411 protein-coding genes, 6 pseudogenes and 1 riboswitch (1 of these 418 only partly in view) are annotated in these 461,373 nt (G+C 62.2%); of the genes and pseudogenes, 173 read left to right on the top strand and 244 right to left on the bottom strand.

What is annotated here, in order from left to right; genetic code table 11:
• From CO667_RS02110 to CO667_RS02060, 11 genes are all read right to left on the bottom strand, one after another.
• A protein-coding gene (locus tag CO667_RS02110; protein WP_097616804.1) for a nitrilase family protein crosses the window boundary here: on the bottom strand, window positions 1–218 show its 5' portion. The gene continues 667 nt to the left of window position 1, outside the view; 218 of the gene's 885 nt are visible here — the first part of the coding sequence; the start codon lies at window positions 216–218; its stop codon lies beyond the left edge, outside the window.
• 188 nt (window positions 219–406) lie between these two features.
• The gene (locus CO667_RS02105) at window positions 407–1,030 is read right to left on the bottom strand and encodes an ANTAR domain-containing protein (protein ID WP_097616803.1); all 624 of its coding nucleotides are present in this window, start codon (window positions 1,028–1,030) and stop codon (window positions 407–409) included.
• Between the two features lies 1 nt (window position 1,031).
• Window positions 1,032–2,165, bottom strand: coding sequence for a transporter substrate-binding domain-containing protein (locus CO667_RS02100; RefSeq protein WP_097616802.1), 1,134 nt, complete (start codon window positions 2,163–2,165; stop codon window positions 1,032–1,034).
• A 145-nt stretch (window positions 2,166–2,310) separates the two neighbouring features.
• Window positions 2,311–3,759 carry a M20 family metallopeptidase gene (locus CO667_RS02095; protein WP_097616801.1) on the bottom strand — a complete coding sequence of 483 codons (1,449 nt, stop codon included), beginning with the start codon at window positions 3,757–3,759 and terminating at the stop codon, window positions 2,311–2,313.
• Between the two features lie 133 nt (window positions 3,760–3,892).
• Window positions 3,893–5,437 (bottom strand): ABC transporter substrate-binding protein, encoded by a 1,545-nt coding sequence (locus CO667_RS02090; protein ID WP_097616799.1) that lies wholly within the window; start codon window positions 5,435–5,437, stop codon window positions 3,893–3,895.
• Between the two features lie 24 nt (window positions 5,438–5,461).
• A complete protein-coding gene (locus tag CO667_RS02085) occupies window positions 5,462–6,325 on the bottom strand; it encodes a serine hydrolase (RefSeq protein WP_097616796.1) in 864 nt (287 codons plus the stop codon).
• Window position 6,326: 1 nt separating this feature from the next.
• Window positions 6,327–7,955 (bottom strand): ABC transporter ATP-binding protein, encoded by a 1,629-nt coding sequence (locus CO667_RS02080; RefSeq protein WP_097616793.1) that lies wholly within the window; start codon window positions 7,953–7,955, stop codon window positions 6,327–6,329.
• Window positions 7,952–8,770 (bottom strand): ABC transporter permease, encoded by an 819-nt coding sequence (locus CO667_RS02075; protein WP_097616791.1) that lies wholly within the window; start codon window positions 8,768–8,770, stop codon window positions 7,952–7,954. The genes CO667_RS02080 and CO667_RS02075 overlap by 4 nt, the downstream gene beginning before the upstream one ends.
• The gene (locus CO667_RS02070; protein WP_097616788.1) at window positions 8,767–9,711 is read right to left on the bottom strand and encodes an ABC transporter permease; all 945 of its coding nucleotides are present in this window, start codon (window positions 9,709–9,711) and stop codon (window positions 8,767–8,769) included. The genes CO667_RS02075 and CO667_RS02070 overlap by 4 nt, the downstream gene beginning before the upstream one ends.
• 178 nt (window positions 9,712–9,889) lie before the next feature.
• Window positions 9,890–10,795: a LysR family transcriptional regulator gene (locus CO667_RS02065; RefSeq protein ID WP_097616785.1), complete on the bottom strand. Its 906-nt coding sequence runs from the start codon at window positions 10,793–10,795 to the stop codon at window positions 9,890–9,892.
• 37 nt (window positions 10,796–10,832) lie between these two features.
• Entirely contained in the window at window positions 10,833–11,807 is a 975-nt protein-coding gene (locus CO667_RS02060) for a LysR family transcriptional regulator (RefSeq protein WP_179874039.1), read from the bottom strand.
• A gap of 39 nt (window positions 11,808–11,846) precedes the next feature.
• Between CO667_RS02060 and CO667_RS02055 the strand changes: the two genes are divergently transcribed.
• Window positions 11,847–13,220 (top strand): MmgE/PrpD family protein, encoded by a 1,374-nt coding sequence (locus tag CO667_RS02055; RefSeq protein WP_097616780.1) that lies wholly within the window; start codon window positions 11,847–11,849, stop codon window positions 13,218–13,220.
• A 66-nt stretch (window positions 13,221–13,286) separates the two neighbouring features.
• Here CO667_RS02055 and yghX read toward each other — a convergent pair whose 3' ends face one another.
• Window positions 13,287–14,174, bottom strand: coding sequence for a YghX family hydrolase (gene yghX, locus CO667_RS02050; RefSeq protein WP_097616777.1), 888 nt, complete (start codon window positions 14,172–14,174; stop codon window positions 13,287–13,289).
• A gap of 317 nt (window positions 14,175–14,491) precedes the next feature.
• On the opposite strand from yghX, the gene CO667_RS02045 reads away from it, so the two are divergent.
• The 5 genes from CO667_RS02045 to ugpC (CO667_RS02025) all read left to right on the top strand — a co-directional run bounded on the left by CO667_RS02045 (window position 14,492) and on the right by ugpC (CO667_RS02025) (window position 19,909).
• Window positions 14,492–15,646, top strand: coding sequence for a Gfo/Idh/MocA family oxidoreductase (locus CO667_RS02045; RefSeq protein WP_097616775.1), 1,155 nt, complete (start codon window positions 14,492–14,494; stop codon window positions 15,644–15,646).
• A gap of 13 nt (window positions 15,647–15,659) precedes the next feature.
• Window positions 15,660–16,544, top strand: a complete 885-nt coding sequence (locus CO667_RS02040; RefSeq protein ID WP_097616773.1) for a sugar ABC transporter permease — start codon at window positions 15,660–15,662, stop codon at window positions 16,542–16,544.
• Window positions 16,541–17,398: a carbohydrate ABC transporter permease gene (locus tag CO667_RS02035; RefSeq protein WP_097616770.1), complete on the top strand. Its 858-nt coding sequence runs from the start codon at window positions 16,541–16,543 to the stop codon at window positions 17,396–17,398. Before CO667_RS02040 ends, CO667_RS02035 begins: the two co-directional genes overlap by 4 nt.
• 74 nt (window positions 17,399–17,472) lie before the next feature.
• Window positions 17,473–18,678 (top strand): ABC transporter substrate-binding protein, encoded by a 1,206-nt coding sequence (locus tag CO667_RS02030; RefSeq protein ID WP_097616768.1) that lies wholly within the window; start codon window positions 17,473–17,475, stop codon window positions 18,676–18,678.
• 97 nt (window positions 18,679–18,775) lie between these two features.
• Entirely contained in the window at window positions 18,776–19,909 is a 1,134-nt protein-coding gene (ugpC, locus tag CO667_RS02025) for a sn-glycerol-3-phosphate ABC transporter ATP-binding protein UgpC (RefSeq protein WP_097616903.1), read from the top strand.
• 95 nt (window positions 19,910–20,004) lie between these two features.
• Here the strand turns inward: ugpC (CO667_RS02025) and CO667_RS02020 are convergent, their stop codons facing one another.
• The 4 genes from CO667_RS02020 to CO667_RS02005 form a co-directional block, all read right to left on the bottom strand.
• A complete protein-coding gene (locus tag CO667_RS02020; protein WP_097616767.1) occupies window positions 20,005–23,142 on the bottom strand; it encodes a hypothetical protein in 3,138 nt (1,045 codons plus the stop codon).
• 136 nt (window positions 23,143–23,278) lie between these two features.
• Window positions 23,279–24,379, bottom strand: a complete 1,101-nt coding sequence (locus tag CO667_RS02015; protein ID WP_097616764.1) for a D-TA family PLP-dependent enzyme — start codon at window positions 24,377–24,379, stop codon at window positions 23,279–23,281.
• Window positions 24,380–25,855, bottom strand: a complete 1,476-nt coding sequence (locus tag CO667_RS02010) for a M81 family metallopeptidase (protein WP_097616762.1) — start codon at window positions 25,853–25,855, stop codon at window positions 24,380–24,382.
• Between the two features lie 30 nt (window positions 25,856–25,885).
• Complete coding sequence (locus CO667_RS02005; RefSeq protein WP_097616759.1) at window positions 25,886–26,368, bottom strand: hypothetical protein; 483 nt, start codon at window positions 26,366–26,368, stop codon at window positions 25,886–25,888.
• A gap of 111 nt (window positions 26,369–26,479) precedes the next feature.
• Here CO667_RS02005 and CO667_RS02000 point away from each other — a divergent pair, with 111 nt between their 5' ends.
• The 5 genes from CO667_RS02000 to CO667_RS01980 all read left to right on the top strand — a co-directional run bounded on the left by CO667_RS02000 (window position 26,480) and on the right by CO667_RS01980 (window position 31,190).
• Window positions 26,480–26,869 carry a RidA family protein gene (locus CO667_RS02000; protein ID WP_097616757.1) on the top strand — a complete coding sequence of 130 codons (390 nt, stop codon included), beginning with the start codon at window positions 26,480–26,482 and terminating at the stop codon, window positions 26,867–26,869.
• Between the two features lie 21 nt (window positions 26,870–26,890).
• On the top strand, window positions 26,891–27,754 hold the full coding sequence (locus CO667_RS01995) for a MurR/RpiR family transcriptional regulator (protein WP_097616755.1): 864 nt from the start codon (window positions 26,891–26,893) through the stop codon (window positions 27,752–27,754).
• A gap of 54 nt (window positions 27,755–27,808) precedes the next feature.
• Window positions 27,809–28,585 carry an SDR family oxidoreductase gene (locus CO667_RS01990; protein ID WP_097616753.1) on the top strand — a complete coding sequence of 259 codons (777 nt, stop codon included), beginning with the start codon at window positions 27,809–27,811 and terminating at the stop codon, window positions 28,583–28,585.
• Between the two features lie 102 nt (window positions 28,586–28,687).
• A complete protein-coding gene (locus CO667_RS01985) occupies window positions 28,688–29,911 on the top strand; it encodes an MFS transporter (RefSeq protein WP_097616751.1) in 1,224 nt (407 codons plus the stop codon).
• Between the two features lie 76 nt (window positions 29,912–29,987).
• Entirely contained in the window at window positions 29,988–31,190 is a 1,203-nt protein-coding gene (locus CO667_RS01980) for an ROK family transcriptional regulator (protein ID WP_097616749.1), read from the top strand.
• Window positions 31,191–31,289: 99 nt separating this feature from the next.
• On the opposite strand, the gene CO667_RS01975 is transcribed toward CO667_RS01980, so the two are convergent.
• The 3 genes from CO667_RS01975 to CO667_RS01965 are packed head-to-tail and all read right to left on the bottom strand — an operon-like array spanning window position 31,290 to window position 37,546.
• Window positions 31,290–34,211: a P-loop NTPase fold protein gene (locus CO667_RS01975; protein ID WP_097616746.1), complete on the bottom strand. Its 2,922-nt coding sequence runs from the start codon at window positions 34,209–34,211 to the stop codon at window positions 31,290–31,292.
• Window positions 34,212–34,226: 15 nt separating this feature from the next.
• Window positions 34,227–35,489, bottom strand: a complete 1,263-nt coding sequence (locus CO667_RS01970) for a M20 family metallopeptidase (RefSeq protein WP_097616743.1) — start codon at window positions 35,487–35,489, stop codon at window positions 34,227–34,229.
• Window positions 35,486–37,546, bottom strand: coding sequence for a phospholipase D-like domain-containing protein (locus CO667_RS01965; protein ID WP_179874038.1), 2,061 nt, complete (start codon window positions 37,544–37,546; stop codon window positions 35,486–35,488). The genes CO667_RS01970 and CO667_RS01965 overlap by 4 nt, the downstream gene beginning before the upstream one ends.
• A 4-nt stretch (window positions 37,547–37,550) precedes the next feature.
• Between CO667_RS01965 and CO667_RS01960 the strand changes: the two genes are divergently transcribed.
• Window positions 37,551–40,172 carry an AMP-binding protein gene (locus CO667_RS01960; RefSeq protein WP_097616741.1) on the top strand — a complete coding sequence of 874 codons (2,622 nt, stop codon included), beginning with the start codon at window positions 37,551–37,553 and terminating at the stop codon, window positions 40,170–40,172.
• Window positions 40,173–40,192: 20 nt separating this feature from the next.
• Here the strand turns inward: CO667_RS01960 and CO667_RS01955 are convergent, their stop codons facing one another.
• The 6 genes from CO667_RS01955 to CO667_RS01930 all read right to left on the bottom strand — a co-directional run bounded on the left by CO667_RS01955 (window position 40,193) and on the right by CO667_RS01930 (window position 47,151).
• A complete protein-coding gene (locus CO667_RS01955; protein WP_097616738.1) occupies window positions 40,193–41,893 on the bottom strand; it encodes a beta-fructofuranosidase in 1,701 nt (566 codons plus the stop codon).
• A 2-nt stretch (window positions 41,894–41,895) separates the two neighbouring features.
• Complete coding sequence (locus CO667_RS01950; protein WP_097616736.1) at window positions 41,896–42,789, bottom strand: carbohydrate ABC transporter permease; 894 nt, start codon at window positions 42,787–42,789, stop codon at window positions 41,896–41,898.
• Entirely contained in the window at window positions 42,782–43,714 is a 933-nt protein-coding gene (locus CO667_RS01945; RefSeq protein WP_097616901.1) for a sugar ABC transporter permease, read from the bottom strand. The genes CO667_RS01950 and CO667_RS01945 overlap by 8 nt, the downstream gene beginning before the upstream one ends.
• Before the next feature lie 72 nt (window positions 43,715–43,786).
• Window positions 43,787–45,091 carry a sugar ABC transporter substrate-binding protein gene (locus CO667_RS01940; protein ID WP_097616734.1) on the bottom strand — a complete coding sequence of 435 codons (1,305 nt, stop codon included), beginning with the start codon at window positions 45,089–45,091 and terminating at the stop codon, window positions 43,787–43,789.
• Between the two features lie 34 nt (window positions 45,092–45,125).
• Window positions 45,126–46,136, bottom strand: coding sequence for a LacI family DNA-binding transcriptional regulator (locus CO667_RS01935; protein WP_097616732.1), 1,011 nt, complete (start codon window positions 46,134–46,136; stop codon window positions 45,126–45,128).
• 100 nt (window positions 46,137–46,236) lie between these two features.
• Window positions 46,237–47,151, bottom strand: a complete 915-nt coding sequence (locus CO667_RS01930; protein ID WP_097616731.1) for a DMT family transporter — start codon at window positions 47,149–47,151, stop codon at window positions 46,237–46,239.
• A gap of 277 nt (window positions 47,152–47,428) precedes the next feature.
• Between CO667_RS01930 and CO667_RS01925 the strand changes: the two genes are divergently transcribed.
• A complete protein-coding gene (locus CO667_RS01925) occupies window positions 47,429–48,169 on the top strand; it encodes an AraC family transcriptional regulator (RefSeq protein ID WP_097616730.1) in 741 nt (246 codons plus the stop codon).
• 136 nt (window positions 48,170–48,305) lie between these two features.
• On the opposite strand, the gene CO667_RS01920 is transcribed toward CO667_RS01925, so the two are convergent.
• A complete protein-coding gene (locus tag CO667_RS01920; RefSeq protein WP_097616727.1) occupies window positions 48,306–49,121 on the bottom strand; it encodes an oxidoreductase in 816 nt (271 codons plus the stop codon).
• A gap of 90 nt (window positions 49,122–49,211) precedes the next feature.
• Between CO667_RS01920 and CO667_RS01915 the strand changes: the two genes are divergently transcribed.
• Window positions 49,212–49,670, top strand: a complete 459-nt coding sequence (locus CO667_RS01915; RefSeq protein ID WP_097616725.1) for a helix-turn-helix domain-containing protein — start codon at window positions 49,212–49,214, stop codon at window positions 49,668–49,670.
• A 79-nt stretch (window positions 49,671–49,749) separates the two neighbouring features.
• On the opposite strand, the gene CO667_RS01910 is transcribed toward CO667_RS01915, so the two are convergent.
• From CO667_RS01910 to CO667_RS01885, 6 genes are read right to left on the bottom strand one after another with little or no spacing between them, the layout of a single operon-like run.
• Complete coding sequence (locus CO667_RS01910; RefSeq protein WP_097616723.1) at window positions 49,750–51,771, bottom strand: beta-N-acetylhexosaminidase; 2,022 nt, start codon at window positions 51,769–51,771, stop codon at window positions 49,750–49,752.
• Between the two features lie 53 nt (window positions 51,772–51,824).
• Window positions 51,825–52,769: an ABC transporter ATP-binding protein gene (locus CO667_RS01905; protein WP_097616721.1), complete on the bottom strand. Its 945-nt coding sequence runs from the start codon at window positions 52,767–52,769 to the stop codon at window positions 51,825–51,827.
• Complete coding sequence (locus CO667_RS01900) at window positions 52,766–53,581, bottom strand: ABC transporter ATP-binding protein (protein WP_097616717.1); 816 nt, start codon at window positions 53,579–53,581, stop codon at window positions 52,766–52,768. The genes CO667_RS01905 and CO667_RS01900 overlap by 4 nt, the downstream gene beginning before the upstream one ends.
• Window positions 53,578–54,480: an ABC transporter permease gene (locus tag CO667_RS01895; protein WP_097616715.1), complete on the bottom strand. Its 903-nt coding sequence runs from the start codon at window positions 54,478–54,480 to the stop codon at window positions 53,578–53,580. Before CO667_RS01895 ends, CO667_RS01900 begins: the two co-directional genes overlap by 4 nt.
• Window positions 54,480–55,460 (bottom strand): ABC transporter permease, encoded by a 981-nt coding sequence (locus CO667_RS01890; protein ID WP_097616713.1) that lies wholly within the window; start codon window positions 55,458–55,460, stop codon window positions 54,480–54,482. The genes CO667_RS01895 and CO667_RS01890 overlap by 1 nt, the downstream gene beginning before the upstream one ends.
• Window positions 55,461–55,479: 19 nt before the next feature.
• Window positions 55,480–57,171: an ABC transporter substrate-binding protein gene (locus CO667_RS01885; protein WP_097616712.1), complete on the bottom strand. Its 1,692-nt coding sequence runs from the start codon at window positions 57,169–57,171 to the stop codon at window positions 55,480–55,482.
• A gap of 297 nt (window positions 57,172–57,468) precedes the next feature.
• Here CO667_RS01885 and CO667_RS01880 point away from each other — a divergent pair, with 297 nt between their 5' ends.
• From CO667_RS01880 to CO667_RS01870, 3 genes are all read left to right on the top strand, one after another.
• Window positions 57,469–58,347: a flagellin gene (locus CO667_RS01880; RefSeq protein ID WP_097616709.1), complete on the top strand. Its 879-nt coding sequence runs from the start codon at window positions 57,469–57,471 to the stop codon at window positions 58,345–58,347.
• Between the two features lie 280 nt (window positions 58,348–58,627).
• Window positions 58,628–60,166 (top strand): DHA2 family efflux MFS transporter permease subunit, encoded by a 1,539-nt coding sequence (locus tag CO667_RS01875; RefSeq protein ID WP_097616706.1) that lies wholly within the window; start codon window positions 58,628–58,630, stop codon window positions 60,164–60,166.
• Between the two features lie 76 nt (window positions 60,167–60,242).
• The gene (locus tag CO667_RS01870) at window positions 60,243–60,854 is read left to right on the top strand and encodes a L,D-transpeptidase (protein ID WP_097616704.1); all 612 of its coding nucleotides are present in this window, start codon (window positions 60,243–60,245) and stop codon (window positions 60,852–60,854) included.
• 35 nt (window positions 60,855–60,889) lie between these two features.
• On the opposite strand, the gene CO667_RS01865 is transcribed toward CO667_RS01870, so the two are convergent.
• Window positions 60,890–61,300, bottom strand: coding sequence for a hypothetical protein (locus tag CO667_RS01865; RefSeq protein ID WP_097616900.1), 411 nt, complete (start codon window positions 61,298–61,300; stop codon window positions 60,890–60,892).
• A 299-nt stretch (window positions 61,301–61,599) separates the two neighbouring features.
• Between CO667_RS01865 and CO667_RS01860 the strand changes: the two genes are divergently transcribed.
• Entirely contained in the window at window positions 61,600–64,884 is a 3,285-nt protein-coding gene (locus CO667_RS01860; protein WP_097616702.1) for a cellobiose phosphorylase, read from the top strand.
• A gap of 4 nt (window positions 64,885–64,888) precedes the next feature.
• Here the strand turns inward: CO667_RS01860 and CO667_RS01855 are convergent, their stop codons facing one another.
• From CO667_RS01855 to CO667_RS01835, 5 genes are all read right to left on the bottom strand, one after another.
• Entirely contained in the window at window positions 64,889–65,635 is a 747-nt protein-coding gene (locus CO667_RS01855) for a FadR/GntR family transcriptional regulator (RefSeq protein WP_097616899.1), read from the bottom strand.
• A 182-nt stretch (window positions 65,636–65,817) separates the two neighbouring features.
• Complete coding sequence (gene kduD, locus CO667_RS01850; protein WP_280953194.1) at window positions 65,818–66,582, bottom strand: 2-dehydro-3-deoxy-D-gluconate 5-dehydrogenase KduD; 765 nt, start codon at window positions 66,580–66,582, stop codon at window positions 65,818–65,820.
• Window positions 66,579–67,415 (bottom strand): 5-dehydro-4-deoxy-D-glucuronate isomerase, encoded by an 837-nt coding sequence (gene kduI, locus CO667_RS01845; protein WP_097616701.1) that lies wholly within the window; start codon window positions 67,413–67,415, stop codon window positions 66,579–66,581. Before kduI ends, kduD begins: the two co-directional genes overlap by 4 nt.
• Window positions 67,416–68,008: 593 nt before the next feature.
• Entirely contained in the window at window positions 68,009–68,155 is a 147-nt protein-coding gene (locus CO667_RS01840) for a DUF1127 domain-containing protein (RefSeq protein ID WP_097616699.1), read from the bottom strand.
• 186 nt (window positions 68,156–68,341) lie between these two features.
• On the bottom strand, window positions 68,342–69,322 hold the full coding sequence (locus tag CO667_RS01835) for a 3'-5' exonuclease (protein WP_097616697.1): 981 nt from the start codon (window positions 69,320–69,322) through the stop codon (window positions 68,342–68,344).
• 113 nt (window positions 69,323–69,435) lie between these two features.
• Here CO667_RS01835 and CO667_RS01830 point away from each other — a divergent pair, with 113 nt between their 5' ends.
• On the top strand, window positions 69,436–70,704 hold the full coding sequence (locus tag CO667_RS01830; protein WP_097616694.1) for an NAD(P)/FAD-dependent oxidoreductase: 1,269 nt from the start codon (window positions 69,436–69,438) through the stop codon (window positions 70,702–70,704).
• Between the two features lie 237 nt (window positions 70,705–70,941).
• A complete protein-coding gene (locus tag CO667_RS01825; RefSeq protein WP_097616691.1) occupies window positions 70,942–71,973 on the top strand; it encodes an aldo/keto reductase in 1,032 nt (343 codons plus the stop codon).
• 108 nt (window positions 71,974–72,081) lie between these two features.
• Here CO667_RS01825 and CO667_RS01820 read toward each other — a convergent pair whose 3' ends face one another.
• The gene (locus tag CO667_RS01820; RefSeq protein ID WP_097616689.1) at window positions 72,082–73,866 is read right to left on the bottom strand and encodes an APC family permease; all 1,785 of its coding nucleotides are present in this window, start codon (window positions 73,864–73,866) and stop codon (window positions 72,082–72,084) included.
• Between the two features lie 251 nt (window positions 73,867–74,117).
• On the opposite strand from CO667_RS01820, the gene CO667_RS01815 reads away from it, so the two are divergent.
• From CO667_RS01815 to CO667_RS01800, 4 genes are all read left to right on the top strand, one after another.
• On the top strand, window positions 74,118–76,487 hold the full coding sequence (locus tag CO667_RS01815; RefSeq protein ID WP_097616687.1) for a DUF1989 domain-containing protein: 2,370 nt from the start codon (window positions 74,118–74,120) through the stop codon (window positions 76,485–76,487).
• A gap of 261 nt (window positions 76,488–76,748) precedes the next feature.
• Window positions 76,749–76,958 (top strand): cold-shock protein, encoded by a 210-nt coding sequence (locus tag CO667_RS01810; RefSeq protein ID WP_003548109.1) that lies wholly within the window; start codon window positions 76,749–76,751, stop codon window positions 76,956–76,958.
• A gap of 228 nt (window positions 76,959–77,186) precedes the next feature.
• Window positions 77,187–77,411: a hypothetical protein gene (locus tag CO667_RS01805; RefSeq protein WP_097616685.1), complete on the top strand. Its 225-nt coding sequence runs from the start codon at window positions 77,187–77,189 to the stop codon at window positions 77,409–77,411.
• A gap of 145 nt (window positions 77,412–77,556) precedes the next feature.
• On the top strand, window positions 77,557–77,937 hold the full coding sequence (locus CO667_RS01800; RefSeq protein WP_097616683.1) for a DUF6481 family protein: 381 nt from the start codon (window positions 77,557–77,559) through the stop codon (window positions 77,935–77,937).
• A 38-nt stretch (window positions 77,938–77,975) separates the two neighbouring features.
• On the opposite strand, the gene minE is transcribed toward CO667_RS01800, so the two are convergent.
• The 16 genes from minE to CO667_RS01720 form a co-directional block, all read right to left on the bottom strand.
• Complete coding sequence (minE, locus tag CO667_RS01795) at window positions 77,976–78,236, bottom strand: cell division topological specificity factor MinE (protein WP_011428260.1); 261 nt, start codon at window positions 78,234–78,236, stop codon at window positions 77,976–77,978.
• Window positions 78,233–79,048 carry a septum site-determining protein MinD gene (gene minD / locus CO667_RS01790; protein ID WP_097616680.1) on the bottom strand — a complete coding sequence of 272 codons (816 nt, stop codon included), beginning with the start codon at window positions 79,046–79,048 and terminating at the stop codon, window positions 78,233–78,235. The genes minE and minD overlap by 4 nt, the downstream gene beginning before the upstream one ends.
• Window positions 79,049–79,171: 123 nt before the next feature.
• Window positions 79,172–79,891 (bottom strand): septum site-determining protein MinC, encoded by a 720-nt coding sequence (gene minC / locus CO667_RS01785; protein ID WP_097616678.1) that lies wholly within the window; start codon window positions 79,889–79,891, stop codon window positions 79,172–79,174.
• Window positions 79,892–80,100: 209 nt separating this feature from the next.
• Entirely contained in the window at window positions 80,101–80,703 is a 603-nt protein-coding gene (locus CO667_RS36215) for a PAS domain-containing protein (protein ID WP_097616676.1), read from the bottom strand.
• Between the two features lie 107 nt (window positions 80,704–80,810).
• A complete protein-coding gene (locus CO667_RS01775; protein WP_097616674.1) occupies window positions 80,811–82,148 on the bottom strand; it encodes an NAD(P)/FAD-dependent oxidoreductase in 1,338 nt (445 codons plus the stop codon).
• A gap of 83 nt (window positions 82,149–82,231) precedes the next feature.
• Complete coding sequence (locus CO667_RS01770) at window positions 82,232–83,272, bottom strand: DUF3445 domain-containing protein (protein WP_097616673.1); 1,041 nt, start codon at window positions 83,270–83,272, stop codon at window positions 82,232–82,234.
• Window positions 83,273–83,306: 34 nt separating this feature from the next.
• Window positions 83,307–84,272 carry a PDR/VanB family oxidoreductase gene (locus CO667_RS01765; RefSeq protein WP_097616672.1) on the bottom strand — a complete coding sequence of 322 codons (966 nt, stop codon included), beginning with the start codon at window positions 84,270–84,272 and terminating at the stop codon, window positions 83,307–83,309.
• Complete coding sequence (locus tag CO667_RS01760) at window positions 84,269–84,874, bottom strand: dimethylamine monooxygenase subunit DmmA family protein (RefSeq protein ID WP_097616669.1); 606 nt, start codon at window positions 84,872–84,874, stop codon at window positions 84,269–84,271. The genes CO667_RS01765 and CO667_RS01760 overlap by 4 nt, the downstream gene beginning before the upstream one ends.
• Before the next feature lie 11 nt (window positions 84,875–84,885).
• On the bottom strand, window positions 84,886–86,019 hold the full coding sequence (locus tag CO667_RS01755) for an aminomethyltransferase family protein (protein ID WP_097616667.1): 1,134 nt from the start codon (window positions 86,017–86,019) through the stop codon (window positions 84,886–84,888).
• Window positions 86,020–86,151: 132 nt separating this feature from the next.
• On the bottom strand, window positions 86,152–87,036 hold the full coding sequence (purU, locus tag CO667_RS01750) for a formyltetrahydrofolate deformylase (protein ID WP_097616665.1): 885 nt from the start codon (window positions 87,034–87,036) through the stop codon (window positions 86,152–86,154).
• A 95-nt stretch (window positions 87,037–87,131) separates the two neighbouring features.
• The gene (gene glnT, locus CO667_RS01745) at window positions 87,132–88,439 is read right to left on the bottom strand and encodes a type III glutamate--ammonia ligase (RefSeq protein ID WP_097616663.1); all 1,308 of its coding nucleotides are present in this window, start codon (window positions 88,437–88,439) and stop codon (window positions 87,132–87,134) included.
• Between the two features lie 80 nt (window positions 88,440–88,519).
• Entirely contained in the window at window positions 88,520–89,848 is a 1,329-nt protein-coding gene (locus CO667_RS01740) for an FMN-binding glutamate synthase family protein (protein WP_097616662.1), read from the bottom strand.
• A gap of 14 nt (window positions 89,849–89,862) precedes the next feature.
• Window positions 89,863–90,549, bottom strand: coding sequence for a GXGXG domain-containing protein (locus CO667_RS01735; RefSeq protein WP_097616661.1), 687 nt, complete (start codon window positions 90,547–90,549; stop codon window positions 89,863–89,865).
• Window positions 90,550–90,619: 70 nt separating this feature from the next.
• Window positions 90,620–91,525, bottom strand: coding sequence for a glutamine amidotransferase family protein (locus CO667_RS01730; protein ID WP_097616659.1), 906 nt, complete (start codon window positions 91,523–91,525; stop codon window positions 90,620–90,622).
• Window positions 91,526–91,614: 89 nt separating this feature from the next.
• A complete protein-coding gene (locus CO667_RS01725; protein WP_097616657.1) occupies window positions 91,615–92,298 on the bottom strand; it encodes a helix-turn-helix domain-containing protein in 684 nt (227 codons plus the stop codon).
• A gap of 78 nt (window positions 92,299–92,376) precedes the next feature.
• A complete protein-coding gene (locus tag CO667_RS01720; protein WP_097616654.1) occupies window positions 92,377–93,336 on the bottom strand; it encodes a GlxA family transcriptional regulator in 960 nt (319 codons plus the stop codon).
• An 86-nt stretch (window positions 93,337–93,422) separates the two neighbouring features.
• Here CO667_RS01720 and CO667_RS01715 point away from each other — a divergent pair, with 86 nt between their 5' ends.
• From CO667_RS01715 to CO667_RS01700, 4 genes are read left to right on the top strand one after another with little or no spacing between them, the layout of a single operon-like run.
• The gene (locus CO667_RS01715; RefSeq protein WP_097616652.1) at window positions 93,423–94,673 is read left to right on the top strand and encodes a sarcosine oxidase subunit beta family protein; all 1,251 of its coding nucleotides are present in this window, start codon (window positions 93,423–93,425) and stop codon (window positions 94,671–94,673) included.
• A gap of 12 nt (window positions 94,674–94,685) precedes the next feature.
• Window positions 94,686–94,967, top strand: a complete 282-nt coding sequence (locus CO667_RS01710) for a sarcosine oxidase subunit delta (protein WP_097616650.1) — start codon at window positions 94,686–94,688, stop codon at window positions 94,965–94,967.
• Window positions 94,964–97,921 carry a sarcosine oxidase subunit alpha family protein gene (locus CO667_RS01705; protein WP_097616647.1) on the top strand — a complete coding sequence of 986 codons (2,958 nt, stop codon included), beginning with the start codon at window positions 94,964–94,966 and terminating at the stop codon, window positions 97,919–97,921. Before CO667_RS01710 ends, CO667_RS01705 begins: the two co-directional genes overlap by 4 nt.
• Window positions 97,914–98,459: a sarcosine oxidase subunit gamma family protein gene (locus tag CO667_RS01700; RefSeq protein WP_097616646.1), complete on the top strand. Its 546-nt coding sequence runs from the start codon at window positions 97,914–97,916 to the stop codon at window positions 98,457–98,459. Before CO667_RS01705 ends, CO667_RS01700 begins: the two co-directional genes overlap by 8 nt.
• 955 nt (window positions 98,460–99,414) lie before the next feature.
• On the opposite strand, the gene rtcR is transcribed toward CO667_RS01700, so the two are convergent.
• Window positions 99,415–101,022 carry an RNA repair transcriptional activator RtcR gene (rtcR, locus tag CO667_RS01690; RefSeq protein ID WP_097616642.1) on the bottom strand — a complete coding sequence of 536 codons (1,608 nt, stop codon included), beginning with the start codon at window positions 101,020–101,022 and terminating at the stop codon, window positions 99,415–99,417.
• 210 nt (window positions 101,023–101,232) lie between these two features.
• Between rtcR and CO667_RS01685 the strand changes: the two genes are divergently transcribed.
• A complete protein-coding gene (locus CO667_RS01685; RefSeq protein ID WP_097616639.1) occupies window positions 101,233–102,789 on the top strand; it encodes an RNA-binding protein in 1,557 nt (518 codons plus the stop codon).
• Between the two features lie 788 nt (window positions 102,790–103,577).
• Window positions 103,578–104,984: an RtcB family protein gene (locus tag CO667_RS01680; protein ID WP_097616637.1), complete on the top strand. Its 1,407-nt coding sequence runs from the start codon at window positions 103,578–103,580 to the stop codon at window positions 104,982–104,984.
• Between the two features lie 74 nt (window positions 104,985–105,058).
• On the opposite strand, the gene CO667_RS01675 is transcribed toward CO667_RS01680, so the two are convergent.
• Window positions 105,059–106,378 carry an ATPase, T2SS/T4P/T4SS family gene (locus CO667_RS01675; protein ID WP_245433034.1) on the bottom strand — a complete coding sequence of 440 codons (1,320 nt, stop codon included), beginning with the start codon at window positions 106,376–106,378 and terminating at the stop codon, window positions 105,059–105,061.
• A gap of 469 nt (window positions 106,379–106,847) precedes the next feature.
• On the opposite strand from CO667_RS01675, the gene CO667_RS01665 reads away from it, so the two are divergent.
• The 13 genes from CO667_RS01665 to CO667_RS34635 all read left to right on the top strand — a co-directional run bounded on the left by CO667_RS01665 (window position 106,848) and on the right by CO667_RS34635 (window position 118,843).
• Complete coding sequence (locus tag CO667_RS01665) at window positions 106,848–107,051, top strand: hypothetical protein (RefSeq protein WP_018246152.1); 204 nt, start codon at window positions 106,848–106,850, stop codon at window positions 107,049–107,051.
• Between the two features lie 13 nt (window positions 107,052–107,064).
• Complete coding sequence (locus CO667_RS01660) at window positions 107,065–107,628, top strand: A24 family peptidase (RefSeq protein WP_097616635.1); 564 nt, start codon at window positions 107,065–107,067, stop codon at window positions 107,626–107,628.
• Between the two features lie 5 nt (window positions 107,629–107,633).
• Window positions 107,634–108,431: a TadE/TadG family type IV pilus assembly protein gene (locus CO667_RS01655; protein WP_097616632.1), complete on the top strand. Its 798-nt coding sequence runs from the start codon at window positions 107,634–107,636 to the stop codon at window positions 108,429–108,431.
• Window positions 108,428–110,068, top strand: coding sequence for a Tad domain-containing protein (locus CO667_RS01650; protein ID WP_097616630.1), 1,641 nt, complete (start codon window positions 108,428–108,430; stop codon window positions 110,066–110,068). Before CO667_RS01655 ends, CO667_RS01650 begins: the two co-directional genes overlap by 4 nt.
• Window positions 110,040–110,720: a TadE family protein gene (locus CO667_RS01645; protein WP_097616629.1), complete on the top strand. Its 681-nt coding sequence runs from the start codon at window positions 110,040–110,042 to the stop codon at window positions 110,718–110,720. The genes CO667_RS01650 and CO667_RS01645 overlap by 29 nt, the downstream gene beginning before the upstream one ends.
• 1 nt (window position 110,721) lies before the next feature.
• Window positions 110,722–111,636, top strand: a complete 915-nt coding sequence (locus CO667_RS01640; RefSeq protein ID WP_097616627.1) for a hypothetical protein — start codon at window positions 110,722–110,724, stop codon at window positions 111,634–111,636.
• A complete protein-coding gene (locus CO667_RS01635) occupies window positions 111,633–112,568 on the top strand; it encodes an RcpC/CpaB family pilus assembly protein (RefSeq protein WP_097616625.1) in 936 nt (311 codons plus the stop codon). Before CO667_RS01640 ends, CO667_RS01635 begins: the two co-directional genes overlap by 4 nt.
• Window positions 112,569–112,588: 20 nt before the next feature.
• Entirely contained in the window at window positions 112,589–114,487 is a 1,899-nt protein-coding gene (locus CO667_RS01630; RefSeq protein ID WP_097616622.1) for an ATPase, T2SS/T4P/T4SS family, read from the top strand.
• A gap of 89 nt (window positions 114,488–114,576) precedes the next feature.
• Window positions 114,577–115,440 (top strand): type II secretion system F family protein, encoded by an 864-nt coding sequence (locus CO667_RS01625; protein ID WP_097616619.1) that lies wholly within the window; start codon window positions 114,577–114,579, stop codon window positions 115,438–115,440.
• Complete coding sequence (locus CO667_RS01620; RefSeq protein ID WP_097616616.1) at window positions 115,437–116,342, top strand: type II secretion system F family protein; 906 nt, start codon at window positions 115,437–115,439, stop codon at window positions 116,340–116,342. The genes CO667_RS01625 and CO667_RS01620 overlap by 4 nt, the downstream gene beginning before the upstream one ends.
• A 2-nt stretch (window positions 116,343–116,344) precedes the next feature.
• Complete coding sequence (locus CO667_RS01615) at window positions 116,345–117,220, top strand: FHA domain-containing protein (RefSeq protein ID WP_097616613.1); 876 nt, start codon at window positions 116,345–116,347, stop codon at window positions 117,218–117,220.
• A 307-nt stretch (window positions 117,221–117,527) separates the two neighbouring features.
• Window positions 117,528–118,298 carry a glucose 1-dehydrogenase gene (locus tag CO667_RS01610; protein WP_097616896.1) on the top strand — a complete coding sequence of 257 codons (771 nt, stop codon included), beginning with the start codon at window positions 117,528–117,530 and terminating at the stop codon, window positions 118,296–118,298.
• Window positions 118,299–118,435: 137 nt separating this feature from the next.
• Window positions 118,436–118,843: a hypothetical protein gene (locus CO667_RS34635; RefSeq protein ID WP_143540686.1), complete on the top strand. Its 408-nt coding sequence runs from the start codon at window positions 118,436–118,438 to the stop codon at window positions 118,841–118,843.
• Between the two features lie 78 nt (window positions 118,844–118,921).
• Here CO667_RS34635 and CO667_RS01605 read toward each other — a convergent pair whose 3' ends face one another.
• The 5 genes and pseudogenes from CO667_RS01605 to CO667_RS01580 form a co-directional block, all read right to left on the bottom strand.
• Window positions 118,922–119,398 (bottom strand): GNAT family N-acetyltransferase, encoded by a 477-nt coding sequence (locus CO667_RS01605; RefSeq protein ID WP_097616611.1) that lies wholly within the window; start codon window positions 119,396–119,398, stop codon window positions 118,922–118,924.
• Entirely contained in the window at window positions 119,398–119,682 is a 285-nt protein-coding gene (locus tag CO667_RS01600; RefSeq protein ID WP_097616609.1) for a DUF1778 domain-containing protein, read from the bottom strand. The genes CO667_RS01605 and CO667_RS01600 overlap by 1 nt, the downstream gene beginning before the upstream one ends.
• Before the next feature lie 128 nt (window positions 119,683–119,810).
• A complete protein-coding gene (locus tag CO667_RS01595; RefSeq protein ID WP_097616606.1) occupies window positions 119,811–120,272 on the bottom strand; it encodes a GNAT family N-acetyltransferase in 462 nt (153 codons plus the stop codon).
• Window positions 120,273–120,401: 129 nt separating this feature from the next.
• Window positions 120,402–121,193 carry a serine hydrolase gene (locus tag CO667_RS01590; RefSeq protein ID WP_245433032.1) on the bottom strand — a complete coding sequence of 264 codons (792 nt, stop codon included), beginning with the start codon at window positions 121,191–121,193 and terminating at the stop codon, window positions 120,402–120,404.
• Between the two features lie 1,061 nt (window positions 121,194–122,254).
• Window positions 122,255–123,134, bottom strand: a pseudogene (locus CO667_RS01580) (LysR family transcriptional regulator).
• Between the two features lie 125 nt (window positions 123,135–123,259).
• Between CO667_RS01580 and CO667_RS01575 the strand changes: the two are divergent.
• Window positions 123,260–123,445, top strand: a complete 186-nt coding sequence (locus CO667_RS01575; RefSeq protein WP_097616603.1) for a 4-oxalocrotonate tautomerase — start codon at window positions 123,260–123,262, stop codon at window positions 123,443–123,445.
• Window positions 123,446–123,660: 215 nt separating this feature from the next.
• Here the strand turns inward: CO667_RS01575 and CO667_RS01570 are convergent, their stop codons facing one another.
• The 5 genes from CO667_RS01570 to CO667_RS01550 form a co-directional block, all read right to left on the bottom strand.
• Window positions 123,661–125,229, bottom strand: coding sequence for a carboxylesterase family protein (locus CO667_RS01570; protein ID WP_097616602.1), 1,569 nt, complete (start codon window positions 125,227–125,229; stop codon window positions 123,661–123,663).
• Between the two features lie 167 nt (window positions 125,230–125,396).
• Window positions 125,397–126,635 (bottom strand): phosphoglycerate dehydrogenase, encoded by a 1,239-nt coding sequence (gene serA / locus CO667_RS01565; RefSeq protein ID WP_097616601.1) that lies wholly within the window; start codon window positions 126,633–126,635, stop codon window positions 125,397–125,399.
• A gap of 460 nt (window positions 126,636–127,095) precedes the next feature.
• Window positions 127,096–127,473, bottom strand: a complete 378-nt coding sequence (locus CO667_RS01560; protein ID WP_097616600.1) for a VOC family protein — start codon at window positions 127,471–127,473, stop codon at window positions 127,096–127,098.
• Window positions 127,474–127,513: 40 nt separating this feature from the next.
• Window positions 127,514–127,894, bottom strand: coding sequence for a GNAT family N-acetyltransferase (locus CO667_RS01555; RefSeq protein ID WP_245433030.1), 381 nt, complete (start codon window positions 127,892–127,894; stop codon window positions 127,514–127,516).
• Window positions 127,895–128,142: 248 nt separating this feature from the next.
• Window positions 128,143–129,027, bottom strand: a complete 885-nt coding sequence (locus tag CO667_RS01550) for a methyltransferase domain-containing protein (RefSeq protein ID WP_097616598.1) — start codon at window positions 129,025–129,027, stop codon at window positions 128,143–128,145.
• A gap of 172 nt (window positions 129,028–129,199) precedes the next feature.
• Between CO667_RS01550 and CO667_RS01545 the strand changes: the two genes are divergently transcribed.
• Complete coding sequence (locus tag CO667_RS01545) at window positions 129,200–130,174, top strand: DMT family transporter (RefSeq protein WP_097616597.1); 975 nt, start codon at window positions 129,200–129,202, stop codon at window positions 130,172–130,174.
• Window positions 130,175–130,250: 76 nt separating this feature from the next.
• Window positions 130,251–130,985: a phosphotransferase gene (locus CO667_RS01540; protein ID WP_097616895.1), complete on the top strand. Its 735-nt coding sequence runs from the start codon at window positions 130,251–130,253 to the stop codon at window positions 130,983–130,985.
• A 54-nt stretch (window positions 130,986–131,039) separates the two neighbouring features.
• Here the strand turns inward: CO667_RS01540 and CO667_RS01535 are convergent, their stop codons facing one another.
• Window positions 131,040–131,351 carry a DUF982 domain-containing protein gene (locus tag CO667_RS01535; RefSeq protein ID WP_029868329.1) on the bottom strand — a complete coding sequence of 104 codons (312 nt, stop codon included), beginning with the start codon at window positions 131,349–131,351 and terminating at the stop codon, window positions 131,040–131,042.
• 714 nt (window positions 131,352–132,065) lie between these two features.
• Here CO667_RS01535 and CO667_RS01530 point away from each other — a divergent pair.
• Together CO667_RS01530 and CO667_RS01525 are read left to right on the top strand one after the other, a co-directional pair.
• Entirely contained in the window at window positions 132,066–132,755 is a 690-nt protein-coding gene (locus CO667_RS01530) for an HAD family phosphatase (RefSeq protein ID WP_097616596.1), read from the top strand.
• A 99-nt stretch (window positions 132,756–132,854) separates the two neighbouring features.
• Complete coding sequence (locus tag CO667_RS01525) at window positions 132,855–133,334, top strand: GNAT family N-acetyltransferase (protein WP_097616595.1); 480 nt, start codon at window positions 132,855–132,857, stop codon at window positions 133,332–133,334.
• 176 nt (window positions 133,335–133,510) lie between these two features.
• Here CO667_RS01525 and CO667_RS35715 read toward each other — a convergent pair.
• The 9 genes and pseudogenes from CO667_RS35715 to CO667_RS01475 all read right to left on the bottom strand — a co-directional run.
• Window positions 133,511–133,651 (bottom strand): annotated as a pseudogene (locus CO667_RS35715) (O-methyltransferase); the annotation flags it as partial.
• A gap of 459 nt (window positions 133,652–134,110) precedes the next feature.
• Entirely contained in the window at window positions 134,111–134,863 is a 753-nt protein-coding gene (locus tag CO667_RS01510) for an NYN domain-containing protein (RefSeq protein ID WP_097616593.1), read from the bottom strand.
• A 247-nt stretch (window positions 134,864–135,110) separates the two neighbouring features.
• Window positions 135,111–137,513: a serine/threonine protein kinase gene (locus CO667_RS01505; protein ID WP_097616592.1), complete on the bottom strand. Its 2,403-nt coding sequence runs from the start codon at window positions 137,511–137,513 to the stop codon at window positions 135,111–135,113.
• A gap of 37 nt (window positions 137,514–137,550) precedes the next feature.
• Window positions 137,551–138,732, bottom strand: coding sequence for a serpin family protein (locus CO667_RS01500; RefSeq protein ID WP_097616591.1), 1,182 nt, complete (start codon window positions 138,730–138,732; stop codon window positions 137,551–137,553).
• Window positions 138,733–138,745: 13 nt separating this feature from the next.
• Window positions 138,746–141,256, bottom strand: coding sequence for a trypsin-like serine protease (locus CO667_RS01495; RefSeq protein WP_097616590.1), 2,511 nt, complete (start codon window positions 141,254–141,256; stop codon window positions 138,746–138,748).
• Complete coding sequence (locus CO667_RS01490) at window positions 141,253–142,869, bottom strand: caspase family protein (protein ID WP_097616589.1); 1,617 nt, start codon at window positions 142,867–142,869, stop codon at window positions 141,253–141,255. Before CO667_RS01490 ends, CO667_RS01495 begins: the two co-directional genes overlap by 4 nt.
• Before the next feature lie 22 nt (window positions 142,870–142,891).
• A complete protein-coding gene (locus tag CO667_RS01485; RefSeq protein ID WP_097616588.1) occupies window positions 142,892–144,826 on the bottom strand; it encodes a DUF4384 domain-containing protein in 1,935 nt (644 codons plus the stop codon).
• A gap of 212 nt (window positions 144,827–145,038) precedes the next feature.
• Window positions 145,039–145,416: a hypothetical protein gene (locus tag CO667_RS01480; RefSeq protein ID WP_097616894.1), complete on the bottom strand. Its 378-nt coding sequence runs from the start codon at window positions 145,414–145,416 to the stop codon at window positions 145,039–145,041.
• Window positions 145,417–145,547: 131 nt separating this feature from the next.
• Complete coding sequence (locus CO667_RS01475; protein WP_018246184.1) at window positions 145,548–146,138, bottom strand: hypothetical protein; 591 nt, start codon at window positions 146,136–146,138, stop codon at window positions 145,548–145,550.
• Window positions 146,139–146,288: 150 nt separating this feature from the next.
• Between CO667_RS01475 and CO667_RS01470 the strand changes: the two genes are divergently transcribed.
• Window positions 146,289–147,896 carry a hypothetical protein gene (locus CO667_RS01470; RefSeq protein WP_097616587.1) on the top strand — a complete coding sequence of 536 codons (1,608 nt, stop codon included), beginning with the start codon at window positions 146,289–146,291 and terminating at the stop codon, window positions 147,894–147,896.
• Window positions 147,897–147,908: 12 nt separating this feature from the next.
• On the opposite strand, the gene CO667_RS01465 is transcribed toward CO667_RS01470, so the two are convergent.
• The 5 genes from CO667_RS01465 to CO667_RS01440 form a co-directional block, all read right to left on the bottom strand.
• On the bottom strand, window positions 147,909–149,168 hold the full coding sequence (locus tag CO667_RS01465) for an isoprenylcysteine carboxylmethyltransferase family protein (RefSeq protein WP_097616893.1): 1,260 nt from the start codon (window positions 149,166–149,168) through the stop codon (window positions 147,909–147,911).
• Window positions 149,169–149,185: 17 nt separating this feature from the next.
• On the bottom strand, window positions 149,186–149,551 hold the full coding sequence (locus CO667_RS35710) for a tail fiber domain-containing protein (protein WP_245433028.1): 366 nt from the start codon (window positions 149,549–149,551) through the stop codon (window positions 149,186–149,188).
• A 291-nt stretch (window positions 149,552–149,842) separates the two neighbouring features.
• On the bottom strand, window positions 149,843–152,425 hold the full coding sequence (locus CO667_RS01450) for a caspase family protein (protein ID WP_097616585.1): 2,583 nt from the start codon (window positions 152,423–152,425) through the stop codon (window positions 149,843–149,845).
• A gap of 223 nt (window positions 152,426–152,648) precedes the next feature.
• On the bottom strand, window positions 152,649–153,926 hold the full coding sequence (locus CO667_RS01445; RefSeq protein ID WP_097616584.1) for an L-fuconate dehydratase: 1,278 nt from the start codon (window positions 153,924–153,926) through the stop codon (window positions 152,649–152,651).
• Between the two features lie 89 nt (window positions 153,927–154,015).
• Window positions 154,016–154,750 (bottom strand): SDR family oxidoreductase, encoded by a 735-nt coding sequence (locus tag CO667_RS01440; RefSeq protein ID WP_097616583.1) that lies wholly within the window; start codon window positions 154,748–154,750, stop codon window positions 154,016–154,018.
• 279 nt (window positions 154,751–155,029) lie between these two features.
• On the opposite strand from CO667_RS01440, the gene CO667_RS01435 reads away from it, so the two are divergent.
• The 3 genes from CO667_RS01435 (at window position 155,030) to CO667_RS01425 (ending at window position 157,717) form a co-directional block, all read left to right on the top strand.
• Window positions 155,030–155,815 carry an IclR family transcriptional regulator gene (locus CO667_RS01435; RefSeq protein ID WP_097616582.1) on the top strand — a complete coding sequence of 262 codons (786 nt, stop codon included), beginning with the start codon at window positions 155,030–155,032 and terminating at the stop codon, window positions 155,813–155,815.
• 452 nt (window positions 155,816–156,267) lie between these two features.
• Window positions 156,268–157,104, top strand: a complete 837-nt coding sequence (locus CO667_RS01430) for an amidohydrolase (protein ID WP_097616891.1) — start codon at window positions 156,268–156,270, stop codon at window positions 157,102–157,104.
• Window positions 157,105–157,312: 208 nt separating this feature from the next.
• The gene (locus tag CO667_RS01425) at window positions 157,313–157,717 is read left to right on the top strand and encodes a helix-turn-helix transcriptional regulator (protein WP_097616581.1); all 405 of its coding nucleotides are present in this window, start codon (window positions 157,313–157,315) and stop codon (window positions 157,715–157,717) included.
• Window positions 157,718–157,882: 165 nt separating this feature from the next.
• Here CO667_RS01425 and CO667_RS01420 read toward each other — a convergent pair whose 3' ends face one another.
• The 13 genes from CO667_RS01420 to CO667_RS01365 all read right to left on the bottom strand — a co-directional run bounded on the left by CO667_RS01420 (window position 157,883) and on the right by CO667_RS01365 (window position 170,728).
• Window positions 157,883–158,149, bottom strand: coding sequence for a hypothetical protein (locus CO667_RS01420; RefSeq protein WP_097616580.1), 267 nt, complete (start codon window positions 158,147–158,149; stop codon window positions 157,883–157,885).
• Window positions 158,150–158,214: 65 nt separating this feature from the next.
• Window positions 158,215–158,958 (bottom strand): TfuA-like protein, encoded by a 744-nt coding sequence (locus tag CO667_RS01415; protein WP_097616579.1) that lies wholly within the window; start codon window positions 158,956–158,958, stop codon window positions 158,215–158,217.
• Entirely contained in the window at window positions 158,955–160,319 is a 1,365-nt protein-coding gene (locus CO667_RS01410) for a YcaO-like family protein (RefSeq protein WP_245433027.1), read from the bottom strand. Before CO667_RS01410 ends, CO667_RS01415 begins: the two co-directional genes overlap by 4 nt.
• 13 nt (window positions 160,320–160,332) lie before the next feature.
• A complete protein-coding gene (locus CO667_RS35235) occupies window positions 160,333–160,476 on the bottom strand; it encodes a hypothetical protein (protein ID WP_179874035.1) in 144 nt (47 codons plus the stop codon).
• A 107-nt stretch (window positions 160,477–160,583) separates the two neighbouring features.
• Window positions 160,584–162,536: a BTAD domain-containing putative transcriptional regulator gene (locus tag CO667_RS01405; protein WP_097616578.1), complete on the bottom strand. Its 1,953-nt coding sequence runs from the start codon at window positions 162,534–162,536 to the stop codon at window positions 160,584–160,586.
• Between the two features lie 211 nt (window positions 162,537–162,747).
• Entirely contained in the window at window positions 162,748–163,614 is an 867-nt protein-coding gene (gene nadC / locus CO667_RS01400; RefSeq protein WP_097616577.1) for a carboxylating nicotinate-nucleotide diphosphorylase, read from the bottom strand.
• Window position 163,615: 1 nt separating this feature from the next.
• Complete coding sequence (locus tag CO667_RS01395; protein WP_097616576.1) at window positions 163,616–165,157, bottom strand: L-aspartate oxidase; 1,542 nt, start codon at window positions 165,155–165,157, stop codon at window positions 163,616–163,618.
• Window positions 165,154–166,125 (bottom strand): quinolinate synthase NadA, encoded by a 972-nt coding sequence (gene nadA, locus CO667_RS01390; protein ID WP_097616575.1) that lies wholly within the window; start codon window positions 166,123–166,125, stop codon window positions 165,154–165,156. Before nadA ends, CO667_RS01395 begins: the two co-directional genes overlap by 4 nt.
• A 69-nt stretch (window positions 166,126–166,194) precedes the next feature.
• Window positions 166,195–167,193, bottom strand: a complete 999-nt coding sequence (locus tag CO667_RS01385) for a hypothetical protein (protein ID WP_179874034.1) — start codon at window positions 167,191–167,193, stop codon at window positions 166,195–166,197.
• 29 nt (window positions 167,194–167,222) lie between these two features.
• Window positions 167,223–168,035, bottom strand: coding sequence for a 3-methyl-2-oxobutanoate hydroxymethyltransferase (locus tag CO667_RS01380; RefSeq protein ID WP_097616573.1), 813 nt, complete (start codon window positions 168,033–168,035; stop codon window positions 167,223–167,225).
• Window positions 168,036–168,065: 30 nt separating this feature from the next.
• Window positions 168,066–169,292: an FAD-dependent oxidoreductase gene (locus CO667_RS01375; protein WP_097616572.1), complete on the bottom strand. Its 1,227-nt coding sequence runs from the start codon at window positions 169,290–169,292 to the stop codon at window positions 168,066–168,068.
• Between the two features lie 11 nt (window positions 169,293–169,303).
• The gene (locus tag CO667_RS01370) at window positions 169,304–169,618 is read right to left on the bottom strand and encodes a MocE family 2Fe-2S type ferredoxin (RefSeq protein WP_025418750.1); all 315 of its coding nucleotides are present in this window, start codon (window positions 169,616–169,618) and stop codon (window positions 169,304–169,306) included.
• 21 nt (window positions 169,619–169,639) lie between these two features.
• On the bottom strand, window positions 169,640–170,728 hold the full coding sequence (locus CO667_RS01365; RefSeq protein WP_097616571.1) for a fatty acid desaturase family protein: 1,089 nt from the start codon (window positions 170,726–170,728) through the stop codon (window positions 169,640–169,642).
• Between the two features lie 131 nt (window positions 170,729–170,859).
• Between CO667_RS01365 and CO667_RS01360 the strand changes: the two genes are divergently transcribed.
• Both CO667_RS01360 and CO667_RS01355 read left to right on the top strand, forming a co-directional pair.
• A complete protein-coding gene (locus CO667_RS01360) occupies window positions 170,860–171,888 on the top strand; it encodes a LacI family DNA-binding transcriptional regulator (RefSeq protein WP_097616889.1) in 1,029 nt (342 codons plus the stop codon).
• Window positions 171,889–172,068: 180 nt separating this feature from the next.
• The gene (locus CO667_RS01355) at window positions 172,069–172,881 is read left to right on the top strand and encodes a TIM barrel protein (RefSeq protein WP_097616570.1); all 813 of its coding nucleotides are present in this window, start codon (window positions 172,069–172,071) and stop codon (window positions 172,879–172,881) included.
• Window positions 172,882–173,126: 245 nt separating this feature from the next.
• Here the strand turns inward: CO667_RS01355 and cobM are convergent, their stop codons facing one another.
• Window positions 173,127–173,885, bottom strand: coding sequence for a precorrin-4 C(11)-methyltransferase (cobM, locus tag CO667_RS01350; protein WP_097616569.1), 759 nt, complete (start codon window positions 173,883–173,885; stop codon window positions 173,127–173,129).
• Between the two features lie 4 nt (window positions 173,886–173,889).
• The gene (gene cbiE, locus CO667_RS01345; protein ID WP_097616568.1) at window positions 173,890–175,122 is read right to left on the bottom strand and encodes a precorrin-6y C5,15-methyltransferase (decarboxylating) subunit CbiE; all 1,233 of its coding nucleotides are present in this window, start codon (window positions 175,120–175,122) and stop codon (window positions 173,890–173,892) included.
• Here cbiE and CO667_RS01340 point away from each other — a divergent pair.
• On the top strand, window positions 175,121–175,891 hold the full coding sequence (locus tag CO667_RS01340) for a cobalt-precorrin-6A reductase (RefSeq protein WP_097616567.1): 771 nt from the start codon (window positions 175,121–175,123) through the stop codon (window positions 175,889–175,891). The genes cbiE and CO667_RS01340 overlap by 2 nt on opposite strands.
• Here the strand turns inward: CO667_RS01340 and CO667_RS01335 are convergent.
• The 5 genes from CO667_RS01335 to cobF form a co-directional block, all read right to left on the bottom strand.
• A complete protein-coding gene (locus CO667_RS01335) occupies window positions 175,855–176,619 on the bottom strand; it encodes a precorrin-3B C(17)-methyltransferase (protein ID WP_097616566.1) in 765 nt (254 codons plus the stop codon). The genes CO667_RS01340 and CO667_RS01335 overlap by 37 nt on opposite strands.
• Window positions 176,616–177,347 (bottom strand): precorrin-2 C(20)-methyltransferase, encoded by a 732-nt coding sequence (locus CO667_RS01330; RefSeq protein WP_097616565.1) that lies wholly within the window; start codon window positions 177,345–177,347, stop codon window positions 176,616–176,618. Before CO667_RS01330 ends, CO667_RS01335 begins: the two co-directional genes overlap by 4 nt.
• Window positions 177,344–177,976, bottom strand: coding sequence for a precorrin-8X methylmutase (locus CO667_RS01325; RefSeq protein ID WP_097616564.1), 633 nt, complete (start codon window positions 177,974–177,976; stop codon window positions 177,344–177,346). Before CO667_RS01325 ends, CO667_RS01330 begins: the two co-directional genes overlap by 4 nt.
• A 2-nt stretch (window positions 177,977–177,978) precedes the next feature.
• Window positions 177,979–179,361, bottom strand: coding sequence for a precorrin-3B synthase (gene cobG, locus CO667_RS01320; RefSeq protein WP_097616563.1), 1,383 nt, complete (start codon window positions 179,359–179,361; stop codon window positions 177,979–177,981).
• Between the two features lie 73 nt (window positions 179,362–179,434).
• Window positions 179,435–180,199 (bottom strand): precorrin-6A synthase (deacetylating), encoded by a 765-nt coding sequence (gene cobF, locus CO667_RS01315; protein ID WP_097616888.1) that lies wholly within the window; start codon window positions 180,197–180,199, stop codon window positions 179,435–179,437.
• Window positions 180,200–180,400: 201 nt separating this feature from the next.
• Between cobF and repA the strand changes: the two genes are divergently transcribed.
• The 4 genes from repA (at window position 180,401) to CO667_RS01295 (ending at window position 185,272) form a co-directional block, all read left to right on the top strand.
• Complete coding sequence (repA, locus tag CO667_RS01310) at window positions 180,401–181,597, top strand: plasmid partitioning protein RepA (protein WP_097616562.1); 1,197 nt, start codon at window positions 180,401–180,403, stop codon at window positions 181,595–181,597.
• Window positions 181,594–182,589: a plasmid partitioning protein RepB gene (repB, locus tag CO667_RS01305; protein WP_097616561.1), complete on the top strand. Its 996-nt coding sequence runs from the start codon at window positions 181,594–181,596 to the stop codon at window positions 182,587–182,589. Before repA ends, repB begins: the two co-directional genes overlap by 4 nt.
• A gap of 154 nt (window positions 182,590–182,743) precedes the next feature.
• A complete protein-coding gene (gene repC / locus CO667_RS01300) occupies window positions 182,744–183,958 on the top strand; it encodes a plasmid replication protein RepC (protein WP_097616560.1) in 1,215 nt (404 codons plus the stop codon).
• A gap of 180 nt (window positions 183,959–184,138) precedes the next feature.
• Window positions 184,139–185,272, top strand: coding sequence for an RHE_PE00001 family protein (locus CO667_RS01295; protein ID WP_097616559.1), 1,134 nt, complete (start codon window positions 184,139–184,141; stop codon window positions 185,270–185,272).
• Between the two features lie 132 nt (window positions 185,273–185,404).
• Here the strand turns inward: CO667_RS01295 and CO667_RS01290 are convergent, their stop codons facing one another.
• From CO667_RS01290 to CO667_RS01280, 3 genes are read right to left on the bottom strand one after another with little or no spacing between them, the layout of a single operon-like run.
• Window positions 185,405–186,115, bottom strand: a complete 711-nt coding sequence (locus CO667_RS01290; RefSeq protein WP_097616558.1) for a Bax inhibitor-1/YccA family protein — start codon at window positions 186,113–186,115, stop codon at window positions 185,405–185,407.
• 20 nt (window positions 186,116–186,135) lie between these two features.
• Window positions 186,136–186,903, bottom strand: coding sequence for an anti-sigma factor (locus CO667_RS01285; protein ID WP_097616557.1), 768 nt, complete (start codon window positions 186,901–186,903; stop codon window positions 186,136–186,138).
• The gene (locus CO667_RS01280; RefSeq protein WP_097616556.1) at window positions 186,890–187,429 is read right to left on the bottom strand and encodes a sigma-70 family RNA polymerase sigma factor; all 540 of its coding nucleotides are present in this window, start codon (window positions 187,427–187,429) and stop codon (window positions 186,890–186,892) included. The genes CO667_RS01285 and CO667_RS01280 overlap by 14 nt, the downstream gene beginning before the upstream one ends.
• A gap of 190 nt (window positions 187,430–187,619) precedes the next feature.
• On the opposite strand from CO667_RS01280, the gene CO667_RS01275 reads away from it, so the two are divergent.
• Window positions 187,620–187,928 carry a hypothetical protein gene (locus tag CO667_RS01275; protein WP_097616555.1) on the top strand — a complete coding sequence of 103 codons (309 nt, stop codon included), beginning with the start codon at window positions 187,620–187,622 and terminating at the stop codon, window positions 187,926–187,928.
• A 27-nt stretch (window positions 187,929–187,955) separates the two neighbouring features.
• Here the strand turns inward: CO667_RS01275 and cueR are convergent, their stop codons facing one another.
• From cueR to CO667_RS01255, 4 genes are all read right to left on the bottom strand, one after another.
• Window positions 187,956–188,345 carry a Cu(I)-responsive transcriptional regulator gene (gene cueR, locus CO667_RS01270; protein ID WP_097616554.1) on the bottom strand — a complete coding sequence of 130 codons (390 nt, stop codon included), beginning with the start codon at window positions 188,343–188,345 and terminating at the stop codon, window positions 187,956–187,958.
• 9 nt (window positions 188,346–188,354) lie between these two features.
• Window positions 188,355–190,883 carry a heavy metal translocating P-type ATPase gene (locus CO667_RS01265; protein ID WP_097616553.1) on the bottom strand — a complete coding sequence of 843 codons (2,529 nt, stop codon included), beginning with the start codon at window positions 190,881–190,883 and terminating at the stop codon, window positions 188,355–188,357.
• Between the two features lie 105 nt (window positions 190,884–190,988).
• The gene (treY, locus tag CO667_RS01260) at window positions 190,989–193,598 is read right to left on the bottom strand and encodes a malto-oligosyltrehalose synthase (RefSeq protein WP_097616552.1); all 2,610 of its coding nucleotides are present in this window, start codon (window positions 193,596–193,598) and stop codon (window positions 190,989–190,991) included.
• A gap of 150 nt (window positions 193,599–193,748) precedes the next feature.
• Window positions 193,749–194,975, bottom strand: a complete 1,227-nt coding sequence (locus CO667_RS01255) for an MFS transporter (RefSeq protein WP_097616551.1) — start codon at window positions 194,973–194,975, stop codon at window positions 193,749–193,751.
• 5 nt (window positions 194,976–194,980) lie between these two features.
• Between CO667_RS01255 and CO667_RS34630 the strand changes: the two genes are divergently transcribed.
• Window positions 194,981–195,196, top strand: a complete 216-nt coding sequence (locus CO667_RS34630) for a hypothetical protein (RefSeq protein WP_143540685.1) — start codon at window positions 194,981–194,983, stop codon at window positions 195,194–195,196.
• Window positions 195,197–195,209: 13 nt separating this feature from the next.
• Window positions 195,210–195,671, top strand: coding sequence for an Lrp/AsnC family transcriptional regulator (locus tag CO667_RS01250; protein WP_097616550.1), 462 nt, complete (start codon window positions 195,210–195,212; stop codon window positions 195,669–195,671).
• 36 nt (window positions 195,672–195,707) lie between these two features.
• Here CO667_RS01250 and pbpC read toward each other — a convergent pair whose 3' ends face one another.
• Both pbpC and CO667_RS01240 read right to left on the bottom strand, forming a co-directional pair.
• Window positions 195,708–197,789 (bottom strand): penicillin-binding protein 1C, encoded by a 2,082-nt coding sequence (gene pbpC, locus CO667_RS01245; RefSeq protein WP_097616549.1) that lies wholly within the window; start codon window positions 197,787–197,789, stop codon window positions 195,708–195,710.
• Window positions 197,789–203,257 (bottom strand): alpha-2-macroglobulin family protein, encoded by a 5,469-nt coding sequence (locus CO667_RS01240; protein ID WP_097616548.1) that lies wholly within the window; start codon window positions 203,255–203,257, stop codon window positions 197,789–197,791. The genes pbpC and CO667_RS01240 overlap by 1 nt, the downstream gene beginning before the upstream one ends.
• A 198-nt stretch (window positions 203,258–203,455) precedes the next feature.
• On the opposite strand from CO667_RS01240, the gene msrA reads away from it, so the two are divergent.
• The gene (msrA, locus tag CO667_RS01235) at window positions 203,456–204,160 is read left to right on the top strand and encodes a peptide-methionine (S)-S-oxide reductase MsrA (protein ID WP_097616547.1); all 705 of its coding nucleotides are present in this window, start codon (window positions 203,456–203,458) and stop codon (window positions 204,158–204,160) included.
• 34 nt (window positions 204,161–204,194) lie between these two features.
• Here the strand turns inward: msrA and CO667_RS01230 are convergent, their stop codons facing one another.
• Entirely contained in the window at window positions 204,195–204,734 is a 540-nt protein-coding gene (locus CO667_RS01230) for a L,D-transpeptidase family protein (protein WP_097616887.1), read from the bottom strand.
• Between the two features lie 285 nt (window positions 204,735–205,019).
• Here CO667_RS01230 and CO667_RS01225 point away from each other — a divergent pair, with 285 nt between their 5' ends.
• Window positions 205,020–205,460 (top strand): response regulator, encoded by a 441-nt coding sequence (locus tag CO667_RS01225; RefSeq protein WP_097616546.1) that lies wholly within the window; start codon window positions 205,020–205,022, stop codon window positions 205,458–205,460.
• 43 nt (window positions 205,461–205,503) lie between these two features.
• Here CO667_RS01225 and CO667_RS01220 read toward each other — a convergent pair whose 3' ends face one another.
• Window positions 205,504–206,241 carry a TetR/AcrR family transcriptional regulator gene (locus tag CO667_RS01220; RefSeq protein WP_097616545.1) on the bottom strand — a complete coding sequence of 246 codons (738 nt, stop codon included), beginning with the start codon at window positions 206,239–206,241 and terminating at the stop codon, window positions 205,504–205,506.
• A gap of 266 nt (window positions 206,242–206,507) precedes the next feature.
• Between CO667_RS01220 and CO667_RS01215 the strand changes: the two genes are divergently transcribed.
• Both CO667_RS01215 and CO667_RS01210 read left to right on the top strand, forming a co-directional pair.
• On the top strand, window positions 206,508–207,707 hold the full coding sequence (locus tag CO667_RS01215; RefSeq protein WP_097616544.1) for a multidrug effflux MFS transporter: 1,200 nt from the start codon (window positions 206,508–206,510) through the stop codon (window positions 207,705–207,707).
• A gap of 140 nt (window positions 207,708–207,847) precedes the next feature.
• Window positions 207,848–209,140, top strand: a complete 1,293-nt coding sequence (locus tag CO667_RS01210; protein ID WP_097616543.1) for an MFS transporter — start codon at window positions 207,848–207,850, stop codon at window positions 209,138–209,140.
• A 6-nt stretch (window positions 209,141–209,146) separates the two neighbouring features.
• On the opposite strand, the gene CO667_RS01205 is transcribed toward CO667_RS01210, so the two are convergent.
• The 5 genes from CO667_RS01205 to CO667_RS01185 form a co-directional block, all read right to left on the bottom strand.
• Entirely contained in the window at window positions 209,147–210,184 is a 1,038-nt protein-coding gene (locus CO667_RS01205) for a LacI family DNA-binding transcriptional regulator (protein WP_097616542.1), read from the bottom strand.
• An 81-nt stretch (window positions 210,185–210,265) separates the two neighbouring features.
• Window positions 210,266–211,306 carry a LacI family DNA-binding transcriptional regulator gene (locus tag CO667_RS01200; protein ID WP_097616541.1) on the bottom strand — a complete coding sequence of 347 codons (1,041 nt, stop codon included), beginning with the start codon at window positions 211,304–211,306 and terminating at the stop codon, window positions 210,266–210,268.
• A gap of 345 nt (window positions 211,307–211,651) precedes the next feature.
• Complete coding sequence (locus CO667_RS01195) at window positions 211,652–211,969, bottom strand: hypothetical protein (protein ID WP_097616540.1); 318 nt, start codon at window positions 211,967–211,969, stop codon at window positions 211,652–211,654.
• Window positions 211,970–212,073: 104 nt separating this feature from the next.
• Window positions 212,074–213,972, bottom strand: a complete 1,899-nt coding sequence (locus CO667_RS01190; protein WP_097616539.1) for an ABC transporter ATP-binding protein — start codon at window positions 213,970–213,972, stop codon at window positions 212,074–212,076.
• A 271-nt stretch (window positions 213,973–214,243) separates the two neighbouring features.
• A complete protein-coding gene (locus tag CO667_RS01185; protein ID WP_179874033.1) occupies window positions 214,244–216,205 on the bottom strand; it encodes an ABC transporter ATP-binding protein in 1,962 nt (653 codons plus the stop codon).
• 134 nt (window positions 216,206–216,339) lie between these two features.
• On the opposite strand from CO667_RS01185, the gene CO667_RS01180 reads away from it, so the two are divergent.
• The 3 genes from CO667_RS01180 (at window position 216,340) to CO667_RS01170 (ending at window position 220,685) form a co-directional block, all read left to right on the top strand.
• The gene (locus CO667_RS01180; protein ID WP_097616538.1) at window positions 216,340–216,957 is read left to right on the top strand and encodes an NAD(P)H-dependent oxidoreductase; all 618 of its coding nucleotides are present in this window, start codon (window positions 216,340–216,342) and stop codon (window positions 216,955–216,957) included.
• Window positions 216,958–217,279: 322 nt separating this feature from the next.
• The gene (locus tag CO667_RS01175; protein ID WP_097616537.1) at window positions 217,280–218,686 is read left to right on the top strand and encodes an FAD/NAD(P)-binding protein; all 1,407 of its coding nucleotides are present in this window, start codon (window positions 217,280–217,282) and stop codon (window positions 218,684–218,686) included.
• Between the two features lie 70 nt (window positions 218,687–218,756).
• The gene (locus CO667_RS01170) at window positions 218,757–220,685 is read left to right on the top strand and encodes a PAS domain-containing sensor histidine kinase (protein ID WP_097616536.1); all 1,929 of its coding nucleotides are present in this window, start codon (window positions 218,757–218,759) and stop codon (window positions 220,683–220,685) included.
• Here CO667_RS01170 and CO667_RS01165 read toward each other — a convergent pair.
• The 6 genes from CO667_RS01165 to cyoA all read right to left on the bottom strand — a co-directional run bounded on the left by CO667_RS01165 (window position 220,666) and on the right by cyoA (window position 226,938).
• Window positions 220,666–221,850 (bottom strand): acyltransferase, encoded by a 1,185-nt coding sequence (locus CO667_RS01165; RefSeq protein WP_097616535.1) that lies wholly within the window; start codon window positions 221,848–221,850, stop codon window positions 220,666–220,668. The two genes, CO667_RS01170 and CO667_RS01165, sit on opposite strands and share 20 nt — an antisense overlap.
• A 104-nt stretch (window positions 221,851–221,954) precedes the next feature.
• On the bottom strand, window positions 221,955–222,743 hold the full coding sequence (locus CO667_RS01160) for an SURF1 family protein (protein WP_097616534.1): 789 nt from the start codon (window positions 222,741–222,743) through the stop codon (window positions 221,955–221,957).
• Complete coding sequence (gene cyoD / locus CO667_RS01155; RefSeq protein ID WP_097616533.1) at window positions 222,740–223,141, bottom strand: cytochrome o ubiquinol oxidase subunit IV; 402 nt, start codon at window positions 223,139–223,141, stop codon at window positions 222,740–222,742. The genes CO667_RS01160 and cyoD overlap by 4 nt, the downstream gene beginning before the upstream one ends.
• Entirely contained in the window at window positions 223,138–223,758 is a 621-nt protein-coding gene (gene cyoC, locus CO667_RS01150; RefSeq protein ID WP_028756183.1) for a cytochrome o ubiquinol oxidase subunit III, read from the bottom strand. The genes cyoD and cyoC overlap by 4 nt, the downstream gene beginning before the upstream one ends.
• A 6-nt stretch (window positions 223,759–223,764) precedes the next feature.
• Window positions 223,765–225,768: a cytochrome o ubiquinol oxidase subunit I gene (gene cyoB / locus CO667_RS01145; RefSeq protein WP_097616532.1), complete on the bottom strand. Its 2,004-nt coding sequence runs from the start codon at window positions 225,766–225,768 to the stop codon at window positions 223,765–223,767.
• A 42-nt stretch (window positions 225,769–225,810) separates the two neighbouring features.
• On the bottom strand, window positions 225,811–226,938 hold the full coding sequence (gene cyoA / locus CO667_RS01140) for a ubiquinol oxidase subunit II (RefSeq protein WP_097616531.1): 1,128 nt from the start codon (window positions 226,936–226,938) through the stop codon (window positions 225,811–225,813).
• A gap of 377 nt (window positions 226,939–227,315) precedes the next feature.
• Here cyoA and CO667_RS01135 point away from each other — a divergent pair, with 377 nt between their 5' ends.
• The 4 genes from CO667_RS01135 (at window position 227,316) to CO667_RS01120 (ending at window position 230,309) form a co-directional block, all read left to right on the top strand.
• Window positions 227,316–228,647: an MFS transporter gene (locus CO667_RS01135; RefSeq protein ID WP_097616530.1), complete on the top strand. Its 1,332-nt coding sequence runs from the start codon at window positions 227,316–227,318 to the stop codon at window positions 228,645–228,647.
• 80 nt (window positions 228,648–228,727) lie between these two features.
• Complete coding sequence (locus CO667_RS01130) at window positions 228,728–229,261, top strand: alpha/beta hydrolase (protein ID WP_097616529.1); 534 nt, start codon at window positions 228,728–228,730, stop codon at window positions 229,259–229,261.
• Between the two features lie 299 nt (window positions 229,262–229,560).
• Window positions 229,561–230,022 (top strand): hypothetical protein, encoded by a 462-nt coding sequence (locus tag CO667_RS01125; RefSeq protein ID WP_097616528.1) that lies wholly within the window; start codon window positions 229,561–229,563, stop codon window positions 230,020–230,022.
• Window positions 230,019–230,309 (top strand): type II toxin-antitoxin system RelE/ParE family toxin, encoded by a 291-nt coding sequence (locus CO667_RS01120; protein ID WP_097616527.1) that lies wholly within the window; start codon window positions 230,019–230,021, stop codon window positions 230,307–230,309. Before CO667_RS01125 ends, CO667_RS01120 begins: the two co-directional genes overlap by 4 nt.
• A gap of 9 nt (window positions 230,310–230,318) precedes the next feature.
• Here CO667_RS01120 and CO667_RS01115 read toward each other — a convergent pair whose 3' ends face one another.
• The 10 genes from CO667_RS01115 to CO667_RS01070 form a co-directional block, all read right to left on the bottom strand.
• Window positions 230,319–230,786, bottom strand: a complete 468-nt coding sequence (locus CO667_RS01115; RefSeq protein WP_003563501.1) for a cyclic nucleotide-binding domain-containing protein — start codon at window positions 230,784–230,786, stop codon at window positions 230,319–230,321.
• 98 nt (window positions 230,787–230,884) lie between these two features.
• Complete coding sequence (locus tag CO667_RS01110; protein WP_097616526.1) at window positions 230,885–233,599, bottom strand: ABC transporter transmembrane domain-containing protein; 2,715 nt, start codon at window positions 233,597–233,599, stop codon at window positions 230,885–230,887.
• A 169-nt stretch (window positions 233,600–233,768) separates the two neighbouring features.
• Window positions 233,769–234,914 (bottom strand): glycosyltransferase, encoded by a 1,146-nt coding sequence (locus tag CO667_RS01105; protein WP_097616885.1) that lies wholly within the window; start codon window positions 234,912–234,914, stop codon window positions 233,769–233,771.
• Window positions 234,911–236,158: a glycosyltransferase gene (locus CO667_RS01100; protein ID WP_097616525.1), complete on the bottom strand. Its 1,248-nt coding sequence runs from the start codon at window positions 236,156–236,158 to the stop codon at window positions 234,911–234,913. Before CO667_RS01100 ends, CO667_RS01105 begins: the two co-directional genes overlap by 4 nt.
• A gap of 9 nt (window positions 236,159–236,167) precedes the next feature.
• Window positions 236,168–237,376 carry a glycosyltransferase family protein gene (locus CO667_RS01095; protein ID WP_097616524.1) on the bottom strand — a complete coding sequence of 403 codons (1,209 nt, stop codon included), beginning with the start codon at window positions 237,374–237,376 and terminating at the stop codon, window positions 236,168–236,170.
• 96 nt (window positions 237,377–237,472) lie between these two features.
• Window positions 237,473–238,645 carry an ABC transporter permease gene (locus CO667_RS01090; protein WP_179874032.1) on the bottom strand — a complete coding sequence of 391 codons (1,173 nt, stop codon included), beginning with the start codon at window positions 238,643–238,645 and terminating at the stop codon, window positions 237,473–237,475.
• Complete coding sequence (locus tag CO667_RS01085) at window positions 238,645–239,643, bottom strand: ABC transporter permease (RefSeq protein ID WP_097616523.1); 999 nt, start codon at window positions 239,641–239,643, stop codon at window positions 238,645–238,647. The genes CO667_RS01090 and CO667_RS01085 overlap by 1 nt, the downstream gene beginning before the upstream one ends.
• Window positions 239,644–239,646: 3 nt before the next feature.
• Window positions 239,647–241,554 carry an ABC transporter substrate-binding protein gene (locus CO667_RS01080; protein WP_097616522.1) on the bottom strand — a complete coding sequence of 636 codons (1,908 nt, stop codon included), beginning with the start codon at window positions 241,552–241,554 and terminating at the stop codon, window positions 239,647–239,649.
• Window positions 241,554–243,443 carry an ABC transporter ATP-binding protein gene (locus CO667_RS01075; protein ID WP_097616521.1) on the bottom strand — a complete coding sequence of 630 codons (1,890 nt, stop codon included), beginning with the start codon at window positions 243,441–243,443 and terminating at the stop codon, window positions 241,554–241,556. Before CO667_RS01075 ends, CO667_RS01080 begins: the two co-directional genes overlap by 1 nt.
• A gap of 154 nt (window positions 243,444–243,597) precedes the next feature.
• Window positions 243,598–244,941, bottom strand: coding sequence for an adenylate/guanylate cyclase domain-containing protein (locus CO667_RS01070; protein ID WP_097616520.1), 1,344 nt, complete (start codon window positions 244,939–244,941; stop codon window positions 243,598–243,600).
• A gap of 617 nt (window positions 244,942–245,558) precedes the next feature.
• Between CO667_RS01070 and CO667_RS01065 the strand changes: the two genes are divergently transcribed.
• The 3 genes from CO667_RS01065 to CO667_RS01055 all read left to right on the top strand — a co-directional run bounded on the left by CO667_RS01065 (window position 245,559) and on the right by CO667_RS01055 (window position 247,501).
• Entirely contained in the window at window positions 245,559–246,896 is a 1,338-nt protein-coding gene (locus tag CO667_RS01065) for a nucleotide sugar dehydrogenase (RefSeq protein WP_097616519.1), read from the top strand.
• A 79-nt stretch (window positions 246,897–246,975) separates the two neighbouring features.
• Window positions 246,976–247,227, top strand: a complete 252-nt coding sequence (locus CO667_RS01060) for a type II toxin-antitoxin system prevent-host-death family antitoxin (RefSeq protein ID WP_097616518.1) — start codon at window positions 246,976–246,978, stop codon at window positions 247,225–247,227.
• 1 nt (window position 247,228) lies between these two features.
• A complete protein-coding gene (locus CO667_RS01055; RefSeq protein WP_097616517.1) occupies window positions 247,229–247,501 on the top strand; it encodes a Txe/YoeB family addiction module toxin in 273 nt (90 codons plus the stop codon).
• A 24-nt stretch (window positions 247,502–247,525) separates the two neighbouring features.
• Here the strand turns inward: CO667_RS01055 and CO667_RS01050 are convergent, their stop codons facing one another.
• Window positions 247,526–248,698, bottom strand: a complete 1,173-nt coding sequence (locus CO667_RS01050; RefSeq protein WP_097616516.1) for a DUF3095 domain-containing protein — start codon at window positions 248,696–248,698, stop codon at window positions 247,526–247,528.
• A 123-nt stretch (window positions 248,699–248,821) separates the two neighbouring features.
• Between CO667_RS01050 and CO667_RS01045 the strand changes: the two genes are divergently transcribed.
• Window positions 248,822–249,301, top strand: coding sequence for a class I SAM-dependent methyltransferase (locus tag CO667_RS01045; RefSeq protein WP_097616515.1), 480 nt, complete (start codon window positions 248,822–248,824; stop codon window positions 249,299–249,301).
• A gap of 33 nt (window positions 249,302–249,334) precedes the next feature.
• Here CO667_RS01045 and CO667_RS01040 read toward each other — a convergent pair whose 3' ends face one another.
• Complete coding sequence (locus CO667_RS01040) at window positions 249,335–251,125, bottom strand: ABC transporter ATP-binding protein (protein ID WP_097616514.1); 1,791 nt, start codon at window positions 251,123–251,125, stop codon at window positions 249,335–249,337.
• A 628-nt stretch (window positions 251,126–251,753) separates the two neighbouring features.
• On the opposite strand from CO667_RS01040, the gene CO667_RS01035 reads away from it, so the two are divergent.
• The 7 genes from CO667_RS01035 to CO667_RS01005 are packed head-to-tail and all read left to right on the top strand — an operon-like array spanning window position 251,754 to window position 258,572.
• The gene (locus CO667_RS01035) at window positions 251,754–252,200 is read left to right on the top strand and encodes a DUF805 domain-containing protein (protein WP_097616883.1); all 447 of its coding nucleotides are present in this window, start codon (window positions 251,754–251,756) and stop codon (window positions 252,198–252,200) included.
• Between the two features lie 3 nt (window positions 252,201–252,203).
• Complete coding sequence (locus CO667_RS01030; RefSeq protein ID WP_097616513.1) at window positions 252,204–252,962, top strand: hypothetical protein; 759 nt, start codon at window positions 252,204–252,206, stop codon at window positions 252,960–252,962.
• Window positions 252,955–254,265: a hypothetical protein gene (locus tag CO667_RS01025; RefSeq protein ID WP_097616512.1), complete on the top strand. Its 1,311-nt coding sequence runs from the start codon at window positions 252,955–252,957 to the stop codon at window positions 254,263–254,265. The genes CO667_RS01030 and CO667_RS01025 overlap by 8 nt, the downstream gene beginning before the upstream one ends.
• A 58-nt stretch (window positions 254,266–254,323) precedes the next feature.
• A complete protein-coding gene (locus tag CO667_RS01020; RefSeq protein WP_097616511.1) occupies window positions 254,324–255,280 on the top strand; it encodes a MoxR family ATPase in 957 nt (318 codons plus the stop codon).
• Complete coding sequence (locus CO667_RS01015; protein ID WP_097616510.1) at window positions 255,281–256,600, top strand: DUF58 domain-containing protein; 1,320 nt, start codon at window positions 255,281–255,283, stop codon at window positions 256,598–256,600.
• Complete coding sequence (locus CO667_RS01010; RefSeq protein ID WP_097616509.1) at window positions 256,600–257,676, top strand: stage II sporulation protein M; 1,077 nt, start codon at window positions 256,600–256,602, stop codon at window positions 257,674–257,676. Before CO667_RS01015 ends, CO667_RS01010 begins: the two co-directional genes overlap by 1 nt.
• The gene (locus CO667_RS01005) at window positions 257,673–258,572 is read left to right on the top strand and encodes an RDD family protein (protein WP_097616508.1); all 900 of its coding nucleotides are present in this window, start codon (window positions 257,673–257,675) and stop codon (window positions 258,570–258,572) included. The genes CO667_RS01010 and CO667_RS01005 overlap by 4 nt, the downstream gene beginning before the upstream one ends.
• A 129-nt stretch (window positions 258,573–258,701) precedes the next feature.
• On the opposite strand, the gene CO667_RS01000 is transcribed toward CO667_RS01005, so the two are convergent.
• From CO667_RS01000 to CO667_RS00990, 3 genes are all read right to left on the bottom strand, one after another.
• On the bottom strand, window positions 258,702–260,615 hold the full coding sequence (locus CO667_RS01000) for an adenylate/guanylate cyclase domain-containing protein (RefSeq protein ID WP_097616507.1): 1,914 nt from the start codon (window positions 260,613–260,615) through the stop codon (window positions 258,702–258,704).
• A 530-nt stretch (window positions 260,616–261,145) separates the two neighbouring features.
• Window positions 261,146–262,024, bottom strand: coding sequence for an FkbM family methyltransferase (locus CO667_RS00995; protein ID WP_097616506.1), 879 nt, complete (start codon window positions 262,022–262,024; stop codon window positions 261,146–261,148).
• On the bottom strand, window positions 262,024–263,742 hold the full coding sequence (locus CO667_RS00990) for an adenylate/guanylate cyclase domain-containing protein (protein ID WP_097616505.1): 1,719 nt from the start codon (window positions 263,740–263,742) through the stop codon (window positions 262,024–262,026). Before CO667_RS00990 ends, CO667_RS00995 begins: the two co-directional genes overlap by 1 nt.
• A gap of 180 nt (window positions 263,743–263,922) precedes the next feature.
• Here CO667_RS00990 and CO667_RS00985 point away from each other — a divergent pair, with 180 nt between their 5' ends.
• Complete coding sequence (locus CO667_RS00985) at window positions 263,923–265,014, top strand: glycosyltransferase family 4 protein (RefSeq protein ID WP_097616504.1); 1,092 nt, start codon at window positions 263,923–263,925, stop codon at window positions 265,012–265,014.
• Window positions 265,011–265,763 carry a polysaccharide deacetylase family protein gene (locus tag CO667_RS00980; RefSeq protein WP_097616503.1) on the top strand — a complete coding sequence of 251 codons (753 nt, stop codon included), beginning with the start codon at window positions 265,011–265,013 and terminating at the stop codon, window positions 265,761–265,763. The genes CO667_RS00985 and CO667_RS00980 overlap by 4 nt, the downstream gene beginning before the upstream one ends.
• 10 nt (window positions 265,764–265,773) lie before the next feature.
• On the opposite strand, the gene CO667_RS00975 is transcribed toward CO667_RS00980, so the two are convergent.
• Complete coding sequence (locus tag CO667_RS00975) at window positions 265,774–266,148, bottom strand: GFA family protein (RefSeq protein ID WP_097616502.1); 375 nt, start codon at window positions 266,146–266,148, stop codon at window positions 265,774–265,776.
• A 73-nt stretch (window positions 266,149–266,221) separates the two neighbouring features.
• On the bottom strand, window positions 266,222–267,052 hold the full coding sequence (locus CO667_RS00970) for an MBL fold metallo-hydrolase (RefSeq protein ID WP_097616501.1): 831 nt from the start codon (window positions 267,050–267,052) through the stop codon (window positions 266,222–266,224).
• Between the two features lie 500 nt (window positions 267,053–267,552).
• Here CO667_RS00970 and CO667_RS00965 point away from each other — a divergent pair, with 500 nt between their 5' ends.
• Window positions 267,553–268,221 carry a GntR family transcriptional regulator gene (locus CO667_RS00965; RefSeq protein ID WP_097616500.1) on the top strand — a complete coding sequence of 223 codons (669 nt, stop codon included), beginning with the start codon at window positions 267,553–267,555 and terminating at the stop codon, window positions 268,219–268,221.
• A gap of 38 nt (window positions 268,222–268,259) precedes the next feature.
• On the top strand, window positions 268,260–268,934 hold the full coding sequence (locus tag CO667_RS00960; protein ID WP_097616882.1) for a GntR family transcriptional regulator: 675 nt from the start codon (window positions 268,260–268,262) through the stop codon (window positions 268,932–268,934).
• A 9-nt stretch (window positions 268,935–268,943) separates the two neighbouring features.
• Here the strand turns inward: CO667_RS00960 and CO667_RS00955 are convergent, their stop codons facing one another.
• Window positions 268,944–270,839 carry a sugar phosphate isomerase/epimerase and 4-hydroxyphenylpyruvate domain-containing protein gene (locus CO667_RS00955; protein WP_097616499.1) on the bottom strand — a complete coding sequence of 632 codons (1,896 nt, stop codon included), beginning with the start codon at window positions 270,837–270,839 and terminating at the stop codon, window positions 268,944–268,946.
• Window positions 270,840–271,059: 220 nt separating this feature from the next.
• Between CO667_RS00955 and CO667_RS00950 the strand changes: the two genes are divergently transcribed.
• The 7 genes from CO667_RS00950 (at window position 271,060) to CO667_RS00920 (ending at window position 276,583) form a co-directional block, all read left to right on the top strand.
• Window positions 271,060–271,890, top strand: a complete 831-nt coding sequence (locus tag CO667_RS00950) for a transporter substrate-binding domain-containing protein (protein WP_097616498.1) — start codon at window positions 271,060–271,062, stop codon at window positions 271,888–271,890.
• A gap of 177 nt (window positions 271,891–272,067) precedes the next feature.
• Window positions 272,068–272,517: a type II 3-dehydroquinate dehydratase gene (locus CO667_RS00945; RefSeq protein WP_097616497.1), complete on the top strand. Its 450-nt coding sequence runs from the start codon at window positions 272,068–272,070 to the stop codon at window positions 272,515–272,517.
• Entirely contained in the window at window positions 272,514–273,182 is a 669-nt protein-coding gene (locus tag CO667_RS00940; RefSeq protein WP_097616496.1) for an amino acid ABC transporter permease, read from the top strand. The genes CO667_RS00945 and CO667_RS00940 overlap by 4 nt, the downstream gene beginning before the upstream one ends.
• A gap of 10 nt (window positions 273,183–273,192) precedes the next feature.
• Window positions 273,193–273,834 carry an amino acid ABC transporter permease gene (locus CO667_RS00935; protein ID WP_097616495.1) on the top strand — a complete coding sequence of 214 codons (642 nt, stop codon included), beginning with the start codon at window positions 273,193–273,195 and terminating at the stop codon, window positions 273,832–273,834.
• 55 nt (window positions 273,835–273,889) lie between these two features.
• Window positions 273,890–274,654: an amino acid ABC transporter ATP-binding protein gene (locus CO667_RS00930; protein WP_097616494.1), complete on the top strand. Its 765-nt coding sequence runs from the start codon at window positions 273,890–273,892 to the stop codon at window positions 274,652–274,654.
• A 52-nt stretch (window positions 274,655–274,706) separates the two neighbouring features.
• On the top strand, window positions 274,707–275,756 hold the full coding sequence (locus CO667_RS00925; RefSeq protein WP_097616493.1) for a Gfo/Idh/MocA family oxidoreductase: 1,050 nt from the start codon (window positions 274,707–274,709) through the stop codon (window positions 275,754–275,756).
• Window positions 275,753–276,583, top strand: a complete 831-nt coding sequence (locus tag CO667_RS00920) for a ThiF family adenylyltransferase (protein ID WP_097616492.1) — start codon at window positions 275,753–275,755, stop codon at window positions 276,581–276,583. The genes CO667_RS00925 and CO667_RS00920 overlap by 4 nt, the downstream gene beginning before the upstream one ends.
• Before the next feature lie 221 nt (window positions 276,584–276,804).
• On the opposite strand, the gene CO667_RS00915 is transcribed toward CO667_RS00920, so the two are convergent.
• The 5 genes from CO667_RS00915 to pcaD all read right to left on the bottom strand — a co-directional run bounded on the left by CO667_RS00915 (window position 276,805) and on the right by pcaD (window position 280,629).
• Window positions 276,805–277,851: a 3-carboxy-cis,cis-muconate cycloisomerase gene (locus CO667_RS00915; protein WP_097616491.1), complete on the bottom strand. Its 1,047-nt coding sequence runs from the start codon at window positions 277,849–277,851 to the stop codon at window positions 276,805–276,807.
• 197 nt (window positions 277,852–278,048) lie between these two features.
• Window positions 278,049–278,660, bottom strand: a complete 612-nt coding sequence (pcaG, locus tag CO667_RS00910; protein WP_097616490.1) for a protocatechuate 3,4-dioxygenase subunit alpha — start codon at window positions 278,658–278,660, stop codon at window positions 278,049–278,051.
• 2 nt (window positions 278,661–278,662) lie between these two features.
• Complete coding sequence (pcaH, locus tag CO667_RS00905; protein ID WP_097616489.1) at window positions 278,663–279,412, bottom strand: protocatechuate 3,4-dioxygenase subunit beta; 750 nt, start codon at window positions 279,410–279,412, stop codon at window positions 278,663–278,665.
• Between the two features lie 9 nt (window positions 279,413–279,421).
• Window positions 279,422–279,823: a 4-carboxymuconolactone decarboxylase gene (pcaC, locus tag CO667_RS00900; RefSeq protein WP_097616488.1), complete on the bottom strand. Its 402-nt coding sequence runs from the start codon at window positions 279,821–279,823 to the stop codon at window positions 279,422–279,424.
• On the bottom strand, window positions 279,820–280,629 hold the full coding sequence (gene pcaD / locus CO667_RS00895; protein WP_097616487.1) for a 3-oxoadipate enol-lactonase: 810 nt from the start codon (window positions 280,627–280,629) through the stop codon (window positions 279,820–279,822). Before pcaD ends, pcaC begins: the two co-directional genes overlap by 4 nt.
• Before the next feature lie 355 nt (window positions 280,630–280,984).
• On the opposite strand from pcaD, the gene pcaQ reads away from it, so the two are divergent.
• The 3 genes from pcaQ to CO667_RS00880 all read left to right on the top strand — a co-directional run bounded on the left by pcaQ (window position 280,985) and on the right by CO667_RS00880 (window position 283,164).
• Window positions 280,985–281,902 carry a pca operon transcription factor PcaQ gene (gene pcaQ / locus CO667_RS00890; protein ID WP_097616486.1) on the top strand — a complete coding sequence of 306 codons (918 nt, stop codon included), beginning with the start codon at window positions 280,985–280,987 and terminating at the stop codon, window positions 281,900–281,902.
• A gap of 72 nt (window positions 281,903–281,974) precedes the next feature.
• Window positions 281,975–282,496, top strand: coding sequence for an MbcA/ParS/Xre antitoxin family protein (locus CO667_RS00885; protein WP_097616485.1), 522 nt, complete (start codon window positions 281,975–281,977; stop codon window positions 282,494–282,496).
• A complete protein-coding gene (locus tag CO667_RS00880) occupies window positions 282,493–283,164 on the top strand; it encodes an RES family NAD+ phosphorylase (RefSeq protein ID WP_097616484.1) in 672 nt (223 codons plus the stop codon). The genes CO667_RS00885 and CO667_RS00880 overlap by 4 nt, the downstream gene beginning before the upstream one ends.
• A 23-nt stretch (window positions 283,165–283,187) precedes the next feature.
• On the opposite strand, the gene CO667_RS00875 is transcribed toward CO667_RS00880, so the two are convergent.
• A complete protein-coding gene (locus tag CO667_RS00875) occupies window positions 283,188–283,829 on the bottom strand; it encodes an alpha/beta family hydrolase (protein ID WP_097616483.1) in 642 nt (213 codons plus the stop codon).
• 69 nt (window positions 283,830–283,898) lie between these two features.
• On the opposite strand from CO667_RS00875, the gene CO667_RS00870 reads away from it, so the two are divergent.
• Window positions 283,899–284,081, top strand: a complete 183-nt coding sequence (locus CO667_RS00870) for a hypothetical protein (protein ID WP_097616482.1) — start codon at window positions 283,899–283,901, stop codon at window positions 284,079–284,081.
• Between the two features lie 227 nt (window positions 284,082–284,308).
• Here the strand turns inward: CO667_RS00870 and CO667_RS34620 are convergent, their stop codons facing one another.
• Together CO667_RS34620 and CO667_RS00860 are read right to left on the bottom strand one after the other, a co-directional pair.
• On the bottom strand, window positions 284,309–284,524 hold the full coding sequence (locus CO667_RS34620; protein WP_143540683.1) for a hypothetical protein: 216 nt from the start codon (window positions 284,522–284,524) through the stop codon (window positions 284,309–284,311).
• Complete coding sequence (locus CO667_RS00860; RefSeq protein WP_097616881.1) at window positions 284,521–285,420, bottom strand: LysR family transcriptional regulator; 900 nt, start codon at window positions 285,418–285,420, stop codon at window positions 284,521–284,523. Before CO667_RS00860 ends, CO667_RS34620 begins: the two co-directional genes overlap by 4 nt.
• 138 nt (window positions 285,421–285,558) lie before the next feature.
• Here CO667_RS00860 and CO667_RS00855 point away from each other — a divergent pair, with 138 nt between their 5' ends.
• The 5 genes from CO667_RS00855 to CO667_RS00835 all read left to right on the top strand — a co-directional run bounded on the left by CO667_RS00855 (window position 285,559) and on the right by CO667_RS00835 (window position 289,149).
• Window positions 285,559–286,407: a class III extradiol ring-cleavage dioxygenase gene (locus CO667_RS00855; RefSeq protein WP_097616480.1), complete on the top strand. Its 849-nt coding sequence runs from the start codon at window positions 285,559–285,561 to the stop codon at window positions 286,405–286,407.
• Window positions 286,404–286,784: a glutathione S-transferase N-terminal domain-containing protein gene (locus CO667_RS00850; RefSeq protein WP_097616479.1), complete on the top strand. Its 381-nt coding sequence runs from the start codon at window positions 286,404–286,406 to the stop codon at window positions 286,782–286,784. Before CO667_RS00855 ends, CO667_RS00850 begins: the two co-directional genes overlap by 4 nt.
• A 29-nt stretch (window positions 286,785–286,813) precedes the next feature.
• Window positions 286,814–287,212, top strand: a complete 399-nt coding sequence (locus tag CO667_RS00845; protein ID WP_097616478.1) for a DoxX family protein — start codon at window positions 286,814–286,816, stop codon at window positions 287,210–287,212.
• Window positions 287,213–287,301: 89 nt separating this feature from the next.
• Entirely contained in the window at window positions 287,302–288,204 is a 903-nt protein-coding gene (locus CO667_RS00840) for an NADP-dependent oxidoreductase (protein WP_097616477.1), read from the top strand.
• Between the two features lie 243 nt (window positions 288,205–288,447).
• A complete protein-coding gene (locus tag CO667_RS00835) occupies window positions 288,448–289,149 on the top strand; it encodes a DUF899 family protein (protein WP_097616476.1) in 702 nt (233 codons plus the stop codon).
• A 27-nt stretch (window positions 289,150–289,176) separates the two neighbouring features.
• Here the strand turns inward: CO667_RS00835 and CO667_RS00830 are convergent, their stop codons facing one another.
• From CO667_RS00830 to hutI, 6 genes are all read right to left on the bottom strand, one after another.
• Window positions 289,177–289,806: a J domain-containing protein gene (locus CO667_RS00830; protein ID WP_097616475.1), complete on the bottom strand. Its 630-nt coding sequence runs from the start codon at window positions 289,804–289,806 to the stop codon at window positions 289,177–289,179.
• A gap of 174 nt (window positions 289,807–289,980) precedes the next feature.
• Window positions 289,981–290,556: a HutD family protein gene (locus CO667_RS00825; protein WP_097616474.1), complete on the bottom strand. Its 576-nt coding sequence runs from the start codon at window positions 290,554–290,556 to the stop codon at window positions 289,981–289,983.
• Window positions 290,557–290,561: 5 nt separating this feature from the next.
• On the bottom strand, window positions 290,562–292,235 hold the full coding sequence (gene hutU, locus CO667_RS00820) for a urocanate hydratase (RefSeq protein WP_097616473.1): 1,674 nt from the start codon (window positions 292,233–292,235) through the stop codon (window positions 290,562–290,564).
• A 30-nt stretch (window positions 292,236–292,265) separates the two neighbouring features.
• On the bottom strand, window positions 292,266–293,069 hold the full coding sequence (gene hutG / locus CO667_RS00815; RefSeq protein ID WP_097616472.1) for an N-formylglutamate deformylase: 804 nt from the start codon (window positions 293,067–293,069) through the stop codon (window positions 292,266–292,268).
• A gap of 202 nt (window positions 293,070–293,271) precedes the next feature.
• Window positions 293,272–294,807, bottom strand: a complete 1,536-nt coding sequence (gene hutH, locus CO667_RS00805) for a histidine ammonia-lyase (protein WP_097616471.1) — start codon at window positions 294,805–294,807, stop codon at window positions 293,272–293,274.
• Complete coding sequence (hutI, locus tag CO667_RS00800; protein ID WP_097616470.1) at window positions 294,804–296,066, bottom strand: imidazolonepropionase; 1,263 nt, start codon at window positions 296,064–296,066, stop codon at window positions 294,804–294,806. The genes hutH (CO667_RS00805) and hutI overlap by 4 nt, the downstream gene beginning before the upstream one ends.
• Before the next feature lie 123 nt (window positions 296,067–296,189).
• Here hutI and CO667_RS00795 point away from each other — a divergent pair, with 123 nt between their 5' ends.
• Together CO667_RS00795 and hutC (CO667_RS00790) are read left to right on the top strand one after the other, a co-directional pair.
• Entirely contained in the window at window positions 296,190–297,536 is a 1,347-nt protein-coding gene (locus tag CO667_RS00795; protein WP_097616469.1) for a formimidoylglutamate deiminase, read from the top strand.
• A 61-nt stretch (window positions 297,537–297,597) separates the two neighbouring features.
• Window positions 297,598–298,320, top strand: a complete 723-nt coding sequence (gene hutC, locus CO667_RS00790) for a histidine utilization repressor (protein WP_097616468.1) — start codon at window positions 297,598–297,600, stop codon at window positions 298,318–298,320.
• Window positions 298,321–298,354: 34 nt separating this feature from the next.
• On the opposite strand, the gene hutC (CO667_RS00785) is transcribed toward hutC (CO667_RS00790), so the two are convergent.
• Window positions 298,355–299,110: a histidine utilization repressor gene (gene hutC / locus CO667_RS00785; RefSeq protein ID WP_097616467.1), complete on the bottom strand. Its 756-nt coding sequence runs from the start codon at window positions 299,108–299,110 to the stop codon at window positions 298,355–298,357.
• Window positions 299,111–299,307: 197 nt separating this feature from the next.
• On the opposite strand from hutC (CO667_RS00785), the gene CO667_RS00780 reads away from it, so the two are divergent.
• The 5 genes from CO667_RS00780 (at window position 299,308) to hutH (CO667_RS00760) (ending at window position 303,987) form a co-directional block, all read left to right on the top strand.
• The gene (locus CO667_RS00780; protein ID WP_097616466.1) at window positions 299,308–300,150 is read left to right on the top strand and encodes a transporter substrate-binding domain-containing protein; all 843 of its coding nucleotides are present in this window, start codon (window positions 299,308–299,310) and stop codon (window positions 300,148–300,150) included.
• 102 nt (window positions 300,151–300,252) lie between these two features.
• Window positions 300,253–300,978: an ABC transporter permease subunit gene (locus tag CO667_RS00775; RefSeq protein ID WP_097616465.1), complete on the top strand. Its 726-nt coding sequence runs from the start codon at window positions 300,253–300,255 to the stop codon at window positions 300,976–300,978.
• Between the two features lie 10 nt (window positions 300,979–300,988).
• On the top strand, window positions 300,989–301,693 hold the full coding sequence (locus CO667_RS00770) for an ABC transporter permease subunit (protein ID WP_097616464.1): 705 nt from the start codon (window positions 300,989–300,991) through the stop codon (window positions 301,691–301,693).
• A 27-nt stretch (window positions 301,694–301,720) separates the two neighbouring features.
• Entirely contained in the window at window positions 301,721–302,497 is a 777-nt protein-coding gene (locus tag CO667_RS00765) for an ATP-binding cassette domain-containing protein (protein ID WP_097616463.1), read from the top strand.
• Entirely contained in the window at window positions 302,494–303,987 is a 1,494-nt protein-coding gene (gene hutH / locus CO667_RS00760; RefSeq protein ID WP_097616462.1) for a histidine ammonia-lyase, read from the top strand. Before CO667_RS00765 ends, hutH (CO667_RS00760) begins: the two co-directional genes overlap by 4 nt.
• Window positions 303,988–304,000: 13 nt before the next feature.
• On the opposite strand, the gene CO667_RS00755 is transcribed toward hutH (CO667_RS00760), so the two are convergent.
• Window positions 304,001–304,543 (bottom strand): hypothetical protein, encoded by a 543-nt coding sequence (locus tag CO667_RS00755; RefSeq protein WP_097616461.1) that lies wholly within the window; start codon window positions 304,541–304,543, stop codon window positions 304,001–304,003.
• 179 nt (window positions 304,544–304,722) lie between these two features.
• Between CO667_RS00755 and CO667_RS00750 the strand changes: the two genes are divergently transcribed.
• Complete coding sequence (locus CO667_RS00750; RefSeq protein ID WP_097616460.1) at window positions 304,723–305,460, top strand: phosphatase PAP2 family protein; 738 nt, start codon at window positions 304,723–304,725, stop codon at window positions 305,458–305,460.
• A 54-nt stretch (window positions 305,461–305,514) separates the two neighbouring features.
• Here CO667_RS00750 and CO667_RS00745 read toward each other — a convergent pair whose 3' ends face one another.
• The 4 genes from CO667_RS00745 to CO667_RS00730 form a co-directional block, all read right to left on the bottom strand.
• Window positions 305,515–308,076 carry an FAD-dependent oxidoreductase gene (locus tag CO667_RS00745; protein WP_097616459.1) on the bottom strand — a complete coding sequence of 854 codons (2,562 nt, stop codon included), beginning with the start codon at window positions 308,074–308,076 and terminating at the stop codon, window positions 305,515–305,517.
• 329 nt (window positions 308,077–308,405) lie between these two features.
• Complete coding sequence (locus tag CO667_RS00740; RefSeq protein ID WP_009987796.1) at window positions 308,406–308,645, bottom strand: hypothetical protein; 240 nt, start codon at window positions 308,643–308,645, stop codon at window positions 308,406–308,408.
• A 10-nt stretch (window positions 308,646–308,655) separates the two neighbouring features.
• Window positions 308,656–308,916 carry a hypothetical protein gene (locus CO667_RS00735; RefSeq protein ID WP_097616458.1) on the bottom strand — a complete coding sequence of 87 codons (261 nt, stop codon included), beginning with the start codon at window positions 308,914–308,916 and terminating at the stop codon, window positions 308,656–308,658.
• The gene (locus CO667_RS00730) at window positions 308,917–309,237 is read right to left on the bottom strand and encodes a helix-turn-helix transcriptional regulator (protein WP_097616457.1); all 321 of its coding nucleotides are present in this window, start codon (window positions 309,235–309,237) and stop codon (window positions 308,917–308,919) included. It lies immediately after the preceding gene.
• A 238-nt stretch (window positions 309,238–309,475) separates the two neighbouring features.
• On the opposite strand from CO667_RS00730, the gene CO667_RS00725 reads away from it, so the two are divergent.
• Window positions 309,476–310,537 (top strand): class I SAM-dependent methyltransferase, encoded by a 1,062-nt coding sequence (locus tag CO667_RS00725; RefSeq protein WP_097616456.1) that lies wholly within the window; start codon window positions 309,476–309,478, stop codon window positions 310,535–310,537.
• 19 nt (window positions 310,538–310,556) lie between these two features.
• On the opposite strand, the gene CO667_RS00720 is transcribed toward CO667_RS00725, so the two are convergent.
• A complete protein-coding gene (locus CO667_RS00720; protein ID WP_097616455.1) occupies window positions 310,557–311,399 on the bottom strand; it encodes an AraC family transcriptional regulator in 843 nt (280 codons plus the stop codon).
• Window positions 311,400–311,644: 245 nt separating this feature from the next.
• On the opposite strand from CO667_RS00720, the gene CO667_RS00715 reads away from it, so the two are divergent.
• From CO667_RS00715 to CO667_RS00690, 6 genes are all read left to right on the top strand, one after another.
• Complete coding sequence (locus CO667_RS00715; RefSeq protein ID WP_097616454.1) at window positions 311,645–313,111, top strand: alpha-glucosidase/alpha-galactosidase; 1,467 nt, start codon at window positions 311,645–311,647, stop codon at window positions 313,109–313,111.
• A 124-nt stretch (window positions 313,112–313,235) separates the two neighbouring features.
• Window positions 313,236–315,323, top strand: a complete 2,088-nt coding sequence (locus tag CO667_RS00710; RefSeq protein WP_097616453.1) for an ABC transporter substrate-binding protein — start codon at window positions 313,236–313,238, stop codon at window positions 315,321–315,323.
• 116 nt (window positions 315,324–315,439) lie between these two features.
• The gene (locus CO667_RS00705; RefSeq protein WP_097616880.1) at window positions 315,440–316,447 is read left to right on the top strand and encodes an ABC transporter permease; all 1,008 of its coding nucleotides are present in this window, start codon (window positions 315,440–315,442) and stop codon (window positions 316,445–316,447) included.
• A 1-nt stretch (window position 316,448) separates the two neighbouring features.
• Window positions 316,449–317,585, top strand: coding sequence for an ABC transporter permease (locus CO667_RS00700; protein WP_097616452.1), 1,137 nt, complete (start codon window positions 316,449–316,451; stop codon window positions 317,583–317,585).
• 10 nt (window positions 317,586–317,595) lie between these two features.
• The gene (locus CO667_RS00695; protein ID WP_097616451.1) at window positions 317,596–319,263 is read left to right on the top strand and encodes an ABC transporter ATP-binding protein; all 1,668 of its coding nucleotides are present in this window, start codon (window positions 317,596–317,598) and stop codon (window positions 319,261–319,263) included.
• Window positions 319,264–319,285: 22 nt separating this feature from the next.
• Window positions 319,286–320,656 (top strand): alpha-glucosidase/alpha-galactosidase, encoded by a 1,371-nt coding sequence (locus CO667_RS00690; protein ID WP_097616450.1) that lies wholly within the window; start codon window positions 319,286–319,288, stop codon window positions 320,654–320,656.
• Between the two features lie 92 nt (window positions 320,657–320,748).
• On the opposite strand, the gene CO667_RS00685 is transcribed toward CO667_RS00690, so the two are convergent.
• Window positions 320,749–321,567: a DUF4274 domain-containing protein gene (locus tag CO667_RS00685; protein ID WP_097616449.1), complete on the bottom strand. Its 819-nt coding sequence runs from the start codon at window positions 321,565–321,567 to the stop codon at window positions 320,749–320,751.
• 61 nt (window positions 321,568–321,628) lie between these two features.
• The gene (locus tag CO667_RS00680) at window positions 321,629–321,928 is read right to left on the bottom strand and encodes a hypothetical protein (protein WP_097616448.1); all 300 of its coding nucleotides are present in this window, start codon (window positions 321,926–321,928) and stop codon (window positions 321,629–321,631) included.
• Window positions 321,929–322,038: 110 nt separating this feature from the next.
• Between CO667_RS00680 and CO667_RS00675 the strand changes: the two are divergent.
• Window positions 322,039–322,172 (top strand): annotated as a pseudogene (locus tag CO667_RS00675) (diguanylate cyclase); the annotation flags it as partial.
• Window positions 322,173–322,225: 53 nt separating this feature from the next.
• Here the strand turns inward: CO667_RS00675 and CO667_RS00670 are convergent.
• The gene (locus CO667_RS00670; protein WP_097616447.1) at window positions 322,226–324,013 is read right to left on the bottom strand and encodes an adenylate/guanylate cyclase domain-containing protein; all 1,788 of its coding nucleotides are present in this window, start codon (window positions 324,011–324,013) and stop codon (window positions 322,226–322,228) included.
• A gap of 220 nt (window positions 324,014–324,233) precedes the next feature.
• On the opposite strand from CO667_RS00670, the gene CO667_RS00665 reads away from it, so the two are divergent.
• The gene (locus CO667_RS00665; RefSeq protein WP_097616446.1) at window positions 324,234–325,145 is read left to right on the top strand and encodes an HNH endonuclease; all 912 of its coding nucleotides are present in this window, start codon (window positions 324,234–324,236) and stop codon (window positions 325,143–325,145) included.
• Between the two features lie 58 nt (window positions 325,146–325,203).
• On the opposite strand, the gene CO667_RS00660 is transcribed toward CO667_RS00665, so the two are convergent.
• From CO667_RS00660 to CO667_RS00590, 16 genes and pseudogenes are all read right to left on the bottom strand, one after another.
• Window positions 325,204–325,701, bottom strand: coding sequence for a hypothetical protein (locus tag CO667_RS00660; RefSeq protein ID WP_097616445.1), 498 nt, complete (start codon window positions 325,699–325,701; stop codon window positions 325,204–325,206).
• Window position 325,702: 1 nt separating this feature from the next.
• A pseudogene (locus CO667_RS00655) lies at window positions 325,703–326,574 on the bottom strand (hypothetical protein).
• Window positions 326,575–326,664: 90 nt separating this feature from the next.
• Complete coding sequence (locus CO667_RS00650) at window positions 326,665–327,390, bottom strand: DUF2726 domain-containing protein (RefSeq protein ID WP_097616444.1); 726 nt, start codon at window positions 327,388–327,390, stop codon at window positions 326,665–326,667.
• Between the two features lie 113 nt (window positions 327,391–327,503).
• Window positions 327,504–328,313 carry an ABC transporter ATP-binding protein gene (locus CO667_RS00645; RefSeq protein WP_097616443.1) on the bottom strand — a complete coding sequence of 270 codons (810 nt, stop codon included), beginning with the start codon at window positions 328,311–328,313 and terminating at the stop codon, window positions 327,504–327,506.
• Window positions 328,310–329,299 (bottom strand): ABC transporter ATP-binding protein, encoded by a 990-nt coding sequence (locus tag CO667_RS00640; RefSeq protein WP_097616442.1) that lies wholly within the window; start codon window positions 329,297–329,299, stop codon window positions 328,310–328,312. The genes CO667_RS00645 and CO667_RS00640 overlap by 4 nt, the downstream gene beginning before the upstream one ends.
• Window position 329,300: 1 nt before the next feature.
• Entirely contained in the window at window positions 329,301–330,158 is an 858-nt protein-coding gene (locus CO667_RS00635) for an ABC transporter permease (RefSeq protein WP_097616441.1), read from the bottom strand.
• A gap of 3 nt (window positions 330,159–330,161) precedes the next feature.
• Window positions 330,162–331,166 carry an ABC transporter permease gene (locus tag CO667_RS00630; RefSeq protein ID WP_097616440.1) on the bottom strand — a complete coding sequence of 335 codons (1,005 nt, stop codon included), beginning with the start codon at window positions 331,164–331,166 and terminating at the stop codon, window positions 330,162–330,164.
• A 123-nt stretch (window positions 331,167–331,289) separates the two neighbouring features.
• Window positions 331,290–333,194, bottom strand: a complete 1,905-nt coding sequence (locus tag CO667_RS00625; RefSeq protein ID WP_097616439.1) for an ABC transporter substrate-binding protein — start codon at window positions 333,192–333,194, stop codon at window positions 331,290–331,292.
• A 180-nt stretch (window positions 333,195–333,374) separates the two neighbouring features.
• The gene (locus CO667_RS00620; RefSeq protein ID WP_097616438.1) at window positions 333,375–334,883 is read right to left on the bottom strand and encodes an alpha-N-arabinofuranosidase; all 1,509 of its coding nucleotides are present in this window, start codon (window positions 334,881–334,883) and stop codon (window positions 333,375–333,377) included.
• A 209-nt stretch (window positions 334,884–335,092) separates the two neighbouring features.
• Window positions 335,093–336,019 carry an ArsR family transcriptional regulator gene (locus CO667_RS00615; RefSeq protein ID WP_179874030.1) on the bottom strand — a complete coding sequence of 309 codons (927 nt, stop codon included), beginning with the start codon at window positions 336,017–336,019 and terminating at the stop codon, window positions 335,093–335,095.
• Window positions 336,020–336,189: 170 nt separating this feature from the next.
• Window positions 336,190–336,906, bottom strand: a complete 717-nt coding sequence (locus CO667_RS00610; RefSeq protein WP_097616879.1) for a hypothetical protein — start codon at window positions 336,904–336,906, stop codon at window positions 336,190–336,192.
• A 330-nt stretch (window positions 336,907–337,236) separates the two neighbouring features.
• Window positions 337,237–337,428 carry a hypothetical protein gene (locus CO667_RS35230; protein ID WP_179874029.1) on the bottom strand — a complete coding sequence of 64 codons (192 nt, stop codon included), beginning with the start codon at window positions 337,426–337,428 and terminating at the stop codon, window positions 337,237–337,239.
• A gap of 13 nt (window positions 337,429–337,441) precedes the next feature.
• The gene (locus CO667_RS00605; RefSeq protein WP_097616436.1) at window positions 337,442–337,639 is read right to left on the bottom strand and encodes a hypothetical protein; all 198 of its coding nucleotides are present in this window, start codon (window positions 337,637–337,639) and stop codon (window positions 337,442–337,444) included.
• 363 nt (window positions 337,640–338,002) lie between these two features.
• On the bottom strand, window positions 338,003–338,956 hold the full coding sequence (locus tag CO667_RS00600; protein ID WP_097616435.1) for a sulfonate ABC transporter substrate-binding protein: 954 nt from the start codon (window positions 338,954–338,956) through the stop codon (window positions 338,003–338,005).
• Between the two features lie 162 nt (window positions 338,957–339,118).
• Window positions 339,119–339,226 (bottom strand): annotated as a pseudogene (locus CO667_RS00595) (NADP-dependent oxidoreductase); the annotation flags it as partial.
• A gap of 149 nt (window positions 339,227–339,375) precedes the next feature.
• Window positions 339,376–340,305, bottom strand: a complete 930-nt coding sequence (locus CO667_RS00590) for a TauD/TfdA family dioxygenase (RefSeq protein ID WP_097616434.1) — start codon at window positions 340,303–340,305, stop codon at window positions 339,376–339,378.
• 273 nt (window positions 340,306–340,578) lie between these two features.
• Here CO667_RS00590 and CO667_RS00585 point away from each other — a divergent pair, with 273 nt between their 5' ends.
• Entirely contained in the window at window positions 340,579–340,986 is a 408-nt protein-coding gene (locus CO667_RS00585) for a carboxymuconolactone decarboxylase family protein (protein WP_097616433.1), read from the top strand.
• Window positions 340,987–341,135: 149 nt separating this feature from the next.
• Here the strand turns inward: CO667_RS00585 and CO667_RS00580 are convergent, their stop codons facing one another.
• The gene (locus CO667_RS00580) at window positions 341,136–342,458 is read right to left on the bottom strand and encodes a PLP-dependent transferase (RefSeq protein WP_097616432.1); all 1,323 of its coding nucleotides are present in this window, start codon (window positions 342,456–342,458) and stop codon (window positions 341,136–341,138) included.
• A gap of 716 nt (window positions 342,459–343,174) precedes the next feature.
• On the opposite strand from CO667_RS00580, the gene CO667_RS00575 reads away from it, so the two are divergent.
• From CO667_RS00575 to CO667_RS00560, 4 genes are read left to right on the top strand one after another with little or no spacing between them, the layout of a single operon-like run.
• On the top strand, window positions 343,175–344,800 hold the full coding sequence (locus tag CO667_RS00575; protein ID WP_245433024.1) for an ABC transporter substrate-binding protein: 1,626 nt from the start codon (window positions 343,175–343,177) through the stop codon (window positions 344,798–344,800).
• A 1-nt stretch (window position 344,801) separates the two neighbouring features.
• Complete coding sequence (locus tag CO667_RS00570) at window positions 344,802–345,731, top strand: ABC transporter permease (RefSeq protein ID WP_245433023.1); 930 nt, start codon at window positions 344,802–344,804, stop codon at window positions 345,729–345,731.
• A complete protein-coding gene (locus CO667_RS00565) occupies window positions 345,728–346,603 on the top strand; it encodes an ABC transporter permease (protein WP_097616430.1) in 876 nt (291 codons plus the stop codon). The genes CO667_RS00570 and CO667_RS00565 overlap by 4 nt, the downstream gene beginning before the upstream one ends.
• Window positions 346,603–348,321 carry an ABC transporter ATP-binding protein gene (locus CO667_RS00560; protein WP_097616429.1) on the top strand — a complete coding sequence of 573 codons (1,719 nt, stop codon included), beginning with the start codon at window positions 346,603–346,605 and terminating at the stop codon, window positions 348,319–348,321. Before CO667_RS00565 ends, CO667_RS00560 begins: the two co-directional genes overlap by 1 nt.
• Before the next feature lie 26 nt (window positions 348,322–348,347).
• On the opposite strand, the gene CO667_RS36210 is transcribed toward CO667_RS00560, so the two are convergent.
• The 3 genes from CO667_RS36210 to CO667_RS00550 all read right to left on the bottom strand — a co-directional run bounded on the left by CO667_RS36210 (window position 348,348) and on the right by CO667_RS00550 (window position 351,038).
• Entirely contained in the window at window positions 348,348–348,479 is a 132-nt protein-coding gene (locus CO667_RS36210; RefSeq protein WP_272784771.1) for a hypothetical protein, read from the bottom strand.
• A 62-nt stretch (window positions 348,480–348,541) separates the two neighbouring features.
• Window positions 348,542–349,570: a 2-oxoglutarate and iron-dependent oxygenase domain-containing protein gene (locus tag CO667_RS00555; protein WP_097616428.1), complete on the bottom strand. Its 1,029-nt coding sequence runs from the start codon at window positions 349,568–349,570 to the stop codon at window positions 348,542–348,544.
• A gap of 178 nt (window positions 349,571–349,748) precedes the next feature.
• Entirely contained in the window at window positions 349,749–351,038 is a 1,290-nt protein-coding gene (locus CO667_RS00550) for a cytochrome c peroxidase (RefSeq protein WP_097616427.1), read from the bottom strand.
• 195 nt (window positions 351,039–351,233) lie between these two features.
• Here CO667_RS00550 and CO667_RS00545 point away from each other — a divergent pair, with 195 nt between their 5' ends.
• Window positions 351,234–352,778 (top strand): acid phosphatase, encoded by a 1,545-nt coding sequence (locus CO667_RS00545; protein WP_097616426.1) that lies wholly within the window; start codon window positions 351,234–351,236, stop codon window positions 352,776–352,778.
• Window positions 352,779–352,832: 54 nt separating this feature from the next.
• Here CO667_RS00545 and CO667_RS00540 read toward each other — a convergent pair whose 3' ends face one another.
• Window positions 352,833–353,591 carry an IclR family transcriptional regulator C-terminal domain-containing protein gene (locus CO667_RS00540; RefSeq protein ID WP_097616425.1) on the bottom strand — a complete coding sequence of 253 codons (759 nt, stop codon included), beginning with the start codon at window positions 353,589–353,591 and terminating at the stop codon, window positions 352,833–352,835.
• Window positions 353,592–353,750: 159 nt separating this feature from the next.
• Between CO667_RS00540 and CO667_RS00535 the strand changes: the two genes are divergently transcribed.
• The 9 genes from CO667_RS00535 to ligD all read left to right on the top strand — a co-directional run bounded on the left by CO667_RS00535 (window position 353,751) and on the right by ligD (window position 363,453).
• A complete protein-coding gene (locus CO667_RS00535; RefSeq protein WP_097616424.1) occupies window positions 353,751–354,458 on the top strand; it encodes a 3-oxoacid CoA-transferase subunit A in 708 nt (235 codons plus the stop codon).
• Window positions 354,455–355,144 carry a CoA transferase subunit B gene (locus CO667_RS00530; RefSeq protein ID WP_097616423.1) on the top strand — a complete coding sequence of 230 codons (690 nt, stop codon included), beginning with the start codon at window positions 354,455–354,457 and terminating at the stop codon, window positions 355,142–355,144. The genes CO667_RS00535 and CO667_RS00530 overlap by 4 nt, the downstream gene beginning before the upstream one ends.
• A 9-nt stretch (window positions 355,145–355,153) precedes the next feature.
• Window positions 355,154–356,359, top strand: coding sequence for a 3-oxoadipyl-CoA thiolase (gene pcaF / locus CO667_RS00525; protein WP_097616422.1), 1,206 nt, complete (start codon window positions 355,154–355,156; stop codon window positions 356,357–356,359).
• A gap of 86 nt (window positions 356,360–356,445) precedes the next feature.
• A complete protein-coding gene (locus CO667_RS00520; protein WP_097616421.1) occupies window positions 356,446–356,928 on the top strand; it encodes an N-acetyltransferase in 483 nt (160 codons plus the stop codon).
• A 131-nt stretch (window positions 356,929–357,059) separates the two neighbouring features.
• On the top strand, window positions 357,060–358,274 hold the full coding sequence (locus tag CO667_RS00515) for an MFS transporter (RefSeq protein ID WP_097616420.1): 1,215 nt from the start codon (window positions 357,060–357,062) through the stop codon (window positions 358,272–358,274).
• Window positions 358,275–358,515: 241 nt separating this feature from the next.
• Window positions 358,516–359,310 (top strand): SDR family NAD(P)-dependent oxidoreductase, encoded by a 795-nt coding sequence (locus CO667_RS00510; protein ID WP_097616877.1) that lies wholly within the window; start codon window positions 358,516–358,518, stop codon window positions 359,308–359,310.
• A 95-nt stretch (window positions 359,311–359,405) separates the two neighbouring features.
• The gene (gene glgX / locus CO667_RS00505) at window positions 359,406–361,562 is read left to right on the top strand and encodes a glycogen debranching protein GlgX (protein ID WP_097616419.1); all 2,157 of its coding nucleotides are present in this window, start codon (window positions 359,406–359,408) and stop codon (window positions 361,560–361,562) included.
• 8 nt (window positions 361,563–361,570) lie between these two features.
• Window positions 361,571–362,578: a DNA topoisomerase IB gene (locus CO667_RS00500; RefSeq protein WP_097616418.1), complete on the top strand. Its 1,008-nt coding sequence runs from the start codon at window positions 361,571–361,573 to the stop codon at window positions 362,576–362,578.
• Window positions 362,575–363,453 (top strand): non-homologous end-joining DNA ligase, encoded by an 879-nt coding sequence (gene ligD / locus CO667_RS00495; protein ID WP_097616417.1) that lies wholly within the window; start codon window positions 362,575–362,577, stop codon window positions 363,451–363,453. Before CO667_RS00500 ends, ligD begins: the two co-directional genes overlap by 4 nt.
• Before the next feature lie 2 nt (window positions 363,454–363,455).
• Here ligD and CO667_RS00490 read toward each other — a convergent pair whose 3' ends face one another.
• The 5 genes from CO667_RS00490 to CO667_RS00470 all read right to left on the bottom strand — a co-directional run bounded on the left by CO667_RS00490 (window position 363,456) and on the right by CO667_RS00470 (window position 366,181).
• A complete protein-coding gene (locus CO667_RS00490; protein ID WP_097616416.1) occupies window positions 363,456–364,181 on the bottom strand; it encodes a glutathione S-transferase in 726 nt (241 codons plus the stop codon).
• A 6-nt stretch (window positions 364,182–364,187) separates the two neighbouring features.
• Window positions 364,188–364,478 (bottom strand): DUF3175 domain-containing protein, encoded by a 291-nt coding sequence (locus CO667_RS00485; protein WP_097616415.1) that lies wholly within the window; start codon window positions 364,476–364,478, stop codon window positions 364,188–364,190.
• A 186-nt stretch (window positions 364,479–364,664) separates the two neighbouring features.
• Window positions 364,665–364,844, bottom strand: a complete 180-nt coding sequence (locus tag CO667_RS00480; protein ID WP_097616414.1) for a hypothetical protein — start codon at window positions 364,842–364,844, stop codon at window positions 364,665–364,667.
• Between the two features lie 300 nt (window positions 364,845–365,144).
• On the bottom strand, window positions 365,145–365,399 hold the full coding sequence (locus CO667_RS00475) for a DUF2934 domain-containing protein (protein WP_097616413.1): 255 nt from the start codon (window positions 365,397–365,399) through the stop codon (window positions 365,145–365,147).
• A gap of 122 nt (window positions 365,400–365,521) precedes the next feature.
• Complete coding sequence (locus CO667_RS00470) at window positions 365,522–366,181, bottom strand: UdgX family uracil-DNA binding protein (protein WP_097616412.1); 660 nt, start codon at window positions 366,179–366,181, stop codon at window positions 365,522–365,524.
• Between the two features lie 163 nt (window positions 366,182–366,344).
• Between CO667_RS00470 and CO667_RS00465 the strand changes: the two genes are divergently transcribed.
• Window positions 366,345–367,808: a phosphatidylserine/phosphatidylglycerophosphate/cardiolipin synthase family protein gene (locus CO667_RS00465; RefSeq protein ID WP_097616876.1), complete on the top strand. Its 1,464-nt coding sequence runs from the start codon at window positions 366,345–366,347 to the stop codon at window positions 367,806–367,808.
• Between the two features lie 93 nt (window positions 367,809–367,901).
• On the top strand, window positions 367,902–368,717 hold the full coding sequence (locus tag CO667_RS00460; protein WP_097616875.1) for an endonuclease/exonuclease/phosphatase family protein: 816 nt from the start codon (window positions 367,902–367,904) through the stop codon (window positions 368,715–368,717).
• Window positions 368,718–368,771: 54 nt separating this feature from the next.
• Here the strand turns inward: CO667_RS00460 and CO667_RS00455 are convergent, their stop codons facing one another.
• Window positions 368,772–369,347 carry a hypothetical protein gene (locus CO667_RS00455; RefSeq protein WP_097616411.1) on the bottom strand — a complete coding sequence of 192 codons (576 nt, stop codon included), beginning with the start codon at window positions 369,345–369,347 and terminating at the stop codon, window positions 368,772–368,774.
• A gap of 137 nt (window positions 369,348–369,484) precedes the next feature.
• On the opposite strand from CO667_RS00455, the pseudogene CO667_RS00450 reads away from it, so the two are divergent.
• Window positions 369,485–369,723: pseudogene (locus CO667_RS00450) on the top strand (LysR substrate-binding domain-containing protein); the annotation flags it as partial.
• Between the two features lie 80 nt (window positions 369,724–369,803).
• On the opposite strand, the gene CO667_RS00445 reads toward CO667_RS00450, so the two are convergent.
• Window positions 369,804–371,429, bottom strand: a complete 1,626-nt coding sequence (locus tag CO667_RS00445) for a carboxylesterase family protein (RefSeq protein WP_097616410.1) — start codon at window positions 371,427–371,429, stop codon at window positions 369,804–369,806.
• A gap of 375 nt (window positions 371,430–371,804) precedes the next feature.
• On the bottom strand, window positions 371,805–372,083 hold the full coding sequence (locus tag CO667_RS00440; protein ID WP_097616409.1) for a hypothetical protein: 279 nt from the start codon (window positions 372,081–372,083) through the stop codon (window positions 371,805–371,807).
• A 370-nt stretch (window positions 372,084–372,453) separates the two neighbouring features.
• Here CO667_RS00440 and CO667_RS00435 point away from each other — a divergent pair, with 370 nt between their 5' ends.
• The 7 genes from CO667_RS00435 (at window position 372,454) to pepT (ending at window position 379,995) form a co-directional block, all read left to right on the top strand.
• Complete coding sequence (locus CO667_RS00435) at window positions 372,454–373,176, top strand: FadR/GntR family transcriptional regulator (RefSeq protein WP_097616408.1); 723 nt, start codon at window positions 372,454–372,456, stop codon at window positions 373,174–373,176.
• The gene (locus CO667_RS00430; protein ID WP_097616407.1) at window positions 373,173–374,345 is read left to right on the top strand and encodes a PLP-dependent transferase; all 1,173 of its coding nucleotides are present in this window, start codon (window positions 373,173–373,175) and stop codon (window positions 374,343–374,345) included. Before CO667_RS00435 ends, CO667_RS00430 begins: the two co-directional genes overlap by 4 nt.
• Window positions 374,346–374,380: 35 nt before the next feature.
• Window positions 374,381–375,640, top strand: coding sequence for a sugar ABC transporter substrate-binding protein (locus tag CO667_RS00425; RefSeq protein WP_071091323.1), 1,260 nt, complete (start codon window positions 374,381–374,383; stop codon window positions 375,638–375,640).
• 192 nt (window positions 375,641–375,832) lie between these two features.
• Entirely contained in the window at window positions 375,833–376,768 is a 936-nt protein-coding gene (locus CO667_RS00415; protein ID WP_097616405.1) for a sugar ABC transporter permease, read from the top strand.
• 4 nt (window positions 376,769–376,772) lie between these two features.
• Window positions 376,773–377,603 (top strand): carbohydrate ABC transporter permease, encoded by an 831-nt coding sequence (locus tag CO667_RS00410; RefSeq protein ID WP_097616404.1) that lies wholly within the window; start codon window positions 376,773–376,775, stop codon window positions 377,601–377,603.
• Window positions 377,604–377,609: 6 nt separating this feature from the next.
• On the top strand, window positions 377,610–378,668 hold the full coding sequence (ugpC, locus tag CO667_RS00405) for a sn-glycerol-3-phosphate ABC transporter ATP-binding protein UgpC (RefSeq protein ID WP_097616403.1): 1,059 nt from the start codon (window positions 377,610–377,612) through the stop codon (window positions 378,666–378,668).
• Window positions 378,669–378,762: 94 nt separating this feature from the next.
• Entirely contained in the window at window positions 378,763–379,995 is a 1,233-nt protein-coding gene (gene pepT, locus CO667_RS00400) for a peptidase T (RefSeq protein ID WP_097616402.1), read from the top strand.
• Window positions 379,996–380,028: 33 nt separating this feature from the next.
• On the opposite strand, the gene CO667_RS00395 is transcribed toward pepT, so the two are convergent.
• The 5 genes from CO667_RS00395 to CO667_RS00375 form a co-directional block, all read right to left on the bottom strand.
• Window positions 380,029–380,904, bottom strand: a complete 876-nt coding sequence (locus CO667_RS00395; protein WP_097616401.1) for a cell wall hydrolase — start codon at window positions 380,902–380,904, stop codon at window positions 380,029–380,031.
• A gap of 225 nt (window positions 380,905–381,129) precedes the next feature.
• Window positions 381,130–382,170: a sulfate/molybdate ABC transporter ATP-binding protein gene (locus CO667_RS00390; protein WP_097616400.1), complete on the bottom strand. Its 1,041-nt coding sequence runs from the start codon at window positions 382,168–382,170 to the stop codon at window positions 381,130–381,132.
• 10 nt (window positions 382,171–382,180) lie between these two features.
• Window positions 382,181–383,053: a sulfate ABC transporter permease subunit CysW gene (gene cysW, locus CO667_RS00385; RefSeq protein ID WP_097616399.1), complete on the bottom strand. Its 873-nt coding sequence runs from the start codon at window positions 383,051–383,053 to the stop codon at window positions 382,181–382,183.
• A complete protein-coding gene (gene cysT, locus CO667_RS00380) occupies window positions 383,043–383,900 on the bottom strand; it encodes a sulfate ABC transporter permease subunit CysT (protein WP_097616398.1) in 858 nt (285 codons plus the stop codon). Before cysT ends, cysW begins: the two co-directional genes overlap by 11 nt.
• A gap of 8 nt (window positions 383,901–383,908) precedes the next feature.
• On the bottom strand, window positions 383,909–384,934 hold the full coding sequence (locus CO667_RS00375; RefSeq protein ID WP_097616397.1) for a sulfate ABC transporter substrate-binding protein: 1,026 nt from the start codon (window positions 384,932–384,934) through the stop codon (window positions 383,909–383,911).
• Window positions 384,935–385,295: 361 nt separating this feature from the next.
• Here CO667_RS00375 and CO667_RS00370 point away from each other — a divergent pair, with 361 nt between their 5' ends.
• Window positions 385,296–386,312: a porin gene (locus CO667_RS00370; protein ID WP_097616396.1), complete on the top strand. Its 1,017-nt coding sequence runs from the start codon at window positions 385,296–385,298 to the stop codon at window positions 386,310–386,312.
• A 58-nt stretch (window positions 386,313–386,370) separates the two neighbouring features.
• Here the strand turns inward: CO667_RS00370 and CO667_RS00365 are convergent, their stop codons facing one another.
• The 9 genes from CO667_RS00365 to CO667_RS00320 form a co-directional block, all read right to left on the bottom strand.
• Window positions 386,371–386,826, bottom strand: coding sequence for a PTS sugar transporter subunit IIA (locus tag CO667_RS00365; RefSeq protein WP_097616395.1), 456 nt, complete (start codon window positions 386,824–386,826; stop codon window positions 386,371–386,373).
• Window positions 386,827–386,882: 56 nt separating this feature from the next.
• Complete coding sequence (locus tag CO667_RS00360; protein ID WP_097616394.1) at window positions 386,883–387,575, bottom strand: response regulator transcription factor; 693 nt, start codon at window positions 387,573–387,575, stop codon at window positions 386,883–386,885.
• Window positions 387,572–390,280 carry a sensor histidine kinase KdpD gene (locus CO667_RS00355; RefSeq protein WP_097616393.1) on the bottom strand — a complete coding sequence of 903 codons (2,709 nt, stop codon included), beginning with the start codon at window positions 390,278–390,280 and terminating at the stop codon, window positions 387,572–387,574. Before CO667_RS00355 ends, CO667_RS00360 begins: the two co-directional genes overlap by 4 nt.
• 177 nt (window positions 390,281–390,457) lie before the next feature.
• The gene (kdpC, locus tag CO667_RS00345) at window positions 390,458–391,027 is read right to left on the bottom strand and encodes a potassium-transporting ATPase subunit KdpC (protein WP_097616392.1); all 570 of its coding nucleotides are present in this window, start codon (window positions 391,025–391,027) and stop codon (window positions 390,458–390,460) included.
• 22 nt (window positions 391,028–391,049) lie between these two features.
• Entirely contained in the window at window positions 391,050–393,110 is a 2,061-nt protein-coding gene (kdpB, locus tag CO667_RS00340) for a potassium-transporting ATPase subunit KdpB (protein WP_097616391.1), read from the bottom strand.
• Between the two features lie 44 nt (window positions 393,111–393,154).
• A complete protein-coding gene (locus tag CO667_RS35225) occupies window positions 393,155–393,310 on the bottom strand; it encodes a hypothetical protein (protein WP_179874028.1) in 156 nt (51 codons plus the stop codon).
• 9 nt (window positions 393,311–393,319) lie between these two features.
• Window positions 393,320–395,023, bottom strand: coding sequence for a potassium-transporting ATPase subunit KdpA (kdpA, locus tag CO667_RS00335; protein WP_097616390.1), 1,704 nt, complete (start codon window positions 395,021–395,023; stop codon window positions 393,320–393,322).
• Between the two features lie 69 nt (window positions 395,024–395,092).
• Complete coding sequence (locus tag CO667_RS00330) at window positions 395,093–395,182, bottom strand: K(+)-transporting ATPase subunit F (RefSeq protein WP_003547774.1); 90 nt, start codon at window positions 395,180–395,182, stop codon at window positions 395,093–395,095.
• Between the two features lie 307 nt (window positions 395,183–395,489).
• Window positions 395,490–395,855: a copper resistance protein CopC gene (locus CO667_RS00320; protein WP_097616873.1), complete on the bottom strand. Its 366-nt coding sequence runs from the start codon at window positions 395,853–395,855 to the stop codon at window positions 395,490–395,492.
• A gap of 498 nt (window positions 395,856–396,353) precedes the next feature.
• On the opposite strand from CO667_RS00320, the gene CO667_RS00310 reads away from it, so the two are divergent.
• Window positions 396,354–397,397, top strand: coding sequence for an NAD(P)-dependent alcohol dehydrogenase (locus tag CO667_RS00310; RefSeq protein WP_097616389.1), 1,044 nt, complete (start codon window positions 396,354–396,356; stop codon window positions 397,395–397,397).
• A 10-nt stretch (window positions 397,398–397,407) separates the two neighbouring features.
• Here the strand turns inward: CO667_RS00310 and CO667_RS00305 are convergent, their stop codons facing one another.
• Genes CO667_RS00305 through CO667_RS00295 form a run of 3 tightly spaced genes read right to left on the bottom strand, consistent with a single transcriptional unit; the run spans window position 397,408 to window position 399,837 of the window.
• Entirely contained in the window at window positions 397,408–397,977 is a 570-nt protein-coding gene (locus CO667_RS00305) for a DedA family protein (protein WP_097616388.1), read from the bottom strand.
• 34 nt (window positions 397,978–398,011) lie between these two features.
• Window positions 398,012–399,379 carry an FAD-containing oxidoreductase gene (locus tag CO667_RS00300; protein WP_097616387.1) on the bottom strand — a complete coding sequence of 456 codons (1,368 nt, stop codon included), beginning with the start codon at window positions 399,377–399,379 and terminating at the stop codon, window positions 398,012–398,014.
• Complete coding sequence (locus CO667_RS00295; protein ID WP_097616386.1) at window positions 399,376–399,837, bottom strand: DUF4126 domain-containing protein; 462 nt, start codon at window positions 399,835–399,837, stop codon at window positions 399,376–399,378. Before CO667_RS00295 ends, CO667_RS00300 begins: the two co-directional genes overlap by 4 nt.
• Here CO667_RS00295 and CO667_RS00290 point away from each other — a divergent pair, their 5' ends adjacent.
• Window positions 399,838–400,707 carry a hypothetical protein gene (locus tag CO667_RS00290; protein WP_097616385.1) on the top strand — a complete coding sequence of 290 codons (870 nt, stop codon included), beginning with the start codon at window positions 399,838–399,840 and terminating at the stop codon, window positions 400,705–400,707.
• Between the two features lie 94 nt (window positions 400,708–400,801).
• Here the strand turns inward: CO667_RS00290 and CO667_RS00285 are convergent, their stop codons facing one another.
• Window positions 400,802–401,989 carry an acyl-CoA dehydrogenase gene (locus CO667_RS00285; protein ID WP_097616384.1) on the bottom strand — a complete coding sequence of 396 codons (1,188 nt, stop codon included), beginning with the start codon at window positions 401,987–401,989 and terminating at the stop codon, window positions 400,802–400,804.
• 174 nt (window positions 401,990–402,163) lie between these two features.
• On the opposite strand from CO667_RS00285, the gene CO667_RS00280 reads away from it, so the two are divergent.
• Window positions 402,164–402,502 carry a cupin domain-containing protein gene (locus tag CO667_RS00280; RefSeq protein ID WP_097616871.1) on the top strand — a complete coding sequence of 113 codons (339 nt, stop codon included), beginning with the start codon at window positions 402,164–402,166 and terminating at the stop codon, window positions 402,500–402,502.
• Here CO667_RS00280 and CO667_RS00275 read toward each other — a convergent pair whose 3' ends face one another.
• Complete coding sequence (locus tag CO667_RS00275) at window positions 402,503–403,456, bottom strand: LysR family transcriptional regulator (RefSeq protein ID WP_097616870.1); 954 nt, start codon at window positions 403,454–403,456, stop codon at window positions 402,503–402,505.
• A gap of 175 nt (window positions 403,457–403,631) precedes the next feature.
• Here CO667_RS00275 and CO667_RS00270 point away from each other — a divergent pair, with 175 nt between their 5' ends.
• From CO667_RS00270 to mmsB, 7 genes are all read left to right on the top strand, one after another.
• Window positions 403,632–404,837 carry an ABC transporter substrate-binding protein gene (locus CO667_RS00270; protein WP_097616383.1) on the top strand — a complete coding sequence of 402 codons (1,206 nt, stop codon included), beginning with the start codon at window positions 403,632–403,634 and terminating at the stop codon, window positions 404,835–404,837.
• 5 nt (window positions 404,838–404,842) lie between these two features.
• On the top strand, window positions 404,843–405,625 hold the full coding sequence (locus CO667_RS00265) for an ABC transporter ATP-binding protein (protein WP_097616382.1): 783 nt from the start codon (window positions 404,843–404,845) through the stop codon (window positions 405,623–405,625).
• Entirely contained in the window at window positions 405,625–406,326 is a 702-nt protein-coding gene (locus CO667_RS00260) for an ABC transporter ATP-binding protein (protein ID WP_097616381.1), read from the top strand. The genes CO667_RS00265 and CO667_RS00260 overlap by 1 nt, the downstream gene beginning before the upstream one ends.
• Before the next feature lie 4 nt (window positions 406,327–406,330).
• Window positions 406,331–407,218, top strand: a complete 888-nt coding sequence (locus CO667_RS00255) for a branched-chain amino acid ABC transporter permease (RefSeq protein ID WP_097616380.1) — start codon at window positions 406,331–406,333, stop codon at window positions 407,216–407,218.
• Between the two features lies 1 nt (window position 407,219).
• The gene (locus CO667_RS00250; protein ID WP_097616379.1) at window positions 407,220–408,209 is read left to right on the top strand and encodes a branched-chain amino acid ABC transporter permease; all 990 of its coding nucleotides are present in this window, start codon (window positions 407,220–407,222) and stop codon (window positions 408,207–408,209) included.
• 132 nt (window positions 408,210–408,341) lie between these two features.
• Window positions 408,342–409,937 (top strand): GMC family oxidoreductase N-terminal domain-containing protein, encoded by a 1,596-nt coding sequence (locus CO667_RS00245; protein WP_097616378.1) that lies wholly within the window; start codon window positions 408,342–408,344, stop codon window positions 409,935–409,937.
• A 9-nt stretch (window positions 409,938–409,946) separates the two neighbouring features.
• Window positions 409,947–410,828 (top strand): 3-hydroxyisobutyrate dehydrogenase, encoded by an 882-nt coding sequence (gene mmsB / locus CO667_RS00240; protein ID WP_097616377.1) that lies wholly within the window; start codon window positions 409,947–409,949, stop codon window positions 410,826–410,828.
• 7 nt (window positions 410,829–410,835) lie between these two features.
• Here mmsB and CO667_RS00235 read toward each other — a convergent pair whose 3' ends face one another.
• From CO667_RS00235 to CO667_RS00195, 9 genes are all read right to left on the bottom strand, one after another.
• Window positions 410,836–411,615, bottom strand: coding sequence for an ATP-binding cassette domain-containing protein (locus CO667_RS00235; RefSeq protein WP_097616376.1), 780 nt, complete (start codon window positions 411,613–411,615; stop codon window positions 410,836–410,838).
• 162 nt (window positions 411,616–411,777) lie between these two features.
• Window positions 411,778–412,536 carry a fumarylacetoacetate hydrolase family protein gene (locus CO667_RS00230; protein WP_097616375.1) on the bottom strand — a complete coding sequence of 253 codons (759 nt, stop codon included), beginning with the start codon at window positions 412,534–412,536 and terminating at the stop codon, window positions 411,778–411,780.
• A gap of 79 nt (window positions 412,537–412,615) precedes the next feature.
• Window positions 412,616–413,995: an FGGY-family carbohydrate kinase gene (locus CO667_RS00225; protein WP_097616374.1), complete on the bottom strand. Its 1,380-nt coding sequence runs from the start codon at window positions 413,993–413,995 to the stop codon at window positions 412,616–412,618.
• A complete protein-coding gene (rhaM, locus tag CO667_RS00220) occupies window positions 413,992–414,312 on the bottom strand; it encodes an L-rhamnose mutarotase (protein ID WP_097616373.1) in 321 nt (106 codons plus the stop codon). Before rhaM ends, CO667_RS00225 begins: the two co-directional genes overlap by 4 nt.
• Window positions 414,309–415,334, bottom strand: coding sequence for an ABC transporter permease (locus CO667_RS00215; protein WP_097616372.1), 1,026 nt, complete (start codon window positions 415,332–415,334; stop codon window positions 414,309–414,311). Before CO667_RS00215 ends, rhaM begins: the two co-directional genes overlap by 4 nt.
• On the bottom strand, window positions 415,331–416,332 hold the full coding sequence (locus tag CO667_RS00210) for an ABC transporter permease (RefSeq protein ID WP_097616868.1): 1,002 nt from the start codon (window positions 416,330–416,332) through the stop codon (window positions 415,331–415,333). The genes CO667_RS00215 and CO667_RS00210 overlap by 4 nt, the downstream gene beginning before the upstream one ends.
• 10 nt (window positions 416,333–416,342) lie before the next feature.
• Window positions 416,343–417,878 (bottom strand): sugar ABC transporter ATP-binding protein, encoded by a 1,536-nt coding sequence (locus tag CO667_RS00205; RefSeq protein ID WP_097616869.1) that lies wholly within the window; start codon window positions 417,876–417,878, stop codon window positions 416,343–416,345.
• A gap of 72 nt (window positions 417,879–417,950) precedes the next feature.
• A complete protein-coding gene (gene rhaS / locus CO667_RS00200; RefSeq protein ID WP_097616371.1) occupies window positions 417,951–418,946 on the bottom strand; it encodes a rhamnose ABC transporter substrate-binding protein in 996 nt (331 codons plus the stop codon).
• Between the two features lie 47 nt (window positions 418,947–418,993).
• Window positions 418,994–419,803: a DeoR/GlpR family DNA-binding transcription regulator gene (locus CO667_RS00195; protein ID WP_097616370.1), complete on the bottom strand. Its 810-nt coding sequence runs from the start codon at window positions 419,801–419,803 to the stop codon at window positions 418,994–418,996.
• A 197-nt stretch (window positions 419,804–420,000) separates the two neighbouring features.
• Between CO667_RS00195 and CO667_RS00190 the strand changes: the two genes are divergently transcribed.
• Window positions 420,001–422,097: a bifunctional rhamnulose-1-phosphate aldolase/short-chain dehydrogenase gene (locus CO667_RS00190; RefSeq protein ID WP_097616369.1), complete on the top strand. Its 2,097-nt coding sequence runs from the start codon at window positions 420,001–420,003 to the stop codon at window positions 422,095–422,097.
• Window positions 422,098–422,290: 193 nt separating this feature from the next.
• A complete protein-coding gene (rhaI, locus tag CO667_RS00185) occupies window positions 422,291–423,583 on the top strand; it encodes an L-rhamnose catabolism isomerase (RefSeq protein WP_097616368.1) in 1,293 nt (430 codons plus the stop codon).
• 48 nt (window positions 423,584–423,631) lie between these two features.
• Here the strand turns inward: rhaI and CO667_RS00180 are convergent, their stop codons facing one another.
• On the bottom strand, window positions 423,632–424,090 hold the full coding sequence (locus CO667_RS00180) for a carboxymuconolactone decarboxylase family protein (protein WP_097616867.1): 459 nt from the start codon (window positions 424,088–424,090) through the stop codon (window positions 423,632–423,634).
• A gap of 126 nt (window positions 424,091–424,216) precedes the next feature.
• Here CO667_RS00180 and CO667_RS00175 point away from each other — a divergent pair, with 126 nt between their 5' ends.
• The gene (locus CO667_RS00175) at window positions 424,217–425,086 is read left to right on the top strand and encodes a sigma-70 family RNA polymerase sigma factor (RefSeq protein WP_097616367.1); all 870 of its coding nucleotides are present in this window, start codon (window positions 424,217–424,219) and stop codon (window positions 425,084–425,086) included.
• A 236-nt stretch (window positions 425,087–425,322) separates the two neighbouring features.
• Entirely contained in the window at window positions 425,323–426,531 is a 1,209-nt protein-coding gene (locus tag CO667_RS00170; RefSeq protein WP_097616866.1) for an amidohydrolase/deacetylase family metallohydrolase, read from the top strand.
• Between the two features lie 22 nt (window positions 426,532–426,553).
• On the opposite strand, the gene CO667_RS00165 is transcribed toward CO667_RS00170, so the two are convergent.
• The 3 genes from CO667_RS00165 to CO667_RS00155 form a co-directional block, all read right to left on the bottom strand.
• The gene (locus CO667_RS00165; protein WP_097616366.1) at window positions 426,554–427,393 is read right to left on the bottom strand and encodes an IclR family transcriptional regulator; all 840 of its coding nucleotides are present in this window, start codon (window positions 427,391–427,393) and stop codon (window positions 426,554–426,556) included.
• A 160-nt stretch (window positions 427,394–427,553) separates the two neighbouring features.
• Window positions 427,554–427,976, bottom strand: a complete 423-nt coding sequence (locus tag CO667_RS00160) for a type II toxin-antitoxin system VapC family toxin (protein ID WP_097616365.1) — start codon at window positions 427,974–427,976, stop codon at window positions 427,554–427,556.
• Window positions 427,976–428,224 (bottom strand): type II toxin-antitoxin system prevent-host-death family antitoxin, encoded by a 249-nt coding sequence (locus CO667_RS00155; RefSeq protein WP_097616364.1) that lies wholly within the window; start codon window positions 428,222–428,224, stop codon window positions 427,976–427,978. The genes CO667_RS00160 and CO667_RS00155 overlap by 1 nt, the downstream gene beginning before the upstream one ends.
• Before the next feature lie 115 nt (window positions 428,225–428,339).
• On the opposite strand from CO667_RS00155, the gene CO667_RS00150 reads away from it, so the two are divergent.
• A complete protein-coding gene (locus CO667_RS00150; protein ID WP_097616363.1) occupies window positions 428,340–429,197 on the top strand; it encodes an SDR family oxidoreductase in 858 nt (285 codons plus the stop codon).
• Window positions 429,198–429,256: 59 nt separating this feature from the next.
• Here the strand turns inward: CO667_RS00150 and CO667_RS00145 are convergent, their stop codons facing one another.
• Entirely contained in the window at window positions 429,257–432,868 is a 3,612-nt protein-coding gene (locus CO667_RS00145) for a hydantoinase B/oxoprolinase family protein (protein WP_097616362.1), read from the bottom strand.
• Between the two features lie 84 nt (window positions 432,869–432,952).
• Between CO667_RS00145 and CO667_RS00140 the strand changes: the two genes are divergently transcribed.
• The gene (locus CO667_RS00140; protein ID WP_097616361.1) at window positions 432,953–433,480 is read left to right on the top strand and encodes a winged helix DNA-binding protein; all 528 of its coding nucleotides are present in this window, start codon (window positions 432,953–432,955) and stop codon (window positions 433,478–433,480) included.
• Between the two features lie 120 nt (window positions 433,481–433,600).
• Here CO667_RS00140 and CO667_RS00135 read toward each other — a convergent pair whose 3' ends face one another.
• Window positions 433,601–433,816, bottom strand: coding sequence for a hypothetical protein (locus tag CO667_RS00135; protein WP_097616360.1), 216 nt, complete (start codon window positions 433,814–433,816; stop codon window positions 433,601–433,603).
• Window positions 433,817–433,942: 126 nt separating this feature from the next.
• Here CO667_RS00135 and CO667_RS00130 point away from each other — a divergent pair, with 126 nt between their 5' ends.
• Together CO667_RS00130 and CO667_RS00125 are read left to right on the top strand one after the other, a co-directional pair.
• A complete protein-coding gene (locus CO667_RS00130) occupies window positions 433,943–434,566 on the top strand; it encodes a TetR/AcrR family transcriptional regulator (RefSeq protein WP_097616359.1) in 624 nt (207 codons plus the stop codon).
• Window positions 434,567–434,638: 72 nt separating this feature from the next.
• Window positions 434,639–434,827, top strand: coding sequence for a hypothetical protein (locus CO667_RS00125; RefSeq protein ID WP_097616358.1), 189 nt, complete (start codon window positions 434,639–434,641; stop codon window positions 434,825–434,827).
• On the opposite strand, the gene CO667_RS00120 is transcribed toward CO667_RS00125, so the two are convergent.
• Both CO667_RS00120 and CO667_RS00115 read right to left on the bottom strand, forming a co-directional pair.
• On the bottom strand, window positions 434,824–435,258 hold the full coding sequence (locus tag CO667_RS00120) for a DUF1810 domain-containing protein (protein ID WP_097616357.1): 435 nt from the start codon (window positions 435,256–435,258) through the stop codon (window positions 434,824–434,826). The two genes, CO667_RS00125 and CO667_RS00120, sit on opposite strands and share 4 nt — an antisense overlap.
• A 114-nt stretch (window positions 435,259–435,372) precedes the next feature.
• Complete coding sequence (locus tag CO667_RS00115) at window positions 435,373–435,651, bottom strand: hypothetical protein (RefSeq protein ID WP_179874044.1); 279 nt, start codon at window positions 435,649–435,651, stop codon at window positions 435,373–435,375.
• 275 nt (window positions 435,652–435,926) lie between these two features.
• Here CO667_RS00115 and CO667_RS00110 point away from each other — a divergent pair, with 275 nt between their 5' ends.
• Together CO667_RS00110 and CO667_RS00105 are read left to right on the top strand one after the other, a co-directional pair.
• On the top strand, window positions 435,927–437,297 hold the full coding sequence (locus tag CO667_RS00110) for an amidase (RefSeq protein ID WP_097616355.1): 1,371 nt from the start codon (window positions 435,927–435,929) through the stop codon (window positions 437,295–437,297).
• A gap of 65 nt (window positions 437,298–437,362) precedes the next feature.
• On the top strand, window positions 437,363–438,223 hold the full coding sequence (locus CO667_RS00105; RefSeq protein ID WP_097616354.1) for a TIM barrel protein: 861 nt from the start codon (window positions 437,363–437,365) through the stop codon (window positions 438,221–438,223).
• An 11-nt stretch (window positions 438,224–438,234) separates the two neighbouring features.
• Here the strand turns inward: CO667_RS00105 and betC are convergent, their stop codons facing one another.
• Entirely contained in the window at window positions 438,235–439,749 is a 1,515-nt protein-coding gene (gene betC, locus CO667_RS00100; RefSeq protein ID WP_097616353.1) for a choline-sulfatase, read from the bottom strand.
• Between the two features lie 95 nt (window positions 439,750–439,844).
• Here betC and CO667_RS00095 point away from each other — a divergent pair, with 95 nt between their 5' ends.
• Window positions 439,845–440,750, top strand: a complete 906-nt coding sequence (locus tag CO667_RS00095) for a LysR family transcriptional regulator (RefSeq protein WP_097616352.1) — start codon at window positions 439,845–439,847, stop codon at window positions 440,748–440,750.
• Window positions 440,751–440,876: 126 nt separating this feature from the next.
• On the opposite strand, the gene CO667_RS00090 is transcribed toward CO667_RS00095, so the two are convergent.
• Window positions 440,877–441,809 (bottom strand): hypothetical protein, encoded by a 933-nt coding sequence (locus CO667_RS00090; RefSeq protein ID WP_097616351.1) that lies wholly within the window; start codon window positions 441,807–441,809, stop codon window positions 440,877–440,879.
• A gap of 581 nt (window positions 441,810–442,390) precedes the next feature.
• Between CO667_RS00090 and CO667_RS35705 the strand changes: the two genes are divergently transcribed.
• Window positions 442,391–442,594, top strand: a complete 204-nt coding sequence (locus CO667_RS35705; protein WP_097616349.1) for a hypothetical protein — start codon at window positions 442,391–442,393, stop codon at window positions 442,592–442,594.
• Between the two features lie 45 nt (window positions 442,595–442,639).
• A complete protein-coding gene (locus CO667_RS00075; protein WP_097616348.1) occupies window positions 442,640–443,434 on the top strand; it encodes an aldolase/citrate lyase family protein in 795 nt (264 codons plus the stop codon).
• A 6-nt stretch (window positions 443,435–443,440) separates the two neighbouring features.
• Here CO667_RS00075 and CO667_RS00070 read toward each other — a convergent pair whose 3' ends face one another.
• The 11 genes from CO667_RS00070 to thiM form a co-directional block, all read right to left on the bottom strand.
• Complete coding sequence (locus CO667_RS00070; RefSeq protein ID WP_097616347.1) at window positions 443,441–444,121, bottom strand: hypothetical protein; 681 nt, start codon at window positions 444,119–444,121, stop codon at window positions 443,441–443,443.
• Between the two features lie 71 nt (window positions 444,122–444,192).
• On the bottom strand, window positions 444,193–445,092 hold the full coding sequence (locus tag CO667_RS00065; protein ID WP_097616346.1) for an ATP-binding cassette domain-containing protein: 900 nt from the start codon (window positions 445,090–445,092) through the stop codon (window positions 444,193–444,195).
• Window positions 445,089–445,892 carry an ABC transporter ATP-binding protein gene (locus CO667_RS00060; protein WP_097616345.1) on the bottom strand — a complete coding sequence of 268 codons (804 nt, stop codon included), beginning with the start codon at window positions 445,890–445,892 and terminating at the stop codon, window positions 445,089–445,091. Before CO667_RS00060 ends, CO667_RS00065 begins: the two co-directional genes overlap by 4 nt.
• Window positions 445,889–446,767, bottom strand: a complete 879-nt coding sequence (locus CO667_RS00055) for an ABC transporter permease (protein ID WP_097616344.1) — start codon at window positions 446,765–446,767, stop codon at window positions 445,889–445,891. The genes CO667_RS00060 and CO667_RS00055 overlap by 4 nt, the downstream gene beginning before the upstream one ends.
• A 1-nt stretch (window position 446,768) precedes the next feature.
• Complete coding sequence (locus CO667_RS00050; protein ID WP_097616343.1) at window positions 446,769–447,746, bottom strand: ABC transporter permease; 978 nt, start codon at window positions 447,744–447,746, stop codon at window positions 446,769–446,771.
• A 60-nt stretch (window positions 447,747–447,806) separates the two neighbouring features.
• Window positions 447,807–449,453: an ABC transporter substrate-binding protein gene (locus CO667_RS00045; RefSeq protein WP_097616342.1), complete on the bottom strand. Its 1,647-nt coding sequence runs from the start codon at window positions 449,451–449,453 to the stop codon at window positions 447,807–447,809.
• 43 nt (window positions 449,454–449,496) lie between these two features.
• Complete coding sequence (locus CO667_RS00040; RefSeq protein ID WP_097616341.1) at window positions 449,497–450,519, bottom strand: glycoside hydrolase family 3 N-terminal domain-containing protein; 1,023 nt, start codon at window positions 450,517–450,519, stop codon at window positions 449,497–449,499.
• Window positions 450,520–450,543: 24 nt separating this feature from the next.
• Window positions 450,544–451,023 (bottom strand): GNAT family N-acetyltransferase, encoded by a 480-nt coding sequence (locus tag CO667_RS00035; RefSeq protein WP_097616340.1) that lies wholly within the window; start codon window positions 451,021–451,023, stop codon window positions 450,544–450,546.
• A gap of 214 nt (window positions 451,024–451,237) precedes the next feature.
• Window positions 451,238–452,047, bottom strand: a complete 810-nt coding sequence (gene thiD, locus CO667_RS00030) for a bifunctional hydroxymethylpyrimidine kinase/phosphomethylpyrimidine kinase (protein ID WP_097616339.1) — start codon at window positions 452,045–452,047, stop codon at window positions 451,238–451,240.
• Window positions 452,044–452,679 (bottom strand): thiamine phosphate synthase, encoded by a 636-nt coding sequence (thiE, locus tag CO667_RS00025; RefSeq protein ID WP_097616338.1) that lies wholly within the window; start codon window positions 452,677–452,679, stop codon window positions 452,044–452,046. Before thiE ends, thiD begins: the two co-directional genes overlap by 4 nt.
• Window positions 452,676–453,479: a hydroxyethylthiazole kinase gene (thiM, locus tag CO667_RS00020; RefSeq protein ID WP_097616337.1), complete on the bottom strand. Its 804-nt coding sequence runs from the start codon at window positions 453,477–453,479 to the stop codon at window positions 452,676–452,678. The genes thiE and thiM overlap by 4 nt, the downstream gene beginning before the upstream one ends.
• 50 nt (window positions 453,480–453,529) lie before the next feature.
• Window positions 453,530–453,626: riboswitch (TPP riboswitch) on the bottom strand.
• A 515-nt stretch (window positions 453,627–454,141) separates the two neighbouring features.
• Here thiM and CO667_RS00015 point away from each other — a divergent pair.
• The 3 genes from CO667_RS00015 to CO667_RS00005 all read left to right on the top strand — a co-directional run.
• Window positions 454,142–456,289: a type I secretion system permease/ATPase gene (locus tag CO667_RS00015; RefSeq protein WP_097616336.1), complete on the top strand. Its 2,148-nt coding sequence runs from the start codon at window positions 454,142–454,144 to the stop codon at window positions 456,287–456,289.
• Complete coding sequence (locus tag CO667_RS00010) at window positions 456,286–457,743, top strand: HlyD family type I secretion periplasmic adaptor subunit (protein ID WP_097616335.1); 1,458 nt, start codon at window positions 456,286–456,288, stop codon at window positions 457,741–457,743. Before CO667_RS00015 ends, CO667_RS00010 begins: the two co-directional genes overlap by 4 nt.
• Window positions 457,744–457,860: 117 nt before the next feature.
• Window positions 457,861–461,373: M10 family metallopeptidase C-terminal domain-containing protein (locus tag CO667_RS00005; RefSeq protein WP_097616865.1), on the top strand; the 3,513-nt coding region annotated here is incomplete at its 3' end.

The following is a 461,373-nucleotide window of genomic DNA, read 5'->3' as shown; positions in this document are numbered from 1 at the left end:
GGGACCGGGCCGGCCAATGCGGCAAGCTCGTCGCCGTCACGGAAGGTGTAGCCGCTATCGGCCAGTTCCGGCAGGACGACGATCTCCGCGCCTTGGGCCTTCGCCGTCCTCGCCAGCCGCTCGATAGCTGCGAGATTACCGGCGCGATCACCGACGATCGGTTCGAACTGGACGGTTGCGACGGTTACCGTCCGTGCAGTTGAGGTCTTGACGCTCAATCTAGTCTCCAAACGCAAAAAACCTCTGGCACGGAATTCAATCCGTGAACCAGAGGCTACATAGCCATGATGTGAATGCGGCAGCCCTGCCGCTGAGCAAACCTGCTCGTTGTCTTTAGGCTTGCACGAAAGAATGTGACCGTCAAGCTGCTTTAACGGGCATTTTCAAGGGTGCAAGGGTCGGCGACTTAAGGTTGAGTTTTCGTGCCGATGGAAAGTCCGAGACTTTTCATGGTGTCTTGCGCGGCAATGATGGATTCGGCGATCGCCGCCATCGGAACGCGCTTTGACGTCGCCTGATCGCGCAAGAGCTTATAGGCCGCCGCCTCGTCGAGACCATTCATGACCCGCAGCGCCGAAACGGCTTTTTCGACCAGCCGGCGACTTTTCAAGGTTTCCTCAAGTTTCTGCACCTTGCCGGCGAGCCGTTTTTCGTAGCTCTGCCGATAGCGTGCAAGCGCAAATTGCGTCAGGATGCCGAGCGGCCGCAACGGTTTGCTGATAACGCCGTGGGCGTTGAGATCGATGATCGCCTGCAGGGCTGTCGGGCTCTCATAGGTCACGATGGCGATGATCGCGGTCTGCTGGAGGTCGATGATCTCAAGCGCGTGCTCGACATGCACATCCTCGACATGCAGGAAGACGGTGTCTATGTCGGGAGGCAAGGCTGGCGGAAGCGGCCAGGTGGCCCGGACTTCGCAGCCAAGGCGTTTGAGGTGGGCGATCAGCACGTTGCCGTCCTCGTCGCGTGGATGGACAACCAGAACGCGTGCGCGCCGCAGATCTTGAACGATCCTGCTTGGTCCCGCCATCTCAGGCCTCCAGCCAAACGTCTTCGAACCGCGACGCCGTCAGGTAGGGGTCCGGCCGGATCGGGCCAGGCGCCTGCCAGGCAATGTCGAAAAGCCCATCGGCCCGCGCCACGCCGATGCGGGGATGCAGCCAGAGGTGACGGGTGTCGGCGTCGAAATTGATCCGGCCCTCCGGAGCAAGATAATCTTCCAGGAGAATTTCTTCGGAAATGCGATGGGTCTCGAGCGAGCCGGCCCGGGCAAGCGCGCGGGCGAAAAGGTGAACCTGCGCATAGGCCGGCTGCGACCAGACGCTTGTGGTGAAGTCCTGGCCGAAACGGGCCTTGAATGCCCCCACGAAACGCTTGTTCGCCTCGTTCTCGACCGTCTGGAAATAGGTCGCCGAAAGAATATGGCCGGTGCAGGCGTCGGCTCCGATCTCGCGAATCTCGCTCTCGGCCATGGTCAGGCTGGCAATCGGAACCCGCGTTCGATCGATCCCGGCCTCGGCATACATGCGGTAAAAACGCTGCGCCGGCCGGCCGATGATCGTCGAGAAGATGGCATCGGGCTGAAGACGGACGATATCGGAAATCACCGAACGCAAGATCTGTTCGTCGGCATGAAGAGGAAGATATCGCTCGCTGACGACTTCACCGCCCTTTGCCTCTACCACATCCCGCATGACCCGATTGGATTCGCGCGGATAAATATAATCCGCGCCGACGAAGAAGATCCGGCGTCCATGGTGGCGCAGAAGATATTCCGCGAGCGCGAAGGTGTTCTGATTGAGGGTGGCGCCGGTATAGACGACATTCTCCGAATATTCGAAACCTTCATACATCGACGGATAAAACAGCAATCCGTTGTGCCGTTCGACGATCGGCAGCACCGCCTTTCGGCTGGCCGACATCGACGCACCGAAGATGATGTTGACGTCGTCATCGGCCAGCAGGCGCCGGGCCAGATTGCGATAGGCGGTTTGATCCCCGCCCGGATCATAGGCGATCGGAACGATGGGCTTGCCGAGCACGCCCCCCGCCGCATTGACTTCCTCGATCGCAAGTGCGGTGCCAAGAAAGTGCTCGGTTTCCGTAATTTCGCTAATTCCGCTTCTGGAAAACAGCACTCCCACCCGCCATTCGGAGCTTGTCATCTTTGCCTTTTCCGACGTGTTGAAGGTTCGAAAGCGGTGAATGCCTCAGTTCCGCGCTTTCGACTTCCATATCCTTAGTGCTTTTTCATGCGGTGCTGCAAGCGGGTACGATGCAGGTCGCTGTCCCGGTGGACGAAGACGCGAGCTATCGGCTGTGAACCCCCGCGGGCATCACATTGTCGGGGATCGGGCACAGATAGGCTTTGCCGCTGATCTTTTCCTGCCACTCGGCCGTCACGGCCGCCAGGAGGTCGGATGACGACATCAATGCGAGACCGGTTGACGCAAGCGTCTTGGCCGCGTGCGCCATGGCTTTGTGCGCGGCCGGGCTTTTTCCCTGCGCGACCACCTGCCAGGTATGGGGATTGGTGCCGATCGCCCAGGCCGGCGCCCAGCATTGCGCGGTCGGCGTCACCCAGCTGACGTCGCCGACGTCGGTCGATCCGGCCCGGAAATGCGATTGTCCTTCGAAATCCCGCAGACCGGTGTGCAGGGGCGTCGAGCCATCGACCTTGGCATTGGAGAACACATCGCCCTTGATCTGATAGAGGCGGATGCTGCTCGCGATGGCTTCCTCAGTGAAGGTAGCCTGGATCTGCCTGGCGAAGACGATGTCGGCCTCGTCGAAGGCGATCGGCCCGAGCGCGACCATGTTCTCGTGCATCGCCGTTTCGAGGGTAATGTTGGGAAGAAGGTTGGTCGAGGCGGTGTCGAACACGATCTCGACCTCGGTTTCGGTCATCATCGCCGCACCGCGTGCCACTTTCTCGACGCGCCCGGCAAGCGCAAGCGCCTGCGGCATGTCGGGCGCCCTGATCAGATAGAGAACCTCGGCGCTTGCCTGCACGACATTGGCGGCCCTGCCGCCGGTATCGGTGATCGCGTAGTGAACGCGACAATCCTGCGGCATGTGTTCCCGCAGGAAATTGACGCCGACATTCATCAGTTCCACGGCATCGAGCGCCGAACGGCCGAGATGGGCGCTGTTGGCGGCATGGGCCGCGACACCCGTGAAGCGATAGTAATATTCGAGAACGGCAAGATTGTTCGTCGAGCGAACCCCGTTGAACGGAGCCGGATGCCAGGTCAGGGCGGCATCGACATCATCGAATGCGCCGGCACGAACCATGAAGGTTTTGCCGGAACCGCCCTCCTCTCCCGGGCAGCCGTAATAGCGCACCGTCCCGGGCAGGTTGTTCTCCTTGAGGTGACGGGCAAGCGCAACCGCCGCCATCAGCGATCCGACGCCAAGCAGATTGTGCCCGCAGCCGTGACCGGTTGCTCCCGCCGCTTCGGGACAAGGCTCGGCCAGGTCGGCGGTCTGGCTCATCCCGGCCAGGGCATCGAATTCGCCGAGGAAAGCAATCACCGGCTTGCCGCTGCCGGATTCGCCGATGAAGGCCGTTTCCATGCCTGCGACGCCGCGGCGCACGGCAAAGCCGTTTTCCTCGAGTGTCCTTGCCAGCAACTGCGACGAGCGCCGCTCCTCGAATTTCAACTCCGCGAAGTCCCAGATACTGTCGCTGAGAGCGATATAATCCGGCTTCATCTTTTCGACCGTCGCGGCAATGGAGCTGATCGCGTTAAGATTCATGATATTCCTCGCTGTCTGCCCTGCCGCCACAGGGACGCGTTGCACCGGACCCGGCAGGTCTGCCTGCCGGATGTCCCGTTGACTTTCGAAGCGGGATGGCGGCGCCCGACCCACCGGGCGCGGCAGTTCAGGCTCAATTGTCGAGCGAAACTTCCCAAAGACGGGCATTCGATTGCCAGACGGGCTGGCCCTTCAGCTTCTTGGTCGCGCCCCAGACATCGACCATGTCATAGAGGAAGATGCCCGGCATTTCCTTGAGCATCAGCGTGTGAAACTCGTCGAAGATCGCCTGACGCTTCGTCTGGTCGGCCTCCGCATAGGCGGCCTTCATCAACTCGACGGCCTTCGGGTCATCCCACATCAAAGACGCATTCTTGTCCTTGCTCCCGACATAGAAGCCGTACATCAGCGCCGGATCGAGCCGCGGCGCGACCGATTGCGAGATGATCTGGTAGTTGCCGGACCGGCGGCGATCGACCTGCGTCGCATAGTCGAGCACCTCGATCTGCACATTGAGACCTGCCTGCTGCATCATGGCCTGCGCCATCACCGCGGCCGGGAAGCTTGGCACGTTGCTGCGCTTGTTGGCGATGATGGTAATCGGCTCGCCCTTGTAGCCGGCCGTCGCAAGCTCTTTCTTCGCGGCCTCGATGTCGTAGGGCAGACGCTCCTTCTGGACATCGTCGAAATAGAGCGAGTCTTCCGAAACCATCGAACCGTTGGCTGCGCCGGTGCCATTGGAGGCGGCCTCGACGAGCTGGTCGAGATCGAGTGCCATCGCCATGGCGCGGCGCACCCCAGGATTGCTCAGAACCTTGTCGCGCGTCTGGATGTAGAAGAGGTTTTTGCCGTTGTTGCGAGCCACGATCAGCTGCATCGTGTCGCTCGTCTTGAATTCGGGAATGAGTTCCGGCGAAATCTCCGCGGTATCGAGCACGCCGGACTGAAGGCCGGCCTTTACGGTCGAAGCATCGGGAATGACCATGAACTTGATGCCATCGACGAGAGGGCGTTTGGAGCCGACCATGCCGTCGGGCTTGCCGTCGTTCTGGGGCGAGACATAATCGTCGAACTTGGCGAGATGAATATACTCGCCCTTCTTCCATTCATCCCATTTGAAGGGACCGGTGCCGATCGGCTTGATGAAGCTGCCATCCGCGCCGACCGATTCCGGCGAAATCATCCCGGTGTAACCGCATTCGGGGCGCGACATCAGGCCAAGGAATACCGCGGATGGCTTTTCCAGCGTGATGGTGACGGTCGAAGCATCGACTGCCTTGAGCCCGGTAACATGCACGCTGCCGCTACCGTCGAAATCAGGAAGGCAGGTCCATTTCGTTTCGGGCTTGAGATAGCGGTTCCAGTTCCACACGACGTCATCGGCGGTCAATTTCTGGCCGTTGTGAAATTTGACGTCGTCACGCAGTTTGAAGCTGTAGGTCAGCCCATCCGCCGAGACTTCGAAGCTCTTTGCCAGCAGCGGCTTGACCTCGCCGTTGTTGGCATAGCCGACGAGCCCTTCGACGATATGCAGGATGACGCCATCGGTATTGCCGTCGCGATTGACACCTGGATTGGCGCTACGCAGATCGGAACTTTGCGCCACGACGATGTCGCGGGCGTCGACTGCGCCGGTCATCGCCATCAACATGGTCCCAGCAAGAAGAAGCTTATGCATTGTTCTACCCTCTTTTATGGATTGTTAGGATCGGAGTTCATCCCAGCAGGCGCGTGAAAGCCTGCCGATGGTTTCAAGCGCGACCGTGTAGCCAGGGGTGCCGTCCGGCATTTCCTGCGGCACGTCGTCGGTATAGGCGGCGATGATGTAGAAGGGGGAGCCGTCGCGATAGACGATACCGGCATTCATGCGGCCGCGCTTTCCCGTGCCGCCCTTGTGGGCGACGAGCACACCGAACGGCAGCCGGGAAGGAATGGCATAACGCAGGATCTGGTTCTTCAAGGTTTGAAGCGCGTAAGCGCACAGCGCCTGCGAGCAGCCGAGCCGGTCCGCGGCTTCCCGCGAATCCTGCGCATCGAGGATGGTCTGCAGCAGATAGACCTGATCCCGCGCCGTCGTCGTGGTGACGGCCTTCAAGGAATGATCGGGCGACAGCGCCAAGGGAGGGATGAGGAAGCGGTGGTTGGTGCCAGACATGCCGATCGACTTGCAATAGCCGTCGACCTCTTCGAGCGTCAGCCTTTCGAAGACCATCTTGGTGCAGACATTGTCGCTCAGCACCATCATGCCGGTGATGGCGTCGCGCAGCGATATGACGATACCGGGGCTGAGATAGCGGAACATCCCGCTCGCCACTTCCTCGGCGAAACGCTTTTCGTAGGTGATCCGCTCGTCCAGATCCAGGCGGCCTTCATGCGCGGCCTTCAGGGCTGCCATCATGATCGAGGTCTTTCGGGTGCTGGCGGAGGGGGTTTCCTCGTCCGCGCCTCTGCCGATCGTTTCACCGCTGCCAAGCGCGCGCACCATGAAGCGCGTCACGAAAGGCTGGGCATCGCAGATCGCGTTCAATCGCTCCGCGAGCTTTGCGGATTCAATCATCGTCGTCATGTCAGTTCTCCAGGCGCCATTTGAGGATCACGCCGCCCTGAGCATTGTGGTCCAGAGCGGGGATGGCCGAGAGAAGCCTTTGCGTATAGGCTTCCTTCGGGCTGTCGAAAACCGTATCGCGGTCGCCCTCCTCGATGATCCGGCCGTCCTGCATGACGACGACGCGATCGGCCACCTGTTCGACCACGCCGAGATCGTGGCTGATGAACAGGCAGGAAAAGCCGTAGCGTTTTTGTAGATCGGACAGGAGTTCGAGCACCTGCGCCCGGACTGTCACGTCGAGGGCCGATACCGGTTCGTCGGCGATCAGGAATTTCGGCCGGCGCGCAATGGCCCGGGCAATCGCCACGCGCTGACGCTGGCCGCCCGAAAGCTCATGCGGGTAGCGCCCGGCATAGTCGGACCCAAGGCCGACTTCCTCCAGCGTCTCCAGGGCGCGCTTGCGCTTTGCCATGGCGTCGAGATCGGGAACGAGCCGCAGCGCTTCTTCCACGAGCGCGAGGATGGTCATGCGCGGATCGAGCGAGGAATAAGGATCCTGAAACACCATCTGGCAATTCAGCCGATAATCCATCCAGTCGTCGTCGCGGCTGCGTCCCTTGAACCGGATATCGCCTTCGCTCTCCTGGACCAGTCCGGCAATGGCGCGGCCGAGCGTGGTCTTGCCGGAACCCGAACCGCCGACCAATGCCACGACTTCGCCCTCGTGGATATCGATGCTGACGCCATGCAGCGCCCTTTTCGGCGTTGCCTTCTTCATCAGCGACCGCCGGCCCGCATAGTCGACGACGATATCCCGCGCCGAGACCATCGGCGCCTTGGTCTTGTCGATCGTTCGCGTTTGCCCACGGAACGGCAGAGAGGAAAGCAGTTTCTTCGTGTAGGCACGCTGCGGTGCGTCGAGCAGATCGGCGGTGCGTCCTTCTTCGACGATCACGCCCTTTTCCATGACGACGATGCGGTTGGTGTAGCGGGCAACCATCGGCAGATCGTGACTGATCAGCAGCACGGCGGTGCCTTCCGCCTGCGTCAGTTCCACCATCAATTCCATGACATCGCGCTGGATCACGGCATCGAGCGCTGTCGTCGGCTCGTCGGCGATCAAGAGCGCCGGTTTCAGCAGCATCACCGATGCCAGCATGATGCGCTGGCGCATGCCGCCCGAGAATTCATGCGGATAGGACGTGAGCGCCCCGGCGGGATCGCGGATCCCGACCCGGTTCAGCATATCGAGGATCCGGCTGCGCCGTTCCTCCTGCGAGAGTTTCGTATGCAGCTGCAACCCTTCTTCGAGTTGGCGGCCGACGGTCATCGAGGGATTGAGCGAGGTCATCGGCTCCTGGAAGACGACACCGATTTCCGCACCACGCAATTGGCGCAATTGCGCGCCGTTCATGGAAAGCACGTCGCGTCCCTTGTAGGCAACGGAGCCGCCGATCACCTTGATGGGTGCCGGCAGCAGCGAGATCAGGGCGCGTGTTGCCAGCGTCTTGCCCGATCCGCTTTCTCCGACGATGCCGAAGATCTCGCCTGGCGCGATGTCAAAGTTGACGTCCTTGACGACCTGGACACCGGTCCCTGTGACCTGAAGCGACAGGTTGCGGACATTCAAAAGCGTTCTATTGGTCATTTCAGCCCCCTCATCCGCGGATCAAGCTTGTCCCGAAGAGCGTCGCCCAGAAGATTGATGCCGAGGAGCGTCAGGGCGATCGCCAGGCCCGGGAACAGACCCAGCCAGACCGCCTGCTCGATGAATGGTCGGCCGGCAGCCAGCATGTTGCCCCAGGTCGGCGCCGGTGGCGGAACGCCGAGGCCGAGAAAGCTGAGCGCGCTTTCCGAAAGGATCGCCCAGCCGAACATCGAGGTCGCCAGCACGGTGATCGGGGCGACGCAATTGGGGAGGATATGGCGGAACATGGTATAGAGCTCGCCATTGCCCATCACCTTGGAAGCTTCGATGAATTCCCGCTCGCGCAGCGACAGCACGGCGCCCCGGACAACGCGGGCCATGGATGGCGAATAGGCAATGCCCAGCGCGAAGATGATGCCATATTGATTGGCACCGAAGACGGCGAGCAATCCAAGCGCCAGAAGGATGCCGGGAAAGGCAAGAAGCGCATTGTTGACGGCCATGATGACGGCATCGACCCAACCGCGGGCATAACCACTGACGAGACCGATCAGCGTACCGCAGACCGTTGCGAATGTGACCGTCAAGGTGCCGATCCAAACGCTCGCCCGGGCGCCGACGATCAGTCGGCTGAGCACGTCGCGGCCGAATTCGTCGGTTCCGAGCCAGTGGGCGCTGCTTGGCGCCGCCAGCCGTGCGGTGAAGCCGAGCTTCATCGGATCATAGGGGGTCCAGAACAGGCCGATCGCAGCGGCGATGAGCAATGCGGCAATCAGAATGCTGCCGATGAAGCCGTTGAAGGTGACGTTTTTCATTCGGCGACCACCCGCGGATCGAACAAGGGATAGAGCAGGTCGACGACCAAATTGACCAGCACATAGGAAAGCGAGACGAACAGCAGACACCCCTGGATCACGGGGTAATCGCGGGCAAAAATGCTGTCGACCATCAACCGCCCGAGCCCCGGAATGGTGAAGACCGTCTCGATGACGGCGATGCCGCCGAGCAGATTGCCGAGGATCAGGCCGATGACCGTCCAGGTCGGGCCGAAGGCGTTCTTGAAGGCGTGCCGCCAAAGGACGGCGCTTTCGGAAAGCCCCTTGGCCCGGGCGTGGGTGATATAGTCGAGACGCAGCACTTCCAGCGTCGAGGCGCGCGCCATGCGGATCAGCACACCCATCTCATGAATGACCAGGGTCATGATCGGCAGCACGAGGTAGACCAGGCCGCCGGTAATGTTGCTGCCGATCGAGACATAGCCGAGGACCGGTAACCAGCCGAGTTTCAAGCCGACGAAAAGCAGAAGCAGCAGTCCGAGCCAGAATGTCGGGACCGACAGCAGGATCGTCGCCGTGCCGACCAGCGCCAGATCCGTCAGACTGTTCTGCCGCCAGGCGGCGATGACACCGGCCGGCACGGCGATGAGGCTCGCCAGCAGGACGGCGACGACGACGATTTCGGCGCTGACCAGAAAACGCGATGCGACGAGCGGCAGCACCGCCTCGCCGTTGACGATCGAGCGGCCGAAATCACCCTGCACGACATTGGCGGTCCAGATCAGGAACTGCTCCGGCAGCGATTTGTCCAGCCCGAGTTCCGAGCGCATCGCCGCGATCTGACCCGGCTCAGCCATATCACCCAGCATCAATGCCGCCGGATCGCCGGGTATGAAGCGGATCAGCGTGAAGACGGTCACCGAAACGAGGACGATCGTCGGCAATGCCATCAGCAGGCGGTTGAGAATGAATTTCAGCATTTTTGTTCCCCGCGATGGGCGACGGACAGTGCCCGGCGCCATCGGTTTCGTTGCCGCAGACTATGATCGAGTGAAGAAATATCCGCAATATTATGCGATTCTGTCATAAGTCTATGCGGAATACGACCGCAACAAAAACGGCTACGTTGGCGTAAGGGTTCAGGCTAAAAATTTGATTTTAAATGTCTTTTTGAGAAAGCTGGATCTGTCGCTTCAAGGCGTCGCTCAGAGCGTGGGCGGCAATCGAGAGCGGTGTGGAGACCGCCCTCGCCAATCCGAATTCCTGGGTTGCGCGTGGCACGAAAGGACGGTGAACCACCGGCAGGTGGCGATAGAGATTTGCATAGAAGCTGCTGATGATCGTGACCCCGAGGCCATGCGCGACATAGGAGCAGGCGGAACTGTTGGTATGAGTCTCGATCTTGACGATCTGCTTGACGCCGGCCCGCCGGAAGGTCTGGTCGAGCGCCATGCGGTTCGGCCGTTGGCGGCCGATCAGAATGAGAGGCACGTCGCGCAAATTGCTGACCGTGATTTCCTCCAGTTTCGCCAGGGGATGATCTTTCGGAACGACGCAGACGCTTTCGCCGGTCGCGACCCGCTCGACCTCGATGCCCGGTCCGCTCTCGCCCTCCATGCGCAGAAAGCCGAAATCGATCACCCTCTGCTCGACGAGCTTGTTGATCGCCGTCGTCGTCTCGAAGAAGGTTTCGATCCGCACACCGGGGAAATCCCTGATGTAATCGACCAGCATTGCCGGCGCGAAGTGCTCCCACATGCTGCTCGGCAGGCCGATGCGGACGATCTCCGGGCCGGCGGCGCCGCTTCTTAAGTCCTCCGCATGACCCGACATCCGATCGACCGCGAGCAAGATGTTCTCGGCATCGCGGGCAAGAAGCAGGGCCTCGGGGGTGGGGACGAGACGGCCTTTGTCGCGCACGAAAAGCGACATCGAAAGGTCGGCCTCGAGCTGCTGCAGGAGGCGGCTGACGCCGGACTGGCTGAGCCCCATCGTCTTTGCCGTGGCAATCGTCGACCCCGTTGCCAGAAGCGTGCGCAGGACTTCCAGTTGCTTGATATTCATGCGTTTGCGATCCCCCGGGACAGTTCAAGCACCGTCATCATGCCCAGTCCGAAATGCTCTGAAGGAAAAGGCCGGAGGCCTTCGGCATCGGAAATTTCTCTCCGCTGATCAGCGCGTAGGCAACCGGCAGTTCGGGTTCGAGTGGAATGAACTGCAGCGGCAGCGTCGCATATTCGCGGGCGATGATCTCGCCGACCAGCGCAATGCCGAGCCCCTGCGCGGCCAGCGCGCAGGCGCTTGCCACCGAATGCGCTTCGAGCAAGGGGCGCTGACGGATGCCGGCCTTGTAGAACAACGCCTCCAGCTCATGGCGAACCGGTCGCTCCCTGTTCAGCATGATCAGATCCTGCCCCTTCAGATCGGCGACAGACAACAGGCCGCTGCCGGCCTTGGGATGATCGTTGTGCAGGACGCAAACGATCCGCGACGACAGGATTTTCTCCTGTTTCAGTCCTGGGCTCATCAGCGGCAGACGCGCGAAACCGAGATCGGCCTCGCCGTCGGCCACCATCCGTTCAATTGCGAGATAGCTGCCGGATGCGACTTCGACGCGCATCGGACCGTTCGCGGCGAGAAAATTCTTCACCAGCTTCGGAATGCGCGTCGAGGAAAGGCTGGCGGGAAAGGCGAGCCGCAGCATGATCTCGCGCGATCGGCCGCTCTCGAGCTCCATCGCCGCGGTTTTCAAGGCGCGCAGCCGGTCGGAAATGGCGCGGATTTCCGGGCCGAGCTGCAGCCCCTCGCGGGTCGGCTGAAGCCGGTTCTTTTCCCGTTCGAAAAGCCGGACGCCGAGATAGTCTTCCAGTTGCTGCAGCAAGCGGCTGGCGTTCGATTGCGAGATCCCAAGCTCGACGGAAGCGGCGATCGTCGAGCCCGTCGCGGCAATGGCGTCATAGGCTTCGATATGCTTCAGGCTGATCGCCGCACTCGTGTCTCGCGCCATTCTATCTCCAATGTCGATAGTCCTACCCGCGATCCGCATAAGATTGCGGAGCTGCGGAAAGTTGAACATTTTCCGCCGAGAACCAAACTCACGGAAAGACTTTCGTCAATGGCCACCATTCTCCGGACGATCGCGCAACAGGTCCTGTCGCGAACGACGTTCTCAGACCTTGCCATGGACCGGGCAAGAGATGCTGCGGTGGACACCATCGGCTGTATGATTGCAGGCAGGGGCGATGAAAGCGTTGTCGCGCTCACCCGCGCCTTCGACGGAGAAATCGCCGGAGGCGGCGCAGCGCGGCTCGTCACCGGCGGCTCCGCCTCGCCCTCGCTCGCCGCACTCATCAACGCAACGGCGGCTCATGCGCTCGATTTCGATGACAATTTCCATCCGGCGAGAGCGCATGCTTCCGCGGTGCTGGTGCCGGCCTTGCTGGCGGTTCTGGCGCGCGGCAAGACGACAAGCGGAAGACGGTTTCTCGATGCCTACCTGGCCGGGCTGGAAGCACAAGCGGCGCTCGGCTATGGCGTCAACCCCTCTCACTACAACAGGGGCTGGCACGCAACGGCGACGGTCGGCAGCATAGGGGCTGCGGCTGGCGTGGCTCGGCTCCTCGGCGCCGACGAAGAGAGCCTCGCCGCGGCGATGAGCCTCGCGACGAGCTTCGCCTGCGGCCCGAAAGGGCAATTCGGTACGACCGCCAAACCGCTTCATGCCGGCATTGCCGCGCGCAATGCCGTGGACGCGGCCCGCATGGCGCTTGCGGGCATGAGCGGCCGGACGGATATCCTCGAACGGCCGCAAGGCTTTCTCGATCTTTTCGGGGGCGATGATGCCAAGGGCTGGGAAGACCTGGCATTCGAGGAGGAGCATATCATCGAAAGCCGGGGCGTGGTGACCAAGTGCCATCCCTGCTGCGCTTCGACGCATCGGGCGATCGACGCGCTTCTGGATCTGAAGCAGGAGCATGGACTTTTGGCCAGCGACATTGCCGGGATCGAGACGAAAGTCGGCATATCCGCTGCCCGCAACCTCGCTTATCCCGATCCCACCGACGAGATGCAGGCACGCTTCTCGATGCAATATTGCCTGGCGACGGCTTTCCTCAAAGGCTCCCTTAGCCTTTCGGACTTTACACGGCAGGAGATTAGGCGAGCGGAAATCCGGGAACTCATGCCGCGCATCGAAATGCAGTCCTATTCGGCTGATGAGGAAAAAGGGGTGGAGCGCCTCCCGCATGTCGTCACGGTGACGCTGCGCGACGGGCGCATTTTGAACAAGTCCCGCTTGCATGCGAAGGGATCGCTTGAAGCGCCGATGAGCGTTCATGAACGTGAAGTCAAATTCCTGGACTGCTTGCGCTGGGGAAATCGGAATGTGTCCGGCGCCTCTTTCCTGCAGCTTCGCCGGCTTGCCGATTTTGAAAACCTGTCCGGCGACGATCCCTTCTGGAACCTGATCACAGGCCGTCAGTCGCCTTGACAGGCCACGGGACGGATAGGCGGCGGGGAATGGCTCCCCGCCGCAGCGCGTTCAAATCCGGCCTTCTCAGGCGAGGTATTTCGTAAACCAGTCGACCGTTCGCTGCCAGGCGAGCTTGGCTGCCGTCTCGTCGTAGCGCGGCGTGGAATCATTGTGGAAGCCGTGATTGACGTCGGGATAGATATGGGCCTCGTAGGTTTTTTGAGACGATTTCAGCGCGGCTTCATAGGCCGGCCAGCCTTCGTTGATCCCCTTGTCCAGCCCGGCATAATGGATAAGCAAGGGCGCCTTGATCTTCGGCACGTCCTCGGCGCGCGGCTGCCTGCCGTAGAACGGCACGGCGGCGGCGAGTTCCGGATAGGCCACTGCCGCCGCATTGGCGACGCCGCCGCCGTAGCAGAAACCGGTGATGCCGACCTTGCCGGTGGTGAGATCGCTGTGCATCAGGAACTCGACCGCCGCGAAGAAGTCGTTCATCAGCTTCTCTGGGTCGACCTTCTGCTGCAGTTCCCGTCCCTTTTCGTCGTTGCCGGGGTAGCCGCCGACCGAGGTGAGGCCATCCGGCGCCAGCGCGATGAAACCTGCCTTTGCCACCCGCCGCGCCACATCCTCGATATAGGGGTTCAGACCTCTGTTTTCGTGAACGACTACCACGGCCGCGACTTTGCCGGCGGCTTTTGCGGGGCGGACGAGATAGGCGCGGACATCACCATTTCCCTTTGGCGAGGGATAGGTGATGTATTCGGCTGATATATCGGGATCGGTGAACTCGACTTGGGTAGCGAGCGCATAATCGGGGCTCAGCGAAGCCAGAATGGCCGCCGCCGTCACGCCGCCGACGGCGAATTTGCCGGCCCGGTCGAGAAACTCGCGCTTGGTGATTCTCCCATGCGCATAATAATCGTAGAGTTCGAGAAGTTCCTGAGGGAAATCCTTGGCTGTCATACGGGTCATTCTGGTTCCTCCTGGCCTCTTTTGTTCTCATGCCATCCTACACAGGTAAGCTCGCGACTCTTTTCAACATTTCGCGAGTTTCGCGTGAGCTTGCCGGCTGGGGCAACCGGCGCTGAACGACTGCTTTGGCTTCGGGAGCATGCGCGCTGCGTCGGCGAACCGCGTCCGGCCAGTCGCTGTAAGCAATCGGTCGCCAGCTGTCGATCTATGAAAATTAATTTCATGCTTGCGCTTCGATGCCCGTTTTCTATTGACGCCTCTCGTTTTTTGTCCCAACTTAAAGAAAATAAATTACCTAAATTGGGAACTTGATCGGCATGAAAGTGGGAATCATCGGGCTCGGATTCCGGCTCGGCTATCTCGGCTATGTCTTTAAAGCGATCGATAGCAGCTTCGACATTGTCGGCTATGTGGATCCGGAACCCGCCGGGCTTCCCGGATTGACGGAAAAGGGAATTTCAGTCGGCAAGGCTTACGGTTCGCCGGAGGAACTGCTGGCGGAAAAGCTCGATCTGCTGATGATCGGCTCCCCCAATCACCTGCATCTCGATCATATCAGGCTCGGCCTTCAGGCCGGTCTCAAGGTCTTCTGCGAAAAGCCGATCGTTACGACCATCGCAGAAAGCATCGAGCTTGCCCATCTGATGGCGAAGTTCGGCCATGAGCGGCTGATGGTCGGCCTGGTGCTGCGTTACTCCCCGCTTTACAAGGATCTGCGCGCCATCCAGGCGGAGGGCAAGCTCGGCCAGATCGTGTCGATCGAGGCCTCCGAACATATCGAGCCCTATCACGGCGCCTTCTTCATGCGCGACTGGCGCCGCTACGAGCGCTATTCCGGCAGCTTCATGCTGGAGAAATGCTGCCACGACCTCGACCTTTATAATGGTGTCGTCGGCGCGCGGCCGGAGCGCGTCGCCAGTTTCGGCGGCCGCAAGAGCTTCATTCCGGCCAACGACCCGGCACGCGAAGGCATCAACGACCTCGAGCTTTTCCACCGCAAGCCGAGCGGCTGGATGGGTTCCGACAAGGTCTTCGACAGCGATGCCGATATTATCGACTATCAGGTGGCGATCGTCGAATATGCCAATGGCGTCGGCATGAACTTCCACACCAATCTGAACGTGCCCGACCAGTTCCGCCGTTTCGCCATCATGGGCTCGCGCGGCATGGCCGAAGGCGATTTCGTGCGCGGCTATCTCGATGTGCATGAGCAGCTGACCGGCAACAAGGTGGTCGAAAACAAATATGCCGCCACCGAGCTCTCCCAGCATTACGGCGCCGACGAACAGATGGCGAGCGATCTGCTGGAAAGTGTGCGCACCGGGCTCGAACTTCCCGTGTCCACGCTGAACGCGCTTGAAGCCGGAATTTTGGCGCTGGCGATGGACGAAGCGAGGATGAAGAAAACCGTCGTCGATCTCAGACCGATCTGGGACCGCTTCGACGAAGCCCTTCACGCAAGAGCGGCTTGAGGAGGGCGGCAGGATGAGTGTTCAAAGAAGCACGGTCATCTTTGCCTGGATCCTTCTCCTTCCGGCCGTCCTTTATGTTCTTGCCATCGTCGCCTACCCCCTCGTCGATACGTTCATTCTCTCCTTCACCGATGCATCGCTCAAGAAGACCACCAATTGGGTGGGCTGGATCAATTACGAGAAGATCTTCAACGAGCGCTTTGCCGAAGTCATCATCCGCACCTTCATCTGGACGTTCTTCTCGGTCGCGCTGAAAATGGTGATCGGCACATTCGGTGCGACCATGCTCAATGCCGCGGTGCCGGGGCGCTCGCTGTTTCGGCTTTTGACCATGCCGCCCTGGATCGTGCCGATGGCGATCGGCATCTTCATGTGGGGCTGGATGTATAATGGCCAGTTCGGGATGATATCGGGCATGCTGCAGCGCTTCGGCCTCGTCGATGGCCCGGTCGCCTTCCTCGCCTATGGCAGCACCGCCTTCTGGGCAACGATCATCACCGACGTGTGGATCGGCGTGCCGCTGGTGACGATCTACTTCCTGGCGGCGATCCAATCCATTCCCAAGGATCTTTACGAGGCCGCCTGGACCGATGGCGCCGGCCGCTGGTACCGCTTCCGCCGCATCACCCTGCCGCTGATGGTGCCGGCGATTATCACCATGTCGATGCTGTCGCTGATCGCCACCTTCAACTCGTTCGACATCATCTGGATCCTGACGCAGGGCGGGCCGAGCGGCGAGACGACGACGATGATCATCGATACCTATCAGACCGCGATCGGCTCGAAGAAATACGGGGAAGGTGCGGCGCGCGCCGTGCTGATCTGCATCTTCCTGTCGCTCTTCTGCTTCGCCTATTTCCGCGTCACCCGCCGTCTCAATCCGGAGAAGCGCGCATGAGCAGTGCAGCCATGATCGACCGTTACCGCTGGTGGGAAATCATCCTGATCTATTGCGGCATCGCGCTGTTTCTCTTCTTCGTGCTCTCGCCCTTCGTCGAGGGCTTCCTCGTTTCCCTGAAGCCGCTCGCCCAGCTCTTTTCCTCGCCCTACCGCTTCTGGCCGGAGAACGGCTCGTTCGAAGCCTACCGGACGATGTGGATCAGCGTGCCGGGCTTCGGCCGCTATATCTTCAACTCCTTCTTCATCTCGACCGTCGTCACGGTGATCGTGCTCTGCCTCGTCATCCCGGCGGCCTATGCCTTCGCGAAGTTCGAGTTCAAGGGCATGGGGATATTGCTCGGCGCCTTCCTGACGGTGAACATGTTCTCCGGCGCCGTGCTCTTGATCCCGCTCTTCCGCTTGATGCGCAGCATGGGCGTGCTCAACACCTATCTCGCCATGATCGTGCCCGGCGTCGCCTTCCTGATCCCGTCGGCGATCTGGCTGCTGCGCACCTATATGATCCGCATTCCCCAGGAGCTCAACGAAGCGGCCTATATGGATGGCGCCAGCCATTTCTACACGCTGCGCCGAGTCATCCTGCCCATCGCGATGCCGGGAATCATCGTCGTCGCCATCACCACCTTCATCGGCGCTTACGCCCAGCAATTCATCTTCGCGCTGACATTCAACTCGAAGACCGAATACATGCCCTTGCCGGTGGGGCTCTTTGCTTACTTCGGCAAGCAGGAGGTCATCTGGAACGAACTGATGGCGGCCTCCTTCGTCGGCATCGCGCCGGCGATGGTCGTCATCTTCTTCCTTCAGCGTTACCTCGTCGGCGGTCTGACCGCCGGTGCGGTGAAACAATAAGAGCAAAAAACAAGTGAACAGCTAACAACCACAATGGGAGTCACGACGTGAGCATTACCATTAAGACAGGCCTTATGGCGCTTGCCCTGCTCGGTTCGACGGCACTGACCGCAGTCACTGCCCAGGCGGCCGACAAGGAAATCAGCTGGATCTATTGCGGCGACACGATCGACCCGGTCCACACCAAATACATCAAACAGTGGGAAGAAAAGAACACCGGCTGGAAGGTCACGCCCGAAGTTGTCGGCTGGGCGCAGTGCCAGGACAAGGCAACGACGCTCGCCGCCGCCGGCACGCCCGTTGCCATGGCCTATGTCGGCTCGCGCACGCTGAAGGAATTCGCGCAGAACGATCTCATCGTTCCGGTGCCGATGACCGACGACGAAAAGAAGAGCTACTATCCTCATATCGTCGATACCGTGACTTTCGAGGGCAATCAGTGGGGTGTTCCGATCGCTTTCTCCACCAAGGCGCTCTACTGGAACAAGGACCTCTTCAAGCAGGCCGGCCTCGATCCCGAGAAGCCGCCGAAGACCTGGGCTGAAGAAATCGAGATGGCCAAGACCATCAAGGAAAAGACCGGCATTCCGGGCTTCGGTCTCTCCGCCAAGACCTTCGACAACACGATGCACCAATTCATGCATTGGGTTTACACCAACAACGGCGCAGTGACGGATGCCGAAGGCAAGGTCACGCTCGACAGCCCGCAGATTCTCGCCGCGCTGAAGGCCTACAAGGATATCGTCCCCTACTCCGAGGAAGGCCCGACGGCCTATGAGCAGAACGAAGTTCGCGCCATCTTCCTCGACGGCAAGGTCGCCATGATCCAGGCAGGATCGGGCGCCGCCTCCCGGCTGAAGGAGACGAAGATTGCCTGGGGCATCACGACGCTGCCGCTCGGTCCCGACGCCAAGGGCCCCGGCACGCTGCTGATTACTGACAGCCTGGCGATCTTCAAGGGTTCGGGGGTCGAGGACAAGGCGACGGAATTCGCCAAGTTCATCACCTCGCCCGACGTCCAGTCGGAATACGAACTGCAGGGCGGCGCCGGCCTGACCCCGCTGCGTCCGTCGGCGAAGGTCGACGAGTTCGTCGCCAAGGATCCCTATTGGAAGCCCTTGATCGAGGGCATCAACTATGGTGGCCCCGAACCGCTCTTCACCGACTATAAGGGCTTCCAGAACTCGATCATCGAAATGATCCAGTCGGTGGTGACGGGCAAGGCCGAACCGGAAGCTGCGCTGAAGAAGGCTGCCGGCGAAATCGAAGCCTTCAAGTAAGCGCTCTTGAGGCTTCTTCGGGCCGCGGCGGGATGGCCGCGGCCCTCCCCTTATGACGATCGAATGTGCGACGAAGGCCGCCGGCGGAGACAGATTTTTGGGACAGCTTCTTCTCAACAAAGTTCAGAAATTCTATGGCGACTACGAAGTTCTGAAGGGCGTGCAGCTCGAAGTCGGGAATGGCGAGTTCGTCGTCTTCGTCGGCCCGTCCGGCTGCGGCAAGTCCACGCTCTTGCGGATGATCGCCGGTCTCGACGCGACCAGCGCGGGCGACATCGTCATCGATGGCATCAGGGTCAACGACCTGCCGCCGGTCAAGCGCGGCATCGCCATGGTGTTCCAGTCCTATGCGCTCTACCCACACATGACCGTCTTCGAAAACATCGCTTTCCCGCTTCGCGTCGAAAAGATGGAGGAGCAAAAGCTCAAGGCCAAGGTGGAAAATGCCGCCCGCATCCTTCACCTCGAACAGCGGCTGCAGCAGAAACCCGGCATGCTGTCCGGCGGCCAGCGCCAGCGCGTCGCGATCGGCCGCGCCATCGTGCGCGAACCGAAGATTTTTCTGTTCGACGAGCCGCTGTCCAATCTCGACGCGGCACTGCGTGCCGACATGCGCATCGAGCTTGCCAAGCTGCACCGGGCGTTGAAGGCGACGATGATCTATGTGACGCACGACCAAGTCGAGGCGATGACCATGGCCGACCGCATCGTCGTGCTCGACGCCGGCGATATCTCCCAGACCGGCGCGCCGCTGGAGCTTTATCACAAGCCGGCAAACCAGTTCGTCGCCGGCTTTATCGGCAATCCGAAAATGAATTTCCTCCCCGTGACCTGCAAAAGCGTCAGCGTCAGCGGCGTCGAAGTGGAGTATCAAGGCCAGACGGCCGTTCTGCCGGTGACGCCGCGCGATGGCATGAGCGGCAAGGCTTTGACGCTCGGCATCCGGCCGGAGCATATCCAGCTCGGCGGCGGCGATATCGTCTTTACCGTGACGCCGACGGTCATCGAGCGCCTCGGGGCCAATACGGTCGCTTACGCCTCGCTCAACGGAGAGGGCGAGAATTTCTGCGCCATGCTGCCCGGCAGCGTCGGCATCCGCGCGGATGCGCCTGTTTCGACCGGCATCAATGCCAAGGACTGCCACCTCTTCGACGAGGCCGGCATCGCCTTCGAGCGGCGGGTGGAACTGACCGAAATCGATATGAACGTGATCAATCCGACGGCGGCTTGAAGCGACTTGCCTTTCCAGAGGCTTGCGGACGCGAAATCGTCGCAACAAGCAATGTTCGCAAAAGTATGCCCTAAGCAGTTCCTGGCCGTTAGTCGCTATTCGTCGCCTTCGCTTTTTTTGTTATCCTTTTCAATAGCTCGCATGAGTTCACCTTTTTTGAAATTGAGGGAAAGGGGCTTCAGCGCCTCCTCGGCCATATCAAGCAGGACCAAACGGTCATCTTTACGCCAGTGGTTCCAGTGAACACGGGTCAGGAAGTGAGATGCCAAGTTCACGCGCAGAAACTTTGCTGGTGGGAGGTCTCTGATTGCACGGTGAAGCGCGTCTTTGCCGCGACCGCTTTCGATGTCGGTGAGCCAAGCGCTATGTAGGATTTTTTCCATCGGCTCTTTGAAGGAAGGCTTTGCCACACTTTCCGCTAGGACCTTCTGCCGAGCTTGTTCGCAGAGATAGCCCATAGTTCGGCGGAGCGGTTGAGCAAGCATGTAAAACTCAACAACATCCACCATCATCTCGATGAATTTTTTAGCCTCATCGATATCCTCTGTATGTTTTCCGTTCGCTTGAAAGAATTTCAGCACATTTTCTGGGGTCGTTAGTTCTCGTTTAGCTTTTTCGTAATCTATAGCTACTCTGGTTTGTGTCCAGTGATGGATCAGAGCGCTTCCCAATTGAACAATTCCGGTTGCTATTCTTTGCTTCGTATCCCCGGTAAGATGTTCTGCTCCGGACCCCAGGATCATTACCCCGAGCGCCCAAACGCCGAGCGCGTATTGCAAACTGTCCAGGTTCTGCAAGTCCTGTTGATCTATCTCGTTTGCGTCGCTCGATCTTTGCTCGTCTTCAAGGCGACCTTCCTCGGCTACTTTTTCTTTAACGTAATCCGCGATATCGAGGATTCGTTGCTTTGCCTTTATGTCCCCCCGGTTGGCTTTTACTGCCGCCTGTGCCTGTTGAATCTTCTTCTGCAGCATATGCAGGCGGTCCTGCGATCCGAGCATGACAGAATGAATCTTGTCCGACAGGAGAAGGTGATTATCATCGTCGTCCAGTTTGAATTGAGCAAGGAGGTCGTCCATCAACCCCAAATAAGTACGAACGAGGTCGTCTGATGCCCCGATTTCGCAGTATAAATCGAACGATTGAAAGTCAAAATCGGACGCCTTAAAATCATAATATCTACCTGCGAGTTCATTTTTCAGGCTTAACTCGCTTGCTAGAAGATAGTTTTCGACAAATGGCAGAGAAAATCTAACATATCCGAGATTGTCGAAGTGAATTATTCCTTTATCAACAAACGCCTGAATGAACCTTAATGGATCAATCGCAAAATCGTAAAGCTTGGAAAACGTCTCTGTATACTCGACCAATTGAGCTTGCGAGAATGTCCTTCGTTCGACTTTAAGCTCGACTACGAGGTTGCGAAGGAAACGAGACCGGGTCGTTCGACTTAGTGCTATGTCCGATTTGTCATCGGCAACCACGAATGTCAGAAAGCCGTCAACGGCAAGCTGAATCAGTTCGGAGCGCCGATTGGCCTGCAGAAGCGCGGACAGCGTCTCCTTGGGTATTCCTGCAAAATAGCTTGGGTGGGCAGCTAACTCGAATTGATCGAAGGTTCTGCTCAATCGATAAGCGACCACTTCAGCTTCTGATGGCGACATCGAAAAATTCTTTTGCAGAAAAAGCGCTATATCGTGAAATGAAATAGAGCATAGTCGATATAGGTCCGCAGACTGCTCATTGGAAAACTCTGTCAGCTCAACAATCTGAGTCTCGTCGCGACTTATATATATAAATTTTGCGCCCGATTTCGATTTAATCTCCTCCCGAAGAAATGCCATCCTTGATTTGGAGGCTGTCGGAATGCCGTCTAATATATAAACAATTTGGATTCCGGATTCGTCAGCGACAAGATCGTCAACTTTGATGGACGCAAGGTGAGATAAAGTGTTCTTTGGGGGTGTTACAGCATCGCCATCAACGACTGTCGGCATGACCTGCGAAGTGCCGAGACCATTTGCCAATAGATGATCTGCAATTACCCAAGGGATGCTATCATCAGGATAAGTTGCGGGCAGAGTAAGAACCAGCGTATCATTCGTTAGCAATACGTCCGCTATGTCCTGCGGTTTGTCATCTTCACTATCGTCAATATGCTGCTGGCTTTCAATCTTCCGGACGCGTGGCACAGGAAGGCGGTAGCCTTTTTGCTGCAATTGGTATTCAGGACACAATTCCTTCAGCTTCGAACGAATGACCTTTTCCGCTTCTTCAAAGGCTTCTGTCAGAGGCCGTGTCGTAGTTGGCCGAGCAGCTTGGTCTGCTATTGTTAGATCAGCGGAACCCCTGCTGCGCTTTACATAGTTGATGAATTCCGAGTTGGAGAGCTGGAGTTTCAAAAAGTGCGCCGCGTTTGATGCCGCGATCTGCCGCACAGCCCCTGCAGACATGGACTCCAGTTCATTCTTGGAGGCGTCGGCGTGATCAGAAATACCACGGATCGTCAACGCAGGAATCGATCTTGCCGTGGCTCTTTCATATATCGAACCACTTTCTGTCTCTACCGCTAGAACCTTCCTGTCGATTTCCTTGAGCTTCTTGTTGTATTCGGCACTCTTGGTAACGGAAGCGCACGCAACCGTACCTTCCATCGCCTTCGGTTCGGTTAAAACTTCTCGCCGACCATTTCTGCCTGGAACATCTCCTGGAACCAACGTCTTTGCAAAACCACCCCGCTCAGTTTGCCAGTCTTTGTATAGCGGACGAAGGTCCTTCTTCATCCTTATGAAATTGAGTGCGGCAACCAGCGCTCGATCTGTCCGAAAATGAGTGGGAGAGAATTCAAGGTCCAGTTTGCCTTTCTCGATATCACTCGCCTTGGCGTTATCCAAAACGTCAAACACCTGAGTGCTGTAGCAGACGTCGCCCAACTGCAAATCATCGCTGAGTGAACCGGCAATCCCCAAGCAGATCGCCAGGCCAATATCGAAGTCAGCCAGAAGGGAAGACAGTGCATTGCCAGCATGGGTTCGCCCCATGCCCTCCTGCTTGATGATTATTATCGATAGGTCCTCGCAGGGCGAAACGACTGACGACCGAAACAAAATCTCGGTCGAAAAATCGTCTTGAAGCTCGAATACGTTGATGAACTCCTGACACTCTTCTTCCAGTGGAATCACTACGGCGATATCGAAGCGGCGGCGGCCAATGCGTGAATTTGCTGCGTTCATGATTCTCTACTGACGATGATACTTGCTCTCTGCCACTAATAGCCCGCTCAGGTAGTAACGCAAGCCCACGCGTCCCTACAGGCGGATCGAGACAGCATTCGTAGGGACGCAGCTCGCCCTCAACCGGAACCGACCGCTACCAGACGAGACCGCGGGCCGCGACATCCTCCACGCGGGTGACGATGCCGCCCCGATGGAAAACCATCGTATCGAACAGGTTTGATACCACGCAGGTGTGGTTCGGGATGATGAAGAGTTTCTCGCCGATCTGCGGCCGGGGGCCGGTGCAGTTCGAGAGATCGATGACGCCGTGTTCTTCCGAGAGGGTGCTGATCCGCGCCTGGGGATAACCGACGATCAGGCCGTAATCGCTGAAGCCTTGAAGATCCGAGGTCAGCGCCTTCGAGCCGGCATCGATGACGGCGCGGTCGGCGGTTGGCCGTGAGACGACGGTTGCCAACACATGCATGGCGCAATCCTCCTCGGTGCAATGGCCCATGCGCAGCATCTGGCGGTCGTTGTAGATATAGGTGCCGGCGCGGTGTTCCGTGGCCGAGGTGACGAGATGCGCCTCGAACAGGCTTGGCGTTCCGCCATTGCTGACGATCGGGCAGCTTATGCCTTCGGCTTTCAGTCGTGCCAGCGTTTCAGCGATGAAGGCTTCGACGGCGGCGGCCGATTGCGGCTTCGGATAGGTCACGATGCCGCCGAAGGTCAGGCCGTCGGCAGCGGCGATGCGCTTGGCGAGCGAGGCGGCATCGTCCGGTGTCTGCACGCCGCAGCGCCCGCCGCCGGTATCGCATTCCACAAGCACGGTCAGCGGCTTGTGGCCGGAGAAATGCGCTGCCAGCCCATCGACCGTCACCTCGCTGTCGGCGACGACCTTGAGGGCCGAAATTTTCTCGTTCAACCTGGCCAGGCGTTCGAGCTTCTGCTGTCCGAGGATGTTGAAGGTGATCAGGATGTCGCCGAAGCCGGCTGCGGCGAAGACCTCTGCTTCCGTCACCTTCTGGCAGTTGATGCCCTTGGCGCCGGCGGCGATCTGCGCGACGGCGAGGGCCGGGATCTTGTGCGTCTTGATATGCGGGCGGAAGTTCAGCCCGTGCCGATCCATATAGGATTGAACGCGGGCGATGTTTGCCGCCAGCCGGTCTTCGTCGATGACCGGACGCGGCGTCGAGAGATCGGCGATCCTGTCGCCTGCCTTGGCGACGACGGCAAAGCTGGCATCATGCATCTAAGCGGCTCCGCGTTGTAGCCCGTGTGGATCGGCGACGATCGGCCAGATCGTCTTCGGCGCTCGCCGATAGGGTGTCGTCGCCGGATTATTGGGATAGGGCGTTCCGGCGGAGCAGTAAAGGATCTCGGCGGCAATCTTCGAGAAGGAGGCGAAGAAGTGGTTGGTGGATTTGATCACCAGGATCTTCTGCTTGGTGGGATCGATGCCCATCACCGAAAACAGGCTGGGATCGAAGCTTTGGGCACGGGTCGAATTGAGGATGATGTCGATGCCGTCAAGCACGATATGAGCGGCATCGCCGAAGGGCGCCAGGCTCTCGCCGAATTGCATCTCGGCATTTTTCACCAGCCTGACAATCTTCACGGTGCCGTCGATCGGATTGCCGGTGCCGGGCGCCGACTTGGCGCCGAAGCGCAGCGGAATATCAGCCCCCTCGCCCGCCGCAAAACAGATCTGCACGGCGACCGGATCCCAGATGGTGCCGATTGCGGCACTGGTGACGCCGCGGGCCAGGAGTTCTGCGAGGATGACGGTCGCATCCCCTGCCGTGCCGCCGCCCGGATTGTCCCAGACATCGGCAATGACGACAGGCCATGCGGTGGCGGCCATCGCCCGCGACACGGCTTCCTTCTCGTCGATCTGCGGCACCATGAAAGTGCCGCGCTTGGAAAACAGTTCGAGGCCGAGTTCGCGCGCCAGAGCCGCGCCCTTTTCCGGCTTGTCGTCGGTCACGACAAGCAGTTTCGTTCCCATTTCGGGAACGTCGCCGACCATGAAGCCGTGGATCACCGAAATCGACAGAATATCCGGATCGTCCTTCTCGATCCGCATGATCTTGTCGACGAAGGAGCGCATCGGCTCGCGTGATGTCGGGAAGACGTCGATCATCCGGCAATCGAACACCGATATGGCAGGCTTGACCCGGCCTTCGAGCGTGTCGACGGCGATGCGCCAGAGATCCTCGGCACGATCGACGAAATCCGTATGCGGAAACTCCTTGAAATAGACGGCGAAATTGAGGGCCGCGACGCGTTTTGCGGTGAGGTGGCTGTGCGGGTCGAGCTCGGCGCAGATGAGCACGTCAGGCCCGACGATCGCCCGCATGCGCTGGAGAAGATCGCCTTCCGTATCCTCGTATCCGGCGGCCACCATAGCGCCGTGCAGACCCATGACGACGGCGTCGACCGGCATTGCCGCGCTGAGCTGGCCGAGGATTTCGTCACGCAGTTCCTCGTAGGTCGCCCGGTTGACGAGGCCGGCGGGGTCTGCCCAGGTGGCGGTTCCCTCGATCAGCTCCCAGCCTTTTTCCCGGGCGACGCGCCTGCCGACGGTGATCGGCGCGGTGCAGAGCGTCGGCGTTTCCGGATGCTGGCCGGGCGGGGCATAAAGCGAGGCTTCGAATGCGCGGCGATCCACGCAGATCGGGGAAAACGTGTTGGTCTCGGTCGCCAGTGCTGCGGTGAAAATGCGCAAGAAAGTGGCCTTCGTGTTGTCGGCCCCGCCTCAACCCATCGGGTTCGGCAGGTAGCCGGTGAAACCTGAGATTTTCCAGCGTCCTTGGTGAAGCCTGCAATAATAGAGCGTCTGCCATTGCAGGATGTCGCGGGTGCCGTCGGACTTGGTAATGCCGCCGTCGAACTTCTTGCGGACGAGCGCCGTCTCGCCTTCGATCTCGATATCTTCGAGCGTCGTCGTGGTGAAGATCGCGGTGCGCGCATCTTCCGCGAAACTCTGCTGGGCGAAATCCTCCGCCTGCCTCAGCCATTCCTGGCGATAGGCCGACCGCGTCGGAAATGCGAGGCGCCACTTGTCGGGGCTGACGGCCTTCTGAGCATCGATGCCGATGAAGCCCTCTTCAACGAAATCATGCTCGACCATCGACCAGTCGGCGGCCAGAAAGGCATCGATATCGCGCGGAACGAGCATTTCCCAGATCGCGGATCGGGCGCTGTCGGTGGGAAAAGGATTCAGGAAAGGATCGCGCATGTCTGCCCCGGATTGAAATTCTTTTCATAAATGGCGTTTTTCACTGGTCAAATTCTGCTTTCTATGGTCACTTGTCAACTTATCAAGAAAATAATTTGCAAGGACTTCAGCATGTCCATCAAGCGCTATGGCACTGTTCAAACCGGCGCCGGCGGCAAGGCCCTGCCTTTCGCGCGTGCGGTCGAAGCCGACGGATGGCTCTATGTTTCCGGCCAGGTTGCGATGGAAGATGGCGAAATCATCGACGGCAACATCATCGCCCAGACCCATAAGACGATCGCCAACGTTCTTTCGATTCTCGACGAGGCCGGATACGGCGTCGAGGATGTCGTGCGCGTCGGCGTCTGGCTCGACGATCCGCGCGACTTCTGGACCTTCAACAAGATCTATCAGGAGTATTTCGGCGAACATCCGCCGGCACGCGCCTGTGTGCAATCGTCGATGATGGTCGATTGCAAGGTTGAGATCGATTGCGTGGCCTATAAGAAGAAGGATGCATAGAGAAGAAGGGCGGGAGCGGATTTGGATATCTTTTCGACATTGCAGGAAGACAAGAGCCGGCTTTCTCCCTCCGAGAGCCGCATCGCGGAGATCATCGTCAACGACTTCGAATTTGCGGTGAATGCCTCGATCATCGAGCTTGCAGAACGGGCCAAGGTCTCGCCGCCGACCGTCACCCGCTTTTGCCGGCGGCTGGGTTGCGAGAGCTTTTCCGATTTCAAGGTGCAGCTTGCCCGGACCGCCCATATCGGCGTGCGGTATCTGAAGCCGGAATCGAAAAGCACCGATCCGGCCGATGTCGCCCAGGATATCATCACCAAGGCGCAGAACGCGCTCTTTCTGCTGCACCGGTCGCTCGATCTTGCCGCGATCGAAGCCGCCGTCGCGCTGATCGCCAAGGCCGATATGATCTATGCCTTCGGCTCCGGCGGCAATTCGTCGATGATTGCCGACGAGCTGCAGAACCGTCTCTTCCGTCTCGGGCTTCGCATCACCGCCAGTTCCGATCACAGTATGCAGCTGATGATGGCCGCCGCGGCAAGGCCGGGCGACGTGCTGATCGGCTCATCCTTCTCCGGCCGCAATATGGAGCTGGTGCGGGCCTTCGAGCTTGCCCGTGAGACCAAGGTGAAGACGATCGCTCTCACCCAGACGGACAGCCCGGTTGCCAAGGCCGCCGAAATCGTCGTGCCGATCGACCTTCCCGAGGGCAACAACATCTATCGGCCGACCTCGACGCGCATCGCCTACATCGCCACCGTCGATATTCTGTCGAGCCTCATCGCCTACGCCGTTCAGCCGAAGGCGACGACCACGCTTCGGCGCATCAAGCAGCAGCTGGTCATTCACCGCGACGGCGATGACCGGCAATTGCTTGGAGATTGAAGCCCACGAGATTGAAACCCACGAGATTGAAACAATGAGCGGGAGCGCGGGAAAATGACCCAATCGGCAGCGATCGTCACGGGTGCGGCGGGCGATATAGGTGCTGCGATCGCCGCACGGCTGGCCGATGAGCATGACGTCGTGTTTCTCGCCGACATCGATGCCGAGGCTGCGGCGGCGGTCGCTTCGAAGCTCGGGCCGGACAATCGCTTCGTCGCCGTCGGATGTGATGTGACCAGCGAAACGAGCATTGCCGAATTGGTTAGACGCGCTGGGGAAGTCGGCGTGGTTCGGACGCTGGTCAACAATGCCGGGGCGGCCCGCGCCACCAGCCTGCACGAGACGACGCCTGACATTTGGCGGGCGGACGTTGCGCTCAATCTCGAAGCGGCATTCCTGTGTTTCCGCGCCTTCGAGCCGATGCTGAAGGCCTCGAAGGGTTCCGTCGTCAACATCGCCTCGGTCAACGGCATCCATGTCTTCGGACATCCGGCCTATAGCGCCGCCAAGGCCGGCCTGCTGCATTTCACCCGGCTGGTCGCGGTGGAATACGGCAAGTTCGGCATCCGCTCCAACGCCGTCGCACCCGGCACGGTGAAGACGCAGGCCTGGGAGGCACGCGCGAGCGCCAACCCGAATGTTTTCGAGGAAGCGCGCCGCTGGTATCCGCTGCAGCGTGTCGTCGATCCGAAAGATGTCGCCAATGCCGTCGCCTTCCTGGCCGGTCCGCTGGCGGCAGCGATCACAGGCGTCTGCCTGCCTGTCGACTGCGGCCTGACGGCCGGCCAGGCGGAACTGGCGCGGACCTTCTCCCAATCGGAGCATTATTAAATTTGGGCCTCCGATCTCCGAGCCGAAACGATAGCATGATATGACCTTCAGGTAGGCCCGCCGCGGCCGCGCCTGCCGATCTCCCTGACGATTGATGATCCCATGAGCCGCCTCTTCCCCGCCGTCTTCCGCAATCCGGCGATCCGCGCCAGCATGATCGCCATTTTCACCTTCGGCATGGCCGGGGCGATGACCGCACCCTACCGCTCGATCATCGGCATCCGTGAGCTGGGGTTGAGCGATGGTCTCTATTCTTTCCTGGCCTTCGCCTCGGCGGCGGTGAACGTGGTCATCAGCATCCTGCTCGGCAATCTCGCCGATCGGCTGGGCGAATACCGTTCGGCGATGATCGGCGCCTGCCTCTTCGGCATCGTCGGCTACGGCATGGTCTACGCCTTTCCCACAGCGGCGATCTTCATCATCAGCGGCTTGCTGCCGCTGCCGATCTTCGGGGCGCTGAACTCGCTGCTGTTTGCCAATGCACGCGCGGCGATGCACGGCATGAACCGCAGCGACATGGTGACGGCCAACTCCGGCGTGCGCGCCATGATCTCGCTCTCCTGGGTGCTGATCCCTGGCATAACCGGCCTGCTGCTATCAGGCGCATCGAGCATGCTGCCGGCCTATCTCTTTGCCGCCATCGCATGCCTCTTATGCCAGGGCATCATCCTCTTCGCCCTGCCGAAGCGGGTGGCAACGGAGATAACAGCGGTTCAGCATCTCACCTATTTCGGCGCGCTGCGGCAGGTTATTTCGCCACGGATTTCGGCGCATGTCGCCGGCGTGGCGCTCATCACCAGCACGCTGCATCTAAACGACGCCCTTCTGCCGCTGATCGCCACCGGCGCCGCCCACGGTGCGCTCAGCGACGTCGGCATTCTCGTCGGCATCGTCGCATTGCTGGAGATCGTCTTCATCATCGTCTGGTCGCGGATCGCGCGGGAGGCCGGCCAGATGACGGCGCTTGCCGCCGGCACCATCATCTATGCGGTGTTCCTCAGCCTTCTCGGCTTTGCCTCGCAGCCGTGGCACCTCTATGCGCTCACCCTGCTCGCCGGCATCGGCGCGGCGGCGATCATCAGCATTCCGATCACCTATCTGCAGGATCTCATTGCCGATCGGCCGGGGCTCGGCAGCGCCCTGATCTCCGTCAATATCTTTGCCAGCGCCGGGATCGGTGCGCTGGTCTTTGCCGCCGGCACTTATGTGACAGGCTATTCCGGGACCGCCATCATGAGCGCCGTTACCGGCCTGTCGGGGATTGCGATCCTCGGCCTGCTGCAGAGACGAAATGCCGTTGCGCCTGTTGACGCCGGGGTTCAATAAAAGCCGGCGAAGAATGTGGCTTTCATCACTATCCGTCTTGTGACAAGGGTGAGGCTCCATTTCCTTTGAAGGCGACATGAAGGCGATCTCCGGCACGAATCTCGAGCAGGCCAAGTCTCACAACCGGCGTGTGGTGATCGAGGCCGTGCGGACGAACGGTCCGTTGTCGCGTGCGGCGATCGCCCGGATGACGGCGCTGACCGCCCAGACCGTGTCGAATATCGTCGAGGAACTGGAGAGGTCGCATCTTCTTGTGCCGGCGCAGGCGCAGAAGCTGGCGCGCGGCCAGCCGATCATCCCCTATTCGATCAATCCCGCCGGCGCCTATTCGATCGGCCTCGAACTTGGCCGCCAGCGCGCCAGCGGGGTTCTGACGGATCTCTCCGGCGCCGTTTGCGCCCGCATCGAGCGCCATGTCGAACATCCCGATCCGCAAAGAGCCATGCCGGCGCTCCAGACAATCGTCGAAGATCTTCAGCAGTCCTTCGCCTTCGACCGAAACCGGCTGCTCGGCGTCGGCATGGCGCTGCCCGGCCGCTATGCCGATGGCGGCACCACCTCGCTCAGCCCGCAGAACCTGCCCGGCTGGCAGGATTTTCCCGTCGGCCATGAGCTGGAACAGCGGGTCAAGGTGCCGGTGCTCGTCGAAAACGATGCGACGGCAGCCGCAATCGGTGAGCGTCTTCACGGCGTCGCCCGCGGCCTGGGCAGCTTCGTCTATCTGTTCCTGGCCGGCGGCGGCGGCATCGGCGCCGGAATGTTCCTCGACGGCCATCTCTACAAGGGCAGCCGCAACAATGCCGGCGAGATCGGCCATATCATCGTCGAGCCGCACGGCAAGCTGTGCAGCTGCGGCAAGCGCGGCTGCCTGGACCGCTATGTCTCGCCTGCCGTCGCCTATGAATTCATGGGCATTGCCAATGCCGAGGAGCTGTCATCAGACGCTCTCGACGCGGTGATCGCCAAGGGTGGCGAAGGCCTGGACGCCTGGCTCGACCAGGCCGTCCAGCCGCTGCGGCAGACCCTCGATTTCCTCGAACTGGCCTTCGATCCGCAGACCATCGTGCTCGGCGGCAGCATATCGACATCGCTGATGCAGAGGCTCGCAGAACGGCTGGAGCCGCTGCACGTCCCGATCGACGCCGACCGGACGCGCAGCGTGCCCCGCGTCATGATCGGCATGACCGGCAAGGACACGGCCATCCTCGGCGCCGCCGCCCTGCCGATCTTTTCCGAAACCAATCCACGCTTCGACGTCCTGCAAAAGCCGGTCGGGTGAATTCGGTTTAGCCTAAAGAACCGACGCAATTATCCGCTGACGATTTTATTGAACATCTCCCTTGGTCCGGCTGAACCCTAAACGTGACAACGTGCGATGTCACCAAAAACCGCGCATCACCGCATCCGAGAGGCGCTTACCCTCCGCTAACGCAGATTCCGTCTTGAAGAACTCGAACAGTTTGGTGTCGCATGCCCAGTCACTGTCGGAATCGATTGGAACATTAAGCTCGGATCTAAGCGCGGCGCGCCACTTATCGGGGAGGTCTGATGTCGATGCGTGGAACTCAAGAACCCTTAACCGGCGGATTACAAGGTCAGTTCCCTGCTGCTCCGGCGGCCAATGAGCTTCGTCGGCTCCCCATTGCAGCCACCGCAACATATCCGGCCACCGCAATGTGATCGCAATCCAGCGTGCATATTGATCCAGATCGGGCGCGCGCCAATGAGCATCGCGCACGCGTCTCGCCGACCGTAAAGAAAGATAGAAGCGAGCCAGATTGACCATCCGTTTCATTTCGCGTGGATTGCCGATGGAGTAGGCGGCAATCTTACGAATGATCGCACCAACATCGCGACTCTCCGCAAACGCTGTCGTGGCCATGTCTGCCGGCTTGTCGTTCAGTGGGAGAGCCGACACTGGTTTACGCGCTGGCGTGTCGCGCCCTGTCTCCTCAGGCGGATTCGGCGGGCGCCGCGGCTCAAACCCATTCGCGGGGGCATCTGTCCCATCCTTCTTCCCGGATGGTGTGGTGGGCGGGACAGCGCCGACGAGCCAGTCCACATAACCTTCAAACTGCCGCCCACCGCTTGGCGGGATTGTGAAAGGGAGCTGTATGAACTTGTCCATGAAGCGCCAGCCGAGCGGCACGGAGCGCTCATAGGTCGGAAGCTGCTTGCGTACGTCTTCATGCGCACTTTCGAGCGCTGCAGCCACCATCTGCGGGTCCATGCCGATGACGAACATGCAGCGGTAGGTATCGCTGGCGAGCAGCATGCTCACGCCCTCGACGACGCTCGCCACCTTGCTTGGTGAGCAGCGGTCTAGATCGTCAATGAAGATGACGATGGGGGCGTGCTCGCTCTCACCGGGCTCTTTAGGTACGACGCCGAGCACGCGCCTGAGGTCCGAGTGAATGTGATGGATCTCTCCGACTGCTTTGCCATAGTCGGGCACCCGAATATATTCGGCAAGGCTGAAAGTTGCCGGTTCCTTACGTGTTTCATTGCGGCTTTTAAAATAGCTGCCGACAAGATAGATCGACAGAATGATCTGCACTGCAACCGCGCTGGCGTACCCATTGCCGTCGGGTATCCATAGCGAGATCGCCTTCTGAATGGTCCCGGGGAGATCGGGTTTCACGACACCGAGACCAAACAACGCCAAGGTCGTCGACGCACCCGCAAGCACCCATGCGCGAGCCTTGGCCCACCAAATGGTGATGACCCTGTTATAGATGCGCTTGCGGATCTCGCCGTCGTCGATACGCGCGAGTTGGAGCTTTAGAAGGAATTTCTCCCTCTCGAGCGGCGGCAAACGTTCGGCAACCTGCGAAACGATGGCGTCGACCAGCCCCGCCCAGACCTGCTCGGTTGTTTCGTATTTCCATGCATTGAACCAGATCGTCCAGAGCCGCTTCGTCGGCTGGCCGATGTTCGGCATCGGTTCCGGGTTGACGGAGAAATCCTCATCACGGTCGAGAAACCGGAGGACCGCTCCGAGCAACAGTCGCGGCGCGCCCGCAATTCCCCCGATTGCCGGTTTGTGCTTCTCCCTGAAACTGCGCGGATCGAGCTTCTCGCGTATCAAGTTCATCAGCGATGATTTTCCGCCGCCCCATGGCGCTTGGATGCTGATGCTGAGAGGCGGCGGCGTTTCGACGTGCGTCAGGAACTCATAGATTGCGGTTGCATAGCTGTCGTAACCGAGTTGATCATCGCTCGTCGGGACGTCGTTGTTAAATCGCTTGAGGACTTGGCCGAGACGTGCGTCCTTGTATTCCGTAGCAAGCTTGTCCGCCGTCATCCCCATCTCTGAGAGCACACGCCGGAGCCTGGCCTCTTCTTGCGCGAGCAGAGCCGTGACAAGATGATCGATCTGGATTGGCCTCTCTGCTCCGCCAGCAATCGCGGACGCACTGTGGAGCACTGACGCGATATTCTTGGTCGGCTCTAGCAGTTTGACGGCTTTGTCTGGCGACGAAAGCTGTTGATCTGTTCCGAAATAGTCCTGCCAAGCCACAGAATATCGATCGCCAGCCAGGAAATGAACCGCGGCTCGGAAGAATTCGGCCGCCACATCCTCGCGAAGCTCGACCGGCGTCGTACTGGACTGGCTGTCGGCGAGTGCAAAGAACAGGAGCGTTGTCGAAAGTGCTTTGCGCGGCCTGCGATGCAATTGACCGAGGCTGGTCGCATGATCGAGGGCGGCCGTCACCGCCTCCGACCGGGCGAGTTCGTAGGGATTGGCGCTTGCCTGAGTTGGTGGGGTAACCGTGAGGGGCGCAGACGTTGCACGGATTCGGTCAGATAGAAAGCCTCGCTGGTCCAACGGCATGTCGTCGGGGACCGAAATAATCGCTTTCATGGTGCCGCTGATGATACGCCGGTCGGTCTGTAGCACATCGAGGATGATCGAAAAGCTCCGGTGGAACGGGATTTGGCCCACGCCCGTACCCATCAAAGGAACCCAGATCGAGCTCGCGCCCTCGATCCCTGGATCGGCGAGCGCCAGACCGAGATTTACTCGCAGCGCCTCTTCCGGGGGACGGCTGGCGACGGTGACGACAAAGCAGATGAGACCGCGTGACGTTCGTTCGACATGATATCCGCGCTTCAGCTCACGAGCGCTCGGCAGATCCAGAGAAAGGCCGAGCCGACGCAAAATCTCTCCGTTCAATTGTCCGGGCGTGCCGACCGCATCGGTCGGCAGGAAGATGACTTCCGCTTCCGGCGGCGCCGCGACCCGCACGGAGATGGTGGATCCGATAATTACGTCGAGCAGTTCTTCGGTGGTTTCCATGATCTGCTCGATTGTCTAATGCAATTTTTCGGTTGCGAGGTGTGCCAGGGCGACCAGAAGCCGGACGCCGTTGTCGAGCGCATCGGGATGGATCGTGAAGCCGCCCTGATGGACCCCGACATTGCCCAGCGCATCTTTGGCGATGCCCTGTCCAAAATACACCGCTGGCAACAACTGGCTGTAGTAGGCGAAATCTTCGGAGGTCATGTAACGCTCGGTTGACACGGTCAGCTGTATGCCGGCCTCATTGGGCAGGTCCGCCGCAAGGGCGCGGATAGTCTCGACATCGTTGACAGTTGGCGGCGTTCCCGGCGTCACGGTCCACTCGGCGGTCGCGCCGTAAACTTGAGCGAGTGCGCTGATCCTTGCAGCGATGAGGTTGTTGAGCGTGCCGGTCGCTGCGGCATCGCCGAGTGGCTCGAAGGCGCGAAGCGTGCCTTCTACGGTCACCTCGGCGGGGGTGGCGTTGATCGACGTCGAGCTGCTGGCAATCTTGGTTACCGAGATGACGGCAGGGCGGTTCGATGCATCCCATCCCCGCGCAGGCAGGTTTGCGAGTTCGACGATCACCTTGGCGGCCGTCACGCCGAGATCCGCGCCCTCATACGGCATCGCCGCGTGCGATGCCGTACCACGCAAATTGAGTTTGAACGTATTGCTGCCAGCCATCGCCGAGCCCTGGGACACGCTAACCTCACCGACAGGCTGGCCGGGCACGACATGCTGTGCGAAGATCGCGCGAACGCCAAGGCGCAGGAGTACACCGTCGGCAGTTATGTCGTCGGCGCCGCCCTTTACCTCCTCGGCCGGCTGAAACAGGAATACGATCTTGCCGGTAAACCTCTCTGGATGGCCGCGTAGCTCGGCAGCGGCACCGAGCAGCATGGCGCTGTGGGCATCATGGCCGCAGTTGTGCATCAATCCGGGCGTTTCTGAACGCGGATCGTGGTCTTCGGGCTCCTCGCCGGTATCGAGGCGGCGGGCATCCATGTCGGCACGCAGAGCGATCGTCGGGCCGGGCTTGCCGCTGTCAAGCACGGCTATCACTGCCGACGGCAGAGCCGGCACGGCCACCAGCGAGAAACCGCCCATGGCCTGCAGGCGATCGACGATATAGGCATGAGCCTTGGGCAGGTCCTTACCGATCTCCGGATTTCGATGGAGATAGGCATAGGCATGATGCGCTTCGTCGGCTCCCGCAGGCATCGCCATCAGGCCGCATACGGCTGCGATCAGGATGGCTTTGATAGCTTTCCAGGCGGTGCCTTTCACGCTCATGAGGTCACAGTTCCTTCCATCTTCGTAAACATCGCGACGCGCTTCGTGCGCAGGCTTCCCGGTTTGTACTTGGTCAGCCAGCCATCGGTTTCGTCCAGGAACAGGCTTGCCTTCTGGTCGGCGGCCGCGTTCGCGGCGGCGGTCCCTGCCTCTGCGCGGTCATGCGCTTCCTCGTGGACCGAACGGAAATAGTAGTGGAAGAAAAGCCGGTTGAACTCGGTGAAGTAGATGTCGGCAACCCGTCTCTCGCCACGGATGAGCAGCATGTTCTCATCATTGTCGTTGGTCGAAGCCGTCGAGAAGTTCGCCGAGCCGGTGACGACGATCGGATCGGCGCCGAGCGGATCATGCAGCAGGAACTTGGAATGGATATAGCTTACATGGAGATTGAGGCCGAGCGCCCGGGCATTGGATTCGCGCGTCCACCGATAAAGCGGATCCTCGATATACGAGCCCCAGGCGGCATAGACATTGTTGTGCGCACCGAGCCTGACAAAGGGCGTGCGGGCGCCCTTGCGCGCTTCGTCCTTCTTCTCGAGCATAAGAAAGGTTAGCGGTCCTTTCCCGTCGTTCAGAACGAGCTTATCCTTGAACAGTGCACTGATGCCGAAGGCAAGCGTGATGCATCCGAGCGTCGAGGACTCGTCGAGGGCTGCCGCGTACATGCTCAGCACCTCGCCGCCTGCCCGCGGGCTGAATACCGGCGTGGTTCCGGAGGGGATTGCCTTCCAGTCCGTCGGGGTCGCCAGCAAATTGCCAACGGACTTGCGGCAGGCGGCCATCAGCTTTCTGGCACCAGCGGCGTCCTCGTCGCCGGTTTTACCCGGATCCGTCGCCAACAATTGCCAATAGGCCTTGAAATGATCGGCGGTGGCGGGATCCCGCAGCCAATGACCAACATTGGTCTGCCCATGGATGCCACCTGCCGAAAGGTTGGTCGATCCCGTCCAGACCTCGGCCGGTGCCCCGCCCTTCAGTAGAACCATGAATTTGTTATGCGCGATGGCGTCGGGATTGTGCTCGCGCCAACACTCGATCGCACTCTCTGGAAGTCTTGCATCCTTTACCGTGTTCAAATTGTCTTCACGCGGGAAGTCGGGATGCACTTTCCCCTTTTTGTCGGTATAGCCGTTCTTCTTTGCGTCGATGACGAGTTTCACCGACACGCCGCGGTCGATCGCGGCCTTGAGCCGCTCGGCGACCGGCAAGTAGCGAAATTCATAGAAGGCGCCGAGGAGAGTGTCTCCCGCCTCGGCATTGTCGATGAAGGCCAAGATCGCCTCGTCCAGTGACCTGCTCAGCCATTCGAGCGCCCTGGTGCGATCGGGCTCGGTCAACGCGTCCGGCGCCTTGTTTTTAAACTTTCGCGCATAAGCTTGGCTGCTGGCGACGCCCCGGTTGAAGAAGATATCGTGGGTGCCATTGGTGAAGAGCTTTTCCGTCGTCACCGTGATCGGGATCGCCTTGGCCGAGCGGTCCAGATTTTTGGGCGTGCCCTTCAGTGGATGAAAATAGTAGGTGTAGGTTCGCCCGTCTTTCGCTGTGAAATCGTCCCAAACAAAACTTTGCACTGGCTGTGAGAAGGTCGAGACCTGAAGGTCCTTGTCAGGATTGGGATAGATACTCTCGAAGACCTTGAAGCCATACATGAAGTATCGCTCATTCTCGACAGTATCCTCGCGCTCGATGGCGAAACCGAGAAGGCCGTCAACGGTGCTCCGGTCAAAGTCTATGCCAAAGGAGACCGTATTGGTGCCGCTAACTGCGAAGACCTGGAACCCCCCAACCTTCTTGGATTTGAAGCGCATGATCATTCCCCCAATGTTCACCACCTCGCATACCACAACTTGTGCTAGTAAAACAATGTATGATGTCATCCCTCTAAAGGCTTCCGTGCTTAGCGCCGACGGTTGAGGACATTCGTAGGCGGCGCGCTGTCGCCACCACCTGAAGGCCCCATTGGATCGGAAAAACCGACGGGTCACGCCGCTGGTTAGTTGACTGTGATACTCAAGGATTATACGCGCTTCGGCAGGTTTTCCGGCAATCTGAAGCATAAGCATGACCACTGTCGACATCTTGTCCGAAATCGTCCGCGCGGATGATCGCGTGGCGCTTGTTTTCGCCGATGGGCGGACGCTTTCATATGCGGATCTCAACGCGCGAACCTTGCGGTTTGCGGAACGGCTGGGCCAGGGAGAAAAGCGGCTTGTCGCGATCTCGGCGGAAACCTCGGAGCATATGATCGTCGCATATCTCGGCGCGTTGCGCGCAGGCCACGCCGTGGCCATGCTGCCCCCATGCGACGACCGGCTTTGGAGTGATTTTCTCGCAGCCTTCCGGCCCGATTTTACCTTCCGGCCGGCCGACGGCCGCTGGCGTCTGATCGAGGAAAGCCGGCCTGGCCGTGCTGAGCCACTTCATCCCGATCTCGCTCTCGTGCTGATGACCTCCGGCAGTTCGGGCGCTGCCAAGGCGGTGCGCCTTTCCCAAGCCAATCTCGACGCCAATGCGCGTGTGATAGCGGATTATCTCGAGCTTTCATCGGCCGACCGGGCCGCTCTGGTCCTGCCGCTTCACTATTCCTACGGACTGTCCGTTCTTCATTCTCACCTGATCGCCGGCGGCAGCATTTTCTTGCCCGGGGTCTCGGTGATGAGCGACGATTTCGCCAGAGTGATCGGCGAAGGCGGCTGCACCAATTTTTCGGGTGTGCCCTATTCCTACGAACTCATGGAGAAGACGCGCTTCCGGACGACCGAGGTCGGGGCGCTGCGCTTCATGACGGTGGCCGGCGGCAGGCTCGCGCCCGAACTCATTCGCCGTTACCGTGATTACATCAGTGCCGGAAATGGCCGCTTCTTCGTCATGTACGGCCAGACCGAAGCGGCGGCCCGGATCGCCTTCGTCCCGCCGGAAAGCCTGTCGGACAATGAAGAGCGGATCGGCATTGCCATCCCCGGCGGCAGCCTCAGCCTTGCCGACGATGACGGAAATCCGGTCGATCGGCCGGGCGTTGCCGGAGAACTCGTCTATTCCGGCCCGAACGTGATGATGGGCTACGGTGCGGATCGCGCCGATCTCGCCCGCCCAGCCGAGGTCGGGGCGCTGCACACCGGCGACATTGCCGTTCGCGACGAAGAGGGTTTCTTCCGGATCGTCGGGCGGAAAAGCCGTTTCGCCAAGGTCGCGGGACTGCGGATCGGCTTCGACCTCATGGAGCAGGTGCTAGTGGAGGCGGGCATCGCGGCTGCTGTCGTGGGCGACGACGAAGGCCTGCAGGCCTATGTGACCGATGCTGGCGTGGCCGATCGGGCGCGGCGGATCCTTGCGGAGGCGAGCCGTCTTCCCGCGAACCTGATCTGCGTTACCGAGCAGGCGGACCTGCCCAGGCTTGCCTCCGGCAAAATCGACTATGACAGGCTCGGGGAGACGATGCGGAAGACGCGCGCGAAAAGTCGCCCGGCGACGGTCAGCGTGCTCGAAGCCTATGCCCGCGTCTTCTATCCCCTCACCGTCGGCCGCAATGACAGCTTTGTCTCGCTCGGCGGCGATTCCCTTCGTTTCCTGCAATTGACGATGGAATTCGACCGGCTCGGCGTCGACCTGCCGGAAGGCTGGGCGCAGGCGCGGATCGCCGAGCTCGACAATGGCCGGCCGGCGGCACGCTTCTTGCGCCTTGCAGACATCAGGGCCTTGCCAACCGATCTGGTCCTGAGGGCGATCGCCATCCTGTTGGTGGTGCTGCACCACGAGATGCTGTGGCCCATTCCCGGCGGATCGGGCGTCATGCTGCTCCTCGTTGGCTTCAGCCTGGCGCGCTTCCAGTCGGGCCATTTCCTCGCCGGCCAGTTCCGCCACGCGCTGCGGCCCGCCATCAACGTTCTTATTCCCTATTTCTGCATTGTCGCCGCCTATGCGCTCGCCTGGCGGACGGTTCCCTGGGCCTCGATCACGCTGACCGGCAATTTCGGCTATGCCGATCCGGAGCGCCACGAGATGGTCCCCTATCTCTACTGGTTCATCGAAGCCTATGCGCAGACGCTTCTCGTCTTCTCGCTCATTTTTGCGATGCCTGCGGTGCGCAAGCTCGCGCGAGCACGACCCTTTGCCTTCTCGCTAGGCCTGCTCGGGCTGGCGGTCGCCGCGCGCTTTTCTCTTCCGCTCGTCTTCGATATCGGCAAGCGGCAGATTTTCACGATCTATTGGGGTTTCCACCTCGGTATTTTCGGCTGGTGCGCCGGCCTTGCCGATCGTGCGGCACGGCGCATGGTTCTGACGGCGCTGGCTGCGGCAGTGCTTGGTTATCTCGCCTTCTGGGAAACGGTCTGGATTGGAACGACGATCAAATATCTGACGATCTTCGCCGCACTTCTTGCCCTTCTTTATCTGCCGCGGATCCGCTTACCCGTCTGGCTCGGCCGTCTGCTGACGCCGATCGCCGTCTCCGCCTTCCCCATCTACCTCTTGCACCGCTTCGTACCGGAACTGCTGATGACGCCGGCAGCCGGCGCCTTGCCGGCCTCAGTCTTTCACCTGCTGGCCATCACAGGCGGCCTGGCGATCGGCATCCTCGCCAACAGGCTGGTGGCGGAAGTCCGCAACTTGCTTCGCGCCACGGCGATAGCCAGGAATACCGACGGGCGTGAGCCGGCCGCGACCGCTCCCTGCGCGGCGCAATAGCTGACCGAAAGGGAGGCGCCTCACAGTTTCAATTGCCAGACGCCGGCCTCGGCGACGGCGCCGGTGAGCGTTGCCGAACGTGCGGCGGCAAAGCCCGGAATGCGTTTGGACCCCGTCCAGCGGCCGTTGTCGGCGAAGACCTCGATCGAGCCGGCATCGAGGAAGATGCGCAGGCTCGACGGTTTCGCGCCGGTGGCGACGTAACGCGGCGGCGTGTTACCGGTGCGAGCGTTGAAGACAATCGCCAGTCCATCGGCATCGAGTTTCACGCCTAGATCGACATCCGGATGATCGAAGGTGAGATCGAAGGCGGCGCCCGGCTCGGTGAGATCAAGGACGATCTCGACGGCGCCGGTACCGAGCGGCACGGTCTTGCCGGCGGCAAGCGCGGTATCGTCAAGCAACTGATGGCGCAGGCTTTCGACGGCTGCGACCGGCGGGGTCAGCACGGTGTCGCCGTCGAGAAGCACGCGGCGCGGCACGGTCATGGTCGTCGGGAAATCGTCCTTCTTGGAAAAATCCGTCCAGTTGGCGAGCCAGGCGATGCCGACCGGCTCGTCGCCATCAACGAAGGCCTGGAAGGCATAGGCATCCGAACCGAAATCCAACTCCTGCGCGAACTCCGCCGTGAAGGTGCGGCCATCGAAACCGCCGACGGAGACGGAGGTGAGGTTGCGGCGGCCGGTGGCCGGGTCGCGGCTGGTGAGCAGACCGAAGATCAGCGCCCAGCGGGTTTCTGCGTTTTTGCCGGAAAGCGGCACCATGCAGGGGCATTCCGCCGCCGTCATGCCGAAACCGTCCTCGCGATGGATGATGCCGAGGAAGGTCCAGCCATCGGCACCTTGCGCGTCCGCGGTTTCATAGAGCAGGATGACGCCGCCCTGCCTGTCGCGGCTGCCGAGCAGCATCTTCCAGCGGCCGTCCGGGCCTTTGAAGACATAGGGATCGCGGAAATCGGTGGTGAGGTTCAAGCCTTCCGGGCGCAGCGGCATCACGGTTTCCGGCGGGCCGGCGACGATGCCGTCGCGGCTGACGGCGGAAAGCTGGATCTGCTCTTCCGGTTGCCGGTCACGCACATGCTCGGTGTAGAAGACGCGGATTTCCGCGCCGTCCGGGCCGGCGCCGGGGATCGCCGAGCCGGAGAAGGCGCCGCCGCGGCCATCGTCCTTTTCCGATAGATGCGCCGCCGGGAAGAGGAACATCGGCAGATGTGTCCAGCGGACGAAATCCTTCGAGACGGCATGGCCCCAGTGCATCGTGTTCCAGCGCGGCTTATGCGGATAATGCTGGTAGAAGAGGTGAGCGTTGCCGCCGAAACGTCCAAAACCGTTCGGATCGTTCATCCAGCCGAAGGGCGGGCGGAAGTGGTAGCTGTCGGGCACATCGGGAGCGGCGGTGCGGGCATCGCAGTGCAGGACGCGGATGCCCTCCGTCATCACGGTTTCCGGCCGGAAAGCATAAGCGACGGAGAGCGCCGTGGTTGTCGCATCATAGGACAGCGTGGCACGACCGCCTTTGACGAGCATCACAGCGAAGAACTCAAATTCTCCCGTGCGGCGGGTCGAGGGCTCGCCGATGTCGTTGCCATCAACGGCGACCAAGAGCTTTGCCTCGCCGCCGGCATGGCGCGCCTTCAGCCAGAGATGCAGCACCGTGCCTTCGGGCAGCGCCGCTTCGATGGTTTCCGGTGCCGGCGTTTCGGATTTTGCCTGCAGAGACATGATCAACCTTTCACGGCGGAGCCGACGAATGAACTGACGAACCAGCGCTGGAAAGCCAGATAGAGAATGAGGACCGGGATCATCATCAGCACCGAGGCGGCCATGGCGCGGTCCCAGTAGATGCTGTCCTGTCCGAAGAAGGTGGCGATGGCGACGGCAATCGGCCGGGCATAGTCGGTCTGGGTGACCAGCGTCGGCCAGAGATACTGGTTCCAGCTTTCGATGCCCATGAGGATCGAGACCGTGGCGAGCGCCGGCAGGCTGAGCGGCATGTAGATCGACCGGTAGATGCGGAACACCGATGCGCCATCCATTTCCGCCGCTTCATAGAGTTCTTTCGGCAGCTGCGCGAAGAACTGGTAGAACAGGAAGACATAGAGCGGGCTTGCCACCCAGGGCAGGATCTGCACCGCGAAGGTATCGGTCAGCCCCGCCCGCGACATCATGACGACGAGCGGCATGATGATGCTTTCCTGCGGGATGACATAGAGCGCGACGACCAGCGCCAAGAGCGCCGCCTTGCCGCGCAGCGAGCCCCAGGCCAGAACGAAGCCCGCCATGGAATTGACGACCAGACCCGAGACAACAGTGGCGACGAGGATCACCAGCGAATTGAAGAGATATCGGCCATAGGCCAGCTCGCCGGAGAAATGAGCGATCTCCTTGTAGTTCGACAGCGTCGGCTCGCTGACCCAGAAGGCGCGGAAGCTGCCCATGTCGGCGAGAATGCGGAAGCGGTCGTCCTTCAGGCTGGCGATCAGCAGCATGAACAGCGGCGAGATCATCACCAGCGCGATGACCAGGATGCAGAGGCTCTGGACGATGCGCAGGCTTCTCTTGCCGTTGCCCCTTGCGATTGCCAGCGGGACGGGCCGGCTCAAAGCGATATCAGACATCGAAGCGCCTCAGGAGTTTGCGTTGCAGCAGCGCGATCAGAAGAACGATGACGAAGAGGATGACGGAAACGGCCGATGCGTAGCCGAGTTTCTGCTCCTCGAAGCCGGCGCGCACCATGTAGTGGACAACGGTTTCGGTGCTTTCCTTAGGGCCGCCCTGGGTGAGGATCGCCACCTGCGTATAGAGCTTGAAGGCCTGGATGGTGGTGATAACCAGCACGAAGACATGGGTCGGGCGAAGGCCGGGCATGGTGACGTGCCAGAAGCGGCGCAGCGCGCTTGCCCCGTCGATGCGGGCGGCATCGTACAGTTCGTCGGGAATGCCCTGCAGGCCGGCGAGATAGATGATCATCTGAAAGCCATAGGCCTGCCAGGCCGAAAGCAACACGATGGAGAACATCGCCCAGTTGGGATCGCCGAGCCAGTCGATCGGCTGGATCGCGCCGCCGGAAAGGAACCCGACGATCTGGTTGAGCGGGCCGCTCGGATACTGGAACAGCGTGCCCCAGATGACGCAGACCACCACCATGGAGGTGATCGCCGGCAGGAAGAACAGGCCGCGCAACAGGTTTTGCATCGGCAGCTTCTGGTGCAGGAGCAGCGCGGTCAGAAAGGCGAGGCCGCATTGCACCGGCAGCACCCAGATGGTGAAGCGCGTCACGTTCCACAGTGCGGTCCAGAACAGCGGATCGGTGAAGACGCGCTCGAAATTCAGGAGGCCGACGAAGCGCACCGGCGTCGGGCGCGGCACGAGCGGCTGGTTGGTCATCGCCGTCCAGAAGGACAGGAGGAACGGCGCGATCAGGAAGATCGCCAGCAGCAGAAAGGCAGGCGCGATCATCGCCATTTCCTGCCAGAGCCGCTGCGTGTCGCGGCGTTTCGCCGGACGCCGCAAAGCGGGCGTGGAGGTCTGTTGCAAAGTCATTGTTTCCTCCTCATCGGTCATCCCTCCTGAGATAGTCGAGGGCCGGCCGGAGAGCCGGCCCCGGCAAAACCCTTACTGCTGCTCGTCGAAGGGCGGGTAGCCGGCATTGTCCGCGATATCCTCGTCGATCTTCTTGGCCGCGGCCGTCAGCGCTTCCTGCGCGTCACCACCGTTGAAGATCTTGTCGACGGCCTGCATGAAGGCCGAGGTGATCGTCGGATAGGCCGGGTGCGGCGGACGGGCGATCGCCGTCTTGGAAGCCTGCTCAAAGGCGATGGCGAGCGGACCGCCTTGCGCATAGAGCGGGGATTCGGCGGCGAAGCTCTTCAGGCCCGGATAGGCGGACTGGGTCTTGGCGTACTCCCGGTACTCCTTGTCCTTCAGCAGGAAGCTCAGGAACTTGCCGGCGATCTCAGGATTTTCAGAGGTCGCGGAAATGCCCCAGATCCAGGTGCCGTTCGGGCTGACGCCCTTGTCGCCGATCTTCGGCAGCGGCATGACGACGATATTGTCCTTCATCGCTGCCGACGCCTCGGCGTAGAACCAGTGGCCGCCCATGGCGAGTGCTGCCGGCTGTCCCTCGGCGTAGAACTGGTTGGTGCCCGAGGACGTCGGTACGACCCAGCCCTTCTTCACCCAGTCCTGCATCATCGTCAGCGCCTTGACGCAGGCCTCGCCATCGAGCGTGCCGCCGGCCTTCCAGGTCTTGCGGTCGATCAGGTCGCAGCCGGCGCTTTCGAGCAGCGGGCCGTAGGCATAGGTGATCCACTCGGTCTTGATGCCGTAACCCCGGAAGGTGTCGATCGGCCACTTCACGCCTTCGAGCTTGGAAAGCTTTTCGAGATAGGTTTCGAATTCCTCACGGGTCCAGGCATCGTCGACCGATTTCGGAATGCGGGCGCCGATGGCTTCAAGATATTTCTTGTTGCCGTAGAGCACGACCGAGGAGTCGGTGAGGCCGATCGCATAGAGGTCCTTGTCGATCGGATAGGTGCCCTGGGCGATATTCGAATCCGTCATGTCATCGAGCAGGTCCTTGTCGATGAGCGGCTTGACGGGCTTGAGATAGCCGGACCAGACGTAATTGGCGAGGAACGGAGCATCGAGTTCCATGATGTCGGGCAGCTGCTTGGCCATCACGGCGGCGCTGAACTTTTCGTTATAGGCATCGTGCGGCGCGTAGATCATCTCGATGTCGACATCGGGATTGGTGGCCTCGAAGCGGGCGGCAACGTCGCCATAGGCCTTCACCCAGCCGGGATCGCCCTGGTGCATGACGTGGATGACGGTCTTCGCCTCGGCAAAGCCGGCGGTTGCGACCAGCGCGGCGGACGCTAGGAATGCTGGAAGTAATCGATTACCCAGTGAAATCCTCATTGGCATTCTCCTCCTGTTAAACACTATTCGAAGTTCAGACGGATGCCCGTTCGACCAGATGGAACGGCAGTTTCCGCAGATGCGGCGGTTCGGGCTGCTCGGCCAGGAGGATCTCCATGGCAAGGCGGCCCATGGCGCGGTGCGGCAGGGCCATCGTCGTCAATGGCGGGTCCAGCCGCGAGGCAAGCTCGACCTGGTTGTCGAAGCTTGCCACCGCGATATCATCGGGAATGCGAAGGCCGGCGCGGGCAAGCGCCGCATAGACTTCCATCGCCACGCGGTCATTGCCGCACAGGATGGCGTCCGGCCGTTGACCGGATTTCAGAAGCGCCTCCACATGAGAGGCAACAAGGCTTGGCGCGCGGTCGCTATAGACGCTGCGGCGCACCGCCGGCAACACGCCGACGGGATCGATGCCCCCCTCCTCAAGCGCTGCACGAAACCCCGTCTCGCGCAGCGTGCCGGCGAGAATGCCCGGCAGGTTGATGAAGGCGATGCGCCGGCGGCCGGCGGCGAGGAGATAACGCACGATCTCCTGCGCGCCGCCCTCTTCGTCCGGCACCAGCGCGGTGACGCGGCCGGCGGCCTCGCGGCAGTTGATCATGACGCCGACGGCGCCCGCCAACTTGTCCGGCAGGGCAACGTGCTTGTGGTACATGGCGGCATAAGCAACGGCGCGCGGCCGGAACTGCTGCACCTCGTCGAGCACCGAGCCGATAGACTGGCCGCTGCTGTGGTTGACCGCAAAGACCGCCATGCCGGCGCCGCGGGCCGCCCCGTCGAGGCCACGCACGATCTCGGTGGCGAAGGGCGACGTGATGAGGCCGTCGGAGACGACGCCGACCAGCGGCAGCCAGCCCTGACGCACGCCACGCGCCGCAAGGTTGGTGACATAGCCGAGGTCTTCCGCAATGGCCTTGATCTTCTGGCGCGTATCGTCCGACATGCGGGCGGAGCCGCCGTGCAATGCGCCGGAAACCGTCTTTACCGAGACGCCCGCACGTTCCGCGATGTCAGAAAGCGACGCTGCCACGATCTCCACCATCCTCCTTGGGTGATCGATTACCCAATAGTGGTGACGGACGCGTTTTGTCAAGCGACTTTTACGCGCACTGCTCGGTCCGGGAGATTGCCGAGCCCCTTGCTCATCCGCCTGCCGGCAGCCTCGCATCTGCCTGCGGCGGGCGACGCGCGAGAGGTCGCGCAAAGATGACCACGTTCCCGAGAAGCGTCAGCGCCAGGCCGATCAGGCCCAGACCGCTCCAGTGGTAACCCTCGAAGACCGTCGACAGCGACAGGGCGACGATCGGGAACAGGACGGTGGCATAGGCAGCGCGTGAGGAGCCGATGCGCGACACCAGCATGAGGTAGGTGGTGAAGCCGATAACCGATCCGATAGCCGCGAGATAGAGCAGCGCGGCAAGATAGGTGATGTCAGGCGGCGCCACGATCGGCGTTTGCGTCACGGCAATCAGGGCGAGGAGGATGACCGCGCCATAGGTCATGCCCCAGGCATTGGCGGTCACCGGTGAGATTCCGGCCGCGCTGTTTCGGCGCGATGCCATGTTGCCCAGCGAGAAGAACAGCGTGCCAAGCGCTGCGAGCCCGATCCCCTTCAACGTGCCCATATCGAAATCGACGACAACGTCCTCTCCGAAAAGCAGGAGGAGGCCGGTTGCTCCGAGTGCCGCTGCGAGAAGCGTGCGGCCTGTAATGCGGTCGCCGAAGAAGAGGCGCGCATTGACGGCATTGTAGATCGTTGCAAGCGAGAAGATCACGGAGATCAGCCCGGACGGGATGGAGGCGGCTGCATTGTAGAAACAGATGAAATTGAGGCTGAACAGGCAGAGCGCTTGCGCAAGGATGAAAGGTTGGTCGCGCAAGGCAGGGAACTTGAGCCGCCGCATGACAGCCAGGATGGCGACGAGGATCACTGCTGCGACCGCAAATCTGTAAAAGACCGAGACCAAGACCGGCACGGGACCGACCTGCATCGCAATGGCGATCCAGGTCGTCCCCCATATGAGAACGGTCGCGATGAAGAGAGCGGCATTTGCCATGGGATGATCCTCGTTTCCCCGACCAATAGGCGAACCGCAGGCAGGTCTCTTGCAGATTCTTGCTATGAAATTGGTTTGCCCGGACTTCCTGCTCGCCATGCGGATCGTCCACCGGTATTGTTCGCAAGGCGTGGCCAGGTGTGGGGAAGAATTGGTGAAAGATAGCCGCCTTTCGGTTTTCAGTTTTTTGTCCGCATCTCCCTCTGCTCGGATGTCACAGTCCATCGATTTGGGTTTCGGGCGATCCGCTGCCCTCTGGAGCAATGCCGGCGACAGGATGAGCTACGAGCGGCCGGACGGACATACGTTCAGTCTTTATTTGAAGGGTGGCGCCGGAACGCGCCGTCTGGATGGCGGCCCCGCCGCGCGAGGCCGGCCCGGAGCCTTGTGCATCATGCCACAAGGGCATTCGTCTGAATGGGAAATCACCGATCCCTTCGAATTCGTCCATCTGTATGTTCCAGACGATCAGATGCGTCGGATGTTTGCAGAGACGTTTGACCGCGATTCCAGGCTTATGGTCCTTCCCGAAGTGACCTTCGCAGATGCACCCGCCTTGGCGCGCGCGCTTGGGCAGATGACGAAAGCGATGTCGGCGGGCGGTCATCTGTTGGCTGAAGAAGCGATGACGCGGGCGATCAACGATCTCTTCGTTGATCCGCGCTATGGAGGCATGCGTCCCTGCGCGATCAGCGGCGGGCTCGCTCCGCATGTGCGGCGCCGCACTCTCGAGTATATCGAGGCCCATCTCGATGAGACAATCCGCTTGCAGGATCTGGCTGCGATCGGGCAACTCAGCGCGTTTCATTTTCAGCGGATGTTCCGGGCAAGCTATGGTGTGTCCCCGCATGGCTGGGTGGCCCACCGGCGTGTCGAGCGCGCCAAATCGATGTTATCAGGCATGGACCCGATCGCTGAGATCGCTTCGGCCTGCGGCTTCAGCAGCCAGAGCCACATGACAAGGGCATTCAAACTGGGCACCGGCATCACGCCCTCTGCCTACCGGCAACGACAGTAAAGCCTTTCGCGCGCTAAACCTTTGTTCGCTGTGGGCGGGGCGGCAGCCTTGATCTCCGACCGATAGTGCCGGAGATCAGGAATGCTTTCGTGGGACGGGTTTTCGTGTCTGTGGCGCGCCGGCAATGCGGCAAGGCTCAGCCAGGAAGCTTGTTGAATTTCCGCAGGCTCTTGTCGACGAAGGACTCGGGCAGGAAGCGGCGGATGAAGCGGACCTGTCCTGCCGCCTTCCCGGCCGTGTAACGTCTCTTGGGTGATGCCGCATTGGCGGCCTTGACGACGGTTGCGGCGACCACTTCCGGCGCATCGCCCTTCGAGACGATCTCGCGCATCAGCTTTTCCGCGTCGGCGCGCACCGCATCATAGACGGCAAGCGGCTTGTCCGGCCGGGTGATGTTCTCCTCGAAGGAGGTGCGGGTGACGCCGGGTTCGACCAGCACGACGCGGATGCCCTGCGTGCGCACCTCATGGTCGAGAGATTCCGAATAGCCTTCGATTGCGTGTTTGGTCGCTGCATAGAGCGCGTTGAAGGGCGCTGGGATCAGCCCGAGGATCGAGCTCAGGTTGATGATCCGGCCGCTGCGCTGCCGCCGCATCACCGGCAGCACCGCATTGGTCATGCGCATCGTGCCGAAGACGTTGACGTCGAACACGGCTTTGGCCTGCGCCGTCGTCGATTCCTCGGCGCCGCCGAGCAGGCCGATGCCGGCATTGTTGACGAGCAGGTCGATCCGTCCCGTGCGTTTCAGCACCTCGTCGACGACGCCCTGCACGGATTGATCGTCGATGACGTCGCAGACCAGCATGGTGATGCCGTCGGCGGTGTCGGCCATCGGCTTTCGGCTGGTGCCGAACACCCGGTAACCGTCGCGCCGCAGCGCTTTCGCCGTCACCAGCCCGATGCCGGAGGACGCTCCGGTGACCAGGGCAATGCCGCGTTCTCTCTTGCTCATCAATCTCCACCTTTACTTTTGTCGTGGAACATCCATGCGCAATCTGTTACTATCAAATTGATAGCAAGTCACTACTAAAAAGATATCGACATGAAAAATCTTTCGGACCAGCCCTGCCTGATTGCCCGCAGCCTGGCGCTCGTCGGCGATGCCTGGAGCATGCTGATCATGCGCGACGCCCATGCGGGGCTGACCCGTTTCGATGATTTTCGCAAAAGCCTCGGCATCGCCCCGACCATGCTGACGGGGCGGCTGGCATCGCTGACCGAGGAAGGGCTCCTGGAAAAACGCCGCTATTCCGAGCGCCCGCCGCGCGACGAATATGTGCTGACGGAGGCCGGCCGAGACTTTCTGCCGGTGCTGTTTGCGATCGGCGCCTGGGGCCGCAAACATCGCGGCGGCGGCGAGGTCACCCGCTTCTTCGACGCCGAAACCGGAACCGAGATCGATCCCGTCACCATCGACCGGGCGACCGGCGCTCCTGTTGGAACCCGGCCCATTCGCATCGCCGCACCCGGATGCGCCCTGCCGCAGGCTCAGCAGGACTGACGCTCAGTGCAGGCCCGCCCTGCTCTCAAGCTCTCGGCTTGAGAGCCATCTCAGGTCTCCATAGCCATCGCCGCCTCCCCTACGACTGCTGCAGCCCGTAAAGCAGCGGCATCAGCCCGGCGAGCGCCTTGAAGCGCTCCCACGACTTCGACGACGGCTTCGTCCAGCCGGTTTCGGCAAGTCCGGAAACGCGCGGAAAAACGAGGCGGTCGAAAACGGCGCGATCCGTCATCGGTTCGGACCAGATGCAGGCCTGGATGCCGAGGAGTTTCTGTTTCTGCGCTGCGGTCCAGCCGCCGACCGGATCGAAATTATAGAGCTTTTCCGCGTCTGATGTTCCCGCCCAGCTGGCGCCGGGCTCGTCCCAGTCGGGCCTGAGCGCCATGTCGAGGTAATAGACCTGTCCGGGGCAGACGACCATGTCGTAGCCGCGTTCGGCGAGTTCGGCCGAGACCTCGACATTGCGCCAGCTGCAGAGATAGCTCTTCGCCTTGTCGATGACATCGCCATGGGCCGCCTCTTCCCAGCCGCCGGTGATGCAGCCCTTGCTCGCCAGGAAGCGCTGGACGCGGCTCAGGAACTCCGCCTGCAGGATGGCGGCGCCCGAGCCGTGGATATCGTCGGCGCCATGGGTGTTGGTGACGACGTTCAGCCGCTTGGCATGCGCGTCGGCAACCGCGTCGCCGGCGACGCTGCGCAGGCGCTCGAGCGCTGCCGGCGAGCCGGACCACGCCCCGAGCGGCACCTCGTCGGCCCCGAGATGGATTGTTTTGAACGGGAAGAGTTCGATGAGTTCCGTCAGGATGGTCTCGACGATCTCGTAGGTCTTCTCAAGGGCGGGATTGATGCAATTGTCGGGAAAACCCTGAACCGAATAATAGCTGCCGACCTCGGCCGGATCGCGCAGATCCGGTATCGCCTGCTGCATGGCGTAGCAATGGCCGGGTACATCGATCTCCGGCACGATCTCGACCCCGAAGCTCTTTGCCTCGGCGACGATCTCGCGGATGGCGGCCTTGGTGTAATAACCGCCGGTGCGGGCCGGGCTTGATCCCAGCAGCGGCGGAACCGCAAGGCCGTGGCCGCGCCAGGCGCCGATTTCGGTCAAAGCGGGATAGGCGTCGATCTCGACGCGCCAGGCCTCGTCGTCGGAAAGGTGCCAGTGGAAGCGGTTGAGCTTGTTCCAGGCCAGCACCGCTATCAGCTTCTTGACCTCGGCCGCGCCGTAGAACTGGCGGGCGACATCGAGATGCAGCCCGCGCCAGCCCATCGCCGGCTCATCGACGATCTCGCCGGATGCCGGAAACTGGAAGACTTGGGGATGCAGCCTTGCGCCGCGCCAGATCTGGCCGAGTGTCACCAGGCCGTAGAGAAAGCCGGTCCGGCTGCCAGCCTCGATCGTGATCGTTTCTTCGTCGAAGCTCAGCCGATAGGCTTCGGGACCGAAGCCGGCGACATCCTTCAGGGCGACGGCCACTGCGCCTTCCGCCTCGGTGCGCACAATGCCTTCGACGGCAAAGAGATGCTCGACCAGCGCCGCGAAACTTTGCGCCGCCGCCTCCCCTTCGGCACTCTGCGCCCGCGGCGCAAAACCGGCGGGCAGCGGACGGCGGGAAGTGACGGAGACGTGGTTCGGCCAGGGAATGATCGACACCTGAACCGGCGCATTGACGGGAACCGGATAGATCTCGGCGCCACGCTTCAGCGGCGCATTGCTGACCGAAGACCGCGTCGGCTCGATGCCGAGCACGATGGTGCTGCCGTCGGAAAGCGCGAGATAGGCGCTCGTCGCGCCGTCCGTCCAGTGGCGGAACTGCCAGCTCAGCGCATAGACCGAGATCGTCCAGGTCTCGCCCGCGCCGAGAACGAAATCGGCCGGCGGCTGGAATTCGGTGAAATTCGAGAGCCGCTGCGAGACCGTCGCGCCCTCGACGCGCCCGGCCGGATCGACGCGGCCCGGGCCGCTGACGCAGAGGGAGAAATTCGAAAGCGGCGCAGTGCCGAGGTTCTTGAGGCGCAGGACATAGGAGAACTCCTTGCCGTCGGCAGGCGGATTCCAAAGGGTTTCAAGCCGCAGGGCTTTCGGTCGCGGTGTGGACATGGTCACTCTTTCCTCTTGAAAGCTGGCCTCTTGGAGGTGAAGCCTTTTGAAAATCAGCTCTTGAGCATTCCGGCATTGGAAACGCCGAGCGCGCGTATGAAGTGGTTGGGGCCAACCTGTTCGATCACGGTCGATTCAGGACGGCTGAGCGAGCGCACCTTTTCCGCCTGTTCGAGGAACCGTGCGCTTCCGCCCGTCACGAACGGCCTGCTGCCGTCCGGAACGGCGGAAAGCAGCAATCGCGTATAGGGATGGCGGGGATCGGAAAGAACCGTATCGGTGTCGCCCCATTCGACCATCTGGCCGGCAAACATCACGACGATCTCCTCGGCCACATGCGCTGCGGTTGCGATGTCGTGGGTGATATAGAGCATGGCGAGATCGTTTTCACGCTTCACTGTGGCGAGCAGATCGAGAATGTCCTTGCGGATGGAGACGTCGAGCATCGAGGTCGGCTCGTCGGCCACCAGCACGCTGGGTGTGACGGCAAGGGCGCGGGCGATATTGACGCGCTGCCGCTGCCCGCCCGAAAGCTCGTGCGGGAATTTCTGCCTGGTCACATCGGGCTTCAGCCCGACGCTTGCCAGCAGCCGGGCAATCTCCTCGGCAAGATCTGCCCTCGCGCCACTCTGCCGATGCAATTGCAGCGGCCGCGCCAGATGATGGCTGACGGTGAAGGCCGGGTTGAGCGAGGAGAACGGATCCTGGAAGACCATCTGCACCTCCCTGCGGTAGCGATGCTCGTCCCCGGCCCCGCCGCGGGCGGAGAGCGCCTGCCCGCGGAAAAACAGCTTGCCGCCGGTCGGCTTGTCCAGGCGGGCGATGATGCGGGCACAGGTCGTCTTGCCGCAGCCGGATTCGCCGACGAGCGCCAATGCCCTGCGGGGAAAGAGCGAGAAGGACACGCCTTTCAGCGCGCGGACCGGACCGAAATTGCGTTGGATGTCCTCGAGCCGGATCACGGCGTCAGCGACAATAGGATTTGCCTCCGCTTTCATGCCACGACTCCTGATAGATGCGGATTGCCGGGAAGCTGCGGAATCGCATTCCAGAGCTTCCGCGTATATTCGTGTCGCGGCGCATCGGCGACCTGGCTGACATCGCCCACTTCGACGAGCTCGCCCTTCAGCATGACGCCGATGCGCCGGCAGAGCTGCGCCATCAGGTGCAGGTCATGGGTGATAAAGAGCACCGAGAAGCCGTAGCTCCGCTGCAGGTCGACGACCTGCTCGAGGATCTCCCGCTGCACAACCACGTCGAGAGCCGTCGTCGGCTCGTCCATGATGATGAGCTCGGGTCTGAGCGCCAGACAGATCGCGATAACGATGCGCTGGCGCATGCCGCCGGAAAACTGGTGCGGGTAGTCGCCGATCCGATAGGTGGGAATGCCGACGAGGCGGAACATCTCCTCGGCCCGAGCCCGGGACTCCTCCCGCGAGCAATGGGTGTGCCGGTAGAGAACGTCATGGAATTGCGCCTCGACCCGCATTAGCGGATTGAGCGAATTCATCGCGCTCTGGAAGACCATGCCGATGCGCTTCCAGCGGATCATCTGCAGCTCGCGTTCCGGCAGCTTCAGCAGATCCTGTCCGGTGAGCCGGATACTGCCGCCGCTGATCCAGGCCGGCGCCTTGGAAAGACTGGTGATGGCATAGGCGATCGTGCTCTTGCCGCAGCCGGATTCACCGGCGAGCCCGAAGATCTCGCCGCGGCCGATGGCGAAGGAGACGTCCTTGACGGCGCGGAACTCTCCCTTGTCGACGAGGTAGTCGACGTTGAGCTTGTCGATCTCAAGAAGATTGTCGCTCATCGGCCAAGCTCCAATTCCCGGTTGCGGGCGCGGGTGAGGCGGAACCAGCGCGTCAGCGCCGGGCCGGAGCGCAACTGCGGATTGGAGATCTCATCGAAGGTGAAATTCAAAAGCGCAAGGCCAAGCCCCGTCAGCGCGATGCCTGCCGCCGGCACGCCGATATCCCACCATGCGCCGACCATGATCGCCGAGGAATTCTGGGCGTTGTAGAGCATGGTGCCCCAGGAGACCTTCAAGGGATCGCCGAAGCCGAGATATTCAAGCGTCGTCTGGGCAACGATGGCATAGATGATGCTGCCGACGAGGTTGATGCCGATCAGCGTCGTCAGGTTCGGCAGGATTTCCACGAAGATGATGCGCCAGGCCGGCTCGCCGATCATCTTCGACGCCGTGACGAAATCGCGATTGCGCAGCGCCATCGTCTGCGATCGCGTCATACGGGCGCCCCACGGCCAGGAGGTCAGCGCGATGATCGTCATGATCGTCATCGGCCCCACCGTGCCGGCGAAGGAGGCGAGCAGGATCAACAGTGGCATGTTCGGAATGACGAGCACGGCATTGGTCGCAAGGTCGAGCAATGCATCGGTCCTGCCGCCGGCATAACCGGCGACGAGGCCGATCGCCGTGCCGAGAACGGTGATGGCAATCCCGGTGGCAAAACCGACCGAGAGAGAGCTGCGGGCGCCCCAGACGAACTGGCGGTAGACATCCCGTCCCATCTTGGTCGTGCCCATGACATGTTCGATCGACGGCGGCTGATGCGAGCGTCCGACACGCGCTCCAGGCTCTCCGGGTGCGACGAGCGGCGCAAACAGCGCCATCAGCCACAGGACGGCAATGATGATGAGGCCGGCCAACGCCTTCTTCTGCTTGAGGATGGGCCATAGCGTAAAGCTCATCACGCAGCCTCCCGCAATCTCGGATCGACAAAGCCGTAGATGATGTCGACCAGGAAGTTGGCGCCGAGGGTGGCAAGTGTCATCAGCAGCAGCTGACCTTGGATAACGGGGTAATCGCGGGCGATGCTCGCGGTGTAGAGCGTCAATCCCAAGCCGGGATAGTTGAAGACGATCTCGGTGACGATCGAGCCGCCGAAGACGGCGCCGAGCATCAGCGCCAGGTTGGTCAGCACCGGAAGCATGGCATTGCGCGCGCCGTAGCCGAACATCACGGTGCGGTGGCTGAGCCCCTTGGCGCGGCCCATGGTGACATAATCCTCGCCGAGCACCGAGATCATCGACGAGCGCATCGTCGTTTGGAATTCGCCGATCAGGAACGGCGAGAGCGTCAGCACCGGCAGGATCGCATGGGCGAAGACGCTGCCGATGAAGGTGAAGTTGAAAGCGGGATCGAGGTTCGGATCATAGGCGTAGCCCACCGGAAACCAGCGCAGCGAAACCGCGAAGACGAACAGCGTCGTCAGCGCCACGATGACGGGCGGCACCGAAATCATGATCACCGACAGCGGCGAGACGATCGTGTCGAAACGTCCGCCGCGGCGCCAGGCCGAGACCGCGCCGAGCACGACACCGACACAGAGCGAAAAGATGATCGCCGTCGTCACCAGGAAGACGGTCCAGAGCGTCGACCGGCCAAGCACCTGGACGACGGTCTGGGGGTAGTATTTGACCGAGACGCCGAGATCGAGGGTGACAAGCCCCTTGAGATAATCGGCGAATTGCCAGAGCATCGGCTGGTCGACCGCGCCGAAGCGCGCCTTGATCGCCTCGACGGCAGCGGGTGTCGCCCGCGGGCCGAGCTGTGCGACCATGGCGTCGACCGGGCTCCCCGGCATCAGCCGGGGAAGAATGAAGTTCACGACGATGGCGAACGCCAGGGCGACCGCATAGACGCCGAGGCGCCGGCTCGAAATGCGCATATCCGTTCCCTCGTCAGACTCAGCTGACCGGCTTGAGGCGCAGCAGATGCATCAGGCGCATGCGGTTGTTGTCATGATCCTCCGGATTCATGATCGGGTCCTTGTCGGTGACCCAGCCGGTGAAGCGCTTGCTGGAGAACTGGTACCAGGTCGGTCCGTTGAAGACGGGCACGACGGGAAAATCGTCGGCGATCAGCAGCTGGATATCGTTGAAGATCTTCTTGTGATCGTCATCCGACGTCGCCTTCAGATATTGATCGAAAAGGGCGTCCAGCTTCGGGTTCGAATAACGCGAGGGCGCGCCGGTAATGCGCCCGCCATAGGCGGTCGACAGGCTCTGGTAATAGCCGCGGAACGGCGTTGCGCCGTCGGCGCGGGAGTTCATGACGACCTCGAAGCTGCCGTCGATAATCTGCTTGCGCCATTGTTCATATTCCGGGGTGGCGACCGACGCGTTGATGCCGGCGGCACGCAATCCTTCGACGGCGATCTGCACCGCGTCGATCCAGTCCGTCCAGCCGTTCGGAACGATGATCGGGAAGGCAATCGGCTTGCCGCTCGGCGTCGTGCGGAAGCCGTCGGCGCCCTTCTTGTAGCCAGCATCGTCGAGGATCTTGTTGGCCTTCTCGGTATCGAAACCCATAAAGGCGTCCTTGTCGCCTTCCGCCGCCTTGTTGCGCCAGGTCTCGAAACGCGGCGGCAGGCCGGTCGCATGCTCGTTGACGACGGGATAGCCGAAGCCGGCAATATCGACCATCGCCGCACGATCCATGGCGAGGCTGAAGGCGTGGCGGAAGTTCAAGTCCTTATAGGCCTCGAGGTTGCCCTCATTGCTGCTCTTGAAATTCATCTGGAAGGCGACGGTTTCGGCCGGCGGCTGCCAGTAGCCATTATGGCCGGCATCGAGCGCGACGAAGGTCTTGTCGATCTGCGGAATGAAGGAGCCGATCCAGTCCATATTGCCTTCCGGCAGAATGGCGAGCATCTGGTCGTTGCCCGAAATCTGCGGCAGCCTCAGGCAATCGACATGCAGCGAGGCGGCATCCCAGTAGTTCGGATTGCGGCACTGCTCGTAGACCTGCGGCGTGAAGCGGCGCAGCTCCGTCATCGGGCCCGACCCCACAGGCTTCTCGTTCTTGAAGGCGACAGGATCGGAAACGTCCTTCCAGATATGCTCGGGAACGACGGCGAGATCGGCAAGCGTTTCCGGGAAATCGGAGTTGACGGCCTTGAGATCGATCTTGACTTGGGTTGCCGACGGCGTCTCGACGGAGGCAACGGTCTCGCCGACGCCGACCGTGTCGAGGGCTGGGTTCTTCAGCATCAGGTCGATCGTGTATTTCACGTCGGCCGCGGTCAGCGGCTGGCCGTCCGACCACTTCACGCCGGATCGCAGCGTATAGGTGACCGATTTCATATCCGCCGCGAATTTATAGTCGGTCGCCAGGCGAAACACCGGCTTGCCGCCATCCTCGGCATTGAAGATGACCAGCGGCTCGTAGATGAAATCCATCGTGCTCTGCCGGCGGCCGGCAAGATCGAAGGGATTGAAGTTCTGCACCCAGCTGGTCTGCTCCTCGATATGCATCGTCAGCACCGATTCAGCCGCGGCACCCCCCGTCCCGAACGCGACGAGCGCCGTCAGGGCAGTCGCCGCCGCCCAGCCGGTACGCATGGAAATGTTGCGGAATAGGCTTTTGCTCAATCTCATTCCAACGCTCCCCTCATTATGTATTTTTGGAGTCAATCAAATTGATTTAATATTGATAGTCAGTTTCCCGCGGGCGCGTCAATTGCCGATCTCAAATTTTTGCGGGCGGCATCCGAAGCCGCTCGCGGCCGGCATCGACATGCGCGATTTCATGATGAACGAAAAAATAAGCACCGGGCCGGCTGCGTTAACCATTAAGGTACTTTTAAGTACGATAATTAATCCAACGGTGGCGAATTGATCGGAAACAACGGTCGATAAGCATGAAGCTGCTCGCCACGGCCGGGATGTTCCGCGATGGCTGCCCTTCAGACGCTGCGCAGCATCAATTCCAATCTCGAAACGACACAGAACAGCGTCTCCACCGGCTACCGGGTCGACACCGCCTCCGACAACGCCGCCTACTGGTCGATCGCCACCACGATGCGATCCGACAACAAGGCGCTGTCTGCCGTGTCCGATGCCCTCGGCCTCGGCGCGGCAAAGGTCGATACCGCCTATACGGCCATGGACAGTGCGATCGACGTCGTCGACGAGATCAAGTCCAAGCTGGTGGCGGCGACCGAAGATGGCGTCGACAAGTCCAAGGTGCAGGAAGAAATCAGTCAGCTGCAGGAGCAGCTGATGAGCATTGCCCAGTCGGCGACGTTCTCGGGCGAGAACTGGGTCGCCGGCGCAGACGGCACGAAAAGTGTCGTATCCTCCTTTGTTCGCGACGGCTCCGGCGCCGTTTCCGTCAAGATGACCGATTACATTCTCGATACCAGCTCCGCCGGCAACGTGCTGTTCGGCATGAACGGCGGGTCGATCGAAACCTCCACCGGTATCCTCGGAACGGCTGATGCAAACGGCGATTCCGTTTACTCGCTCGACATTACCAACTTTACCACCGGCCAGATCCAGTCGGCGCTGTCGACCATCGAATCCGCCCTATCGGCGATGACCTCGGCCGGTGCGCAATTGGGTTCGATCTCGACGCGCATCGATCTGCAGGAAGACTTCGTCGGTGCGCTATCGGACTCGATCGACTCCGGCGTCGGGCGGCTGGTCGATGCCGACATGGAGGAGGAGTCGAGCAAACTCTCCGCCTTGCAGACACAGCAACAGCTGGCGATCCAGTCGCTGTCGATCGCCAATTCGTCGTCCCAGAACATCCTGTCGCTCTTCCGCGGCTAATCGTCCTGGCCGCAAAGGCAGCCGGGCGCATAGCGCGCCCGGACCGCATTTGCGCAAACACCGAGCCTGGCCTTCCCGGTCAGGCTCGGTTGCGTTGGTGACGTATTTGTGTTGGCAGGCCCTATCGCTTCAGTCCTCATCCGAACTATGGTGTCGGCATCGGCGGGTTCGCGCTCCACGTCTTTGCTTGAGGCATGCGATCGACCGTCTCGATCGTCGACGGGATCGGCCCTGGCCTTCGCACCCGGGGCCGAAAACGCAGCGCTTGCGGGATCATCGCATGGAACGAGTTGAGCCTGCCCATCCCGATGCAACGCCCGCCATCGTCTGGCTCGGCTTCATCGCCATGTGCGTCGGTATGTTTATGGCGATCCTCGATGTTCAGGTGGTGGCGACATCGCTGCCGACCATCCAGTCGGCGCTTGATATCGATCCCGATCAGATGAGCTGGATACAGACCGCCTATCTCATCGCCGAAGTGGTGGCGATCCCGCTGACCGGCTTCCTGACCCGGCTCTTGACGATGCGATGGCTGTTCGTTGCCGCCATCGGCCTGTTCGTCGCCGCCTCCGCCGGCTGTGCGGCCAGCGGCAGCTTCAGTGAGCTGGTCGCCTGGCGGGTGCTTCAGGGCTTTTCCGGCGGAACCCTGATCCCCTCGGTGTTTTCAGCCGTATTCATCCTTTTCCCCAACGAGCGGCAGGCGCTGGCGACGACGATCGCCGGCGTGCTGGCCGTGCTTGCGCCGACCGTCGGTCCGATCGTCGGCGGATGGCTGACCGAGACCTATTCCTGGCACTGGCTGTTCCTGATCAACATCCTTCCGGGGATCGCCTCGGCAATCCTGGCGGCGCGCTTCCTGCCGCGCCAGGCCGTCGATCCCTCCGAACTCAGGTATCTCGACGGTCTGTCGCTTGTGCTGATGGCAGCTGCGCTGACGACGCTGGAACTCAGCCTGAAAGAGGCGCCGACCAGCGGTTGGGCTTCGGCCTATGTTCTCAGCCTGCTGGCGGTCTGCCTGGCGTCGGGCGGCGCGTTCATCCGGCGATCGCTGCGCCGGCGCCGGCCGGTCGTCGATCTCGGCAATTTCGGCGATCGGAACTTTCTCGTCGGCTCGGTTTTGAGCTTCGTGCTCGGCATCGGCCTTTTCGGCTCGGTCTATCTGATGCCGGTGTTTCTCGCTTTCATCCGAGGCCACGACGCGCTCGAAATCGGCATGACGATGCTGGTCACCGGCATCGCCCAGCTGATCACCGCGCCGGTCGCGGTGGCGCTGGAGAAGCGCATGGATGCGCGGCTGCTGTCGGCCGCCGGTTTTGCCCTGTTTGCGATCGGCGTCGCAATGAGCGCCTTTCAGGATCCCCGCTCCGATTATGACGCGATGTTCTGGCCGCAGATCGTGCGCGGCGTCGCCATCATGTTCTGCCTGCTGCCGCCGACGCGGCTGGCGCTCGGCACGCTTCCGCCCGATCGTATTCCCGACGCGAGCGGTCTTTTCAATCTGATGCGCAATCTCGGCGGCGCCATCGGCATCGCGCTGATCGACACCATCATCTACACCCGCTCGGACCCGCTGGGACAAAGCCTCTGGTCGCGTCTTCAGGCCGGCGACATCGACACCGCGACATTCGTCGGCGCGCCGCTTCAGGCCATTTCGGGCCATAGCGGCAGCTTCGATGCGGAGACCACGGCGCTGCTCGATCCGCTGGTCCAGACCGCAGCCAGCGTTCAGGCGATCAACGAAGCCTGGATGGTCGTTGCCGTCCTGACCGGCTGCGCCCTGCTCTCCGTCCCCTTCGCCAGGCGACCGGCGCCGGCATGAGGCCCGTCACGTAATGCCATAGTGCCGCCACAGAATTCCGCCCAATCATGCGTGTATAACAAGAGGATGGCATAGAATGCGATTGCTGGTTCTCCTTGCTGCGGCCCTCTTTCTGATAGCGGTGCATGCCCAAGCCCAAGTTTACGCGCCGTATGATGGATATGATGAATACGACGGCTATGGCTATGACGACCCTTACAGCCCCTATCCACCTCCTCCCTACTACGAGCCGGAACCTGGCTATCGGGAACCTTTGCAAGAACGTCGGCAACCGTCGACACGAAGCGCGAGAGGAACCATCACCATCGCTACGCGCGAACATACGCTTATCTACACGACGTCATGGGGTGAGCAGTTCGCTTACCCCATTGCCGTCGGCCGGGAAGGCAAACAATGGTACGGCACAACGCGGGTGGTGTCGAAACGATTGCATCCCGAATGGCGGCCGACACCCAGCATGCGCCAGAAGAACCCAAGGCTTCCGGCAGTCGTGAAACCCGGCCCCGCCAATCCGCTTGGGACCCGCGCGATCTACCTTGCCGACGGGCTGCTCCGCATCCACGGCACCAACGACCCCACTTCCATCGGCACCAACGCATCGAGCGGATGTTTCCGGATGTACCGCGAGGACGTCGAGGAGCTTTACGATATGGTTCAGCCAGGGACCCGGGTGATCGTTCAGCGGTGATCGGATCGGGTGCGGTCGCAGCCCTACGGGAAATATCACTCAGATACAGAAACGTCGATCCATCGACCGGTTCCTTGGTCACCGTGGATATCAACGTCAATCCATACATTGCCACGTAGGATCATATTGGCGGCCTCTCGCGTCATCGTTCCGTTCCGAAGCATTTGCTCCAGAGCTTGGCGATTTGCCGGATCGGCAAAGAATGAGTCTGATTGATCGTCAGAATCGCGCACATGGTACTGATGGAAATTCGCCCTGTCTTGCCGGATGATCTGCCACGGCTGGGTAAGTCTGGCCCCATTTGAATTGTAAAGATCAGCCTCGCCGATATACGCGCGATAGCTCTCGATCAAGCGGTTGCTGTGGGTGGCCTGGACTCTCGCTTGAGCATGCGCTGTTCCCGCCAAAATAACTGAGCTGAATAGAATCGATAATAATTTTCGCATGTTGCCCTCGCTCAATGAGGGGTCTTTACCGAGAGTTAAGCCAATTCGCCAAGCAAAAAGCGTCTTGTTGGAAACGCCCACGGATGCGGCTTGTATTGCACCGTTCGAAGGGATGTGCGGCTGCACTCGATCTTCGCCAACACGAGCCGGACGGGTACGTGATAGACCAGTGTTTGTTGCGCTCGAATGTGCGTTCGTCACGTGACGGCACTTGCCGGTCTGCCCATCGCCGGTAAGATTTCTCTCAATCTTTTTGCGTCATCCTCCAATTCCCCTTGAAGCCAATCGACGAGATCTCAATGGCCCCGGACCTCACCCGCAGTTTTCAAATGCCCCGACGCGAAGATCTCGGCCTCTTTACGATCAGCAACGGTTCCGGCCTGTCGATATCGGCGCTGCCGAACGGGACGCTGTTTGCCATCGAATATGCCGACGACAAGGGATCGGTGCAGATCAACCAGATCCAGGGCTCGCCGCTCACCGGCGGCATCGGCCGGCTCTATCTGCGCATCGGCGGCGCGGCACCCGAGGTCGTCGAGATTGTCGGGCCTTATGCCGATGGCAGCTTCGGGCACGATGCGACGAGCTTCTCCTGGAGCGGCAAGACGGGCAATGTCGGCTATACCGTTCGCCTCGAGCTGCATCCCTCCGAAACGGCGTGGTTCTGGCGGGTATCGCTGCGTCATCTGAAGAAGGGAACGCTGCCGGCGGACCTGGTGCTGATCCAGGATGTCGGTCTCGGCGACCGCGGCTTCCTGATGAACAGCGAGGCCTATGCCTCACAATATGTCGATCACCATATCGCCGACCATCAGACATCAGGCCCTGTGGTGATGAACCGGCAAAATCTCAAACAGTCGGGCGCCCGCAACCCCTGGCTCGTGCAAGGCTGCCTCGAAGGCGCGGCTGCCTATGCCACGGATGCGATCCAGCTGGTGCAGGCGAAAGACCGCCTCGACGACCGGCTGGTAGGCCCCTTCGGCACCAGCCTGCCGAGCAAACGGCGCCAGCAGGAGACGGCCTGTCCGGCCATCCAGTCGAAATCGCTCGCCGTCCCGGCAAACGGCGCGACCGCGACCTTCTTTGCCGTCTTCGCCGCCGACCATCCCGAAGCGTCTGACGATGCCGACCTTTCACGGCTCGACGGGCTCATCACAACAGAGGGCACGGCGGCCGATATCGCAGAGGTGACGCCGGTCCGCAGCCTGCTGCAGGACGCTACGCTGTTGAAAGCCGAGGCGCTGGATAAAAAGGCGGTCGAGCGGCTCTATCCCCAGCGCAGCCTGGAAGAACGCGTCGGCGGCAAGCTGCTGTCGTTTTTCGTCTCCGACGGCGTTTTGAACCGCCATGTCGTGCTGCGCGACAAGGAATTCCGGGTGGCGCGCCGTCACGGCGCCATCGTCCGCAGCGGCCAGAATATGCTGCTCGACGATGCGACGCTTGCCGCGACCTGCTGGATGCAGGGCATTTTCGCCGCCCAGCTGACGATCGGCAATACCTCCTTTCACAAGCTCTTTTCCGTGTCCCGCGACCCCTACAATCTGACGCGCGCCAGCGGACTGCGCATCATGGTCGATGTCGGCGCCGGCTGGCAGCTTTTGGCGGTGCCGTCGGCCTTCGAAATGGGGCTCAGCGATTGCCGCTGGATCTATCGCCTTCCCGAAAGGACGATCATCGTATCGGCGGCCGCCTCCGGCGAGGATGCGGCGATGCAGTGGAGCGTTTCCGTCGAGGGCAAGCCGTGCCGCTTCCTGGTGTTCGGCCATGTCGTGCTCGGCGAGCGCGAATATGATGCGGGCGGGCAGATCGAATTTGATACCGCGCGCAAACGTATTTCTTTCCGGCCGGACCCGGCCTGGCTCTGGGGCGAGCGTTATCCCGATGCCGGCTATTGGCTGGTGAGTTCGACGCCCGATGCCATCGAAGAGATCGGCGGCGACGAACTGCTCCATGCCGACGGCATTGCCCGCAACGGCGCTTTCGTCGCGCTGCGCTCCCGGCCGACACAAGCGCTCTCCTTTGCCGTCGTCGGCTCGATGACTGATGCGGCAGAGGCCGAGCGCCTGGCGCAACATTATGAGGCCGGCGTCACCGGCGAGGCCATGCTGGCGCCGGCATCAAAATTCTGGCGCAACGCCGTGCGCGGTCTGACGATCGACAGCGCATCCCCCGATCTCGCCGCCCAGACGACGATGCTGCCCTGGCTCGCGCATGATGCGATCGTGCATTTGAGCGTGCCGCACGGCCTCGAGCAATATACCGGTGCCGCCTGGGGCACACGCGACGCCTGCCAGGGGCCGATCGAATTCCTGCTCGCCTATGAGCATGATCGCGAGGCCAAAGAGGTGCTGAAGACCGTCTTCAGCGAACAGTACTTGGAAAAGGGCGACTGGCCGCAATGGTTCATGCTGGAGCCCTATGCCAATATCCGGGCGGGCGACAGCCATGGCGATATCGTCGTCTGGCCGCTGAAGGCGCTCTGCGACTATATCGAAGCGACCGGCGATCTCGCCATCTTCGACGAGAAAGTCTCCTGGCGCGATGAAAAGACGATGGCCAGGGCGCCGGAGCCCGCCACCATCGCCATCCATGTCGAAAAGCTGCTCGATACCGTCCGCGAAGCGTTCATCCCGGGTACGCATCTGATCCGCTACGGCGAGGGAGACTGGAACGACTCGCTGCAGCCGGCCGATCCGCATCTGCGCGACTGGATGGTCAGCAGCTGGACCGTCGCCCTGCTCTATGAGCAGATCGTCCGTTATTCCGCGATCCTGCGCCGCCTCGGCCATGGCGAGAAGGCCAAGGGCTTAAGAAAGATCGCCACGGCGATGCGCCGGGATTTCAACCGCCATCTCGTGCGCGACGGTGTGGTTGCCGGCTACGGTATCTTCGATCCCGCTCATGACGGCGTCGAATTGCTGCTGCACCCGAGCGACCGGCGCACCGGCCTCTCTTTCTCGTTGATCTCGATGACGCAGGCGATGCTCGGCGGCCTGTTCACGCCGGAGCAAAGACGCGATCCTATGAAGCTGATTGAAGAGCATCTGCTCTTCCCCGACGGCGTGCGACTGATGGAGAAGCCCGCGACCTATGCCGGCGGACCCGAGACGCTGTTTCGCCGCGCCGAATCCTCCTCCTTCTTCGGCCGCGAGATCGGGCTGATGTATGTGCATGCGCATCTGCGCTATTGCGAAACACTGGCGCTCGATGCCGAGGCGGAAGAGCTCTGGAAGGCGATATCAGTCGTCAATCCGATTTCGGTCACCGCAGCGCTGCCGCATGCATCGCTGCGCCAGCGCAACACCTATTTCAGCAGCAGCGATGCCGCTTTCCACGATCGCTATCAGGCGGCGGCCGAATGGGAGCGCGTCAAGGCGGGAGAGATCGCCGTCGACGGCGGATGGCGCATCTATTCGAGCGGCCCAGGGCTCTACACCAGGAGTTTCGTCGAAAATATCCTGGGCTTCAAACGGCGCTTCGGCCGGCGCAAACGCAAACCGCTCCTGCCGGCGGTTCACGCTTCCGTCGATCTGCAGACGGATCACGGCGCCTGGCGGCGGCTGATGAAGAAATCCGACGCGTAACGGTTCAGGACGCGCTATTGGCGTCGCGCAATTCCTCGAAGCGGGCGGCACTCTTTGACAGGTGGGTTCGGATGGCGCGGCGGGCGGCGGCTTCTTCGCCGTCGCGGATCGCCGTGAATATGGCATGGTGCTCCCGGCGCATGCGCGCCGCATGCCGCTTGCGCTCGGCCGCCGTCATCTTGTCCAGCCGTGCCCATTGCCGTGGCACCATGATGTCGCCGAACGTATCGAAGAGGCGACCGTAATAGGAATTCTGCGTCGCGACCAGAATGGACCTGTGGAAGGCGTAATCCTCCTGCGCGCCGTATCCGCCCTCTTCCAGCGCCTTGTCGAGGGCATCGAGGCGATCCTGCATGCGGGCGATGTCCTCCGGCGTGCGCCGCAGCGCGGCAAGGCCGGCGGCTTCGTATTCGACCCCCATGCGCAGCTCCAGCACGCGCAGCACCTCGTCGATCGATTGCAGGTCGTTGGGAATGATCGAGAAGGATCGCGGGTTGGGATCGTTCGAAACGAAAGCCCCGAGGCCCTGGCGGGTGGTGATCAGCCCCTTGGCGCGCAGAGTGGCGAGCGCCTCGCGCACGATCGTCCGGCTGACGCCGGTCGCCCTCATGATCGTCTGTTCGGTCGGCAGGCGCTGGCCGGGCTTCAGGTCGCCGGATTCGATCTGCGCCATCAACGTATCGGCGAGGCCGCTGCGCAGGTTCGGCGACTGCCGAACGGTGTTGAAGACCGCGTTGTCCCTGTCCGTCATCCCTGTCGAATCCTGCCTGTCGATGCGGCTGCGCCGGCCCCATTTCCTTTTGCTAACGTATGCCGGCAGGAAAGGCAAAACGACGTCGGTCACGGCAGCTCTATGCCTGCAAGGCCGCGCGCCTTTTCAGACGCGCGACGCTATCGCAGTTTGAATTATGCAGCGTCGTTGACTGGGGCGGATCACCGCGCCAGCCAGCCGCCGTCGACCGGCAGCACCGTTCCATGCACGTAATCGGATGCCGACGATGCCAGGAATACGGCAGCACCGCCGAGTTCGGCTGGCGTTCCCCAGCGCCCGGCCGGAATGCGGGCGAGGATGGCGGCATTGCGGTCGGCATCCTCGCGCAGCGCCGTGGTGTTGTTGGTCACGAAGTAACCCGGCGCAATGGCGTTGACGTTGACGCCCTTGCCCGCCCATTCGCAGGCCAGCAGCTTGGTCAGTCCGGCAAGGCCGCTTTTCGAGGCGGTATAGGACGGGATGCGGATGCCGCCCTGGAAGGAGAGCAGCGAGGCGATGTTGATGATCTTGCCCCTGCCCTTTTCGACCATATGGCGTCCGGCCGCCTGCGACAGGAAGAAGGCGGTCTTCAGATTGACGTCGATCACCGCGTCCCAGTCTTCCTCGGTGAAGTCGAGCGCATCGGCGCGGCGGATGATGCCGGCATTGTTGACGAGGATGTCGAGGCCGCCGAAGGTTTCTATGGTCTCGGTGACGATCCCCTTGACCGGCTCGATCGTGCCGAGATCGGCCTTGACGACATGGAAGCGGCTGCCCGCTTCCTTGACCAGTGCCTCGGTTTCGTCCATCGAGGAGCGCCCGACGGCGACGATCGATGCGCCGGCCTCTGCCAGCGCCGCCGCGATCGCCTGGCCGATGCCGGTATTGGCGCCGGTGACGACGGCAACCCGGCCCGAAAGGTCGAAGGGATTGGCCACGGTGCTCACCTCAGATCCGCAATGGCGATATGGTCCATGTCGGTGAAGCTCTTATTGTCGCCCGCCATCGCCCAGATGAAGCTGTAGTTCTTGGTGCCGGCGCCGGAATGGATCGACCAGGGCGGCGAAATGACCGCCTGCTCGTTGGCGACAAGCATATGCCGGGTCTGCTGCGGCTCGCCCATGAAATGGAAGACACGCTGTTCCGCTTCGAGATCGAAATAGAGATAGGCTTCCATGCGGCGGTCATGCGTATGGGCCGGCATGGTGTTCCAGACGCTGCCCGCCTCGATCATGGTGAAGCCCAGCGTGAGCTGGCAGGACTGGCAGACATCAGGATGGATGAACTGGTAGATCGACCGCTTGTTGGCCGTCGCGGCTTCGCCCGGCGTCAGGTGGCGGGCCTTTTCGCGGGTCAGCAGCACAGTCGGGTGCGTTTGATGCGCCGGCGTCGAGACCAGATAGAACTTTGCCGGGTTGGCGGCATCCGCGCTCTCGAACCGGATGTCCTTGGCGCCCTTGCCGGCATAGAGGCAATCATACTTGGCAAGATCGTAGCTGGTGCCGTCGACGATGATGCGGCCGGCGCCGCCGATGTTCAGCGCCCCGAGTTCACGCTCGGCAAGAAAGGTTTCCTGTCCGATCGCCGTCGGCGCCGTCAGCGTCAGCCCGGAGCTGAGCGGTGTGGCGCCGCCAATGACCATGCGGTCGTAGTGGGAATAGGTGAGCCGGATCTCGCCGCCCTCGAAGATGGTCTCGACCAGAAAATGACGCCGCAGCGTTTCGGTGTCGAAATTGCGCACAGCCTCGGGATGGGAGGCATGTCTCACGTCGATCTGCATGTCGAATTTCCTCAGTTTTCGTTGTCGTCAAGCGTTGCTGCTGCCGCGAAATCAGGCGGGTTCGACCGTCCGTTCCGCTCGGCAATGAACCATACGGTTACATAGTTGTACGACAAGTTCGAAGTCAATATGTTTCTGCCGGCGCGCATGCGGCAGGAAACGACCCCAGGAAATCGGAAATAAAATCAAGGATAAGCGGGAAAACTGTCATCTCCCAAGCGATGGATCGCACGTGGTCCGACAGAAATTTCTGTCAGCCCAAAACGAAAAAGCCTGCCGCGGGAGGAGGTGCGGCAGGCTTTCGAAAAAAACCGAACGACAGCTGGGAGGAGGAGTGCTGTCGTTCCACAGGCGACCCTGGGAGGAGGATGGGGCGCCTGTATATCGAAGGGATGCGGGAGGAGGTGCATCGCTTCAATGGAAATAATCATACTTATTTCCTGCTCAGTTGGTAGGCATTTCTTTGCAGGGCAGCTATGCGCTATGCGAAAAGCGGGCGGCTCGTCGTCCGGCCGAAAAGCACAAAAGCAAAGCGCCCGCTCGGGAGGAAGCAGGCGCTGGGCAAGTCTCGAAAAATGTGGTCTGCGGGGCCGTTAGCGGCCGATGGCTGCGCGCGCAACGTTGCGGATGTCGCCGCGGCCGATGCCGAGGTCGTCCAGTTCGCGTGCGGACATACGGCCCAGTTCAGCGACCGTCTGACGGTACTTGCGCCAATTGTTGAAAGAGCGTGCGACGTTCATGATGATCCCCTTTCCGTGGGCTTTCGAAGCCTAGCTGCCAGTCCTTGGCGCTTCGTTCGCTTCGATGCGCTGTATATAATACGGGACTCTCGGGAGTTGCAGCGCCAATGCATCACTGCACCTATGCGGCGCTTGCATGGGTCATTGTGTCAGGCAGGTTCGTTCAGGATCCGAACCGCTTCGCGGTCAGAGTTTGAAGCGATCGAAGGCCGTCAGCCGCACCGTCGGCGGATCCGCTTCTCTCCATCTGTAGATTTCAGCGCGCAGATAGGAAAGCTCGTCGTCGAGATCGTCTTCGCCGATTTCGATCCACCAGGACTTCAAGCGGCCGTCGCTTCCATCAGACCAGCGATAGCCCCTCGCCTTCAGATGGTCTTTCATTTCGAACGGGCTGTGTTCGGCAAAGATGCGGATGCGCGAGCGCTGGCTGGCGCGGTAGAGCTCGGCAAACGGGCTTTCCCCCTCGCTCTGTTGCCGATCGAGGATTTCCAGCAGCGCGTGGCAGTCGTCCACCGCGCGATGGCCGTCATGGAAATACCCGGCCTGGCCGACGAGATAACCGAGCTTGGTGCCTTCGAAGCCGCGGGCGCTCCAGTCGATCTCCGAAACCGAACACGCCCAGGCCTTGCCGGCGAAAATCGTCGAAAAGGCCTCGCAGAACGGCCGGTCGAAGCCGGCATTGTGGGCGACGATCAGATCCGCCGGCTCGATCAGAGTTCTGAGCGACTGGATGTCGATGAGCTGTCCTTCGACCATCGCGTCGGTGATGCCGGTCAGCCGGGTGATCTCCGGCGGGATCGGCCGGGACGGCTGTTGCAGGCCGCCATAGATGCCGACGATATCGCCGATCGCGCCGTCATCGTCGAAGGTGAAGGCGACGGCGCCGATTTCGATGATCTCGTCGCTGCGATGGTTGAGACCTGTCGTCTCGGTATCGAGAATGATACCGAGCCGCGAAAACTCCGGCCGTCTGACCGAGGCAATCGGCCGGGCGATCAATTTTCTGAGGATGCGATAGTTGCCGCTTTCCTCAAGCGTCCGCGCCATGTCTTCATCGGAATGGACGACCGGCTGCGGCAGCGGCCGGCGCGATGGACCGCGCGCCTTGGCCGTCGCCGGCGACGCCTTGGCAAACATGTCGAGTTGCGAATCTCTGTGCACGCTCATCGGACCTGTATGTCACGGAGAGGCGGTTTAATCCATCGCAGGCGGGGTGCTATCCCCTTGCCTTTCGCAGACATGGGAGCTTAGCTGAGGCGTGAACGATCGAAGGAGACTGCATGCCTGGTGACAGTGGCAGGGATGCCGAGGAGGATGTCGTCATCATCGGCGCCGGCGCCGCCGGCATTGCCGCTGCCCGTCGCCTGCAGGCAACCCGCCCGGATCTTTCCATTCTGCTGCTGGAGGCCGGCGATCGTCTCGGCGGCCGTGCCTGGACGGTCGGGCTGTCCGGCGTGGCCGGCGTCGCGCTCGATCTCGGCTGCGGCTGGCTGCATGGCGCACGCACCAATGCCTGGACCGCGATTGCCGGCGAGGTCGGGCTGACGGTCGACCGCACCCCGGCGCCCTGGAACGGCGGGCGTCAGCTTCAGCGGGATGGCGTCGACCGCCATGCCGGGCAAGAGGCGATCGGCGCCTATTTCGAACGCCTCGAGCGCCATGAAGGCAATGATACCGATCTGGCCGCGATGCTCGAACCCGGCAATTCCTGGAATGGCCAGATCCGGGCGATCGGCACCTACATCACCGGCGCCGAACTGGAGCGTTCGTCGATCGTCGATTACAACAGATACGATCCCGGCCCAGGTCCGGATTGGCGGGTGCGCGAGGGCTATGGGAGGCTGGTCTCGCTTTACGGCAGGCCGGTTCCGGCAAGGCTCGGCACCGAGGTCACCTGCATCGACCATCGTCACGCCGGCCGGATCGGCATCGAGACCAACCGGGGTGGGCTCAGCGCTCGCGCGGTGCTGCTGACTGTTTCGACGAATGTGCTTGCCGCCGGCAAGATCGCCTTCGACCCGCCTTTGCCTGACAAGATCGAGGCGGCAACCCGCTTGCCCCTCGGGCTCGCCAATAAGCTGTTCCTGAGGCTCGCAAATCCGGAGGCGCTGCCGGCCGATACCCATATGCTCGGCTCCCTCAGCCGCTGCGCGACCGGCACCTATCAGCTCCAGCCGTTCGGCGTTCCCGTCGTCGAGGCCTATTTTGCCGGCGACCTCGCGCATGATCTGGAGCGGCAAGGCAGCGCGGCTGCCTTTTCCTTCGCCGCCGATGAGCTGGCGGCACAATTCGGCGCGGACATTCGCAGGGAATTGTCGGTGGCAGCAATGTCGGCCTGGGCCGCAACGCCCCATATCGGCGGCTCCTATTCCTATGCCCAGCCCGGCGCCTCCGATCTGCGCGGGCTTCTCGCCGCGCCGCATGACGAACGGATTTTCTTTGCCGGCGAAGCCTGTTCGCGTTCGCGTTATTCGACGGCGCACGGCGCCTATGAGACCGGCTTTGCCGCCGCCGATCTGATCGCCGGCTCGTTGACGCAATATCCATAAGGTCGCCGGCGGCGACGGCGGGTGGGAATATTTTTTCCCACTTGTCGCACAGGCGGGATTGGTTATGCTGCCCTCGCCCCTGCGCAGAGAGCCAGGGCGCCATACGTCATCCCGGCGGCAAGCGGCCGCCTCAAGCTCGATATTGTCATTGATTGCGGGAGCCCCGGCTTCTACCCCGGCGTTTTTGCCCCGGCGATTTTATACGTCGGCTGCGGGCCTCCGCATGAGGAGGAAGAAATGGATTATCGCAAGCTCGGTCCCAGCGGGACCGTCGTCACCGCCTATTGCCTGGGCACCATGACCTTCGGCGCGGAGGCCGACGAGGCCGCCTCGCACAAGCTGCTCGACGATTATTTCGCCTGGGGCGGCAATTTCATCGATACCGCCGATGTCTACAGTGCCGGCAAATCGGAAGAGATCATCGGACGCTGGCTGAAGGCGCGCCCGACCGAGGCCCGCCAGGCGATCGTCGCCACCAAGGGGCGGTTTCCGATGGGAAACGGACCCAACGATATCGGCCTGTCGCGCCGGCATCTCGGCCAGGCGCTCGACGATTCGCTCCGTCGTCTCGGCCTCGAGCAGATCGACCTCTACCAGATGCATGCCTGGGACGCGCTGACGCCGATCGAGGAGACGCTGCGCTTCCTCGACGATGCTGTTTCGTCAGGCAAGATCGGCTATTACGGCTTCTCCAATTATGTCGGCTGGCACATCGCCAAGGCCTCGGAAATCGCCAAGGCGCGGGGTTATACCCGTCCGGTGACATTGCAGCCGCAATATAACCTGCTGATGCGTGACATCGAACTCGAAATCGTCGCGGCCTGCCAGGATGCCGGCATGGGTCTGTTGCCGTGGTCGCCGCTCGGCGGCGGCTGGCTGACCGGCAAATACAAACGCGACGAGATGCCGTCCGGCGCCACCCGCCTCGGCGAGAACCCCAATCGCGGCGGCGAATCCTACGCGCCGCGCAATGCGCAGGAACGCACCTGGGCGATCATCGGCACTGTCGAGGAGGTCGCCAGGGCGCATGGCGTCAGCATGGCGCAGGTGGCGCTTGCCTGGACGGCGGCTCGGCCGGCGATCACCTCGGTCATCCTCGGCGCCCGCACGCCCGAACAGCTCGCCGACAATCTCGGCGCGATGAAGCTCGCGCTCTCCGAAGAGGATATGGCGCGGCTCAACGAGGTGAGCGCTCCCCAACCTTTGGACTATCCCTACGGCAAGGGCGGCATCAACCAGCGCCACCGCAAGATCGAAGGCGGCCGCTGAGCTTCCGTCTATAACCGGATGAGACGTCTCGCCCGGTCTGCAACCACCAATGAAAAAGCCGCCATGTTTCCATGGCGGCTTTTCGGCCTTTCTGCTTGGGAGGCGATTTTAGGCCGGAAGCTGGAAGATCACGTTGGCGATCAGGACGATCGCGAGGCCCGCTGCGAGTGCGAGATAGGGCAGCACGCCGGCTTTCTTGACGCCGAGATCCTGGCCGATGAGACCGAGATCCTCCATCGCGCCGGCCGGGAATTTGCCGCCGTCTCTGATATAGTGGCGATAGGCGAAGACCGGCAGGATCAGGGCGGCGAAGATGAACCCGACCCAGAGCGCGTTGGAATAACCCCAGACCTTGGCGCCGGCGCCGAGGAACAACGCGTTGACGAAGGCCAGCACGGTGTTGAGGCCGATCAGCCAGGTCGGCGCCTTCCAGGGGCGTTCGATATGGCCGGAATCCATCCGGTGGATCCAGCCGGAATTGAGGTTCAGGAAGTTGAAGATGATGTAGCCGACATTCGAGACGGCGAGCACGAAGAAATAGCCGCCGACATCCGAGGCGATCGCCAGCAGGAAGAGATTGAAGGCGAAATCGGTCCACATCGCCCTGGTCGGCGCACCGTGCTCGTTGACGTGGTCGAGGTATTTCGGCAGCCAGCCGTCCTTCGAGCCCTGGTAGAGCGTGCGCGAGGAGCCGGCCATCGCCGTCATGATGGCGAGGAAAAGCGCCATGATCATCAGTACGACGAGCAGTTGGGTGACGATCCGGCCGGCGCCGATCAGGCCGCCGAGCGCTTCGGCAACACCGGTGCCGTCGACGATGCCGGGGGCCAGCATGCCTGCATGGCCGAGAACGCCCTGGAAGGCGAAGGGCACGAGGAAGAAGAACAGGCAGCAGGCAAGGCCGGAATAGAAGATTGCCTTGAAGGTGTCGGTCTTCGGATTCTTCAGTTCGCGGGTGTAGCAGACCGCCGTCTCGAAGCCGTAGGTCGACCAGGCGGCGATATAGAGGCCGCCGAGAAACAGCGTCCAGCCGCCGTTGCTCCAGGTGCCGTCGGCAGCGGCATAGGCGGCCGTTGGCGGCACGAGGCCGGTGACGTTGGTGGCAAGGATCTGGCCGCTGACGATCGGATAGAGGCCGATGATCAGCAGCGGCACCAGCACGATGATCGCCAGCCATTTCTGCACGCTCGCCGTTTCCGAGATGCCGCGATGCTGGATTGCGAAGATGATCAGCATCAGCAGGCCGCCGATGAAGAAGGTGGCGTTGATATTGGCGGTGGCGAGGAAGGGAATGCTGAAGCTTGCGAGCGACCAGCTGCGGATCGCCGGCGTCAGCGCCGCGACGCCGTCGGTGCTGAGCAACGCCTTGACGGCGTCCTCAGGCGTGGTGCCGGCATGGGCTGCGATATATTCGGCGACGCGGGGGCTGTCGGCCGTGATGGAAGCGGCATGCGCTGAGATCCAGTCGAGGACCATCTGCGAATCCGCCGCTGGAATCGGGTAGAAAGCGTTTAGGATGTAACCGGCGGCGATGGCGCAGCCGAGGGAAAGCACCGGCGACCAGGCAAACCAGTTGCACCAGACGGACAGCGGCGCGATGAATTTCGAATAACGCAGCCAGGCGGTGGCGCCATAGACCGAGGCGCCGCCGGATTTGTTGGCGAACATGCCGGCGATCTCGGCATAGGTAAAGGATTGCAGGAAACCCATCACCATCGAGATGATCCAGACGACGAAGGCGAGCTTGCCCGTCGTGCCGGCAATGCCGCCGATGGAGAAAAGAACGAGCGGCGGTACGCCCGCAGCCACCCAGAATGCGCCCTTCCAGTCGAGCGCGCGTACAAGTTTACCTTCGGTGCCGGAGGAAATTCCGGCCTCCACAACATCTGTCATCGGTGAAATTCCCCATATCTATCTGTTCCGGACGTATCTCTGTACGTCTCCCCGAACGTGTCTCCCTGACAGTCTTAAGTCCGCCCGGATGATTTTGGCGATCCGCGCTCCCAACGGATTCCCCGAGTCTGAACTCTTTATGCATAGTGAAGATATTTTCTTTTTAGTCAACTCGACTTTACTTTCCTGGGGCATTTTGTAACCTGCATGGATGGGTGTCCGAGGACGCCCGATCCTCCCATGAGGGCAGCATGCGAGAACTTCATCCTGCTATGACGGGCCTGCGGCCGGCCACCGCGAGCCTCGTGCTCTATCCCGGCATTCCCACCCTATCGGAGGGAACCGAGCGCTACCGGGCAAAGGGCGGCGGATCGGTCGTCGTCCGCGTTGCGGCGGGCGACCGCGTGAGCGTCGTCGACAGCGAGGGCGGGCAGGTCTGCGAGATCTCTTTCCTTGATGAGAAGGGCCGTTTCCTGGCGGCCGGTCTCGGAGCGGCGTTCAGCAATTCTGCCGAGGGTTTGAAGGCCATTCTTCAGACCGGGGATGAGAGTGCCGGGCGCACGCGCGCAGCCCTTCAACGACGCGGCGCCGACCTTGCGGCAGCCGGAGCGCTGCGTCTCTTCGGGACCGGATCGACCCCGGGCAGCCAGGCGGATTTCACCATTTTCATGAAAGGTCTGCTGATCGTCGCGGCACCCGCCGCCGCCATGTCGCCGGAGGCGCAGGATACGGCGACGCCGATCGAAGTCAGGATCAAGCGCAGCCTGCTGATCCGCGATTATGCCGCCGCCCTGCCGGAACCGGCCGCCGATCCGGTCGAGGATATCCGCATCCGGGCGGCGACGGCCGCTGCCTATTTCGTGCGCGCCGGCGAATTCATCCAGATCATCGACGTCTATGGACGCCAGTGCACCGATTTCCAGGCTTTTGCCGCCCGCAAGGTCGACAAGGGCCTTGATCTTGCGCTCGATTCGACGGTCACCCGCACGCTGCTCGGCCGCAGTTATCCTACGCCCGGTCTGCCCTCCAAGGCCTTCGACCGGGATTTCGAGCCGCTGGTCGAGATCGTCCAGGATACGGTCGGGCGCCACGACGCTTTCGCGACTGCCTGCAATGCGCGCTATTACGACGACATGGGTTATCCCGGCCATATCAACTGCACGGATAATTTCAATGCGGCGCTGGCGCCTTACGGCATTGCCGGCCGCAAGGGCTGGGAAGCGCTGAACTATTTCTACAACACCAATATCGACCACAACAACCAGCTCTATCTCGACGAGCCCTGGTCGCGTCCCGGCGATTACGTGCTGATGCGGGCGCTGACCGATCTCGTCTGCGTCTCCTCGTCCTGTCCCGACGATATCGACGCGGCGAACGGTTGGGATCCGACGGATATCCACGTCCGCACCTTTTCCGGAAAAGAGAAATTCTCACGAGCGGTAGCCTATCGCATGACCCCAGATGCCGACGCCGAACTGACGCGCGAAACCGCCTTTCATCCCCGCCTCTCCGCGCTGACGCGGGATTACGCCGAATATCGCGGCTACTGGCTGCCGAACCGCTTTTCCAGCGAAGGGCCGGTCGAGGAATACTGGGCCTGCCGCGAGCGCGCCGCCGTCATCGATCTCTCGCCGTTGCGCAAGTTCGAGGTGACCGGTCCGGATGCCGAGGAACTCTTGCAATATTGCCTGACCCGCGACGTGCGCAAACTGTCGACCGGCCAGGTCGTCTATTCCGCCATGTGCTACGAAAACGGCGGCATGATCGATGATGGCACGCTGTTCCGGCTCGGCGACACGAACTTCCGCTGGATCGGCGGCGATGATTTCAGCGGCATATGGCTGCGTCAGCAGGCCGAGAAAAAGGGCTTCAAGGCCTGGGTGCGATCCTCGACCGATCAGCTGCACAATATCGCCCTGCAGGGCCCAAGGAGCCGCGATATCCTGAAGGAGATCATCTGGACGGCACCGCGCCAGCCTGCGATCGGCGAGCTCGAATGGTTCCGCTTCACCATCGGCCGCATCGGCGGCTTCGAAGGCGCCCCGGTCGTCGTCTCGCGCACTGGCTATACCGGCGAGCTCGGCTATGAGATCTTCTGTCATCCGAAGGATGCGCTGACGGTGTTCGACGCCGTCTGGGAGGCGGGCCAGCCGCACGGATTGAAGCCGATGGGGCTGGAAGCGCTCGACATGGTCCGCATCGAGGCCGGCCTGATCTTTGCCCATCACGAATTCACCGACCAGACAGACCCGTTCGAGGCCGGCATCGGCTTCACCGTGCCGCTGAAATCCAAGCAGGACGATTTCATCGGCCGCGAGGCGCTGATCCGGCGCAAGGAGCATCCGCGCCATCTGCTCGTCGGCCTCGACGTCAAGGCCAACGAGGCTATCGGCCATGGCGATTGCATCCATATCGGCCGCGCCCAGGTGGGTGTCGTCACCAGCGCCACCCGCTCGCCTGTTCTCGGCAAGACGATTGCGCTCGCCCGCGTCGACGTGATGCATGCAAGCCCCGGCACCGAGGTCGAGATCGGCAAGCTCGACGGTCACCAGAAGCGCCTGCCGGCGACGATCGTGCCGCTTTCCCATTACGACCCGCAGAAGACGCGGCCCCGCTCGTAATGCCTGCTTTGCCGGCAACTGGCTTCTCGGCATGCAAAGCGGTTGATATGCAACCTGATGGGGATCTCGCGATCCTGAAAAACTAAAAGTTGACAAATTCGACTTAGATGACTATATTCCGGTTGTCGATATTGCTTGTTTGACTTTTGTTATCGCACGCTGGCAACGTGCCCTGGACGAACTTCCCTCTTCAAAATCGAGATCATCATCCGCCGTGCTTTCCGCACGTGCGGTTATTCAATTGCTATGAAAGGGTTTGTTATGACCACTGGCACAGTTAAATGGTTCAATTCCACCAAGGGCTTCGGCTTCATTCAACCTGACGACGGCGGCGCTGATGCGTTCGTTCACATCTCTGCCGTCGAGCGCGCCGGCATGCGTGAAATCGTCGAAGGCCAGAAGATCGGCTATGAGCTTGAGCGCGATAACAAGTCGGGCAAAATGTCCGCTTGCAACCTCCAAGCTGCCTGAACTGACATCTGCTTTCCTTTGACCGCGGATGTACCGGCACTGTTGAAAGCATGATACCATGGAGGTCAGGCAATTTGCCTGGCCTTTTTGTTAGGTTCGCCAAGCGGACTGCTGCATAATTCCTGAAATCGGAATCGATTTCAGGAATTATGCAGAAATTCAAAGCGTTACAGCGTCCATTGCGCGTCTGAAAAGACGCGCGGCGCTGTCATCAAATTCAGGATCACCATGACAGAGACACACAGCAAATCACGCAAGCAGGCGGAGATTGCCTTCGGAAACGTGCAGTCGCAGTTCCTGGCGCGAAGCCGTGCCGTTGAAGAAATCGACCAGACCGTGCGCGCCCGCGAGGAAAAGACCTTACGGCTGCGCGAAGCCCGCGAGGCCAAGGAATTGCAGGATCGCTTGATGGCGGCCAATAGCCTTGCCGTGAAGCGAAAAAAGAAAATGTGATTCAAGATCTGGATGATTTTGCGCCGGATTGGCATAATATCATTCGAATCCAAATCGAAGAAATAGAGCAGAGGGTCATCCGGAGCCCCTTCGGACCTTTCGGCATCATGCTCCACTATCGAAATCAAACAGTCAGGAAACAGATTTGAAACACGCCAGAAACAACGAGCTTTCCGATCGTCGCAGCGCGGCTGCCGAAGCCAAGGCCGCTCTCCTCAATGCGTATCGTACCGCCAAGGATACGGCCGAACCCACCCGGCTCGCAAAGCAGGCGGAGCGCCAGGCCATTGCCGCGGCCAGGGAAGAACGGCGTGCCGCGCGGGAACAGGCAAAGCTTGAAGAACTGGAGCGGGCTCGGTCCGCGGCAGCAGAACGTCAGGCTGCCGCCGAGGCTGCGGAACGGGCCGAGAGCGAGGCCCGCGAAGCCGCCGACAAAGACCGGATCGCGCGGGTGATTGCCGATGAAGCCGCCCGAAAGGCCGCACGCGACCTGCGTTACGCCAATCGAAAAGCCAGAAAGTCGTGATACCAAGCGCTGCCTGTCACGACAGGCAGCGCCGTCTTTCAAGCGGCCTGTACGGCTGCATTCAGCGGAATTTCGACATCGATCTCCAGGGTCGATACGAATTCGTTGCGGTCGATCGTCACCTGCACCTTGTCGTGGTCGAGTTCGACATGTTTTGCGATGACCGCAAGGATTTCCTCGCGCAGCAGCGAGACCAGGTCGGACCCGGCCGAGGAGCGCTCGTGAGCAAGCAGCACCTGCAGGCGCTCGCGGGCCGCCGGTGCGGTTCTCTGCTTGTTGAACAGACGGAATATATTCATGCTGCCCTCCGTCCGAAGATCTTGCCGAAAATGTTCCGCTTTTCCTCTGGGATCGCCATCGGCAGAACCTCGCCGGCGAGCCGGCGGGCGGCATCGAAATAGGCCATCGCGGCCGGGCTTTTGCTTTCTGCCAGCGTGACCGGCGCACCGATATTGGAGGCGCGCAGGACATCCATGCTCTCAGGCACGATGCCGAGCAGCGGGATGGACAGGATCTCCAGGACGTCGTCGACCTTCAGCATGTCGCCGCGTTCGGCGCGGTTGGCGTCGTAGCGGGTCAGCAGCAGGTGCTTTTCCATCCGCTCGCCGCGTTCGGCCTTGGCGGTCTTGGCATCGAGCAGGCCGATGATGCGGTCGGAATCGCGCACCGACGAGACTTCCGGATTGGTGACGACAACGGCAACGTCGGCATGGCGCATGGCGAGCGTCGCGCCGCGTTCGATCCCGGCCGGGCTGTCGCAGATGATCCAGTCGAAATAGCGCTTCAGGTCGTTGATGACGCGCTCGACCCCTTCGGCCGTCAGATTGTCCTTGTCGCGCGTCTGCGAGGCCGGCAGCAGGAACAGCGTTTCCAGCCGCTTGTCGCGGATCAGCGCCTGGGTCAGCTTGGCGTCGCCCTGGATGACATTGATCAGGTCGTAGACGACCCGGCGCTCGGCGCCCATGACGAGGTCGAGATTGCGCAAGCCGACATCGAAATCGACGACGACGACTTTTTCATTGCGTTGCGCCAGCGCCGCTCCCAATGCGGCGGTCGAGGTCGTCTTTCCGACCCCGCCCTTGCCTGACGTGACGACGATCACTTTCCCCATGTTTCTCTCCTTTGCCGTGGCCCTCTGCATAATTCCTTAAATCGGCATCGATTTAAGGAATTATGCAGTAATTCAAAGTGTTGCAGCATCCCTTGCGCGTCTGAAAGACGCGCGGCGCTGTCGTCAGATCAGTTTTTCCGCCATGATCGCGTCGTCTTCGAGCCAGAGCTGAACAGCCTGTCCGCGAAGATTGGGGGCCATGTCTTCCGCCATTTTGTAGATGCCGTCGATGGCCACCAGCTCGGCCTCGAGCTTACGGCAAAAGATCTGCGCCGATGCGTTGCCGATGGAGCCGGCCATGGCCCGACCGCGCAGCGCGCCGTAAATGTGGACCGATCCCCCCGCGATCACCTCGGCGCCGGAAGCGACCGATCCGATGATGGTGACGTCCCCTTCCGGAAAGATCACCGATTGTCCCGACCGCACAGGTTCCCGGATGACGATCGACTGCATTGCCGGACGGGTCTCGGCCGTCACCGGTCTGGCCGGCGGATCGGCCGTCTCCTTGGCGGGAACCTCGATATCGGAAACCGACCGGCCGCCTTTGAGTGCCGGCGGCATGCCGGAGCCGAGGATCGACGGCCGTGCGCCCTCGATGCCCATGATGCTGACATTGCGCTTGGCAAGTTCGGCAATCAGCTCCTTCAGCTGCGGCTTGTCGATCTGCAGGTCCGTCAGGTCGAGCACGACAGGCCGGCCGAGGAAGAACCCGGCCGAACGTGCGGCCAGATCGTCCAGCCTGATCAACCAATCATCGATGGGGAGATCCGGGGACAGCATGACCGCGAGGAAAGAGCGGCCCTTGATGCGGATAGAGCGAGCGTCTGTTAGCACTTTGGTCATCTATGTGAAGAAATCGTTGACCATGTGTAGCGCTGCTATGGTTAACAAAAAGTTAACGCGACCTTAATATTACCCGTAACGACATGAGATTCCGCAAGTTCAGGATTGCCGCAACTTATTGGAAAGGCTTGATATTCCACAGCGCACCACGCGGTTAATAATTCGGCTTTCCGCTTGGGCCGCAAATCCGCCTCTGCGCTGGTTAACGCTCAGCCTTCCGCCTTGCGTTGTGCGTTGGAAATGGCGCGCGCGGCCTCCTCGGAGGAGTTGGCGAGCGTGCGCATCTCGGCGGCCAGCACGGCAAAGCCCGATCCGGCCGTGCCGGCGCGGGCAGCCTCGATGCCGGCATTGACGGCGAGCAGCTTCAGGTAGCGCAGCGATTGCAGGATCTCATTGGTCTTCGAAGCGGTGACGCGCATGTCGGCAGTCTGGTCATCGATTCGCTGATAGAGTGATTCGATGTTTATGATGCTGCCTTCGAGATAGAGAAGCTCGCCCTTCTCGTCCCAGATGCCGCCGCCGGTCTCGGTGACCCAGATCAGATGACCCATGGTGTGGCGGATGCGGTATTCCATCGTCCAGTCCGTGCGTTTCTCCAGCGCCCGTCCGACGATCTCGTCCATCAGAGGCACGTCTTCCTCGTACATGATCGAGGTGAAGGTGCGGGTGCGGTTGCCGATGATCTCGTCGGCGGGATAACCGAAGATGCGCTCGATGCCGTCGGTCATCTCAAGCATGGTGTAATTTTCGTCGGCGCGGCAGCGGTAGAGAAAACCGTTCATGCGCCCGAGAATGCTCGTTTGAAAATCCATGAAGGCCACATCCGAAGAGAAGAGTTGCAGATGGATTTATGCCGTCTCATTCAAAGAGGCGCCGGAAGAGCGCGCACGAACCCCCTCCTCCGGCCAGGCCCGCCTCGTCAGTTGCGCAGATATTCCTCCATGGAATCATCGAGCGCCTCGACCCAGGGCGTGTGATGCGTCGGCGACATGTTGCCGGTCATCAGCGACCGGTAGGCATGGTCGCGGAAGCCCATGATATTGTGGGCCTTGTGATGCTCCCATTCCATGAAGGTCCGGTTGGTGCCCTCGATGTCGAAGGAGGGATAGTCGGTTTCAGCAAGCAGCTCCTTCACATAGTCGCCCTGATACCAGATCATCTGCTCGGCATCCTCGAGCGTTTCCTCGCGGGCGCGCCACATGTCGAAATTGGCCTTCAGCTCCTCTTCCGGCGGTAGGGCGATGCGGCCCATCATCACGTCGCGCGCCCACCAGGCCTGCACGTCGAACATGTTGAAGGTGTAGAACTGGTCCTGCATGCCGATATAGAAAAGCTGCGGGTTCCTGTCGAAGATCACCCCCTTGTAGAGGCTGTCGGCCCAGAGGCGGTTGGCGGTCTTCAGCCTGAGCTCGTCCGGCAGGAAGGGAAAATGGTGCTGGTAGCCGGTGCAGAGGATCAGGGCATCGACCTCCTTGGTCGAGCCGTCGAGGAAATGCGCCGTCCGGTTTTCGAGCTTCGTCAGCAGTGGCCGCTCCTCGAAATTCTCCGGCCATTTGAAGCCCATCGGCTTCGAGCGATAGCTCGTCGTCACCGATTTTGCGCCGTATTTCCAGCATTGCGAGCCGATGTCCTCGGCCGAATAGCTGCGGCCGACGAGCAGGATGTCCTTGCCCTTGAACTCCAGCGCGTCGCGGAAATCATGGGCGTGCAACACGCGGCCGTTGAACGTCTTCACGCCCTCGAAGTAAGGCACATTCGGCGTCGAGAAGTGACCTGATGCCACGACCACATAGTCGAACTCTTCGTCATACATCCGGTCCTCGACCCGGTTATGCGCCGTTACCGTGAATTTCTTCGTCTGCTCGTCGAAGCGGACCATGCGCACCGGCGTGCTGAAGCGCACCCAGTGGCGGACATTGGCCTTCTCGACGCGGCCCTTGATATAATCCCAGAGCACGGCGCGCGGCGGATAGGAGGCGATCGGCTTGCCGAAATGCTCCTCGAAGGAATAGTCGGCGAATTCGAGGCATTCCTTCGGGCCGTTCGACCAGAGGTAACGATACATGCTGCCATGGACCGGCTCGCCATATTCGTCGAGCCCGGTGCGCCAGGTATAGTTCCAAAGCCCGCCCCAGTCGGACTGCTTTTCGAAGCAGACGATCTCCGGGATTTCGGCGCCCTTCTGGGCGGCCGATTGAAAGGCGCGCAGCTGCGCCAGCCCGGAAGGACCGGCACCGATGACGGCAACTCTTGTCATGAAGCATTCCCCTCTTGATGATATCGCATTGCCTGGATCGCGCGCCTGCGAAGACGCGCGGCTCTGGTGCGCATCGCTGCGCGTCAGTCGGGATAGATGCCGGGGCTGGTCGGCGCCCCGTCGTCATATTTGGAAAGCCAGTCGATCGTCGTCTCGCGAAAACGGGTGAGCCCCTTGTAGTCGATCAGCTCCGGCGGCAGCGTCTTCAGCACGCGCGGGAAGCGCCGCGCCCATTTCGGCACGGTGACGAGCTCTTCCATGTTCATCAGGTAGCAGCGGATGACGAAGAGGATGGCGTTGGAGCGCGGCAGGCGCCAGAGGCTTTGCAGCTCGACGCGCAGATGCACCTTCTCGCCGACATTGTCGGGCGTCACCGTCGTGCGGTCGGGACCCCATTTGTGATAATTCTCCGGGCTGGTGTCGAGCCGCGGATTGATTGTCATCGTCCAGTTGAAGCGCCGTGTCGGCTTGCCCTGCTGCAGGTTCAGGAGGAATTTCAAAGCCCGGTCGAAGACGCCGATCTGATGGGCGAGCGGCACCGGCCCGTGCCATTCCATGAAGTTCATGCCGATGTCGAAATCGAGCGACCAGTCGGCCTGCGTCGTCACCATGCCGGCATCCATCCAGAGATTGCCGTCGCGCTGGTCGACGATGCAGAAATCGCCCTGGGCCTGGCGGGTGATATATTCGAATGGCTCACAGGGCAGTGTCGAGGCATCGCCGAAGGTGAAGCTGTCGTCGATGCCGAGCGGCCGATTGATCCAGCGCCACTGGTCGCCGTTGCGGATCAGCGTGAAATGGTCGGGGTATCCTGCCGCCTGCTGTTCCATCAATAGTTCGAGCGTGTCCCACTGCGCGCTCATCATGTGCGGCAGCGCCTGGTAGCGCAGCGGATCCTCCTTCAGCACCAGCGCCCGGTCGTGCATCTCGGCGACATAATGCTCGTCGACGTCGATCAGGCTTTCGTAGACGGTTCCCGCCCGGCCGTGCACATGCGGCTCCATATTGACCGAATACATGTATTCGTCGCGGTCGAAGGGAAACGGGAAACGCCGGATGTTTTCGGGGCTGTTGCGGTAGCTGAAGTCGTTCCGGAAGGTTTCCTGCTTGAAGGCGATTGCCATGTTCGGTCTCCTTGTTCCGCCGTGTCAGATGCCGCTAGAGATCAAGATGCAGCGTGTTTCCCTCGAAGCGGGAAACACAGATCATCACCTTGCGCCCGGATGCTTTTTCTTCGCTCGTCAGATAGACGTCATGGTGCAGCAGCTTGCCGTCGCAGGTGACGACTGCGGTTTCGCATTGACCGCAGGCGCCGCCGCGACAGAGGAAGGGCGCGTCGACGCCCGCCGCCTCGATCGCTTCCAGCATGCTTTCGTGATGGCCGACCTTCACGGTCTTGCCGGATCGCAGGAGTTCGATCGCGAAGGGTTTGCCCGGCAGCGACGACAGGAACCGTTCCGAATGCAGGTTCTGCTCCGGCCAGCCGGCGTTGAGACCGCTTTTCAGCACGCCGTCGATCATGCCGGAGGGGCCGCAGACATAGAGATGCGTGCCGAGCGGCTGGCTATCGAGCAGGCGCGTCAGCGGGATGGCGCCGCCTTCGGCATCGCAATGGATCTTAATCCGATGCGGACCATAGCGCTCCTGGAGTTCCCGCCAATAGGCGCCGCGGTCGCGCGTGCGGATGGCATAATGCAGTTCGAAATTGGCGCCCTCGCGGGAAAACTGCTCCATCATCGCAATGAAGGGAGTGATGCCGATGCCGCCGGCGATCAGAAGATGCTTGCGCCCGCGCCAGTCCGGCTGGAAGAGGTTGACGGGATAGCTGACCTTCAGCTCGTCGCCTTCGCGGACTTTCTCATGCATGAAGGTGGAGCCGCCGCGTGAATCCTCGACGTGTAGCACGCTGATTTCATAAGCTGCGCAATCATGCGGCGGCGACATCAGCGAATAGGCATTGCGGCGCATATGGCCGCCATCGTTCATCAAAACGATGACGTGGGCTCCGCCGGAGAAATAAGGCATCGGCTTGCCGTCAAGGCGCTCGAAACGAAAGCGCTTGACGCGCTCGGCGATCGGGGTGATCCGCGCCACGCGGACAGGAATTTCAGTGCCACCGCTCAAAGGAACAACTCCTCCGGATCAGGCGCGCTGCCCGGTTCTTCCGCATCGATATTGACGCCCTGGAAGGCGGCGAGCCGGCGCGAATAATGGTCGCGCACCAGAAGCGGCAGCCCGCAATGGCTGCAGGCAAACGGGCTGGTGGTGACGTCGTCGGTGATGCCCTTGCAATGGACGCATTGCACGCGCCGGGCCAGCGAGCCGCGATGCTCGGTGATGACGGAGGCATGGTCCATGCCGTAATCGAGCGCCACGAGCATTGCCTGGCCGATGAAGCCTTCCGTGCCCGAAAGATAAAGCCGCGTGCCCATATGGGCGGTGGCAAGCGAACCCTTCAATCGGAAGAGCAGCGTTGCGATCGTCGGCGCCGTGAAGAACATGTCGGCGCCGAGGCGGCGCAGCGTCTCGTCCAGGCCAGATCCTTGCGAGCCGCGGGCGACATAGAGGATCTCGCTGCGGGAAAGAGCTGTTTCGTCAAGCGCCGGCTGCTGATCGAGCAGAGCCCTGGCACCCTCCCCTTCGAGCGCGAAAATGTGCCGCCGGGCGTTGGGCTGGATGGTCAGGCCCGTGTAGACTGGTCGGCTCTTGATGCCTGCAACGAGCATTCGCGTGCTCCTTAACCCAAGGCAGTCCTCTTCTTCTTCTCCGGATCGTCGAAGGGAAGCGTGTGGGCGGTGGCGCCTGCCTCGACGGTCTTGCCGCGGACGTCGAGTTTCGTCCCATGCACTGCCTTGTCAACATCGAGACGGGCGATCGCCATGGATTTCTTCGTCAGCGACGAATAGCTCGGGCAGGTGATGACGCCGACTTTCTTGCCGTCGGCAAAGACCTCGTCGCCGAGATCGGCCGGCCCGTCGGCATCGATCAGCATGCCGAAGATCTTGAAGCGCTCCTTGCCCTTGAGGCGGGCATGTTCCTCGGCGCCACGGAAACCCGTCTTGCCGGGGCTGACGGTGAAGTCGAGGCCGAGTTCCCAGAGACTGTCGCCGGGCGGCTGGTCGGCGAACGGATACATCTGCGAATTGTCGTAGGGGTAGAACAGCAGGTAGCTTTCGACGCGCAGCATGTCGAGAACCGAGAAGCAGCAGGGAATGATGCCCATCTCCTTGCCCTCCTCGACGATCCGGTCCCAGACCATGACGGCGTCCTGGCCGCGCACGAAGATCTCGTAGCCGCGTTCGCCGGTATAGCCGGTGCGCGAGATCATCACCGGCGCGCCGAACAGTGTCGTCTGCATGTGATGGAAATATTTGAGATCGCGGATGCCGGGCACATATTTGGCGAGATAGTCGACCGCGAGCGGGCCCTGCAGCGATAGGTCGTGCAGGTCGTCGTCGAAGAGCACGGCGCAATTGCGGCCGGCGGCCTGCCTGACGACCTCCTCGTGGCCGGAGCCCGAGCCATGCACCAGCATCCAGGAATTCGGGCCGGTGCGATAGACGATGCAGTCGTCGGTGAAATGGCCGCGCTCGTTCAGCATGGTCGCATAGACCGAGCGGCCGGGATAGATCTTCGTCAGGTCGCGGGTGGTGATGTAATCGAGCACGGCGATGGCGTGCGGGCCGACCAGGTGCACCTTCTTCAGGCCGGAGACGTCCATGATGCCGGCCTTGGTGCGGACGGCGACATGCTCTTCCGACATGTCCTTGTCATAGGTCCAGGCGGTCCCCATGCCGCTCCAGTCCTCGAGCTTCGAGCCAAGAGCGCGGTGCCGATCCGCTAAGGTGGAGAAACGCCATGATAGAGCCATTTTCGTTCCCTCTTGTTTCCTGTACGGAATATTTATTTCTTGACTATATAAGTCTTTCGCGTCGTGGCAAGCCCATCCGGCATGCATTTCCCCAAAACTTCTGTAGCATCTGGCCTGCCGCCGACGACCCTCTTACCCCATGCGTTCGGAAGCGTAGCTGCCAGGGCTGGCCGGGAAGACGACGGTGCGGTTGCCGTTGATGAAGGTGCGGTGGTGGATATGGGCGTGGATGGCGCGCGCCAGGACCTGGCTTTCGACATCGCGGCCGATCGAGACATAGTCGTCGGGCGACTGCGCATGGGTGATGCGTGCCGTGTCCTGCTCGATGATCGGGCCCTCGTCGAGATCGGCGGTGACGTAATGCGCGGTTGCCCCGATCAGCTTGACGCCGCGGCCATAGGCCTGCTTGTAGGGATTAGCGCCCTTGAAGCTCGGCAGGAAGGAGTGGTGGATGTTGATGATCTTGCCCGACATCTTCTGGCACATCTCGTCCGACAGGATCTGCATGTAGCGGGCGAGCACGATCAGCTCGGTGCCGGTTTGCTCGGCCACTTCCATGATCCGGGCCTCGGCCTGCACCTTGTTGGCCTTGGTGACCGGAATATGGTGGAAGGGGATGTCGTGGTTGACCACGACCTTCTGGTAGTCGAAATGGTTGGAGACGACGCCGACGATGTCGATCGGCAGGGCGCCGATCTTCCAGCGGTAGAGCAGGTCGTTGAGACAATGGCCGAAGCGCGACACCATCAGCAGCACCTTTATGCGCTTCTCGCTGTCGTGGAATTCGTATTCCATTTCGAAGGGCGCGGCGACGGCTGCAAAATCGGCGCCGATCTCGGTGCCGGAAAGTCCCTCTTCGGAAATGAAGCTGACGCGCATGAAGAACTTGCCGGTATCGAGATCGTCGAACTGGCTGGAGTCGATGATGTTGCAGCCCTTCTTGGCCAGATAGCTCGAAATCGCCGCCACGATGCCGCGCGTCGATGTGCAGGATACGGTGAGTACGACGTTCTTCATGCTGTCTCTTCCTTCGCCGTTTCAAGCGCAGAGGGCCTGGTCACGCCGGAACTGTCGGCGTGACCAGCATGTCACTGCAGATGTCTGCCCGCTTCTCAGATGTCGAGCGTGCTGTCGCGTTCCCACTGGGTGAAATGCGAGCAGTATGCATTCCATTCCCGATGCTTGAGCTTGAGATAGGCGGCCGAAAACTCGGCCCCGATCGCCGCCTTCAGGCCCTCGTCGGCATCATAGGCGCGCAGCGCATCGAGCAGGTTGAGCGGCAGGCGCGGCGCGTCCTTCACCAGATGCCCCTCGGCATACATGTCGATATCGTAGTGCGGGCCGGGGTCTGCCTGGCTGCGGATACCGTCGAGGCCGGCGGCGATAATGATCGCCTGTAAGAGGTACGGGTTGACCGCACCATCCGGCAGGCGCAGCTCGAAACGTCCCGGCCCCGGCACGCGCACCATGTGGGTGCGGTTGTTGCCCGTCCAGGTGACGGTGTTCGGCGACCAGGTAGCGCCCGATGTGGTGCGCGGTGCGTTGATGCGCTTGTAGGAATTGACCGTCGGATTGGTGATCGCGGCCAATGCGGAGGCATGTTTCATGATGCCGCCGAGGAAGGTTTTACCCTGGGCGGAGAGCCCGAAGGCCATTTCCTTGTCGGCGAAGGCGTTGACCTTGCCGTCGACGTCCCAGACCGAGATGTGGGCATGGCAGCCGTTTCCGGTCAGGCCCTTGAACGGCTTCGGCATGAAGGTGGCGCGAAGGCCGTGCTTTTCGGCGACCGACTTGACCATGAACTTGAAGAAGGAGTGCTTGTCCGCCGTCTGGAGCGCGTCGTCATATTCCCAGTTCATCTCGAACTGGCCGTTCGCGTCCTCGTGGTCGTTCTGATAGGGCTTCCAGCCGAGCTCGAGCATGTAATCGCAAATCTCGGCGATGACATCGTAGCGGCGCATCACCGCCTGCTGATCGTAGCAAGGCTTCTCGGCGGTATCGAACTGATCTGAAATCACCGAGCCGTCGGATGAGATGAGAAAGAACTCGGGCTCGACGCCGGTTTTTACCCGGAGCCCTTCTTTCGCAGCTTCGGCGACCAGTCTTTTCAGCAGCACGCGCGGTGCCTGTTCGACCGGCTGATCGTCCATGACGCAGTCGGCGGCAACCCAGGCGACGTCCTTCTTCCATGGGAGCTGGATGACGGAGGAAGCATCGGGAACCGCAAACAGGTCGGGATGGGCCGGCGTCAGATCGAGCCAGGTCGCGAAGCCCGCGAAACCGGCGCCATCCTTCTGCATGTCGGCAATGGCTTCAGCCGGGACCAGTTTGGCGCGTTGACCGCCGAACAGGTCCGTGTAGCTGATCATGAAATATTTGATGCCTTTGTCTCTGGCAAAAGCAGCAAGGTCCAGTGTCATTCTCGTTCCCCTTTGGATTTCTTGGAGACACTTAGGTTATGGATATGAGACGGCCGGGACTTTTGCCCGGCCGGTAGAAATCAGAAGCCTCCCTTGCCGGGAATCCAGTTGGTGCCGGCGAGCGGCACCTGCGCCATGGCCGATGCCTCGATCGTCAGTGCGACCAGGTCTTCCGGCTCGAGATTGTGCAGGTGGTTCTTGCCGCAGGCACGCGCGATCGTCTGAGCCTCGAGCGTCATGACCTTGAGGTAGTTGGCGAGGCGGCGGCCGGCCGCAACCGGGTCGAGGCGTTTTGCGAGCTCCGGATCCTGGGTGGTGATGCCGGCCGGATCCTTGCCTTCATGCCAGTCGTCATAGGCGCCGGCCGTGGTGCCGAGCTTCTGATATTCCTCTTCCCAATGCGGGTCGTTGTCGCCGATGGCGACGAGCGCCGCCGTGCCGATCGCCACCGCATCGGCGCCGAGCGCCAGCGCCTTGGCAACGTCGGCGCCCGAGCGGATGCCGCCGGAAACGATCAGCTGCACCTTGCGGTGCATGCCGAGATCCTGCAGCGCCTGGACGGCCGGACGAATGCAGGCAAGTGTCGGCATGCCGACATTCTCGATGAAGACGTCCTGCGTCGCCGCCGTGCCGCCCTGCATGCCGTCGAGCACGACGACGTCGGCGCCAGCCTTTACCGCAAGAGCGGTGTCGTAATATGGACGCGCGCCACCGACCTTGACGTAGATCGGTTTTTCCCAATCGGTGATCTCGCGCAGCTCCATGATCTTGATTTCCAGATCATCGGGACCGGTCCAGTCAGGATGGCGGCAGGCCGAGCGCTGGTCGATGCCCTTCGGCAGATTGCGCATATTGGCGACGCGGTCGGAGATCTTCTGGCCGAGCAGCATGCCGCCGCCGCCGGGCTTGGCGCCTTGGCCGACCACGACTTCGATCGCATCGGCGCGGCGCAAATCCCTAGGGTTCATGCCGTAGCGCGACGGCAGATATTGGTAGACCAGCGTCTGCGAATGACCGCGTTCCTCATCCGTCATGCCGCCGTCGCCTGTCGTGGTCGACGTGCCGGCGATTGTTGCGCCGCGACCGAGCGCTTCCTTGGCATTGCCGGACAGCGCGCCGAAGCTCATGCCGGCAATGGTGATCGGCGTCTTCAGCGTGATCGGTTTCTTGGCGAAACGGGAGCCGAGCACCACTGTCGTGTCGCACTTCTCGCGGTAGCCTTCGAGCGGATAGCGCGAGATCGAGGCGCCGAGAAACAGCAGATCGTCGAAATGCGGAACCTTGCGCTTGGTGCCGGCGCCGCGGATATCATAGATACCGGTCGCAGCCGCACGGCGGATTTCGGCGAGCGTATAGTCATCGAACGTCGCGGATTTGCGCGGCGGGGTGTAGGGGTTGTGATAGCTCATGGATGTCCCTCGCCTCAATACGCGTCGGCGTTGTCGATGTTGAAATTGTAGAGCTTGCGGGCCGAGCCGTAGCGCTTGAACTCTTCGGGCCTGACGCCCGTGACCCCGGCGCGCTCGAGCAGCTCGGCAAGCTTGTCCAGATGCTCCGGCCGCATCTCTTTCTCGATGCAGTCGGAGCCGAGGCTCTTGACCTCGCCGCGGATGAACAGCTTGGCTTCGTAGAGCGAATCCCCCAGCGCATCGCCGGCGTCGCCGAGCACGACGAGATGGCCGGACTGGCCCATGAAGGCCGACATGTGGCCGATGCTGCCATGAACGACGATGTCGATGCCCTTCATCGAAATGCCGCAGCGCGACGCCGCGTTGCCCTTGATGACCAGCAGGCCGCCGCGGCCGGTGGCGCCGGCATACTGGCTGGCGTCGCCCTCGATGACGACGGTGCCGGACATCATGTTTTCGGCAACGCCGGGACCGGCCGAGCCATGAACCGTCACCCTGCCGCCGTCATTCATGCCAGCGCAGTAATAGCCGACCGATCCTCTGACCGCGACCGTGACGGGGCTGTCGATGCCAACGGCAACGGCATGGCTGCCGCGCGGGTTGACGACTTCGAATTCCGTGTCGTTGGCCCCTTGCGAAAGGGCGTGCAGCGCGCTGTTCAGTTCGCGAAGAGGGGTATTGGAAAGATCGAATATGGGCATTTATTCCTCGTTGGGAATCCTTGTTGATCTGGGAGACGGTCCGCGCCGGCTCTCGGCTTTCAGGCGCCCCTCAGGCGGCCTTGTCGTGATCCCAGAAGTAAACGGTTGCCGGCTCCGGCTCCCAGACACGGGCATTCTCGATGCCGGGAAGGTTGACCAGTGCGCGGTATTCCGAACCGAAGGCGACATACTGCTCCGTCTCGGCCATGACAGCAGGCTTGCAGGCGATCGGGTCGCGCACCACCCCGAAGCCGGACTTGGTGCCGACGACGAAGGTGAAGAAGCCGTCGAGATCGTCGAGCGCGCCGGTCAGCGCCTGGCCGAGATCCTTGCCCTTGGCCATTTCGGCCGTCAGATAGGCGGCGGCGACTTCGGAATCGTTCTGCGTCTCGAAGGTCATGCCTTCGCGCACCAGTTCGCGGCGCAGGTTGTTGTGGTTGGACAGCGAGCCGTTGTGCACGAGGCACTGGTCGGCGCCGGTCGAGAATGGATGGGCGCCGAGCGTGGTAACGGCCGATTCCGTCGCCATGCGGGTATGGCCGATGCCGTGGGTTCCGCTCATCGAGCGGACGCCGAAGCGCGCCACGACCTCTTTCGGAAGGCCGATTTCCTTGTAGATCTCGACGCTTTCGCCCGATCCCATCAGGCGGACTGCCGGGCGGATCTCTTCGAGCGCCTTGCGCACCTCTCCAAGCTTGGACGCGTCCAGCTCGATGACCGCATGCGTGCTCTTGACCGATACATCGGCTTTGATGCCGGCCTTTTCGAGGTCGCCGGCCAGGCCGTCGAAGTCCACGCCCGGATTGGCGGACTGGATGGTGATTTTCGCCCTGCCCTCGGCCGTGCCGCCATAGATTGCGATACCGGCTGAATCCGGTCCGCGATCCGTCATGGTGATCAGCATATCCGAGAGCAGACTTCCCAGCTGAGGTTCAAGGCTCTTGTCCTTGAGGAACAGTCCTACAATGCCGCACATAGCGCGTGCCTCCGTTCATGTTGAGAAAGGACTAGCAGGTCTATATCAGGACATCAACTGGGAAGAATAAAATTTTCTTCTAAGGCAAATCAGCCCCTGGAGCTCTGCTGGGGATAACTGATGATCGAGAGGTATTTGCTCGGCAGTTTCACCAGCTGTTCCGGCCCATGCGGCGCATCGGCGTCGAAGAACAGGCTGTCGCCCGGCTGCATCTGGAAAAGCTGGTCGCCGTGGCGGTAAACCACTTCGCCTTCGAGCATGTAGAGAAACTCCATGCCCTCGTGCTGGAAGGTCGGGAAGATGTCGGAATCGGCCGTCAGCGTGATCAGATAAGGCTCGACGATGACGCCGCTGGTATTGTTGTCGATATGGCCGAGCAGATTATATTGATGGCCGGCGCGCGTGCCGCGTCGTTCGAGCTCGATGCCCTGCCCCGCCTTGACGAAGACGGCATTGCGCGGTTCCTCGAAGCGGCGGAAGAAGGACGTCAGCGGCACGCCGAGCGCCCGCGACAGCGATTGCAGCGTCGTCAGCGACGGCGAGATATTGCCGTTTTCGATCTTCGACAGCATGCCGAGCGAAATGCCGGTCGCGGCCGCCAGATCGGTCACCGTGATGCCGAGTTTCTTGCGGTAGGCGCGCACCTCATGGCCGATCGCCATTTCGAGGTTGTTTTCCTTCGGCTCCCGAACGGCGTGCGGGTCCTGGGAAAAGGGCGCGCGTCCACCATGCGCCTGTTCCGGTTGATCTGCCGCTTCACCTTTGGCTTTCATCGGATTTTCACTGCTGCCTTCTCTTTGATCTGAGGCAACCCTATCGCCATAGTGAAAATTTCTCAACCGTGAAGAAAACTATTCCCGCCGCGCCGCACGCGGAGCGATGCCGTAGACGGTGCGGAACATCCGGGAAAAGTGGCTGAGACTGGAAAAACCGGTGGCGACCGCGATCTCCGAGACGGAAAGCGGGCTCTGCTTCAGCAGGCGATGGGCATGCTGCAGCCTGATCCTGCGGTACTGATCGAGAAAGGTGGTGCCGAGATGGGCGGCAAAGAGCCGGCCGAGATGGCGGGCGGTGACGCCGGCGATGCGCGCCATGGCGGCACGCTCGAGCGGCATCTCGATCGTCTCCTCCATCCGTTCGAGAACGCTGAGCAGTCCCGGATGATGGACGCCGTAACGCTGCGCCAGCGAGGCGCGCTGCGGTGCTGCGGGCTCGTTGACCTCCGTATGAAGATACCAGTCGCTGACCCGGCGGGCGAAATCCGGCCCCATGCGCTCGGCGATCAGCACATGCATCATGTCGAGCGGCGCGATGCCGCCGCCGCAGGTGATCCGGTTGCCGTCGATCATGAATCGCGCCTGGCGCGGCGTGAGCTCCGGGAAGGCTTCGAGAAGGGCGGCCGCATGCTCCCAGTGAATGGTGAAGTCGCGGCCGCTGAGCAGCCCGGCCGCGGCCATCAGATAGGGGCCGCCCGAAATGCCGCCGATCCGCACCCCTTCGCGCGACAGCTGCCGCAAGCAGGCAAGCACGCTGGGATACCGCCAGTCGCGCGGCAAGCCGCCGGCGCAGACGAAAGCCGTTCCAAGCCCCGAGCCCCTGACGGGCAGAGGTTCGGCGGGGACGCCGACACCCGAGGAGGAAAGCGCCGGCGCGCCATCCGGCGAGAAGATCCGCAGCCGATAGATCTCGCGGCCGGCCAGAAGGTTTGCCGCCCTGAGCGGCTCCGTCGCCGAGGCATAGGACATCAGCGCAAATCCCGGGATGAGGATGAAGCCGATCGTCTGGACATTTCTGGTATCAACCAACGACATGTCTCATCCTTATCGATTTATGTCCCTATTGTGCAAGTCCGCTTGCTTCTTTCTGGCATCATGCCCCTGTTCTTTCCGGGTGACTCATGCGCTATTCCGCTCTTTCGATTTTCCTGAACGGCCTTCGCGGCAACAAAGGCTGGGCGCCTGCCTGGCGCGATCCGGCGCCGAAGCCGCATTACGACGTCATCATCGTCGGTGGCGGCGGCCATGGTCTTGCCACCGCCTATTATCTCGCCAAGGAGTTCGGCGTCACCAATGTCGCCGTCCTCGAAAAGGGCTATCTCGGCTCCGGCAATATCGGCAGGAACACGACGATCATCCGTTCGAACTATCTGCTGCCTGGTAATAACCCCTTCTACGAACTGTCGATGAAGCTCTGGGAGGGGCTGGAACAGGATTTCAACTTCAACGCCATGGTCTCGCAGCGCGGCGTGCTCAACCTTTTCCATTCCGACGCCCAGCGTGACGCCTATACGCGCCGCGGCAACGCCATGCGGCTGCACGGCGTCGACGCCGAGCTGCTCGACCGGCAGGCGGTGCGCCGGAAATTGCCCTTCCTCGATTTCGACAATGCCCGTTTCCCCATTATGGGCGGCTTGTTCCAGCCGCGCGGCGGCACGGTGCGTCACGACGCGGTCGCCTGGGGTTATGCCCGCGGCGCAGACAGCCGCGGCGTCGACATCATCACCCAGTGCGAGGTGACCGGCATCCGCCGCGAGAACGGTCAGGTGACCGGCGTCGAGACCAACAGGGGCTTCATCGGCTGCGGCAAGCTGGCGCTGGCGGCGGCCGGCAATTCCACCGTCGTCGCCGATATGGCCGGCCTTCGGCTGCCGATCGAAAGCCATGTGCTGCAGGCCTTCGTCTCCGAAGGGCTGAAACCCTTCATCGACAATGTCGTCACCTTCGGCGCCGGGCATTTCTACGTCTCCCAGTCGGATAAGGGCGGCCTCGTCTTCGGCGGCGATATCGACGGCTATAATTCCTATGCCCAGCGCGGCAATCTGGCTTCGGTCGAGCATGTCGCCGAAGCCGGGCTGGCGATGATCCCTTCGCTGTCGCGCGTGCGTTATCTGCGCTCCTGGGGCGGGGTGATGGATATGAGCATGGACGGCTCGCCGATCATCGACCGCACCCATATCGACAATCTCTATCTCAACGCCGGCTGGTGTTACGGCGGCTTCAAGGCGACCCCCGCTTCCGGCTTCTGCTACGCCCATCTGATCGCCCGCAACACGCCGCATCAGACTGCCCGCGCCTTCCGGCTCGACCGTTTCGCGCGCGGCTATCCGATCGACGAAAAGGGCGTCGGCGCCCAGCCCAATCTGCACTGAGGACATTCTACCATGGCAAGCCTGATTTCCTGTCCCCATTGCGGCGCCCGGCCGAAGGAAGAATTCTCGATCCGCGGCGATGCGAAGCTTGTCCGGCCGGCGCCGGATGCCGGCGCGGATGCCTGGTACGACTATGTCTATCTCCGTGACAATCCGCGTGGCCGGCACAGCGAATACTGGCACCACGCCTCTGGCTGCCGCCGCTGGCTGATCGTCGAGCGCGACACCGTCACCCATGCGGTCCACGGCGTCAGGGATGCTGCCCTTTCCAAGCTCGGCGGAGAACCGGCATGACGAGCTTCCGTCTTTCCTCCGGCGGCCGCATCGACCGCTCCACGTCGCTCGGCTTCAGCTTCGACGGCAGGGCGCTCGCGGGCCATCCGGGCGACACGCTCGCCTCGGCGCTGCTTGCCAATGGTATCCAGCTCGTCGGCCGCAGCTTCAAATATCACCGCCCGCGCGGCATCCTGACGGCGGGAGCCGCCGAACCGAACGCGCTGGTGACGACAGGCAGCGGCGGGCGCACCGAACCGAACACGCGCGCCACGATGATCGAGCTTTATCAGGGGCTGACGGCAAGGAGCCAGAACCGCTGGCCGTCGCTCGGCTTCGATGTCGGCGCGGTCAACGGGCTGCTGTCGCCCTTCCTCAGCGCCGGTTTTTACTACAAGACCTTCATGTGGCCGGCGGCCCTCTGGGAGAAGCTCTACGAGCCGGTGATCCGCAAGGCGGCGGGCCTCGGCAGAGCCTCCTACGAAGCCGATCCCGATTCCTATGAAAAATGCTGGGCGCATTGCGACCTGCTGGTGATCGGCGCCGGCCCTGCCGGTCTGGCCGCAGCGCTGACGGCCGGCCGCGCCGGCGCGCGCGTCATCCTCGCCGATGAAGGCCCCGAACTCGGCGGCAGCCTGCTTTCCGACAACGTTTCTGTCGACGGCAAGCCGGCGGGCGCTCTTCTCGAAGAACTGCTTACCGAACTGGAGGGCCTGGAGAACGTGCGCCGCCTGCCGCGCATGACGGTGTTCGGCCGGTACGACGACAATGTCTTCGGCGCCGTCGAGCGGGTGCAGAAACATGTGGCGATGCCCGATCCGGATCGCCCGGTCGAACGGCTGTGGCGCATCGTCGCCCGCCAGGCGATCCTGGCGACCGGCGCCGAGGAGCGGCCGCTCGTCTTCGGCGGCAACGATATTCCCGGTGTGATGATGGCAGGCGCCATGCGCAGCTATCTCAACCGGCAGGCGGTCGCGCCCGGCAGAAGCACGGTCATCTTCACCACCAACGATGCCGGATACCGCACCGCCGCCGACCTTGAAGCGGCCGGCCTCGCCGTCGCGGCGATCGTCGATAGCCGCGCGGATGCGGGCAAGGGCTGGCAGGGCCGCGCCGAAGTGCTGAAGGGCGCCCGGGTCATCGATGCGTTCGGCGGCCAGCGCCTGCGCGGCGTCAGCGTTGAAACCAAAGACGGCCTTCGCCGGATCGAAGCGGATGCGCTTGCCATGTCGGGCGGCTGGAGCCCGATCATCCACCTTGCCTGCCATCGCGGTGCGAAGCCGCAATGGTCGGACGAGGCCTCGGCGTTTCTGGCGCCTGTCCAGCAGGAGGGCCTTGCCGTTGCCGGCTCGGCTGCCGGCATGGGGCAAACCACGGCCTGCCTCGGTGATGGCGCCGCAAAGGCGGCGGCGGCGTTGAAGGCGATCGGCTTTGCAGCGGCGGAGCCGGCCTTTGCTGCTGCTTCCGAGGCGGATGCACAGGCAAAGCCGCTCTGGTCGGTCAAGGGCTCGAAGGGCAAGGCTTTCGTCGATTACCAGAACGACGTGCATTTGAAGGATCTCGGTCTCGCCGTCCGCGAAGGCTACGGCCACGTCGAACTCGCCAAGCGCTACACCACATCAGGCATGGCGACAGACCAGGGCAAGCTTTCCAACATCAACGCCATCGGCATCCTCGCCGAGGCGCGTGGCGTGTCGCCCGCCGAGGTGGGAACGACGACCTTTCGGCCCTTCTATACGCCGGTTTCCTTCGGCGCTTTGACCGGGGCATCGCGCGGCAAAGATTTCCAGCCGGCGCGCAAATCGCCGCTGCATGGCTGGGCTGAAAAGAACGGCGCGGTCTTCGTCGAAACCGGCCTCTGGTATCGCTCTTCCTGGTTCCCGCGCGCCGGTGAGGCGACGTGGCGCGAAAGCGTCGACCGCGAAGTATTGAACATCCGCAAAAATGCCGGTCTCTGCGATGTCTCGACGCTCGGCAAGATCGAAATCTTCGGGAAGGATGCCGCGACTTTCCTCGATCGCATCTATTGCAACGGCTTCGCCAAGCTTGCGGTTGGCAAGGCGCGTTACGGCATCATGCTGCGCGAGGACGGCTTCATCTATGATGACGGCACCACCAGTCGCTTCAGCGACGATCATTTCTTCATGACGACGACGACGGCGCTCGCCGCCGGCGTGCTGACCCATCTCGAATTCTGCGCCCAGACGCTCTGGCCGGAGCTCGACGTCTGCTTCGCCTCTTCGACCGATCAATGGGCACAGATGGCCGTTGCCGGACCGAAGTCGCGCGCCATCCTCTCCGAGATCGTCGACGAGGATCTGTCGGATGCAGCCTTCCCCTTCATGAGCGCCCGCAAGGTCTCCCTTTTCGGCGGCCGGCTCGAAGGCCGGCTCTTCCGAATTTCCTTCTCCGGCGAACTCGCCTACGAGCTGGCGGTGCCGGCCGGTTACGGCGAAGGCGTTGCCGACGCGATCATGGCATCAGGCGAGAAACATGGCATATCAGCCTATGGCGCCGAAGCGCTCGGCGTCATGCGCATCGAAAAGGGCCACGTCACCCATGCCGAGATCAACGGCACGGTCACCCCAGGCGATCTCGGTTTCGGCCGCATGGTTTCATCGACCAAGCCGGATTTCATCGGCAAGGCGATGCTCGCCCGCGACGGCCTGCAGGACCCCGAGCGCCCTCGCCTCGTCGGCGTCAAGCCGCTCAATCCGGCAAGCGGCTTCCGCACCGGTTCGCATATCCTTGCCGAGGGCGCTGCGGCGACGCTCGAAAACGATCAGGGCTACGTCACATCGAGTGCTTTCTCGCCGACGCTCGGCCATACGATCGGCCTGGCGCTCGTCCGGCGCGGGCCGGAGCGCATCGGTGAGAAGGTGACGATCTGGAACGGTCTGCGCAACGAATTCACCGATGCGGTGCTCTGCCATCCCGTCTTCATCGATCCCGAAAACGAGAAGCTCCATGCCTGATCTTCCGCAACACAAACCGGTTCTGGCCGGGACTAGATATACCGGCATCTCAGGGGCGGGCATCCGGCTGGAAGCCTTGCCGGAGGGCCATCTCCTGCATGTGCTCGGCGCAATCGAGCCCACCGCGCTCGCCGCGGAATTGGCTAAGGCAGGCTTTGCGAAAAGTTCGATCCGCAAGGCGGGCTTCCGCCAATGGTTCATCGCCGGCGACGAGCCGCTTAGCCCCGCCGGCCTCGATGCTCTCGCAGTCGCACTTGCGGGAAAGGCCTACGTCATGGACCAGAGCCACGGGCGTGTGCGCATCGGCGTCTCCGGCCTCTCTTCGCGGGCGCTTCTCTCGAGGGGCACCGCCGTCGATCTCGATCCCGCTGTCTTCCCGGAAGGCCATGCGGCCATGATCATGGTCGGTCATCTCTCCGTACAGATCGTCCGCACCGGCGACGACAGCTTCGAACTCACGGTTCTGCGCAGTTTTGCCGAAAGCCTCTGGGACGATCTCACCCATATGGCGGCCAGCGCTGAAAAGGACGGCGCATGAGGGCCAGGCCGGTACAAAGATCGACGATTGAGCGAAATTAGCTGGAAGGTTCAACTTTCCGGCGCGGTGGCACGCAACCGTTGACCATCGAGCCAACACGAGAATTCGCGACAGCGGAGAGGATGGGGGCGAAACTTTTCGGCCGTGGAGATCGAGTTCACGGGATCACCGGCAAAAACCCTGCTGTTTCGGCAAAGGTCCGTTCGGAGCGGAAGATGTTAGGTCGGTGTGAATATAGCCGCTAGCTAACGAGCCCGTTTTGTTGCTTGGCAGATCTAAGCAAGTTGACTTGAGGTTTACACCGGAGTTAGGGAAGGTAGCGCCAGGATAATCAGTCGCATCTACAGGTACAGAATGAATTTTCAGTCTGGTAAGGCTCTATATCGCAGGATAGTAGTGTCCTTCGTATTTTGTATGATGGCTATTTATATGTACGGAGAAACTCTACAATCACATAAGAGTCCGGACGAGCAGGCGAGAGATATATTGAAAAAATACCTTACTGAATCCGGAGAAGTCGATCGAATGCGTTTTGCGAATTGCTCCAAAATCGAAAAGTCAGAAACCGAGTGGCTTCCAAATGTGAGCTTCTATATTGGGTGCGAGGTTAAGGAGCCGCTTTCGGCAGACCCCATTGCTCTCTCGGTGGCGTTCGGTGTTCGCGGGCAGGTTGAATTTGTGGATATGTCGAGAGGCCAGAAATAATGGGACCAGGTTCGAAAAGAAATCCTCAGACGAGTTTTGGACGACAAGACGCGCAGGTTCAGTGGAAAATCGGCGACGGAGCCACTGTTTACGTCGATATGTATTCGCATATGACTCAGGGGTAGTCCATTTCGAAACGAACGCGAAGGCAGAGCGAGTGTTGCAAAGGCGATACCCTTCGGTAGCCCGGCAACGGCCAACGGTTGTCCTATGAGCGAAAGAGATGATTGGCGTTCATCCAACCAAACCCTTATTCAGGTCTCTTGATATCCTCGAATCTGAGACTGAAGCGCGCGAGATATTTGCTCAGGCGATCGGCGTCGTTGCTGCTCTTTTTCTCCAAGCGTGAGATCGCAAACAAGGCTCTGCCCGCCGCGCTTGCCGTTGCATGTTGACGGCAGGTGTGCAGAACCGCGGCAAGCTGTGCTGCGTCGAAGCGATCGAGGCGAGCGGCAGTCTCTGCACCCAGCACCTCTTCAAGGATCAGATCCACCCTGCCGTCGTCGCTTGAGCTGCGCCAAAACGCATTCAGCCGTCGGACTTCATCGTCAACGACGTCGGTCGTGATGCGCCCATGCGGCGCGAGGGTCGCCATGCGGGTCACCGAAGCCGACAGGTCGCGAAAATTGGCGCTCCAGACGGCTTGCGGGCCGGTTGCGAAAGCAAGATAGCGTTGGCGTGCTTCCTTGTTGAAGGTGACATTTTCGCCTTCTCGTTCCAGATAACGCCTCAGCTCGAAGTCGAGATTGGGCTCGATGTCCTCCTTGCGCTCGCGCAGGGCCGGCAGCTGGAACGTCCAGAGGTTCAGGCGGGCATAGAGATCTTCGCGGAACCTTCCCTTTCGGACATCCTCGCCAAGATCGCGATTGGTGCCGGCCAGCAGCTGAAAGTCCGCCGTCACTTCCCGATCGGCGCCCATGGGCAGGAACTTCTTTTCCTCGATCGCGCGCAGGCACATGGCCTGTTCGTCGAGGCCGAGTTCGCCGATCTCGTCGAGGAACAGCACGCCTTTGTCGGCGGACTTGAGCAAGCCGGCACGCTCGCCGGCAGCGCCGGTAAAGGCGCCTTTCACATGGCCGAACAGGGTAGACATGGCCTGGTCGCCGCGCAGCGTCGCGCAGTTGACCTCGATGAAGGGGCCACTGACCTTGCGCTGGCTCTTCTTCAACTCGTAGATCCGGCGGGCAAGTTGCGACTTGCCGGCGCCGGTCGGGCCGGTCAGGAGAACGGGCGCCGTCGAGCGGATCACCACCCTTTCGATCTCGTCGATCATTCTGTTGAAGGCGGCGTTGCGGGTCGAAATTCCCGATTTCAGGAAAGAGGCGGCGTCTTCCCGCTCGGAAGCGAAGCGCTTGGCGATCTCGTCATAGCGGGAAAGGTCGAGGTCGATGATCCGATGTGTGCCGGCGAAATCCTGCTCCGGTTCCCGCTCGCGCGGCGGCGAGAGCTGCAGCAGCTGGCCGGGAATGATGCGGGCTTCGGTCAGCAGGAACCAGCAGATCTGGGCCACATGGGTGCCGGTGGTGATGTTGACGAGATAGTCTTCCGTGTCGGGGTCGAAGTTGTAATTGCGGGCAAAGTCCCTGAGGCTCGTATAGACCTCGGAAAAATCCCAGGGGTCCCGGAAGTTGATGACGTTGCTCCGCACCTCCGTCGCCGGCGCCACGGTTTCGATGTCGGCAACGATACGGTGACAGAGAGCTTGCGAGCGGTTGTCGTGGATCAGTTCCAGCCGGTCGATGAACAGGCCCGGCTGCTGGCAAAGCGCGACACTGGGCCGCCAGCGACTCCAGCGGTTTTCCCATTTCCCTGCATCCAGGGTGGTTCCCAATATGCTGATGGCGACGCGGCGCTTCATGTCTTATCCAGAATTATAAAGTGATATAATATGCGATAATATAATCTGGATACGGATTTTCGCAATTCATGATTGCGTTCGATGTGGCGTAAAAATTTCTCTTTTTAAAACAAAGAGATGTACGAAAGTTTCGTGTATGCCTCGCTCTTTTCTCCAAACTGGCACGCGTCTTGAAATGTATCTGGCATGAACCCAACAAGAGGTGCCGTCATGGTCAACAAGGCGATCTTCAAAACCTATCTCGGGAAACTGCTTCCGGGAACGGATACAAAAAATCATGAAGCGGCTCCGGCCTACCAGCTGACGCCGCGCGAGGCGCTGGCGCAATATGCTGTGACCGGCACCTTCAACGGCACCTTCTATGCGGATGGGGCCGAGCAGCTCGACGCGATAAAGACGCTTGCCCTTCAGGTCGAGCCGGAATTTCTCGCCAAGGTGGCTGTTTACGCCGCTGAGAAGGGGCAGATGAAGGACATGCCGGTGACGTTGCTCGCCATGCTCTCCAGCCTTCAGAGCGACGCCTTCGCCCGTGCATTCCCGCGGGTGGTGAAGAGCGGCAAGATGCTGCGCGGCTTCGTGCAGGTCATGCGCTCCGGCGCCACGGGTCGGAAGTCCCTCGGCACACGCCCGAAGAAGGTGGTGCAGGCGTGGCTCGAACGGGCGAGCACCGAGCAGATCCTGCGTGCGATGGTCGGAAACGATCCTTCGCTCGCCGACGTCATCCGCATGGTGCATCCGAAGCCGGCGACGGAGGAGCGCAAGGCGCTTTATGCCTGGGCGATCAGCAAGCCGCACGACTACGCGGCACTGCCTGAGCTCGTCAAGGCATTGGAAGCGTTCCGGCGTGACCAGACGGTGCCAGTGCCGGACGTCCCGTTCCAGATGCTGACCTCGCTGCCGCTGACGCGGGAGCATTGGGTTGAAATCGCCCGCAAGGGCGGCTGGCAGATGGTGCGGCAGAACCTCAACACCTTTGCACGCAACGGCGTGTTCGAGGTCGAGGGTTTTGCCGAGGCGCTGGCGGCGCGGCTTGCCGATCCGGAGGAAATCCGCAAGGCAAAGGTCTTCCCCTATCAGCTGATGATGGCGTGGAAGATGGTCGACGGCCAGCTTCCCCATGCCGTGCGGGATGCGCTTCAGGAGGCGATGGATATCGCCATCGCCAACGTGCCGTCCCTGACGGGCAATGTGGTGCTGTGCCCCGACGTGTCGGGTTCCATGGGTTCGCCCGTGACCGGTTACCGCAAGGGTGCGACGTCCTCGGTTCGCTGCATCGATGTCGCCGGTCTGATGACCGCGGCGTTCCTGCAGCGCAACCCGAAGGCGCGGGTGCTGCCGTTCGAGAATGACGTGGTGCATGTCAGCCTCAACAAGCGGGATTCGGTGATGACCAATGCCGGCAAGCTGGCGAAAATCGGCGGCGGCGGAACCAACTGCTCCGCACCGCTGAAGAGGCTGGCAAACGAGAAGGCCAAGGTCGATCTCGTGGTGTTCATCTCGGACAATGAGTCCTGGGTGGATGCGCGCGGGAGCGGACAGCCGACTGCTGTCATGACGGAATGGGCCAGGATCAAGCGGGTCAACCCGGCTGCAAAGCTGGTCTGCCTCGACATCCAGCCCCATGCCACGACCCAGGCGCCGACGCGGGAAGACGTGCTCAATATCGGCGGCTTCTCGGATGCCGTCTACGGAGTGATCACGGCTTTCGCGGCCAATAGCAAGGGAGCGGATGGCTGGGTGAAAGCCATCGAGGCGATCGCGCTCTGACGGGCTCGCAGAAGCAATACCCTCGCGCCACCGTGACCGGCGCGGGGAGCCGTGACGAATGCCGGATGAAACTACAGATCGTTAAATCTCCAGGTCGCGGGTTCGAATCCCGTCGGGTCCCCCAGTTTATGGACCCGTAGCTCAGCGGATAGAGCAGGCTGTTTCACCACACCTCGTCGTCACGGACGAATGAAATGACATGGCGAATGCATGGGGAACTACATCTGTGTCGCGAGTTCGATTCTCGCCAGGACCTGGTCCTGTAGCTCAGTTGGTAGAGCAAGCTGTTTCCCGGACAGTTGTCGCCATAGCCGAATGCAGCGGCGAATGCCGGACGGAACTACAGCCGCCAACGTTGGATGGTCTGGCAGGTTCGACTCCTCCTGGGCATACGCTCTCTGGCACGAGCGGGGCCATCCGGTTTCGTCCACCCTCGTCGCCGCTGCAACTTCCTGCCCTGCAGGAACGAACTACCCCGGCGAATGCCGGCAGGACTACAGGTAGAGCGGCCCGTCGGATTTCCGGCGGGCAGGTCGGGTGTTCAAATCATCCCGCGCTTCCGAAGGGAGCGCGTAGCTCAGTAAATTGTCCTGCCACATCTCGTCGCCGGGGTGATGAAGAAAGGCCCTGGGCGAATGCCACCGGTGACTACAGGGGCCGCATCGCGCCATGATCATGGAATGCGTGCGGCGAGAGAGATCTCCGGCAATGCTCGTCGCCCAGGTGGTGTGAAGAGAAGCAACGGAACAAGAAGGACTGCAGACGCAGAAAAGACAATGATAGCGGTAATGAGCGGACAGGATTTGATCGATGCCGGCATGAGCCAGGGGAAGTGGTTTCGCCCGGCTCTCGACGCGGCCAACGCGGTTTTGAGCAAGGGTGGTTCGGTGGCGGATGCGCTGGAAGCGGCAAAAGCCTTCCAGCCCGGGCCGACGCTTGCCTTGAGGGCCGATAACGATATCGAGATCTATTCCAATATCCGTGCCGAGAACGCCTTTGAGCAGGACAATGTCGAGAAGGTCAATGCGACGATGCGCGCGCTGGTGCGCACACCCGTCGTCCGATCCGCGGCGATCATGCCGGACGCTTGCCCGGCTGGCCCGGTGGGAACGATCCCGGTCGGCGGCGTAGTCGCGTCCGAAGCGATCCATCCCGGCATGCATTCGGCCGATATCTGCTGCTCCATGGCGATCTCGATCTTTCCCGGCACAGACCCGAAGTCGCTTCTGGATGCCGTGCATGCCGTGACGCATTTCGGTCCCGGCGGTCGTCCGCGCGGCGCGCAGCTGAAGCCTTCCGAGGCGACGCTTTCGGCCTTCGAGCAGAATCCTTATCTGCGCGACGGCGTGCTGAGCGCCGGCATCGAGCATTTCGCCACCCAGGGCGACGGCAATCATTTCGCCTATGTCGGAACGATGAAATCGACCGGTGAAACCGCGCTTGTGACCCATCATGGATCGCGGGCACCGGGAGCGCGGCTCTACGACAAGGGCATGAAGGTCGCCAACCAGTTTCGGGAACGCATCTCGCCCGAGACGCATCGGGAAAATGCCTGGATTCCGGCGGATACCGAGGAAGGTGACTTCTACTGGTCGGCGCTGCAGACGATCCGCCAGTGGACAAAAGAAAACCACTATGTCCTTCACGACATGGCGGCGGAAAGGCTCTCGGCCAAGGTCGCGGACCGCTTCTGGAACGAGCATAATTTCGTCTTCCGGAAGTCGGACGGGCTGTTCTACCACGGAAAGGGTGCGACCCCTGCCTTCGACAACTGGGCGCATGACGCGACCGATCTGACCATCATTCCGCTCAATATGGCGGAACCGATCCTGATCGTTCGCGGCTCGAACGCTGCCCATGGCCTCGGCTTCTCGCCGCATGGCGCCGGCCGTAACTTTTCGCGCAGCGCACATATGAGGCAGCTGTCTGCGGAATATGGGGCGGATTCGCGCGGTCTGAGCCCGAACAACATCGCGGCTATTCTGGAGAAGGAAACAAGCGGTCTCGACGCGCGGTTCTTCTCCGGTTTCGCCGATGTGTCGGAATTGCCGAGTGCCTACAAGAGTGCTGCGAACGTGCGGGCGCAGATCGAGCACTACGGCCTCGCCGATGTGGTCGACGAGGTGATCCCCTACGGGAGCATCATGGCCGGCGACTGGCAGAAGAACGCGCCTTGGCGCAACAAGCGCCGGTAAACACCGGGGAAGGCAACCAGGTTTGCCTTCCCTTCCCTCGAATGCATCATGCAGTTGGCGTCCGCCAATAGATTTCAAGCCGTTGCCCGCACCGCGGCTTCGGCCTTCATCCACTCCGATCGCTCCGCGCCTTGCAGCTCTTCGATCGCGTCGGTGGCGAAGCTCGGGACGACGCCGGTCCACAGCAATGCGCCATCGGAATTGGAATGGCCGTCGCCCTCGAGCTTGTAGATGCTTTCGACGATATACTGGCCGTCATTGTTGAGGCCCTTGATCTCGGAAATCTCGATCACCCGGCGTCTGCCGGTGCGCTTGAAGCGGGCGATCTGCACGACGACGTCGACCGCCGAGGCGATCTGGGCGCGCAGCGGCCGCAGCGGCATATCGATGTCGGACATCAGCGCTAAGGTTTCCAGCCGGTGCAGCGCGTCGTAGGGCGTGTTCGCATGCACCGTCGAAAGGCTGCCGCTGTGGCCCGAGGTCATCGCCTGGATCATGTCGAGCGCCTCGCCGCCGCGGCATTCGCCGACGATGATGCGGTCAGGCCGCATGCGCAGCGATGAGCGGAACAGGTCGCGGATGCTGGCGCCGCCGCGGCCGAAACGGTCGGGCTTCGTCACTTCGAGATAGACGACGTGCTCCTTGCGGATCTGCAGTTCCGACGTGTCCTCGATGACGATGATGCGCTCGTGGTCGGCAAAGGCTTCCGACAGCGCGTTTAGCATCGTCGTCTTGCCGGTGCCGGTGCCGCCGGAGATGATGACGTTCTTCTGTAGCCCGACGGCCGCCTGCAGCAGCGACAGCGACTCCTCGGTCAGGCTGCCCTGGGTAACGAGATCGCGAATGCTGCGATGTTCCTTCAGAAAACGGCGAATGGAGATGCAGAGCCCGGTGCGGGCGGCAGGCGGCTGGATCATCTGCACGCGTGAGCCATCCGGCAAACGGGCCTCGACGCTCGGCTCCTCCGGCGTCAGCCGTTTGCCGGAGAATTGCGCGATGCTGCGTGCGGCCGATTCCAGGTCCTCGCGGCTGGCGAAACGCGCATCGGCGCGTTCGAGCTTGCCGCGCCTTTCGACGAAGATGTCGGATGTCCCGTTGATCAGGATTTCGGAAACGCTCGGATCTTCGAGGAGGAAACGGATCGGTCCGAGCAACTTGTCCAGCGCTCGGGTCAGGACCTGGAAGGTTGCCTGTTCGGCTGCATCGTCGGAAACGGCTTTCATCAGAGCGGCATCCCGACCAGGACCGAGCTCATGCCGAACAGTGTCGCCATCATCTGAACGGCGGTCGGAAAGAACATCATCAGTGGAATGAGGACCAATCCAAGTATCAAGATGCTGCTCATCGTTTCCATCGTTTTCTCTCCGGATCGACTGGCGGACCATGCCCGCCATTTGAGGAAAGCTTAATCCAGATCCTCAAATAACGCCATGGTTGGGCTCCGCGAAGGCAGCCTTTGTGCGCGCGGCGCGCCATTTCTTCTATCGCTTTGAAAGAATTGACCAATTATGGAGCAGTAGACGAAGCCGCACAAGGCCGCCCAAAACTTCGTTTCCGCCGGTAAAACTGCAGCCGGTTCAAACGGTTAGTTAAGAATATCCGGCGTCAACTGCGATTCTGCCAGCGATGCCTCCAAGACAATTGGAACCCTTCGTTTCGTTTGCTTGACGGAGGGCTGGCCTTGGGCGCACTCTTGGGTCTTAATGGTGTTGCTCAACAAGCGTTGGCCGCCGGGGAAGATAAGCTGAAGCAGAAAATATCATTGGAACGAGCAACGTGCTGGTTCGGATCGATAGCGTATGCTTGCTTCATCTTCACGAAGGTCTTCGATCCGAAACAAACCTAGGAACGAGGAATACGCAGATGTTTGGAAAACTCAAGACTCTCGCAATTGCACTTCACAAGGACGAACGCGGCGACATGGCCCAGATCGTCCTGGCCGTCGCGCTGATCGTCATTCCGCTGATGCTGCTCCTGCTCGCATTCGGCAAACAGATCGGCGAATGGTTCAACGAAAAGAACACGGCGCTCTCGGATGCCGAGAGAATTCCCGAGCCGGGTCAATAAGTGGACCGGGATCATGGATACCACCTATGATCTGACCCTGATGCCTGCAGCGGCGGCGCTTGCCGTCGCCTGCACCATGACCGCGGCGGTGCTCGATCACCGCCATGGTCACATCCCGAACGCCGTGACCTATCCCTGCCTGCTTACCGGCTTCATGCTGGCAGCCGTCAGCGGCGGTCTGGCGGGGATCGGCCTTGCCTTTGCCGGCCTGCTTGCTTCAGGCCTGATCTTCATCATCGCCTTCGCAGCCGGAAGCTGCGGCGGCGGCGACGTCAAGCTGATGGCGGCGCTCGGCGCCATTCTCGGCCTGTGGCCCGCCATCGACGTCACCCTTGCATCGCTGATGGTCGGCGGCGTGATCGCCGTTTTCTCCATGGCGCGGCGTGTTCAGTGGAGCGTGCTGGCCCGAACGGTCGGACTGTTCGCGCTGCTCCTGCCCGCCGGTTTCCGCGATGCCGCTTCGGTGCTGAAGCCGCGCGAAACCCATCATACCGTCCGCTTCGGCGTTGCCGCTGCGCTCGGACTTCTCTGGTGCCTTTTCATGCCTGATTTCACCCCTCTTTCACTCGTGAGGTAACGGCAATGCGCGCGGAACTCGAACGCCCCCTCTTCGACGGTGCCTTCTGGAGTTCGATCCTGCACTCGCGGACCTTCTGGATCCCTGAGGATCACGGCGCGCTCTTCGGCACCTTTGCGATCGCTATGATGCTGCTTGCCTCGATGCTGCTGCTGCCGCGACTTTCCGCCCGCCGGCGTCGGATATCGGAGCTGCACGGCGATACATCCGGCAGCACGACGATGATGGATTTCGTGCTCGTCACGCCGGTCTTCGTCTTCTTCATGTTCGTGGTCTTCCAGTTCACGATCCTAGCCAAGAACCACCTCTTCACCCATTATGCCGCCTATGCGGCGGCGCGCAGCGCCCGCGTCTATTTCTGCCCGGCCCTGCCGATCACCATCCGCAGCCTAATCGACGCCAAGACCTGCGATGACGATGCCGCTGCCGGCAAGGCCGATCTTGCCGCCCGCCTGGCGCTGATCCCGGCCGCACCCTACGACCAGCTGAAATGCGTCGGCGCCTGCCAGCCGCCGGAAGAGGCGCTGAAAAGCCTTGCCGATGCCTCGGGCCTTTCGAAGAACTGGCGCGCGATGCGCAACCAGGCCCGCTACATGTTCGACCCGCAGAACGTCACCGTCACCGTCGACCGCGCGCCGATGGCGCTCTATGCCGCCATCAACCGTTCGCCGCACGTGCCGGTTACCGCCAAGGTGGAAGCGCGCTTCCTGCTGCTCGAATATGCCGGCTGGGTCTTTGCCCGCGGCCAGCGGAAGGACGGCCGCTACTACACGATCTCGACGGCGGAGGTGAACCTGCTATGACACCGACCCTCATCAAACGTCTGCACCGCGACGAACGCGGCTTCCTCTCGCCGATCATCCTCTACATGACGATCGCGCTGGCATTGATGATCGTCTGGATCCTGAATACCGGACAGATGATCTACGACAAGCAGCGCACGCAGGATACCGCCGACGCCGCCGCTCTCGTCCATGCCGACTGGGAAGCCCGCTATCTCAACATCATGGCGATGAACAACGTCGCTTCCTCGCAAGCAACCGTCGTCATGGCGACGTCGGTCGCCTACCAGCTTACGACGGCGGAATTGGCCCTGCGCTCGGGTGTCATTCTGGCGAAACTCGCCGAATATTCCTTCACGGAAGGCTTCGGCCCGGCATCGCTGCTGCCGCCGATGCCGCCCATGCCCTATTGCCCCGGCTGGCAAAAGGTCCCGATCGTCGGCGGCATCATCTACGGCGCTTGCCTGGCGTTCCAGGGATTCCGGGCGACGGAGGCCACCAAGGCGATTGCATATACGGTGGCGGCGCAAGTCAAATACGATCCCTGGGGTCTCATCAACAAGTCCAGCGACATCATCGATGCGATGAACGACCTCAACGATTACCTCGTCGAGAGCTTCCCGCAGCGGGTCGGCAACGAGGCCCTGCATCTGGTGCGCCTGAACAAGTCGGATCATGTCGTCTTCCATCCGCCGTGCGAGTCCTGCAACGACGCCGGAGAGGGTGCGGGCGGCAACCTGCCGGTCGATCGTGACGGCATCAATCCCGCCTCGGCCTATGCCGAAATGTGCCTTGCCATGGCCAATGGCACCCAGGGACAGGATCCGCTGCTCATGCGCGGCGAGTTCGCCAACCGCGGCTTCCCCAACGGCAAGGGTCCGCTGACGGCCGGCGGCGTCGACGGCAGCCATATCCGCGACTGGGTCAACCACGAGAGCGGCATCGACGATCAGCTGGTGGAGTTCTACATCTTCTATGAAGCCTTCGGCCCGGCCTATCTGAGCAAGATCCCGTTCAAGGCGATCATCGAGCAATATGCCGATCTCAGCTGGTGGCAGGAACTTCTGCTCGATGGCAGCTTCTTTGTCGCGGAGGAATTCTTCGGCATCGAATTCGGCATCGTAAACCCCTTCCAGCTGCCGATCGACGTGCCACCGCGCTATTCCGACAAGCAGACAAAAGACGAGAACGATTTCACCCGCAAGTTCGACATGATCTGGAACCAGGTCTGCGGCCCGGCGGGCGGCGCGATCTCGGTGGCGGGTGCTAGCCTGCCTGTGGTCTCCTTCCCCAAGCCTTACTGGCTGAAGGGACGCGTCCCGTTCAACTTCACGCCCTTCGGCGGCGAGCAACTCGACGACTATCAGACCCTGGCGATCGTTTCGCGCGCGCCCCGTGCCCGGCTGCAGATCCGCATCTTCAAGGACAAGACACCGTCCGCCTATGCGTTCGCGCAGAGCTGGGTCCACAATTACACGGCCTTCGATCTCTACACCCAGGACTGGCTCGCATCGCTCGCCCCGGCCACGCTCGCCGACGATATCGGCGCGGTTTCGAACACCATCAAGCAGAGCCCGGCCGCCGACAGTTATACCGGCCTGACCCGTGTCTTCGACCAGGGAGGAGCCAATGCCTGGGCTGCCGTCAACACACACTGAACATGCAGGCGGCGCGCCGGCCGGCGGCCTGATGATGCGGCTGCACCGCGACAGGCGCGGGCTTGCCTCGATCGAATTCGTGCTCGCGGCGCCGGTCATCCTGCTGATCGTGATTTTCGTCATCCATGCGAACAGGATTTCCACCAAGAAGGTCGGCACGATGCTCGCGATGCGCAACGCCGCCTTCGCCGAGGCGAATGGGCTGGACTGCACGTCGGATTTCTCGAACGTCTTCCCGATCCCGGCCCTGCCGGCGCTGCCCGGACGCGACGCCATGAGCTGTTCGCGCACCCCGTCGCATGAAGGCGGCGGCGATCCGCAGCGTAGCTTTGTCTGGGACGACGTGCAGAACACCCTGAAGAGCGACGGCCGCGACTTCGGCGACATGGTCGGCGACCTCGCCGATGAGAAGCCGCAGCTGGTCACGGCGACCGCCGACCGCGTCTACAAGTTCAGGGATTCCGACGATCTCGATACGATCAGAAGCCTCCGCTGGAAGGATGCGTTCACGGTGGACGACGCAACGCTGTTTGCCTCGCACAACAACGAGACCACGCGCCGCGGCTACGATCCGACGCTGCGCCGGGAAATCCGCGATGTCGCCGACGATTCCGGCGATCTCTTCGACGGCGTCTTTCCGGGAGCGAAATGAGATGGGACAGCGCGCGCGCATCTCCTTTCATCTCACTGGCTTGGCCTTGGTCATCGGGCTCGCTGTCACCATGGCGACACCGGGCCGTGCGGAGGTCTACAAGGATCTGAGGGCGACGTTGAATTCGATGCTGGCCGGCATCCTCGGCGCGCCGGAGCGCGCGCCGCGCGATCTCGTCATCAACGGCCAGCCGCTGGAGTTCACGCCCTACCAGAGCGATCGCAGCATTTCCGATATCACCGACGAATGGCTGCGGGTGCTGGCCGTCAATACCAGGCCTGCCCTTCCCAAGAGCAATGACAGGCAAGAGCTGACCGCCGTCATCGCCGCCAATATGCTGATCGTCCCAAAGGTAAGCCGCATCCGCGACGACCTTGCCGTGGTCGTCCGCTTCTTCGACGGCGACGGCGAGGCCGCCCTCGATTATCTCAGACGGCAGGACCCGGCAAATCCGTCGGCAAGAGCGCCGATCCCCGGCGTTTCGATCATGATCCGCCGCCCCGCCGATGCGCCGACGACAGAGGTGCTGATGAGCCGCTTCGACGATGTCGCCTCGACGCTGCCGGCCTTCGCGGCGCCTGCCGATGTCAGCAAGCTGCCGATGTCGCTGCGTCCGCCGGCCGGGGTCGAGGTGCTGAGCGATATCGGCGATCGCGACAAGGGCCACACCTCGCGCACGGTCGTGTCGAAGGGCACGCTGTCTGCCGCGCGCTGGTCCGATCAGCGCGCCGATCTGCTTGCCCGCGACGGCTTCACCATCGAGACGCCGCCGGCTCAGCGCGGCAGGGTCACCGCCCTTTACGGCCGGCGCGGCAGCGTCGAGGCCAATGTTTTGTACGTCAGAAGCAAGACCGACGGCAGGACCGTCGAGGTCATTCAAATCCGGCAACCCTTCGTCGAAGGAATCACACCATGAACTGGAAGCTCATTGCGGCCGTCATCGTCGGGCTCATCACCGGCGTTCTGCTCTACTTCTGGACCGAGAGCGTCAAGAACGAGCAGGTGGCTTACGCCTTCATGCGGCTCCAGCCCGACCGGAAGGTGACGCGGGGACAGGCGATCACGCCCGATATGCTCGCCGAACCGGTGATGCTGCCGGAAAGTTTCGGGGCGCTCGCCAAGCTCGCGGTTCCCGCTGCCAGCGCCTATCAGGAATGGCTGAAGGACCGGACGGCCGCCGCCGACATTCCGGCGGGCTCGGTGCTGCTCTTCCAGTATTTCGATGACAATGACGGCGGGCGGCTGACGACGATGATCGCGCCCGGCAAGCGCGCGCTCACCCTTCCCGTCAACGCCGCCGCGGCCGTCGGCCACTTCGTCGAGCCCGGCAGCTATGTCGATATCCTCGGCACGGTCGACGAACCGGTCGAGCCGGTGGCGCCGGCCGCGGTGGCGCAGCCGGGAGCGCCGGGCCAACCTGCCGTTCCGGGCCAGCAGCCTGCCGCGACCGGACAGCCGCCGGCTCCGGCCCAGCCGCGATCGCCGGTCGAGCAAATGCTGAAGAACTATCTCACCCAATATCCCGGCGCCGACGAGAATGACGTCAACGCCTACCGCAAACAGGCGCAGGATTATAAGCTCGGCATCAGCTCGCGCACCCGCGTCGTCACCCGCACCTTCCTGCAGAATGTCAAAGTGCTGGCCGTCGGCGCGGCGACGACGGCGGAGGGTGCCGTCACCAAGGCCAACAGCACTTACAACAACGTGACCGTCGAAGTGACGCCGGCGGAAGCCGAAATGCTGATTTTCGCCCTCGGCCAGTCGAACGGCAGCCTCAACCTCGTGCTGCGCAATCCCGCCGACAATACCGTCGAGGACCTGCCGAGCATCAACTGGACGCGCATGTAACCGTCGCGGGGGAATGAGCCATGCTGTTGAAGATTTCCTATGAGGACGGCAGCGGGCGGGAGGTGATCCCGCTTTCTTCGAACGAGACCTATTTCGTCGGCGAGAGCAGCACGTTGACGCTGCCGGCCGGCGCGGGTGTCGTTCGGCTGCGCGGCAGCCACGTCTCTTCGCCGCAATTCGTGCTGCGGAAATCGGGCCAGGGCTGGTCGGTGCAGCATCATGGGCGCAACCCGACGCGGGTCGACGACCAGCCGCTGCGGGCCGGGACGCCGGTGGCGGTGTCGGCCGGCATGTCGATCTGGGTGCCGAACGTCACGATCGAACTGGTCGAGCCGGCCGCTGCCGCCGAAGCGGTGACGCAGTTTCCGGACCAGGAGCGGGTGCTGGCGCTGCAGATGGAGATCCATGAGCGATTGCTAAAAGACACGCAATATGACCGGCTGGTGAAGTCCTCCGATTTCGGCCGCGAGGAGACGCGAGGCCGCATCCGCGAGCGGCTCGACATGTTCATCAAGGAGGCGCTGGACGCGGCACCCCAGGATCTGGTCATCCTCGTCATCAAGAACGCCGTCTACCGCTGGCTGGCCAAACGCATCGCCCGCACCGGCCGGCGCGACGCCTCGTCGAATGCCGCAAGCCTCTCGCGTGAGGAGCAGGACAATCGCCGCCTGTTCGATGTCGGCAAGGCGCTGATCTCGGCCCTGCAATTGAAGCTCAACTTCGAATCCACCCGCTCGGACTTCGCCCAGCTCGACACGCGTTTCAGCGCCGCCTTCCAGTCCCGGCAGGCGCTTTTCAATGCCGGCGACCGTTACGAGGTCGCCCATATGCACCTGCGCTCCAATATCGAGGAGCTGATGTATCGCTGGGGGACAATCTCGGAACTGATGGATCTCGACGTCATCTCGGAAATCATGGTGACGCGTTACGACGAGATCTATGTCGAAAAATTCGGCCTGCTCGAGCGCTATCCCTTCGCCTTCGCCAATGAGCGGCAGCTGATGAAGGTGATCGAGCGCATCGCCGTCGATTCCAACCGCTCGATCAACGAGAGCGAGGCGATGGCCGATTTCCGCATGCCGGATGGCTCACGTGTCAACGCCGTCATTCCGCCGCTGGCGGTGAAGGGCGCCTGCCTGACCATCCGCAAATTCGGCGGCAAGTCGCGGCTCGATATCAGCAAGCTGGTGACCGCCGGCGCGCTCAGCGAGCCGATGCGCGCCTTCCTCGAGGCTGCCGTCCGCTCGCGCAAGAACATTGTCGTCTCAGGTGGTACCGGCTCCGGCAAGACGACGCTGCTGAACAGCCTGTCGCAATTTATCCCGGTCGGCGAGCGCGTGGTGGCCGTCGAAGACACGTCGGAACTGCAGCTCGACGGTATCCATGTCGTCTACCTGCAATCGCGGCCGAAGACGGCGGAATCCGAAACCAGCGTCACCATCCGCGACCTGGTGCGCAACGCGCTGCGCATGCGCCCCGACCGCATCATCGTCGGCGAGTGCCGCGGTGCCGAGGCAATCGACATGCTGCAGGCGATGAACACCGGCCATGCCGGCTCGATGACGACGGCGCATGCCAACACGCCGCAGGACATGATGACCCGCCTGGAGGTGATGGTGCTGCAAGGTCAGAGCTCGCTGCCGGTCATGGCGATCCGCCAGCAGATCGTTGCCGCCGTCGAACTCGTCGTGCAGCTCAACCGCCTGGCGAACGGCCGGCGCGCCGTCACCGAGATCTCCGAGGTGATCGGCATCGATCCGGATACCGGCTTGGTTATCGTCGAGCCGATCTTCCATCTCGTCGGCCGCGCCGGCGGCCAGGCCGTGCATGCCTTCACCGGCTACCTGCCGAGCTTCGTCGCCGAACTCGTGGAGTTCAACGACGATGGCGAAATCGAAAAATTGGACATGTTCGTCTAGAGCGGTTCCAGAACCGCTCTAGACTTTTGTTTTTACGCAATTCCTGGCAAAAGCGCTTCGCGCTTTGCCTGGGAAAACCGGGGGAAGCCATGGATATCAGCATTCTGCAGATCTTTACGGTCGCCCTCGGCGCGGTGACGGCGGGACTGCTCGTCTGGGGCGCGCCGGTGCGCTGGCCGGCGCCGCTGCTGCGGGCGACCGAACGCGACATTGCACTCGCCAGCGAGGCGGCCCAGGTCTTCGGCCGCGATGCCGTTCCGCCCTATACGATGATCCTTGCCTACGGCATCACCGCGATCGTCGTTTTCACAGTGGTCTCGCTGATCTTCGGGCCGATCGTCGGCATCGTCGTCGCCATCCCGGTCGCCTTCTTCCTGCCCAAAGCGATCATCCGCTATTTCCTGCAACGCCGCTGGCTGCAGATCGAATCGCAGCTTCCCTACGCCGTCGACCAGATCGTCTCGGCAGTGCGCACCGGCAAGCCGCTCGCCATCGCCGTCAATGCGGTGGCCGATACCGGCCAGATGCCGGCCTCCCGCGAATTCGAGCGCATCGCCCGCGAGCAGAAGCTCGGCATCGGCCTGGTCGAGGCGCTCGACCGCCACGGCCGCAACGTGCCGAGCCTGCATTTCAAGATGGTCGATGCGGCGCTCGGCCTGTTTGCCCGCCAGGGCGGCGACATTTCCGAGCCGCTGACGGAAATGTCGAAATCCTTCAAGGAGATCTGGAAGCTCGATCAGAAGATCACCACCTCGTCGTCGCAGGCGCGGATGAACTTCCGCGTCGTCAACGGCGGCGCGCTGTTCATGATCCTGATGATCTTCTTCGGCCAGCCGGAGCTGATCGACAAGGTGTTCGGCAACGCTATCGGCATCGTCATCGCCATCGTCGGCGCCATTCTTTATGCCACCGGTTTCTTCTGGATGCGCGCGATGATGAAGGTGTCGGTATGATGTCGCATATCCCCCTCGCCCCGATCGCCGTCGTTTTTGCCGGCATCACCGCGGCGCTGTTCGTCTGGTGGATCGGCGATCTGCTCGGCAGCATTCAGGTGGTGCGCCGGTCCGTCGGCGGCGACGGCCCGCCGCCGAACATCGTCGACAGTATCGGCATGCGCACGCCGGTCGAATTCGTGCTGGCGCATTTCGAGCCGCTGCTGGCCGATTACGGCGCACAGCTCGAGCAGAAGCTGATCTATGGCGGCCGGCCCTTCGGCGGCGTCACGGGGCGGGAATATATCGCCCTTCTCGTGGTCTTGAGCCTGTTCGGTTTCGTCGTGCTCGGCCTGCTATTCGGTATTGCCAGCGGCAGCGTCATCGGCGGGCTGGTGGCAGGGCTGATCCTCGGCCTGATCCCGGCCATCTATTTCTGGGTCGTCGCCGACGACAAGATGCAGGACCGCAAGGAGCGCATCTCGCGCGAATTTCCCTATTTCCTCGATCTCGTCGTCATGACGCAGCAGGCGCAGGCGACCTTGCCGGAAAGCCTGCGGCTCTATGCCGAGGCCGCACCCGGCACCGTCATGAGCGAGGAGATCGACCAGACGCTGAAAGACGTGGCGCTCGGCACCGGCATGGTCGAGGCGCTGCAGCGGCTGGAGCGCCGCATGACCGCCGAGGAGGTGGTGCGCGTCATCCGCGCGGTGATCCAGGGCGAGGTCGAGGGCAGCAATCGTGTGGAGCTGTTGCGCGAACATGCGCGCGACCTGCGCTTCCGCCGCTGGGAAAAGGCCGACAGGGCCAGTGAAAAGCTGAAGGCCAAGATCGTCATGCCGGCGATGATGATCGTCGTGTCGATCCTGCTTCTGGTGCTGGCGCCGGCAATTGTCGAGATGATGTCGAGTGGGATGTTCTGATCATGGCTTTTTCCTTCTTTCGCGGAAACAAACCAAGCCTGCTGCAGACCGGCCCCGGTGGCCAGAGCCGCAGCCATGTGCTCGACCGGCCGGAAATGTCGATCGGCCGGGCTTCCAATGCCGATATCGTCGTCGACGATCCGTTCCTGGCGCCGATCCATGCCCGCATCGAACGGCAGAGCGACGGCGGCTTCATCATCCGCCGCATGGGGCTGAACCCGATCATGCTGCGCGGCGAAGCGCTGTTGCAGACGGCCTCGCTGAAAGCCGGCGACAGTTTCCGTCTCGGCAAGGATGTCGAATTCCAGTTCGTCGTCAAGTCAGCCGCCAAGGAGGCGCCGAAGAAGGAGGCTGCCAAGGCCGGCGAGACCAAGCCGAAGAAGCCGCTCCTCAAGCAGCCGGCCTTCCTGGCCGGCATGGGGGTCATCTATCTCGCCATCGTCGGCATCATCGGCTACGTGATCCTGTCGGACAGCGGCAGCACGGAGGGTGGGCCGACGGCCGAGCGCATCCATGCCGAAGCCGCCCGCATCCCGACATGCATCAAGAATGCCCGGCGCATGCGCCAGGTTTCCGAGCAAAGCTTCAACGGCGCCGTCGGCGGCCGCGTCGGCCGGGATGGCGATGCAACCTATGCCGCGCTTTCGCTGGCCGCCGAGCCATCGGATGACGCAGCACTCGCAAAAGCCGCCGAACCGATCGTCGAAGCCTACAAGCGCACGGCGCTCGCCGCCTTCGCCTCGGAAACCCGCGGCAACAATACGCTGGCGCAGAACCTCTACCAGCAGACCTACGATCTCGTGCCCGACGTCAACTGCTCGGCGGCGCGTTTCGCGCTGCAACGGCGAGCCGCCACGAAGCCGCCGGCGCGGCGCTGATCAGGGCTCTGCTGCCTCGTCGCCATCGTCGACGGCCACGTGCAGATTGGTGAGCCGTTGGCGACTTCTCCTCCGTCATGCTCGGCCTTGTGCCGAGCATCTGACCACCGCAATTTCTTGGCAGGAAAATGTTTGTTTTCAGATGCTTAATTGGAACGGCTGAGATCCTCGGCACAAGGCCTGGGATGACGTCGCGGATAGGGTCAGGCAGCAATGCATGGCGTCGCACAGGGTCGAGCATGCGCGCAAAATCTGGCATCCGCCCGCCGACCCTGCCATAAATGATTTCATCAAGGGAGGCACCATGATGCAGAGGAATGCGCCGGACTTCAGCCTTGAGGGCAAGGTGACTTTGGTAACAGGAGCGAGCCGTGGCATCGGTCGAGCTTGCGCGCTTGCCTGTGCTGCGGCAGGCTCCGATATTGTCTTGGGGGTCCGCAATGTCGCAGCGTCGGCGGATCTGGTCGCCGAACTCGAGGGCGCGGGACGAAAAGTCCTCGCTGTTGAGCTGGACATTCCCAACAAAGCCCATATCGCACAAGCTGTCGACGCAGCGTTGACGACATTTGGTCGGATCGACGTCCTCGTCAACAATGTCGGCGTGGCTCCAGGCAATCTCGCCGAACTCGTCGAAGAGAAGGACCTTGACGAGATCCTCGATGTCAACATCAAGGGCACCTTCCTGATGACGCAGGCAGTCGGGCGTCACATGATCAAGCGCAATGGCGGCCGGATCATCAGCATCAGCTCACAGGCCGGCACCGTGGCGCTTCGCGGTGAGGCAATCTATTGCATGAGCAAGGCGGCGATCAATCACCTGACGCGCTGCCTTGCAGCCGAATGGGCACGCTACAATGTCACCGTAAACACCGTATCGCCGACTTTCATCCACACGGATGGTACAGCACCCTTTCTATCCGACGCCGCCAATCGCAAAGCGACACTCGATCGCATTCCCCTCGGCCGGATCGGTGAAACCGATGATGTGGTGGGCGCCGTCGTCTTCCTGGCATCGCCGGCTGCCAGCCTGATCACCGGCGCGAACCTGCTGGTGGACGGTGGATGGTCCGTCGCCTGAGGCCGAGCGGACGCTTATGCGGGCCCAAAGAGCCCTGCACTCGTCAGCGGGGCCTGCTCCTGCGGCTCAATGCCTCACGCGATTGACGCTTTTAGAGGCCATCGATACGCATGCTCCTCAGCAACAGGAGACCAATGATGCGAACTTTGGCTGCAGCAATTTCCGCTCTGCTACTTCCAATGCTGGCGAGTTGTACGACGACCTCGGGTGGCATTGCTACGGAGAACAAGAGCCTGACTGCAGTCAGCGCTGAGCGGACGCGACTGGGGCAGACCTGGCACCTCAAAGCCGATTGCTCACAATTAAGCCGTCCGAACGTTCGAACAGTTTCTCCGCCAGCTCATGGGAAACTCGAAATCGTACCGGAAGACGTAGTCGCGAATTCGAAGAAGTTTCCCAAATGTGCTGGGGTGAAAACCCCAGGCATGGTTGTTTACTACACCTCCGCAGCCGGATATGTCGGCCCTGACAAAGCAACTTTCAGGGAGTCCTACGGAGACGGGGTTGTTCGCGACGTGACTTTCGACCTCAACGTCGTCAAATAGACCGCACGGGGACGGCGCGCTCGAATGTCTATTGGTAATATTCATGCATCGGGCGATTTTTGCGGATCAATCGAGGCCTTAGCGTGCCTTCAACGATAACACCAAGGTCATAGGGTTGGCCGGCGACGCGACGAACCCATAATGCTCATAAAAGGCCTTGGCTTCGTCGGAGATTGCGTGAACCAGAAGGCCGCGAATGCCCATGATATGTGCCGCCTGTCCGGTGCGCAGCACGGCGTCTTGCAACAGCGCGGCTCCAATGCCTTTTCTTTGCCAGTTCCGATCGATAGCCAGACGACCAAGCACTGCCATGGGAACGGGGTCCGGCATATTGCGTCGGACAGCTCCCGGCGCATCCACGACCGCGAGCGCCCCCGATGACAGGCAATAATAACCGATGACACGCACGCCGTCGCAGACCACATAGGTTCGCGATGCGCCGCTGACCTGATTGGCCCGCGCGCGGCGGCGCAGCCATTCATCGAGACTATCGTGTCCGCTGTCGAATAGTTGGAGAGCGTGCGCTTCCCCGAGAAGCGCCGGCGCTGACAACATCACGGCTGCCAGGGTTTGGGAGCATTCATCAGCCGTTCGAAACCTTCGCCGCTTGGCGGCTGGTCGAGGACGGCGAGATAGTGTTCATAGCTGTCCGGATCGACTTGCACCAATGTCTGGTCGAGAAGGGCGTCTTCGGCGGCGCGGCGCGAGGCGTCGATCATGAAATCCGAGCGGGTTTTCCCGTGAGTCTTGGCCGCACGGTCGATCAGGCCGCGAATGTCGTCACGAACCTTCAAATTGACGGCGCGTTTATGGGTGTCGGTCGCGTTTTTGTTGGCCATAGTATTTTCCTTCAAGATCAGCCTACCATAGTCGCATACACAATGTGTATCTGTTTCTTTCGTGCTTCAGACCGAGGACCGCCGCTATGACGGGGACGGCAGCTTCGCGCCATTGGCGATCGTAGATACTACGGCCGCTTTAACGGCGGTCGCATATATCGTTGGCGAACCACCTCACCCTCTCTCCAGACTTCCAAGGGAATGAAGCCGCAGCCCTCATAGAGTCGCTTGGTTGCTTCCGCTCCTGGACTCCCTGCGACGAAGCTATCGACATGAACGGTGGAGTCAGATGGGATGCTGGAAAGGGCAGCCTCGACAAGCATCTTGCCGACGCCAAGCCTTTGAAACTCTGAAGAGACTGCAAGCCAGCGGATCGCGTGTTTCGAGTCGCTGCCACCTATTAGAATTCCTCCTATGAATCCTGTGCTTCCCATGTCTGTTCTTGCGCTGAAGGCCTGCTGCCGGGTGATCTTCCGGATAAGAACAGCATCAAAGCCCGGCATAGGGCCAAACAACGGGACAACGTCCTCAGCCAGCCGCAGCCAGGGTGCTACATCATCATGCTGCGCTAGGCTGATCTGAACCATCATTCCCCGCCTCCGACTTGTGTTTGAACAATCCCTTAACAGCGCAACTCGGCTTCGATGCGGTAGAGTTCGCCGATCCGTTACGCCTTCCCGATAGTCTCAAGGTTCAGGCCGCGGCTTTCACCAGCGGGACTAGACGATATCGCGGTTTGTGCAGGCCGCGAGGGCAAGCCGTAGAATTTCACCCATTCGAACATGGCTTACGCCGGTACCAACCGATGAGGGTGCTGATCTGTGCACTACGACGAGATCAAGCTCAGGTATGACAATGATGTACTGCCCTCCCCACCCGCTGGCGTAGAACATGGGTGCGTGAGTGGCCATGCTGTCACCGGGAGCGTTCGCCGCCGTAGCCCACCACAGGTAACCGTAACCATGCCCTGCTCCGACCTCGGAATGAGGAAGCGTGCTATCGCGAACCCAGCTTTCAGGTACGAGCTGTTTAGTTCCCCAACGCCCCTGACGCAGGTAAAGCAGACCAACCCGCGCAAGATCACGGGCCGACATGCGAATTTTATACACTGGGTGCGACGACTCCGGACCATGCTGAAACCATCCATCACCCGGCTCGCAATCCTGCATGCCAAGTGGAATGACGAGGCGCGACACAAGTCCGTCGAATACGTTTTGACCTGTCGTGCGCTCGACGATCGTGCCGAGGACATTGAAGTCCCAGTTGTTGTAGAACCAATGGGCCCCGGGCGGATAGCTGCCTCGCGGCGGTCGCCCGGCCTCGGTATTGAAGACCGACGGTAGATAGATGCCTGACCGCGCCATCAGGAGGTCCATAACCGTTGCTTGTCGCTCGGCCGGCGTCAGAGGCTCATTGTCATCGATGCCCAGCTCTGCGAGCGTCGCATGCGGGTCGACCCTGCCCTCGGCAATGTAAATTCCGTACAGGATGTTGATCAGGCTCTTTCGCACAGATGCGATGCTCGATTTGAGAGCTATATCACCCCACTGGAAAACCAGGTGCCCTCATTGGACGATCATGAATGCTGTTGAGTGCCCGTTCGCTAGCTCGAGGGCGAGAGCGGCAAGACCTTCCGATGACCAGCCTTGACTTGCCGCTGGCAACTCGTGCCATTCGTTGTCGGGAACAACATGGTTTTTCGCAGCCGATAGGACGTCGTTCGAAGCCATGGCTCCTCCGAAGCACATTAAGCGGGCCTTGGTGGCGTTGAGAGCCGACCGATGCTATCCCTATGCCAGCAAGGAATTTCTCGTCGACAACGATGGTCCCGATGCTTTCATATCTGATTCTCTTTCTCGTTATGATAGTCGGCGGCCTCGTCGGTTATGTTGGCCCCAAAAGATATTTGGAGCCAGGAAACTTGAGTCGTCAGGCTGAAAAAGCGCAAAAAACGGCTTTCCAGGTTATATCCAAGAAAACAGCAAGACGACGGGCGCTTATCGTTTGGGCTCTCCTGATCGCCTTGATCGCGGACATATCGCTGTTAGGGTGGTTACTCTGGGCAGCGCCATAATTTTGTTTCGGTATAAGCCGGACGCGCAGAGGGCTGACATTGCCAGCCACAGCTTTGATCGATGAGATGAGCAGTGCCTTTCAGCGTTATCGTCTCTGTCGGCTGGGGCCTGGATTTGAGTCATCGTCACATGTTGGAGGCCGCTCTGGTTTGATGACGCGCCCCACCGAGATGCACACTGAACACCTGTTATGGGTAGTCGCGATCACTCCCGAGATGGCTCGAACGCCTTTTCCGCGTTATCCCCACTATCCGTTGAGCGAATACTTTCAGGTTGTGGTTCTTGCAAAATCCGGCCGTTCTTCATTCGCGACATGCATATCAGGCAAGAAACGGCCAACGTCATCATCAGTCACGACGAACCAGTGCCTCAACGACCTGTTCGTACTGCGTGCGTTCGAACTCAAACGGGCCAAAGCTCTCATAATTCTTAAGGCCGCAGCCGGGGACAGAGCTCAAGGCTGAACCGTAAGCGATATCGGCCTCGACCGAGCGTTGTCAGCCAAACCGTTCCACCAGGAAATCGATCACCGTGCGTAACATCGCTGTCGGTCGCCGGTTGGGGGCGTAGATGAGGGACATCGGTACAGGCTTGTAGGACCATTCCGGCAGCACCTGCTCAAGCCGGCCTTCGGCGATATCGGCGGCGAGCAGCAGTTCCGGCTGAAGCACGATTCCGGCGCCGCTGAGTGCTGCCATGCGCAGCGCCGCTCCCTGGTTGGTCGAGAATTTTCCGGAAATCAACACATCGCGCAGTTCGCCGCCCGGCCCGACCAGGTGCCAGCGATCCTGCATGCGCCAATAGGAGTGGCCGAGGCAGAGATGGTTCGTCAGAGCTTCCGGCGAGGCCGGCCGGCCATGGCGGGCAAGATAGTCCGGCGCGGCGGCGAGAATCCGCCGGTAGGGCGTGAGCGGGCGGGCGACCAGGCTGCTGTCGGCGAGCGGTCCGATGTGGATACCGAGCTCGAAACCCTCGCCGACGAGGTCATGGACATTGTTGTCGAGCGACAGCTCGATGCTGACGTCGGGATAGGCGTTCTGGTATTCGATCAGCGCCGGCACCAGGACTTGCGTCCCGAAGCTGACGGGTGCCACCAGCCGAAGCCGGCCGCGCGGCGCCGACCTCGCTTGCCGAAGCCTCGGCCAGCGCCACTTCGGACAGCGCGCGTTTGCACCGCTCGTAATAGAGCTGGCCGACCTCTGTCAGCTGATGGCGGCGCGTCGTGCGATGGATCAGCTTCGCCCCGAGCCGGGTCTCGATGGTCTTGATGTGCTTGGCAACCATGGCCGGCGACACCTGTGCGATCTCCGCGGCCGCCGCGAAACTGCCATTGTCGATGACCCTGACGAACATCGCCATGCCGGCCAGCTTGTCCATGATTGCCTACCTGTCGGTTTCGAATGACGATACCTCAAGCTTATTTATCAACCGGAGCATTTACAACATAGTCGTCATGCCCGCGCCAAGGCGACGGCATTACCAACCATGACCCAGGAGAAACCATGCCCATTCTTCACCTGCAGATGCATCCCGGCCGCACCGACGATCAGAAACGCGCCTTCGCGCGCGAAGCGACCAAGGCCGCCGTCGAAACCCTGGCGTGCCCGCCGGAATCGCTGGAAATTCTGATCACGGAGATTGCCAAGGATTCCTGGGCGGTTGGCGGCAGGCTCAAATCCGAGGCCTGAGGGACGATCCGCAGTGTCGAGGGCTCGAGCTGCGGGACGCCACCGCGATGGTATTGGGCAGGGAGCCGGCACTCGGCTCCCGTGCTGAGGGGGCGACTGGTTGATTTTACTGGCCGCCCCAAGGCGGATGACAATGACAAGCGTGTTTCCGTTCTATGCGCCACAGCGGTTCCCCCATGGGAGAGGCAACACACCGAGCGACCGGCGCCCCCCCGTCACTTCTTTTCCGCCCAATAGCTTTGCCAGAGGTCGAGCCTGGGCTTTAGCGTATCGGCTCCGACCGTCACGCCGTGATTGGTGAAGTCGGTGACCCTGTGGACGGATGGGTCGTGGTGAGGCCATTTTGGCCGTGAGCCTCCATTGGGGTCACCGCTCGTTGCAAATTCGACCCAGTAAGCACTCGCCAATGTGGCCATGGCCCAGTCGGCAGGTGTCACCTTGTCTTTCACCAGTGCGTTTGGAATGTTGAACGTATACGGAATTTCGAAGCCGTGCAGGGTGCCTTTCCATGTCGGATCGTTGCGGAGAGCCTCGGCGACATAGGAGAAACGATACCACCACGTCGGCTGACCAGCGCGGATCATCTCGTCAGCGAGGTGGCGAGATGGTTCAACAACCGTTTTGTCGGCCAGAACCTGCTGCCTCAACTCATCGAGCGTCTGTTGGCCTGTGGGATCGTAGAGCGTCCGGGCTTCGGCTGCATGGTTCCCGAAGAGCGCAAAGAGATCGTCTTTCGTCGCTGCCTGACCGATGCCGAGATCACGATTATTTGCCCCGACGATGACGGGAACCGGCGCTTGACGGCCTGCCGCAAAAGCCGCTTCCGGCGTTTCGAGCAAAAACCGCCCGTCAATAATCGGGCCGGAGATGCCGATGACGGGCTCGCCTGCCGACATTCCTGCCAGCACCTCTTGTGCCGATGCACCTTCGGTCAGCTTTTTCGCAGGCAACGCCCGAAGGGCGGCGAGAGCGTCGGCATCGCTCCCATTGATTCCCAGAGAAGCCGCATAGTCCAACGCGGTTTTCTCTGCCGCTTTTAAAGGTGACAAAGGCGTGCTCTGCGCACGCGCGGTAGGCATACCTGGTGACTGGAGAATGGCGCCGCGGAACAGCCCCCGTGACAACGGCGATACCATGTGCGCCATCACCGAGCCGCCACCGGCCGACTCTCCGAATATCGTCACTTTCTTCGGATCGCCGCCGAAGGCTTCGATATTTTGCTGGACCCATTTCAAGGCTGCCAGCTGGTCCATGTAACCATAGTTGCCGACGGGCTCGTCAGGGGATTCCCTTATCAGCGCAGGATGGGCAAAGTAACCGAGCCGTCCCATGCGGTAGTTCATGCTGACGAACACAACTCTGCGGGCGGCCAGCTGGCCACCGGGATATTGAGGGGTGTTTCCATGGACAAGGGCGCCGCCGTAAATCCAAACCATTACCGGGAGGGGCGTTTTGGAGCGCTTGGCGGGTGTCCAGACATTGACGGTCAAACAATCCTCTGACTTCGGCAGATCATCGGTCTGCATGCAGGACGGACCGAAATTGCTTGCATCCCTGGTGCCAATCCATGGCTTCATTGGCCTCGGATTGCGCCATCTCAGATCACCAACCGGAGGTGCGGCGTAAGGTATGCCTTTGAAGCCGACGACCGTGCCTGATCTCTCACCCTGCAGCATTCCGCTGTCGATTTTAACGGTGTCGTCTGCCGCACCCAATCGTGGCGCGAACGTCATCGATGCGACCGCCAAGAAGAGCAGAAACTTGTGACTGCGGTTCACAAACACTTCACTCTCCACCGCCAAAGTTGAAACGGTTTCAGAGCAAAATACTCCCATATAGCGGCAACGAGAAGAGTCCGTCCGACGTCGACCAAAGTCCGCTATTGGCGCATCCCGGACATTGCGTGTTTCATTCTGCCGGTCTCAATGGCGATACACCGTTGCTTGATGCGTCAGTAGAGCAATCGCGTTCTGATCGTTCCCGGTATATCGCGTAGCGCCCCTAGAATGTTGTCAGCTGTCTGGGACGCGTCCTCGACCTCGATAACCACATAACCCGTATCGCCATGGGTCTGTAGGAATTCGGCGACGATATTCAGCCCACGCGACGAGAAGACCTCGTTCAATTGGATGAGCATGCCGGGGCGGTTTTGGTGAACATGGATGAAGCGTGTACCGGTCGGGCGTTCAGGCAGCTGGACCTGCGGAAAGTTGACGGCGCCCATTGTTGAGCCGATGTCGGAATATTCGACCAGCTTTCTCGAGACTTCTCCGCCGATGCGCTCCTGGGCCTCTTCTGTCGAGCCTCCGATGTGCGGCGTCAGAATGACATTGCTCAAGCCCTGCAGCGGTGTTTCGAAACGCTCTTTGTTCGATGCCGGCTCCCTGGGAAACACATCGACCGCAGCACCTGCCAGATGGCCCTCTTTCAAGACTTTCGCAAGCGCGTCGAGATCGACCACCGTGCCGCGGGAATTGTTGATGAAGATCGCGCCTTTCTTCATACGGCGCAGTTCGGTTTCGGTGATCATATTGTGCGTCGATGGCGTTTCCGGAACGTGCATCGTCACATAATCCGAGATTTCCAGAAGCTCGCCGAGCGAAGCCATCGATTCCGAATTGCCGCGGCGCAGCCTATCGGAGAGATCGAAATAGCGCACCACCATGCCCATGCTTTCCGCAAGAGCACTCAGTTGCGAGCCGATATTGCCGTAGCCGACGATGCCGAGGGTTTTTCCGCGGACTTCCCGGCTGCCGACAGCGGATTTCTCCCATCCGCCCTGGTGCGCCGACGCCGAGCGTGGGAAGATTTGCCGCGTCAGCATGATGATCTCGCCGATCACAAGTTCGGCCACCGAGCGGGTGTTCGAATAAGGCGCGTTAAACACCGGTATCCCGCGGCGGCGTGCCGCTTCCAGATCGACCTGGTTCGTGCCCACGGAAAAACAGCCGACCGCAATCAGCTTCTTGGCAGATTCGAAAGTTTCTTCTGTCAGTTGCGTTCGGGAACGAATGCCGATGATATGCGCATCAGCGATATGGCTTTTGAGATCCCTGTCATCAAGCGCTTTAGGCAGATGCACGAGATTGGTGTATCCGCAAGACGAAAAATAGTCCACGGCGCTCTGGCTGATGCCTTCAAGCAGAAGCACGGAAATTCGGTCACGCGGGAGGGAAAGCTGAGGAGGCATAGATAGACTTTCGTTTTCCTAGTTTTCAGAAGAAGATGTGGTCTGTAGGCCATCCTGGCGCAATGATACGGCTTTGCGACTATCCGACAAACAGTGCAAGCACAAATCCCAATATTCTCTGCTGCTGCTGGATGTGTCTCGGCGGTCGATCCCCAATTGCGCAAGTCGATACCATGACGTCGCGAGCTGCGTGCTCGCGCTTGAAAGGTGTTGCGGCCGAAGCTGATGCTTGGTCTCCCGCTCACTTCATAAGAGCGGAATGACAGCAACTGGCGCGAAGCGGTCGAGGCCGCTGTCGAAACCCTGGCGTTCCCGCCGGAATCGCTGGAAATCCTGATCACGGAGATCGCCAAGGTATTGGGGGGAGCCGGCACTCGGCTCCCGTGCTGGCGGACGGCGACGGACTGACTTCACTGGCTGCCGTCGCCCCCGCGAGGTTGCAACCGCGCCCGGACTGGCATCAGCTCGTATGACGGCTGGTCACTCTGACATAATAGCCGTCGGGATCGATAAGGCGAAAGTCACGCAGCCCCCAGGGTTGTCGAGCAAGATCGGAGACCGGCCAGCCGCTCTCCTTTGCCGCGCGATAGGCATCCTCAACATCAGGGACCTTCAACACGATCTCGACGCCGAGGCCAACCCTTTCGCCGGTTTCGATCCGCAACGGATGATCGGTCGAAAGGACGCTTCGCGAATTGATCGCGATCACGGTGTCACCGTTTTTCAACATCGTGTATGCCGCGCTCGCCGCGCCCTGGACTTCAAAGCCCAGGACCCGCTGATAGAAATCGAGCGATTTCTCAGGCGTTTCGACGAATAGTTCCAAACTCAGTTGCACCTGGGGCTTGCCTTTCTTTTCTGCCGGAATCGCGCAAGCTTCAGAGCGATCGTTCGAAAAGAAGCTCGTTGTCCTTTTCGCCGACATGTTCCCAACCAGCCGCTCGATAGAATTTCTCGGCTCGGGTGTTTGGATCGGTGGTGAGCCAGGCGCGTCCGATGCCCGCGACCTTGAGGCAGGCACAGGCTTCGGCCAGCAGAATGGAGCCGATCCCATTTCGTTCAAATCCGGGAGCCACGAAAAGCGCCCAAATGTTTCCGTTGCGTGGGTCGGCCGCAGAAAAGCCGACGACGTCGCCGTTCTCTTCCCAAACGGCCACTCCCGGGTTGGCAACATACCAATCGTAATCATCATCGGTAACCTTTGTGGGGTCGCTCAACATGTTTTCGACAACTGACGAACGGACAGCTTTCAGCGCCAAGAGGTCACTCGGAACCGCTTTTCGGAGCATGCAATGATCTCTCGATATCTTGCGAAGGCTTGCACAATGCCTCTTTGTGACCATCGGTTCAATGGCTGCTCTCGGCCCAAAGTGGTCATAGGTCGTCGCAAAAATCGGTCGTGAAACTTTGCGAGTGAGCTTCGCGACGAATTCTACTCGTGTTTCCAGAAGAACCGAAACCTCGCAAATGTTAGGAATTGCGCGACGGTATGATGCCGAACGGTTGCTTAAGCATAGGCCAAGCACCAGCCGGGAGCGCGAACCCAACATAGCTCGGCCGGCACCTCATCCGTACGATACAGCCGCGTCACCCTCTTGTGCTCTCCGCTCTCGAATGCCGCCGCGAGCGCTTTTTCCGATTCCTCATCGCGCATTCCTTCACAGGGGAAGATGGCCACCGGCGAAATCCATTGCGCGTGAAATTCCTCACCCCTACGCGTCACTAGGAACACCGCCCCACGAAGATGCATGTTGCTCCAATTGCTGCGGGTAAATCCAAGATCGGTGGTAAGCGGTAGGATCAGCCTTCCACCATTATTGAGCCGATCCAGCCAGATACCCGCTGGTCGGGTTGCGCCAGCGTTCACATAGATCACATCGGCTGAATCGAAAGCCACGGAGCTGCCATCTCCCTGAACCACGGAAACGTTCGGATAGGGAGCGAGATTTGCTTTCGCGCGTGCGGCAAGCTCCGGCTCGAACTCGATCGCCGTCACCTTGCCGGATGCGGCAACGAGGTTCGCCATGATCGCAGAATAGTACCCGGAACCAGCACCAACATGCACGATATGATCGCCTGCTCGCGGCGCAGCTTGCGAAAGCAGGAAGGCATGAAGTGACGGCTGCCCGTTGTTGATGTGGCGCTCGGGGACGATGCCAACAATGTCATCCGTATAAAGGTAGACCGGATCGGCGGTCGGGGTTGGAACATAGGCTTTTCGCATTCGGAAGATCGGCCACGGACCGGGACCAAGGAAATCTTCTCGCGGTACTTCGGCAAAAGCCGTTTCAACACCCTCATCGACAATCCTCACAGCCGCCGTGATCTGCTTCGCATACGCTCGACGCACGATCTTCAATTCGTCCGGTGTCATCGGCAGAACCAACTCCATAGATTCCTGTCGCGAAAGTCCCGATTAAAGCGACACTCGTTTTTCCGATTTCTACGATGCCGCAGAATAAGCAGTTTTGCGACGCCAGCAATGACCGCTCATGGCGCTTCGCAACCGGGGATACCGCCGCCTTCATCTGTGCAGTGCACGGGAATTGTGGCATAACTGGGCGATGGCGATACATGTCTTGGCGGTCCATCGCGACACGGTCGGGACGGAACAGGCGGCGGGCGGTTCGCTTGCAGTTGCCTATTCCGTGGGGGTTTTCTGCTGGCTGCTGTCGGCCGGGGTCTATATCGCCGCGAAATGGGTTTCTTCGGAGATGCCGCCCTGGGCGCTTTGCTTCTGGCGCGTGCTGATCGCCTGGGCGATCCTGATGCCGATCGTGTACCGGCATTTCGGCGCCATGGTCGCGCTCGTGCGGGCGCGCGGCCTCGAGCTGCTCGCCATCGGCGGTGTGGGGCTTGGCGTCTGCCAGGGCCTGATTTTTGTCGGCCTCGAACATGCCGATGCCACGACCGCCGGCATCATCATCGCCCTGATCCCGATCATCACCATGATCCTTGCCCGCTTCATTCTGGCTGAGCCGATGGGACGCTGGCAGGTGATCGGATCGATCCTCGCCTTTCTCGGCATCGTGGTCATTATCGTCAAGGGCAGCCCGGCTGCGCTCTTGCATCTCGACCTCAATCCCGGAGAGTTGTGGATCGTCGCCGGCGCGTTCTGTTTCAGCCTCTATACCGTCCTGCTCCGCCGGGCGAAATTCGATCTCAATCGCCTTGCGCTGCTGGTACTCCTCCTCGGTGCGGCGGTGCTGACGGCGCTGCCCTTCTACCTCTTTGAGCTTGTCTCCGACGAGCGCTCGACGCTGAATGCCAGCGGCCTTATCGCGCTCGGCTATGTCGCGATCCCGGGCGGCGCGGTGATGTATTATCTCTTCAATCGCAGCATCGAGGCCCTGGGGGCGGCGCGGGCGGGCGTGCTGCTTTACATCCAGACGATCTTTATCGCCGTGCTCGCCTATCTGTTTCTCGGCGAACAGTTGCAACGCTATCATCTCGAAGGCGCGGCACTCATCGTCGCCGGCTTGCTGCTCATCATCCTGCTGAAGCCAGCGACCAGAGCGGAGGCGACCAAAGCCTCGTAACCCAGCTGATCCACGTTGTCCCGATCCCGTGCTTGGTTTACCCAAGTCTCAATCGGGTTGATCAAGGATGCTGCGCGTGGGATGGGAAGCACTGGAGCTGTGGGGCAAGGACGCGGTTCGCATCGAACGGCTCGCCGGCGGGGTCGCCAATGACGTCTGGAGCGTGCACATCCACGGGCAACTTGCAGTCGGTCGTCTGGGTACCAGGAGCAACGCTGATCTGGCCTGGGAGGTTGAACTCCTCCGGCACCTCGACCGTGCAGGTCTGAGCGTGCCGGTGCCGATCCCGGCCGACGACGGCCGGCTCTTCGCGGATGGCCTGATGGTTATGAAATACATGCATGGCGGACCACCCGAGACCGAGGGTGACTGGCGTCGCGTCGCCGAGACCCTCCGCGAACTGCATCGTTTGACGCAAGGCTGGCCGCAGCGCCCGGGGTGGCGATCCTCGACGGACCTCCTGCATGCCGAGACGGGGACGAGGATCGACCTTGCGGCGATGCCGCCGGATGACGTCGCTCGATGCCGCGCGGCGTGGGCGCGGCTTGTCGGACGTGAGACAAGCGTCGTCCACGGCAATCCCAACAACCCTGCCAATATCCGCATGACCGCGGACCGCGTCGCCCTGATCGACTGGGACGAGTCGCATATCGACGTTCCCGACCTCGACCTCGTCTTGCCGCATAATGCTGCCGATCTGGAAGCCGGGGCCTATGACATCGCCGCGCAAGCATCGGCCGCATGGGAAGCCGCCGTCTGTTGGGATGACGAATACGCGAAACAGCGACTTGCCGAAGTTCGAGCGGTCTAAAGCGCGTCGGCGCAAACCTGACGTCGATAGGCAGGTCGCCGCTGGAGGTACGGCCTAGGTTAGCATCATCGGAGGAAGGTCCGGCCGCCGCTCTCCCAGTCCCCGCGGGACGAGCGATAGAGCCGCGATCCCCGCCTCATCGGCCGCACGCAGAAGCGCTTCCCGGAATTGTTCCGGGGCAATCTTCCCGCTCAATGCGTCGACGCAGGCTTTCACGGCAGCCACATATTCCTCGCCGTCATCGCAAGGCCAGTCGTTGATCAGGAGACGCGCCGCGTCGCCCAGCGTCCATACGATCTTGCGAGATGCCGGTCCTCGCAAAGCGAATCCGACCGGCGTAAATGCTGATGATGTATTCCAGCACATTGTCCTCGACCCCTCAAGGCACGGGTACTACAGTCCCCGCGATCAATATACGCGCGTATTTTGAAATTTGGAATTGAAAACTATCGAGAGGCACCGCTTGAACGCGAGGCTGTGGAATCAAGAAGAAAGGGCGCCTGCGACGCTATGTCGGAGCGCCCTGCGTTGCGTCGAGAGGCGTTGCACTGATAGACGCATTATAGGGTTCGCAACAGATTATCCTGCCCCGTGTCATCGGCACACCGCTCCCCTTTTTGGTCTCCACTCTTCAGATCGCTCACCGTAATGGGGGGCCAAAGCGACCCTGCACATCGAGCGGTGAGTTATTTTGTGATTTTAACGACTTTGGTGACGAAACTAAAAACAGCCTTCCTGTAAGCTTGCGGCTTTGGAGCTGTGCGATTGATCACAACACGTCACTTCACCTTCGCGGCAATTCTGCTCGGCCTCTTTGGATGCTTGGCCGGGGCTTATTCGCTAAGCAATCTGTCGCTCGAAGGGATGGATCGGAGCCGCTTCACCTATGAGTTTAGGAGGTGCTACTATCCAAACTGCGACCGCATGATCGTGCATGACAGATGGCTTGACGAAGCTCTGGCAAAAGCACAGCGACGCAGCCCTTGATGATAGGGCGGGGACAATCCGCTTTGTGTTTTCGTGGTGCAGTCACGGCAAGACAGGATACACTCAAGCGATCCCCATTGTCGAAAGCCATCAATGCAGCGCCTGCCCCGTGCCCCCAAAGCCGTTCTGTTCGACATGGACGGTTTGATGTTCGACACCGAAGCTCTGTATCGAGATGCGACGATCACGGCTGCACGCAATGCCGGCTTCGAATTGCCTCTGCCGGCCTATCTTGAAACCATTGGTTTGCCGGCTTCCAGTGTCCGCAAACTCTTGTTGGCCCGGTTCGGCAGGGAGGCCCTTCTGGAGGATCTCTGGGAGCAGGCTTCGCAACTCTTCGCGCAGATGGTGCAAACGGATTTGCGAGTGAAAGCCGGCTTGCCGGGAATTCTATCCTTCCTCGAAGCGGCGCGGATCCCTTCGGCCATCGTCACCTCATCGGATCGGACTGCCGTCGAGGCGCATCTTTCGGCAACCGGGCTGCAAGGCCGGTTCCAAACCATTGTTGCCTATGGCGATTACAGCGTGGGAAAACCGCATCCCGCGCCATACCTGCTGGCCGCCGAGCGGCTCAGCCTGCCCATATCGGAATGCGTCGCCCTGGAAGACTCCCGAAATGGGGTTCTCTCCGCATCAGGCGCCGGCGCGATGACCATCATGGTGCCGGATCTGGTTCAGCCGGCTCCGGATATTCCCGGCCGCTGCGCTTGCATCTTGGCGGATCTTCACGCCGTTCGGGACTTGATCGCCATCTCGATGGTGGGAGCCGCCGTGGAGCCGTGAGGGAACAAAACTGCAGGCCTAGAGATGCACTCTGCCCTTCATGCAGTTGACAGGCCGGGACGGTTCTTTCATCTGGAGCGCAGATCAGGAGCCTCTCACATGACCCTTACCATACGCCCCGCGACGCCTTTAGACGCGGCAACGATCCTGCGATTTGTCCGCGAATTGGCCGACTATGAAAAGGCGATCCACGAGGTCGAGGCGACCGAGGAGAGCACGCGTGCGGCGATCTTCGGCGACGGTTCGGTCACGCATGCGCTGATCTGCGAACGCGAAGGCCAAGCGATCGGCATGGCGGTCTATTTCTTCAGCTATTCGACTTGGCAGGCGAAGAACGGCGTTTATCTGGAAGATCTCTACGTAACACCGGAGGCGCGCGGCTCGGGGGCCGGCAAGGCGCTGCTGCGGCGCCTGGCACAGATCGCGCTGGAGAAGGGCTGCGGCCGCTTTGAATGGAGTGTGCTCGACTGGAACGAACCTTCGATCCGCGTCTATGAGGCGATCGGCGCGGAGCCGCAGAAGGAATGGATCCGCTATCGGATGGCCGGAGAGACGCTGGCGGCGTTTGCCCGCGGCTAGAATCTTGGCCGCTGCGCTTGCGCATTGGCGGACCTGCACGCCGTTCGGGATTTGGTCGCCATCAGCCTGACTGATCGCGACGCGGCCCGAACGGGACAATGCCCATCGATCGACATTGCACCATCGCCGTAAGGCCGGCGGATCATCCCGCGCATCCGGCGCGCCAGACCAGCGTGTCAGGCGGCGCGCATGGAAAGGTCGATATCCCCGGCGAAGGGCGTCGAGATATAGCCGTTCACCGAAGATCTCACGTATTCGAGATAATCGGGGCAATCGTCGGCGTTGTCGGCGATGACGAGCGCACCTCGGCGGAGGCGCGGTTACCTTCAAACAAATCCGCATGGCCGCTACTAATGCTGCCCATTGTCTATCCCTTCATCCCTGATTTCGCGCCAAATAAAAAATGTCAACAATGGGTTCTTGAGCACGAATTCTCTATTGGCTTTATCCTTTCGAAATTCCGGCCACGACCGCGAAAATAAATAACTCACGAGGCCCGGCAGGAATAGTATTGCAAGAAGCGTCCAAAGAATATCGTATGCATATAGGACGAACCCACGCATATACTCCACGCCTCCACTGAAAATTCCTAGGACAACCACGCCAAGAAAGCAGAGGGTGAAGCTTGCTAGACAGATAATACTTACGCGCTTTGTCACCCTTCCCTCCTAAGAAGCCCGTGCTCAAGCATGCGGGCTGCCTGCGAGTTCATGGCCGATCAATGTCAAAGAGACTGCGCCCACTATCACTGAGATTTGCCCCGCGAAACACAATCGTCAGGTTGCCGGTTTCACGCTGTTTTTCGTTGGTTGGGGTTTCAGGCGGATACGAACCGGACGGCCTTCGGCATGATCTACCTCGAAGGAGTTCGTCTTCTTTACCAGATCGCTCAACTTCTTGAATCCGAAAGTCCGCGGGTCGAAGTCAGATGCCAGATTGGCAAGTTGCTTTCCAACTACACCAAGCGGGATCCATCCATCCTCGGTCTCCATCTGCGCGATCACCCTTTTGATAATCGGTGTTGCGGCGCTGGGTGGTCGTAGCGAAGACGCAGCCTGTACGGCGTCCGCTCCGTTCGATATGACCGAAGGAGCCAGATTTTCCGTGTAGATAAACCGCCGGCATGCTTGGCGGAAGCTCTCCGGCGTCTTCTGTTCCCCGAATCCGAAGACATCGATCCCTTGTTCGCGAATGCGTGAGGCGAGGCGAGTGAAATCGCTATCGGACGACACCAAGCAGAAACCGTCGAAGCGGCCACTATGCAGTAAGTCCATCGCATCGATGACAAGCGTGATGTCGGACGCGTTCTTACCTGTGGTGTAGGCAAACTGTTGTTGAGGAATTATCGCGTGTTTTGCAAGGACGTCGATCCATGCCTTCGAGCGAGCACTAGCGAAGTCGCCATAGATCCGCCGAACGCTCGCTTCACCAATCTTGGCTATTTCCTCGAATAGACCGTCAACGATCTTCGCGGAGGCGTTGTCAGCATCGATAAGAACCGCAAGACGTGGTGAGCGTAGTTCAGGCATGTCGAAGCTCCGTGGCGATTGATAGACCCCAAACTTAAGCTGGCTGATTCAGTAGTTCCCTCAACCAAATGTTTGCATCACGTATGGTCTGTAGCAAATGGAAGCAGCTAAAAGGGCCAATGAACGGCGTGCCGTGTGGCCCCCTCATCCGACCCTTCGGGCCACCTTCTCCCCGAGGGGAGAAGAGGGAGGCCGCCTTTGGCGCATAGTCAGCGGCACCCAGTTCGATCTCCACCCTTCCGCTTCCTCACCGCAACTCCGCCGTAACCCGAAAAATCCCACCCGCCGATGCATCCGAGCAGACGACGAAGGTCGAGCCTTCCTGGGCCATGAAGGCGACGTTGCCGCCGGCTTCGCAGGGGGTGGCGCTCCATTGCAGGATGATGTCGCCGTTGTCGGGCAGTTTTTCGGTGGGGATTTTTGTCGCGCTGGCCATCCATTCGGTTGCCGACGGCAGGTGGACGGGGGCGTTCAGCTGTTTCGACAGCCAGGCGGTATAGTTCTGGGCGACGGCGAGCGGCACGTCGTCGGCCGGCTGCTGCGGGTTGTCGGCATAGGCCTCAGCCGCGGCGGGATCGGAATTGGCGGTGTAATATTCCGCCATCTCGGCGCGGGTGACGGCCTTGGTCTGCATGCAGAAGGACTTGTCGATCTTCACCGCGCCATTGGCGACGCCGAGCATGCCGCCGAGCTCCTTCATCGAGGACGTCATCAGCCGGACATTCTCCAGCGAATAACTTCCGGCCGGGACGGTCTCGAAGGCAAGGGTCTGCGACACCGGGCAGAAGCCGCGCGCCGACAGCGCTTCGAGATCGGCCAGGATCGGCTGGTAGGCTGCGAGCGCCAGCTTGTAGGCTTGCGCCGTGTAGCGGCCGTCGGCCTCGCCGATCTTCGGGGCGAGTGCTGCCAGCGTCGGCTCGGCGGCACCGGCGCGGGTGGCGATCGAGGCGTTGAGATCGGTGACCTTCTGTTTCAGCGCCGTCGCCTCGTCCTTTGCCGCCATGACATCGGCGATGACGGCGTCGAACAGTTTGGCGGCGTCGCCATAGGCTGAGGTCGCGGCCGGCATCTGCCATTGCTCCGCCTTGGTCTTGGCATCCGCCATCAGCCCGCTCGCCTTGGCGACGTCGGGGCTATCGCCGGTGCTGATGCGGTTGACGGTTTCGCGTTTGGCTGCCGCGTCCTTTTCGGCGGCCGCCAGTGCGGTCAGCGCCTTGGCGAGATCGTCAAACGTCGTTTTCGCCTCGTCATAGGCGCCGACGGCGGCGTGCATCTGCTTTGCCGTGGCCGCCTCGGCGGCAGTCTTCATCTTGGCGTCGGCCTCGGCAAAGGCAGGCGCCTTGTCGCCGCCGGCGGCAGAGGCGGCGGCCTTCGCCTTTTCGGCATTCTCCTTCGAAATGGCGATCAGCGCGTTGCCGAGATTGATGGCGGCGGTCTGATAGCCCGGAAGGGCCTTTTCGTAGTCTTCGTCTTTCAGCAGGGCATCGGCCGAGGTCAGCGCCGCAGCACCCGTGTCATAGGCGAGTTTCGCCTGGTCACCGGAAGGGCGCTCCGGCGCCTTGGCGGCGATCGCCTTCTGTTTGCGGCTTTCGGCCTCCTTCTTCCAGGTGCCGACATCGGCGACGAGTTTCGGATCCGGGGCGAGCAGTTTCGGGATGGTGACGACGCCGACGCCGATGCAGATCAGGAGCAGCGCCCCGATCATCGAGAGCTTGGCCAGCGTCCACTTTTTCGGCTTCGGCGGTTCCGGCTGCTGCATGCCGCCGCGCGGATCCCACGACATCGGCTGGATGCCCGTGGTCACACGGGCGAATTCGCCGAGCGCATCGGCGCCCGTGCGCGGTCGCCCGGCCGGGTCGCGGCTCAGCATTCTTTCCACCAGACTGGCAAGACCCTCGGGAAAACCGGGGATCAGCACGTCCAGGCGGGGAAAGATGTTGGAAGGGTCGAGATGGATGTTCTTCCAGCTCTGCTCGCGCTGGTGCTCGTCTTCCCAGACCATGACGCTGTCGAAGACGCTGGCATAGGTCTGCCGCGGCAGGAAGAGTTTGTAGGCGATCATGCCCATGGCGTAGATGTCGAGCGCCGGCGAAGCGGAAAAGGTGCCGCTGGCATAGATCTCCGGCGCCCCGAATTCCGGCACATAGGGCGGGATGATGTGTTCGCCGATCTTCGAGATCAGGTGCAGGTTGCCGATCCGCACCGACAGGCCGGAATAATCCTCGGAGACGTAGATGCACTGGTCGGTCAGGGCATTGTGGGCGTAACCGGCGCCGTGCAGCGTCGCCAGGCCTTCGAGGATGTGGCGGCCGATCTCGACGGCGCGCTCGTAGGCCACCATCTCCGTTTCGTCGAGATACTGGTGCAGCGTTTTCGATGGCCGCTTCTCGACGATATAGAAATTGTCATCATCAGGCGACGGCGGAATGAGGTCCTCGATTTCGACGAAGCGCCGCGCCGTCAGCGATTTGGCCTCGTTGATCGAGGTCCAGACCCGCTCGAAGCGCGCCTTGTCCAGCTTCAGCGCCACATCCGGCGTGACGATGGAGACCGCATGGTCCATCCGCTTGTCCTGAGCGGGATAGACGATGAATTCGTTTTCATAGATCGGCTCGCCGATCGTGTAGCGGGCGATCAGATCGCTTCTCATGCACGTGTCCCCCTGCATTCATTCATGAAACCGAATTCTATTCGCCCGCCAGAAGTGGGTCACCGATCAGGCCTGCGGCGAGCAGCAGGCCAGTCCTCGTATTGCGAAGCGCGAAGGCAAAACGGGCATCGGCGACGACGCGAATGAGCTTCGGATCGATGCTGCGTTCCGTGATGACAGCCGTGGCTGCCGCTGCCTCCGTGCCGTTTTCGTCAACCCTAATCATGGTCTTCTGCAGGACATGGGACAAGCGGATGTTTTCCCTGGTGAAACCCGGAAAACCCGCATGCTTGGCCTTTTCCGGCGCCACGCCCATCGCATTCAGCACCGGCATCAAATCACGCCCGTCGTTCAGGGAAAAGCGGGGCAGGAAGATTTCTCCCTTGGCGGGTTCGAATTTCTCGCCTTGCAGCCAGGAGGCGAGCGCCTTCAGGTCGGCGCCGCCGACACCCTTGCCGGAGCGCGCGGCCACCACGACCATGCTGTAGCTCTCGCCTGTGTAGGCAAGGTCGACGGCGGAGAATTTTGCGTCGGAGCGGAATTTTTGCCCGTCGCCGGCAAGATGCATCATCGGCACCGAGACCGTCGAGCCATCAGGGCGCTGAAACGGGCTTGCCGGGCTTTCCCGATCGAAGGATGTCTTCCAGCGCGCTTTGAAAGAGAGTGCGCCGAGGCTGATGAAGCCGCCGCCGGGCGGGGCGTCGAGGATCGTGGGGATGGCGCCCCTCGTGGCGTCCTTGACCCAGCCATTGATGTGCTCGACCGACGTCGGTCCGTCGAGATCCTCGATCGACGGCTTGATCCGGTGGCCGGCGAGCATCGCAAGCGCATCGGGGACGAGCACCAGCCTGTCGTCGAAGACGATCGCGACCGCCGTCGCCAAAGGCGCATCAGCCGCTGCCGGGTTTTCCCCTCTCATGGCGTCAAGCACCGTCTCCGGTCCCTTCACCTCGCCGCCGAAGCCGAGGCTTTTGGCGATTGCCGCCTTGCCTTGATCTGAGGCGCCGAGGCTGGCGAGACCGAGGGCGGCGGCAAGGCTTGCCGGCGACACGATGATATTGGCGGCACCCTCCTTTGCCAGGGTGCGGTCGATCAGTTCGGCGGCAAGCCCGGCCTGCGCTGTCAGCATCGCCTTGCCGTCGCCGGCATTGCCGGCATGGGCGGGCGCTAGCGCCATCAGGGAAGCGGCAAGACCGGCCAGCAGAGTGGATTTCGGCATGGTTCGCTCTCCCTCAGCGGATGCGATAGAATTTGGAATCGAACGACCATTTGCCCTGGGCGCCGGTCTCGTCGTCGCCGACGATCCGGAGGCTGCGGGCGAGATCGTAGACATAGTTGAAGGCGGCGCGCTGGCCGACCAGCGGTGTCGGCACATCCGGCAGGTCGAGCACCTCGATCGGCTTGTCGCTGAGAATGGCGACGACCATGCCGACGCCGGCCGGTCCCTCCACCTGATATTCGAAGCCGATATAGGGATTGCGCGCATCGGGCACGACGACCGGCCGGGCCGGATCGAGCCGGTTATCGCCTGTCTTGGCCGTCGGCTTCAGGCCCATCGAGCGCTTGTTGGGGTAAAGCTGGGTGAGTTTGCCGGCGGCGTCGATATCGACGAGGATCAGGTAACCGGATTTCTTGGTGGAGACGCGCATCGCCACCTTGTCGCCGATGCCGACCGAGGTGCCGGGCAGCATGTCGACGGCGACGCCGGCCTCATTGTCGCTCTTCAGCGTGTTCTCGACGGCGGCGACCGCCGTCTTCGCCTCCTCGCCGGTGATCACGTCGCGGCCGAGCGCATCCGGCTGGCCGTAGAATTGCGGCACGGGCGTGAAGCGGCAGTCACCCGCATGCGTCCGGCAATATTCGTCCGATTTGCGCCTGACGTAATCGAGCAAAGCGGCATTGCTGACGTCAGGCTTGTCGGCGGCGCGCGCCACGCCATTTTCCACGCCTTCGATGAAATTGCGGGTGAAAACGCCGAGCGCCGGCTTGGCCTCGCGGTCGACGAGCGCCCACTGGCCTGAGTTGACCGCCGACCAGACCATGGCGTTTTCGCCGCCGAAGGAGAATTTCGCTTCCTTGCCTGATTTGTTCGGCGGTTCGAGCGCTGCCAGCGCCGGGCCGAGGCAGCGCACGGTGCCGGAAGGTGCGGCGACGGCGCTGCGGCTGCCGGGGCCGACATGGCAGGCGTCGATCAGCAGGGTGACGCGACGGTCCTTGAGGCTGTTCAGCCTCGCGGCGATTTCGGTTTCGCGGATCTGGTTGGTGACCGTCACCTTGCCGCCCTCGCGCACCAGCTTGGCGTCGGCTGCGACCAGCGTCGGGCTCGTCGTTTCCTCGGCGCCCATTTCCTCCGAACCCTGGCCGCTGAAATAGAGAAAGATCCGGCTTCCCGGCGTCGACTGGCGCACCAGCCAGTCGTCGATTTCGGCCAGGATCGCCTCGCGGGTCGCCTTGCGGTTGGTCAGCGTGTGGATCTGTTCCGGGCGGTAGGCGAGCGTCTTGGCGAGGAAGAGCTGCATCGCCTTCACATCGCTGGCGGAGCCGGTCAACTTGGCTTCGCGCATGTCATAATCGTCGATGCCGATCAGCAGCGCGCGGTCGCCGGGGGAGCTTTGGATCATCGGCGTCTGGACGGTCGGGGACTGGACGGCGGGTTCGTCGGTGACAGGCTTGTCGGCCGGGATGTCGGGGCTTGGCGTTCCGGTCGTGCCGGCCGGAGCGCTATCGCCGGTCGGCGGCGAGGTGATGGCGAGGTTGGCTTCTTCCTGCCCGGACTGTTTCTGTTTTGCCCCGGCACCGATGGTGGTTGATGCGACCTGATCACCGGCGGGCGCTTCAACATTTGGCACATCGCCGTCGGTCTTGGCGGCGATCCAGTCGCGGAAGGCGGCGACGCGGGTATAGACGCCGTAATGTTGGGCCTCGGCGCAGCCGGCACCCCAGCTGACGATGCCGAGCTGGATCCAGCTTTTGTCGGGACGCTGGGCAACCAGCGGCCCGCCGCTATCGCCCTGGCAGGCATCCTTGCCGCCTTCGGCATAACCGGCGCAGACATTGCGCTCGTCGATCGGGTTCATCCGCATCGAGCTGTCGCGATAGGCGGCGCGGCAGTCCTCGCGGGGCACGATCGGCAGCTCGACTTCCTGCAGCTCGGTCGGCAGATATTTGTCGTCCCAGCCGTGATCGGCTTTGGTGTAACCCCAGCCGGTGACGACGGCCTTGTGGCCGGCGGCCTCCACCGCCTCGTCCGAGGCCGAGGCGAGGACCGCAGGCTTCGATTTGGCGGGTTCGGCGAGCTTGATCAGGGCGATGTCGTTGGCGAAGACCTTGCGGTCGAAATCCTCGTGAATGATCACGTCATCCACGGCAAGGCCCGGCTTGTCGGGCCCGTCGACCGCGATCACCTTGTCGATCTTCGACTTGCCCTCGACGATCAAGAGATCGCGGGCGAAGAGATCCTGCTTGCCGGAGCGGCCGCTGGTGACGCAATGGGCGGCCGTCAGGATCCAGCGCGGCGCAACCAGCGCGCCGCCGCAATGGCCGCCGAAGCGGCCGCGCTGCTCGGGATCGGGCGCCAGGATTTTTACCTGCCAGGGCCATTCGCCCTTTTTCGCCGCCTGGCCGCCGATGACGCGCCCGCCATCCTCGCCGGCGAAATCGGTATCCTGCTGCGCCAGGACGGGAGCAGCCAGAAGCAGCATGACGGAGGCAATCGTGAGGACCCGGCTGATCGACGTGCTCATAGCTTGGCTCCGGCGGAGGTATAGAGGACGGTGAAGCCGACGCGTGCGCCTTCGGGCAGGAATTCGCCGAGGCGCCTGGCGATATTGCCGGCGGTGCGGCGCCTGTCGTTCTGCTTCAGAAACTCCACAAGTTGCGGCACCGGGCTTTCCGAGGTGACGGCGACGAGCAGGTCGGTGCCGAAGGGGGCGACGACGGAAAGATCGAGATCGAAGGTCTGGGACATCTCGGTCTCGCCATCCCTTTCGCCGGGATAGAGGAACTGCACGGTGCCATCGCCGGTGACGTCGAAGAGCACCAGCTTGCGGCCGGATAGATCCGAAACCGTGACGCCGACGCGCTCGCCTTCGCGGTGGACGGTATCGGAGGGCGTCACGCGCACGGTCTGTGGGCTTGTCTCCGACAGCCGCTTCAGCGTGTCGAGCGCGGCCATCCGGTCGACGACGAAAGGCATGTCGCCGGCGCCGACGGCGGAGGCGACGACATCGCCGCCGGCAATCGCCTCGCGCTTTTCGGGATCGAAGACCAGTTCGGCATCGGCTCCCTCGGTCAGCTTGAACGGGGTGACGGCCGGGTCGATCCCCTGCAGCACCGGCTCGGCGCCGAGGGCGGCGACGCTGATCGGCGCGGGCTCGGCCGGCGGGGGAACGGTTGATTTCGCTGCCGCCGACGTCGTGGCTGCACCGTCGTAGGTATAGACGACGGCGCGGTCGAGATCGGTTCCCGGCGGGCTTTCGGTAAAAATGTTCTGCCGCTGGTCGGTGAACTGATAGACCGACTGGCGCACATATTCGAAGAGTTCGCGGCGGGTCACAGTGCCGTCGCCGTTGCGGTCGGCAGCGCCTTCGAAGGCGCGGGCGGTGGCATAACTCAGTGCGCCGCGTTTCTGCGGAATGCCGGGAATTGCGATCTCGGGCGATTTGGTGTTGTCGTCGACGGCGGCAAGAAAGGTCAGCCGTTTGTAATCGAAGCCGGTGGAGAGCGCATCTGATGTCGTCGAGATCGGCGCAAGGTCGTCCTCCTCGATCGTATAGGAGGGCGCCTGGCGCCAGGTGATTTCGGCGCCGCGCGGATCGACGTCGCGGGTCATGCCGCCGGCATGGCAGGTATCGGCGATGAAGACGACATCGGCGCCCTTGGCTTCCAGGTTGCGGATCAGCACCTTGAACTCGTCGCCGAAGATGCGCTCGCGCGATCCCGGCAGCCGGGTGTCGAAGCCGGCGAGTACATAGACCTCGTCGCGGCCACTCGGTTTCGAGCCCTTGACGCGCTCCGGCTCGCTCGATCCGTGACCGGCAATGCCGAGCACGACGAGGTCGCCGGGCCCTGCCCGCTCGGTGACGGCCTCGATCGCGTGGAAGATGCCCTCGCGGTCGGCGGCACCATTCTTCAAGAGCGTCATGTCTTCGACGCCGACCGAGCGCAGTGAGAGGGAGAGATCCTCGGCATCGGCGACGGCGCCGTGCAGCGGCGGGACATTGCGGTAGAGGTCGATGCCGATCAGCACCGCCCGGACGGCGCCGCGCTCGGGCGCTTCGATCGTCCTTGCCAGGCTGTCGGTCGCCGCCAAAGTGAGGAGGGCAAATGCGGCGGCCATGGAAACGGATGCGGACATGGCCAAACTCCCCTCGCCCCGGCTATTCGCGGCGCCATTCGACACGCCGGTTCAGCGCATCGACATCGTCTTCGGTGAGGTTTGCGGTGGCGGTGACGTCGACCGGCTCGGAGGCGCCGCGGCCTTCAGCGTCGATCGTCGCGTCGATGCCGTGGCTCTTCAGGAAATCGGCGACGGCCTGGGCGCGGCGCTCGGAGAGCTTCTGATTATAATCGTCACCGCCGCGCCGGTCGGTATGGCCGACGAGGATGATGCGGCCGGGCTTCTGCTCCTTCAGCGCTTCCAGCAATTCCTCGGCGGCCTCGGTGCCGATCGAGGTGAAGCTCGACTTGTCGAAATCGAAGGTGATCGGCACCGGAATGGAGACCGGCACGATGCCGCGCACATTCTCGGAATAGATGCCGCCGAGCACGCCGCTGCGGTGATCCTTCTCGGCCGGCACGAAGCTGCCTTGCGGATTGTCGCTGGTCGGGTTGGCGGCCAGGATGCGGGCCTGGGCGGCGCGCTGGATGAGATCGGAAATCGTCTCGGCCGGCGGCGCCTTCGGCGTGCGGGTCTCGTTCTTGATGATCTCGATCGCCTGCTGGTAATCGGCGGCGGCATCGGCGAAGCGGCGGGCGGAGAAATAGATCTCGCCGAGCGTGGCGGAAGCCTGCCACAGCACCTGCGGGCTGTCGGCGGCGACCAGCAGCGGCTCGTAATCGGCGACCGGCTTGTTGTCTGCCATCATTTCCTGGGCGGCGGTAAGCCTAAGGGCCGCGACGCGGCGCTGGGCGTTTATCTGGAACTGGCCGCAATCGGCGCTGACGGCAATCGCATCGGCTTCGGAAGCGGCAGCCGGGATATCCTTGGCGGCAACGGCGGTGTTCAGCTTGTCGAGAAGGGCGGTGCAGGCGGGCGTGTCGGTGTTGGCAACCTCGATCTCCTCGCCGGCCTGCTCCGGTTCGGCCGAGCGGCCGAGGTTCAGCTGCGGCATCTTGATGCTGAAGCCGCCGGGCAGCTTGAATTGCGGCATCTTGATCTGCGGCATCGGCAGTTTCGGCATCTTGGTCTGCGAAGACTGGGCCGGCTGCTTATACTGCGTCGGCCGGGTCGATGAGGTGGTGTCGGCGGGGCCGATCAGTTCCAGTTCGTCGGCGGCCAGCTCCTGGCCGGGGGCCAGATTGGTGACGATCTTATATTTCTTCGGCGGCTGCGTCGTGGCCTGCTCGACAGGCTTCGGCGCCACTTTTTTCGGGGCAACGGGCTTCGGTTTTTCCACCACCGTTTCCGGCTTCTTGGCGACTTCCTGTTTCGTCACCGGCTTCGGTTTCGGCGCCACGGGCGGCTTGGCCGCCTGCTCGACCGGCGCGGGTTTTGCGGCAGGCGCGGCTGCAACGGGAGGGGTCGCGGAGGACGGCAGGGCCGTCGGACTATCGACCGTCGTCAGCATCAGCGTCTTGCTGCTGATCTTGGTGCCGAGGCTGCGGGCCTCTTCAAGGCTGCGGGAAACGGCATCCATGCCGCCGTCGATCGAGCGGAACATGCCGCTGCCGCTGCCGCCGAGATCGGCGAAGATGTTGAGCGGCTTGGAGGAATAGAAGACCTTGATCTGCTCCTGGCCGACCGGGCCGGAGACCTGCAGCCGGGCGCCGCTTGCCGGATCCGGCACCTGCACGCGCTTGCCGGCGCCGACCAGCGCATCGGTCTGGTACTTGTTCGGGAAAAGCTTCACCACGGAGCCGTTCGGCGAGACGTTCAGCACCGTGACATAGGCGTTTTCGCTCGACTGGATGAAGAGGCCGACCACTTCGCCGATGGCGTATTTGGCCTCGGCGCGATCGAAGGTGATGCTGACGGGGCCGGTCTGCGCCGGCGCTTCGGTCAGTGTGCGTTCGTTCTGCGCCTCGACGGCGGGAACCATCGAAAAGAGCGAAAGGAAGGTGGCTGCGGCTAGGATGGCTTTGCGGTTCAGCATTGGAAAACCTCCTCTTCGAACAATCTCACACTGTGTTGAAGATGAGAATAGCACTGACCGGCGAAATTGGGATGGCTTGGCCTGTCTTGCTTGAGGGAGGGTTACAAATTATTTGGAACCCGAAAGAATCTGCCCAGGCAAAGAGGTGAGCAAGACTCACGACCGGCAATATCCGGCGGCTGTTATAGTCCCATTCGACTGCAAGATGACGGTTAGTTCTTGGGTTTCTGCCCGGCTGATTTCAAAATCGAGATCAGGTCGCTCATTCCCTCGGGCGAGGAATTGTAGAGCCAGAGAATATCCGGATTGTCGATCGCGAATTCCTTGCCGGGGCCGGAGCCCATGTCGCGGCCGGGCGAAGTCGCATCGGGCAGCTTGCTCTCGCCGGGCGCCAGCCCCTCGGCGCTTTCGTGTTTGGCGATGATCGCGGTCGCCGCAGCAAAGGCCTTTTCGTCATGCTGGCGCAGCGCCGCCAGCGCGGGGTTTCGCGCTGCCAGCGCATCCTCGACCGGGCCGGCATGGCCAAGTTCAGGCACCTGCAGCGCCAGCAGCAGGCCGATCGACAGGGGTATGAGCCAGGATTTCGTCATCGTCGTCACATCCGTCCCGTTGGCGCTATTGCACGACAATAGGGAGAGGCCTGGGGGATGGCAACGGCGCTCAGTGCCAATCGATTGGGAGGGTTGAAATCGGCTGGCAGCGGAGGTTCTGGCAGCGGAGGTTAGAGGATCTTCAATTGCTGCAGGCTGAGGCGCAGATCGCGCAGCATCTCGCCGAAGATCTCCTCGATCATGCCCGTCGACCAGACGACCATGGTGCCGTAGGGCGAGCGCTTGCGCTGCATGAAACCCGCCGTCTCGAAATCGATCAGCGTCTTGCGGCAGGTCTCGCTCGACATCACCGCGACCAGGAAACGGGCGAGATTGGACTGGTCGATCGCTCCTGATTTCTCCGCCCAGTTCTGGATCAGCCTCGGCTTGGTGTCGGCGGTGAACATCGAGGCGAGCGCCCGATCCTGCGACAGCCCCAGGCGCTGCAGCTTGGCCGGATCGCGGGTGAGCGACACGACGTAATCATTGTGCAGATCGGCGAAGCGTTCGATATCTTCCGCCGTGCTGATGCCGAAGACCTTCATCGAATAGAGGAACTCGGCCATCAGATAGGTCGGCTCGGAGCGCAGCTGCGCCAGATGCTTGTCGTCCTTGCTGGCCGACGCCGCGCAGACGCGATCGGAGAAACCGATCCGTGCGGCGCGAACCTGCTCCAGCAGGCTGATGTCGAGCGCCAGTTCGTCACCGTTCCATTCCAGCATCAGCATTTCCTGCCAGCAAATCTTCGAGACGATGATCTTGTACTATCGCCGGCTCCGATCTCCAAATCGTTTGGAAAGCAACAGCTTGCTGATGAGGCGCATCTATCTTACCATTTTGAATGGCTTGGCAGTCTTTTTGAGGTCGAGGCAATGCGTGGTTTGGGGTCGCATATTCTGTTTGCCGCGGCACTTACGGTCGCCTCGCCAGTTCTTGCCAAAGACACTGCGATCATCGAACTTCCAAGCGGCGACGGCGCGCGTTCGGTCGGCATCATTTCCGCCAATGAGGAAGTCGAGGCATCGGGGCCGGCGGCGATCACCGTCGGCGACGACGGCATCATCTATATTCTCGACCAGAACAATGGCCGCGTGCTCGCCGTCGACGCCGAACGCTCGCAGGCTGAGCCCGAGATCCTGCCGCTGCCGGAGAATGCCGCGCCCGAGGATCTCGCCGTCGTTCACAACGAACTCTACCTCTGGTCCGATGGCGTCGTGCCGCTCGAGCGCTCCACCGAGGCCGACGGCCGGTCGCAGACGCTGCGCGCCGTCGACGGCGGCGGCGATGCCGACGACTATACCCGCTCGGTCTTCGCCTCGATGGGCTCGGTCTCGCCGGGTCCGCTGAACAGCATCATCGACGAGATCGGCCGCAGCGTGAGCCGGCCCGAGGCCCGCCCGCCGGTCATGCAATATGTGCCGAGCCGCGGGCTCGGCGATATCGTCGCCGAGGTCTCGGCTGCCAACGACAAGGCAGAGATCCTGTTGCGGCGCAGCAGCTCGGAGGAGAATTTCCTGTCGCTGCAGCTGACCGCCGAAGGGCGGATCGGTACCGTCGAACTGCTCGACATCGACACGACGGGCAGGCCCTATGCGCTGGTCGAGCTGGTGCCCGCCGACCGGCCGGAGCGCACCGGCATGCTGGTGGTGCGCTTTACCCCGAACGGGGCGATGGACCGGGCCTACGACCTGCCGATCGACCCTGGAACGGTCTTCTCCAGGCGTTTCGTGGCGATCGGCCCGCGCGGCGACGTGCTCTATCTCAACTCCGGGGAAGGCCGGGCGCAGGTGCTGCGGCTCGACGGCCGGGAGCCCGGCCGCAAGCTTGCCGTCGCCAGGCCGGCCAAACAGCCGATTGCCGGCAAGCCCGGCAAGGCGCCGAAGGTGGCGATCGTGCCGAAATCGCGGGGCGACGTCATCGAGCGGGCGATCGGCTTCGAGACGCTGAACTGGCTGGTGACGCCGACCGCCTATGGCCGGGATCCCGGCCCCGGCTGCCTCAACATGAACCGGCTGCGCCGCCCGATCTACCTGATCGGCAAGCGCGGCCAGACGGTGAAAGGTGTCCCCTATTGCTGGGGCTGCAAGACGCCGCTCGAGAATTTCATCGGCGGCGTCGAGAAGGGCCAGACCGCCGGCAATGTCTGCACCAAGAGCGCGCCGCAATCCAACATCCTCGGCGTCGACTGCTCCGGCTTCGTCAGCGACGCCTGGGGCCTGAAGATGCATGTGACGACGCGCGCCATTCCCGGCATCACCAAACGCCTCTCCGACCCCTGGTCGCTGCGGCCGGGCGACGCGCTGAACAAGCCGGGCTCGCATGTGCTCTTGTTCATGCGCTTCACCGACGACCGCAAGGTGGAAGTGATGGAGGCCTCGCCGAACGCCTGCAAGGGCCGCGTCTGCCGCAACACCTATTCGCTCGGCAGCCTGCTGATGCGCGGCTACCAGCCGGTGCGTTTCAGGGGGCTCGATGGCTGAACGGCCGGGGCGTCACGCCGCCGGTCTGGATGCAAGCCGCCGCTTCGCCATCGCCAAAAGGCCATGTGCGGCAACGCTCTCGGCATAGTCCAGATAGGCGGAATCCCGGCTCAGCATGCGCTCCTCGGCGCGGGCGCGCATGATGTAGATCAGACTGACGATCGCCAGCATGCCGGCTCGGGCAAGCCCTTCCGTAAGGCCGCTGGCGATGAAACTGGGGGCCGCAAACAGCCACCAGGAGATGTTCTTGGCGACATAGGCCGGATGTTTGAGGAAGCGGTAGGGGCCGGAGGTGATGATGCCGCGATGGGTAAGGTTGGAAAATCGCGGCCCGAAGGCGATGGTCGCCCAGACATAGACGGCGCTGCAGAACAGCGTCGCAACGCTCCAGAGGATGAAGACGGCCGACCCCTCCCGGATCACGGTCTCCCAGCCCGGCCCGTCGCCATAAGGCACGAAAGCATGCGAAATGGTCGAGAAGAACGGCTCGTAACAGATGAGGCAGACAAGCCAGCCGAGCGCCGTCGTCTCCGTCGCCCTGACATGCCAGCCGAAAAGTTTGAAAGTGGCGATATAGCCGCCGGCCGCAAGCACGACGTCGAGAAGCAAGGCAAGCCGCATCAAGCCTTCGAACCAGGCCGCCGAGAGTGGCGGATACGCCCAGGCAGGCTTGTCGGCAAAGTCGGAAAGAGCCGCCATGCCGGCTGAAAACATCAGCACGAGAAAGAAGCATTTGATTGCGAGCAGGCGCAAAGCGAAGAACACGTCCTCCCCGCGAAAATCCTGCATCAGCACCGCCCGCCCGACCTGATTGAGATAATCGTCAGGCTCTTCGGCGACGAGATCGGTGGCGACGACGTAGAGGATGGTGGCCGCAGCAAGCACGATGGAAATGATGACGGTCGTGTGGCCGGACTCGATGAACCATTGGACCGCCGATGATTGCGTGAAAAACGGAAAGACCGAACAGGCAATGACGACCGCGCCAAGCAGCGCGGCAAGGCCGGCAAGCTTGGTGCCGATGCGCTGCCAGAACACGGCGGGGGTCTCGTCCCGTCTTTCGCGCGCTGCCCAGGCCCGACGAACGGCCGGCGTTCCCTCGACGACGATCCACGCCATGAGAAGGCAGGTGACGGCAAGCGCCATCGCCTTTCCGGGCTCAAGCTGCAGATAGGTCGAGAGCGCAATGCCGATGAGTACGCCGGCAAGGGTCGCAGCCTGACTGACGAGAGGGCTCCCGGTAACGGTATCCCTGTCCTGCGATATCGGCACGCGCTCGGCTTCCTCGATTACACCGCTTGAATGAAAGGATGCCGAGCAGAGACCGGCGAGCATGCCCGCGCCGCAAGCGCCATGGCTGCTTCATCCGTCAGCGGTGACGTATCCTCCGGCAGCGAAATCATCGCAATGTCGAGCTTGTCATAGTCGACCATATAATAACCCGATCCGGTTTCGATGACCGCCTCAGGCCTGATCGCCAAAAGATCCTGCGCCATCGTGCCGACGAACATCGGGCCGCCCCAGATGTAGCGGAAGGCATAGGCCGGTATGCCCTGGGCCGAGGTGCCGAGCCGACGGATATCGGTCTTCAGGCGGCGATCGGACCACGAACCGCCGCTGGAGCTCGATGAACTGCTTGAGCCGCCGCCGCCCATGCCGCCGCCAGAGCTGGAATTCCCACTGGAACTATTCTCGGAGCGGACGAAAGCCGGTTGAGTGCTCCTTGCGGCCACCCTTCTGACGGTGGGCGTGGTTTTACTGGCAGGCGTAGCGTTTCTGGCCGGAGTAGCGTTTCTGGCCGGCTCTTCACTGGCGAACAGCGTCCTGGCGCCTGGGTCGAAGATGCAACTCTGCAAGATTGCGCCGGAGCCTGCAAGGAAGGTCGAGCAAAGCAGAGCACGAATGATGAGCTTTCTTGTCATGACGGGCGCCCCCAGATCGCCGTTTTAGAACAGATCGTACCTCGGATTTCGCTTGACCCATGTCGCTTTGGCGAGCTGAACGAGCCTGTCGTCGAGCGACTTGGTCTTCGGAAGCGCCTTTTTCTCCTGAGCGGTCAGCTCGGCGGCAAAGGTCTCCTCCGCTTTCTTCTTTGCAGCATTCGGCAAGGTCTTGAGTGCGGCCTTCGCCTGGTTCTTCGGGTCGCCGCTGCCCGGCATATTGATGGCGGTTGCCAGCGCGAAATAACGCGCTGCCGTTGCAAGACTGTCAGCCTCGGCAGCGTCTTCCTTCGCCAGTATCGCGCGGTCCAGCGCCCCCCAATAGTCGCCGCGTTCGGCGCCCATCTCCAGCCACTTCACCGCTTCCGCCTTGTCCGCGGCAACGCCGATGCCGTCGCGGTACATGCGCCCGAGGTTTGTCGGAGCATAGGGCTGACCGCCCTCTGCCGCCCGCGTGAAAAGGTCGAGCGCTTTCGGCAGATCCTCCGGAGCGCCTTTTCCGAAACGGTAGACGAGGGCAAGATTGTTCAGCGAATAGATATCGTTGCGCTGGACGCCGGCCTCGTAGAATCGAATAGCCCGCTCCGGATCGGCCGGAACGTTGATGCCGTTCAGGAAGATATAGCCGAGCTCATTCATCGCATAGGTATGGCCGAGATCGGCGGCCTGCAGCATCAGGCGCAACCCCAGCTGCTGATCGGCCTTGGTGCCGCGGCCGTAGTAGAGCGCCTTGCCGTAGCTGTGGAGAGCAAAGGGATCGCCTTTGGCCGCACCACCCTTAGCGATCTCGCTTGCCTTGGCTGCGTCGCGCGGGACGGAGGCGCCGAATTCGTAGAGGCTCGACAGTTCGTAGATCGCCCTGACATGCCCGGCATCCATCGCCTTCTTGATTGTCGCAAAAGCCGTCTTGGCGTCACGGTTGGCAAGCTGGGCGCGGCCGAGCTGATAGACGAAACGCGCCACCGTGGGATAGGCCTTTATCGCCTCCGCACAGGCCGGCAGTGCATCATCGGGGTCGATCTCGTTCGGCAGTTTGCCTGCTGTCACGCCCTGCAGGTCGAGCGGGGCTGCGGCTGCGGTGTCGCAGGCGTCGAGCGCCGGCTTGAAGGTGATGGTGGCCGGCGGCAGATTATCATTGGCGGCCTGCAGCGTCAGGGCGAAAGGCTGGTTTTCGGTGCCGATCTGAGGCTCGTAGGCAAGCGCCGGAATATCGGCGGCTTCAAGCACATGGCCGAACCCGATCACCCGGTCTCCGGCGCGCAGCGTGCCCTCGTCGGGCAGGGCCGCGACCTTGAAGGTCATCTCCGCGGCCGATGCCGGAACGGCAGGCAGGCCGGCTTCAACCGGGCCGACGCCGATCGTCGTGTCGACGTCGCGTGGCAGGGTCTTCAGATAGGCATCGGCATCGGCAAGCCGCAGCTGCTTTTGCTGTTCGAGCTGGGCGAGCTTGGCGCCGGCATCCGCCGAGACGGTAATGGCGACGACGCCCTGCGTCGCCTGGCCATAGGGATCGCTGACGGTGTAACCGATCAGACCGACGGTTCCGGCGGCAACGCCTGAGGAATCATAAGACAGCGCCGTCAGCGCTGCTGCCGGCATCTTGGCGCCCTGCTCGACGGGCTTGTCGTCGAAGCTGAGTGTGCCGGTCTTGGGAAGCTGGTTGACGGTGACGAGCAGTGCTGCGCCGGTCTCGTCATGCGGCGGGGCGATCGGCAGCTTCGTGGCGGCTGCCCCCTCCGGCACGCTCACCTGCTGCATCGCTTCGACGCTCGGCGGCGGCGGCGCCGGGATGAAATAGAAGCTGTCCATCAGCGAGGAGTTTTCCCAGGGCACCTGCTTGCCGTTGGTCATGGCGATCACGTCGCGGCGCACGTCGGTCAGGACCTGGCGGATTTCCTTGTTGGGTTCGCTGGCGCGTTTGATGAAGGATTCGGAATAGGGGCTGAGTGCGCCCTCGCCATCGAGCGCCACCTGGCCGGGTTCTGTCGAAAAGGCGATCAGGCTGCCGAGATCGCTGTCGATGCGCGCAAGGCCGCGGGTGGCGCCGACCGGTTCCAGCTTTTCCGCCATCCAGAATTTCTGGGCATTGAAGGGATTGTTGCGGCAGGCATCGAGAAAGATCAGCTGCACCCGCGAATTCTGTTTCAGATGGTTCAGGATCAGGTCGAGCGGCATGGTCTGCGTCTCGACGTCATAGGGCGTCTCCAGCGTCGCATCGACCGGCACGAGGAAATTCTGTCCGCCCACCTGGATGCCGTGGCCCGAATAATAGATCAGGCCGGCCTCGGCATGGCTGGTCGAACGCAGGAAGCGGCGGACCGTATCCTCGAGCCCGATGCGGTCGACATTGACGCCGATCGTCACGTCGAAACCGGCCGCCCGCAGCGTGGTGGCGACCTCTTCGACATCATTGGCGGGATTGGGGAGCGAGGGCAGCGTCTTATAGACCGAGTTGCCGATCACGAGGGCGACGCGGCGTCCGCTCTCGCCTTCGGTCGTGGCGGCCTGCGCCGTGCCGATCGACAGCAGCATTGCCGCGACGATCAGCAAATAAGCGCACAGTCTCCTGACGTGGTGAAACTTGGGCATGGCTCGATCGCAAACATCTATTGTCCAGGGTTCAATAAAATTTGCTGGCCTGCTGGTGCTGGGCCCCCTCGGCATTCACACGACGAAAATATTCCTCGGCGCTCCAAAAGGCAAGCTGCGCCGCCTCCAAGTGAATTGGAGCAGTCCCGTCAGATTGGAAGCCCATCATCGACAAGAAAGACTGTCGAAATCAGGAATTTAACATGCCGCCGGCGAGGTTTCCTTATCCGCGAAACGTATAGTTGCCGATCGAGGCCGGTTTCATCTCGATGGAGAAGCCCGGCAGGGTCGGCGGCATGTAGGCGGCGTTCTCGATCCGGCAGGGGTCGAGGAAATGTTCGTGGAGATGATCGACATATTCGATGACGCGGCCGTCCTTGGTGCCGGAGACCGCGACGTAATCGATCATCGACAGATGCTGCACATATTCGCAGAGGCCGACGCCGCCGGCATGCGGCCAGACCGGCAGGCCGAACTTGGCGGCGATCAGCAGCACCGAGAGAACCTCGTTCAGCCCGCCCATGCGGCAGGAATCGATCTGCACGATGTCGATCGCCCCCTCGGCGATGAACTGCTTGAACATGATGCGGTTCTGGCACATCTCGCCTGTGGCAACTTTCACCGGGGCGATCGCCTGGCGGATCTTGCGGTGGCCGGCGACGTCATCGGGGCTGGTGGGTTCCTCGATGAAGAAGGGTTTGGCGAAGGAGAGCGCCTTGACCCAGTCGATCGCCTGGCCGACATCCCAGACCTGGTTGGCGTCGATCATCAGGTAGCGATCGGGACCGATCACCTCGCGGGCGATCCGCAGACGCCGGATATCGTCTTCCAGATCGCGGCCGACCTTCATCTTGATATGGTCGAAGCCGGCGTCGATCGCCTCCTGGCAGAGGCGGCGCAGTTTCTCGTCCTCATAACCCAGCCAGCCGGCCGAGGTCGTGTAGCAGGCATAACCCTCCTTTTCGAGGATGGCGATGCGTTCCGCCTTGCCCGCCTCGGCGCGCTTGAGGATCTCGATTGCCTCGTCGCGGGTCAGCACGTCGGTGAGATAGCGGTAATCGACGATGTCGGCGATCTCTTCCGGCGACATCTCGGCGACGAGCCGCCAGACCGGCTTGCCGGCCTGCTTGGCCAAGAGATCCCAGACGGCATTGACGACCGCGCCGGTCGCCAGATGAATGGCGCCCTTATCAGGGCCGATCCAGCGCAGCTGGCTGTCGCTGGTCAGATGTCGCCAGAACCTGCCGGGATGGGCAAGAATCTCGGCGAGGTCGGCACCGACGATGAGGTGGCGCATCGCTTCGATCGCCATGCAGCAAATGTCGTTGCCGCGGCCGATGGTGAAGGTCAGGCCGTGGCCGGCAAGATCAGGCGCGTCGGTATCGAGAATGACATAGGCGGCCGAATAATCCGGATCGGGGTTCATCGCATCCGATCCATCCAGGCTTTGCGACGTCGGAAAGCGGAGATCGAAGACGCGAAGGTCGGTGATGCGGGTCATGGTTGTTCCTCCCGATTATAATTGTATGGGCCGATTCTATAAGGCCGGCAGAACTGCCGGCCGGGCTGCCGGTCGGTTGGGCCGCCGACTCAGATCGTCCAGCCGCCATCGATGGCGATCGCCTGGCCCGACGTATAGGTGGCGCCGGCGAGATAGACGGCGAGATCGGCGATCTCCTCCGGCGAGCCGAGCCGGCCCATCGGCTGGCGGGCGATGAAGGCGGCGCGCGCTGCATCGTAATCGCCCTGGGCGCGCATGCGATCCTGCAGCGACGGGCTTTCCACCGTGCCGGGGCAGATGGCGTTGCAGCGGATTCCTTCCGCGACGTAATCGGCGGCGACGGATTTGGTCAGCCCGATCACCGCCGCCTTGGTGACGCCATAGGCGAAGCGGTTCGGCACGCCCTTGATGCTGGAGGCGACGGAGGCCATGTTGATGATCGCCCCGTCCTTGCGCTCGAGCATGCCGGGCAGCACGGCGCGGATCGTGCGAATCATCGCCTTGACGTTGAGGTCGAGGGCGAATTCGAAATCGGCATCCTTCATCTCGAGGATCGAGCCGGCATGGACGAAGCCGGCGCAGTTGAACAGCACGTCGACAGCGCCGATCTTGGCGACGAGGGCCTTGACCGCATCGTCTTCGAGCACGTTCAGCTGATGGGTCGAAACCCCGGTTTCCGCCGCCAGCGTCGCCAGCGCGTCGGTGTTGATGTCGGTCGCGTGGACCTTGGCGCCGGCCGCGGCAAAGGCTGCCGCCGTCGCCCGGCCGATGCCCTGGCCGGCGGCGGTGATGAGAACGGTCTTGCCGGAAAGTCTGTTTGTCATGTCACGGGCCTTTGCTGGAATTGTCTACGCGGGACGGAATGCGGCTGATGTCTTCGAAGGCTAGAGCATGACGCCGAAAAGTGGGAGTGGTTTCGGATGATAGCATGCTTCGGGCCAACTTTTGATCTCCTGGCTTCGCAGTGCTGCAGATCGGCTGTCTTCAGTGATGATTTGTCTGTTTATAGACAAACAGACGATTAGCCAAGGGCCCAGCACAAACTTTTCCTTTTCCGGCTGCGGTTCTGCGTATATGCAGAATGATATTCACAGGGGGAAGGAATGGAGATCGACGAGTCAGACCGCTACCGCGCTCCCGCCCTCGACAAGGGGCTCGATATCCTGGAACTGCTCGCCGGCGTCGACAGCGGCCTCACCCAGGCCGATATCGCCAAGCGGCTCGACCGCAGCCCCAACGAATTCTACCGCATGCTCGACCGCCTGGTGCGCCGCGGCTACGTCACAAAGCTGGACGGTGACCGCTATTCGCTGACGCTGAAGCTCTTCGGTCTTGCGCAACTGCACGCGCCGGTGCGCCGGCTCGCCTCCTACGCCACGCCGCTGATGCGCGATCTTGCCCAGCGCACGCGCCAGGCCAATCACCTTGCCGTCTTCGATCGCGGCGCGGCCGTCGTCATCGCCCAGCAGGAGGCGCCGGATTATTGGGGGTTTTCGATCCGCATCGGCGCCCATATCAGCCTGTTCGACACCGGCTCCGGGCATGTATTGCTCGCCTTCCGCAGCGCCGAGGAGCGGGAGATGATGATCTCGGAACATGTGCGCAGCCGCGCCGACATCGAACTCGGGCCTGAATTTTACGATCGTCTCGACCAGATCCGCGAGCGCGGCTACGAGATGATGGCGAGCGCCCAGACGGCGGGCGTCTACAATCTTTCCGCGCCCGTCCTCGGCCCGGACCGGCGCTGCATCGCCGCCCTTACCTGCCCCTTCATCGCACTCGTCAACGCGCCGTCCGCGCCCGATATCACCCGGACGATCATGCTGGTGCAGAAGGCTGCCGCCCAGCTTTCGTTGCTGGCCGGGGCGGATGTGGTCAATTCCGGATGATGGTACACGGCGCCGCGTTGGAACAGGAAATGTGACGTGTCCGCTGCTTCGACGGTGGGTTTGGCAAAACAGACCCCCACCCTCCGTCATCCCGGGCCTTGAGCCTGGGATCCACGCCCACTGCTGATAGAGACCGGTGTGGATCCTCGGGTCAAGCCCGAGGATGACGGAGGGTGGGTGGCTTCTGGAGCAAGGACAGCCAGGAATATGGGTGCAGCTGCGATCTTAACGTGGGCTTCTCAGCCCCATCATCCGCCCTACGGGCACTTTTGCCTGGGTTGAGCCATCGGCCTCAATCCCTTCGGCCCCCGAGGGGAGAAGAGGACATGACGCGGGCTCTCGGTTCCCTGCCCGCCTCTCGCACCGCATATCTGACCGCCTGGAATTTCTATTTGAACAATCCATTCACCAGGGATAGGTTTCCCGCAAAACCACTCCTGGAGGAGAAGAGCGTGTTCATCGACACCCATCTGCATATCGTCGATCGCTCGGCGCTGCCCTATCCCTGGCTTTCCCAGGCGCCCGCTCTCGATCGTGATTTCCTCTACGAGACCTATGCGGCCGAGGCGCGGCGCTGCGGTATTACCGCGGCGCTGCATATGGAGGTTGACGTCGATCCTGCCGCCATGCAGGCCGAGACCGATCACATCGCAGGTCTCGCCAAAAAGGAAGGCAGTCTGCTTGCCGGCGCCATCGTCTCCTGCCGGCCGGAAGAGCAAGGTTTTGCCGCCTATCTCGAGCGGCAGAAGGCCGATCCCTTCGTCAAGGGCTTCCGCCGCGTGCTGCATGTCGTGCCTGACGAGGTTTCCGAAGGCGCCCTGTTCCGTGAAAATATCCGGCGCATCGGCGGCAGTGGCCTGACCTTCGACCTCTGCACCTTGCCGCACCAGGCGGGTCGTATCACCGCCCTCGTCGATCTCGCGCCGGACGTGCAATTCGTGCTCGACCATTGCGGCGTGCCCGATATCCGCTCGGATGCCTTCGAACCGTGGAAGGCCGGTTTGTCGGAAATTGCCCGGCGGCCGAACGTCGTCTGCAAAATCTCCGGCGTCGTCGCCTATGCCGATGCCGAGACATGGACGGCGCAGACGCTGCGGCCCTATGTCGAGCATGTGATTGCAAGTTTCGGCTGGGATCGTGTCGTCTGGGGCAGCGACTGGCCGGTCTGCACGCTCGGCGGCGGCCTCTCCACCTGGGTCGCGGCGACCCATGCCATGCTTTCCTCCAGCAGCGAGACGGAGCGTTCCAAGCTGCTTTTCGCCAATGCGCAGCGCCTCTGGTCGCTTTGAGGTCACAAAATCATGTGATGTGCTGTGGCTTGCCAAAGTGCTACTTTGGCATGTCTTTTGCTTGTGTAAGGATGAAGTAACGCAAGTGTTTCGGTTTGGGACGACTTACCACCGGACAATTGCTAGCTTTAGCCATCTCAGGTAAAAGTTGTCAGATACGGATATGGCGAATAACTTCATATCCGATGTCCTCAGGAGGGAAAACAAAATGAAAGAAGAACCGCATGCAGTGGATGTCCACGTCGGAAAGACGATCCGTATACAGCGTCTGCTGAGGAAAGTTTCCCAGACGGAACTGGGAGATCGTGTCGGCGTAACGTTCCAGCAGATTCAGAAATACGAAAAAGGCTCCAACCGCGTTTCTGCAAGCATGCTGGTCGAAATCGCCGGCGCTCTGAAGGTCGACGTCAGGACGTTTTTCGACGACATGGCCACGCCGGATACGGCCAACGACAATCCCGCCCCCAGCGAGGAATTCGTTATTTCGCGCGAAGGCGTGCTTCTCAATGCGGCGTTCTTTTCGATCAAGAACGAAGCGCTTCGCAAGAAGATCCTGAAGCTCGTCCAGGCGATCGCTCATACCGAACAGTTGGACGCGGACGCCGCCGAATAGACCGGCTGGCCTTCACGCGATCCCAACGGACCGCATGAGGATCAACAGCGATCGAGATCAATCTCGATTGATCGGGATCAACAGCAATCGATCAGGATCAACTGTCCTTGATCGGATCAATTTGCTGTCGATGGGACCGATCAGGATCAACGGGGTCGATCGGGATCAATGGGGATTGATCAGGATCAGATTCTCGCTCGCATCCTTCATTGCGATCTTGGCCTTGCTGCCGAGCAGCTTCTCGAGATTGACGTCTAGCTCCCTGTCGGGATCTATGCCGTCCCAATCGATGACGACCTGCAGCAGCGCCATGTTCGTCAGGTGCATCAGATTACGCAGCTGAAGCTTTTCAGCCTCCTCCTTGGCTGCCGTCAGCAGTCGGAAGATCCTTGCGTATTCGCTGCCCGTAGGCTCGTTGTGTTGTTCAAACATCGTTCCCGCCCCTTTGGTCGCGAAACCCTAATATTCCATCACTATTGCATCTTCCGCCGCGACCGTTATTCAAGCGTTACAGGGACCGCATTGCGCGTGACTTCGGCGTGCAGAAGCTGCCAATGCGAGGTGGCGGCAAAGTGCCAGTCACGGTTGACGGGCAGGTATTCGTCCCGGCGCAGCCATTCCAATACCAGCCGGGCGTCGTTGCGCTTGCGCTCGACGCGATTCCCGCGGATGGCGGCGAGGATGGTGTCGCGGCGCGGCTTGCGGAAATGGCACTCGTCGACGACCTTGGCATAGGTGCGTTCGGAAAAATGCAGGAAACGTCCGGCAAGCAGCAGTTTCTTGCGCTCACCGGGCGAGATCTCGCCGCCGGCAAGAAGCGCATCGACCGTCGGCTCGAAATCGACCCAAGGCACCGAAAGCGGCAGCCAGCCGAGCGCCTGCGGCGCATGCACGAGGGCGACGGCCTCGTCGTCGAGCAGCCGCCCGGCCTCGTAATCCTCGAAGATCGAGCCGATCCCGACCATGCCGAAAGGCGCGCATTCGGCTGCCCGCAATGCGCCCATGCTGGCGCCGCCGGCAACGGCGACATTATAGTCGAGCGCGAAAAGAATTTCCTTGTGCCAGACCGAAGGCAGATCGCCGAAATAGCCGTCGACGAGGCCGATGGCGGTGGCGCCGTCGTGCACGGCCTTCAGGATGTCGCCGCAGGCGGCCGGCGGCCGGAAATCGATGCGAGGCGACATGGCTCTCGCCGCGGCGAGATCGCTGCCAAGGCTCGGGCCGACGAACAGCACCTTCATGATTGGGCTCCTCTCATGGTGTTGACCGCGCGCAGGCCGAGCTGGATGTACTGGCCCGAGATATCGACCTCCAGGCCCGGCACGATCACCCTGACGACGGAGACCGGCAGAGCCCGGTGCGCAAACGGCACAACGACGATCTGCTCAATGCCGGTTGCAGCCAGCCGGCCGGCAATCTGACTGATGGTTTCCTGGATCGTCGCAGCTCTGTCATGACGGGGCTGGAAGGCGCGCATCCGGCCGTCGCCCTCGCAGAGCTCGACCACCTGCTGCATCGCCGCACTCCGGTCAAGGCGCTGATAGATGCGCGGCGAAAAATCGTCGCGGCTGCCGGCAATCGCGGTCAGCCGGCTCTGCGCCGCTTCGGTGATGGCGCGCAACGCGGCGCGCACGGGGTCGGGGTGGCAGCCGCAGCCGCCGCAGACATGCGACCAGCGTGCATCGACGCGGTCGGAAAGATTGCCGGGCATGATGACGGCGAGAAAAGCGGGAACGCCGATATCGGTGGTCATGTCGAGCAGCAGCAGCCGCATGCCGGCGCGTGTGATCCGATCGGTCATGATGTCGATGACCGCATCGCCGAAAGAGGCGGGGTCGATGCGGCTTTCTTTCAGGCGCTGCGGCGATTTCAGCTGGGCCAGAGCCCAAGCGTCGCGCTCCACCAGCTCGCAAAGCCCATGCAGCACCGCTTCTGACGGCGTGTTGCCGGAGGCGAGCCCATCGCTTGACTGCTCGAAGCCGGGCGGCCGGTCGCCGCGATGATCAAGGCCGACGAGCCACCAGGGCACGAAGACGCTGCTGCCGGAAAGGATGTCGAGCCCGGAGCACCAGGCAATAGGATTGCTGCCGATCTCGTCGGGCGCGCAGCGTGCGACATTGTCGAGATCGATCATGGCGGCATGTTCCGCCCGCATGTTCTCGACCGTCGCCTGCGTCAGGTCGGCGGGTGGGATTTCGGCGATCCGCGTCTCGATCGCTTCCATCGCGGCCGAGGTCATGGCGGCATCATTGTCGATACCCTTGCCCTGAAAGACCGAGAGCGTATGGCTGTTCGGCCGCGTGGCGAAGGCGACGGGGATATTCAGGACGTCGAGCGCGGTCAGCAGACCGACGCGGGTGATGCCGAATTCGCGCAGATGCGGCCTGATGGCTGCGAGTGTCTGCGCCGGCGTGACCGCGCGGTCATGATAATCGCTGACGCCAGCCGATGACCGTTCGAGATCATCGGCAAGCGTGTCAAGAGCATTTTCGTTTTTCCTCGAATCACGAAAATGCTCTATCTCTTTGTTTTCACGCAATTCCGGACGCAAAACCGCTGCACACTTTTGCTGGAATTGCTCTGGGGCGGTGAAAGCGGACATACCGGTCTCGCCCTTAGCGGAACCTCAGCGCATGCGTCAGGCTCTCGAGCGCATTGGCGGAAACGTTGATCTCGCCCTGTTTCATGGCTGCCTTGGCGGCTGCAGAGAAGCGCAGGGACTGTGTCTGAACTGCGGCAGTGTCAGCATTCGTCTTCATGATCCATCTCCGATTGGTTCGGGCAGCGCCTTGCTGCCGTTAACCATCGGAAGGAAACATTGCCTGCGTCATTTAAGCGTTACAGGCTTCGTTAAAAGGCGACGTAATCAGGGAAGACCGGCCAGTTGCAGGCCTTTTATCAGCGGTTCGGTAAAGGCGGGATCGCGATCGGGGACGAAATGGCGGATATCCTCGCTGCGAAAATCCGGGAAGTTCTCCAGAACCGTCCTGGCATAGTTACCGGCCTTGGCAGTATCGCCTGCCATGGCATGCGAGGCAGCCAGCAGACGCGCCGTCGCCTGTTTCGCCTTCACCGGCTCCAGCGCCTCGATCGCCTTTTCATACTCTTCGCGCATGAAGTGGATGCCGCCGAGGTTCCAGTAATAATAGTCCGGCGGCAGCGGATTGAGTTTGAAGGCCGCGCGGCTGAGTTCCAGCGCCCGATCGAAATCGCCGTCATGGGAAAGCGCGTCGGCGAAATCGGCAAGGATGTCGGCATCGTTGGGATTGAGATCCTGGGCCTGCTGGAAATATTCCAGGCTTTCGTCGAAGCGACGGCGATAAAGCGCGACGAAGCCAAGCTCGCGGTAAGCCCGGCCGCTATTGGGGTCGGACTGCTGCGCCAACCGCGCAGCACCGTTCGCCTCATCGAGCAGTTCCTTGTCCCGCATGCCGCGGATCAGCCATTCCATGCCGAGCGCGCGCGACACGCCGGCATGGGCGGCCGAGAAATGCTCATAACGGTTGAGCGAGGATTTGAACCATTTGCGCGCCTGGCGCAGATGCTGCAGGTCGGTCTGGGCGATCAGCCGCTTGCCTTCCAGGTAAAGACGATAGGCAGAGGCCGGCGCGTCGCCGATTGGCATCGCCAGTTCGTGGCGCTCGATCGTGTCGGCGAGCGAGGAGACGATCCGCCGCGTCAGATGCGCGAAGGATTCGCTGATCTTCTGCATGACCAGCGGCAGTTCCAGTGCCCAGATCACCTCCGATGTCGTCGTCCGCGTCAGCCGGCAGGTGGCAAAGACATCCTCGTCGCGGCCCTGAATGGTGACGTAGACCGCATAGTCGAAGCTGAGGTCGAGCGGGCCGGGCACGGCACGCGAGGGATCGATCGAGCGGCTGAGGATCTCCAGGCTGGTATGCGCCGCAATCACCTTGAAGCCGCGCTGCTGACTGAGGCCGATGGTGACGTCTTCGAGAAGCGCCCGGCCGACGCGCTCCATCAGCGGATCGGTGAAGATGCTTTCCGGCGGCAGGATGATGATGCGCGGCTGGCCGAGCAGATTGGCCGATATGCCCGATACCGACGGGCGCTCCGGCGCGGCAACTTGTGCTGGGGGGATCAGGCCGAGTTCGCGGGCAAGCGCTGTGGTGCTTTCCTCCGGCTCGGTGTCGAAGTCGTCCTTCAGCTGGCTCTTGCACTTCAAATAGGCCTGACGGGCCGCGGCGGGATCGTTCAGCCTGACATGGGTGCGCATCAGGGCGCGATAGGCCGTCTCATTGGCAGGGTCGAGCTGCAGCAGACGCCGGGCCAGCGCGATCAGCTCTTCATCGGATCTGTCCTCTGATGTTTCGATCAGCCGGGTGAGATGGGCCGAGCGCAATTCGTCGATACGCTGGCGCTCGAACGTCAGCCAGTCCTCGGCGCCCTGCGTCGGCGATTTGGCGCCTTCGAGCAAATCGCCGTTCAGCATATCGCTGTCTTCGGGGGCGAGCGGCCCTTTCCGCTTCAGGATATGAACGTCGACCTCCCAGCCATCAGCAAGCCCGATATGCGTTCGGGTCGCGGCAAGCAGCGGCGGAAGGCCGGCGGGAATGCTCTGTTCGATGCGCGCCAGGAGCTGGCGCAGGCTGCCCGCCCGCTTTTCCGGCAGTTCCGATTGCCAGAGCTGACGCCTGACGGTTTCGCGGTCGAGTTGAAGATCGGTTTCGGCGGCGAGCATGGCGAGGAGAAAATAAGACTTCTCCGGCAAGGGGAGTTCCTTCCCCGCCGCCAGCAATCTCGGTCTTCCGAGCAGGCAGAGCCTGTTCGTCGACATGTGCCCGGATGTCCGTTGCATCTCGGTTCTCACCCCTGAAGCCAAGGCGCGCAAACGCACCAGCGGTCAAGAATTCATATTAAAGCTATAAAGCCGCCGCGCATAGCGGCTTTGCTACAAAAAAGAAGAAATTTCAGCGATTATTTGCATTTTCGCATGTCGCTCGCCAAGAAGATGCTTTACCGACACTGTCATCACAGGCGTTTTTGCGTCCCGACGCGGGCCGCGTTATTCAAGCTGTTGCCGCGGCCGCGACGAAATCGAGCCCGATATCGAGCACCGGCGCGCTGTGCGTCAGCCAGCCGACGGAGATCAGGTCGACGCCGGAGGCGGCGATCGCGGCAGCCGTTGCCGGCGTGACGCGGCCGGACGCCTCGGTGATCGCCCGACCGGCGACGATGGCGACGGCCTGGCGCAACTGATCCGGTGTCATATTGTCGAGCAGCACGGCATCGACGCCGGTCTCCATCGCTTCGCGCAGCTGATCGAGCCTGTCCACTTCGACCTCGATCTTCACCAGATGGCCGATGCCGGCGCGTGCCCGGCGGATCGCTTCAGCGACGCCGCCTGATATGGCGACGTGATTGTCCTTGATCAGCACCGCGTCATGCAGCGCGAAACGGTGGTTCATGCCGCCGCCGGCCCGTACCGCATATTTCTCCAGCGCCCTCAGCCCCGGCGTCGTCTTGCGCGTGCAGGCGACGGAGGCTTTGGTGTCGCGGATCGCGGCGGCAATCTCCGCCGTCACGGTGGCGATGCCGGAGAGATGGCCGAGGAAATTCAGCGCGGTGCGCTCGGCGGTCAAGAGGCCGCGCGACGGTCCTTCGATGGTGGCGATCACGTCACCCGGCTTGACCGCGTCGCCGTCCTGGAGATGGCGGCGCATGACGATCTCCGGATCGACGAGGGAAAAGGCGAGTTCGGCGGCATCGAGGCCGGCGATCACGCCCGGCTGGCGGGCGGCCATGACCACCGTCGAGCGGTGATCGTGAGGGATGACCGATGCCGAGGTGATATCGCCGGCAAGACCGAGATCTTCGAGCAGGGCTGCCCGGACCAAGGGTTCGACGATCAGGCGCGGAAGCGGAACGAGGCTCATCTCAGGCACTCCTGGCAAGGACAAAGGACGACGTCGCGCGGGCGATCTCCAGAACGTCGGGAAGGCACATCCGCCGCCGCTTGGCGTTGGCGAGCCTCAGCGGAAAATCGGTGCGGGCATGGGCGCCGCGCGATTCCATCCGCAGGCTGGCAAAGACGGCGATCGAGAGTGCGACGACAGCCGGGTCCGCGGCCGGGCCGTCACCTTCGGCAAGCGGCAGCAATGCGGCGATCGCCGCCTCTATGGCGCCGGCATGGCGCAAGACGCCGAGGTGGCGCGAGACGATCGATCGGACGAGTGACGCATCGGCCGGCGCCGGCAGCCTCTCGGCGACGATGGCGCCGGCAGGGCCGGCCGGCATGGCCGCGATGTCGCGTGCCGCTCGCATGCCCATGACAACGGCCTCCAGCAGCGAATTGCTGGCAAGCCGGTTGGCGCCGTGCAGGTCGGTCGAGGCCGCTTCGCCTGCGACCCAGAGGCCGGGAACCGAGCTGCGGCCGTTTGCATCCGTGGCAACGCCGCCCATGTGATAGTGGACGGCCGGGCGCACGGGAATGAGGTCTTTCGCCGGATCGATGCCGGCCTCGCCGCAAAGGGCTGAGATGACGGGAAAGCGCGCGGCAAACCGGCTGCCGAGCGCATCGCGGGCATCGAGGAAGACCCTGCCGCCGCGGGCGATTTCGGCGCTGATCGCCCGCGCCACCACGTCGCGCGGCGCAAGCTCGGCGCCTGGAACGCGGGCCATGAACCGGTCGCCGCCTTCGTTGACGAGCAGCGCCCCCTCGCCGCGCACCGCCTCGCTGACCAGCGCCAGGGGTCGGCGGCGCGAATCGAGCGCGGTCGGATGGAACTGGACGAATTCCATATCGGCGAGATCAGCGCCTGCTCTTGCGGCAAGCGCGATCCCCTGGCCGAAATTGCCCATCGGATTGGTGGTGGCGTCGTAAAGCCCGCCGATGCCGCCGGTGGCGAGCACCAGCTTGGAGGTCGGCAGGATGGCGGCGCCGTTCGGGGTCGCGCAGAGCAGGCCGGCGACGCGCTCGCCATCCATCAGAATCCGACGCGCCTCGAAGCCTTCGAGCACCGATATGGCAGGCGTTTGCTTGACCGCCTGCACCAGCGCGGCGACGATCGCCGCACCCGAGCCGTCGCCTTCGGCATGGACGATACGGCGGCGGCTGTGCGCGGCCTCCAGTCCGAGCGAAAGTTCGCCCGCAGCATTGCGGTCGAAACGGACGCCGGCCCGCTCCAGCGCGGCGATCGCCGCGGGTGCTTCGGCAATGATGCCGGCGGCAATTGTGCAATCGCAGAGGCCGTCGCCGGCGGCAAGCGTGTCGGCCAGATGCAGCGCCGCGCTATCGTCGGCGCCCATGCTGGCGGCGATGCCGCCTTGTGCCCAGGCGCTCGACGTCTCCGTGCCGAGGGCGGCGCGGGTGACGATGACGCAGCGTTCCGGCGCCAGCGTCAGCGCGGTCATCAGTCCGGCAAGGCCGCTGCCGACGATGACCGTACGTCCGGCAAGATGCTCGAGAAGCTCGGTCATATCGCCAGCATCCTTTCGACGGCACGGCGCGCAGCCACCGCAATCGCCGGGTCGACGGTCACTTCGTGGCGGTTTTCCTCAAGCGCCGCACGGATATTGGCAAGCGTGATCCGTTTCATATGCGGGCAGAGATTGCAGGGGCGAATGAACTCGACGTCGGGATGGTGCACGGCGACATTGTCGCTCATCGAGCATTCGGTGAGCAGCACGACACGCGCCGGCTTCTGCCTGCCGACATAGTCCGACATGACGGCGGTGGAGCCGGCGAAATCGGCTTCCGCCACCACCTCGGGCGGGCATTCGGGATGGGCGAGCACGGTTACGCCGGGATGGTTTTCGCGCAGCTGGCGCACATCCTCGGCGGTGAAGAGTTCATGCACCTCGCAATGCCCATGCCAGGCGATGATCTCGACATCCGTTTCGCGGGCGACGTTGCGGGCCAGATATTCGTCCGGGATCATCAGCACCTTCGGCACGCCGAGCGATTCCACCACCTGTTTGGCATTGCCCGAGGTGCAGCAGATGTCGGAGGCGGCCTTCACCGCGGCCGAGGTGTTGACATAGGTGATGATGGGCACGCCGGGATGGGCCTGGCGCAGCAGGGCAATATCCTCGGGCGTGATCGAATCCGCCAGGGAACAGCCGGCGCCGAGATCGGGGATGAGCACGGTTTTCTCAGGATTCAGCAGCTTGGCAGTCTCGGCCATGAAATGCACGCCGGCCAGCACGATGACATCGGCGTCGACCTCGATCGCCTTGCGGGCGAGCGCCAGGCTGTCGCCGACGATATCGGCCACCCCGTGGAATATCTCCGGCGTCTGGTAGTTATGCGCGAGAATGACGGCGTTGCGGCGGCGCTTCAGATCAAGGATCGCGTCGACGTCGTTTTCGAACGTCATCCATTCGGCTTTGGGAATGACGCGGCTGACGCGCTCATAGAGCGAGGATGCGGAAACAAGGTGATTCATGACCGGCTCCTAATTATGCTCTATTTGAGCATATCATAGGCAAATAGATATTCTCATGATGAGCATATGTCAATTGCGGGAGAGCGGTAATTTCGTTCCTGCCAGCGCCCGTTCTTCGAGCACCGTGTGGCGGAAGCGGAAGAGCTTGGCCGGCCGGCCGCCGGTTTCGCTTTCGGTGCCGCCGGTTTCCTCGACCAGTTCCTGCTGTTCGATCAGGCGGCGGAAATTCTGCTTGTGCAGCGTCAGTCCCGCCAAAGCCTCGATGGTGCGCTGAAGTCTCAGCAGCGTGAAGCTGTCAGGCATCAGCTCGAAGACGACGGGGCGGTATTTGATCTTGGCGCGCAGCCGGGCGATCCCGGTCGCCAGAATGCGGCGGTGATCGGCAAACATCGCCCGGCCGAGATTGGCTTCGGCGGCGCATCCGGCTTCGGCGACGAGCCCTGCTTCATAGAGTAGTTCGTAGCGCTGCAGCGCCAGTTCCTCGTTCCAGCCGCCGCCGTCGAGGCCGAAGGTGAAATCCGCCCGGCGATGGCGGTGGTCGCGCCTTGCCGGGTCGGCATCGGCCCAGGCTTTCAGACGCGCCATGATCTCGTCGAGCACCACTGGGCGGCCGTGCCGATGGTCCTCCCAGGGGAAATATTCGTACCAGCCGTGCCATCCCGGCCGGCCGGCGCCCGACTGCTCGTTGACGAGGCCGAGATAGCTGATCGAGATTGTTCGCCCGCCCGGGATGTCGTTGTTCCGGTCGCGGTCGGCGAAGGTATAGAGCTGTTCGAGGTAACCGACGGGGTGCTCCGTCTGCTCCTGCACCCATTCGCGCAGGCCCGATTGCAGGGTGCGATGGCCCATTTCGAAGGGGCCTGACGGCAGCGCATTGCCGGAACGGATGGTCATCACGCGCGGCTCGTCCCCCGTCACCGCGACGAGCACCGCAATCAATTCCGCATGCGCAAAGCCGATCGTCACAGGGGACCGAATACTCCGTTCCGAATGGGTCGAACGGATCATTCCTGACACAGGCCGGGACGGAAGCCAATGGAAAGGAAGCGCCTTTGCGGCGCTTCCCACATCATCGAGACAAGAGCGTGCGCCTACCCTCAGCTATTGCCCGTCTCACTCCTCAGCCGGTCCAGGAAAACCTTCAGCTCCGCCTCGTCGATACCGACGTTGTGGCGCTTTTCCGGATAGGCGCCGGTCCGGACATCCTCGGCGAATTCGGTGAAGGCGGCGATGCGTTCGCGCTGCAGCCGGTCGTGTTCGGCGGCGAAGTTGCGATAGACCTTGGCATGGCGGGGATAGTGATCGCGATTGGCGCCGAGCACGTCGTCGGCGAAGAGATATTGGGCGTCGCAGCCGCTGCCGGCGCCCATGGAGATCATCAGCATCGAGGTGTTGCTGCTGATGGCGGCAGCGACATCACCCGGCACGACTTCGATTTCGGCGGCGAAGGCGCCGGCCTCTTCCAGCGCCTTGGTCTGCCGCCAGATCTCGGCCGCACTTGCCGCCGTCTTGCCGACGGCGCGGAAGCCGCCGGTCCAGGTCGCCTTCGACGGGATCAACCCGAGATGGCCGCAGACCGGGATGCCCTCGTCGCGCATGCGTCGGATCGTCTGCAGGCTGGCGGCGCAATAGACCGCATCGCCGCCGGCCTTCAGCGCGGCAAAGGCGGCGCGCAGATAGTCCTCGGCCGAGACATGGTCGCCATATTCGAGGCCCGGAATGGCAAAGGGCGTCGGGGCGATCTCGCGAAAGACCGGGCCGAGCAGCGAGGGCGGCACCGAGACGATGTCGATGCCCGCCTTTTCCGCCGCTTCCGCCTCCTCCAGCGAGGTGACGCGCAGCATGGTGAGCTGGCGCTTGCCCTTTTCCGCAAGCAGATCGGCGACGGTTGCGCGCCTATGTTTCTTCATCGTCAATTCCTTTGAATATATCGGGGTGGCTCAGGCGGCTAGCAGGGATTTCAGTTTGATGTCGCTGGCTGCGAGCGCCGCCGGGTCGGGATGGGCGCGCGCGGCGATCAGCATTTCGGCGAGGCGGATGTCGCGCGCCACCGCATTGCCAGGCCCGATGCCGCTTGCGGCGATCAATCGGCCGCCGGCATCGAGATGGAAGAGAATGAAGGCGCCTGCGCCGAGGTCGCGGCGCTGATGTGTGGCAGCCCCTTCGGCAAGGCCCGCAATCTGCAGTGTCATGTCGTATTGATCCGACCAGAACCACGGCACGGATGAAACGGCTTCCTCGAGACCGAGCATGTTGGCCGCGGCCAATGTGCCCTGCTCCTGGGCATTGCGCCAGGATTCGAGCCGCACCCTCCGGCCGCCATAGATCGATAGCGGAAAGGAGCAGCAGTCGCCGGCGGCAAAAACATCCGGTGCCGATGTCTGGAGATACGGATCGACGGCAATGCCGTTGTAGATCGTGAGCCCCGCCCTTTCGGCGATCTCGACATTCGGCCGCGCGCCGATGCCGACCAGGACGAGATCGGCTGCTATCGCCTCGCCGGTCGACAGTCTGATCAGCGCCGTGCCGCTTTCCTCGGTCAGCGCCTCGATCGAGACGCCGCAGCGGATCTCGACGCCTTCGGCGCGGTGGCGCTCGGTCAGGAGATGAGCGATCTCTTCCGGCACGCCGCGCTTCAGTACGCGTTCCAACCCCTCGATGACGGTGACCTCGGCGCCGAGCAGCCGTGCGGTCGCTGCAAGCTCCAGCCCTATGAAGCCGCCGCCGATGATGGCGATATGCTTCCCCGGCTTCATGATATCGCGCAGTGCCGTTGCATCGTGATGCGTCCGCAGCGAGCGAATATGGGCGCTGCCCTCCGGCGCGCCGGGGAAAGAACGCGCGGCGGCACCCGTCGCCAGCAGAAGCTTGTCATAGGAAAGCGTCGTGCCGTCCGAAAGCGTGACGGTCTTGGATGCCGTGTCGAAATCCCTGGCTTCGAGGCCGGTCAGCAGCCTGATGCCGCTGTCCGCATATTTCTCCACTGCAGCGATGAATTTCGGATCGCTTGTATCGGCGGAACCCGCTTTCGAAAGCGGCGGGCGTTCGTAGGGATGGAGAGTTTCGGCGCCAACAAGCGTGATCTCGCCGTCAAAACCTTTTTCCCGCAAGGCGAAGGCGGCGCGTGCCCCGCATTCTCCGGCGCCCAGGATAACGAAATGAGCCACGGCAGCCTCCCTCAGACCGAGATGAAGACGGCGCCGCCTTCGACCTTCACAGGATAGGTCTTGAGATTGACGCAGACCGGCGCGCCCTTTGCTTCGCCCGTCTTGTAGTTGAAGCGGCCATTATGTTTTGGACATTCGATGATCTCATCCATGACAAGCCCGTCGGCGAGATGGATATGTTCATGGGTGCAGAGCCCGTCGGTCGCGAAGAATTCGTCGTCGGGGCTGCGATAGACCGCGAAGGTGCGCCCGTCGTGATCGAAGCGGATGACATCCTCTTCGTCGATTTCGTCCTTGCCGCAAACCTCAATCCAATTTCCGCTCATCTTGTCCTCCCTCGATTGTGATTATTGCGCGGCCGGAGCCAGCTCGTTGTGGAATTCTTCGCGATAAGGCCGCGCCGTGGCCGGCAGTTCGCGCTTCAGGAAGTAATCCTCGTTGCGCAGCTGGCGCAGGAAGGCCGGGATCATTTCGCGGTAGCCGGACAGGATCGACGCGTTCGGCGCCGGCAGGTCGTGCTGGATCATCGCGTGCAGCTGGGGCAGCGCGTGATAGGGCACCATCGGGAACATGTGATGTTCGACGTGGTAATTCATGTTCCAGTAGATGAAGCGGCTGATCGGGTTCATATAGACCGTGCGGCTGTTCAGCCGGTGATCGATGACATTGTCGGCCAGGCCGCCATGCTGCAGCAGCCCGGTCAGTACATGGTGCCAGGCGCCGTAGAGGCGCGGCAGGCCGATCAGCATCAGCGGCAGGATCGAACCCATGGAGATCGCCACGGCGATCGTCGCGATATAGATCGCCAGCCAGATGCGGGCAAAACGGATCGCCTTCGGCTGTTCCATCTCCGGAATGAAGGTCTTTTCCGCCGCGCTGACGCCGCCGAAGGCATTGCGCAGCATGTCGACGATCGCATGCCAGGCGTCGAGAATGCCGAAGAAATTGAGCACCAGCCGGAAGAGATCGGGCGGCCGCATGACGGCGATCTCGGGATCGCGGCCGACGATGACGGTATCGGTGTGATGGCGCGCATGGCTCCAGCGCCAGGTCACCGGATTGCGCATGATCATGAAGCAGGCGATCTGGTAGACGGCATTGTTCATCCAGCGCGTCTTGAAGGCGGTGCCGTGACCGCATTCATGCCAGCGGCTGTCGGAGGCCGAGCCGTAGAGCACGCCATAGGCAAGAAAGAAGGGCAGCGCGATCCACGAGCCCCAGAAATAAATGCCGAGCCCGGCAAGGACCAGCATGCTGCCGAGCCAGATGGCGGTGTCACGGATCGCCGGCGCATCGGCGCGCTGCATCAGCGCCTTCATCTCCTTGCGTGGAATATCGGTATGATACCATTCGGCTGCCGCCAGCCCCGTCTCGACGGCGGTGCGGCCGCTTTCGCCGAGCAGGTCGTAATCACGCTTCTTTGTCTCGGTCGCCATCATCCGCCTCCCGTTATGCCGTTGCGGAGAGAATAGGTTGACTTCGGGAGAGGCTCAATGCAGGCTTGATGCAATCTATCAAAAACCATCATGAATGGCTCGCATTCATGATCGAATCCATCAGGAACGCCATGCGTCGTCCCACCATATCCGATCTCGCCCGCGCCTCCGGCGTCAGTGTCGCCACCGTCGACCGGGTTCTCAATGCCCGCCACCGTGTGCGGGAGGAAACGGCGCGGCGGGTCTACGACGCGGCGCAGGAGATCGGCTATCATGCCGTCGGCCTGATCAGGCAGCGCGTCTTCGAGGATCTGCCGCAATATAAGCTGGCCTTCCTGCTGCAGAAACCGACGCAGTCCTTCTACCAGAGCTTCGTGCGCGAGATCGAAACCGCAGCGCGTCTGGTGACCAACGCGCGCATCCAGACGCAGATCGACTTTCCTTCAGCCGCGACGCCGGCGGCGATCGTCGAGAAGATCAAGACGCTCGGTGCCCGCAATCAGGCCGTTGCTCTCGTCGGCCCGGATTATCCGGCAGTGACGACGGCGGTCGAGGAGTTGAAGGAGCGCGGCATTCCGGTCTTCTCGCTGCTCTCCGATCTCGCCACCGGCGTGCGCGATGCCTATGTCGGCGTCAACAACCGCAAGGTCGGGCGCACTGCCGCCTGGATGGTTGCACGAACGGCGAAGAAGCCCGGCAAAGTCGCCTGTTTCGTCGGCAGCCATCGTTTCCACGGCCATGAATTGCGGGAGATCGGCTTTCGCTCCTATTTCCGCGAGAATGCGCCCGAGTTCGATGTCGTCGATACGCTGATCAATCTGGAGACTGCCGAAATCACCCATGAGGCGACGCTGACGCTGCTGCAAAAACATCCCGATCTCGTCGGCCTGTATGTCTGCGGCGGCGGCATGGAAGGGGCGATTTCCGCCTTCCGTGAGGAAGGCGTCGACGGCCGGATCGTGCTTGTTGTCAACGAGCTGACGCCGGAGAGCAAGGCCGGTCTCGCCGACGATATCGTCACCATGGTGGTCGCCACCCCGCTGCCGGCGCTCTGCAAGGAGCTTTTATCGCTGATGCTCGGCGCGATCGAGCATGGCGAGGCCGCGGTTCCCGGCCAATCCTTCCTGCCTTTCGATATCTACATTTCCGAGAACATCTGAGGCCAGAGACCATCCGAGAGATGATGGAATTCTATCATTTCGGCTGAAATTCTTTCAGCAATGAGGGGCAGCGCCGACGATCACCGATGGATTGGCCTGGGAATTCCGATAGAGATTCGCTCGCCCATTCACGAGGAACTGCTCCGCTGATGTCGCGGAGACGAGGAGGATATATCCGTCATGACTTCGATCCGCTTTGCGCTCAACCATATGGCCGCGCCGTCGCTCGCCATCGATGATTTCTTCGCGCTGGCAAAGTCGCTCGGCATCGACGCCGTCGAGATCCGCAACGACCTTTCCGGCAATGCGATTCTCGACGGCACCAAACCCGAAGCGATCAGGGAAGCCGCCGCCCGCCACGGGCTGACGATCATCTCGATCAACGCCCTGCAGCGTTTCAACGAGTGGAACGAAGCCCGCGCGAGCGAAGCGCAGGAACTGATCGATTATGCCAGCGCCTGCGGCGCCAAGGCGCTCGTCCTTGTTCCGAAGAACGACGGCACCGGCTGCGCCGATGGTGAACGCCAGGCCAATCTGCGCCAGTCGCTGGCGGCGCTGAAGCCGATGCTGGATAAAGCCGGCATCACAGGCCTCGTCGAGCCGCTCGGTTTCGAGATCTGCTCGCTGCGGTCGAAGACCGAGGCGGCCGAGGCGATCAAGGAGCTCGGCGCGCAATCGACCTTCAGGCTCGTCCACGACACTTTCCATCATCACCTTGCCGGCGAAGCCGCGACCTTCCCTGAACTCTCCGGCCTCGTGCACATTTCGGGCGTCAGCGACCCTGCCGTTTCCGTTGCCGATATGCGCGATTCCCATCGCGTGCTCGTCGACGGCGACGACCGGCTCGACAATGCCGGGCAGATCAAGGCGCTGCTGCAGGCTGGCTATGCCGGCCCGTTCTCCTTCGAACCCTTTGCAGCCGAGGTGCATGCGGTCAAGGACCCGGCCGGAGCGCTTCGCGCCAGCATGGGGTATCTCAACGCGCGGGTTTGAGACCGAGTAAGTTCACTCAGTTTGTTGACAAAGTCTCCTCCGTCATGCTCGGCCTTGTGCCGAGCATCTACCCACTGCAATTGCTGACAGAAAAACTTTTGTTTTCAGATGCTTAATTGGAGGTACGCAGATCCTCGGCACGAGGCCGAGGATGACGTCGCGGGTTTGTCGCTGCCTGTGGCGAGCAAGATCGCCTGTTGTTGATCTCCGAGGGGCCGCGCCACCAGCGCGGCCAATCTTTGACCTTATTCCCTGCCCCTGAACCGGCGCTGATAGGCCGGATCATAGAGCGAGCTCTCGCGAAAATCCTCCGCTGCCAGCGACGGGCCGACAAAGATGATTGCCGTGCGTTCGATCGGTTCGGCCGCAACCTTTGCCTCGATATCGGCGAGCGTGCCGCGCAGGACGCGCTCGTCTGGCCACGAGGCCTTGACGACGATGGCGACGGGGCAGTCGGCGCCGTAAAGCGGCGTCAATTCCTCCACCACCTGCTTCAGCGCATGAATGGCCAGATGGATGGCCAGCGTGGCGCCCGTCGCGCCGAATTTCGCCAGCGTCTCGTCGTTCGGCATCGGTGAGGCGCGGCCGGAAACGCGGGTCAGCACCAGGCTTTGCGCTACGGCAGGGATGGTCAGTTCGCGCCCAAGCGTCGAGGCTGCGGCGGCAAAGGCTGGAACGCCCGGTGTCATCGTATAGTCGATGCCGTGTTTTTGCAGCCGGCGCACCTGCTCGGCCACCGCACTCCAGACCGAGAGATCGCCGGAATGCAGCCGGGCGACATCCTGGCCGGCCGCAGCAGCACGCAGATATTCCGCCTCGATTTCGTCGAGCGACATCGGCGCCGTATCGACGATGCGCGCATCCGCCGGGCAATATTGCAGCAGTTCCGGCGAGACGATCGAGCCGGCATAGAGGCAGACCGGGCATTGGCCGATGAGATCGCGGCCGCGCACCGTGATCAGATCCGCAGCCCCTGGCCCCGCGCCGATGAAATGCACCGTCATCCCGTTATCCTTTCGTCCAGCGCCACTGTGTCACCGGCATGGCCGGCCGCCAGCCGCTCATGCCGCCCACAGGGCCTACGCGCGATATTTCGATCCGTGTCAGCGTGCCGCCGCGTTTGGCGTGTTCAGAGAGCAGCACGGCTTCCATCTCCAGCGTCACGGCATTGGCGACGAGCCGCCCTCCCCGCTTCAGCGCGGCAATCGCGGCGTCGATGACGCCGGGCTCGCTCCCGCCGCCGCCGAGGAAGATCGCATCGGGTTCCGGCAGGCTCTTCAGCGCATCGGGGGCGGTCCCTTCGACGACGGCAAGATGCGGCACGCCGAAGGCGGAGGCGTTGCGGGCGACGCGTGCCGCCCGCTCCGGCGATTGCTCGATGGCGATTGCTTTCAGGCTGGGATCGGCGAGCATCCATTCGATGCCGATCGATCCCGAGCCTGCACCGATATCCCAGAGCAGTTCGCCGTGACGCGGTGCGAGCGCCGACAGCGTCATCGCCCGGATTTCGCGTTTGGTGATCTGCCCGTCATGCTCGAACAGCTCGTCCTCGAGCCCTACGGCAAAAGGCAGGATGCAAGCCCCCTCCCCTGCCGCGACATCGACGGCGCAGACATTGAGAGGATCGATGTCTGCCAGATCGAAATCCGCCGCGACAGCGCTTCTTTGCCGTTCCCGCGCGCCGCCAAGCGCCTCGAGCACGGTAAGCTGCGACTGACCGAAGCCGGCAGCGGCAAGCAGGGCGGCGAGCTCGCCCGGCCCCTTCTCGTCCGAGGTCAATGCGAGGATGCGCCGCCCGGGGTGCAGATGCGGCCGGATCAGGTCGACCGGCCGCCCATGCAGCGACATCGTCGCGACCTCCTGCAACGGCCAGCCAAGGCGGGACGCGGCAAGGCTGAAGGCGGAGGGCGCCGGGATGGTGCGCATCTCTTCCGCCGCGACATGGCGGGAGAGCGTGGCGCCGACGCCATAGAGGAAGGGGTCACCGGAGGCGAGCACGACAACCGACGTACCGCGCCGTTCGAGAATGGCCTCGACCGAGCGTTCGAACGGGCTCTGCCAGGAAAGTTTCTCTCCTGATATCAGCGAGGCGGCGAGTGCATGATGCCGCGCTCCGCCGAAAACGGCGGGTGCGGATGCAATCAGCCTCCTCGCCTCTTCGCCCAGCCCTGCTGGACCATCTTCGCCGATGCCGATAATAGTCAGCCAGCGCGGGCCGGATGCAGGAGAGAGATCAGACATGGGAAGACCTCGCATCCTGATCCTCGGCGGCACCAGCGAGGCGCGGCTGCTGGCCGAAGCGCTGGCGGCGCGGGGAGATTGCGATGTTCTGCTGTCGCTGGCCGGGCGCACCGAAAAACCGGCCGTGCAGCCGGTTCCGGTGCGCGTCGGCGGTTTCGGCGGGGCTGCGGCCCTTGCCGATTTCCTGAAGGCCGGCGAATATCAGCTGCTGATCGACGCCACGCACCCCTTCGCCGAGCGCATTTCGGCCAATGCCGCCTTTGCCGCCGAGGCCACCGGCATTGCTGCGATCGCTTTGCGCCGTCCCGAATGGCAATGCGTGGCCGGCGATCGCTGGCGTGAGGTGGAGAGCATTCCGGCGGCTATCGCAGCGCTCGGCCCCTCCCCCCGCAATGTCTTCCTGGCGACCGGCCGGCAGGGCGCGCATCATGCGGAAGCCGCGCCGCATCATCGCTATCTCGTCCGCAGCGTCGACCCCGTCGAGCCGCCGCTTGCGCTTGATCATGTCGACTATCTGATCGATCGCGGCCCGTTCACGCTGGAAGGCGAATGTGCTTTGCTGCGGCAGCACCACATCGACGTCATCGTCGCCAAGAACAGCGGCGGCGCCGCCACCTATGCGAAGATCGAGGCAGCCCGCCTGCTCGGCATCGAGGTGATGATGGTGACACGTGCGCCGGCCTCCACGATCACAGCGGTCGATACTGTCGAATCGGCGCTGGCGGTGATCGATCACCTCGTTCCCCCCGCTAGGAAACGCGGGGTATAGACGAGGTCCGGTCTGCCCGACCGCGCGATGATGCGTGTCTCGGCCGAGCCGATGATGATGCAGGTCGCCATATCGGCCATCGCGGCATCCGCCTGCGACAGCTGCTGGACGGTGATGCGCTCGTCCGGCCGCCCGGCCGCCCGGCCGAAAATAACCGGTGTCGTTGGGGGCAGATGGTCGCGCAACAGCTTGAAGGCGTCGCCGAGCTGCCAGGGTCGCGCCCGGCTGATCGGATTATAGAGGGCGATGACAAAGCCTGCCTTTGCCGCCAGCTCAAGACGTTTTTCGATTATATTCCAAGGCTTTAGATTGTCGGATAGCGAGATGGCGCAAAAATCGTGGCCAAGCGGTGCGCCGGCCCTTGCCGCCACCGCCAGCATCGCCGTGATGCCGGGCAAAATGGTGAGGTCGACCGCGCGCCATGCCGCCGGCCCGTTCTCGATCGCCTCGCAGACGGCGGCCGCCATGGCGAAGACACCGGGGTCGCCGCCGGAGACGACGCAGACTTTGGCGCCGTCCGCCGCCATGGAAAGCGCTGCCCCCGCCCTGTCGAGCTCCTCGCGATTGTCCGAGGCATGCCGCAGCTGATCGTCGCGGAGCTGCAGCCTGTCGAGATAGGGTCCGTAGCCGAAGAAATCGGTTGCCTGGTCGACGACATCAAGCGCTTCCGGCGTCATCTGCTCGGGATTGCCGGGACCGGTGCCGATCACGAAAAGCTGCCCGCTCATCGGTTCGCCTCCCAGCCGGGTACCAGCACCAGCGAAAAATACGGCGCATCGCCATCGCTCCTGTCGGCAAGCTTTTCCATCGCCGCATTGGCCATGGTGCCGCGCTCGACATAGACGGCTTCGGCGAGCCGGCCGGCTGCCGCCAAGGCCCGGCGGATCTTCGGCAGATTGCGGCCGACCTTCATGATGACGGCGGCTTGCGTATCGGCAAGACGGCGGGTCAGCTCGGTCTCGGCCATCGTACCGGGCAGTACGGAAAGCACGTCGTCACCCTGGACGATCGGCATGCCGGCCAGCGACCAGCAGCCAGACATGGCACTGATGCCGGGGATCACTTCCGTCGGGTAGCGCTGGGAAAGCCTGACATGCAGATGCATATAGGAGCCGTAGAACAGCGGATCGCCTTCGCTGAGCATCGCGACGGTCCGCCCGGCATCGAGATGGCCGGCGACGGTTTCGGCGGAGCGATCGTAGAACTCGGTGATCAGGCTCCGGTAGCGTTCGTCGTTCTTGTCGATCTCGGTGGTGACGGGATAATAGAGCGGCAGCAGCGTCACCCCGGGTTTCAGCAGCGGTTCGACGATTGCCTTGCCGTTGCCCCCCCTGCCCTGTTTGGCGAAATAGGCGATCACGTCGGCGCCTTCGATGGCGCGGACGGCCTTGAGGGTCAGCAGCTCCGGGTCGCCGGGACCCGTGCCGACGCCGATGAGACGGCCTGATGTCGTCATAGGCCGGGCCTCGCCAGTGCATTGATGGCAGCCGCCGTCATCGCGCTGCCGCCGAGCCGACCGCGGACGATGGCGAAGGGGACGCCATAGGAATTCTCCGCCAGCGCATCCTTGGATTCGGCCGCACCGACAAAGCCCACAGGCATGCCGAGGATCGCGGCGGGCTTCGGAGCGCCGTCGCGCAGGAGTTCGAGCAGATGGAAGAGCGCAGTCGGCGCGTTGCCGATTGCGACGATGCTGCCGCCGAGCCGGTCGAGCCAGAGATGCATGGCGGCGGCCGAGCGGGTATTGCCGGTCTCGCGCGCCAGCTCCGGCGTGGCGGGATCGCGCAGCGTGCAGATCACCTCGTTCAACGCCGGCAGCCGCGCCCGGGTGACGCCGTGGGAGACCATTTCCGCGTCGCAGAAGATCGGTGCCCCGCCCTTCAGCGCGTCGCGCGCCGCCCCGACGACATCGGCGGAGAAGACGAAATGCTCCGCCGCCTCGACCAGCCCGCAAGCATGGATCATGCGCACGGCGATTTCGGCTTGCTCTTCGGTGAAGCGCGAAAGATCGGCCTCGGCGCGGATGATCGCAAAGGAACGCTCGTAGATCGCGTCGCCGCTGCGGATATAATCGTAGTCTGGCATTCCTATTCCTGTCGCAGCGCCTCTAAAACGCCGGTTGCGCCAAGCCGTGTAAGGCAGGCGGCAGCCGATTCGCCAGCGCCTCTGTTGTCTTCGATGGACCGGGCGAGCCTCTCTATAGCGAAATCGATCCGACCGCCAGCGATCCGTTCGTCCGGCTGATCCGCGGCCAACCCGTTGAGGATGAGGTCATAACCCTCGGCCGTGCCCGTCAGGGTCAGCGCCGGCCGCGCATGCGCGCAGCCCTTGGCGCAGCCGGAGAGATGCAGCGTCAGCGAACCGTCGAACAGGGCGGGTGCTGCGGCAAGGATGCGGCGCGCCAGAGTTCTTGTCTCGTAGAAGGCGGAACCGCAGGCGCCGGCACCGGCGCAGGCGGCGATGTGCGCGCTGCTTTCGCCGGCCTGCGCACTGAAGCCGTGCCCGGCTGCGGCGATCTGCATAGCCGGCACTGTATCTGCTGGAAGCCCTATGAGGAAGAAGCCGCGGTCAGGCGCCAGCCGGATGGCTGTCGCGCCATGGGTACTTGCGAGATCGAGCAGGGCGGTCATATCGGGCGTCCGCATCTGTCCGAATTCCGGCCGGACGCCGAGTACGGTTTTGCCGTCGGCCAGCCGATGCGGACCGGGTAGCGGCATGTTTGCCGCGCGTGAGGGAATGGAGCGAATTTTGCCCATAGCGGGAAAACGCGCCCGCAGCAGCGCCGGATCGATATCCCGTGCCCGCCTGCCCTGCCCGAGCGCTGCCAGCAGGCTCAGAATGTCGCCGACGGCAGATATCGCCGCCGCCGCAGGGCCGATTGCAACCGGCGTTGCGGTTTCACCATCGCCATGGATCGCGACAAGCCAATGTCCGGGGGATTGCGCGACGATCCGGATATCGGCGGAAAGCGCCGACAAGCCGAAGGCTCCGCCACCGTCGACGACGAGCGAGAGTTTTGGCGCGAGCCGCGGCGAGGCGATGAGATCGGTTAGCTCGCGGCGCAACGCCGTTTCCATTGCGGCGGGATCGCTTGTCTCTTCCGGGTCGATGCCGTGCAGCGGCGAGGTCTCGATCGCCGGCCCGTCCGGCACGGTGATCCCGGCGGCATCGATATCGGCAGCGAGCGTTTCGACCGTCTCGGCCCGCAATCCGCGGATCTGCAGATTGCCGCGCGCGGTGATTTCCAGAATGCCATTTCCATGCGCCGCGGCAGAACGAGCAAGGCTTGCGAATTGCGGCAGCGTCAGCGCGCCGCCGGCCGGTCGCAGCCGCACCAGCAAGCCGTCGCCGGTCGGCATCGGCGCTGATAGGGCCGGGCAGGCGCCGCGGGCGCGGATCTTCGCGGCCTGGCGACCGTGTCGATCTGCCTCGCCTGTCCTGTCGATCGCCGTTGCGGCCTCAATTCCCATACTCAATCCTCTGGGCATTTCTTACATGATCGCAGCCGATGCGGCAAAGCATGATGGAAACGGTTGTGGCCGGCTATTCCTCGAAATCCCGTCCCTTGCGCAGGAGATAGATGTCCATGATCCAGCCGTGCCGCTGCCTGGCCTCGGCCCTCAGCGTCACAATGTCGGCGGCGACATCGCCAAGCCGTCCCGATCTGACGATCTCATCCTCGGTGCCGAGATAGGCGCCCCAGAAGATCTCGGCATCGGGATCGTCGATCTTGGCAAAGGCCTGTTCGCCATCGAGCATGACGATGGTGCTGTCGCTCAACAGCCCGTCCCGCGCCAGCCTGCGTCCCGTGGTGATCTCGATCGGCTTGCCGACGAGATTGATCGGGATTTTGTGGCTGGCCGCCAGGGCCTGGATGCTGGTGATGCCGGGAATGACGCTGTAATCGAAATCCAGGCTGCTTTCCTCCCGCACGCGTTCGACGATACGGATCGTGCTGTCGTAGAGGCTGGGATCGCCCCAGACGAGAAAGGCGGCGCTGCTGTCAGCCGGCAGAGCGGAGATCAGCTCTTCATAGATGCGGGCGATTTCGCCGTGCCAGGCGTCGACGCTTTGCGCATAGGTTCTTTCCGTTGTCTGCCGTTGCGGCACTGCAAATTCTGAAATGCTGACGCCTGGTCGCGTGATGTAGCGTTCGCAGATCTCACGGCGGATTTCGGCGAGCTCCTCCTTGCCGGGGCCCTTGACCGGCAGGAAGATCGCGTCGGCCGCGTTCATCGCATTGATCGCCTGTATGGTGAGGTGCTCCGGGTTGCCCGTGCCGATGCCGATGATAAGGATGTGCTTCAAGCCGATACTCCCGTGATTCTTGACGGTCTTGCCGAAAAAGCCCGTTCGCCGCAAGGCCGGGAAGGAGAGTTGGCCGCGGCCAACCAAGCCTGTGGATGGCGCTAAGGCCCTATTGTTGCTGCAAATCCCGAATCGTGTCACTTTCGATACGCTTTTTGACGCTATGTTGACAGAAAAGCGCATCGAAAAGGATTGAGTGTTTTGGACAACATTAGCGTATCGACGACAGATGTACGGATCGAGCGGCATGCGAACCAGCTTTCGCGGCAGCTGAAGCTGCTCCGCGACAAACTGTTTCCGCCGCTCTCGCAGAAGACGCTGCGCACATTCTCCTCCGGCGAAGCCGCCCAGATGATCGGCGTTTCCGACGGCTATCTTCGTCAGCTGTCGCTTGATGGCAAGGGCCCGCAGCCGGAGCTTTCCCAGAATGGCCGGCGCTCCTATACGCTCGGCCAGATCAATGAATTGCGCCATTATATGGCAAAGCTCAAGCCGAAGGATGCGCTTTCCTATCTTCCATGGCGGCGGCCCGGCGAGAAACTGCAGACGGTTGCCGTCACCAATTTCAAAGGCGGCTCGGCCAAGACCACGACGACACTTTATCTGGCGCAATATCTGGCGCTGGAGGGGTACCGGGTGCTCGCCATCGATCTCGATCCGCAGGCCTCGCTGTCTTCCATGCTCGGCGTCCAGCCCGAATTCGATCTTTCCGATGGCGATACGCTCTATGGCGCCATCCGCTACGATGCGGGCCGCAAGCCGCTGAAGGACATCGTCCGCAGGACCTATTTCGACGGGCTCGATCTGGTGCCGGGCAATCTCGAACTGATGGAGTTCGAGCATGAGACGCCGCGGGCGCTGAACGATCGCCAGAAGCCGGCCGAGCTGTTCTTCCGCCGCGTCGGTGTTGCCATTGCCGAGGTCGAGGCCGATTATGACGTCGTGGTGATCGATTGCCCGCCGCAGCTCGGCTACCTCACGCTCGGCGCCGTCTGCGCCGCCACATCGCTGCTCATCACCATCCATCCGCAGATGGTCGACGTCGCCTCCATGTCGCAATTCCTGCTGATGACCTCGGATCTGCTCTCCGTCGTGCGCAAGGCCGGCGGCGATCTGCAGCATGACTTCATCAAATACATCGTCACCCGCCACGAACCCTTCGATGCGCCGCAGTCGCAGATCGTGGCGCTGTTGCGCAGCCTGTTCGGCGACGACGTGTTGACGGCGACCATTCTCAAATCGACGGCGATCGCCGATGCCGGCCTGACCAAGCAGACGCTCTTCGAGATCGAGAAGGGGCAGGTGCGCCGCTCGACTTACGATCGGGCGCTGGAATCGGTCAATGCCGCCAACAGCGAGGTTCTCGCCGGCATTCACAAAGCCTGGGGCCGGACATGAGCAGACGCGATCGCCTGAAGGGTCTTTTCGACGATACGGCGCAGGAGTTGGCCGCGGCCAACTACGAAGAACCTTCGTCGCGCGGATCGGCGGGCCCGGTCCGGACGATGGCGCTGACCCTTGGGCGTATGGAGGAAGAGAGCAGGGCGATACAAGAGGCGTTGCTTTCCGGCGAACGCATCGTCGAACTCGATCCCGATCTGATCGATTCCTCCTTCGTCCGCGACCGCCTTGCCGACCAGCCGCTCGATCTGGAGGACGAGCTGGTGCAGTCGATTGCCGAGAACGGCCAGGAAGTGCCGGTTCTCGTGCGTCGCCATCCCGATGATGAGACCCGCTACCAGATCGCCTACGGCCATCGACGCCTGCAAGCCGTCAAGTTGCTCGGACGCAAGGTGCAGGCGATCGTGCGCAAGCTTGACGACACCGATGTCGTCATCGCTCAGGGCATCGAAAATTCGGCGCGCCGCAACCTTTCCTATATCGAGCGCGCCGTCTTTGCCCTCAATCTCGAGCTCAAGGGTTTTGAGCGCCCCATCATCATGAAGGCGCTGTCGACCGACAAGACGGAGCTTTCGAAGTTGCTCTCCGTCGCTAGGGCCATCCCGGCCGAGATCGTCAGGTCGGTCGGCGCTGCCCCCGGCATCGGGCGACGCAAATGGATGGCGCTTGCCCAGGACTGGAACGGGATGACGGCGGCGCGGCTTGCCAAGCTCGTCGGCTCGGAAAGTTTCATGGCGGAAGAGAGCGACCGCCGTTTCGAGCTTTTAGTTGCCGAGCTCGCCAGGAAAGAGGCGAAGCCCGAGGCCACGGAATATGACTGGAAGCCGAAGAGCGGCGGCAAGATTGCCGGCCGAATCAAGAGCGCCGGCAATTCCTTCACGATCGCGTTGAAAACGGGCGATGCGCCGGATTTCGGCGCTTACATTTCACGCCGTCTCGATGAGCTTTACGAAGCCTATCGGGCCGGCAAGTTGCAAGCAGGAGAGTAAGCCGCAAAAGAAAAAAGCCTCCGAACGTTGCCGCCGCGGAAGCCTTTCTCATATCTGGACAATCTGAGAATCGCACTTCCTCGAATCACTGTCAAGCGTCTTCGGCATCCTTTTGGGTGGTAGGTTTCTTTTGCCTTGAAAAAAGGTGAGGGACATGGAGCCTCAATATGTATCGACGCCCTTTGGGCGGCGATCGATGACGCTTGGCATGCTGGCAAGCCAGGAAAACGCCAGCAAGGTCGATCCGGACGCATCGGTCGACAAATGGAAGATCTTTCGTGCGCTCTGCGAAGCAAAGGAGATGGTCGGCGTATCCGATCGTGCGCTCGCTGTTCTCAACGCGCTGTTGACCTTCTACCCGAAGAACGAGATTGCCGAGGCCAACGGCTTCGTCGTCTTTCCCTCGAACGAGCAACTGTCGCTGCGCACGCACGGCATGGCCGGAACGACGTTGCGACGGAACCTGGCGATGCTGGTGGAAGCCGGCCTGATCATCCGCAGGGATAGCCCGAACGGCAAGCGTTTTGCGCGCCGCAACGGCGAGGGCGGGCTCGGAGAGGCCTTCGGCTTCAGCCTGGCGCCGCTCCTTGTCCGCGCCCGTGAGATCGAGGCGCAGGCGGCTCAGGTGCTCGCTGCCAAGCTCGAATGGAAGCGCCTGAGGGAGCGGCTGACGCTCTGCCGGCGTGATATAGCCAAGCTCATCGAAATTGCGCTGGAGGAGCAGATTGCCGGCGAATGGATCGAGATGCAGGCGCATTTCAACCTGCTTTCCGCAAGCCTGCCGCGCCGCCCGTCGGCCGCCGAGTTGGAAAGCCTGCTGACAGATCTCGAGGCATTCCGCGAATTGATCGTCAAGACGCTGGAATTGAAGACGAAAACAGAAAAAACAGACGTCAATGACAGTCAAAACGGTCGGCACATACATAATTCAAACCCACACCTAAAATCTGAACTTGAACCAAGCTTCGAACCGAAGCAGGGCGCAAAGCCGGAGGAAGAACCGCGAGCGTGGCGAGAGCCGCCGAAATCCTTCCCGCTTGCCATGGTGCTGCAGGCTTGCCCGGAGATCGTCGCTTACGGGCCGGGCGGCGGCATCGGCAGCTGGCGGGATCTGATGGCCGCGGCCGTCATCGTCCGGTCCACCCTGGGCGTCAGCCCCAGCGCCTATCAGCTGGCCTGCGATGTCATGGGGCCGGAAAACGCCGCCACGGTGATCGCCTGCATTCTGGAAAGGGGCGGCCATATCAATTCGGCCGGCGGCTACCTGCGCGACCTGACACGACGGGCGGAACGCGGCGAGTTTTCGCTCGGGCCGATGCTGATGGCGCTGATGCGGGCAAATGGTCCGGTCGCGAGGAAAACCGGATGAACGGCCGTGAAAAAGCTTCGCGCCAGCTCAGGCGGTTAAAGGTTTATGCGGCCGCTCGATCAACTATCTTAGCGGCTTCCTTCCCAGAGCTTTTGTTGAAATACACCGTTAACCATGTCATACATGACGGAAGGAAACATGTGTTTTGCTTCCATTTGTGAAAAACCGTAAAGCTTAACAATGCGCTACGATATCGACGGTGCGATGCTTCAAACCCTGCTTCCATCCCTTGCCGCGGCGGAGGATGCGGTGGCGCGGCTGGACGAGCGGGTCTTGCGCTCGCCGGTGGGTGAGGGCTTTGCCGAACGCAGCCATTTCTTCGATGCCGCCGGCGCGCTCTGGGTGGCCGGCGAACTCGTGCATGTCGAGGATCTGGTTTTGCACGATGCGCATATGGATAGCCGCGCCCCCAGCCACGAACTGACGATTGCCCATTCCGTGCTGCGGGCACGCCGGCGCATCTGGACCGGCGAACCGTCCTGGGCGCTTGGAGCGCCGGGGCTTGCAACGCTGACGGCGACGCTCGGGGAAGGGGAGGGGGATGCGCGCGAACCGAAGCGTCCCGAGACTTCCGCCGAGGTCGACGAGGAAAGCGAGGATGAGGACGCGCCGCTCGCCGCCGAAATGGCGGAGATCGACGCTATCCTCGCGCGCTCGCAGAAGCTCATCGATATCCATACGGGTAAGACGCCGGCAAGCGAGCAGGTCGCAATCCCCACGGCAAGGCAAAACGAAGATCCTCTTGGCTTGCTCGGCGATGACGAGTGGGACGAGGAGCAGCGGCTGGCGGAGTGGCGGAGTGTGCTGCCGTTGGCCGATACGTTGCCGCCGGTTCTCGGCGCCGTCATCCTTTTCGAAGCCTGGGAGAGGATCGAGCCGTTGCGGCGCCAGCACTGGCTCGGCGGGCTTCTGGTCGCCAGCCAGCTGCGCGCCCGCGGCAAGGTCGCCTCACATCTCTTTTCTTTCTACGGCGGGCTGAAACTGGTGCGCCATGAGCGTCGCCGGGCGCGCGACCGGGCGACGCGGCTGCAAGCCTTTCTGGAGGCGATGCATCTGGGGGCTACCGCCGGACTCAAGGAACTCGACCGGTTGACGCTGGCGCGCACGCAGATGGAGCTGCGTTTTCGCGGCCGGCGTTCGAATAGCAGCCTGCCGGAACTTGCCGATTTCATCCTGTCGCGGCCGATGGTCTCGGCGGCGATGATTGCCCGTCATCTGCGCATCACGCCACGCGGCGCGCTCAACCTCGTCAACGAGATCGGTATCCGCGAAATCACCGGCCGCGGCCGCTATCGCGCTTGGGGCATCATCTGAAACGAAAACGAAAAATGAAAACGGCCGGGCGTTGGCCCGGCCGTTTCCTTTAAGTGAGCACCCGGTCCGCCATCCTGTCACAGACTGCGGACCAGGCGCTCTTGCGCTTCCATTGCCCCCAGAAGCGCAGTCCTATTCCCGCTCGCCGGTGAAGTTGAGCAGAAGCTGGAAGATGTTGACGAAGTTCAGGTAGAGGGAGAGCGCGCCGAAGACGGCGAGCTTCTGGTTCGATTCCTGATCGTAGTTTTCCGAATACTGTTCCTTGATGTTCTGCGTGTCGTAGGCGGTGAGGCCGACGAAGACGACGATGCCGATCACCGAGATCGCGAACTGCAGTGCGCTCGAACCCAAGAAGATGTTGACGACAGAGGCGATGATGACGCCGAAGAGACCCATCATCAGGAAGGAGCCCATGCGCGAGAGGTCACGCTTGGTCGCATAGCCGTAAAGGCTGGTGGCGCCGAACATCGTGGCGGTGATGAAGAAGGTCCGCGCGATGCTCATCCCGGTGAAGACCAGGAAGACGGAGGCAAGCGACAGGCCCATTACGGCGCAGAAGGCCCAGAAGGTGATCTGGGCGGTGCTGGCCGACATCGTCTGGATGCGGAACGAGAAGAAGAAGACGAAGGCGAGCGGGGCGAGCATCACCACCCACTTCAGCGGTGAGCCGAAGATCGGCACGTAGAGTGCCGGCGTCGAGCCGACGACGAAGGCGACGAGGCCTGTGATGACGAGGCCGAGAGCCATATAGTTGTAGACGCGCAGCATATGCTGGCGGAGACCCTCGTCAAAGAGGGCCTGGGAGCCGGCGACGGCGCCGTAGCGGGGATTGATCGGGTTCATGCTGATCTCCTCGGTTTGAACTAATAGAGCGAGCGGGCGAGCCGTTCGGCCGCCTGGTCGAGATTGAGACCGCCATCGTCGGCGATCAGCGCATAAGCGACTTCGCCGATTTGCCAATAGGCGGCTTCTGCTTTCTCCAGCGTGAGATGGCTGACCGGCTTGACCTCGAAGGCGCCTGGACGGACAGCGAAAAGCGACAGCCGCTTTCCATCCGACTGCTCGATCGCCATCTCGACGCTGGGGCCGAATTCGGACGGGAAGATCTGCACATCGGCAACCTTCCAATCCCTGGGCAGTTCGGGCATGACGATCGCGGTGGCGGCGCGGATGTCGTCAGCGTTATAGGTGGCCGATGTCTGCGAAGGCATCGATTGGCGCAGGGCTGCGGTCTGATAGGCGCGAACGGCATCTTCGACATAGGCCGGCGCCGGAACGGAGGCCGACACCTCGGTGGCCGAGAAGGCGCCGAAGGAATTGTGCGCCACCCAGCCGGCGGTAACCAGAATGCCGACGGCGGCGATGCGCTGCATCGAATGGAAAATGCGGCCATAGGAAAGGCCACGTTCCAGCCGGCGGGCGGCATCGCGGGTCTCGGGGCGGCCGAAGGCACTTTCGCCGGCAAGCGCCAGACGCAATTCGCCTTTGACGCTGAGGTCGGCCATGACCTTGGCGGCAATCGCCGGATGCTCGGAAAGATAGGATTCCACCTGGATGCGGCGGGCGACATCGAGCTCGCCGTCGACATAGGCGTCGAGATCGGCATCGAGGATCGGATCAATTGCTTTCATTGCCGTCCCTTCCGATCAATCTCAGATGCGAAACCCGCGGCGTCTTCTCCTCGAATTCGCGCAGTTGTGCGCGGGCCCGCGAGATGCGCGACATCAACGTGCCCACGGGAATGCCGAGCGCCTGGGCGGCTTCCTGGTAGGAGAGGTCTTCGATGGCGACGAGATGCAGCGCCTCGCGCTGTTCCTCCGGCAGGTCGAAGAAGGCGTCGCGCACCTGCTGCAGGCGCACCGCATGTTCCTGGCCGGCCGGCAGCGACTGCTCGGCTTCAACAGCCGCCTCGTCGTGGCGGCGCATCAGCGAGCGGTTCCGGCGAAGACGGTCGATATGGGCATTGTGCAGGATGGAGAGCAGCCAGGTGCGCAGGTTGGCGCCGCTGCGGAAGCTCTTTTTCTTCTCGAAGGCGCGCACCAGCGCATCGTGCACCAGATCCTCCGCCTCATCCGCATTGCGCACCAGCGAGCGAGCGTAGCGCCTCAGCGCTGCAAGCTGTCCGATGATGTCGAAGGGGCGGTCTTTGCGTTCCATGATTGAGTATACGCAAGTGCGGCGGATTTTATTCCCGGCCGGGGGCAAAAAAGTCGATCGGGTGAAAAAATGCCGCCCGGGCCACCATCAGATACCCTTCTCCAGTGGACAGGCGCCTCAAATCGGCGATTGTGTATGACAATTACATGACAGATCATGACGCCTGCTGATTTGCAGGGGAAAATAAAGAATGAAGGAAAAGAAGCGGGTCTACGAAGCTCTCGTAGACGGCGCCATGGAAGGGCTGACGGATCAGGCGCTCTATGATTTCGTCAAGGCGCGTTGCCCGAAGGCCACCAGCAAGAAGATCGTCCGGGCCTCACTTCTCGCGCTGACCGATCCTCATCTCAGGGACCGCAATATTCTCGACGTGATCTATGCGCTGGCGATCAAGCATCGGCTGGATGACGGCGTGCTGGATGACGGCGAAGATGAAGAGGCCGACGAGCGGGCTCAACCTTCGCTAGCGGCCAACCAGAATATGCCGCAGCTTTCCTGAAGCTGCGCGCTGCGCTCCCGAAAAGGATCAGCCGCCGTCCGAAAGCTCTTCGAGGATCGGACAGTCCGGCCTGTCGTTGCCGTGGCAGGCATGCACGAGGTGCTCCAGGGTGTGGCGCAGTTCCGAGAGTTCACGGATCTTGCGGTCGATCTCGGTAAGCTTGGCCTGGGCGATATCCCTGACGTCGGCGCTCGCCCGGTCCTTGTCCTCATAGAGTGCCAGCAATTGCCGGCATTCCTCGACGGAAAAGCCGAGGCCGCGCGAGCGCTGCAGGAAGCGCAGCTTGTGGACGTCGGTTGCGGCATAGTCGCGATAGCCGTTTTCGCCCCTTTCGGGGCGGATAAGGCCGATATCCTCGTAATAGCGGATGGTCTTCGACGGCAGGCCGGACCGTTCGGATGCTTGCCCGATATTCATCGCCGTCTCCTATAGTTTCGCAAAACGCAGTCTCAGCGCATTCGATATCACCGAGACGGAGGAAAGGCTCATCGCCGCCGCGGCGATCATCGGCGACAGCAGCAGCCCGAAGACCGGGTAGAGCACGCCGGCTGCGACCGGAACGCCGAGCGCATTATAGCCGAAGGCGAAGCCGAGATTCTGGCGGATGTTGCGCATCGTCGCCTCCGCCAGCCGCCGCGCCCTGACGATGCCGGTGAGATCGCCCTTCACCAAGGTGATGCCGGCGCTTTCCATCGCGACGTCGGCGCCGGTGCCCATGGCGATGCCGACATCGGCGGCGGCAAGTGCGGGCGCATCGTTGACGCCGTCGCCGGCCATGGCGATGATGGCGCCTTTGGCACGCAGCTCATCGATCAGCGCCTTCTTGCCTTCCGGCAGCACATCGGCGCGGACCTCGTCGATGCCGAGGCTTTTTGCCACCGCCCGCGCGGTACGTTCATTGTCGCCCGTCGCCATGATGATCTTCAGGCCGCTGTCGTGCAGCGCCTTGATGGCGGCAGCCGTCGTCGGCTTGATGCGGTCGGCAACGGCGACGAGACCGGCAAGCGCGCCATCGAACACCACGAACATCACCGTCTTGCCGTCGCCGCGCAGCGCTTCGGTCTTCTCGGCAAGGGCTGTGGAGTCGATGCCGAGATCGGCAAGCATCGCCGCATTGCCGAGCGCCACCGTCGTGCTACCAGCAAGACCCTGAACGCCCTTGCCGGTCTTTGCCTCGAAGCCGCTGACCTCGAGAAAGGGGATGCCGCGCTCCTCGGCGCCGGACACGATCGCCTCGGCCAGCGGATGTTCCGAGCCGCGCTCCAGGCTTGCCGCCAGCGACAGCAGCCGGTCTTCCCCGCCGCCGCCGCCAAAGGCGACGATGTCGGTAAGCCTCGGCTTGCCTTCGGTCAGCGTACCGGTCTTGTCGACGATCAGCGTGTCGACCTTGGAAAAACGCTCGAGCGCTTCGGCATCCTTGATCAGCACGCCTTCCCCAGCGCCGCGCCCGGTCGCAATCATGATCGACATCGGCGTTGCAAGGCCGAGCGCACAGGGGCAGGCGATGATCAGAACGGCGACGGCGGCAAGCAGCCCATTGGCCATGCGCGGCTCCGGACCGACTGCTGCCCAGACGAGGAAGGCAAGGATGGCGGCGGCGACCACCGCCGGCACGAAGACGGCCGACACCCGGTCGACCGCGCCCTGGATCGGCGCCCGCGAGCGCTGCGCCTTGGCGACCATGTCGACGATGCGCGACAGCACCGTGTCTGCACCGACCTTTTCGGCCGACATGACGAGGGTGCCGTTCTTATTGATCGTGCCGCCGGTCAGCGCGTCGCCCTTCGACTTCTCCACGGGCAGGGGCTCGCCTGATATCATCGATTCGTCGACGGTCGACTGGCCCTCGAGGACGGAACCGTCCACCGGCACGCGCTCGCCGGGGCGCACACGCAGCCGGTCGCCGGTCTTGATGTCGTCCACCTCAACATCGCTCTCACTGCCGTCGGCATCGATACGCCGCGCCGTCTTCGGCGCAAGGTCGAGCAAAGCGCGGATTGCCGAGCCGGTGCGTTCGCGCGCCTTCAATTCCAGCACCTGGCCGACGAAGACGAGTGCGACGATGACGGCGGCGGCCTCGAAATAGACGGGGACAGTCGCGCCGTGGCCGCGAAAGCTCATCGGGAAGATGCCGGGCGCAAGCGTGGCGACGAGGCTGTAGAGATAGGCGGTGCCGACGCCGAGACCGATCAGCGTCCACATATTCGGGCTGCGGTTGACAAGCGACGCCCAGGCGCGGCGGAAGAAGGGGAGGGCGGCCCAGAGCACCACCGGCGTTGCCAGCAGCAGTTCGATGAAGGTCGCCTGCGGCTCGCCGATCGCTTCGCGGAGCGGCAGGCCGAGCATCGGCCCCATGCCGAGCGCCAGCAACGGCAGGGCAAGGATGGCGCTGACCCAGAGCCGCCTGACGAAATCGACGAGTTCCGGGTTCGGGCCTTCATCAGCGGGTGGAATGCCCGACGGCTCCAGCGCCATGCCGCATTTCGGGCAGTCGCCGGGACGGTCGCTGACGACTTCGGGATGCATCGGACAGGTATAGAGCGTGCCCTTCGGTGCCGGTTTTGCCGGCGGGCGCTTGCCGTCGCGATAGGCTGCGGGGTCGGCTTCGAACTTCGCCTGGCACACGGCCGAGCAGAAGTAGAATTTCTCGCCGTCGGCTTTCAGGAAGTATCTCGCCGCCCCGCGATCGACGCTCATGCCGCAGACCGGATCCTTCGCGGTCAGGTAATCCCCAGGTGCAGCGGCAAATTTCGTCCGGCAACCCTCGGAGCAGAAATGATAAATGCGGCCCGCATGATCGAACGAAGGCTTGCCGGCCTGTGGATCGACGGTCATGCCGCAGACGGGATCACGGATCATGGCTTCGGCAGCCTTCCCCTGGTCATCGCCGCAATGGCAATGATCGTCGCCATTGATGTGGCTGTGATGGGGATCGTGTTCGTGCGTGATATCCATAACTCTCTCCGCGCCGGTAGCGGCACCTGGACAGGTTTATGAACCTTCCAGCAACAGGAAGGTCAAGCACTATTTTCGTGAATGTCGAGGCGTTGGGCGGCCGGCTCAGAGCGGGGTGATCAGCCCAACCGGCTGGCTGCCGAGCAGGGCGGCGACCGAAATGTTGCCGCCGGGTTCGATCGTCTTTCCGGTCACCAGGTCCGCCTTCAGCCCGTGCAGCGGGGAGGGGACGGCGATTGCCGTATCCTCCCAGAATTCCGGGCCGGCAAAGAGCACGCCCGGGTCGAGCCAGCCGAACATCAGCCGCGGCGCCGCGACGATGGCGAAATCACCCTTATGCACCCGGGCAAACGCCAGCACATGGTCGCGGCGGTTGCCCGTCACCTTCAGCGGCAGATAGTCGCCTCTGGCAAAGAGGTCCGCATACCGTTGGCGCAGTTGCAGGCCGATCGCGACGATGCGCTGTTTCAATGCCGCCGCCTGCAGCTTGGCGATCGGCCTGGCTTCATCAAGCCAGCCCGCCAGCCGCGCATGATCGACCGGCCGACGGTTGTCGGGATCGACGAGGCTGAAATCGAAGCCCTCCGTACCCTGGTAGATGTCGGGAATGCCGGGGGCCGTCAGCTTGAGCAGCGTCTGCGACAGGCTGTTGAGGTAGCCCGCCGCGATGAAGGGCTGCAGCACGCTTTCGAAATCTTCGAGGAAGGCGCTATTGTCGGGTGACACCAGCGCCGCGGCATAGGTCGTCACTGCTTCTTCATAGGCGGTATCCTGTTCTGTCCAATTGCTGCGCAGTTTGGCCTCGCGCACCGCCTTGACCGCATAGCCGGTGAAGCGTTCAGCAAGCGCATCCGTCTGCCCGCGGTCGAAATCTTCCGGCCAGATGCCGGCGAGCGCCTGATAGAGCATCCATTCGACATTCGGCTCCGGCACAATGCCATCCGGCAGGTCCTGCAGCCATGGCCGGTTCATGTCGCGCCAGCGCTCGACCGCTTGCGCAAAAACATCCGCGCCTTCGCTCAGCGCATAAAGCCTGGCGCGCGCATCCTCGCCGCGTTTGGTGTCGTGGGTGGCGCTTGCCGAAAGCCCATACGGCTGTAGCCGCGCCCGCTCGGCCATACGGCGGTGGAATTCCTCCGTGCCGCCAGGCGGCTTGCCCGGTTCGCCGCCCACTTCGTTGGCGGCAAGCAGCCTGTTATAGCGGTAAAACAGCGTATCCTCTGTCGCCTTCGCCATGACAGGTCCACTCAATTGCTGAAAGCGGATGCGGAATTCGTGGGCCGCATCCCCTTCGATCTTGCCTTCGAGAAGCTTCAGCACATGGTCGCACGCCCTGCGATTATCGAGCTTTGGCATGACTTGCGATGCGGTCCCGGCAAGGACCGCGGCATCCTGCCAGGAAAGCGGGCCGCCGTCGCCATAGGTGCGGTAGACGGGAAAGGCGATCAGCAATTCGCCGAGCGCGGTGGCGATCTGGTCTCTGTTCAGCTCGGGAAAGATGCCTGCCGCGATCGACACCAGCCTGTCGGTCTCGCCGGCGAAATTGCGCTCCACCATCAGGCTTTTGGCAATCCGCCGGCCCTCTTCGAGATTGCCCGTCTCTCCCGCGAGGCTGCGATAGGCCCCGTCCAAGATGCGCAGACCACCACTATCGATGAACAGCTCGCTGAGCGCGGCGATGAATTCATATCCGGTGGTGCCGGCAACCGGCCAGCTCTCCGGTAGCACCTCACCGGGTCCGAGGATCTTTTCGACGATGATATAGCTGTCCGGCCCGACCGCCTCGCGCAACCTGTCGAGATAGGCCTTGGGTTCGGCGAGCCCGTCGACATGGTCGATGCGCAGGCCCTGGACCTTGCCATGGCGCACCAGTTCGATCACCACCCGGTGTAAGTCCTCGAATACGGCGGGATCTTCGACGCGAGTGCCGACCAGGCCGGTCACCTCGAAAAAACGGCGATAGCTCAGATGCAGCGCCGCCTCCTTCCAATGGGTCAGCCGCCAATGCTGTCCCTCATGCAGGCTTTTGAGGAAATCGCGATCGGCTGATACATCTTCGAGCTTTTGCCGGAGGAGAGCCCCATCGCCGCCTTCGAAAAGAATGTCGCGCATCGCCCGGGCGAAGTCCTCGCCTGAGGTCACCGCTGCTGCCTCCGCCATTCTCGTCGCCACCGGATCGTCGAGCCGGTTGGCGAGCGCACCGTAACTGCTGGGGTTTAACGGCAACAGCGTCTCGAAATAGCCAAGTGCGAAGTTGCCGTGCGTTTCGTCGAGCGTGATGCTGAGCTCGCCGGCGGCGAGCGCCGCGTCGAAATCCTGGCCGAGCTGCGGCAGCGTCAACGGCTCGCTCCAGTCGATGTCGAAATGGTTGGCATAGGCGCTTTGCCGGCCGAATATCAGCACGTCGCGCCACCAGCCGTTTTCCGGCGAGGCGGCCATGTGGTTCGGGACGATGTCGAGGATCAATCCCATGCCTGCGGCGGCGAGGCTTTCCGTCAGCCGCTCGAATCCGGCCCGGCCACCGAGCGCCGGGTCGATTTCGTTGGCGTCTGTGACGTCATAGCCATGAGTGGAGCCGCTGACGGCGGTGAAGATCGGCGAGGCGTAGAGGTGGCTGATGCCGAGCGCCTTGAGATAGGGAATGAGGCCGCAGGCGCGATCGAAGCTCATGCCGTTGCGGAATTGGATCCGGTAGGTCGCTGTCGGAAGTGTCATGAGGCCGTCGGACGTTGGAGGGAGACCCTTTTCAACGGTTGTGGCCGGGTTTTTGTTCCCTTACGGCGCCGCGCCTCTTGTCATGCCCGGTCGCTCCGAAGCTGCGATTTTGCAGGGCCGATCTTTGAGCGAGGAGGGCACATGACGAATCTATGCCCCGTCCTGCAAATGCCTTGCCTTGCGCAATTGCGGAAACCAATACCACCACAGCGCCGATACTCCGATCGTCGCGGCGCCGCCGATCATCACCGCCGGCACGGCGCCGAAGGCCCAGGCCGAGATGCCGGCGCGGAATTCGCCGAGCTCGTTCGAGGCGCCGACGAACGCCATGTTCACCGCGTTGACCCGCCCGCGCACGGCATCGGGCGTCCGCAGCTGGATCAGCGTCTCGCGCACATAGACGCTGACCATGTCGAAACCACCCATCAGGCCAAGCGCCAGCACCGACAGCCAGACCACCTTCGAGGCGCCGAACACGGCGATGCAGAAACCCACCAGGGCGACGCAGACGAACATGATCACGCCGGCATGGTCTTTCACCGGATGGCGCAGCAGGAAGGCGGCCACCAGGATCGAGCCGATGCCGGGTGCCGCGCGCAGGAGGCCGAGCCCCCACGGGCCGACGGCGAGAATGTCGCGTGCGTAGACGGGCAGCAACGCCGAGGCTCCGCCGAGCAGCATGGCGAAAAGATCGAAGGAGATGGCACCAAGCACGATCTTCTCCTTCCAGATGTAACGGAAGCCGGCAACGACCGTCTCCAAGCTTGGTCTTTCCTCGGCGACGCGGCCGCCGGCCGGTACGCGGATGCTCATCGCCGCCGCGACGGCAAGCAGCACGAAAGAGCTGATGTAGGCCACGTCAGGCGAGATGCCGTAAAGCAGGCCGCCGACGACCGGCCCGACGATAGTCGCGATCTGCCAGGAGGAGGTGCCCCAGGCGATGGCACTGGCACGGTCTTCCGCCGGCACGAGGCCGGGCATCAGCGACTGCTGTGCCGGGCCGAAGAAGGCACGCAGCGTGCCGAGCACCGCGAGCATGCAGAGGATCGGCGTCACCGTCTGCTCCCCTGTCCTGGTGAATATGAACAGGGCCAGCGCGCATAGCCCCTCGCCGACGATGCAGCCCGTCATGATCAGCACACGGTTGAAACGATCGGCCACGGCGCCGGTCACCAGCACGAGCAGGAAGGCGGGCAGGAACAGCGTGAGGCCTACCATGCCGAGATCGAAGGGGTCGCGGGTGATGTCATAGATCTGCCAGCCGACCGACACACCCATGATCTGGGCGGAGAAGTTGACGAGGAAACGGGCAATCCAATAATGACGAAAGCCGGCATGGCGAAAAGCGCCGGCGCGCGGCGAAACAAGCTGGGACATGATGGGTGAACCGCGAAAAATGGTTTGCTTACGGGCGGGGAGAGGCGGCCCGCGCAGAACTGGTCGAGGCCTGGCCTGGCGATGCGGCGCAATTCTCGCGATCGCGAGTCTCGTTGATGGCGGAGAGAAGTGATTGTTTTGTCATGCAGAGAGATGATGCCTTTACGATGCGGGAAAACCGCGCCGACCTGAAATCTCTGGCGGAATTTCCGCGTATATGATTGGAACGACGCTATGGATGACATCGATCGAACCATTCTATCGATCCTGCAGGAAAACGCCGACATTCCCGGCAAGGTCATTGCCGACGCCGTCAATCTTTCCACCTCGGCCGTCGAACGCCGCATCAGCAAGCTGAAGCAGGATGGCATCATCGAGAAGATCGTGGCGGTGGTCAGTCCGAAGGCCGTCGATCGAACCTTGTCCATTCTGGTTGAGCTCGAATTCCAGAACGAACATCGACACACGCTGGAGCAATTCCAGCGATGGTTGGACCGTACGCCGGAAGTTCAATCATGCTGGTATGTCACCGGCGATGTCGATTTTGTCCTGCTGGTGGCTGTCCGCGATCTCGAAGAATATAACGGCTTCGTCGACCGGCTGATGAATGAGCAACAAGCGCTCGTGCGAAAATACAAGAGCCTGATCGCGTTGAAAACGGTCAAGCATGGTTTGGCGTTGTCCGTCGATGAGTGACGGCTCCCGGGTCAAATCGCAGCTTCAGGCCGATGCTCAATCGATGAAAACGCCGACGCTTGCTGCGCGGCCGGCCGAGTCGATGACGGTCAGTTTCGAGTAGCCGCCGCCATCCGGCAGCCATTGCTGGGTGCGCCGGCGGGAGAGATCGGGCAGCGGCTTGCCGTTGGCAAGCCAGCGGAAGGGGGCGCGGCCGCCCTGCAGTTTCAGCATCAGCGGTGACAGGTCGCCTGCTCCAGCACCGAGATCGATATGGGCGCCCTCGGGCGGATAGACGATCTGCGGTGCCGGCTCGCGGCCGGAGGCGACGAGCAGGCCGCTGGCATTGAGGGCGAAACGCCGCTGGCTGATCAGCAGCTCGGATTGGGCGATGCGCACGGCGCCGGCGGGCGGGCGGGGCAGCGGCGTTGTCGCGATGCCCGATTTGGCGAAACCTTCGAACAGAATCGGCGCGGCGGTGCCGTAGCCGGTCAATCCTGGCACGGCGCTATTGTCGGGCCGTCCGACCCAGACGCCGAGCACATAACGCCCGTCATAGCCGACCGACCAGGCGTCGCGATAGCCGTAGCTCGTGCCGGTCTTGTAGGCGATGCCGCGCTGCGGCGCGCCGGCGGGGGGAATGACGCCGGAGAGAATATCGGCGATGTTCCAGACGGCGACCGGCTCCAGCAGCGGTTCGCCGTCGAGCTTGCCCGGTGTGCCGGTGATGCCGTCGCCGAGCCTGGAAGGCTGGCCACGATTGGCGAGCGCCGTATAGAGCTGCACCAGATCCTTCAGCGTCATGCCGATGCCGCCGAGACCGATCGCCAGACCCGGCGTCTCGTTCGGCGGCAGCACCGGGCGCACCTCGGCGCGGCGAAAGCGCACCATCAGCCGCGACGGGCCGACGGCATCGAGCAGCTTGACGGCCGGCACGTTCAGCGAAAGCTGCAGCGCCTCGCGCACGGTGACGTCGCCCTGATAGCTCATGTCGAAATTGCGCGGCCGGTAACCGAAGAAATCGGCGGGCCGGTCTTCGATGATCGTCTCCTGGGACACCAGGCCCTGCTCGAAGGCCAGCCCATAGATGAAGGGCTTCAGCGTCGAGCCCGGCGAGCGGTTGACGCGCGTCATGTCGATCCAGCCGGAGCGGCTGGCGTCGAAATAATCGGCCGAGCCGACCTCGCCGACGATCGCGCCGGTTTGCGCATCCGCCATCACCATGGCAAGCGACAGCTTCGGCCCGAGCTTCATGGCCGCGGCCCGCGCGACCTGTTCCAGTCCCTGCTGCACCTGTTTCTTCAAGGTCGTCTGGTGCTTGAGGACATCGGGCTCCTTGCGCCGTGCGGCTTCGGCGACATGGGCGGCCAGTGCCGGCAATTGCATGCGCCGCGGCGGGACTCCGACACCCTCGGCCCGCTCCGCTTCGCCGTCGCCGACGGCCTCGGTCACCGCGACGCGGTCAAGCACACGCTTGCGTGCGGCTTCGGCTGCCTTGAGATTGCGGTCCGGCCGGCGCCGCTCCGGCAATTGCGGTAGGGCGACGAGCAAAGCCGCCTCGGCGACCGTCAGGCGGCGCGGCTCCTTGCCGAAATAGGCAAGGCTTGCGGCGCGCACGCCTTCGAGATTGCCGCCATAGGGCGCATGGGTGAGGTAGAGATCGAGAATCTGTTGCTTCGACAGCCGCCGCTCGATCTGCACGGCGCGCACCAATTGCAGGAGCTTTGCCGAAAGCGAGCGTCCTTCGCGCGGCTCGATCAGCCGCGCCACCTGCATCGACAGCGTCGAGGCGCCGGAGACGATGCGGCCATTGCTGACCAATTGCACGGCGGCGCGCCCGAGCGCCCAGACGTCGACGCCGCCGTGATCATAAAAACGCTGGTCCTCATAGGCGATCAGCATGCGTAGGAATTGCGGATCGACGTCGGCGACTGCCGTTTTCAGCCGCCAGCGGCCTTCCGAGGTCGCAAAGGCGCGCAGCAGTTGCCCATCGGCATCCAGCACCTCGGCGGAGACGGCATTCGCCTTGTCGAGTGGCGGCGGATAGGCCTTGTCGGCAGCGTCGAGCGCGAAAAGGACCGCGCCGGCAAAAGCAATGCCGGCGGCGGACCCGATCGCAAACTTGTGCCACCGCTTCATTATTGCGCTGCCACGACCTCCATCTTGCCGGTCGCCGTGCGGGCCGAAAGCTCCGGCCGGTACATATCCTCGACGTTTGCGGCCGGATGGTCGTAGGTGCCGGGGGTGACGGCGCGCACGACATAGGCGACGTTGAATTCGCGATTGTCGCCTGCCGCACGGTTGAAGGCGGCGACGAAGCGGTCGTAGCGGAATTCGGTATGGGCAGCGGAGATCTCGCCGATCCAGTCGAAATTCGTCATCTGGGCGCTGTCGACGAGATTCGGATTATCGATCTCGAAGCCGGCGGGCAGAAGGTCGGTGATGACGATGCGCGACGGCCAGTCATTGGTTTCGCGCACATGGATGACGACGACGTAGCGTTCGTTCTGCTTCGCCTCGCTGACATTCGCCTGCTCGCCGTCGAGCGTGTAATAGGTCCGCTCGATGATGAAGCCGTCGCCGCCGGCCGGCAGCGGCACCGTCGGGGCAGCAACGGTGGTGACCACAGCCGAAACTGTGTCATTGGTCTGGTTGGTCAGTGTCAGCGGATGGTCGGCCAGCGCATCGCCGGTCATGCGTGCCATGTAGGCACCGGTGTGTGCGGCGCCATTGACATCGACCTTCAGACCATCGTCACCGCCCTGGATGGCGCGCGCGGCAAGCAGCATCCAGGTTTCTTCCTGGGTGCTCTTGTATTTGCTGCGCCCCCATTCCTTGGCGACGGCCTTGGCGAGATCAGGGATGACCGGCGGCACCGGCCGGCTTTCGGCGGCAAGCGCCAGGATCGCAGCACCATCGCGCAGGATCGTGCCGTAATCGGTGCGCGACAGGTTCACGCGCGAGACCATCGACTGCTGCGACATCTGCAGCGCGTCGAGGAAGATGTTCTTCGAACGCTGCGCATCGCCGTAGAGCGCCAATGCGGCGGCGATATGCGCCTTGGCGAGCGGTGTCGGGAAGTCGTTGATCATCGTATCGGCATAATAACGCAGATCGCTGATCGCCGCCTTCTTGTTGCGGGCAAGCACGTAGATGGCATAGGCGATCTGGTCACCCTGGCCCTTAATGTCGGTGGTGTAGGACAGCGTGTTCTGCAGGTTTTCCAGTGCCTGCACGAAAGCTCTTTCCGGCACGTCATATTTCATTTCGCGGGCCCGCGTCAGGAAATCGGTGACGTAGGAATCCAGCCAGACGTCGCCCGAATCCGGTCCCCAGAGGCCGAAGCTGCCGGCCGAGGCCTGATAGGAGAGCACGCGGTAGATGGCGTCCTGCACCCGTTTGTGCACGTCGTCGTCATTTTCGATGCCGGCCTGCTTCGCCACTTCGGCGAGGTAGAGCAGCGGCAGCGCCCGGCTGGTGGTCTGCTCGGCGCAGCCCAAGGGATAGCGGTCGAGCGTCATCAGCAAGGCGGGAATGTCGAAGGCGGCCGATCGGGTGACGTTGACGCTGATCGAGGCGCCGGGCAGCACGCTGTCGGCGAGCAGATTCTTGTCGACGGTGAGCTTTGCCCCGGGTTTCAGCGCCAGCACCCGCCGTTCGGTGATCGGCAGGGATGCCGGGCGCACCGGCACGTCGACGGTCTGGTCGAGCGACAGGCCGGAGGCGTCGGAGAGGTTGATCGAGACACTGCCGGCGCCCGGCTCTTTGCCGATGAGCGACAGCGTCAGCTCGGATTTCGCCCCGGCTTCGAGACGGATCGTCTGCGCGGCGGAGGCTTGGTCGATGCCGACCGCGTCGTTGCCGGTCAGCTGCAGCTTGTAATCGCCGGCCGGCGCATCGGTATTGGCGATGTCGAGGCGCAGATTGGCCTTGTCGCCGGGGGCGAGGAATTTCGGCAGGCTCGCGGTCACGACGACGGGATCGCGGATAATGACATCCTTGACGCCGTGGCCGACACCGGTCTTCGTCCAGGCGACCGCCATGACACGCGCCGTGCCGTTGAATTGCGGGATGTCGAAGGAGACGTGGGCCTTGCCTTCGGCGTCGAGCTTCACCGGGCCGGAGAAGAAGGCGACGAGCTTCTGCGTCGGCGGGCTGGCCTGCAGCGCCACGGCACCGCCGTCGCCACCGGTCCTGAGCTTGCCGGTCGCACCCAGCGAGCCGTCGATCAGCCGGCCGTAGAGGTCGCGGATTTCAAGGCCGAGCTGGCGCTGGCCGAAATACCAGTCCTCCGGGTTCGGCGGTTCGTAGCGCGTCAGGTTGAGAATGCCGACATCGACGGCGGCGACCGTGACATAGGCATCTTCATTGGCGCCGGCGCCGGCCACCTGCAGGCCAATATTCAGTGGCCCGCGCGGCAACATCTTTTCAGGCGTGTCGAGCGTCACCTGCAGGGCGCGCTGTTCGGGATCGACTTTCAGCCATTTGATGCCGATCGAGCGCATCGGCATGTGGCTGTCCTGGGCATCGCCGGGACGGAAGAGCGTGGCGGTGACATAAGCGCCGGCGCCCCAGTCCGCGGTGACGGGAATGTCGACCTCGCCTCCGGTCTCGCCGATCGCAGCATTCTGCACGGCGACCAGCTTTTCGGTGCCTGCCGTGACCATCAGCTCGCCGCCGTAGCGCGAGGTGACTTTCAGCTTGGCGGTGTCGCCGATCTTGTAGCTGTCCTTGTCGAGGGCGATTTCCAGCCCGTCCGGCGTTTCGGTCGAGGTCGAGCTCACGAACCAGCCGGCGTCGAATTCAACGCTGGAGGTCGGGCCGTCGGCATCCGGGCTTTCCACTTCGAGGCGGTAGCGGCCCCATTTCACCGGCACGGCGATCTTGCCGCCGTCCATCGTCGCATCGACGCTGCCGTTGGCGACCTGCTCGGCGGTGTAGACCGGCTCGTATTTCCAGGCCGTTCCCTCGCGATACCATTGGTATTCGCGGTTGAGGCTATAGAATTTCCAGCGCAGGCCCTTGGCCTCCTGCTTCTGTTCACCGGCATTGACGCCGATCACCGTGAAGTTGGCGATCGAGTTCTCCGGCAGGTCGTCGGAAAACTCCGGCTTGATGCCGATCGAAGCCCGCTCGGTCTTCACCGGAAGCACCAGCGAGCGCTCGATGGCGCGGCCGCCCGCTTCCTGCATGCTGATATAGACGGTGGCGTTGAGCCGCTGCGTCGTTGCCGGCAGCTCGCCGACGGTGAGGTCGGTCGAGGCCTCGCCGTTCTCGTCGAGTTCCGGCAGGCCGTCGATCGGCAGGCGCGAATCCTCGCTCGCCTCCTCGTCGGCAAGCCCGAAGAAGAAGCCCTTATAGGCCGCACTCTCGCGCGTCGGCTTGACGACGACGTTGCCTTCGAGCGTCAGGCCGGCGGCCGGCGCGCCATAGAGATATTTGCCCGATATGGTGATCAGCGCCGGCGTATCTGTGCCGATTTCCTTGGCTTCGGTCTTGATCTCCAGGTCGGTGCGATCGGGCACGAAATCGTCGACGAGGAAACTCTTGCTGGCGATCGCGCTGCCCTTGGGGTCGGTATAGATGTTCATCGTCCAGGTGCCGCGCATGGCGTTTTCCTGGGTCGGGAAATCGACGGTATAACCGCCGAGATTGCTGGTCTGGCTGACGATCCGCCGGTCTTCGACGCCATCTGGACGGCTGAAGATGAAGGTGAGCGGCAGGTTCTCGATGGCGGTACCGTCGGTGTCGCGGGCGAGCGCTTGGGCATGCACCGTCTCGCCGGCGCGGTAGATGCCGCGTTCAGTGAAGGTCAGGACGTCGATCGCGCCGGGTGCGGCGCGGCCGGTGACGCCGCGGTCGGAGAGATCGAAGCCGGCCCGCGTCATGTCGAGGAAGACGTAGTCCGAGGTGCCGTTCCTGGCGGCGATGACGGCAGGCGTCAGCGCCGCCGTGCCGCGGATCAGGCCGGCGGTGAAGGTAGCGCGGCCATTTTCGTCGGTCGTCGCGGTGCCGAGCACTTCATTGTTCTTGGCAAGCAGCTGCAGCTCGACGCCGGCGATTGGCTTGGCCGAGGCGAGCGAGCGGGTGAAGACGTTGAGCCCGTCGGTGCCGGCATAGGTGGTGACGCCGATATCGGAGACCAGGAACCACTGCGTCGCCTGCGAATCCCACTCCTGCGCCGGGCCGTTCGGGCCTGTTGCCGTCAGCACGTAGATGCCGGGCTTGCGCTCGGGCAGCGCTTCGTCGACCGGGAAACTGGTGACGATGTCCTTGTTGAGCTCGTTGGCGATGTCGATCGAGCCCTGCCAGACGAGTTCGCCGTTCTGGTCCTGGATGGTCTGGGCGCTGTAGCCGTCGAGCTGGGTCAGGAATTGCGAGTTGGTCAAGAGCGGCGCAATGGCGCGATCGCCGATGCGGTAGAGTTTGAGATTGGCCGAGCTCAGGTTGACGGAGACGAGTGGGATGCCGCGGCGCGCCGTCGAGGGCAGCACGAAGCTGTCGCCGGTGAAACGCACCATCTGGCTGCGGTCCTTGATATAGACGTCGATGCTGACGGGGGCTTCGAGCGCCTCGTCGACGGAGGACGGCAGGCCCGTGCGGAAGGCGATCTTGTAGGTTTCGCCATGCGTCAGCCCCTCGACGCAGATCTGCTTGTCCTTGGTTTCCAGCGCCTTGGGGGCTGCCCCGTTCAGCGTCACGAAGGGCGTGTAGTCGGTGGTCTTGATCAGCGCCTCGGAGAAGGTGACGCAGGCCCGCGGCGTGGCGCTGTCGGCATCGACCGTGTGTTCGGTGATGCGGAAGCCCTGCGTCGATTTCAGCTGCAGGTAGGCGGTCTGAACATCGTCGGAGGCAACCAGCGCCAGGCTCGCTTTGTAGGCATCGAGCGCCGGGCGGTAATTGGCGTTGCGGTCGAGCGCATCGGCGAGCACGGCGAGCGCCTCGGCGCGCTTGGCCTTGGTGCGCGTCAGCTCGTAGCCGTTCAGCGCGTCGAGCACGGCCTGGCCTGCCGTGTTGGTCTCGGCGCTGCCGAGCGACGCGGCGGCGCGGGCGGTTTCGAGCCAGAGATCGGCGTCGTCAGGCGTGATCGACAGCGCACCATGGAAGGACTTCAGCGCGTCGGCCAGATTGTTGCCGGTGAGGTCGATGCGGGCATTGGCCGTCAGGCTGTCGACGCCCTGGCCCTGCTGGTCGTCGGTAAGGGCGAGATTGTCCCGGAAGTCGTGGGCCTGCTGGATGAGGTCGTTCTTCAGGAAGGTCAGGCGCGGTGCGGCGCCGAGATCCGGCTCCTGCTTGCCTGCGGTCTCGACGATCTTGCCGGCGATGGCGCCGGGGAAGGCGTTCATCGTCTTGAAGTCAGACTTCAGGAAACACCATTTCACCTTGGGATTGTAGGTGAAGGCCTTGCAGCTCTTGTCGCCGATGCAGGAGGTCTTGCATTGGTCGAGCGAGACATTCTGCTCGGTGCGAAGATCGAAACCGAAGAAATCGGCGTCCTTGATCGTCTGGATGTCGCGCTTGGTGTCCGCAGCGGCGGCAGGAAAGCTGACGGCCATCGTGGAAAAAAATGCGATTGTCGCGAAAGCAAAGAACGAGCGCACGGACATAGGTTCCCCCCGGAAATGCAGGCTCTGACCGGCGGCACTCTCCTCACTCCACGCGAGATTGTCAACTCGACTCGCGCGCTGTTTCAACTTCGCACAGGCGCTTTCGTCCGGTTGTCACATCGGCGTGAGTGATCGCCTTGTGATTTGCGGCTTTCACTGACATGAGCAAGGATTTGGGCGATCGCAGGAGGTCGCGCCATGTCCACGTCATCCCGCCGCAGGAGCCTAGCCGCGCTTCTTGCCGCAACTGTTCTTTCAATCGGTGCGAGTGCCGCAGGCGCCGCTGAAGATGCCGTCGTCATCCCGCCGCCTGCTGTCGACGAGGCCGCCGGGGCAGGGACCGAGACCGCGATTTTCGCCGGCGGCTGTTTCTGGGGCGTCCAGGGCGTCTTCCAGCACGTCAAGGGCGTCAAGAGCGCCGTCTCCGGTTATGCCGGCGGCGAGGCCAAGACGGCGCAGTACGAAACCGTCAGCAGCGGCTCGACCGGTCATGCCGAATCCGTCGAGGTGAGGTTCGATCCGAAAGAGGTGAGCTACGGCAAGCTGCTGCAGATCTTCTTCTCGGTGGCGCATAACCCGACGCAGCTGAATTTCCAGGGGCCGGATCGGGGAACGCAATACCGCTCGGTGCTGTTCGTCGCCGATCCCGAGCAGCGCAAGGTGGCCGAGCGCTATATCGACCAGCTCGACAAGGCACATGTCTTCGCCCGGCCGATCGTTACCAAGGTGTCTGAAACCACCGGCTTCTATCCCGCCGAAGCCTATCATCAGGATTTCCTGACGCTCAATCCGACCTATCCCTATATCGTCTACAACGACCTGCCGAAGATCGAGAACCTGAAGTCGCTGTTTCCCGCCGACTACCGCAGCCAGCCGGTCCTCGTCAGGAAGGCCAAGGGCTGAGGAAGCCGACAGAGCATTCGGTCTGGGCAATCGGTCAGGGCATGATGTCTATCGGGGTGTGGTCGGGGACGCTGGCCCAGATATCGCGCATCTCGGCGTTGGTGACGGCAATGCAGCCATCCGTCCAATCCCACAGCCGATGGGCGTTTCCGAACAGGCCCCAGCCATTGGGAAGGCCGTGGATCATGATAGCGCCGCCGGGCGGAAAGCCATGGGATTCGGCGTTGCGCTGGTCATTCAGGTTCGGATAGGAAATGTGCAGGCTGAGATGCGCCATGGACTTGGGATTTCGCCAGTCGATCTCATAACGCCCTTCCGGCGTTTTCTCGTCACCTTCCCGCTGTTTGGGACCATCATCGGCAGCCTGCCCAAGAGAAATCCGATAGGTCGAGAGGGGAATATCGCCTTTGAGAAGGACCATGCGGCGTTCGGATTTATAAACGCGAATGAGGTCGGCCTGTTGCGCGAGCGGCGCATCCGGAGGCGGCGCGCCTGAGCCGATCTTGGCCATCAATTTGGTGTAAGCGAACAAGCCGATAATCACGGCGGCCAAAACGATAAATTTTTTTCTCAAGATCATCCCAGTCTTTAAGCGGACGGAAGGGTTATACCGCCTTATCGCGCCCTCAGCCAGAAGAGGTACGCGCTGGAATTGAGTGCGAGCACGGCGCCACTTTTTGCTGCATATCCGTCGTTTTAAGAATCTATCAACGTTAACAATATCTTAAATCCCAGAAATCGCGTTCCAGCGCGGAACATAAGCTCGAGTTGCCCGTTACCGCCCTGAGTTTCGCTTGAGGACAGGCTGGCGGAGCGGATCCCTCTTTCGAAGTATAGGCGTAAACCAAGGGGACGTATCATGGCCACCAATGTCGTGCGGCGCTGGCAACGAGATGATCTCATGAGACAGAGAGTATTGATCGTCGAAGATGAATTCCTCATTGCGCTCGATCTCGGGGCGACGGTGGAAGCCATGGGCATGCAGGTCGCGGGCCTCGCCAATGATCGCGAACAGGCGCTGCGGCTGGCGCCGCTTGCCGATATCGCCTTCGTCGACGTCAATCTCGCCGACGGCCCGACTGGGCCTGAGATCGGCCGGCGGCTGGCGGAAGAACACGGCATTGCGGTGGTTTTCATGACCGGCAATCCCGAAGCGGTCGCCGATGGCGTCAAGGGCGCGGTCGGCGTGGTGCAGAAGCCGGTGATGCCTTCGCTTGTCGAGCAGCTGGTGAAATATCTTGCCGCGCGCCGGGTCGGCATGTTCGCGGTCGTGCCGGCGCAGATGACGGTCTTTGTCTGATCAGAGGGGGCCTGATCGGAAAGGCCCGATCGGAAAGGGTTGGTCAGCCTGAAATGGCTGCGAGCTGCGGCGGATGGCCGGTCTTTTCCGTCTCCGGCCTGCCATAGGCCTTGAGAAAGGTACGCACGGCATTGCGCGCCGCCTTTTCCAGTTCCGCATCGCTGGGTGTTTCGCCGAAAAGCGTCATCATCTGCAGGTCGGCATTGCCGAGCGCCACGAACTGGCGGGCGGCGACGTCGAAATCGTCGATTACAAGCGCTCGGCCGTGGGCAAGCCGGGCGAGAAGCGCGGAAAGGGCGGTGGTCAGCTTGCCCGGCCCCTGCTGGCGCCAGCTCTGGAAAAGGTGCGGATAGCGCTCGCCCTCGGTCTGCACCAGCTTGCGCAGGAATTTTCCGTCGTGATTGCAGATGCAGTTCTTGTTGAGGCGCACGGCGAAGGCCGTCAGGTCGTCCTCCAGATTGTCGGCGTTTTCGGGGAAGCTCGACAGCACCGAGAACAGCATGGCATTGGCGCGGTTCATGACGTCTTCGACGACGGCGACGAACAGCGTCTCTTTTTCGCGGTAGTGATTGTAGATCGTCTGGCGGGAGACACAGGCGACGGCGGCGATCTCGTCGATGCTGGCGCCGGCAAAACCCTGGCGGCAGAAGACGTCGGCGGCGGCGTCGAGGATCGACAGGCGCTTGGCGCATTGTCCGCGCTGCCTATGCCCCGCCATTCCCGCCGGTGTCATGCGATCTTTCATGAGAGCGAAGATAAGACGTCTTGACGTTTTAGACAATGGCGTCTAATTTTACATCCGTGTCCAAAATTATTGACACATCGGTTCCGCCGCTGGAGATATGAGCTCCCAACTTCGTCTTCGCGCGAACGATCATCATCGAACCCCGGCGCATCGGCCCGAAATCGGAATCGATTTTCGGAAAGCGCGATGCAAATTCAAAGAGTTAGAGCGTCCCTTGGGCGGCCGAGAGGACGCACGGCGCTCTCAGGCAATGCGGCGGAGCGACCATCCCCTCCGCTGCGCTTTTAAGAAAGATCACCCTTATGACGGCTTCCTTCTTTCGCATTGCCCTCATTCTCGGCCTTCTCTCGGCCATCGGGCCTTTCGCCATCGACATGTATCTGCCGGCGCTGCCCTCCATCGGCCAGGACCTGCATGCCGATAACAACGTCACCCAGCTCACTCTTCTCGCCTTTTTCATCTCCTTTGCACTCGCCCAGCTCGTCTACGGTCCGCTGTCGGATATGTGGGGCCGCAAGCTGCCGCTTTATCTCGGCATCGGCCTCTTCGCGCTCGCCTCGATCGGCTGTGCACTGGCCACCGATATCGAAACGCTGATTGCCTTCCGTTTCGTTCAGGGCATCGGCGGCGCCGCCGGCATGGTCATTCCGCGTGCCATCGTCCGCGACATGCACACCGGCGTGCAGGCCGCCCGCCTGATGTCACTGCTGATGCTGGTCTTCTCGATCTCGCCGATCCTGGCGCCGCTGACCGGCAGCGCGGTCATCGAATTCTACGGCTGGCGCGGCGTGTTCTGGGCGGTGACGATCGCCGCCTTCATCGGCCTCGTCCTGCTCGCCACCCAGCTCGAGGAAACCCGTTCGGTCAACGAGCGCAGTGGCAGCGGTCTGAAGAGCGCCATGGCGGCCTACCGCCTGCTGCTCACCGACCGCAACTTCCTGACGCTGACCTTCATCGGCGGCCTCGGCATTTCGAGCTTCCTCGTCTATCTCGCCAACTCACCCTTCGTGCTGATCCAGCATTACGGGCTGACGCCGACGCAATATAGTTTCGCCTTCTCGATCAATGCCGTCTCCTTCTTCGCGGTATCGCAGGCGACCGGCTGGCTCGGCGAGCGTTTCGGCCTGGTGCGCGTCATGCGGATTGCCGTCAGCGCCTTTGCCCTTGCCATGGTTGTGATGGCGGTGGTGATGGCTTCAGGCTTCAACCAGTTGCCCGTCATGGCGAGCTTCCTGTTCATCGGCTACGGCTTCCTCGGGCTCGTCATTCCGACGAGCGCGGTGCTTGCCCTCGAAGACCACGGCGCCATCGCCGGCACTGCCTCGTCGCTGATGGGCACGCTGCATTTCGTCATCGCCGCCGTCGCCATGGTCATATCGAGCCTCTTCTTCGACGGCACCGCCGTTCCGATGGCCGCCGGCATCGCGCTTTGCGCCTTCGCAGCCTTCGTGCTGACCCAGGCAACGATCGGCCGCCGCGCCACTGTCGCTGCCGCCGAATGATCGAAGACCGGCCGCGCCCGGCTCCGGGTGCGGCCACACGATTCGGCCGCTGTTCCTCGAGAAAATGCAACGCGCAATTGATTATCATCTGACCGCTCTATCTACGCCATGACGAAGCATCGTCATTTCGGAGGATAAGCATGGTCGACGAGAAGCGGCTGATCTCGAAAATCACCTGGAAGCTGATGCCGTTTCTCGGCATCCTTTATCTAATCGCCTATATCGACCGGCAGAATGTCAGCTTCGCCAAGCTGCAGATGGTCGATGCGTTGGGGATGAGCGAATATGCCTATGGGCTCGGGGCTTCGTTGTTCTTCATCGGCTACTTTCTCTTCGAGGTGCCGAGCAACCTCTTCCTCGACAGGCTCGGCGCCCGTGTCTGGTTCGCGCGCATCCTGGTTTCCTGGGGCATCGTCACCGTCGCACTCGCCTTCACGCAGAACGCCACGATGTTCTATATCCTGCGTTTCCTGCTCGGCGTCTGCGAAGCCGGCTTCTTTCCCGGCGTCCTCTATCTGCTGACACTCTGGTTTCCCTCCGCCTACCGCGGCAGGATGGTCGGGCTGTTCATGATCTTCAGCGCGATCGCCAACGCCGTCGGCGCACCGCTTGGCGGCGTGCTGCTCGATCTCGACGGTCTCTATGGCTTTGCCGGCTGGGAATGGGTCTTCCTGGCGACCGGTATTCCGGCTGTTATCGCCGGCATCGTCACCTTCTTCTATCTTCCCGGCCGACCGGAAAATGCGAGCTTTCTGAGCGGCGAGGAAAAGAGCTGGCTCGAACGCCGGCTCGCCTCGGAAAATGCCGGTATGGGCGAAGATGCCGGAAACGGCTTCAAGGCGCTCATCGACCCGCGCGTGCTGCTGATGGCGCTTTGCTATATCGCCTTTCCGCTTTCGGCCTATGGTCTGAGCTACTGGCTGCCGACCATCGTCCAGGCCTTCGGCGTCAGCAATACGGTGAACGGTTTCCTCAACATCATTCCCTGGCTGCTGGTCGCGATCGCGCTTTATGCCGTTCCCACCATGGCCGACAAGGCGCAATCGAAGACGCCCTATATCGTCATTCCCGCCTTCATCGGCGCCGCCTGCCTGCTGCTGTCGGCGCTGATCCCGAACCACGCCCTGCAATTCGCCTTCCTCTGCGTCGCCGCCGCCGGCATTTTCGCGCCGCAGCCGGTGTTCTGGAGCCTGCCCTCGCGTTTCCTGAAAGGTGCAGGGGCCGCGGCCGGGCTTGCCGCCATCAATTCGGTCGGAAATCTCGGCGGCTTCGTCGCCCAGAACGTCGTGCCCTGGATCAAGGATGAGAGCGGCAGCACGATCGCGCCGATGTTCTTCCTGGCCGCCTGCCTTGCTGCCGGCGCCCTGCTGGTCTTCTTCGTCACCCGGCAGCTGTCGAGCCGGGAGCCTCCGGCGGCGCCGAGCCGGGTCTGAGGAGCGTCAAGGAATCAGCGTGAAGGCGTCGCTTTCGCCGGCAACGAGTTCCAGCGGCCAGATCCGGTTGCGGGCGCCCTGCGGATAATGCTCGGCATAGGCCGGCATGGTGGCGAGCAGGGTCTCGCCGAGTTGGGCGCCGAGATCGCGCAGCGACATGCGGAAGGACGTCAGCGACGGCTGCAGGAAATGCGTGCGCGGCTCCTCGCGAAAACCGACGACGGCGAGGTCGCGGCCGGGCACGAGGCCGGCCTCGGCCAGCCGCCGGTAGAGCCCGATCGCCATCAGCTCGTGGATCAGGATGATCGCGGTCGGCCGCTCTTCGATCATCAGCAGTTCGTGGCCGGCCTGATAGCCGCCCTGTTCGCTCGACTTGACGCGGATGACCAGCGCCGGATCGAAGGCAATGCCGTGGCGTTGCAGCGCCTGGCGGTAACTGTCGAGGAAGATATAGCCGAGATTGATGTCGGAGGAGGGGGCGGCAACCGCGATCCGCCGGTGGCCTTTTGCCACCAGCCGGTCGACGCCGCGCGCCGCCACGCCTTCGAAATCGAGGTCCATCCAGGTGTAGCTGCCGCCGGACGCGCTGCGGCCGAGCGCCACGAAGGGGATGCGGGCCTTTTCCAGAAGCTCGATGCGCCGGTCGGTGCGCCGGGTCGCCGAGATGATCAGCGCATCGACGAGGCGGCGCGCCACCATGCGCTTCAGATATTCGTGCGGATCCTCGTCGTCGGGGCAGGGCAGCATGACCAGATCGAGCTTGTGGCGGGAAAAGACGCTCTGCAGCCCGTCGGTGACGCCGAGGAAGAAGTCGTCGCTGTTTTCGACCGTCTCGCGGCTGACCTCGAGCATCAGCCCGATGACGTTGGTCATGCCCTGGCGGAGGCTGCGGCCCGATTGGTTGGCGACGTAACCGAGCTCTTCGGCGGCGGCGAGCACGCGCCGGCGCGTTTCGTCGTTGACGTCAGGCTTGCCGTTCAGCGCACGCGATACGGTCCCGATCGAAATGTCGAGATGTTTGGCAAGCTGGCGAATTCCCTTCATCTCAGGCGATCTTTCTCCCGGTCGGAGCGCGTTTATCCTCTCTTGCCACAGGATGGAGCCTGCGAAAAGCCGGGGGAGGGATTAGGGCCTGAAACTCTGGCGGATGACGAGTTCCGGAATGACGCGCTCGTAAGCCGGCGGCGCGTCCGGATTTTCCAGCCGCCGCTCCATCAGTTCGACGGCGCGCTGCGCCATGGTCTGCGGATCCTGCCGGAAGGTGGTCAGCTGATAACTCAGCCAGGCGGATTCCGGCACGTCGTCGAAACCGATGACGGCGACATCCTCCGGGATGCGCAGCCGCGCTTCCAGGCGCACGACATCCATCAGCCCGAAGGCGATCTGGTCGTTGGCGCAGAAGACGGCGTCGGGCTTTATTGTCTCCGAAAACAGCGCCCGCCCGGCGGTGACGCCGCCGTCATAGTCGGAATCACCGCCGCGGGCGACGGTGACCGATGCGCCGAGCGTCCCGGCGGTCGCCAGGAAGGCGCTTTCGCGCTCGACGATAGAAGGCGTTCCCGAGTTGGAGCCGATGACCGCCAGCCGCCGCCGGCCGCTTTCGTAAAAGGCCGTCGCCGCCTTGCGCGAGGCCTCGGAGTTGCCGGCGCGCACATGGTCGGCATCGGGCTCCGAACGGCCGATGACGACAAGCGGCTGGCCGTTTCGCTGCGCCAGTTCGAGGAAACTTGCCGGCGGCGAGCCGGACAGGATGATGATCGCCTCGGCGCGGTGGCCGATCAGCATTTTCTGGGCGGCGAGCAGTTCGTCTTCCGTCTGACCGGTGTTGATCAGGATCGGAATGCTGCCGCGCCGGATCAGCGATTTGGCCAGCGCCGCCGCCAGATGGGCGCGAAAGCCCACTTCCGGCCGGGTCGCGACGATGCCGACGAGGCGGCTCTGATTGGCGAGCACGCCGCGCGCGAGATCATTGACGTGATAGCCGAGTTCGTCAGCGGCCCGCAGCACCTTTTCGCGCGTTGCCGGCGCCACGCTTGCGCCCGGCGTGAAGCTGCGCGACACGGCGGAACGCGAAACGCCCGCCAATTGCGCGACCTGCTCGGCGCTGACGAAGCGCATGCGTTCTTTCTTCGGCGCCTTCGCGCCGTTCACCGGACCATCATTCATCGGCTTCAGCTATTGGGCGTCTCTGACAGCCGGATGACAGGCGGTGCTCGCAGCCAGATTTTTTTCTGAGAAATGCCGAGGCTGCGGGACGCAACCCCCGGCGGAGATCGGCGGCCAGCCCCTCATCCGGCTGCCGCCACCCCACCGGGGTCGAGCCGCGGGTCTCGACCCGTCCTTCGGACCCCCGCTTGCGGGGCGAAGGGACCATGCGGCGACCTCTCCGTCCCCACCAGCCGCAGCGCACTAACCCTCGCCCCGTTTACGGGGCGAGGGTTAGTGTGAGGGGCAATCTTCGGCGAAATCAGCGGCGATAATCAGATCACCACTGCTGCAACAATTCAGGGATTACTCGCAGACCCGCACGGTTTCGGCATGATAGCCGCCGTCATAGCGGTTGCGGACATCGCGGTCCTCATACCAGCATCTCGGCGCCGGTTCGACATAACGGGGACCATCGACATAACGCGGTTCTTCGACGTAGCGAGGGCCGCCGCCATTGGCGATGGCGCCGCCGATCAGCCCGCCAACGACACCTGCGGCAACGCCGCCGGCGATGATTCGGCCGGTGTTATCGTGATGACGGTGGTCGCGGGCGGCAGCAGGCTGAATGGCCGATCCAACAAGGGCCGTGGCGATCAGCAGGCTGCAAATTGCTCTCTTCATAACATTCTCCTCAATAGCACTCGACCCGGATAAAAGGGAAATACGGCAGCAACGCGTTGGTTCGTTCAAACTTTGCAACAGGCGTTAATGCATGTCATCGCCTATCACGTCGCCGATTGCGCGGCCGTCGTCTCTTCCAGCACGTCTTCGGGAATATCGTCGAAGGAGGCGTAGTTGAGATTATAGAGTCTGGAATAGAGCTTGCCGTTCTTCATCAATTGCCGGTGGTTGCCGCTCTCGATGATTTCGCCGTTCTGCAGCACGATGATGCGGTCGGCTTCGCGGATCGTCGCCAGCCGGTGGGCGATGACGAGGCCGGTGCGGTTTTCGAGCAGCTTCACCAGCGCCTTCTGGATCAGCATCTCGGTATAGCTGTCGATATTGGCCGTCGCCTCGTCGAGCACGAGGATTTTCGCATCCGCCACCAGGGCGCGGGCAAAGCTCAACAGCTGGCGCTGGCCGAGCGAAAGATTGCCGCCGCGCTCGCCGAGAACGCTGTCGTAGCCATCGGCCAGGCGCATGATGAAGTCGTGCGCGCCGACCGCCTTCGCCGCCTCGATCACCTCTTCGCGCGTCGCCTCCGCCTTGTGGTAGCGGATGTTTTCGAAAACGGTGCCGGTGAACAGGAAGGGTTCCTGCAGCACCATGGCGATCTGCGCCCCGAGCGAATCCTGCGTCAGATCGCGCACATCGTGGCCGCCGACCAGCACCTGGCCTTGCTGCACATCGTAGAAGCGATGGATCAGCGACATGCAGCTCGATTTGCCCGACCCTGTCGGTCCGACCAGCGCCACCGTCTCGCCGGGATTGACCTTGAAGCTGACATGCTTCAGCACCGGATGCTTCGGATTATAGCCGAAGACGACGTCCTTGAATTCGACCGAGCCGTCCATATCGCGCGACAGTGCCGTGGCATCGGGCGCGTCCTTGATGTCGACAGGCACGTCGAGCACTTCGGTCAGCCGCTGGCCCGACGCCATGGCGCGCTGCATCACCGAATATTGCAGGGTCAGCGAACGGATCGGGTCGAAGAAGCGCTGGATGTAGAACAGGAAGGCGACGAGCACGCCGACATCGAGCGCCTGGTTGAGCACACGGGCGCCGCCGACGACGATGACGAGCGCCATCGCCACGCCGGTCAGGCTGTCGACGATCGGCACCATCACCTGCGCATAACGTGCGGCCGTCAGATGGGTCAGGAGGTTGGCACGCGCCTTGTCGTCATAGAGGGTGAAGTTGACGCCCTGCCGGTCCATGCTCTGGATGGCGCGCACGCCGTGGATCGCTTCGGCAAGCGCGCCGTTCGCGACCGAATTGGTCTCATGCGCCGCCATGAAGGATTTGCGGGCGAGCGGCAGCCAGAACAGCCGGACGACGAAGAGCACCGGCAGCACCGAGAGCGTCAGCAGCCCCAGCTTGAAATCGAGATAGAGCATCACGAAGACGATGCCGAAGAGCAGCACGATGTCGCCGACTGACAGCACCGAGGTTTCGAGGAATTCCTGCATCGAGTTGACGTCGCCCTGCAGGCGCGACATCAGCCGCCCCACTTCGGTCTTGTCCATGAAGGAGAGCGAGACGCGCTGGAGATGCGAAAACATCGCCCTGCGGATATCGAAGAGCACGTCTTCCGCCACGCCACCGACCAGCGTCTCCTGCGCGTAGCTGGCGGCATAGTTGATGAGGATGGCAATGGCGAAGGCGGCGATCGCCCAGATCAGCGCCGAAGGATTGCCGCCCGGCGACATGCCGTGGTCGATGGCATAGCGGATGATCAGCGGGATCAGCAGCTGAATCATCGTGAAGGTCAGGACGGCGACAATAGCCCAGGCGACCTGGCGGCGATAGGGATGAACGAAGGCCCAGATGCGCTTGACGATATTGCCGTCGAAGGCCTTGCCGAACATCTCCTCCTCGACGCGATGCGAACCGACCACCGCCCGCGGCGGGCGGCGTCCATCCTCGCGAACGTCGGGACGCTCGGTTTCCAGTTCCTCGGCCATCGTCGTCTCCTTAGTACCAAGGCTTTTGTTCTAATTTAGCCGACTGTTGGCCGCGGATAGCCTCGATCCGCACCGAAGTGGTTGTCGAGGAGTAACCTCTCCTCCCCTCATTCCTGTGCTCGTCACAGGAATCCAGCCACCGCGCGTCGGCGCGGTGAATGACTCAATGCGGCGGTTGAAAAAGTCTCCCGCGCCCAAGGACTTGGGCGCACTGGATTCCTGTGACGAGCACAGGAATGAGGGAGGAAGGGGAAACGCCGCCGCCTAATCATCATGCGCTCAACACTTCGTCGCCCGGCCGCACCTGAAGATCGTAGAGCGCCTTGTAGCGCCCGCCGAGCGACAGCAGCGCCGCATGCGTTCCGCGTTCGACGATCCTTCCGTCTTCAACGAACAGGATCTGGTCGGCATGCATCAGCGAACTCAGGCGATGGGCGACGATGATCGTGACGCGGTCGGCGGCATAGCGGCGCATGGCGCTGCGGATGCGCTGCTCGGTGGCGGCGTCGATCGCCGCCGTCGAATCGTCGAACACCATCACCGCCGGCTTCAGCATCAGCGCGCGGGCGATCGAAAGACGCTGCCGCTGGCCGCCGGACAGCGAAACGCCGCGCTCGCCGACGACGGTGCCGTAACCGATGGGCAGGCCGAGCACGTAATTGTGCAGCTGGGCGCTTTCGCTGGCGCGCTCGATGCGGCCTTCCTTCGCCCAGGGGTCGCCATAGGCGATGTTGTTTTCGATCGTCGTCGTGAACAGGAAGGAATCCTGCTGCACGACGGCCACCGCCCGGCGCAGCGATTGCAGCGTCGCCTTGCGGATATCCTGGCCGTCGATGGTGATCTTGCCGCCGGCAACGTCGTAGAAGCGCGGGATCAGATGGGCGATGGTCGACTTGCCGCTGCCCGGAGGGCCGACGATGCCGATCGTCTGGCCGCGGCTCGCCTCGAAGGAGACATCGTGGAGCACGGTGCGCTTTTCCGAACCCGGATAGGCGAAGCTGACATTGTCGAAGCGCAGCACGCCGTCGGTGAGCTTCAATTCCTTGGCATCCGGCGCATCCTTGATTGATATGTCGAGGTCGAGCAGGGCAAAGAGGCGCGAGCCACAGGTGGAGGCGCGGGCAAAGGCATTGACCATCAGGCCGAGCTGGCGCACCGGCATCTGCAGGATGGTCATGAAGGTCAGAAACGAGGCCAGCGTGCCGACGGTGATCTCGCCCGACATCACCTTGCCGCCGCCGACCCAGAGCACCAGGCCCATCGCCGCGAAGAAGGAGAAGGTCATGGCGCTGGTGTTGACGACGCGGATGCCGACGCGCTGATGCGCGAGCGCCAGCGCATTCTTCGACGCCGCCTCGAATTTCGACATTTCGTGGTCCTGTGCGGCAAAGGCGCGCACGACGCGGATACCGCCGAGATTTTCCTCCATGATGCGGGTCAGCACCGAAAGCCGCTCCTGCAGGTCAAGCCAGGTGGCGCGCAGCCGGAGCTGCGTCACCGAGGAGCGCCAGCCGACGAAGGGCACGAAGGAGAGCGAGAGAAGGCCGAGCACGACATCGGTCGACAGCAGCATATAGGCGCCGATGCCGATCAGGATCGACAACAGAATCATCCGGACGAGCGCGGTGGAAAAATACATGCGCACGCCTTCGAGATCGAGCAGGCCGATGGTGATCAGGTCGCCGGAATGCACCGTGTCGTGAAAGCTGAAAGAGAGCCGCTGGATCTTTTCATAGCAGGCCAGTCGCAACTCGTAGCCGATGTGATGGCCGACGGCTTCGCTGTAATAGTTCTGCACCATGGTGAAGAGGCCGCGCAGCACGGCCGCGCCGAGCAGCAGCAGCGCCGTGGTCAGAAGCGCGTCCTGCGCCGCCTGGCCAGCCGCGCCGCCGCTCATCGCCATCTGCGTGTGGTCGACCGCCTGGCCGAGAAGGCGCGGGATCATCAGCTGGAAGGTGGAGGCGACAAGCGTGGCGCCGATCGCAAAGCCGGATTGCCAGGGGTGGCGGAAGGCCATCATGGTGATGCGCACCAATGTGTAGAGGCCTCGGCCCCAGCCTGCCGCAGTTGCAAGCGCCATCGAAGCCGAAGGCTTCGTCGCGCGTATTAACGCATCGCTGCTCACGGTATTTTTTCCAAATGATGTGTGGTCGGACGCTGGCCCGAAAAGACGGCAAATCCATGAAGGGATTGATTGCACCGTCACTTTTGCCGATTCCATTTGGGGGTTCAAGTAAAGAATTCACCAGTTGGTTATTTTTACGTGAGGTCCCCTCGCATCCCCTGGGAACAATCGGCGCGCGGGTGGGTTGCAGCAGGCAAACCCCCTCCGGCACTCCTGTCGGGCAATCCTTTCCGGAGAGACATATGCCGCTCAAAGCCCTCGCCCTCAACGCCACACTGAAAACCAGCGATGCCAAGGAAGCGTCTTCGACCGACCGGATGATCCGCCTGATCGACAAGGCGATGTCGGCCTATGACGTCGGGACCGAAGTGCTGCGCCTTGCCGATTTCAACGTCAAGCCGGGCGTCACATCGGACGAAGGGGCCGGCGATGACTGGCCTGGCATCCGCGCGAAGGTGCTCGCCGCCGATATCCTCATCATGGCGACGCCGATCTGGCTCGGCCAGCCGTCCAGTGTCTGCAAGCGGGCGCTGGAGCGCATGGACGCCTTCCTCGACGAGACCGACGATCAGGGCCGTATGGTCTCCTATGGCAGGGTCGCGGCCGTCGCCGTCGTCGGCAATGAGGACGGCGCCCATCATGTGTCGGCCGAACTCTTCCAGGCGCTGAACGATGTCGGCTTCACCATTCCTGCCAATGCGGTCGCCTATTGGGTCGGCGAGGCGATGGGTTCCACCAATTTCGTCGATCTCGACAAGGTGCCGAAGGTGGTGGCGACTTCAGTCGACATGCTGGCGCGCAACACGGCGCATCTGGCCGGCCTGCTGAAGACGAAGCACTATCCCGGCGAAGGCGGCTGAGGCGCTGCCATCGGGTCGCTGAGGGAGCGGCGCAAGCCGCGCCCCCGTTAAAAATACGTTTTGCTCCAATGGTTTACGCTGCGGTTGCAACAAACCCCTTGCCACCTGCGGTTTTTAGCGCTTTCATACACGACTAGTTTAATAGACTATGGACGAGCGTGATCGCTCCCCTAGTTCCCATGCGGGGCCGCCTTTACGGACCCCGATCCTGCGGCAGATGTTTGTGAATGGCCGCATGAACCTCATCAACGCGTGACCCGCTGTTTTATGCGTTGAAACCTCGATCGACCCACGGTTCGGATGAAGCCGCAAAGGAGTTGCGATGACGGTTCAGGGACTTTTTTCGGCGAGAGCCAATGCGGCGGCGCAGATATCCGCGGTACCGCGCATTGCGATCGTCGGGCGCGGCTTTTCCGGGATGATGACGGCGATCGCGCTGATGAAGACGGTGCGTGCGCCCTTCCACCTGCAGCTGTTCGATCCGAATTCGTCGGTCAGCGGCGGGCAGGCGCTGGCCTCGGTCCGCGCCTCGACGATTCTCAACACCCGCGTGCGCGATCTTTCGGTCTCGCTCGGCGACAACGACGATTTCAACGACTGGCTCTGCAGCAACGCCGCCTTCCGCGCCGCCGTGCCGGCCGCCATCCCCGGCTTCCGGCAGATCTTCGTGCCGAAGGAGATCTTTAGCGATTATGTCTATCAGCGCTTTTCCGAAGCGCTCGCCGCCCGCCGGGATATCACCGTCCAGGTCTGCAACGATCCGGTCGTGGCAATCCGCAGGAGCCACGGCCACCGCTTCCTGCTCGAAAGCGCCAATCCCGCCAATCCGCTGTTCGATACCGTGATGCTGGCCACCGGCTACGGCCTGACTGCGCCGGATGCCGGCGAGCCGGAAGCTTCGCCGGTCCGGGCCCAGCGCCTCGTCGCGCGGCCGCATGCGGTGCTGCTCGGCAGCGGCATCCGCGTCGTCGACCAGCTGCTGCAGCTGCGCGATTCCGGCTATGCCGGCCAGGTGACGATCATCTCCAGGCGCGGCTTCCTGCCCCAGAGCCATACGCCGAATTCCGCCGATCCGGTCTTCCCGGCCGAAGCGCTGCCTGAGAGCCTGCCTGAGATCGTCCGCTTTATCCGCCAGGCCTGTCGCGAGGCGGAGGACGAGGGCCGAAGCTGGCAATCGGTGATGAACGGCCTGCGCAGACACGCCCGCTCGCTGTGGCGTTCGCTGCCGGCGCGCGACAAACATCAGTTCAACCGGCACCTCCGCGCAATCTACGACAGCCATCGCAACCGCCTGCCGGAGGCCATGCACCTGCGGCTGAAACGCGAGCTCGCCGAAGGCCGCACCGTGCTGCGCCGCGGCCGGGTCGGCCGCCGGGGCCTGAGCGGCCTGTTCTTCACGCCGGCCGGTGCCGCCGCCGAGGAGGTCATCCACGCCGAACGCATCATCGATTGTCGCTGTCAGGCGCCGGATCTCTCGGCGCCGCTGATGCAAAGCCTGCTTTCGGCCGGTCTTGCCATGCCGGACGAGCTGTCGCTCGGGCTCGCGGTCAATGCGCGCGGCGAGCCCTTCCTCGAGGACGGCTCGACGGTCGCCGGGCTCTATGCCGTCGGCCCGCTCGGCCTCGGCAGCCTGCCCGATATCGATCTCGTGCCGGAGATCGTCTCGCAGGCCTATGCCGCTGCCGAGCGTGTCGGCGAGCGCTTCTACCCGCAGGTCAAGGCGGTCTGAAAATTTGAGGCCGTTTCGGAACCATCCGCCTGCCGCAGCGTTATAAAGCGCTGGTGACCACGAGGGGCTGATGGAAGCGCAGAATCGACATGATACGTCCCTTAACGAAGAGGGACGCTTTCGCCTTCTGGTCGATGCCATCACCGACTACGCCATCTATATGCTGAGCCCCGAAGGCATCGTTACCAGCTGGAATACCGGCGCTCAGCGTTTCAAGGGTTACAAGCCTTCCGAAATTCTCGGCGAGCATTTTTCCCGTTTCTATCTGGAAGAGGACCGCGCCGCGGGAATACCGGCGCGCGCGCTCGCCACGGCGGCGGAGCAGGGGCGGTTCGAGGGGGAAGGCTGGCGCCAGCGCAAGGATGGAACCCGCTTCTGGGCGCATGTGATCATCGATCCGATCCGCCGTCCTTCCGGCGAGCTCATCGGCTATGCCAAAATCACCCGCGACCTGACCGAACGCAGGGCGGCGGAAAAGGCGATCCGCCAGAGCGAGGAACAATTCCGCCGGCTGATCCAGGGCGTTTCGGATTATGCGATCTACATGCTCGATCCCAACGGCAACGTCAGCAGTTGGAATTTCGGCGCCGAGCGGATCAAGGGCTATCGGCCGAAGGAAATCATCGGCCGGCATTTCTCGACCTTCTATACACCCGAGGACCGCGCTGCCGGCGTGCCGGAAACGGCGCTCAACATTGCGCGCGCCGAGGGTCGGTTCGAGCGGGAAGGCTGGCGGGTCCGCAAGGACGGCACCCGTTTCTGGGCCAGCGTCGTCATCGACGTCATCCGGGACGATGAGGGCGGTGTGCTCGGTTTTGCGAAGATCACCCGCGATATCACCGAAAAGATGGAGACCCAGCGGGCGCTGGAGCAGGCGCGCGAAGAACTGTTCCAATCGCAGAAGATGGAGGCGATCGGTCAATTGACCGGCGGTATCGCTCATGATTTCAACAATCTGCTGATGGCGGTCCTCGGCAGTCTCGAAATCCTGAAGAAACGCATGCCGCAGGATCTGTCGCTGACATCGCTGGTTGACAATGCCATGCAGGGTGCGCAGCGGGGCGCTGCGTTGACGCAGCGCATGCTCGCCTTTTCCCGCCGGCAGGAACTGCACATGGAGCCGATCGACGTCTCCGGCCTGGTGCGCGGCATGATGGATATGCTGAGCCGGTCGCTCGGTCCCCTCACGGCGATCGAGACCTCTTTCCCGGTCAGGCTGCCGACGATCCTGACCGATCCGAACCAGCTGGAGATGGCGATCCTGAACCTCGTCGTCAACGCCCGCGATGCCATGCCGTCAGGCGGCCGGATCGTGCTTCGCGCGTCCGAGGAAACGGTGCCATCAGGCAAGCGTCCGCTGCCGCCCGGCCGCTATATAAGAATCGCGGTGATCGATGAAGGCGAGGGCATGGACGCAAAGACGATGGAGCAGGCGATTACGCCGTTCTTCACCACCAAGGGTGTCGGCAAGGGCACCGGTCTCGGCCTTTCCATGGTGCAGGGCCTTGCGTCCCAGTCCGGCGGCCGCCTGATGCTGAAGAGCAGCCCCGGCGAAGGCACGACCGCCGAATTGTGGTTCCCGGTCGTCACTGCCACGCGGGTGGCCACGGCCGCTGCGGATCTGCCGCAACGGGCGGAAAATGCGCCGTCCGGGTTGCGCATCGTCGCTGTCGATGACGATGGCCTGGTCCTGATGAATACGACGCTGATGCTGGAAGATCTCGGTCACACCGTGTTCGAGGCGACGGCGGGTTCCGAGGCGCTCGAGATCCTGCGCAGGCAGCCGGTCGATCTGGTGATTTGCGACCATGCCATGCCGCGCATGACCGGCGCGCAGCTTGCCGAGGCAATCCGCCAGGAATGGCCTGAAATGCCGATCATTCTCGCAACCGGTTACGCCGAGCTCCCCGAAGGAACGGCAATCGCCAACCTGCCCCGTCTCGGCAAGCCTTTCTCGCAGGCGCAGCTCGCCGAGGCGATCAGCCGGGTTGCTTCCTAAGGAACGCAAAGGCGCGGAGCGTCTCGTCGCCATTGTTTTCGGCCTCCCGGAGTTCACCCGCCGTGGGTGACGTTGTGCCGCTGTGGAGGCGTTGTTCGGTCTCTTTGAGGTCGAGGATTGCGCGTTCAATTTCTTCAGCCGGAGTTTCGCGCGGGGCCATGCGCCACCGGTGATGCTGCCACAAGCCGACAAGCAGCCGTCGGCTTGGGACTTCTATCGTCTCGTGAATGAACCATGCTCCGCCTGCCGCAATGGCAAGCGTCACCCCGATCAGCGCCGGTTCGGGCATCAGGCTATCAAATGTCCGACGGGCAAGGAACATGATGGGCACGTGGAAGAGATAGAGTGAGAAGCTGATCGTGCCCAAAAACCTCACGGGTGCGGCTGAAAGGACAGAGGCGGCGATGGGCGGTTGCCGGGCGACGAGCGCCACAATGACGGCTGCCGCGACCGCGCTTTGCAGACCCCAAAATTCGGGGGAAAAACTCGGCACGACATGCCTGTAAGTGAAGAACACCGCCAGAAGCAACAGCGTGAAAATTCCCGTGAAGGCAGATGGCGTCCATCTGTCCCAGTGGGAATGCATCGTCCCGGCAAGTGCGCCGAAAAGAAAGTAAGGCAGCTTGGAAACGAGCATGATCCCAGGCCCCGGCAATTCCAGCAGACCGTCCACGGCGACGACCACTGCGAAACCTACGATCACGCCGCCATAACGCTGCGGGCGGGCGAGGCAAAGCCATAGGACCGGGAAGAGCAGATAGAATTGAATTTCAGGTGGAATTGACCAGAAAACGCCACTCGAGCCCAGCAGCAAGACATGACGCACAAAGTCCATGCCGCCGGCAATCGGCTGAATGAAGTTGAGATTCTGCATGCCGGACAGCACCGCCACGAGCACGACGGCAGCCAGATAGACCGGATAGATGCGGGCAAAGCGGCTGACAAGAAAATCCAGGACGTTTTCTTTGGTCACCGGCCGTGAACCGTAGAGATGGCTCATCAGAAAGCCACTGAGCGCAAAGAACAAGCCGACGGCTTCGCTGCCCATCGTCATGACATGCTGGGCTGTGTTCGGAAAGACAAGTCCGATATGCGCTTGAACGACCAGAAGCGCGGCGATACCGCGCAGGCCATCGAGACTGGGGATGTAATCCGGCCGGCTCATGTGCAGCTTTTTAAATATTCTGTTCAGGCAAGCAGTATCGGACATCGCTTTACGAGCTATTAATGCGGTGCGCTCGGGCTTGCCGGAGGGCTCGTATCCCCGGACTATTCCCGGCGGCTTCTCCCGATCTCGGCGCGCAGGATGAACAGCAGCAATGCCAGCACCATCGCCGCCAGCCCATACCAGGTGATCGCATAGATGAAATGGTTGTTGGGGAAATGGATGATGGTGAGGCCGCCGACGGGCAGGCCGCCCGGATTGGCCGTGGCATCGGCGTCGATGAAAAAGGGCGCGACCGCACCCACACCGCGCTTTGCAGCGATCGCCGCGACATCGCGCGAATACCAGCGGTCGGCCGCGACGTCATTGGACCGCAGCAGCGATCCCTTCGGCTCCGTCATCCGCATCAGCCCGGTGATCTCGGCCGGCCCTGATGGTTGCCCCTCGCGGCGCGTGGCCGGGTCGCGCCTGTCGGTCGGCACGAAGCCGCGATTGACGAGGATTGATGTCCCATCGGCAAGCGTCAGCGGCGTCATCACCCAATAGCCCGGGCCGAGCATCGTGGAGGCATAGACCAGCGTTTCCTTGTCGTTCGCCAGCGTTCCTGCTGCCGTCACCCGCCGATATTCGTCGTCGGCGGCATTGACCTTGTCCCAATCGGCGCGCGCCGGTGCGGTTGCGGGTGCGGCATGCACACGCTCTTCGACGCGGGCGATGAGATCGCGTTTCCAGGCGAGGCGCTGCACCTGCCAGGTGCCGAGGGCTGCGAGTGCCGCGGCCAGCAGCAGCAGGCAGACGGCGAAGATCGCGCGTTTTACCTGATGACGCCGTTGATCGGACTTTTCCGAGGGAGCCTGCGGGCGGCGCTGCCGCCGCCCCTTCGTGACTGTCACGGCATGTTCTTCATCATCTCGGGGCTCATCGGCATCATGTTGGTGTTGAGATGATGCATGACCCAGAGCGAGCCGGAAAGCGCGATGGCGACGATGATGAGGGTGAAGATCAGCGCCATGATCGTCCAGCCGCCCTCGCTCCTGGTATTCATGTGCAGGAAGAAGACCATATGGACGACGATCTGGATGGCGCCGAGGCCCATCACCAGCACCGCCGTCAGCGCCGGGCTGGCGATCACGCCCGACATAACTAGCCAGAAGGGAATGGCGGTGAGGATGACGGAGAGCACGAAGCCCGCCATATAGCTGCGGAACGTGCCGTGGCCGGCCTGATGGCCGTGGCTGTGGCCGTGATGCGCCTCGTGGGCATCCTCATGGGCGGGTGCTTGCGAACTCATCCGAGAACTCCCAGCAGATAGACGAAGGAAAAGACGCCGATCCAGACGACGTCGAGGAAGTGCCAGAACATCGAAAGGCACATCAGGCGGCGGCGATTGGCCTCGATCAAGCCGTGCATCGACACCTGCACCATCAGCGTGATCAGCCAGATGATGCCGAAGGTGACGTGCAGACCGTGCGTGCCGACCAGCGTGAAGAAGGAAGACAGGAAGGCGCTGCGCGTCGGCCCGGCGCCTTCATGGATCAGGTGGATGAACTCATAGAGTTCGAGCCCGATGAAGGCTGCGCCGAACAGGCCTGTGACGCCAAGCCAGAACAGCGTTTCCGCCTTGGCGTTGCGCTCCATCTGCAGCATGGCGAAGCCATAGGTGATCGAGGAGAACAGCAGCATCGAGGTGTTGAGGGCAACGATCGGCAGATCGAAGAGATCGGCCGGCGACGGGCCGGCGGCATAATTGCGGCCGAGCACGCCATGCGTGGCAAACAGCACCGCGAAGATCAGGCAGTCGCTCATCAGGTAGAGCCAGAAACCGAGATTGGTGCTGTTCTCCGGATGATGGTCTTCCGTCAGGTAGAATTCAGGCTTTTCGGCCGTGTCGATGGTGTGATCGCTCATGGTCTCTTACACCTGCTCGGCAAGCAGCGCAGTGCGCTTGCCTTCCGTTTCGGTTACCTCTTCGGCGGGGATGTAGAAGTCGCGTCTGTAGTTGAAGGTATGGCCGATCGCCACCGCCAGCATGGCGACGAAGGAGACGACGACCAGCCACCACATGTACCAGATCAGGCCGAAGGCGAGTGCGACGCTGATAGCAGACAGGATCGCGCCGGTGCCGGTGTTCTTCGGCATATGGATCGGCCGGAAACCTTCCAGCGGACGCGCATAGCCGCGGTTCTTCATGTCGTACCAGCCGTCATGATCGTGCACGACCGGCGTCAGGGCGAAGTTGTATTCGGGCGGCGGCGAGGAGGTCGACCATTCCAGCGTGCGGCCATCCCAGGGATCGCCGCTGTCGTCGCGCAACTCCTCGCGTTTCATGAAGCTGACGACGATCTGGATCAGGAAGGCGGCAATACCGAGCGCGATCAGCCCGACGCCGAAGGCGGCGATGATGAACCAGATCTGTATCGACGGGTCCTCGAACTGGCTCATGCGGCGGGTGACGCCCATCAGGCCGAGCACATAGAGCGGCATGAAGGCGAACCAGAAGCCGATCTGCCAGAACCAGAAGCTCATCTTGCCCCAGAAGGGATCGAGCTTGAAGCCGAAGGCCTTCGGGAACCAGTAGTTCACGCCGGCGAACATGCCGAAGAGAACGCCGCCAATGATGACGTTGTGGAAGTGGGCGATCAGGAACAGCGAGTTGTGCAGCACGAAGTCGGCCGGCGGCACCGCAAGCATGACGCCGGTCATGCCGCCGATGACGAAGGTCACCATGAAGCCGACCGTCCACAGCATCGGCACCTGATAGCGGATGCGGCCGCGATACATGGTGAAGAGCCAGTTGAACATCTTCGCTCCCGTCGGGATCGAGATGATCATCGTGGTGATGCCGAAGAAGGAGTTGACGGAGGCACCCGAGCCCATCGTGAAGAAGTGGTGCAGCCAGACGATATAGGACAGGATCATGATCACGCAGGTGGCGTAGACCATCGAGGCGTAGCCGAACAGGCGCTTGCCGGAGAAGGTGGCGACGACTTCCGAGAAGATGCCGAAGGCCGGCAGCACCAGGATGTAGACCTCCGGATGACCCCAGATCCAGATGAGGTTGATGTACATCATCGGATTGCCGCCGAGGTCGTTGGTAAAGAAGTTGGTTCCGGCATAACGGTCGAGCGACAGCAGGGCGAGGGTGGCGGTCAGGATCGGGAAGGAGGCGACGATCAGCACGTTGGTGCAGAGCGCCGTCCAGGTGAAGACCGGCATCTTCATGAAGGTCATGCCCGGCGCGCGCATCTTGACGATGGTGGCGATCAGGTTGATGCCCGACAGGGTCGTTCCGACGCCGGCCACCTGCAGGCCCCAGATATAATAATCGACGCCGACGCCCGGACTGTAGGCCGCGCCCGACAGCGGCGGGTAGGCGAGCCAGCCGGTCTGGGCGAATTCGCCGATGAACAGCGACAGCATGATGATGATCGCGCCGGCGGTGGTCATCCAGAACGAGAAGTTGTTGAGGAAGGGGAAGGAGACGTCGCGCGCGCCGATCTGCAGCGGCACCACGAAGTTCATCAGGCCGGTGACGAAGGGCATCGCCACGAAGAAGATCATGATGACGCCGTGGGCGGTGAAGACCTGGTCGTAATGGTGCGGCGGCAGATAGCCCTCCGAACCGTTGAAGGCGATCGCCTGCTGGATGCGCATCAGGATCGCGTCGGAGAAGCCGCGCAACAGCATGATGACGGCGAGGATCACATACATGATGCCGATCTTCTTGTGATCGACGCTGCAGATCCAGTCGCGCCAGAGCGGGCCCCAGAACTTGAAATAGGTGATGAGGCCGAGCACCGCGATGGCGCCGATGACGACGCCGATGAAGGTCACGACCAGAATCGGCTCGTGATAGGGGATGGCATCGAGGGTCAACCGGCCGAAGACGAACTTCAGGAGGTCAGGATTGGAAAACATGGAACAACCCGTTCATTATGTCTTGCGACGCAAAGCGCCAGGTTAATTGTTGTTGTTGAGTTGCGCCGGCGCCGGATCGGCGCCATTGCTCATGCCGGGCATGTCGTGCTGCATGCTGTTGCCGTCGCTATGCTCGGCGGGCTCGCTTCCGGCCGGGGCCTCCGCTGCCGGCATGGCCGCCGGCGTCACGATGCCTTCGTCGGCATGGCGGCCGTCATATCGCAGCTTCTCGCGATTCTCCGCACTTTCCTTGCCGCCGCCGCCCATCATGTCGATGTGCATCATCTCGTTCATGCACATCTTGCCCGGCGTGGCGCACATATTGAGGATGGCGTTGTAAAGGTCGGCATCGGCGCCGGCATAATAACGCACCGGTTCCTTCTCGCTCGGCTTCTCGAGCTTCAGATAGGCGTCGCGGTTGAGCATCGTGCCCTGCTGCTTGACCCTAGCCACCCAGGCGTCGAAGCCCTCGCGGGTCAGGCCATGGAACTTGAAGCGCATGTGCGAGAAGCCGGCGCCGCTGTAATTGGCGGAGAAGCCGTCGTACTCGCCTTCCCGATTGATGACGGCGTGCAGCTTGGTCTCCATGCCCGGCATAGCGTAGATCTGACCGGCAAGGGCAGGGATGTAGAAGGAGTTCATCACCGAGGAGGCGGTGATCTTGAAATTGATCGGCATGTCCACAGGGGCGGCGAGCTCGTTGACCGTGGCAATGCCGAGTTCGGGATAGAAGAACAGCCACTTCCAGTCTAGCGCCACGACCTCGACGATGAGCGGCTTGGTATCGGCCGGGATGGCGCGCTCCGCATCGAGGCGGTCGAGCGGGCGATAGGGATCGAGCTTATGGGTGGAAATCCAGGTTACGGCGCCGAGCGCGATGATGATCGCCAGCGGGGCTGCCCAGATCACGATTTCCAAGCGGGTCGAATGGTGCCATTCCGGCGCGTAAGTCGCGGCCGTATTGGAACGGCGGTAGCGCCAGGCGAAGAACAGCGTCAGAAAGATCACCGGGATGATGATCAGCAGCATCAGCACCGTCGAGATGACGATGAGATCGCGCTGTTGCATGGCGATGTCGCCGGATGGCGCCATGACCACCATGTTGCATCCTGCCAGGAAAAGCAGCGGCAAGACGGATAGAAGGCGGGAAAACTTCATGAGTTTTGGCACGTCTCTAAGCTCTTGTTGTTTCATTTCGTTCGCGACTAAAGCACTGAACCCGATAGCGACATGAGGCGGAAGGTCGCAGTGCAACAATCATGCCGCAATGCGGCACAAATCTTGTGCGCTAGTGCTTTGAAATCCTGACGAAATCAAGAAGGATTTTTCGCGAGCGCATGTTTCACCCAATATATCCGCAAGAGCCGGCCACGCCAGCGTTCCCATGGGAAAATCGCGGTCCGGATCACGCTATTTTTCCCGTCTGTGCCTCATTTTGAGTCGTGATGACGAACTATTTACGTCTTACGGACTTGATAAGCCTGCAGGTTTGATCAAGATCAGGCTGAGGCGCCTTGGCGAAAGCGCTTCAACGAGGGAGGCGTTTCATGGCTACAACATCGCATTACGGACCTTCATCGTCGTCGCTCGAACGCGACGCGCGGCGCATTCACGACGACAAACCGGTTTCGCCAGGCAGCATCGCCGTCGGCGTGGTGATCGGTCGCATGTCGGAATTCTTCGATTTCTTCGTCTACGGTCTCGCCTCCGTCCTGGTCTTTCCGCAGCTGGTCTTCCCCTTCGCGCCGGACAGGCTGACGGGCACGCTCTATTCCTTCGCCATCTTCTCGCTGGCCTTCCTGGCTCGCCCCGTCGGCTCCGTCGTCTTCATGACCATCGACCGGCTGTATGGGCGCGGCACCAAGCTGACGATCGCGCTTTTCCTGCTCGGCGGCTCCACGGCCTCGATCGCCTTCCTGCCGGGTTACGAAGAGATCGGCGTCTGGTCGATCGCGCTGCTGGCGCTCTTCCGTCTCGGCCAGGGCTTCGCGCTCGGCGGCGCCTGGGACGGTCTTGCCTCGCTGCTGGCGCTCAACGCGCCGGCCAATCACCGCGGCTGGTATGCGATGATCCCGCAGCTCGGCGCGCCGATCGGCTTTGCGCTGGCAAGCACGCTGTTCGGCTATTTCGTCGCCAATCTTTCCAGTGAAGACTTCCTCTCCTGGGGCTGGCGCTATCCTTTCTTCGTCGCCTTCGCGATCAACGTCGTCGCGCTGTTTGCGCGTCTGCGCCTGGTCATGACCAAGGAATTCGGCACCCTGCTCGAACAGCACGAGCTGGAAGCCGCACCGATCCTTGACGTGCTGCGCGTGCATGGCCGCGACATTCTGATCGGCGCCTTCGTGCCGCTCGCCAGTTTCGCCATGTTCCACCTCGTCACCATCTTCCCGCTCGGCTGGATGAGCCTATACGGCAACCAGCCGATCGGCGCCTTCATGGTGGTGCAGGTGATCGGCGCCATGGTCGGCATCGTCACGATCATCGCGTCGGGCCTGATCGCCGACCGCATCGGCCGGCGCGCCCAGCTTGCCATCTGCGCCGTCATCATCGCCGTCTTCAGCTTTGTCGGGCCGGTCCTGATCGCCTCCGGCAATAGCGGCCACGACGCCTTCGTCATCATCGGCTTCGGCGTGCTCGGCCTGTCCTTCGGCCAGGCGACCGGCTCGATCTCGTCGCGTTTCGGCCGCGGCTACCGCTATACCGGCGCAGCCTTCACCTCGGATCTTGCCTGGCTGATCGGCGCCGGTTTTGCGCCGCTGGTGGCGCTCAGCCTCTCCAGCCGCTTCGGCCTGACCTTCGTCGGCTACTACCTGCTGTCCGGCGCCATCTGCACGCTGGCGGCACTCGCCTTCAGCAGGGCGCTGGAGCAGCGCGAATAATTCGAACCGCGGCAAGTCCGCCGGCAAGTCCGGCGGCTGTCTTATCCTCTATCACAACGAAGAGCGGCACCGCCGAATTGATGCAGCACGTGTTGGTGGTTAGCGATATCCACGGCTTTCCCGAAACTGTCGCCGAACTATTGGATGTTGCGGGCGCCAAGCAGCGCATGTTGCAGCTCGCCGACCTGAGTGGTCGACCCGGTCTGCGTGGAGATGAGCTTCACCACCATCTTTTCAACGGCGACGGCATGCGGCATGCGGTTCGCGCACTTCGCGAGATTGACGGACGCAGCTGCTTAGGGATCGGTTTCAGCGCCGGTGGAACTGCTTTGTGGAATGCGGTCAAAGAGGGTCTGGGACTCCAGGCCCTGGTCTGCGTGTCCTCGACCAGATTGCGCTTCGAAACGTCGCCGCTGAATATACCCAGCATGGTATTCTGGGGCGAGCTCGATCCATATCGGCCGGCTGAAGGCTGGAACAAGGCTGTTCCCAGGTGCTGGAAAACCTACGCTGGCAAGCAGCACGATTTTTACCGCATCGACGCGCTTACGGCTAAATCTCCTTTACGGGCCGATATTGCCGCGTTCATTGAAGGACGTTTCCTCTCTGCTTAGCGTGTGTGCCGCTTAGCGGCGCGGCATGGGAAGCACGCAGGCTTCGTTTTGTTGACAAATCTCGCTCTCTACTTGCGTCATCCTCGGCCTTGTGCCGAGGATCTGCTACATATCGACCGTCGCAGATGCTCGGGACAAGCCCGAGCATGACGAAGGAGGGGGTAGCCGGCTTTGTCAGCAGTCTGAGTCTACATAGGAAATCTTGCAGGCGTTCGTTTTCGGGCTGCAATTCCAATTATTGAATGCATTGCAATCTATAATTAAATGCATATCTTGTTCGCGATCAGCGAGGATATGCCATGACTGCGGAAACCATTGATCATTCGACCCTTTCCCGCCTTGTCGAGGCAGGCGCGGTCGATGCCGCTCATGTCGTCGGCAAAACCGGCGGCTGGTCCGTCGTTATCCGCTACGGCAAGTCCGAGCGCGCGCTTGCCGCCCAACGCAGCCGGCAGGTGCGTGTGTTCAAGCGCATCGACACCTTGGTTTCTTATCTCAAGGATGTCGGCATTTCGCAGTTCGATGTCGATGCAGGCGATTACGCGCCTGAAACGGTATCGCGGCCGGATCGGGCCGCCGCTCTGCGTCGCACCCATGAGGCGGCGGAATACGACAAGTGGTTCCGTGAACAGGTCGAGGAAGCGATCCGGGAGGCCGATGATCCGAACGCGGTCTGGATCAGTGCGGAAGATGCCGAAGAGCAAATGGACAAGCTTCGGGCCGAACTGCTCGCGCGGCTGGAATCCGGAGATAAGGCTTGATCGTCAAATGGCTGCAGCAGGCGCTTCTGAATCGGGAAGGTCAGATCCGGCACATCTTCGCCCAAAATCCGAAGGCTGCAATCGCATTGGATGATGTCATCCGGCAACAGGCCAAAATGCTCGCCGATCATCCCGAAGCAGGACGCGGCGGCCGCCTCGACGGAACGCGGGAACTGGTCGTTCCGCGCACGGCATTTCTGCTGATCTATCGTATCGACAGAATAGCACCGAGGGTGGAAATACTGCGCCTTCTTCATGGCGCCCAGCAATGGCCGCCGAAGTCCTGAAGAGAATTCCTACTGCGCCATCTGCGGCTGCTTTGCCGCCCGGGCCGCGGTCAGCTCCGCCGTGGTGTGGTTCAGGCGGTCGGCCAGCACCCGCATGATTTCCACGGCCATCTCAGGGAAGTCGCTGAGCAGCTTGAGGAAATGCTCCTTGCTGATGCGCAGCACCTCGAGCGGCGAGGTGGCGCGCACCGTTGCCGTGCGCGAGACGTCGCAGAGGATGGCGATTTCGCCGACGATCGAATTGAGCTCGACATCGGCGACCTTGATCTCGCCGGCCGGCGAGGAGACGATGATATCGGCGGTGCCGGAAAGGATGACATAGGCGGCGTCGCCGACATCGCCCTGATGGAAGAGGTTCTGCCCGGCCTTGTAGGTCATACGGTCGGAGGTGAAGGCCAAGAGCTTGAGCTTGGCTGGCGCGATCCTCGAAAAGATCGGCACCCGTCGCAGCATTTCGACTTCGTCTCTCAACAGCACGTTTCAACCCCCTGACGCAGGGTCCGCGGGACCGGGCGTCTTCATAACTCCGAGGCGTCCCCGTCCGGAACACCCACCATCGCCGCCCCAATAGAATATTACGATAACAGTTCCTTGAACATCCCGTTTTTCTCGGAAAGTTCCGGATAGTTTCCGGCTTCCGCCAACCCGCCGCGGTCGAAGAGCAGGATCCGGTCGAACATCTCGGCGAGGCGCGCATTGGAGAGCACCCAGATGATCGCCGGCCGCTGGCCTTCCTCATGCAGGTCTTCGACGATGTTGCGGGTGATCTGATCCTGAACGCGCTGGTCGAGCGCCGATAGCGGCCGGTTGAAGATGAAATAGTCCGAACGTTTCAAGAGCGCGCGGGCAAGATTGAGCTTCTGCCGCTGCACCATGGTCAGCCGCTTGCCGCCGGAGCCGACGTCGAATTCGAGGCCGATCGCCAGCACGTCGTCATAAAGGTCGAGCGCGTCGAAGAGTTCGCCCATGATGGCGCGGATGCGGTCGGAGGCGTCGGCCTGCTGATAGGCGATGCGGCCGAACAGCACATTGTCCATCAGGCTTGCCGACGGGGTGAAACGCTCGGCGTCGTAACGCTCGATCAGCTCGGCGAGATCGGCCGGAATATGCTCGTGGAACTGCTTGCGGGCGCTGACGATCTTGGCCATCAGCTCGTCGGTCAGCAAGCCGAAGCGATGGCGCGGCTCGATATAGGCGAAGCTCAGCCGGATGATGGCCGAACGTTCCTCGGGCGTGGCGTCCTCGAAACGGCGGCTCTGCAGCTTCTGCAGCAGCGCCTGGTAGGTCGGAATATCGTCCGCCGTCATGAAGGTCAGCTGCTGGAAGAAGGGATGGTCCGGCGGCAGGTCGTGGAAGAGTTCCACTGCGTTTTCAGCGATCTCGAGGCCCATGGCGTAGAGATCGGTGCTGAGGCCGGTCTCGCGGAACAGCTGCTGGAAATAGGGATGCGCGGCAAGCCGGCGATTGGTCATCAAAGGCCGCTTCATCGTGCCGAAGAGCAGGTTCTCGCCGACCGTCGCCTGGGCGTTATAGGCGTCGAAATCGAAAGGCACGACGATCGTGTCGAGCCCTTCGTCGCGCAGCCGGTCGCGCAGCGAGGCGCGCAGCGCCACGACGTGGTCGCTGACGGCGACATGCACGTCGGTGTTGACGGTCGAGCGCAGCGCCAGATCGAGAATGTCCTGCGAGATCAGGACGGCGTCGAGCACCGGGCGGATCGCTTTCAGCAGGTCCTCAGGCCCGTTGGCTCCGGCCGCCTTGTAATCCACCCAATCGCTGTTGAGGTCGAGCGTCGGATTGCCGGCCTTCACCGCCTCGACGGAATGCCATTTATACTCCAGCGCTTCCTTCTCGTCGTAGACCGGATCGGTCATAGGCGCGTGCTTGAGGCCGTAGAGCAGATTGCTGGCGAGCGAGCCGTGGAAGAAGAAGGTATCGGCCGAGGCATAGGAGATGCGCCGGCCGGTGATCGATTCCGGCAAGTCCAGGAGGTCGCGGCCGTCGATGGTGATGCGGCCGGAATCCGGCCAGACCATCCGTCCGAGCGCTTCGGCGAAGGCTTCCGCGCCGCTGCCGTTCGGGCCGACGACCGCCACCGTCTCGTTCGGCTTGATCTCGACGGAGACGTGGTCGACGAGGCGGGCGCCGCTGTCGTCGGAAAGTGAGAGATTGGTGACGACGAGCGCGCTCGTCAGTGCGCCCACGGGGGTGGTGGCGAGTTCCTGGATGCGGCTGTCGATCAGCGGCTCGACGTTGAACTGCTCGTAGACCTGCTGGTATTTCACCTGCACGTCCTGGCGCATCTGGTCCCAGTCGATCAGTTCCTTCAGCGGCCCGGGCAGGTCCTTATAGGCCGATATGACGGCGACGAGCTGACCGATGTCGAGCCGGCCCTGCAGCGCCAGATAACCGCCGATCGCGTAAAACAGGAACGGCGTCACCTGGGCGAGGAAATTGTTGATGAACTTCACCAGGAACTTCCACTGGTAAAGGTCGTAGCGGATCGAAAAAATCCGGCCGAGCCGCGAGGCGATGTCGGCGCGTTCGAGGTTCGATGTGTCGTTGCCGTGGATCGTGCCGATGCCGTCGACGATTTCGCCGACGCGGCCGGAAAGTTCGCGCGCCGTCAGCTGCCGCTGGCGGCCGAGCTCCAGCAGCCGCTTGCGCATGCGGGGGATGACGACGGCCTGCACACCGACGATGCCGGCGGCAATCATGCCGAGCCAGAAATTCTGCACGATGATGAAGGCGAGCGCCGTGATCGCCTGGCCGCCGAGAAGGGCGGGCGAGACGAAGGCATCGCCGGTGAAGCCGCCCATCGGCTCCACCTCGTCCTTGATCATGGTGGCGATCTCAGCCGATTTGACCCGCTTGAAGTGGATCGGCGGAAATCGCAGCACCCGGTCGATGAGCTCGAAGCGGATACGGCGCAGCATGCGCTCGCCGAGCCGGCCCTTATAGGTGTTGATGTAGAATTTGAAGAGGCCGTTCAGCACCACCAGCGCCAGAAACACGAGGCTGAGGGCCATCAGCATCTGGAAGCGGTTGAGCTGCAACCCTTGAAAGAATTCGACATGGCCGATCAGCGGGATGTCGTAGGCGATGTGCATGAAGGTCTGCCGCGCGCCCGGACCTTCGAAACCGTCGCCCTGGATCGGTCCGTTGACGATCTGCTTCGGCAGGTCGAAGGACAGGAAGTAGGGCACCATCGAGGCGGCGACGACAGCCAGAATCCACAGCTGCTGCAGCCGCGTGTTCTTCCAGATGTAGCGGGCGAGGCTTTTTTCCATGGCTAACCGTCAGCGTGCTGGGAAATTCCGGGGGCCGGGATGGGGAGAAATCTTGAGAACAGGACCATGCAGCCGGACCGCCGATATCGCAATGAAAACAAGGCGAAGCGACCGGCTGCAGACATGCCGATTCTCGCCGGAACAATGTTTATATCACAGGAATTTTGGATTAGGCGAGGGATTCGGCAATCATGGAGCGAATGATGCCGGCGGTTTTCTCCGCCCCGTCGAGATCGAGCAAGACCGGCTTGCGCCGCGGTGCGGCGAGCGCCTTTTCGACGGCCTCCTTCACATGGCCCGGCGTCAGTCCCGTTTCCGGCAGAATCTCGGCGAGATCAAGCGCTTGCAGCCGTTCGGCGCGCACCGTCTGCTCGGTCTCGCCGCCGGCGACAAAGGGGATAAGGATCGCCCGGCATTCGCTGCGCAGGAGATCGCCGACCGTGTTGTAGCCGGCCTGCGAGATCGAGACCTTGGCAGCGCGCAGCAGCGAGGGAAAATCCTTGCGGAAGCGCACCAGCGTCACATTTGGAGGGGCGTCTTGCGACAGGGCGGTAAAATCCGCCTCCGGCAGGTTCGGGCCCGATATCAGCAGCCAGCGCAGATCGGCGGGCAGCAGCGCCGCCGCCTCTTTCGCCGCGCCGATCAGCGCGGCGCCGACGGCACCGCCGCCCGCCGATGCGATGATGTCGAAGGTCTCGGTCGGTTCCGGCGCCGGCGGGGCTGCGACGAGGCCGGTATAACGCAGCCTGTCGGAGATATCAGACGTCAGCGGGAAGGTGTCCTCAAGCCTGATGAAGCCGGGATCGCCGTGGACGAGCACCGCATCGAAATGCTCCTTGACCAGCGTGGCGGTCTCCGCGTCGCGGCCGGCCTTGCGGTTTTCCTGCAGGATGTCGCGCACCGAGCTTAACAGTTTCGGCCGCGGTTCGGCCTTGTCGATTGCTGCAAGCAGGGGCAGCAGTTCGAAGCGCATCTGCCGCCGGCCGAAGGGGAAGGCTTCGATGATGACGACATCGGGCCTTGCGGCATGAAAGGCGTCGAGCAGCAGATCGCGGCGGGCATGGAGGAAATCCTCGCCCACTGGCCGGCCATCGGCGTCGGCGAGGCCGGAGAAACCGGCATTGCTGGCAACGACCGCCGGCAGGGCCACGGTCTTCACGCCCTCGCCGGGAAAACCCGGCACCGGCAGGCCGCCGGTCACCACCGTGACGTCGAAGCCGTCCTTGACAAGCGCATTGGCGATGCGGCTGGCGCGGGCGATATGGCCGATGCCGAGCAGGTGCTGGACATAGAAGAAGATACGCGGTGCCGTCATGACGCCTTCTGCCATTCGGCCTCGAACAGGCCGGCGAGCTGTCTGATGCTGGAGTGATAGTCGAAATGTTCGCGCACCTGATTTTCGGCGGCGTCGCCGAGCCGCTTGCGCAGTGCCGGGTCGCGGATCGCCGTTTCCAGCGCTTGGGCAAGCCGCGCCGGATCTTCCGGCGGCACGACGAGGCCGTTTTCGCCGTCCTTCAGCAGTTCCGGCACGCCGGATACTTCGGTCGAAAGGCAGACGAGCCGTTGGCTCGAGGCTTCCACAAGCACGTTCGGCAACCCGTCGCGGTCGCCGTTGGCGGCGATGCGGCAGGCGAGCGCGAAGAGGTCGGCTCGGCGGTAGTGATCGAGCACCTCTTCCTGCGCCAGGGCGCCCTTCCAGACGATGCGGTTGGCAAGGCCAAGTTCGCTCGCCAGGACTTTCAGTTTCGCAAGTTCCTCGCCGCCGCCAATATGGTCCATGCGCCAGTGGAGGTCGGCAGGCAGCAGCGCCAGCGCCCTGAGCAGCACGTCATAGCCCTTCTTCTCGACCGCACGGCCGACGCTGAGGATGAAGGCCGGGTCATCGGGGTCGCTGCCGGTGCGGTCCGACCGCTTGCCGGAGAAATGGCCGAAGCGGGCGAGATCGAGACCGTGATAACTCAGATGCACGGCGTCCTTGCGCGAGGTCAGCGCCCGCATGTGCTCGTAGCCGGTCCTGGTGCAGGTAACCGCCCAGCGGGCGCTGCCAAGCTTTTCGTGCAGCTCCCAGTCGGGTGATGTCCAGATGTCCTTGGCGTGCGCCGAGCAGGTCCAGGGCGTGCCGGTGAGGATGCTCGCATATTCCGTCACCGAGGCCGGCGTGTGGATGAAATGGGCATGCAGCCATTGCCCGCCATCCGGCCATTCGCGCCCCAGCACCAGCGCCTGGCCGAGACGGCGGAAGCGGTTGCGGGAGAAGTCGCGCTTGAGGTCGGCAAAGAAGCGTTTGATCAGCGGCTTGAAGCCGGGTTTGGAGAAACCGGCGATCAGGCCTTTCAGCACCCGGATCGGTTCCTCGTGCAGATATTCCGGCAGATAGACGACACGCGCTCGGATCTCGTCATGCACGGGATGGCGCTTCTTGTCGGTCGGCCGGCGCATCGAAATCAGCGTGAGGTCGAAGCCGGCCTTCTCGAGACCGAGCAGCTCCTGGGCGATGAAGGTCTCCGAAAGGCGGGGATAGCCTTTCAGCACGACTAGGATCTTGCGGCGTGGCGGCAAGGCTGTGCCCTATTCCGCGCCGACGAGGGAGAGGTGGCTGCCGCGGCCGTCGATCCATCGGCCGACGGTCTGGGAGATGTGGTCCAGCCCTTCGAGATGCATATTGCTGCCGCTCTTCGACGGCGGCAGGCGGGAGGGCAGGCGCTTCAGCGCCTCGGCCATAACAGTCGGATCGGCCGATTGGTCCGGCAGCAGCATATCGACAAGGCCGAGCGCGCTTGCCCGCTGGGCCCGCAGCAGCTGTTCCTCGCGCGGCTTGACGCGCGGCACGATGAGCGCCGGCTTGTCGAAAGAGAGGATTTCGCAATAGGTGTTGTAGCCGCCCATGGCGACGACGCCGGTGGCGCCGTCGATCAGCTCTTCCATGTGGTTGTCGAACTCGATCACCTCGATATAGGGAATGGCGTCGCCCTTCTGTACCAGCTTGGCGCGCTCGGCGGCCGGCATATAGGGCCCGAGCACGACGAGCGCCTTCTGCGTCAGCGTCGGATCGGCCTCGTAGGCATTCATCACGTCGTGGACGAGATCGGAGCCGTCGCCGCCGCCGCCTGTCGTGACCAGCAGGTAATTATCCTTGCGGGCATTGATCGAGGTCTTGCCCTTGGAGACGCTGCGCTGCAGGAAGCCGACGAAATCCATCTTCCGGCGCAGGCTGGCCGGCACGTCGAGACCGATAAGCGGGTCGTAGAAGTCAGGCGGACCATAGACCCAGACGCTGTCGTAATATTGGTCGATCTTCTGCATGATGCCGTTCTTCTTCCACTCGGCCTCGAGCAGATGCGGCGCGTCCATGATCTCGCGCAGGCCGAGCACCAGCACGGTGCCGCGGGCCTTGAGATAGGCGAGCGTATCCTCGACCTCGCCCTTCAGCCCCATCGGCTCCTTGTCGACGATGAAAATATCGGGCTGGAAGGTCTCGGCCGTGTGGCGGATGCTCGATTCGCGCATCTTCAGCGTCTCGTGCAGGTCGATGTGGCTGGCGAGCGACGTATATTCGCCGTTGCGCAGCTTGATGACGCTCGGGATCTTCACGAAGTCGACGCGGGCGCGGTAGTCGAAGGCGCCGGCGATCGTGGCGCCCGAAATGATCAGGATGTTGAGGCCGCGATAATCTTCGACCAGCGCATGGGCGATGGCGCGACAGCGTCTGAGGTGGCCGAGACCGAAGGTGTCGTGACTGTACATGAGGATGCGTGCATCTTCGAGACGTCTGGACATGGGTGTTCCTTCTGGGGTGAGCAACATAGTTAGTACCCCCACCGTCCGGAGGCCAAGACGTGGGGGCGGTGCCGCAAGGCGCTGCCGAACTTCCTGCTATTTGTAGGGATCTGCCGCATCACGCAAGCCGTCTCCCAGAAAGTTGAACGCCAAAATGACAAGAACAACAGGAATGATCGGATAGAGCAGCCAAGGATAAAAGGCGATGACGCTGACGCTTTTTGCTTCGGTCAGCAGAATTCCCCAGCTGGTGATCGGCGGGCGAAGGCCGAGGCCGAGGAAGGAGAGCGCGGTCTCGCCGAGGATCATGCCGGGGATCGAAATCGTCGCCGAAGCAATGAGATGCGACATGAAACCCGGCACCAGATGCCGGCCGATGATGCGCGGTGTGCTGGCGCCCATCAGCTGTGCGGCCTGGACGTAATCTTCCTCGCGCAGCGCCAGCAGCTTGGAGCGCACGGCACGTGCCAGCCCCGTCCAGTCGATGATGCCGAGGATGACGGTGATGCCGAAATAAATGACGATCGGGCTCCAGGTCACCGGCATGATGGCGGCGAGCGCCATCCACAGCGGCAGGCTCGGCAGCGATTGCAGCACTTCGATCAGGCGCTGGACGATGAGATCGAAAACGCCGCCCCGATAACCGGCAAGGCCGCCGATGACGATGCCGAGCACGAAGCTGATCGAAATGCCGATCAGACCGATCGTCAGCGATATCCGCGCACCGTAGAGGATGCGCGAGAGCACATCGCGGCCGAGCCGGTCGGTGCCGAGCAGGAACATCTGGCCGCCGATCGCCGGGCAGACGAGATGATAGTTCGAGGCGGCAAAGCCCCAGAATTTATAGGCATCGCCGCGGCAGAAGAAACGGATCGGCTGCACGTCGTTCGGCCTGTCGCTATAGACGCGGTGCAGCGTGTCGAGATCGAGCGTCATGCTGCGGCCGTAGACGAACGGACCGACGAAATTGCCCTTGTCGAAGAAATGGATGCTCTGCGGCGGCGCATGGATGAAATCGACGTTGCGCGTGTGCAGCCCGTAGGGCGCCAGGAATTCGACGATCAGGATCATCAGGTAGACGGCGGCGAGAAAGATGCCGGAGATCAAGGCCAGCCTGTGCTGCTTGAACTTCCACCACATCAGCTGCTTCTGCGAGGCGAGATGGATGCGCGATTGCGCCGCCGTCATGGTCTCGGTCGCGAGCGGATCGAAAGGAGCGGTGGAGACGTAATGCGGCAGCGGCGCGCCGGGTGCGGGAAGGGGCGACATTATTTGGTGCTCCTGCCTTGCAGACGGATGCGGGGATCGAGGAAGCCGAGGGCGATGTCGGAGATCAGCACGCCGATGACGTTGAGGAAGGCCAGGAACATCAGGAAGGAACCGGCGAGATACATGTCCTGGCTCTGCAGCGCCTTGATGAGCATCGGCCCCGTCGTCTCCAGCGACAGCACGATCGCGACGATTTCGGCGCCTGATATGATCGACGGCAGGATCGAGCCGATATCGGCGACGAAGAAGTTGAGCGCCATGCGCAGCGGATATTTGAGCAGCGCCCGCATCGGATGCAGGCCCTTGGCGCGGGCGGTCGTCACATATTGCTTCTGCATCTCGTCGAGCAGGTTGGCGCGCAGCCGCCGGATCATGCCGGCCGTGCCGGCCGTGCCGACGATGATCACGGGGATCCATAGGTGAGAGAGGATCGACCGCGCCTTCTCCCAGCTCATCGGCGCCGAGATATATTGCTGGTCCATCAGATGGCCGATCGAGATGCCGAACCAGATATTGGCGAAGTACATCAGGATCAGTGCCAGCATGAAGTTCGGAATGGCGATGCCGAGCAGGCCGAGGAAGGTCAGCCCGTAATCGCTCCAGCTATACTGGTGCGTGGCCGAATAGATGCCGATCGGAAAGGCGATCAGCCAGGTGAGCAGGATGGTCGTGAAGGAGACGAGGATCGTCAGCCACAGGCGCTCGCCGACCACGTCGGAAACCGGCAGCTGGTATTCGAAGGAATAGCCGAAATCGCCGTGCAGCATGCCGCCGACCCAATAGAAATAGCGCACGATCTCCGGCTTGTCGAAGCCGTATTGCTGGCGCATCTCCTCGATTTCCTGGAGGTTGGCGGTTTCGCCGGAGGCGCGCAGCTCGGCGATCTGGCTCTCGAAGAAATCGCCCGGCGGCAGCTCGATGATGGTGAAAACCAGCGCCGAAATGACGAAGAGCGTCGGCACCATGGCGGCGATGCGCCAGAGAATGTATCTGAGCACGCCTCAGGCCTCCTTGTACCAGAATGCATCCGGCATGTAGATGCCGAGATAGGAGGTGGGATCGAAGCCGTAGAGGGCTTTCTCCGGCAGGTTCTGCAGCTTGGCGGCGCGAAGGATCGGCTGCAGCGTGCTGTTGATCAGGCCGATCGAGAACACCTGCTGCGTATAGAGCGACAGCATCTTGTGCCATATCACCTGGCGCTCCTCGAATTTCGCCGTCGAGCCCCATTGCTTGAGAAGATCGACCAGTTCGGCGGCCTCCGGCAGATCGGGTGCGACGCCCTCCTGGCCGGCCGAGAGATAATGCATGCCCCAGAGCGGCCATTGCAGCTGATCGTCGAGCGTCGGCGCCAGCCCGGCGGGCGACATGTCGGCCGTCGGCACGCCATTGTCGAGGCCGTACCAGATCGACATCATGATCGAGCCGCTCATGGCGCGGTTGCGGAAGACGTCGCGCTGCGAGGTGCGGGTATAGAGCGCAAGGCCGATATTGGCCCAGTGGTCGTGCACCAACTCCAGCACATCGGTATCGAGATTGCTCTCGCCGGCGGTTTCGACGGTGATCTCGGCGCGTCGCCCGTCCGGCAGCAGCCGGATGCCGTCACTGCCGCGCTTCACCAGGCCGAGTTCGTCGAGCAGGCGGTTGGCCTCGTCGGCATCGAACTTGACGAAGGCATCGGCGTATTCCTGCTTGAACAGCGGGCTGTCGGGCAGGACGGTATCGGCGCTCGGCGTGCCCAAGCCGTAGAAGGCGACCATGTTGATCTCGTGCCGGTCGATCGCCAGCGACAAGGCGCGGCGCAGCCGCACGTCGCGGAAAAGGCCGCGCCACACCTCGTCGGCGCAATTGAGGTTCGGCAAGAGCGTGATGCGCGAGCCGCGCGCGACCTTCCAGAGATTGACCTTCACCGGGAAGCGCTTCTCGGCTTCCTTCAGGAAGGTGTAGTCGTTGAAATCGATGCCGGTCGCCTGCAGGTCGGCCTCGCCGGCACCCGCCTTGGCGGCGATGATCGACGAGGAGGAGACGTTGAGGATGAACCGGTCGAGATAGGGCAGCTGCCGGCCGGTCTCGTCGACGCGGTGGAAGAACGGATTGCGCTCGAAGACGAACTGCTCGGCCGGCAGGGCCGTCGTGTTGCGCCAGGGATCGAGCGTCGGCAGGTTGGGGTTTTCCGGCCGGTAGGAGCGGGCCATCTTGATGTGCAGATCCTGCCATTTCTTGACACGGTTGGCCTGCATCATCTGTTCCATCTTCGCCTGGTCGGGCTGGAACTTCTTATGGAACTGCTTGAGATAATGCGCCGGCCCGACGATGACGAGCGGGATGGGGCCGGCCAGCGTCGGCAGGAACATCGGGTTGGGTTTTTCCCAGCTGTAGCGCACCGTCAGCGGATCGAGCACCTCGAAGCGCGGCAGGCTGCCGTGCGGGCGAAGCTCCAGCGCGCCGCCGCCCGGCGTCAGCTTGTCGTTCAGGATGACGTCTTCCCACCAGTAGCGGAAATCGTCGGCCGTGAACGGCTCACCGTCGGACCATTTGTGGCCCTCGCGCAGCGTGAAGGTGAAGACCGTGTCGTCCTCGGACTGGAACCCGGCCAGGATGTCCGGCTGGAACTGCAGATGCTTGTCGTAGCCGACCAGGCGGGCATAGCCGTAGATCGTCATGAAGCGGATGTCGCGCTGGCTGCCGATGATGGTGCGCACGGTGCCGCCATAGCTGCCGGGTTCGAGCCCCATCTCCTTCAAATTGACGATGCGCGGGCGGACGGGAATGCGTTCGGCCATAGGCGGCAGGCTGCCTGAGGTCAGCCGCTCCTTCAGGAATTCCGGCTCACCGGCCTGTTGGGCCCGAAGCACCGCCGGCGCGATCGCCGCACCGACGAGGCCGCCCAGGAATGTGCGACGCGTCACCATCAACGCAACTCCTTGGCATCGGCGCCCTTGCGGGCGCGCACCAGATGGCCGTCGCCGAGATCGGCATAGGCAAGCTCGGAAGCGTCGTCATGCTCGGCGGTGAAGGTTTTGCCCCAGTTCTGCTTGTCGGCGGCGCCGTTTTCCCTGAGCGCCTTGAAATCGAGCGGCCGATCGAGATCGGGGAAGGGGACGGCGGCGAGCAGCGATTTCGTATAGGGGTGCACCGGATCGCGCAGGATGATCTCGCGCGGCGCGATCTCGACGATGCGGCCCTTGCACATGACAGCGATGCGGTCGGCCATGTAATCGACGACGGCGAGATTGTGCGAAATGAAGAGATAGGTCAGCCCCAGCTCCCTTTGCAGGTCCTTCAACAGGTTGAGGATCTGCGCCTGGACGGAGACGTCGAGGGCCGAGACCGGCTCGTCGAGGATGACGAGCTTCGGCCCGAGCGCCAGCGCTCGGGCGATGCCGATGCGCTGCCGCTGGCCGCCGGAAAAACTGTGTGGGTAACGGCTGAGGTAACGCTTGTCGAGGCCGATCGCCGCCATCAAGCCTTCGACCTTGCGCTTGTGCTCGTCGCTGTCGCCGCGGTCGTGGATCTCCAGGGGTTCGCTGAGGATATTGCGCACCGTCATACGCGGTGAGAGCGAGGAGACCGGATCCTGAAACACCATCTGGATCTTGGTGCGCATATCCTGCAGGGCCTCGCCGCGCACCGACAGCACGTCGATCACGTCCTTGCCGTCGTTGAACACCACCGCGCCGCTGTCGGGTGTTACGGCGCGCATCAGGATCTTGCTGAGCGTCGTCTTGCCGCAGCCGGATTCGCCGACGAGGCCCAGACATTCGCCGCGGCGGATGTCGAAGCTGACGTCGTCGACGGCGTGCACGACCGCGGCTTCCTGCTTGCCGAGGAAACTGCGTTTGCGTGTCTTGTAGGTCTTCGAGAGATTGGCGACCGAAAGCAGGACGCCCGGCGCTTCCGCCTGGAGCAGTTTCTTCTTGCCGACGAGGGTCTCGAGATTGACCGGCACGTCGCGCAGCGCCTTCAGCCGCTCGCCGGGCTTCATGTCGAAATGCGGAACGGCGGCCATCAGGGCCTTGAGATAGGGATGCTGCGGATTGCGGAATATATCCTCGACCGGCCCGGCTTCCATGATCTCGCCGTGATAGATGACGACCACCTCGTCGGCCATGTTGGCGACGATGCCGAGATCGTGGGTGATGAGCAGCATCGCCATGCCGAGCTTGGCCTGCAGATCGCGCAGCAATTCCAGGATCTGTGCCTGGATCGTCACGTCGAGCGCCGTCGTCGGCTCGTCGGCGATCAGCAGCGCCGGCTTGCAGATCAGCGCCATGGCGATCATCGCGCGCTGGCGCATGCCGCCGGACAGTTCGAACGGATACATGTCGTAGGTGCGGCGTGGATTGGAGAAGCCGACCAGGCCGAGCATCTCCTCGGTCTTTTCGCGGGCTTCCTGCTTGTCGGCTTCGGTATGGATCAGCAACGCTTCGCTGATCTGGTTGCCGACCGTATGCAGCGGCGACAGCGAGGTCATCGGCTCCTGGAAGATCGTCGCCATGCGCTTGCCGCGCAGATCGCGCATTTCCTCGCTGTCGCGCGGAAAGGACAGGATATCGGTCGTGCTGCCGTCGAGCGGATCGGTGAAAAGGATGCTGCCCGAGGCCTTGGCCGGATTGGGCAGAATGCCCATGATCGACTGGCTGATCACCGATTTTCCCGAGCCGGATTCACCGACGAGAGCGGTGACCTTGCCCGGAAGAATGCGAAGATTGGCTTCCTTTACGACGCGTAGCCGGTCACCGAAAACCGAGAAGGAGACGTCGAGATTTTCAATACGCAACAGATCCGCTGCAGACGCCATACCAATGAAATTCCCCAGTCTTCTATGTTCCCGTTAAGGCACACTATCGTACCGCAAACAGGGTGTCTAGCTGATGACAATCATGGATAAACCAGCATGTCCCGCCGAAGTTCCCCGGGCGAGACGCGCAGATTATGACAGGGGTTGTAAGCTCTTACTGGATGAATTTCTCCATGCTGGTGCGCTTGACCTGATTCTTGGCGTCGCGATGCAGAAGAATGACCTGCTCGGCTTCGGACAGTCCGTTCTGCACGGCCTCGCGGAAGCTCTCGTCGACGTTGATCGCCGGCGCTGGCGCGCGCGGCTGCAGCACGGTCACCTTCTGGCGGATGCCGCGCAGCTTTTCTTCGCCGAGCGTTGTCCATTCGCCACCACAATAGCCGGCGAAGGCCTGGCTGGCGACGACCTCGCGGCCGTATTTCTTGGTCAGGATCTGCAGACGTTGCACTTCATTGACCGCGGAGCCGAAGGCGGAGAAGGTCAGGCGGTCCTTGAGGCCGACATTGCCGAACATAACGTTGCCGACATGCAGGCCGATGCCGTAGCCGACCCTGGTCAGGCCCTTCTGCTCGCGGTCCCTGTTGAGTTCGGCGACCCGCACCTGGGCCTGATGGACGGCCGAAAGAGCCGCCTCGCAGGCAATTTTCGATGGGTCCTTGTGGCGTCCGCAAGGATAGACGGCGAGGAAGCCGTCGCCGAGGAAACTCAGGATCTCGCCGCCGTTACGGTTGAAAGGGGCGGCGATCGCGTCGAAGAACTGGTTCAGCGTGTCGATATAGGCCTGCCGGCCTTCCTTTTCGGCATACATGGTGGATTCGCGCATGTCGCCCATGACGAGGGCCGCGCGGATCGTCTCACCGTCGCCGCGGCGGATCTGGCCGTTCAGCACCCGCTTGCCGGCGTCGCCGCCGAGATAGGTGGTCAGCATGTTGTTGGCGAGCTTGCCGAGCACCGCCATCTTGGCGGCAACCGCCAGATGGTTCTGCATCCGGAGCAGCGCATCGATCATGTCGTCGGAAAAGCCGGTGTTATGGTCGGTTGACCAGGAGCCCATCATGCCCTGCACCGAGCCGTCGCCGAAGGGCTGCACGAAGGCGAGGTAATCGGTAATCTTGTCCTTGCGCAGGTCCTCGAAGATCGGGAATTCGGCCGGGCCTTCCTGCATCAGCCGGCGGCGGATGTGCTGCAGATTGTTGTCGAGCAGGTAATAATAGGGGCTCTGCAGGAAGCGGTCCGGTTTTTGCCCGGCCGGCATGCGGAAGCCCTCGATGGTGACGCCGCTGGCCCGCCGCCAGGTGAAGCTCAGCGCGTCATAGAGCGGATGCAGCATCGAAAAAGAAAGATGCACGCGCGCCAGCGGCAGGCCCGCAGCGGTGAGCCTTTCGCAGAAACCGCGCACGATGTTTTCAAGCTCGTCTCCGGCCAGCGAAGAGTTCGTCAGCCATTCAGCGACCCGGTCCAACAGGATGGAGGACACGCTGGATTCGATCGTGCTCATTCTCGGTATGATCCTCATAGGCACGCCATCCCCAAGAGAAAAAATCCCCTCGGCCGGCACATTATCATGCGCAGGTCACAAGGAAATCAGGATGTACGAGCGGTATTATTTGTCAACGATCTGCCGAGAGCCCGGCAGCGGCGCCCCTCATCTCCCCGGCGGGGGATCGGACGGGAAGTCCTTTCTCGGTGGTTCATTATCAAAAGTCAAAATAGGGATGCTGCAAATGCGAAACAATGGGATGTGGAATTTTTTGTGCGCTCAAGTTGCAGCGAAGAGGTGGGCCGAGTCATTTCGGCCACACCTGCTTCGACGGTGAATTTGACAAAAACACGCCCCACTCTCCGTCATCCCAGGCCTTGAGCCTGGGATCCATGCCCGCTCCCGATGGAGATTGGTGTGGATCCTCGGGTCAAGCCCCGGAGGGTGGGGTGACTTCTGGAGCCAGGAGAGCGAGGAATACGGGCGCAGCTGCGATTTTCACGTGGACTTCTCTGCCATAAGGGCAAACCGGACAGCAGCATCGCCAGTAATAAGAGGAAGACCCACGCCCGGGTTTAATTCCACGCGATCATGCATTAGATCAGCTTCCCCTGTTCCGTTTGAAAGATCCCGCCTTGGCCACCTCCACCTTCGACACGCTTCTGCAGAAGATCGAAACCCGCACGGCGCGCGCCGGCATCATCGGGCTCGGTTATGTCGGCCTGCCGCTGGCGATTGCGGTGGCGCGCAGCGGTTTTGCGGTTACCGGCTTCGACATCGATCCGGGGAAGATGGTGGCGCTCGATGCCCGCCGCTCCTATATCGACGCCGTCAGCGACGCGGCGCTGGCCGTTGAGATCGATGCGGGACGCTTCGAGGCGACGACCGATTTCGCCGGTCTTGCCGCCTGCGACGTCATCATCATCTGCGTGCCGACGCCGCTCACCAAACATCGCGATCCCGATCTTTCCTTCGTCGAGGCGACGTCGCGCTCGATCGCCGCGCATTTGCGCCCCGGTCAGCTCGTCGTGCTGGAATCGACCACCTATCCCGGCACCACCGATGATATCGTCAAGGTCATCCTCGAAGGCACCGGGTTGAAATCCGGCGCAGATTTCTTCGTCGGCTTCTCGCCGGAGCGCGAGGATCCCGGCAACCAGCATTATCACACAGCCACCATCCCGAAGGTCGTCGCCGGCGACGGCGTCGAGGCGCTGGCGCTGATGAAGAGCTTTTACGGTGCCGCAGTGTCGACCGTCGTGCCAGTCTCCTCGAATGCGACGGCCGAGGCCGTAAAACTCACCGAAAACATCTTCCGGTCGGTCAACATCGCCCTCGTCAACGAGTTGAAGACCGTCTATGCGGCGATGGGCATCGACGTCTGGGAAGTGATCGATGCGGCCAAGACCAAGCCTTTCGGCTACATGCCCTTCTATCCCGGCCCCGGCCTCGGCGGCCATTGCATCCCGATCGATCCCTTCTACCTCACCTGGAAATCGCGCGAATACGAGCTGCCGACCCGCTTCATCGAACTGGCCGGCGAGATCAATTCGGCGATGCCGCGTTATGTCGTCGGCAAGCTCGCCGAAGCGCTCGATATCCGCGCCGGCAAGGCGCTGAGCCGCAGCCGGGTGCTGGTCCTCGGGCTTGCCTACAAGAAGAACGTCGCCGATATAAGAGAGAGCCCGTCGCTGCGGCTGATCGAGATTATCGAGGAACGCGGCGGACGGGCGGATTATCACGATCCCTTCGTCGCCGAGATCCCGCCGACGCGTGAATACCAGGCGCTGAAGGGGCGCAAGTCGGTGGCGCTGACGCCGGAGGCGGTGGCGGGCTACGATGCCGTGCTGGTCGCGACCGATCATGACAGGGTCGATTATCCGGCATTGGCAAGAAGCGCGGCGCTGATCATCGACACTCGCAACGTCTTCAACCGGCTCGGCCTCTCGGCCAGTCACATCGTCAAGGCCTGATGGAAACGCAACTGCGTATTTGACTTTCAAGGAATCTGTACGTATATCTGTACGCTGGATAGCGGAGAAAGGATGCTCGATGGCACATGTTCGTTTGACCGAATTCCGGCAGAACATCGCAACCTATTTCGATCAGGTCCTGTCTTCGCGGGCTCCTCTGCTCGTGACCCGTCAAGGTTCGGAAGCGATGGTCTTGATCGCCGAAAGCGAGTACGAGAGCATGCAAGAGACATTGCACCTGCTCTCGACGCCTGCCAATTCTGCCCGGTTACGCGAGAGCATCGGGCAGCTTCGTAATGGGCAGACGATAGAGAACGATCCAACTCTCTGACATGAAGTTGCTCTGGACCCCGAATTCTTGGGAAGAATACGAATACTGGCAGAAAACTGACCAGAAGATGGTCGAGAAAATCAACGAGTTGCTCAGGGATACAAAAAGGTCGCCCTTCAAAGGTCTTGGCAAGCCAGAGCCGCTCAAGGGCGATCTCTCCGGTTTTTGGTCACGGCGCATTCTGGGAGAGCATCGGCTCGTGTATTGCGTCACAGGCAAGGGTTCCAACCAGCAGTTGGAAATCATCCAGTGCCGATTTCATTATGAAAAATAGGTATACCGCCGCTCGTCTCTGCGCCTAAAGCACAGACGCTGTCGAAAGCGATTTGCCGGTCATCCGGCTGGCAGCCACGGCATAACCGCCTGATGCGCCATCGATGAAATGCATGTGGTCGCGCGAGACCGGCGTCGGCACGAAGCAGGTCATCAGCGCCGAGGCCTGGCGATGCAGACCGTAGCGGGCAATGCCTCCGGCCTGTGCGCGCTCCAGCAGCGTCTCGATCCGTTTCAGGTGTTCGGCATCGACATCGACCGTCATCTTCAGCCCGTCGTCGAACTTGCGGAAATCGGAATTGCCGGCGACGTCGCGCTTGTAGCGGCGCGCATCGAAGCGGCCGAGAGGAACGCCGAGCCGGTAGCACACCACCGTGATGGCAAGCTGCAGGAAGATGAAGAGCTTCTGCCGCAATCGCCGGCCGGCCGGTGCGGTGGCCTTGGCCTCGCGATTGATGCCGTGCAGCGAGAAGGCCAGCTCCGGGCCGTCGGCCGGCACCGGGTGGCTGTCGCGGCTCTGTTCGGTGGTGATGGCGACGATGCCGTTGACTAGGGCGCGGAATTCTTCGCCCGGCCGGCCTTCACCGGGAACGGCGATGATCGAGACGATCTCGCCATTCCTCGCGTCGATCGGGCTCCAGCGGCAGGAAAGGCCGGCGAGATCGGGGCGGGTTCCGGGGGCAGCGCGCTCAACGCCGTAATGGCCGAGCTTCATCTGTCTTTCGGCCCAGCTGGTGCCGCCGCCCCAGAACATCGCATAGGTGACATGGGGGCTTGCGGAATAACGCGCGACGCGGACGTCGAGGCCCTCGGCGCGGCTATCGGCGACCGGAACGATGGCGATGCGCAGCATCAGGCCGAGATCCTCCTCGACCCAGACCTGCACGGCGGCGAGTGCATCGCGCGCCGCCTTCTCAAGCGAGCCGGGAAGCGCGATCAGCGCGCCGTCGCCGCCGAAGACGAAGGGATAGTCGCCCTTGCCGACGGCATTCAGCACCGCGGAAATGACGCTGGCGCCGGCCATGTTGACGTCCTTGTAACGGCCGCCGGCGATCGCCTGCGTCGAGCCGACGATATCGGCGAGCGCCAGCACCCATCCCGCAGGCAGCGGCCGATAGTTGGCGGCATCGGTCACGCCCTCGAATGCGCTGAAGAGCGGCACGGCGGCAAAGAAATCTTCGTCGGTCACGGTTGTCATGTCATCCAGCTTAGCACAGACACATGTTGCCACTGCAACGCCATTTCCCATTTACGGCAATCGACTTGGCAAGGTTTCAGTGTTAGCACGCGCTCAATGATTTTCATGACGGATACGGAATAGATGAGCCGCCTCGACAGCTTCATTCGCCGGTTGACGGCTCAACGCGACATTCTGAACTCCATTACCGATCTGGTCGAAGAAATCGAAGGACCGGTGCTGGAGTTCGGCCTCGGCAACGGCCGCACCTATGACCATCTGCGCGAGAATTTCCCCGGCCGGCGCATCGTCGCCTTCGACTGGGAGGTCCGCTCCTATTCGGCCTCGACGCCCGCGGCAGAAGACATGGTGACCGGCAATATCCGTGAGTCCGGCCAGGCCTTTATCGGCATCGGCGCAGCGCTCGCCCATGCCGATATCGGCACCGGCCATGACGAGATCGACGCGCTGACGCTGACCTGGCTGCCGCAGCTGATGGCCGGCGTGCTCGCCCAAAACGGCATCGCCGTCAGCGGCCTGCCGCTGGAGCATCCGGAACTGGTGGCGTTGCCGCTGCCTGACGGGATTAAGGAAGGCCGTTATTTCCTCTATCGCAGGACGTAATACGCCAGAGCATCAGCCCTGGCGTATTCCCGTTCACGCCACCAGACCCTTGGTCAGTTCCAGCGCCTGCCGTTCGAACAGCCGGCGGTAGATGCCGTTGTTAAGCCGGATCAGCGCCTGGTGGTCGCCTTCTTCGACAATGTTTCCCTTGTCGAAGACCAGCAGCCGGTCCAGCGCCCTGACCGTCGACAGCCGGTGCGCGATGACAAGCGTGGTGCGGCCGGTCATCAGGCGTTCCATCGCCTGCTGGATCTGAACTTCGCTCTCGCTGTCGAGGCTCGACGTCGCCTCGTCGAGGATCAGCACCGGCGCATCGGCGAGGAAAGCCCGGGCAATGGCGACACGCTGCCGCTCGCCGCCCGACAGTTTGACGCCGCGCTCTCCCACCATCGTCTCATAGCCTTTGGGAAGGTCCATGATGAAGTCGTGGGCGCTTGCCTGTTTCGCCGCCTGCTCGATCTCGCGGCGCGAGGCGTTCGGCCTGCCATAGGCGATGTTCTCAGCCAGCGTACGGTGGAACAGGATGGGCTCCTGCTGCACGATGGCGATCTGGCCGCGCAGGCTGGATTGCCGGACCCCTGATATATCCTGCCCGTCGATGCGGATTACGCCCGACGTCACGTCGTGGAGGCGCTGGATGAGCTTGACGAAAGTCGTCTTGCCCGAGCCCGAATGCCCCACCAGCCCCACGCGCTCGCCCGGCTTGATGGTGACGGAAAAGTCCTCATAAAGCGGGGTGGGATGCGCGCCATATTGGAAGGTGACGCGATCGAAGACGATCTCGCCCTCATCAATCCTGATCGGCGTGGCGTTCGGCCTGTCCTCGATGCCGAGCGGCATCTTGTCGAGCAGCACCAGTTCTTCCATGTCGTTGACGGCCCGCTGCAGATTGCGGATGTCCTGGCCGACATTGCGCAGATAGCCTTGCAGAACGAAGAACATGGCCAGCACGAAGGTAATGTCGCCAGCCGTCGCCAGCCCTTGCCGCCACATGACCAGGCCCGTTCCCAGAATGCCGGCCTGCATGGAAACCATCATGAAGCCCTGGATCGTGCCGCTCGCTGTGCCGCGCTTCCATGTCCGCCGCGTGCGGCTGTCCCATTTGGCCAGCACGTGGCGCAGGCGCGCCTCTTCGCGGTTTTCGGCGCCGAAGGCTTTGACCACCGCATTGCAGCTGATGGCATCCGCCAGCGCACCGCCGAGCTTGGTGTCCCAGGCATTGGCAAGCCGTGCCGCGGGCGACACGAAACCCATGGAAAGCGCCACGGTCACGCCGATATAGATCAGCGATCCCAGAGCCACGATCAGGCCCATGACCGGCCAGTAGCTGCCGAGCACGATACTGGCGCCGACCAGCATGACGATGGAGGGCAAAAGGGCGACCAGCAGCAGGTCGTTGAGCGAGTCCAGCGCCCACATGCCGCGGGTGATCTTGCGCACCGTCGAACCGGCAAAGCTGTTGGCGTGCCAGTCGGTCGAGAACCGCTGCACCTTGTGGAAGCCGTTATTGACCACGTCCGCCATGGTGCGCAGCGTCAGCCGGATAATGCCGTTGAAGATGAACCAGCGCAGCGCCACGCTGGTCATGCCCAGAGCCACGACGACGACGAAGGCGCTGAGCGCATCATCAGCCGCATTGCCGCCGGCGATGGCATCGACGATCCGGCCCGAGAACACCGGCACCATGACTTCGGCGAGCGTACTTGATATCACCAGCACGACGATCAGGCCCACCAAACCAGGCCGATGGCGCCAATGTTGAAAAACAAAGCCGAGCACGTTGCGATAGGCGTCGGCGCGGAAATCGAGCTTCTTGCGAGTCATTTTAACCAGCCCGGCCCGTCTTTCGGCAACCGGTCCTCAAAATCGAGAGTTAGACGGCACAGCCCGAGCGGGAGACGAAATGATCCCGTCGGATCAATCGGGCTATGCAGGAAGAGAAAACCGCATGTGGCGCCCCGAGGCGGGCCGCGAATGGCAATGACCTAGCGTCGGGACATGCCACATGGGAAGGTTTCGATGAATGCTGGTGTCATGCAACGCCTCCCTTGTTCGATCTAAAGCGGTGAGCGTTTTCTACCGAACCAATTCGCTGTTGCCAAGCGGATATTTGCAACCTGACGGAAAGTGATGCGGAAACGACACACCTTGTGCGCTTGCGGGTCAATGGCTCGGCGGACTTGCTCACAACGGCATCGCCGCGAGTGGCCATTCCTCGCTCTCGCCCATATCTTCCCGTCAGACACTCGTCCGATGGCTCCCGCCTCAATAGGGGCGCGGCGTTGAAAAAGTCACTACAAGCGTTGCTTTAAAATCGTGAGCCCAGCGACCGGCTTATTGCAATTTCTACGTTTGAATTGTAGCTATTTTTCATCCGAAATTATTATCAAGCAAAACGTTGATTGGGCTGTGGGTCATTGCCTTGCAGCAAGTAGACATAGGGGCATTCGAAGTGGGGTTTACTGAAGCTGTTCGAACAGTTCTGACGCAGAAATATGCAACATTCTCCGGCAGGGCCTCCCGCTCGGAATATTGGTGGTTTCAGCTGTTTTATTTGTTGTTGGCTGTCGCAATAGTAATTTTGGCCTTCGCGGCAGGCGCCTTTTCCGGTCAACAGGGCGGAACTTCGTCGCTGGTCGTCGCCCTTATGGTCATCGGCGGATTGTTGGCGCTTGCCCTCGTTTTGCCGATCCTATCTCTTCAGGTTCGTCGCCTTCATGATCGCAACATTTCCGGTTGGTGGTATCTGGCGCTGATCCTCTTGGGCATGGTTCCCACTATCGGTTCCGTTACGGGTCTCGCGATCACTGTTCTTTCCGCGATGAAGGGCACGGACGGCCCCAACAAGTTCGGGCCGGATCCGTTGCGTCCCGACGCGAGAGCAGAGGTCTTTGCCTAGAACATGACCATCCGCAATCTCGGCCTGCTGGTGGTTCTGTTGCTCGCTGCCTCGGCTCAGTTTCCGCCCGCTCAGGCGCAGGACAACACCAGTCAGCAGGTTGCGGGCGGCGATCGTCAAAGGAGCCCCGCCGGAGCCGAATATGCCGCGCAGTGCCAGCAGAATGGATTGCGCTGCACGCTCGTCTATGGCGACGCTTCCGCAAAAGACGAACCGGTATCGAATACGACGACGTCGTCACCACAACGCCGGCCGCTGACGATCTCGCGGGAGCCGGTCGTCAGCGGTCCTCTGGCGGTTGCTGCCGTGCTTGTCGGTCTCATTGTGGTCATCGGCCTGTGGATCCGCTTCGGAAATGGCGGTGTGCTTCTCTCATCTGCTCCACGCGACGTGAAGCGACAGGGAGAGGCGCCGGAAAGCTGGCGCACGTCGGCAGCCGAGGCCGAGGAAAAGCCGAGCGATTTCCTGCAGCGTATCGCCGCCATGGCGGATCGCCGGCAGGCGCTTGTCCTGCTGCTCAGGCACTGCCTGCTGCACGCGGCCGACATCACGGGAACGCGTCTTTTCCGTTCGGATACGGAGCGTGCGGTTTTCGCCCGCCTGCCGCGAGATATGCCCGAGCGCGAACGCCTGGAAAATTTTCTGACGGCGGTGGAGCTCGTTCACTATGGCGGCCGCACGCTTGCGGAAAGCCATTTCGGCGTCCTTCTGACGACCGCGCGCGGCTTGCTGTCCTCAGGCAGAGTGGCCCCCAATGCGTAACTCGGGACCTCTTCTGTTTCTGGGGCTGTTGCTGGCGCTGGCGGCGGCGGCAATCTTTGCGCTGTCGCGCGGAAGCGATTTCGACCGCTCGCCCCTGGGCAACAAGGGGTTGGAATTGTGGCTGCAGGCCAAGGGTATCCCTGTCGTTCGATCCGACCCTCATGTCGCCCGCGCGCGTTCGGAAATCTCGCTGCGCATTATTCCTTTGTCGATCCGCCAAGGCGAGGCTGCCGCATCTCAGGCAAACGAGGATGCGGATGACGCAGGCCCGGAAAACCCGGTCCGGGAGTCGAACCGCTATGCGCTGCCGACGCTGATCGTTTTGCCGAAATGGCGCGGCAGCGTGTCGACGGAGGGGGTTGCCGACAAATCGGCACTGGTCGATCTCGCCGATATCGGCGGCGAACTCGACAAGATCGGCTATTCCGATTTTGGCTTTGCCCGCAGCAAGACGGGTTTCGAAGAGGCGCAGCCGCAGCTGAAAACGGGCCAACCGATCAAGATAGCCCTCTATCAGGCACAGACCTTCGAACGGTCGAGCCTGCCGAGCGGCTGCCAAGAGCTCGCCGGCACGCCGCTGGGGGCGCTGCTCCTGCGTTGCACTGATAACCCCAACGTCTATCTGCTGTCGGATCCGGACCTGATGAACAATCATGGACTGGCTCTCGCCGACAATGCCTCCTTTGCCGTGTCGCTCGTTACGCTGTTGCGCAGAGCGGGCGAAACGCGGCCGGTCTATCTGGATACAGCAGGCCTACCTCTGGATAGGAAGAAACCGGTCGACGAGGGCCGCTCCTATGAGCGCTCCGCCAGCGATTTCAAGCGGTTTTTCGTCTATCCGCTGTCCCTCATCTGGGGAACATTGCTCGTCGTCGCAGCTGTTTGTTTCTGGCGCGGCGCCTATCGCTTCGGGCCGGCTTTGCCCGAGGCATCCGCAAACACCGAGCTGTCGAAGACCGCCGCAATCGACGCGATGGCGCGTCTGCTGCGCCTGTCGGGCAATGATGGCCGGATGACCGGACAGTTCGTGCTGCATCTGCTGGCGGACAAGGCGCAGCAGCTCTTCGGCCCCGGAGCCGGAAACGAGGCCGGCATAGCGCGGCTGTTTCAGCGTCTGGCGCGCCGCGATCCGGCGGCGGCGAAGGCATTGCATTCGTCGGCGCAGGCGCTGATCGATCGCGGACATCTGATGACGCGGGCGAGCCTGCACCGCAATCTCGAGACATTCAGAAAATCGCTGGAGCAGGATGATTTCAGGCCGGTCGGCCTGAAATCTGAATCCTCTTCCAAATCAAAGAATTAGAGCATGATGCCGAACAGCGCCTGCGCCTTTCGGCATCATGCTCCAGGGAGCATCGACCTTGGATCTAGGTGAATTTCGCAATCTTATCGCCGCGGTTCGTGGCGAAATCGGCAAAGCGGTGCAGGGGCAGGATGCGATCATCGATCTCGTCCTGATCTCGCTCTTTGCCGGTGGGCACTGCCTGGTCGAAGGGCCGCCCGGCACGGCCAAAACCCTGCTGGCCCGGTCGGTCTCCGCCGCCATGGCGCTGCAATATCGGCGCATCCAGTTCACGCCCGACCTGATGCCCGGCGATGTGCTGGGCGTCAATCTCTTCAATTTTCAGACGAACCAGTTCCACCTGACCAAAGGCCCGGTCTTTACCGACATTCTTCTCGCCGATGAGATCAATCGCGCGCCGCCGAAGACGCAATCGGCCTTGCTGCAGGCAATGAACGAGCGCATGGTCACGCTTGACGGAACCGATTATTCCCTGGGGCCGGATTTCTTCGTGCTTGCCACGCAGAACCCGATCGAGCAGCAGGGCACCTATCCTCTTCCGGAGGCACAGCTCGATCGTTTCCTGTTCAAGCTTATCGTCGATTTTCCCGACCGCGATACGGAAATTGCCATCCTCTCCAAACACGCGACCCAGGCGCTGAAATCAGACCTGCGCAATGCCGGCATCCGTCCGCTTGTCACTAGTGCGGCACTCGCCGAAGGCCGCGCGCTGATCGATGCGATCCATCTCGACAACACGATCCTGACCTATGTCGTCGACCTGGTGCGCGCCACGCGCTCCGATCCCGACATTCTCTATGGCGCATCGACGCGCGCCGCAGACGCCCTTGCCGCGGCCGTGCGTGTGCGCGCCGCCTTCGAGGGCCGGGATTACGGCTTGCCCGACGATGTTCAGGCCTTGCTGGTGCCGGCATTGCGCCATCGCATCGTGCTGTCGCCCTCGGCGGAAATCGATGGCCGCACGCCTGATGAGGCGTTGCGCAACATCAAGAACCGCGTGGATGCGCCCCGTTAAATGCGGCCATCCCCCACTCTGATCGCGCTCGTTCTGATAACAGCCGCGGTGACGGTGTTCACCAGCGTGTGGTGGCGCGACATGAGCTATCTCCTGCTCCTCATATGGCTTGTGCTCGCAGCCCTCACGGTCGTCGATCTCGTTCTCTCCAACCTGTCGGGCAGGATGACGATCGATGTCGATCTGCCGCCGCAAGGCTTTGTCGGCCACACCGCCGAATTCATCGCGGACATCCGGCCGCAGAAGAAAGCGCTGCCTGGGAAAATCGAAATCCGGCTCGATCTCGCGCCCGAGCTGGTCGTCTCCGAAACCAGATGGATCACCCCTGCATCGGGCGCTGGAGAAGGGGAGGTCAAGGCCACTCTCGAGCTTCGTCTGACCCGGCGCGGACGATACGCGGTCAACGCGCTGTGGCTGAAGTGGCCATCGCGATGGAAGCTGCTCGAGATGATCGCCCGCATGCCGGTCGGCAAAGAGATCGCCGTCCAGCCCGACATATCGCCGGTGCTATCCGGGGCGATCAAGACCCAGATCCTGCCGCTGGAGGCCGGCCAGAAGGATTTGCGGCTGCGCGGCGAGGGATCGGAGTTCCATCAGCTGCGGGAATTTGCAAGCGGCATGGATCCGCGCAGCATCGATTGGAAGCGGTCGGCGCGCATGCGCAGTCTCGTCGTGCGTGAGATGCGGGCCGAACGAAATCACCAGATCATCCTCTGCGTCGATTCCGGGCGGCTGATGGCCGAGCAGCTTGCCGGCTTCACCAAGCTCGATCGCGCCATCAATGCCGCGCTCGCCATGTGCTGGGGCGCGGGCCTTGCCGGCGATCTCGTCGGCTTCTACAGCTTCGACAGCCGTCCGCGTCTGTTCGTGCCGGCCTTGCCCGGACGCGCAGCCTTTCCGCGGCTGCAAACGGTTTGCGCCGGGCTGCGGTACGAAACCCAGGAGACCAACCACACGCTGGGGCTGACCCATCTGTCCGGGCGGCTGAAGCGACGGTCGCTGATTGTGATATTCTCCGATTTCGTCGACACCATCACGGCGGAACTGATGATCGAGAACATACAGGTGCTCGCCCGGCATCACTTCGTCGTCTATGTCGCCTTGCGCGATCCGATGCTGGCAAAGCTCATCGAACCCGAGGAAATGACGCTCGATGCCGTCGCCCGCTCGGTCGCGGCGCGCCAGATTCTGCAGGAGCGGCGCGCCGTCATGGAAAAGCTGACGCGTCTCGGCGTGCTTTGCCTCGACAGCACGCCGGAGGCGCTGACCTCGGATCTCATTGCGCGCTACATCGAAATCAAATCCCGTGAGATGGTATGATGGATATCGGTATCGACGGCAGGATAGATAGTGGCGCGACGGTCAATGCTGGCGCTGTTCAGAACGATACGCTTCGCTCGGCCCGCTTCCGGCTGGAGCGCGAGGCACACTGGCGTCAACTGGACGAACTGGTGACGCGTGCCGAGAAGGGTAGCGCAGCGGCGCTCGGTTATGACGAGGTCCGCAATCTCGCCAGCGGCTACAGGCAGGCGATGAACTCGTTGAGCGTGGCGCGCGACATCTCTCTCGATCGTGCGCTGATTGCCTATCTGGAAAGCCTCTGCGCCCGGGCTTATCTCGTCGTCTACGCTCCGCAGGAAAGCCTGGGCGGCCTGATCAGCCGGCTGCTTTCGCACGGCATCCCGCAGGCCGTGCGCCGGTCGGTCTTGCCTCTGTTCATCGGTTTCCTGGCGCTCATTCTCGGGGCGGTCGCCGGTTACCGGCTCTACCAAAATGATCCGAGCTGGTTCTATACCTTCGTGCCGCCCGAGATGGCCGATCAGCGCACGCCCGATGCTTCGACCGATTATCTCCGCTCGACCATCTATGGCGATGAGGGCCATGACAGCGACCGGCTGGCGGCGTTTTCCGCCTATCTCTTTTCCCACAACACGACCATCGTCATCCTGATCTTCACGCTCGGTGTTTTCGTGTCGGTGCCGAGCTTCATTCTGACCTTTTACAACGGTCTGATTCTCGGCGCTTTTTTCGCGATGTTTGCGCGAAAAGGGCTGGGTTACGACGTCTTCGCCTGGCTCTCGATCCACGGCGTCACCGAGCTTGCGGCCATCGCCATTGCCTGCGCGGGTGGGGCAAGGCTCGGACTTGCCGTTCTCCTTCCCGGTGCCAGAACGCGCAAGGAAGCCCTCCGCCACCAGGCGCATGATGCCGTCAAGCTTGCCATCCTCGCGGGGCTGATGCTTGTCGCGGCAGCCTTCATCGAGGGCTTCCTGCGCCAGCTGATCCAGGATCCGACCTGGCGCATCGTCATCGGCTGGGGGATGGGCGTCTTCTGGGTGGGCTGGCTGCTGCTCGGAGGCCGTCAAAGCAAAGCTTCGCGCGAGGTTGTGCGATGAACCAGTCAGTGACGGACGGCAAGCGCGTCGAGCAGTTCATCCCGCCGGAAGGCGTCCCGATCACCTTCGCCATTGCCGCGATCGGAACCCGTTTCGGCGCGCAATTCCTCGACATCCTCTTCACCTCGATCATCATGTTCGTCTGCGCTATGGCCATCCTCTTCACAGGCGTGCTGCCTATGACCGCCGAGGCGATGCTCATGGTGCTGCTCGGTTTTCTGGTGCAGATCCCCTATTACATCCTCTCCGAACTCATCTGGAACGGACGCACGCTCGGGAAAAGAATAACCGGCATCCGCGTCATCAACATGGACGGACGGCGGCTGACGCCGCACCAGGTGACCGCACGCAACCTGATGAAACAGGTGGAGATCTTCGCCCCCATGGGCCTTTTGGCGTCGGTCGGCACCCAGTCGGCCTGGGAAAACAGTTTGACGAGCCTCTGGCTTCTGGTGGTGGTCATCGTCCCCTTCACCAACCGACGCCGGCAAAGGCTTGGCGACATCATCGCCGGCACGCTGGTGGTCGACACGCCACGCTCCGTGCTCTTGTCCGACCTCGCGCTATCTGCTCCTGCGGCCGCATCGCCGCAGGCGGGATTCGAATTCTTGGCCGAGCATCTCGATGTCTACGGCAAATATGAGCTGCAGACGCTGGAGGACGTGCTCCGCGACGCGACGAAGACGTCCAACCACAAAGAGATCGAACAGATCGTGCGCACCATTACCCGGAGGATCCGGTACGAAGACACCGTGAAATCAGGCCAGGAGCTGCTTTTCCTCAACGAGTTCTACCGCGCCCAGCGCGAGCATCTGGAGAGTTTGAAGCTGTTCGGGACGCTGCGCGAGAACAAGTATCACGAGCATACGCGGACAGAGGCGAAGAAGCTTGTTTGAAGTGGGGTGAATGCGTTGGGCATGGAAAGTGGCAGGTCACCGCCATCAAATGATGATCGCGATCGGACGTAGCGCGTCTGACGCATGGCGAACTCCGAGAAATTCGTGGAAAATGCGACGTGCAATAGCCTAACCACCGCTCTCCCCAACGAGCTCCCACAGATCAACCTTCTCAGCCCGCCCCTTGACCTGCACCCGCCCCAGCGGCCGAAACGCGAAGCTGTTGCCGACAGCCGCGTGGATGGCCGCGCTCACGAGGATCGACGTCCCAAACTCCTTGTTCAACCCTTCCAGCCGTGAAGCCACATTGATCGTATCGCCCATGGCCGTGTACTGTTGTCGCGAAATCGCGCCGAAGCTGCCGACGACCGCGGGGCCGGTATGCAAGCCGAATCGCGTGATGAGCGCGGGACGGCTATTCCTGCTGTTTTCTTCGTTCAGGCCGTCGATCGCCGCTTTCATGGCCAGCGCACATCGACAGCCGTTTTCGGCATGCTTGGCATCCGGGACAGGGGCGTTCCACATGACGAAAATGGAGTCGCCGAGATATTGGACGACTGTCCCGCCATGGCGCTCGGCGATAGTGTTCAGCAGCTCGAAATAGGCCGACAGCGTATCGACCACGTCCTCGGGTGAATTGAGCTCGGATATGGTCGTGAAGTCTCTGATATCGGTGAACAGCGCGGTCACATCCTGTCGCTTCGCTTTGACGACCGCTCGCCCTTCAGGGCTGACGATCCGCCGAACGACTTCACGCGGAACATAGAGGGCAAACTGGCCGATGGCGTGACGGCTTGCCGAGAGCGCGCTCGCCAGCGTGTTGATCTCTGAGATCCACGAATGCGACAAAGCTTTCTCGCCGACATCGAGATCGCCGATCCTGCGCGCCTCGTCGGCGAGTCGATAGAGAGAGCGGCTGACCATGCGCGAAAGCCCCACCGATGCAGCGACACCCGCGAGCACGAAGGCGCTGGCAATCAAGAGATTGCGCACGAGCAGCCGGTTGGCCTCAGCCACAAGGTCTTCCAGCGGCACGACGATTGCGGCCGTGCTTGCCTGGAACAGGCCGGATACGCTGACGGCAGCGATCTGCACGAGATAGGTTTCGCCATCAAGATCGAGCCGTGCCACGCCGCCGCTTGCGAAGGCGGGATCCTGCCGCAGCCTGGCCACGGGTTCGAGGCTCGGATCGAAACCATTCGCCGTTGTGGCGAAGGCGCCGGATGTTCTCGACCATATTGCGATGATCCTGCTCATGATATCAGGATTGGAATGGGCGACGAGATTGCCGTCTCCATCGACAATGTACGCGCGGGCATGCGGCGAAATCCCTCGCGCATCCAGCAGGCGGCTGACGGTCTGCAGGTGAATGTTGATGCCGACGACCGCCTGCCCATCATCCCTCATCGGCGCTGCGATCGTCAGCGTCGGAACCTTGAGCGTTCCGGCGACATAGGGTCCGACGGAGATCGGCACACCGTCCTGAATGACGGATTGATACCAGGGGCGTTGCCGGGGATCGAAGGATGCGTACTCGATGTCCCGCTCGCCGATCGGCCTTGCCTGGCTGTCGAGAAAGCGAAGCGTTGATATGACATCAGCGCTTTGTCTGTTTGCGATCGTTCTGATCGCGAAAGCCGCACCATCAGGTGCTGCGAGGGTCTGGCGAACGTCCTCCCGTGCCGTATTGATGACCTGCAGATACGAGCCGTCAGGGTATCCGGCATAGATGCTCGTGGCGTGGGGGACGTTTCGCAGAACTTCCAGAAGGAACTCCTGTTTGGCCTCAAGGTCCCGAGGCGGCGGCGAGACGAGCTGCGGCAGGGTCGATGCCAGCGCGACCGCCTCGGTGCCTGCCTGCAGCGTGTTGCGGTATCCCTCGATCAGCCGCAGGCTCATATCGCGCATCTGCTGCACGCCGGCATTCACCGCAGCATCGCTTCCCTGCCTGAATGCCATCCAGATGATCGGCATCGACGTGCAGAGCAGCGAGGCTACGACCAGGACGCCGAGATGCACTCTGAGCGGTTTAGACCAGTGCACGAGATTTCCCTCGAAATGCGGACCGCCTCAGCGCACCTATCGTCCCAAGGCTCGTCTAACCGTGCATGAAGCGCGTCCCCAATAACGGCAGCTAACCGCTTTTTTCGGGCTTGCACAAGATCCGGCCTTCGCTCGCCGGCGGCGCAACAAGCCGAACCTTCTCTTCCAGCCCGTTCTGGCGAATGTCGAGGGCAAGCGGCGGGAAATTGCGCGGATCGGGAGCGAAGCTGCCGAAAGCTGGCCGACATGTCGGTCCGTGGGCGGAGGGAGAGCCAGATAGTGAAAAGTGTACCGTGCAGCCCCCTCATCCGACCCTGCGGGCCACCTTCTCCCCGCTGGGGAGAAGAGGGAGAATGCCGCTTCGTCATCGACCCCATTGGATGGAGTGCCGTTGAGCAGGCGGGTTCGTTTGGCAGTGCAGGAACGACTTGCTCCGTCTTCTCCCCAGCGGGGAGAAGGTGGCCCGAAGGGTCGGATGAGGGGGCCGCACGGCACGATGCCAACGATGATCAGTTTATCCCCAAGCAAATCTAAGGCAAAAACAGCACGTTATACTGCTCAAACTCCCCCGGCAGATCCCGCACCTTCATCTCCACCTCGCGGTCCTCGAAGAGGACCAGGCAATCCTCATAGAAGCCCGACAGCATCGATATGAAGGCTTTCGTGCCCTCCGGCCCGTAAAACAGCGGCGTGAATTCCATATGGAGCGGCACGCGGCGGGCAAGCAGCGGCAGCATCGAGCGGCAGGCGACCGGCTCGTAGCCTTCGATATCCATCCAGACCAGGCCGATCGAGGCGGGATCGATCGCAAGGCCGGCGAGGATCTCGGATACCGGCTTTACCGGCACGCTGATCTTTTTGTCGGTCGGGCTCTGGCGGATGGCGCTGCTCTTGCCGTGATTGTTGAGGTTGAGGAAAAAGTCGATCTCGCCTTCGCTCTCGCCGGCGGCGCAATTGACGAGCCGGACCTTCTCCTCCAGCCGGTTCTGGCGGATGTTGAGGGCAAGCAGCGGGAAATTGCGCGGGTCGGGCTCGATGCTGACGATCTGGATGTATGTATCGCTCAACGCGAAGTAGACGGTCTGGGTGCCGATATTGCCGCCGATCTCGAGCAGCGTCGCATCCTTCCTGAGCAGGCCGCGCTCGCGCAGGATGACGATCAGCCGGTCGACGGCCTCGCGCTCGAAATGGCCCTTCCGGAAGACCTTGCGGCCGATATAGTCGGATGGCGAGAAGGTCATCAGATGGTCGCCGGCGTCGACCGTCATCGAGACGACGCGCGGCCCGATATTCTCGATCAGCAGCCGGCGGCCGAAGCGGGTGTCGAAGAAGCGCGAAGCGGCTCTATTGCGCGCCTTGCGCAGGCGGCGGCTCCAGTATTTGGCGGTCAGCCAGGGCTTGCCGGGCATCAGTCTTTTCCTTCGAGCGGTTCTGCCGCTTTCTCTCTCGGAATGACGTAGACTTTCAAGGGCAAGGCCCGGCCGCGCACGTTGATTTCACGGCTTTCGATGCCGGAAAGATCGGCGCCGGAAAGGTTCGCCACCGGTTCGGAGATGACGATTGCCGCCTCGAACTCCTTGGCGGCACTTTCCAGCCGGCTCGCGACGTTCACGGTATCGCCGATCGCCGTCATGCTGCGCACTCGCCCGTAGCCCATCGTGCCGACGACGGCGGGACCGGTGTGAATGCCGATCGCGATGCGCAGCGGCAGCGCCAGTTCCTCGGCCAGTTCGGCGGCGAGTTTCTCGATCTCGGCGACGATCGCCGCAGCCGCCGTGAGCGCCTGGCGGCAGGCTTGCTCCGGCGCGGTGTTGAGGCCGAAGAGCGCCATGGCGCCGTCGCCGATGAACTTGTCGAGCCGCCCGCCTGCCTGTTCCACAGCCTTGCCGATGATGGCGAAATAGCGGTTCAGCAGGAAGACGACATCGAAGGGCAGGCGGGTTTCCGTCAGCGTGGTGAAATGGCGGATATCGACGAAGAGCACGGCGATCTCGCGCTCGCGGCCGGGGCTGGTCTCCTGGCTGTTGGCCGGAAGGGCCGCTTCGAGCGCCGGCACGAGCAGTGGCGCGACCGCGACATCACGGTTCGGGCGAAGCTGGCAGGCAAGCCGGACATCCGGACCGGCATTGATGCGCCGGAGCGTCGTCTGTTCCATCTTGTCGGGGGCTGGCAGGCCTTCGTAATCGCCAAGGATCTGCACACGGCAGGTGGAGCACTGGCCCTTGCCGCCGCAGACGGCGTAGTGCGGCAGGCCGCCGAGCCGGCTTGCCTCCAGCACCGAGAAGCCGCGCGGCACGCGGATCACCTCGCCGCCCGGATAATGCACGGCGACCTGGTTGAGCCGCTCCTTCAGCTTGCGCCGGGCGCGGGCGATGACGACGATTAGCAGCGAAGCCGAGAAGGCGCCGTAGAGCCCGGCGCGGATCATGGCGACCTGACGGTGAACCTCCGGGTTTGAGACGTAACGGGTGTTGACGCCCTCCTTGTAGGCGCTGATCGTCATGGCCTGCTGGTAGGAGGGGTCGGCCAGCGTGCGGCCCATTTCGACGAAGCCGAGCAGCGAAAGCACCGGCACGAGGATCGCCAGCGCCAGCAGGAGGGGCGCAAAATTCGGGTACCAGGGGCGGTAGCGCAGCCAGAAATGGATGCCGATGCAGCCGTGGATCCAGACGGCGACGACAGCAAACCCCTGCCGCAGGCCGTTCGTCGGATTCCGGATCCAGAGCATGCTGACGACCGCCTCATAGTCGTCGATATAGCCGTAGAGCTCGTGGGCGATGCGGGTGCCGATGACATGATCGAGGAGAAGCAGCGGAATCATCAAACCGAGCACGATCTGCGCCATTTCGCCCTTTGGCATGACGAGGCTGCGTCTGACATAGATGGCGCGCAGCACCAGCGCGATATGGATCAGAACCGAGGCATAGAAGATCGCCGTCCCCAAAGGATTGCGCCAGATCGCGAGAAAGAGGCGGGCGGCTTTATCGGCGGCGGAGACTGAAATCAGGCCGATCGCATGGTTCGACAAATGCAGCAGGACGAAGATGAAAATGACGAGGCCGGAACCAAGCCTTGCCCTTCTGATCGAGCGCTCCGAAAATATCCCTGTGGCCGAGACCGTCGTCATTCATTCCCGTTCTTGTCGATGCAACCGCAGGCCCATAGAGATTGAGAAAGAGGCGGAATTGCTTCCATCGCGATCACATTCCATATGCTTATGCGCAAGTTTTAGGGAAATGGACAATAGCGGAGTTTCGCCGACGGGCATGCCGATTGGAAACAGTATGTCCTTACGTGAGGGTTGTGAATGCGGGTGGCTTTCTACGCGCCGATGAAATCACCGAACCATCCGGTGCCGTCAGGTGACCGGCTGATGGCACGGCTGTTGATCCGGGCGCTGGAGCTTGCCGGGCACGAGGTGGATATCGTCTCCGAATTCCGCGCCTATGCCGCGACGCCGGAGGCGGCGGCCGAACTCGAACCCGCCATCCAGGCCGAATTGCAGCGGCTGCGGGAGACATGGACGTCCGGGCCGCGACCAGAGCTCTGGTTCTGCTACCACCCCTATTATAAATCGCCCGACCCTTTCGGGCCGGTCATGTCAGCCGAATTCGCCATTCCCTATGTGACGGCCGAAGCCTCCTATGCGGCAAAACGCGACAGGACCGGCTGGGCGGCTCAACAGAAGCGCGTCGGCGACGCGATCATGCAGGCGGCGGTCAATATCAGCTTCACCGATCGTGACCGGGCAGGTCTTTCCGCCGCCTTTCCGCAGGCGCGGCTTGCCGGCCTGAAACCCTTCATCGACACAGTGCTGTTCGAGAAGGTGCGGCCGGCGCCGGATCCGCGCCGGCTGATGACGGTGGCGATGATGCGGGCCGGCGACAAGATGCAAAGCTATGCGATGCTCGCAAAAGCATTGCGGCTGATCGAAGACTGGCCGTGGACGCTTGCCGTCATCGGCGATGGCCCGATGCGCCACGAGGTGCAGGCGCTGTTTGCCGGCCTTCCCGGCCGCATCGAATGGCTGGGCGAGCGGGATGGGGCTGAGATCGCCGGCTTGCTCGGGGGCGGCGGCCTCTATGTCTGGCCGGGCTGCGGTGAAGCTTACGGCCTTGCCTATCTGGAAGCCCAGGCCGCCGGCCTGCCTGTCGTGGCGCAGGCAACGGCGGGCGTGCCCGCGGTGGTCGAAGCCGGTGTGACCGGCTTGCTGACGCCGGATGGCGACGTTGCCGCCTATGCCAGGGCCGTGGCCGCCTTGCTTGACGACAGGGCGCGGCGAGAGGCCATGGGGCAGGCGGCGCGGCGCTTCGTGCTCGATGAGCGCTCGCTGGCGATGGCGGCTCAGCGGCTGGACGGAATTTTACGGGACTATGCGGTAACAGGAGCGATGCGATGACCGATGGAACAAGCTGGGAGCCGCTGCGCCGCGAGCTCGACCGCTGGCAGGCCGCCGGCCGCGTGGCGCGGTTCTGGCTACGCGACGACGATGCCATCGAGCCGACGCCCAATCTGGAGACGCTGCTGGCGCTGGCGGGTGAAAGCAAGGTTCCGCTGACGCTTGCCGTCATTCCCGGCCTGACCGGCGAGGCTTTGGCCGCGCGGCTGGCGGAGGACGCAGGCGTCACCGTCGCCGTGCACGGCTGGTCGCATATGAACCATGCGGGGCCGGAACGGAAGAAGCAGGAACTCGGCGGGGAGCGGCCGGCCGACGTCGTGCTCGGCGAGTTGCGGGAAGGCTTCCAGCGGCTTGAGCGGCTGCATCCGGCCCGCTTCCAGCCGGTGCTGGTGCCGCCGTGGAACCGCATCGACGCTGGTCTCATCCCGGCGTTGCCTGGGCTCGGATTTGCAGCGCTGTCGGTCTATGGGCGGGCAAAGCAGGATGGCCCGATGCCGCTGCTCAACACCCATGTCGACATCATCGACTGGCACGGCACGCGCGGCGGACGCAGCGAGGCGGAGCTGGTGGCCGAGCTGGTGGCGGAGCTCAGCGACCGCTTTGCCGGCAGTGACGAGCCCATCGGCGTACTCACCCATCATCTGGTGCATGACACGGCTGCCTGGGATTTCCTGTCGGCCCTGTTTGCGGTGACGGTCGGGCATCCTGCGGTGCGCTGGTCGCCGGCAACGGCACTGCTGCAAGCTTAGGCGGCCCCGCTCACCTTCGGTCTTCCTCATACTGCTCGGCGCCCGCCACCGGCCGCAGCCACGCTTCGCGGCGCTTGACCCAGAGTTCGTAGCGCGGCGTGAGCGGCGTCGGAGCTTCGGACAGGATGCCGAGCTTGATTTCCGCCTCTTCATCGTCGACGGAAAACAGTCGTGAACCACAGCCGGTGCAGAAATGCCGGCCTTGGAACTCGCCGGTTTCCCCCGTGTGCTCGAATTGGCCGGCGGGCCAGATCCCATAGAAGGTAAAGGCCGACCCGCTTTCCTTCCTGCAGTCGGTGCAATGACAGATTCCAACGCGCAAAGCTTCGCCTCGAACGGAAATCCGCACCTGCCCGCAAAGACATTGTCCGGAAAGCACGGTCATGGCCGATCCCTGTGTCGTCGATTTTGCGCTGCCGAGGAAACGGTCTGGCTCGGCATCCGTTCCGCGGCAGCCGCTAGATCACCACGATCTGGTTGTCGCGGGCGGCAAAAGATTCGGGGAAGGCGGTCTGCGCCTGTGCTTCCATCTCGGCCAGCTGTTCGTCGGTGCGGGAGGGGGCGTGATGGAACAGGGCGAAGCGCTTGGCGCCGGCCATCTTTGCCAGCTCGGTGCCGTGCTGCCAGGTCGAATGGCCGAAACCCTTGAAACGCTGCATCTCGTCTTCATTGTAGGTGCAGTCGTAGACGACGAGGTCGGCGCCCTGCATCATTTCCAGCGAGACCGGATCGTGGCTGCCGGGAATATGCTCGATGTCGTAGATCAGAGCGACCGAACGGCCCTGCCACTCGATGCGATAGCCGATGGCGCCGCCCGGATGGTTCAGCATGAAGGTCTTGATCGTGATGCCCTGATAGGGCGTCAGCGCCTGACCGGGATGGAAATCGCGGAAGTTCATCGTCGCCTGGCAGATGTCGGTCTTGACGGGAAACCAGGGCGGGCTGATGAACTGCTCGACCATTTCCCGCGTGCTCATCTTGCCGTCGAGATGGCCTGACCAGATGTTGACGTTGATCGAAGGATAATAGATCGCCTTGAAGAAGGGCAGGCCGATAATGTGGTCGTAGTGGCAGTGGCTGAAGAACAGGTCGACATCGCTGACGCCGTCGGCGAGCAATGATAAGCCCGCCTCGCGCAAGCCGGAGCCCGCGTCGAAGATCATCCGATGTTTTCCGCAGCGAATTTCGATGCAGGACGTGTTACCGCCGTAGCGGTCGAACTCGGGGCCGGATACGGGAATACTGCCGCGGACGCCCCAAAATTTTACCTGAAACAGTTCTGTCGTCATCTTTCTTCAAACCGGCCTTCCCGCATCGCCATCGTAATCATAGTTTATCCCGATGCGAAGCAGCAGAATTCCACGGGTTTGCCTGTGTCCCCTTTCCTTCTCCTAACCGCTAGCTGAAGAAGGAGTAGATTTTCCTAAGCAATCGGCTTTCGCTTCGGAAAGCAACCCAGTATGGTTGGTTTTCGGTAAACGGGCTGCTGGGATGGGACATTTTCCCGTAACTCATGCCTATTAGATGGTTGCGCGCGATTGAAAAAACAATTGCCGCCGTTCCAAGACCGAGTCCCTTGTCAAGCCGATCGCGCTCAAGGTCACTACGACGGCCCGAAGGGCAGCGCACGCGTCGGCGCGGCGTCGGCGGATTTCTCATCCCAGCTTCCATACCGGCAGAAACCGGTATCGTATGAGAAAATTCTGCTCGCTCCGGCACGAATGTTTCCTTGCCTGGCATTGCCGAAAAGCGATATATCCGATGATATAGGAAATATAAGAGACTCGTGATGCTGCAGCCTGTTGTGAACGAGACCATTGCCGAAAGCAGCTACAGGCGCATTCGGGCCGACATCATTTTCGGGCGGCTGTCGCCCGGACAAAAATTGAAGCTGGACAGCCTGAAGGAGTCCTACGAGACCAGCATCAGCACCCTCCGAGAGGTGCTGAACCGGCTCTCCTCCGAAGGGCTTGTCGTTGCCGAGGGGCAAAAAGGCTTCGAGGTTTCTCCGGTGTCGGTGTCCGACCTCAAGGAGACGGCGGCGATGAGACTGCTGCTCGAGACCCATGCCTTGGAGCAGTCATTCGCCTATGGAGACGTCGAATGGGAGGCGCCGCTGGTCTCGGCCCATTATAAATTGGCGCGGATGGAGCAGATCATGGCGACCGGCGATACCAGCCGGGCTGAGGACTGGAAGCGCTACGACTGGGAGTTCCACCAGGCCTTGATATCCGCCTGCGGCTCGAAACTGCTGATGGAAACGCACTCGGCGATCTTCGACAGATATCTCAGATATCAGATGGTTGCCTTATCCTACCGCGGCGACGTCGCCGCCAACGAACACCAACAGCTTTTGGACGCGGCGCTGCGACGTGATGCCGAGACGGCCAAACGGGTGCTCGCCTTGCATATTCAAGGCGGGGTCGAGCATGCCTTGGCGCGCGGGACTTTGAAGTAGCACCACAGAGAATGCATCTCGGCAAACCAGGGAACGCCATGCTCAAACAAGTCCATGACCCGGCTGAAACAGTCAGCGACGTCGTTTTCCGGCAGATCCGCGAGGACATTATTTCCGGGATTTTGCCGCCGGGGGCCAAGATCAAGCTGGAACAGGCCAAGGAGCGCTACTCGATCGGCATTTCGTCGCTGCGCGAAATTCTGAGCCGGCTGACCACGGAGAACCTCGTCGTCGCCGAAGGGCAGCGTGGTTTCGAAGTCAGCCCGGCTTCGCGGCGGGAGCTGCTGGAGCTTGCCGACCTGAGGATCGTTCTCGAAACGCATGCGATCGGCCTTGCCTTCGCGGCGGGAAATCTCGAATGGGAAGGGCGCATCGTCGCTGCCCATCACCGGCTGGCTGCCGCCGAGCGCAAGCTGCTGGCGGGCGACGTCTCGCGCACAGTCGACTGGGTCCGCTACGATTGGGAGTTCCATCAGGCGATCGTCTCGGCCTGCAATTCGGCGACGCTGATGGCGATGCTGTCCTCCGTCTTCGACCGCTTTCTGCGGTATCACATGCTGGCCGAAAGCTTTCGCGGCAACCCTGTCGTCGACGACCACAGGCTTTTGTTCGAGCTGTCCATTCGCCGTGACGTCGCGGGCGCGACCGAGGTGGTCAGAAGGCACGTTCAAAGCGGCGTCGAACATGTCCTCAAAAGCGGCCGAATTCTTTAGAAACAAAGTTCAATAGCCGTCCTTGGGAATGCCTTCCGGACGCATCTGCCTTTTCAGCGCGGCGATCCGGAAAATCGCATTCGGCGCGCCATATCCGCGATAGCCGCGCCGCTCGACGATCTCGAAAAAGAACCCCTCTCCATATGTGCCGCTGTAGAGCTGGAAATATTCGCCATGCTCGTCGCGGTCATAGAGGATGTTCTCCGCTTTCAGCCGCTCGGTCAGGACGGGATCGAGCCCGAAGCGTGCTTCGACGTCGTCGTAGTAGTTCGGCGAGATGTGCAGGGGCCTGAAACCGCAGGCCCGAAGTTTTTCAGCGGTTGCAAAGATGTCATCGGTTGAAAATGCCAAGTGCTGGATACCGGCCCCGAACTTCTCGGCAATGAAATGTCCGGCCAGGGTGCGGCGATTTTCGGCGCCGTTCATGGTGATGCGCAGCGCCCCCGACCGATTCTCGACGACTTGACTGCGCACCACCCCGGCTGGATCGATGATGTCGACCATCGGCGTCTTATGCGTCTCGAAGATCGACGTGTAGAACAGAAGCCAGGTGAGCATTTCATCGTAGCCCACCGTCTGGGCGACATGATCGACGCGGAGAAGGCCGGCGGACGCCGTGTCGGTCTGGTCGGCGACCGGCCGGAAGTCGATTTCGGAAAAGCGGCCCAAGGCGCTCTTGTCGTCGATGAGATAGACGATGCCGCCACCCACACCCCGAATCGCCGGCAGCTCAAGCTCACCCTCCGCGACAGGCTGGACGAAGGGCTCGGCATCCAGGGTAAGGGCGCGTGCATATGCTTTTGCCGCATCGTCGACGACGAGTGCCATGGCATAGGCAAACGTGCCGTGAACGGCATAGGCGGCGTTGGCGAACCCTGCCTGATCGACATTGACGAGGATCCGGATCTCGCCCTGCTCGAACAGAGAGACTTTCTTCGTGCGGTGGACGGCGGTCTGTTTGAATCCGAGGGTGCGCAGCAATGCCACCAGCTCGACTTCATCCTGTTCGTCGGTGGCAAACTCGACGAAGCCGACACCTTCGACGGCGGCTCGTTCCGGCATCGCCGCCCCAGCCATGCTCTCGGTGCCGAGATGGCGCCGCACCTGATCGCCGAGATAGATCAGCGAACGGTGGCCATCGGCGGCGATCGCACGCGACAAACCGCCTCGAAACTGGTCGTTGAAAATCTCCAGGGAGAAATACCCGTCGTAACCTGTGGCCGCGACGGCTTCGGTGAACGCCGTGACGGGAAGGTCGCCTTCGCCCGGCATGTTCCGGAAGTGGCGGCTCCAATAGAGCAGGTCCATGTCGATATCAGGCGCATCGGCAAGCTGGACGATGAAGATCTTCTCTTTGGGAATCGAGCGGATGGAATTGACGTCGATCTTGCGTGACAAAGTGTGGAAGCTGTCGAGGATAAGGCCGACATTCGGATGATCGGCGCGCCGCACGATCTCCCAGGCGTCGCGGTGGTCGCTGATATGGCGACCCCAGGCGAGCGCCTCGTAGCCGACGCGCAGTCCACGCCGGGCGGCACGCTCGCCGAGTTCCCGGAAATCTGCCGCTGCCCGATCGATACCGCCGATGGCTGCCGGCGAGACATTGGAGCAGACGAGCACCAGATCCGTTCCAAGCTGCTGCATCACGTCGAACTTTCGTTCGGCGCGATCAAAGGTGCGGCTTCGCAGCGGCTCCGGCATGCCCTCGAAATCACGAAATGGCTGAAACAGGGTGATCTCCAGACCATGGTCGCGGACGAGTTTTCCGACATCGGCCGGGCTTCCGTCAAACGCCAGGAAATCATTTTCGAAGATCTCGACGCCGTCGAAGCCGGCTCGGGCGATCGCCTCGAGCTTTTCCGGGAGTTCGCCGCTGATCGTCACAGTCGCAATCGAGGTCTTCATATCAAAGCCCTTTCGGTATCCAAACCGCAAACCACGGGAACATCGTCTCACTTATTATTACAAATGTCGTGAGAAATTAAAATAGCTCGGCGTATCATAAATTCTCAGATGATTTTGAAAAACTCTGTTGATTTGGCCGACCTTCTCTGGCAATCATGTCTCCACAGTCAAAGGTGAGGTGGCTGTCCGGTCCATCGACCGTCAAAGGAGGAGGAATTCCATGTTCAAATCTATGCTAACGCGCCGCAATGCGATGCTCGGAGCCGCAGCCCTGGTGGCTGCCGTCACTTTGGCGCAACCGGCCGCCGCCGTGACGCCTGATGAAATCAAGGCTCGCGGCAAAATCATCGTCGGAATTCAGGGTGACAATCCGCCTTGGGGCTTTGTGACCAGCGGCGGCAAGCAGGACGGCCTCGACGCCGACATCGCAACGCTGTTCGCCAAAGAATTGGGTGTTTCCGTCGAATTCGTACCGCTTGAAGTCAACAACCGCATTCCGGCACTGACGGCCGGCCGCGTCGACGTTCTCTTCGCGACGATGGCCATGCTGCCGGATCGCGCCAAGGCCGTGCAGTTCAGCAAGCCCTATGTTGCCAATGCCATCGTTCTGATCGGCCCCAAATCGGCTGAGATCAAGACGAATGCCGATATGGCCAAGTTCACGGTCGGCGTCGCCAAAGGTGCCGCTCAGGACACGCAGGTCACCAAGAACGCGCCGGCGAACACCACCATCCGGCGTTATGACGGCGACGCCGCGAGCGTCCAGGCTCTCGTTTCCGGCCAGGTCGATACGCTGGGCGGCAACATCTTCTATATGGACCGGGTCGAGAAGGCGCGTCCGGGCGAATTCGAAAACAAGCTCGAATTCCAGAAGCTCTACAACGGTGCCTGCACGCGTCTCGGCGAGAAGGAAATCAATGCGGCGCTGAATAGCTTCATCGACAAGATCAAGGCAAATGGCGAGCTCAAGAAAGTCTACGACAAGTGGATGAAGGTCCCGGTGCCGGAATTCCCGGAAACGCTGGAAGGCATTCCCTTCGCGGCGCACTGACATCGTTTTCTTTCGTCATGCTCGGGCTTGTCCCGAGCATCTGCCGCCGCCCGCAGTAGATCCTCGGGACAAGCCCGAGGATGACGTCGGAAGGGGCGTGAGCGTCTCGCCAAACAAGACGGGCATTCCGATGCCCGTCAACGCAATCGCCATGCCCAAGGCCCTCAGGTGCGCGACATGACCAGAACCATCTTTGTGCTCAACGGACCGAACCTCAACCTGCTCGGTGAGCGCGAGCCTGTTATCTACGGCTCGGCGACGCTGGCCGATATCAGGGACAACTGCCTCGCAAAGGCGGAGAGCCTCGGCTTTGCCATCGACTTCCGCCAGACCAATTTCGAGGGCGAGCTGGTGGAAAGTGTGCATCAGGCCCGCAAAGCGGCCTGCGGCATCATCATCAATCCGGCCGGCTATAGCTTTACCTCGATCGCTCTTCTCGATGCGCTGAAAACCTTCGATCCGCCGAAGATCGAGCTGCATATTTCCAACGTGCATGCCCGCGAGGAGATCTATCACAAATCCCTCGTCTCGCGCGTCGCCACCGCCATCATGATCGGCTTCGGCCCCCGCGGTTATGAACTCGCCATAGAAGCAATGGCCGGCATGGTGGGAGCAGTGAAGGCATGAACTACAAGTTGGATTTCACCCCGGTCATCGATGGGCTGCCGAGCCTCCTGCTCGGCTGTCTCGGGACATTCTTGCTTGCCATTTGCGGGATGCTGCTGGCGATCGTCATCGGAATTGGCGGGGTTGCCTTGCGCGACTCCGCCTTCAAGCCGGCGCGCTGGCTGGTCATCGCCTTCGTCGAGTTGATCCGCAACACGCCGTTCCTCGTCCAGATCTTCTTCATCTACTTCGCGCTTCCGCTCACCGGCATCAGGCTCGATCCAACCCCGACGGCGATCATCGCGCTCGGCATCAATGGCGGCGCCTACGCCATCGAGATCATTCGCGGCGGCGTCCAGTCGATCCCGAAGGGGCAGATGGAAGCGGGCCTCGCCCTTGGCCTGCACAAGGCGCAGGTCTTCCGGCTGATCATCCTCAAGCCGGCATTGCGGGCGATCTATCCGTCTCTGACCAGCCAGTTCGTGCTGTTGACGCTGACCACCAGCATTGCGTCGGCGATCTCGGCCTATGAGCTGACCTCCGTTTCCCAGCGGATCGAATCGGAGAGCTTCCGCAGTTTCGAGGTCTACTTCACGGTCACGGTTTTTTATTTCGTGATTTCCTGGCTGATGATGCGCCTGTTTGCGCTGTTTTCGGCCCGCTACTTCAAATACCCGGTCAAGTAGGAGGAATTCCATGGGTCACGATGAGTTCGTTTTCCTCCTGATCGGCCTGAAATGGACGGTGGTCCTATCCGCCGTCGGCTTCGTCTGCGGCTGTATTGCCGGTCTCGGCGTCGCTCTTGCCCGCGTCTCCGGCAATCCGCTGCTGGAACGCGTGACATCAGGCTACATCGCCGTCTTCCAGGGAACGCCGCTTCTGATGCAGCTTTTCGTGGTCTATTACGGCCTGGCTTTGGTGGGCTTGATGCTCGATGCCTGGGTGGCCGTCGCCATCGGACTGACGCTGCATGCCAGCGCCTATCTCGGCGAGATCTGGCGCGGATCGATCGAAGCGGTCCCGCGCGGCCAGACGGAAGCGGCAAAGGCTTTGAGCCTCCGTTACATCTCCCGCATGAGGGACGTCATCCTGCCGCAGGCGCTGCGTATCTCGCTGCCGGCCACGGTCGGTTTCCTCGTGCAGCTGATCAAAGGCACCTCGCTGGCCTCGATCGTCGGTTTCACCGAGCTGACGCGGGCCGGCAACATCATCTCCAATCAGATCTTCCAGCCGCTGACGGTCTTCGGCATCGTCGGCATCCTGTATTTCCTGATGTGCTGCCCGCTGACGATTCTCGGCGCGCGCCTCGAGCGAAAGTTCGCCGCCTCTGCGCGCTGATCCGCATCCCTTGTTCTTCGATGCGGCCTTGGCCGCCAATCCTGGAGTTCTACCGATGACCAGTCCCATTCCTGCCCGAGCCGGAGACCCCATGATCACCATGGCGCAGGTGGAAAAGTGGTACGGCTCGTTTCAAGCCCTTCACGACATCAACATGACGGTTCGCAGCGGCGAGAGGATCGTCCTATGCGGGCCTTCCGGCAGCGGCAAGTCGACGCTCATTCGCTGTATCAACCATCTCGAGACCTACCAGAAGGGAGAAATCCGGGTCGGCGGCATCGTCCTGAGCGACCAGGCCAAGACCATCGATGCGATCCGCCGCGAGGTCGGCATGGTCTTCCAGCAGTTCAATCTGTTTCCGCATCTGACCGTGCTGCAGAACTGCATGCTGGCGCCGATGAAGGCGATCGGCGTCGGCCGGGCGGAAGCCGAGGAACGCGCCCGCGGGCTGCTCGAGCGGGTCAAGATCCTGGAGCAGGCCGACAAATACCCGGTCCAGCTTTCCGGCGGCCAGCAGCAGCGCGTCGCCATTGCCCGGGCGCTCTGCATGCGGCCGAAAGTGATGCTGTTCGACGAACCGACCTCGGCGCTCGACCCGGAGATGGTCAAGGAGGTGCTGGATACGATGATCGCGCTGGCCGACGAGGGCATGACGATGATCTGCGTCACCCACGAAATGGGCTTTGCCCGCCAGGTCGCCGACCGGGTGATCTTCATGGCCAGCGGCGCGATCGTCGAGGAAGCCCCGCCGGCCGAATTCTTCACCAACCCACGGCACGAGCGAACCCGAAAATTTCTCGGAGAAATCCTGCGGAAGTAAGCCGTTTCAACGCGGATCAACCATCAAATCTCGCCCATTCTCGGAGCCGATCATGAAGCCGCTGGAGATTGCAGTCATGGGAGCCGGCCTGATCGGCAGACGCCATGCCGAGCGGGTGATATCCGAGCCCGGAACCGTTCTCTCCGCCGTGGTCGATCCGTCTTCGGCCGGTCGTGATTTCGCCCGGAATACCGGCATCCTGTGGTATCGCAGCTTCTCGGACATGCCTGCCGAGGACAGACCTGACGGCGTCATCGTCGCAACGCCGAACCAGCTTCACGTCGAGAACGGACTGGAAGTCATCGCCGCGGGCATTCCTGTTCTCTTGGAAAAACCGATCGCCGACGATGTCGATGCCGCTGCAAGGCTCGTTGCCGCCGGCGAGAGGGCAGGGATCCCGCTCCTGGTCGGCCATCACCGGCGCTACAACCCGATCGTTCAGGCCGCCAAGCAGATCGTCGACGGCGGCAGGCTTGGCCGGATCGTCACGGTGCATGGCACCTTCTGGGTCGCCAAGCCTGACGACTATTTCGACATCCCCTGGCGGCGTGAGGCGGGCGCCGGCCCGGTCTTCGTCAACCTGATCCACGATGTCGACCTGTTCCGATTTCTGTTCGGCGAAGTCGAAGCCGTGCATGCGATGGAATCGCACGCCGTGCGGCACCACGCCGTCGAGGATACGGCCGTCGTCTCCCTGCGGTTCGCCAGCGGCATTCTGGCCACGCTCACCGGCAGCGATGCCGTGGCCGCGCCCTGGAGCTGGGAGGCGACCACCGGCGAGAACCCTGCGTTTCCCCGCTATGCCGGTCATTGCTACCAGATCGGCGGCACCAAGGGTTCGCTCGGCTTGCCTGATTTGACGCTCTGGACGAGCACGTCGAAGCCGGATTGGCTGGAGCAGCTCGCCGAGGAGCGCATGCCCTGCGAAGCAGCCGATCCGCTTTGCCTTCAGCTCAGCCATTTTTGCGATGTCATTCGCGGCGATGCCGCGCCTCTCGTCAGCGGGCGAGAGGGCCTCGCCACCCTCAAGGTCGTCGAAGCGATCAAGAGATCGGCAAGCTCGGGGACGATGATCCACCTCTCTGAAAGTCCAGCCACATGATCACCGGGACGACCAAACTCATCGCCCATCTCGGCTATCCCACCGAGTCCTTCAAGGCGCCTCTGATCTACAATCCGTATTTCGAAAAGACCGGGATCGACGCGGTCGTCGTGCCGATGGGCTGCAGGCCGGAGGACTATCCCGCCTTCTTGAAGCTTTGCTTCCGGCTCTCCAATATTCACGGCGCGCTGATCACCATGCCGCACAAGATTTCGACGATGGCGCTGCTCGACGAAGCATCGACCAACGCCAAAGTCGCGGGCTCGTGCAATGCGGTGCGTCTCGGTTCGGACGGCAGGCTGATCGGCGACATGTTCGACGGCGAGGGTTTCGTTCGCGGCGTTCTGCGCAAGGGCAAGAAGGTCGAAGGCGCGCAGGCGCTCGTCGTCGGTGCCGGTGGCGTCGGCTCGGCGATCGCCGCGTCGCTGGCGCAGGCCGGTGTGGCCCATCTGGCGATCTTCGACGCCAATGCGACGACCGCGGCCGCGCTGCTCGACCGGCTGAAGACATATTATCCGCAGCTGCAGGTCACGATCGGCTCTCTCGATCCGGCCGGTTTCGACATTGTCGTCAACGCCACCCCGCTCGGCATGCGGCGGAACGATCCTCTACCCATCGATGTCGAGCGCATTTCCCCATCGACCTTTGTGGGCGAAGTCGTGATGAGCCGGGAGATCACCCCTTTTCTCGAAGCCGTACGGGCGCGGGGCTGCGCCTTTCAAGTCGGGACGGACATGTTGTTCGAACAAATCCCGGCCTATCTCGAATTCTTCGAATTCCCGACAACGACGGCCGATAATTTGCGTGCAATAGCTAAGCTCGGGTGATCACCTAGGATCGCGCGAATATCGGCGACGCGGCGCAGAGGCAAAGGATGAAGACAAAGCGGAAGTTCAAAAGATGCTTTCGAAGCGATCCACAGCTCGGTTGAAGCCATGTACGATGCCGGCACAGCCGACAAAGAAACGATGCGCTCCTTCGATGAAACTTGTCTCGTTTCGCTCGAGGTAGACGCGCGAAGGGCGGATATGAAAGATTGCGACGCGCTTTAGGCCGCTCCAAGCCTTTTGATATTTCCCGTCAACTCCTTCGCCAGCCGCAGGCTGGCGGCGGTTGCCATCGCCATCTGCGGCAGCAGCAGCCATTCGAGCGTCCAGGCTGCACCGGAGCGTTCCTGTTCATGGACGAGGGATTGATGGATGCCCGACAGAAGAGTGGCGTTGAAGCGGGCAAGCGAGATCAGGGCCTCGGCGGCCACCGGGTTCTGCTTGTGGGCCATTGCCGACGAGGTGCCGCCGCCTGAGATTTCGATCTCGTCGCCTGCCTGGGCGAGCAGGGCGATATCCTGGCCGATCTTGCCGAGGCTTCCCGAAATCGACGCGAACAGGCCGGCGATATCGGCGATCGGCAGACGGCCGCTCTGCCATTGCGGTCTGTCGGTAAGGCCGAGTTCCCCGGCGAGCGAGGCGCGGATTGCCGGGCCTTGCGCGCCGAGCTTGTCCAGCGTGCCGGCGGCCCCACCGAACTGGACGGGAAAACTCTGCTCGGTCAGGCGGTCGCGATAGGTCGCCAGCGGCGCGCGCCAGGCATTGAGGCGATCAGTGACAGTGATCGGGATCGCCGCCTGCATGCGGGTATGGCCCATCAGCCGGTTTTGGCCGAACTGGCGGTCAAGCCCATCGAGCCCTGCGTCAATTGCGGAAAGCCGGCCGGCAAACAGGAAGACGACGGCCTTCAACCGGATCATCAGGCTGGTGTCGATCACATCCTGGCTGGTGGCGCCGAGATGCAGGCTCTTGGCCGCGTCCTCGCCGACCGCGATGCGCAGCTGCCTGACGAGGTCGGGTACGACGACGCCATCCCTTGCCGTTGCCGCTCGAAGAGCCGACACATCGGGGGAAAAGGCGGCGCAGGTGTCGGCAATCTTCCTTGCGGCGTCGCCGGGGATGAGGCCATGCGCTGCTTCGGCCCTTGCGAGCGCGGCCTCGAAGGAGAGCATGGCGCGGATATCGGCCTCGGCGGAGAAGTAGGGCGCGATTTCGTCGTCGCCGAGCAGGCCGGAGAGGAAGGGATGGTCGAAGGGCGATGCGGTCATGGTTTGCTCGTTTGTGGTGGTGGCCCCCTCATCCGGCTGCCGCCACCTTCTCCCCGCTGGGGAGAAGGGAATCGCGGCGGCGTCGGCGCCTTATGGGCAGATATTCTCGCGTGGCACTGTTCCCCTCTCCCCTTGGGGAGAGGGCAGGGTGAGGGGGCTGCTTGCGCGGAGCCTTCCGAACAAGCGACCAGCACCTCTCAAATATCCAGAAACACCGTCTCCTTGGGGCCTTGCAGATGAATGTCGAAATGGCAGGTCGCGCCGTCGCGGGTGGCGACCATCGTTGCGACGCGTTCGCGATGTTCGATGCGCGACAGCAGCGGGTCGCTAGCGTTGGCCTCCGTCTCCTCCGGGAAATACATGCGCGTATGCAGGCCGATATTGATGCCGCGGGCGACGATCCAGACGGTGATGTGCGGGGCTTGTCTGCGGCCGTCCTTGAAGGGAACGCGGCCGGGCTTGATGGTCTCGAAGCTGTAGACGCCGTCCTCGGCGCGGGTCGGGCAGCGGCCCCAGCCGGTAAAGTTCGGGTCGGCGGCGCCGCGCATTTCCGACGGGCTGTTGTAGAGGCCGGCGCTGTCGGCCTGCCAGATCTCGATAACGGCATCGCGCACCAATGCGCCGGCGCCGTCGAAGATCCGGCCGGTGACGGTGATGCGTTCGCCGAGCGTCTTGTCATTGACCATCTCGATGCCGAGATCGGTGCCGTAGACGCCCGCTATGTCGCAGAAATTCGGCGTCAGGCCGATGTGGACATAGGGGCCCGCCGTCTGCGACGGGGTTTCCTTGAGATAGCCGAGCTGCTGCATGGTTAGTTGCCCTCCAGCCTGTTTTCGAACATCGTTGAGCGGCGGCCGCGCAGCACGATATCGAATTTATAGGCGCGTGAATCCATCGGAATGGTATTGCCCCAGTCGAGCGGCGCGATCAGTTGCTCGATCGCCGCCTTATCGGGGATGGTGCCGACGATCGGACATTTCCAAATCATCGGATCGCCCTCGAAATACATCTGGGTGATCAGGCGCTGGGCAAAGCCGTGGCCGAAGATCGAGAAATGGATATGGGCAGGGCGCCAGTCGTTGACGCCGTTCGGCCAAGGGTAGGCGCCGGGGCGGACGGTGCGGAAATGGTAACGGCCTTCCTCGTCGGTGATGGCGCGGCCGCAGCCGCCGAAATTCGGGTCGATCGCCGCGAGATAGGTTTCCTTCTTGTGGCGGTAGCGGCCGCCGGCATTGGCCTGCCAGAATTCGACCAGGGCGCCGGCTACCGGCTTGGCGCGCTCGTCGAGCACGCGGCCGTGGACGATGATGCGCTCGCCGATGGCGCTTTCGCCGGGCTGCGCGTAGTTCAGGATCAGGTCGTTATCGAGCTCGCCGATCATCGAATGGCCGAAGACCGGGCCTGTCGTTTCTGAGATCGTGCCGTCGAGCGACAGCAGCGCGCGCTGCGGCGCGCGCAGCACGGAGGTCTTGTAGCCAGGGGTCAGCGCCGGCGCATGCCAGGCACGGTCGCGGCCGAAGAAGGCGCCGGTCTCGGGCTTTTGGTTGGGTCGTTCGGACATGTCTCTCCCTCAGGCCGCCTTTTCGGCGTCCATTTGTGCAAAGGCCTGCTTGGCAATCTTGATCGCATGATTGGCGGCGGGAACGCCGGCATAGATCGCCACATGCAGCAGCGCCTCGCAAATATCCTCGCGGCTTGCCCCGGTATTGGCGGTGGCGCGCACATGCATGGCGACCTCGTCGTCCTGGCCGAGAGCCGCGAGCAGGGCAATGGTGACGATCGAGCGCTCGCGCTTCGTCAGCGCCGGGCGCGACCAGACATGACCCCAGGCGGCTTCGGTGATCAGCTCCTGGAAGGGGCGGTCGAACTCGGTCGTTGCGGCGGCGGCGCGGTCGACATGGGCGTCGCCGAGCACGGCGCGGCGGGTCGCCATGCCCTGCCGATAGCGCTCGGAGGCGGCGGTCTCATTCATGGGCTGTTTTCTCCAGGCGGAAAGGATGTGAGGAAGGCGCGGATGATCGCCGTCAACGCCTCCGGCTGCTCGACGCAGGGGATGTGGGCGCAATCGGGGATGACTTCGTAACGGGCGCCAGGGATAAGCCGCGCCGTGGAGAGCACGAGATCGGGCGGCGTCGAGCCGTCCTGGTCGCCGACGATGCAGATCGTCGGCACTGCGATCGTCTTTGCCAGCTCGGTGAAATCGGCGTCGCGGATCGCGGCACAGGCGGCGATATAACCCTCGACGGGCTGGCGCGTCAGCATATTGCAATAGCCGGAATAGGCGGTGTTTTCGGGCCTGCGGAAGGCCGGCGTGAACCAGCGCTCCATGATGGCGTCGACGATGCTGCCGATACCATCTTTCTCGACGGCGGCGATGCGGGCGTTCCAGCTCTCCGCCGTGCCGATCTTGTGGGCGGTGTCGCAAAGGATGAGCGCGCTGACCAGATCCGGCCGCCGCTGATAAAGCGACTGGGCGATCAGGCCGCCGACGGAGAGGCCTGAGATGACGGCATTCTTAACCGACAAGAGATCGAGCAGGCCGGCGAGATCCGTCGCATGGTCCTCGATCGATGAGGGGAGCTGGCCGACATCGGAAAGGCCGTGGCCGCGCTTGTCGTAAAGCACGATGGCGAAGTCGCCGGCGAGCCGCACCACGACGTCGCGCCAGATGCGGAAATCTGTCCCGAGCGAATTGGTAAAGACGATCACCGGCCTGTCGGCCGGGGCGCCGATGACCTGATAATGGATCGTCACGTCGTTTATGCGGGCGAATTGCACGTTACGTCCTCCTTGTTCAAGTCCGAGCCCCCACCCTCCGTCATGTTCGGGCTTGACCCGAACATCCACACGGCACCCACAAGCTGCGGCATGGATCCTCGGCTCAAGGCCGAGGATGACGGAGTGTGGGTTGGCTTTCCCGCCAAACTCGCCTAGGCCTGCAGCGGCATCTCGTCGGATGCTTCACCAAGCCGGCATTCATTTTCTTCCTGCGCGCATCACAACAGCCACGGGCCGTCGCTGCGGCGACTGGCTCTTTCCGCGCACCCTGCCTTCATTTCAAAACTGAATGGTTGATCCGGTTAAGTAAAATGATATTTTCAGGCATTTCGATAACCTGGGAGTTATGCGAGCGATGATCGACAGCCGCGTCAAGTTTCGTCATCTGCAGACCTTTGTCGAGGTGGCGCGGCAGAAGAGCGTCATGAAGGCGGCCGAATTGCTGCATGTCAGCCAGCCGGCGGTGACGAAGACGATCCGCGAGCTGGAACAGGCGCTGGGTGTTGCCGTCTTCGAACGCGACGGCCGCGGCATCAAGATCACCCGCTACGGCGAGGTCTTCCTGCGCCATGCCGGAGCGGCGCTGACGGCGCTGCGCCAGGGTCTCGATTCCGTCTCGCAGGAGCAGTTTTCCGATGCGCCGCCGATCCGGATCGGCGCGCTGCCGACGGTGTCGTCGCGGATCATGCCGCGAGCGATGGAACTCTTCCTCAAGGAGCGGACCTGGAGCCGGGTGAAGATCGTCACCGGCGAGAATGCCGTGCTCCTGGAGCAACTTCGTGTCGGCGATCTGGACCTCGTCGTCGGCCGCCTGGCAGGCGCCGAAAAGATGGCGGGCTTTTCCTTCGAACATCTCTATTCCGAGCAGGTGGTGTTTGCCGTGCGCGCCGGCCATCCGCTGCTCGACGGCCGGCGATCGCTGTTTTCAGGTTTCGGCGACTACACGGTGCTGATGCCAACCCGGGGTTCGATCATCCGGCCGGTGGTTGAAAATTTCCTCATCGCCAACGGCGTCGCGAGCCTGCCGAACCAGATCGAGACGGTGTCGGATTCTTTCGGCCGCGCCTTCCTCAGGGCAAGCGATGCGATCTGGATTATTTCCAACGGCGTGGTGGCCGACGATGTCGCCGACGGGCGGCTGGCGCTGCTGCCGGTCGATACCGGCGAAACCAGGGGGCCTGTGGGGTTGACGATGCGCGCTGATGCCGTGCCGTCGGCGCCGCAATCGATCCTGATGCAGACGATCCGCGAGGCGGCAGCGGAGCTTTCCTGACGCCCGGCTCTTTAAATTTGATTGATGTTTGCCCATATTTGGACTATGTCTAATTCAAGACAGGAGAGCGCTATGCCGCACGCACGACGCAGGGATCGGGAAGACCAGGGGCGGCAGCGGCTGGAAACCGGACGCTTTGCCCCGGCAAACCGCCGGCGGTTGAGCGCGCCGGCCTTGCGAACCTTCCTGGCGATCGCCGATCTCTGGGGCTTGAACGAAGAACAGCGGCTGCTGATGCTCGGCTATCCCTCTCGGTCGACCTACCACAGCTGGGCCAAGCAGGCGCGCGAGCACGGCACTTTCATCCTTGATGTCGATACGCTGACCCGGATCTCCGCGGTGCTCGGCATTCATCAGGCGCTCGGCGTGCTTTTTGCCGATGACCGCGCCGGCGTCGCCTGGCTGCGCATGCCGCATCAGGCGCCGGTTTTCGGCGGGCATCCGCCGCTTGACGTGGTGACGAACGGAACCCAGGACGGGATGATAACCGTCCGCCGATTTCTCGATGGCGCCCGAGGCGGTGTCTACATGCAGCCGAACAGGCTCGACGAAGCCTTCACGCCTTACGAAGATGCGGACATCGTCTTCCGGTGAGCGACCGTTATGCTCAGGCGCCGCGGCCGTCCTGCCGGCTGATCCCGTCGCAATTTCCGCCGATCGGGCTTTTCGATACGGTGGCGAGGGCGGCCGATCTCGAAGCCGTAATGGAGCTCGTCGGCTGGACCAACGACCGTCTCGTCGCCGACCGCATCCAGCGGCTTCCCAGGGATCAATGGGTTTACGGCATGCCCAACGCCAGCATCGTCATGGCGGCCTTCCTGCATGTCGCCCCCGGCGGCATGCGCTTCAACGGCCCCGATCTCGGCGCCTGGTATGCCGCCGACAATCTGAAGACAGCCGCCGCCGAGGTCGGCCACCACCTCCGGCGCGAGACTTTGGCGCGCGGGGTGGCGACGATGGCACGGACCTATCGAAGCTATTCGGCCACGCTGATCGGCGATTACCTCGACATTCGCGGCGAACAGACGCTGCGGCCCGATGTCTATGACGGCACCAGCTATGCGGCGTCGCAGGTGCTGGGCGAACAGCTGCGCTCGAGCGGCGGTGCCGGCATCCTCTATGACAGTGTCCGGCTGCGAGGCGGCGTCAACATCGCCGCGCACCGGCCGAAGAACATTCGCGACGTGGTGCAGGCCGATCACTTCGAAATTACCGTTTTCGCCACCGACCGGCGCATCGATGTCAGGAAGCTTGCGGCCTGATGGCGACAGTCGCGAGGTGATGCCTAAACCTGCAGCCGCTCGGCCCACGCCTTTGCCGTCTTCGCCATCGTGGCGAGGTGATCGGCGGCGGAGAAGCCGGAGATCGTCTTGCGCGGCTTGAGGTCGTGGTCGCCGTCCTCCAGCCAGAGGATCTCGATCCGGTCGGAGAGATCATAACCCGGCACCTCGTCCCGCGTGCCGAATTCGTCGCGGGTACCCTGGCAGATCAGCGCCGATGTCGCGAGCCTGGTGAGATGGGCGGTGCGGAGTTTCTTCGGCTCGCCGGGGGGATGAAAGGGATAGCCGAGGCAGAGCAGGCCGGCGACCTTCCCCTGACGATGGAGATCGTCGGCGATCATGCTGGCGACCCGGCCGCCCATCGACTTGCCGCCGATGATCAGCGGGCCGCTGACGCCGAGTTCTGCAATCGCCGCCTCGTATTCGGGATTGAGCGTTTCGGCGCGCGGCGGCGGCTTGCGACCCTCCGCCGTGCGCCGCGCCGCCATGTAGGCGAATTCAAAGCGTGCGACACGGAAACCGACGCCGGCGAGCGCCTCAGCCGCTGATGTCATCGATGCCGAGTCCATCGGCGCGCCGGCGCCATGCGCAAGAAGGAGGGTGAAGCGTGCATCATGGGGGCCTTGAAGCAGAAACCTGTCAGACATCGGCAATCCTCCATCCCGTCATCGGAACCATGTCGGCGCCCGTGACTTTTCCTCGAAAGGAGACGGACAATGTCGACGAATGATGAAAACGTAAAGCCCGAACAGCGCCGCCCCAAAGATGTCGGAACCGTTCCGGAAAAGCCGGAGCCGGCTGACGCAGAATCCATGGCGACGCCGGCCGTGCAGCCTGAAGGCGTCAAGGACAAAAGTGAGCGGCCGGTGGTCAATCCCGTGACCGGCGTAGCCTTTTAGCGGCTGATGTGAAGAACCGCCCTTGAAACCGCCTCACAAAAGGTACATATACCGGCCCTGCCTGAAAAATGGATGCGCGTGGTATCGACGTCGTCGAACTGCTCGCTGTCCGACAGGATAAGGGCGCTCCCCGCAAGGGTCGAGCGCCCTTTTTGCTTCTCGGACATCGGGTGGACCACGGCCTTGGGTTCGTGTTGGAGGCGATAGCCGGCAATTCCCTCCATAGTCTATATAGCACTTCGGAATCCCGAAATTGGCTGCATCATTGGAATTATTGCATATTTCCCTGCGGCAACGGCGCTGAAAAGGCGGCGGATTTCGGAATCCCGAAGCGGGGGAATTTCGGGATTCCGAAGTGGGATTTTTTTCTCGCCGCCGTTTTTCGCGCCGCTGCCGTGCTTGTGGCAAGAATGGCGTCCGGTTCCAATGAGAGCGAAGATCATTCCATCTCCCGCGTGCTCACCGTCAGAAAATCGATGAAGGTGCGGACCTTGGCCGAGAGATATTTGCGGCTCGGATATACGGCGTAAAGTGTGCTGTTGAAGCCGAGCATAATGGCCGGAAGCACGATCTCCAGCCGGCCGGCTTCGATGTCCTGCTCGGCCATCCATTTCGGCAGGAAGGCCAGGCCCATGCCACGCAGGGCCGCCAGGTGCATAATTGTCTCGTTGTCGCTCAGCATCACGGTGCGGAAGGTGATCTTGTGTGGTCCGTCCGGAGCTTCCAGCGACATGCTTTCCCCGAGGTTGATGCCGGAGTAGCGAAGCAGTGCGTGGCCGTTGAGTTCGGCGATGTTCTGCGGGCGCCCGGTTCGCTCGAGATAATCAGGCGAGGCCATCAGACGGAACTGCACATTCGTCAGCGGGCGGGCGACGAGGCCCGGATCGAGCCGGTCTTGCGACGTTGCCCGCAGCGCAAGATCGAAACCTTCGTCAACCAGATTCACCAGCCGGCCGCTGAGATCCAAGTCCAGGCAGACGTCGGGGTAGCGCCGATTATACGCTGCCAGCATGTCGGTAAAATAGTTGGTTGCCGCCCAAACCGGCGCACTCAATTTCAAGGTACCACGGGGAGCCACCGTCACGTTGCCGATGGCGTCTTCCACCTCGTCCAGCCGTTCGAGCATCTCCCTGGTCTGGTTGAAATAAAGCCGCCCGGTCTCCGTCAGGCTGACATGGCGGCTGGTTCGGTTGAGCAGCCGTGTCCCCAGCCGGTTCTCGAGCTGCATCACATGCTTGCTCGCCATGGCCGGCGAAACGCCAAGGCGGTCGGCGGCAGAGGTGAAGCTTTTCAGTTCGGCGACGGTGCAGAACACCCGCAGGCTCGTCAACGTGTCCATTCGATCATCAACATCCAGGAAACGGTTCTTCAATATCCGCCACATTGATCAATGATGGAGAAAAAATCAAAGTCTTCCGCAACAACACCCATCGAAGCCCGCCGACGCTCGCGGCAATGATGCGAAAGGACGATTGCGGTGACAGACTCTCGACTCCCGACCTATTTCATCAGCCATGGCGGTGGCCCCTGGCCCTACATGACCGGCGAATTCCGCCGCAACTTCGACGTGCTCGAACAGTCGCTGGTCGACATGCGCGCCGAACTCGGCGGCGCGCCGAAGGCGATCCTCGTCGTCTCGGGTCACTGGGAAGAGGAGGGTTTTGCCATATCGTCGGGCGTCAAGCCCGGCATGGTCTACGACTATCACGGCTTTCCGGAACACCTCTACCACATCACCTACAATGCCCCGGGTTCGCCTGATCTGGCAAACCGCGTGCAGCAGCTGCTTCGCACGGGCGGCATCGAAGCGGCGCTTGATCCGACGCGCGGTTATGATCACGGCACGTTCAGCATCATGAAGCCGCTCTATCCGGAAGAGAACATTCCTGTCGTGCAGCTTTCGCTGGATGCGGGTTACGATCCGGCGCTGCACATCAGGGTCGGCCGGGCGCTGGCGCCCTTGCGTGACGAGGGCGTGCTGATCATCGGCAGCGGTCTCAGTTATCACAACCTTTCGGCCATGCGCGGCACCGGCGGATACGAGCCGTCCCGCCGCTTCGACGCCTGGCTTCAGGAAACGCTGGTCCACGCGCCCTCCGACAAGCGCACCGAGCGGCTGATCGAGTGGCAGCAGGCGCCGGCTGCCCGGGCGGCGCATCCGCGCGAAGACCACCTCATTCCGCTGATGGTGGTGGTCGGCGCCGCCGAGAACGAAGCCGGTGCCACCACCTATCACCAGAAGGACTTCGCCGGCGGGGTTACCGCATCGAGCTTCCGTTTCGGCCGCGTCCCCTCAACCCCTCAATCACATGGAGACGCGCAATGACCAGCGAAACCTTCAAGCCGATCGTCTACCTCAAGGAAAACTGCCCCTTCTGTCTCAAGGTTCGCCTCTTTCTTCTGGAATCGGGGCTGGCCTCGGACGTGGAAAGCCGCGACTTCACTCCTGGAACCGAGCAGGAGGAGAAGATCCGGGCGGAGCTTTCGCCGCATCTCGACAAGGTGAGCTTTCCCTCGGCGCAGCTCGAGCCCGGCCGCTACATTGCTGAATCCGATGATATCGTTGCATTTTTCGCAGCGAAGGCCGGCCGCGATCCGGCAGGCATGACGGTTTACCGGAACTATGTCGATGGTGTCTTCGCCATGTCGATGAAGCTCTGGAAAGAAAACCAGGAACTCAAGAAGGCGGCCTCCGCCGCCTGATCTCCCATCAACCTCTTTGGAGAAACTCGATGATCAATACCGGCAAATGGACGCCATACGTCCTTGCACTTCTGCGCATCATAACGGCCTTACTCTTCCTCGAACACGCGACCATGAAGTTTCTGCAGTTTCCGGGTCCGATTCAAGGGGTACCCTATCCGCTGCCCGCCATCCTGCTGGTAGCAGGAGCGATCGAAGTGATCACCTCAGCTCTGATGCTCGTCGGATTTCAAACGCGCATCGCGGCATTCATCGCTTCGGGCGAAATGGCTGCCGCCTATTTCATGGGCCACACGCCGTATGGTTTCTGGCCCTCGCTGAACATGGGCGAGCCCGCCATCCTGTTCTGCTTCATCTTCCTCTACATCGCCTTTGCCGGCGGCGGAGCCTGGACGCTCGACAATGCGCGGCGTTCCGCCACGGCCTGAGACGGCACTATGCGGAAATCGCCCATGCCTGGCTGTCGAGCGGCAGCCGGGCACAGGCACAAACGAGACGAAAATTCTGGAGACCTGCAATGCAAGCGGCACTTCTCAAATCCTACGGTGATGTCGATCAGTTCGAAGTCGCGGATCTTCCGACACCGAAGCCCGGACCGGGCGAAGTCCTGATCAACATCGCGGCATCCGCCGTCAATCCTTTCGATCTCATCCTCCGCCAGGGCTTCATGGCCCAGTATATTCCGCTTCCGCTGCCGGCAGTGCTCGGCGGTGACGCCGCCGGCACCATCTCGGCACTCGGCGAAGGCGTGACCGGTTTTGCGGTCGGCGACCGGGTTGTCGCCGATTTTGCCGCAAACGGCAAAGGCGCCCATGCAGAGTATGGTGTCGTTCCCGCCACATCGATCGCAAGGCTGCCCGCTGCCCTCAGCTTCGAGCAGGGCGCCTCGCTGGTCAAGGCAGGTCTCACTGGGCGGCAGACCGTCGAAGCGCTCGGCGTCAAGGCTGGCGACCGGGTTCTCGTTTCCGGCGGTCTCGGCACGGTCGGACGGTCCGCCATCCAATACCTCAAGCAGGTCGGCGCAAAGCCGGTTGCCGGGGTCCGGCCCGAGCGGCTGAACGAAGGCCGGGAGCTGGCGGGCGAGGCGCTCGACATCACGGTTCCCGCCGCAAGCCCGAGCTTCGACTATGCGATCAGCACGGCCGGGCCGGTGGCCGGCAACCTCATCACTCACGTCCGCGACGGTGGCACGGTTGCAAGCATCGTTCCGGTGCCGGACGGCGCCAATGCCGGAAGCCGGATTATCATCCGCGAACTCTACCATCGCACCGACGCGACCATGCTCGACGCCGTTCTGGCATCCGCCGCCAGCGGTGAATTGGTAATCCCGATTTCACACACCTTCCCGCTGGAGCAGATCGGCCTTGCCCAGAGCGCGGTTGCGGCAGGTGCTCCGGGGAAGGTCGTTCTCAAACACTGAGAGACAAAGACGCGGCCAGGCGTCACACGGACGACAGCACCGGCATGACGTTCTTCATGCCGGTGCTGCCGTCCGCTTATGCAGTTTTTCTGTTCCGTTGCTCCCCAAAGGCGGATTTTTCGCGCCGCCGCTGTCGATTTTCGCATCCTCCGATCGTCATGCCAACGATGTGCTTATTCCCTTTGCGGCTTCAGCACGTTCTTGGCGCGTCAGAGACGCGCGGCAATAGAAGGAGGATATGTCATGGACAACAGGCATCTGGTCCCCGCCGCCGTGCTTGCGGCAAAGAATGGCGTAAAGTTTCCCAATGAGAGCGAGGAATATCGCATCGCCCGCGACGCGCTGCTCGCCGAAGAGATCGAATTGCGCCGCCATATCGAGCGTGTCGCGAAACAGCGCCGGGCGCTGCCGCCGGGCGGCGAAGTGAAAAAGGACTATCGCTTCGAAGGCGCCGGTGGGCCGATATCGCTGACCGAACTCTTCGCCGACAAGGATACGCTGATCGTCTACAGCTATATGTTCGGCCCGGAACGCGAGCGCCCATGCCCGATGTGCACCTCGCTGCTGTCGGCCTGGGACGGCGAAGTGCCCGACATCCAGCAGCGCGCCGCCCTTGCCGTCGTCGCGCTGTCGCCGATCGACAGGCTGCTCGCCTTCAAGAAGGAGCGCGGCTGGCACCACCTGCCGCTCTATTCCGACACGACAGGCGATTATAGCCGCGACTACCACGCCATCGGCAGAGGCGGCGGCGATGACGCCGCCTATAATGTCTTCACGCGCCGCGACGGCACCATCCGCCATTTCTGGAGTCAGGAAATGGGCGAGGTGACCTCCGATCCCGGCGAGGATCCGCGCGGCGCCCCCGACCTGATGCCGCTCTGGACCGTGATCGACACGACGCCGGAAGGCCGGGCGCCGGACTGGTATCCGAAGCTGTCTTATTGAAGCTGCCCTATCAAGCCGGCCGCTCCGTCAGCCGGTGGAGCGGTTTCTCGACGCCTCGACCCATTCGATATTGGCGACGGCTGCCTCCGGCAGCGGCGGCGGATCGATGTCGTAGACATAGCCGCACAGCATGTCGGCGGCGCGTTCCGCCGCCTTGATCTTTGCCTCGGTTTCCGCGACCGCCTTGGAAATCGCTTCGATGCGGGCGCGGAACATGTGGGCGAGCACATCGCGGCCGGACTGTTTTTCGAGCCGCTCCAGATGCAGGCCGATGCGCGAGGCGTGGCGCTCCAGCTCGCTCTTGCTGAACCGCGCCTTGCGCAGTTCTTCGGAGAGACTGTCCTGCATGACGGCGACGGGATCGAAACTTCCGGGCGCGCGCTCGTCGAGCACCGCGTCGGTGACGAGCTTCTCGATCAGCACGAGCGCCTGCAACTCGGCGGCATCGGCGAATTCGACATCGTAGCCGGTATCGTCGAACACCTTGCGCCGGACCGGATCGAGAAGCAGCGCATAGGCTTTCTGAAGATTGTCGAAGGCTTGCGAATCGCCGCCCGAATCGGGATGGGCAACCTTCGCCAGGCGCCGATAGGCGGCCTTCAGCTGGGCCTCGTCCGCATCGCGTTCAACGCCGAGAATATCGTAGGGATCCGTCACGCCTGCTCCATTGCTACCCGGCACGTCCGGACAGTCTAGGTCTTCTTCTGCATCAGCAAGGCAAAGTTTAGACCGAAAGCAGGAATGACGTCCATGGCCGGAATTCGCAATCGTCGCTGCGAAAGCCTAAGCTATCTTTTGATTGTTGAATTTTTTCAAGAAGTTGCGCGAAGATCAGGGTGTGGTGATCGAGACGAGATAACATCTGGCTTCGCCGTCGATCTCAACTGCGGTTCCTGCTGCATCCGTCATCAGCAACGCATCGCCGGCCGATAGCGCCCCGCTTTCGTCGTCCTTCCGGAACGACAATGCGCCGCGGTGGCAAAGCAGCAGGCAGGTCGACGACGCCAGCGGCACGGACTTGCCGCCATCGATGTCGATGCGGATCAGCGTGTGGGCGAGGCCGTCACGCCGCGTCATGACGTTGAGATCGGTGATCGCGCCGTCCTGGAGCCTGGCGGCGACCGGGATATCAGCCGGGAAGGCGAGGGGATCGCCTGCCGTCGTCAGCAGCACCGGCGCGCTGCCTTCGATATCGAGCACCATGCCGTTGCCGTCGAGGATCGCCAGCGTCCGGTCGATGCCGGGAAAGATCGAAAACGGCCCGTCGGTTGCAACGGTCGCCATGCTGACGCGCCAGTCGAAACCGGCAAGGCCGGCATCCTCCGGCGAAACGGCGATTTCCACCGTTTCGCCGCCGCCGTTCTTCCACGGCATGCGCTTGTGATCACCGGCGCGCAGGATCCTCACCGGGTTCAGTTCCCGAGAATGCCGGGCAGGCGCAGGCCCTTTTCCCGGGCGCAGTCCAGCGCGATGTCATAGCCGGCATCGGCGTGGCGCATGACGCCGGTCGCGGGGTCGTTCCACAGCACCCGTTCGAGCCGCTTTGCCGCATCATCCGTGCCATCGGCGCAGATGACGACGCCGGAGTGCTGGGAGAAGCCCATGCCGACACCGCCGCCATGATGCAGCGACACCCAGGTGGCGCCCGAGGCGGTGTTGAGCAGGGCATTCAGGAGCGGCCAGTCGGAGACGGCATCGGAGCCGTCCTTCATCGCTTCGGTTTCGCGGTTCGGCGAGGCGACGGAGCCCGAGTCGAGATGGTCGCGGCCGATGACGATCGGCGCGGAAAGCTCGCCGGTCTTGACCATTTCATTGAAGGCCAGAGCCAGGCGGTGACGGTCGCCGAGGCCGACCCAGCAGATGCGGGCGGGCAGGCCCTGGAAGGCGATGCGCTCCCTGGCCATGTCGAGCCAATTGTGCAGGTGGGTATTCCCAGGCGTCAGCTCCCGCACCTTGGCATCGGTCTTGTAGATATCCTCCGGGTCGCCGGAAAGGGCGGCCCAGCGGAAGGGGCCGATGCCGCGGCAAAACAGCGGTCTTATATAGGCCGGTACGAAGCCCGGGAAAGCAAAGGCGTTTTCCAGGCCTTCTTCCTTGGCGACCTGGCGGATGTTGTTGCCGTAGTCGAGTGTCGGAATACCGGCATTCCAGAAGGCGATCATCGCTTCGACATGTTCGCGCATCGAGGCACGCGCCGCTTTTTCCACAGCCTTCGGATCGCTTTCCCGCTTGGCCTTCCACTCGGCCATTGTCCAGCCCTTCGGCAGGTAGCCGTTGATCGGGTCATGCGCCGAAGTCTGGTCGGTGACCATGTCGGGGCGGATGCCGCGGCGGACCATTTCCGGCAGGATTTCGGCGGCATTGCCGAGCAGGCCGACGGATTTCGCTTCGCCAGCCTTGGTCCAGCGGTCGATCATCGCAAGCGCTTCGTCGAGCGTCTCGGCCTTGGCGTCGAGATAGCGGGTGCGCAGGCGGAAATCGATCGAGTCGGGATTGCACTCGACGGCGAGGCAGCAGGCGCCGGCCATGACGGCGGCGAGCGGCTGGGCGCCACCCATGCCGCCGAGGCCGCCGGTCAGGATCCATTTGCCCTTGAGATTGCCGCCATAATGCTGGCGGCCGGCCTCGACGAAGGTCTCGTAGGTGCCTTGGACGATACCCTGCGTGCCGATATAGATCCACGAGCCGGCCGTCATCTGGCCGTACATGGCAAGGCCCTTCTTATCCAGCTCGTTGAAATGATCCCAGGTCGCCCAATGCGGCACCAGGTTGGAATTGGCGATCAGTACGCGCGGCGCATCCTTGTGGGTGCGGAAGACGCCGACCGGCTTGCCGGATTGGACGAGCAGCGTTTCCTCTTCCGTCAGTGTCTTCAGCGTCGCGACGATGCGGTCGAAATCCTCCCAGGTGCGGGCGGCGCGGCCGATGCCGCCGTAAACGACGAGCTCGTTCGGATTTTCGGCGACGTCGGGGTCGAGATTGTTCATCAGCATGCGCAGCGGCGCTTCGGTCATCCAACTCTTGGCATTGAGCTCGTTGCCGCGGGGCGCGCGGATTTCCCGGATATTATGGCGTGGATTGTTCATGACGGTTCCCCTGTTCTCAGGTTTCAATCTTCAGCGTTTCAGGCCCGGTGCGATCTGTTCGATGCGCACCAGAATGTCTTTGAGATGGATGCGAAGCCGGTCGGCCTTGGCTGCGTCATAGGCGAAGGGCGGTGCCTCGGTCTGCAGATGGGTCGATTGCGCGAGCTCCATCTGGATTGCGTGCACGCCGGTTTCGGGCCGGCCGTAGTGGCGGGTCGTCCAGCCGCCCTTGAAACGGCCGTTGAGCACGCTGTCATACCCTTGCGCCGCTTCGACGACGGTGAGCGTCGCCTGCGCGATGGCGCTGTCGCAGGTCTTGCCCATATCGGTGCCGATATTGAAATCCGGCAGCTTGCCTTCGAACAGGAAAGGAATATGCGAGCGGATCGAGTGGCAATCATAGAGGATCGCGACGCCGTGGATCGCTCTGACGCGCTCGATCTCGGCGGCAAGGGCTGCGTGATAGGGCGCATGAAAATCCCGCAGCCGCGCCGCAATATCGGCCTCGTCCGGCGCCTGCCCATCCTTCCAGATCGCCTTGCCGTCGAAATCCGTCTCGGGAACGAGGCCGGTGGTGTTCTGGCCGGGATAGAGGCTGACACCCTGGGGATCGCGGTTGGCGTCGATCACGTAGCGATGGAAGGTGGCGCGCACGGTCGTGACATCGTCGAGCAGGCCGTCATAGAGGTGGTGGATGTGCCAGTCTGTGTCGGCGAGGATCCTGCCATTGTCGTTGAGGCGGTCGGCGATCTCAGCCGGCACGTCGGTGCCGGTATGGGGGAAGCCGAGGATGACGGGGGAGGTGCCCCGCGTTATTTCGTATGGGGTGGTCATGGGCAGAGCGCTCCGGCGATTGGGGCGTTACCCCCCTCTGTCCTGCCGGACATCTCCCCCACAAGGGGGGAGATCGACTCGCGGATGGAATCTGCCCAAACAATTGACGCTGGAACGAGCGGGTCCGCCCAGCCGATCTCCCCACCTGTGGGGGAGATGCCCGGCAGGGCAGAGGGGGGTACCAAGTCCAGAACCATCACGATCAACCCTCCAGAACCGGCAGAATACCATTCGAAACCGAGGCGTTCAGGGCGCCCGTTGCCACCAACTCGGCGGCGGCGGCGAGGTCGTTTGCCATGTAGCGATCGACGTCGAGGCTCGGAACCTTGGTGCGGATCGCGGTGATCGCCTTGCTCAGTTCCGGGCTGGTCGATAGCGGCGCGCGCAGTTCGACGCCTTGGGCGGCGGTTAGCGCCTCGATGCCGATGATGCCGAACAGGTTCTCGGTCATGCCGAGCAGGCGGCGGGCGCCGTGGCAGGCCATGGAGACATGGTCTTCCTGGTTGGCCGAGGTCGGCGTCGAATCGACCGAGGCCGGGTGCGACATCTGCTTGTTCTCCGACATCAGCGCCGCCGAGGTGACCTCGGCGATCATCAGGCCGGAATTCAAGCCCGGCTTCTTGGCGAGGAAGGCCGGCAGGCCGTAGGAGAGGGTGGGATCGACCAGCAGCGCGATGCGGCGCTGCGAGATCGCGCCGATCTCGCAGACGGCGAGGGCAATCTGGTCGGCGGCGAAGGCGACGGGTTCGGCGTGGAAATTGCCGCCTGACACAACGGAATTGTCCGACAGCACCAGCGGATTGTCGGTGACCGCATTGGCCTCGATTTCAAGCGTGCGGGCAACCGAGCGCAGCAGATCGAGGCAGGCGCCGTCGACCTGCGGCTGGCAGCGGATGCAATAGGGATCCTGCACGCGCTCGTCGCCCTCGATATGGCTCTGGCGGATGACGGAATTTTCGAGCAGGGCGCGAAGGGCTGCTGCCGTGTCGATCTGGCCCTTATGGCCACGCAATGTATGAATATCCGGATGGAAGGGCGCCGAAGAGCCCATGGCGGCATCGGTGGACATCGCGCCGGTGATGAGGGCCGCCTGTGCGGCACGATGGGCACGGAACAGGCCGGCCAGCGCCAGCGCCGTCGAGGTCTGGGTGCCGTTGATCAGCGCCAGGCCTTCCTTGGCGGCGAGCACGACCGGTTTCAGCCCGGCCCGTTCGAGGGCTTGCGCGCCTGAGAGCCGTTCGCCGGCGAAGAAGGCTTCGGCCTCGCCCATCATCACCGCCGCCATATGGGCAAGGGGCGCAAGATCGCCGGAGGCGCCGACCGAGCCCTTTTCCGGGATCAGCGGGATGACGCCTTTTTCCAGCATGCCCTCGATCAGCCGCACCAGTTCCAGCCGCACGCCGGAGGCGCCGCGCCCGAGCGAGACCAGCTTCAGCGCCATGATCAGCCGGACGATATTGTCGGGCAGCGGCGCGCCGACGCCGCAGCAATGCGACAGGATGAGATTGCGCTGCAGGGTGGCGACATCGGCGCTGTCGATCTTGATCGAGGCGAGTTTGCCGAAGCCGGTATTGATGCCGTAGACCGGGGCATTGCCGGCGGCGATTTCGGCGATGCGGGCAGCGGCCTTGGCGATCCCGGCATCGAAGGCGGGATCAAGCCTTGCCGGCTCGCCGGTCCAATAGATGATTTCCAGATCCTTGAGCGAGACGGAGCCCGGATGGAGCGTAATGGTCATCGACCGTTCCTTTCGCCCTTGAAGACGCGTGTGTGAAGCGGATTGAAGCCGATGCGGTAGACGAGCTCGGCAAGGCTTTCGATATTCCAGATGGCGAGATCGGCGGATTTGCCGGGTTCGAGCGTTCCTGTCTTGTCGAGCAGACCGAGCGCGCGGGCGCCTTCGCGGGTGGCGCCGGCAATGCATTCCTCGACCGTGAGGCCGAACAGCGTCGCCGACATGTTCATGGTGAGCAGCATCGAGGTGAGCGGCGATGTGCCGGGGTTGCAGTCGGTGGCGATGGCGATCGGCACGCCCGCCCGCCGCAAGGCTTCGACCGGCGGCTTCTGCTTCTCATGGATGGCGTAGAAGGCGCCGGGCAGCAGCACGGCGACAGTGCCGGAAGCCGCCATTGCCGCAACACCCTCCTCGTCGAGATATTCGAGGTGATCGGCCGAAAGCGCGCCGTAGGATGCGGCGAGCCTGGCACCGCCGAGATTGGAGAGCTGTTCGGCATGCAGCTTGACCGGCAGGCCGAGCGCCTTTGCCTTGTCGAAGACGCGGGCAATCTCGGTCGTGGAAAAGGCGATGCCCTCGCAGAAGCCGTCGACGGCATCGGCAAGGCCGAGAGTAAACATGTCGTCGAGACCGGGCAGGACGACATCGTCGAGATAATCGCCGTTGCGGCCCTTATATTCCACCGGCGTCGCATGGGCGCCGAGATAGCTGGTGGCGACGCGCACCGGTCTGATATGGCCGAGCAGGCGGGCGCTCTGCAGCATCTTCACTTCGCCGCTTCGGTTCAGCCCGTAGCCGGACTTTACCTCGATCGTCGTGACACCTTCGGCAAGCAGCGTATCGAGCCGCGGCAGTGCCTCGGCGACAAGCTCTTCGACCGACAGCGCATTGGTCGCCTTCACCGAGGAGACGATGCCGCCGCCGGCGCGGGCGATTTCTTCATAGCTGGCGCCGGCAAGGCGCATCTCGAATTCGCGGGCGCGGTTGCCGCCGTGAACGATATGGGTGTGGCAGTCGACAAGGCCGGGGGTTACCCAGCGGCCTTCGAGATCGACGATTTCGGACTGTTCGATGGCCGATGCCGGCAGGTCGCTTTCGGCGCCAGCAAAGGCGATGCGGCCGTTTTCAGTGAGCAGGGCGCCCTTTTCGACTATGCCCAGTCCCGTTTGCGCCGGCGCAAGCGTCGCCAGGCGGGCGTTGCGCCAAAGCACCGGCCTGACGTCGGCGGATGGGGTTTCCTCTGAAAAATTGTTCCCGGTCATCAGCTTTGCGCCTTTCCTTATGTCAATAACATGTATATACATAATCGGCGGGTGACAAGAGAAATTTTGCGCGCTTTTCTGGAAAAGAAAGATCGGCGGCGCGAGAAGAGGAGAGGCAAGGCCATGACCACACTTCACGCAGACACGGCATTGACCCCGCAGGGCTGGCAGAAGGACGTGCGGCTGACACTCGAGGCCGGGCGCATCGCGCAGATCGAGGCCGGTGTTTCCACCGCGCCCGGCGATGAGCGGCATGCTCTCCTCGTTCCCGCCATGGGCAACCTGCACAGCCATGCCTTCCAGCGGGCGATGGCCGGTCTTGCCGAAGTGCGCGGCCCTGCCAATGACAGCTTCTGGAGCTGGCGCACGGTCATGTACAAATTCGCTCTGGCGATGACGCCAGAGCATGTCGAGGCGGTCGCCGCCAAGCTCTATGCCGAGATGCTGGAGGCCGGTTTTTCCCGCGTCGGCGAGTTCCACTATCTCCATCATGACAGCGATGGCGGCGCCTATGCCAATATCGCCGAGCTTGCCGAACGCATCGGTGCTGCGAGCGCAGAGACCGGCATCGGCCTGACCTTGCTGCCGGTCTTCTATGCCCATTCCGGCTTCGGCGGTGCTGCGCCGATCGACGGCCAGCGGCGCTTCATCAATTCGCTCGAAAGCTTCGAAAGGCTGATGGAGGGATGCCGGGCAGTGACCGGCCGGCTCGACGGCGCCGAACTCGGGCTGGCGCCGCACAGCCTGCGCGCCGCCACGCCCGAGGAACTGGCAAGACTCGTGCCGATGGCGGGCGGCGGCCCGATCCACATCCATGTCGCCGAACAGGTGAAGGAGGTCGAGGATTGCGTCGCCTGGTCCGGCGCGCGGCCGGTGGAATGGCTGCTCGATCACGCGCCTGTGGATCGGCGCTGGTGCCTGATCCATGCGACCCACATGACCGAGGACGAAACGCGGCGGATGGCAAAGAGCGGCGCAATTGCCGGCCTCTGCCCGATCACCGAAGCCAATCTCGGCGACGGCGCCTTTGCCGCACCGCTCTTCCTCGAAGAAGGCGGGCGTTACGGGATCGGTTCGGATTCCAACGTGTTGATCTCGGTTCCCGAGGAATTGCGCCAGCTCGAATATTCGCAGCGCCTGGCGCTGCGCGCCCGCAATATCGTCGCAGCCACCGGCGGCTCGACGGCGCTTTCGCTGTTCACCCAAGCGCTTGCCGGCGGCGGTGCCGCGCTTAAAGCGCCGGCCGGGCTCGTCGAGGGCCATCACGCCGATCTCGTGTCGCTCGATACCTCAGCCGTTCCTTATCTCTCGGGCGACCAGATCCTCGATCATTGGCTGTTTGCCGGCGGCGTTTCCGTCGATTGCGTCTGGGCGCGCGGCCGCAAGCAGGTGGCTGGCGGCCGCCATGTCGGGCGCGAGGCCATCGACCGGCGTTTCCTCGCCGCGATGGGCGAATTGCTGGCGGCCTGAAAAAGCGCTTTTCCTGTCAAGCTATTCGAATTAGACCGGGGAGACCAATCGGAACGTGGCGATGAACCAAAGCAAGGATCCCACCTTGCATCAGCGCATCCTGAGCGAGATCGAGGGCCGTATCGTCTCGGGCGAATGGCCGCCGGGGCACCGTATTCCCTTCGAGGTCGATCTCGCCACGCAGTATGACTGCTCGCGCATGACGGTCAACAAGGTGCTGACCCAGCTCGCCAAGGCCGGCCTCATTGAGCGCCGCAAGAAGTCCGGCAGCTTCGTCACCCAGCCGCAGGCGCAATCGGCCGTTCTCGAAATTCACGACATCAAGACCGAGGTGCAGTCGCTGAACCTGCCCTATTCCTATGCGGTTTCGAAGAAGACGAGCCGCAAGGCCAAGGCGGAAGACAGCCGCCGGCTGGAATTGCCGGTGGCGTCCTCGGTGGTCGAAATCGTCTGCATCCACAATGCCGGGGCGCGGCCCTTCTGCCTGGAGGAGCGGCTGATCAGCCTGGCGACCGTGCCTGAGGCCGCCGATGTCGATTTCCTGACGATGGCGCCGGGGCCGTGGCTGCTCAACCAGGTGCCGTGGAGCACGGCCGAACACCGGATCCACGCCATATCAGCCGGTGCCGAAGTGGCCGCGGCCCTCGACATTGCGCGCAACGCCGCCTGCCTCGTTGTCGAACGCCGCACCTGGAGCGGCGCCGGTCCGGTGACCCACGTGCGCTTCACCTATCCCGGCGATCGTCACGCGCTGGTGGCGCGGTTCACGCCGGCATCGCAATAATCGCCATGTTCCATATACAACATGGCTGGTGTTTTCACTCTTCGAACATCTTGCCGCTGCGCGCTTCGAGCCGGTAGCGATAGCCGGGATAGACCAGGCGTGCGGTCGAGACTACCTGTTTTGCCGACCATGTCCGCCGGCGGATCGTCAGGCACGGTTCGCTCTTCAGGATGGTCAAGAGCTTGCATTCCCAGGCCTGCGGCATCGCCGCCTCGACGACGTGTTCGGAGCCGCTGAGCGGGGCCGCCGCCGTCAAATAGGCGTTCGGCGTCAAGGTGGTGAAATCCTGGTCGAGATATTCGGGGGCGGCCTCCGGATGGACGAAACGGTCCTCGATCTGCACCGGAACGCCGTTTTCGCTGTGCACGATCAGCGAGTGGAAGACCGCCGCGCCGATATCAAGTTCCAATGCATCGGCAATCTCGGGAGAGGCCGTTTCCTGGGCGAGAACGACGACGGAAGCCTCATGGATATGGCCGCGTTCGGCGATTTCCTCGGCGATGTTGCGCACCTCGAACAGCGCCGAATAACCCTTGCGCTCGGCGACGAAGGAGCCGACGCCCTGGATGCGGACGAGTTCGCCTTCGTTGGCAAGTTCGCGCAGCGCCCGATTGGCGGTCATCTTGCTGACGCCGAGTTCGACCACCAGCTCGTTTTCCGACGGCACGCGGTATTTCGGCGGCCATTCGCCGCTGTGGATGCGGTCGAGGATTACCTGCTTGACGCCGGCATAAAGCGGAGTGCTATCATTTTCCGCCAGTTCGCGCTTCATCTCGCCGGAACGCTTCATTGCCTATTCCTTTTGCACGAAGGGAATTCGCCACATTAATCGACTTTTCTCTTGCATATCATAAAATATCTCATATGGTACCATATACAACCTCCCAATCAGCCCTTGAAACATAAATAGGGACAGGAAAGGGCAAGCCGGCGAAGATCGGCCCGGGTGCCGCAAGGTCTGTTTCCATCTCAGAGGAGAATTCATCAATGAAATTCAGTGCAATCCTGTTTTGCGGCGTCGCCGCTCTTTCCGCTTTTGCAGCGCCCGCCTTCGCCAAGGACTGGACGAAGGCGACGATCACGCTTGAAGGCGCCTATGCGCCCTGGAATCTCACCAATGCCGACGGCACGCTCGGCGGCTTCGAGCCGGAGCTTGCCAAGGTGCTCTGCGAGCGCGCCAAGATCGAGTGCACGCTGGTTGCCTCCGACTGGGACGGTATGATCCCGGCGCTCAACGCCGGCAAGTTCGACGTCATCATGGATGCGCTGTCGATCACCGAGGAGCGCAAGCAGGTGATCGGCTTCACCATTCCCTATGCCGCCACACCCGCCGCCTTCGCCACCGCCAAGGACAGCCCGCTGGCAAAGGCTGCCGGCACCGGCGCCACGATCAAGATGACGCCCGGCCAGACCGGCGTGAAGGAGATCGACGCGCTGAAGGCCGCTTTCAAGGGCAAGACGATCGGCATCCAGGCGGCGACCGTCTATGCTAAGTTCGTCTACGACAATTTCGGCGACATTGCCGAGATCCGCGAATACAAGACCGGCGCCGACCGCGACCTCGACCTGCAGAACGGCCGCATCGACCTCGGCTTCGACGATGCCGTCTATTTCGCCAACGCGTTCAAGGCCGCCAACGACACGCTTGATTTCACCGGTCCGGAGATCGTCGGCTCGATCTGGGGCGAGGGTGAAGGTCTCGGCATCCGCCAGGCCGATACCGACCTGCGCGACAAGTTCAACGAGGCGATCAAATCAGCCCTTGCCGACGGCACCGTCAAGAACCTGTCGATGAAGTGGTTCAAGGTCGACGTCAGCCCGCAGCAATAAGGGTTTCGGCCTTTCGGCCGTAAACATCTGTCTCCGGCTTTATCGCCGGAGACAGCATGCTATTGTCACACAAAACACTGCCACGGACGGGGAACGGACGATATGGCAAGCTTGGAACTGCTCGGCTTCGGCTCGACCGGATGGGGCGCGCTGCTCATTGCCGCCGCCTTGATGACGCTTGCCGTTACGGCGACGGCGCTCGCCATCGGCGCGGTGCTCGGCGCGATCGTCGCGGCGGCGAAACTCTCCGGCAATCTTGTCCTCGTCACGCTCGGCAACGTCTATACGACGGTGTTTCGCGGCGTGCCCGAGCTGCTGATCATCTATCTCATCTATTTCGGCGGCTCTTCGGCCATCACCTCGATCGGCAAGGCGATGGGCTACGAGGGGTTCCTCGGCATGCCTTCCTTTGCCGCCGGCGCGCTTGCCGTCGGCATCATCTCCGGCTCCTATCAGGCGGAAGTGTTCCGCGGCGCCTTCCTCGCCATCTCCAAGGGTGAGCTCGAAGCCGCTTCGGCGATCGGCATGCCGCGCGCCATGCGCTTTCGCCGCATCATCATGCCGCAGGTGCTGCGGCTGGCCATTCCCGGCCTCGGCAATGTCTGGCAGCTCAGCCTCAAGGATTCGGCGCTGATCTCCGTCACCGGTCTTGCCGAACTGATGCGCACCAGCCAGGTCGCGGCGGGCTCGACCCGGCAATATTTCCTGTTCTTCATCGCCGGCGGCTGCCTCTATCTGCTCCTGACCAGCCTTTCCGACCGCATCTTCAACGGGGCAGAACGCCGCGCCAACCGCAGCATGCCGGCATCGGCCATGGGCCAGGCGTAAGGAGGCGATAGTGGATTTCACCTTTCTTGCTTCGACCATGGTGACCCTGCTCAAGGCGGTGCCGACGACGCTGATCCTGTTTTCGCTGTCGATCTTCTTCGGCGGCCTGCTGGCACTCGTCATCGTCTCGATGAGGGTGAGCGGCAACCCGGTGCTTTCGGGTTTCGCCAAGGGTTATATCTTCGTCTTCCGCGGCTCGCCGCTGTTGATCCAGATGTTCCTGGTATTTTACGGCCTCGGCCAGTTCGGCGTCATCCGCTATTCCTTCCTCTGGCCGTTCCTGCGCGAGCCGATGGTCTGCGCCGTGCTGTCGCTGGCGCTCTGCACGGCCGGCTACACGGCGGAGATTTTTCGCGGCGGCATCCGCGCCGTGTCGCCGAAGGAGATCGAAGCGGCCCGCTCGATCGGCATGTCCGGCTTCCTGCTGGTGCGCCGAATCCTGGCGCCGATCGCCTTCCGCCACGCGCTGCCGGCCTATTCGACCGAAATCGTGCTGATGATGAAATCGACGGCGCTCGCAAGCCTCGTCACCGTCTGGGAGGTCACCGGTGTCGCCCAGCGGCTGATCTCGCAGACCTACCGCACGATGGAAGTCTTCCTCTGTGCGGCGATCATCTATCTCGTCCTGAACTTCATCATCCTGCAGGGCATGGCTCTGCTCGAATATTCGCTCTCCCGCCACCGCCGCGCAGCCCCTCAGGCGCTGAAGGCTTGAGGCGAACCTGAATCGATTGGAGCAATCATGCCAGGCGTTACCCGACTTTCGGTCCGCAATATCCGCAAGAGCTTCGGCACGCATGAGGTGCTGCGCGGCATTTCCCTCGATGCGGAAGACGGCGATGTGATCTCGCTGCTCGGCGCCTCGGGTTCCGGCAAATCGACCTTCCTGCGCTGCATCAACATGCTCGAAACCGCCAGCGACGGCGAGATCTGGGTCGACGGCGAGCATATTCAAATGATTCACAAGAACGGCAAGGCAAAGCCGGCCAGCCAGAAGCAGGTGGATCATATCCGCTCTGAACTCGGCATGGTGTTCCAGTCCTTCAACCTCTGGTCCCATATGACGATCCTGCAGAACGTCATCGAAGGTCCCATTCATGTGCTGAAGCGGCCGCGCGCCGATTGCATCGCCGAGGCCGAGGCGCTGCTCGAAAAGGTCGGCATAGCGGACAAGCGCCACGCCTATCCCGCCCATCTCTCCGGCGGCCAGCAGCAGCGCGCCGCGATCGCCCGCGCGCTGGCGATGAAACCGAAGGTCATGCTTTTCGACGAGCCGACCTCGGCGCTCGATCCGGAGCTTGTCGGCGAAGTGCTGCGCGTCATGCGCGCGCTGGCCGAGGAAGGCATGACCATGCTCGTCGTCACCCATGAGATGAGCTTTGCCCGCAACGTCTCCAACCGCGTCGTCTTCATGCGCGAGGGTCTGATCGAAAGCAGCGGCAAGCCGGACGAGATGTTCACCGGCGGCGCCACACCCGCTTTCCGCCAGTTCATCGGCCATTTCGGAAGCGGCCAATGACGATCACCATCGATAAAGTGCTGACCTGGCGCGACGTCGCGCGCGTCGGGGCAGGGGAAGCGCTTGCGCTGTCGCCGGCCGCCTGGGCGCGGGTCGAGCTGGCAAGCCGCATCGTCGCCCGCATCGTCGAGACCGGGGTGCGCGCCTATGGCGTCAATACCGGCGTCGGGGCGCTCGCCGATACCGTCGTCGATCGCGCCTCGCAGAGCCTGTTGTCGCGTAGCATCGTGCTCAGCCATGCCTGCGGCGTCGGGCCATTGCTTGATGCCCGCGAGGTGCGCGCCATCATCGCCGCTGAGATTGCCAATTTCGCACATGGCCATTCCGGCGTGCGGCGCGAGATCGTCGAGCATCTTGCGGCCATGCTGGAGCATGATTGCATTCCCGATGTCCCGTCCAAGGGCTCGGCCGGTTATCTCACGCACAACGCCCATACGGCGCTGGTTCTGATTGGCGAAGGCAGCGCCACACTCGGCGGCGAACGTATGAGCGGCCGCGAGGCGCTTGCCGCGATCGGCCTCGAACCGCTGGTGCTCGGCGCCAAGGAGGGCCTCAGTCTCGTCAACGGCACGGCCTGCGCCACGGGTTTGACCGCCACGGCGCTTTTGCGCGCCGAGCGGCTGCTCGATTGGGCCGATGCGATCGCGGCGCTGACGCTGGAAGCGGCGGGCTGCCAGATCGCCGCCTTCGATGCGGCGGTGCTCAAGCTGCGCCCGTCTGCCGGGATCGAAAAGGTCGGAGCCACGTTGCGCGCCCGCCTCCAAGGCAGCGGCCTTGTCGCCGCCGCCTTCGGCCGACGCACGCAGGATGCGCTGAGCCTTCGTTCGGTGCCGCATGCGCATGGCGCGGCGCGCGACGTTTTCGACAATTCCGCCCGCGTCGTCGATCAGGAACTTGCCTCGGTGACCGACAATCCGGCTGTCTCGGGCACGCCGGAGCAGCCGATCGTTTCCTCCGAAGCGCATGCGGTCGCCCCGGCGCTCGGGCAGGCGGCCGATAGCCTGGCGATTGCGCTGGCGCAGATCGGCGCGATCAGCGAGCGGCGCATGGACCGGCTGGTCAATCCGCTGGTGAGCGGCCTGCCGCCGTTTCTGGCGAGCGACGCCGGCAGCCATTCCGGCTTCATGATCGCCCAATATACCGCCGCCGCGCTCAGCAACGAGAACCGCCGCCTTGCCGCACCCGCGGCCACGGATGGCGGCCTGACCTCCGGCCTGCAGGAGGATTTCCTCGCGCATCCCACAGCCGCCGCCGGCAAGCTGCTCGCCGTCGTCGACAATGCCGAATACATATTGGCGATCGAGCTGACGGCGGCTGCCCAGGCGCATGATTTCTTGGCGGCGACGGCGCCGCGGGCGGCAGGTACGGATCTTGTCTATCAGGCGGTGCGGGAACTTATCGCCCATTATGGCGACGAGCGGCCGCTCAATGGCGATATCGAGGCGGTGCGCAGCCTGATCCGCGAGCGCGCGCCGCCGTCGATGGATTGAATCGGGCAGGCCGTCAGAACGGCTTGCTGGTTTCGGAATCCTGCTTCGGCTTTCCGCCGGCTTCGAGGCGCTTGAGGCATTGGAGATAGGTCGGGTAGAGCTGGTCCACCCGCGAGAGCGGCAGTGTCCAGTCGCCTTCGTCGCCGGCAAAGGTCAGTTGCACGTCAGGCGTTCCTGAAAAGGAATTCTTGATGATCTTCTTCAGTCCGCCGCTTCCCTTGCTCGCCGGTGGCCAGAGGCGAAGCGTGGTCTTGTCGAAGAATTCGGCGGCAACCACTTTCGTGACATTGCGATCGGTCAGCGTCACCTCGGTCGTGGTGCCGGCCGGAATGTCCCAACTGCTCTTTGCCACCAGCCAGAAGGTCTCGGTGGCGCTCTGGCGGAATTCGACGGTCTTGCCGATTTCGCTGTTCCACAGCAGCCGGCAATAGGGCGGGTTCTCGCTCGCAAAGCCGACCGACCATTGTCTTGCGCCGCCCATCCATTCGGTCTCGCCAAGGGCTGCGACCGGCTGCAGGACGGCTGCCATCAGAACCATCGCGGTCAGAATTTTCATCGCCGAAACCATCTCCAGGACAATCGGGTCCAGCGATAGCAAAAGAAGGTTGAGCTTTTGCTACCGAGCATTGGAAACAGGCGGCGATCTGGCTCTAATGCCGCAAGGTCTTGAATTTGCGGCTCACCTTGCCGATCTGGCGAGGATCGGCATGGTGAAAAAGGAGTTCGACGGCAGGCATGAGCGAGGTTCAACGACGCGGATTTGTGGCGAGGCTCACCGCATATGAGCCGCTGACGCTGATCATGGTGGCATCGATCGCCGGTGGGCTCTTCTTGCTGCAGCGCCTGACGAGCGAGGTGCTCGAGGGCGAGACATTCCGCTTCGACGAGGCGATCCTGCTGGCGCTGCGACGGCCGGGCGAACTTGCGGTGCCAATCGGGCCTAGCTGGCTGACGCATGCCGTCGGCGATATCACCAGCCTCGGCGGCGTCACCGTGCTGACGCTGATGACCGTTCTCGTCACCGTCTATCTCCTGCTCGACCGGCGCTGGCCAATCGCGATCTTCGTCTTTTCCTCGGTGCTGACAGGATGGCTGGCGAGCACCTTGCTCAAGATCCTCGTTGCCCGGCCGCGTCCCGATATCGTGCCGCACCTCGTCGAGGTCAGCGATCTCAGCTTTCCCTCCGGACATGCCATGGTCTCGGCGGTGACCTATCTGACGCTCGGCGCGCTGCTGGCGCGGACACAGCGTTACCCCTCGACAAGGATCTTCGTCATGGGCGCCGGCGTCTTCCTGGCCGTCATCATCGGTCTGAGCCGGATTTACCTCGGCGTTCATTATCCGACGGATGTCTTCGCCGGGTGGTGCGCCGGGGCGCTGTGGGCGCTCGGTTGCTGGCTGATCTCGAAACGATTCGTCCCGAGCCGCGCTCCCGACGATGCCGTTGAAACCGAAAACGGCGACGGCCGATAGCGCTTCAGCGAAAGTGGCACCCCGTGCTTAGGGTGCCACAAATGCTTTAAGCGCTTAGCTGCGCGGCTTCAGATTTTCCGGGTCATAGATCGGCTTGTAGCCGACGCCGACAACCTCAACCGGATAGCTCTCGGCGAAATACTCGACGTTCAGCTTGCGTCCGACCTGGCAATGCGACCAGGGCAAATAGGCCAAGGCAATGTTCTTTCCGACCGTCGGGCCGTAGGCGATCGAGGTCGTGTAGGAGCGACGGCCAAGCGCGTCGACCAGAACCTCTCCCGTGGCGGGATCGACAACCGGCAGGTTGCCGACGGGATAACGCTTGACGCCTGCCTTGTCGGTATTCTCGGTCATCACGAGCGTGCAGAGCATGGCCGGCTGATGCTCACGCGCCTTGTATTCCAGATGTTTTGCCTTGCCGCGGAAATCGGCTTCCTTGACCTTCGGACGGGCGAGATCGGCTTCGATCAGGTTGTACTGGGTCAGGAGGTCGGCGTTCTGCAGGCGCAGGCTCTTTTCCATGCGGCGCGAGTTTGCGTAGGTTTCCACGCCGAAGGCCATCACGCCGGTCGCGCGCAGCGCATCCCAGACGGCGAGGCCGTCTTCGTATTTCATGTGCAGTTCCCAGCCCTGCTCGCCGACATAGGAGATGCGGAAGGCGGTGACGGGCTTGCCGGCGATTTCGATCGGCTTGATCGCCGCGAAGGCGAAGTTTTCCTGGTCGAGCCCGGTCGGATCGGCGACAGCCTTCTTCAGCGTGTCGCGGGCGTTTGGCCCCCAGATGCCGATCGTCACGAATTTTTCCGAGACGTCGGTGATGGCGACGTCAAGGCCGCGGTCCTGGGCGACGCGCTTCATATAGTGCAGGTCGCGCGGGCCGGCATCGGCGCCGTTGACGAGACGGCAGCGGTCGGCCATGCGGAAGACGGTGAAGTCGGCGCGCACCATGCCTTCGTCGTCGAGGAAGTGGGTGTAAACGCCCTTGCCGATGTTGGCATCGCCGCCGACCTTGGCGGCGCACAGCCATTCCATCAGCTCGACATGGTCGGGTCCCTCGATGTCGACCATATGGAAGTGGCTGAGATTGACGATGCCGCAATCCTCGCTCATCGCCAGATGTTCGGCATTCGACACGCGCCAGAAATGGCGGCTGTCCCATTCATTCTCGCGAAGCGGGACGCGGTCGGCATATTTCTCCAGCAGGTGCTCGTTGGCGGCGTAGCCGTGCGCACGCTCCCAGCCGCCAAGTTCCATGAAGTAGCCGCCAAGCTCCTTTTCGCGCTCGTAGAAGGGCGAGCGCTTGGCGTTGCGGCCGGATGCATAGGGTTCGCGGGTGTGAACAGCCGGAAAATAGATCTTCTGTGCGGCTTCGAAGCAGCGGCCCTCGATGAACTCTTCCGTTAACTGATGCGGATAGAAGCGGGCGTAATCGATGCTGTTGTGATCGATTTCCGTGCGGCCGTCGGTCATCCAGTCGGCGATCAGCTTGCCGTAACCCGGGCCGTCCTTGACCCAGATGGCGACGCAATACCAGAGACCGCGCACCTTCTGGCTCTCGCCGCAGGATGCGCCGCCGCCGGCGGAAACCTGCAGCAGGCCGTTGAAGGAATGACCCTCGTTATAGCCGAGTTCGCCGAGAATCGGCGTCAGTTCCATGGCGCGCTCGAGCGGCTCGATGATCTGTTCCATCTCGAGGTCACGCTGCGAGGGCGAAAGCCGTGCTTCATGTTTTTCAAGAATATCGCGCGGGTGGCACATGCGCGGATTGGCGGCTTCGTAATAGCCCCACTCGATCTGACCGCCTTCCGTCGTCGACGGGTCGCCGGTATCGCGCATATAGGCGGAGTTGCCCTGGTCGCGCAGCAGCGGGAAGCCGATTTCCTTGCCGGTGCCTTCAAACTCGTTATAGGGGCCGAAGAAGGTGAGCGGGTGGTCGACCGGCATGACCGGCAGGTCTTCGCCGACCATCTCCGCGATCAGGCGGCCCCAGAGGCCGGCACAGACGATGACGTGGTCGGCCATGATAGTGCCGCGATGGGTAACGACGCCCTTGATGCGGCCGCCTTCGACGATCAGCGATTTCGCCGGCGTATTGCCGAACACCTGGAGCTTGCCTGCCTTTTCGGCGGCGTCGACCAGCTTGCCGGCAACGGTCTGCGAGCGCGGAATGACGAGGCCGGCATCCGGATCGTAAAGGCCGCCCATCACCTGATCTTCCTCGATCAGCGGGAACTTCTCCTTGATCTCGGAAGGGCTGACATAATGGGCGCGGGTGCCGAAGGCGCGTGCCGAGGAAAGCTTGCGCTTGATTTCCTCCATCCAGCTATCGTCGCCGGTGCGCGCCACTTCGAGGCCGCCGATACGGGCGTAATGGCCCATCTTCTCGTAGAAATCGATCGAATATTGCGTGGTCCAGACGGAGAGATAGTCGTGGCTCGTGGTGTAACAGAAGTCCGATGCATGGGCTGTCGAGCCGATATCGGTCGGTATGCCCGACTTATCGATGCCGACGATATCGTCCCATCCGCGCTCGACGAGATGATGCGCGATGGAGGCGCCGACGATACCGCCGAGCCCGATGATGACGACCTTTGCCTTTTCGGGAAATGCTGCCACGTGCTGTTCCTTCTGCTGCCGCACGAATTAAACTTACCTTACAGCGCCGCGCGTCCGACAAGACGCGCAAAGGACGCTGTAACACCTTGAATTTCTGCAGGCGCCATGTCGGCCGCGTAAGGGTGTCACACTTGCCGAAGCTGCGGAACCCTTAAGACCTTTCCGCATGGAAGCTGCGATGGGCCATTATGCATAAGGCTCATGATCGTCATTGGTCCTACGCCGCCGAGTCCCGGCGTAATTGCGTCAGCCCGGATCGACCGGTCCGGCAAGTCTGGCGACGACCGGATAGGAGCGCGCCCTTGCATCTTGCCTGTCCGCGCCCGGGATTACGGCGCTGAAATCGCCTTGAGCCGGTCGATATCCACGAGCACGATGTCTTCCGAAACAGGCTCGCGGTTGTGCAGGCGGAACCATTCGGCCGCTTCGCGCACACGGTCGCCGTGCGGCGATGGATAGGCGCCGAGCCCGAGGACCCATTCCCGCACGGTCTCGCGCTCCATCCGCCCGGCCCGGTATCGATCGCAGACGGTTTTCGCCGAGGCGACGAGATCATTGATGCTTTTCACGGGATATCCCTCAATGCACGGAAGGCTCGTCATCTTGGAGAAACGACCGAATGCCGTCGCGCGCGACGACGGCCAGGAATTCGTCGAAAGCCTCCCGGTCGGTCGCAAAGGGCTCGTCCCAGCGGATCAGATCCTCTGCCTGCGTGACCACCTCCATCGTCCAGTCTTCATTGCTGCCCGATGTGCGGAAGATGTCGACGAGCACGGTGATCTCGTCATCGGTGAACTCTCCCGCCAATTCGGAGTGTTCGAGCTTTTCTTTCTTTGCCATTCAGCCGCCAGCGCCGGGAGGGGCGTCGTTTTTGAGATGTTCTTCGTATTGAACCGTCTCGGTTTCGTTCGTGTCGATCGAGGCATTCGCGCGTTTCGCAAGGCGAACGCCGGCGCCGCCACCATTCTCCGGAATGAAAAGCACGCCCGCATCCTCCAAGCTACGCTTCACATCCTGCAGGATTCGCTCGGACGGGGAAAGCGTCCCGGCCTCGAAATCGGCAATCGTCTGTTTGACGATTTTCGAAGCTGAAGACAAGTCATCCTCAGACCATCCGACGAGGGCACGCGCGGCGCGGCATTGAGCTGGAGATAGGCACAAAACAACCACCTGACATTGAACGAAGGGGTAGAGCATTTCCGTGGTTTCGGAGAAATCAGGGCCTGCTCGGTCAGCAATATAAAGATGTGACCACCGGTGCAGAAGGCAAGCGCATGTCTTGCTGGGTCGGAATAGGGCCTATTGATCTACCCTTATTGGGTGATGGGGAAGGTTGGTTGACTGAATATTATTAAGGCCTAATTTAACGGCTCCTTTATCACGCACCCGGGAGGTAACAATGCGTGAGCCAGATATGCAGAAACTCGATGCGCTCGTCGGTCGTCTTGTCGGGGATGTCGGCGCCGCCATGTCAGGGGCCCTGGTCGTGCTTGGCGACCAGGTCGGGTTGTTCAAGGCGATGGCCGACGGAACACCGATGACCGTCCAGCAGCTCTCGGCGAAAACGGGGGTGAAGGAGCGCTACCTCAGGGAATGGCTGAGCGCCCAGGCGGCCGCGGATTATGTCGCTTACGATGAAAAAACCGATCGGTTCAGCCTGACGGCGGAACAGGCGATGGTGTTTGCCGAGGAAAACAGCCCGGCATTTTTCGTCGGCGCCTTCGAGGTCGTGCAATCCATGTGGATGGACGAGCCGAAGATCGCCGATGCCTTCCGCACCGGCAAGGGGCTCGGCTGGCATGAGCACAGCACCTGCCTTTTCCGCGGAACCGAGCGGTTCTTCCGCCCCGGCTACAACAGCCATCTCGTCAACGAATGGATTCCAGCCCTTGCCGGGATGGACGAAAAGCTCAAGGCCGGCGCCAGTGTCGCCGATGTCGGCTGCGGTCACGGCGCCTCGACCATCCTGATGGCGCAGGCCTATCCCGCCTCGCATTTTACCGGCTTCGATTATCACGGGCCGTCGATCGAAAGGGCCAAGGCCGCCGCCAAGGAGGCCGGTGTCGCCGACCGGGTGACGTTCGAGCAGGGCAAGGCGGCGGAATTTCCCGGGCGCGGCTATGACATGGTCGCCATGTTCGACTGCCTGCACGACATGGGCGATCCGGTCGGCGCCGGCCGGCATGTCATGGAAACGCTCGCCCCGAACGGCACCTGGCTGATCGTCGAGCCCTTCGCCCATGACCATTTGAAGGACAATCTCAATCCGGTTGGACGGGTCTATTACGGCGCCTCGACGATGATCTGCACGCCGGCATCGCTCTCCCAGGAAGTCGGGCTCGGGCTCGGCGCCCAGGCGGGCGAAATGAAGCTTCGAAAGGTGGCGCTCGACGCCGGCTTCAAGCATTTCCGCCGGGCCACGGAAACCCCGTTCAACATGGTGTTCGAGGTTCGGGCCTGAAGAAAGCCGGGGGAGCCGGCTATTTCAGCTTGCCGATGCTGGCATACATGCCGGTCGTGCGGAATTCGGTGGGGTTGGTGCCGTAGACGCGGCGGAAGACTTTTGAGAAATAGTTGGCGTCCTCGAAGCCGCACATGATGGCGACTTCCTTGACCGGCAGGAAGTCGGCCTTGGTCAAGAGCTTGACGGCGCGCTGCAGCCGCTGCTGCAGCACGAATTCGGCCGGCGGCACCCCCTCGCTCTCGGCGAAGCTGCGCGAGAAATGCGCGCGGCTGAGGCCGACGATACCGGCGAGTTCGCTGACCGGCAGCGGCTTTTCGAGATTGGCATTGATATGGTCGATCACCGGCTGCATCGGGCTGAGTTCGGCGGCAAAGGCCGGCGAGCCGAAGACGTCGTCGTAGAGCGCCATCGCCGCCTCATAGGCAACCGCCGAGGCCGCACCCGGCGACGTCGCGCCCTTGACGAGGCGCAGGCTGCAATCGGCCAGATGATCGATGGTCGAGCGCTGCAGCTTCAGCACCGGCCCGGCGGTCGACAGCACCAGCTGATGGATGCGCAGCGTTTCCTCGCCATTCATCGAGATCCAGAAATATTCCCAGCGCTCGCCCTTCTCCAGCCAGTAGCGGTGATTGTGCGGGACGAGCACCAGCAGCGTGTCGCCGCCCTGAAGGCGATAATTGCGGTTCTGGTAGCGCAGCCGGCCCGAGCCGCTGATCGTGTGCTGCAGCACAGTGAAGGGCGTCTGGCCGCGGCGGCGGCCGTCCCAGTCATAGGTTTCGTTCTCGCGCACTTCATAGCCGGTGCTGGTCGGCATGGCATGCAGCCGCTGGCGGCCGCGGGGCAGCGAAACCGTCCTCATCGACTGTCCGTTGGCGATTAAATCCTGCAGCACAAAATTACCCCTGAAAGCATAATCCTTCTCTGGTCGGCCCGCCGATTTCGGGCATAATCCCGCTCGACAACAAAGAAGAGACGACGGTCGATAGAGCGGCCGGGAGGAAAACAGGCAGTTTTACGGCTTTTTCAACCCCATGCGCCGGCATGCGGCCTGATCCTCCATATCAGTCTTTTTCTCTAGCATTCCATTGGGTCGAGGTGAAGGTCATGAGTTTCAAAATCGCTATCATCGGTGCGGGCAGCGTCGGTTTCACCAAGAAGCTGTTCACCGACATCTTGTGCGTGCCGGAGTTCCGCGACGTCGAATTCGCGCTGACCGATCTCAGCGAACACAATCTCGAAATGATCAAGGCGATTCTCGATCGCATCGTCGAGTCAAACGGGCTGCCGACCAAGGTGACGGCGACGACCGACCGGCGCCAGGCGCTGACAGGCGCCCGTTATATCATCAGCTGTGTCCGGGTCGGCGGTCTTGAAGCCTATGCCGACGATATCAGAATTCCGCTGAAATACGGTATCGACCAGTGTGTCGGCGATACGATCTGCGCCGGCGGCATCCTCTACGGCCAGCGCAACATCCCTGTCATCCTCGACTTCTGCAAGGATATCAGGGAGGTGGCCGAGCCCGGCGCCAAGTTCCTCAACTATGCCAACCCGATGGCGATGAACACCTGGGCGGCGATCGAATACGGCAAGGTCGACACCGTCGGCCTCTGCCACGGCGTCCAGCACGGCGCCGAACAGATCGCCGAGGTGCTCGGCGCCAAGTCGCTGAGCGAGCTCGACTACATCTGCTCCGGCATCAACCACCAGACCTGGTTCATCGACCTGCGCCTCAACGGTCGCAAGATCGGCAAGGACGAGCTGGTCGCCGCCTTCGAGGCGCATCCGGTCTATTCGCAGCAGGAGAAGCTGCGCATCGACGTGCTGAAGCGGTTCGGCGTCTATTCCACCGAAAGCAACGGCCATCTCTCGGAATACCTGCCCTGGTACCGCAAGCGGCCGGAGGAAATTACCCGCTGGATCGACATGTCCGACTGGATCCACGGCGAGACCGGCGGTTATCTCCGCCATTCCACCGAAACGCGCAACTGGTTCGAGACCGAATTTCCGCAATTCCTGGAATCCGCCGCCAAGCCGATCGATCCGGCCAAGCGCTCGAACGAACATGCCAGCCATATTCTCGAGGCGCTGGAGACCAACCGGGTCTATCGCGGCCATTTCAACGTCAAGAACAATGGCGTCATCACCAATCTGCCGGCCGATGCGATCATCGAATCGCCCGGCTTCGTCGACCGCTTCGGCATCAATATGGTCTCCGGCGTCACCCTGCCGGAAGCATGTGCGGCCACCTGCATCGCCTCGATCAACGTCCAGCGCATGTCGGTGCATGCCGCCATTACAGGCGACATCGACCTCCTGAAGCTCGCCGTGCTGCACGATCCGCTTGTCGGCGCAGTCTCGACGCCTGAGGAGGTCTGGCAGATGGTCGACGAGATGGTTGTTGCCCAGGCCCGCTGGCTGCCGCAATATGCCGATGCCGTGCCGGCCGCCAAGGAGCGGCTGTCGAAATCGAAGGTGCAGACCCGCGACTGGGCGGGGGCTGCGCGCCGCACCGTCCGCTCGATCGAGGAGCTGCGCGCCGAAAAGGCGGCTCTGAAACAAGCCGTTTGAATCTAGTGAAGGATGGGTCGTCATGGGTTTCCGGGAGGGAAATCCATGACATCATGCCCGGCTTTCACATCGTGCGAGGAAAAGGAGCCCGTGTGATCCGCGCTCCGGAACAGAGGGAGAAACGATGATGAATATCCGCAAAACAGGCATTCTGGCCGGCTTGGCGCTTGGCGTCTCGGTGCTGGCGCTGAATGCCTATGCTTCCGAGGCAACCGTTCCGCCGGCGCCGGCGGAATTCCCGGCCGAAGGCAAGATCAAATATGTGGCGCGCGACTCCATCCTGGAGTTCAAGGCGCTGCCCGAATATCACGAGCCCGACTGGGTCACCAAGAATTTCGTCGCCGCCGGCAAGCTGCCGCCGGTCAAGGACCGGCTGCCGAAGGAGCCGCTGGTCTTCAAAACCGGCAACATGCCCGACGGCATCGGCGTCTACGGCGATACGATGCGCCACGTCATCGGCGGCCGGCCGGAAGGCTGGAACTACGGCGCCGGCCAGACGCAGGGCTGGGGCGGTATCGACATCGGCCTTTCCGAATGCCTGACGCGCACCGCGCCGCTGTTCCAGGTGGAAGCCAAGGATACCGAGCCGCTGCCGAACCTCGCCAAGAGCTGGGATTGGTCCGCCGACGGCCATAAGCTGACCATGCACCTGGTCGAAGGCGCCAAATGGTCTGACGGCGCGCCGTTCAACGCCGACGACATCATGTTCTACTGGGACGACGAAGTCGTCGATCCGAACGTCTCGCCGCTCGGCGGCGGCGCCTCGCCGGAAGCTTTCGGCGTCGGCACGACGCTGAAGAAGATCGACGATTATACGGTGGAGTGGACCTTCAAGGAGGCCTTCCCGAAGCAATATCTCTACACAATGTCCTACCCGAACTTCTGCCCGGGTCCGTCGCATATCCTTAAACCCCAGCATCCGAAATATTCGAAGAACACCTACGACCAGTTCAAGAACGCCTTCCCGCCGGAGTTCATGAACATGCCTGTCATGGGCGCCTGGGTGCCGGTGGAATACCGCTCCGACGACATCATCGTCCTGCGCCGCAATCCTTATTACTGGAAGGTCGACGAGAAGGGCAACCAGCTGCCTTATCTCAACGAGCTGCACTACAAGCTGTCGACCTGGGCCGACCGCGACGTTCAGGCGGTGGCCGGATCGGCCGACATCTCCAACCTCGAGCAGCCGGAAAACTTCGTCGCCTCGCTGAAGCGCGCCGCCGAAAAGACCGCGCCCGCCCGGCTTGCCTTCGGCCCGCGCCTGATCGGCTATAATCTGCGCATGAACTTCTCCGCCAATGGCTGGGGCAACCCGGACGACCGCGGCGAGGCGATCCGCGAGCTGAATCGCAATGAGGACTTCCGCAAGGCCGTCACCATGGCGCTCGACCGCAAGGCGATCGGCGACTCGCTGGTCAAGGGACCGTTCACCGCGATCTATGCGGGCGGGCTTTCCTCCGGCACCAGCTTCTACGACCGCAACTCCACCGTCTACTATCCCTTCGATCTCAAGGGCGCCAAGGCCGAGCTTGCCAAGGCGGGCCTCAAGGATACGGATGGCGACGGCATCGTGAACTTCCCGGCCGGCACGGCCGGCGGCAAGAATGTCGAAATCGTTCTGCTCGTCAACAACGACTATACGACCGACAAGAGCCTCGGCGAAGGTGTCGTCGGCCAGATGGAAAAGCTCGGGCTGAAGGTTATCATCAACGGGCTCGACGGGGCGAAGCGTGACGAAGCGCATTATTCCGGCCGCTTCGACTGGCTGATCCAGCGCAACACGACGGAACTGTCGTCAGTGGTGCAGAATACCGAGCAGCTCGCCCCCGTTGGTCCGCGCACCAGCTGGAACCATCGTGCCGGCAAGGACGACAAGCTCGATCTGATGCCGTTCGAACAGGAGCTTGTCGACGTCGTCAACAAGTTCACCACCAGCCAGAGCAACGACGACCGCGTCAATCTGATGAAGCAGTATCAGAAGATCTCGACCGAGCACGTCAACACCGTCGGCCTGACCGAATATCCGGGCGCGCTGATCATCAACAAGCGCTTCTCCAACGTGCCGCAGGGGACGCCGATCTTCATGTTCAACTGGGCTGAAGACTCGATCATCCGCGAACGCCTGTGGGTGGCCGCCGACAAGCAGGGCAAGTATGAGCTGTTCCCCGAACAGCTGCCCGGCAAGCCTGGCGACAAGGGCCCTATAAACTAGAGTTCCCTCCCAGCTGAAGTGACAATCAGGCCGCGCGTGGCGCGCGGCCTGATATGACCAACAAGCCGGCCGCGCCGACAAGGAGCGACTGGCGGCAAAGCGAAACGAACCGTTCGATGTTGCGATTCCTGCTCGTGCGCATAGCCTCCGCGATCCCCGTTCTCTTCATTCTGAGCGTGGTGACTTTCGCGATCATCCAGGCGCCGCCCGGCGATTATGCCGATTATATAAGATCCCAGCTGATCAACCAGGGTGGCGCTTCCTACGCCCAGGCCGAAGCCCAGGCGCAGGCCTACCGGGTCGAACACGGCCTCGACAAGCCGCTGGTCGTCCAATACGTCAACTGGATCGGCGGCATCGTGACGCGCGGGGATTTCGGCTACAGCATGTTCTACAACAAGCCGGTGGCCGACGTGGTCGCCGAGCGGCTGCCGCGCACGCTGCTTCTTGCGCTCGTCTGCCACATCTTCGCCTCGGTGCTCGGCATCGGCTTCGGCATCTGGGCGGCGACGCGCCAGTACAGCTGGATCGACAGCCTGCTTTCGGGAATTTCCTTCCTCGGCATGACGGTGCCGCGCTTCCTGATGGCGCTGATCATCGTCTATCTGCTGGTCTTCCAGTTCAACGTGTCCGAAATCGGCAGCTTCTTCTCGCCGCAATATGGCGGGGCGCCCTGGTCCTGGGCGAAATTCGTCGATCTGGTCCACCATGTCTGGCCTGTCGTGGCGATCGCCACCTTCGGCGGGCTCGCCTACAATATGCGCGTCATGCGCGGCAATCTGCTCGATACGTTGAATGCCCAATATGTCGAAACGGCCAAGGCCAAGGGCCTGTCCGGTGGCGCGGTGGTGATGCGCCATGCGGTGCCCAATGCGCTGCACCCGTTGGTGATGTATCAGGGCGTCGTGCTGCCTTATATGCTGACCGGTGAAATCGAAACCGCGATCATCTTCGCCCTGCCGACCGTCGGCCCGGCGATCGTCGGCTCGATGGCGGTCGGCGACGTCTATGTCACCGCCACCTTCATGATGGTGCTGTCGGCAACGCTGATCGTCGGCAATATCATCGCCGATATGTTGCTGGCTCTGCTCGATCCGCGCGTCCGCCAGTTCGGAGGAGCCTGACATGCTTGCTTTCGATTCTTCCGACACACCGCCGACAACCGAACCCGCGATCAAGAAGCCTTCGCACGGCGGCGAGAGCTATCTGGCGCTCGTCTGGCGCCGGCTGCGGCGCTCCTGGACCGGCATGGCCGGGCTGGTGCTGGTCGGGCTGCTGCTCTTCATGGCGGTCTTTGCCGATTTCTTCGCGCCGATGGACCCGAAGGCGACGGATGTCGGCTTTGCACCGCCGCAGGTGATGAGCTTCCACGACAAGGACGGCAATTTCGTCTTCCAGCCGCGCGTCTATGCGCTGTCGGATTCGGAAGAGCTCGACCCGGTCACCTTCCAGCCGATCGTCGGCGTCGATTACGACAATCCGCGGCTGCTCGGCTTCTTCGTCAAAGGCACCGAATACAACCTTCTCGGCCTGATCCCGACTGAGCGGCACTTCTTCGGCTCCACCGACGGCCAGCCGGTGCATTTCCTCGGCACCGACAAGTTCGGCCGCGACGTGCTGTCGCGCGCCATCATCGGTTCGCGCATCTCGCTGATGATCGCGCTGACCGTCGTCACCATCGTCACCATCATCGGCACCACCGTCGGCATGGTCTCCGGTTATTTCGGCGGCACTTTCGATGTCTGGCTGCAGCGTTTCGTCGAGCTGGTGCTGGCCTTCCCGCAACTGCCGCTCTATCTGGCGCTGACCTCGCTGATCCCGGTGACGGCGCCGACCAATGTCTTCCTCGCCTTCGTCATCGCCGTGATGTCGGCGCTCGGCTGGGCGCAGATGTCGCGCGAGGTGCGCGGCAAGACCCTGGCGCTCGCCCGCATCGATTATGTCCGGGCGGCGATGGCGGTCGGCGCCACCGACACCCGCATCATCCTGCAGCATATCTTCCCGAATGTGATGAGCCACGTCATCGTCGCGGTGACGCTCGCCATACCGAGCGTCGTGCTCTTGGAATCCTTCCTCGGTTTCTTAGGCTTCGCCGTCAAGCCGCCGCTGATTTCCTGGGGGCTGATGCTGCAGGATACGGCGACCTATTCGGTCATCGGCTCCTATCCCTGGATTCTCTCCCCCGTCGGCTTCGTGCTCGTCACCGTCTTCGCCTTCAATGCGCTGGGCGACGGACTGCGCGACGCAGTCGATCCTTATTGAGGTGATTGATATGGCTCTTGCACTGGTCAATTCCTTCGCCCCGCCCGTCCGCCACGATCATGACGGCCGCTCGGACACGCCTGTCATCGACGCCCGCAATGTCGCGGTGAATTTCAAGGTCGAGAACGGCATGGTCGAAGCCGTCAAGGACGTCTCCTTCCAGCTCTATCGCGGCGAGACCATCGCCATCGTCGGCGAATCCGGCTCCGGCAAATCGGTGACGGCGCGCACGGTGATGGGGCTCCTGTCGAAGCGCGCCGTCGTCTCCGACAAATCGACCGTTTCCTATGACGGTAGCAATATCCTGAAATTCTCCGAGCGGGCGCGACGCAAGCTGCGCGGCGACCGCATCTCGATGATCTTCCAGGAGCCGATGAGCTCGCTGAACCCGATCTATACGATCGGCAGCCAGATCGTCGAGGCGATCCGCGTGCATCGCCGGATCAGCAAGCGGGATGCGCAAAAGCGGGCGCTCGAACTGCTCGAACATGTGCAGATCCCCGATCCCGCCGCGCGGCTCATGCAATATCCGCATCAGCTTTCCGGCGGCCAGCGCCAGCGGGTGATGATCGCCATGGCGCTCGCCAACGATCCCGACGTCTTGATCGCCGACGAGCCGACGACGGCGCTTGATGTCACCGTGCAGGCGCAGATCCTCAACCTGATCCGCAACCTGCAGAAAGAGCTGGGGATGGCCGTCATCCTCATCACCCACGATCTGACGGTGGTGCGGCAGTTCTCCGATTACGTCTATGTGATGCAGCACGGCGAAGTGCGCGAGCACAACGTCACCGAGGCGCTGTTTGCCAATCCGCAGCATGCCTATACCAGGCATCTGCTCGGCTCCGAGCCGCGCGGCGAGGCCAATCCGCTGCCGGAGGGATCGGATGTCATCCTCGACGCCAGGGGCGTGCGCGTCGCCTTCATGATGCGCCACGGCACCTTTCTGAAGCCGGCGATGCGCGAGCTTGTCGCCGTCGACAGCCTCGACCTGACGCTGCGCCGTCACGAGACGCTTGGGCTCGTCGGCGAATCCGGCTCCGGCAAGACCACCTTCGGCCAGGCGATCCTGCGGCTGAACACGCCGCAGGCCGGCGAGATCCATTTCGACCGTCAGCCGATCCACAATCTTTCCAGGGCCGAGATGCGGCCCCTGCGCGCCCGCATGCAGGTGGTGTTCCAGGATCCGTTCTCCTCGCTCAACCCGCGCATGACGATCGGCCAGATCATCGAGGAGGGGCTGGTCGTCAACCGGCTTGGCGCCACCCGCGGCGAACGGCAGGACCGGGTGAGCGAAGCGCTCATCGCTGCCGGCATGCCCGGCAATATCCTGTCGCGCTTCCCGCATGAATTTTCCGGCGGCCAGCGCCAGCGCATCGCCATTGCCCGCGCCATCGCGCTGGAGCCGGAATTCATCCTGCTCGACGAGCCGACATCCGCACTCGACCTTTCCGTCCAGGCGCAGATCATCGAACTCTTGCGCAAGCTGCAGGACGAGCGCGGCCTCAGTTACCTCTTCATCTCCCACGATCTCAAGGTGGTGCGGGCGCTTTGCCATCGCGTCATCGTCATGCAGCATGGCAAGATCGTCGAAGAGGGGCCCGTCCACGAAGTTCTCACCCATCCCAAGACCGCCTACACCGAACGGCTCGTCAAGGCCGCTTTCGAGGTAGCATGATTATCGAATGCCGGAGGCACTAATGGCAGGAAATCCCAAAATCACGTTCATCGGAGCAGGCTCCACCGTCTTCATGAAGAACATCGTCGGCGACGTGTTGCAGCGCCCGGCGCTGTCGGGGGCGACCATTGCCCTGATGGATCTCAATCCGCAGCGGCTGGAAGAAAGCGCCATCGTCGTCAACAAGCTGATCTCGACGCTCGGCGTCAAGGCCAAGGCCGAGACCTATTCCGACCAGCGCAAGGCGCTGGCAGGCGCCGATTTCGTCGTCGTCGCCTTCCAGATCGGCGGCTACGAGCCCTGCACCGTCACCGATTTCGAGGTGCCGAAGAAATACGGGCTGCGCCAGACGATCGCCGATACGCTCGGCGTCGGCGGCATCATGCGCGGGCTTCGTACCGTGCCGCATCTCTGGAAGGTCTGCGAGGACATGCTCGCCGTCTGCCCCGAGGCGATCATGCTGCAATATGTCAACCCGATGGCGATCAACACCTGGGCGATATCGGAGAAATACCCTGCGATTCGCCAGGTCGGCCTCTGCCATTCGGTGCAGGGCACGGCGATGGAACTGGCCCATGATCTCGACATCCCCTACGAGGAAATCCGTTACCGCGCCGCCGGCATCAACCACATGGCCTTCTATCTCAAATTCGAGCATCGCCAGGCCGACGGCTCCTACCGCAACCTCTATCCCGATCTCCTGCGCGGCTACCGCGAGGGCAGGGCGCCGAAGCCCGGCTGGAACCCGCGCTGCCCGAACAAGGTGCGTTACGAGATGCTGACCCGGCTCGGCTATTTCGTCACCGAAAGCTCGGAGCATTTCGCCGAATACACGCCCTATTTCATCAAGGAGGGCCGCGACGACCTGATCGAGAAATTCGGCATCCCGCTCGACGAATATCCGAAGCGTTGCATCGAGCAGATCGAGCGCTGGAAGGGCCAGGCCGAGGCCTATCGCAGCGCCGACAAGATCGAGGTCACGCCGTCGAAGGAATATGCCTCCTCGATCATCAACTCGGTCTGGACCGGCGAACCCTCGGTGATCTACGGCAATGTCCGCAACAATGGCTGCATCACCTCGCTGCCGGAAAATTGCGCCGCCGAAGTGCCCTGCCTCGTCGATGCTTCCGGCATCCAGCCGACCTTCATCGGCGATCTGCCGCCGCAGCTGACCGCGCTGATGCGCACCAATATCAACGTCCAGGAACTGACGGTGCAGGCGCTGATGACGGAAAATCGCGAGCACATCTACCACGCCGCGATGATGGACCCGCACACGGCAGCCGAACTCGACCTCGACCAGATCTGGTCGCTGGTCGACGACCTGCTCGCCACCCACGGCGACTGGCTGCCCGAATGGGCGCGCACATCCAGGAAAGTTCAGGCTGCCTGACCCCCTCTCCCGGGTCGGGCGTCCAAGAACCCCGCGGTGGCAACACACCGCGGGGCTTTTGCGTGGAGACGAGGCGTTTTGCGATTAAGGGGTTACTCGTTTGTAGCCTTCCGCTTCATTCCAGACCACACTTTCCCGCACGTCATGAGCCCGAACTGCACGCAGCACATGACCATCACCGTATATACGTGTCTGGGAGGGTCAAAGACGTAGATAAGCCCCCATCCCGTCACAACGAATGCGATGTATAGATACAACGGCGTGAAAGCCGAACCGCTCGGCGCTGCTGCTTTTTTTCCGCCGGTGAGTTGTTGCGCCGGCTGCGGCATACGTCTTGGAGACGGGTCGGCCCCGATCAGGCTTGCTGCAATTAATCCGGAACCTGTCCCGAGTCCGGCAAAGAGCATTCGGAGCTCTTCCGATTTGTCGGGATCTTCTTCATCTGAGATGCGAACTGCGCGATGTCCGAACGGCGGCACCAGCGCCTCAGGTAAAGTCCAGGGAAGATCAGAAGCCTCATGGGCGCGCGCAAACTCTCGCAGCTCTTCGGCTTCTTCAACTGTCCAGCTGCATAGCTCTTCGCCTTTTGGCAGCTCTTGCCCGCCATAGAAAATCTCTGAGCGGCTGTAAAAACCCGCGTTGACGCGGTCTACCAGCCTTTTGATCGTCAAATTATCTTCTTCGAAGGTGTCAGGATGTTCGAGACGCTCCAAAGGGCCTGCTCGCCAGAAATAGCTTGCGGCGGTTGCCAGATCGCAGTCCGGCTGCGTCAGGATCCACTCGAACACATCTTCAGCGAAGTCGAAGTTCAGATCTTCTGCAATGGCATGGCGAGCATCCGGGGACCGGCCGGTCAACCAATCGATCATGGCCCGTTGTTCGGCATCATAATTGTCAAATGTGTCGGCCATCGCTCTGCCCGTGGGATTGATCGATCGCCTACTACCTCGACGATTGTTTGGGCGCGAGTCCCTAGATCCCGGACCCGTCCAGCTGCTGGGCGTCGTCGCCTTCCCAGGGGGAGGGCATCGAGGTGCGATTGGCCGAGGGCATCGGCATCCAACACTTCAACTCCGGCTCGGCATATTCGATGATGTGCCCGGGCGAGGAATCAGAGGCGCGCCAGCCTTCGCCACCGAACTGATCGCCATGCGACCAATAGGCGAGATCAACTTCCGCCGGCCCCTGTTCGGACGCGCGGATCGTGACCAAGATCCGGCTGCCGTCTTTCGGAGCGCTTGCCATGTGGCGCCAGCTGTCTGCCTCATCCATCGTCTTTCCTCCTGCCTCACTGCAGACGAGTGTCGCCTCGCCATCGGAAGCGGTCAATTGAAACTTTTGACGATCGACCCGGTGGTTGACGCAGTCATAAGGTAGCCACAGCTGTCTTCGAAATCGACAATTTCAAGCACATCACGATCGCCTCGGCCACCACGCCGGCGATCTCGTGCTGCGCGACTTTGCCCATCGCATCCATCAGAATGTCCGCCGCAACGATTGTTTCGGCCGTGTCGGCCGCTTGCGGCGTTAAAGCACGTCTTCAAGTTCAAGATCGGACACTAACCCCCGTCATTCTACGACATCGGCCTTGCGTAGCCCCTCTACGACGAGCTCGAAATCGGCGGGGTTCTTGAAGGGCAAGACTTTGCGGCGGTATTCCAATGAGTAGCCGGGATTGACGCGCAGCACCTCTTGCCACATCGCGCGAGCCTCTTCGAAACGGCCGAGGTGTCCGTAACAGGCGGCCAGAAGCGCGCGCGAGACATCGGTGACGGGATTGCGGCTCACGCGCTGCAGCAACAGTTCGACGGCCTCGTCGTACCTTCGCAGTTGAAACAGGGCCAGGGCCTGAAAATGGAGAACGACATCCGGAAAATACGGGTTCAGGACCCTCGCCCGATCGAAATAGGCGAGTGCCTCCTCGGATCTGCCTGAATAGATCAGGGCCTCGCCGAGGCTGACCTGCCCTTCGGCGAAGTTCGGATTGAGGACGATCGCACGCTCGGCCTCGCTGATGGCTCTGTCGTGCTGTCGCGCGTAAAGCTTGACCACACTCAGTGCCCAATGTGCAACGGGATCGCTCTCATCCCGCGCTACCGCCAGCGTCGCAGCCTCTTCGGCTTGCTCGATAGAGCGCTGTGGCGAGGCGCTCCACCGGTTCAGGTAGTCGAGCCCGTGGGTAAGGGCGAGGAAGGCGTGCGCCGAGGCGAAGTTCGGGTCCAGCTCGACGGCATGTTGCAGAAGGTCGCGGGCGTCGCTGTTCGTTTGCTTCGTCAGCCGGTGCCACAGCTCCCGGCCGCGCAAGAAGCAGTCATAGGCCTCGGGGTGCCGGGTCTGCCCCGGCGCCAGTCTTTTCCGATCGCCCTCGGTCAGGTTGACCGCCAGCGCGTCGACGATCTGCTGCGTGACATCGTCCTGAACCGCGAATATGTCGGTGAGCTCGCGATCGAACCGCTCCGCCCATAGATGCCCGCCGGTGGTCGCGTCGATGAGCTGCGCGGTGATGCGTACCCTGTTGCCCGATTTGCGTACGCTGCCCTCAAGTACATGCCGCACGCCGAGCTTGGTGCCCACCTCCTGCACCTGGACGTTCTTGCCCTTGAAAGTGAACGACGAATTGCGAGCGATGACGAAGAGCTGTGAGAGCTTCGACAGCGCCGTAATGATGTCTTCCGAGATGCCGTCGGCGAAGTAGTCCTGTTCGGCGTCACCGCTCATGTTGGCGAAGGGCAGGACGGCGATCGACAGCTTCGGCGACACTGCCGTCGCCGGTTGGCCCATCGCCAGTTGGTTCTTCGCCGTTTGCGCGGTCGCGGCTGTCTTGCTCCCGGCGCTGCCGACCTGCAGTGAATAGACCCGGATTGGCTCGGCGATGTTCTTGAGCTGCGTGTTGCCGAGATCGCTGACCGAGAGGTCGAGCCGCGCCTTGACTTGGCGATAGGCATCCTCGGACAGGCAGATCGCGCCCGCCGCGGCGACGCCTTCCAATCGCGAGGCGATGTTGACGCCGTCGCCCATCAGATCGCCGTCGCTTTCCTCGACGACATCGCCCAGATGGATGCCGATCCGGAACTCGATGCGACGGTCCTGCGGTACGCCGTCATTGCGCTCCACCATACCGTTCTGCACCTCGATAGCGCAGCGCACGGCGTCCACCACGCTGCGGAACTCGACCAGCGCACCATCGCCGGTTCGCTTCACCACCCGGCCATGGTGCACGGCAATTGTCGGATCGATGAGATCGCTACGCAGTGCCCGCAACCGCGCCAGGATACGGTCCTCGTCGGCACCGGCAAGGCGGCTGTACCCGACCACGTCCGCGGCCAGGATTGCAGCCAGCTTTCGGATCTCGCTCATGGCGCCGTCTCCTCAGTTCCACGATAGCAGGGAGACAAAGGGCAAGGAAGAAACTTTTAGCCGCTGGTGAGAGCGATCTCGGTTGCGATCGAGTTGGACGCAGTTGGTGGCGGCAGCAGCGCATGAGACTGTTCTTCACCAATGGTTGCTGATCAATTCTCTTCGAATACAGAATGCAGACGCCGTATCTGAACCGACCTCGACGTGTTACGCATCGAACATGGGATTCGGGGTTTTCATTCACCGCTCAGATTCGATTTACGACGACAGCCCGGCAGAACAATATCAGTTCCCGAGCCAATATCTCGGTCGCGTGCAGGCCTGCCTCGGAGACTGGATCATTTACTACGAGCCGCGCAAGGTTGCGGCGACGCGCGGCTATTTTTCCGTCGCCAAAGTAGCCCAAGTCATTCAAGATCCGAAGGCGCCGAATATGTATCTGGCACTCATCGAGCCGGGCAGCTATCTTGATTTCATCAATGCCGTTCCGTTCAGCGGGCCAGACGGTGTCATTGAGCGCGGCGTGCTGAATGAGGAGGGGCGGATTTCCGGCAGGGCACAGGCCGCAGTGCGCCCAATATCTGCGGCGGATTTCAATCGCATCGTGTCGCTTGGCCTGGACGAGCATGAGCCTGAACTGCCTCGGTTGGGTGAGCCGGCAGTGACGCTCGCTGCCGACGGTTTTGAAGACAGACCACAGGCGCCGTTCATATTTGAGCAGGAGCGCGACCGGGTTACACTGCTCTCGTCGCGGATCGTTCGCGATCGGCTGTTTCGCCGGCTCGTTCTACACGCTTATGACAAGCGGTGCGCAATTACTGGTCTGAAGCTCATAAATGGTGGCGGACGCGCGGAAGTTGACGCTGCGCATATCCGCCCCGTGGAGGCAAATGGGCCCGACATTCTCACCAACGGCATTGCTCTCTCTGGCACTGCACACTGGATGTTCGACCGCGGGCTGATAAGCCTCTCGGATGATCTCGACATTCTAATCTCGCGGCAGGCAAATGACCCGGAGAGCATCCGAGGACTGATCAACAAATCTGGAAGGGCGATCGTGCCGTCACGGCCGTTCGAGCGGCCCCATCCTCATTTTCTGCAGTGGCATCGCCAAAATTGTTTCAAGCAGTAGCGGTGCTTGCCGATGGCAAGACCGTTGTGCGCGAGCATCGGGTTTGCTGGCGAAGCCGTCATTCGATGCGAGGCAGATCACTCCACCTTATCCTCAAGAGAGGTTTAGCCGTTTTAGGAAGCTTCGAGCGATCAATCATCCGGGATGAGACTTCAAAGTCCGCATTGATCTTCACGACGAGCAACTTGCTGAAATTGCCTGACACCTTTACGAAAACCTCGTCCTTGGATTTGAACGGCGTGATGGTTTTGATCTCAACATGATCGTTGCCAAGCCGACCATCGGCGCCTTGCGCGTAATTCTTGTTCAGCCTTATTCCGTAGGTGATGGCGCCGAAGAGTTCTCCTATGTCTCCGTACACACTGAGATGACGACCTGTCTCAAGGTGGTAGCTTTCTGCCAGTGACAAGAGCTCCTCAAAATACGGAATCAAAGATCTGATCGCATTGGGATATTTCGCTCGCCACTCCTGGTATTGGAGTTGTTCTTCCACGTCGGACCAGGAAACCCACTCACCATCGTCGTAGAAGGCTTGGTTCAAAATATCAGCATCCATTTCACACCTCTTGGAAATCCGGTCGTCGCGACGCGGCCCTTGCGATCTTATGGTCGACCCATGCAGAAAGACCGTTCCAGAGTTCTTGGTCCAGGCCAACGTGACGAGCGATCGCCATGATCTGCTGATAGGAGATCGGCGTGATCGTCGCTTGACCACAAAGACTGGGGGCCATCAGACCTCGCTTCGCCTTCCGCGCCGTCGGAAAACTTGCATGATCGGCAAAGACTATGAGGGCCGCCGTTTGAAGGTTGCGGTGCTTGCCTATCGCTGCCGCCATCACGGCGTTGCGCATCCACTGATAGGCGTCTCCCGCAAAGGGGCAGGGCGTGTGGTCGTCTCCCGGGCTAAGTGCGAACACCTGAGGGATGTATTCCCAGTACCGAATGCCCTTGCCCGCAAGAGCGCACCGCGAGCGCACGCCGTTACGCGGGTTGATTTGGTCAGCGTAGTGTCCGTTGCATTGCCGCTTACCCGAGCGAGACACAGCCGTTTGGCTACATTTCCCTCCCGGTTCCGTAAACTTGCACTCGATAACGAACGCTGCCTTTGAGCCAACGGCAAGGACATCAACTTGTGTAGGCCTTGGTTCCCTCAGAAGCCGATCGGTATCCGTCCACTCGAGTGCTATCGACCATGGACCGCCCGGCGCACTCCCACACTCTCAGCAATGGCGTCGAAGACGCGGTCGCGATCTCTGCTCATCTTGAGCGTGCCGAACACGTCGATTGCGATGGCTTGAGACGAATGCGCCTTGTGAGCCTGAATTCGGTTGGTCCGGTCACAATGCCATGGGAATACCTCCCAGTCCTCGATCGCTTCATGGCTCGCCGGAAACAGATTTTCGCGAACAGCCTCGAAATCGGCAATCATCTGGGGGCCACCTCAATTCGATCAAGCCAAGGAATTCGTTTCCTCAATTGAAAGCGGCTCGGCCGTGCAGACATTCGTGACGAGGGCACGTTAGATGGCACTGGGCTTGTCCACTAATTTCTCGACCAATCGCCTGAGTTCTGACGGAGTCGTTTCGCCAGCCACTACCTCGTGGTAGCCGATCCCGGCGCGTCGCAGCGCCTCTTTCTTTACCGCGTCGCGTGCGGCTGCGGCGCCTTGATGATGCGCTCCGCCCTGGTATTCGATGACGTGTCGCGGTCGGCAATTGCTGTCTACGAGCAGTAGGTCGACACGCTTGGAGTTGATGCACCTGTAGGCGGCCGCATCGGTGCTTTGAAGGATTTCGCCCAACGAGACCTGCGCCATCACCTGCCAAGAAGAATTGCAGCCGATCACCATGCTGTCGAGTTCGCGAAACACTCGGGCTTCGCTCTTATTCAGCAACGACTGAATGGTGAATTGCGAATTCATGACGATACGCAGTTGATCTGCGGCATCCATTGGTCTCATCGGCTCCGCCGTTGGCATCGGAAGCCAAGGCCCCGGTTTAACGCGCTCGTTGCGGCGCTTTTCCTCCCGGCGCGACCTGTTTCTCTCCCGCCACGCCTGCTTTCTCGTCGTGGCCAGGAGCTGCTCGACGGCCATGCCGATGATGAGACCGACAAACAGAGCTGCAATCAGCAGTTCTGGCTTATCGAAATCTGCAATCGTTATACCGCCCGACGCGCCTAGTGCGGCAGCCCCGATAATCAGTCCAGGTGCTGCAAACAGCACCGACCTTTGGCGATAGTGCATGCCCCTCTCCAGATTTCCCGCTAAGATAGTAGAACGCGTGGAGCAGGTGCGAAAGTCATTCAAAAGAAGTAGGCCCCTCAGGACAGAGGCAGCATTCGCTCTATCCTCCCCACTCACGCCACCGCATCAAAATCCGCCGCCAGCACCGCATCCTTCAGCGCCCGCGAATACTCATGCTGCGGATCATCCAACACCGCCCGCGCCCGCCCGCGCTCAACAATCTCACCTTTGCGCATGATGATGATATTGTCGCTGACGTAATAAGCGGTCGCGAGATCATGGGTGATGTAGATGATCGAGAGCCCGAGCTCGTTTTTCAGCCGGCCGAAGAGGTTGACGATTGCCATGCGCAGCGATGCGTCGACCATGGAGACGGGTTCGTCGGCGACCAGCAGCCGCGGTTGCGGGATCAGGGCCCGGGCGATGGCGACGCGCTGCAGCTGGCCGCCGGAGAGTTCGTGGGGAAAGCGGCCCTTCACCTCTTCAAGGGTGAGGCCGACATGATGAAGGGCGACATCGGCCATCTTCTCCGCCTGCTGCCGGTCCGGCCGTTTTCCCGCCGAAAAATTGCGGGCGGTCTCGAAGAGATAGCGATCCACCCGCTTCAGCGGGTTGAAGGCTTCGAAGGGGTTTTGCAGCACCGGCTGGACCTCCTTCATGAAGGCCTTGCGTTCGGCTCTGCTGTGGATGGCGACGGTTTTGCCGGCAAATTGCAGCTCGCCTTCCGTCGGTTCGGTCTGGCCGAGGATCATCGCCGCCACGGTCGATTTGCCCGAGCCGGATTCGCCGACGATCGAGAGGATTTCCGGCTCCTCGCCGAGTTCGAAGCTGACATCCCTGACCGCGGTGATCAGGCGCCGACCGAGCATGCCGCCCTGGCGGTAGACTTTGGTGACATGCGAGAGGCGAAGCAGAGCACTCAAACCGGATCTCCCGTAACCGCAAAACAGGCCACGCGCCGCTCGGGCGCGACGGTGACGAGCGGCGGAACCTTTTGTGAGCAAATCTCCATGCGCTTCGGACAGCGCGGGTGAAAGCGGCAGCCTTCCGGCGGCATGGCAAGGTTCGGCGGGCGGCCCTCCAGCGAGGGTCGGGTCGTCGCATCGCCGATCTTCGGCAGGCTGCCGACGAGGTGCTGGGTATAGGGGTGGAGCGGCAGGCTGAAGAGCTTGGCGGTCGGCGCTTCCTCGACGAGACGCCCGGCATAGACGATGCCGATGCGGTCGGAGACCGTCGCGTGCACCCCCATATCATGGGTGACGAACAGGAAGGACGAGCCCATCTCGCGCTGGATGTCGCGGATCATCGACAGCACGTCGCGCTGCACGATCACGTCGAGCGCGGTCGTCGGTTCGTCGGCGATGATGAACTCCGGCGTCAGGATAGTGGCAAGCGCAATGGTCATGCGCTGGCGCATGCCGCCTGACAGTTCGTGCGGATAGGCGTCGAGCAGATGCGGGTCGAGCTTCAGCCTTTGCAGGTGAGCGGCGACCTTTTCGAAAAAGACCTGTTTGCTCACCGTCATGTGGCGAAAGGCGAAATCGGTGAAGGAATGGCGGATCCGGCGCACCGGATTGAGCACATTCATCGAGCCCTGCATGATATAGGAGAGATGCTTCCAGCGCAGCGCCATGCGCTCATCCGGCTTCATCGCGTAGATATCCTGGGTGCCGCCGCCGAAATGGAATTTGACGGTGCCCGACACGACCCGGAGCGGCGGCCGGATGGCGCCGGCGATGGTCTTGATCAGCGTCGTCTTGCCGCTGCTCGATTCACCGGCAACGCCATAGACCTCGCCGCGTGCGATGGTCAGGCTGATATCGTCGACGGCCCGCACCTCGCGATCGACGCCGTAGAGGAAGGCGCGGTAATAGGCTTTCAGATTCTGGATTTCGACCAAATTCTCCATACTAACTTCCCATCCGGTTGAGCCGGCTGCGCGGATCATTGTATTCGTTCATCGACATCGACAGCAGGAAGAGGGCCAGGAAGAGAATGACGATCACGGCGACGGGGGCGGCCACCCACCACCATATGCCAGAGATCATCGCCGAATGCGCATTGGCCCAGTAGATCATCATGCCCATGGTCGGCGTCTCGATATCGGTGAACCCCAGCACCGAAAGCGTGATCTCCATGCCGATCGACCAGATCATGTTGTTCATCGTCGTGGCAAAGACGATCGGCAGCACATAGGGCAGGTGCTCCTCGACGAGGATCTTGCGCATCGTCATGCCGGAATAGACGCTCTGGGTGGTAAACGGCCTGGTCTTCAGGCCGATCGCCACCGAGCGGATCAGGCGGGCGTCATAGGACCAGCCGAGCGAGGCCATGATGACGATCAGCGCCGTCCAGGTCATGCTGTCCTTCAGCACAAAGTAAAACAGGATCAGCAGCGGAAATTGCGGGATGACCATGACGCTGTCGTTGATCGCCATCAGCACCCGGTCGACCGCGCCGCCGGCATAACCGGCGACGAGGCCGACGACCAACGAGATGATGCGCGAGAGAAAGGCGACGCCGATGCCGAAGAACAGGGTGTTGCGCAGCGCCGTCGTCAGCTGCCAGAAAACGTCCTGGCCGCGCGAAGTGGTGCCCAGCCAATAATCGCCGTCCGGCGGCATGTCGGGCGGCAGAAGATAGATGTCGGTCGCGCCATAGGGCGAGAAATACGACAAGATGACGAAGCCGACGATGACGGCAAAGAGCAGCAGGCCGCAGAGGAATTCCATATTCTGGCGGGCGAGGTCGCGGATGATGGTAAACATGGCCTATTCCACCTTGATGCGCGGATCGATCAGCGGGCTCAGAATGTCGATGATGAAGACGGCGGCGGCAACGCCGACGATCGACAAGGCGCTGAGCCCGAGCACCAGGCTGTAGTCGCCGGCATGCACCGCTTCGATCAGCAGATTGCCGATGCCGGGATAGCCGAAGACGATTTCGGTGATGACGGTGCCGTTGAAGATCGCGCCGAGCGACATGGCGAGCCCGGTGAATTGCGGCACCATGGCGTTGCGGGCGATGTAGGAGCGCAGGATCTTCCGCTTCGGCACGCCGCCAAGCTCGGCGAAGACGACGTAATCATCGGTGATGATGTTGGACACCAGCGCCCGCATGCCGATCAGCCAGCTGCCGGCGCCGACCAGGATCAGCGACAGGGCCGGCAGGATCGAGTGTTTGAGGATATCGAAGACCAGGGCAAAGGAGAGGTCCAGATTGGCGTTCATCTCGTAGCCGCCATTGATCGGCAGCACCGGCCAGAGATAGCCGAAGACGATCAGAAGCACGAAGGCGAGGATATAATAGGGAATGGGCAGCAGGGCGATGAAGACGAGGCTGACGGCCTTCAGCACCATGTCCTTCCGGTAATAGCCGGCGAGCGCGCCGATCGCGTTGCCGAGCACGAAGGTAATCAGCGTCGACACCGTCATCAGCCCGATCGTCCAGGGTAGCGACCGCAGGATGATGGTGGAGACGGGTGTGGGAAAAGCCGAGAGCGAGGGGCCGAGATCGCCGGTCGCCAGCCGCAGCCAGAAATGCAGGTACTGCTGCCAGATCGAGCCTTCCATTCCGTAGAGTTCGCGCAGCGACTGACGCATCAGCTCGATCGCGTTCGGATCGGACTGCCCCATCTGGGTGATGGCGCCTATGCTTTCTTCGACCGGGTCGATCGGGGTCAGATGGGTGACGAAGAAGGTGATCGTCACACCGAGAAAGACGACAAGCAGAAACTGACCGAACCGCTTCAGCACAAAGATCAGATAGGACGTCATAGGGCAGTGGTTCCTCTCTGGTTCCCTTCATCAAGTGGAAAGGATCGACGGACATGGGCGGTTGGGCCACATGCCCGTCGATTAGGGGGCCGGCGCGCAACACTCGCGCCGGCGTTGGGAGGATTATTTCGGTTGAGCCGGCTTCAGCTTGACCATCATCAGCCTCGAATTCGCCCAGTTCGGCACCGGATCGGTATAGGGGTCTGCGATCGTCGGATAGCCGGTCCAATAGGTCGTATCCATCGAGGTGAAGACGTTATAGGACATCAGCGGGATCGTCGGCATTTCCTTGGCCACCAGCTTCAGATAATCCTTGCCGAGCTCGACGCCCTTCGGATCGTCGGCGCTGATGCCGCGAATGCTTTCGATGATCTTGTCGAGCTCCGGATTGCTCCAGCGCTGCCAGTTGCGCGGCGGCTGGTTGTCACCCTTCTTGGCCACGAACTGCGAGTGCCAGCTGTCGAGGAAGAACGACAGGTCGGGATCGCCGCCCCAGGTCTCGACGCTCCAGGCGATCGCCACCTGGAAATCGCCGGGCTGCAGCGCCGTCTGCCACAGTTTCGCGGCGGGGACGGCTTTGGCGTCGATGCCGAAGGCCGCCCATTGCTGCGCAATCAGCGTGCCGGCGCGGGTGAAGACCGAGCGCGTATCGCCTTCCACCGTCATCCGGATCTTGAAGGGCTGTCCATCCGGGGTCAGCCATTTGCCGCCGGATTTCTTGAAGCCTGCCTTCTCAAGCAGCTCGCCGGCCGCTTTCGGATCCGGTTTCCACCAGCCGTAGCCGAAGGCACCGCTGATCGCCGCCGGATCGGTCGGGATCTGGTCCTTGAACTTCGGCTGCTTGCGCAGGATATCGGCGATCTGCTGGCCGATTGTCGGATCGTAGGGCTTGATCTTGCTCTTGCCGGTATCGATCTCGAAATCCTTCAGCCAGTCCTGCATCGGCGCCTGATAGTCTTTCATCGTGGCTGCCGTCGGCGGCACGCCGAGCGCCGAAAGCGTCGCCGCCCCGCGGTAGCTCGCCATGTCGACCGCCTTGATGTCGATCAACAGGGCCAGCGCCCAGCGCACATCGGCATTGTCGAAGGGCGGATTCTGATTGTTGAAAATGACCGCCGGCAGCGTCGGATCCGGATGGGCGAAGGGGAAGCCCGGGAACCAGGTCTCGATGGTCTTGGATTTCTCCTTGAGGGTGAACATGCCCTCCGGCGTATTGTCGTGAATGATATCGAGATTGTGCTCGAGCTGGGCGATGGTGCGTTTATCCGGCGGGCCGGGATCGGTATAGGTCACATATTTCGGGGCCGGCTCGCCGAAGCGGGCAAGCGAGGTCCGCTGCCAGTCGTCGCGCTTCTCCCAGGTATACCATTTGCCCTGTGGATCGTAGGACTTGAGCTTATAGGCGCCGAGCGAAACGGGATTGGCGAAATCATAACGAAGCGGATCTTCGACTTTCTCGAACACATGCTTGGGCATGATCCAGGCGCCATTCCAGCGCACGGTGAAGATGGCGTGGAAGCGCGAATTCGGCTTCTTCAGCTTGAACACCACGGTCTGGGGATCGGTCGCCTCGACGCTTGCCACCTGCACCGAGAAGGCCGCACTCCAGATCATCCCGGGGTGATCCATCTGCGTCTTGACGGTATAGACCACGTCGTCGGCCGTGAATTCGACGCCATCGCTCCAGAAGAGCCCCTTGCGCAGTTTCACGGTCATCTCGGTGAAGTCGGCATTATATTGCGGCTTGTCGGCGGCCAGCGAATTGTCCCAGGTGGCGCCGCCAAGCCCCTGTTCGGGGTCGATATACCAGAGCGTATCCATGGTCAGCTGCTGCAGGCCGGTGGAGACACCGCCGCCGCCATTGACCCAGATGTTGAACCAGCCGGGATTCTTGATCGTCCCTTCCGGATTTTCGACGATGAGCGTCTCCTTGCGCGGCAAGGAGGTGTAGTCATCGGCTTTGGCCGCCGCCGTCAGGCCGAGTGCGGCCAGCGCGACGCCAAATGCGAGCCTCTTCCACTGTTGCATGAACTCCTCCCTAGAAAGCGACGATACGGCGGCCGCTGGGGCACGCATGGGCATGTCGCGGTTGTCGGTTCGCGGACGCCGGAGCTTGGCAGCTTGGGCCTCGGTGAACCATCCCTCCGGCTCGCCTGCCTCCTCGCAGTCGAGCCGAATTGCTTGAGCCGGACTATCCGGCGGCGGCTGTCACACCGACAGCCGGATGACGTTGTAGGACAGCGGTTTCAGCGCCGCCCGCACCCGTCCGTCTTCGATCTTGGCGCTCTCGACAGTGACGGGAACGACCGTTTGCGGCTGCCGAGCCGTGTTGACGGCTTCGAGATCGCCATGGGTCATCTCCACCTGCTCGATCAGGCGGGCGCCGGCAAAACCTTCCAGCCGCACGTCGAGATCGAGCGCTGTATCGGGATGGCGGTTGACGGCAAAGAAGGTCAGCGTCCTGCCGTCCTCGGAATGGACTGCCGAGACGTCGAGATAGGGAACGTCGTTCTCCTCGTCGCTGTCATAGGTCGGGCCGTCGACAACCAGCTGCAGCGCCGTTCCGCGGCCATATCGGGAGGCGTAGTAGAAGGGATAATAGATCGTCTGGCGCCAGGCAGCACCGCCGTCCTCGGTCATAATCGGGGCGATGACGTTGACGAGTTGGGCGATGCAGGCGATGCGCACCTGGTCGGAGCGGCGGATAAAGGTGTTCAGGATGCCGCCGACCTGCAGCACGTCCTCGAAATTATAGATATCTTCCAGGAGATGCGGCGCGTCCGGCCACTCGTCGCGCGCCAGGATCTCCTTGTCCTGCTGGTTGGAATGATACCAGACATTCCATTCGTCGAAGGAAATGCCGATCGTCTTCTTCGAGCGCTTCTTCGCCTTGATATAGTCGATCACGCCGCCGATCGTGGTGATATAGCGGTCGAGCTTGGTGGCGCGGGCGAGATAGTTGAGGGTGTTTTTCTCGCGGTTGGCAAAATACATATGCAGCGAGATATGGTCGGCGCTGTCATAGCACTGCTCCAGCACCTGGGCTTCCCAATCGGGATAGGTCTTCATATCGGAATTGGACGAGCCGCAGACCACGAGTTCGAGCGACTTGTCGAAGCCGCGCATGGCTTTGGCCGTCTCGTCCGCCAGCCGGCCATATTCATAGGCCGACTTGTGGCCGACCTGCCAGGGGCCGTCCATCTCGTTGCCGAGGCACCACAATTTGACGTCGTGCGGATTGGACCAGCCGTGTTTGCGACGCAGATCCGACCAGTAGGTGCCCCCGGGATGATTGCAATATTCGAGGAAATTGCGGGCGGCATCGAGGCCGCGCGATCCCAGATTGACCGCGAGCATCGGCTTGGTGTTGGCCTTCTTGCACCAGTCGACGAATTCGTTGACGCCGATCTGGTTGGCCTCGCGGGTGCGCCAGGCGAGGTCGAGGCGGACCGGGCGCTCCGAACGCGGGCCGACGCCGTCTTCCCAATTATAGGCCGAGACGAAATTGCCGCCGGGATAGCGGCAGTAGGGCGTATCGAGCTCACGCACCAGATCGAGCACGTCGCGGCGAAAGCCGTCCTCGTCGGCTGTCGGATGTCCGGGCTCGTAGATGCCGCCGTAGATCGCTCTGCCGAGATGCTCGAGAAATGAGCTGTAGAGCCTGGCGTCAATGGTCGCGATGCGGAAATCGCGGTGGGCAACGACATTCGTCTTCAACGGATCCTCCCGTTTATGTATCAGAAATTTTGTTTTCTTGCCTTTCACTTGATATCAGGAATGTCGTGCTGTCAACCAAGTCGCATCTTTAATCATACTAATATGATTTTCAGAAAAATCGTTTTATTACAGTGCATTGATATGTTTCAGCTGATGCTGATATGAAAAAGAAGTGCGATATTAAAATCAAGATTTCCGATATCGTTTGCTCAGACGTGCAGCCGCATGATGATATCGCGGCCGTGATTTCCGAAGCCGCGGCCGAAAATATTGACGCCGCCGGTATGGCCGGCATTTTCGCCGATGCCGACCCTGAGCCGGATGGAGGAATGCTGAGCAAGCGCGAGATCGCTGAGCGTGACATTCGAGGCGGCGATGCCGTCGATGAAGGTGCCGCGCGTCGAGATCCGCCAGGTCTTCATCGTCCCGTATTGCGAGCCTTCGAGCTTCCACCAGGCCGGCGTGAAGGCGCCGCGCTTGTCGCCGTAATCGCCCGGCGACGTCCAGGTGCCGATCGCCATGCCGTTGACCCAGAGCGTGATGTCGGAGGGCCAGTCCGGATTGGTGCCGGGCACCTCCGACGACAGCTCCAGCGAAAATTCGATGGCGCGAATATCCTTGTTCAACACCTTGGCATTGTTGGGGAATTTATATTCGACATAGCCCCTGCCGAACCACACCAGCCCGGCCTGCATGCGCTGCGGATCCAGGAAATAGTCGGGCACATCGAGCGGCCCGATGACGCTTTCGGTGGAGCAGAGGCCGCAGGGCGCATGCACGTCGCAACTGGTGTAAAGCCCCACAGGCATCTCGACTTCGATGATATTGTTCGCCCTCTGGGCCGCACTTTCCTCGAAGCTGATCAGGATTTCGCTGTAGATCGCCGAGCAGATCTTCTGGTTCCCCTTGCGCGCCTTGGCCAACTGCGAGTCGACAAGCCGGGCGTCTTCCAGGATCTGGATGCCGGTGGCGACGGTGGATTGGGGAAGGGAAAGGGCCCGCGCGATATCGTTGATATTCATCGGCCCCTTGGCGCAGAGCAGCTTGAGAATCTCGATCCGCGCCGGTGCCGAAAGCGCCCGTATCGCCTCACTATTCTCGCCGGCGGCGATCGTCAAAAACGAACGTTCCATCATTCCCCCATATGACCCGATGGAATGATGTATATCGGAAATAATGATACATCAAGGGAGGAGCGCTTGCCGTTTGATGATTGCCGTCGAATTGACCGCGATCAGGGCGCTTGCGAGAGTGGAGAAGGCCTAGAGACGGTCAGCGGCTTGCGTGCCGTGCCGCCCGCACGGTCTCATTGGTCGCGGTTCCAGCCTTTGTTTTCAGCGGTCTTGGCGACGAGGGATGCATAATCCCGGCCGATCTCGTCGAGCTTTTTCACCAATTCGCCGTCCGCTCCGCCGAGCAGGCTTTGATAGTCCTCGCCTTGTTTCGACTTCTCCCAATCATTGCTGATGAAGCGTGCGGTTGCCTTGCCGGAGGAAGACACTTCCGGTTTCGGATCGGCAAACGATGCGGCGGTGCGTTTCAGGCCGTCCTGGAAGGCCGCGTCATCAAGGCCGCTGTACGGCTTTCCGTCGGAATTCGTGACATTGAGGAAGATCTGCTCGTCTCCGAATGCGGTGTAACCGCCGCCCAGGCCTTTTTTCGTTGCGTCCGCCGCCTCGAAGAATTTCTGCGCGACGGTGGCGTTGAGGCTGTCTTGGGGAAAGCGGACGACGACAAAGCCGGTCTTGCCTGTGGTGTCGTCAAGGCGGGAGGCAAGGACGCTATATTGACGGAAGACGTAGCCGAGCGAACCGGCAAGCCGATCAGCCGTCGCGTCATCGAGATCTCCCTCGGTCTGAAGCGACGCATTGGTTTTGAGCAGATACCCGCCGGGTGTTACCTCTGTCTCCAAGGCCTCGGGGTCGAGGCCATTGGCTGTGATGATCTTCGGCACGATCTCTTTGAGCACTTCGGCGGAAAATGTCGCTCGATCGTCATAGCTGGCCTCAGCAAGCCGCGGCAGATGGAAGCCTGCTGAAGGAGTTGCCTCGTAGGACAGCAGCACCTTTTGGTCTGCCAGCGCCGTATTCAGGAATGCAAATGGAATGATGGCCGCCAGAACGGCTGCCCTCACCGTGGTTCGCAATGCGGGGGTTGCCTGAGCGAAAAATCTGTTTTGCATGCAATATGGTCCTGGTTGAACGTGACGGCGTCTTTGTTGTCGATCCCGTCGACCTGACGGCTGTGAGATGGGGTCGCGGCTATCTGCCTGTGGGCGCGCATGGCTGATCGGGTTGCCGCTTGCGGCATCAGCGTGCGGAGGGATTGAGGGGCGGCGGCCTCGGCCTGTCCTTCAATAGCGATGCCGGTAGTGGCGCGAGGAAATTTCGCTGCAGAGCTCGGCGCATCGCGATTGGAGTTCCCGATCCGTGCCGTCCTCGAAATGGTCGTCCAGGAGCAGGGCGCGATACTCTCGGGCAAGCAACCGCGTTTCAAGATCGTCGCGCAGCGCGGAGAGCCGGAAGAATTGGCGTAGTCTGCCCATGGTGCCTCTCCGATCAGGCCGCGCGGCGAACGCCGGCCTGTGGCGCCGACATCAGTTTGTGGATTGCCCTGAGCACGTCCGACGGCGAGGCAAAGTGCTGGCCGTCGAGATCATGCACATGAAACTTCACGGCGATGAACTTCAGCGAGTCCTTGTCCGGAACGACGATGCCGACGGGAACGCCGGCGTATTCGATCACCTGTTTGACCATTGCAACCATCCGATAAATCGGCCCTTTTGCGAGCGCACTCGGGCAGGGGCGCAGGTGTAATCTATTAATTTTGTAGACTATATCTGCAGGTGATCGGGATGACCATTCCGATCGATACCAAATGAATCCCGCAATCGGAGAAAATAATTCTAATATGCACGCAGGGCGGCTTTCGAGAAGTGATTAGCCGCTGCCGCCCCACCCATTTCAATTGCCTCGCTCGACGAAGAGAATGCATGCAGAGCGGCTCCCTCCCAATGCAGCGTCTGAGCTTCGCATGAGATTCGGCACCCTGGCCGAACCTCATGAAAGGCCTCGCCGCCTTCTCGCCGGAGCCGGCAACTCAGATCTTGACGATGAGCATCATGCCTTGCCCTTGCGGACAACGTCCGCAATCGTCACCTGCTTGGGAATGAGCTTGAGTTTGAAAAAGGTGTCGGCGATGCTCTGCTGTTGCGCGACGACGGTGTCATCCAGGCTTTTGACCCCGTAGGACTGGCGCTCGAGCGCCTTGACGAGCACAGGTTTGGGGATGCCGACCGATGGCGATAGCTCCGCCGCCGCAGCCGCGGTGTCGGACTTGGTCCATTCGTCGATCTCGGAAATAGCCTCGATCAAGACATCGATCGCCTCGGCGTGGCCGTCGACCAACGTCTTGGTGCCGAGATAGAACTGGTGATTGGGAACGATGCCCTCGCCGTTTCTGAGCTCGCGCGCTTCGATCGCCACTTCCGCCGCTGCCTGGAAGGGATCCCAGATGACCCACGCATCGACCGCGCCCTTTTCGAAGGCTGCGCGGCCGTCGGCCGGGGCGAGGAAGGATGGCTCCACATCCTCATAGGTCAAGCCGGCTTCTTCCAGCGCCTTGACGAGCAGGTAATGCACGTTCGAGCCCTTGTTGAAGGCGACCTTTTTGCCCTTCAGCTCCGCGACTGATTTGATGGGGCTGTCCTTCGGAACAAGTATGGCTTCGCCGCGCGGGGCGGGCGGCTCGTGTGCGATATAGACGAGCGGCGCGTTTGCGGCCTGGGCGAAGATCGGCGGCGTTTCGCCGGTCGATCCGAAATCGACGGCGCCGGCGTTCAGGGCCTCGAGCAACTGGGGACCGCCCGGAAATTCGGTCCATTCAACCGTATAGCCGATGGATTCCAGTTTCTTCTCCAGCGTCCCCTTGCCTTTGAGAAGCACCAGCGTTCCATATTTCTGGTAGCCGATACGCACGACCTTATCGGCCGCGCTGGCCAGTCGAATATGCGTCAAAGGTGTCGCGATGGCGCCTGCCACCACCGCCGTGAAAGCGCGTCTTGTGATCTTCATCATAGCCTCCGGAATAAGACGAGGCTAAATTAAAGTGTCTCTATATTTTTCATAGAATATACGTGCTCCGGCATCCGCTTCTGCGGGATTCGCTTTTTTGTTCTGTTCCGGCAGCGAGCAAAAAGAACCGCACCTGGCAAGAAATCACGCCAGGGCGATGTTTCAGGGTGCAACGCGCACGATCAGCTTTCCGAAATTCTTGCCTTCCAGAAGGCCACGGAAAGCCTCCAGAGCTTTTTCAAGTCCGTCAACGATATCCTCCTGAGTTCGCCCGTTTTGACGCGCGCGCCGATCGAGGAGCGCTTCGCGCTTTTGCCGGAGATATTCATTCAAGGTTGTCATCGCTGCTCGTATTCCTTGTTGGCGAACCGGTGCCGGGATAGCCGAAGCGGATGGACGTTCGGCTATCCCGGCCGGGCTCACGCGGCCTTTGCTTTCGGCTTGGCGGCCTTGACGTGGGTGACGCTGCGGCGGCCGTCGACACTGACGGGGACGTCGCCGTCAACGGTGGCGCGGCGCACGACGCGGTGCTGGTCACCGTAGTCGTTGACCGCGTAGTGCTGGGTCGCGCGGTTGTCCCAGATCACGACATCCCCGGCTCTCCAGCGCCAGCGCACGGTATTTTCCGGGGCGGTGACGTAGGACTGGAACACTTCGTAGAGCTTGGCGGAGTCGCTCTTCGACAGACCGACCAGGCGCTGAACGAAGTTGCCGAGCAGCAGCGATCTTTCGCCGGTTTCGGGATGGACACGCACGACCGGATGTTCGGTCTCGTAGATGGTCGAGGTGAAAACGTCCTCGAAATGCTTCTTCTCTTCAGCGGTGGCGCGAGGGCGCACGGCCGCGTAGTCATAGGCATTGCTGTGAATGGCCCATAAATTGTCCGCCAGCAATTTGAGCGACGCCGGCAGGCTTTCGTATGCGGCATGGGTGTGGGACCAGATCGTATCGCCGCCGGCCGCCGGAATGACGACGCCGCGAAGGACCGAGAATTTGGGATAGGCATCCACGAAGGTGACATCGGTGTGCCATTGGTCTGCCCTGCCGCCGCCGCGGCTGGAATCGAGATTGAGGATGGAAGCCGTGCCGGCCACCGGACCCTGGGTCGGATGGGGCACAAGGTCGCCCAGGCGGCGTGCGAAGGCTTCCTGCTCGGAATCGTCCAGATGTCCCTGATCGCGGAAGAAGATGACCTTGTGTTTCAGGAGAAGCTGGTTGATGGCTGCCACCGTTGCGTCCGAAAGCTCTCCGCCGAGGCGGATCCCCCTGATTTCGGCTCCGACACGGCCGGTCAGCGGCACGACATCGGACTCGGGAATGATCTGATTGACGAGAACTGGGTTGCCCATGGAAATCTCCTGGTTGATTTTGGAAGAAGGCGGCAAGTCGCATGCACCGGTGAGCAGCCACCGGGGGTTCGAAAATCTCATCGCGAGTGTTCACAGGGTTATGGAATAGAATAATCTATAAAATCTATAGACAAAAATTTCTAATTTTGCCGGCTTCCCCGAAACAGCTGCCTTCGATATTTCCCTGTTGTCGGTGAATTCTCGCCTGCCGAAGCAAGCGAAGAAAAGATCATGATTGCGGCCGTTCATTGAGGCCGCCGGGAGGAACTTTCGATGGCAACAGTCAAGCTTCTGTCGGACCAAGAGGCTGCGGCCATTCCGGCCGTTCAAGCCGTGTTCGACGACATCAGGGCGACGCGCAAGACCGACTTCATCAACAACTTCTGGCGTGCGCTTGCGAACGATCCTGCAAACCTCAAGCGGGTATGGGAAACGCTGAAATCGGTCATGACCGTGGAAGGCGCGATCGATCCATTGACGCGCGAGATGATCTATATCGCGGTGTCGACGGCGAATGCGTGCCAGTATTATGTTCAATCCCATACTGCAGCCGCCCGTGCGCGCGGCATGACGGATGCTCAGCATGGCGAACTTCTAACGATCATCGGGCTGGCTGCGCAGACAAATCATCTGGCGCTTGCCATGCAGGTTCCCTCGGATCCGGAGTTTGAGGTCCGGTAAAACCGATCCGGCGTTACTGGTCGCCATTGAGACTGCAGGCGTTTTGCGACGACAGGGCAGCATGGCCGAAATGAACGTATCGAGGATCCGGCGGACAAAAAACGGGCCGCCACAGTGACGCGTGCGGCGGCCAGTCAGGATTTCGACGATCAGGCAACGTTGCTGTTAGCGCTGAGACCAGAGGCTGCATCGAGGCCACGCTCGATGTCCTCCAAAATGTCATCGATATGTTCGATACCGATCGAAAGCCGGACATAGCCCGGTGACACGCCGCTTGCCAGTTGCTCCTCGCCGGAAAGCTGGGAATGCGTCGTTGTTGCTGGGTGAATCGCCAGGCTGCGCGCATCGCCGATGTTTGCCACATGATAAAGCAGTTCGAGACTGTCGATGAAGCGACGGCCGGCCTCGAGGCCACCCTTCAATTCGAAGCCCACCAGCCCGCCATACCCGCCCTTGAGGTACTTGTCGGCCCGCTCGCGCCATAGGCCGGTTTGCTTGGAAGGGTGAATGACCTTCGACACCTCAGGCCTTTTGGCAAGATAGTCCGCGACCAGTTGAGCGTTCTTTGCATGGCGCTCGATGCGCAACGGCAAGGTTTCGATGCCCTGGATGATCTGAAACGCGTTGAACGGCGCAAGTGGAGCGCCGAGATCGCGCAGGAGAGTGACTCGTGCCTTGATGATATAGGCAATCGGCCCCAAGGGCTTGACTGCCTCCGTCCAGATCGCGCCATGATAGCTCTTGTCGGGCGTGTTCAGGGCCGGCTGCCGATCGGGATGCGCCGCCCAGTCGAAGTTGCCGCCATCAACAATCAGTCCGCCGATCGACGTACCGTGGCCGCCGACGTATTTCGTTGATGAATACACCACCACCGCCGCGCCGTGATCGAACGGACGTGCAAGCAGAGGTGCGGCCGTGTTGTCGACGATCAACGGAATCCCAAGTTCACGCCCGATGGCGGACACTTCCGCGATGGGAAACACGGTCAGCTTCGGATTCGGAAGCGTCTCGGCGTAATACGCCCTCGTGCGATCGTCGGTTGCGCGGCGGAAATTCTCCGGATCCGTCGGGTCAACGAACCGTACCTCGATCCCCTGATCCTTCAACGTGTTGGCGAACAGGTTCCAGGTGCCGCCGTAAAGATCGGTTGAGCTGACAACATTGTCTCCGGCCTTGGCGAGGTTCTGGATGGCGAAAGCCGAAGCAGCCTGCCCCGATGCCAGAGCCAGCGCTGCCACGCCGCCCTCGATGGCGGCCACCCGCTGTTCAAGCACATCAACCGTCGGATTGCCGATGCGGCTGTAGATGTTGCCCAATTCCTTGAGGGCGAAAAGGTTGGCAGCGTGTTCGGTATCGCGGAACTGGAACGACGTCGTCTGGTAAATCGGAACGGCCACGGCGCCGGTGGCTGGATCGGCACGCCATCCCGCATGAAGTGCCAAGGTTTCTGGACGGGTTGATTTGAGGGTCATAAGATCTCCAAAGAGGGGCGACTGCCTTCCCAGGATCGTTCATCTCTATAGTTTTTGTAGAGTAATGAATTTCCAATTTTGGGGATTCCATTGGAAATTGCATTTCCAAAGCCGGCGCCACTCAAGCATAGACAGTGGAAGCTGTGCGGCTTTCTCCTAATCGATGTCCTCAGAGAGGCACTTTTTCGATGGATCGGCCCGAGGTGTTACGACAAAAAGAAGTGCTCCCACCATGACGGCGGAGCCCTTAAGGGATGAAGGTCAAAAACCTCCAGAGGGGAACAGCCAACGCAACGCAGCCGGGAGGAATGGTGCGCCGAACGCGTCAACTGGGGAAATCATGCGTTTTCCAAGCTTTATCCGCGACACATCAACATCCGATTTTGTCCGGCCTTTTGATATATCCATCCAAGATTCCGCGAAGGCATAGGAAAATCCAGCGATCCCTGTGTGGACGCGCGGCGCGGTCGTGGTTCACATGGTGAGCGCCGCCATCGGGAAGACGGAGCCCCGCCATGCCGGCGCACCAGCCAGCTTTTCCAAGGTCGATGAAAGGATTTCCGCGAAACGGATTTTTTCATCCGCGGGCACAAACGAACCAGAATGCCTTTAGTCTATAAATTTAATAGACAATATATGCTGACGCGCTGATTGTTCGCCGACATAGGAACGGACATCGAGCCGGAGCTGAAGCATCACCAATTCTGGGATCAGAGATGACGGTAAAGCCTTTCAAGACATTCCCGAGACGAAATCCCATCGCTGTTGCGTTGGCATTTTCCCTTCTGGCATTTGCAGGCACGCAGGCGTCTGCGGCCGAGAGCGCAAAGCCGGTGGAAGGCGGCACGCTGACCGTCGGGCTCGCCACCGACACGGCGATCATCGATCCTTCGATAACAGGCAGCTCGATTACCGCCGTCATCACCCGAAACCTCGTCGATTCCCTCATCGGGCAAGCCGAGGACAATAGTTTCGCGCCGTGGCTGGCCGAACGCTGGGAGATCAATAGCGACAACAGCGTCTATACGTTTCATCTCAAACAGGGCGTGACCTTCAGCGACGGCGCGCCGCTCGATGCCGCCGCGGTCAAGTATAATTTCGACCGGATCCTCGATCCGAAGACGACGTCGAGCTACGCAAAATCGCTGCTCGGCCCGATCGACAAGATCGAGGCGGTCGATGCCGGCACGCTCGTCATCCGCTATAACAAGCCTTTCGCGCCGCTGCTTCAGGGGCTGAGCCTGCCCTATCTCGGGATCCAGTCGCCGACCTATCTGCAGAAGGCGACGAGCACGACCAATACGGTTGTCGGCTCCGGCCCCTATATTCTCGAAAGCTTCGTCAAGGGTAGCGGCAGCAAGCTCACGCGTCGCGCCGACTACAATTGGGGGCCGGGTTATGCCAAGCACACCGGCCCGGCCCATTTCAACGGCATCGACTTCAAGTACCTGCCGGAATCATCGGTTCGCCTCGGTGCGCTGGCAAGCGGCCAGGTTCAGGCGATCGACGAAGTCCCGCCCGCCAATTACCGTTCCGTGCAGGGCGATGAGAAGCTTCAGGTGGTGACCAGGGAGAACCCCGGCGTCAACAGTTCCTATTTCCTCAATACATCCAAGGGACCCTTCCAGGACGCCAAGGTCCGCCAGGCCTTCCAGAGCGCCGTGAATGGGGCGGCGGCGGTAAAGGCAGCCTATCTCGGCACGCTCAAGCCGGCCGACAACATTCTCGGGCCGTCGACGCTCTATTATGATGCCGGCGTGGCCGGCACCTGGGGCTTCGATCTCGCCAAGGCGAACAAGCTGCTCGACGAGGCCGGCTGGACGAACAAGGATGCTGAGGGAATTCGCACCAAGGACGGCCAGCGTCTCGCCGTGCATTATGTCTATGACAGCGCTTCCGTCGGCGCATCGAACGTGACCCTTGCGCAGGCGGTGCAATATCAGGTGCGTCAAGCCGGGTTCGATTTCCAGCTCGATCCGGTCGACGCCGGCGGCTACACCGCCCGAGCCAACAGCAATGATTACGACCTGGTTTCCTTCTTCTATGTCAGGGCGGAACCGGACATATTGCGCACCGTGTTCCATTCGGCCTACGTGCCGCCGAACGGATCCGATTACGTCCGCGTCACCAGCCTCGATGAGAAACTGAGCAAGGCCATCGGTGCAAGCGATGCGGAGCGGAAGCAGCTCTATGGCGAGATCCAGTCGGAGATCGTCGGACAGGCCTATGCGGTGCCGCTGTTCGTGGCCGCCTACCAGCTCGGGGCGTCAAAGAGGCTTCACGGCCTCAGCTGGGCAACAAACGCAAAGCCGCTCTTCTATGATGCCTGGCTCGAGCCGTAATGTGATCCGCGCCGGCTTGAAGCGGCTCGGTGTCGTCGTTGCGGTGCTCTGGGGCGCCGCAACGATCGCCTTTGCCGCCGTCAAGCTCATTCCGGGCGATCCCGTCTCGGTGCTGTCGGGCGGCGAGAACGTCGTCGATGCGGCTGAGCGCGCCGTGCTGACGCAGCAATATGGATTGGATCAGCCGCTTTACGTGCAATATGCCCGTTATGTGCTCAGTGCCCTGAGCGGCGATTTCGGTGAAAGCTACCAGTACCGCCAGCCGGTGACGGAGCTTATCTACGAGGCGGCGGGGCCGACATTGCAGCTCGCCGGCAGTGCGATTTTCATCGCCTTGATCCTGGCGTTGAGCATTGCTTTGGCAACCGCCGGCCGGCGCCGGGGGATCGCCATTGCCGTCTCGGGGATCGAGCTGGTCCTCCTCAGTACGCCCGTCTACTGGATCGGCATCGTGCTGTTGTCGGTCTTCAGTTTCCGGCTGCAATGGTTTCCGGTAACGGGCAATGCCGGCTTTTCCGCACTGGTCCTGCCGGCCATCGCGCTCAGCCTGCCGCTGGCGGCGCTTCTGACCCAGGTGCTGCGGGATGGCCTGGAGGAGGCGCTACTCCAGCCCTTTTCGCTGACGGTTCGCACGCGTGGTGTCGGTGAGACGGCTCTGCGGCTGCGGCACGGCCTGCGCCATGCAGCCCTTGCCGCCTCGACTTTGACGGGAACCCTGTTTGCAAGCACGCTCGGCGGCTTGATCCTCACCGAGACCGTGTTCGGCCGCTCCGGCATCGGGCAGATCACCCTGCAGGCCATCAAGACCCGCGACATGCCGCTCGTCCTCGGGCTGGTGATGCTGTCCGCCTTTGTCTTCGTCATCATCAACCTTCTGGTCGATGCCCTCTATCTGCTGATCGATCCGCGCCTGCGAAGGAGTGCAGCATGAGCAGTACGGAATTGTTCGACACGGTGCTGCGCGGCCGCACGGCCGCCGGTTCTCGCCGCAGGCATCCCTGGCTCGCGCCGGGGCTGCTGCTGCCGCTCGCCGCAGTCGTCGTCCTCGCCTTTGCCGTCTGGGTGCCGCAATGGTTCACGGCGTTCGATCCGGACGCCATCGACACCAATGCCATCCTGGAAGCGCCAAGCGGCATTCACTGGTTTGGAACCGATGAACTGGGGCGCGATCTCTTTTCCCGCATCGTCTACGGAACATCGCAGTCGTTGACGATCGGGATCGGCGCCACGCTGATCGCCTGTTTCGGCGGCGTCATTCTGGGGACGGCGGCGGCCCTGTCGCCGAAGCCGGTGAGCCGGCTTCTGGTCCGGGTGATCGACATTCTTCTGGCCTTTCCGGAAATCCTGCTGGCACTGCTGGTGATCGCCGTGCTCGGGCGCGGACCGCTCAACACCCTGCTGGCCGTCGGCCTCTCCTCCATCGCCGGTTACGCCCGGCTGATCCGCTCGCAAGTCCTGCAGGTCAAGCTCTCCGGCTATGTCGAGCATGCCGTGGCGATCGGTGAACATCCCTGGACGATCATTATCCAGCATATCGTGCCGAACGCCGTTCGGCCGCTGGTCATTCTCGCGACGATCGGCGTCGGCGCCTCGGTGCTGACCGCCTCGGCCTTAAGTTTTCTCGGCCTCGGCGTCGTACCGCCCGCCGCCGAATGGGGAGCGCTCCTGGCGAACGGCCGCAATTTCATCGACATTGCTCCCTGGACAAGTCTGCTGCCGGCCAGCGTGGTCGCGGTCTCGGTGATTTCGATCACTCTTGTCGCCAGGCGATTGCAGACGCTTCTGGCCCGGGGGGATGCCTGATGAACATACGGCCCGGTCCGCGCCCGCCCATCTTCGCCTCGTCCGGTCTGCCGCTCCTCGAGATCGATGGGCTGCATGTCGCCTTCGATACGCCGCAGGGCGTCGTCGAGGCCGTTTCGGATCTTTCCCTGCGGATCGCGCCGGGCGAGATTCTCGCGCTGGTCGGCGAGTCCGGATCGGGCAAATCGGTGACGGCGCGCACGCTGGTCGGCCTTGCCGGCCCGCATGCGCATGTCCAGGCCCGCAAGATGGTGCTGGCGGGGCATGACGGCCGGCCGCTCGATCTGCTGCGGCAATCGCAGCGGGCCTGGCGGGAGATCCGCGGGCGCGAGATCGGCTTCGTGCTGCAGGACGCCCTGGTTTCCCTCGATCCGTTGCGCACGGTGGGGCGCGAGATTGCCGAACCGTTGCTTGCGCATCGGCTGGCGGCGCGATCGCAGGTGGCCGCGCGCGTCGGCGAACTTTTGACGCGCGTCGGCATTGCCGAGCCGGAACTCCGCGCCGCCCAATATCCACATGAGCTTTCCGGAGGGCTTCGGCAACGCGCCCTCATCGCATCGGCGCTGGCGGGCGAGCCGCGTCTGCTGATCGCCGACGAGCCGACCACGGCGCTCGACGCGACCGTCCAACAGCAGGTTCTATCGGTCTTCAAGGACCTCGCACGCTCCGGCTTCGGCGTTCTTCTGATCACCCATGACCTCGCCGTTGCGGCGCAATTGGCCAACCGCGTCGCGGTCATGCAGAATGGCCGTGTCGTTGAATCAGGCCCGGCGCAAGACGTGCTCTCCGCTCCCCAGCACGCCTATACCCGCCGCCTGCTGGCCGCGGTGCCCACAGGCGCCACGCGTGGCCGCCGTCTGAGCGCCCCCGATGCCGCGCCGGCCTATAGCCGCGCGCCGGTGGATGGAGAGCCGCTGCTGCAGGTCCGCAATGTCTCCGTCAGCTTCCGGCGTCCCGACGGCAGCCTCCTGGAAGCGGTCAGCGGCGTGTCGCTGCAGATCGGTCGTGGAGAAACGCTGGGCATTGTCGGCGAATCCGGCTCCGGCAAGACGACGCTCGGCAAGATCGCGCTGGCGCTGCGCAGCCCGGATAGCGGCGAGGTGCTCTTCGACGGGCGCCCCTGGAGTACGCTAACCGAAGCCGCCCGCCGGCCGGTGCGAGCCGGCATCCAGACGATCAGCCAGGATCCTTTGAGTTCATTCGATCCGCGGTTTACCGTCGAGCGCATCATAGAGCAGCCGCTACGGCTGCGTGGCAGCCTCGACAAGGCGGCCCGCCGGCAGAGGGTGGCGGAGCTGATCGAGATGGTCGGCCTTGCGCCGGAACTGCTCGCCCGCCGTCCGACCGCACTGTCCGGCGGGCAGCGTCAACGCGTTTCGATCGCACAGGCGCTGGCGGCCGAACCGAAGCTTTTGATCTGTGACGAGCCGGTGTCTGCGCTTGACGTGACGACGCAGGCGCAGGTGTTGGATCTGCTGGCCGATCTTCAGCAGCGGCTGGGGCTTTCGATGATGTTCATCTCGCATGATCTGGGTGTCGTCCAGCATATGAGCCATCGGATCGCCGTCATGAAGGATGGGGTGATCGTCGAAAGCGGATCGGTGGAGCAGGTGTTCGACCATCCGCAGCATCCCTACACGCGCTCGCTCATCGCGTCGGTCCCGAACCTGGCGGCCGAACAGAGGCATTTCTGGTCGAGTTCCCGAGCCACTCCTTAGACCGAGGGCAGGTGGGCGAATACACTTCACTTCGCCGATAGTGTCGGCCCGACGTCTTGGTGGACGACGATATTCCTGCCGAAGGGATTGAGCGCGACGAGGCCGAACATGGCCGCAAGCAGGATCACGGTTATGATCGAAGACGTATTCAGCTTCATGAGCGGCCCCGGCGCCAGATGTCGATCCCGGCGTCTTCGGGGAACGCCGGGTGGTCAAAGGTCTATGTTGTTGCTTGCGCGTCCAAAAGGTCTGCATGATGTTCCCGCGCCACGTCGGGATGCGAGCGCAGGCGGGATTTCAGCACATTGCGGCCGACCTCGCGAAACAAGGGATTGAGAGGATCCTGCGTCACGCCCCGCACCTCCGCAAGAAGCGCCGGCGGCAAATCGAGAACAGGGATGGTGGCTGCCAGGTTCGCGCCGAGGAAGAACGGAATGGATAGCCTGTCGCCGCCGGCCGGCGGCGTGACGACGCGATGGATATTGGCCTTGAGGTAACCGTTGGAGGCGAGTTCCAGCAGCTCGCCGACATTGACGACGAAGGTGCCGCGGATCGGCGGCGCGTCGATCCAGCCGCCTTGGCCGTCATCCACCTGCAGGCCGCCGATGACGTCCTGCAACAGGATGGTGACGAAGCCGCCATCCTTGTGGGCGCCGACGCCCTGGTCGCTCTCTGTCTGATCGCGACCGGGATAGCGCACGATCTTCAGAAGCTGGTTCGGACCGTTGGCATAGATCGGCGCGAAGACATCCGGGCTCTGGCCGAGTGCCTCGGAAAATGCCTGGAGGACCTTCAGGCCGACGCCGGTCACATCTTCGATCCATTCGAGCACGGCCGCACGCATGTCCGGAAGCGCCGAAGGGAATTGGTTCGGGCCGAACAGCCGCTTCCAGGGAGGATCGCCCGGCCCGATCTCCAGCCTCTGGCGCTCGGGACCGAAATCGACCTGTTCCCGCCAATCCTGCTTGCCGCGGGTATATTCGAAGCCGGCCCTGTTATAGCCGCGGAACTGCGGCGATTTGCGCATCTCGATTTCCAGCTTCTGCTCTTCCGGCAGCGAGAAGAAGCGGCGTGCGAGTTCGGTCAGATCGTCGATCCGTTGCTGCGGAATGCCGTGTCCGGTGAGATAGAAAAATCCGAGCGTCCGGCTGACGTCACGAAGCTCGGCCAGGGCTTGCTGTCGTTCCGGATGAGTGGATGCAAAACGCCCGAGGTCGAGTATCGGAAGCGTCCTTGCTGCAGCGGTCACGGCATTTTCCTTCTTGCTGAAACGCGCGTCGAGCCCATGCCGGAAACGGCACCTTCGACCGGTATAATGTCCCAAGCGGCAGGGCGATGTTCAACGAGGGCTGATGCGATAATTCGGCGATCGGGGAAAACGCATTTTATTTTTCGAGCAAATTTGTAGATTATTCGCCTGCCGCCGATCAATGCCCGGTTGCCTCCGGCTGTAGATCGGCATCCGTCAGGGTTCCGAGAAAGGCGACGATGTCGTCGACCTCGGGATCGGTGAGGGCGGGCGCATCGCCGGGCTTCCTGCCGAAGGGCGGATCCTGGTTGAGATTGTCCCAATAGGCCTGCGGCAGGTCGTCATATTTGCGGACCGTGCCGTCGGCATTTCTAGGATACCAGCGGCCGGGATCGCTGTCGCGTGTCGCATAGAAGGAGACGACGTCGCGCAGCGAGTGGAAATAGCCGTTGTGGAAGAAGCTCTGCTTCAGCGCGACATTGCGCAGCGTCGGGGTGCGGAACAGGCCGCAATAGTCGCTGTGTCCGGCAAGGTCGGTACGCTGAGGGCCGCAGAGGCCGAGATCGTGATAGCCGGGGTCGCCATTGGCCGGGATCGCCATGTTGCGCGGTGCGGCAAGCCCGAGGAAGCCGAAGTCGGAAAAGAGCGGCGGCTCGCCGTCATTGGCGGGTTCGCTGAGATGACAGCTCGAACAATTGCCCTTTTGCGGATCCTCGAACAGCTGCCGGCCATGCAGCTCCTGCGCGGTCAGCGTCGCCTTGCCGGCGAGAAAGGCGTCGTAGCGGCTGGAATAGGGATAGAAATCCGGACCGCTCTGCTCAAAGGTGGCGAGCGCCTCGGCGGCGGCGTCGAATGTGTCCTGCGGATTGTCGAACACGGTTGGCCCGAAGGCCGTCCTGATGTCGGCGGCGTAGGGTGCCTTGCGCAGTTTGGCCGCAACCTCGGCCGCATCCTTGTTGCCCATCTCGAAGGGCGAGAGCAGCGGGATCTTCGCCTGATCGGCGCCGTGATCGACCCGGCCGTCCCAGGTCAGGCCGCCGGTCGGGCCGTTATCGACGCTTTCGTCGCCCTCGTCCTCGGAATCGTAATAATGCTCGGTGAAGGCGGGCACCGCCTGCAGGTAACGCAGCGTCGGAACGGCGCGCAGGCCCGGCCGGTCCATATGCTGGCCGCCCATTTCGACCGGCGTCGCCGATGCCGGGCCGAAGCCATGACGGGGATCATGGCAGGAGGCGCAGGCCTGCAGCCCCGAGGCCGACAGCGAGGCGTCTGAGAATATCTTGCGGCCGAGCGCGGTCAGCGTCTCGGCCCGGGCGAAGGCCTCGGTGCGCGACATCGGGCCGGGATGCACGCCGGCAACGGCCGCCGCGCTGCTTTGCCGCAGCGGCAGAATGGCCAGACAGAGCGCCGCCGCACCCATGCTCACCGCCAGGCCGGACCGCACAAGCCAGATGGTCTTGATTGCCATGATAAGGATTCCAATAGCTTAAGACTGATTTCCTCCATGATCGAACCTGGTTGCAACAAATTGATGACGGCTATTCCCTGCGGCATCACGGCAACCCCTGATGTCACAAAGTTGATAGACGGTCGGAATAGCGTTTGGGCGCCCCCGAGCGTTCTTCGCTCCCTCTAGCCAACGCCCCTAGCCATGAGGTGCCCCGTGAAAAGACTGAAACTCCTGCATTCCATCTGTCTCGCCGGAACGGCCTTTGTGCCGTTTGCGGTGGCGGCATCAGCCCATGCGGCACCGGCCGGTTACGACAAGATCGACAATATCGTCGTCATCTATGCCGAAAACCGCAGCTTCGATAATCTCTATGGCGGCTTTCCCGGCGCCAACGGCCTTTCCAATGTCAGCGCCGATGAGGCCCGCCAGCTCGACCGCGACGGTCGGCCGCTCGCCGAACTGCCGCCGGCCTGGGGCGGCCTGACCGCCAAGGGCGTGACCCCCGCCGTCACCGAGGCGCAGTCGGCCCATCTTGCCAATGCCAGCTTTGCGATCGACGATCCCAAGGGCTTTGCCCAGGCGCCGACGGTCATCACCCGCGACCTCTGGCATCGTTTCTATCAGGAGCAGATGCAGATCGACGGCGGCAAGAACGACAAGTTCGTTGCCTGGGCCGATTCCGGCAGCCTGGTCATGGGCCATTATGACGGCTCGATCCTGCCGATGTGGCAGGTCGCCAAGAAATACGTCCTGGCCGACAACTTCTTCCAGGGTGCCTTCGGCGGCTCGTTCCTCAACCACTTCGCGCTGGTCTGCGCCTGCGCGCCCTATTATCCCGATGCCGATAAGAGCCCGGCCAAGCCCGTGATCGCCAAGGTCGATGCCGACGGCACTTCGCTTGTTGTGGCGGAAAACGCGCCGAAATCGGCGCTGGAGGGGGCACCGAAATTCGTCTCCGACGGCACGCTGACACCCGACTTCTACGCCGTCAACACCATGCAACCGCCCTACGAGCCGAGCGCCAATCCGCCGGCCAAGGACGGCGATCCGGCCTATGCCGATCCCAGTGCGGCGACGACGTTGCCGCCGCAGCATGCGACCACCATCGGCGACCTCCTGTCGCTGAAGGGCGTCAGCTGGGCCTGGTATGGCGGTGCCTGGCAGGCCGCCCTTGACGGCAAGAACGCGACGCCGGTGCCGAACTTCCAGTTCCATCACCAGCCGTTCAACTATTTCGCCAATTTCGCCCCCGGCACCCCGGCGCGCGCCGAACATCTCCGGGATGGCGGCCTGGCCGGCGAGGCCTTCCTCAAAGACATCGACGACGGCAAGCTGCCGGCGGTGTCCTTCTACAAACCGCAGGGCAACCTCAACGAACATGGCGGTTATGCCGATGTGTCGAGCGGCGACCAGCATCTTGCCGATATCGTCTCGCATCTCGAGAAGAGCCAGCAATGGGGCCATATGCTTGTGATCGTCACCTATGACGAAAATGGCGGCTTCTGGGATCACGTCGCGCCGCCGAAGGCCGATCGCTGGGGCCCGGGCAACCGCATTCCGGCCTTCATCATTTCGCCCTTCGCCAAGGCCGGCACGGTCGATCATACCCAATACGACACGACCTCGATCATCCGCCTGATCACCGCGTGCTACGATCTGCCTGTTTTGCCCGGCATCGTCGCCCGCGACACAGCGCTGCGCGACAATGGCCGGCCTGTGATGGGCGACCTCACAGCCGCGCTCGACCTGACGCATTGATCGATCACGAGCGGCTCCGGTTTCGACCGGAGCCGCTCCACCTTGGGGCCCGCGTCACCGGCGCAGCAGCGGCCGCAGCGCCGCCTGCGTTTCCCTCAGCAGCGGCAGATAGCGCTCCTTCATCTCCGCGGCCGGCACGAGGGCGGCCGGGGCGCCGATATTGATCGCCGCGACGGTTTCGCCGCGGTCGTTTTCAACAGGCACGGCGATCGAGCAGAGGCCGATCTCCAGCTCCTGGTCGATGATGGCGTAACCCTCGGCGCGGACGCGGCGGAACTCGGCGATCAGCTCGTCCGGGTCGGTCCGGGTATTGGCGGTGTTCTGCTTCAGCTCGCTGCGGGCGAGGATGGCGCGCGCCTCGTTTTCGGCGAGAGCCGCAAGCAGCACCCGGCCCATCGAGGCGCAATAGGCCGGCAGCCGGCTGCCGGGGGTGAGATTGATCGACATGACGCGGCGCTGCGCGGCGCGGGCGATATAGACGATGTCGGTGCCGTCGAGCACCGAGGCCGAGGCGCTCTGGCCGGCCCTTTCCGAGAGCAGATCGAGATGCGGCTGCAACAGCGCCGGCAGCGGTGTGGCCGCGAGATAGGCATGGCCAAGCCGCAATATCTTCGGCGTCAGCGTGAAGAACTTGCCGTCATAATCGGCATAACCGAGCTCGGCGAGCGTCAGCAGCGAGCGGCGCACGGTGGCGCGGTCGAGCGCCGTCAGCTTGGCGGCCTCGGCGATGGAAAGCCGCTGCCGTGTTTCACCGAAGGCTTCGATAACTTTCAGGCCGCGGGCAAAGCCGCTGACGAAATCCGTTTCGCGCATGGGTCCGAATCTCCAATCAATCGACCCATTGTGTGCGATATACGAACAAATGTCAAATAACGCACAAAAATCTTGCCGTGCAGCCCATCGCGCCTTATGCCTGACCCTGGAGGACGGGAGGTCCCAATTCCCGACCGCATAGCCAAGGAGAAATCCCGCATGGACAAGACAGTCGGGAGCACGGCGGAGGCCGTCTCTGAGATCGGTGATGGCGCGACCGTGATGATCGGTGGTTTCGGTGGCTCGGGTGCGCCGATCGAGCTCATTCATGCCTTGATCGACAAGGGTTCGAAGAACCTGACCGTCATCAACAACAATGCCGGCAACGGCCGCATCGGCATCGCCGCGATGATCGACGCCGGCATGGTCAAGAAGATGATCTGCTCCTTCCCGCGGTCTTCGGACCCGCGCGCCTTCACCGATAAATATCTGGCCGGCGAAATCGAGCTCGAGCTGGTGCCGCAGGGAACGCTCGCCGAGCGCATCCGCGCCGGCGGGGCCGGCATTCCGGCTTTCTACACGCCGACGGGCTATGGCACCGAACTTGCGGAAGGTAAGGTCATCGCCGAATTCGACGGCCGCCACTACGTGCAGGAGCGCTGGCTGAAGGCCGATTTTGCGATCGTGAAGGCCGCAATCGGTGATATCCAGGGCAATCTCACCTACAACAAGGCCGGCCGCAACTTCAATCCGCTGATGTGCATGGCGGCGGCCAAGACCATCGTCCAGGTCTCGTCGATCGTGCCGGCCGGGGGTATCGATCCCGAGCATGTGGTCACCCCCGGCATCTTCGTCGACCGCGTCGTCGCCGTTCCCCATCCCCAGCAGGAAGAAGAGCTCATTCGAGCCGGAGTGGCCTACGTATGACCATCGACACGCGTGAAGACATCAAGCTTTCCAATGCGCAGATCGCCTGGCGCGCCGCGCAGGACATCGCCGACGGCGCCTATGTCAACCTCGGCATCGGCTTTCCCGAAATGGTCGCCCGTTATCAGCCGCCCGGCCGTCAGGCGATCTTCCACACCGAAAACGGCATTTTGAATTTCGGCGAGCCGCCGGCTGAAGGCGAGGAGGACTGGGACCTGATCAACGCCGGCAAGAAGGCGGTGACGCTGAAGCCGGGCGCGGCCTTCTTCCACCACGCCGACAGCTTCGCCATGGTGCGCGGCGGCCACCTCGACGTCGCGATCCTCGGCGCCTATCAGGTGGCTCAGAGTGGCGATCTCGCCAACTGGCGGGTGGGCAGCAAAGGCGTGCCGGCCGTCGGCGGCGCCATGGATCTGGTGCACGGCGCCAAGCAGGTCTGCGTCATCACCGAGCATGTCACCAAAACCGGCGAGCCGAAGCTGGTGGAGAAATGCACCTTCCCGCTGACCGGTGTGGCTTGCATCACCCGCATCTATACGAGCCACGCGGTCATCGACATCGTCAAGGGGCGCTTCGTGCTGCGCGAGAAGCTGGCCGCGATGTCGCAAGAGGAATTGCAGGCGATGACCGGCGCGCCGCTCACCGTCGAAGGACCGGTTGGCGATCTCGTCGTCCCGCAACTCTGAGGAAAAGCCATGACCGAAGCCTTTATCTGCGACTATATCAGAACGCCGATCGGCCGCTTCGCCGGCGCGCTGTCCCCGGTGCGGGCCGACGATCTCGGCGCCATCCCGCTGAAAGCACTGATGGCGCGCAACGGCGCCGTCGATTGGGAAGCCGTCGATGACGTGATCTTCGGCTGCGCCAACCAGGCGGGCGAGGACAATCGCAATGTCGCACGCATGTCGGCGTTGCTCGCCGGCCTGCCGATCGCTGTTCCCGGCACGACGATCAACCGGCTCTGCGGCTCCGGCATGGACGCGGTGATCACCGCGGCCCGCGCCATCCGTTCCGGCGAGGCCGAGCTGATGGTGGCGGGCGGCGTCGAAAGCATGTCGCGCGCGCCCTTTGTCATGCCGAAGGCCGAGACGGCCTTTTCACGGGCGGCCGAAATCCACGACACGACGATCGGCTGGCGCTTCGTCAACCCGCTGATGAAGAAGCAATATGGTGTCGATTCCATGCCGGAGACCGGCGAGAACGTCGCCGAGGATTATCATGTCAGCCGCGAGGACCAGGATGCCTTCGCGGTGCGCAGCCAGGCGAAGGCGGCTGCCGCCCAGGCGAACGGACGGCTCGCCAGGGAAATTACCCCGGTGATCATCCCGCAGCGCAAGGGTGATCCCGTCACCGTCGAAAAAGACGAACATCCCAGGACGACAACGATCGAGACGCTGGCGAAACTCGCGACGCCCTTCAAGAAGGAGGGCGGCTCGGTGACGGCAGGCAATGCCTCCGGCGTCAATGACGGTGCCGCGGCGTTGATCGTCGCTTCCGAAGCTGCGGCGCGGAAATACGGCCTGACGCCGATCGCCCGCATTCTCGGCGGTGCTGCCGCCGCCGTTCCGCCACGGGTGATGGGTATCGGGCCGATCCCGGCCTCGCGCAAGCTGATGGCACGGCTCGGCATGACCGCGGAACAGTTCGACGTCATCGAACTCAACGAGGCCTTTGCCAGCCAGGGGCTGGCGGTGCTGCGCGCGCTCGGCATTGCCGATGACGATGCGCGGGTCAACCGCAATGGCGGCGCGATCGCGCTTGGCCATCCGCTCGGCATGTCCGGCGCCCGCATCACCGGCACGGCGGCAATCGAGCTTCGGGAGACCGGCGGGCGCTATTCGCTGTCGACCATGTGCATCGGCGTCGGGCAGGGGATCGCGATCGCGCTCGAAAGGGTCTGAGGTCGGTTGGAAAGACGGCGCTTCCGGCGTTTGCCGGAGGCCGCTTACCCGTTGCACGCTATATCAGGCTTCTGTAGAAATCGGGCATGCTGATCCGCCCTGCAGACAAGAACGACCAAAGCGCCATCTGGAGGATCATCGGCCCGACGATCCGCGCCGGCGAAACCTATGCGCTCGATCGCGATCTCTCCGAAGGCGATGCGCTTGCCTATTGGATGGGAGCGGATCGCGAGACCTTCGTCGCCGAAGAGGACGGCGTCATCCTCGGCACCTATTACATCAAGGCCAATCAGGCCGGCGGCGGTCGGCATGTCTGCAACTGCGGCTATATGACCGATGCTGCCGCGAGCGGCCGTGGTGTCGCCCGCCGGATGCATGACCATTCTCTGGAGCATGCCCGCGCCAGGGGCTTTCGGGCGATGCAGTTCAATTTCGTGGTCAGCAGCAATGAACGCGCGGTCGCGCTGTGGCAATCGCTGGGCTTCGATATCGTCGGCCGGCTCCCCGGCGTGTTTCTTCACCCGACGCAGGGCTATGTCGATGCATTGGTGATGTTTCGTACACTCTAAGTGCGACGAAAAAAGATGTGAGCGCGCTGTCGAAATCGCAGTGGTTCAAACGTCTTTGGATCGCAGGCGCAAAGTGCGGTAGGCTTGCCGCATGCGTCGCGATCACTCTGTCGGCATGGAGGTTTGAAGCCATGAGTGTTTCCTATCGTTGGGTCATCGTCGCGGCGGGCGCCTTGATGACCTGTGTTGCGCTCGGCGCAATGTTCTCGCTGGCAATTTTCCAGGAGCCGATCGCAACGGCGACCGGCTGGTCGCATGTCGGCATTGCGAGCGCGATGACGCTGAATTTCATCGTCATGGGTTTCGGCGGCTTCCTCTGGGGGGCGGCCAGCGACCGCTTCGGCCCGCGCATCGTCGTGCTGATCGGCTCCGTGCTGCTCGGCCTGGCGCTCGTCCTGGCAAGCCGCGCCGAGACGCTGCTGCATTTCCAGCTGACCTACGGTATCCTCGTCGGACTGGCGGCCAGCACCTTCTTCGCGCCGATGATTGCGGCAACGACCGCCTGGTTCGACGAGAACCGCGGGCTTGCGGTGTCGCTCGTCTCCGCCGGCATGGGTGTTGCGCCGATGACGATCTCACCCTTCGCGCGCTGGCTGATCTCGGCCTATGAATGGCGGCCGGCCATGCTGATGATCGGTATCGGCGCGTGGCTGCTGCTGGTGCCGGCCGCCTTGCTGGTCAGGCGTCCGCCGCCCGAGGCCGCGGAAACCGGAACCGAATTCGCAGCCGATGGCGCCAGGCCGCAGCTATCAAAAGTCTTCCGGTCGCCGCAATTCATCGTGCTTGGCCTAACCTTCTTTGCCTGCTGCGCGGCGCATTCCGGGCCGATCTTCCACATGGTGAATTATGCGACGATCTGCGGCGTCGCGCCGATGGCCGCCGTCAGCATTTACAGCGTCGAGGGGCTGGCGGGCCTCGGCGGCCGGCTGCTCTATGGCAGCCTTGCCGACAGGATCGGGGTGAAGCCGGTGCTGGTCGCCGGCCTGCTGGTGCAGGCGGCAGCGCTTGCGACCTATCTGTTCGTCAGCCAACTCGGCGAATTCTATGCGCTCGCCATCGTCTTCGGCAGCGCCTATGGCGGTGTGATGCCGCTCTATGCGGTGTTGGCGCGCGAATATTTCGGGCCGCGCATCATCGGCACAGTGTTCGGCGCGGCAACGATGCTCTCCAGCCTCGGCATGGCCTTCGGCCCGCTTGTCGGCGGCTGGATATTCGACACCTTCGCCAATTATTCCTGGCTGTTCATCGGCTCCGCAATGGTCGGGCTGGGGGCTGCGGCGATCGCGCTGGCATTCCCGCCTCTTGCTCGCCGGGAGCAGGAGGCGGTCTTCGGTGTGGCGTCGTAGTGAGATCGGCGAGCAGCCCCTTCATCCGGCTGCCGCCACCGACCGGGGTCGAGCCACGGGTCTCGACCCTGGTAAGGTTAGGGTGAGGGGCCGCCATCCGCACGAACCAGACAGCCATGGCATTCCCCCGAAGAGGCAATCTCCCGCTTTCGTGCATTGCCCGTCATCGAATTCGGCTGATAGACTTCCCCAATCGGTTTCATCACCTATGTCCTTGGTTTTTCGGGAGGCATTCGTCGCCATGGTCGAACTTGCGCAATCGCTCGCATCCATCAAGCTGCCGGATCTCGCCGGCAAAGCCGTGCTGATCACCGGCGCCTCGACCGGCATTGGTGCGGCTCTCGCCCGCGCCTTTGCCGCCCAGGGCGCCAAGGTCGGCGTGCATTACAATGCCAGCCGCGGACCGGCAGAGACGCTGGCCGAGGAGATCCGGGCGGCGGGCGGCGCCGTGCATCTGATCCAGGGCGACGTGTCGAGGGAAGGCGAGACCGAGCGTGTCGTCGAGGAGACGGCGAAAACCTTCGGCCACCTCGACGGGCTGATCAACAATGCCGGCGGCATGCTGGGGCGCAAGCCGACCTCGGAATATACCGACGCGCATTATGCCGCGGTTATGGATCTCAACGCCCGCTCGGTGCTGGCGGCAACGCGGGCGGCGCATCCCTGGCTGAAGAAGCAGGGCGGCTTCATCATCAACACCACCTCGATTGCCGCCCGCAATGGTGGCGGCAATGGTGCGATCCTCTATGCGGCGTCGAAGGGTTTCGTCTCGACGATCACGCGCGGCCATGCCAAGGAGTTTGTCGCCGACAGGATTCGCGTCAATGCGGTGGCGCCGGGCGTTATCGCGACACCCTTCCACGAGCGCTATACCAATGACGAGCAAATGGAGTTGCAGCGCAAATCGATCCCGATGGGCTTCGTCGGCACATCAGAGGACTGCGTCGGAGCCTATCTCTTCCTCGCCTCGCCGACGCTGTCGGGTTACATCACTGGACAGATTATCGAGGTCAACGGCGGACAGTTGATGCCTTAGTTTCCGCCTCCCGCGGAGATCTTCCCTTGCAAAGCAAGGGAACTTTCGTGCCGCCGTTACGTTTCCCGCATGGTCTTTTTATCGAGCGGGGCATTATGAGCTATTCATTTTCAGAACTCGACTTCCTCAAGCCTGAGCTCGGGGCGGAATATACGGGTTCGGGCACCCATTTCGCGGTATTCTCAGCGCATGCAGAACAGATTGAGCTCTGCCTCTTCTCGCCGGACGGCAAGAAGGAGGTCGCGCGGTTGCCGCTGCCGAAGCGTGAAGGCGATATCTGGTCCGGCTATATCGCCGGCGTCACCCCCGGGACGGTCTACGGCTTTCGCGCCCATGGTCCATACGATCCGAAAGCTGGTCATCGCTTCAATCCGAACAAGCTCTTGCTCGACCCCTATGCCAAGCAGGTGACGGGCGAGCTGAAATGGGACGACGCGCTGTTCGGATACCAGATCGGCAAGGACGATCTTTCCTTCGACGAGCGTGATAGCGCCCCCTTCATGGTCAAGGGCGTGGTGCAGGATCCGGATTTCGACTGGGCGGGTGAAGAAGCAATCCGCCGTCCCTGGCCCGACACGATCATCTACGAGGCGCATGTGCGCGGCCTGACGATGACTCATCCCAAGGTGCCCGACCGGCTGCGCGGCACCTTTCTCGGCATGTGCAGCGATCCGATCATCGATCACCTCGTCAAGCTCGGCATCTCGGCGATCGAGCTCTTGCCGATCCAGTATTTCCTCGACGATCGTTATCTCCTGGAAAACAACCTCAGCAATTACTGGGGTTACCAGACGCTCGGCTTCTTCGCGCCGCAATCGCGCTACATGTCCGGCGACAAGATCACCGAGATCAAGACCATGGTGAAGAAGTTCCATGCCGCCGGCATCGAAGTCATCATGGATGTCGTCTATAATCACACTGCCGAAGGCAGCGAGAAAGGCCCGACGCTCTCCTTCCGCGGGCTCGACAATGCCAGCTATTATACCCTCTCGCCCGACGATCCTCGCCACACCTTCGATACAACCGGCACCGGCAATACGCTGAATGCCGCCAATCCCATGGTGATGCGCATGGTGCTCGACAGCCTGCGCTATTGGGTCGGCGTCATGCATATCGACGGCTTCCGTTTCGACCTTGCCAGCACGCTCGGTCGCCAGGATATGGAATTCGACCGGCAGGGCCTGTTCTTCGGCGCCATCCGCCAGGATCCGATCCTTGCCGGTGTCAAGCTGATCGCCGAGCCCTGGGACGTGGGCGATGGCGGCTATCAGGTTGGCGGCTTTCCGCATCCCTTCCGTGAGTGGAACGACAAGTTTCGTGACGACGTGCGCCGCTTTTGGAAGGGCGACGACGGCATGGTGTCGGAGATCTCGCAGCGCATCACCGGCTCGGCGGTACAGTTCAACCACTCGGATCGCGGCGCGACATCATCGATCAATCTACTGTCGGCCCATGACGGCTTCACGCTGATGGACACGGTTTCCTTCAACGACAAGCACAATGACGCGAACGGCGAGGATAACAGGGACGGACATTCGGACAATCATTCGGACAATATGGGTGCCGAAGGAGTGACTGACAACGAGGACATCAACAGCCTTCGGGCACGGCGGCGCCGCAACATGATGGCGACGCTGATGCTCTCCCAGGGAGTTCCGATGATCCTTGCCGGCGATGAGGTAGGCAATAGTCAGGGCGGCAATAACAACGCCTATTGCCAGGACAATGTGATCGGCTGGACGGATTGGGCGGGGCTCGACGATCCCTTCCTTGATTTCTGCCGCCAGGCAGTCGCCTTCCGCAAGGCTCATCCGGTCCTCAGGCAGGAGCGGTTTCTGACAGGCGAGACCGCCGAGGACGGCCGCATCGAGATCGCCTGGTACAAGCCTGACGGCAATTTCATGGACGATGGGGCCTGGAACGACGACGGATTGCAGGTGCTGGGCGTCTATGTCTCGAGGAGCGTGAATGCACCGGACACCGAGACCATGGATGACCTCTTCCTCATCTTCAATGCCGGCGGCGACTGCGAGGTTCACCTGCCTGTCGTGAACGGGCTGAAACAGTGGTCGAGGGTTCTCGACACGGGGACGGAAACGCAGGGTTTCGAGGTACATGAGCCAGAGAATCCGGTCATCGTCTACGCCCAGAGCGTGGCGGTCTTTGCACCGAAGGGACAGACCGAGCCGCCGAAGGACGCGACAAAAGCCGAGCGCCGCCGCTGGTTCCAATTCGGTCGCAGGAGCAAGTAGCATAGAACATGAATGCCGAAGCCATCACCGAACTTGGTCTCATCTATGTCAGCGATACCGAACCGGGCATCCGCAGGCGAAGGAAGGGCAAGGGCTTCAGCTATGTGATGCCGGATGGCCGGACGCTTGTCGATGAATTGCAGCGGGCCCGCATCGGCGCGCTCGGTCTGCCGCCGGCCTATGAGAATGTCTGGATCTGCCTCTACGACAACGGCCATCTGCAGGCGACCGGCTTCGATGCGCGCGGGCGCAAGCAGTACCGCTACCACAAGGAGTGGCAATCCTTCCGCAGTGCCGGGAAATTCCATCAGCTGATCGAGTTCGGCCGGGCGCTGCCGAAGATACGCCGCACCGTGCTGCGCCATCTCGACACCGGCGCGGAGGATGTCAACGGCGTGCTGGCCGCTTTGACGACGCTGCTCGACGAGGCGCATTTGCGCGTCGGCAACCAGGCCTATGTCAGGGAAAACGGCACCTATGGCGCAACGACGCTGCTGAAGCGCCACCTGAAAATCGTCGACGGGCAGATAGAGCTGAAATTCCGCGCCAAGGGCGGCAAGCGCGTCCAGCGCAGTCTCAAGCACCCCAGGCTGCAGAAGATTCTGGAGGAAATCGCCGACCTGCCAGGCCGACAGCTCTTCGTCTGGAAGGATGAAAGCGGGGCGCTGAAGCCGATCGATTCCGGCCGGTTGAACGCTTATCTCGCCGAGATATCGGGCATTCCGATTTCGGCGAAGACCTTCCGCACCTGGGCCGGCTCGCTGGCGGCGTTCGGTGTGGCGCGCGAGACGATCGTCGGCGGTGGCCGGCCGACGGTCAAGCAGATGTCGGAAGCCGCGGCCGAGGCACTGCACAACACACCGGCAATCTCGCGCTCGAGCTATATCCATCCGGCGATCATAGCGCTCGCCGGCAACGATCATCCGCTGATCGAGGGTGACAACGAACCGCTGCGGGGCTTGCGGGCCGAGGAAAACAGGCTACTTGATTTCCTCACACGCGAGATCGAAGAATGAGCCCCAGACATTCGCCGGCATCTGACGTGTCGCTGACCCATCCCGACCGGCTCTACTGGCCGGATGAGGGTGTGACCAAGCAGGCGCTTGCGGATTATTACGCCGCGGTCTGGCCGTTCATGGCGCCTTATGTCGTCAACCGGCCTTTGGCGCTGCTGCGTCTGCCGGACGGGATAAAAAGCCACCAGCGGTTTTTCCAGAAACATGCCTGGAAGGGCATGAATCCGCATATCGAGGAGATCGCCGACCCTGAGGATCCGGAGGGCGAAAAGCTGCTGCGCATCGCCGATTTCAACGGTCTTGTGGCGCTGGTGCAATCGGCCGCGCTTGAAATTCATCCCTGGGGTACGACGACCGATCATTGGGAAAGGCCTGACATGATCACCATGGACCTCGATCCCGGCGAGGACGTCGCCTGGAGCGCGGTGATCGCGGCCGCATTTGACGTGAAGGCGCGGCTGGAAGCCCGTGGCCTGGCTGCCTTCGTCAAGACGTCGGGCGGCAAGGGGCTGCATTTGGTGACGCCGCTTGCGCCGAAGGCCGGCTGGGCCGAGGTAAAGGATTTCGCCCATTCGCTTGCGCAAAGCATGTCGGCCGACGCGCCGGACAAATATCTGGCGACGGCGACCAAGGCCAAACGCGGTGGGCATATCTATATCGATTATCTCCGCAACGGCCGCGGCAATACGGCGGTCGCAGCCTATTCGACACGGGCGCGACCAGGGGCACCGGTTTCGATGCCGCTCGATTGGTCAGATTTGCACGACCTCAGCGGCCCGGCCGCTTTCACGCTCGGCAATGTGCCGCAGCGAGTGCAGGTCCGACCGCAGGACCCGTGGGGAAATTTCTTCGATGCGGCCGTGCCGCTGGAATGACCTCACCCCGCGCTGTCGAGCTCCGGGTAATGCCGGAAAATCCCTTCCTCGTTGAAGGCGAGGCGGCGAGGGGAGGCGAGATAGCGGGCGATATTCGGACGTTTCGCCACCGCATCATGCAGGGCCAGCAGCCCGGGATAGTCCGCCTTGCGCTTGGCCATGGCTTTCGGAAAAGCATAGGTCAGGCCCTCGACCACCTGGAAGATCGACAGGTCGACATAGGTGAGCGCCTCGCCGACCAGATGGCCCGGGCCTTTCGGGTTCTGCCGCAGCACACGCTCGAAATAGCCCAGGAATTTCGGAATGCGTTCGCGGATGAAGGCGGCGGAACGGGCTTTTGCTTCCGGCTTCTGGTCCTCGTAATAGAGCGACGTGTCGATCGGGTGGTGTGTGTCGTGCACTTCGGCGATGAAATCGGTGACGGTCAGTTGCAGGCCGTTGATGACATGGCGAAGCCCTTCTTCCTCGGGCGCCAGGCGGAGCTTCGGGCCGAGATAAAACAGGATGTTGGCGACATGCGGGATGATGAGGTCGCCGTCCTTCAGAAAGGGCGGAGCGAAGGGAATATGCGCTTCGCTTTTGCTCTCCATGATCTCGAACATCGCCCCGGTCCCGCGCCCGGGTTCACGGGTGATATCGATATAGTCGGCGCCGGCTTCTTCCAGCGCCAACCGCACGAATTCGCCGCGGCCCTGGATGCCGTCCCAATAATAAAGCTCGTATGCCATGGCTGCTCAATCCTTCGGTTGACGACCGAAGTCTTTTCGCAATTCGTCCTTGGCCTTTTCAAGGGTGCCGCGCCGCTTTTTCGTCAGCTGGTCGCCGGCGCGGTTGATGTAGAAGGTGAGCATCGACATGGCCGCGCGGAAGGGGCTCGACTTGCGGCGATGGCTCTCCTCGGCGGAGTGCTTGACGGAGCGGGCAATCTTCTTCGGATCGTCCGATTTGAACGCACCTTTCTTCAGGTCCATCGCATCGCTGTGTTCGGTGACGTCCTGCGACCATTTCTTCTTCGATTTGGCCATGTCGAAAATCCTTTGCTGGATGCGGCCGGCGGCACGCCACCGCCTGTCGATCCTTCGTTGGGGTCGGTTTGCAAAAGAATTGAACCGGTGCGGAGCTCAAAAGTTCCGACCACGGTCAATCGCCTGCGAGGGAGAGGGCGCGGTCGCGACATCCCTAACTGCTGGACATTCAACAGTTTAAGCCATCTACGGTCTATTTTCGATAGGGTTTTGCGATGCAGCGAAGGCGCGGCCGATGTCGAAGGAGGGCGGCTGCACCGGAGCGCGGGGATCACGGAAAACCAGGCCGACGAGATTGTCGACGACAAGAATGAAGCCGAGCGCGAGACCAAGATAGAGCAGTGCGGCGATGACGAGGAGCGACATCTCCATCCCTCACACGATCGCGGTTGACGCTGGCTGCGACGATATGGCCGTCGTTCATGGCAACCTCCCCGGTTTCGCCATAAACAATCATTGTCTGTTGTGGTTCCCGGTTATCGGGCGAGGGCTCAATTTTTTAAGAAGCCTCAAAGCTTGCTGCGTCATCCGGCCTCTGTTCACCCCCCGTGGAAGCCCACCTTTGAAATTCCATAAAGCACAACTAATTCAGGCATATGACAAACAGCATCAAAGGGCGCCGCGACGACGCCCTTTGTTTGATCGGCCTGCTCGGTATTTCGGTATTCAGGGCGCCGTCTTGCGGCTCGCAGTCCGTTTCGGCGCCGCTTTAACGACGCCGTTCGTCTTGCTGCCGGCAACGCTGCGCTTCGCCTTGGGCTTGATTTCCTTGCCGTCGGAAGAGGCTGCAGAACCTTCGAGCGTCTCGCGCTCATGTCGTGCCTGTTCCCAATGAATGGATTCTCGCCCTGTCGGATAGCCCTCTTCTTCCCAGAGGGCGTATGCACGTTTTTTGATCCACTCGTCCCGAGTTTCTGTCATCGCTGATCTCCAGTCACATGATGCCGTCGTTCGAACGCGATACTGCCGGGATGGTTCCAGAGGAGCGGGGCTCTTTCAAGCGAAATCGCGCTACAACCGCAAATATTTCGCATTGCAGCATATCAGGGTTGAGAATCGACCTTCAGAGGCTGAAACTCGACCGCCTTGTGCAGATCTGAGACGAAATCCCGGCGTTGTCGGCGCTGTTCCGCCTCGTCGCGGATACGCAAGAGATAGGAGGGGTGGATGGTGACCAGGACAGGCGGACGGTTTGCCGGATAGAGGATATGGCCGCGCTCCGGCTTCAGCTTCACCTTCGGCCCGAGCAGCGCGTAGAGTGCGCTTGCACCGAGCGCCACGACGAGTTTCGGCTTGATGATATTGAGCTCGGCGCCAAGCCACCAGGCGCAACGCTTGATCTCGCCCGCATTTGGCTTCGAATGCAGCCGCCGCTTGCCGCGCGGCGTGAATTTGAAGTGCTTGACGGCATTGGTGACGTAGCAGCGCTGACGATCGAGGCCGGCCTCATCAAGGCAGCGATCGAGCAGGCGTCCGGCCGGGCCGACGAAGGGCCTGCCGCTCAGATCTTCCTGGTCGCCCGGCTGCTCGCCGACGAGGACGATCTCGACTTTACCGGGGCCTTCGCCGAAGACGATCTGCGTGGCATTCCTGTAGAGGTCACAGCGGGTGCAGCCTTCGGCCTGATGCCGGAGTTCGGCGATGCTTTCGGCATCCGCGACTTCAAGCGCGAGGGCGGGACCGACGCTTGCGGCGATGTTCATGATGCGATCCTTATTTCCTCGGAACCAAATCGATCGCATAGGGAATTGTTCCGGCGGCGGAGCGGCTGACGCGGGCGGGAAATGATCACGGCGAAAAATTTCGCGCCATGAGAGAGCGGCAGTGCAATTGAACGCCGCCGTTTCGCGGCTATATTTGCCAGCGATGTTCTATCTCCTGTCGACCTATTGGCCGCATATCCTCTTTGTCGTTTCGATCGCCATGGGGGCCGCGGCGGCGATCCATGCCGCTATGACCAAGGAGGAGGTGCGCGCCGCGATCGGCTGGGTCGGTGTCATCATCCTGTCTCCGATCATCGGTGCGGTGCTCTATGCGATTGCCGGCATCAACCGCATCCGCCGGAAATCGCTGAGCATTCGCCGCGACGCGCTGCTGCCTGCGGCCGAAATCGATGAGCTGGAGACATTCGATGCCGAGGCCGAGACAGTGATCAGCCAGTTCGGCCGCCGCTTTGCGGCGCTGCAGACGCTCGGCGACCGAGTGACCCGCAATCCGCTGACCTCAGGCAATTCGATCGATGTGCTGGAGACCGGTGACGAGGCCTATACGGCGATGAAATCGAGCATCGACGAGGCGGCGCGCAGCATCCTGCTCGAAACCTATATCTTCGACCGCGACGTCATCGGCCTTCGCATCGCCGATGCGCTGATTGCGGCGGTCCGGCGCGGTGTCGAGGTGCGGGTGCTGATCGACGCGGTCGGTGCGCGTTATTCGGTGCCGAGCATTCTCGGAAATCTCCGCGAGGGCGGCGTCACCGTCGCCGTCTTCAACGGCAACGTCATCATGGGTTTGCGGCTGCCCTATGCCAATCTGCGCACCCACCGCAAGATCCTGATCGTTGACGGGAAGATCGCGCTGACCGGCGGAATGAACATCAGGGCGGGCTTCAGCGAGGAGGCGACGGGCGAGAGCTTTGCGCACGACACGCATTTCAGCGTCACCGGCCCTGTCGTCGCCGACCTCTTCGATCTTGCGGCCGAAGACTGGCGCTTCTCCACGCAGGAACTGTTGAACGGCGAGGCCTGGCGCATCGAGCCGACGCAGCGCAGTCCCGGCGATCCCATCCTGATGCGCGTCGTCGCCTCCGGGCCGGACCGCAGCGTCGAGACGAACCACAAGATGCTGATGGGCGCCTTTTCCGTGGCGCGCCAATCGATCCGCATCATGTCGCCCTACTTCCTGCCGGACCGCGAACTGATCAGCGCCCTGGTGACGGCGGCGCGGCGCGGCGTCGAAGTCGATATCGTCGTGCCTGCGGTCAACAACCTCCTGTTGGTCGACCGGGCGATGACGGCGCAATTCGACCAGATCCTCAAGAATTACTGCCGCATCTGGCGCTCGACCGGCAGCTTCAGCCATTCGAAGCTTTTGACGATCGACGGCACCTGGGCCTATGTCGGCTCCTCCAATCTCGACCCGCGCTCGCTGCGGCTGAATTTCGAGGTCGATCTCGAAGTGCTGAACGAGGGCTTTGCCGGCGAGATCGACGAGCATATCGAGGAAACCCTGAAATCGGCAACGCCGGTGACGCTGGACGGCTTAAGGGCCCGACCCTTCCCGGTGCGGCTGCTCGAGAAGGTGTTATGGCTGGGGTCACCCTATCTCTGAAGGGATTATTTGCGCTCGGACGTGGCAAGTTCGGCTTGGCCGACTATACTGCCGAGAGAAGCTTTTTGATCAATGGAACAAGTGCGCCTGCCGATGCACGCCAGAAAACACAATCTTCCCGCCAGCATTCTCGCCTCGATCAGGAGCAGGAAAAAGCGGCTCGACCCGGCCTATACGGAGGCAAGGCCGCGCAGTGCCGGAACGCTGATTGCCTCCTATAACGTGCACAAATGCGTCGGCACCGACCGCCGCTTCGATCCGGAGCGGACCAGCCGGGTGATCCATGAAATCGGCGCCGACGTCATCGCGCTGCAGGAGGCCGATACGCGCTTCGGCGAGCGCACCGGCCTTCTCGATCTCGGCCGGCTGGAGCGGGAGACGGGGCTGATCCCGGTGCCGGTTGCCGGCATGGCCAAGGCGCATGGCTGGCACGGCAATGTCGTGCTCTTCAAGAAGGGGCTGGTGCACGACGTGCATCAGGTCAAGCTGCCGGGGCTGGAGCCGCGCGGCGCCCTCGTCGCCGAGATCGAGCTCGAAGAGGGCGGGGTGCTGCGCATCATCGCCGCGCATTTCGGCCTGCTGCGCCATAACAGAGCCCAGCAGGCCCGGACCCTGGTCGAACTCATCAACGACCGGCACGAAATGCCGACCATCCTGCTCGGCGATCTCAACGAATGGCGGCTCGGCGACCGCTCCTCGCTCAACACCTTCCAATCCGCCTTCGGCGAGCTGCCGCCCGCCGTGCCGAGTTTTCCCGCCGGCCTGCCGCTTCTGGCGCTCGACCGCATCATCGCCAACCGCAAGGGGATCATCTCTGAGGTGGAAGCGCATGATACGCCGCTGGCCCGCGTCGCCTCTGACCATCTGCCGATCAAGGCGCTGGTCGATCTGGAACCGGTGGGCGGTTAAAACGACGTCGACAGAGACGTCGTCGGAGCGGCTCGATCGGCCGCCGAGTGCCTCTCACTTCGAGCGGAACAGACGCGCGAGACGGCGAAACCGCTGGGCCCACAATTGCGAATCGATCTTTTCCGGTGAGGATGCTGCGGTCAGCCGCTCAAGGCGGGGCAAGAGAAACGTAGCCCAATCGTCAAGATCGTTCTTGCCGAAATAAGGCAGCCAGACGTCGGAGGGAGCGTCCCATTGTCGTGGATTTGCTCGAGCCAGATCGCCGAGCTTGACCAAGACAGGTTGGCCGTTGTTTCCGACGACCTCGATCTGGGGGTCGGGATCGGGCCTGGGGAGGCGCGCAATGATGCTTGCTTCCAGAGCTTTTCCAACTTTTCGATCCGCCTCGTTGAGGCGAAAAAGTATTCTTGTGTCGCCGGCGGAGCCGGAGCCCTCAGTCATGTTGATCGTAAATTTGGCGCCCATAATGCTGTTCGAAGATTGGGATACCTGCAGCCAGCAAACCCTGCCGCCCCGGGCAAAGCTACACTTGCCCGCAGTTTGCGATTCCCAGCCGAGTTCCTGAAATCCCGAGGCCAGCAGCGAACGCATATGTCGGTGAAAGTCTTTACTTTTCACATAGTCGCGCATGTTTCACTGCGTGTCCCCAGGGGCTATCTCTCTTCTTGGAACATCTCATGGCATGCTCAAAGGCACAATGGACGCTTGCGTGGTCGCAAACGTCTATCAGCGCGAGCATCTGCAAATTTTAGAACCGAAAGAGATGGCGGGGGCCGATCTATGCCGATGGCGGCCTGGTGATGCAGGCGGTGCTGCGCGGGCAGGGCATCGCGCTGATGGACGAGATCTTCGCCGAGGAGGAGATCAATGCCGGCCGGCTGCTTCGCCTCTTCGATCTCGCCATTCCCTCGGCGCCTATTGGCTGGTTGCCCGCAGCTTCGAACGGCTCACGCCGGCTGCCTTGTTGTTCATGGGCTGGATCAAGTCTCGGTTCGAAGGGCCTTGACGGCGGCTGATACCGCGCGAAGGACAGGCGCCGGCCGGTCGATGGTTGCCGGCGCCGTGCATGTCGATGCTGTTTCTGGATCAGAGAGCGCCCGCTGCCTGCAGCAGCTTGCGATCGAGATCGACCGCCACGCGGGGCTCCTTGTCGAGGACCATAGTCGCCGGCTTGTCGCTCGTGTAGGCGGGCCAGTCGGGCAGGCCCTCGGCGCTCGGCTTGCCGTTGCGGGCGAAGTTGACCCAGGCCTGGCTCACCTTCTTGGATAGCGCGACGGCATCGCTGCCGCCGCCCGTCGACGTTTTGACCAGGGCGGCGTTGGCAAACACATAGGGCAGTTCTGCGCAATGCCAGGCCATGGCAATGCCATCCAGCACCGGTGACTCGTAGGCGAACATGTAGGAGTAAACAGGAGCGCCGTTCTGCTTCGCCTTCAGGTCGAGATCGCGGATGGCGCCCGGCCGGAAGCGCAGGTCGAGGAAATAGGCGTCGGCGATCTTCTTCTCGGGGTAGGCCGCCATGAATGCCTTGCCGACCGCCTCGGCCTTGTCGGCGAAGCGCTCCTTCAGCTTGGCCTCGGACTTCGCATCGTCCCAGCCGTTCTTGTTGTCGGCAAGCAGTTCGCCCGACTTATGAGTGATCACAGTCTCGAACTCGTTGAGGGTGTTCCCGACCATCAGCGGAATGTCCTTGGCCTGGTCGACCCACTCCGTCCCGACAGGGTTGGCGGGAATGTAGTCGCCGTCCTGAACAGGCGCATAGCGGGCGTCCTTCGCCCCTTGGGCGGTCGCGTCCTTGATGGCCTTGTCGGCTGCGGCAAGGAGATCGTAATAGTCGACGCCGACAAGCTTGTCGATTTCTTCAGCCTTGAGGCCAAGGTTGGCGAGCGTCAGTTCCGCCACCTTCCGCGAGGACGCCTGATCGACGACGGAATCGGTTCGCGAGCCGCTCTGGACGATCGCCTTCTGGAAGAGGCCCTTCGCCGAAGGCGTCCCCATCAGGGCGCGCACCTTGTAGCCGCCACCGGACTGGCCGAAAATCGTCACGTTGCCGGGATCGCCGCCGAAAGCTTCAGCATTGTCGTGGACCCATTTCAGCGCAGCGACGAGATCGGTGACGCTGGCATTGCCCGACCGTTTGTACTTCTCTCCGTAGGCGGAAAGGTCGAGGAAGCCGAGCACGTTGAGCCGATGGTTGAGGGTGACGACAACAACGTCGCCCTCCTTGCTTAGATTGTGGCCGTCGTAGGAGGTCAGCTCGATGCCGGAGCCGTTGGTGAAGCCGCCCCCATGGATCCAGACCATGACCGGCCGTTTCTTGCCGTCCTTGATCGCCGGCGTCCAGATGTTCAGGAACTGGCAGGCCTCGCTCATCGGCAGGTAGCGGTGCGGATTGAAGAGCTCGTCGCCCGCCACTTCCTTCATTCGGGGAATGAAGCAGTTCTCGCCATAGGTGACCGCAGCGCGGATACCTTTCCAGGGTGCCACCTCTTCGGCCGGCATGAAACGGTCGGCACGTGCGTAGGGAACGCCAAGATAGCTGTAAATGCCATCATCCAGCGCGCCGACGAGACTGCCCTTGTTGGTTTCGACGACCGTCTTGCTCTGCGAAGCAACAAACTCTTCGGCGAGAGCCGGCGCGCCGGCAAGGGAAGCTGTCATCGCCGACAGCGCGGATATCAAAGCGCAATAATATAGGAACGTCCTTTTCATCAACTTATCCTCTTGTCGTTGATTTCGAGTTTTCAAAGGCCCGACGGCCGCCGCCCCCGGCCGTCGGTGACTAACTAGGTCGAAGCGGACGATTGTCAGGCCACAGTCAAATAGTTTGCTGGAGAGAGGATCACGCCGGAGGGTTGGACGGGCCTTCTTGCCGGCCGGCCTCCAATAAAACAGGAATCTGACGCCGCGCGGGCCGCTTCTGCGCGCTTTGGTCCTGCCGGACGACGAGCTTCTTGAGCACGCCTGACGGACACCATCGGCGCCCGAGTGGTGGGATTGGCCTACTATCCGCACAGGTGATTACACGGCGAGATACATGGAAATCGCGCCGCTTGGCCGGACCGCGCTAGCAGCGTCCGCCACTTGTCAGAAAGATGACGAAGGGACCACGCCGATGGTTGGGACGGGTGGTTTGTGTTCCGGCATCTGGTTTCCTTGCTCGTCGCCGGCGCTCAGTGCCTCGCGCACTTCATCCTCTTCCCAACCCGCCTCGATGGCGGAAGCCACGAGCGTTTCGATTTTCTCGGTTTCCGAGTTGTGCGAAGTTTCATCGAGGTGGCGTCTGGCGGTCTGAAGACACTGCCGGAGGTTCGAAGTGCGGCTGGCGTCGTTACGGTCGTAGCTCGGCGATGCGACGTAGGTCATGTAGAAGCTCCCTGTTGATCGGGATGAACACCTGAAGAGAGAGCCGGTTCCACTGCGTGTCTGGGTAAGCGCCACCGGGTGCCGCCTCGGGACCAACGGCGTCTACTGGTGCTGGTGCGCCTGCATCCGCGGCTCCGGATATCAAAGACTTCGACCACGGCGCCTGCCGGTAGGCCAGCGACCTCGCGTGTCGACGTCTTTCGTGACCGATTAAGGACACCGGATCACGTAATTTGACACCATTGCAGAGGTGCAAGGCGGCGCGCCAACCTACGAACAAACACCCCTTGACGTCTTTCGCTCTTTGAGAAATGCTAAGATGTCAGACCAATTTTAAGGCCCTGACTGCCTGATAAGAAAATGGGGAACCATGAAGGCAAATCGTAGCGACAGGCCGGTGATCCGGCCGCTTCCGGTCATGGACCGCGCGCGTCAGGTGACTGATGCGCTGGCGGATTATGTCGAGGAGGCGCGGTTGCAGGCGGGTGACCGGCTGCCGGCCGAGCGCGAGCTGATGGCAGCCCTTGCCGTCGGCCGCTCGACCATTCGCGAGGCGATCCGTCATTTCCAGGCGCTGGGTGTCATCGAGACGCGCAAGGGCAGCGGCACCTATCTGTTGAAGCCGGTGTCCAGGGCGACGATCCATATGCCGCTGTCGTTCGACGCGGTGCACCTGCGCGACGCGCTCTTACAGACGCTGGAGGTTCGCCGTGGCATCGAATGCGAGGCGGGCATGGTCGCGGCCCGGCGGCGCACCGCTGGGGATCTCGTCGTCATCGAGGAGAAGCTCAACGAGATGGAGCGGGTGCACTTGGAGAAGGGCACCTCCGGGCCGGAGGATCTGGCCTTCCATCTCGCCGTTTACGACGCCACCCACAATCCGCTGTTTCGTCAGCTTCTCGAGCAGATGCGTGAGACCTTCGAGCGCTTCTGGGAGCATCCCTTCGACCGGCAGGATTTCGCCCGCCGGTCCTTTCCCTTTCACCGCACACTTTTCAACGCGATCGCCGCCGGGGATGCCGAGGCGGCGCGGGCGGAAACATTGAAAATTCTCGATATCGTCGAGGAAGACATCAAGGAAATGTCCAAATGAGCAACGGCGCAGACCCGTTCGATCTTGCTTCCATCATCACCGCCCACGACGAGGGCAACTTCGCCGACGCCGTCGTGCCGCCGATTTTCCAGACCTCGCTTTTCACCTTTTCCGATTATGACGAGATGATCGCCGCCTATCGCGGCGAGAAGGTGCGGCCGACCTATACGCGCGGGCTGAACCCGACGGTGCGCGCTTTCGAGGAAATGCTGGCCAAGCTCGAAGGTGCGGAGGATGCGCTGGGTTTTGCGAGCGGCATGGCGGCGATCTCGTCGGCGGTGCTGAGCTTCGTCGAACCGGGCGACCGCATCGTCGCCGTCCGGCACGTCTATCCCGATGCCTTCCGCCTGTTCGGCACCATCCTCAAGCGGATGAAGATCGAAGTGACCTATGTCGACGGCCGCGACGAGGAAGCGGTCGCCAGAGCGCTGCCCGGCGCCAAGCTCCTGTACCTGGAAAGCCCGACGAGCTGGGTGATGGAGGCGCATGATGTCGGTGCGCTCGCAGCACTCGCCAAGCGGCACGGCGTCGTCTCGATGATCGACAACAGTTGGGCGAGCCCGTTCTTCCAGCGGCCGTTGACGCTCGGCGTCGATCTCGTCATCCATTCCGCCTCGAAATATCTCGGCGGCCACAGCGATGTGGTGGCAGGGATCGTCGCCGGCTCGAAGGCGACGATTGCGCGTGTCAAGGCCGAGGCCTATCCTTATCTCGGCGGCAAGCTTTCGCCGTTCGACGCCTGGCTGCTGATCCGTGGACTGCGCACGCTGCCGCTGCGCATGCGGGCCCACCAGGCATCGGCGCTTGAAATCGCCAGGCGCCTGCAGAAGCTCGACGTGGTGGAGACGGTCTGCCATCCGGGGCTTGCCAACCGTCTGCCCGCCGGCCTCAACGGCACCTCGGGCCTGTTTTCGTTTATCTTCCGCGAAGGCGTCGATATCCGCACCTTCGCCGATCACCTCAAGCTCTTCAAACTGGGAGTGAGCTGGGGTGGACATGAAAGCCTGATCGTACCGGGCGAGGTGGTGCTTCAGCAGAAGGCACAGCCGAATTCCGCGCATGCCTTCGGCATCCATGCGCGATCCGTACGCCTCCATGTCGGCCTCGAAGGAACCGAGGCTCTGTGGAGAGACATCGAGGAGGCGCTCGCCGCCGCCTCATTATCCTGAAACCCGAGAGAAACCTAATAAGGGGGAACTGAGCCATGAAAAAACTAATAATCTCAACGCTCTTTGCTTCGATGATGGCGGGTACGGCCTTCGCCGATACGACGCTCAAGCTTGTCGAAGTCATCACCAGCCCGGAGCGCACCGAAACGCTGAAATCGATCGTCGGCAAGTTCGAAGCCGCCAATCCCGGCACCAAGGTCGACATCATCTCGCTGCCCTGGAACGAAGCCTTCCAGAAGTTCGCCACCATGGTGTCGGCCGGCGACGTGCCCGATGTGATGGAGATGCCCGATACCTGGCTGTCGCTCTATGCCAATAACGGCATGCTCGAGAGCCTCGAGCCCTACCTCGAAAAGTGGGAGCACACCAAGGAGCTGACGCCGCGCGCGCTCGAACTCGGCCGCGACGTCAAGAACACCGCCTATATGCTGCCCTACGGCTTCTATCTCAGGGCGATGTTCTACAACAAGAAACTGCTTTCGGAAGCCGGCGTCGCCGCGCCGCCGAAGACGCTGGAGGAATTTACCGCAGCGTCGGAAAAGGTCTCCAAACTCTCCGGCAAATACGGCTACTGCATGCGTGGCGGCGCGGGCGGCCTCAACGGCTGGATGATCTTCGCCGCCTCGATGGCCGGGTCGAACAAGTATTTCAACGAGGACGGCACCTCGACGATGAACAGCCCCGGCTGGGCCAAGGGCATCGAGTGGATGGTCGATCTCTATAAGAAGGGCTATGCGCCGAAGGACAGCGTCAACTGGGGCTTCAACGAAGTCGTCGCCGGCTTCTATTCCGGCACCTGCGCCTTCCTCGACCAGGATCCGGATGCGCTGATCGCTATTGCCGAACGCATGAAAAAGGAAGATTTCGGCGTCATGCCGCTGCCCAAGGGTCCCGACGGCAAGTCCTTCCCGACGATCGGTTATGGTGGCTGGTCGATGTTTTCGACCAGCGGCAACAAGGATCTCTCTTGGAAGCTGATCGCCACCCTCGAAGGGCCGGAAGGCAATATCGAGTGGAACAAGCGCATCGGCGCCCTGCCGGCCTATACGGCGGCCGAGAAGGATCCCTTCTATGCCGGTGACCAGTTCAAGGGCTGGTTCGAGGAATTGGCGGACCCGAACACGGTGCCGACGGTCATGCCGACCTATCTGGAAGAGTTCGCCTTCTTTAAGGATTCGCTGGCGATCAAGACCTCGCAGCAGGCGCTGCTCGGCGATATCTCGGCGAAGGATCTGGCCGATCAGTGGGCGGACTATCTGACCAAGGCGCAGCAAAAGTTCTTGTCGAAGAAATAATGGTTAGAGAGCTCTGAGATAGAGGCCCCCTCATCCGGCTGCCGCCACCTTCTCCCCGCTGGGGAGAAGGGAATATGCCGCGACGCCTCCGTTCCCTTCTCCCCTCGGGGAGAAGGTGGCCCGAAGGGTCGGATGAGGGGGCTGCACGCGCATTCGAAGCCTTGATACACCTATGATGGAAACCGCAATCCGATGACCATATCAGCCGATACGCTCGACATGCGTCGCGACCGCAGGCCATGGCTGCGCCGTTTTGCCGATGCCTCGGAGCCCTATCTCTACAGCGCGCCGTCGCTGATCCTGATCATCGCGGTCATGCTGGTGCCGCTGACGGTCGGGATTTCCTATGCCTTCCGCGATATCCAGCTGCTCAATCCGTTTTCCGGCGGCTTCGTCGGCCTCGATCATTTCCGCGAGCTTGCAAGCGATGCCGCCTTCTATGGGGCGCTGAGGAATACGCTCTGGTGGACCGGGGCCTCCGTCGTCCTGCAGTTCGTCTTCGGGCTGATCCTGGCGCTGCTGCTCGACAAACCATTTAAGGGCAGGGCAATCGCGCAGGCGCTGGTTTTCCTGCCCTGGGCCGTGCCATCCTTTCTCGCCGGCCTGAACTGGGCCTGGCTGTTCAATCCGGTCATCGGGCCGATCCCGCACTGGCTCTTCGGGCTCGGGCTGATGCATGAGCCGGGCAATATTCTTTCCGATCCCGATTATGCGATGTGGGGGCCGATCGCCGCCAATGTCTGGTGGGGAATTCCCTTCTTCGCTATCACGCTGCTTGCGGCCCTGCAGGCGATCCCGCGCGATCTCTATGAGGCAGCCTCGATCGACGGCGCCGGCTGGTTCCAGCGCTTCCGCTCGATCACCCTGCCGTTCCTGGCGCCGACCATCGCCATCACCGTGCTGCTGCGCACAGTCTGGATTTCCAATTTCGCCGATCTCATCGTCGTCATGACCAATGGCGGGCCGGCGGACCGGACGCAGATCGTCGCCAGCTACATCTTCACGACAGCCTTCAGGCGGCTCGATTTCGGCTATGCCTCGGCGATCGCCCTGGTGCTGCTCGTACTGCTGCTTGCCTATTCGATGCTGATCATCCTGCTCCGGCAGACGCTGCTGAACAAGGATTGAGATCATGAGACGATCCGTCATTCCCACCATCGCGCACCGTCTGGCGATCCTCTGCTACATCGCCTTCGCGCTCTTCCCGCTGTTCTGGCTGCTCAAGGTCTCGGTGACGCCGAACGACCTCCTCTATAGCGAAGGGGTGCGCATGTGGCCGTCGCGCACGAGCTGGGATCACTATGCCTTCGTGCTGCAGCACAGCGCCTTCCCGACCTTCTTCAAGAACAGCCTGATCGTCTCGGCCTCGACGGCGGTGACGGTGACGATCTGCGCCTCGCTCTCCGGCTACGCGCTGTCACGTTTCAATTTCCGGGCGAAATACTGGATCATCGCGCTGATGCTGCTGACCCAGATGTTCCCGCTCGTCATGCTGGTGGCGCCGATCTTCAAGATTCTGTCGCCCTTGCATCTGACCAACAGCCTGACCGGGCTGGTCATCGTCTACACCGCCTTCAACGTGCCCTTCGCCACCTTTCTGATGCAGTCCTTTTTCGACGGCATCCCGAGAGATCTCGAAGAGGCGGCAATGATCGACGGCGCGACGCAGTTCACCGCCTTCCGGCAGATCATCCTGCCGCTGACGCTGCCGGGCATCGCCGCGACGCTCGGCTTCGTCTTCACCGCCGCCTGGAGCGAGTTGCTGTTCGCGCTGATGCTGATCAACGGCAATGACGCGGCGACCTTCCCGGTCGGGCTTCTCACCTTCGTTTCGAAATTCTCGGTGGATTTCGGGCAGATGATGGCGGCGGGCGTCATGGCGCTCATTCCGGCCGGCCTCTTCTTCCTGCTCATCCAGCGTTATCTCGTCCAGGGCCTGACGGCCGGCGCGGTCAAGGGTTAAACAAAAATGGCATCGATCGATATCCAGAATATCCGCAAAGCCTATGGCCACGTGCAGGTGCTGCACGGCGTCGACCTCGAAATCCGGGACGGCGAATTCGTCGTGCTCGTCGGCCCGTCCGGCTGCGGCAAGTCCACGCTGCTGCGCATGATCGCCGGGCTGGAGGATGTCACATCAGGCGAGATCCGCATTGCCGGCGCCAGGGTGAACGAGTTGCATCCCAAGGACCGCGACATCGCCATGGTGTTCCAGTCCTATGCGCTCTACCCGCACATGAACGTCGCCGGCAATATGAGCTACAGCCTGAAACTCAGGAAGACGGCGAAGGAGAAGATTGCAAGTGCTGTGGCCGCTGCCGCCGCCAAGCTCGGCCTCGATCCGCTGCTCGAACGGCGGCCGAAGGCGCTTTCCGGTGGCCAGCGCCAGCGCGTCGCCATGGGCCGCGCCATCGTGCGCCAGCCGAAGGCTTTCCTGTTCGACGAACCGCTGTCCAACCTCGATGCCCGCCTGCGCGAACAGATGCGCGCCGAGATCAAGAAACTGCACGGCGACCTGAAGGCGACTTCGATCTATGTGACTCATGACCAGATCGAGGCGATGACGCTGGCGGACCGGATCGTCGCCATGCATGGCGGCGTGGTCCAGCAGGTCGGCAGCCCTTTGGAACTCTACGACCGCCCGGCCAATCTCTTCGTTGCCGGCTTCATCGGCTCGCCGGGGATGAATTTCCTCGAGGCGAGCTACGAGGCAGGCGGCGTGAAGCTGCAGGACGGCACGATCGTGCCGCTGGCCAGGCCGCTGCCGCTTGCCGACGGCGCAAAGGTGACGCTCGGCATCCGGCCGGAGCATGTGGTGATGAGCGACAACGGCGCGGGACTGGCCGCGGATGTGGAGCTTGTCGAGCCCACAGGATTCGGCATCATCCTGCACCTTGCCCTGCATGGCCTGCCGTTCAAGATCTTCACGCTGAACCGCGAAGCGTTGAAGGCCGGTCCGAAGGTCAATGTGACTTTCCCCGCCCCGTATCTGCATGTGTTCGACGGCGAGGGGCAGCGCCTGGATTGAATGGGCAATCCTCACGCGCTGCGAGCGGAAAAATCTTTTGCCGCATCGCCCGCAAGGATTATATCCCCTGCGTGATCTTGCTGGAGTGGATGCCATGACCGACACTGTTCTCGACCGCTTTCTTCGCTATGTCGTTATCGATACCCAATCCGATCCCTCTTCGTCGACGCAGCCGACCACCGGCAAACAGAAGGATCTCGGACGGGTTCTGGTCGAGGAACTGCTGACGATCGGCCTTGCGGATGCGCATCTCGATGAACATGGTTATGTCTATGCGACCATTCCGGCCAATAGCGACAAGACGGTGCCGGTCATCTGTTTCTGCTCGCATATGGATACGGCGCCCGATTTCAGCGGCACCGGCGTCAAGCCGCAGATCGTTGCGAATTATGCCGGCGGGGATATCAAACTGACAGGCGATCCGAGCCGGGTGATCCGCGTCGCCGAGCATCCCGAGCTGAACAACCAGATCGGCAACGACATCGTCACGACCGACGGGACGACCTTGCTCGGCGCCGACGACAAGGCCGGACTGGCGGAGATCATGACCGCGGCCCAGATCCTCGTCGACAATCCCGAGATCCGCCACGGGACGATCAAGATCCTGTTCACGCCCGACGAGGAAGTCGGGCGCGGCGTCAACAAGGTGGATCTGAAGAAACTCGGCGCCGACTTCGCCTATACGATGGATGGCGAGACGGCAGGCCATATCGAGGACGAGACCTTCTCGGCCGATGGTGTGGAGATCGGCATCTCGGGCGTGGCGATCCATCCGGGTTTTGCCAAGGACCGTATGGAAAACGCCATCAAGATCGCCGGGGCAATCATCGACCGGCTGCCGAAGGGCGTCGCGCCCGAAACCACCGAGGGAAAGCAGGGTTTCATCCATCCGACAGGCGTAACCGGCTCGATGGAGAAGGCGTCGCTGAGCTTCATCATCCGCGACTTCACCGACGAGGGGCTGGTGGAAAAAGAGACCATGCTCGAAGCCATCGTCAAGGAGGTGATATCGGCCTATCCCGGCTCGACCTATCATTTCCAGGTCAGGGAACAGTATCGCAACATGAAGGTGGTGCTCGATCGTCACCCGGAGATCGTCGACAACGCCATCGAAGCCGTGCGCCGGGCCGGCATGACGCCGGTGCGCGGCAGCATCCGCGGCGGCACGGACGGCTCGCGCCTCTCCTTCATGGGACTGCCATGCCCGAACATCTTCGCCGGCGGCCATGCCTTCCACTCGCCGCTCGAATGGGTGAGCCGCCAGGATATGGAAAAGGCCGTCAAGACGATCGTGGAACTGGCGAAGGTCTGGGAAGAGCGCGCTTAAAGCGCGCTTTCTTCACTCAAAATCGAAACGGCATTAGCCGCCGTTCGCCGGGATAGCCCCGCGTAGCATCACGCTGTCGTAGGCGGGGCGGGGCGTGGGGATCGCGATCGGCATGCCTGGCTCGGGTTCGATCGCGGTTACCGGCGAAGTCACTGGCGCCGTGATCGGCATCGGCATGGGATTTGCGATGGGCGCCATACGTGCCGCAGGGGCCATATTAACCGGGGACATCGTGCTCGCCGTTGCCATCGGGTCCGGCGCCGGGAGGGGAACGGGAACGGCCGAGGGTATCAGCGCCTCGAATTGCGGCGGCAGCATGCTTTCGCCGGGCACATAATTCATCGCCACCTCATAGGAGGGTAGCGGCGGCGGTGTTTGAAGCATGCCGTTGGAGTCGCGCTTCTCGTAGAAGGCGTTGCCGCCGGCGACCGCCACATAATGCATGTTGTCGTAGGGGAATTTCAGCCCGTCGGTGTGGAAGAACATCGCATCCTTCACCGCAGGATGGCGTGCACCCTTCAGGAGGATCGCATCGGCCGCAGTCGCCAGCTCCGGTTCGGCCTGCTGCTTGACTTCGCGCGTCATCACGCCGGGCGCAAACTGCTTCTCCTGGGCGACGACGCCGCAGATCGACGGAGGATAAGCGCCTGAGGTGAGCCTGTTGATGACGACGGTGCCGACAGCCAGATAGCCGTCTTCGTCCGAATGCCGCGATTCGAAATACATCGCGCGCTGCAGGCAGTCGCGATCCTTGGCCGTATAATTGAAGGCGACTTTCGCCGTTTTAACCTGCTTCGTTTTGGTCGCCGCCGTTGCCGCCGGTTTCGATGTCGTCGTGCAGCCCGTGGCTGCGAGCCCTGCGAACAAAATCCCGATCAGGGATTTTCCAAAGGAAATCTCCGCCCTCAACGCCAGGTGCCTCCTATCGGGATTAGTCCAGCCCTTTATGATTAACGCGCAAATCTTTTACTCGTCATATGACTGAAATACAAACAACCTTAGATCACAAAAAGCCTGAGGGACTCTCGCCAAATGCGATTCCGGCGATGAACCCTGAGGCCACCTGCTGCATAATTCCCAAAAATTAAGGAATTATGCAGCAACTCAATGCGTTACAGCGCCGTTTGCGCTCCATCAGCTGCGAAACAGCTTCCAGCGAGTCGGCTTGAACGCCACGCGGTTGCGGTCGAGTCTGTCGGCCTCGCTCGGCGGCAGTTCGATCTCGATATGCGGGCGCTCGTTGCCGATATCCAATTCGATATGACGGGTGCCGGCCACACGACGGCTGGAGACCGGCTGACCGGCAATGCAGTTCTCCGCTGATTCGCAGAGCCTGACGTCATGCGGGCGGAAATAGAGCTGGGCCGCGCCATCCGGTTCGCCCTCGGCATTGAGGCCGAGCGAGCGGCCGTCGAAGCGGATGTCGCCGTCCGATATCTCGACCTGCAGGCAGTTCGACTGGCCGATGAAGCCGAAGACGAAGGGAGAATTCGGATTGTCGTAAACCTCATCCGGGGTGCCGACCTGTTCGATCGCACCCTGGCTCATGACGACGACGCGGTCGGCAAGTTCCAGAGCCTCGTCCTGGTCGTGGGTGACGAAGACGGTGGTGTGTCCGGTGCGGTCGTGGATCTCGCGCAGCCACTTGCGCAGATCCTTGCGCACCTGGGCATCGAGCGCGCCGAAGGGTTCGTCGAGCAGCAGCACGTTCGGCTCGACGGCCATGGCGCGGGCGAGCGCCACGCGCTGGCGCTGGCCGCCGGAAAGCTGGGCCGGATAGCGTTTCTCAAGGCCGGAAAGCTGCACGAGTTCGAGCAGTTCCAGCGCCCGCCGGCGGATATCGGCCTTGGGCGGCCGCCGCGCGCTGTTTCTGACCTTCAGCCCGAAGGAGACGTTGTCGAGCACCGTCATGTAGCGGAAGAGAGCATAATGCTGGAAGACGAAGCCGATATTGCGCTGCTGCACCGATTTCTTCGAGGCATCCTCGTCGCCGAAGAAGATCAGTCCCTCCGTCGGGCTTTCCAGGCCGGCGATCAGCCGCAGCAATGTCGTCTTGCCGGAGCCCGAAGGGCCGAGCAGTGCGATCAGCTCGCCGGAGCGGATGTCGAGCGAGACATCGTGCAGCGCCGGAAAACGATCGAATTCCTTGCGAATGTTTTGAACGCGTACTTCCATTCCAAATCCTTCAGTGCCGCCGGCTGGCGGCGATTTCAGCGCTATAGCGCATTTCCAGCAGCGTCTTCAAAACAAGAGTCACGAGCGCGAGCAAGGCCAAAAGCGTAGCAACGGCAAAAGCACCGGTGAAATTATACTCGTTGTAGAGAATCTCCACCTGCAGCGGCATGGTGTTCGTCTGGCCGCGGATGTGACCCGACACCACCGAGACGGCGCCGAATTCGCCCATGGCGCGGGCGTTGCAGAGCAGCACGCCGTAGAGCAGGCCCCATTTGATATTCGGCAGCGTCACGAACCAGAAGGTCTGCCAGCCGCTGGCGCCAAGCGACAGGGCTGCCTCCTCGTCGGCCGTTCCCTGTTCCTGCATCAGTGGGATCAGCTCGCGGGCGACGAAGGGGAAGGTGACGAACATGGTGGCGAGGATCAATCCCGGCACCGCAAACAGGATCTTGATGTCGTGGGCGCTGAACCACTGGCCGAGCCAGGTGCTGGAGCCGAACAGCAGAACGAAGACCAGACCCGATATGACAGGCGAGACCGAGAAGGGCAAGTCGATCAGCGTCGTCAGGAAGGCCTTGCCCTTGAACTCGAACTTGGCGATCGCCCAAGCGGCGGCAACCCCGAAGATGAGGTTCAGCGGCACACTGACGCCGGCAACGATCAGCGTCAGACGGATCGCCGAGAAGGTCTCGGTGTCGGCGAGCGCCTGGAAGAAGGGGGCGGGACCCTTGCGGAAGGCCTCGACGAAGACGGCGGCGAGCGGCAGGAACAGGATCAGCAGCAGGAAGACCAGCGAAAGGATGATCAGGCTGTAGCGTGCGATCCGGTGTTCGGTGGTCACCGAACGCAGCTTCGCGGGTTGAACGGTTGCGTCAAGCGCCATAGCCATACCTCCGCCTGCTCCAGCTCTGGATGAGGTTGATGACGAGCAACAAGGCGAACGAGATCACCAGCATGATCGCCGCGATGCCGGTTGCCGCCGCGTAATTATATTCTTCGAGTTTGATAATGATCAGCAGCGGTGCGATTTCCGATTTGAACGGCAGGTTGCCGGCGATGAAGATGACCGAGCCATATTCGCCGACGCCGCGGGCAAAGGCGAGCGCGAAGCCGGTGAGCACGGCGGGCGCCAGCCCCGGCAGCAGCACGCGGAAAATCGTCTGAAGGCGGTTGGCGCCGAGCGTCGCAGCGGCCTCCTCCACTTCCTTGTCGATCTCCTCCATAACAGGCTGCACGGTGCGGACCACGAAGGGCAGGCCGACGAAGATCAGCGCCACGACGATGCCGGCTGGCGTAAAGGCAATCTTGATGCCGAGCGGCGTCAGGAGTTGGCCGACCCATCCGTTCGGCGCGTAGAGCGCCGCCAAAGCGATGCCGGCGACGGCGGTCGGCAGCGCGAAAGGCAGGTCGACCATGGCGTCGATGATGCGCTTGCCGGGGAAACGGTAACGCACCAGCACCCAGGCGAGGATGATGCCGAAGACGGCGTTGACGATCGCTGCGATGAAGGCGCTGCCGAAGCTGATGCGCAGCGCATTCAATATGCGCTGATCGAACGCGATCGACCAGAATTTCTCCCAGCCGAGGGCGCTCGAGCGGACGGCAAGGCCCGAGAGCGGGATGAGGATCAGAAGGGTGAGCCAGGTCAAGGTAAGGCCGAGCGCCATTCCGAAACCCGGAATGACACTCGGCCTTTTGAACCGCCACCGCGTGGGGCTATGTGCTTTCATGAAGTCTATTATTGGGCCGGCTTGTAGATTTGGTCAAATACCCCGCCATCGCCGAAGAATTTCGGCTGTGCTTCTTTCCAGCCGCCGAAGTCGTCGATGGTCGCCAGCGTCAGCTTCGGGAAGCGGGCGATGTCGGCCGGATCGGCGGCCTCAGGCTTGATCGGCCGGTAGAAGTGCTTGGCGGCAATCTTCTGGCCCTCGTCGGAATAGAGGTAGTTGAGATAGGCTTCGGCGACCTTGCGCGTGCCCTTCTTGTCGACATTGCCGTCGACGACGGCGACCGGCGGGTCGGCGCGGATGGAGAAGGCCGGCGTCACGATCTCGAACTGGTCGGGACCGAGCTCTTCAAGCGAAAGATAGGCTTCGTTTTCCCAGGCGAGCAGCACGTCGCCGAGGCCGCGCTGGACGAAGGTGGTCGTAGCACCCCGGGCGCCGGTATCGAGAACCGGAACATGCTGCAGCAGTTTCGTCACATAGTCCTGCGCCTTGGCGTCGTCGCCGCCATTCGCCTGCTTGGCCCATGCCCAGGCGGCCAGGAAGTTCCAGCGGGCGCCGCCCGAGGTCTTCGGGTTGGGCGTGATGACCTGCACGTCGTCCTTGATCAGGTCGCCCCAATCCTTGATGCCCTTCGGGTTGCCCTTGCGGACCAGGAAGACGATCGTCGACGTATAGGGCGTCGAATTGTTGGGCAACTTGGACTTCCAGTCGGCCGGGATCTTGCCGGTTTTCTTGGCGATGGCGTCGATATCGCCTTCGAGCGCCAGCGTGACCACGTCGGCGTCGAGGCCGTCGATGACGGAGCGGGCCTGGGCGCCGGAGCCGCCATGCGATGCCTGGATCGTCACGGCTTCACCGGTGTCCTTCTGCCACTTGGCGGCAAAGGCTGCGTTGAAATCCTTATACAATTCGCGGGTCGGATCGTAGGAAACGTTGAGAAGCGTCTGATCCGCGAATGCAGGAGCGATGCTCCCGATTGCGAAGCTGCCCGCCATGACCGCGGCTGCGATGAGCCGGGTGAGCCGTTGTGTCTGCATTGAGGAACCCTCCGTGTTTGTGTCTAAACTCTATCAAGTCAGTCGTATAATGAAACAAAGGTTCTTCCGGTTCCGGCACTGCCGTTAGAATGTCATTCCATTTAAGGGATGATTTTGAAATAGACGTGCCGAAGTTGGCCGCGGCCAATCGACCGTCGCCGCCGTGCCACAGCGGGTCCGTGTTTTTTTCGCCACAGTTCCTCCACGAAAGGGCCATGCTCGGCAGATTTCTGCCAGGTTTTTGCCGCGATGACGCTTGCGGATTCCTATATGGCCTCCGTGCGGTCGTATTCACCGGCCGCTACGCGGGGGCATCCCTTGAAATGCGCCTCGCATTCCAAACCTGTTAGGGCCATTCAAAATGAATATCAGAACGATCCTTTTTGCCTCCGTTGCCGCCCTTGCCGCGGCCTCCGGAGCCCGCGCTGCCGACGCCATCGTGGCGGCGGAACCCGAGCCCGTGGAATATGTTCGCGTTTGCGACGCCTACGGTACCGGCTATTTTTATATTCCGGGGACGGAAACATGCCTTTCGATCGGCGGTTACATCCGTACCGAAGTGCGCTTCGGTGATCAGATATCCGGCGATTCCGACGTCAACTTCTGGACTCGCGGTCAGGTCACCTTCCAGACCAAGAACGACACCGAGTACGGTACGCTCACCGGCGTCATCACGCTGCGTTACAATGCCGACAACGCCTCCGATCAGGAAGCGCTGCTTGACGAAGGCTATATCGACATTGCCGGTTTTCGCGTCGGTAAGCTCTACAGCTGGTGGGATGACGACATGAGCGGCGAGACCGATACGCTCGCCAGCAACGAGACCACCCACAACTCGATCCGTTATCAGTACGAGTCCGGCGCTTTCGCGGCCGGCATTTCGGTCGACGAACTGGAAGAAGACTACGCCACCAAGCCGGGCGAAGGCCCGAACAACTTCGGTGTCGCAGGCCAGGTCTCCTACAAGGCCGGCGCCATCAGCGCTTATCTGCTTGCCGGTTATGACACCGACACCAGCGAAGTCGCTGTCCGCGGCATCGTTTATGCCGACATCGGCCCGGGCACGCTCGGCATTGCCGGCGTATGGGCAAGCGGCGCCAACTACTACTACGAAGAGTCCGAATGGACGATCGCAGCAGAATACGCCTTGAAGATCAACGACAAGTGGTCGGTCACCCCCGGCTTCCAGTACTTCGAAAACATCGCTCTCGAGGCCGACGGCAACGGCTTCACCGGCGGCAGCGCCTACACGACGGGTGTCACGGTCGACTATCAGATCGTCGAAGACCTGCGTTCGAAGCTCAGCGTGCAATATCACGATGAGGACGAAGGCGACGACGAAGTGTCCGGCTTCCTGCGCTTCCAGCGTGACTTCTAAGATCGTCTGATTGCAGACGAGTGGGCGCGGCCTTCGGGCCGCGCCTTTTTTATGCTCGTTACACCCGTGAATCGGCGATGAAATCGGAATAGAATTCGTCGACCGTCCTGGCCTTGCGCATGGCGGCAAGCGTACCGTCCGATTGCAGCCGCCTGGCAATGGCGGAGAGCACGTTCAGATATTCGCCGCGATTGTTTTCGCCGAAGAGCAGCACGAAGGCGATGTCGGTCGGGATATCGTCGATCGCCTCGAAATCCAGCGGCTGGGCGAAGCGGAGGAGCAGGCCGCGCGGACTGCTCATGCCGTCGATCGCAGCGTGTGGAATGGCGATGCCATTGCCGATGCCGGTGGAGCCGAGCTTCTCACGCTCTTCAAGCGCCTTCAGAATGGTCTGGCCGTCGACGGAGAAAGCCTTGGCGGCCTTGTCCGCTATGGTCTGCAGCGCGCGCCATTTCGTCGGTGCCGACACGCCGATGAAGGTGTGCTCCGGCCGGATGATGTTGGGAAGGTTCATGTCATTCTCGATAGTGTTGGGCTCGATACTGTACGGGCAGCGGGAGGGACGGGCGGTCAGTCCGGTTCCCTGAGCCGGTAGCCGACGCCGGTCTCGGTGGTGATATAGTGCGGCTGGTCGGGAATCTGCTCGACCTTTTGCCGCAGCTGCCTGATGTAGACGCGCAGATACTGCACATCGGCTGCCGGCCCCCAGACCTGCTTCAAAAGAAACTGGTGTGTCAGCACCTTGCCGGCGTGCTGGGCAAGCACGCGCAGGATGTCGTATTCCTTCGGCGATAATTTTATCTCCTGGCCGTCGACCTTGACGATGCGCTTGACGAGATCGATCGACAGCCCGCCGGTCTGGAAGATCGCCTTTTCGCCCTGCTGCTGCAGGCGATGGCGCAGCGCCACGCGGATGCGGGCGCCGAGTTCGTTGACGCCGAAGGGTTTGGTGACGTAGTCGTCGGCGCCGCTTTCCAGCGCCGTGACGATGCCGGCCTCGTCGGTGCGGCTGGAGAGGATGATGACGGGCATGGAGAGGCCTTCGTCGCGCCACTCCTGCAAGAGGTCATGGCCCGATTTGTCGGGCAGGCCGAGATCGAGCACGATAAGATCGGGCATGGCGTCGGCGACCGACTGACGGGCGGCGCTCGCGTTCGGCGCTTCCTGTACCTCGTAGCCCTGCGCGGTCAGGCCGACGCGGAGCAGCTTGCGGATCGGCGGTTCGTCGTCGACGACGAGGATTTTGACGGCTGAACCGGTCATTGGAGTTCGTCCAGTTTCGGAATGTCGTGGGGTTTCGGCAGGCGGATGGTGAAGACGGCGCCCGAACGGCCCGTCCGGTTGCCGGCGGTGATCGTGCCGCCCATCGCCTCGATGAAGCCGCGGCAGATGGAAAGGCCGAGGCCGGTGCCGGCGCGGACCTGATCGCCCTTGCGCACACGGTAGAAGGTGTCGAAGACGCGGCTGAGATCGGCCGGCGGGATGCCCGGGCCTTCGTCCGAGACCTGCAGGACGACGTTGTCGGCATCGGCCCAACCGTCGATATGGATCACCGATCCCTCGGGCGCGTATTTCGCGGCATTGTCGAGCAGGTTGAAGATCACTTGCTCGAACAGCACCGGATCGACGCGCACCATCGGCAGATGGGCGGGAATGCTCATCTCGGTCTTGTGGTGCTCGAGGATCTTTGCGGCGCGGCGCAGCGCGCTGCCGATGATATCGCCGGCATAATGCAGCGCATGATTCGGCTCCATCGCGCCGGATTCGATCTTGGTCATGTCGAGCAGGTTGGCGATGAAACGGTTGAGGCGCTCGGACTCGTCGACGACAGTTGCGAGCAGGTCGCTGCGATCCTCCTCCGGCATGGCGGCGAAATAGTCGCGCAGCGTGCCGGCGGCGCCGAGGATGGCGGCAAGCGGCGTCTTCAGATCATGCGAGATCGACGTCAGCAGCGCCGAGCGCAGCCGGTCGGCTTCGGCTGCAAGCCTTGCCCGGTCGACATCGGCGACGAGCTGGACGCGTTCGATGGCAAGGGCCGCCTGGTCGGCCAGCGCATCGAGCAGCCGCTGTTGTTCGGGCGTCAGCAGCGGCCCGTCGCGGCGGTCGCTGTCGAGGCCGATGACGCCGACGGCGGCGCGCCCGGTTCGGAGCGGTACGTAGAGGCGTTTGGCGCCGGGCAGCGTATCGGCGCCGCGGCCGGCGGCATGATTGTGCTCCCAGGCCCAGCGGGCGGCGGCGATATCGGCATCATCAAGCGTATCATCGGGGGGATAACCGGCCTTGACGGCGATGCCGTCCTCTTCGGGCAGCAGCAGCACGACGCGAACCTTCAGCATCGAGGCGAGCTGGAAGGCGGTCGCCCAGAGGACGTCGTCGAGCGTGCCGGTGCCGGCGAGTTTTTTGGAGAAGAGATAGAGGTCTTCGGTCGTACGCGCCCGCTGCCGGGCAGCGGCGGCCTGGCGCTGCACCGTTGCGGTCAGATTGCTAGCGATGATGGCGACGCCCAGGAAGAAGAACAGGGCAAGCACGCTTTCCGGATCGCTGATCGTCAGCGTGTAGCGCGGCGGCAGAAAGAAGAAGTTGAAGGACAGCGCGCTGAGGATGCAGCTGTAAAGCGCCGGCCGCAGGCCGTGGAGGACGGCGGAGGTCAGCACCGCCATCAGGAAGACAAGGGCGAGGTTGCGCACGTCGAGCACCTGGTCGAGCACGACGCTGACGCCGAGCGCGATGGCGACATAGCCGGTCGCCAGCAGATAGGCCCTGAAATCCAGTGGCGGCGCAGTCGTGGCCGCCCTGACGCCGCGCGCGGTGGTGCCGTCCTTCTCGTTGCCCGATATGACATGGACGCTGATCTCGCCGGTCTTGCGGATCAGCTCGTCGGTGATCGAGCGATGCCACCAGTCGCGCCATGTCGGCTTCTTCGGGGCGCCGATGACGATATGGGTGACGTTGTTGGCGGTGGCGTGGCGGACGAGCTCTTCGGCGACTTCGCGGCCGGGAATGGTGATCGCCTCGCCGCCGAGCTGCTCGGCCAGGCGCAGCGTTGCCGCGACGGTGTCGCGCTCGGCCTCGCTCAGATTGATCGAGCGGTTGGTCTCGATATAGACGGCAGCCCAAGGCGCGCGCAGCCGCGAGGCCATGCGGGCGGCGTAGCGCACCAGCGAGGCGGAACGCGGATGATGGTCGACCGAGACGAGAACGCGCTCGCCCGCCGCCCAGGGACCCGATATGGCGTGGGCCTGCATATGGGTGAGCAACTGGTCGTCGACGCGCTGGGCGGTCTTGCGCAGCGCCAGTTCCCGGAGCGCTGTCAAATTGCCCGGGGTGAAATAATTGGTCAGCGCCCGCTCGGCGGTGCGCGCCATATAGACCTTGCCGTCATGCAGGCGCTTGATCAGATCGTCCGGCGTCAGGTCGATGATCTCGACATCGTCGGCAAGGTCGATGATTGAGTCCGGCACTGTCTCGCGCACGCGGATGCGGGTGATCTGCGAGACGACGTCGTTCAGGCTTTCGACATGCTGGATGTTCAGCGTCGTATAGACGTCGATGCCGCGATCGAGCAATTCCCTGACGTCGAGATAGCGTTTCGGATGGCGGCTGCCCTCGGCATTGGTATGGGCGAGTTCGTCGACCAGCACGAGATCGGGCCGGCGGGCGAGGATGCCGTCGAGGTCCATTTCCTCGAGCAGCCGGCCCTTATAGTCGATTTCGACGCGGGGAATGATCTCGAAACCGGCGACGAGCGCCTCGGTCTCCTTGCGGCCATGGGTCTCGACGACGCCGATGACGACATCCAGACCATCGGCGATCTTGGCGCGGCCGGAGATCAGCATCTCGTAGGTCTTGCCGACACCGGGCGCGGCACCCAGGAAGATCTTCAGACGGCCGCGCGTCTCCGCCCGGGCTTTTTCGAGAAGCGCATCGGGCGAGGGCCTGCCGGCCTGGTCGCGATTGTCGTCTGGCATGCGTGTGGTCTTTCCTGTCGGGGAGGCTTGCTCCACCTTCCCTCATCCCTGTGCTCGTCACAGGGATCCAGCAGCGTCGCTTCTGCGACGCTTGGGACTCCTTTCACGCGAAGGACTTCGCGTGGCTGGATTCCTGTGACGAGCACAGGAATGAGTGAAGGTTGTAGCCCGCAACCTTCACTCAGTCATAGAAGCATCAAGGCTCTGGTTCAACGCCAGAACATTGACGGTCGGCTCGCCCAAGATGCCGAGCTCGCGGCTTTGAACGGCGCCGTCGACCAGCGCCTTGACCTTGGCCTCGTCAAGGCTGCGCGCCTTGGCGACGCGCGCCACCTGGAAGTAGGCGGCTTCGGGCGAAATATCGGGATCGAGGCCGCTGCCGGAAGCGGTGACGAGGTCGGCGGGCACCTCCGCGCTCGGGTTCGTCGCCTTGGCGGCCTCATAGTCGCCCTGGACGCGGTCGATCAGCTTCTGGCTGGTCGGGCCGAGGTTCGAGCCGCTGGAGGCGGCCGCATTGTAGCCGTCGCCGGCAGCCGACGGGCGGCCGTGGAAATATTTGTCGCTGGTGAAGGCCTGGCCGATCAGCGTCGAGCCGATCACCTGGCCGTTCTTCTCGACCAGGCTGCCGTTCGCCTGGGCGGGGAAGAGGGCCTGGGCCGCACCGGTCATGGCGAGCGGGTAGAGAAGACCTGTTATGGCGGTGGTGGCGACGATCATGACGACTGCCGGACGAAGTTCTCTCAACATTGTTGTTAACTCCTTGGAATGTTCAGGCGAGGCCGAGGGCCGCGACGGCCATGTCGATCGCCTTGATGCCGATGAAGGGGACGATGATGCCGCCGAGGCCGTAGATCAGCAGGTTGCGCGACAGAAGTGCGCCGGCGCCGATCGGACGATAGCGCACACCCTTCAGCGACAGCGGGATCAGCGCGATGATGATCAACGCATTGAAGATGATCGCCGACAGGATGGCGCTTTGCGGCGTCGAAAGCCCCATGACGTTCAGGATGCCGAGCTGCGGGTAAAAGGTCAGGAACATCGCCGGGATGATGGCGAAGTATTTGGCGATATCATTGGCGATCGAGAAGGTCGTCAGCGCCCCACGCGTCATCAGCAGCTGTTTGCCGATCTCGACGATCTCGATGAGCTTCGTCGGGTCCGAGTCGAGGTCGACCATGTTGCCGGCCTCGCGGGCAGCGACCGTGCCGGTGTTCATGGCGACGCCGACATCGGCCTGGGCAAGTGCCGGCGCGTCATTGGTGCCGTCGCCGCACATGGCGACGAGCTTGCCCTTCGACTGTTCCTCGCGCATCAGCGCCAGCTTCATTTCCGGCGTTGCCTGGGCAAGGAAGTCGTCGACGCCGGCTTCGGCGGCGATGGCGGCTGCCGTCAGCGGGTTGTCGCCTGTGATCATCACCGTGCGGATGCCCATGCGGCGAAGCTCGGTGAAGCGCTCGCGGATGCCGCCCTTGACGATGTCCTTCAGCTGGATGATGCCGAGCAGCTTGCCGTCGCGGGCGACCGCCAGCGGCGTGCCGCCCGATTTGGCGACCTCGTCTGATATCGACTGCAGCTCGCGGACGACCTCGCTGCCGTTCCTCGAGGATGCATCGCCGTTGACATGAGCCAGCACGGCATCGACCGCACCCTTGCGGATCGAAGAGCCTTCGAGATCGACGCCGCTCATGCGGGTCTGGGCGGTGAAGGGCACGAAGGTCGCCTTCAGGCTTGCCATGTCGCGGCCGCGGATCGCATATTTTTCCTTGGCGAGCACGACGATGGAACGGCCTTCCGGGGTTTCGTCGGCCAGCGAGGCGAGCTGGGCGGCGTCGGCGAGATCCTGTTCGGAAACGCCGCGCACCGGGCGGAAGGTCGTCGCCTGGCGATTGCCGAGCGTGATCGTGCCTGTTTTGTCGAGCAGCAGCGTGTCGACGTCGCCGGCGGCTTCGACAGCGCGGCCGGACATGGCGAGCACGTTGAAGCGGACGAGGCGGTCCATGCCGGCAATGCCGATTGCCGACAGCAGCGCGCCGATCGTCGTCGGGATCAGCGTCACGAAGAGGGCGACGAGCACGATGATCGGGATGGAGCCGCCGGCGTAGATGGCAAAGCTCGGGATCGTCGCCGTCGCCAACACGAAGATCAGCGTCATGCCGGCAAGCAGGATGTTGAGCGCGATCTCGTTCGGCGTCTTCTGGCGTTCGGCACCTTCGACGAGGGCGATCATCCGGTCGAGGAAGGTCGAGCCGGCAGCGGCGGTGATGCGGACGCGGATCCAGTCGGACAGCACCTGCGTGCCGCCTGTTACCGCCGAGCGGTCGCCGCCGGATTCGCGGATGACCGGGGCGGATTCGCCTGTGATCGCCGCCTCGTTGACGGAGGCCACACCTTCGATGACTTCGCCGTCCGACGGGATGATGTCGCCGGCTTCGACGATCACGACATCGCCAACCTTGAGGCTGGTGCCGGGCACTAACTTGAACTGGCTGCGGTCCGTACCGGTCAGCAGCTTGGCCTGGGTTTCGGTGCGCGCCTTGCGCAGCGAATCCGCCTGCGCCTTGCCGCGGCCTTCGGCGACGGCTTCGGCGAAATTGGCAAACAGCACCGTGAACCAGAGCCAGAGATTGATCTGGAACGAGAAGCCGAGATTGCCGTTGCCCGCCACGAGATCACGCAGGAAAAGCACGGTGGTCAGCACCGAGACCGTGGCCACGACTGACATGACCGGGTTTCTGGCGAGCGCCCGGGGGTTGAGCTTCTTGAAAGCGGCGCCCACGGCCGGAATGAGGATGCGACTATCCATGATACTCGCGGATTTTGCCTGGCTCATAAGAGACTCCAGCTTTGAAACGAGGATGGCGAACCGGAAGCCGGTCAGCCCTGTAGGATTTTGACGATGGCGGCGATGACGAGGAGGCCTGCCATCATCACCAGGATGATGTCGGAGGCTTGAGGTCTCGGACCATTCCCACGTACCGGCGCACCGGGACGTGAGTGGAAGGCATGGCGAAGCCGGTGACGGAGGATCATGGCATCACCTCAGAAGGTCTGGCCGGCGATCATGACCAGGTGCTCGACGACCGGGCCAAGCGCCAAGGCCGGGAAGAAGGTCAGACCGCCGACGATCAGGATCGTGCCGACGAGCAGGCCGACGAAGAGCGGACCGTCCGTCGGGAAGGTGCCCGCCGAGGCCGGAACCGACTTCTTGGCGATCAGCGAACCGGCGATGGCAAGCGCCGGGATGATGACCAGGAAGCGGCCCATCAGCATGCCCAAGCCAAGGGTGATGTTGTACCAGGGCGTATTGCCTGTGAGCCCGCCGAAGGCCGAGCCGTTATTGGCGGCAGCCGACGTATAGGCATAGAGGATTTCGGAGAAGCCGTGCGGGCCTGAAGTCCCGACCGATGCCACCGCACTCGGAAGGACGCTTGCGATTGCGGTGAAGACCAGCATGGCGAGCGGCAGGCAGAGGATGGCGAGAACGGCCATCTTCATTTCCTTCGCCTCGATCTTCTTGCCGAGATATTCCGGCGTGCGGCCGACCATCAGGCCGGCGACGAAGACGGCGACGATGATGAAGAGCAGGATGCCGTAGAAGCCGGCGCCGACACCGCCGACGATGACTTCGCCGAGCTGCATGTTGATCAGTGGGACGAGGCCGCCAAGGGCAGTAAAGCTGCCATGCATGGCGTTAACAGCACCGCAGGAGGCCGCCGTGGTGATGACTGCAAAGAGCGAGGACATGGCGACGCCGAAGCGGACTTCCTTGCCTTCCATGTTGCCGCCGCCGAGACCAAAGGCGTGCATCAGCGGGTTGCCGGCAGCTTCGGCCCAATAGGTGACGCCGACGCCGACGATGAAGAGCAGACCCATCGCTGCGAGGATCGCCCAGCCTTGGCGCTGGTTGCCGACCATGCGGCCGAAAACGTTGGTCAGCGCCGCACCGATCGCGAAGATCGAGATCATCTGGATCAGGTTCGAGATATTATCGGGGTTCTCGAACGGATGGGCGGAGTTGGCGTTGAAGAAGCCGCCGCCATTGGTGCCGAGCATCTTGATGGCAAGCTGCGAGGCGACCGGGCCGACGGCGATCGTCTGCTGCGCGCCTTCGAGCGTCGTCGCATTGACATAGGCGCCGAGCGTCTGCGGAACGCCGAGATACACATAGACCAACGTCAGGATGATGCAGATCGGCAGCAATATGTAAAAGGTCGCCCTCGTCATATCGACCCAAAAATTGCCGATCGCCTTGCCTGAAGCGCGCGAGAAGGCGCGGATCAGGCCGATGGCGATCGCCATGCCGGTGGCGGCAGATACGAAGTTCTGGACCGTGAAGCCAGCCATCTGCGTTAGATAAGACATCGTGCTTTCGCCGCCGTAATTCTGCCAGTTGGTATTGCTGACGAAGCTGACGGCGGTGTTGAAGGAAAGCTCCGACGGGACGGCTGCCATGCCGGCCGGATTATACGGAAGCACGGCTTGCAGGCGCATCAGTGCGTAAAGCACGATGACGCCGAGCAGGTTGAACATCAGCATGGCGAAGGCATAGGAGGTCCAATGCTGCTCCTCGCCTTCGCTGGTGCCGGCAATGCGGTAAAGTCCCCGTTCGATCGGAACGAGGACCGGTGAGAGGAGCGTGCGCTCGCCGCTGAAGACGCGCGTCATGTAACCGCCGAGCGGTTTGACGAGCACAAGGACGATCCCGCAGTAAAGCAGGATCTGAAGCCATCCGTTGAGGGTCATGGAGGTAAACTTTCAATAACCGGCTGCTTCTGAGGTCGCGCATGCGCGACCGAGAAGCGCCAGTTCTTTTTAGAAGCGTTCCGGGCGAAGGAGAGCGTAGGTGAGGTAGACGGTGAGAAACACGGTCACGGCACCGCTCAGGACATAGTCGAGGGTCATCGTCGGTTCTCCTGTCAAAGCCTGTCGCAGGCTCTGGTGTAGGCAAAGCACAGCGCGAAGAATATGATCGCGGTGGCGAGTAGAATGATATCCATCATGATCGTGACTCCTGTTGTTGTCCTTGGAGTCAGACAAGACAAAGGGCGCCACCCCGAAAGAGGGCCGCCTTCATGCTTTCTGGCGTGGAGATGATCTTTCCGATCTCTCGGACATCAATATGGAGCCGAACCGCATAAAGGTTCGAGACGGCCGAAACGGCATCAATATAAAAATCTTATAAATGCTTTTATGTCGCCAAACCGCGAGGCTACGGATCGACCCGGAACTGGTACCGACCTTCGGCGCTGCGCCCGTCCATCGAGAGCACACGCCAGTCGAGGGTGTAGAGGCCCGGCGCTATAGCGGGATCGAGTGGGATCTTGAACACGGATCCTTCGGGACCGGAGAGAAATGGCTTGCCTGTGGGAAGTGCGGTTCCCTGGGCATCCAGCAGGATGGCCGTTGAGCGGGCAAGATCGACTGGGCCGGGGAAGGTGAGTTCGAGATTGGCCGGCACCAGCTTTTCTTCCTGCTGCTGCGGCGGCGGTAGGGATGCTTGTTCCAGGGCCGCAGACGCCTCGTTTGCCGCGAAGAGAAGGGATGCGAACAGACAGAACGACACGATCGACTTCATGATGGCCTTCCCTATCTTGCCGATCCGCATGGTGCCCGGTGCCGTCATGCTTCCGTAGCGCCATGCCGGCGCATGCTAATAACGCGGTCGGGGATGATTTCGATCCCTTGTCTCTATAGTTATGCGTACCGGCCTCGGCTGTCGGGTTTTCGGGAGCGTGGCGATCGGCTTCACAAGCCGGTGCCAGAACTCCCGCAATGACCTTGCGATCATCGGACCGTAAGACCGATTTCTGTCGACATCATCATGGTCGTTCGTCATCTCTTTGCCTATCCTCATTATTAGGGAACTCGCATGAAGAATGTACTCCCCGACGCCCTCGGCGGAAATCATACGGAGGTCTTGGAACGGCAATCTTTCGGATTATAGAAAATGGGCATTTCATCATATGTTGAGCAAAAGCTTGATTGATGCGATTGAATTGCCACCCCTTACCGTCTTATAGTCGTCTCCAGCGGCGCTCGATGAAGCGCGGGAGCCATAGGGAGGAAACCGATCATGACCAAAGTCCGTGCGCTGGTGTTGGAACGCCAGCATGAGCTTGCGCTTCGCGATATCGATCTGCCGCTCGAAACCGGCCCCGGCGAGGTGAAGATCAAGATTCATACCGTCGGCGTCTGCGGTTCGGACGTGCATTATTACACGCACGGCAAGATCGGTCCCTTCATCGTCAACGCGCCGATGGTGCTCGGCCATGAGGCGGCGGGCACGGTGGTCGAGGTCGGCGCCGGCGTCACGCATCTGAAAATCGGCGACCGCGTCTGCATGGAACCCGGCATTCCCGATCCGAATTCCAAGGCGAGCCGGCTCGGCCTGTACAATATCGATCCTGATGTCACCTTCTGGGCGACCCCGCCGATCCACGGCGTGCTGACGCCGGAGGTCGTGCATCCCGCCAACTACACATTCAAGCTGCCCGACAATGTCAGCTTCGCCGAAGGCGCCATGGTCGAACCTTTCGCCGTCGGCATGCAGGCAGCGAGCAAGGCAAAGATAGTGCCGGGTGATACCGCCGTCGTCCTCGGCGCCGGGCCGATCGGCACGATGGTGGCGATCGCGGCGCTTGCCGGCGGCTGCGCCCGGGCGATCGTTGCCGACCTCGCCCAGCCGAAGCTCGATATATCGGCGCAGTACCAGGGCGTCATTCCGGTCAATATCCGCGAGAAGAACCTGAGCGAAGAAGTGGGCAGGCTGACCGATGGCTGGGGCGCGGACGTCGTCTTCGAATGCTCCGGCTCGCCGAAAGCCTGGGAAACGATCATGGCGCTGCCGCGCCCGGGCGGCGTCATCGTCGCCGTCGGCCTGCCGGTCAACCCGATTGGTTTCGACGTTTCGACGGCATCCACCAAAGAGATCCGCATCGAGACGGTGTTCCGCTACGCGCATCAGTATGAGCGCTCGATCGCGCTGCTCGGCTCCGGTCGCGTCGACCTAAAGCCGCTGATATCAGAGACCTTTAAGTTCGAGGATTCGATCAAGGCGTTCGATCGCGCCGTCGAGGCGCGGCCGAGCGACGTCAAGCTGCAGATCGTGATGGAGTAGCCCCACTCCGCTATGAGTGGCCGGCACTCAATTTCATTTTGCGAAAGACAAGGGCCGCGGCTCCGACGACAGCCGCGGCTCCGATGGCGATCAGCAGATGCCGGTGCAGGGGGAGGTGGCCCAAGGTGTGTTGGATGCCGTGCCCGAAGAGGTAACCGAGCGCCGTGAAAAGCTGCCCCCACACCAGTGCGGCGGCGGCATTCAAGACGACGAATTTTCCGGTCGGTATTCGCGTCGTGCCGATGATGATGGGGCTGATCGTCCGCAGCCCGACCAGAAAACGAAACGCAAAGATGAAGCCGGTGGGATATCGTTCCAGCAGCCGGGTCGCGCGCGTCAGCGCCGGCTTTTCCATCAGCCGGCGGACAAAGCCCCATTGAGCGGCATAACGGCCGGCGAAGAACCATAGTTGATCGCCGGCGAAGGACCCTGCGGTGGCCGCAAGCGACGCCGACCAATAGGTCAGCAGCCCGCGGTGAGCAATGACGCCGCCGAGGAAGGCGGCCGTTTCGCCTTCGAAGGCTGCTCCGAGGAAAATCGCCAGCAGGCCGTAATTCTCGATCAGCGCTTCGATAGACATGCCAGCCCCGCTTCCAACTGTTCCCGAGGTCAGGTCACGGCTGAACCGGCTTCAAATCCCCAAGCAGCGTCGGGATCAGCTCCGACACCGTCGGATGGATCGGCACCGACCATTGCAATGCGGGATAGGTGGTGCCGGCATTCATCGCGTCGATGAGGCCGTGGATCACCTCGTCGCCTTCGATGCCGAGGATCGCGGCGCCGAGGATTTTCCTGGTCTCGGCATCGGCAATCACCTTCATGAAGCCCTTGGTCTCGCCGCGCTCGTTGGCCCGGCCGACGCGGTTCATCGGCCGGGTCGAGACCATGATCTTGCGGCCCGAGGCGCGCGCCTGTTTCTCCGTCATGCCGACGCGGCCGAGCGGCGGATCGATGTAGAGCGCATAGGCGGGGATGCGGCTCGACAGCTTGCGGTCGTCGCCGTCGATGAGATTGGCGGCGGCGATCTCGAAATCATTGTAGGAAGTGTGGGTGAAGGCGCCGTGGCCGTTGCAGTCGCCGAGCGCCCAGATGCCCTCGACATTGGTGGCGAGCCTGTCGTCGACGGTGATGAAGCCGCGTTGATCGGTGGCGACGCCGGCGGCATCGAGGCCGAGATCGTCGGTGTTCGGCTTGCGGCCGGTGGCGATCAGCACATGGCTCGCATCGATCTTCGCCGAGCCGGCGGTGACACTGATCCCGCTGCCGTTCCTGGCGAAGGCGATATTGCCGGCGTCGGTATGGACGTCAATGCCCTCGGCGCGCAGGATATCGGCAATCGCATCCGATATATCCTCGTCCTCGCGCGATGCGAGCTTCGGCCCGTGCTCGATGACGCTGACTTCGGCGCCGAAGCGGCGATACATCTGCGCGAATTCCAGCCCGATATAGCTGCCGCCGATCACGGCGAGATGCCGCGGCAGCGTGTCGAGCTGGATGATCGAGGTGCTGGTGAGGTAGTCGATATCACCGATGCCCGGCAGCTCGGGAATGACGGGCCGTGCGCCGACATTGAGGAAGATGCGCGGCGCGGTCAGCGTTTCGCCGTTGACGCTGACGGTCTTCGGCCCCTCGAAACGGGCATGGCCGTAGATCACGCTCATGCGCTCCATGCCGCCGAGCCAGCCGATCAGGCCGTTGCGGGCATTCATCGTCACCGTTTCGGCCCGCGCCCTGACCACCTTCATGTCGACGGCGATCTCGCCGGGGATATTGATGCCGTAAACCGCGCCGCTTCTGGCGACATGGGCGGCGCGGGCGCTGGCGACCAGCGTCTTCGTCGGCATGCAGCCGGCGTTGACGCAGGTGCCGCCAAGGAACTTGCGCTCGATCAGCGCCACTTTCATGCCCTTTTCGACCATCCGGGCGGCAAGCGATGGACCGGCCTGGCCGGCGCCGATGACGATGGCGTCGAAGCTCTTCATGACACGGCCCCCACGATCAGCACCGCGCCGATGACGGCGACGGCATCTTCGATGAGAGCTGCCGGCAAATCCTTGCCGAAGGCGGCGGCAAGCCGGCCGCGGACGGCAGCGCCGCCATATGTGCCGATGACGGCGCCGATCACCCCGGCGATCAGCCCGCCGAAGAACAGGCTGCTGGCGGCACCGATCGTCGCGCCTGAGAGCGCGCCCGAGACGATGCGGGCGCCGAACTGCATCGGCACCTTGCGTGACGGCGTCGACGGCAGCTGGTCGGCGATCAGTTCGACGATGGCGAGAACCGTGAAGATCCACGGCGTCCACCGATATCCCATGAAGGCAAGCGGCGTCTGCGACACGTCGAACCAGCCGAGCGCCGCACCCCAGGCGACGGTGGCCGGTGCGGTCATGGTGCGAAGGCCTGAGATGACACCGATCAGCAATGCAAGAAGCAGAAACATGTGATCCCCCTCTTTGCCGGCTTTCGCGCCGCAATTCAGGAAGGTTGCACATTGTCAGGCGCGTGGCAATTCGTCGCCAGGAGGCAGCGTGTTGGTCCCAAGGGCAGTCGAACTTTCGCGCTCGGGATTGACATAGATGCCGCGCTGAGCAAAGGAGACACTTGCATCAACCAAAATGCGTGTGGCGCGACCACCGCTTTCTCGATGATTTCCGATTTTTCTGCATACGCCACCGGCGATCTGCTCCGAATGATAAATGATGGAGGGGATCGTGGGGAAGACTTTGCTTACAATGCGCTATGGGGGACCGTGTTTAAACGATGGCGCAAGGGGATCGACCTAGAGCCGCTCATCCAACTTCTTCAATCGGAGAAATCAAGCGAGCGCCAACGCGGGGCATGGTATCTTGATGAAGCTTACCCGCCGGCGGACTGTATGGTCGACGTCGTTATCAAGCTGGCCGATGACCCGGTGGGCAACTGCCGGTGGCGGTTTGTGGCTTATGTGACGAACTCCGGGCTCTATAGCGACGCCATTGCGGATCGCCTTGCCGCTTGCCTCCTGGACCGCGATCTCCACGTGAGAGCGGAAACGATCTTCTGGGCAGTTGTGGCCAACGCCAAGACGTTTGCTCACTTTTCGGAAGCAGTCCTCACCGGCGCCGGTACAATGCTGCGTAAGTTCAGAAATCCCGAGAGTACCGGATTCTGGCGGGAGTCGGAGCGCAAGCGTGCAGCACGAGGTATCGAAATCGCTCAGCGCCTTCGCGCAGGAGAATCGGTTGCGAGCATTCGTGAAAGCATGCCTGAGGAAGACAGTTTCAGTTTCGACAAGCTGGCCTCTCTTAGTCACGTCTTAGTCACGCAATAAAACGCGCCCTTGAACGCAGAGCCGCAAAAGCTGGTGCTGCCTCCGGCCCATGATTTGAGGCCGGACCAACGAACGATTCACAACTCATCAGACCCTAATTCGCGAAGGCGGCGATGCCGGTGATCGCCCGGCCGATGATCAGGGCGTGGATGTCGTGCGTGCCCTCATAGGTGTTGACCACTTCGAGGTTGACGAGATGGCGGGCGATGCCGAATTCGTCGGAGATGCCGTTGCCGCCGAGCATGTCGCGGGCGGCACGCGCGATCTCCAGCGCCTTGCCGCAGCTGTTGCGCTTGAGGATCGAGGTCAGTTCCACCGGCGGATGGCCTTCCTCCTTCATGCGGCCGAGCCGCAGGCAGCCCTGAAGGCCGAGCGAGATCTCCGCCGCCATGTCGGCGAGCTTCTTCTGGATCAGCTGGTTGGCGGCAAGCGGCCGGCCGAACTGCTTGCGCTCCAGCGTATATTGCCGGGCTCTGGCATAACAATCCTCGGCGGCGCCGAGCGCGCCCCAGGCGATGCCGAAACGGGCCGAGTTGAGGCAGGTGAACGGTCCCTTGAGGCCCGTCACACCAGGCAGAAGATTTTCCTCCGGCACGAAGACCCCATCCATCACCACTTCGCCTGTGATCGAGGCGCGCAGGCCCACCTTGCCGTGGATGGCGGGAGCCGAAAGCCCCTTCCAGCCCTTTTCGAGGATGAAGCCGCGAATGAGGCCGTCCTCGGTCTTGGCCCAGACGACGAAGACATCGGCGATCGGCGCGTTGGAGATCCAGGTCTTCGAGCCGGTCAGGCTGTAGCCGCCATCGACCTTTTTGGCGCGCGTCGCCATCGAGCCGGGATCGGAGCCGTGATCGGGTTCGGTCAGGCCGAAGCAGCCGATCCATTCGCCGGCGCCAAGTTTCGGCAGGTATTTCAGCTTCTGCGCCTCGGAGCCGAAGGTGTCGATCGGCACCATGACCAGCGAGGACTGCACGCTCATCATCGAGCGGTAACCGCTGTCGACCCGCTCGACCTCACGGGCGATCAGGCCGTAGGCGACGTAACCGAGGCCGGCGCCGCCGTAATTGGGGGAGATCGTCGGGCCGAGCAGGCCGAGTTCGCCCATTTCCCGGAAGATTTCGGGATCGGTCTTTTCATGGCGGAAGGCTTGGAGAACCCGCGGAGCAAGCTTCTCCTGCGCATAGGCATGGGCGGTATCCTGCACCATGCGCTCTTCGTCGGTCAGCTGCTCCACCAGCCGGAACGGATCGGCCCAGTCGAAAACCTCGCGCGTATGCTGCATGGCCGCGTCTCCTCATCCCGGTTCTGGCTTGCCTCGCTTAAATTGGCCATAGACCCGCCAGCCGACCGCGTCAACAGAAGGCGGCAGTCTCGAAAAGACCGGCCGCGCCATCTTTTCAAAAGCGTCGGCATGATCCACTTTGCCCGCGATCGATTCTGGAACGAGGAGACGGAAATGTCGTCAAGCGATCTGTTCGTATCGGCCGAAGGCGCCGAATGGGTCAATCCCGAGCCCGGCGTCGTCCGGCGCATCATGACCTATCTGCCCGAGATGATGATGGTGGAAGTGGCATTCGAAAGCGGCGCCGTGGGCGCGGCCCATTCGCATCCGCACATCCAGGCCAGTTACGTCGCCGAGGGCAGCTTCGAAGTGACGATCGATGGCCGGACCGAGGTGCTCAAGCAGGGCGGCAGCTTCATCGTGCCCCCCAATCTCGTCCACGGCGTCAAGGCGCTGGAAAAGGGCCGGCTGATCGACAGCTTCACGCCGCACCGGGCCGAGTTCCTCAAATAGTCAGGTTTCGGCTTCCGATCGGCGCGCCGGGCCGGCGGCGGTGACGTAAGGCGGCACGAAGCGAGCATCCTCGCCACGCACGGCCTCACGCAGGAAGTCGATGACGGCGCGCACACGCGGCGCCTGTTTCAGGTCGCGATGGCAGGTGATCCAGTAGTGGCGCTTGAGGTCGATCTCGTCGGGCAGCACGCGCACCAGCTCGGGGTAACGGCTGGCGAAGAAATAGGGCAGGATGCAGAGGCCGAGACCGTTTCGGGTGGCGGTGAGCTGCGCGAAGATGCTGGAACTCTGGAATTGCGGTTTGATGCGCGGGTGCACATCGCTGAGGTAATCCAGGCCCGGCGCGAAAATCATCTCCTCGATGTAGCTGACGAAGGGATGGTTGAGCAGGTCTTCGCGGCAGGTGATGGCAGGCGCCTTTGCCAGATAGTCGCGCGAGCCGTAGATCTGCAGATGGTAGTCGGTCAGCTTCTCGGCGAAATAGGGCCCGCCCTTCGGCTCGTCGAGCACGACGGAAAGATCGGCCTCCTTGCGTGACAGCGACATGATCTGCTGGATCGTCACCAGTTCGAGCGAGAGATGCGGATGCTGCGCGGCAAACCGCGGCAGCACGGTTGCGAAGAAAAAATTGGCAAAACCCTCCGGCGCGCTCAGCCGCACCAGGCCGCGCTGCGCCATCGAGCCGTCGGCAAGGTCGGCGCGCAGCCGCTCGGTCTCCTGTTCCATCCGCTCGGCCGTCTCGACGAAGCGCGTGCCCATGGCGGTCAGCACATAGCCGCGCGGATTACGCTCGAACAGCTTGACCTTGAGGGTGAATTCCAGCCGGTCGATGCGGCGCGAGACGGTGGCATGGCTGGAACGCAGCTGGCGGGCCGCGGTCGACAGCTGTCCGGTGCGGGCGACGGCTAGAAAAAACTGAAGATCGTCCCAAGTAAACTGCGGTGGATTGGTCATCGCCGTCCCCATCTGTTCAAAAACGAACAGATACTGTTTGGAATTAGTTGTAAACCACCCGTTGCTTCAACGCGGAATTTCCGTGATCGTAAGGCGAGGGTCGGCCGTTCTGAGGAGTGCGGCTGGCCAAATCTGAACAGATCCGCAATTTGGCTCATCTCTGGGAGGAGAGAATATGCGTAAGAATCTCATTGCATCAGTTGCATTTCTGCTTGCGAGCAGCACGGCGGTGCTCGCGCAGAGCGCGACCGACGGCAAGGTCAAGATCGGCATCCTGAACGACCAGTCGGGTGTTTATGCCGATTTTGGCGGCAAGTCTTCCGTCGAGGCCGCCAAGATGGCGGTCGAGGATTTCGGCGGCAAGGTGCTGGGTGTTCCGGTCGAGATCGTCGATGCCGACCACCAGAACAAACCCGATATCGCCTCCAACATCGCCCGCCAGTGGTACGACACCGAGCAGGTGGATGCGATCATGGAATTGACCACCTCGTCGGTGGCGCTCGCCGTGCAGGCGATCGCCAAGGAAAAGAAGAAGATCGACATCGTCACCGGTGCTGCGACGACGGATCTGACCGGCAAGGCCTGCTCGCCCTACGGCTTCCATTGGGCCTACGACACTCATGCGCTCGCCGTCGGTACCGGCGGCGCCCTCGTCAAGCAGGGCGGCGACAGCTGGTTCTTCCTGACCGCCGACTATGCCTTCGGCTATTCGCTGGAGCAGCAGACCAGCGACTACGTCAAGGCGAGCGGCGGCAAGGTTGTCGGCGCCGTGCGCCATCCGTTGTCGACCCAGGATTTCTCCTCCTTCCTGCTGCAGGCGCAATCATCCGGCGCCAAGGTGATCGGCCTTGCCAATGCCGGCCTCGATACCTCGAACGCCATCAAGCAGGCGGCCGAATTCGGCATCACCCAGGGCGGCCAGCATCTGGCGGCGCTGCTCTTCACTCTGGCCGAAGTCCATGGTCTCGGACTCGAAGCGGCTCAAGGCCTGACGCTGACGGAAGGCTTCTACTGGAACCGCGACGACGAAAGCCGCGCCTTCGCCAAGAAGTTCTTCGCACGCACCGGCAAGATGCCGAACATGATCCATACCGGCACCTATTCGGCGGTGACGCAATATCTGAAGGCTGTGCAGAAGGCCGGCACGGACGATACGGATGCCGTCGCCAAGCTGCTGCATGAAATGCCGGTCGATGACGTCTTCGGCCGCGGCGGCACGGTCGGCGCCAATGGCCGCATGATCCACGACATGTACCTGCTGCAGGTCAAGAAGCCGGCCGACAGCAAGGAGCCGTGGGACTACTTCAACGTTCTCGCCACCATTCCCGGCAAGGAAGCCTATATCGATCCCGCCAAGAGCGGCTGCGATCTGGTGAAGTAAGCACGATGGCGGTTTCCGCAATTGAAACTCAGGTAAAGCCGCGGGTGGTACTATCCGCCCGCGGCCTGCGCCGCGATTTCGGCGGCTTCACGGCCGTCAAGAATGTCGATCTCGATGTGCATGACGCCAGCGTGCATGCGCTGATCGGCCCGAACGGCGCCGGCAAGACCACGGTCTTCAACCTGCTGACCAAGTTCCTGCAGCCGACATCGGGCACGATCACCCTGATGGGCACCGACATCACCGGAACGCCGCCCGACAAGGTCGCCCGCATGGGGCTGGTGCGCTCCTTCCAGATCTCGGCGGTCTTCCCGCACCTATCCGTTCTCGACAATGTCCGGGTGGCGCTGCAGCGGCCGAACAATCTGTCCACGCAGTTCTGGCGGCCGCTTTCGGCACTCGACCGGCTGAACGAGCGCGCCGAGCAGCTGCTCGCCAGCGTCGGGCTTTCTAAGGAGCGCGATCATATCGCCGCCGATCTTTCCTATGGCCGCAAGCGCGTGCTGGAGATCGCCACCACGCTGGCGCTCGATCCCAAGGTGCTGCTGCTCGACGAGCCGATGGCCGGCATGGGGCTGGAGGATGTCGGCGTCGTTTCATCCATCATCCGCGACGTCGCCCGCGAGCGGGCGGTGCTGATGGTCGAGCACAATCTCTCCGTCGTCGCCAATATCTGCCAGCACGTCACCGTGCTGCAGCGCGGCGAGATCCTCGCCGAGGGCGATTACGCCACAGTCAGCCAGGACGAGCGCGTCCGCGTCGCCTACATGGGCACGGAGGAGCATTGATGGCCGCCCTGCTCGAAGTTCACGAGCTCAATGCCTGGTACGGCGAAAGCCACGTCCTGCATGGCGTCGACATGCGGGTGGCCGAAGGCGAGACGATCACCATTCTCGGCCGCAACGGCGTCGGCAAGACGACGACGCTGCGCACCATCACCGGCATCGTGCGCGCCCGCAAGGGCAGGATCAGCTTTGCCGGCAGCGACATGATGCAGGTGCCGCTGCACAAGACGGCGCATCGCGGCATCGGCTTCGTGCCGGAGGAGCGCGGCATCTTCTCGACGCTGACCGTTTCGGAAAACCTGCTGCTGCCGCCGGTCGTCGCGAAGGGCGGCATGACCCTCGACGAGATCTACGAGCTCTTCCCCAATCTCTACGAACGCCGCGGCAGCCCCGGCACCAAACTATCCGGCGGCGAGCAGCAGATGCTGGCGATTGCCCGGATCCTGCGCACCGGCGTCCGGCTGCTCATTCTCGACGAGCCGACCGAGGGGCTTGCCCCCGTCATCGTTCAGCGCATCGGCGAGGTGCTGCAGACGCTGAAAGGACGCGGCATGACGATCCTGCTCGTCGAGCAGAATTTCCGGTTCGCCAGCCGTATTGCCGATCGCTTCTATCTGATGGATCATGGGCAGATGGTGTCGGAATTCCCGGTCGGCGAACTGCCGCAGCGCATGGATACGCTGCACAAGGTTCTGGGGGTGTGACCAGATGACGATGATCTTCGGGATTCCCCTGCAGGCGCTGCTCGGCCAGCTGCTGATCGGCCTGATCAACGGCTCCTTCTACGCGCTGCTCAGCCTCGGCCTCGCCATCATCTTCGGCCTGCTCCGGGTGATCAACTTCGCCCACGGCGCGCAATATATGCTCGGCGCCTTCGTCGCTTACCTCTTGCTCACCTATGCCGGCATCGGCTACTGGCCGTCGCTGATCCTGGCGCCCGTCATCGTCGGCCTCGCCGGCGCCGTCATCGAGCGGCTGTTCCTGCGCCGGCTCTACGATCTCGATCCGCTTTACGGCCTGCTCTTCACATTCGGGATGGCGCTCGCCGTCGAAGGCACCTTCCGCTATCTCTACGGCTCTTCCGGCCAGCCCTATGCGACGCCGGCAGCCCTTGCCGGCGGCGCCAATCTCGGCTTCATGTTCCTGCCTATCTATCGCGGCTGGGTGGTCGTCGTCTCGCTGGTCGTCTGCCTCGGCACCTGGCTGCTGATCGAGAAGACCAAGCTCGGCGCCTACCTCCGAGCCGCCACCGAAAACGCCGTGCTGGTGCAGGTCTTCGGCGTTAACGTGCCGGTGCTCTTGACGCTCACCTACGCCCTCGGCGCCGGCCTTGCCGCCTTTGCCGGCGTGCTGGCGGCGCCGATCTACCAGGTCTCGCCGCTGATGGGCTCGAACATGATCATCGTCGTCTTCGCCGTGGTCGTGGTCGGCGGCATGGGATCGATCATGGGCGCGATCATCACCGGCTATGTGCTGGGCATCGCCGAGGGCCTGACCAAGGTCTTTTATCCCGAGGCGTCCAATATCGTGATCTTCGTCATCATGGCGATCGTGCTTCTCATCAGGCCCGCGGGCCTCTTCGGCCGGGATGCCTGACATGACCGACATCACCGAAACCATCCAAACGGAAAAAAGCCGGACCGCCCTTTCGGTGCAGGCGGGCTTCCTGCTGGCGGGGCTGCTGCTCCTGCTCCTGGCACCGTTCTTCTTCTACCCGATCTTCCTGATGAAGCTGCTCTGCTTCGCGCTCTTTGCCTGCGCCTTCAACCTGCTGCTCGGCTATACCGGCCTGCTTTCCTTCGGCCATGCCACCTTCTTCGGCGGTGCCGCCTATTTCACCGCCTATACGGTGAAGGAATGGGGCCTGCCGCCGGAACTCGGCATCCTGATCGGGGTGGCCGGTGCGGCATTCCTCGGTCTCGTCATGGGTTTCTTCGCCATCCGCCGCCAGGGCATCTATTTCGCGATGATCACGCTGGCGCTGTCGCAGATGTTCTTCTTCTTCTGCCTGCAGGCGGAGTTCACCGAAGGCGAGGACGGCATCCAGTCGGTGCCGCGCGGCCATCTCTTCGGCTTCATCGATTTGAACAGCTCGACCAACATGTATTATTTCGTGCTGGCCGTGTTCATCATCGGCGTGCTGATCATCTGGCGCTTCATCAATTCGCCCTTCGGCATGATCCTGAAATCGATCCGCGAGAACGAACAACGAGCAATCTCGCTCGGTTATTCCGTGGCGCGCTACAAGCTCGGCGCCTTCGTCATGTCGGCCGCCCTTGCGGGGCTCGCCGGCGCGGTGAAATCGATCGTCTTCCAGTTCGCGACCTTGACCGATGTCGCCTGGCAGATGTCGGGCGAGGTGATCCTGATGACGCTGCTTGGCGGCATTGGCACGCTGATCGGCCCGCTCTTTGGCGCCGGGCTGGTGGTGGCGCTGGAAAACTACCTTGCCACCTCGGAATTCCCGGTGACGATCATCACCGGCATCGTCTTCATGGTCTGCGTGCTGATCTTCCGCCGCGGCATCATCGGCGAATTCTACGCGTCACGGCTGGGGCGGAAACTGGGCTTCGTCTATCGCCGCTAACGGGCGGGCCTCTCACTTTCCGGGAAAGAAGTTCTTTTCCCCGAAAGAAGGGAGGGGCGGGGCGCTGCGACTCTCCTTTCCCCGCGCTGCGGGGAAGGGGAATGGAAGCATCTGGAGTTTCGTGCGGGGCACATGGATCGCTACGACTATATCATCATCGGGGCAGGCAGCGCCGGCTGCGTGCTGGCCAACCGGCTGTCCGCCGATAACAGGAGCCGGGTGCTGCTGCTCGAAGCCGGCGGCAGCGACAACTACCACTGGATCCATATTCCCGTGGGTTATCTCTATTGCATCAACAATCCGCGCACCGACTGGTGCTTCACCACGGCGCCGGAAACGGGATTGAACGGCCGGGCGCTGAGTTATCCCCGTGGCAAAGTGCTCGGCGGCTGTTCGTCGATCAACGGCATGATCTATATGCGCGGCCAGGCCCGCGATTACGACCTTTGGCGGCAGATGGGCTGCAGCGGCTGGGGCTGGGACGATGTTCTGCCCTTCTTCCGCAAGTCCGAGGATTTTTATCGCGGCGAAGACGAGATGCATGGCGCCGGCGGCGAATGGCGCATCGAGAAGGCGCGGGTGCGCTGGGCCGTGCTCGACGCCTTCCAGCAGGCGGCGAGAGAAGCGGGCATTCCGGAGACCGCCGATTTCAACCGCGGCAGCAATGAAGGGTCCGGCTATTTCGACGTCAACCAGCGTTCCGGCATCCGCTGGAACACCTCGAAAGCCTTCCTGCGCCCGGTGATGAAGCGCTCCAACCTGACCGTGCTGACCAAGGCGCAGGTCCGGCGGCTGCTGGTGGAGGAGGGCGCCGTTACCGGCGTCGAATTCCAGCACCAAGGCGTGGCCAAACGCGCCCATGCGACGAAGGAAACCGTCCTTTCGGCTGGTTCGATCGGTTCGCCGCATATCCTGGAACTGTCCGGCATCGGCAGGGGCGAGGTTCTCCAGTCGGCCGGCGTCGATGTCGTCACTGAGGTGAAGGGTATCGGCGAGAACCTGCAGGACCATCTGCAGCTGCGTCTCGCCTACAAAGTGACGGGCGTTCCGACGCTGAACGAGAAGGCGACGAAGCTGATCGGCAAGGCGGCGATCGGGCTCGAATATCTCGTCCGCCGCTCCGGGCCGATGGCGATGGCGCCGAGCCAGCTCGGCATCTTCACCCGCTCGGGCCCGGACCGGGAAACGCCGGATCTGCAATATCACGTGCAGCCGGTATCGCTGGAAAAGTTCGGCGATCCCGTCCATCCTTTCCCGGCAATCACCGCGAGCGTCTGCAATCTGAGGCCGGAAAGCCGGGGTTCGGTGCATCTGTCGAGCCCGGATTTTGCCGCCCAGCCGACCATCAGCCCGAAATACCTCTCGACACAGCGCGATCGTGACATAGCTGTCCGTTCCATACGGTTGACGCGCAGGATCGTCGCGCAGCCTTCCTTTGCCCGTTTCCGGCCGGAAGAATTCAAGCCGGGGCCATCCTATCAGACGGAGGCCGATCTGGAGCGGGCGGCGGGCGATATCGGCACGACGATCTTCCATCCCGTCGGCACCTGCCGCATGGGCGCCGACAGGGACAGCGTCGTCGATCCCAGGCTGAAACTGCGGGCGCTCGGCAAGCTCAGGATCGCCGACGCCTCGGTGATGCCGTCGATCACCTCGGGCAATACCAATTCGCCGACCATCATGATCGCCGAAAAGGCGGCGGCTATGATTCTCGAAGACAATCGATAGGAGAAGACCATGGCAAGGATCGCATTCATCGGCCTCGGCAACATGGGCGGCCCGATGGCGGCCAATCTGGTCAAATCAGGCCACGAGGTCCTCGGCTTCGATCTCGCGGCCCCGGTGCTGAAGGCGGCCGAGCAGAGCGGCGTCAAGCCGGCAAGCCATGTGAGCCAGGCGGTCAAGGACGCGGAGATCGTCATATCAATGCTGCCGCAGGGCCGACATGTGCTGACGGCCTGGACCGATATCCTGCAGACCGCGGCGCCGGACATGCTGGTCATCGATTGCTCGACAATCGATGTCGACAGCAGCCGCAAGGCGCACGAGATGGCGAAGGCGGCAAGCTGCCTGTCGCTTGATGCTCCGGTCTCCGGCGGCACCGGCGGGGCGGCTGCGGGCACGCTCACCTTCATGGCCGGCGGCTCGGACGAGGCCTTCGCCCGGGCGAAGCCGATCCTCGAGGCCATGGGCAAGAAGATCGTCCATTGCGGCGAGGCGGGTGCGGGCCAGGCAGCGAAGATCTGCAACAACATGATCCTCGGCATTTCGATGGTCGGCGTCTGCGAGGCCTTCGTGCTTGCGGAAAAACTCGGTCTCTCGCATCAGGCGCTGTTCGACGTCGCCTCGACCTCATCAGGCCAGTGCTGGTCGATCAATAGCTATTGCCCAGTGCCCGGACCGGTTCCGACCTCGCCTGCGAATAATGGTTACAAGCCGGGTTTTGCCGCAGCGCTGATGCTGAAGGATCTCAAGTTGTCGCAGGAGGCGGCGCTGGCAACCGGCGCTTCGACGCCGATGGGCGCGGAAGCAGCACAGCTTTTTGCGCTGTTCGACAAGCAGGGCAATGGCGGAAGGGACTTTTCCGCCATCATCGAGATGTTCCGCGACAAGGTGTAGGGATAGCCTATAGAAGATAGCTGACCGGCTCGTTTCGAACCGGATGCGGGAAGACGCCCATGCCGACGCCGAAAATCGAGTGCAGCGTGTCGGTCTGCATGATTTCGGCGGGCGTGCCTTCGGCGGTGATCCGGCCGCGGTTGAGCGCGACGATCGCGTCGCAGTAGCGCGCGGCAAGATTGATATCGTGCAGCACGATGACGACGGTCAGCCCGCGTTCGTGGCTGAGTTCCTGCACCAGGGAGAGAACGCTTGCCTGATGGGCAAGGTCGAGAGCCGATGTCGGTTCGTCGAGCAGCAGGCAGCGGGCGTCCTGGGCGAGCATCATGGCGATCCAGGCGCGCTGGCGCTCGCCGCCGGACATGTTGGCAACGAGACGATCGGCAAAGTCCTCAAGCTCGGTGCGGGCGATGGCCTCCTCGACCTTGCTGCGGTCCGTTGTGGTGAAGCGGCCGAGCGTGCCGTGCCAGGGAAAACGGCCGAGTGCCACCAGTTCGCGCACGGTCATCCCGTCGGTCGCCGGCGTAAATTGCGGCATATAGGCGACGTGCCGGGCAAATTCCCGGGCACTCCACTCCGCCGCCGGCCTGCCGGCGAAAGCGATGGCGCCGGATTGCGGCCCGACCTGACGGGCGATGATCTTCAAAAGCGTGCTCTTGCCGGAACCGTTCGGTCCCACCAGGCCGTAGATGCGGCCCTTTTCGAGCGTCAGATCGATGCCATGCAGGATGGGCTTCGGCCCGATGGCATAGGTAATTCCCGACAGGGCAAGGAAAGACGAAGGCATGGTCTGCTCCCGGTTCGGCGCTGCAGCTTCGGGAGGGCCTCAGACAAGTATGAGCCCTCCTTCCCGCACCCGGTTCCTGCAAAACTAAACCTGAATTGTCAACTTAACATTTTCTGCTGGGCTTGAAGGCGGCCAAGCGGGCATCGCCAGAACCGGCGTCGATCATGCCTTCGACACCGAAAAACTCAGCCTGACATCGCCGAACAGGATGTCGATCGCGCCGGGTTGGGTCAGTTCGATCGCGCCGCTCAATGTGCCCGTCGTGATCAGCGCGCCTGCCTTCAGCGATGTTTCGGGACGCAAGCGGTCATTGGCGTAATCGATGAGCCAGGTGAGAACGTCGCCCTTCGGATGCTGCGCCGGACCGTCATAGATCGTGCGGCCGGCATGGGTGACCTTGAGCGGCGTGCCGCCGGCGGTGTCGACAACGCTGTTGGCGAGCTTCGGACCGAGCACATAGCCGCTATTGCCGAGGCGGTCGGCGAGAAACAGCAGAAAGGAAACGCTGCCGCTTTCCGTCACGGCGCTGACCAGCAGCTCGGCGCCGAGATAAACGGCGGAGATCGCCTCGACCACCTCGGCGCGGCTGTACGGCGTGCCCACACGGATCGGCAGGTCCTTGCCAAAACGGACGGCGATTTCGGTCTCGAATTTCAGGCCGGGATACCAGGAAATATCAGCACCGGAGACGGCTTCGGCATAGGGATGCAGCGGCGCGGTGACCGCTTGGCCCTGCGGCGAGACCGTCACCTTCCAGGCATTGCTGGCAACGCCGTCGGCCGCCGTGAGGAAGTTCTGCGCTTCCATCGCCTGATGCAGATCGGCCGGCAGCGTGAAAGTGCCGGTTTCCTCCTGTCGGCCGGCCTGGTGCAGGCTGTGAAGCCTGGCTGCGAGGGTGCGCGGATCGAATGCGTCTGTCATGCTGTCTCCTCGACCTGATTTTCGAGGTGCCACACTAACCGCAAGCCCGGCATGAACAAGGTCGTTCTTGGAAAGGCTCCTATTCCACCGCCGCGTACCAGCGGGCGCGATAGGCGGCCAGTTCCGGGATATCGGTCGGCGGAATATGCGTCTCGGTACCCGAGACCGGCCGGATGCCCGTCAGAAGGGCGGCGCCCTGGCTGGTGCCGGTCGAGCCGGGAACGGCCATGACCTCGCGGCCGGTGAGGGCAGCAAGCAGCTTGAGATAGGTCCCGTTCAGGGCGAAGGGACCTTCGACGATCACCGGACCTTTGGCACCGATCAGTCCGAGGCAGGCATCGGTCATCAAAGCGAGATAGAGGCAGGCGACGGCATAGCGCTCTTCGCGGCTTGCCTCTTCGGCGCCGATCCAGCGGCTTGCCTTTCCCGGAAAGGGGCCGGAACCGGGGGCGATGTTCGGCAGCAGCATCATGCCCTTGTCGATGACGGCGCCGATCGCCGCTTGCGCGGCTTTTTCGTCGACTTGGCCGATGTCGGCCGACAGGATCTCGAATTCCCGCCCGCCCATGAAACGCGAGGAGGGAACGGCCCGGCCATAGGCGTCGACATTGGCGAGCGCATCGCGGTTGGGATCGAGATGATCGAGATCACCGCCGACGCCGAAATTGATCACCCATGTGCCTGTGGAAACGACGGCGAAGGGTGCGGCGCGATGAACCAGATGCGGCAGCAGCGAGGCGTTGGAATCGTGAATGCCGCAATGGACCGGCACCGGTGCGGCAAGGCCGAGCTCGGCTGCGATCTCGGGCAGAACAGGGCCGAGGGCATCGAAGGCGGAGCGGATCGGCGCCATCAGGTCGCGGATGCCGAGCCGGTCGACCAGCGAGGAATAGCGTGATGTTTTCGGGTTCCAGAGGTCGGTATGGCAGCCGAGCGAGGTCAGCTCATTGGCGGCGACACCGGTCAGCCGCGCCGTCCAATATTGCGCATAGGTGAGGATGGTCGCAACCTCTGCGAATGCCTCGGGAAAGGCGGTCTTCTGGTAGTGCAGCTGCGCGCCGACATTGAGGCCCATCGCCAGGCGCGGCGAGAAGGTCTCGTCGAAGGCGGGACGCAAGGCCGTATAGGCGTCGCGGATCTCCTCAGGATATTCGTGCTCGTAGTCGATGACAGGCATGGCAAGCGCGCCATCCCGGTCAAGGAGTGCTGCGGCGGCGCCATGAGTGGTGATCGAGATGGCGTCGAAGCCTGGTTCACGCGCAAGGCTCTTCAGCGCGTCGAGCGCGAAGGACCAGAGAGCCTCTGTGTCGTAATGCGGGTAGGGACCGGTTTTGATCGTAACGTTCGGCCGCTTCAGCACGGCGATCTCGGCGCCGGTCCCGCTGTCGAGCACGACGACCTTGGCATTGGTCTTGCCGATGTCGAGAACGGCGATGCGGCGATAGGAGCTGGCGGTCATGGCATATGGAAGAGGGTGACGAGGTCGCTTTGCACGGGCGAATTATCCGGATTCGTCGCCATGATATCGGCCATATGGGCCCACCATTTTTTCATCACCGGATGGTCCGGCAGGCTCGCCATCGTGTGATCGGTCGGCCGCGTCAGCACTGCGAATAGCGTGTTGGTCTCGCGGTCGAGATGAATGGAATAGTCGCTGGCGCCCGACTGGTGCAGCAGATCGACCAGTTCGGGCCAGATCTCGTCATGCCGCTTGCGGTATTCGGCTTCCATGCCGGGATGGAGCTGCATCTTGAAGGCGTGTTTTTCCAAGGTCATCGGGAGCTCATGAGCTTGATGCGGCGGGCAATGATCGGGATCGCGATGGTGATGATCAGAAGCAGGCCGATGAAGATCGACATGACGATGCCGGGCACGTTCAACAGGCCGAGGCCGAAGGTGACGAGGCCCATGACGAAGGCGGCGATGACGACGCCGCCGATCGTGCCGGAGCCGCCGAGGATCGAGATGCCGCCGAGCACGACCATGGTGACGACCTCGAGTTCCCACCCTTGGGCGATCGACGGCCGGGTCGAGCCGAGGCGCGAGGTCAGGCAGACGGCGGCAATACCGCTCATGACACCGGTCAGCAGGAAGAGAATGAATTTGACGCGTTCGACCGGGATGCCGGAGAAGCGGGCGGCGAAGTCGTTATTGCCGATCGCATAGACCTGCCGGCCGAAATTCGTCGCATGCAGCAGGATGGCGAAGGCGATCGCCAGCACGATGAACAGCACGAATTCGAACGAGAACACCCAGACGACATAACCTTGGCCGAAGAAAGCGAAATCGGCCGGGTATTTGCCGTAGGCCTGGTCGCCGAGCACGATATAGGAAATGCCGCGGAACAGGCTCATCGTGCCGATGGTGACGACGATCGACGGCAGTTTCAGCACCGAGACCAGCACGCCGTTGAAGGTGCCGCAGGCAAGACCGGTGCCGATGCCGATCGCAACGAGGCCGGGCGTGCCGATGCCGAGCTGGGCTGCCGCCCCCATCGCTGTCGAGGCGAGCGCGATGATCGCAGCGACCGAGAGGTCGATCTCGCCCGAGATGACGAGCAGCGCCATGGCGAAGGCAATCATCGCCTTTTCGGTGAAGTTGAAGGTGGCGTCCGAGAGGTTCCAGGCATCGAGGAAATAGGGCGAGGCGAGCGAATTGAAGACGAAGATCAGGACGGCGACGGCAAAGAGCAGCACTTCCCAGCTGGCGACGATGCGGCGGAAGGGCGTGCCGAGGCGGTCGGGGATGACCCGCTTTTCGTGCGTGGCCCGCTTTTCGTGCGTGGATTGGGTGCTCATGCTGCGGCCTCCGTTCTGATTTCGGCTGCGGCGCGGTCGCGCAGGATGATGCGGCCCCGGTTGCGTTCACGCCGGGCATTGAAGGCGACGGCGAGAATGATGACGGTTCCGGAGATCGCCATCTGCGTGAAGGGTGAAATGCCGATGACCGGCAGGGCGTTCTTGATGACGCCGAGGAAGAGCGCGCCGAGCACCGTGCCGGCAACCGAGCCGACGCCGCCGGCAATCGAGATGCCGCCGATGACGCAGGCTGCAACGCTGTCGAGCTCGAAGCCGTTGGCGATATCGACATAGGCGACGGCGTAACGCGAGACCCAGAGATAGCTGGAAAGGCCGGCGAGCGCGCCCGACAGCACGAAGGCCAGGAATTTCGTGCGGCCGGTATCGATGCCGGCATAGACGGCAGCCGTCGGATTGCCGCCGGTCGCATAGGCCGAGCGGCCGAACGGGCTGTAGCGCAGCAGCATGTACATCAGCGCTACGATGATGATCGCAACCCAGCCCAGCACCGGCAGGCCGAGGATCGGCGTGCGGGGGACGGAGAGGAAGGTCGGCGTCATCTGGTGGGCGTTCACCCAGGCGCCGCCCGAGAGCACGAAGGCCATGCCGCGATAGATGGTGAGCGTGCCCAGCGTGACGACGATCGGCGGGATTTCGAGGCGCCAGACGAGGAAGCCGTTGATGGTGCCGAGCGCCGCACCGATGACGATCGCCGCAAGGATCAGCACGACCAGCGGCAGGCCGGGAAAGGCCGCGTTCATCATCGCGATTGCCATGCCGGTAAAGGCGAGGTTGGCGGCAACCGAGAGATCGATCGATTTCGTCAGGATGACCGTCATCTGGGCAAGCGCCAGAATGATCAGGATCGCCGTGTCGTTGAAGATGCCAGCGAGATTGTCCGGTGTGGCGAAATCGGCGGCCCGCGTCGAGAAGACGGCAATCATCACCACGATGATGGCAAAGAGCAGGGTTTCACGTTTTCTCATCAGTCTGGCCATGCCCATCACCTCATGCATTTCCGGTCGCCGCGCGCACCAGCGCTTCCGGCGAAAGCTGATCGCGCTCGAAGAGCCCGGCCGACAGGCCTTCCTTCATCACCAGCACACGATCCGACATGCCGATGATTTCGGGCAGTTCGGAAGAGATCATGATGATCGAGAGACCCTCTGCGGCAAGCTCGCTGATGAAGCCGTGGACGGCGGCCTTCGAGCCGATGTCGATGCCCTTTGTCGGTTCATCGAGGATGATGACCTTGGGCATGGTGGCGAGCCACTTGCCGATGACGACCTTCTGCTGGTTGCCGCCCGACAGCGTGCCGACCGGGACGGAGAGGGCGGCGGCGCGCAGATCCAGCCGCTCGGCATATTTGCGGGCGAGCGCGAATTCTTCCGCCGCCTGCAGGAAGCCCTTGCGCGAGGTGCGCGCCAAGGACGGCAGCGTCATGTTCTGGTAGATCGGCATCGGCAGCGCCAGGCCGTGACGGCCGCGCTCTTCCGGCACGTAGACGATGCCGGCTCTGATCGCATCATGGGGCGAGTTGATCGAAATTTCCCGGCCTTCGAGCGACAGCCTGCCGGAGAGCGGCCTGGTGATGCCGAAGAGCGATTGCGCAAGTTCCGACCGTCCGGCGCCGATCAGGCCGTAGATGCCGAGAATTTCGCCCTTGCGCAGCGTCAGCGAAATATCGCGAAACTCGGTGCGGTGGCTGTATTTTTCGACTTCGAGCACCGGCGCGCCGATCGCCACATCGATCTTCGGAAAGGCGTTCTCGACGTCGCGGCCGACCATCATCCGGACGATCTCGTCCTGCGGCGTTTCCTTGAGCCGGCCCTGGCCGACGGCGCGGCCGTCTCGGAAGACGACGAAATCGTCGGCGATCTCGTAGACCTCGTCGAACTTGTGACTGATGAACAGGATCGCCTTGCCCTGTTCCTTCAGGCCTCGGACGATACGGAAGAGATCGTCGATCTCCTTGCGGGAAAGGGCAGCCGTCGGCTCGTCCATGATGACAATGCGGGCCTCGATCGACAGCGCGCGCGCAATCGCCACCAGATGGCGCTGCGCGATGGAGAGGTCCTTCAGGCGGATGGTCGGATCGATATTGCTTTCGAGCGCGGTCAGCAAAGCCCTGGAGCGGCTGTTCATCGCCTGCCAGTCGATGGTGCGCAGCCGCGTGCGCGGCGCATGACCGAGGAAGATGTTTTCGGCAACCGTCAGCTCGTCGAACAGCACCGTTTCCTGATGGATGGCGGTCACGCCGGCATCGATCGCGGCCTGGGCGCTGGCAAAGGTTGTCAGCTGGCCGTCGACCAGGATCTCACCTTCGTTCGGCCGGTAGATGCCGGTCAGGATCTTGACGAGCGTCGATTTGCCGGCGCCGTTTTCGCCGATCAGCGCCGTCACCGTGCCGGGATGAAGCGCGATGCTGACATTGTCGAGCGCCTTCACGCCAGGAAAGATCTGCGAGATGCCGCGCATTTCCAGAATGGCGGTTGCGTCATCAGGTTTTGGGTCCGAGACGGGGTGTTGAAGGGCAGGGGTCATCAGCAAGCTTACCACCATCGAAAGAGAAGCCCGGCGACAGAGCCGCCGGGTGTCCGTTCATGATCTCTGCGATCAGAAGACCTTGGAGAACTGGTCGATATTCGAAGCATTGTAGACGAAGGGATCGGCCATGGCGGCTTCGCCATTGTCGCCAATCTTGATCTTGCCCATGCGGCCGGCTTCGATTTCGCTGCCCGGCTTGCCATCGGCATCACCCTTTGCGAGGTGATAGGCGATCTGGGTTGCGGAGTAGCCGAGGTCGATCGGATTCCAGATGGCGAATTCCTTCGTCGCGCCGGACTTGATCGCGCCGGCCATTTCGGACGGCAGGCCGAGACCGGTGACGTAGACCTTGCCGACCAGACCCTTGTCTTCGACGACCTTGGAAGCGGCGAGAACGCCGACCGTCGTCGGGGCGACGATGACCTTGACGTTCGGGTTGGACTTCAAGAGGCCTTCGGCTTCACGATAGGATTTGTCGGAGAGGTCGTCGCCATAGACCGTGGTGACGAGGTTGAGGCCGGCGAAATCCTTGAGCTGCTTCTTCATCTGGTCGATCCAGATGTTCTGGTTGGTCGAGGTGGTCGTTGCCGACAGGATGGCGAAGTCACCCTTGCCGCCTTCCAGATGATCCTTGACCAGCGTCAGGCACATCTTGCCGATCAGCTCGTTGGACGACGGGTTGAGCTGCAGGATACGGCCTTCGGGTGCGACGCCGGAATCCCAGGAGATCACCTTGATGCCACGCTGGGCAGCCTTCTTCAGCGCCGGAACGAGCGCGTCGGGATCGTTGGCCGAGACGGCGATGGCGTCGACGCCCTGGGCGATCAGCGAGTTGATCACTTCGATCTGGCCTTCGGCCGTCGTCGAGGTCGGACCGGTGTAGATCACCTCTACGCCGCCGAGTTCCTTGGCGGCTTCCTGGGCGCCCTTGTTGGCGGCGTCGAAGAAGCCGTTGCCGAGCGACTTCACTACGAGGCCGATCTTGATGTCCTTGGCGCTGGCGGTGCCGGCCATCATGGCGACGGCGAGCGCTACGCCGAGCGCAAGTGTCTTTGCAAGTTTCATGTTACTTTCCTCCCATTAAGATTAGACTTCCACACCTCGGCGGCGCCTCATGCGACCGACGAGGAATCCTCCTTCGCCTGGGCCACCGGGCTCGCAACGACGAGCTTGATGCCGGCATTCTCGATCATGCGCGCGGCCTCTTCCGAGACCCCGTCATCGGTGATGACCACAGAAACGCGGTCGAGCGCACAGAGAATGAGGCTCGACCGGCGACTGAATTTGCTTGAATCGGCCATGACGACGAGTTCGTCGGCCTGGTGCATCAGCTTCTGCTCGCTCTGGATGACGAGGGCATCCGCCTCCATGATCCCGAGCGGGCCGACGCCCTGCGCGCCGATGAACATTCGCCGCGCATAGAAGTTGCGGATGGCGTCATTGTCGAAAGGCGACAGGATCAGGCTCTGCTCGCGATAGATCGCGCCGCCCGGCACCGTCACCGAGTTTTTGGAATGCTTCACCAGATGTTCGGCGATCGCAAAAGAGTTGGTCATCACCTGCATGCGGTGGCCGGCCATGTAGTGCACCATCTGGAAGGTCGTCGTGCCGCCATTGATGATGATGGCGTCACCCGCCTCGCAGAGTTCGACCGCTGCGCGCGCAATTGCGCGTTTTTTATCGATGTTGACTGATTCTGAAACCCGGAAGGGCCGGCCGGCGAGATTGCCGAGCTGTGGTGGATGCACCGCCTCCGCGCCGCCGCGGACACGACGGATCCTGCCCTGCACATGAAGAGCCGCAATGTCGCGCCGTATGGTCGCTTCAGAAGCCTCCGTCAGCTCGGAAATGTCCTGGATCGTCACCACGGACTTTTCCTGAACGGCGCTGAGAATAATGCGATGGCGTTCGCGTTCGTGCATTGGGCTCCTCCTCTTGTCATATTTATTTCGTATCCGTTAAAGACTGTCAATCACAAACGATCATAAATTTTCATATTGCGCTGCACAATAATCGAATTTGATCGTTTTCGATTGACAAGCGCTGTTTTGATGCGCGATACCGTGAGCGAAAGGGCGCGCTGATCGCTGCGCCTCACAAGCCTGTATGGGAGGATGACATGGCGGCGAACGTCCGGCTTCTGGAAAACCGGTGGGATGATGGTTACGCGGCAGGCCTCGACGAGCCCGGCAAGCTGCTCTATCGCTCCAACCTGCTTGGCGCCGACAAGCGCATCACCAATTACGGCGGCGGCAACACCTCGGCGAAGGTGATGGAAACCGATCCGCTGGACGGCGGCAAGGTGAAGGTGCTCTGGGTCAAGGGCTCCGGCGGCGATGTCGGCACGATCAAGCTCGACGGTTTCGCCACACTCTACCAGCATAAGCTGGACTCGCTGAAAGGCATCTACAGGGGTGTCGAGGACGAGGACCGCATGGTCGGCTTCCTGCCGCACTGCACCTTCAACCTGAATGCCCGCGCCGCCTCGATCGACACGCCACTGCACGGTTTCGTGCCTTTCACCCATGTCGATCACATGCATCCCGATGCGATCATCGCGATCGCCGCATCGAAGAATTCCCGGGAATTGACGCAGCAGATCTTCGGTGACGAGATCGGCTGGCTGCCCTGGCGCCGTCCGGGCTTCCAGCTCGGCCTCGATCTCGAAGCCTTCGTCAAGGCAAACCCGAATGCCAAGGGCGTCGTGCTCGAAAGCCACGGTCTCTTCACCTGGGCTGATGACGCCAAGGCCTGCTACGAGCTGACGCTCGAAATCATCAACAAGGCGATCGTCTGGTTTGCCGAACAGACCGAGGGAAAGACGATTTTCGGCGGCGCGCTCGCGCAGAGCCTGGCCGTTGCCGAGCGCCGCGCCATCGCCGCCCGGCTGATGCCGGAGATCCGCGGCCGCATCGGCAAGCAGGAGCGCAAGCTCGGCCATTTCGACGATCAGGACGCCGTGCTCGAATTCGTCAATTCTAGGGATTTGCGCCCGCTCGGCGCGCTCGGCACCAGCTGCCCCGACCATTTCCTGCGCACCAAGATCCGCCCGCTGATCGTCGATTTCGATCCGGCCAAGCCCGATGTCGACGCGATCGTCGCCGGCCTCGACCAGGCGTTGGAAGATTACCGCGCCGACTACGCCCGCTATTACAACGACTGCAAGCATGACAATTCGCCGGCCATGCGCGATGCCAATCCCGTCATCTTCCTCGTTCCCGGCGTCGGCATGCTGTCCTTTGCCCGCGACAAGGCGACCGCCCGCATCGCCAGCGAATTCTACGTCAACGCTATCAACGTCATGCGTGGCGCCTCGACGGTCTCGGAATATCAGGGCCTGCCGGAGCAGGAAGCCTTCGATATCGAATACTGGCTGCTCGAAGAGGCCAAGCTCCAGCGCATGCCGAAGCCGAAGAGCCTTGCCGGCCGCGTCGCCTTCGTCACCGGCGGCGCCGGCGGCATCGGCCGGGCGACGGCCGCCCGCCTCGTCGGCGAGGGCGCCTGCGTGGTGCTTGCCGATATCGACCAGGCGGCGCTCGAAGCCACCGAAGCCGATTTCGTCAAGAAATACGGCACCGACGCCGTGCGCAGCGTTCGGCTCGACGTCACCAAGGAAGATGCGGTGATCGCCTCCTTCTCGGAAGCCTCGGTCGAATTCGGCGGCATCGATATCCTCGTCTCGAATGCCGGCATTGCCTCTTCCGCGCCGATCGAAGCCACCGAGCTTTCGACCTGGAACCGCAATATCGATATTCTGGCGACCGGCTATTTCCTCGTTTCGCGCGAAGCTTTCCGCCTGTTCCGCCGCCAGGCGCTCGGCGGCAACATCGTCTTCGTCGCCTCGAAAAACGGTCTTGCCGCCTCGCCGAATGCGTCTGCCTATTGCACGGCCAAGGCCGCCGAAATCCATCTCGCCCGCTGCCTGGCGCTGGAAGGGGCTGATGCCGGCATCCGCGTCAACACCGTCAACCCGGACGCGGTGCTGCGCGGTTCGAAGATCTGGAGCGGTGAATGGCGCGAGCAGCGCGCGGCGTCGTCGAAGATCGAGGTCGATGATCTCGAGGAACATTACCGCAAGCGTTCGATGCTGAAACTCAATGTATTTCCGGAAGATATCGCCGAGGCGATCTATTTCCTCGCATCGGACCTTTCGGCAAAATCGACCGGCAACATCATCAACGTCGATGCCGGCAACGTGCAGAGCTTTACGCGGTGAGGCTTGGTCTCTTCTCCCCAGCGGGGAGAAGATGCCGGCAGGCAGATGAGGGGGACGCGGAGCGAAGCGATGCGTGTTCTGAGCAGGAAGCGAAGGACAATCGCGTCTTGCCGTGCCGCCCCCTCATCCGACCCTTCGGGCCACCTTCTCCCCGCTGGGGAGAAGGGAAGAAAGAAACAATTGGGAGGAAGACATGGCCGAGTTCAGGATCGCGCAGGATCTGGTCGCGAGCGAAAACGACAAGCGGGCAGGGGCGCTGAAAGCCGATTACGAGGCGCTGGGCGCCACACTTGCGCGCCGCGGCGTCGATATCGAGGTTGTCACCCGCAGGGTCGCGGAATTCTTCGTCGCCGTTCCCTCCTGGGGGGTCGGCACCGGCGGCACGCGCTTTGCCCGCTTCCCCGGCACCGGCGAGCCGCGCGGTATTTTCGACAAGCTCGATGATTGCGCCGTCATCAACCAGCTGACGCAGGCAACGCCGAATGTCTCGCTGCATATTCCCTGGGACAAGGCAGATGCACGGGAGTTGAGGGCCAAGGGCGACGCGCTCGGCCTCGGCTTCGATGCGATGAACTCCAACACCTTTTCCGATGCGCCGGGCCAGGCCCATTCCTACAAATACGGTTCGCTCAGCCACACCGACGCGGCGACACGGGCGCAGGCGGTCGAACACAATCTCGAGTGCATCGAGATCGGTAAGGCGCTCGGCTCCAAGGCGCTGACGGTCTGGATCGGCGACGGCTCGAACTTCCCCGGCCAGAGCAATTTCACCAAGGCATTCGAGCGTTACCTCGCCTCGATGACCGATATCTACAAGGCGCTGCCCGACGATTGGAAGCTGTTCTCCGAGCACAAGATGTACGAGCCGGCCTTCTATTCGACGATCGTGCAGGACTGGGGCACCAATTACCTGATCGCCCAGACGCTCGGCCCCAAGGCCCATTGCCTCGTCGATCTCGGCCACCATGCGCCGAACACCAATATCGAGATGATCGTCGCCCGGCTGATCCAGTTCGGCAAGCTCGGCGGTTTCCACTTCAATGATTCGAAATATGGCGATGACGATCTCGATGCCGGCGCGATCGATCCCTACCGGCTGTTCCTGGTCTTCAACGAGCTGGTCGATGCCGAGCAGCGTGGGGTCAACGACTTCAACCCGGCCCATATGATCGACCAGTCGCACAATGTCACCGACCCGATCGAAAGCCTGATCAACAGCGCCAACGAAATCCGCCGCGCCTATGCGCAGGCGCTGCTCGTCGATCGCAAGGCGCTCGATGGTTATCAGCAGGACAATGACGCGCTGATGGCCTCGGAAACGCTGAAGCGCGCCTATCGCGCCGATGTCGAGCCGATCCTGGCCGAAGCCCGCCGCCGGGCCGGCGGCGCGATCGATCCGATCGCCGTCTATCGTGCGAGCGGTTACCGCAACAAAGTAGCGGCCGAACGGCCGGCTTCGGTTGCCGGCGGCGGTGGTATTATTTGAGACTAAGTTGCCGGCAGCGCAGGGTGCTGCGCTGCCGGCAATCGTCGCTCACGGCTTCCAGGCGCCGGCGATCTGCCGGGTGGCGATGTTCAGCCGGTTCCAGACATTGATGTTGGCGATGGCGATGACGAGGGCCGCAAGGCTCCTGCCGTCATAGTGCCGGGTCGCCTCGTCCCAGATTTCGTCCGGCACGGGGTCGGCGCGGTCGCTGACGCGGGTTACCGCCTCGGTCAGCGCAAGCGCTGCCCGCTCGGCACCGCTGAAATAGGGCGTGTCGCGCCAGGCGCTGACGGCGAAAAGCCGTTCATTGGTCTCGCCGAGCTTCTTGGCGATGCGGGGATGACCGTCGATACAGACGCTGCAGCCGTTGATCTGGCTGGCGCGCAGATTGACGAGTTCCAGCAGCTTCGCTGAAAGGCCGGTCTCAGCCGGCACCTTGGCAAGAGCATTCAGCGCCTGCATGGCCGCGGGAAGGACGAGGGCGGGATTTCCCATTCTCTCCTGCATGACCAATTTTTCCTGCATGATAAGCCTCCTTGATGCGTTTACGGTTCGACGATTCGCCGGCGCTGTCACATCGGCCGGGTTTCATTCGTCAGTGGCTTGACGGAACACAGCGAAGGAATGTGACGGATGGACGAGAAAAAATGGCTGGCCGATGAATTCGAAGCGAACCGGGGGCATCTGAGGGCCGCCGCCTACCGCATGCTCGGCTCGCGCAGCGAGGCGGAGGATGCCGTTCAGGAGGCCTGGCTGCGGCTGAGCCGCACCGATACGACCGATGTCGGCAATCTCGGCGGCTGGCTGACGACGGTCGTGGCGCGCATCTGCCTCGACATGCTGCGTGCCCGCAAGACCCGGCGCGAGGAGCCGCTGGAGATGCCGGTCCACGGCGCGATCGCCGATCCGGCAAGCGATCCGGAGCGCGAGGCAGCCTTCGCCGAATCGGTCGGCGTGGCGCTGCTCGTCGTGCTGCAAACGCTGGCGCCGGCCGAACGTGTCGCCTTCGTGCTGCATGACATGTTCGATCTGCCCTTCGACGAAATCGCCCCGATCATCGGCCGTTCATCCGCCGCCACAAGGCAGCTTGCAAGCCGCGCTCGCCGTCGGGTGCAGGGCACGGACGAGACGCCGGATGTCGATTTCGACCGCAAGCGGACGATCGCCGAGGCTTTCCTCGCCGCATCGCGCAACGGCGATCTGGAGGCGCTGATCGCCGTGCTCGCCCCCGACGTCGTCTTCCGGCCGGATGCGACGGCGGCGGGATTTGGAAAAGTCGGCGAAACTCGTGGCGCCCTCGATGTTGCCGAGCTTTTCAAGGGCCGGGCACGGGCAGCGGAAGCCGCACTCGTCGATGGCGAAGTCGGTTATATCGTGCGGGTCGAGGGAGCGCTGCGTGTCGTCGTGGCGCTCACCATCGCCGACGGCAAGATCCTGGCGATCGACGCCTTCGCCGATCCGGACCATCTCGCGCACGTCGACTATTCCGTCTTTCCCGACTGAACGCTCTGGAGGGCGCGCTTCGGAATCAGCGCCCCCTCCGGTGTTTTGCGTGGTCATCATACGTCATTTCTCTTGACAGAGACGCTGCCGCTTTTATTCTGTTATAAAGATCATCATTACGCAATTATGGAAGCATTGGAGATGGTGCGCTTCCATATCCTCCATAAAGGCCAGCCAACGGATCGCCACCGGGCGCGGAACGATTCACATCCAAGACTTCGAAAGGAATGCATATCATGTCCGGGGACGAGGCGAAGAAACCGCTCCTGCTCGCCACTGTCAGACCTGTGGCTTTTGGCGCCGGCACGCCGGACGGAACGGTCGACATCCTCGTCGGTGGCGACGGCAGGATCGCTGAGATCGGGGCTTCGCTCGCCGTTTCCCAGGATGTGACGCGCATCGACGGCAAGGGCGCCTTCGTCTCGCCCGGCTGGATCGACCTGCATGTGCATATCTGGCACGGCGGCACCGACATTTCCATCCGCCCGTCCGAATGCGGCGTCCAGCGCGGCGTCACCACGCTGGTCGATGCCGGTTCGGCCGGCGAGGCGAATTTCCATGGCTTCCGCGAATATATCATCGAGCCTGCGCGCGAGCGCATCAAAGCCTTCCTGAACCTCGGCTCGATCGGCCTCGTCGCCTGCAACCGTGTCGCGGAACTCAGGGATATAAGAGATATCGATCTCGACCGCATCCTCGAAGTCTATGCCGAAAACAGCGACCACATCGTCGGCATCAAGGTGCGCGCCAGCCATGTCATCACCGGCTCCTGGGGCGTCACCCCGGTCAAGCTCGGCAAGAAGATCGCCAAGATCCTGAAAGTGCCGATGATGGTGCATGTCGGCGAACCGCCGGCGCTTTATGACGAGGTGCTGGAGATTCTCGGCCCCGGCGACGTCGTCACCCACTGCTTCAACGGCAAGGCCGGTTCGAGCATCATGGAGGACGAGGACCTTTTCTATCTTGCCGAGCGCTGCGCCTCCGAGGGCATCCGCCTCGACATCGGCCACGGCGGCGCCTCCTTCTCCTTCAAGGTCGCCGAAGCGGCGATCGCGCGCGGGCTGCTGCCGTTCTCGATTTCGACTGACCTGCACGGCCATTCGATGAACTTCCCGGTCTGGGACCTGGCGACGACGATGTCGAAGCTGCTTTGCGTCGGCATGCCCTTCGACAAGGTGGTGGAGGCCGTCACCCATGCGCCGGCATCCGTCATCAAGCTGTCGATGGAGAACCGGCTTACTGTGGGCGCACAGGCCGAATTCACGATCTTCGACCTCGTCGATTCCGAGCTCGAGGCGACGGATTCGAATGGCGACGTCTCTGTTCTCAACAAGCTGTTCGAGCCGCGCTATGCGGTGATCGGCGCCGATGCTTTCGCCGCCAGCCGCTACGTGCCGCGGGCGCGCAAGCTGGTGCGCCATAGCCACGGTTATTCCTACCGCTAAGGTCAGCTGAGGAGTGCAACGCTCAACGGTTGCGCCAACCCATCAGCTTTTCGATCCGCTCCGCCGAACTGCGCACATGCGCCGTATAGTGGTTTTCGTCGGAAAAGGCCTTCTGCTCCGGCAGCACGATGGAAATGGTGGCGACGCACTGGCCGTCGCGATCGCAGATCGGCGAGGCGATGCAGGCAACCGCATAATCCGATTCCCCCGCCTGAATCGACAGGCGCGCCTCGAAGGCCTTGCCGGCCGATTCCGACAGGGTGCCGGGATCGATCTCGGCGCGGCCGGTCGGTGACGAGCGGGCGCAGCGCTTGAACAGTTCGATGCGCTCCTCCTCGGCCAGGTGGCCGACGAGCAGGCGGCCTGACGCCGTCCAGTTCAGCGGCACCCGGGTTCCGACGCGCGATGCCACCTGGAAGTGGCTCGGGCCGTCGGCCATCGCCAGCACCAGCATATAATCGCCGTCGCGGCCGCAGACCTGCACCGTTTCGCCGGCCTGGCGGCAGAGATCGTGCATTTCGTGGGTGGCGATGCTCATGAAATCCAGCGATCGGGCATAGGCGAGGCCGTAATGGTAGAGCCGCGCGCCGAGCCAGATCGAGCCGTCCGCCTGGCGGGTCAGCATGTTTTTCTCGACGAGATCGTCGACGATGACATAAACGGTCGACAGCGGCGCTTTCACCGCCTTGGCGATCGCATAGACGCCGGCCGGCGATCCGGTCTCATAGAGATGATCGATCACCTGAAGCGCCCGGTCGATGCCGCTGACGCGCGCGCGGCGCGCACCCTTGCCACCGGCCTCGCCGCCAAGGCCCTCATCTTCGGAGTAAGCTGTGGGTGATGTCTTTCCGTCCAATTCCACGTACCTCGTTAAAACTGCGATCATGTTACATTACTATGGCATAGCGGTCGCTGTGGCAAATCGCAACATTTTGTAGGTTGATCGTGAGGGCGGATGCTGCCGCGGGGGAATCCTCGAGAGCTGCTTGATTGCGGGCATCCATCCGTCAGTATCTTCAGCTTCATAACAACCGATGACGCGCGCCGACGATGCCGCAGGCTTTTGCCAGCCCCTTGTCCAGCGTGATCAGTGTGGCGTCGCTGCTGATCGCGATAGCGAGGTGGAGAGCATTGCCGGCGCGAAGACCGATCCCGAATTGATCGGTCATGCGGGCCGCATCGATGAAGTGCGCACGCGAAATCGACAGAAGCTCGAACGTCGTCGAGCACAATTCCCTAAACATCGCCAACGCCTTGCCGCGGTCGGCGGGATCGATCTGCCCGTTTCTTGTTTTGAGTGCGATGGCACTCGAAAATTCGGTGATCGTCCAGCCGCTGACGGCCATCGCTTCGGAGGCAAACTCCGCCAGCCATTTTTGCGCGTCCTCCGTGCGGCTTTCGATCGTCCCGGCGGCGATGAGAACTGATGTGTCGATGTAAAACATCAATAACGGTCGGTGTCGCGCAGATCGCGGATGAAGGTGGCGGAATCGACCGGTTCGGCGGGCGGCTTCATCGAGGCGGTTAAAGCTCTCAGCCGCTCGACATCGATCGGTTTCTTCGGCGTCTTCACGGGGACGAGTTGCGCCACCGGCTTGCCATGCCGCAATATCTCGACGGTCTCGCCGGCTTCGACGCGATTGAGCAGTTCGCTGAGATGGGCCTTGGCTTCCGCCAGGTTGACACTTGCCACGAGACGTCCTTTATGACCAGTTTTCTGGTCACTTTAATCCGAAAATGGATCTGCCGCAATACAGCCGGAACAACAAGCCATAGCCTGAGTTTGCTCCTGAACCCAGGAGGCAATCATGACGAATTATCCGAAACCGCCTTTCCCGTCGCAACAGCAGCCGATGCCCGGTCTTACCGCGCGGATGGACCCTGTTCCCGATCACGGTGAGGAGAGCTATCGCGGCTCCGAGAGGCTGAAAGGCAAGCGGGCGATCATCACCGGCGGCGATAGCGGCATCGGCCGGGCTGTGGCGATCGCCTATGCTCGGGAAGGCGCCGATCTGGTGATCTCCTATCTCGACGAGGATGAGGATGCCGATGAGACGAAGCGGCTCGTCGAGCAGGCCGGGCGCAGGGCGGTCCTGGTCAGCGGCGATATCCAGGATCCGGCTCTCTGCCGGCAGATCGTCGAGACGGCGGTCAAGGAGTTCGGCGGTATCGACATTCTCGTCAACAATGCCGCGCATCAGGCGAGCTTCAAGAGCATCGACGAGATCAGCGACGAGGAATGGGAACTGACCTTCAAGGTCAATATCCATGCGATGTTCTACCTGACCAAGGCGGCCGTCGCCCATATGAAGCCCGGCAGCGCCATCATCAACACGGCCTCAATCAATGCCGACAGTCCGAACCCGACGCTGCTTGCCTATGCGACGACCAAGGGCGCGATCCAGAATTTCACCGCCGGCCTTGCCCAGCTTCTGGCCGAGAAAGGCATTCGCGCCAATGCCGTGGCCCCTGGCCCGATCTGGACGCCGCTCATCCCGTCGACGCTGCCGGAAGAGAGCGTCAGCAATTTCGGCAAGCAGGTGCCGATGAAGAGGCCGGGCCAGCCGGCCGAGCTTGCCACGGCCTATGTGATGCTGGCCGATCCCTTGTCGAGCTATGTCTCCGGCACGACAATCGCCGTCACCGGCGGCAAGCCGATTATTTAGTGCATGTCGCCCGGAGGTGTGCAGCAGTTCCGGGATAACGACAGGCATAGAACAAGGAGCTACACCGGTTCGCCGTAGCCACCGCCGGTCGGCGTCGTGACGATCACGGCGTCGCCGGCGGCGAGCATTGCCTGGTCGCAGCCTTCCAGCCTTTCGATCGTGCCGTCGCCGCGACGGATCTCGGTTTTCCCCAATTGCCCGTCTTCCCCGCCGCACAGGCCGAAAGGCCGGATCGTGCGATGCGAGGAGAGGATGCTGCAATCCATCGTCTCCAGGAAGCGGATGGTGCGTTCGGTGCCGCCGCCGGACATATATTGCCCCTTGCCGCCGGAGCCGCGGCGGATATGGAAATCCTCGAGCACGACCGGAAAGCGGAATTCCAGCACTTCGGGATCGGTCAGCCGCGAATTGGTCATGTGGCTGTGGACGCCGTCGGCGCCGCTGAAGCCGGTGCCGTCGTTGAGCAGACCGGCCGGGCCGCCGGCGCAGATCGTCTCGTAATATTGATAGATGGCGTTGCCGAAGGTCAGGTTGTTCATCGAGCCCTGGGCCGCCGCCAGCGTTCCGAGCGCGCCGAACAGCGCGTTCGTCACATGCTGGCTGGTCTCGACATTGCCGGCGACGACGGCGGCCGGATAGGCCGGGCGCAGCATCGACCCGTCTGGCACGATGATGCGGATCGGCCGCAGGCAGCCGGCATTCATCGGGATCGGCTGCTCGACCATGACGCGGAAGACGTAGAGCACGGCGGCGCGCGTTACCGGTTCCGGCGCATTGAAATTGGTCGGCTGCTGGGCGCTCGTGCCGGTGAAATCGACCGTCGCTTCACGCGCCTTCCTGTCGACGGTAATCTTCACCTTGATGACGGCGCCCTGATCGGTGGGATAGGTGAATTCGCTGTCGCTCAGGCGGGCGATGACCCGGCGAACGCTCTCTTCGGCATTGTCCTGGACGTGGCCCATATAGGCTTCGACGACGTCGAGGCCGAAATGGGCGACCATCTTGCGCAATTCGTGCACACCCTTCTCGTTGGCGGCGATCTGCGCCTTGACGTCGGCAAGGTTCTGAGCCGGATTGCGGGCGGGGTAGGGATGGTCGATCAGCATCGCCGCGAAATCGGCTTCGCGGAAACGGCCCTGGTCGACCAGCAGGAAATTGTCGATCAGCACACCTTCCTCGTCGACAACAGTCGCCCGCGGCGTCATCGAGCCCGGCGCCTTGCCGCCGATATCGGCGTGATGGCCGCGCGAAGCAACGTAGAAGAGGATGACCTCTCCGGCATCGTCGAAAACCGGCGTGACGACGGTGATGTCGGGCAGATGCGTGCCGCCATTATAGGGCGCGTTGAGCGCGAAGACGTCGCCCGGGCGGATGCGGCCTTCATTGAGGCGGATGATCGTTTCGACCGAACGGTCCATGGAGCCCAGATGCACCGGCATGTGCGGCGCATTGGCGACGAGCGCGCCGGTACGGTCGAAGACGGCGCAGGAGAAATCGAGCCGCTCCTTGATATTGACCGAATGGGCGGTGTTCTGCAGCGTCACGCCCATCTGCTCGGCGATCGCCATGAAGAGGTTGTTGAAGACCTCGAGCATGACGGGGTCGGCGCTGGTGCCGATCGCGGCATTGCGGGACAGTGCGACCTCGCGGCTGAGAACGATATGGTCGTGGCCGGTAAGCTTTGCCTGCCAGCCGGCCTCGACGACGATCGTCTGGTGCGGTTCGATGATCAGGGCAGGCCCCTTGAGAACAGCGCCCGGCTTCAGCGCGCCGCGCTTGAAGATGCCGGCCTCATGCCATGCTCCGCCGGAATAGAAGCGGGTGCTGCGCAGCGCTTCCGGCTCGAAGGCTTCTGCCCGTATGTCGGTTTCCTCGATGTCGGCACCGCCGCCGATGCCCTCCACTTCGATGGAATCGACGACAACAGGTCGGTCGTCGAAGATGAAGCCGAACTGTTTTTTGTGGGCGACGGCGAAGGCCTGTGCCATCTCTTCCTGCGGCCCGAAGGCGACGGGCAGGGCCGTGTCGGTGCCCTTATATTGCAGGTGCAGTCGGGCGACGATCTCCAGATCGGCAGCCTCGACGCCCTGCAGCGTCAATTCCCCACGCACCTCCTCTTCCAGTTCACCCCTGACGGCACCGATTGTCGTCAACGCCGTGGCGAGTTCGGTCAGGACCGCGCGCTGACGCGTGGCACGGATATCGGCAAGTCCCATGCCATAGGCCGAAAGGATGCCGGAGAAGGGGTGGATCAGCACCGTCTTCATGCCGAGGCTGTCGGCAACGAGGCAGGCATGCTGGCCGCCGGCGCCGCCGAAGCAGGTGAGCGCATAGTCCGAAACGTCATAGCCGCGCTGGACGGAGATTTTCTTGATGGCATTGGCCATGTTCTCGACGGCGATGGCAAGGAAGCCGTCGGCGACGTCTTCCGCCGTCCGCCCGCCACCGATCGTCTGCGCCATCTCGGCAAAGGCGGTGCGCACCGCCTCGGCATCGAGCGGCTGGTCCTGTTCTGGCCCGAAGATTTCCGGGAAGAAATCCGGCAGCAGCTTGCCGGTCATGATGTTGGCATCGGTGACGGCAAGCGGGCCGCCGCGGCGATAGGATTTCGGGCCGGGCGTCGCACCGGCTGAATCCGGGCCGACGCGGAAACGCGAGCCATCATAATTCAGGATCGAGCCGCCGCCGGCGGCGACGGTGTGGATCTTCATCATCGGCGCGCGCATCCGCACGCCGGCCACCTCCGTCTCGAAGGCGCGTTCCAGTTCACCGTCGTAATGCGAGACATCGGTCGATGTGCCGCCCATGTCGAAGCCGATTATTCGGTCGAAACCGGCAATGCGCGAGACCTCGACCGCGCCGACCACACCGCCGGCAGGGCCTGACAGGATCGCGTCCTTGCCCTGGAAGAGATGCGCGTCGGTCAGCCCGCCGGAGGACTGCATGAACATCAGCTTCGGGCCTTTTCCCTCGGCAGCGCCGAGCTCGGCGGCGACCTGATCGACATAGCGCCGGAGAACCGGAGACAGATAGGCATCGACGACGGCGGTATCGCCGCGGCCGACGAGCTTGATCAGCGGCGAAACCAAGTGCGAGGGCGAGATCTGCGTGAAGCCGATCGCGCGGGCAATGGCGGCGGCCTGCTGCTCGTGCTCGGGATAGCGATAGGCGTGCATGAAGACGATGGCGACGGCGCGCAGGCCGCCGGCATAGGCGGCTTCGAGCGCCTGCCGCAGAGCGTGCTCATCGAGCGGGCGTTCGACCGTGCCGTCCGCCAGCACCCGCTCATCGGCCTCGATGACGTCGGCATAGAGCAGTTCCGGCTTGACGATCTTCTTGGCGAAGATATCGGCGCGGGCCTGATAGCCGATCTCCAGCGCATCGCGGAAACCCTTCGTCGTCACCAAAAGGGTCGGATCGCCCTTGCGTTCCAACAGGGCATTGGTGGCGACCGTCGTTCCCATCTTCACCGCACCGATCAGGTCGGGAGGGATCGGCTCGCCCGGCTTAAGGCCAAGCAGTTCACGGATGCCGTGCACGGCCGGATCGCGATAGGCTTCCGGATTTTCCGAAAGCAGCTTGTGGGCGATCAACGATCCGTCCGGACGGCGTGCGACGATATCAGTGAAGGTGCCGCCGCGATCGACCCAGAAATCCCACTGCCTGCCCATCGTCCGGCCTCCTGTTCATCTGAAAATTTATTGACGATTTATCGATAAAATGTCAACGTCTGCCGGGATCATGGAGGCATGGGTATGGCGGATGGACGCGGACGACAGGAAATCGGGCCGATCGTCTCTTCAGCCCATCTGGCCGATGGCGCGCTTCCGGCCCTTTCGGAGCTGGAATTCGGCCTCATCCTCGCCGGCAACGCCTTCGACCGCTGGATGGTCCGCTGCATGACGGCGGCGGGCGAGCCCGGATGCGCGGCGATCGACGTCTTGGTGCTGCATTCGGTGGCGCATAGGCAGCGGCCGAAGCGGCTCGGCGATCTCTGCAGCGTGCTCGGCGTCGAGGACACGCATCTGGTGATTTATGCGATCAAGAAGCTGGAAAAGCGCGGCCTGGTGACGAGCACGCGGGCGGGTAAAGAGAAACTGATCGCCGCCAGTCAAAAGGGCGTTGAAATCTGCCTGAAATACCGGGCGGTGCGCGAAGCGCTGCTGGTGGAATCGGTCAAGGGGCTGGGTCTCGATCCTGCCGCGACATCGGCGGTGGCCGCGACGCTGCGGGCGCTTTCCGGCCACTACGATCAAGCGGCAAGGGCCGCCGCCTCTTTCTGACGACAGCCCTTGACGGGGGCAGGGAGAGATCCCCCGAAATTTTCAGAGCATGATGCCGAAAAGTGTGAGCGGTTTTCGGATGACCATCATGCTCTAACTCTTTAATTTAGAACGGCTTGTTCAGCCGAAGCAGGGCATGGCCGGCAGATTGGCGCGGCTTGCGAGCGCTCCGATCATGTTGCCCACCGATGTCGGGCGCGGTTCGCGTTTGCCCGCGGCCGTCTCCAGGAGTTGCTTGAAGTCTTCAAGCTTCACGCCGTCGGCGCGCAACACCATGGCGATCAGGGGGTCGCGAAGAGCTTCGGATATGGTCAGGTCGTCTCTGGTCTTTCTCATGGTTGTCCTCCTTTCGTGGGCGGTCGCCCGTGTTCCACTTTTCGCCGCCATGCTTCAACATTGACTTTCGCGTTTTGTGGTGTTACCGGTAAGTAACAATGCATTTGTTACCGATCGGTCACATTGATGTCAAGGACTACGTCCGCAAAAAAATCAGAAACTTCGAGTGAAATCTCCGTAGTCGTTTCCGAAGATCGCATCCCGCCCAGGGAGCGTATCGTCTCGACCGCATCGGAGCTTTTCCGCGAGCGCGGCATCCGTGGCATCGGCGTCGATGCCATCGCCGACGCGGCGCTGACCAACAAGATGACGCTCTACCGGCATTTCGGCTCGAAGGACGAGCTGGTCTGCGAGACGCTGCGCCGCGCCTCCGAAAAGGCCGGTGCCATCTGGCGCGATCTGGAGACGACCTATCCCGGCAATCCGCGCGCCCAGCTTTACGCCTGGGTGGAGACGCGGGCGCAATGTCTGAACGGCGAGCCCGCCGGCTGCGATCTCGCCAATGCTGCCATCGAGCTGAAGGGTGAGGGCCATCCCGCCCACGAAATGATCGAGCGGCACAAGGCCGAACAGCGGGATCGCCTGGCCGCACTCTGTTCGGCGGCCGGCGCGCGCGAACCCCAGCTTCTTGCCGATACGTTGACGCTGCTGCTCGAAGGTGCGCGCGTCACTCGCCAGGCCATGGGCACTGCCAGCTGCTGCGGTCATTTCGCCAAGGCCTGCAACGCCGCGATCGCCTCTTTCGCCTGAATCGGCCTTTCGCGGAACCTTACCGTTTCCATATCGTTTTTCCATCACCGGACGGCGATTGGAGACCGGGAGATGAATTACGTCTATCTCAAGCACCTGTATGCCAAACGCGCCGAGCTCGAAGCCAAGCTGGAGCTTCACGATGCGCGCTATTGTTTCGGCGAGGAAGAGGTCGATGACGGTACCGACAGCGATCTGCGTCAGCGGCTGAGCGAAATCGCCGACGAAATTGCCGCACTGGAAAGCAGCCCGGGGCGTTAATCCGCGCCAAGGATCTCCATCGTCCGTTCGTCGAATTTTCCCTGGTAAAAATGTTCGATCACCTGATGGAAGGGCGAGCCGTGATCGCTGATCGCCGCAAACAAGGTCATCGACGAGCGCAGCTTGAGGTCGTCGGGCGAGCCCAGGATCTCATGCGCTGAACGGCCGTGGACCGATAGGATCGCCTCGACGCAGCGCAGCAGCCGGCTGGAGAGAATGGGATCGGCGAGATAGGCGGTGGCTTCTTCGGCCGAGCGGATCGCATATTTTTCCGCCATCGACGACGTGCCGAGACCTGATATCTGCGGGAAGATGAACCACATCCAGTGGGAGGTCTTGCGCCCGGCTTTCAGCTCGGAGAGCGCCCTTTCATAGATGCCGTTCTGGGCATCGACAAAGCGGTCGAGATTATAATCGATATCACCGGCCATGGTCCCTCCCTTTCGCTGTCAATGCAGCCTGGGCCAAGGTCACCATGCCCGGCAAACTGTTTTTGCCCGGCAAACTGGTTTGGCCAGGGGCGCTAGGTTCGCCCGGGCCGGCCCTCAGCAAACCCTTTCAGCATAAGGGCTGCTCTCACGGCAATGGCCGTAAGGCTGATGGTGCGGCGCACTGTCGCCTGATGTGGCGGCAATGGCCGATGTCGTCACCGGATCCGTCTCGTTGGAAGAATATGCGGCGAAACCGACAAAGCTCAAGAGAGCCAGGGCTGCGACCACGACAACGCGCTCGAAGCCCGAAAGTTTCTGGGCGCTGACATGTTCGACATAGTCGCGCTCGCCCACGCCAGCGGTTTCGTCCTCTTTCACATGAAAGGTCACCATATCCTGGCGACGGGTCAAAGTTTCACAATCTGTCATCTCAATTACTCCTGCAACGCATGCGATGCCGGTCTCTCAAGAATAGACTCTCAACCCTCATGGCGAACCGACTCCCGCATGCGTGCAGCATGTGTGTCTTTAATCGCGGCAATTGAAGGGGCGATATGCAAACTCAGTGTTCAAAAAATCGTTCTAATAAATGCAAAATATCGTGAAGCTCTGGCTCGCCGGAATGATCCGGGATAATCGAGAGCATCATCTTTCGTCGGGATCGTCTCATGAACAAATCCTTCGGTGCGATGTCGATCGCCCAGCTTTCCGTCCTCATTCAAGGCGGCGCGGCCGATCCGGTCGACGTGGCTGAGGCGGTCTTCGAATCCATCGCGAGCCATGCCGACAAGGCCGTCTTCACCACGCTGCTGGAAAGCCGGGCGATGGAGGAGGCGCGCGCCGCCTCGAAGCGTTTGCGGGAAGGACGCTCGCTCGGATTGCTGGATGGTATTCCCATTGCCTGGAAGGATCTTTTCGATATCGAAGGTCTGGCGACGACGGCGGGTTCGGTCGTCCTCGCCGGGGATGCGCCGGCCAGCCAAGATGCGGCCGTCGTCGGTCTCCTCCGGCAGGCGGGCATGGTCGCCGTCGGCCGCACCAATATGAGCGAATTCGCCTTCTCCGGCCTCGGCGTCAATCCGCATTACGGCACGCCGGTCAATCCGCGCGGCACCGATCTCCCGCGTATTCCTGGCGGTTCGTCCTCCGGTGCCGGTGTTGCCGTTGCAGCCGGGCTGGTGCCGGTCGCCATGGGCACGGATACCGGCGGCTCGGTGCGCATTCCCGCCGCCTTCAACGGTATCGTCGGCTACAAGGCGACGCATGGCCGTCATGCGATGGCAGGCGTCTATCCGCTGGCAAAGAGCCTGGATTCGCTGGGGCCGCTCTGCCGCAGCGTCAGGGACGCGGTCTGGATCGATGCGGCGATGCGCGGATTGACGGCGCCCGCGGTCATTGAACGCCCCTTGCAAGGGCTGGAACTCCTCGTGCCCGAAAACGTCGTCTTCGACGGCGCCGAACCCGGCGTCGTCGCCGCGTTCGAGGCAGCTTTGGACCGTCTTCAACTGGCCGGCGCCCAGGTTTCCCGTGCCGTCATTCCGGCCTTCGACGAGATTTTCGATCTGATGACGAGATATGGTCCGCTGGTGACGGCGGAGGCTTTCGCGCTTCACCATGAACGCTTGGCGGGACCGGCCGCGGACAGGATGGACCGCCGGGTCGTCATGCGCACACGCCTGGGCGCCAAGACGACGCTGCCTGATTACCTCAGAATCCTCGAGGCGCGCAGCCGGTTGATCGCCGATGTCGAGCGTCTCGTCGGCGCCCGGCTGATCGCTTTTCCCACGGTTGCTCATGTCGCGCCACCGATCGGACCGCTGGAGCAGGACGACGAGCTGTTCTTTGCGACGAATAACAAGACGCTGCGCAATACCGCGCTCGGCAATTTCCTCGACTGGTGCGGCGTTTCCATTCCCTGCGGCACCGGCGTATCAGGCATGCCGGTCGGGCTCCTGCTTTCGGCGACCGCCCGTCGCGATGAGGCGCTGCTCGGGACGGCCGTGGCCGCCGAGCCGGTCATTCGCGGCGATTTCGTCTGATCGGCGATTGAACCGCCGGGCTTTTATTGCCATTGATGGCATGAGGAGATGCTGGAGGACGGCACGTGCAGATCATGCAAAACGGACGTTTCGCGGTTTCGACATGGTCGCTGCATCGGCTGCTCGGCGCCGTTTATGGCTATAGCCCCGATCCTGATAAAAGTGCCGCGCCGAAAGAGCCCTATGGCCCCGGTGCTGCGGCGCTGATCGATATGCCGGCGGCGCTCGCCGCACGCGGCATCCATCGGCTGGAGATCTGTTCGTTCCATTTGCCGCGCCTGGATGCCGCCTACCTCCATGAACTCAGCGATGCGATGGCGGCGTCGAACGTGCTGTTTCAGACGCTGCTCGTCGAGGACGGCGATCCGAGCCATCCAGAAACGGCCGACCGCGACGTCAGATGGATGGCCGAGTGGATCGATATCGCCGCTGCCCTCGGGGCAGAGAGGATGCGTGTTATCGCCGGCAAGCAGAGGCCGACCGAGGAAAACCTGACCCGCGCCGCCGGTCACCTCCGATGGCTGGGTGAACAAGCGGAAGGCAGCGGTGTGCGCGTCGTTGTCGAGAACTGGTTCGACCTCTTGCCGTCGCCGGTCGAGATGAACTGGCTGCTCGACCGGCTGGACGGCAAGGTCGGCCTCAACGGCGACCTCGGCAACTGGGCGGCGCCGGCGAAATACGAGGGTCTGGCCGACATCATGCGCCGGGCGGAAATCTGCCATGCCAAGGCCGATTACGGCACAACCGGCCTTGATGCCGACGATTACCGCAAGTGCCTGGAGATGTGCGAGCGGGCCGCTTATGCCGGCCCCTTCACACTGATCTACGACTCGCCCTTCTTCCCCGACGAGTGGGACGGCATCCTGCTGCAAAAGGCCTTCATCGAGGAATTCCTTCGCGAGGCGCCGGCGCGCAGGACCGCTTGATCTGCTTGCCTTTATTCCTGGCGCGGAAACCTCTGGCTTTCCTCCAGCACGTTCAGATCCATGTGGTTGCGCATATAGCGCTCCGAGGCTTTCTGCAGCGGCTGATGGTCCCAGGGATAATAGGCGCCGTTGCGCAGCGCTGCGTAGACCACCCAGCGGCGCGCCTGGCTTTCGCGCACGGCGGCGTCGAAATCGGCAAGGTTCCAGCGCCGGTCGGCCTGCTCGGTAAGCCTTGCCAAGGTGGCGGCGTGCGCCGGCTTTCCCGCCAGATTGTCGAGCTCCCGGGGATCGGCCTCGAGATCGAACAGCATCGGCGGATCCTTCTCGCAGAGCGAGAGCTTGTAGCGTCCGTCCCTAATGCAGACGAGCGGCGCTTCCGAACCCTCCGCGGCATATTCCATCGGCACCGGGCTGCGGCTGCCGGCGCCCACGGCAAGGGCCGCGAGATCCTCGCCCTCGGTCCATGGTTTCAACGAGGCGATATCGATGCCGGCAAGACCCGCCAGCGTCGGCGTCACGTCGAGCGTGGAGACCGGCTGATCGATGCGTTTGGGCGTCCAGCCGGGCACCGACATCATCAGCGGAACGCGCGCCGATCCTTCGAAGAAGTTCATCTTGAACCAGAGGCCGCGCTCGCCGAGCATGTCGCCATGGTCGGAAACGAAGAGGATGATCGTGTTATCGGCCATGCGGGTCCGTTCCAGAACGCCGAGAATGTCACCGATCTTGTCGTCGACATAGGAGATATTGGCGAAGTAGCCCCGCCTTGCCCGCCTGATCTGCTCATCGCTGATGTCGAAAGCGTCGTGGTCGCAGGCTTTCATCAGCCGCTGCGAATGCGGATCCTGCCGATCATAGGCGATCGGCGCAACCGCCGGGTCAAGCGCCGGGCAGTCCTCATAGAGGTCCCAGAATTTGCGGCGCGCCACATAGGGGTCGTGAGGATGGGTGAAGCTGACCGTCAGGCACCAGGGGCGTTCGTCATGGCCGCGTGACAGATCGAACAGCTTGCGGGTGGCGTGGTAGGCGACCTCGTCGTCATATTCCATCTGGTTGGTGATCTCGGCAATGCCGGCGCCGGTGACCGAACCGAGGTTGTGGTACCACCAGTCGATGCGCTCGCCGGGCTTGGTATAGTCGGGCGTCCAGCCGAAATCGGCGGGGTAGATGTCGGTCGTCAGCCGTTCCTCGAAACCATGCAGCTGGTCGGGGCCGACGAAATGCATCTTGCCCGATAGCGCCGTCTGGTATCCGCTCGCACGCAGATGATGCGCATAGGTCGGGATGTCGGAGGCGAATTCCGCCGCATTGTCGTAGACGCGCGTCCGGCTCGGCAATTGTCCGGACATGAAGGAGGCTCGCGCCGGTGCGCAGAGCGGACTTGCGGTATAGGTGTTGGCAAAACGCACGGAACGCTCCGCCAAGGATTTCAGATGCGGCGCATGCAGGAAATCGGCCGGCCCATCGGGAAAGAAGGTCCCGTTCAACTGATCCACCATCAGAATGAGAATATTCGGGCGCGCCATCCGGTTCCTCCTATGCTATTTGAAGATTTTATTGAAACGCCTATTATTGCGGCTGTAAAGACAGCTTTTTTCGATGGGTGCCTAAAGGAATTTTTATGCCAGACCACCCGATCGAGCTTGCATGGATGCGCATCTTCGTCGAAGTCGCAAGACTCGGGAGTTTTTCGGCAGCCGCAACGCTGCTTGGGCTGACCCAGCCCGCCGTCAGCTACCAGATCCGCCGGCTGGAGGAGCAGTTCGGCGTCAGCCTGCTGCGCCGCCAGCACCGCGGCGTGGCGCTGACCGCCGAAGGCGAGCGGCTTCTTGAGGTCGCCGCCAAGTCGGTCGCTGACATCGATGCGCTCGCACGCAGGTTCAGCGCCGAAGCCCAACGGCCGGTCGTCCGGCTCAGAACCGACTATGCCTTCTCATCGCTTTGGCTGATCCCGCGCATGGATGGCTTTCGTCTTCTTCATCCGGAAACGGATATACAGATCGTCGCGACGCAGAGGTTTGCCGCCGGTTTTCGCGACGAGGCCGATGTCGCGGTCGTTTTCGGCACGCGGGCGGAATTCGGCGCAATCGGTACGCTGCTGCTGCGGGAAAAGGTCGTGCCCGTCTGCACGCGGGGATTTCTCGATCGCAACGGCCCGTTCGACGATCCGGGGCAGCTTGCCAAGGCGGTTCTGATCCATCTCGACACGCCGATGCCATCGCCCTGGTTCGACTGGCGCAGCTATTTGACCGAATTTTCCGTCCTGCGCGACATCAATGCCGGCCGCGGGGATATCAGCTTCAACACATATTCGCTGGTCGTTCAGGCTGCGCTGAGCGCCCAGGGCGTGGCGATCGGCTGGATGGGGCTCGTCGATACGCTACTCTCCGCGCGCATGCTTGTCGAGGCCGGCCCGCCGCTGGAAGCACAGGACCGCGGCTACTGGCTGGTGCCGCCGCGATCGGCAAGCGCCCACAGCGAGAAGCTCAGCACCTGGCTGATGAACGAGGCGGGGAAGGTCGGCTAGCTCGAGCCGCGCCGCATGACGGAAAGGCTCTGACGGCGGTTATCCCGGATAACCATCGCCAATCCGCATGCTCACCAGACGCCTCGCAAGATATGGCTATAGTTGAAGCCTTTTCGAGTCCGACTCTTAGCCGATTTTTCTCGTCACAAAGAAACTCATCGCAACTTTTTCGTCACCATTTGGCATTGACGTGAACGGCGTTCGAAATTCCTTCCGTCCTAGTCCGTCCGTACGGATGTACTGGAGTTCCGCAAGGATTTCGAAGCCGCTCTCCTGCATCAGATTGATGTGATGGCTGCGCCACTTCCGATTTATCAGGTAGGGTCGTCGTCCACGCATCATCGTCCACGTGGGCGCGCTCAAAATCCAGTGCCCATTCCAGTCGCTTGACAGGCCGTGAGATTGGAAGTCGATCAGGTGCGTCGCAAACCCTCCTGGCTTCAGCCACCGGGCAATAGCGATATAGGTATCAACGAGGTTGTCCACGTGCTCCATGACTGAATGCGTCATCAGCCAGTCAGCCACACCCGCCTGCAGTACGTTGAAATCGGTCCATGGTGCGACGAACTTTAATCGTTCGCTGCCATTCACGAGGTCCGCCTTCAGCGCGTCGATTGCCTCCGCACTGAGGCGCTGTTGCACGATCCCATCTATCCGATCCCAGGCGAAGTTTGTCGGTGACGGCGGAAAAAAGATGTCGCCCGATACGGTGTTATCCCAAAATGCGGCCCGCTCGCCGAAGAGTTCAATCAAACCGTTCAGGACTTCAAGATCGTGCTCGATGCTCCGGTGGTCTTGCAAATCCAGCCCGATGTACGTGTCGACGCCCGCAAGCAGTGCGGCAAGCCCAACGCCAAGCGAACTTCCGGGGCCGACCTCGACCAATACTTCAGGTCTTTTGCCGTTCAGCCAAGGCGCTAGGTGACCGTAGTGGCGAAAGAAAAGGTCATAACAGTGGCGCGCAGAAGCAGTGCCCCCTTCCACGTGCGTATTTCGCAGTTGCGGAAGGACAAAGGAACCCAGTCCCTTGGCTAGGGAGCGAAGTGCAATATGGGTCATGGCGCCACCTTTTTCATCGAAACTCCAGCACGGCAATGTCCGGCGTGCTCTACCCAGCAGAATTCGCGTGCAACATCATCAGAGACTAAAGAAAATCCAAGCAATATGGTTCGGCCTTGGACTCGTTAGTTGGGATTGTACGCGGCTCATAGTGATTGATATTTTCACGAATCTAAAGTCATTCATTGGGCGTACAGCAATAATCACTATGACCATGGCTGGGTTGCTGAAGCGCATGAGGCTGCCTCAAAAAGAATTGAGCGATTTCAGCGAGTTGTGATTCCTTCGGATTTGCGAGATTCGATGGAGTTCTTCCTCCCGTACTGGATCGCGGCTTGCTAGCGATCTATGCAACATGAGTAATAGAGAGGGCATTCGGTAAGTGGGCGGGTGTATCTCGTTCTCCTGGTCTGTATCGGGATTTCAAAAGCGCCACGTGGATGCCCGCCGATCTGGGTGGCTAGCAGCAGCCTTGCGGCTCACCACGCCTCAACGCCGACGTTTGTGCCCAGGAGAAGCCTTGTCATGAATGACGCCGGTCGCCATTGTGGGATCGAATCGATAGGGAAGGCGGCTGAAGCATGTGGCGAATGATCGGATATGTTCTCGGAGTGCTTATGATCATCTTCGGACTGATCTGGATCGGCCAGGGAAGTGGCTATTTTCCCTATCCGTCGTCCAGCTTCATGATCAGGCAAACGATCTGGATCCTTTGGGGAGCCATCCTGGCGGGACTGGGAGTCGTGGTCATGATCGTCCTTTCGCGGCTACACCGGAGAGGATGAGGCCGTGAACCCTTCTGATCGAGCCAATGAACTGAGGAGAATGGCATGAGCGCAGCGGAAATCGACGGTTTCGCGGCACGGATCAGGAACCACCAGGGCGGCATGATCTCCGCCTGGGTGGGTATTCCGGACGCCACGCTCGCCAACCACCTGGCGCAGGAGGCTTTCGACGCCGTCGTGCTGGATATGCAGCACGGTATGTGGGACATGCCGGCGGCAGCAAACGCCGTCGGCCAGGTGCGCCTCGCCGGCAAACCAGCCTTGGCGCGCATACCGGTCGGCGATTTCGCCTCCGCCTCGCGCCTGCTCGATGCCGGCGCCTCCGGCATCATCGCGCCGATGATCAATTCGGCCGAAGACGCGCAAGCCTTCGTCAGGACCACGAAATATCCGCCGCTCGGCGAGCGCAGCTGGGGACCGTCGCTGGCGCTGAACCACACCGGCCTGTCCGCCGACGATTATCTGAAAAACGCCAACGCGCTGACCGTCGCCATCGCCATGGTCGAGACCCGGGCGGCACTTGAGGCGATCGATGCTATCCTCGGCGTTGCCGGCATCGACGGCATCTTCGTCGGTCCGTCCGACCTTTCGATCGCGCTGTCGAATGGCGATCAGGTGGCGCCGAACGCCGCCGAGATCGACAGCGCCATGCAGCATGCCGTTTCGCGCTGCCGCGCCCACGGCAAATTCGCCTGCGCCTATGCCGCCGATGGCGAGCGGGCCGGCGAACTCTTGAAATTCGGCTTCGATCTGGTCATTGCCGGTGCGGAGACCACGCAACTGCGCTCCGGCGCCCGCCGCGCCATCAACGCCGCCCGGAGGATCGCGTCGGGCAGCTAACCCGTCTTAGCGGGCCGGCTTCACGGCCAGCCAGATGACGTGGCGGGCGCCGCCGCGCTTGCCGTTGGCGCGGGTGTTGACGACGTCGGCGGAAAAGCCGCTGTCCTTGAGACGCCGGGTGAAATCCGGGTCAGGGCCGGATGACCAGACGGCGAGGACGCCGCCGGGGCGAAGCGCGTCGCGGGCGGCGCGAAGGCCGGCGAAATCATAGAGCCGGTCGTTGGATTTGCGGGTCAGGCCATCCGGGCCGTTGTCGACGTCGAGCAGGATGGCGTCAAAGGCAGCCTTGCCGGCGCGGATCGCCTCGCCGACATCGCCTTGGTGGATGCCGACGCGTGGATCGTCGAGGCAGCCTTTGAATACTTCCGCCATCGGCCCGCGCGCCCAGGCAACCACGGCCGGCACCAGTTCGGCGACGGTGACGCCGGCATCCTCGGGCAGGACGGCAAGGGTGGCGCGCAGCGTAAAACCCATGCCGAGCCCACCGATCAAGATCCTCGGCTTCGAATGCGCCTTGATCCGTTCCCAGGAAAGGGTTGCCAGTGCTTCCTCCGAACCGCTGAGGCGGCTGTTCATCAGTTCGTTGGCGCCGAGCATGATCGAGAACTCGCTGCCGCGCTGCTTCAGCCTGAGCTCGCCGGTTTCACCGGGAATGGTCGCGGAATCGAGCTGGATCCAGGGCAGCATGACGGCTTGGCCTCGTGTGAAAGGAACCGTCCCCCTAGCATAGGCCGCGTGATGAGGCCAGCAAGCCGGCTTCAGATCATCCGCATGAAATGACCCTGCTCCACTTCGACAATCTCGTCCTGCGGTGCGGCCGAACGGCGGCGGATGTCCTCCACCTCGTCGGGCCGCAGCCGGGCCTTCGGGTCCTCGAATCGGACGTCGGGATCGGGCACGGCCGAGAGCAGCAGCCTGGTATAGGGATGCAGCGGATTGTCGATCACCTTGGCGACGCTGCCCCATTCGACGATCTGGCCGGCATACATGACGGCGATGTCCTCGGCGACATAACGGGCGGTGGCGATATCATGGGTGATGTAGAGCAGTCCGAGTTTCATTTCCTGCTTCATCTCGTTCAACAGGTTCAGCACGCCAAGGCGCACCGAGACGTCGAGCATCGAGGTCGGTTCGTCCGCCACGATCACCTCCGGCTTGACGGCGAGGGCGCGGGCGATGTTGACGCGCTGGCGCTGGCCGCCGGAAAGCTCATGCGGATATTTCGGCGCGACGAGATCGGGATCGAGCCTGACGCGCTGCAGCAGTTCGCGGACCGTCGCGTCGATCTCGGTTCCCTTGATGTCAGGGCGATGCAGCTTCAGCGGCCGGCGGAGATGATGGGCGATGGTATGGGCGGGGTTGAGCGAGGCGAAGGGGTCCTGGAAGATCATCTGCACCGAGCGGCGGTAGCGGGCGATCTCATCCGCCTTGGCCCCTTCCACAGGGCGCCCCTTGTAGAGGATCCGGCCCGATGTCGGCAGATATTCGCGCATTGCCATGCGGGCGCAAGTGGTCTTGCCGCTGCCGGATTCGCCGACGAGGGCCAGCGCCCGGCCGGCATGCAGGGAGAAGGAGATGGCGCGCGCCGCATGCACGGCCCCGGAACCGTGGCCGAAGGTCTTGGTCACTGTGTCGAGGGCGAGGATGGCATCACTCATAGCAGCACGCCTCCATGCAGCGAGGGGAAGGAGGCCCAGAGCTTCTTGGTGTAATCGTGCTCAGGCGTCCTGTAGATCGCCTCGGCTGAATTCTGCTCCACTAGCCGGCCGGCGAGCATGATGCCGATGCGGTCGCAGAACTGCACCATCAGCCCGAGATCATGGGTGATGAACAGCACGGAAAAGCCGAAGCTGCGGCGCAATTCGTTGATGCGCTGCAGGATTTCGCGCTGGACGACGACGTCGAGCGCCGTCGTCGGCTCGTCCATGACGACCAGCTTCGGATCGAGCGCCATGCAGATGGCGATGACGATGCGCTGGCGCATGCCGCCGGAAAACTGGTGCGGATAGTCGCGCATGCGGTCCGGCGCGATGTCAACGAGCGTCAGCATCTCGGCGGTGCGCTCGCGGGCTTCGGCACGGCTCATGCCCTTATGGGTTCGTAGCATGTCGTGGAATTGCGCCTCGATGCGCAGCACCGGGTTCAGCGAGTTCATGGCGCTCTGGAAGACCATGGCGACCTCGCGCCAGCGGAAGGCGGCGAGCGCCTGCCGGTCGAGGCCGAGCACGTCGCGGCCGTCGAGCAGGATGCGGCTCTCCTTGCGGATCAGCGCCGGCGGCTTGTGCAGGCGGCTGATGGCAAAGGCGATGGTGCTCTTGCCGCAGCCGGATTCGCCGGCAAGGCCGAAGACCTCGCCGGGCGCGACATCGAAGCTGACATCGTCGACGGCGCGAAAATCCTTCTCCTCGCCGATATAGTCGATGGTGAGGTTTCTCACCGAAAGCAACGGTTGCGTCACAGGCGGCCCTCCCCGGAACGGACGAGCAGGGACCAGCGCTTCAGATGATTGCCGGTGCGCAGCCGCGGGTTGGCGATTTCGTCGACGGCGAAGTTCAGCAATGACATGCCGATGCCGAGGAAGGCGAGCGCAAAGCAGGGGGTGAGAATATCCCACCAGGCGCCGACCGAAAGGGCCGAGGCCTTCTGCGCATTGTAGAGCATGGTGCCCCAGGAGATTGCTCGGGGATCGCCGAGGCCGAGGAATTCGAGCGTCGCCTCGGTGATGATTGCGAAGATGACGCTGCCGATGAAATTGATGCCGACGATGGAGATCACGTTGGGAAAGATCTCGAATGTCATGATGCGCCATTGCGGCTCGCCCATCATCTCGGCGGATTTGACGAAATCCTTCTGTTTGACGGAGAGCGTCTCGGCGCGGGTGACGCGAGCGCCCCAAGCCCAGGAGGTGGCGCCGAGGATGAGGGCGATGACGACCGGGCTTGCCTGGCCGATGAAGGCTGCAAGCACCAGGAGCAGCGGCAGGTTCGGAACGACCAGCACCATGTTGGTGAAGAAGCTGATGATCTCGTCGGTCTTGCCGCCGCGATAGCCGGAGATGATGCCGAGCGCGGTGCCGACAAGGGTGATCAGCAGGCCGGCGCCGAAGCCGACGGCGAGCGAGGTGCGGGCGCCGTAGATCAGCCGGGCGAAAACATCCTGGCCGATGCGGGTGGTGCCGAGAATATGGTCGAGCGACGGCGCTTGGTGCGGCCGCCCGGTGCGGGCGGCGGGATCGTACTGCGTCAGCAGCGGTGCTGCGATCGCGACGATGATGATGACGGCGATGATGGCGAGGCCGGTGAGCGCCTTGCGGTTGCGAAGCAGGGTTTTCATCTCACGCTCCCTTCAGCCTGGGATCGAGCAAGATATAACTGACGTCGACGATGAAATTGGCGATCAACATGGTTGCGGTCATGATCAGGAGCTGGCCCTGGATGACGGGATAATCGCGGGCGAGGATCGCCTGGTAGAGAATGTTGCCGAGGCCGGGATAGTTGTAGACGACCTCGGTGACCAGCGAGCCGCCGAGGATGGTGCCGATGGCGATGGCAAGGCTGGAGACGGTCGGCAGCAGGGCGTTGCGGGCCGCGTACCACAGCATCACATGCCGGTCGGACAGGCCCTTGGCGCGGGCCATGACGATATAGTCATCGCCGAGCAGGTTGATCATGTTGTTGCGCATGGTGACGGTGAAGCCACCGATCAGCACGGTGCACAGCGTCACCATCGGCAGGATGCCATGATAGGCGACGCTGCCGATATATCGCAGGCTGAAGGCCGGATCGAGCGCTGGGTCGGCGGCATAACCGTTCGGAAACCAGCCGAGCGTGAAGCCGAAAATGAAGAGCACGATCAGCGAGGTGACGACCGCCGGCACCGAGGTCGCAAAGATCGCGCCGACGGAGACGATCACATCGAACCGGCTGCCGCGCCGCCAAGCGGCGACGATGCCGAGGAAGGTGCCGAGCGCGAAGCTGACGATCGTCGCCGTGCCCATCAGGGCGACGGTCCAGACGAGGGCATGGCCGAGCACCGACGTCACCGGCAGAGGGAAATACTTGATCGAGCGGCCGAGATCGCCGGTGAAGATGCTGCCGAGATAGGTGAGGTACTGCTGCCAGAGCGGACCGTCGACGAAGCCGAAGGTGAGCTTCAGCGCCTGCAGGCTTTCCGGCGGCAATTCGGTGCCGGCGCTCGAAAACATGATCTGCACGGGATCGCCCGGCATCAGCCGGGGCAGGAAGAAATTGATCGTCGCTGCCGCGATGAAGGCTGCCATGTAGAAGACGAGGCGGCGAAGCAGGAAAGCCATGGGAACTCCGTCCTGACGGGAGCGGCGCTTTCTTCAACGCCACTCCCGAAATCATGATGCTTACTTGACGGGCTCAAGAGCGAGCAGGTTCAATAGGCGTGCTGGATTGGTGCGCGAGATCGACGGGTTGACGAAGGGATTTTCCTTGGTCGACCAGCCGGTGAAGCGTTTGGTGTTGTACTGATACCAGTTCGGATTGTTGAACACCGGAATGACAGGCATGTTTTCGGCGACGATGCGTTGTGCCTTGTTCATCGCGTCCTTCTGCTTGGCAAGGTCGGCGGTCTGGGTGAACTCGGTGACCAATTTCTCGACCTCCGGATTGAACCAGCGCTGCGCGGTGAAGCGGGTCTTGCCCTTGTCCGAAGCGCTGAAGGCGCGCTTGTAGGGATAATAGGGCGAAGCCGATGCCGGCAGGCTGTTGATCGCCGCATCGAAGGTGCCGTTGATGAGGTTGCCGGTCCAGACGGCTTCCTCCGGCGTTTCGATCTTGGCGTCGATGCCGACCGCCTGCATGCCCTCGACGGCGAGGTTGACGGTGTCGATCCAGTCGGTCCAGGCGCTCGGGACGATGATCGAGAAGGAGATCTTGCTGCCGTCGGGATTGTCGCGGAAGCCGTCGCCGTCCTTGTCCTTGTAGCCCGCCTCGTCGAGCAGGGCCTTGGCGGCATCGGCGTCATAGGTTGCGAACTTGCCGAAGTCGGCCTTGACGGATGGGTCCGCCCAGCTCTTGTAAAGCTCGCCCATCAGGCCGGGGTCTTCGTTCAGCGTCGGATAGCCATAGCCGGCGACGTCGATCATCGTCTTGCGGTCGAGCGCCATCGAGACGGCGCGGCGGAACTTCAGGTCGTTGAAGGCCTTCTTGTTGTTCTCGTTCGCGGTTTCGAGGTTGAACAGGAAGGCGACCATGCTGCTCGGCGAATACCAATAGTGGAAATGCGCCGGATCCTTGGAGAGATAGACATTGTCGATATCCGGGATGAAGGAGACGCCCCAGTCGAGCGTACCGTCGGCCGTTGCCGTCAGCATCTGGTTGTTGTCGGCAAGCTGCGGGAAACGCATGCAATCGACCTTCAGATGCGCGTTGTCCCAGTAGTTCGGGTTGCGGCACTGGTCGTAGGTCTGGCCGGTGAAACGCGGCACTTCCGTCAGCGGGCCGCTGCCGACCGGGGTCTCGTTGGCGAAGGTGACCGGATCGGCGACATCCTTCCAGACATGTTCCGGAACGATCGGCAATTGCGAGATCTGCTCGGCCGCAAGCGAACTCGGATTGGCGAGCGTGAAGCGCACCGTCTGGCCGTCGACCGCCTGCACGTCGGTGATGAAGGTCCAGATGCTGACGAAGTCGAGCGCCGGGAATTTCTTCAGGTAATCATAGGTGAACTTGACGTCGGCGGAGGTCAGCGGCTTGCCGTCGGACCATTTCAGGCTCGGGCGCAGCTTGAACTCGATGCTCTTCAGGTCGTCGGAGAGCTTGAAGCTTTCGGCCAGGCGATAGACCGGCTTGTTGCTGTCGAAGCGATTGAAGACGACCAACGGCTCGTAGATGAAGTCGAGCGTCGATTGACGCGACGAGGTCTGGTTGAACGGGTTGAAGTTGCGAACCCAGGTCGTCGCCGGTTCGATATTCACTGTCAGGACCGTCTGCGCCATGGCAGATCCGGAAAGCAACGTTAGTGCGGCGGCGGCAAGAAGATATTTTTTCATGTTCTATTCCCCTTTTCTTATGCGGTGAGAGATGACGTGCCGGTTAGGAGACCAGCGCGCTTGCAAACATGTTTTCGACTTCAGCGTAGGCGGCTCGGACGTCGATCTTGAGTTTGCCGAGGCGGGCCTTGCCGGCGGCGATCCGCTGCAGGGCGGCGTCCGTCAGCGGTCGGGCGGCCTTGGCAGCGGCTTCGCTTTCCCTGACGTCGCCATGGCTGTGGAGGGCGATGTCGAAGCCCGCGTCGAGCACCTGGCGGACGCGCTCGGGCAGCGTGCCCTGTAGCGACTCCATGAAGATGCAGTCTGATATCAGCACGCCGTCATAGCCCATGTCGTTGCGGATCACGTCGTGCATAACAGGCGAGACCGATGCCGGCAGCTCCGCGTCATAGGCCGAATAGACGACATGGGCGACCATCGCCCAGGGCGTATCCTTCAGCGCCACGAACGGCTTGAAATCGGTGGCGGTGAGCGTCTCGCGGCTGGCATCGACGACCGGACGCTCCTTGTGGGAATCAAGCGTTGCGCGGCCATGGCCGGGAATATGCTTGATGACAGGCATGTTGCCGGTCTCGAGCAGGCCATCGACCACCTCGCGGCCGAGGGCAGCGATGAAATCGGGATCAGGGCCGAAGGAGCGGGCGCCGATGACCGCGCTCGTCGTCTCGAAGACGAGGTCGAGAACGGGCGAGCAGCCGCTGGAAAGGCCGAGTTCCGTCATCATCGCGCCCATGGCCTGGGAGGAAAGGCGCAGTGCTTTTTTGCCGAGATCGAAATCGCGGCGCGCAAGCTCGGCGAACTGGCCTAAGCTGCGGAAGAGCGGCCAGGGGCCGGCATCGAGATGCTGGACGCGGCCGCCTTCCTGGTCGGTGAAGACAGGCGCGTCGTCGCGGCCGACGGCCTCGCGAAAACGTTCGATCAGCCGCTTCGTCTGCTCCGGTTCGCGCTGGTTACGCCGGCCGACGAACAGGCCGAGCGGATTGGTCTCGCGGAAGAGGGCGAATTCATCATCCGAAATCGTGGGGGTGGGAAGGCCGACGAAAAGGGCGAGCGGGCTCGAGGACAATTCTGTAACTCCGGGATCAGAGGGTCATTTCGGCGTGCTTCTCAGCATGCCTTCGTAGATGCCCTTGTCGGGGGCGGGGATGATGGTTGCACCTGCGGTCTTCGCGTAGAAATCGACCGGCCCGGCATCGCCGATGAAGGCATAGGCATGACCGAGCGTCTTCATCGTCTGAAGGCAGGCGGAAAACAGCGCGAGCCCGATGCCTCTGCCCCGCGCGTCGCGGTCGACGCCGGTCGGGCCGAAGAAGCCGCGCGCCGTCGTGTCATAGCAGGCAAAACCGAGCAGCTTGCCGCCGTCGACTGATATCAGGCAGGCAACGGGCTGGCGGGAGAAGGCGACGGCGACTTCGCTTGCCCAGTTCTCGCTGAACCGTTCGCGAACCCAGCCGAGAACAAGATGCAGTTCCGGGGGGAGGGCCGGGCGGATGGAGACGCCGACGCCATCGGCTTTTTGCTGGAGGTCGGCAAGCTCAGCGGAATATAGGTTCACAAGCAGGTCCGGCACCTGTCATTCCTCCTCTTATTCCGTTATTGCGGAATGTATCCCCTTTTAGTGTTATAGACTTGGCCATCTGGCCGAGCTTGTCAACAAGGTTTTTCAACGAGACAAAGAGATGGTCTGCGACTGAGCCGTGGTTTCAACGCAAAGTAGGTGCCGAACGCAAAACGGCCCGGGGAGGCCGGGCCGTTTTCGATTGGCGTGTTCGCTGTGCGAGCGCCTATTTGTCGTCTTTCCACAGCGCATGAAAATGCTGCACAGGGCCGTGGCCGGAGCCGACGGTGAGGTTTCCGGCGGCGGCGACCGCGCCGGCGAGGTAGTCCTTCGCGATGGCGACCGCCTCTCGCGCCGAGGCGCCCTTGGCGAGTTCGGCGGCCAGCGCGCTGGACAGCGTGCAGCCGGTGCCGTGGGTGTTTTTGGTCGGCACGCGCAAAGCTTCGAACCAGTATAGACCGTCGGCGGTGGCCAGCACGTCGGGGCTCTCGTCGCTGTCGAGATGGCCGCCCTTGACCAGCACTGCGGCCGGGCCAAGCGCGCGCAGGCGCTCGGCCTGTTTTGCCATGTCAGCGCGGTTCGTCGCCACCGGCTGGTGCAGCAGGGCGGCGGCTTCGGGCAGGTTTGGGGTCAGAAGCGTGGCGAGCGGCAGCAGCCGGCGGGTCAGCACGTCGACGGCTTCCGGCGCGAGCAGGGCGGCCCCACCCTTGGCGATCATCACCGGATCGATAACCACAGGGATGCCGCGCCGGTCAGCCAGTGCGTCGACAACGGCCTCGGCGATGCCGGCATTGGCGATCATGCCGATCTTGACGGCATCGACGCGCACATCGGCAAAGACGGCGTTGATCTGGTCGGCGACGAATTGCGGCGGCACCAGATGCACGCCGCTGACGCCTTGGGTATTCTGCGCCGTTAGCGCCGTCAGCACCGCCATGCCGTAGACGCCGCGGGCGGAAAAAGCCTTGAGATCGGCCTGGATGCCGGCGCCGCCCGAGGGGTCGGAGCCGGCGATGGAGAGAACGTTGCGGATCATGCACGGGCCTTTCGGATTTCGGCGGCGATGCGGCGCGTGGCCGCTCCAGGGTCGGGCGTGCCTGCGATCGCCGAGACGACGGCAAGCCCCTTGGCGCCTGCAGCAAACACTTGGGCGACATGATCCGCCTTGAGGCCGCCGATCGCCACCGACGGCACCGGCGAGGCCTTCACCAGCCTGGCAAGACCGTCAAAGCCGATCGGCTGCTTGTGGTCGGCCTTGGTCGGTGTCGCAAACACCGGTCCGACGCCGGTATAATCGACCAGACCGGGATCGACGGCAGCGGCAAGCGCCTCGGTTTCGACCGACAGGCCGAGGATCATCTCGGGCCCGATCATCGCCCGCGCCGTGCGCGCATCCATGTCCTCCTGGCCGATATGCAGGCCGTCGGCGCCGACGGTGATCGCCGCCTCGACATCGTCGTTGACGATAAGCAGGACGCCGGTTCCGACAAGCGCCTGTTTCAAGGCGCGGCCGGTCGTAATCATCGCGGCGGTGCCGGCCTGTTTGTCGCGCAATTGCACCATCGTCGCGCCGCCGGCAACGGCAAGGCGCGCCGTCTCGACCATGCCGATCCCGGCGCAGAGATCGGGATCGAGAACGAGATAGAGCGAAAGGTCGAAAGCCTTCATGCCGCCGATATCCTTGCCCTGGCATCCAGCGTTTCGGCGTCGAGCGCGGCCAGCGCATCGAGGAAGCGCCAGGCGAAGGAGCCGGGGCCGGCCGCCCCGAGCGCGGCAGCCTCGCCGGCGACGGCGAAGGTTGAAAGTGCCGCCACCGTCGCCCCGAAGATATCATCCGGCGCTGTCGCGGCAAAGGCGCCGACAAGGCAGGTGAGCGAGCAGCCGAGCGCGGTGACCTGCGGCATCAGCGCCGATCCGCCTGTTATACGGACGGCTCTTTCACCATCGGTGACGAAATCCACAGCGCCGGTGACGGCGACGACCGTCTGCTGGCGCGTGGCCAGCCGGCGCGCCGAGCCTTCCGCCTGCTCGACCGGGTCGCGGCTGTCGACGCCCTGGCCGCGGCTCTCTCCACCGGCAAGTGCGATGATCTCGGAGGCGTTGCCGCGGATGATCGTGGGCTTGAGCGCCAGCAGAGCCGCGACCGCATCGCGGCGGAAAGCCGTGGCATAATGAGCGACCGGATCGAGCACCCAGGGCTTGCCGGCCGATGTCGCCGCCTTCGCAGCCGCCTGCATGCCGTCGATCCACTGCGTCGACAGCGTGCCGATATTGATTGTCACTGCGCTCGCGATTCCAGCGAATTCACCGGCTTCTTCAGCGGCATGCACCATGGCGGGCGAGGCGCCCGCGGCAAGCAGAACATTGGCGGCCACATTCATGGCGACGTAATTGGTGATGCACTGAACGAGCGGCGGCTTCTCGCGCATCGCTTTCAGCATTGCTCCTGGTGTGGTCCTGGTCTGCATATGGCCCCTTTCAGGCGGGGGCGGGCACGGGGCGGTTCCTGCGGGCTCAGCCGCGACCCCGAGCGACTCCCTCCGCCGGCATTATCCGGTTCAGGTTCGAAGGGTGCTTCTCAGCCCGTCTGTCGACGAACGCCCCTGTCTCTCATCGCGTTTCTTTTCGCAGAGAACGGCGCGGATGTCATCTCGAAAATGACAGTCCTGCGACCGCGGCGCGTGAAGCCGGGGGCGGCATACGGAACGCAATCTCCCTGAACGCGAAGTAAATACCTAACGCAAACTTTACCGTGTTTACACGCTGGGGTTGACCGAATTGCAGATTGTAGCGATATGACTTTCAAGCAAATAAAATCTTCCTGAAGTTGCATTTTAATGAGGGAATTTTTGAAAAACGGCTTGAAGCGAGGCTTCCGGAATACCGCTCCGGTTCTGATATCCATGGCTTGTGTTCACTTCGATTGCGGAGCGCCAACGAAATGAATAATTGCTACCGGCGGTGCAGTGTTGCTTCTTCGCCACAACCGAACCGAATTGCGGTGAGCCCCGGCATCCCCGTGGCGCCGTATTTCCGAGTGAGCTACATGTCAGCAGAGAGCCGCCGCAAGCGGTCCGGCGAGTGGTGTCGAGAGCGGAGAACCCGCAGCTTTGAGGGATAAGTTCCGCACATGGATGGCGTCGTTTCGCAGCAGCTGGACTCCGGTCTTCGTGCGCTCTGCGGCATCGCCGCATTCTATCGGATCGCTGCGGATGCGGTTCAGCTAGAGCACGACTTGGCGTTGAAGGGGCGCGCGTCCCAGCCCATTGACATTCAGCGGGCAGCCAAAATCATCGGACTCAAGGCACGCGTGGTCGAGAAGGTCACGGCGCAACGCCTTCGAACCATGCCTGTCCCGGCTATCGTCCAAGTTCGCAGCGGATCCTTTCAGGTGCTCGGCGGGTTGAATCCCTCTGGAAAATACCGCCTTGTCGATCCCATAACGCGCGCTGATCGCGAGATTGCTCCGTCGGATATATTAGCCGAAATCGACGCGCGCGTTATTCTTGTGGGTCGGCGGATCAGGGGGGAAGGGTCGGACCCGCGAGAATTCGGCTTCAAGTGGTTTCTGCCATCGATCTGGCGTTATCGAAAGCCGCTCGCGCATGTATTGATCGCATCGCTGTTTGTGCAGATCTTTGCGCTCATCACGCCTTTGTTCTTTCAGGTCGTGGTCGACAAGGTGCTGACGCATAAGGGCTATTCGACGCTGTTTGTGCTTGTCGCCGGCATCGCGATCGTTGGCCTGTTCGATGTCATGCTCCAGTATCTGAGAGCCTATGCGCTGGCGCACACGACGAACCGGATCGACGTCGAGCTCGGCCAACGCTTGTTCCATCATCTGCTGCGGCTGCCGTTGGAGTATTTCGAGACGCGGTCTGCCGGTCAGACCGTCGCCCGCGTCCGCGAACTAGAAACCATACGGGCATTCCTGACCGGGCAGGGATTGTTTTCGGCCCTCGATGTCGTTTTCATCTTTGTCTTCATCGCGGTTCTTTTCGCTTACTCCTGGAGCTTGACGCTGATCGTCATCGCCGCCATCCCGATCTACATCCTGATCGGCAGCGTGGTGCGACCGCCGCTGCGCGAATTCGTCAAGGAGAAGTTCAATCGCGGCGCGGCAAGCCAGCAGTTCCTGGTCGAAGCCGTCGTCGGCATCCACACGGTAAAGTCCGCCGCGGTCGAGCCGGTGATGCAGGCGCAGTGGGAGGAGAAGCTCGCAGCTTACGTGCGAACAGCCTTCGATACGACAATGCTGGGCGTCGGCGGGCAAAACGCCATTCAATATGTGAGCAAGCTTTCGACGGCTGCCCTTCTTCTTTTCGGTGCGAGGGCCGTCATCGAAGGCGAGCTTTCCGTCGGCTCACTTGTCGCCTTCAACATGATTGCCGGGCAGGTCACCCAGCCGATCCTGAGGCTGTCCCAACTCTGGCAGGATTTCCAGCAGGTGCAGATCTCGGTCGACAGGCTCGGTGATATTCTCAACACGCCGATAGAGCGCCAGCCAGCCGCGCGGTTGTCGTTGCCTGCGCCAAAGGGAAAAATCGATTTTCGAAACGTGACCTTCCGTTATCGGCCCGGCTCACCGGAGGTGCTGAAAAACATATCGCTTGAAGTCAAGCCGGGAGAGGTCATCGGCATCGTCGGCACCTCGGGCTCGGGAAAATCGACACTCGCGAAACTGGTGCAGCGTCTTTATATCCCCGAAGAGGGGCAGGTCCTTCTTGACGGCATGGATCTCTCCCAGCTCGATCCCGCCTGGCTTCGAAGCCACATCGGAGTCGTTCTCCAGGAGAACCTGCTGTTCAACCGGACGATCCACGACAATATCGCCTTCTCAAACCCGGCGATGCAGCGCGCTCAGGTGATTGCGGTCGCCAAGCTCGCCGGGGCGGATGAATTCATTTTGCGATTGCCGCATGGCTACGACACGACGATCGAAGAGCGCGGCGCAAACCTGTCCGGTGGCCAGCGTCAAAGGATCGCCATTGCCCGTTCGCTTGCCACCGCTCCCCCGATCCTGATTTTCGATGAAGCGACCAGCGCCCTGGACTATGAGAGCGAGCGCGTCGTGCAAACCAACATGCACCAGATCGCCGCCGGCCGCACGGTTATCATTATCGCGCATCGGCTCGCCGCCGTACGGCCTTGCAACCGGATCATCGGCATGGCTGACGGACGCATAGTGGAAATCGGCAGCCATGACGATCTGCTCAAGCGCCCGGGCGGGCTCTATGCGCGGCTTTGGGCCTTGCAGAATGACAGAGGCGCCGCATGAACGGCAAGGCCGCCAAAGCCGTGCGATATGCGGGCCTTCCCCCGCGCCCGCTGGCGCGATCCGACCACGAGTTTCTGGCGCCGGCGCTCGAAATTCTGGAGACGCCGGCCTCGCCGGTGCGTCTGGCGCTGATCCTGATCATTTGCGCCTTCGTCACGACGGCGTTGATCTGGTCTTATATCGGCCGCATCGACATCATTGCGGCCGCACAAGGCAAAATTCAGCCGACGGGCCGCGTCAAAGTTGTTCAGCCATTGTTGACCGGCAAGGTGAAGGCACTTCCGCCGCCGAATGGCGCGCCCGTCAAGAGCGGTGATATCCTGCTCGAACTTGACCCGACGGATGCCATTGCCGATGAGACGGACGCAACAAAAGGCCTGGCGTCCGTGAGGTCAGAGGTCCGGCGCCGAAAAGCCGCGGTGGACTATGTTCGGTCTCAGGAGAGCGACCAGCCGCTGCCGATGATCTCCTGGGATGCAGATGCGCCCGATGAATTGCGTCGTCGTGAAGAAGGCATCCTGCGGGGTGACATCGAGCAATTCCAGGCCGCAGCTGCGTCGCTCGATGCCCAGAAGCACCAGAAGGAAGTGGAACGCGATCGTCTGGTCGTGACGGTTGCGGCTCAGAACTCGCTGGTTGAGACCCTGAAAGAGCGCGTGGCAATGCGCAGTGTGCTGGCTTCGAAGGATGCCGGCACGATGGCGAGTGTGATCGATGCCACGGAAACATTGAAAGAGCAGGCGACACAGCTAGCCGTGCAGGAGGCCCACCTGGCAGATGCCGTGGCCGGCATTGAGGTCTTCGCGCGGGAGAAGGACAAGCTGACACGAACCTTCCTGAGCGATCAACTCGGACGGCTCGGCGATGCGGAGCGTCGGGTCGAAGAACTGGAGCAGCGGCTGGCGAAAGCCAGGAATGTTCGCGAGCAGATGACCTTGCGCAGTCCAATAGACGGCACGGTGCAGGCGTCTTCGATTACCAGTGTCGGTCAGGTGGTGACCGTCGGCCAGGATGTGATGCGTGTCGTGCCTGAAGGGAGCGCGTTGGAGCTCGAAGTCTACGCTTTGAACAAGGACATCGGCTTCATCAAGGTCGGACAGGACGCTGTCGTCAAGCTCGAAGCCTTTCCCTTCACCCGCTACGGAACGATCGCAGCCCACGTCACCAAGATTGCGGCAGATGCGATCCCCGAGCCCGACGCCGCACGCCGCGAGGGCGACCCTGCGGCAAGACAGGCGGAGACAACGTTCGGCGGCGCCGAAAGAATGCAGAACTTGGTTTTCCCGGTCACCTTGAGCCTGGAGACTGACCAGATTTCAGCAGATGGCCGTAACGTCAAGTTAAGTGCGGGCATGGCAGCAATTGCGGAAGTCCGAACGGGTGAGCGCAGAATGCTGGAATATGTCTTTTCGCCTTTAGTCGAGGTCGCGGAGGAAGCACTTCATGAGCGCTAGTTGCCAGGGTCATCCTCACTGAAGCGAGATAAGAACTGTCGTTGAAATTTCGCCCTCCGATAGAGCAGAGGGAACCGGCATAGGCACGGTAGAGTGGAATAGGCAAAAGGGTATTTTATGACGAACCTTATTACTTCGACAAAGGACGTCAGCTTGACTGGGGATCAGAAAGTTGACGGGCTTTTCGCTGGCACTGCCTGGGACGGAACGATAACCTATGCGTTTCCCACCACCTCGTCATCGTATGCCTATAGCGGCGAGAAAGACTATCAATTTTCTTCAATTTCGTCGCAACAGCAGTCTCTCGCCTTGTTCTTTATGGAGCAGTCCTATGGGAATGCGGCAAATGACGGCTTCTCCGTCGAGGGATTCACGAACGCCAACTTTGAGGCCGGAAGCGCGGCTACCGCAACGGTGCGGTTCGCTCAATCGTCTTTGCCTGACACGGCATGGGCCTATACTCCGAATATCGGCGGTCGCGGCGGCGATGTCTGGTTCGGGACGGAATATGCCGGCACCGAAGATGATCTTCGCTTTCCGAGGTTCGGCAACTATGCGGGCCAAACTGTGGCGCATGAACTGGGCCACGCTCTCGGACTGAAGCATGCTCAGGAAGCGTATGCTTCCAATATGACAGTTGTTCCGAGCGCCTACGACTCGCTCGAATATACGATCATGACCTACCGCACATATGTCGGAGATGATGGGACCGGGTACGAATACGAACATGATGGCGCGCCACAAACCTTCATGATGCTCGACATCGCCGCCCTGCAGGAAATGTATGGTGCGGACTACACGACGAACAGTGGCGATACCGTCTACAAGTGGAATCCGAACCAGGGCATCACCTATGTCAACGGGGTCGCGGCCATCACGCCCGCTGCCAACCGCATCTTCGCGACAGTCTGGGACGGCGGCGGTATCGATACCTATGATTTGAGCGCTTATACCACCGCCCTCAAGATTGACCTGCGAGCAGGGGGGTACTCGGTCTTTTCCCAGGGCCAGTTGGCCGACCTGGGAGGAGGTCCGAACAATGGTTATGCCCGCGGCAACATTTTCAACGCCCTTCTTTATCACGACAATGTTGCGTCGTTGATTGAGAACGTTCGGGCCGGTTCCGGCAGCGATACGATTGTCGGCAACGAGGCGGACAATACGCTCTGGGGCAATGCCGGAAATGATACCCTTACCGGCGATTCCGGCAATGACACATTGGACGGCGGTACCGGAATCGACAAGATGTCGGGTGGGGTGGGCGACGACGTCTACATCGTCGACAATTTTAACGACACGGTGATTGAGAATGCCAATGAGGGGACGGACACGGTCCGGACGGCGGTTGGGGGTATTACACTCGGCACTAACGTCGAAAACCTGACCTACATCGGCACCGATGGGTTCGCCGGTTATGGCAACGCGGCGGACAATGTGATTACCGGCGGGACGAGATCTGATTGGCTGGATGGGAAGGCCGGCGCCGACACCCTGATCGGTGGGGCGGGTGATGATACCTATACCGTCGATAGTCTCGGCGATGTCGTGGTCGAGGCGACCGACGGCGGCGTTGACAGGATCTTCACCGATCTTGCCGCCTATTCGCTTGCGGACATCGCCAATGTCGAGAACCTATCCCTCAAAAGTGACGTCAATTCTACCGGTATCGGCAATAGCCTCGACAATATGATCACCAGTGGGAGAGGCAATGACACGCTCTCTGGTGGGGCAGGCAACGATACTCTGGATGGTGGCCAGGGAACTGACTCGCTTACCGGAGGGACGGGCAACGATATTTATGTCGTTTACGATGCCGGCGATACTGTCATTGAAAACGCCGATGAGGGCGTCGATACGGTGCAGACGTATCTCACGGGCTACACACTGGGCGCCAACATCGAAAACCTCAGCTATCGCGGCCCTTGGGTGTTTGGGTTTGTTGGCACGGGCAACAATCTCGATAACGTGATCACCGGGGGCGGTGCCACCGATACGCTTTCCGGCGGCGCCGGCGATGACACGCTGGATGGCTGGACAGGCACGGACACCTTGATCGGCGGTACGGGCAACGACACCTATATCGTCGACAATGCCGGCGACCTCGTCACCGAAGCTGCCAATGGGGGGGTCGACACGGTTCGCACGACCCTGGCAGGCTATACGCTTGGTAGCGATGTCGAGAACCTCACCTATAGCGGCACGGCAGCCTTTACGGGGACGGGCAATAGCCTGGCCAACACGATCCGGGGTGCGGCAGGTGCCGATACCCTCGACGGAAAGGCAGGAACAGACACACTGATCGGCGGAGCGGGCAACGACACCTATATCGTCGATGATCTTTCCGATGTGGTCACCGAAGGGCTGAATGAAGGAACCGATCTGATCAAGGCACTTTCCTCCTATGCCTTGACTGCCAATGTCGAAAACCTGACCTTTACCGGCACCGGCGATTTTATCGGAACTGGAAACAGCCTCGCCAACGTGATCACCGGCGGCGCCGGCAACGATCTTCTGGACGGCGGCGCCGGCAATGACACACTGAATGGCGGGGCTGGCAACGACATCTATGTGGTCGACAGTGCCAGCGACGTGATCAATGAGCAGGTCAATGCCGGCACCGACGAAATCCGCACGGGACTTGCAGCCTATTCGATCGCCGCATTGATCAATGTCGAGAACCTGACCTATACGGGATCCGCCAACTTCACCGGCACTGGCAATGCGCTCGCCAACACGATCACCGGCGGTGACGGCAATGACACGCTGAATGGCGGGGCAGGCGCGGACAGCTTGATCGGCGGGGCGGGCGACGACACCTACATCGTCGACAATGCCGGCGACATCGCCACCGAGGACGCTGATGAGGGCGCCGACACGGTGCAGACGGCCCTGGCCGCCTATACGCTGGGGGTCAATGTCGAGAACCTCACCTACAGCGGTACGGCCGCGTTTACCGGCACCGGCAATGGGCTTGCCAATACGATCAGGGGCGCGGCAGGTGCTGACATCCTGGACGGAAAGGCCGGAGCAGACATACTGATCGGCGGAGCGGGCGACGATACCTATGTTGTCGATGATCTGGCCGACGTGGTTACCGAAGGGCTGAATGCAGGCAGCGATCTGGTCAATACGACGCTTTCTTCCTATGCCTTGACCAATATTGCCAATGTCGAGAATCTGAAGTTCACCGGGACCGGCGATTTTGTTGGGACTGGAAACAGCCTCGTCAACACGATCACCGGCGGCGACGGCAACGACACGCTTGACGGCGGCGCCGGCAATGACACGCTGCGCGGCGGTGCCGGCAACGACATCTATGTGGTCGATAGCGCGAGCGACGTCGTCACCGAGGCGGTCGGCGCCGGCACCGACGAAATCCGCACGGGACTTGCAGCCTATTCGATCGCCGCATTGATCAATGTCGAGAACCTGACCTATACGGGATCCGCGAGCTTCACCGGCACCGGCAATGCGCTTGATAACACGATCACCGGCGGTGCCGGCAATGATGTGCTGAATGGCGGGGCAGGCGCCGATAGCTTGATCGGCGGTACGGGCGACGACACCTACATCGTCGATAATGCCGGCGACATCGTCACCGAAGCCGCCGCCGCGGGAACCGACACGCTT

The sequence above is a fragment of the Rhizobium sp. L43 genome, from assembly GCF_002531725.1.
Classification (GTDB): domain Bacteria; phylum Pseudomonadota; class Alphaproteobacteria; order Rhizobiales; family Rhizobiaceae; genus Rhizobium.
The sequence above is the reverse complement of the archived record's forward strand: the minus strand, read 5'-3'. Positions and strand labels throughout refer to the sequence as shown.

Bases quoted from the DNA above. Each gene is read 5' to 3' on its own strand.
- CO667_RS00095 (WP_097616352.1), top strand. From the start codon at position 439,845: ATGCCAGACCACCCGATCGAGCTTGCATGGATGCGCATCTTCGTCGAA.
- CO667_RS00935 (WP_097616495.1), top strand. From the start codon at position 273,193: ATGGGTCACGATGAGTTCGTTTTCCTCCTGATCGGCCTGAAATGGACG.
- CO667_RS01610 (WP_097616896.1), top strand. From the start codon at position 117,528: ATGCAGAGGAATGCGCCGGACTTCAGCCTTGAGGGCAAGGTGACTTTG.
- CO667_RS01360 (WP_097616889.1), top strand. From the start codon at position 170,860: ATGCGTCGTCCCACCATATCCGATCTCGCCCGCGCCTCCGGCGTCAGT.
- CO667_RS01680 (WP_097616637.1), top strand. From the start codon at position 103,578: ATGAGCGGACAGGATTTGATCGATGCCGGCATGAGCCAGGGGAAGTGG.
- CO667_RS01770 (WP_097616673.1), bottom strand. From the start codon at position 83,272: ATGGCAATCGCCTTCAAGCAGGAAACCTTCCGGAACGACTTCAGCTAC.
- CO667_RS00120 (WP_097616357.1), bottom strand. From the start codon at position 435,258: ATGGCCGGTGATATCGATTATAATCTCGACCGCTTTGTCGATGCCCAG.
- CO667_RS01575 (WP_097616603.1), top strand. From the start codon at position 123,260: ATGCCCATTCTTCACCTGCAGATGCATCCCGGCCGCACCGACGATCAG.
- CO667_RS00500 (WP_097616418.1), top strand. From the start codon at position 361,571: ATGAATGCCGAAGCCATCACCGAACTTGGTCTCATCTATGTCAGCGAT.
- CO667_RS01900 (WP_097616717.1), bottom strand. From the start codon at position 53,581: ATGAGCGACAATCTTCTTGAGATCGACAAGCTCAACGTCGACTACCTC.
- rhaI (WP_097616368.1), top strand. From the start codon at position 422,291: ATGGCCGAGTTCAGGATCGCGCAGGATCTGGTCGCGAGCGAAAACGAC.
- CO667_RS01860 (WP_097616702.1), top strand. From the start codon at position 61,600: ATGGCCCCGGACCTCACCCGCAGTTTTCAAATGCCCCGACGCGAAGAT.
- CO667_RS00430 (WP_097616407.1), top strand. From the start codon at position 373,173: ATGAGCAACGGCGCAGACCCGTTCGATCTTGCTTCCATCATCACCGCC.
- CO667_RS01975 (WP_097616746.1), bottom strand. From the start codon at position 34,211: ATGGAAACCACCGAAGAACTGCTCGACGTAATTATCGGATCCACCATC.
- CO667_RS00215 (WP_097616372.1), bottom strand. From the start codon at position 415,334: ATGAGCACCCAATCCACGCACGAAAAGCGGGCCACGCACGAAAAGCGG.
- CO667_RS00660 (WP_097616445.1), bottom strand. From the start codon at position 325,701: ATGGATGCTGATATTTTGAACCAAGCCTTCTACGACGATGGTGAGTGG.
- repB (WP_097616561.1), top strand. From the start codon at position 181,594: ATGAGCAGACGCGATCGCCTGAAGGGTCTTTTCGACGATACGGCGCAG.
- CO667_RS01380 (WP_097616573.1), bottom strand. From the start codon at position 168,035: ATGAAGAAACATAGGCGCGCAACCGTCGCCGATCTGCTTGCGGAAAAG.
- CO667_RS00585 (WP_097616433.1), top strand. From the start codon at position 340,579: ATGGCAACAGTCAAGCTTCTGTCGGACCAAGAGGCTGCGGCCATTCCG.
- CO667_RS01485 (WP_097616588.1), bottom strand. From the start codon at position 144,826: ATGCTGAACCGCAAAGCCATCCTAGCCGCAGCCACCTTCCTTTCGCTC.
- CO667_RS00070 (WP_097616347.1), bottom strand. From the start codon at position 444,121: ATGCTGCCCTGGATCCAGCTCGATTCCGCGACCATTCCCGGTGAAACC.
- CO667_RS01340 (WP_097616567.1), top strand. From the start codon at position 175,121: ATGGGAAGACCTCGCATCCTGATCCTCGGCGGCACCAGCGAGGCGCGG.
- CO667_RS36215 (WP_097616676.1), bottom strand. From the start codon at position 80,703: ATGGATTTTCAAACGAGCATTCTCGGGCGCATGAACGGTTTTCTCTAC.
- CO667_RS00775 (WP_097616465.1), top strand. From the start codon at position 300,253: ATGGCAAGCTTGGAACTGCTCGGCTTCGGCTCGACCGGATGGGGCGCG.
- CO667_RS00195 (WP_097616370.1), bottom strand. From the start codon at position 419,803: ATGCACGAACGCGAACGCCATCGCATTATTCTCAGCGCCGTTCAGGAA.
- CO667_RS01875 (WP_097616706.1), top strand. From the start codon at position 58,628: ATGGAACGAGTTGAGCCTGCCCATCCCGATGCAACGCCCGCCATCGTC.
- kdpB (WP_097616391.1), bottom strand. From the start codon at position 393,110: ATGAGCCAGGCAAAATCCGCGAGTATCATGGATAGTCGCATCCTCATT.
- CO667_RS01550 (WP_097616598.1), bottom strand. From the start codon at position 129,027: ATGGAGTTGGTTCTGCCGATGACACCGGACGAATTGAAGATCGTGCGT.
- CO667_RS02085 (WP_097616796.1), bottom strand. From the start codon at position 6,325: ATGACGACGATGATTGAATCCGCAAAGCTCGCGGAGCGATTGAACGCG.
- CO667_RS01125 (WP_097616528.1), top strand. From the start codon at position 229,561: ATGACTGCGGAAACCATTGATCATTCGACCCTTTCCCGCCTTGTCGAG.
- cyoC (WP_028756183.1), bottom strand. From the start codon at position 223,758: ATGAGCGATCACACCATCGACACGGCCGAAAAGCCTGAATTCTACCTG.
- nadC (WP_097616577.1), bottom strand. From the start codon at position 163,614: ATGAGCCTCGTTCCGCTTCCGCGCCTGATCGTCGAACCCTTGGTCCGG.
- CO667_RS01895 (WP_097616715.1), bottom strand. From the start codon at position 54,480: ATGAGCTTTACGCTATGGCCCATCCTCAAGCAGAAGAAGGCGTTGGCC.
- CO667_RS02075 (WP_097616791.1), bottom strand. From the start codon at position 8,770: ATGAAAAACGTCACCTTCAACGGCTTCATCGGCAGCATTCTGATTGCC.
- CO667_RS02040 (WP_097616773.1), top strand. From the start codon at position 15,660: ATGAGTGTTCAAAGAAGCACGGTCATCTTTGCCTGGATCCTTCTCCTT.
- CO667_RS01015 (WP_097616510.1), top strand. From the start codon at position 255,281: ATGCGGCCATCCCCCACTCTGATCGCGCTCGTTCTGATAACAGCCGCG.
- CO667_RS01735 (WP_097616661.1), bottom strand. From the start codon at position 90,549: ATGCCCATATTCGATCTTTCCAATACCCCTCTTCGCGAACTGAACAGC.
- kdpC (WP_097616392.1), bottom strand. From the start codon at position 391,027: ATGTTGAGAGAACTTCGTCCGGCAGTCGTCATGATCGTCGCCACCACC.
- CO667_RS02030 (WP_097616768.1), top strand. From the start codon at position 17,473: ATGGCGCTTGCCCTGCTCGGTTCGACGGCACTGACCGCAGTCACTGCC.
- CO667_RS00445 (WP_097616410.1), bottom strand. From the start codon at position 371,429: ATGAAAAGGACGTTCCTATATTATTGCGCTTTGATATCCGCGCTGTCG.
- CO667_RS01920 (WP_097616727.1), bottom strand. From the start codon at position 49,121: ATGAGCAAGAGAGAACGCGGCATTGCCCTGGTCACCGGAGCGTCCTCC.
- CO667_RS01335 (WP_097616566.1), bottom strand. From the start codon at position 176,619: ATGAGCGGGCAGCTTTTCGTGATCGGCACCGGTCCCGGCAATCCCGAG.
- CO667_RS00640 (WP_097616442.1), bottom strand. From the start codon at position 329,299: ATGGAGAATTTGGTCGAAATCCAGAATCTGAAAGCCTATTACCGCGCC.
- CO667_RS02045 (WP_097616775.1), top strand. From the start codon at position 14,492: ATGAAAGTGGGAATCATCGGGCTCGGATTCCGGCTCGGCTATCTCGGC.
- CO667_RS01935 (WP_097616732.1), bottom strand. From the start codon at position 46,136: ATGGTGGAGATCGTGGCAGCGTCGCTTTCTGACATCGCGGAACGTGCG.
- CO667_RS00050 (WP_097616343.1), bottom strand. From the start codon at position 447,746: ATGGCTTTCCTGCTTCGCCGCCTCGTCTTCTACATGGCAGCCTTCATC.
- CO667_RS34620 (WP_143540683.1), bottom strand. From the start codon at position 284,524: ATGATCTTCGCTCTCATTGGAACCGGACGCCATTCTTGCCACAAGCAC.
- CO667_RS35230 (WP_179874029.1), bottom strand. From the start codon at position 337,428: ATGGGCAGACTACGCCAATTCTTCCGGCTCTCCGCGCTGCGCGACGAT.
- CO667_RS01425 (WP_097616581.1), top strand. From the start codon at position 157,313: ATGAAAGAAGAACCGCATGCAGTGGATGTCCACGTCGGAAAGACGATC.
- CO667_RS01435 (WP_097616582.1), top strand. From the start codon at position 155,030: ATGGAGATCGACGAGTCAGACCGCTACCGCGCTCCCGCCCTCGACAAG.
- CO667_RS00725 (WP_097616456.1), top strand. From the start codon at position 309,476: ATGCGTGAGCCAGATATGCAGAAACTCGATGCGCTCGTCGGTCGTCTT.
- CO667_RS00605 (WP_097616436.1), bottom strand. From the start codon at position 337,639: ATGGTCAAACAGGTGATCGAATACGCCGGCGTTCCCGTCGGCATCGTC.
- CO667_RS00885 (WP_097616485.1), top strand. From the start codon at position 281,975: ATGCCGCACGCACGACGCAGGGATCGGGAAGACCAGGGGCGGCAGCGG.
- CO667_RS00365 (WP_097616395.1), bottom strand. From the start codon at position 386,826: ATGAACCTTCCCAACATCATCCGGCCGGAGCACACCTTCATCGGCGTG.
- CO667_RS01070 (WP_097616520.1), bottom strand. From the start codon at position 244,941: ATGAGCACGATCGAATCCAGCGTGTCCTCCATCCTGTTGGACCGGGTC.
- CO667_RS02070 (WP_097616788.1), bottom strand. From the start codon at position 9,711: ATGCTGAAATTCATTCTCAACCGCCTGCTGATGGCATTGCCGACGATC.
- CO667_RS00840 (WP_097616477.1), top strand. From the start codon at position 287,302: ATGCAAGCGGCACTTCTCAAATCCTACGGTGATGTCGATCAGTTCGAA.
- CO667_RS00415 (WP_097616405.1), top strand. From the start codon at position 375,833: ATGACCATATCAGCCGATACGCTCGACATGCGTCGCGACCGCAGGCCA.
- treY (WP_097616552.1), bottom strand. From the start codon at position 193,598: ATGACACTTCCGACAGCGACCTACCGGATCCAATTCCGCAACGGCATG.
- CO667_RS00010 (WP_097616335.1), top strand. From the start codon at position 456,286: ATGAACGGCAAGGCCGCCAAAGCCGTGCGATATGCGGGCCTTCCCCCG.
- CO667_RS01655 (WP_097616632.1), top strand. From the start codon at position 107,634: ATGCGCGCGGAACTCGAACGCCCCCTCTTCGACGGTGCCTTCTGGAGT.
- CO667_RS00280 (WP_097616871.1), top strand. From the start codon at position 402,164: ATGTCGTCAAGCGATCTGTTCGTATCGGCCGAAGGCGCCGAATGGGTC.
- CO667_RS01620 (WP_097616616.1), top strand. From the start codon at position 115,437: ATGATGTCGCATATCCCCCTCGCCCCGATCGCCGTCGTTTTTGCCGGC.
- CO667_RS01285 (WP_097616557.1), bottom strand. From the start codon at position 186,903: ATGAAAGCAATTGATCCGATCCTCGATGCCGATCTCGACGCCTATGTC.
- CO667_RS00565 (WP_097616430.1), top strand. From the start codon at position 345,728: ATGAGCAGTACGGAATTGTTCGACACGGTGCTGCGCGGCCGCACGGCC.
- repC (WP_097616560.1), top strand. From the start codon at position 182,744: ATGGAGCCTCAATATGTATCGACGCCCTTTGGGCGGCGATCGATGACG.
- hutU (WP_097616473.1), bottom strand. From the start codon at position 292,235: ATGAACAATCCACGCCATAATATCCGGGAAATCCGCGCGCCCCGCGGC.
- CO667_RS01910 (WP_097616723.1), bottom strand. From the start codon at position 51,771: ATGTCCACACCGCGACCGAAAGCCCTGCGGCTTGAAACCCTTTGGAAT.
- CO667_RS00755 (WP_097616461.1), bottom strand. From the start codon at position 304,543: ATGAAAATTCTGACCGCGATGGTTCTGATGGCAGCCGTCCTGCAGCCG.
- CO667_RS00850 (WP_097616479.1), top strand. From the start codon at position 286,404: ATGACCAGCGAAACCTTCAAGCCGATCGTCTACCTCAAGGAAAACTGC.
- cobM (WP_097616569.1), bottom strand. From the start codon at position 173,885: ATGACGGTGCATTTCATCGGCGCGGGGCCAGGGGCTGCGGATCTGATC.
- ligD (WP_097616417.1), top strand. From the start codon at position 362,575: ATGAGCCCCAGACATTCGCCGGCATCTGACGTGTCGCTGACCCATCCC.
- CO667_RS00110 (WP_097616355.1), top strand. From the start codon at position 435,927: ATGAACAAATCCTTCGGTGCGATGTCGATCGCCCAGCTTTCCGTCCTC.
- hutH (WP_097616462.1), top strand. From the start codon at position 302,494: ATGACGATCACCATCGATAAAGTGCTGACCTGGCGCGACGTCGCGCGC.
- hutH (WP_097616471.1), bottom strand. From the start codon at position 294,807: ATGACCATTACGCTCCATCCGGGCTCCGTCTCGCTCAAGGATCTGGAA.
- CO667_RS01135 (WP_097616530.1), top strand. From the start codon at position 227,316: ATGGCTACAACATCGCATTACGGACCTTCATCGTCGTCGCTCGAACGC.
- CO667_RS01940 (WP_097616734.1), bottom strand. From the start codon at position 45,091: ATGAGGATTTCACTGGGTAATCGATTACTTCCAGCATTCCTAGCGTCC.
- CO667_RS01990 (WP_097616753.1), top strand. From the start codon at position 27,809: ATGACCCAATCGGCAGCGATCGTCACGGGTGCGGCGGGCGATATAGGT.
- CO667_RS01650 (WP_097616630.1), top strand. From the start codon at position 108,428: ATGACACCGACCCTCATCAAACGTCTGCACCGCGACGAACGCGGCTTC.
- CO667_RS02095 (WP_097616801.1), bottom strand. From the start codon at position 3,759: ATGAATCTTAACGCGATCAGCTCCATTGCCGCGACGGTCGAAAAGATG.
- kdpA (WP_097616390.1), bottom strand. From the start codon at position 395,023: ATGACCCTCAACGGATGGCTTCAGATCCTGCTTTACTGCGGGATCGTC.
- serA (WP_097616601.1), bottom strand. From the start codon at position 126,635: ATGCCTCCTCAGCTTTCCCTCCCGCGTGACCGAATTTCCGTGCTTCTG.
- CO667_RS01905 (WP_097616721.1), bottom strand. From the start codon at position 52,769: ATGAAAGCGGAGGCAAATCCTATTGTCGCTGACGCCGTGATCCGGCTC.
- CO667_RS01820 (WP_097616689.1), bottom strand. From the start codon at position 73,866: ATGACAGATGTTGTGGAGGCCGGAATTTCCTCCGGCACCGAAGGTAAA.
- CO667_RS01405 (WP_097616578.1), bottom strand. From the start codon at position 162,536: ATGCAACGGACATCCGGGCACATGTCGACGAACAGGCTCTGCCTGCTC.
- CO667_RS01815 (WP_097616687.1), top strand. From the start codon at position 74,118: ATGCGAGAACTTCATCCTGCTATGACGGGCCTGCGGCCGGCCACCGCG.
- CO667_RS00955 (WP_097616499.1), bottom strand. From the start codon at position 270,839: ATGAAGACCTCGATTGCGACTGTGACGATCAGCGGCGAACTCCCGGAA.
- CO667_RS00715 (WP_097616454.1), top strand. From the start codon at position 311,645: ATGAGTTTCAAAATCGCTATCATCGGTGCGGGCAGCGTCGGTTTCACC.
- CO667_RS00690 (WP_097616450.1), top strand. From the start codon at position 319,286: ATGGCAGGAAATCCCAAAATCACGTTCATCGGAGCAGGCTCCACCGTC.
- pcaF (WP_097616422.1), top strand. From the start codon at position 355,154: ATGACCGAAGCCTTTATCTGCGACTATATCAGAACGCCGATCGGCCGC.
- CO667_RS00210 (WP_097616868.1), bottom strand. From the start codon at position 416,332: ATGGCCAGACTGATGAGAAAACGTGAAACCCTGCTCTTTGCCATCATC.
- CO667_RS36210 (WP_272784771.1), bottom strand. From the start codon at position 348,479: ATGAAGCTGAATACGTCTTCGATCATAACCGTGATCCTGCTTGCGGCC.
- purU (WP_097616665.1), bottom strand. From the start codon at position 87,036: ATGAAGAACGTCGTACTCACCGTATCCTGCACATCGACGCGCGGCATC.
- CO667_RS01195 (WP_097616540.1), bottom strand. From the start codon at position 211,969: ATGAAGAGAGCAATTTGCAGCCTGCTGATCGCCACGGCCCTTGTTGGA.
- CO667_RS00835 (WP_097616476.1), top strand. From the start codon at position 288,448: ATGGACAACAGGCATCTGGTCCCCGCCGCCGTGCTTGCGGCAAAGAAT.
- thiE (WP_097616338.1), bottom strand. From the start codon at position 452,679: ATGAAGGCTTTCGACCTTTCGCTCTATCTCGTTCTCGATCCCGATCTC.
- CO667_RS00125 (WP_097616358.1), top strand. From the start codon at position 434,639: ATGAATTACGTCTATCTCAAGCACCTGTATGCCAAACGCGCCGAGCTC.
- CO667_RS00175 (WP_097616367.1), top strand. From the start codon at position 424,217: ATGGACGAGAAAAAATGGCTGGCCGATGAATTCGAAGCGAACCGGGGG.
- CO667_RS01095 (WP_097616524.1), bottom strand. From the start codon at position 237,376: ATGTCCAGACGTCTCGAAGATGCACGCATCCTCATGTACAGTCACGAC.
- CO667_RS01730 (WP_097616659.1), bottom strand. From the start codon at position 91,525: ATGTGCGGCATTGTAGGACTGTTCCTCAAGGACAAGAGCCTTGAACCT.
- CO667_RS00980 (WP_097616503.1), top strand. From the start codon at position 265,011: ATGACCGATGGAACAAGCTGGGAGCCGCTGCGCCGCGAGCTCGACCGC.
- CO667_RS00230 (WP_097616375.1), bottom strand. From the start codon at position 412,536: ATGACAGACGCATTCGATCCGCGCACCCTCGCAGCCAGGCTTCACAGC.
- CO667_RS00695 (WP_097616451.1), top strand. From the start codon at position 317,596: ATGGCTCTTGCACTGGTCAATTCCTTCGCCCCGCCCGTCCGCCACGAT.
- CO667_RS00530 (WP_097616423.1), top strand. From the start codon at position 354,455: ATGACCATCGACACGCGTGAAGACATCAAGCTTTCCAATGCGCAGATC.
- pcaH (WP_097616489.1), bottom strand. From the start codon at position 279,412: ATGTCCGAACGACCCAACCAAAAGCCCGAGACCGGCGCCTTCTTCGGC.
- CO667_RS00250 (WP_097616379.1), top strand. From the start codon at position 407,220: ATGACCGACATCACCGAAACCATCCAAACGGAAAAAAGCCGGACCGCC.
- CO667_RS01420 (WP_097616580.1), bottom strand. From the start codon at position 158,149: ATGTTTGAACAACACAACGAGCCTACGGGCAGCGAATACGCAAGGATC.
- CO667_RS01370 (WP_025418750.1), bottom strand. From the start codon at position 169,618: ATGAGCGGAAATTGGATTGAGGTTTGCGGCAAGGACGAAATCGACGAA.
- CO667_RS00510 (WP_097616877.1), top strand. From the start codon at position 358,516: ATGGTCGAACTTGCGCAATCGCTCGCATCCATCAAGCTGCCGGATCTC.
- mmsB (WP_097616377.1), top strand. From the start codon at position 409,947: ATGGCAAGGATCGCATTCATCGGCCTCGGCAACATGGGCGGCCCGATG.
- CO667_RS01880 (WP_097616709.1), top strand. From the start codon at position 57,469: ATGGCTGCCCTTCAGACGCTGCGCAGCATCAATTCCAATCTCGAAACG.
- CO667_RS01110 (WP_097616526.1), bottom strand. From the start codon at position 233,599: ATGGAAAAAAGCCTCGCCCGCTACATCTGGAAGAACACGCGGCTGCAG.
- CO667_RS00205 (WP_097616869.1), bottom strand. From the start codon at position 417,878: ATGACCCCTGCCCTTCAACACCCCGTCTCGGACCCAAAACCTGATGAC.
- CO667_RS02020 (WP_097616767.1), bottom strand. From the start codon at position 23,142: ATGAACGCAGCAAATTCACGCATTGGCCGCCGCCGCTTCGATATCGCC.
- rhaM (WP_097616373.1), bottom strand. From the start codon at position 414,312: ATGACCTTGGAAAAACACGCCTTCAAGATGCAGCTCCATCCCGGCATG.
- CO667_RS35705 (WP_097616349.1), top strand. From the start codon at position 442,391: ATGTGGCGAATGATCGGATATGTTCTCGGAGTGCTTATGATCATCTTC.
- CO667_RS00075 (WP_097616348.1), top strand. From the start codon at position 442,640: ATGAGCGCAGCGGAAATCGACGGTTTCGCGGCACGGATCAGGAACCAC.
- CO667_RS01105 (WP_097616885.1), bottom strand. From the start codon at position 234,914: ATGACGGCACCGCGTATCTTCTTCTATGTCCAGCACCTGCTCGGCATC.
- CO667_RS01525 (WP_097616595.1), top strand. From the start codon at position 132,855: ATGACCCTTACCATACGCCCCGCGACGCCTTTAGACGCGGCAACGATC.
- CO667_RS01720 (WP_097616654.1), bottom strand. From the start codon at position 93,336: ATGTCGTTGGTTGATACCAGAAATGTCCAGACGATCGGCTTCATCCTC.
- cysT (WP_097616398.1), bottom strand. From the start codon at position 383,900: ATGAAAGCACATAGCCCCACGCGGTGGCGGTTCAAAAGGCCGAGTGTC.
- CO667_RS01700 (WP_097616646.1), top strand. From the start codon at position 97,914: ATGCCTGATCTTCCGCAACACAAACCGGTTCTGGCCGGGACTAGATAT.
- CO667_RS00795 (WP_097616469.1), top strand. From the start codon at position 296,190: ATGACCACACTTCACGCAGACACGGCATTGACCCCGCAGGGCTGGCAG.
- CO667_RS01950 (WP_097616736.1), bottom strand. From the start codon at position 42,789: ATGTCTGATATCGCTTTGAGCCGGCCCGTCCCGCTGGCAATCGCAAGG.
- CO667_RS00145 (WP_097616362.1), bottom strand. From the start codon at position 432,868: ATGGGCAGGCAGTGGGATTTCTGGGTCGATCGCGGCGGCACCTTCACT.
- CO667_RS00950 (WP_097616498.1), top strand. From the start codon at position 271,060: ATGTTCAAATCTATGCTAACGCGCCGCAATGCGATGCTCGGAGCCGCA.
- CO667_RS01705 (WP_097616647.1), top strand. From the start codon at position 94,964: ATGACGAGCTTCCGTCTTTCCTCCGGCGGCCGCATCGACCGCTCCACG.
- CO667_RS01865 (WP_097616900.1), bottom strand. From the start codon at position 61,300: ATGCGAAAATTATTATCGATTCTATTCAGCTCAGTTATTTTGGCGGGA.
- CO667_RS02015 (WP_097616764.1), bottom strand. From the start codon at position 24,379: ATGCATGATGCCAGCTTTGCCGTCGTCGCCAAGGCAGGCGACAGGATC.
- CO667_RS00560 (WP_097616429.1), top strand. From the start codon at position 346,603: ATGAACATACGGCCCGGTCCGCGCCCGCCCATCTTCGCCTCGTCCGGT.
- CO667_RS00465 (WP_097616876.1), top strand. From the start codon at position 366,345: ATGTTCTATCTCCTGTCGACCTATTGGCCGCATATCCTCTTTGTCGTT.
- CO667_RS00270 (WP_097616383.1), top strand. From the start codon at position 403,632: ATGCGTAAGAATCTCATTGCATCAGTTGCATTTCTGCTTGCGAGCAGC.
- CO667_RS00720 (WP_097616455.1), bottom strand. From the start codon at position 311,399: ATGAGGACGGTTTCGCTGCCCCGCGGCCGCCAGCGGCTGCATGCCATG.
- CO667_RS01760 (WP_097616669.1), bottom strand. From the start codon at position 84,874: ATGCTCGTTGCAGGCATCAAGAGCCGACCAGTCTACACGGGCCTGACC.
- CO667_RS00460 (WP_097616875.1), top strand. From the start codon at position 367,902: ATGCACGCCAGAAAACACAATCTTCCCGCCAGCATTCTCGCCTCGATC.
- CO667_RS00090 (WP_097616351.1), bottom strand. From the start codon at position 441,809: ATGACCCATATTGCACTTCGCTCCCTAGCCAAGGGACTGGGTTCCTTT.
- CO667_RS00190 (WP_097616369.1), top strand. From the start codon at position 420,001: ATGGCGGCGAACGTCCGGCTTCTGGAAAACCGGTGGGATGATGGTTAC.
- CO667_RS00665 (WP_097616446.1), top strand. From the start codon at position 324,234: ATGGGATTCGGGGTTTTCATTCACCGCTCAGATTCGATTTACGACGAC.
- CO667_RS00475 (WP_097616413.1), bottom strand. From the start codon at position 365,399: ATGACAGAAACTCGGGACGAGTGGATCAAAAAACGTGCATACGCCCTC.
- CO667_RS01275 (WP_097616555.1), top strand. From the start codon at position 187,620: ATGAAGGAAAAGAAGCGGGTCTACGAAGCTCTCGTAGACGGCGCCATG.
- CO667_RS02100 (WP_097616802.1), bottom strand. From the start codon at position 2,165: ATGACAAGCTCCGAATGGCGGGTGGGAGTGCTGTTTTCCAGAAGCGGA.
- CO667_RS00995 (WP_097616506.1), bottom strand. From the start codon at position 262,024: ATGCCCGGCAAGCCCTGGCTGACCGCCAAATACTGGAGCCGCCGCCTG.
- CO667_RS01830 (WP_097616694.1), top strand. From the start codon at position 69,436: ATGCCTGGTGACAGTGGCAGGGATGCCGAGGAGGATGTCGTCATCATC.
- CO667_RS00265 (WP_097616382.1), top strand. From the start codon at position 404,843: ATGGCGGTTTCCGCAATTGAAACTCAGGTAAAGCCGCGGGTGGTACTA.
- CO667_RS00310 (WP_097616389.1), top strand. From the start codon at position 396,354: ATGACCAAAGTCCGTGCGCTGGTGTTGGAACGCCAGCATGAGCTTGCG.
- cbiE (WP_097616568.1), bottom strand. From the start codon at position 175,122: ATGTCTGATCTCTCTCCTGCATCCGGCCCGCGCTGGCTGACTATTATC.
- CO667_RS00300 (WP_097616387.1), bottom strand. From the start codon at position 399,379: ATGAAGAGCTTCGACGCCATCGTCATCGGCGCCGGCCAGGCCGGTCCA.
- CO667_RS00275 (WP_097616870.1), bottom strand. From the start codon at position 403,456: ATGACCAATCCACCGCAGTTTACTTGGGACGATCTTCAGTTTTTTCTA.
- CO667_RS01665 (WP_018246152.1), top strand. From the start codon at position 106,848: ATGTTTGGAAAACTCAAGACTCTCGCAATTGCACTTCACAAGGACGAA.
- CO667_RS00470 (WP_097616412.1), bottom strand. From the start codon at position 366,181: ATGAACATCGCCGCAAGCGTCGGTCCCGCCCTCGCGCTTGAAGTCGCG.
- CO667_RS00375 (WP_097616397.1), bottom strand. From the start codon at position 384,934: ATGCAGACACAACGGCTCACCCGGCTCATCGCAGCCGCGGTCATGGCG.
- CO667_RS02080 (WP_097616793.1), bottom strand. From the start codon at position 7,955: ATGACCAATAGAACGCTTTTGAATGTCCGCAACCTGTCGCTTCAGGTC.
- CO667_RS00600 (WP_097616435.1), bottom strand. From the start codon at position 338,956: ATGAAGATCACAAGACGCGCTTTCACGGCGGTGGTGGCAGGCGCCATC.
- minD (WP_097616680.1), bottom strand. From the start codon at position 79,048: ATGGGGAAAGTGATCGTCGTCACGTCAGGCAAGGGCGGGGTCGGAAAG.
- CO667_RS00915 (WP_097616491.1), bottom strand. From the start codon at position 277,851: ATGACCGCATCGCCCTTCGACCATCCCTTCCTCTCCGGCCTGCTCGGC.
- CO667_RS00140 (WP_097616361.1), top strand. From the start codon at position 432,953: ATGGCGGATGGACGCGGACGACAGGAAATCGGGCCGATCGTCTCTTCA.
- pcaG (WP_097616490.1), bottom strand. From the start codon at position 278,660: ATGCAGCAGCTCGGCTATCTCAAGGAAACCCCGTCGCAGACGGCGGGC.
- CO667_RS01415 (WP_097616579.1), bottom strand. From the start codon at position 158,958: ATGAAGGTGCTGTTCGTCGGCCCGAGCCTTGGCAGCGATCTCGCCGCG.
- CO667_RS01090 (WP_179874032.1), bottom strand. From the start codon at position 238,645: ATGTCGCCCCTTCCCGCACCCGGCGCGCCGCTGCCGCATTACGTCTCC.
- CO667_RS00410 (WP_097616404.1), top strand. From the start codon at position 376,773: ATGAGACGATCCGTCATTCCCACCATCGCGCACCGTCTGGCGATCCTC.
- betC (WP_097616353.1), bottom strand. From the start codon at position 439,749: ATGGCGCGCCCGAATATTCTCATTCTGATGGTGGATCAGTTGAACGGG.
- CO667_RS01615 (WP_097616613.1), top strand. From the start codon at position 116,345: ATGGCTTTTTCCTTCTTTCGCGGAAACAAACCAAGCCTGCTGCAGACC.
- CO667_RS01215 (WP_097616544.1), top strand. From the start codon at position 206,508: ATGACGGCTTCCTTCTTTCGCATTGCCCTCATTCTCGGCCTTCTCTCG.
- CO667_RS01840 (WP_097616699.1), bottom strand. From the start codon at position 68,155: ATGAACGTCGCACGCTCTTTCAACAATTGGCGCAAGTACCGTCAGACG.
- CO667_RS00305 (WP_097616388.1), bottom strand. From the start codon at position 397,977: ATGTCTATCGAAGCGCTGATCGAGAATTACGGCCTGCTGGCGATTTTC.
- CO667_RS00130 (WP_097616359.1), top strand. From the start codon at position 433,943: ATGTCAAGGACTACGTCCGCAAAAAAATCAGAAACTTCGAGTGAAATC.
- CO667_RS01025 (WP_097616512.1), top strand. From the start codon at position 252,955: ATGCGTAACTCGGGACCTCTTCTGTTTCTGGGGCTGTTGCTGGCGCTG.
- CO667_RS01295 (WP_097616559.1), top strand. From the start codon at position 184,139: ATGCGCTACGATATCGACGGTGCGATGCTTCAAACCCTGCTTCCATCC.
- CO667_RS00160 (WP_097616365.1), bottom strand. From the start codon at position 427,976: ATGTTTTACATCGACACATCAGTTCTCATCGCCGCCGGGACGATCGAA.
- CO667_RS00575 (WP_245433024.1), top strand. From the start codon at position 343,175: ATGACGGTAAAGCCTTTCAAGACATTCCCGAGACGAAATCCCATCGCT.
- CO667_RS00435 (WP_097616408.1), top strand. From the start codon at position 372,454: ATGAAGGCAAATCGTAGCGACAGGCCGGTGATCCGGCCGCTTCCGGTC.
- CO667_RS00370 (WP_097616396.1), top strand. From the start codon at position 385,296: ATGAATATCAGAACGATCCTTTTTGCCTCCGTTGCCGCCCTTGCCGCG.
- CO667_RS02060 (WP_179874039.1), bottom strand. From the start codon at position 11,807: ATGTTCAACTTTCCGCAGCTCCGCAATCTTATGCGGATCGCGGGTAGG.
- CO667_RS01445 (WP_097616584.1), bottom strand. From the start codon at position 153,926: ATGACCCGCATCACCGACCTTCGCGTCTTCGATCTCCGCTTTCCGACG.
- CO667_RS01045 (WP_097616515.1), top strand. From the start codon at position 248,822: ATGAGCCGCCTCGACAGCTTCATTCGCCGGTTGACGGCTCAACGCGAC.
- yghX (WP_097616777.1), bottom strand. From the start codon at position 14,174: ATGACCCGTATGACAGCCAAGGATTTCCCTCAGGAACTTCTCGAACTC.
- CO667_RS01725 (WP_097616657.1), bottom strand. From the start codon at position 92,298: ATGAAAGCCAAAGGTGAAGCGGCAGATCAACCGGAACAGGCGCATGGT.
- CO667_RS00355 (WP_097616393.1), bottom strand. From the start codon at position 390,280: ATGCCAGACGACAATCGCGACCAGGCCGGCAGGCCCTCGCCCGATGCG.
- CO667_RS01855 (WP_097616899.1), bottom strand. From the start codon at position 65,635: ATGACGGACAGGGACAACGCGGTCTTCAACACCGTTCGGCAGTCGCCG.
- CO667_RS01030 (WP_097616513.1), top strand. From the start codon at position 252,204: ATGACCATCCGCAATCTCGGCCTGCTGGTGGTTCTGTTGCTCGCTGCC.
- CO667_RS01005 (WP_097616508.1), top strand. From the start codon at position 257,673: ATGAACCAGTCAGTGACGGACGGCAAGCGCGTCGAGCAGTTCATCCCG.
- CO667_RS00550 (WP_097616427.1), bottom strand. From the start codon at position 351,038: ATGGCAATCAAGACCATCTGGCTTGTGCGGTCCGGCCTGGCGGTGAGC.
- CO667_RS00940 (WP_097616496.1), top strand. From the start codon at position 272,514: ATGAACTACAAGTTGGATTTCACCCCGGTCATCGATGGGCTGCCGAGC.
- CO667_RS01055 (WP_097616517.1), top strand. From the start codon at position 247,229: ATGAAGTTGCTCTGGACCCCGAATTCTTGGGAAGAATACGAATACTGG.
- CO667_RS01210 (WP_097616543.1), top strand. From the start codon at position 207,848: ATGGTCGACGAGAAGCGGCTGATCTCGAAAATCACCTGGAAGCTGATG.
- CO667_RS00515 (WP_097616420.1), top strand. From the start codon at position 357,060: ATGAGTGTTTCCTATCGTTGGGTCATCGTCGCGGCGGGCGCCTTGATG.
- CO667_RS01490 (WP_097616589.1), bottom strand. From the start codon at position 142,869: ATGTCCGCATCCGTTTCCATGGCCGCCGCATTTGCCCTCCTCACTTTG.
- CO667_RS01355 (WP_097616570.1), top strand. From the start codon at position 172,069: ATGACTTCGATCCGCTTTGCGCTCAACCATATGGCCGCGCCGTCGCTC.
- CO667_RS01835 (WP_097616697.1), bottom strand. From the start codon at position 69,322: ATGAGCGTGCACAGAGATTCGCAACTCGACATGTTTGCCAAGGCGTCG.
- minC (WP_097616678.1), bottom strand. From the start codon at position 79,891: ATGACCAAAGTGCTAACAGACGCTCGCTCTATCCGCATCAAGGGCCGC.
- CO667_RS01755 (WP_097616667.1), bottom strand. From the start codon at position 86,019: ATGGCTCTATCATGGCGTTTCTCCACCTTAGCGGATCGGCACCGCGCT.
- CO667_RS00490 (WP_097616416.1), bottom strand. From the start codon at position 364,181: ATGGCATACGAGCTTTATTATTGGGACGGCATCCAGGGCCGCGGCGAA.
- CO667_RS00440 (WP_097616409.1), bottom strand. From the start codon at position 372,083: ATGACCTACGTCGCATCGCCGAGCTACGACCGTAACGACGCCAGCCGC.
- CO667_RS00680 (WP_097616448.1), bottom strand. From the start codon at position 321,928: ATGGATGAGGCAGACAGCTGGCGCCACATGGCAAGCGCTCCGAAAGAC.
- CO667_RS00055 (WP_097616344.1), bottom strand. From the start codon at position 446,767: ATGAAAACCCTGCTTCGCAACCGCAAGGCGCTCACCGGCCTCGCCATC.
- pcaC (WP_097616488.1), bottom strand. From the start codon at position 279,823: ATGAATGAGACCGCCGCCTCCGAGCGCTATCGGCAGGGCATGGCGACC.
- CO667_RS01955 (WP_097616738.1), bottom strand. From the start codon at position 41,893: ATGTCTCTGCAGGCAAAATCCGAAACGCCGGCACCGGAAACCATCGAA.
- CO667_RS00180 (WP_097616867.1), bottom strand. From the start codon at position 424,090: ATGCAGGAGAGAATGGGAAATCCCGCCCTCGTCCTTCCCGCGGCCATG.
- CO667_RS00235 (WP_097616376.1), bottom strand. From the start codon at position 411,615: ATGCCTTCGTCTTTCCTTGCCCTGTCGGGAATTACCTATGCCATCGGG.
- CO667_RS01825 (WP_097616691.1), top strand. From the start codon at position 70,942: ATGGATTATCGCAAGCTCGGTCCCAGCGGGACCGTCGTCACCGCCTAT.
- CO667_RS01535 (WP_029868329.1), bottom strand. From the start codon at position 131,351: ATGTGCTGGAATACATCATCAGCATTTACGCCGGTCGGATTCGCTTTG.
- CO667_RS00580 (WP_097616432.1), bottom strand. From the start codon at position 342,458: ATGACCCTCAAATCAACCCGTCCAGAAACCTTGGCACTTCATGCGGGA.
- CO667_RS01225 (WP_097616546.1), top strand. From the start codon at position 205,020: ATGGCCACCAATGTCGTGCGGCGCTGGCAACGAGATGATCTCATGAGA.
- glgX (WP_097616419.1), top strand. From the start codon at position 359,406: ATGAGCTATTCATTTTCAGAACTCGACTTCCTCAAGCCTGAGCTCGGG.
- CO667_RS01775 (WP_097616674.1), bottom strand. From the start codon at position 82,148: ATGACAAGAGTTGCCGTCATCGGTGCCGGTCCTTCCGGGCTGGCGCAG.
- CO667_RS00990 (WP_097616505.1), bottom strand. From the start codon at position 263,742: ATGACGACGGTCTCGGCCACAGGGATATTTTCGGAGCGCTCGATCAGA.
- CO667_RS00360 (WP_097616394.1), bottom strand. From the start codon at position 387,575: ATGACCGGTTCAGCCGTCAAAATCCTCGTCGTCGACGACGAACCGCCG.
- CO667_RS00985 (WP_097616504.1), top strand. From the start codon at position 263,923: ATGCGGGTGGCTTTCTACGCGCCGATGAAATCACCGAACCATCCGGTG.
- CO667_RS01545 (WP_097616597.1), top strand. From the start codon at position 129,200: ATGGCGATACATGTCTTGGCGGTCCATCGCGACACGGTCGGGACGGAA.
- CO667_RS00625 (WP_097616439.1), bottom strand. From the start codon at position 333,194: ATGCAACAGTGGAAGAGGCTCGCATTTGGCGTCGCGCTGGCCGCACTC.
- thiD (WP_097616339.1), bottom strand. From the start codon at position 452,047: ATGATCCGCAACGTTCTCTCCATCGCCGGCTCCGACCCCTCGGGCGGC.
- CO667_RS01395 (WP_097616576.1), bottom strand. From the start codon at position 165,157: ATGACCGAGCTTCTCGAGCATCTTGCCGGACGTACGGTCATCGTCGGC.
- CO667_RS00330 (WP_003547774.1), bottom strand. From the start codon at position 395,182: ATGACCCTCGACTATGTCCTGAGCGGTGCCGTGACCGTGTTTCTCACC.
- CO667_RS01450 (WP_097616585.1), bottom strand. From the start codon at position 152,425: ATGCCCAAGTTTCACCACGTCAGGAGACTGTGCGCTTATTTGCTGATC.
- CO667_RS35225 (WP_179874028.1), bottom strand. From the start codon at position 393,310: ATGATCCTCCGTCACCGGCTTCGCCATGCCTTCCACTCACGTCCCGGT.
- CO667_RS00285 (WP_097616384.1), bottom strand. From the start codon at position 401,989: ATGCAGCATACGCGCGAGGTTTTCGACTGGGCCGATCCGTTCCGGCTG.
- thiM (WP_097616337.1), bottom strand. From the start codon at position 453,479: ATGCAGACCAGGACCACACCAGGAGCAATGCTGAAAGCGATGCGCGAG.
- CO667_RS01600 (WP_097616609.1), bottom strand. From the start codon at position 119,682: ATGGCCAACAAAAACGCGACCGACACCCATAAACGCGCCGTCAATTTG.
- CO667_RS01890 (WP_097616713.1), bottom strand. From the start codon at position 55,460: ATGCGCATTTCGAGCCGGCGCCTCGGCGTCTATGCGGTCGCCCTGGCG.
- CO667_RS01290 (WP_097616558.1), bottom strand. From the start codon at position 186,115: ATGAACCCGATCAATCCCCGCTACGGCGCCGTCGCCGGCTCCCAGGCC.
- CO667_RS01510 (WP_097616593.1), bottom strand. From the start codon at position 134,863: ATGCCTGAACTACGCTCACCACGTCTTGCGGTTCTTATCGATGCTGAC.
- CO667_RS01740 (WP_097616662.1), bottom strand. From the start codon at position 89,848: ATGAGCTATCACAACCCCTACACCCCGCCGCGCAAATCCGCGACGTTC.
- CO667_RS00875 (WP_097616483.1), bottom strand. From the start codon at position 283,829: ATGTCTGACAGGTTTCTGCTTCAAGGCCCCCATGATGCACGCTTCACC.
- nadA (WP_097616575.1), bottom strand. From the start codon at position 166,125: ATGAATCACCTTGTTTCCGCATCCTCGCTCTATGAGCGCGTCAGCCGC.
- CO667_RS00245 (WP_097616378.1), top strand. From the start codon at position 408,342: ATGGATCGCTACGACTATATCATCATCGGGGCAGGCAGCGCCGGCTGC.
- CO667_RS00960 (WP_097616882.1), top strand. From the start codon at position 268,260: ATGCTCAAACAAGTCCATGACCCGGCTGAAACAGTCAGCGACGTCGTT.
- CO667_RS00615 (WP_179874030.1), bottom strand. From the start codon at position 336,019: ATGATGGAACGTTCGTTTTTGACGATCGCCGCCGGCGAGAATAGTGAG.
- CO667_RS00065 (WP_097616346.1), bottom strand. From the start codon at position 445,092: ATGAGTGATGCCATCCTCGCCCTCGACACAGTGACCAAGACCTTCGGC.
- CO667_RS00965 (WP_097616500.1), top strand. From the start codon at position 267,553: ATGCTGCAGCCTGTTGTGAACGAGACCATTGCCGAAAGCAGCTACAGG.
- CO667_RS00700 (WP_097616452.1), top strand. From the start codon at position 316,449: ATGCTTGCTTTCGATTCTTCCGACACACCGCCGACAACCGAACCCGCG.
- CO667_RS00705 (WP_097616880.1), top strand. From the start codon at position 315,440: ATGTTGCGATTCCTGCTCGTGCGCATAGCCTCCGCGATCCCCGTTCTC.
- CO667_RS00255 (WP_097616380.1), top strand. From the start codon at position 406,331: ATGACGATGATCTTCGGGATTCCCCTGCAGGCGCTGCTCGGCCAGCTG.
- CO667_RS01710 (WP_097616650.1), top strand. From the start codon at position 94,686: ATGGCAAGCCTGATTTCCTGTCCCCATTGCGGCGCCCGGCCGAAGGAA.
- hutI (WP_097616470.1), bottom strand. From the start codon at position 296,066: ATGACCGGGAACAATTTTTCAGAGGAAACCCCATCCGCCGACGTCAGG.
- CO667_RS35710 (WP_245433028.1), bottom strand. From the start codon at position 149,551: ATGGGCGGCGGCGGCTCAAGCAGTTCATCGAGCTCCAGCGGCGGTTCG.
- CO667_RS02005 (WP_097616759.1), bottom strand. From the start codon at position 26,368: ATGCGCGATCCTTTCCTGAATCCTTTTCCCACCGACAGCGCCCGATCC.
- cysW (WP_097616399.1), bottom strand. From the start codon at position 383,053: ATGGCGCTTGACGCAACCGTTCAACCCGCGAAGCTGCGTTCGGTGACC.
- msrA (WP_097616547.1), top strand. From the start codon at position 203,456: ATGTCCACGTCATCCCGCCGCAGGAGCCTAGCCGCGCTTCTTGCCGCA.
- CO667_RS01685 (WP_097616639.1), top strand. From the start codon at position 101,233: ATGGTCAACAAGGCGATCTTCAAAACCTATCTCGGGAAACTGCTTCCG.
- CO667_RS01630 (WP_097616622.1), top strand. From the start codon at position 112,589: ATGCTGTTGAAGATTTCCTATGAGGACGGCAGCGGGCGGGAGGTGATC.
- CO667_RS00710 (WP_097616453.1), top strand. From the start codon at position 313,236: ATGATGAATATCCGCAAAACAGGCATTCTGGCCGGCTTGGCGCTTGGC.
- CO667_RS02055 (WP_097616780.1), top strand. From the start codon at position 11,847: ATGGCCACCATTCTCCGGACGATCGCGCAACAGGTCCTGTCGCGAACG.
- CO667_RS01325 (WP_097616564.1), bottom strand. From the start codon at position 177,976: ATGCCAGACTACGATTATATCCGCAGCGGCGACGCGATCTACGAGCGT.
- CO667_RS01505 (WP_097616592.1), bottom strand. From the start codon at position 137,513: ATGAGAAGCGATCTGATCGCCCGCTACACGATCGGCGAGCCGATCTAT.
- CO667_RS01965 (WP_179874038.1), bottom strand. From the start codon at position 37,546: ATGCTTCAGATTGCCGGAAAACCTGCCGAAGCGCGTATAATCCTTGAG.
- CO667_RS00480 (WP_097616414.1), bottom strand. From the start codon at position 364,844: ATGTCGCTCCTCGTCATCGCCGCACTGCTCTATCTTGGTCTCGCGCTC.
- CO667_RS00425 (WP_071091323.1), top strand. From the start codon at position 374,381: ATGAAAAAACTAATAATCTCAACGCTCTTTGCTTCGATGATGGCGGGT.
- hutC (WP_097616467.1), bottom strand. From the start codon at position 299,110: ATGAAGCGTTCCGGCGAGATGAAGCGCGAACTGGCGGAAAATGATAGC.
- CO667_RS01945 (WP_097616901.1), bottom strand. From the start codon at position 43,714: ATGACTTTGCAACAGACCTCCACGCCCGCTTTGCGGCGTCCGGCGAAA.
- CO667_RS00635 (WP_097616441.1), bottom strand. From the start codon at position 330,158: ATGTTTACCATCATCCGCGACCTCGCCCGCCAGAATATGGAATTCCTC.
- CO667_RS01930 (WP_097616731.1), bottom strand. From the start codon at position 47,151: ATGGCAAATGCCGCTCTCTTCATCGCGACCGTTCTCATATGGGGGACG.
- rtcR (WP_097616642.1), bottom strand. From the start codon at position 101,022: ATGAAGCGCCGCGTCGCCATCAGCATATTGGGAACCACCCTGGATGCA.
- CO667_RS01885 (WP_097616712.1), bottom strand. From the start codon at position 57,171: ATGAGATTGAGCAAAAGCCTATTCCGCAACATTTCCATGCGTACCGGC.
- CO667_RS00540 (WP_097616425.1), bottom strand. From the start codon at position 353,591: ATGCGCGAAACGGATTTCGTCAGCGGCTTTGCCCGCGGCCTGAAAGTT.
- CO667_RS00975 (WP_097616502.1), bottom strand. From the start codon at position 266,148: ATGACCGTGCTTTCCGGACAATGTCTTTGCGGGCAGGTGCGGATTTCC.
- CO667_RS02035 (WP_097616770.1), top strand. From the start codon at position 16,541: ATGAGCAGTGCAGCCATGATCGACCGTTACCGCTGGTGGGAAATCATC.
- CO667_RS01040 (WP_097616514.1), bottom strand. From the start codon at position 251,125: ATGACTCGCAAGAAGCTCGATTTCCGCGCCGACGCCTATCGCAACGTG.
- CO667_RS00845 (WP_097616478.1), top strand. From the start codon at position 286,814: ATGATCAATACCGGCAAATGGACGCCATACGTCCTTGCACTTCTGCGC.
- CO667_RS00015 (WP_097616336.1), top strand. From the start codon at position 454,142: ATGGATGGCGTCGTTTCGCAGCAGCTGGACTCCGGTCTTCGTGCGCTC.
- CO667_RS00860 (WP_097616881.1), bottom strand. From the start codon at position 285,420: ATGGACACGTTGACGAGCCTGCGGGTGTTCTGCACCGTCGCCGAACTG.
- CO667_RS01075 (WP_097616521.1), bottom strand. From the start codon at position 243,443: ATGGCGTCTGCAGCGGATCTGTTGCGTATTGAAAATCTCGACGTCTCC.
- hutG (WP_097616472.1), bottom strand. From the start codon at position 293,069: ATGACCACCCCATACGAAATAACGCGGGGCACCTCCCCCGTCATCCTC.
- cyoB (WP_097616532.1), bottom strand. From the start codon at position 225,768: ATGTTTTCCAATCCTGACCTCCTGAAGTTCGTCTTCGGCCGGTTGACC.
- CO667_RS01280 (WP_097616556.1), bottom strand. From the start codon at position 187,429: ATGGAACGCAAAGACCGCCCCTTCGACATCATCGGACAGCTTGCAGCG.
- CO667_RS01250 (WP_097616550.1), top strand. From the start codon at position 195,210: ATGGATGACATCGATCGAACCATTCTATCGATCCTGCAGGAAAACGCC.
- cueR (WP_097616554.1), bottom strand. From the start codon at position 188,345: ATGAATATCGGGCAAGCATCCGAACGGTCCGGCCTGCCGTCGAAGACC.
- CO667_RS00930 (WP_097616494.1), top strand. From the start codon at position 273,890: ATGACCAGTCCCATTCCTGCCCGAGCCGGAGACCCCATGATCACCATG.
- CO667_RS01170 (WP_097616536.1), top strand. From the start codon at position 218,757: ATGGAAGCGCAGAATCGACATGATACGTCCCTTAACGAAGAGGGACGC.
- CO667_RS01475 (WP_018246184.1), bottom strand. From the start codon at position 146,138: ATGCTGGAATGGAACGGTGACGAACTGGCGCTCGACATCAGCCTGCTG.
- CO667_RS01980 (WP_097616749.1), top strand. From the start codon at position 29,988: ATGAAGGCGATCTCCGGCACGAATCTCGAGCAGGCCAAGTCTCACAAC.
- CO667_RS01675 (WP_245433034.1), bottom strand. From the start codon at position 106,378: ATGGCGGGCATGGTCCGCCAGTCGATCCGGAGAGAAAACGATGGAAAC.
- CO667_RS00390 (WP_097616400.1), bottom strand. From the start codon at position 382,170: ATGGAAGTACGCGTTCAAAACATTCGCAAGGAATTCGATCGTTTTCCG.
- CO667_RS00945 (WP_097616497.1), top strand. From the start codon at position 272,068: ATGACCAGAACCATCTTTGTGCTCAACGGACCGAACCTCAACCTGCTC.
- CO667_RS01635 (WP_097616625.1), top strand. From the start codon at position 111,633: ATGAACTGGAAGCTCATTGCGGCCGTCATCGTCGGGCTCATCACCGGC.
- CO667_RS00765 (WP_097616463.1), top strand. From the start codon at position 301,721: ATGCCAGGCGTTACCCGACTTTCGGTCCGCAATATCCGCAAGAGCTTC.
- CO667_RS01805 (WP_097616685.1), top strand. From the start codon at position 77,187: ATGACAGAGACACACAGCAAATCACGCAAGCAGGCGGAGATTGCCTTC.
- CO667_RS01495 (WP_097616590.1), bottom strand. From the start codon at position 141,256: ATGAGCACGTCGATCAGCCGGGTCCTCACGATTGCCTCCGTCATGCTG.
- CO667_RS01165 (WP_097616535.1), bottom strand. From the start codon at position 221,850: ATGAGCCGGCCGGATTACATCCCCAGTCTCGATGGCCTGCGCGGTATC.
- CO667_RS01605 (WP_097616611.1), bottom strand. From the start codon at position 119,398: ATGTTGTCAGCGCCGGCGCTTCTCGGGGAAGCGCACGCTCTCCAACTA.
- pepT (WP_097616402.1), top strand. From the start codon at position 378,763: ATGACCGACACTGTTCTCGACCGCTTTCTTCGCTATGTCGTTATCGAT.
- CO667_RS01180 (WP_097616538.1), top strand. From the start codon at position 216,340: ATGCCGCTCAAAGCCCTCGCCCTCAACGCCACACTGAAAACCAGCGAT.
- CO667_RS01410 (WP_245433027.1), bottom strand. From the start codon at position 160,319: ATGTCCGCTTTCACCGCCCCAGAGCAATTCCAGCAAAAGTGTGCAGCG.
- glnT (WP_097616663.1), bottom strand. From the start codon at position 88,439: ATGACACTGGACCTTGCTGCTTTTGCCAGAGACAAAGGCATCAAATAT.
- CO667_RS00115 (WP_179874044.1), bottom strand. From the start codon at position 435,651: ATGGTGACCTTTCATGTGAAAGAGGACGAAACCGCTGGCGTGGGCGAG.
- CO667_RS01915 (WP_097616725.1), top strand. From the start codon at position 49,212: ATGAAAAATCTTTCGGACCAGCCCTGCCTGATTGCCCGCAGCCTGGCG.
- CO667_RS01080 (WP_097616522.1), bottom strand. From the start codon at position 241,554: ATGGTGACGCGTCGCACATTCCTGGGCGGCCTCGTCGGTGCGGCGATC.
- CO667_RS02065 (WP_097616785.1), bottom strand. From the start codon at position 10,795: ATGAATATCAAGCAACTGGAAGTCCTGCGCACGCTTCTGGCAACGGGG.
- CO667_RS00970 (WP_097616501.1), bottom strand. From the start codon at position 267,052: ATGACGACAGAACTGTTTCAGGTAAAATTTTGGGGCGTCCGCGGCAGT.
- CO667_RS00535 (WP_097616424.1), top strand. From the start codon at position 353,751: ATGGACAAGACAGTCGGGAGCACGGCGGAGGCCGTCTCTGAGATCGGT.
- CO667_RS34635 (WP_143540686.1), top strand. From the start codon at position 118,436: ATGCGAACTTTGGCTGCAGCAATTTCCGCTCTGCTACTTCCAATGCTG.
- CO667_RS00225 (WP_097616374.1), bottom strand. From the start codon at position 413,995: ATGACCGCCAGCTCCTATCGCCGCATCGCCGTTCTCGACATCGGCAAG.
- CO667_RS00135 (WP_097616360.1), bottom strand. From the start codon at position 433,816: ATGAGAAAGACCAGAGACGACCTGACCATATCCGAAGCTCTTCGCGAC.
- CO667_RS01870 (WP_097616704.1), top strand. From the start codon at position 60,243: ATGCGATTGCTGGTTCTCCTTGCTGCGGCCCTCTTTCTGATAGCGGTG.
- CO667_RS01480 (WP_097616894.1), bottom strand. From the start codon at position 145,416: ATGACGAAATCCTGGCTCATACCCCTGTCGATCGGCCTGCTGCTGGCG.
- CO667_RS01200 (WP_097616541.1), bottom strand. From the start codon at position 211,306: ATGAATGATGGTCCGGTGAACGGCGCGAAGGCGCCGAAGAAAGAACGC.
- minE (WP_011428260.1), bottom strand. From the start codon at position 78,236: ATGAATATATTCCGTCTGTTCAACAAGCAGAGAACCGCACCGGCGGCC.
- CO667_RS01660 (WP_097616635.1), top strand. From the start codon at position 107,065: ATGGATACCACCTATGATCTGACCCTGATGCCTGCAGCGGCGGCGCTT.
- CO667_RS01060 (WP_097616518.1), top strand. From the start codon at position 246,976: ATGGCACATGTTCGTTTGACCGAATTCCGGCAGAACATCGCAACCTAT.
- CO667_RS01255 (WP_097616551.1), bottom strand. From the start codon at position 194,975: ATGTCCCAGCTTGTTTCGCCGCGCGCCGGCGCTTTTCGCCATGCCGGC.
- CO667_RS00920 (WP_097616492.1), top strand. From the start codon at position 275,753: ATGATCACCGGGACGACCAAACTCATCGCCCATCTCGGCTATCCCACC.
- pcaQ (WP_097616486.1), top strand. From the start codon at position 280,985: ATGATCGACAGCCGCGTCAAGTTTCGTCATCTGCAGACCTTTGTCGAG.
- CO667_RS00150 (WP_097616363.1), top strand. From the start codon at position 428,340: ATGACGAATTATCCGAAACCGCCTTTCCCGTCGCAACAGCAGCCGATG.
- CO667_RS02000 (WP_097616757.1), top strand. From the start codon at position 26,480: ATGTCCATCAAGCGCTATGGCACTGTTCAAACCGGCGCCGGCGGCAAG.
- CO667_RS00170 (WP_097616866.1), top strand. From the start codon at position 425,323: ATGTCCGGGGACGAGGCGAAGAAACCGCTCCTGCTCGCCACTGTCAGA.
- CO667_RS02090 (WP_097616799.1), bottom strand. From the start codon at position 5,437: ATGCATAAGCTTCTTCTTGCTGGGACCATGTTGATGGCGATGACCGGC.
- CO667_RS01050 (WP_097616516.1), bottom strand. From the start codon at position 248,698: ATGACAACCGTGACCGACGAAGATTTCTTTGCCGCCGTGCCGCTCTTC.
- CO667_RS02105 (WP_097616803.1), bottom strand. From the start codon at position 1,030: ATGGCGGGACCAAGCAGGATCGTTCAAGATCTGCGGCGCGCACGCGTT.
- CO667_RS01640 (WP_097616627.1), top strand. From the start codon at position 110,722: ATGGGACAGCGCGCGCGCATCTCCTTTCATCTCACTGGCTTGGCCTTG.
- cobG (WP_097616563.1), bottom strand. From the start codon at position 179,361: ATGGGAATTGAGGCCGCAACGGCGATCGACAGGACAGGCGAGGCAGAT.
- CO667_RS01500 (WP_097616591.1), bottom strand. From the start codon at position 138,732: ATGCCGAAATCCACTCTGCTGGCCGGTCTTGCCGCTTCCCTGATGGCG.
- CO667_RS00295 (WP_097616386.1), bottom strand. From the start codon at position 399,837: ATGTTTCTGCTTCTTGCATTGCTGATCGGTGTCATCTCAGGCCTTCGC.
- CO667_RS00045 (WP_097616342.1), bottom strand. From the start codon at position 449,453: ATGAAAAAATATCTTCTTGCCGCCGCCGCACTAACGTTGCTTTCCGGA.
- ugpC (WP_097616403.1), top strand. From the start codon at position 377,610: ATGGCATCGATCGATATCCAGAATATCCGCAAAGCCTATGGCCACGTG.
- CO667_RS01925 (WP_097616730.1), top strand. From the start codon at position 47,429: ATGAGCTACGAGCGGCCGGACGGACATACGTTCAGTCTTTATTTGAAG.
- CO667_RS00630 (WP_097616440.1), bottom strand. From the start codon at position 331,166: ATGACGTCCTATCTGATCTTTGTGCTGAAGCGGTTCGGTCAGTTTCTG.
- CO667_RS00650 (WP_097616444.1), bottom strand. From the start codon at position 327,390: ATGCACTATCGCCAAAGGTCGGTGCTGTTTGCAGCACCTGGACTGATT.
- CO667_RS01985 (WP_097616751.1), top strand. From the start codon at position 28,688: ATGAGCCGCCTCTTCCCCGCCGTCTTCCGCAATCCGGCGATCCGCGCC.
- CO667_RS00750 (WP_097616460.1), top strand. From the start codon at position 304,723: ATGAGCGAGGTTCAACGACGCGGATTTGTGGCGAGGCTCACCGCATAT.
- rhaS (WP_097616371.1), bottom strand. From the start codon at position 418,946: ATGAAACTTGCAAAGACACTTGCGCTCGGCGTAGCGCTCGCCGTCGCC.
- CO667_RS01645 (WP_097616629.1), top strand. From the start codon at position 110,040: ATGCCTGGGCTGCCGTCAACACACACTGAACATGCAGGCGGCGCGCCG.
- cyoD (WP_097616533.1), bottom strand. From the start codon at position 223,141: ATGAGTTCGCAAGCACCCGCCCATGAGGATGCCCACGAGGCGCATCAC.
- CO667_RS01530 (WP_097616596.1), top strand. From the start codon at position 132,066: ATGCAGCGCCTGCCCCGTGCCCCCAAAGCCGTTCTGTTCGACATGGAC.
- CO667_RS01810 (WP_003548109.1), top strand. From the start codon at position 76,749: ATGACCACTGGCACAGTTAAATGGTTCAATTCCACCAAGGGCTTCGGC.
- CO667_RS00485 (WP_097616415.1), bottom strand. From the start codon at position 364,478: ATGGCCAAATCGAAGAAGAAATGGTCGCAGGACGTCACCGAACACAGC.
- pbpC (WP_097616549.1), bottom strand. From the start codon at position 197,789: ATGAAGCGGTGGCACAAGTTTGCGATCGGGTCCGCCGCCGGCATTGCT.
- kduI (WP_097616701.1), bottom strand. From the start codon at position 67,415: ATGCAGATCGACGTGAGACATGCCTCCCATCCCGAGGCTGTGCGCAAT.
- CO667_RS01625 (WP_097616619.1), top strand. From the start codon at position 114,577: ATGGATATCAGCATTCTGCAGATCTTTACGGTCGCCCTCGGCGCGGTG.
- CO667_RS01715 (WP_097616652.1), top strand. From the start codon at position 93,423: ATGCGCTATTCCGCTCTTTCGATTTTCCTGAACGGCCTTCGCGGCAAC.
- CO667_RS00520 (WP_097616421.1), top strand. From the start codon at position 356,446: ATGCTGATCCGCCCTGCAGACAAGAACGACCAAAGCGCCATCTGGAGG.
- CO667_RS01175 (WP_097616537.1), top strand. From the start codon at position 217,280: ATGACGGTTCAGGGACTTTTTTCGGCGAGAGCCAATGCGGCGGCGCAG.
- CO667_RS00260 (WP_097616381.1), top strand. From the start codon at position 405,625: ATGGCCGCCCTGCTCGAAGTTCACGAGCTCAATGCCTGGTACGGCGAA.
- CO667_RS01190 (WP_097616539.1), bottom strand. From the start codon at position 213,972: ATGGCCGAGGAACTGGAAACCGAGCGTCCCGACGTTCGCGAGGATGGA.
- CO667_RS00670 (WP_097616447.1), bottom strand. From the start codon at position 324,013: ATGAGCGAGATCCGAAAGCTGGCTGCAATCCTGGCCGCGGACGTGGTC.
- CO667_RS00780 (WP_097616466.1), top strand. From the start codon at position 299,308: ATGAAATTCAGTGCAATCCTGTTTTGCGGCGTCGCCGCTCTTTCCGCT.
- CO667_RS01595 (WP_097616606.1), bottom strand. From the start codon at position 120,272: ATGATGGTTCAGATCAGCCTAGCGCAGCATGATGATGTAGCACCCTGG.
- CO667_RS00320 (WP_097616873.1), bottom strand. From the start codon at position 395,855: ATGAAGTCGATCGTGTCGTTCTGTCTGTTCGCATCCCTTCTCTTCGCG.
- CO667_RS00735 (WP_097616458.1), bottom strand. From the start codon at position 308,916: ATGGCAAAGAAAGAAAAGCTCGAACACTCCGAATTGGCGGGAGAGTTC.
- CO667_RS35235 (WP_179874035.1), bottom strand. From the start codon at position 160,476: ATGAAGACGAATGCTGACACTGCCGCAGTTCAGACACAGTCCCTGCGC.
- CO667_RS00590 (WP_097616434.1), bottom strand. From the start codon at position 340,305: ATGGGCAACCCAGTTCTCGTCAATCAGATCATTCCCGAGTCCGATGTC.
- CO667_RS00685 (WP_097616449.1), bottom strand. From the start codon at position 321,567: ATGGCCGACACATTTGACAATTATGATGCCGAACAACGGGCCATGATC.
- CO667_RS00870 (WP_097616482.1), top strand. From the start codon at position 283,899: ATGTCGACGAATGATGAAAACGTAAAGCCCGAACAGCGCCGCCCCAAA.
- CO667_RS01205 (WP_097616542.1), bottom strand. From the start codon at position 210,184: ATGAAGGGAATTCGCCAGCTTGCCAAACATCTCGACATTTCGATCGGG.
- CO667_RS01470 (WP_097616587.1), top strand. From the start codon at position 146,289: ATGCGTGGTTTGGGGTCGCATATTCTGTTTGCCGCGGCACTTACGGTC.
- CO667_RS01440 (WP_097616583.1), bottom strand. From the start codon at position 154,750: ATGACAAACAGACTTTCCGGCAAGACCGTTCTCATCACCGCCGCCGGC.
- CO667_RS01330 (WP_097616565.1), bottom strand. From the start codon at position 177,347: ATGACGACATCAGGCCGTCTCATCGGCGTCGGCACGGGTCCCGGCGAC.
- CO667_RS01010 (WP_097616509.1), top strand. From the start codon at position 256,600: ATGGATATCGGTATCGACGGCAGGATAGATAGTGGCGCGACGGTCAAT.
- CO667_RS01130 (WP_097616529.1), top strand. From the start codon at position 228,728: ATGCAGCACGTGTTGGTGGTTAGCGATATCCACGGCTTTCCCGAAACT.
- CO667_RS01970 (WP_097616743.1), bottom strand. From the start codon at position 35,489: ATGAGCGTGAAAGGCACCGCCTGGAAAGCTATCAAAGCCATCCTGATC.
- CO667_RS01365 (WP_097616571.1), bottom strand. From the start codon at position 170,728: ATGGCGACCGAGACAAAGAAGCGTGATTACGACCTGCTCGGCGAAAGC.
- CO667_RS01240 (WP_097616548.1), bottom strand. From the start codon at position 203,257: ATGTCCGTGCGCTCGTTCTTTGCTTTCGCGACAATCGCATTTTTTTCC.
- CO667_RS00455 (WP_097616411.1), bottom strand. From the start codon at position 369,347: ATGCGCGACTATGTGAAAAGTAAAGACTTTCACCGACATATGCGTTCG.
- CO667_RS01960 (WP_097616741.1), top strand. From the start codon at position 37,551: ATGACCACTGTCGACATCTTGTCCGAAATCGTCCGCGCGGATGATCGC.
- CO667_RS01265 (WP_097616553.1), bottom strand. From the start codon at position 190,883: ATGGATATCACGCACGAACACGATCCCCATCACAGCCACATCAATGGC.
- hutC (WP_097616468.1), top strand. From the start codon at position 297,598: ATGAACCAAAGCAAGGATCCCACCTTGCATCAGCGCATCCTGAGCGAG.
- CO667_RS00925 (WP_097616493.1), top strand. From the start codon at position 274,707: ATGAAGCCGCTGGAGATTGCAGTCATGGGAGCCGGCCTGATCGGCAGA.